The organism is Paraburkholderia phytofirmans PsJN (assembly GCF_000020125.1).
Taxonomy (GTDB): Bacteria; Pseudomonadota; Gammaproteobacteria; order Burkholderiales; family Burkholderiaceae; genus Paraburkholderia; species Paraburkholderia phytofirmans.
The window spans coordinates 57,672-515,842 of sequence record NC_010681.1; the positions used below are offsets into that span (position 1 = coordinate 57,672).

General features: G+C 62.0%; 400 protein-coding genes, 4 tRNA genes and 15 pseudogenes (3 of these 419 running past the window's edge). 219 read left to right on the forward strand and 200 right to left on the reverse strand.

All coding sequences use genetic code 11. From position 1 onward, the window contains the following. On the forward strand, nucleotides 1-56 hold the 3' portion of the coding sequence (locus BPHYT_RS00215) for an aminoglycoside phosphotransferase family protein (protein ID WP_012431153.1). 895 nt of this gene lie to the left of the window's left edge; 56 of the gene's 951 nt are visible here — the last part of the coding sequence; the start codon falls outside the window, past its left edge; it ends in the stop codon at nucleotides 54-56. Further along, a protein-coding gene (locus BPHYT_RS00220) for a choline kinase family protein (protein WP_202945177.1) crosses the window boundary here: on the forward strand, nucleotides 1-1,003 show its 3' portion. Its footprint begins 20 nt before the window's first position; 1,003 of the gene's 1,023 nt are visible here — the last part of the coding sequence; its start codon lies off the left edge, out of view; its stop codon occupies nucleotides 1,001-1,003. The genes BPHYT_RS00215 and BPHYT_RS00220 overlap by 76 nt, the downstream gene beginning before the upstream one ends. Nucleotides 1,004-1,160: 157 nt before the next feature. Continuing rightward, on the forward strand, nucleotides 1,161-1,418 hold the full coding sequence (locus tag BPHYT_RS00225) for a hypothetical protein (protein ID WP_012431155.1): 258 nt from the start codon (nucleotides 1,161-1,163) through the stop codon (nucleotides 1,416-1,418). Beyond that, nucleotides 1,415-2,941 (forward strand): sodium:solute symporter family protein, encoded by a 1,527-nt coding sequence (locus BPHYT_RS00230; protein ID WP_012431156.1) that lies wholly within the window; start codon nucleotides 1,415-1,417, stop codon nucleotides 2,939-2,941. Before BPHYT_RS00225 ends, BPHYT_RS00230 begins: the two co-directional genes overlap by 4 nt. A gap of 184 nt (nucleotides 2,942-3,125) precedes the next feature. Continuing rightward, nucleotides 3,126-4,502 (forward strand): aspartate aminotransferase family protein, encoded by a 1,377-nt coding sequence (locus BPHYT_RS00235; RefSeq protein ID WP_012431157.1) that lies wholly within the window; start codon nucleotides 3,126-3,128, stop codon nucleotides 4,500-4,502. 595 nt (nucleotides 4,503-5,097) lie between these two features. Continuing rightward, on the forward strand, nucleotides 5,098-6,240 hold the full coding sequence (locus BPHYT_RS00240; protein WP_012431158.1) for a transporter substrate-binding domain-containing protein: 1,143 nt from the start codon (nucleotides 5,098-5,100) through the stop codon (nucleotides 6,238-6,240). Then, a complete protein-coding gene (locus BPHYT_RS00245) occupies nucleotides 6,237-6,839 on the forward strand; it encodes an ANTAR domain-containing response regulator (RefSeq protein WP_012431159.1) in 603 nt (200 codons plus the stop codon). Before BPHYT_RS00240 ends, BPHYT_RS00245 begins: the two co-directional genes overlap by 4 nt. Before the next feature lie 191 nt (nucleotides 6,840-7,030). Then, nucleotides 7,031-7,861, forward strand: coding sequence for a nitrilase family protein (locus tag BPHYT_RS00250; RefSeq protein ID WP_012431160.1), 831 nt, complete (start codon nucleotides 7,031-7,033; stop codon nucleotides 7,859-7,861). Nucleotides 7,862-7,929: 68 nt separating this feature from the next. Further along, nucleotides 7,930-9,093, forward strand: a complete 1,164-nt coding sequence (locus BPHYT_RS00255) for a substrate-binding protein (RefSeq protein ID WP_012431161.1) — start codon at nucleotides 7,930-7,932, stop codon at nucleotides 9,091-9,093. A gap of 83 nt (nucleotides 9,094-9,176) precedes the next feature. After that, nucleotides 9,177-10,010 carry a branched-chain amino acid ABC transporter permease gene (locus BPHYT_RS00260; protein ID WP_175932827.1) on the forward strand — a complete coding sequence of 278 codons (834 nt, stop codon included), beginning with the start codon at nucleotides 9,177-9,179 and terminating at the stop codon, nucleotides 10,008-10,010. Beyond that, nucleotides 10,003-11,817: an ABC transporter permease subunit gene (locus tag BPHYT_RS00265; protein ID WP_012431163.1), complete on the forward strand. Its 1,815-nt coding sequence runs from the start codon at nucleotides 10,003-10,005 to the stop codon at nucleotides 11,815-11,817. Before BPHYT_RS00260 ends, BPHYT_RS00265 begins: the two co-directional genes overlap by 8 nt. Next, a complete protein-coding gene (locus BPHYT_RS00270; protein ID WP_012431164.1) occupies nucleotides 11,814-12,515 on the forward strand; it encodes an ABC transporter ATP-binding protein in 702 nt (233 codons plus the stop codon). The genes BPHYT_RS00265 and BPHYT_RS00270 overlap by 4 nt, the downstream gene beginning before the upstream one ends. Before the next feature lie 37 nt (nucleotides 12,516-12,552). After that, nucleotides 12,553-13,239: an urease subunit beta gene (locus BPHYT_RS00275; protein WP_012431165.1), complete on the forward strand. Its 687-nt coding sequence runs from the start codon at nucleotides 12,553-12,555 to the stop codon at nucleotides 13,237-13,239. A 2-nt stretch (nucleotides 13,240-13,241) separates the two neighbouring features. Next, nucleotides 13,242-14,957 carry an urease subunit alpha gene (ureC, locus tag BPHYT_RS00280; protein WP_012431166.1) on the forward strand — a complete coding sequence of 572 codons (1,716 nt, stop codon included), beginning with the start codon at nucleotides 13,242-13,244 and terminating at the stop codon, nucleotides 14,955-14,957. Nucleotides 14,958-14,966: 9 nt separating this feature from the next. After that, nucleotides 14,967-15,581, forward strand: coding sequence for an urease accessory protein UreG (ureG, locus tag BPHYT_RS00285; RefSeq protein ID WP_012431167.1), 615 nt, complete (start codon nucleotides 14,967-14,969; stop codon nucleotides 15,579-15,581). Nucleotides 15,582-15,598: 17 nt separating this feature from the next. Further along, nucleotides 15,599-16,393 (forward strand): urease accessory protein UreD, encoded by a 795-nt coding sequence (locus tag BPHYT_RS00290; RefSeq protein WP_223274410.1) that lies wholly within the window; start codon nucleotides 15,599-15,601, stop codon nucleotides 16,391-16,393. A gap of 8 nt (nucleotides 16,394-16,401) precedes the next feature. After that, on the forward strand, nucleotides 16,402-16,923 hold the full coding sequence (locus BPHYT_RS00295) for an urease accessory protein UreE (protein ID WP_012431169.1): 522 nt from the start codon (nucleotides 16,402-16,404) through the stop codon (nucleotides 16,921-16,923). After that, nucleotides 16,916-17,635 carry an urease accessory protein UreF gene (locus BPHYT_RS00300; protein ID WP_012431170.1) on the forward strand — a complete coding sequence of 240 codons (720 nt, stop codon included), beginning with the start codon at nucleotides 16,916-16,918 and terminating at the stop codon, nucleotides 17,633-17,635. The genes BPHYT_RS00295 and BPHYT_RS00300 overlap by 8 nt, the downstream gene beginning before the upstream one ends. Nucleotides 17,636-17,655: 20 nt before the next feature. Further along, a complete protein-coding gene (locus BPHYT_RS00305) occupies nucleotides 17,656-19,221 on the forward strand; it encodes an ABC transporter substrate-binding protein (protein ID WP_012431171.1) in 1,566 nt (521 codons plus the stop codon). Nucleotides 19,222-19,737: 516 nt separating this feature from the next. Here the strand turns inward: BPHYT_RS00305 and BPHYT_RS00310 are convergent. Beyond that, nucleotides 19,738-20,769: a LacI family DNA-binding transcriptional regulator gene (locus BPHYT_RS00310; RefSeq protein WP_012431172.1), complete on the reverse strand. Its 1,032-nt coding sequence runs from the start codon at nucleotides 20,767-20,769 to the stop codon at nucleotides 19,738-19,740. A gap of 723 nt (nucleotides 20,770-21,492) precedes the next feature. On the opposite strand from BPHYT_RS00310, the gene BPHYT_RS00315 reads away from it, so the two are divergent. Together BPHYT_RS00315 and BPHYT_RS00320 are read left to right on the forward strand one after the other, a co-directional pair. Further along, on the forward strand, nucleotides 21,493-22,170 hold the full coding sequence (locus tag BPHYT_RS00315) for a DUF1028 domain-containing protein (RefSeq protein WP_012431173.1): 678 nt from the start codon (nucleotides 21,493-21,495) through the stop codon (nucleotides 22,168-22,170). Between the two features lie 145 nt (nucleotides 22,171-22,315). Further along, nucleotides 22,316-23,458, forward strand: a complete 1,143-nt coding sequence (locus BPHYT_RS00320; RefSeq protein WP_039350192.1) for a branched-chain amino acid ABC transporter substrate-binding protein — start codon at nucleotides 22,316-22,318, stop codon at nucleotides 23,456-23,458. Between the two features lie 437 nt (nucleotides 23,459-23,895). Here BPHYT_RS00320 and BPHYT_RS36610 read toward each other — a convergent pair whose 3' ends face one another. Then, nucleotides 23,896-24,861 carry a carboxymuconolactone decarboxylase family protein gene (locus BPHYT_RS36610; protein ID WP_012431175.1) on the reverse strand — a complete coding sequence of 322 codons (966 nt, stop codon included), beginning with the start codon at nucleotides 24,859-24,861 and terminating at the stop codon, nucleotides 23,896-23,898. A 971-nt stretch (nucleotides 24,862-25,832) separates the two neighbouring features. Between BPHYT_RS36610 and BPHYT_RS00330 the strand changes: the two genes are divergently transcribed. After that, complete coding sequence (locus BPHYT_RS00330; protein WP_012431176.1) at nucleotides 25,833-26,381, forward strand: DUF5943 domain-containing protein; 549 nt, start codon at nucleotides 25,833-25,835, stop codon at nucleotides 26,379-26,381. A 48-nt stretch (nucleotides 26,382-26,429) separates the two neighbouring features. Then, nucleotides 26,430-27,428: a dipeptidase gene (locus tag BPHYT_RS00335; RefSeq protein WP_012431177.1), complete on the forward strand. Its 999-nt coding sequence runs from the start codon at nucleotides 26,430-26,432 to the stop codon at nucleotides 27,426-27,428. 16 nt (nucleotides 27,429-27,444) lie between these two features. On the opposite strand, the gene BPHYT_RS00340 is transcribed toward BPHYT_RS00335, so the two are convergent. Further along, nucleotides 27,445-28,104 (reverse strand): TetR/AcrR family transcriptional regulator, encoded by a 660-nt coding sequence (locus BPHYT_RS00340; RefSeq protein WP_012431178.1) that lies wholly within the window; start codon nucleotides 28,102-28,104, stop codon nucleotides 27,445-27,447. Between the two features lie 133 nt (nucleotides 28,105-28,237). Between BPHYT_RS00340 and BPHYT_RS00345 the strand changes: the two genes are divergently transcribed. Continuing rightward, nucleotides 28,238-29,524, forward strand: coding sequence for an MFS transporter (locus BPHYT_RS00345; protein ID WP_012431179.1), 1,287 nt, complete (start codon nucleotides 28,238-28,240; stop codon nucleotides 29,522-29,524). A gap of 273 nt (nucleotides 29,525-29,797) precedes the next feature. Further along, on the forward strand, nucleotides 29,798-30,484 hold the full coding sequence (locus BPHYT_RS00350) for a hypothetical protein (protein WP_012431180.1): 687 nt from the start codon (nucleotides 29,798-29,800) through the stop codon (nucleotides 30,482-30,484). Nucleotides 30,485-31,501: 1,017 nt separating this feature from the next. Here the strand turns inward: BPHYT_RS00350 and BPHYT_RS39405 are convergent. Beyond that, complete coding sequence (locus BPHYT_RS39405; RefSeq protein WP_257008823.1) at nucleotides 31,502-31,627, reverse strand: hypothetical protein; 126 nt, start codon at nucleotides 31,625-31,627, stop codon at nucleotides 31,502-31,504. Between the two features lie 475 nt (nucleotides 31,628-32,102). On the opposite strand from BPHYT_RS39405, the gene BPHYT_RS00355 reads away from it, so the two are divergent. The 5 genes from BPHYT_RS00355 (at nucleotide 32,103) to BPHYT_RS00375 (ending at nucleotide 37,828) form a co-directional block, all read left to right on the forward strand. Further along, entirely contained in the window at nucleotides 32,103-33,260 is a 1,158-nt protein-coding gene (locus tag BPHYT_RS00355) for a porin (RefSeq protein ID WP_012431181.1), read from the forward strand. A gap of 248 nt (nucleotides 33,261-33,508) precedes the next feature. Next, nucleotides 33,509-34,933 carry a protoporphyrinogen/coproporphyrinogen oxidase gene (locus BPHYT_RS00360; RefSeq protein WP_012431182.1) on the forward strand — a complete coding sequence of 475 codons (1,425 nt, stop codon included), beginning with the start codon at nucleotides 33,509-33,511 and terminating at the stop codon, nucleotides 34,931-34,933. A gap of 110 nt (nucleotides 34,934-35,043) precedes the next feature. Further along, nucleotides 35,044-36,078 (forward strand): ABC transporter substrate-binding protein, encoded by a 1,035-nt coding sequence (locus tag BPHYT_RS00365; protein ID WP_021158350.1) that lies wholly within the window; start codon nucleotides 35,044-35,046, stop codon nucleotides 36,076-36,078. 29 nt (nucleotides 36,079-36,107) lie between these two features. Continuing rightward, on the forward strand, nucleotides 36,108-36,911 hold the full coding sequence (locus BPHYT_RS00370) for an ABC transporter ATP-binding protein (RefSeq protein ID WP_106355324.1): 804 nt from the start codon (nucleotides 36,108-36,110) through the stop codon (nucleotides 36,909-36,911). Further along, the gene (locus tag BPHYT_RS00375) at nucleotides 36,908-37,828 is read left to right on the forward strand and encodes an ABC transporter permease (RefSeq protein WP_012431185.1); all 921 of its coding nucleotides are present in this window, start codon (nucleotides 36,908-36,910) and stop codon (nucleotides 37,826-37,828) included. Before BPHYT_RS00370 ends, BPHYT_RS00375 begins: the two co-directional genes overlap by 4 nt. A 134-nt stretch (nucleotides 37,829-37,962) precedes the next feature. Here the strand turns inward: BPHYT_RS00375 and BPHYT_RS00380 are convergent, their stop codons facing one another. Further along, nucleotides 37,963-38,556, reverse strand: a complete 594-nt coding sequence (locus tag BPHYT_RS00380) for a UbiX family flavin prenyltransferase (protein ID WP_012431186.1) — start codon at nucleotides 38,554-38,556, stop codon at nucleotides 37,963-37,965. After that, complete coding sequence (locus BPHYT_RS00385) at nucleotides 38,553-39,896, reverse strand: UbiD family decarboxylase (protein ID WP_012431187.1); 1,344 nt, start codon at nucleotides 39,894-39,896, stop codon at nucleotides 38,553-38,555. Before BPHYT_RS00385 ends, BPHYT_RS00380 begins: the two co-directional genes overlap by 4 nt. A 196-nt stretch (nucleotides 39,897-40,092) precedes the next feature. Between BPHYT_RS00385 and BPHYT_RS00390 the strand changes: the two genes are divergently transcribed. Both BPHYT_RS00390 and BPHYT_RS00395 read left to right on the forward strand, forming a co-directional pair. Further along, entirely contained in the window at nucleotides 40,093-41,247 is a 1,155-nt protein-coding gene (locus tag BPHYT_RS00390) for an AraC family transcriptional regulator (protein ID WP_012431188.1), read from the forward strand. Between the two features lie 172 nt (nucleotides 41,248-41,419). Further along, nucleotides 41,420-42,847 carry an aldehyde dehydrogenase family protein gene (locus BPHYT_RS00395; protein WP_012431189.1) on the forward strand — a complete coding sequence of 476 codons (1,428 nt, stop codon included), beginning with the start codon at nucleotides 41,420-41,422 and terminating at the stop codon, nucleotides 42,845-42,847. Nucleotides 42,848-43,357: 510 nt separating this feature from the next. Here BPHYT_RS00395 and BPHYT_RS00400 read toward each other — a convergent pair. Genes BPHYT_RS00400 through gntR form a run of 3 tightly spaced genes read right to left on the reverse strand, consistent with a single transcriptional unit; the run spans nucleotide 43,358 to nucleotide 45,138 of the window. Beyond that, nucleotides 43,358-43,645, reverse strand: coding sequence for a hypothetical protein (locus BPHYT_RS00400; protein WP_012431190.1), 288 nt, complete (start codon nucleotides 43,643-43,645; stop codon nucleotides 43,358-43,360). Nucleotides 43,646-43,662: 17 nt separating this feature from the next. After that, the gene (locus BPHYT_RS38950) at nucleotides 43,663-44,016 is read right to left on the reverse strand and encodes a hypothetical protein (RefSeq protein WP_041758163.1); all 354 of its coding nucleotides are present in this window, start codon (nucleotides 44,014-44,016) and stop codon (nucleotides 43,663-43,665) included. A 27-nt stretch (nucleotides 44,017-44,043) separates the two neighbouring features. Then, a complete protein-coding gene (gene gntR / locus BPHYT_RS00410) occupies nucleotides 44,044-45,138 on the reverse strand; it encodes an HTH-type transcriptional regulator GntR (RefSeq protein WP_012431191.1) in 1,095 nt (364 codons plus the stop codon). Between the two features lie 152 nt (nucleotides 45,139-45,290). Here gntR and BPHYT_RS00415 point away from each other — a divergent pair, with 152 nt between their 5' ends. Beyond that, entirely contained in the window at nucleotides 45,291-46,580 is a 1,290-nt protein-coding gene (locus BPHYT_RS00415; protein ID WP_012431192.1) for an ABC transporter substrate-binding protein, read from the forward strand. 101 nt (nucleotides 46,581-46,681) lie between these two features. Here the strand turns inward: BPHYT_RS00415 and BPHYT_RS38955 are convergent. Next, a pseudogene (locus BPHYT_RS38955) lies at nucleotides 46,682-46,825 on the reverse strand (alpha/beta fold hydrolase); the annotation flags it as partial. 596 nt (nucleotides 46,826-47,421) lie between these two features. Next, nucleotides 47,422-48,486 carry a LysR family transcriptional regulator gene (locus tag BPHYT_RS00420; protein ID WP_202945178.1) on the reverse strand — a complete coding sequence of 355 codons (1,065 nt, stop codon included), beginning with the start codon at nucleotides 48,484-48,486 and terminating at the stop codon, nucleotides 47,422-47,424. Nucleotides 48,487-48,635: 149 nt separating this feature from the next. On the opposite strand from BPHYT_RS00420, the gene BPHYT_RS00425 reads away from it, so the two are divergent. The 4 genes from BPHYT_RS00425 (at nucleotide 48,636) to BPHYT_RS00440 (ending at nucleotide 51,842) form a co-directional block, all read left to right on the forward strand. Beyond that, nucleotides 48,636-49,013 (forward strand): GlcG/HbpS family heme-binding protein, encoded by a 378-nt coding sequence (locus tag BPHYT_RS00425; RefSeq protein ID WP_012431194.1) that lies wholly within the window; start codon nucleotides 48,636-48,638, stop codon nucleotides 49,011-49,013. Continuing rightward, complete coding sequence (locus tag BPHYT_RS00430) at nucleotides 49,010-50,170, forward strand: L-dopachrome tautomerase-related protein (RefSeq protein WP_012431195.1); 1,161 nt, start codon at nucleotides 49,010-49,012, stop codon at nucleotides 50,168-50,170. Before BPHYT_RS00425 ends, BPHYT_RS00430 begins: the two co-directional genes overlap by 4 nt. Before the next feature lie 18 nt (nucleotides 50,171-50,188). Beyond that, nucleotides 50,189-51,460, forward strand: a complete 1,272-nt coding sequence (locus BPHYT_RS00435) for an MFS transporter (protein ID WP_223274404.1) — start codon at nucleotides 50,189-50,191, stop codon at nucleotides 51,458-51,460. A gap of 181 nt (nucleotides 51,461-51,641) precedes the next feature. Next, entirely contained in the window at nucleotides 51,642-51,842 is a 201-nt protein-coding gene (locus BPHYT_RS00440; RefSeq protein WP_041758165.1) for a zinc-binding dehydrogenase, read from the forward strand. Between the two features lie 139 nt (nucleotides 51,843-51,981). On the opposite strand, the pseudogene BPHYT_RS36975 reads toward BPHYT_RS00440, so the two are convergent. Further along, nucleotides 51,982-52,130: pseudogene (locus BPHYT_RS36975) on the reverse strand (TraI domain-containing protein); the annotation flags it as partial. Between the two features lie 37 nt (nucleotides 52,131-52,167). On the opposite strand from BPHYT_RS36975, the gene BPHYT_RS00445 reads away from it, so the two are divergent. Both BPHYT_RS00445 and BPHYT_RS00450 read left to right on the forward strand, forming a co-directional pair. Then, the gene (locus BPHYT_RS00445) at nucleotides 52,168-52,494 is read left to right on the forward strand and encodes a type II toxin-antitoxin system Phd/YefM family antitoxin (RefSeq protein WP_238535609.1); all 327 of its coding nucleotides are present in this window, start codon (nucleotides 52,168-52,170) and stop codon (nucleotides 52,492-52,494) included. After that, nucleotides 52,494-52,907: a putative toxin-antitoxin system toxin component, PIN family gene (locus tag BPHYT_RS00450; protein WP_012431198.1), complete on the forward strand. Its 414-nt coding sequence runs from the start codon at nucleotides 52,494-52,496 to the stop codon at nucleotides 52,905-52,907. Before BPHYT_RS00445 ends, BPHYT_RS00450 begins: the two co-directional genes overlap by 1 nt. 39 nt (nucleotides 52,908-52,946) lie before the next feature. On the opposite strand, the pseudogene BPHYT_RS38960 reads toward BPHYT_RS00450, so the two are convergent. From BPHYT_RS38960 to BPHYT_RS00525, 17 genes and pseudogenes are all read right to left on the reverse strand, one after another. Beyond that, nucleotides 52,947-53,306, reverse strand: a pseudogene (locus BPHYT_RS38960) (conjugal transfer protein TraG N-terminal domain-containing protein); the annotation flags it as partial. Between the two features lie 2 nt (nucleotides 53,307-53,308). Then, nucleotides 53,309-53,875, reverse strand: a pseudogene (locus tag BPHYT_RS38965) (DNA topoisomerase); the annotation flags it as partial. Nucleotides 53,876-53,962: 87 nt separating this feature from the next. Then, entirely contained in the window at nucleotides 53,963-54,178 is a 216-nt protein-coding gene (locus tag BPHYT_RS00460) for a hypothetical protein (protein ID WP_012250658.1), read from the reverse strand. A 1-nt stretch (nucleotide 54,179) separates the two neighbouring features. Continuing rightward, nucleotides 54,180-55,037, reverse strand: coding sequence for an ExeA family protein (locus BPHYT_RS00465; RefSeq protein WP_012427050.1), 858 nt, complete (start codon nucleotides 55,035-55,037; stop codon nucleotides 54,180-54,182). After that, nucleotides 55,034-56,470, reverse strand: coding sequence for a helix-turn-helix domain-containing protein (locus BPHYT_RS00470; protein WP_012250652.1), 1,437 nt, complete (start codon nucleotides 56,468-56,470; stop codon nucleotides 55,034-55,036). The genes BPHYT_RS00465 and BPHYT_RS00470 overlap by 4 nt, the downstream gene beginning before the upstream one ends. Before the next feature lie 98 nt (nucleotides 56,471-56,568). Further along, the gene (locus BPHYT_RS00475; protein ID WP_007176046.1) at nucleotides 56,569-57,138 is read right to left on the reverse strand and encodes a hypothetical protein; all 570 of its coding nucleotides are present in this window, start codon (nucleotides 57,136-57,138) and stop codon (nucleotides 56,569-56,571) included. 152 nt (nucleotides 57,139-57,290) lie between these two features. Continuing rightward, a pseudogene (locus BPHYT_RS36985) lies at nucleotides 57,291-57,599 on the reverse strand (DNA topoisomerase); the annotation flags it as partial. A 35-nt stretch (nucleotides 57,600-57,634) separates the two neighbouring features. Continuing rightward, the gene (locus BPHYT_RS00480) at nucleotides 57,635-60,319 is read right to left on the reverse strand and encodes an excinuclease ABC subunit UvrA (RefSeq protein WP_012431199.1); all 2,685 of its coding nucleotides are present in this window, start codon (nucleotides 60,317-60,319) and stop codon (nucleotides 57,635-57,637) included. A 57-nt stretch (nucleotides 60,320-60,376) separates the two neighbouring features. After that, the gene (locus BPHYT_RS00485; protein ID WP_021163354.1) at nucleotides 60,377-61,690 is read right to left on the reverse strand and encodes a replication-associated recombination protein A; all 1,314 of its coding nucleotides are present in this window, start codon (nucleotides 61,688-61,690) and stop codon (nucleotides 60,377-60,379) included. A 48-nt stretch (nucleotides 61,691-61,738) separates the two neighbouring features. Then, nucleotides 61,739-63,058 (reverse strand): NAD(P)/FAD-dependent oxidoreductase, encoded by a 1,320-nt coding sequence (locus tag BPHYT_RS00490; RefSeq protein ID WP_012431201.1) that lies wholly within the window; start codon nucleotides 63,056-63,058, stop codon nucleotides 61,739-61,741. An 18-nt stretch (nucleotides 63,059-63,076) separates the two neighbouring features. After that, on the reverse strand, nucleotides 63,077-63,907 hold the full coding sequence (gene fghA, locus BPHYT_RS00495; protein WP_012431202.1) for an S-formylglutathione hydrolase: 831 nt from the start codon (nucleotides 63,905-63,907) through the stop codon (nucleotides 63,077-63,079). Between the two features lie 68 nt (nucleotides 63,908-63,975). Then, the gene (locus BPHYT_RS00500) at nucleotides 63,976-65,316 is read right to left on the reverse strand and encodes a DUF3422 family protein (RefSeq protein WP_012431203.1); all 1,341 of its coding nucleotides are present in this window, start codon (nucleotides 65,314-65,316) and stop codon (nucleotides 63,976-63,978) included. 184 nt (nucleotides 65,317-65,500) lie between these two features. Beyond that, complete coding sequence (locus BPHYT_RS00505) at nucleotides 65,501-65,899, reverse strand: VOC family protein (protein ID WP_012431204.1); 399 nt, start codon at nucleotides 65,897-65,899, stop codon at nucleotides 65,501-65,503. Between the two features lie 51 nt (nucleotides 65,900-65,950). Next, nucleotides 65,951-67,060 carry an S-(hydroxymethyl)glutathione dehydrogenase/class III alcohol dehydrogenase gene (locus BPHYT_RS00510; RefSeq protein ID WP_012431205.1) on the reverse strand — a complete coding sequence of 370 codons (1,110 nt, stop codon included), beginning with the start codon at nucleotides 67,058-67,060 and terminating at the stop codon, nucleotides 65,951-65,953. A gap of 54 nt (nucleotides 67,061-67,114) precedes the next feature. Next, on the reverse strand, nucleotides 67,115-67,390 hold the full coding sequence (frmR, locus tag BPHYT_RS00515; protein WP_012431206.1) for a formaldehyde-responsive transcriptional repressor FrmR: 276 nt from the start codon (nucleotides 67,388-67,390) through the stop codon (nucleotides 67,115-67,117). Nucleotides 67,391-67,583: 193 nt separating this feature from the next. Beyond that, a complete protein-coding gene (gshA, locus tag BPHYT_RS00520) occupies nucleotides 67,584-69,194 on the reverse strand; it encodes a glutamate--cysteine ligase (protein WP_223274403.1) in 1,611 nt (536 codons plus the stop codon). A 357-nt stretch (nucleotides 69,195-69,551) separates the two neighbouring features. Further along, nucleotides 69,552-70,766, reverse strand: a complete 1,215-nt coding sequence (locus BPHYT_RS00525; protein ID WP_012431208.1) for a glutathione-independent formaldehyde dehydrogenase — start codon at nucleotides 70,764-70,766, stop codon at nucleotides 69,552-69,554. Nucleotides 70,767-71,364: 598 nt separating this feature from the next. On the opposite strand from BPHYT_RS00525, the gene BPHYT_RS00530 reads away from it, so the two are divergent. Beyond that, nucleotides 71,365-71,559 (forward strand): hypothetical protein, encoded by a 195-nt coding sequence (locus BPHYT_RS00530; RefSeq protein WP_012431209.1) that lies wholly within the window; start codon nucleotides 71,365-71,367, stop codon nucleotides 71,557-71,559. 50 nt (nucleotides 71,560-71,609) lie between these two features. Here BPHYT_RS00530 and BPHYT_RS00535 read toward each other — a convergent pair whose 3' ends face one another. Beyond that, on the reverse strand, nucleotides 71,610-72,674 hold the full coding sequence (locus BPHYT_RS00535; protein ID WP_012431210.1) for a GlxA family transcriptional regulator: 1,065 nt from the start codon (nucleotides 72,672-72,674) through the stop codon (nucleotides 71,610-71,612). A 96-nt stretch (nucleotides 72,675-72,770) separates the two neighbouring features. Between BPHYT_RS00535 and BPHYT_RS38970 the strand changes: the two genes are divergently transcribed. The 8 genes from BPHYT_RS38970 (at nucleotide 72,771) to BPHYT_RS36995 (ending at nucleotide 82,590) form a co-directional block, all read left to right on the forward strand. After that, entirely contained in the window at nucleotides 72,771-73,076 is a 306-nt protein-coding gene (locus tag BPHYT_RS38970; protein WP_223274402.1) for a VOC family protein, read from the forward strand. Between the two features lie 766 nt (nucleotides 73,077-73,842). Next, nucleotides 73,843-74,784 carry a LysR family transcriptional regulator gene (locus tag BPHYT_RS00545; protein WP_012431211.1) on the forward strand — a complete coding sequence of 314 codons (942 nt, stop codon included), beginning with the start codon at nucleotides 73,843-73,845 and terminating at the stop codon, nucleotides 74,782-74,784. 244 nt (nucleotides 74,785-75,028) lie between these two features. Beyond that, nucleotides 75,029-77,065 carry an excinuclease ABC subunit UvrB gene (gene uvrB / locus BPHYT_RS00550; protein ID WP_223274401.1) on the forward strand — a complete coding sequence of 679 codons (2,037 nt, stop codon included), beginning with the start codon at nucleotides 75,029-75,031 and terminating at the stop codon, nucleotides 77,063-77,065. Nucleotides 77,066-77,894: 829 nt separating this feature from the next. Further along, nucleotides 77,895-78,239 carry a DUF3422 family protein gene (locus tag BPHYT_RS00555; protein WP_223274408.1) on the forward strand — a complete coding sequence of 115 codons (345 nt, stop codon included), beginning with the start codon at nucleotides 77,895-77,897 and terminating at the stop codon, nucleotides 78,237-78,239. 152 nt (nucleotides 78,240-78,391) lie between these two features. Then, nucleotides 78,392-79,780: a cytochrome ubiquinol oxidase subunit I gene (locus BPHYT_RS00560; RefSeq protein ID WP_012431214.1), complete on the forward strand. Its 1,389-nt coding sequence runs from the start codon at nucleotides 78,392-78,394 to the stop codon at nucleotides 79,778-79,780. A gap of 4 nt (nucleotides 79,781-79,784) precedes the next feature. Next, nucleotides 79,785-80,792, forward strand: a complete 1,008-nt coding sequence (gene cydB, locus BPHYT_RS00565) for a cytochrome d ubiquinol oxidase subunit II (protein ID WP_012431215.1) — start codon at nucleotides 79,785-79,787, stop codon at nucleotides 80,790-80,792. A 236-nt stretch (nucleotides 80,793-81,028) separates the two neighbouring features. Beyond that, a complete protein-coding gene (locus BPHYT_RS00570) occupies nucleotides 81,029-81,940 on the forward strand; it encodes a bestrophin family protein (protein ID WP_012431216.1) in 912 nt (303 codons plus the stop codon). Nucleotides 81,941-81,987: 47 nt separating this feature from the next. Further along, nucleotides 81,988-82,590, forward strand: a complete 603-nt coding sequence (locus BPHYT_RS36995) for a BON domain-containing protein (protein WP_012431217.1) — start codon at nucleotides 81,988-81,990, stop codon at nucleotides 82,588-82,590. 916 nt (nucleotides 82,591-83,506) lie between these two features. Here the strand turns inward: BPHYT_RS36995 and BPHYT_RS00580 are convergent. After that, nucleotides 83,507-83,947: a DUF488 domain-containing protein gene (locus BPHYT_RS00580; protein ID WP_012431218.1), complete on the reverse strand. Its 441-nt coding sequence runs from the start codon at nucleotides 83,945-83,947 to the stop codon at nucleotides 83,507-83,509. A gap of 1,360 nt (nucleotides 83,948-85,307) precedes the next feature. Here BPHYT_RS00580 and BPHYT_RS00590 point away from each other — a divergent pair. Next, nucleotides 85,308-85,874, forward strand: a complete 567-nt coding sequence (locus tag BPHYT_RS00590; protein WP_012431219.1) for a hypothetical protein — start codon at nucleotides 85,308-85,310, stop codon at nucleotides 85,872-85,874. A gap of 24 nt (nucleotides 85,875-85,898) precedes the next feature. Here the strand turns inward: BPHYT_RS00590 and BPHYT_RS00595 are convergent, their stop codons facing one another. The 17 genes from BPHYT_RS00595 to BPHYT_RS00670 form a co-directional block, all read right to left on the reverse strand. Then, nucleotides 85,899-86,612 carry an acyl-homoserine-lactone synthase gene (locus BPHYT_RS00595; protein WP_012431220.1) on the reverse strand — a complete coding sequence of 238 codons (714 nt, stop codon included), beginning with the start codon at nucleotides 86,610-86,612 and terminating at the stop codon, nucleotides 85,899-85,901. A 164-nt stretch (nucleotides 86,613-86,776) separates the two neighbouring features. Beyond that, complete coding sequence (locus BPHYT_RS00600; RefSeq protein WP_012431221.1) at nucleotides 86,777-87,397, reverse strand: LuxR family transcriptional regulator; 621 nt, start codon at nucleotides 87,395-87,397, stop codon at nucleotides 86,777-86,779. A 55-nt stretch (nucleotides 87,398-87,452) separates the two neighbouring features. Further along, on the reverse strand, nucleotides 87,453-87,668 hold the full coding sequence (locus BPHYT_RS00605; RefSeq protein WP_012250658.1) for a hypothetical protein: 216 nt from the start codon (nucleotides 87,666-87,668) through the stop codon (nucleotides 87,453-87,455). A gap of 1 nt (nucleotide 87,669) precedes the next feature. Continuing rightward, nucleotides 87,670-88,527 (reverse strand): ExeA family protein, encoded by an 858-nt coding sequence (locus BPHYT_RS00610; RefSeq protein WP_012427050.1) that lies wholly within the window; start codon nucleotides 88,525-88,527, stop codon nucleotides 87,670-87,672. Then, nucleotides 88,524-89,960 carry a helix-turn-helix domain-containing protein gene (locus BPHYT_RS00615; protein ID WP_012250652.1) on the reverse strand — a complete coding sequence of 479 codons (1,437 nt, stop codon included), beginning with the start codon at nucleotides 89,958-89,960 and terminating at the stop codon, nucleotides 88,524-88,526. The genes BPHYT_RS00610 and BPHYT_RS00615 overlap by 4 nt, the downstream gene beginning before the upstream one ends. 98 nt (nucleotides 89,961-90,058) lie before the next feature. After that, on the reverse strand, nucleotides 90,059-90,628 hold the full coding sequence (locus BPHYT_RS00620) for a hypothetical protein (RefSeq protein WP_007176046.1): 570 nt from the start codon (nucleotides 90,626-90,628) through the stop codon (nucleotides 90,059-90,061). A gap of 135 nt (nucleotides 90,629-90,763) precedes the next feature. Further along, complete coding sequence (locus BPHYT_RS38530; protein ID WP_167315740.1) at nucleotides 90,764-91,000, reverse strand: hypothetical protein; 237 nt, start codon at nucleotides 90,998-91,000, stop codon at nucleotides 90,764-90,766. Between the two features lie 309 nt (nucleotides 91,001-91,309). Continuing rightward, nucleotides 91,310-92,236 (reverse strand): 3-oxoacyl-[acyl-carrier-protein] synthase III C-terminal domain-containing protein, encoded by a 927-nt coding sequence (locus tag BPHYT_RS00625; RefSeq protein WP_012431222.1) that lies wholly within the window; start codon nucleotides 92,234-92,236, stop codon nucleotides 91,310-91,312. Continuing rightward, nucleotides 92,233-93,294, reverse strand: a complete 1,062-nt coding sequence (locus tag BPHYT_RS00630; protein WP_012431223.1) for a beta-ketoacyl-[acyl-carrier-protein] synthase family protein — start codon at nucleotides 93,292-93,294, stop codon at nucleotides 92,233-92,235. Before BPHYT_RS00630 ends, BPHYT_RS00625 begins: the two co-directional genes overlap by 4 nt. Continuing rightward, the gene (locus BPHYT_RS00635; protein WP_012431224.1) at nucleotides 93,291-93,899 is read right to left on the reverse strand and encodes a GNAT family N-acetyltransferase; all 609 of its coding nucleotides are present in this window, start codon (nucleotides 93,897-93,899) and stop codon (nucleotides 93,291-93,293) included. Before BPHYT_RS00635 ends, BPHYT_RS00630 begins: the two co-directional genes overlap by 4 nt. A gap of 25 nt (nucleotides 93,900-93,924) precedes the next feature. Further along, nucleotides 93,925-95,013: an acyl-CoA dehydrogenase family protein gene (locus tag BPHYT_RS00640; protein WP_012431225.1), complete on the reverse strand. Its 1,089-nt coding sequence runs from the start codon at nucleotides 95,011-95,013 to the stop codon at nucleotides 93,925-93,927. Nucleotides 95,014-95,038: 25 nt separating this feature from the next. After that, nucleotides 95,039-96,247 (reverse strand): pyridoxal-dependent decarboxylase, exosortase A system-associated, encoded by a 1,209-nt coding sequence (locus BPHYT_RS00645; RefSeq protein WP_012431226.1) that lies wholly within the window; start codon nucleotides 96,245-96,247, stop codon nucleotides 95,039-95,041. After that, nucleotides 96,244-97,863, reverse strand: a complete 1,620-nt coding sequence (locus BPHYT_RS00650) for an acyl-CoA ligase (AMP-forming), exosortase A system-associated (RefSeq protein WP_012431227.1) — start codon at nucleotides 97,861-97,863, stop codon at nucleotides 96,244-96,246. Before BPHYT_RS00650 ends, BPHYT_RS00645 begins: the two co-directional genes overlap by 4 nt. 25 nt (nucleotides 97,864-97,888) lie before the next feature. Beyond that, entirely contained in the window at nucleotides 97,889-98,836 is a 948-nt protein-coding gene (locus tag BPHYT_RS00655; protein WP_012431228.1) for a ketoacyl-ACP synthase III family protein, read from the reverse strand. A 2-nt stretch (nucleotides 98,837-98,838) separates the two neighbouring features. Next, nucleotides 98,839-99,726 carry a 3-oxoacyl-[acyl-carrier-protein] synthase III C-terminal domain-containing protein gene (locus BPHYT_RS00660; protein ID WP_223274463.1) on the reverse strand — a complete coding sequence of 296 codons (888 nt, stop codon included), beginning with the start codon at nucleotides 99,724-99,726 and terminating at the stop codon, nucleotides 98,839-98,841. A gap of 118 nt (nucleotides 99,727-99,844) precedes the next feature. Then, nucleotides 99,845-100,123 carry an acyl carrier protein gene (locus tag BPHYT_RS00665; RefSeq protein ID WP_012431230.1) on the reverse strand — a complete coding sequence of 93 codons (279 nt, stop codon included), beginning with the start codon at nucleotides 100,121-100,123 and terminating at the stop codon, nucleotides 99,845-99,847. Then, complete coding sequence (locus BPHYT_RS00670) at nucleotides 100,113-101,423, reverse strand: acyl-CoA dehydrogenase family protein (RefSeq protein ID WP_012431231.1); 1,311 nt, start codon at nucleotides 101,421-101,423, stop codon at nucleotides 100,113-100,115. The genes BPHYT_RS00665 and BPHYT_RS00670 overlap by 11 nt, the downstream gene beginning before the upstream one ends. Nucleotides 101,424-101,662: 239 nt before the next feature. Here BPHYT_RS00670 and BPHYT_RS00675 point away from each other — a divergent pair, with 239 nt between their 5' ends. Next, entirely contained in the window at nucleotides 101,663-102,499 is an 837-nt protein-coding gene (locus BPHYT_RS00675) for a FadR/GntR family transcriptional regulator (RefSeq protein ID WP_012431232.1), read from the forward strand. 54 nt (nucleotides 102,500-102,553) lie between these two features. On the opposite strand, the gene BPHYT_RS00680 is transcribed toward BPHYT_RS00675, so the two are convergent. The 3 genes from BPHYT_RS00680 to BPHYT_RS00690 form a co-directional block, all read right to left on the reverse strand. Next, entirely contained in the window at nucleotides 102,554-103,978 is a 1,425-nt protein-coding gene (locus BPHYT_RS00680) for an amidase family protein (RefSeq protein ID WP_012431233.1), read from the reverse strand. 330 nt (nucleotides 103,979-104,308) lie between these two features. Continuing rightward, a complete protein-coding gene (locus BPHYT_RS00685; protein ID WP_012431234.1) occupies nucleotides 104,309-104,638 on the reverse strand; it encodes a helix-turn-helix domain-containing protein in 330 nt (109 codons plus the stop codon). Between the two features lie 57 nt (nucleotides 104,639-104,695). After that, nucleotides 104,696-105,055, reverse strand: a complete 360-nt coding sequence (locus BPHYT_RS00690; RefSeq protein WP_012431235.1) for a helix-turn-helix transcriptional regulator — start codon at nucleotides 105,053-105,055, stop codon at nucleotides 104,696-104,698. 164 nt (nucleotides 105,056-105,219) lie between these two features. Here BPHYT_RS00690 and urtB point away from each other — a divergent pair, with 164 nt between their 5' ends. The 10 genes from urtB (at nucleotide 105,220) to BPHYT_RS00740 (ending at nucleotide 113,801) form a co-directional block, all read left to right on the forward strand. Beyond that, nucleotides 105,220-106,095, forward strand: a complete 876-nt coding sequence (gene urtB / locus BPHYT_RS00695; protein ID WP_012431236.1) for an urea ABC transporter permease subunit UrtB — start codon at nucleotides 105,220-105,222, stop codon at nucleotides 106,093-106,095. A 5-nt stretch (nucleotides 106,096-106,100) separates the two neighbouring features. Continuing rightward, nucleotides 106,101-107,183, forward strand: coding sequence for a branched-chain amino acid ABC transporter permease (locus BPHYT_RS00700; protein ID WP_012431237.1), 1,083 nt, complete (start codon nucleotides 106,101-106,103; stop codon nucleotides 107,181-107,183). Further along, complete coding sequence (locus BPHYT_RS00705) at nucleotides 107,183-107,917, forward strand: ABC transporter ATP-binding protein (RefSeq protein WP_012431238.1); 735 nt, start codon at nucleotides 107,183-107,185, stop codon at nucleotides 107,915-107,917. Before BPHYT_RS00700 ends, BPHYT_RS00705 begins: the two co-directional genes overlap by 1 nt. Next, complete coding sequence (locus BPHYT_RS00710) at nucleotides 107,904-108,647, forward strand: ABC transporter ATP-binding protein (protein ID WP_012431239.1); 744 nt, start codon at nucleotides 107,904-107,906, stop codon at nucleotides 108,645-108,647. The genes BPHYT_RS00705 and BPHYT_RS00710 overlap by 14 nt, the downstream gene beginning before the upstream one ends. 18 nt (nucleotides 108,648-108,665) lie before the next feature. Beyond that, nucleotides 108,666-109,844, forward strand: a complete 1,179-nt coding sequence (locus BPHYT_RS00715; RefSeq protein WP_012431240.1) for an ABC transporter substrate-binding protein — start codon at nucleotides 108,666-108,668, stop codon at nucleotides 109,842-109,844. A gap of 54 nt (nucleotides 109,845-109,898) precedes the next feature. Next, entirely contained in the window at nucleotides 109,899-111,326 is a 1,428-nt protein-coding gene (locus tag BPHYT_RS00720; RefSeq protein WP_012431241.1) for an amidase family protein, read from the forward strand. Then, entirely contained in the window at nucleotides 111,323-111,868 is a 546-nt protein-coding gene (locus tag BPHYT_RS00725; RefSeq protein ID WP_012431242.1) for an amino acid synthesis family protein, read from the forward strand. The genes BPHYT_RS00720 and BPHYT_RS00725 overlap by 4 nt, the downstream gene beginning before the upstream one ends. A gap of 81 nt (nucleotides 111,869-111,949) precedes the next feature. Continuing rightward, nucleotides 111,950-112,984, forward strand: coding sequence for a porin (locus BPHYT_RS00730; RefSeq protein WP_012431243.1), 1,035 nt, complete (start codon nucleotides 111,950-111,952; stop codon nucleotides 112,982-112,984). Nucleotides 112,985-113,235: 251 nt separating this feature from the next. Further along, nucleotides 113,236-113,478 carry a helix-turn-helix transcriptional regulator gene (locus tag BPHYT_RS00735; protein WP_012431244.1) on the forward strand — a complete coding sequence of 81 codons (243 nt, stop codon included), beginning with the start codon at nucleotides 113,236-113,238 and terminating at the stop codon, nucleotides 113,476-113,478. Next, entirely contained in the window at nucleotides 113,475-113,801 is a 327-nt protein-coding gene (locus BPHYT_RS00740) for a hypothetical protein (RefSeq protein WP_012431245.1), read from the forward strand. The genes BPHYT_RS00735 and BPHYT_RS00740 overlap by 4 nt, the downstream gene beginning before the upstream one ends. Before the next feature lie 290 nt (nucleotides 113,802-114,091). Here BPHYT_RS00740 and BPHYT_RS00745 read toward each other — a convergent pair whose 3' ends face one another. Together BPHYT_RS00745 and BPHYT_RS00750 are read right to left on the reverse strand one after the other, a co-directional pair. Then, entirely contained in the window at nucleotides 114,092-114,496 is a 405-nt protein-coding gene (locus tag BPHYT_RS00745; protein WP_012431246.1) for a type II toxin-antitoxin system VapC family toxin, read from the reverse strand. Continuing rightward, on the reverse strand, nucleotides 114,493-114,765 hold the full coding sequence (locus BPHYT_RS00750; RefSeq protein ID WP_012431247.1) for an AbrB/MazE/SpoVT family DNA-binding domain-containing protein: 273 nt from the start codon (nucleotides 114,763-114,765) through the stop codon (nucleotides 114,493-114,495). The genes BPHYT_RS00745 and BPHYT_RS00750 overlap by 4 nt, the downstream gene beginning before the upstream one ends. Before the next feature lie 526 nt (nucleotides 114,766-115,291). Here BPHYT_RS00750 and BPHYT_RS00755 point away from each other — a divergent pair. The 19 genes from BPHYT_RS00755 to BPHYT_RS00845 all read left to right on the forward strand — a co-directional run bounded on the left by BPHYT_RS00755 (nucleotide 115,292) and on the right by BPHYT_RS00845 (nucleotide 134,720). Beyond that, complete coding sequence (locus tag BPHYT_RS00755) at nucleotides 115,292-116,164, forward strand: ParA family protein (protein ID WP_012431248.1); 873 nt, start codon at nucleotides 115,292-115,294, stop codon at nucleotides 116,162-116,164. Further along, on the forward strand, nucleotides 116,157-116,741 hold the full coding sequence (locus tag BPHYT_RS00760; protein ID WP_012431249.1) for a hypothetical protein: 585 nt from the start codon (nucleotides 116,157-116,159) through the stop codon (nucleotides 116,739-116,741). Before BPHYT_RS00755 ends, BPHYT_RS00760 begins: the two co-directional genes overlap by 8 nt. Beyond that, entirely contained in the window at nucleotides 116,738-117,415 is a 678-nt protein-coding gene (locus tag BPHYT_RS00765; RefSeq protein ID WP_012431250.1) for a lytic transglycosylase domain-containing protein, read from the forward strand. The genes BPHYT_RS00760 and BPHYT_RS00765 overlap by 4 nt, the downstream gene beginning before the upstream one ends. A 37-nt stretch (nucleotides 117,416-117,452) precedes the next feature. Further along, nucleotides 117,453-117,794 carry a TrbC/VirB2 family protein gene (locus BPHYT_RS00770; RefSeq protein WP_039339345.1) on the forward strand — a complete coding sequence of 114 codons (342 nt, stop codon included), beginning with the start codon at nucleotides 117,453-117,455 and terminating at the stop codon, nucleotides 117,792-117,794. A 13-nt stretch (nucleotides 117,795-117,807) separates the two neighbouring features. Continuing rightward, a complete protein-coding gene (locus tag BPHYT_RS00775; protein WP_012431252.1) occupies nucleotides 117,808-118,140 on the forward strand; it encodes a type IV secretion system protein VirB3 in 333 nt (110 codons plus the stop codon). Between the two features lies 1 nt (nucleotide 118,141). Beyond that, entirely contained in the window at nucleotides 118,142-120,610 is a 2,469-nt protein-coding gene (locus BPHYT_RS00780) for a VirB4 family type IV secretion/conjugal transfer ATPase (RefSeq protein ID WP_012431253.1), read from the forward strand. Further along, nucleotides 120,607-121,764, forward strand: coding sequence for a type IV secretion system protein (locus BPHYT_RS00785; RefSeq protein ID WP_012431254.1), 1,158 nt, complete (start codon nucleotides 120,607-120,609; stop codon nucleotides 121,762-121,764). Before BPHYT_RS00780 ends, BPHYT_RS00785 begins: the two co-directional genes overlap by 4 nt. Next, the gene (gene virB5 / locus BPHYT_RS00790; RefSeq protein ID WP_012431255.1) at nucleotides 121,761-122,471 is read left to right on the forward strand and encodes a P-type DNA transfer protein VirB5; all 711 of its coding nucleotides are present in this window, start codon (nucleotides 121,761-121,763) and stop codon (nucleotides 122,469-122,471) included. The genes BPHYT_RS00785 and virB5 overlap by 4 nt, the downstream gene beginning before the upstream one ends. A 189-nt stretch (nucleotides 122,472-122,660) precedes the next feature. Next, a complete protein-coding gene (locus BPHYT_RS00795; protein ID WP_012431257.1) occupies nucleotides 122,661-123,419 on the forward strand; it encodes a virB8 family protein in 759 nt (252 codons plus the stop codon). Next, a complete protein-coding gene (locus tag BPHYT_RS00800) occupies nucleotides 123,416-124,261 on the forward strand; it encodes a TrbG/VirB9 family P-type conjugative transfer protein (protein ID WP_012431258.1) in 846 nt (281 codons plus the stop codon). The genes BPHYT_RS00795 and BPHYT_RS00800 overlap by 4 nt, the downstream gene beginning before the upstream one ends. Further along, nucleotides 124,254-125,456 (forward strand): type IV secretion system protein VirB10, encoded by a 1,203-nt coding sequence (gene virB10, locus BPHYT_RS00805; RefSeq protein WP_012431259.1) that lies wholly within the window; start codon nucleotides 124,254-124,256, stop codon nucleotides 125,454-125,456. Before BPHYT_RS00800 ends, virB10 begins: the two co-directional genes overlap by 8 nt. Then, nucleotides 125,453-126,580, forward strand: coding sequence for a P-type DNA transfer ATPase VirB11 (gene virB11 / locus BPHYT_RS00810; RefSeq protein WP_012431260.1), 1,128 nt, complete (start codon nucleotides 125,453-125,455; stop codon nucleotides 126,578-126,580). The genes virB10 and virB11 overlap by 4 nt, the downstream gene beginning before the upstream one ends. 14 nt (nucleotides 126,581-126,594) lie before the next feature. Continuing rightward, the gene (locus BPHYT_RS00815) at nucleotides 126,595-127,005 is read left to right on the forward strand and encodes a hypothetical protein (protein WP_012431261.1); all 411 of its coding nucleotides are present in this window, start codon (nucleotides 126,595-126,597) and stop codon (nucleotides 127,003-127,005) included. Beyond that, the gene (locus BPHYT_RS00820) at nucleotides 127,002-128,786 is read left to right on the forward strand and encodes a type IV secretory system conjugative DNA transfer family protein (protein WP_012431262.1); all 1,785 of its coding nucleotides are present in this window, start codon (nucleotides 127,002-127,004) and stop codon (nucleotides 128,784-128,786) included. Before BPHYT_RS00815 ends, BPHYT_RS00820 begins: the two co-directional genes overlap by 4 nt. After that, on the forward strand, nucleotides 128,783-130,696 hold the full coding sequence (locus BPHYT_RS00825) for a PriCT-2 domain-containing protein (RefSeq protein ID WP_012431263.1): 1,914 nt from the start codon (nucleotides 128,783-128,785) through the stop codon (nucleotides 130,694-130,696). Before BPHYT_RS00820 ends, BPHYT_RS00825 begins: the two co-directional genes overlap by 4 nt. Nucleotides 130,697-130,741: 45 nt before the next feature. Beyond that, complete coding sequence (locus BPHYT_RS00830; RefSeq protein ID WP_012431264.1) at nucleotides 130,742-132,331, forward strand: LPD7 domain-containing protein; 1,590 nt, start codon at nucleotides 130,742-130,744, stop codon at nucleotides 132,329-132,331. A gap of 10 nt (nucleotides 132,332-132,341) precedes the next feature. Next, nucleotides 132,342-132,863 (forward strand): hypothetical protein, encoded by a 522-nt coding sequence (locus tag BPHYT_RS00835; RefSeq protein ID WP_012431265.1) that lies wholly within the window; start codon nucleotides 132,342-132,344, stop codon nucleotides 132,861-132,863. Between the two features lies 1 nt (nucleotide 132,864). Beyond that, on the forward strand, nucleotides 132,865-133,914 hold the full coding sequence (locus BPHYT_RS00840) for a relaxase/mobilization nuclease domain-containing protein (protein ID WP_012431266.1): 1,050 nt from the start codon (nucleotides 132,865-132,867) through the stop codon (nucleotides 133,912-133,914). A 14-nt stretch (nucleotides 133,915-133,928) separates the two neighbouring features. Beyond that, a complete protein-coding gene (locus BPHYT_RS00845; protein WP_012431267.1) occupies nucleotides 133,929-134,720 on the forward strand; it encodes a DNA adenine methylase in 792 nt (263 codons plus the stop codon). A gap of 75 nt (nucleotides 134,721-134,795) precedes the next feature. On the opposite strand, the gene BPHYT_RS00850 is transcribed toward BPHYT_RS00845, so the two are convergent. From BPHYT_RS00850 to BPHYT_RS00870, 6 genes and pseudogenes are all read right to left on the reverse strand, one after another. Then, entirely contained in the window at nucleotides 134,796-135,227 is a 432-nt protein-coding gene (locus BPHYT_RS00850; protein WP_012431268.1) for a hypothetical protein, read from the reverse strand. A 625-nt stretch (nucleotides 135,228-135,852) separates the two neighbouring features. Next, entirely contained in the window at nucleotides 135,853-136,215 is a 363-nt protein-coding gene (locus BPHYT_RS38980) for a DUF3331 domain-containing protein (RefSeq protein ID WP_049868851.1), read from the reverse strand. A 95-nt stretch (nucleotides 136,216-136,310) separates the two neighbouring features. Further along, complete coding sequence (locus tag BPHYT_RS37000; protein WP_306415732.1) at nucleotides 136,311-136,661, reverse strand: SET domain-containing protein; 351 nt, start codon at nucleotides 136,659-136,661, stop codon at nucleotides 136,311-136,313. A 321-nt stretch (nucleotides 136,662-136,982) separates the two neighbouring features. Continuing rightward, on the reverse strand, nucleotides 136,983-137,723 hold the full coding sequence (locus BPHYT_RS00860) for a 3-ketoacyl-ACP reductase (RefSeq protein WP_012431270.1): 741 nt from the start codon (nucleotides 137,721-137,723) through the stop codon (nucleotides 136,983-136,985). A 421-nt stretch (nucleotides 137,724-138,144) separates the two neighbouring features. Continuing rightward, the gene (locus tag BPHYT_RS00865) at nucleotides 138,145-139,041 is read right to left on the reverse strand and encodes an NRAMP family divalent metal transporter (RefSeq protein ID WP_021161997.1); all 897 of its coding nucleotides are present in this window, start codon (nucleotides 139,039-139,041) and stop codon (nucleotides 138,145-138,147) included. Between the two features lie 197 nt (nucleotides 139,042-139,238). Beyond that, nucleotides 139,239-139,415, reverse strand: a pseudogene (locus tag BPHYT_RS00870) (transposase domain-containing protein); the annotation flags it as partial. Here BPHYT_RS00870 and BPHYT_RS37005 point away from each other — a divergent pair. The 4 genes and pseudogenes from BPHYT_RS37005 to BPHYT_RS00885 form a co-directional block, all read left to right on the forward strand. Beyond that, a pseudogene (locus BPHYT_RS37005) lies at nucleotides 139,407-139,607 on the forward strand (transposase domain-containing protein); the annotation flags it as partial. The pseudogenes BPHYT_RS00870 and BPHYT_RS37005 sit on opposite strands and share 9 nt — an antisense overlap. 859 nt (nucleotides 139,608-140,466) lie before the next feature. Next, a complete protein-coding gene (locus BPHYT_RS00875) occupies nucleotides 140,467-142,554 on the forward strand; it encodes a putative bifunctional diguanylate cyclase/phosphodiesterase (protein WP_238535610.1) in 2,088 nt (695 codons plus the stop codon). A 139-nt stretch (nucleotides 142,555-142,693) separates the two neighbouring features. Continuing rightward, nucleotides 142,694-144,667: an ATP-binding protein gene (locus BPHYT_RS36620; protein ID WP_012431272.1), complete on the forward strand. Its 1,974-nt coding sequence runs from the start codon at nucleotides 142,694-142,696 to the stop codon at nucleotides 144,665-144,667. Beyond that, the gene (locus BPHYT_RS00885; RefSeq protein WP_012431273.1) at nucleotides 144,651-145,715 is read left to right on the forward strand and encodes an HD domain-containing phosphohydrolase; all 1,065 of its coding nucleotides are present in this window, start codon (nucleotides 144,651-144,653) and stop codon (nucleotides 145,713-145,715) included. The genes BPHYT_RS36620 and BPHYT_RS00885 overlap by 17 nt, the downstream gene beginning before the upstream one ends. A 511-nt stretch (nucleotides 145,716-146,226) precedes the next feature. Here the strand turns inward: BPHYT_RS00885 and BPHYT_RS38535 are convergent. From BPHYT_RS38535 to BPHYT_RS00905, 5 genes are all read right to left on the reverse strand, one after another. After that, a complete protein-coding gene (locus tag BPHYT_RS38535) occupies nucleotides 146,227-146,364 on the reverse strand; it encodes an integrase core domain-containing protein (RefSeq protein ID WP_370689605.1) in 138 nt (45 codons plus the stop codon). A 75-nt stretch (nucleotides 146,365-146,439) separates the two neighbouring features. Then, nucleotides 146,440-147,528 carry a porin gene (locus BPHYT_RS00890; protein ID WP_012431274.1) on the reverse strand — a complete coding sequence of 363 codons (1,089 nt, stop codon included), beginning with the start codon at nucleotides 147,526-147,528 and terminating at the stop codon, nucleotides 146,440-146,442. Between the two features lie 236 nt (nucleotides 147,529-147,764). After that, nucleotides 147,765-149,147 (reverse strand): MFS transporter, encoded by a 1,383-nt coding sequence (locus BPHYT_RS00895; RefSeq protein WP_012431275.1) that lies wholly within the window; start codon nucleotides 149,145-149,147, stop codon nucleotides 147,765-147,767. Nucleotides 149,148-149,185: 38 nt separating this feature from the next. Further along, entirely contained in the window at nucleotides 149,186-149,512 is a 327-nt protein-coding gene (locus tag BPHYT_RS00900) for an AtuA-related protein (RefSeq protein ID WP_012431276.1), read from the reverse strand. After that, a complete protein-coding gene (locus BPHYT_RS00905; RefSeq protein WP_012431277.1) occupies nucleotides 149,509-150,846 on the reverse strand; it encodes an acyclic terpene utilization AtuA family protein in 1,338 nt (445 codons plus the stop codon). Before BPHYT_RS00905 ends, BPHYT_RS00900 begins: the two co-directional genes overlap by 4 nt. A gap of 349 nt (nucleotides 150,847-151,195) precedes the next feature. Here BPHYT_RS00905 and BPHYT_RS00910 point away from each other — a divergent pair, with 349 nt between their 5' ends. Together BPHYT_RS00910 and BPHYT_RS00915 are read left to right on the forward strand one after the other, a co-directional pair. Further along, nucleotides 151,196-151,954, forward strand: coding sequence for an amidohydrolase family protein (locus BPHYT_RS00910; RefSeq protein WP_021163732.1), 759 nt, complete (start codon nucleotides 151,196-151,198; stop codon nucleotides 151,952-151,954). Nucleotides 151,955-152,094: 140 nt separating this feature from the next. Beyond that, nucleotides 152,095-152,973, forward strand: coding sequence for an IclR family transcriptional regulator (locus BPHYT_RS00915; RefSeq protein WP_012431279.1), 879 nt, complete (start codon nucleotides 152,095-152,097; stop codon nucleotides 152,971-152,973). Nucleotides 152,974-153,532: 559 nt separating this feature from the next. Here the strand turns inward: BPHYT_RS00915 and istB (BPHYT_RS00920) are convergent. The 5 genes and pseudogenes from istB (BPHYT_RS00920) to BPHYT_RS00940 all read right to left on the reverse strand — a co-directional run. Continuing rightward, the gene (gene istB / locus BPHYT_RS00920; protein ID WP_012431280.1) at nucleotides 153,533-154,369 is read right to left on the reverse strand and encodes an IS21-like element helper ATPase IstB; all 837 of its coding nucleotides are present in this window, start codon (nucleotides 154,367-154,369) and stop codon (nucleotides 153,533-153,535) included. Further along, nucleotides 154,366-154,989: pseudogene (istA, locus tag BPHYT_RS00925) on the reverse strand (IS21 family transposase); the annotation flags it as partial. The gene istB (BPHYT_RS00920) and the pseudogene istA (BPHYT_RS00925), both read right to left, overlap by 4 nt. Nucleotides 154,990-155,073: 84 nt before the next feature. Beyond that, nucleotides 155,074-155,862, reverse strand: a complete 789-nt coding sequence (gene istB, locus BPHYT_RS00930; protein ID WP_012428335.1) for an IS21-like element helper ATPase IstB — start codon at nucleotides 155,860-155,862, stop codon at nucleotides 155,074-155,076. A gap of 6 nt (nucleotides 155,863-155,868) precedes the next feature. Beyond that, nucleotides 155,869-157,386, reverse strand: coding sequence for an IS21 family transposase (gene istA, locus BPHYT_RS00935; RefSeq protein ID WP_041758672.1), 1,518 nt, complete (start codon nucleotides 157,384-157,386; stop codon nucleotides 155,869-155,871). 211 nt (nucleotides 157,387-157,597) lie between these two features. Then, nucleotides 157,598-158,059: pseudogene (locus BPHYT_RS00940) on the reverse strand (IS21 family transposase); the annotation flags it as partial. 197 nt (nucleotides 158,060-158,256) lie between these two features. Between BPHYT_RS00940 and BPHYT_RS00945 the strand changes: the two are divergent. Together BPHYT_RS00945 and BPHYT_RS38985 are read left to right on the forward strand one after the other, a co-directional pair. Further along, nucleotides 158,257-158,778, forward strand: coding sequence for a hypothetical protein (locus tag BPHYT_RS00945; protein WP_012431281.1), 522 nt, complete (start codon nucleotides 158,257-158,259; stop codon nucleotides 158,776-158,778). After that, nucleotides 158,775-159,005, forward strand: a complete 231-nt coding sequence (locus BPHYT_RS38985; RefSeq protein WP_223274461.1) for an NUDIX domain-containing protein — start codon at nucleotides 158,775-158,777, stop codon at nucleotides 159,003-159,005. Before BPHYT_RS00945 ends, BPHYT_RS38985 begins: the two co-directional genes overlap by 4 nt. 190 nt (nucleotides 159,006-159,195) lie before the next feature. On the opposite strand, the gene BPHYT_RS00950 is transcribed toward BPHYT_RS38985, so the two are convergent. The 3 genes from BPHYT_RS00950 to imuA are packed head-to-tail and all read right to left on the reverse strand — an operon-like array spanning nucleotide 159,196 to nucleotide 164,527. Beyond that, nucleotides 159,196-162,327 carry an error-prone DNA polymerase gene (locus tag BPHYT_RS00950; protein ID WP_012431282.1) on the reverse strand — a complete coding sequence of 1,044 codons (3,132 nt, stop codon included), beginning with the start codon at nucleotides 162,325-162,327 and terminating at the stop codon, nucleotides 159,196-159,198. Between the two features lie 30 nt (nucleotides 162,328-162,357). Continuing rightward, complete coding sequence (locus BPHYT_RS00955) at nucleotides 162,358-163,821, reverse strand: Y-family DNA polymerase (protein WP_012431283.1); 1,464 nt, start codon at nucleotides 163,819-163,821, stop codon at nucleotides 162,358-162,360. Continuing rightward, nucleotides 163,745-164,527, reverse strand: coding sequence for a translesion DNA synthesis-associated protein ImuA (gene imuA / locus BPHYT_RS00960; protein WP_012431284.1), 783 nt, complete (start codon nucleotides 164,525-164,527; stop codon nucleotides 163,745-163,747). The genes BPHYT_RS00955 and imuA overlap by 77 nt, the downstream gene beginning before the upstream one ends. Before the next feature lie 192 nt (nucleotides 164,528-164,719). Here imuA and BPHYT_RS00965 point away from each other — a divergent pair, with 192 nt between their 5' ends. From BPHYT_RS00965 to BPHYT_RS01025, 14 genes and pseudogenes are all read left to right on the forward strand, one after another. Continuing rightward, nucleotides 164,720-165,052 carry an ArsR/SmtB family transcription factor gene (locus BPHYT_RS00965; RefSeq protein ID WP_012431285.1) on the forward strand — a complete coding sequence of 111 codons (333 nt, stop codon included), beginning with the start codon at nucleotides 164,720-164,722 and terminating at the stop codon, nucleotides 165,050-165,052. After that, nucleotides 165,049-165,506: pseudogene (locus BPHYT_RS38990) on the forward strand (ArsI/CadI family heavy metal resistance metalloenzyme). The gene BPHYT_RS00965 and the pseudogene BPHYT_RS38990 overlap by 4 nt, the downstream one beginning before the upstream one ends. Beyond that, nucleotides 165,503-166,024, forward strand: a complete 522-nt coding sequence (locus tag BPHYT_RS00970; RefSeq protein ID WP_012431286.1) for an arsenate reductase ArsC — start codon at nucleotides 165,503-165,505, stop codon at nucleotides 166,022-166,024. The pseudogene BPHYT_RS38990 and the gene BPHYT_RS00970 overlap by 4 nt, the downstream one beginning before the upstream one ends. Further along, nucleotides 166,011-167,072 (forward strand): ACR3 family arsenite efflux transporter, encoded by a 1,062-nt coding sequence (gene arsB, locus BPHYT_RS00975; protein ID WP_012431287.1) that lies wholly within the window; start codon nucleotides 166,011-166,013, stop codon nucleotides 167,070-167,072. The genes BPHYT_RS00970 and arsB overlap by 14 nt, the downstream gene beginning before the upstream one ends. Nucleotides 167,073-167,081: 9 nt before the next feature. After that, the gene (gene arsN2, locus BPHYT_RS00980; protein ID WP_012431288.1) at nucleotides 167,082-167,528 is read left to right on the forward strand and encodes an arsenic resistance N-acetyltransferase ArsN2; all 447 of its coding nucleotides are present in this window, start codon (nucleotides 167,082-167,084) and stop codon (nucleotides 167,526-167,528) included. A gap of 21 nt (nucleotides 167,529-167,549) precedes the next feature. Continuing rightward, nucleotides 167,550-168,314 carry an arsenical resistance protein ArsH gene (gene arsH, locus BPHYT_RS00985; protein WP_012431289.1) on the forward strand — a complete coding sequence of 255 codons (765 nt, stop codon included), beginning with the start codon at nucleotides 167,550-167,552 and terminating at the stop codon, nucleotides 168,312-168,314. Continuing rightward, entirely contained in the window at nucleotides 168,265-169,527 is a 1,263-nt protein-coding gene (locus tag BPHYT_RS00990) for an MFS transporter (RefSeq protein ID WP_039346158.1), read from the forward strand. The genes arsH and BPHYT_RS00990 overlap by 50 nt, the downstream gene beginning before the upstream one ends. Before the next feature lie 84 nt (nucleotides 169,528-169,611). Beyond that, nucleotides 169,612-170,994, forward strand: coding sequence for a gamma-mobile-trio recombinase GmtY (gmtY, locus tag BPHYT_RS00995; protein WP_012431291.1), 1,383 nt, complete (start codon nucleotides 169,612-169,614; stop codon nucleotides 170,992-170,994). Between the two features lie 28 nt (nucleotides 170,995-171,022). After that, complete coding sequence (gmtZ, locus tag BPHYT_RS01000) at nucleotides 171,023-173,629, forward strand: gamma-mobile-trio integrase GmtZ (protein ID WP_012431292.1); 2,607 nt, start codon at nucleotides 171,023-171,025, stop codon at nucleotides 173,627-173,629. Further along, on the forward strand, nucleotides 173,626-174,288 hold the full coding sequence (gene gmtX, locus BPHYT_RS01005; protein WP_012431293.1) for a gamma-mobile-trio protein GmtX: 663 nt from the start codon (nucleotides 173,626-173,628) through the stop codon (nucleotides 174,286-174,288). The genes gmtZ and gmtX overlap by 4 nt, the downstream gene beginning before the upstream one ends. A 263-nt stretch (nucleotides 174,289-174,551) precedes the next feature. Next, a complete protein-coding gene (locus BPHYT_RS38995; protein ID WP_039364595.1) occupies nucleotides 174,552-174,833 on the forward strand; it encodes a hypothetical protein in 282 nt (93 codons plus the stop codon). A gap of 37 nt (nucleotides 174,834-174,870) precedes the next feature. Beyond that, nucleotides 174,871-175,830, forward strand: a complete 960-nt coding sequence (locus tag BPHYT_RS01015; protein WP_012431295.1) for an SOS response-associated peptidase family protein — start codon at nucleotides 174,871-174,873, stop codon at nucleotides 175,828-175,830. A 339-nt stretch (nucleotides 175,831-176,169) separates the two neighbouring features. Next, complete coding sequence (locus BPHYT_RS01020; protein WP_113976526.1) at nucleotides 176,170-178,164, forward strand: nSTAND3 domain-containing NTPase; 1,995 nt, start codon at nucleotides 176,170-176,172, stop codon at nucleotides 178,162-178,164. Nucleotides 178,165-178,610: 446 nt separating this feature from the next. After that, nucleotides 178,611-179,102, forward strand: coding sequence for a methyl-accepting chemotaxis protein (locus BPHYT_RS01025; protein ID WP_407669177.1), 492 nt, complete (start codon nucleotides 178,611-178,613; stop codon nucleotides 179,100-179,102). 345 nt (nucleotides 179,103-179,447) lie between these two features. Here BPHYT_RS01025 and bfr read toward each other — a convergent pair whose 3' ends face one another. Continuing rightward, complete coding sequence (bfr, locus tag BPHYT_RS01030) at nucleotides 179,448-179,927, reverse strand: bacterioferritin (RefSeq protein ID WP_012431298.1); 480 nt, start codon at nucleotides 179,925-179,927, stop codon at nucleotides 179,448-179,450. 341 nt (nucleotides 179,928-180,268) lie between these two features. Between bfr and cynS the strand changes: the two genes are divergently transcribed. Then, a complete protein-coding gene (gene cynS / locus BPHYT_RS01035; RefSeq protein WP_012431299.1) occupies nucleotides 180,269-180,718 on the forward strand; it encodes a cyanase in 450 nt (149 codons plus the stop codon). On the opposite strand, the gene BPHYT_RS01040 is transcribed toward cynS, so the two are convergent. The 6 genes from BPHYT_RS01040 to BPHYT_RS01070 all read right to left on the reverse strand — a co-directional run bounded on the left by BPHYT_RS01040 (nucleotide 180,715) and on the right by BPHYT_RS01070 (nucleotide 188,035). Next, nucleotides 180,715-181,170 carry a hypothetical protein gene (locus tag BPHYT_RS01040; RefSeq protein ID WP_012431300.1) on the reverse strand — a complete coding sequence of 152 codons (456 nt, stop codon included), beginning with the start codon at nucleotides 181,168-181,170 and terminating at the stop codon, nucleotides 180,715-180,717. The two genes, cynS and BPHYT_RS01040, sit on opposite strands and share 4 nt — an antisense overlap. Before the next feature lie 932 nt (nucleotides 181,171-182,102). Continuing rightward, nucleotides 182,103-182,978 (reverse strand): SDR family NAD(P)-dependent oxidoreductase, encoded by an 876-nt coding sequence (locus tag BPHYT_RS01050; protein WP_012431303.1) that lies wholly within the window; start codon nucleotides 182,976-182,978, stop codon nucleotides 182,103-182,105. A gap of 86 nt (nucleotides 182,979-183,064) precedes the next feature. Beyond that, nucleotides 183,065-183,994, reverse strand: a complete 930-nt coding sequence (locus BPHYT_RS01055) for a LysR family transcriptional regulator (RefSeq protein ID WP_012431304.1) — start codon at nucleotides 183,992-183,994, stop codon at nucleotides 183,065-183,067. Between the two features lie 79 nt (nucleotides 183,995-184,073). Then, nucleotides 184,074-185,477: a cytochrome c gene (locus BPHYT_RS01060; RefSeq protein ID WP_012431305.1), complete on the reverse strand. Its 1,404-nt coding sequence runs from the start codon at nucleotides 185,475-185,477 to the stop codon at nucleotides 184,074-184,076. Nucleotides 185,478-185,488: 11 nt separating this feature from the next. After that, on the reverse strand, nucleotides 185,489-187,267 hold the full coding sequence (locus BPHYT_RS01065; RefSeq protein ID WP_012431306.1) for a GMC family oxidoreductase: 1,779 nt from the start codon (nucleotides 187,265-187,267) through the stop codon (nucleotides 185,489-185,491). A gap of 48 nt (nucleotides 187,268-187,315) precedes the next feature. Beyond that, complete coding sequence (locus BPHYT_RS01070) at nucleotides 187,316-188,035, reverse strand: gluconate 2-dehydrogenase subunit 3 family protein (RefSeq protein WP_012431307.1); 720 nt, start codon at nucleotides 188,033-188,035, stop codon at nucleotides 187,316-187,318. A gap of 408 nt (nucleotides 188,036-188,443) precedes the next feature. On the opposite strand from BPHYT_RS01070, the gene BPHYT_RS37025 reads away from it, so the two are divergent. Together BPHYT_RS37025 and BPHYT_RS39610 are read left to right on the forward strand one after the other, a co-directional pair. After that, nucleotides 188,444-188,764, forward strand: coding sequence for a LysR family transcriptional regulator (locus BPHYT_RS37025; protein WP_012431308.1), 321 nt, complete (start codon nucleotides 188,444-188,446; stop codon nucleotides 188,762-188,764). 433 nt (nucleotides 188,765-189,197) lie between these two features. Then, nucleotides 189,198-190,928 (forward strand): annotated as a pseudogene (locus BPHYT_RS39610) (methyl-accepting chemotaxis protein). A 468-nt stretch (nucleotides 190,929-191,396) separates the two neighbouring features. On the opposite strand, the gene BPHYT_RS38545 reads toward BPHYT_RS39610, so the two are convergent. Next, nucleotides 191,397-191,609 carry a hypothetical protein gene (locus tag BPHYT_RS38545; protein WP_049868861.1) on the reverse strand — a complete coding sequence of 71 codons (213 nt, stop codon included), beginning with the start codon at nucleotides 191,607-191,609 and terminating at the stop codon, nucleotides 191,397-191,399. Between BPHYT_RS38545 and BPHYT_RS01080 the strand changes: the two genes are divergently transcribed. Further along, the gene (locus BPHYT_RS01080; protein ID WP_049868863.1) at nucleotides 191,608-192,741 is read left to right on the forward strand and encodes a GGDEF domain-containing protein; all 1,134 of its coding nucleotides are present in this window, start codon (nucleotides 191,608-191,610) and stop codon (nucleotides 192,739-192,741) included. The genes BPHYT_RS38545 and BPHYT_RS01080 overlap by 2 nt on opposite strands. 647 nt (nucleotides 192,742-193,388) lie before the next feature. On the opposite strand, the gene BPHYT_RS01085 is transcribed toward BPHYT_RS01080, so the two are convergent. Together BPHYT_RS01085 and BPHYT_RS01090 are read right to left on the reverse strand one after the other, a co-directional pair. After that, nucleotides 193,389-194,489 (reverse strand): IS110 family RNA-guided transposase, encoded by a 1,101-nt coding sequence (locus BPHYT_RS01085; RefSeq protein ID WP_012431312.1) that lies wholly within the window; start codon nucleotides 194,487-194,489, stop codon nucleotides 193,389-193,391. Between the two features lie 293 nt (nucleotides 194,490-194,782). Next, a complete protein-coding gene (locus BPHYT_RS01090; RefSeq protein ID WP_021162791.1) occupies nucleotides 194,783-195,151 on the reverse strand; it encodes a hypothetical protein in 369 nt (122 codons plus the stop codon). Between the two features lie 139 nt (nucleotides 195,152-195,290). Here BPHYT_RS01090 and BPHYT_RS39000 point away from each other — a divergent pair. The 4 genes and pseudogenes from BPHYT_RS39000 to BPHYT_RS01105 all read left to right on the forward strand — a co-directional run. Further along, a pseudogene (locus tag BPHYT_RS39000) lies at nucleotides 195,291-195,377 on the forward strand (HU family DNA-binding protein); the annotation flags it as partial. 992 nt (nucleotides 195,378-196,369) lie between these two features. Next, nucleotides 196,370-196,819: a hypothetical protein gene (locus BPHYT_RS01095; RefSeq protein WP_012431314.1), complete on the forward strand. Its 450-nt coding sequence runs from the start codon at nucleotides 196,370-196,372 to the stop codon at nucleotides 196,817-196,819. A 9-nt stretch (nucleotides 196,820-196,828) separates the two neighbouring features. Then, the gene (locus BPHYT_RS01100) at nucleotides 196,829-197,533 is read left to right on the forward strand and encodes a nucleotide-binding protein (RefSeq protein ID WP_012431315.1); all 705 of its coding nucleotides are present in this window, start codon (nucleotides 196,829-196,831) and stop codon (nucleotides 197,531-197,533) included. Then, a complete protein-coding gene (locus BPHYT_RS01105) occupies nucleotides 197,526-198,245 on the forward strand; it encodes a hypothetical protein (RefSeq protein WP_012431316.1) in 720 nt (239 codons plus the stop codon). The genes BPHYT_RS01100 and BPHYT_RS01105 overlap by 8 nt, the downstream gene beginning before the upstream one ends. Before the next feature lie 114 nt (nucleotides 198,246-198,359). Here the strand turns inward: BPHYT_RS01105 and BPHYT_RS01110 are convergent, their stop codons facing one another. From BPHYT_RS01110 to BPHYT_RS01120, 3 genes are all read right to left on the reverse strand, one after another. After that, nucleotides 198,360-198,617 (reverse strand): DUF6900 domain-containing protein, encoded by a 258-nt coding sequence (locus tag BPHYT_RS01110; protein WP_012431317.1) that lies wholly within the window; start codon nucleotides 198,615-198,617, stop codon nucleotides 198,360-198,362. Between the two features lie 144 nt (nucleotides 198,618-198,761). Further along, complete coding sequence (locus BPHYT_RS01115) at nucleotides 198,762-199,007, reverse strand: hypothetical protein (protein ID WP_012431318.1); 246 nt, start codon at nucleotides 199,005-199,007, stop codon at nucleotides 198,762-198,764. Between the two features lie 139 nt (nucleotides 199,008-199,146). Continuing rightward, nucleotides 199,147-201,186 carry a ParB/RepB/Spo0J family partition protein gene (locus BPHYT_RS01120; RefSeq protein ID WP_238535611.1) on the reverse strand — a complete coding sequence of 680 codons (2,040 nt, stop codon included), beginning with the start codon at nucleotides 201,184-201,186 and terminating at the stop codon, nucleotides 199,147-199,149. Between the two features lie 207 nt (nucleotides 201,187-201,393). On the opposite strand from BPHYT_RS01120, the gene BPHYT_RS01125 reads away from it, so the two are divergent. Genes BPHYT_RS01125 through BPHYT_RS01135 form a run of 3 tightly spaced genes read left to right on the forward strand, consistent with a single transcriptional unit; the run spans nucleotide 201,394 to nucleotide 204,964 of the window. Further along, nucleotides 201,394-202,620 (forward strand): tyrosine-type recombinase/integrase, encoded by a 1,227-nt coding sequence (locus tag BPHYT_RS01125; RefSeq protein WP_012431319.1) that lies wholly within the window; start codon nucleotides 201,394-201,396, stop codon nucleotides 202,618-202,620. After that, a complete protein-coding gene (locus BPHYT_RS01130) occupies nucleotides 202,617-203,966 on the forward strand; it encodes a tyrosine-type recombinase/integrase (RefSeq protein WP_012431320.1) in 1,350 nt (449 codons plus the stop codon). Before BPHYT_RS01125 ends, BPHYT_RS01130 begins: the two co-directional genes overlap by 4 nt. Then, nucleotides 203,963-204,964: a tyrosine-type recombinase/integrase gene (locus BPHYT_RS01135; protein ID WP_012431321.1), complete on the forward strand. Its 1,002-nt coding sequence runs from the start codon at nucleotides 203,963-203,965 to the stop codon at nucleotides 204,962-204,964. Before BPHYT_RS01130 ends, BPHYT_RS01135 begins: the two co-directional genes overlap by 4 nt. Before the next feature lie 385 nt (nucleotides 204,965-205,349). On the opposite strand, the pseudogene BPHYT_RS01140 reads toward BPHYT_RS01135, so the two are convergent. The 6 genes and pseudogenes from BPHYT_RS01140 to BPHYT_RS01165 form a co-directional block, all read right to left on the reverse strand. After that, a pseudogene (locus tag BPHYT_RS01140) lies at nucleotides 205,350-205,874 on the reverse strand (DUF932 domain-containing protein); the annotation flags it as partial. 118 nt (nucleotides 205,875-205,992) lie between these two features. Continuing rightward, a complete protein-coding gene (locus tag BPHYT_RS01145; protein WP_012428291.1) occupies nucleotides 205,993-206,355 on the reverse strand; it encodes a hypothetical protein in 363 nt (120 codons plus the stop codon). After that, a complete protein-coding gene (locus BPHYT_RS01150; protein WP_012428290.1) occupies nucleotides 206,352-208,235 on the reverse strand; it encodes an integrase in 1,884 nt (627 codons plus the stop codon). Before BPHYT_RS01150 ends, BPHYT_RS01145 begins: the two co-directional genes overlap by 4 nt. Continuing rightward, nucleotides 208,232-210,067, reverse strand: a complete 1,836-nt coding sequence (locus BPHYT_RS39005; protein ID WP_238535612.1) for an integrase — start codon at nucleotides 210,065-210,067, stop codon at nucleotides 208,232-208,234. Before BPHYT_RS39005 ends, BPHYT_RS01150 begins: the two co-directional genes overlap by 4 nt. A 44-nt stretch (nucleotides 210,068-210,111) precedes the next feature. Then, a complete protein-coding gene (locus BPHYT_RS01160) occupies nucleotides 210,112-211,560 on the reverse strand; it encodes a site-specific integrase (protein WP_012428288.1) in 1,449 nt (482 codons plus the stop codon). 42 nt (nucleotides 211,561-211,602) lie between these two features. After that, nucleotides 211,603-211,971 (reverse strand): annotated as a pseudogene (locus BPHYT_RS01165) (DUF932 domain-containing protein); the annotation flags it as partial. Between the two features lie 730 nt (nucleotides 211,972-212,701). Here BPHYT_RS01165 and BPHYT_RS01170 point away from each other — a divergent pair. After that, the gene (locus tag BPHYT_RS01170) at nucleotides 212,702-212,986 is read left to right on the forward strand and encodes a hypothetical protein (protein WP_012431324.1); all 285 of its coding nucleotides are present in this window, start codon (nucleotides 212,702-212,704) and stop codon (nucleotides 212,984-212,986) included. A 64-nt stretch (nucleotides 212,987-213,050) separates the two neighbouring features. Here the strand turns inward: BPHYT_RS01170 and BPHYT_RS39010 are convergent. Continuing rightward, a pseudogene (locus BPHYT_RS39010) lies at nucleotides 213,051-213,392 on the reverse strand (cupin). Nucleotides 213,393-213,412: 20 nt separating this feature from the next. Beyond that, nucleotides 213,413-214,144 (reverse strand): AraC family transcriptional regulator, encoded by a 732-nt coding sequence (locus BPHYT_RS01180; protein WP_223274389.1) that lies wholly within the window; start codon nucleotides 214,142-214,144, stop codon nucleotides 213,413-213,415. Between the two features lie 168 nt (nucleotides 214,145-214,312). On the opposite strand from BPHYT_RS01180, the gene BPHYT_RS01185 reads away from it, so the two are divergent. The 8 genes from BPHYT_RS01185 (at nucleotide 214,313) to BPHYT_RS01220 (ending at nucleotide 225,135) form a co-directional block, all read left to right on the forward strand. After that, nucleotides 214,313-215,773, forward strand: a complete 1,461-nt coding sequence (locus tag BPHYT_RS01185) for an SLC13 family permease (protein WP_012431327.1) — start codon at nucleotides 214,313-214,315, stop codon at nucleotides 215,771-215,773. A 153-nt stretch (nucleotides 215,774-215,926) separates the two neighbouring features. Further along, nucleotides 215,927-216,895: a LysR substrate-binding domain-containing protein gene (locus BPHYT_RS01190; protein WP_012431328.1), complete on the forward strand. Its 969-nt coding sequence runs from the start codon at nucleotides 215,927-215,929 to the stop codon at nucleotides 216,893-216,895. A 275-nt stretch (nucleotides 216,896-217,170) separates the two neighbouring features. After that, nucleotides 217,171-219,438, forward strand: a complete 2,268-nt coding sequence (locus BPHYT_RS01195; protein ID WP_012431329.1) for an iron-containing redox enzyme family protein — start codon at nucleotides 217,171-217,173, stop codon at nucleotides 219,436-219,438. A 52-nt stretch (nucleotides 219,439-219,490) separates the two neighbouring features. Further along, nucleotides 219,491-221,341, forward strand: a complete 1,851-nt coding sequence (locus tag BPHYT_RS01200) for a carbamoyltransferase family protein (RefSeq protein ID WP_039364586.1) — start codon at nucleotides 219,491-219,493, stop codon at nucleotides 221,339-221,341. A 21-nt stretch (nucleotides 221,342-221,362) separates the two neighbouring features. Further along, on the forward strand, nucleotides 221,363-221,551 hold the full coding sequence (locus tag BPHYT_RS01205; RefSeq protein ID WP_012431331.1) for a hypothetical protein: 189 nt from the start codon (nucleotides 221,363-221,365) through the stop codon (nucleotides 221,549-221,551). A gap of 32 nt (nucleotides 221,552-221,583) precedes the next feature. Then, nucleotides 221,584-222,666, forward strand: coding sequence for an SGNH/GDSL hydrolase family protein (locus BPHYT_RS01210; protein WP_012431332.1), 1,083 nt, complete (start codon nucleotides 221,584-221,586; stop codon nucleotides 222,664-222,666). A gap of 205 nt (nucleotides 222,667-222,871) precedes the next feature. Next, on the forward strand, nucleotides 222,872-223,912 hold the full coding sequence (locus tag BPHYT_RS01215; protein ID WP_012431334.1) for a fumarylacetoacetate hydrolase family protein: 1,041 nt from the start codon (nucleotides 222,872-222,874) through the stop codon (nucleotides 223,910-223,912). A 23-nt stretch (nucleotides 223,913-223,935) separates the two neighbouring features. Further along, entirely contained in the window at nucleotides 223,936-225,135 is a 1,200-nt protein-coding gene (locus tag BPHYT_RS01220) for a hypothetical protein (RefSeq protein WP_012431335.1), read from the forward strand. 53 nt (nucleotides 225,136-225,188) lie between these two features. On the opposite strand, the gene BPHYT_RS01225 is transcribed toward BPHYT_RS01220, so the two are convergent. Continuing rightward, the gene (locus tag BPHYT_RS01225; protein ID WP_012431336.1) at nucleotides 225,189-226,067 is read right to left on the reverse strand and encodes a hypothetical protein; all 879 of its coding nucleotides are present in this window, start codon (nucleotides 226,065-226,067) and stop codon (nucleotides 225,189-225,191) included. Between the two features lie 272 nt (nucleotides 226,068-226,339). Beyond that, nucleotides 226,340-226,636 (reverse strand): H-NS histone family protein, encoded by a 297-nt coding sequence (locus tag BPHYT_RS01230; protein WP_012431337.1) that lies wholly within the window; start codon nucleotides 226,634-226,636, stop codon nucleotides 226,340-226,342. Nucleotides 226,637-227,001: 365 nt separating this feature from the next. Here BPHYT_RS01230 and BPHYT_RS36635 point away from each other — a divergent pair, with 365 nt between their 5' ends. Beyond that, nucleotides 227,002-227,430 (forward strand): hypothetical protein, encoded by a 429-nt coding sequence (locus BPHYT_RS36635; RefSeq protein ID WP_012431338.1) that lies wholly within the window; start codon nucleotides 227,002-227,004, stop codon nucleotides 227,428-227,430. A 103-nt stretch (nucleotides 227,431-227,533) separates the two neighbouring features. Here the strand turns inward: BPHYT_RS36635 and BPHYT_RS01240 are convergent, their stop codons facing one another. Then, on the reverse strand, nucleotides 227,534-227,752 hold the full coding sequence (locus BPHYT_RS01240) for a hypothetical protein (protein WP_012431339.1): 219 nt from the start codon (nucleotides 227,750-227,752) through the stop codon (nucleotides 227,534-227,536). 119 nt (nucleotides 227,753-227,871) lie between these two features. On the opposite strand from BPHYT_RS01240, the gene BPHYT_RS01245 reads away from it, so the two are divergent. Continuing rightward, a complete protein-coding gene (locus BPHYT_RS01245; RefSeq protein WP_175895004.1) occupies nucleotides 227,872-228,591 on the forward strand; it encodes a hypothetical protein in 720 nt (239 codons plus the stop codon). Nucleotides 228,592-228,645: 54 nt separating this feature from the next. Next, a complete protein-coding gene (locus BPHYT_RS01250; RefSeq protein ID WP_012431341.1) occupies nucleotides 228,646-229,863 on the forward strand; it encodes a phage integrase in 1,218 nt (405 codons plus the stop codon). Nucleotides 229,864-229,929: 66 nt separating this feature from the next. Here BPHYT_RS01250 and BPHYT_RS01255 read toward each other — a convergent pair whose 3' ends face one another. Continuing rightward, entirely contained in the window at nucleotides 229,930-230,391 is a 462-nt protein-coding gene (locus tag BPHYT_RS01255) for an Lrp/AsnC family transcriptional regulator (RefSeq protein WP_012431342.1), read from the reverse strand. Between the two features lie 239 nt (nucleotides 230,392-230,630). On the opposite strand from BPHYT_RS01255, the gene BPHYT_RS01260 reads away from it, so the two are divergent. The 3 genes from BPHYT_RS01260 to BPHYT_RS01270 all read left to right on the forward strand — a co-directional run bounded on the left by BPHYT_RS01260 (nucleotide 230,631) and on the right by BPHYT_RS01270 (nucleotide 234,220). Beyond that, nucleotides 230,631-231,737, forward strand: a complete 1,107-nt coding sequence (locus BPHYT_RS01260) for a serine hydroxymethyltransferase (RefSeq protein WP_223274391.1) — start codon at nucleotides 230,631-230,633, stop codon at nucleotides 231,735-231,737. 38 nt (nucleotides 231,738-231,775) lie between these two features. Continuing rightward, nucleotides 231,776-232,390: a LysE family translocator gene (locus BPHYT_RS01265; protein WP_012431344.1), complete on the forward strand. Its 615-nt coding sequence runs from the start codon at nucleotides 231,776-231,778 to the stop codon at nucleotides 232,388-232,390. A 1,170-nt stretch (nucleotides 232,391-233,560) separates the two neighbouring features. Beyond that, nucleotides 233,561-234,220 (forward strand): hypothetical protein, encoded by a 660-nt coding sequence (locus BPHYT_RS01270; protein ID WP_012431345.1) that lies wholly within the window; start codon nucleotides 233,561-233,563, stop codon nucleotides 234,218-234,220. Between the two features lie 202 nt (nucleotides 234,221-234,422). Here the strand turns inward: BPHYT_RS01270 and dinB are convergent, their stop codons facing one another. After that, entirely contained in the window at nucleotides 234,423-235,580 is a 1,158-nt protein-coding gene (dinB, locus tag BPHYT_RS01275; protein WP_012431346.1) for a DNA polymerase IV, read from the reverse strand. Between the two features lie 1,151 nt (nucleotides 235,581-236,731). Here dinB and BPHYT_RS01285 point away from each other — a divergent pair. From BPHYT_RS01285 to BPHYT_RS01295, 3 genes are all read left to right on the forward strand, one after another. Further along, the gene (locus BPHYT_RS01285) at nucleotides 236,732-237,193 is read left to right on the forward strand and encodes a nuclear transport factor 2 family protein (protein ID WP_012431347.1); all 462 of its coding nucleotides are present in this window, start codon (nucleotides 236,732-236,734) and stop codon (nucleotides 237,191-237,193) included. 68 nt (nucleotides 237,194-237,261) lie between these two features. Further along, nucleotides 237,262-238,689, forward strand: a complete 1,428-nt coding sequence (locus BPHYT_RS01290; RefSeq protein WP_167315741.1) for an FAD/NAD(P)-binding protein — start codon at nucleotides 237,262-237,264, stop codon at nucleotides 238,687-238,689. Between the two features lie 67 nt (nucleotides 238,690-238,756). After that, nucleotides 238,757-239,425 carry a glutathione S-transferase family protein gene (locus tag BPHYT_RS01295; protein ID WP_012431349.1) on the forward strand — a complete coding sequence of 223 codons (669 nt, stop codon included), beginning with the start codon at nucleotides 238,757-238,759 and terminating at the stop codon, nucleotides 239,423-239,425. A 27-nt stretch (nucleotides 239,426-239,452) separates the two neighbouring features. On the opposite strand, the gene BPHYT_RS01300 is transcribed toward BPHYT_RS01295, so the two are convergent. After that, a complete protein-coding gene (locus BPHYT_RS01300) occupies nucleotides 239,453-240,208 on the reverse strand; it encodes an ArsR/SmtB family transcription factor (protein WP_012431350.1) in 756 nt (251 codons plus the stop codon). Nucleotides 240,209-240,324: 116 nt separating this feature from the next. Here BPHYT_RS01300 and BPHYT_RS01305 point away from each other — a divergent pair, with 116 nt between their 5' ends. The 12 genes from BPHYT_RS01305 to BPHYT_RS01360 all read left to right on the forward strand — a co-directional run bounded on the left by BPHYT_RS01305 (nucleotide 240,325) and on the right by BPHYT_RS01360 (nucleotide 253,767). After that, nucleotides 240,325-241,716, forward strand: coding sequence for an MFS transporter (locus BPHYT_RS01305; protein ID WP_012431351.1), 1,392 nt, complete (start codon nucleotides 240,325-240,327; stop codon nucleotides 241,714-241,716). Between the two features lie 115 nt (nucleotides 241,717-241,831). Further along, entirely contained in the window at nucleotides 241,832-243,157 is a 1,326-nt protein-coding gene (locus BPHYT_RS01310; RefSeq protein ID WP_012431352.1) for a lysine N(6)-hydroxylase/L-ornithine N(5)-oxygenase family protein, read from the forward strand. 37 nt (nucleotides 243,158-243,194) lie between these two features. After that, nucleotides 243,195-243,563, forward strand: coding sequence for a cupin domain-containing protein (locus BPHYT_RS01315; RefSeq protein ID WP_012431353.1), 369 nt, complete (start codon nucleotides 243,195-243,197; stop codon nucleotides 243,561-243,563). Continuing rightward, the gene (locus BPHYT_RS01320; protein WP_106352135.1) at nucleotides 243,563-244,627 is read left to right on the forward strand and encodes an NAD(P)/FAD-dependent oxidoreductase; all 1,065 of its coding nucleotides are present in this window, start codon (nucleotides 243,563-243,565) and stop codon (nucleotides 244,625-244,627) included. Before BPHYT_RS01315 ends, BPHYT_RS01320 begins: the two co-directional genes overlap by 1 nt. A gap of 59 nt (nucleotides 244,628-244,686) precedes the next feature. Continuing rightward, nucleotides 244,687-246,312 (forward strand): methionine--tRNA ligase, encoded by a 1,626-nt coding sequence (locus BPHYT_RS01325; protein ID WP_238535613.1) that lies wholly within the window; start codon nucleotides 244,687-244,689, stop codon nucleotides 246,310-246,312. After that, the gene (locus tag BPHYT_RS01330) at nucleotides 246,305-247,435 is read left to right on the forward strand and encodes an NAD(P)/FAD-dependent oxidoreductase (RefSeq protein ID WP_012431356.1); all 1,131 of its coding nucleotides are present in this window, start codon (nucleotides 246,305-246,307) and stop codon (nucleotides 247,433-247,435) included. The genes BPHYT_RS01325 and BPHYT_RS01330 overlap by 8 nt, the downstream gene beginning before the upstream one ends. Before the next feature lie 1,496 nt (nucleotides 247,436-248,931). After that, entirely contained in the window at nucleotides 248,932-249,198 is a 267-nt protein-coding gene (locus BPHYT_RS38030; RefSeq protein WP_134163151.1) for a hypothetical protein, read from the forward strand. Beyond that, nucleotides 249,195-249,758 carry a Chromate resistance protein ChrB gene (locus BPHYT_RS01340; RefSeq protein WP_012431357.1) on the forward strand — a complete coding sequence of 188 codons (564 nt, stop codon included), beginning with the start codon at nucleotides 249,195-249,197 and terminating at the stop codon, nucleotides 249,756-249,758. Before BPHYT_RS38030 ends, BPHYT_RS01340 begins: the two co-directional genes overlap by 4 nt. 17 nt (nucleotides 249,759-249,775) lie before the next feature. Beyond that, entirely contained in the window at nucleotides 249,776-250,582 is an 807-nt protein-coding gene (locus BPHYT_RS01345; RefSeq protein WP_012431358.1) for an endonuclease/exonuclease/phosphatase family protein, read from the forward strand. Nucleotides 250,583-250,689: 107 nt separating this feature from the next. Continuing rightward, nucleotides 250,690-251,952 carry an MFS transporter gene (locus BPHYT_RS01350; protein WP_039364540.1) on the forward strand — a complete coding sequence of 421 codons (1,263 nt, stop codon included), beginning with the start codon at nucleotides 250,690-250,692 and terminating at the stop codon, nucleotides 251,950-251,952. Nucleotides 251,953-251,959: 7 nt separating this feature from the next. After that, nucleotides 251,960-252,322, forward strand: coding sequence for an acyltransferase family protein (locus BPHYT_RS01355; protein ID WP_039364538.1), 363 nt, complete (start codon nucleotides 251,960-251,962; stop codon nucleotides 252,320-252,322). 863 nt (nucleotides 252,323-253,185) lie between these two features. Further along, a complete protein-coding gene (locus tag BPHYT_RS01360; RefSeq protein ID WP_012431360.1) occupies nucleotides 253,186-253,767 on the forward strand; it encodes a hypothetical protein in 582 nt (193 codons plus the stop codon). 1,127 nt (nucleotides 253,768-254,894) lie between these two features. Here the strand turns inward: BPHYT_RS01360 and BPHYT_RS01365 are convergent. Next, nucleotides 254,895-255,881, reverse strand: coding sequence for a CobW family GTP-binding protein (locus BPHYT_RS01365; RefSeq protein ID WP_012431361.1), 987 nt, complete (start codon nucleotides 255,879-255,881; stop codon nucleotides 254,895-254,897). Between the two features lie 101 nt (nucleotides 255,882-255,982). On the opposite strand from BPHYT_RS01365, the gene BPHYT_RS01370 reads away from it, so the two are divergent. The 4 genes from BPHYT_RS01370 to BPHYT_RS01385 are packed head-to-tail and all read left to right on the forward strand — an operon-like array spanning nucleotide 255,983 to nucleotide 259,530. Then, complete coding sequence (locus BPHYT_RS01370; protein WP_012431362.1) at nucleotides 255,983-256,972, forward strand: metal ABC transporter solute-binding protein, Zn/Mn family; 990 nt, start codon at nucleotides 255,983-255,985, stop codon at nucleotides 256,970-256,972. Nucleotides 256,973-256,994: 22 nt separating this feature from the next. Further along, nucleotides 256,995-257,798, forward strand: a complete 804-nt coding sequence (locus tag BPHYT_RS01375; protein ID WP_223274387.1) for a metal ABC transporter ATP-binding protein — start codon at nucleotides 256,995-256,997, stop codon at nucleotides 257,796-257,798. Beyond that, on the forward strand, nucleotides 257,795-258,715 hold the full coding sequence (locus BPHYT_RS01380; RefSeq protein WP_012431364.1) for a metal ABC transporter permease: 921 nt from the start codon (nucleotides 257,795-257,797) through the stop codon (nucleotides 258,713-258,715). The genes BPHYT_RS01375 and BPHYT_RS01380 overlap by 4 nt, the downstream gene beginning before the upstream one ends. A 2-nt stretch (nucleotides 258,716-258,717) precedes the next feature. Continuing rightward, nucleotides 258,718-259,530, forward strand: a complete 813-nt coding sequence (locus tag BPHYT_RS01385; RefSeq protein WP_012431365.1) for a metal ABC transporter permease — start codon at nucleotides 258,718-258,720, stop codon at nucleotides 259,528-259,530. Between the two features lie 383 nt (nucleotides 259,531-259,913). On the opposite strand, the gene BPHYT_RS01390 is transcribed toward BPHYT_RS01385, so the two are convergent. Together BPHYT_RS01390 and BPHYT_RS01395 are read right to left on the reverse strand one after the other, a co-directional pair. Further along, nucleotides 259,914-260,105 (reverse strand): hypothetical protein, encoded by a 192-nt coding sequence (locus BPHYT_RS01390; protein ID WP_012431366.1) that lies wholly within the window; start codon nucleotides 260,103-260,105, stop codon nucleotides 259,914-259,916. 284 nt (nucleotides 260,106-260,389) lie between these two features. Further along, a tRNA-Arg gene (locus tag BPHYT_RS01395) sits at nucleotides 260,390-260,474 on the reverse strand. A 338-nt stretch (nucleotides 260,475-260,812) separates the two neighbouring features. Here BPHYT_RS01395 and BPHYT_RS38550 point away from each other — a divergent pair. Together BPHYT_RS38550 and BPHYT_RS36640 are read left to right on the forward strand one after the other, a co-directional pair. Beyond that, complete coding sequence (locus BPHYT_RS38550; RefSeq protein WP_012431367.1) at nucleotides 260,813-260,959, forward strand: hypothetical protein; 147 nt, start codon at nucleotides 260,813-260,815, stop codon at nucleotides 260,957-260,959. Next, entirely contained in the window at nucleotides 260,956-261,693 is a 738-nt protein-coding gene (locus tag BPHYT_RS36640; protein ID WP_012431368.1) for a hypothetical protein, read from the forward strand. The genes BPHYT_RS38550 and BPHYT_RS36640 overlap by 4 nt, the downstream gene beginning before the upstream one ends. A gap of 894 nt (nucleotides 261,694-262,587) precedes the next feature. On the opposite strand, the gene BPHYT_RS01405 is transcribed toward BPHYT_RS36640, so the two are convergent. Then, on the reverse strand, nucleotides 262,588-263,784 hold the full coding sequence (locus BPHYT_RS01405) for a Fic family protein (RefSeq protein ID WP_012431370.1): 1,197 nt from the start codon (nucleotides 263,782-263,784) through the stop codon (nucleotides 262,588-262,590). A gap of 306 nt (nucleotides 263,785-264,090) precedes the next feature. Further along, nucleotides 264,091-264,166 (reverse strand) — tRNA-Lys (locus tag BPHYT_RS01410). Between the two features lie 204 nt (nucleotides 264,167-264,370). Between BPHYT_RS01410 and BPHYT_RS01415 the strand changes: the two genes are divergently transcribed. Further along, on the forward strand, nucleotides 264,371-264,775 hold the full coding sequence (locus BPHYT_RS01415; protein WP_012431371.1) for a PaaI family thioesterase: 405 nt from the start codon (nucleotides 264,371-264,373) through the stop codon (nucleotides 264,773-264,775). Between the two features lie 35 nt (nucleotides 264,776-264,810). Beyond that, a complete protein-coding gene (locus BPHYT_RS01420; RefSeq protein WP_012431372.1) occupies nucleotides 264,811-265,689 on the forward strand; it encodes a patatin-like phospholipase family protein in 879 nt (292 codons plus the stop codon). Between the two features lie 107 nt (nucleotides 265,690-265,796). Here BPHYT_RS01420 and BPHYT_RS01425 read toward each other — a convergent pair whose 3' ends face one another. Further along, nucleotides 265,797-266,810 carry a D-2-hydroxyacid dehydrogenase family protein gene (locus BPHYT_RS01425; RefSeq protein ID WP_012431373.1) on the reverse strand — a complete coding sequence of 338 codons (1,014 nt, stop codon included), beginning with the start codon at nucleotides 266,808-266,810 and terminating at the stop codon, nucleotides 265,797-265,799. Between the two features lie 376 nt (nucleotides 266,811-267,186). Here BPHYT_RS01425 and BPHYT_RS01430 point away from each other — a divergent pair, with 376 nt between their 5' ends. Together BPHYT_RS01430 and BPHYT_RS01435 are read left to right on the forward strand one after the other, a co-directional pair. Next, nucleotides 267,187-269,043: a phosphoenolpyruvate carboxykinase (GTP) gene (locus BPHYT_RS01430; protein WP_012431374.1), complete on the forward strand. Its 1,857-nt coding sequence runs from the start codon at nucleotides 267,187-267,189 to the stop codon at nucleotides 269,041-269,043. A 340-nt stretch (nucleotides 269,044-269,383) separates the two neighbouring features. Then, a complete protein-coding gene (locus BPHYT_RS01435; RefSeq protein WP_012431375.1) occupies nucleotides 269,384-270,487 on the forward strand; it encodes a LysR family transcriptional regulator in 1,104 nt (367 codons plus the stop codon). 160 nt (nucleotides 270,488-270,647) lie between these two features. On the opposite strand, the gene BPHYT_RS01440 is transcribed toward BPHYT_RS01435, so the two are convergent. The 3 genes from BPHYT_RS01440 to dprA form a co-directional block, all read right to left on the reverse strand. Further along, nucleotides 270,648-273,317: a DNA topoisomerase III gene (locus tag BPHYT_RS01440; RefSeq protein WP_012431376.1), complete on the reverse strand. Its 2,670-nt coding sequence runs from the start codon at nucleotides 273,315-273,317 to the stop codon at nucleotides 270,648-270,650. Nucleotides 273,318-273,554: 237 nt separating this feature from the next. After that, nucleotides 273,555-273,932 carry a thioredoxin family protein gene (locus BPHYT_RS01445; protein WP_012431377.1) on the reverse strand — a complete coding sequence of 126 codons (378 nt, stop codon included), beginning with the start codon at nucleotides 273,930-273,932 and terminating at the stop codon, nucleotides 273,555-273,557. An 89-nt stretch (nucleotides 273,933-274,021) separates the two neighbouring features. Beyond that, on the reverse strand, nucleotides 274,022-275,290 hold the full coding sequence (gene dprA, locus BPHYT_RS01450; RefSeq protein WP_012431378.1) for a DNA-processing protein DprA: 1,269 nt from the start codon (nucleotides 275,288-275,290) through the stop codon (nucleotides 274,022-274,024). A gap of 244 nt (nucleotides 275,291-275,534) precedes the next feature. On the opposite strand from dprA, the gene def reads away from it, so the two are divergent. The 14 genes from def to BPHYT_RS01520 all read left to right on the forward strand — a co-directional run bounded on the left by def (nucleotide 275,535) and on the right by BPHYT_RS01520 (nucleotide 288,358). Continuing rightward, nucleotides 275,535-276,038, forward strand: a complete 504-nt coding sequence (gene def / locus BPHYT_RS01455; RefSeq protein WP_012431379.1) for a peptide deformylase — start codon at nucleotides 275,535-275,537, stop codon at nucleotides 276,036-276,038. A 31-nt stretch (nucleotides 276,039-276,069) separates the two neighbouring features. Next, on the forward strand, nucleotides 276,070-277,056 hold the full coding sequence (fmt, locus tag BPHYT_RS01460; protein ID WP_012431380.1) for a methionyl-tRNA formyltransferase: 987 nt from the start codon (nucleotides 276,070-276,072) through the stop codon (nucleotides 277,054-277,056). A gap of 114 nt (nucleotides 277,057-277,170) precedes the next feature. After that, entirely contained in the window at nucleotides 277,171-277,815 is a 645-nt protein-coding gene (locus tag BPHYT_RS01465) for a LysE family translocator (RefSeq protein WP_012431381.1), read from the forward strand. Between the two features lie 103 nt (nucleotides 277,816-277,918). After that, nucleotides 277,919-278,776, forward strand: coding sequence for a zinc metalloprotease HtpX (htpX, locus tag BPHYT_RS01470; RefSeq protein ID WP_012431382.1), 858 nt, complete (start codon nucleotides 277,919-277,921; stop codon nucleotides 278,774-278,776). Nucleotides 278,777-279,076: 300 nt separating this feature from the next. Then, complete coding sequence (gene rsmB, locus BPHYT_RS01475) at nucleotides 279,077-280,516, forward strand: 16S rRNA (cytosine(967)-C(5))-methyltransferase RsmB (RefSeq protein ID WP_041758188.1); 1,440 nt, start codon at nucleotides 279,077-279,079, stop codon at nucleotides 280,514-280,516. Further along, complete coding sequence (locus BPHYT_RS01480; RefSeq protein ID WP_012431384.1) at nucleotides 280,513-281,112, forward strand: DUF4390 domain-containing protein; 600 nt, start codon at nucleotides 280,513-280,515, stop codon at nucleotides 281,110-281,112. The genes rsmB and BPHYT_RS01480 overlap by 4 nt, the downstream gene beginning before the upstream one ends. Continuing rightward, complete coding sequence (locus BPHYT_RS01485) at nucleotides 281,102-283,516, forward strand: sensor histidine kinase (protein ID WP_041758191.1); 2,415 nt, start codon at nucleotides 281,102-281,104, stop codon at nucleotides 283,514-283,516. The genes BPHYT_RS01480 and BPHYT_RS01485 overlap by 11 nt, the downstream gene beginning before the upstream one ends. Continuing rightward, nucleotides 283,517-284,206: a response regulator transcription factor EsaR gene (esaR, locus tag BPHYT_RS01490; RefSeq protein WP_012431386.1), complete on the forward strand. Its 690-nt coding sequence runs from the start codon at nucleotides 283,517-283,519 to the stop codon at nucleotides 284,204-284,206. A gap of 107 nt (nucleotides 284,207-284,313) precedes the next feature. Next, a tRNA-Phe gene (locus BPHYT_RS01495) sits at nucleotides 284,314-284,389 on the forward strand. Nucleotides 284,390-284,778: 389 nt separating this feature from the next. Then, on the forward strand, nucleotides 284,779-285,513 hold the full coding sequence (gene queC, locus BPHYT_RS01500) for a 7-cyano-7-deazaguanine synthase QueC (RefSeq protein WP_012431387.1): 735 nt from the start codon (nucleotides 284,779-284,781) through the stop codon (nucleotides 285,511-285,513). Nucleotides 285,514-285,575: 62 nt separating this feature from the next. Beyond that, nucleotides 285,576-286,208 (forward strand): 7-carboxy-7-deazaguanine synthase, encoded by a 633-nt coding sequence (gene queE / locus BPHYT_RS01505; RefSeq protein WP_012431388.1) that lies wholly within the window; start codon nucleotides 285,576-285,578, stop codon nucleotides 286,206-286,208. Nucleotides 286,209-286,217: 9 nt separating this feature from the next. Then, nucleotides 286,218-286,661, forward strand: a complete 444-nt coding sequence (gene queD / locus BPHYT_RS01510) for a 6-carboxytetrahydropterin synthase QueD (RefSeq protein ID WP_085966712.1) — start codon at nucleotides 286,218-286,220, stop codon at nucleotides 286,659-286,661. 213 nt (nucleotides 286,662-286,874) lie between these two features. Next, the gene (locus BPHYT_RS01515; RefSeq protein WP_012431390.1) at nucleotides 286,875-287,657 is read left to right on the forward strand and encodes an HpcH/HpaI aldolase family protein; all 783 of its coding nucleotides are present in this window, start codon (nucleotides 286,875-286,877) and stop codon (nucleotides 287,655-287,657) included. Then, nucleotides 287,654-288,358, forward strand: coding sequence for a tetratricopeptide repeat protein (locus BPHYT_RS01520; protein WP_012431391.1), 705 nt, complete (start codon nucleotides 287,654-287,656; stop codon nucleotides 288,356-288,358). The genes BPHYT_RS01515 and BPHYT_RS01520 overlap by 4 nt, the downstream gene beginning before the upstream one ends. A gap of 107 nt (nucleotides 288,359-288,465) precedes the next feature. On the opposite strand, the gene rodA is transcribed toward BPHYT_RS01520, so the two are convergent. The 6 genes from rodA to BPHYT_RS38555 all read right to left on the reverse strand — a co-directional run bounded on the left by rodA (nucleotide 288,466) and on the right by BPHYT_RS38555 (nucleotide 295,280). After that, the gene (gene rodA, locus BPHYT_RS01525; protein ID WP_012431392.1) at nucleotides 288,466-289,614 is read right to left on the reverse strand and encodes a rod shape-determining protein RodA; all 1,149 of its coding nucleotides are present in this window, start codon (nucleotides 289,612-289,614) and stop codon (nucleotides 288,466-288,468) included. A 10-nt stretch (nucleotides 289,615-289,624) separates the two neighbouring features. Further along, nucleotides 289,625-291,940, reverse strand: coding sequence for a penicillin-binding protein 2 (mrdA, locus tag BPHYT_RS01530; protein WP_012431393.1), 2,316 nt, complete (start codon nucleotides 291,938-291,940; stop codon nucleotides 289,625-289,627). A gap of 142 nt (nucleotides 291,941-292,082) precedes the next feature. Beyond that, nucleotides 292,083-292,595: a rod shape-determining protein MreD gene (gene mreD / locus BPHYT_RS01535; RefSeq protein ID WP_012431394.1), complete on the reverse strand. Its 513-nt coding sequence runs from the start codon at nucleotides 292,593-292,595 to the stop codon at nucleotides 292,083-292,085. After that, nucleotides 292,592-293,701: a rod shape-determining protein MreC gene (gene mreC, locus BPHYT_RS01540; protein WP_012431395.1), complete on the reverse strand. Its 1,110-nt coding sequence runs from the start codon at nucleotides 293,699-293,701 to the stop codon at nucleotides 292,592-292,594. Before mreC ends, mreD begins: the two co-directional genes overlap by 4 nt. A gap of 153 nt (nucleotides 293,702-293,854) precedes the next feature. Further along, complete coding sequence (locus BPHYT_RS01545) at nucleotides 293,855-294,898, reverse strand: rod shape-determining protein (RefSeq protein WP_004189550.1); 1,044 nt, start codon at nucleotides 294,896-294,898, stop codon at nucleotides 293,855-293,857. Nucleotides 294,899-295,130: 232 nt separating this feature from the next. Beyond that, complete coding sequence (locus BPHYT_RS38555) at nucleotides 295,131-295,280, reverse strand: hypothetical protein (RefSeq protein ID WP_166799265.1); 150 nt, start codon at nucleotides 295,278-295,280, stop codon at nucleotides 295,131-295,133. Here BPHYT_RS38555 and gatC point away from each other — a divergent pair. The 5 genes from gatC (at nucleotide 295,279) to BPHYT_RS01570 (ending at nucleotide 300,544) form a co-directional block, all read left to right on the forward strand. Beyond that, nucleotides 295,279-295,578, forward strand: a complete 300-nt coding sequence (gene gatC, locus BPHYT_RS01550; RefSeq protein ID WP_012431396.1) for an Asp-tRNA(Asn)/Glu-tRNA(Gln) amidotransferase subunit GatC — start codon at nucleotides 295,279-295,281, stop codon at nucleotides 295,576-295,578. The two genes, BPHYT_RS38555 and gatC, sit on opposite strands and share 2 nt — an antisense overlap. Nucleotides 295,579-295,771: 193 nt before the next feature. Further along, nucleotides 295,772-297,259 (forward strand): Asp-tRNA(Asn)/Glu-tRNA(Gln) amidotransferase subunit GatA, encoded by a 1,488-nt coding sequence (gatA, locus tag BPHYT_RS01555; RefSeq protein ID WP_012431397.1) that lies wholly within the window; start codon nucleotides 295,772-295,774, stop codon nucleotides 297,257-297,259. 5 nt (nucleotides 297,260-297,264) lie between these two features. Then, nucleotides 297,265-298,740 (forward strand): Asp-tRNA(Asn)/Glu-tRNA(Gln) amidotransferase subunit GatB, encoded by a 1,476-nt coding sequence (gatB, locus tag BPHYT_RS01560; RefSeq protein WP_012431398.1) that lies wholly within the window; start codon nucleotides 297,265-297,267, stop codon nucleotides 298,738-298,740. A 140-nt stretch (nucleotides 298,741-298,880) separates the two neighbouring features. Next, nucleotides 298,881-299,720, forward strand: coding sequence for a PPK2 family polyphosphate kinase (locus tag BPHYT_RS01565; protein WP_012431399.1), 840 nt, complete (start codon nucleotides 298,881-298,883; stop codon nucleotides 299,718-299,720). Nucleotides 299,721-299,764: 44 nt separating this feature from the next. Continuing rightward, entirely contained in the window at nucleotides 299,765-300,544 is a 780-nt protein-coding gene (locus BPHYT_RS01570) for an exodeoxyribonuclease III (protein WP_012431400.1), read from the forward strand. Between the two features lie 126 nt (nucleotides 300,545-300,670). Here BPHYT_RS01570 and BPHYT_RS38560 read toward each other — a convergent pair whose 3' ends face one another. From BPHYT_RS38560 to argB, 7 genes are all read right to left on the reverse strand, one after another. Beyond that, entirely contained in the window at nucleotides 300,671-301,939 is a 1,269-nt protein-coding gene (locus BPHYT_RS38560; protein ID WP_012431401.1) for a M48 family metallopeptidase, read from the reverse strand. Between the two features lie 14 nt (nucleotides 301,940-301,953). Beyond that, nucleotides 301,954-303,348, reverse strand: coding sequence for an AmpG family muropeptide MFS transporter (locus BPHYT_RS01585; protein WP_012431402.1), 1,395 nt, complete (start codon nucleotides 303,346-303,348; stop codon nucleotides 301,954-301,956). 14 nt (nucleotides 303,349-303,362) lie between these two features. Continuing rightward, nucleotides 303,363-303,971 (reverse strand): methionine biosynthesis protein MetW, encoded by a 609-nt coding sequence (metW, locus tag BPHYT_RS01590; RefSeq protein WP_012431403.1) that lies wholly within the window; start codon nucleotides 303,969-303,971, stop codon nucleotides 303,363-303,365. Beyond that, a complete protein-coding gene (metX, locus tag BPHYT_RS01595; protein ID WP_012431404.1) occupies nucleotides 303,968-305,113 on the reverse strand; it encodes a homoserine O-succinyltransferase MetX in 1,146 nt (381 codons plus the stop codon). Before metX ends, metW begins: the two co-directional genes overlap by 4 nt. A gap of 323 nt (nucleotides 305,114-305,436) precedes the next feature. Then, nucleotides 305,437-306,120, reverse strand: a complete 684-nt coding sequence (gene slmA, locus BPHYT_RS01600; protein ID WP_012431405.1) for a nucleoid occlusion factor SlmA — start codon at nucleotides 306,118-306,120, stop codon at nucleotides 305,437-305,439. Beyond that, nucleotides 306,087-306,890, reverse strand: coding sequence for a pyrimidine 5'-nucleotidase (locus BPHYT_RS01605; RefSeq protein ID WP_012431406.1), 804 nt, complete (start codon nucleotides 306,888-306,890; stop codon nucleotides 306,087-306,089). The genes slmA and BPHYT_RS01605 overlap by 34 nt, the downstream gene beginning before the upstream one ends. A 227-nt stretch (nucleotides 306,891-307,117) precedes the next feature. Further along, nucleotides 307,118-308,017 (reverse strand): acetylglutamate kinase, encoded by a 900-nt coding sequence (gene argB, locus BPHYT_RS01610; RefSeq protein WP_007179687.1) that lies wholly within the window; start codon nucleotides 308,015-308,017, stop codon nucleotides 307,118-307,120. A 265-nt stretch (nucleotides 308,018-308,282) separates the two neighbouring features. Here argB and BPHYT_RS37050 point away from each other — a divergent pair, with 265 nt between their 5' ends. After that, nucleotides 308,283-308,501, forward strand: coding sequence for a cysteine-rich CWC family protein (locus BPHYT_RS37050; protein WP_083772029.1), 219 nt, complete (start codon nucleotides 308,283-308,285; stop codon nucleotides 308,499-308,501). Between the two features lie 185 nt (nucleotides 308,502-308,686). Here BPHYT_RS37050 and BPHYT_RS01615 read toward each other — a convergent pair whose 3' ends face one another. Continuing rightward, nucleotides 308,687-310,324: a tetratricopeptide repeat protein gene (locus tag BPHYT_RS01615; RefSeq protein ID WP_012431407.1), complete on the reverse strand. Its 1,638-nt coding sequence runs from the start codon at nucleotides 310,322-310,324 to the stop codon at nucleotides 308,687-308,689. A gap of 134 nt (nucleotides 310,325-310,458) precedes the next feature. Between BPHYT_RS01615 and BPHYT_RS01620 the strand changes: the two genes are divergently transcribed. Further along, nucleotides 310,459-311,769: an ATP-binding protein gene (locus tag BPHYT_RS01620; protein WP_012431408.1), complete on the forward strand. Its 1,311-nt coding sequence runs from the start codon at nucleotides 310,459-310,461 to the stop codon at nucleotides 311,767-311,769. Continuing rightward, entirely contained in the window at nucleotides 311,766-312,308 is a 543-nt protein-coding gene (locus tag BPHYT_RS01625; RefSeq protein WP_012431409.1) for a response regulator transcription factor, read from the forward strand. The genes BPHYT_RS01620 and BPHYT_RS01625 overlap by 4 nt, the downstream gene beginning before the upstream one ends. Before the next feature lie 143 nt (nucleotides 312,309-312,451). Here BPHYT_RS01625 and hslU read toward each other — a convergent pair whose 3' ends face one another. The 9 genes from hslU to BPHYT_RS01670 all read right to left on the reverse strand — a co-directional run bounded on the left by hslU (nucleotide 312,452) and on the right by BPHYT_RS01670 (nucleotide 322,122). Then, a complete protein-coding gene (hslU, locus tag BPHYT_RS01630) occupies nucleotides 312,452-313,798 on the reverse strand; it encodes an ATP-dependent protease ATPase subunit HslU (protein WP_012431410.1) in 1,347 nt (448 codons plus the stop codon). Nucleotides 313,799-313,807: 9 nt separating this feature from the next. Next, entirely contained in the window at nucleotides 313,808-314,344 is a 537-nt protein-coding gene (gene hslV, locus BPHYT_RS01635) for an ATP-dependent protease subunit HslV (protein ID WP_012431411.1), read from the reverse strand. A 478-nt stretch (nucleotides 314,345-314,822) separates the two neighbouring features. Beyond that, entirely contained in the window at nucleotides 314,823-315,242 is a 420-nt protein-coding gene (dksA, locus tag BPHYT_RS01640) for an RNA polymerase-binding protein DksA (protein ID WP_012431412.1), read from the reverse strand. A gap of 677 nt (nucleotides 315,243-315,919) precedes the next feature. Continuing rightward, a complete protein-coding gene (locus tag BPHYT_RS01645; protein WP_012431413.1) occupies nucleotides 315,920-317,008 on the reverse strand; it encodes a CobW family GTP-binding protein in 1,089 nt (362 codons plus the stop codon). Nucleotides 317,009-317,198: 190 nt separating this feature from the next. Beyond that, nucleotides 317,199-318,401 (reverse strand): class I SAM-dependent rRNA methyltransferase, encoded by a 1,203-nt coding sequence (locus BPHYT_RS01650; protein WP_012431414.1) that lies wholly within the window; start codon nucleotides 318,399-318,401, stop codon nucleotides 317,199-317,201. A gap of 94 nt (nucleotides 318,402-318,495) precedes the next feature. After that, nucleotides 318,496-319,419 carry a tyrosine recombinase XerC gene (gene xerC, locus BPHYT_RS01655; RefSeq protein WP_012431415.1) on the reverse strand — a complete coding sequence of 308 codons (924 nt, stop codon included), beginning with the start codon at nucleotides 319,417-319,419 and terminating at the stop codon, nucleotides 318,496-318,498. A 44-nt stretch (nucleotides 319,420-319,463) separates the two neighbouring features. Next, nucleotides 319,464-320,186, reverse strand: coding sequence for a DUF484 family protein (locus tag BPHYT_RS01660; RefSeq protein WP_012431416.1), 723 nt, complete (start codon nucleotides 320,184-320,186; stop codon nucleotides 319,464-319,466). Nucleotides 320,187-320,243: 57 nt separating this feature from the next. After that, the gene (dapF, locus tag BPHYT_RS01665; RefSeq protein ID WP_012431417.1) at nucleotides 320,244-321,143 is read right to left on the reverse strand and encodes a diaminopimelate epimerase; all 900 of its coding nucleotides are present in this window, start codon (nucleotides 321,141-321,143) and stop codon (nucleotides 320,244-320,246) included. Nucleotides 321,144-321,237: 94 nt separating this feature from the next. Continuing rightward, a complete protein-coding gene (locus BPHYT_RS01670) occupies nucleotides 321,238-322,122 on the reverse strand; it encodes a lipid A biosynthesis lauroyl acyltransferase (RefSeq protein WP_012431418.1) in 885 nt (294 codons plus the stop codon). 277 nt (nucleotides 322,123-322,399) lie between these two features. Here BPHYT_RS01670 and metK point away from each other — a divergent pair, with 277 nt between their 5' ends. Then, the gene (gene metK, locus BPHYT_RS01675) at nucleotides 322,400-323,590 is read left to right on the forward strand and encodes a methionine adenosyltransferase (RefSeq protein ID WP_012431419.1); all 1,191 of its coding nucleotides are present in this window, start codon (nucleotides 322,400-322,402) and stop codon (nucleotides 323,588-323,590) included. 180 nt (nucleotides 323,591-323,770) lie between these two features. Here the strand turns inward: metK and BPHYT_RS01680 are convergent, their stop codons facing one another. Further along, complete coding sequence (locus BPHYT_RS01680) at nucleotides 323,771-324,136, reverse strand: hypothetical protein (RefSeq protein WP_012431420.1); 366 nt, start codon at nucleotides 324,134-324,136, stop codon at nucleotides 323,771-323,773. A gap of 461 nt (nucleotides 324,137-324,597) precedes the next feature. On the opposite strand from BPHYT_RS01680, the gene BPHYT_RS01685 reads away from it, so the two are divergent. After that, nucleotides 324,598-325,359 carry a phytanoyl-CoA dioxygenase family protein gene (locus BPHYT_RS01685; protein ID WP_012431421.1) on the forward strand — a complete coding sequence of 254 codons (762 nt, stop codon included), beginning with the start codon at nucleotides 324,598-324,600 and terminating at the stop codon, nucleotides 325,357-325,359. Between the two features lie 89 nt (nucleotides 325,360-325,448). Here the strand turns inward: BPHYT_RS01685 and BPHYT_RS01690 are convergent, their stop codons facing one another. Further along, entirely contained in the window at nucleotides 325,449-325,655 is a 207-nt protein-coding gene (locus BPHYT_RS01690) for a DUF3185 family protein (protein ID WP_012431422.1), read from the reverse strand. Nucleotides 325,656-325,870: 215 nt separating this feature from the next. Between BPHYT_RS01690 and mgrA the strand changes: the two genes are divergently transcribed. Further along, nucleotides 325,871-326,914 carry an L-glyceraldehyde 3-phosphate reductase gene (gene mgrA, locus BPHYT_RS01695; protein ID WP_012431423.1) on the forward strand — a complete coding sequence of 348 codons (1,044 nt, stop codon included), beginning with the start codon at nucleotides 325,871-325,873 and terminating at the stop codon, nucleotides 326,912-326,914. A gap of 65 nt (nucleotides 326,915-326,979) precedes the next feature. Here mgrA and BPHYT_RS01700 read toward each other — a convergent pair whose 3' ends face one another. The 5 genes from BPHYT_RS01700 to BPHYT_RS01720 all read right to left on the reverse strand — a co-directional run bounded on the left by BPHYT_RS01700 (nucleotide 326,980) and on the right by BPHYT_RS01720 (nucleotide 334,884). Next, a complete protein-coding gene (locus BPHYT_RS01700) occupies nucleotides 326,980-327,165 on the reverse strand; it encodes a hypothetical protein (protein WP_012431424.1) in 186 nt (61 codons plus the stop codon). A gap of 272 nt (nucleotides 327,166-327,437) precedes the next feature. Then, nucleotides 327,438-328,640: an MFS transporter gene (locus BPHYT_RS01705; protein ID WP_041758197.1), complete on the reverse strand. Its 1,203-nt coding sequence runs from the start codon at nucleotides 328,638-328,640 to the stop codon at nucleotides 327,438-327,440. 241 nt (nucleotides 328,641-328,881) lie between these two features. Further along, nucleotides 328,882-330,411 (reverse strand): efflux transporter outer membrane subunit, encoded by a 1,530-nt coding sequence (locus BPHYT_RS01710; RefSeq protein ID WP_012431426.1) that lies wholly within the window; start codon nucleotides 330,409-330,411, stop codon nucleotides 328,882-328,884. Further along, nucleotides 330,408-331,613: an efflux RND transporter periplasmic adaptor subunit gene (locus tag BPHYT_RS01715; RefSeq protein ID WP_012431427.1), complete on the reverse strand. Its 1,206-nt coding sequence runs from the start codon at nucleotides 331,611-331,613 to the stop codon at nucleotides 330,408-330,410. Before BPHYT_RS01715 ends, BPHYT_RS01710 begins: the two co-directional genes overlap by 4 nt. An 88-nt stretch (nucleotides 331,614-331,701) precedes the next feature. Beyond that, nucleotides 331,702-334,884, reverse strand: a complete 3,183-nt coding sequence (locus BPHYT_RS01720; protein WP_012431428.1) for an efflux RND transporter permease subunit — start codon at nucleotides 334,882-334,884, stop codon at nucleotides 331,702-331,704. Between the two features lie 427 nt (nucleotides 334,885-335,311). Between BPHYT_RS01720 and BPHYT_RS01725 the strand changes: the two genes are divergently transcribed. Both BPHYT_RS01725 and BPHYT_RS01730 read left to right on the forward strand, forming a co-directional pair. Beyond that, complete coding sequence (locus tag BPHYT_RS01725; protein ID WP_012431429.1) at nucleotides 335,312-335,524, forward strand: hypothetical protein; 213 nt, start codon at nucleotides 335,312-335,314, stop codon at nucleotides 335,522-335,524. A 115-nt stretch (nucleotides 335,525-335,639) separates the two neighbouring features. Continuing rightward, nucleotides 335,640-336,668 (forward strand): serine/threonine protein kinase, encoded by a 1,029-nt coding sequence (locus tag BPHYT_RS01730; RefSeq protein WP_012431430.1) that lies wholly within the window; start codon nucleotides 335,640-335,642, stop codon nucleotides 336,666-336,668. A gap of 27 nt (nucleotides 336,669-336,695) precedes the next feature. Here the strand turns inward: BPHYT_RS01730 and BPHYT_RS01735 are convergent, their stop codons facing one another. From BPHYT_RS01735 to BPHYT_RS01830, 19 genes are all read right to left on the reverse strand, one after another. Then, complete coding sequence (locus tag BPHYT_RS01735; protein WP_012431431.1) at nucleotides 336,696-338,597, reverse strand: DUF3857 domain-containing transglutaminase family protein; 1,902 nt, start codon at nucleotides 338,595-338,597, stop codon at nucleotides 336,696-336,698. A gap of 104 nt (nucleotides 338,598-338,701) precedes the next feature. Continuing rightward, nucleotides 338,702-339,724, reverse strand: a complete 1,023-nt coding sequence (locus BPHYT_RS01740; RefSeq protein ID WP_012431432.1) for an XdhC family protein — start codon at nucleotides 339,722-339,724, stop codon at nucleotides 338,702-338,704. After that, nucleotides 339,697-340,293, reverse strand: coding sequence for a CoxG family protein (locus BPHYT_RS01745; RefSeq protein ID WP_012431433.1), 597 nt, complete (start codon nucleotides 340,291-340,293; stop codon nucleotides 339,697-339,699). Before BPHYT_RS01745 ends, BPHYT_RS01740 begins: the two co-directional genes overlap by 28 nt. Beyond that, nucleotides 340,284-341,666 carry a vWA domain-containing protein gene (locus BPHYT_RS01750; RefSeq protein WP_012431434.1) on the reverse strand — a complete coding sequence of 461 codons (1,383 nt, stop codon included), beginning with the start codon at nucleotides 341,664-341,666 and terminating at the stop codon, nucleotides 340,284-340,286. Before BPHYT_RS01750 ends, BPHYT_RS01745 begins: the two co-directional genes overlap by 10 nt. Before the next feature lie 5 nt (nucleotides 341,667-341,671). Then, the gene (locus BPHYT_RS01755) at nucleotides 341,672-342,559 is read right to left on the reverse strand and encodes an AAA family ATPase (RefSeq protein ID WP_012431435.1); all 888 of its coding nucleotides are present in this window, start codon (nucleotides 342,557-342,559) and stop codon (nucleotides 341,672-341,674) included. 129 nt (nucleotides 342,560-342,688) lie between these two features. Beyond that, a complete protein-coding gene (locus BPHYT_RS01760; RefSeq protein WP_012431436.1) occupies nucleotides 342,689-343,486 on the reverse strand; it encodes an FAD binding domain-containing protein in 798 nt (265 codons plus the stop codon). A gap of 22 nt (nucleotides 343,487-343,508) precedes the next feature. Further along, a complete protein-coding gene (locus tag BPHYT_RS01765; RefSeq protein WP_012431437.1) occupies nucleotides 343,509-345,890 on the reverse strand; it encodes a xanthine dehydrogenase family protein molybdopterin-binding subunit in 2,382 nt (793 codons plus the stop codon). A gap of 10 nt (nucleotides 345,891-345,900) precedes the next feature. Further along, entirely contained in the window at nucleotides 345,901-346,419 is a 519-nt protein-coding gene (locus tag BPHYT_RS01770; RefSeq protein WP_012431438.1) for a (2Fe-2S)-binding protein, read from the reverse strand. Between the two features lie 378 nt (nucleotides 346,420-346,797). Beyond that, nucleotides 346,798-347,142, reverse strand: coding sequence for a hypothetical protein (locus BPHYT_RS01775; protein ID WP_012431439.1), 345 nt, complete (start codon nucleotides 347,140-347,142; stop codon nucleotides 346,798-346,800). Continuing rightward, the gene (locus tag BPHYT_RS01780) at nucleotides 347,139-347,507 is read right to left on the reverse strand and encodes a tlde1 domain-containing protein (protein ID WP_012431440.1); all 369 of its coding nucleotides are present in this window, start codon (nucleotides 347,505-347,507) and stop codon (nucleotides 347,139-347,141) included. Before BPHYT_RS01780 ends, BPHYT_RS01775 begins: the two co-directional genes overlap by 4 nt. A 375-nt stretch (nucleotides 347,508-347,882) precedes the next feature. After that, complete coding sequence (locus BPHYT_RS01785) at nucleotides 347,883-349,274, reverse strand: amino acid permease (protein ID WP_012431441.1); 1,392 nt, start codon at nucleotides 349,272-349,274, stop codon at nucleotides 347,883-347,885. A 294-nt stretch (nucleotides 349,275-349,568) separates the two neighbouring features. Next, nucleotides 349,569-350,225, reverse strand: a complete 657-nt coding sequence (rqpR, locus tag BPHYT_RS01790; RefSeq protein WP_012431442.1) for a response regulator transcription factor RqpR — start codon at nucleotides 350,223-350,225, stop codon at nucleotides 349,569-349,571. A 10-nt stretch (nucleotides 350,226-350,235) separates the two neighbouring features. Next, nucleotides 350,236-351,114, reverse strand: a complete 879-nt coding sequence (locus BPHYT_RS01795) for a sensor histidine kinase (RefSeq protein ID WP_012431443.1) — start codon at nucleotides 351,112-351,114, stop codon at nucleotides 350,236-350,238. A 434-nt stretch (nucleotides 351,115-351,548) separates the two neighbouring features. After that, nucleotides 351,549-352,319, reverse strand: a complete 771-nt coding sequence (locus BPHYT_RS01800; RefSeq protein ID WP_012431444.1) for a ferredoxin--NADP reductase — start codon at nucleotides 352,317-352,319, stop codon at nucleotides 351,549-351,551. A 699-nt stretch (nucleotides 352,320-353,018) separates the two neighbouring features. Next, entirely contained in the window at nucleotides 353,019-353,978 is a 960-nt protein-coding gene (locus BPHYT_RS01810) for an ABC transporter permease (RefSeq protein WP_012431446.1), read from the reverse strand. 46 nt (nucleotides 353,979-354,024) lie between these two features. Further along, nucleotides 354,025-355,062: an ABC transporter permease gene (locus tag BPHYT_RS01815; RefSeq protein WP_012431447.1), complete on the reverse strand. Its 1,038-nt coding sequence runs from the start codon at nucleotides 355,060-355,062 to the stop codon at nucleotides 354,025-354,027. Continuing rightward, nucleotides 355,052-356,626, reverse strand: coding sequence for a sugar ABC transporter ATP-binding protein (locus BPHYT_RS01820; protein ID WP_238535669.1), 1,575 nt, complete (start codon nucleotides 356,624-356,626; stop codon nucleotides 355,052-355,054). The genes BPHYT_RS01815 and BPHYT_RS01820 overlap by 11 nt, the downstream gene beginning before the upstream one ends. 431 nt (nucleotides 356,627-357,057) lie before the next feature. After that, nucleotides 357,058-358,077 (reverse strand): ABC transporter substrate-binding protein, encoded by a 1,020-nt coding sequence (locus tag BPHYT_RS01825; protein ID WP_012431449.1) that lies wholly within the window; start codon nucleotides 358,075-358,077, stop codon nucleotides 357,058-357,060. Between the two features lie 113 nt (nucleotides 358,078-358,190). Next, nucleotides 358,191-359,243 carry a LacI family DNA-binding transcriptional regulator gene (locus BPHYT_RS01830; protein ID WP_041758200.1) on the reverse strand — a complete coding sequence of 351 codons (1,053 nt, stop codon included), beginning with the start codon at nucleotides 359,241-359,243 and terminating at the stop codon, nucleotides 358,191-358,193. 338 nt (nucleotides 359,244-359,581) lie between these two features. Between BPHYT_RS01830 and BPHYT_RS01835 the strand changes: the two genes are divergently transcribed. Further along, on the forward strand, nucleotides 359,582-360,562 hold the full coding sequence (locus tag BPHYT_RS01835) for an aldose 1-epimerase (protein WP_049868890.1): 981 nt from the start codon (nucleotides 359,582-359,584) through the stop codon (nucleotides 360,560-360,562). A gap of 41 nt (nucleotides 360,563-360,603) precedes the next feature. Here the strand turns inward: BPHYT_RS01835 and BPHYT_RS01840 are convergent, their stop codons facing one another. Both BPHYT_RS01840 and BPHYT_RS01845 read right to left on the reverse strand, forming a co-directional pair. Further along, nucleotides 360,604-361,401 carry an endonuclease/exonuclease/phosphatase family protein gene (locus BPHYT_RS01840; protein WP_012431452.1) on the reverse strand — a complete coding sequence of 266 codons (798 nt, stop codon included), beginning with the start codon at nucleotides 361,399-361,401 and terminating at the stop codon, nucleotides 360,604-360,606. Nucleotides 361,402-361,489: 88 nt separating this feature from the next. Continuing rightward, a complete protein-coding gene (locus BPHYT_RS01845; RefSeq protein WP_012431453.1) occupies nucleotides 361,490-362,029 on the reverse strand; it encodes a hypothetical protein in 540 nt (179 codons plus the stop codon). Between the two features lie 268 nt (nucleotides 362,030-362,297). Between BPHYT_RS01845 and BPHYT_RS01850 the strand changes: the two genes are divergently transcribed. The 4 genes from BPHYT_RS01850 (at nucleotide 362,298) to BPHYT_RS01865 (ending at nucleotide 366,918) form a co-directional block, all read left to right on the forward strand. Continuing rightward, on the forward strand, nucleotides 362,298-363,275 hold the full coding sequence (locus BPHYT_RS01850) for an AAA family ATPase (protein WP_041758202.1): 978 nt from the start codon (nucleotides 362,298-362,300) through the stop codon (nucleotides 363,273-363,275). 418 nt (nucleotides 363,276-363,693) lie between these two features. Next, nucleotides 363,694-364,800: an NAD(P)/FAD-dependent oxidoreductase gene (locus BPHYT_RS01855; protein ID WP_012431455.1), complete on the forward strand. Its 1,107-nt coding sequence runs from the start codon at nucleotides 363,694-363,696 to the stop codon at nucleotides 364,798-364,800. A gap of 278 nt (nucleotides 364,801-365,078) precedes the next feature. Beyond that, the gene (locus BPHYT_RS01860) at nucleotides 365,079-365,390 is read left to right on the forward strand and encodes a high-potential iron-sulfur protein (protein ID WP_012431456.1); all 312 of its coding nucleotides are present in this window, start codon (nucleotides 365,079-365,081) and stop codon (nucleotides 365,388-365,390) included. Nucleotides 365,391-365,625: 235 nt separating this feature from the next. Further along, nucleotides 365,626-366,918, forward strand: coding sequence for an MFS transporter (locus tag BPHYT_RS01865; RefSeq protein ID WP_012431457.1), 1,293 nt, complete (start codon nucleotides 365,626-365,628; stop codon nucleotides 366,916-366,918). A 108-nt stretch (nucleotides 366,919-367,026) separates the two neighbouring features. Here the strand turns inward: BPHYT_RS01865 and BPHYT_RS01870 are convergent, their stop codons facing one another. Together BPHYT_RS01870 and BPHYT_RS01875 are read right to left on the reverse strand one after the other, a co-directional pair. Then, a complete protein-coding gene (locus tag BPHYT_RS01870) occupies nucleotides 367,027-368,547 on the reverse strand; it encodes an amidase (protein WP_012431458.1) in 1,521 nt (506 codons plus the stop codon). Nucleotides 368,548-368,831: 284 nt separating this feature from the next. After that, nucleotides 368,832-369,530: a dienelactone hydrolase family protein gene (locus BPHYT_RS01875; protein ID WP_012431459.1), complete on the reverse strand. Its 699-nt coding sequence runs from the start codon at nucleotides 369,528-369,530 to the stop codon at nucleotides 368,832-368,834. 252 nt (nucleotides 369,531-369,782) lie between these two features. Here BPHYT_RS01875 and BPHYT_RS01880 point away from each other — a divergent pair, with 252 nt between their 5' ends. The 3 genes from BPHYT_RS01880 to BPHYT_RS01890 all read left to right on the forward strand — a co-directional run bounded on the left by BPHYT_RS01880 (nucleotide 369,783) and on the right by BPHYT_RS01890 (nucleotide 373,601). Continuing rightward, on the forward strand, nucleotides 369,783-370,883 hold the full coding sequence (locus BPHYT_RS01880; protein WP_012431460.1) for an NAD(P)H-dependent flavin oxidoreductase: 1,101 nt from the start codon (nucleotides 369,783-369,785) through the stop codon (nucleotides 370,881-370,883). A 423-nt stretch (nucleotides 370,884-371,306) separates the two neighbouring features. Next, nucleotides 371,307-372,452 carry a branched-chain amino acid ABC transporter substrate-binding protein gene (locus BPHYT_RS01885; RefSeq protein WP_012431461.1) on the forward strand — a complete coding sequence of 382 codons (1,146 nt, stop codon included), beginning with the start codon at nucleotides 371,307-371,309 and terminating at the stop codon, nucleotides 372,450-372,452. A gap of 132 nt (nucleotides 372,453-372,584) precedes the next feature. Next, entirely contained in the window at nucleotides 372,585-373,601 is a 1,017-nt protein-coding gene (locus BPHYT_RS01890) for a cupin-like domain-containing protein (RefSeq protein WP_012431462.1), read from the forward strand. A gap of 164 nt (nucleotides 373,602-373,765) precedes the next feature. Here the strand turns inward: BPHYT_RS01890 and BPHYT_RS01895 are convergent, their stop codons facing one another. Continuing rightward, entirely contained in the window at nucleotides 373,766-375,202 is a 1,437-nt protein-coding gene (locus BPHYT_RS01895) for a collagen-like triple helix repeat-containing protein (protein ID WP_012431463.1), read from the reverse strand. A 259-nt stretch (nucleotides 375,203-375,461) separates the two neighbouring features. Then, the gene (locus BPHYT_RS01900) at nucleotides 375,462-376,673 is read right to left on the reverse strand and encodes an MFS transporter (protein WP_041758205.1); all 1,212 of its coding nucleotides are present in this window, start codon (nucleotides 376,671-376,673) and stop codon (nucleotides 375,462-375,464) included. Nucleotides 376,674-376,865: 192 nt separating this feature from the next. Here BPHYT_RS01900 and BPHYT_RS01905 point away from each other — a divergent pair, with 192 nt between their 5' ends. The 3 genes from BPHYT_RS01905 (at nucleotide 376,866) to BPHYT_RS01915 (ending at nucleotide 379,816) form a co-directional block, all read left to right on the forward strand. After that, complete coding sequence (locus tag BPHYT_RS01905) at nucleotides 376,866-377,528, forward strand: HugZ family pyridoxamine 5'-phosphate oxidase (RefSeq protein WP_012431465.1); 663 nt, start codon at nucleotides 376,866-376,868, stop codon at nucleotides 377,526-377,528. A 398-nt stretch (nucleotides 377,529-377,926) separates the two neighbouring features. Then, nucleotides 377,927-378,229: an H-NS histone family protein gene (locus BPHYT_RS01910; protein ID WP_012431466.1), complete on the forward strand. Its 303-nt coding sequence runs from the start codon at nucleotides 377,927-377,929 to the stop codon at nucleotides 378,227-378,229. A 330-nt stretch (nucleotides 378,230-378,559) separates the two neighbouring features. Continuing rightward, entirely contained in the window at nucleotides 378,560-379,816 is a 1,257-nt protein-coding gene (locus tag BPHYT_RS01915) for a cation diffusion facilitator family transporter (RefSeq protein ID WP_012431467.1), read from the forward strand. Between the two features lie 61 nt (nucleotides 379,817-379,877). Here BPHYT_RS01915 and BPHYT_RS01920 read toward each other — a convergent pair whose 3' ends face one another. The 3 genes from BPHYT_RS01920 to BPHYT_RS01930 all read right to left on the reverse strand — a co-directional run bounded on the left by BPHYT_RS01920 (nucleotide 379,878) and on the right by BPHYT_RS01930 (nucleotide 381,697). After that, the gene (locus BPHYT_RS01920; RefSeq protein WP_012431468.1) at nucleotides 379,878-380,336 is read right to left on the reverse strand and encodes an Lrp/AsnC family transcriptional regulator; all 459 of its coding nucleotides are present in this window, start codon (nucleotides 380,334-380,336) and stop codon (nucleotides 379,878-379,880) included. A gap of 90 nt (nucleotides 380,337-380,426) precedes the next feature. Next, nucleotides 380,427-381,056, reverse strand: coding sequence for a 3'-5' exonuclease family protein (locus BPHYT_RS01925; RefSeq protein ID WP_012431469.1), 630 nt, complete (start codon nucleotides 381,054-381,056; stop codon nucleotides 380,427-380,429). Further along, nucleotides 381,053-381,697, reverse strand: coding sequence for an MBL fold metallo-hydrolase (locus BPHYT_RS01930; protein WP_012431470.1), 645 nt, complete (start codon nucleotides 381,695-381,697; stop codon nucleotides 381,053-381,055). Before BPHYT_RS01930 ends, BPHYT_RS01925 begins: the two co-directional genes overlap by 4 nt. A 638-nt stretch (nucleotides 381,698-382,335) precedes the next feature. On the opposite strand from BPHYT_RS01930, the gene BPHYT_RS01935 reads away from it, so the two are divergent. Next, entirely contained in the window at nucleotides 382,336-382,938 is a 603-nt protein-coding gene (locus BPHYT_RS01935; protein ID WP_012431471.1) for a septal ring lytic transglycosylase RlpA family protein, read from the forward strand. Nucleotides 382,939-383,067: 129 nt separating this feature from the next. Here BPHYT_RS01935 and rsmI read toward each other — a convergent pair whose 3' ends face one another. Continuing rightward, entirely contained in the window at nucleotides 383,068-383,949 is an 882-nt protein-coding gene (rsmI, locus tag BPHYT_RS01940) for a 16S rRNA (cytidine(1402)-2'-O)-methyltransferase (RefSeq protein WP_012431472.1), read from the reverse strand. Between rsmI and BPHYT_RS01945 the strand changes: the two genes are divergently transcribed. From BPHYT_RS01945 to BPHYT_RS01965, 5 genes are all read left to right on the forward strand, one after another. Continuing rightward, on the forward strand, nucleotides 383,948-384,451 hold the full coding sequence (locus BPHYT_RS01945) for a YraN family protein (protein WP_083772031.1): 504 nt from the start codon (nucleotides 383,948-383,950) through the stop codon (nucleotides 384,449-384,451). The genes rsmI and BPHYT_RS01945 overlap by 2 nt on opposite strands. A gap of 216 nt (nucleotides 384,452-384,667) precedes the next feature. After that, nucleotides 384,668-385,255: a phosphoheptose isomerase gene (locus BPHYT_RS01950; RefSeq protein ID WP_012431474.1), complete on the forward strand. Its 588-nt coding sequence runs from the start codon at nucleotides 384,668-384,670 to the stop codon at nucleotides 385,253-385,255. A gap of 26 nt (nucleotides 385,256-385,281) precedes the next feature. Further along, a complete protein-coding gene (locus BPHYT_RS01955; protein ID WP_012431475.1) occupies nucleotides 385,282-386,079 on the forward strand; it encodes a BON domain-containing protein in 798 nt (265 codons plus the stop codon). Next, nucleotides 386,076-386,426 (forward strand): c-type cytochrome, encoded by a 351-nt coding sequence (locus BPHYT_RS01960; protein ID WP_012431476.1) that lies wholly within the window; start codon nucleotides 386,076-386,078, stop codon nucleotides 386,424-386,426. Before BPHYT_RS01955 ends, BPHYT_RS01960 begins: the two co-directional genes overlap by 4 nt. A gap of 77 nt (nucleotides 386,427-386,503) precedes the next feature. After that, nucleotides 386,504-386,579: transfer RNA gene (locus tag BPHYT_RS01965), tRNA-Ala, on the forward strand. A gap of 149 nt (nucleotides 386,580-386,728) precedes the next feature. On the opposite strand, the gene BPHYT_RS01970 is transcribed toward BPHYT_RS01965, so the two are convergent. Continuing rightward, on the reverse strand, nucleotides 386,729-388,486 hold the full coding sequence (locus tag BPHYT_RS01970; RefSeq protein ID WP_012431477.1) for a methyl-accepting chemotaxis protein: 1,758 nt from the start codon (nucleotides 388,484-388,486) through the stop codon (nucleotides 386,729-386,731). Nucleotides 388,487-388,602: 116 nt separating this feature from the next. Here BPHYT_RS01970 and BPHYT_RS39015 point away from each other — a divergent pair, with 116 nt between their 5' ends. The 5 genes from BPHYT_RS39015 to BPHYT_RS01995 all read left to right on the forward strand — a co-directional run bounded on the left by BPHYT_RS39015 (nucleotide 388,603) and on the right by BPHYT_RS01995 (nucleotide 395,006). After that, on the forward strand, nucleotides 388,603-388,968 hold the full coding sequence (locus BPHYT_RS39015) for a hypothetical protein (RefSeq protein WP_238535614.1): 366 nt from the start codon (nucleotides 388,603-388,605) through the stop codon (nucleotides 388,966-388,968). 147 nt (nucleotides 388,969-389,115) lie between these two features. Further along, the gene (locus BPHYT_RS01980; RefSeq protein WP_012431478.1) at nucleotides 389,116-390,666 is read left to right on the forward strand and encodes a sensor domain-containing diguanylate cyclase; all 1,551 of its coding nucleotides are present in this window, start codon (nucleotides 389,116-389,118) and stop codon (nucleotides 390,664-390,666) included. 88 nt (nucleotides 390,667-390,754) lie between these two features. After that, a complete protein-coding gene (locus tag BPHYT_RS01985; protein WP_012431479.1) occupies nucleotides 390,755-391,378 on the forward strand; it encodes a DUF2239 family protein in 624 nt (207 codons plus the stop codon). Between the two features lie 422 nt (nucleotides 391,379-391,800). Further along, complete coding sequence (locus BPHYT_RS01990) at nucleotides 391,801-393,366, forward strand: methyl-accepting chemotaxis protein (protein ID WP_012431480.1); 1,566 nt, start codon at nucleotides 391,801-391,803, stop codon at nucleotides 393,364-393,366. A 332-nt stretch (nucleotides 393,367-393,698) separates the two neighbouring features. Next, nucleotides 393,699-395,006: a solute carrier family 23 protein gene (locus BPHYT_RS01995; protein ID WP_012431481.1), complete on the forward strand. Its 1,308-nt coding sequence runs from the start codon at nucleotides 393,699-393,701 to the stop codon at nucleotides 395,004-395,006. A gap of 133 nt (nucleotides 395,007-395,139) precedes the next feature. On the opposite strand, the gene BPHYT_RS02000 is transcribed toward BPHYT_RS01995, so the two are convergent. Further along, a complete protein-coding gene (locus tag BPHYT_RS02000) occupies nucleotides 395,140-396,795 on the reverse strand; it encodes a Na+/H+ antiporter (RefSeq protein ID WP_012431482.1) in 1,656 nt (551 codons plus the stop codon). Nucleotides 396,796-397,168: 373 nt separating this feature from the next. Between BPHYT_RS02000 and BPHYT_RS02005 the strand changes: the two genes are divergently transcribed. Next, nucleotides 397,169-398,437, forward strand: a complete 1,269-nt coding sequence (locus tag BPHYT_RS02005; protein ID WP_012431483.1) for a sensor domain-containing phosphodiesterase — start codon at nucleotides 397,169-397,171, stop codon at nucleotides 398,435-398,437. 44 nt (nucleotides 398,438-398,481) lie between these two features. Next, entirely contained in the window at nucleotides 398,482-399,177 is a 696-nt protein-coding gene (locus tag BPHYT_RS02010) for a copper homeostasis protein CutC (RefSeq protein ID WP_012431484.1), read from the forward strand. A gap of 95 nt (nucleotides 399,178-399,272) precedes the next feature. Here the strand turns inward: BPHYT_RS02010 and BPHYT_RS02015 are convergent, their stop codons facing one another. The 11 genes from BPHYT_RS02015 to BPHYT_RS02065 all read right to left on the reverse strand — a co-directional run bounded on the left by BPHYT_RS02015 (nucleotide 399,273) and on the right by BPHYT_RS02065 (nucleotide 416,005). Further along, nucleotides 399,273-402,860, reverse strand: coding sequence for an indolepyruvate ferredoxin oxidoreductase family protein (locus BPHYT_RS02015; RefSeq protein WP_012431485.1), 3,588 nt, complete (start codon nucleotides 402,858-402,860; stop codon nucleotides 399,273-399,275). Between the two features lie 303 nt (nucleotides 402,861-403,163). Next, on the reverse strand, nucleotides 403,164-405,602 hold the full coding sequence (locus tag BPHYT_RS02020) for a two-partner secretion domain-containing protein (RefSeq protein WP_012431486.1): 2,439 nt from the start codon (nucleotides 405,600-405,602) through the stop codon (nucleotides 403,164-403,166). 52 nt (nucleotides 405,603-405,654) lie between these two features. Beyond that, nucleotides 405,655-407,367 carry a ShlB/FhaC/HecB family hemolysin secretion/activation protein gene (locus tag BPHYT_RS02025; protein ID WP_012431487.1) on the reverse strand — a complete coding sequence of 571 codons (1,713 nt, stop codon included), beginning with the start codon at nucleotides 407,365-407,367 and terminating at the stop codon, nucleotides 405,655-405,657. Between the two features lie 122 nt (nucleotides 407,368-407,489). Continuing rightward, entirely contained in the window at nucleotides 407,490-408,449 is a 960-nt protein-coding gene (locus BPHYT_RS02030; RefSeq protein ID WP_012431488.1) for an ion channel, read from the reverse strand. A gap of 331 nt (nucleotides 408,450-408,780) precedes the next feature. Continuing rightward, nucleotides 408,781-409,026, reverse strand: coding sequence for a hypothetical protein (locus BPHYT_RS02035; protein WP_012431489.1), 246 nt, complete (start codon nucleotides 409,024-409,026; stop codon nucleotides 408,781-408,783). Nucleotides 409,027-409,106: 80 nt separating this feature from the next. After that, nucleotides 409,107-409,337, reverse strand: a complete 231-nt coding sequence (locus BPHYT_RS02040; protein WP_012431490.1) for a hypothetical protein — start codon at nucleotides 409,335-409,337, stop codon at nucleotides 409,107-409,109. 121 nt (nucleotides 409,338-409,458) lie between these two features. Then, entirely contained in the window at nucleotides 409,459-410,376 is a 918-nt protein-coding gene (locus BPHYT_RS02045; protein WP_012431491.1) for a carbohydrate kinase family protein, read from the reverse strand. Then, on the reverse strand, nucleotides 410,373-411,656 hold the full coding sequence (locus tag BPHYT_RS02050) for an AGE family epimerase/isomerase (protein WP_012431492.1): 1,284 nt from the start codon (nucleotides 411,654-411,656) through the stop codon (nucleotides 410,373-410,375). The genes BPHYT_RS02045 and BPHYT_RS02050 overlap by 4 nt, the downstream gene beginning before the upstream one ends. Beyond that, a complete protein-coding gene (locus tag BPHYT_RS02055; RefSeq protein ID WP_012431493.1) occupies nucleotides 411,653-412,639 on the reverse strand; it encodes a LacI family DNA-binding transcriptional regulator in 987 nt (328 codons plus the stop codon). The genes BPHYT_RS02050 and BPHYT_RS02055 overlap by 4 nt, the downstream gene beginning before the upstream one ends. A 195-nt stretch (nucleotides 412,640-412,834) precedes the next feature. Beyond that, nucleotides 412,835-414,685, reverse strand: coding sequence for an EAL domain-containing protein (locus tag BPHYT_RS02060; RefSeq protein WP_012431494.1), 1,851 nt, complete (start codon nucleotides 414,683-414,685; stop codon nucleotides 412,835-412,837). 291 nt (nucleotides 414,686-414,976) lie between these two features. Then, a complete protein-coding gene (locus tag BPHYT_RS02065) occupies nucleotides 414,977-416,005 on the reverse strand; it encodes a bile acid:sodium symporter family protein (protein ID WP_012431495.1) in 1,029 nt (342 codons plus the stop codon). A gap of 562 nt (nucleotides 416,006-416,567) precedes the next feature. On the opposite strand from BPHYT_RS02065, the gene BPHYT_RS02070 reads away from it, so the two are divergent. After that, entirely contained in the window at nucleotides 416,568-417,113 is a 546-nt protein-coding gene (locus BPHYT_RS02070; protein ID WP_041758210.1) for a hypothetical protein, read from the forward strand. Between the two features lie 363 nt (nucleotides 417,114-417,476). Here the strand turns inward: BPHYT_RS02070 and BPHYT_RS38045 are convergent, their stop codons facing one another. Continuing rightward, nucleotides 417,477-417,689 (reverse strand): hypothetical protein, encoded by a 213-nt coding sequence (locus tag BPHYT_RS38045; protein WP_148225058.1) that lies wholly within the window; start codon nucleotides 417,687-417,689, stop codon nucleotides 417,477-417,479. Nucleotides 417,690-417,813: 124 nt separating this feature from the next. On the opposite strand from BPHYT_RS38045, the gene BPHYT_RS02075 reads away from it, so the two are divergent. The 3 genes from BPHYT_RS02075 to BPHYT_RS02085 all read left to right on the forward strand — a co-directional run bounded on the left by BPHYT_RS02075 (nucleotide 417,814) and on the right by BPHYT_RS02085 (nucleotide 424,022). Continuing rightward, nucleotides 417,814-418,899, forward strand: coding sequence for a porin (locus BPHYT_RS02075; protein WP_012431497.1), 1,086 nt, complete (start codon nucleotides 417,814-417,816; stop codon nucleotides 418,897-418,899). A 205-nt stretch (nucleotides 418,900-419,104) separates the two neighbouring features. Continuing rightward, nucleotides 419,105-420,043, forward strand: coding sequence for a LysR family transcriptional regulator (locus BPHYT_RS02080; RefSeq protein ID WP_012431498.1), 939 nt, complete (start codon nucleotides 419,105-419,107; stop codon nucleotides 420,041-420,043). A gap of 82 nt (nucleotides 420,044-420,125) precedes the next feature. Continuing rightward, complete coding sequence (locus BPHYT_RS02085) at nucleotides 420,126-424,022, forward strand: methylmalonyl-CoA mutase family protein (protein ID WP_012431499.1); 3,897 nt, start codon at nucleotides 420,126-420,128, stop codon at nucleotides 424,020-424,022. Nucleotides 424,023-424,246: 224 nt separating this feature from the next. Here the strand turns inward: BPHYT_RS02085 and BPHYT_RS02090 are convergent, their stop codons facing one another. Continuing rightward, on the reverse strand, nucleotides 424,247-425,206 hold the full coding sequence (locus BPHYT_RS02090; RefSeq protein ID WP_012431500.1) for an NAD(P)H-dependent flavin oxidoreductase: 960 nt from the start codon (nucleotides 425,204-425,206) through the stop codon (nucleotides 424,247-424,249). Between the two features lie 283 nt (nucleotides 425,207-425,489). Here BPHYT_RS02090 and BPHYT_RS02095 point away from each other — a divergent pair, with 283 nt between their 5' ends. Continuing rightward, nucleotides 425,490-426,380, forward strand: a complete 891-nt coding sequence (locus tag BPHYT_RS02095; protein ID WP_012431501.1) for an alpha/beta fold hydrolase — start codon at nucleotides 425,490-425,492, stop codon at nucleotides 426,378-426,380. Between the two features lie 65 nt (nucleotides 426,381-426,445). Here the strand turns inward: BPHYT_RS02095 and BPHYT_RS02100 are convergent, their stop codons facing one another. Continuing rightward, complete coding sequence (locus BPHYT_RS02100; protein ID WP_012431502.1) at nucleotides 426,446-426,916, reverse strand: Lrp/AsnC family transcriptional regulator; 471 nt, start codon at nucleotides 426,914-426,916, stop codon at nucleotides 426,446-426,448. A 114-nt stretch (nucleotides 426,917-427,030) separates the two neighbouring features. Between BPHYT_RS02100 and BPHYT_RS02105 the strand changes: the two genes are divergently transcribed. Continuing rightward, complete coding sequence (locus BPHYT_RS02105; RefSeq protein ID WP_012431503.1) at nucleotides 427,031-427,930, forward strand: DMT family transporter; 900 nt, start codon at nucleotides 427,031-427,033, stop codon at nucleotides 427,928-427,930. 314 nt (nucleotides 427,931-428,244) lie between these two features. On the opposite strand, the gene BPHYT_RS02110 is transcribed toward BPHYT_RS02105, so the two are convergent. From BPHYT_RS02110 to BPHYT_RS02135, 6 genes are read right to left on the reverse strand one after another with little or no spacing between them, the layout of a single operon-like run. Continuing rightward, entirely contained in the window at nucleotides 428,245-429,165 is a 921-nt protein-coding gene (locus BPHYT_RS02110; RefSeq protein ID WP_012431504.1) for an MBL fold metallo-hydrolase, read from the reverse strand. Further along, nucleotides 429,162-429,653 (reverse strand): MaoC family dehydratase, encoded by a 492-nt coding sequence (locus tag BPHYT_RS02115; protein ID WP_012431505.1) that lies wholly within the window; start codon nucleotides 429,651-429,653, stop codon nucleotides 429,162-429,164. Before BPHYT_RS02115 ends, BPHYT_RS02110 begins: the two co-directional genes overlap by 4 nt. Continuing rightward, complete coding sequence (locus BPHYT_RS02120) at nucleotides 429,650-429,889, reverse strand: DUF1289 domain-containing protein (protein ID WP_012431506.1); 240 nt, start codon at nucleotides 429,887-429,889, stop codon at nucleotides 429,650-429,652. Before BPHYT_RS02120 ends, BPHYT_RS02115 begins: the two co-directional genes overlap by 4 nt. Nucleotides 429,890-429,893: 4 nt before the next feature. Beyond that, nucleotides 429,894-430,415 (reverse strand): YbaK/EbsC family protein, encoded by a 522-nt coding sequence (locus BPHYT_RS02125; RefSeq protein ID WP_012431507.1) that lies wholly within the window; start codon nucleotides 430,413-430,415, stop codon nucleotides 429,894-429,896. Between the two features lie 54 nt (nucleotides 430,416-430,469). Further along, complete coding sequence (locus tag BPHYT_RS02130) at nucleotides 430,470-431,396, reverse strand: hydroxymethylglutaryl-CoA lyase (RefSeq protein ID WP_012431508.1); 927 nt, start codon at nucleotides 431,394-431,396, stop codon at nucleotides 430,470-430,472. A gap of 60 nt (nucleotides 431,397-431,456) precedes the next feature. Continuing rightward, on the reverse strand, nucleotides 431,457-432,398 hold the full coding sequence (locus tag BPHYT_RS02135; RefSeq protein ID WP_012431509.1) for a 2-hydroxyacid dehydrogenase: 942 nt from the start codon (nucleotides 432,396-432,398) through the stop codon (nucleotides 431,457-431,459). Nucleotides 432,399-432,745: 347 nt separating this feature from the next. On the opposite strand from BPHYT_RS02135, the gene BPHYT_RS02140 reads away from it, so the two are divergent. Both BPHYT_RS02140 and BPHYT_RS02145 read left to right on the forward strand, forming a co-directional pair. Beyond that, nucleotides 432,746-433,348, forward strand: a complete 603-nt coding sequence (locus BPHYT_RS02140; RefSeq protein WP_012431510.1) for an RBBP9/YdeN family alpha/beta hydrolase — start codon at nucleotides 432,746-432,748, stop codon at nucleotides 433,346-433,348. 136 nt (nucleotides 433,349-433,484) lie between these two features. Continuing rightward, nucleotides 433,485-434,510, forward strand: coding sequence for a sulfate ABC transporter substrate-binding protein (locus tag BPHYT_RS02145; RefSeq protein WP_012431511.1), 1,026 nt, complete (start codon nucleotides 433,485-433,487; stop codon nucleotides 434,508-434,510). A 93-nt stretch (nucleotides 434,511-434,603) separates the two neighbouring features. Here the strand turns inward: BPHYT_RS02145 and bioB are convergent, their stop codons facing one another. Genes bioB through bioA form a run of 4 tightly spaced genes read right to left on the reverse strand, consistent with a single transcriptional unit; the run spans nucleotide 434,604 to nucleotide 439,008 of the window. Then, nucleotides 434,604-435,689: a biotin synthase BioB gene (gene bioB, locus BPHYT_RS02150; RefSeq protein ID WP_012431512.1), complete on the reverse strand. Its 1,086-nt coding sequence runs from the start codon at nucleotides 435,687-435,689 to the stop codon at nucleotides 434,604-434,606. A 33-nt stretch (nucleotides 435,690-435,722) separates the two neighbouring features. Then, on the reverse strand, nucleotides 435,723-436,466 hold the full coding sequence (bioD, locus tag BPHYT_RS02155; RefSeq protein WP_012431513.1) for a dethiobiotin synthase: 744 nt from the start codon (nucleotides 436,464-436,466) through the stop codon (nucleotides 435,723-435,725). Next, nucleotides 436,463-437,647 carry an 8-amino-7-oxononanoate synthase gene (bioF, locus tag BPHYT_RS02160; protein ID WP_012431514.1) on the reverse strand — a complete coding sequence of 395 codons (1,185 nt, stop codon included), beginning with the start codon at nucleotides 437,645-437,647 and terminating at the stop codon, nucleotides 436,463-436,465. Before bioF ends, bioD begins: the two co-directional genes overlap by 4 nt. Continuing rightward, complete coding sequence (bioA, locus tag BPHYT_RS02165) at nucleotides 437,647-439,008, reverse strand: adenosylmethionine--8-amino-7-oxononanoate transaminase (RefSeq protein WP_041758214.1); 1,362 nt, start codon at nucleotides 439,006-439,008, stop codon at nucleotides 437,647-437,649. The genes bioF and bioA overlap by 1 nt, the downstream gene beginning before the upstream one ends. Nucleotides 439,009-439,597: 589 nt before the next feature. On the opposite strand from bioA, the gene tssF reads away from it, so the two are divergent. The 8 genes from tssF (at nucleotide 439,598) to BPHYT_RS02205 (ending at nucleotide 450,184) form a co-directional block, all read left to right on the forward strand. Further along, nucleotides 439,598-441,484, forward strand: coding sequence for a type VI secretion system baseplate subunit TssF (gene tssF, locus BPHYT_RS02170; RefSeq protein ID WP_012431516.1), 1,887 nt, complete (start codon nucleotides 439,598-439,600; stop codon nucleotides 441,482-441,484). Nucleotides 441,485-441,525: 41 nt separating this feature from the next. Continuing rightward, nucleotides 441,526-444,048 carry a type VI secretion system Vgr family protein gene (locus BPHYT_RS02175; RefSeq protein ID WP_012431517.1) on the forward strand — a complete coding sequence of 841 codons (2,523 nt, stop codon included), beginning with the start codon at nucleotides 441,526-441,528 and terminating at the stop codon, nucleotides 444,046-444,048. Nucleotides 444,049-444,188: 140 nt separating this feature from the next. After that, nucleotides 444,189-444,701 carry a DUF3304 domain-containing protein gene (locus BPHYT_RS36890; protein WP_238535615.1) on the forward strand — a complete coding sequence of 171 codons (513 nt, stop codon included), beginning with the start codon at nucleotides 444,189-444,191 and terminating at the stop codon, nucleotides 444,699-444,701. A gap of 157 nt (nucleotides 444,702-444,858) precedes the next feature. After that, entirely contained in the window at nucleotides 444,859-445,494 is a 636-nt protein-coding gene (locus BPHYT_RS02185) for a DUF3304 domain-containing protein (RefSeq protein ID WP_167315742.1), read from the forward strand. Next, nucleotides 445,491-446,324 carry a DUF3304 domain-containing protein gene (locus BPHYT_RS02190; RefSeq protein ID WP_012431520.1) on the forward strand — a complete coding sequence of 278 codons (834 nt, stop codon included), beginning with the start codon at nucleotides 445,491-445,493 and terminating at the stop codon, nucleotides 446,322-446,324. The genes BPHYT_RS02185 and BPHYT_RS02190 overlap by 4 nt, the downstream gene beginning before the upstream one ends. Before the next feature lie 64 nt (nucleotides 446,325-446,388). Then, the gene (locus BPHYT_RS02195; protein ID WP_012431521.1) at nucleotides 446,389-447,054 is read left to right on the forward strand and encodes a DUF3304 domain-containing protein; all 666 of its coding nucleotides are present in this window, start codon (nucleotides 446,389-446,391) and stop codon (nucleotides 447,052-447,054) included. Beyond that, entirely contained in the window at nucleotides 447,051-449,252 is a 2,202-nt protein-coding gene (locus tag BPHYT_RS02200) for a T6SS phospholipase effector Tle1-like catalytic domain-containing protein (RefSeq protein WP_012431522.1), read from the forward strand. The genes BPHYT_RS02195 and BPHYT_RS02200 overlap by 4 nt, the downstream gene beginning before the upstream one ends. A gap of 20 nt (nucleotides 449,253-449,272) precedes the next feature. Beyond that, nucleotides 449,273-450,184 (forward strand): DUF4123 domain-containing protein, encoded by a 912-nt coding sequence (locus BPHYT_RS02205; RefSeq protein WP_041758219.1) that lies wholly within the window; start codon nucleotides 449,273-449,275, stop codon nucleotides 450,182-450,184. A gap of 55 nt (nucleotides 450,185-450,239) precedes the next feature. On the opposite strand, the gene BPHYT_RS02210 is transcribed toward BPHYT_RS02205, so the two are convergent. The 7 genes from BPHYT_RS02210 to aceK form a co-directional block, all read right to left on the reverse strand. Further along, nucleotides 450,240-451,517: a dienelactone hydrolase family protein gene (locus BPHYT_RS02210; protein WP_012431524.1), complete on the reverse strand. Its 1,278-nt coding sequence runs from the start codon at nucleotides 451,515-451,517 to the stop codon at nucleotides 450,240-450,242. 572 nt (nucleotides 451,518-452,089) lie between these two features. After that, nucleotides 452,090-452,539, reverse strand: coding sequence for a YchJ family protein (locus tag BPHYT_RS02215; RefSeq protein WP_012431526.1), 450 nt, complete (start codon nucleotides 452,537-452,539; stop codon nucleotides 452,090-452,092). A gap of 7 nt (nucleotides 452,540-452,546) precedes the next feature. Further along, entirely contained in the window at nucleotides 452,547-453,677 is a 1,131-nt protein-coding gene (locus tag BPHYT_RS02220) for an acyl-CoA dehydrogenase family protein (RefSeq protein ID WP_012431527.1), read from the reverse strand. Nucleotides 453,678-453,704: 27 nt separating this feature from the next. Then, nucleotides 453,705-454,382, reverse strand: a complete 678-nt coding sequence (locus BPHYT_RS02225) for an SDR family oxidoreductase (protein WP_012431528.1) — start codon at nucleotides 454,380-454,382, stop codon at nucleotides 453,705-453,707. A gap of 47 nt (nucleotides 454,383-454,429) precedes the next feature. Then, the gene (locus tag BPHYT_RS02230) at nucleotides 454,430-455,623 is read right to left on the reverse strand and encodes an acetyl-CoA C-acetyltransferase (protein WP_012431529.1); all 1,194 of its coding nucleotides are present in this window, start codon (nucleotides 455,621-455,623) and stop codon (nucleotides 454,430-454,432) included. Continuing rightward, a complete protein-coding gene (gene can / locus BPHYT_RS02235) occupies nucleotides 455,616-456,392 on the reverse strand; it encodes a carbonate dehydratase (RefSeq protein WP_012431530.1) in 777 nt (258 codons plus the stop codon). Before can ends, BPHYT_RS02230 begins: the two co-directional genes overlap by 8 nt. Before the next feature lie 94 nt (nucleotides 456,393-456,486). Continuing rightward, nucleotides 456,487-458,171: the 3' portion of a bifunctional isocitrate dehydrogenase kinase/phosphatase gene (gene aceK / locus BPHYT_RS02240; RefSeq protein WP_012431531.1), read on the reverse strand. 154 nt of this gene lie beyond the right edge of the window; 1,685 of the gene's 1,839 nt are visible here — the last part of the coding sequence; its start codon lies beyond the right edge, outside the window — the gene reads right to left on this strand; it ends in the stop codon at nucleotides 456,487-456,489.

Here is a 458,171-nt window from a genome sequence, read left to right on the forward strand (position 1 = left end):
GGCAGACGATTCGGGACCCGCGTTTCGAGGGCTGGCTACGAGCATTCAAAGGATAGGTGAAATGAAAACTCCCGGAGATGCACAGACAACTGATGAATTCAACATCGAGTCCGTCATTCGCCGCGTGCCGGATTGGGCGGAGCGGGCGATCCGCTATTCGCCTGTCAGCGGTGGAATTTCCAACTCGAACTGGCGCGTGGAGGTTGCGAACGGACACGAGAAAACCACGTATTTCCTTAAGGTCCCTGGCATCGGGACGGAAATGTTCATCGATCGCCGCACCGCGCATGAGGCAAGTGTGCGCGCCGCTGAATGTGGTTACGGTGCTCCGGTCTTCTCATTTATGGAAGACTGCGGCGTCGAAATTTTCGAGTTCATGGAGGGATGGCACTCGTCTTCGAATCTCGACTTTCTGAATGGCACGGTACGGCACAACGCGTTACGGGCGCTGAAGGCGTTTAACGACCAGCCATTGCTAACGCAGACGAAAACCGTATTCAACATGATCGACGAGCATGAGGACCAGCGCGGCACACTACGCGCGGCGTGTCCGCTCGATCACGAATGGTTGTGCCGGCAATACGCACGCGCACGGCGGGCGCTCGAGGCATCCGGCGTCGATCTCGCGCCATGCATGAACGATACGCTCGCGGGCAACTTCATGCTCGATGCAGCACATCGAGTCATGCTCGTCGATTTCGAATACGCGTCGAATAACGACCGGTACTACGAGCTTGCGATGTGGTTCGGCGAGATGTTCTTCGATGAGCAGGTGGAGCTGGAACTGATCGAGGAATATTTTGGGCGCGTTGGACCCAGGGAAATTGCACGTGTACAGCTCTACAAAGCGCTGGCTGACCTTAAATGGTCGGCATGGGCGATGGTGCAGCGTTCAGTCTCCAGAATCGATTTTGATTTCTATAAGTACGGGATATGGAAGTACATGCGAGCTCGCACTGTCATGCAGGATATCAGATGGGAAAGCTGGCTAAGGCAGGTATGAGCTTCTCCTGCTGTTCGACGATGGTCAGATCGGCAGGCTGGTAGGTAACAGGATTTGAGGGTAGCAGGACGAAGTCATCACCGGCTAATTACAACTACTGTACTTAGTATTCCTGAATTTATGTGAAGAAAACCTTAACTTTAAGGAGCATCTGAAAGTGAATACGCCAATGCTGTCACCACCGCGGCGCCTGATCCGAGTCGTGTTTGGTATTTATTTCTTCCTGCTACTGCTGATGGCACTGTTTCCGCCGCTCTATCTCAGTGTCAGCGGTAGCACGCTTCTGGTGCTCGGTATACCGCTACCGATTTTTTACTGGATGGTCAATGTGGTTCTGGTCTTACTCGGCGTCTGGGTGCTGTACCTGGTTGAAGGGAAGGTCGGAGATTGCGTGAAAGAAGGAGAGCTGGCATGAACGCGTCGAATGGAGCCGTATTCATAACGTTTGGCACGATTGCCATTTTTCTCGTCGTGATGATCGCGATACTGTATGCGACCAACCGGAGGAGCACGAGTTTCGCGGACTACGCGGTCGGCGGACGTTCCTACGGTCCGTGGTACGTTGCAATGAGTTATACAAATTCCTGGTGGCCGGGGTCAACGTTCACTGCATTCTTTGCCTTGTCCGTCGGCGGCGTGCTCGGCTTCTATGGAATGGTGTACGCCACGCTCGGGGTTACGGTGATGTACCTCATGGCGAATCGCGCATGGTCGTGGGGGTCGCAGTACAACCTGACGACGCAACCAGATTTGCTCGGAATGCGCTACAACAGCCCGGTCGTCAAGCGGATTGCGTCGATCATCGGAATTATCTCCGTGTTTCCGTGGGTCGTGATGGGCATCCAGGCGCTCGGGACGTTGTTCCAGTTCGCCAGCTTCAGCCAGTGGTCCGTTACGACCTGTCTGATCGTGGGCGTTGCCGTTGTTCTCATCCGTCAATACTGGACGGTCAGCATGGGCATGCGCGGGCTCATCATGACCGATATGTTTCAAGGCATCGTCGCGTATGTGGTATGCGCGGTAGTCTGCATATTGCTGTTGATGGGCAACCACGCGCCCTTTTCGAACCTCTCCCAGCTTCCGGCCAGGATGCTCCTGATCCCGGGGGACGCTCGCACGGCATATGGTCCCTGGTACATGTTTAGCCTGATCTTCACAGGCGTGATCGGGTCGATGTGCTGGCCGATGAGCTTCCAGCGGATTTACACGGCGAGCGGTGTACGCGCAGTCAAGAAGGGCACGCTGTTGACGATGTTGCTGGTTGGCGGGTTCTATTGCATCCTGATGCTGTTTGCCGCGACGGCGAGCCACGATCCCAAGGTTGCAGCACATCCGCAGGACGGCTGGTTCGTCGCTCTCGCGGATATCGGCGGCCCGTGGCTGCTTGCGCTCGCAACCGTCATCGTACTCGCAGCCAGTATCGGACACGTGGACGGTTGCGTGCAGGTGTGCGGCACACAATTCGCAAATGACATTGCGACCTGGAATACTCCGCGCTCCGACCGGCAGCTCATGGTGCTGTCGAAGGCCGGAATGGTCGTATTCATTGTTGCTGCTGCCGTGATCGCGTACCTGACATTCGATTACAGTCGACTGCAATTGCTTGCGCAGATCTCGTATCAAGGGATTATCCAGCTGGCAGTGCCGCTTTTCTTCGGGATCTTTTCGAAGCGCGGAAACAAGCAGGGGGCGATTGCCGGCATGCTGGTCGGCATTGCGATCGCAATCGTACTGACGACCATTTATCCGGACGATATTCGGGCACTCGGCTCGCTGACAAGCGGGATCGTCGGGCTCGCCGCGAACTTTATCGTCTTCGTGATTTTTGCGCTCGCGATCAAACAGTCGCCAGAGGAAATTGCCCGGGTGGACCGCTTGTTCTCGAGACAGGTCACGACCGGCGCAAAGGGTCCTGCCTGCGCGCCTGCGCTGCACTGACCCACACCGGCAGTTCCGAATCCACTTCCGCTCGTCGCCGTTCGACAGATCGCCGGCGGAATGGAGCAACTTTTTCTGAATACTCAAGCGGGTCTGACAGGCGGACTCTCGTTCCCGTTCGTCTATCGAGCGCGTGAAACGTCATCCTGATCTCAGACCGCTTTTAAATGTGGAGCAATTAGTCATGGGTACCCGGTCAACCATTATGGACACGAATAGTTTCCGTCCTGAGAACGCGGCAACACTGGATGAATACACCCGCCAACTTACGCAGAAGCGGGAGCAACTGCTGGGGGGTTCCTATCGGTTGTTCTACAGAAAGCCCGTTCATCTCGTACGCGGCCAGCTGCAATATCTTTGGGACGTTCACGGCGATAAGTATCTGGACATGTATAACAACGTCGCCAGCATCGGTCATTGTCACCCGGCCGTCATAGCGTCGGTGCATGAGCAGATGAAGCAGCTGAATACGCATACCCGTTATCTGCACGAGCGAATCCTCGCCTACACGGAGGAACTGCTGACCACGATGCCCTCCGAAATCAGCAGGGCCATGTACATGTGTACGGGCTCAGAGGCAAACGACCTGGCGATGCGGGTTGCACGTGCCTATAGCGGCGGCACGGGAATCATTGTCAGCCGCGAGGCCTACCATGGCACCAGCTACCTGACCTCGGGCGCCTCGCCTGCGTTGGGCAGCGGCCAGCCGATTGACCCGACAACCCGCCTCATCCCAGCGCCGGACCGCTATCGCGTCGACACGCCCGATCTGGGCCTGTGGTTCGCGGCAGAGATGCAAAAGCAGATCGACGACATGGCTGCCCAGGGTATCAGGTTCGCCGGATTTATGGCGGATTCCATCTTTTCGTCGGATGGCGTTTTGCCAGGCCCTGCAGGTTACCTTCAGCCAGCGATTGACGTGGTACATCGCAACGGTGGTATTTTCATCGCGGACGAGGTTCAGCCCGGTTTCGCACGGACAGGCGACGCCTTCTGGGGCTTCGCACGCCATGGCGTCGTTCCCGACGTGGTGACGATGGGCAAGCCAATGGGAAACGGTATCCCCGTGTCCGCCCTGTTCGCGCGGGCGGAGGTGCTTGCCGCCTTTAGTGATGAGATTCCGTATTTCAACACTTTTGGTGGCAATCCGGTTTCCATGGCCGCGGCCCAGGCTGTGCTCAACGTCATTCGCGAGGAACGGCTTCAAGAGCACAGTCAACAGGTCGGCGCACGTCTGCTCGGCGAGTTTTCCCGTCTGGCCGAGCGCCACGAGTGCGTAGGGGACGTGAGGGGGGCGGGGTTGTTTATCGGTTTCGAACTGGTTACGGACCGGGAGAGTAAAACGCCGGACAAGGCTCGTGCGCTTGACGTCATCGAGAACCTGCGTGATCAACGCGTGCTTACCTCCGTGGCGGGCCCGCATGGAAATGTGCTCAAACTTCGGCCGCCGCTGGCCTTTCAGGCTCAGGATATCGACTGGGTTGTGAGCGCACTGGATCAGGCGCTCGTTGCTACGGAACGTAATGCATCATCCCGCGCGGTCAGGAGTCAGCTCAACTAACCCTGGCAGAGGCGGCTTCCTCGCAGTTGCCGGGTACGGCGATGCCGGAGCGGAGATTACTGCTTTGGCCCGATTGGGCAACGCCGGAAGGGTACCAAGCAAAGTTGCAGGCCGTAGGGGGCCGTCCGTGCCTCGATCACGGCTTGTATCCGGTGCGTGACTCAGGGCGCCGCATAATGGCTGCCGCGATTACGTGGCAGACCATCATCGAGCCCGTAAGCGACAGCGGATTTTTTGACGAATAGATCTGACGGTGGCATCGGCGCAGCGATAATTCTTGCCTGAGCTTCGCGGATTGCCTCCTGCCGGGGCAAGGTATCCTCGCGCAGTCGTTTCATCGAAGGCACAAGTGTCGTGAAGCCGATACTGCGAAGACAGCTCCTGCCGCCGTCCGACCTCAATGCTTCGGAGGACCACACGCACTATTGAGCAACGTCACGCTACTTCTGGCCGTCAGCAGTGCTGACGCGTGAGCCGGGGTCCAACCGACAGAGTTCCCAATTGCCGGGCCGCATGCTTTATTTTCGCCTATTTTTTTCCGCTACTCTTATCCGGAATCAGGTTATGAGAGAGTGTCGCGGCAGGCGGGCTGGTTATGAAAGACGAGTGGCGGATAGGCATCCTGTTTTCCCGTTCCGGCGTGGCCGAAGAGACCGAGTCGGAGTATTTTCGCGGCACTGTGCTTGCCATAGAGGAAATCAACGCGGCGGGTGGCGTGCTCGGTCGCCCTATCGTACCCGTGTGCTACGACCCAAGGTCCGATTCCGCCGAGTATCGGCGCTATGCCGACAAACTGCTGGTCGACGACGGCGTCAGCGTGATCTTCGGGTGTTTGTTATCGGCCAGTCGCAAAGCGATACTGGGAAGCCTGGAGCGCCGCAACGGGCTGCTCTGGTACCCGGCCAACTACGAAGGGTTCGAGTATTCGCCGAACGTCATCTACACCGGGGCTGCGCCGAATCAAAGCACGATGCAACTGGCGGGCTACATCATTTCGCATGTCGGGAAGGACATCACGCTCGTCGGGTCGGATTACGTCTTTCCGCGCGAGACCAACCGGCTATTGCGCTGTTTGATCGAAAGCGCCGGCGGCCGCATCGTCGACGAGACCTACGTGCCGATCGTTCCGGACGAGATCGTCCTGCGCCGCGTGGTCGACGGCATCAAGCGCGATCGGCCGGCGGCTGTCGTGTCGACCATCATCGGCTGCGGTACGCGCCCCTTCTATCGATTCTACCGGGACGCTGGCCTCGATCCGCGGGAGCTGCCGGTGGGAAGTCTTTCGCTGGCGGAAAACCAGGTCAGCAAAATCGGTCCGGAATATTGCTCGGGCCACATTACTTCCGCCACGTATTTTGCGAGCGTCGATACGTCCAGCAGTCGGCGATTTCAGGAAGGTTTTGCACGGCGCTTCGGCCGCGACTCGATGCCGAGCTACAACTCGGAAAGTGCCTACAACCAGATCTACCTGTTTTCGGCGGCCCTGGAGCGCGCGGGAGTGGATGATCCGCAAAAGCTCGCGGCGGCCGCCGCTGGTGTGGAATTCGATGCGCCGCAGGGACGTGTCATCGTCGATGCCGACAACAACCATACCTGGCTCAATTCTCGGATCGGCATTCTGAACGACAGGGGGCAGTTCGACCTCGTCTGGGAAGCGCTCCATCCAGTCAAACCCGATCCCTATCTGATCAGTCATTCATTCGACTACGGTGCGCAACACGCGAGGATGCCCGATTGAGCAACGAAGACATCATCCATCACCTGCGCAATATTCGCGTGCTGGTAGTTCATCCGCCCGACACGGACGGCAGGGACCTCACACATCAACTGAAGCGCATCGGATGTCAGGTCGAAGCGATCTGGCCGCCCGTGGCGGTGCTGCCGCCGGCCGAAGCGCTGTTCTTTTTGATCGGCGATCCGCCTGACATTTCCTGGCTGGCATCGGAGACCGAAGGGGCGCGCGTCGCGGTGCTCGATTCGGAAAATCCAACCCTGCTCAAGGCATTGCTCGACAGCAATACGCACGGCGTGCTGGTACGTCCGTTGCGCGCGGTCGGCATCCTGTCCGCGCTGGTGCTCGCGCTTTCCTTGCGCGCCTATGAGCAGCGCCTGATCGGCAAGGCGTCGAAGATCGAGGAAACGCTCAAGGCCCGACGCGAAATCGAGAAGGCCACTCGCATCATCATGAGCGTGCGCAACATGAGCGAGGCCGACGCTTATCAGTTCATTCGCAAGCAGGCGTCTGGCAAGCGGGTGTCTACCAGCGTGATCGCCAATTCGATCATCAGCGCGCAGGAAATGCTCGACGGACTCGATTTGCAGAAAGGTGAGTCCTGACGCATTCGTGCGCCGAAGTGTCGTTTGTCGGGTAATTTTTTTCAGGCTTGACGCTCAATTTTGTTCCGTGACTAATACGGGCAAGGCGTCTTCCACGTCCCGCGGCAGCGTTGCCGCTACCACGGCTACGAAAGCTCCCAGATTCCGTTACTCCACGGACTGGGAGCTTTTTGCTTTTTTCAAGGAAAAACGTGCAGATCGCTTGCGTGCAAATGGCGCCCCGGATCGGCGAAAAGGATCTCAACGTACGACGCGCCATCGACTTCGTGACACGAGCGGCGGACCTGGGCGCCGAGCTCGTTGTCTTGCCGGAACTGGCGAACACCGGTTACGTGTTCGACTCGCGCGCCGAAGCGGAAAGCCTGGCCGAGCCCGTGCCGGACGGCTCGACCACTGCGGCCTGGAGCGAGGTCGCGTCTGCGCTTGGCGTCTACATCGTCGCCGGCATCGCCGAAAAGGCGGATGGCGCGCTGTACAACAGCGCCGTGCTCCTCGGACCCGACGGCTATCTCGGCAGCTATCGAAAGACGCATCTGTGGGGCGACGAGAAGAAGCTGTTCGCCAGCGGCGATCGGCCCTCGCCGATCTACGACACGCCGCTGGGCCGGATCGCGATCGCGATCTGCTACGACCTCTGGTTTCCCGAACTGTTTCGCCTCTATGCGCTGGGCGGCGCGCAGATCGTATGCGTCCCGACCAACTGGGTACCGATGCCGAACCAGTCGGCCGATCGTCCGGCCATGGCGAATACGCTCGCGATGGCCGCCGCGCATACGAACGGCCTGGTAGTCGCCTGTGCGGATCGCGTCGGCGTCGAACGCGGACAGCCTTTCGAGGGGCAAAGCCTCGTCGTGGACCAGAGTGGCTGGCCCGTGGGCGACGTAGCGAGCCGCTCGCTCGAGGAAATCGTTAGCGCCTCCATCACGCTCGACGCACGCACGAGCGTCGGCACGCACAACGACGTGCTGGCGGATCGGCGCGCGGATATCTACGGCCGCATCCCGGCATTCGACGGGCACTGAGCGCAGGCGTCGACAGGGTTCTTTGAAAGGCAACCGGTGAGCAAAAAACAAACTCCAGGAGAAATACTATGCATGACGTAAAGAAAACAGTCGGTTTCGTCGCCGGCATGGCGCTGTGCCTGAGCGTGCCCGTCGCATACGCAGCCAACGACATCGTGGTCGGCGTAGCAGTGGGGCTGAGTGGTGCGAACAGCGTGGTTGCGCCTTCGGTGGTGCAGGCGGCCGATCTGGCCGTGGATCAGATCAATGCCGCCGGCGGCGTGCTCGGTCGCAAGCTGCGGCTCGAGATCGTGGATGACAGCTCGAGCGCCGCCGGCGCGCAGAAAGCCTATGACGTGCTGGTATTCCAGAAAAAGGTCGACGCGATCGTCAGCATGGAGACCAGCGCGGCCCGCAACGCGGCGCTGCCCATCGTCACGCGCGGCAGGATACCGTTTATCTACACCTCGTTCTACGAGGGACGCTCGTGCAACAAGTACATGTATATCAATGCATGGGTGCCCGAGCAGCAGGTTGCGCCGATGGTCGATTACTTCACCAGGCAAAAGGATGCCAAGACCTTCTTTCTGATCGGCAGCGACTATGCTTTCGGGCGCGGCATGCTGGCGTTCACGCGCAAGTACATCGAGAAAACCGGCGGCAAGGTCGTCGGTGAGGAATACAACCCGATCGACGCGACCGACTGGACCGCCATCGTCAGCAAGATTCGCGCGGTCCACCCCGACGCGTTGATGATCTCGACGGCTGGCGGCGTGCCGAACGTCACCCTGACCAAGCAGTTGCGCACCGGCGGCATCAAGGCTCTGTACGGCAATCTCAGCATCGACGAGGGCACGGCCAGGAGCATGGGCGCGGATGCGGTCGGAACCTATGTGGCCGGCTCGTATTACACCAGCCTGCAGACACCCGCCAATCAGAAATTCATGGCCGCAATGAAGGCCAGGTTCGGCGACAAGCTGGAAACGCCGAACGACCTCTCGGTGCCGGAATACGATGCGGTGCTCGCATACGCCGAGGCCGTCGCCAAGGCCGGTTCGACCGCGACCGACAAGGTGATTCCGGCGCTCGCGTCGGTCACGGTGGATGGGCCGCGCGGCGCCATCACCATGGACAAGGAGCGTCACGCGGCACTTTCCATGTACCTGGGGCAGGTAATGCCCGACGGCAGTGTCAAGGTCATCTCCGAGTTCAAGAACGAGGATCCGGGCGAGCAGTGCCCGAACCTCAAATGATGCCTGGATCGATCAGCGCACACGCCAAGCCCCGGCCGCAAGGCGGTCGCGGGGCGTCTTTCTCGTAAAAGGTCGCGTATATGATTGCGCTCGTTCTCGATGTCCTGACAACGGCATCGATTCTGTTCGTTGTAGCCAGCGGATTGCTGCTCGTGTTCGGCGTAATGAAGATCATCAATTTCGCGCACGGCGCGGTCATCACGCTGGGCGGCTACGCCGCGCTGGCATGTACCGGGTTGGGCATGAACCCCTGGCTGGGCTTGCCGCTGGGCGCGCTGGTCGGTGGCGTCGCGGGCGTCGTGGTCGAGTCTCTGGCCGTGCGACCGCTCTACGCACGGCCGCTGGATGCGATCCTCGCCACCTGGGGGCTCGGCATCGTCATCAGCCAGGTCGTGACCTTGTGCTTCGGCCGCGGTGTGCACTTTGCCCGTTCGCCCTTGACGGGGACGGTGAACGTGCTGGGAACGGAGTACTCGCTCTATCGGCTCAGCCTCGTACTGGTCGCTCTGGCACTCGGCGGCCTGCTGACGTTGCTGCTGCAGGGCACGCGCCTCGGTCTCGAGACACGCTCCGTGATCATGAACGAGGATCTGGCCCGCGGGCTCGGCATCAATAGCGGCCTGGTGCGGTTCGTGACCTTTTCGCTCGGCTCGGCGCTGGCCGGTATAGCGGGGATGGTGATCGCACCGCTGTCGAGCATCGATCCGAACATGGGTGTGCCCTGGCAGGTCAACGCGTTCATGCTGGTGATGGTGTCCGGCTATTCGCTGCTGACGCTGGCCGTTTCCTGTCTGGTCCTTGGAGCCGCGCAGGTGCTGATCAGCGTCTATATCGATCCCATACTCGGCGGATTGACCATCACGGTGCTGGCTGCCGTGATTCTGCGCATCCGTCCGGAAGGATTTGCCCGTGTCTGAGACTCTCGCGCAGGTTCGCCGCACCTTGCGGCCGGTGGCGATCATCGTGCTGGTGGGCGCGTTGCTCGTTGGATTCGGGCCCGTCGTGCTCGATTCCTATTCGGTCAACGTTCTGACCCGCTCCCTGCTGTATGCGGCGGTCGCCCTGACGGTCGATCTGCTGTGGGGGTATATGGGGATTCTGACCTTCGGGCAGTCCGCATTTTTCGCCATCGGCGCCTATACCTCGGGATTGATATTTACCCACATCGGTTTCAGCCCGTGGCTGGCGCTCGCGGCGCTTGTTCTGGGCGTGCTGGCGGCCATGGCGGTCGCCGCGCTGGTCGGCTGGCTGGCGTTCTGGCACGGTGCGACGAATCTCTATGCCTCGGTCATTACGCTGGTGCTTTGCATCGTCTGTACCCAGGTGATTTTTTCGGGTGGAAATTTCACCGGATCGAGCAGCGGCCTGACCGGTTTCGACAGCTTCGATCTGTCCATGCAGGCATGGTTCTGGATCGCCGGTGGCTTTCTGATCGTAGTGACGGCTGGCGCGTGGCTGCTGGTTCACAGCGACGCAGGACGGATCCTGATCGCCATTCGCGAAAACGAACAGCGTTGCGAATACCTCGGGCTGAACACTGCGCTGCTCAAGACCACCGCATTTCTTGGCTGCTCCGCCGTCGGTGCCGTTGCGGGCTATCTGTACGCCAATTATTCGATGCTGGTCTCGCCGGAACTGGCCGGTTTCGTATTCGGCACCGAGCTCGTGATCTGGACCGCGTTGGGCGGCAGGGCAACGCTGCTCGGTCCGATTTTCGGCACGATGCTGGTCGACTACGAAAGCGCGCAGCTCAGCGGTGATTTTCCTTATGTATGGAAACTTCTCATCGGCAGCATTTTCGTCATTGTCATCATCGCTTTTCCGCGCGGGCTGCTGCCCATCGTGCCAGCGGCGCTGCGCCGCTTGTTCGGGCGCGTGCGCCCCACGCAGGCGGCGCGTCGTGCGTTCGTGCCCGAGCTGGCGCTCGCCAGCGGGACGGCGCATCGGCAGGATGCCGGGGACGGCGTGCCGCCTGCGCTCCAGGTCGTCGACGTGCACAAGAATTTCGGTAGCCTCGCGGTATTGAGCGGCATAGACTTCGCCGCTCGTGCCGGAGAAATCGTCAGTCTGGTCGGGCCTAACGGCGCCGGCAAGACCACGCTCATGCGCTGCATCGCGGACGGCATGGAGCGCAGCTCAGGCGATGTCGTGGTCAACGGCCGCAGCATCGGCAAGTCGCCGCCAGCGCGCTGCGTCGCCATGGGCGTCGGGCGCAAATTCCAGATGGCCAACGTGTTCGACACCCTGACGGTGGCCGAATGCCTCGGCATCGCCCGGTTCGTCCATGATCGCCCCTCGCTGTGGCGGCGTAGAACGGCGCTGCAATTGCCCGAGGCCGCGTTTCACGTGGTCCAGGCCACCGGGTTGGCCGAGCGGCTGGGCGAGGAAGCTCGCCTGCTGTCCCACGGCCTGAAGCAGGCACTCGAGCTGGCCATGGTATTGGCGCTCGAACCACGCGTGGTCCTGCTGGACGAACCGACGGCGGGGCTCACCAAGACCGAACGCACGCAGATTGGCCGCATACTCGTGGACATCGTGCGCGAACAGGGTATCTGCGTCCTGCTGGTTGAACACGATCTGAACTTCGTTCGGGAAATCAGTTCGCGCGTCATCGTCCTGCATCAGGGAAAAATCCTGCTCGACGGATCGGTCGACGAAGTCGTCTCGTCCGAATTGGTGAGCAGCGTCTATACCGGCGGCGAGAATCTGGAGCATGCGGCATGAATCCCTTACTCCACGCAGTGAACCTGACCAGCGGCTACGGCGAATCGATGGTGGTCCGCAATCTGGCGCTTGACGTCGCCCCGGGAGAGATTGTGGCGGTGCTGGGCAAGAACGGCATGGGCAAGACCACGCTGCTGCGCACCGTGATGGGATTTCTGGGGAAAAAAACCGGTTCGGTGGCGCTTGACGGCAAGGACATCACCGTCATGCCGCCCCATCGGATCGCGCGCCTCGGCATCGGCTACGTCGCACAGGAAAAAGCCTTGTTCCAGGACCTGACGGTGCGGGAGAACCTCCGGTTGGCGACGCGCAATCGGCCACTGGCGGAGGTGATCGAAACGGCCGCGGCGGCATTTCCGTTTCTGGCGCAGCGACTCGGTCAGCGTGCCGGCACGCTCAGTGGCGGCGAGCAGAAGATGCTGCTGATGGCGCGCGCCCTGGCGACCCGCGCCAGGCTTGTGCTGGTCGACGAGATCACGGAGGGGTTGCAGCCGGCCATGGTGCAACGCATAGGCGAAGTCATCCGTCTGCAGCGCGAGCGATACGGCACCAGCTTTCTGCTGATCGAACAGCATCTCGGCTTCGCGCTGAAACTCGCTGATCGATATGTGGTCGTGCAAGGCGGCGAGATCGTGCTGTGCGGCAACAGGGGCGAGGCCGACACGAACGGCCGGATTGCCCAGTATCTCGGCGTCTAGGATTCGACGTCTCCATCGGTGTGAACGGAGTCAATGCATGCGCCTGTTTCCGCGTGAAGTCGATCGTCTGTTGCTGCATCAGGCAGCGCAACTGGCCAGATCGCGCCGCAGCAGAGGATTATTGCTGACCGAACCGGAGGCCCGCGCCCTGATCGCGGATACGGTGTGCGAGGGCGCACGCGTAGGCGGGACGGTGGCCGATATGGTGGCGCTCGCCTCCACGCTGTTGACTGACGATGACGTGATGCCCGGGGTTACCGAGCGTGTGGAGGTAGTCATGGTCGAAGCGTTTTTCCCCGACGGGCAGAAATTGGTCTGCGTGCATGATCCCATCGGCCCGGGTAGCCAGGGGGAGCCGCAGGCACCGCCGCCGCGCTGGCGCCTGGAGCGGACACCCGTCGTCGTCAATCGGCATCGCCCTACCTTGCGCCTGCGCGTCGCAAGCTCGGCAGACCGGCCGATCCAGGTCGGCTCGCACTACCATTTTTTCGAAGTTAATCCGGCGCTCGCGTTTGACCGGCACGCCGCATACGGCTACCGCCTCGACATCCCGGCGGCCACGACGCTGCGTTTCGAGCCCGGTGATACACGTGACGTCGACCTGGTGGCCATCGGAGGCGCGCGAGCGGTGTACGGCCTGGCGGGACTCGTCAACGGCGCATTGGACGATCCCGCCGTGCGGCAAGTGGCGATGTCGAGGCTCGCGGCATTTTTGGAGGAGTAGGCATGGCCTGCAGCATCGAACGCTCACGATACGTGCAGCTTTACGGTCCGACCACGGGCGATTGCGTCCGCCTGGGCGACACCGGCCTGTGGGCGCGGGTCGAACGCGACTTCTGCGCGGGCGGCGACGAACTCGTGTTCGGCGCCGGCAAGACGCTGCGCGCCGGTACCGGCTGCGACGGCGAACGGACCGCGGCCGACGGGGTGCTGGATCTCGTCGTCACCAATGCACTCGTCATCGATGCGGTCGCCGGGATCGTCAAGGGCGATATCGGCATCAAGGACGGTCGTATCGTCGGCATCGGCAAGGCAGGCGATCCGAACATCATGGACGGAGTGACGCCCGGCCTGCGCGTGGGCGTGAACACTGACATCCGCGCGGCCGAGGGCCTGATCGTGACGGCGGGTGGCATCGACTGTCACGTGCACTTCATCGATCCCGGCCAGGTGGACGAGGCGCTGTGCGGCGGCATCACCACGTTGATGGGTGGCGGCCTCGGCCCTACCACCGTGCCGATCGCCTCGACCGGCACGCGCAATCTCGGCCTGATGCTGCAGGCCGCCGAAGCGTTCCCGCTCAACTTCGGGTTCATTGCAAAAGCAGCGTCGCATGCCATCGAACCGCTCGTCGAACAGTTGTCGTGCGGTGCCGCCGGCCTCAAGATCCACGAAGACTGGGGCGCCACGCCGGCCGCGATCGACGCTGCGCTCAAAGCCGCCGAGATCGGTGGTGGCCAGATCCAGTTGCATACGGACACGCTGAACGAATCGGGCTTCGTCGAGCACACGCTGAAAGCCATCGGCGATCGTTGCATCCACGCCTATCACGTCGAGGGCGCGGGCGGTGGCCACGCGCCCGACATCATCCGCATCTGCGGCAGGGCCAACGTGCTGCCTTCGTCCACCAATCCCACCAATCCGTTCACGATCAATACGTTCGACGAGCACTTCGACATGGCGATGACGAGCCATCATCTGAACCCGCGCTTGCCGGAAGACGTGGCCTTCGCCGAGAGCCGGATCCGGCGCGAAACGATCGGTGCGGAAGACGTGTTGCATGACCTCGGCGCGATCAGTGCGATCGGCTCGGACAGTCAGGGCATGGGGCGCATCGGAGAGACCGTCGCGCGCTGCTGGCAACTGGCCGAGCATATGCGCGTGCTGCGCGGCAGCCTGGCGGAGGACCGCGGGTCCGGCGCCGACAATTTTCGCATCCTGCGCTATATCGCCAAGTACACGATCAACCCGGCGCGCATGTTCGGCATCGACGGCGAAGTGGGCTCGGTCGAGGCTGGCAAGCTGGCGGATCTGGTGTTCTGGCGTCCCGACAGTTTCGGGGCAAAGCCGGAGCTGGTGATGAAGGCTGGCTTTCCGGTGTGGGCGCCGCTCGGCGAAGCCAATGCTTCGCTGATGACCTGTGAGCCATTGCGCTACCGACCCATGTGGGGCTGCTTCGGCCGCGCGCCGCAGGCGCTTGGCGTTCGCTTCGTGGCGCCACCGTCGATCGCCGCCGATGTGGGGCGCCGCCTGGACCTGAAGGCCAAGCTGGTGCCGGTCGCGGACACACGCGGGCTGACCAAGCGGGACATGATCCGCAACGACATGGTCGCACCGATCAACGTCGATCCGGAAACCTTCCGCGTCAGCGTCGACGGACAGATCATTGATAGCGCGCCCACCGAGCGCGTGGCACTCGGCATGTCGTACATGCTCAAGTAGGAGAACACCATGACTGCAGTACGTTTGGGGATCGGTGGTCCGGTAGGTAGCGGCAAGACGCGCCTGGTCGAGCGCCTGTTGCCGGTTTTCGCCGAGGAGGGCATTTCGGTGGCCGTCATCACCAACGACCTGGTCACGCGCGAAGACGCCGAACGCGTGAAGCGCTCGGGATTGATCGATCCCGAGCGGGTGCTGGGCGTCGAAAGCGGGGCTTGCCCGCATACGGCGATTCGAGAAGATCCGTCGGTGAACCTTGAGGCGGTCGAGTGGCTGGAGCGTCGTTTCCAGCCCGCCGTAATCGTCATCGAAAGCGGCGGAGACAATCTTGCCGCGACGTTTTCGAGCGAACTGGTGGACTGGTGGGCCTTTGTGATCGACGTAGCCGGCGGCGACGATATTCCGCGCAAGCGGGGCCTGGGCGTGCTGCGCGCCGATCTGCTCGTCGTCAACAAGGTCGATCTCGCACCGTATGTCGACGCCGAACTGGACCGCATCCGCGCCGACGTAGCCAGAGCCCGTCCCGACCGGCCCTCGTTGTTTACCGATTTGCGGCGCGGCGGCGGCGTGCGTGCCGTGTTCGACGAAATCGCCCGGGCCGCGTTGTTCGGATGTATCCGCGGATGACGGATGGCTGTTTGTCGATGCGCTTCGTCCGCGACAGGACAGGGCACACCCGGCTCGCAGAGCGGCGGCAGTGCTATCCGCTGACCACGACGGCGGTGCTGCCGTTGGATCACGGACCCGGCGCGCTGATTTACGTGCAGAACGCGGCCGGTTCGGTGTTCGGCGGCGATCACCTGAACCTGGAGATGCATCTGGAAGAGGGCGCCGCGCTATGCATGTCCACGCCTTCTGCGACACGGCTGCAGGGCGATGCCTTGTCGGTGCAGCACATGCAGGTGTCGGTCGGCCGCGATGCGTTCTTCGAGTCGATTCCGGACATGCTGATTTCTCACCCGGGCGCGGTTCATCGGCAGCAGACGCAGATCGATCTGGCCGACGGCGCTGGCGCGATCGTCGCGGAATCGCTTGCCCCCGGTCGGGTCGCGCGCGGCGAACGCCACGTCTACGGATCGATTTCCCTGCGGTTGCAGGCCAGTTTCGGCGGCACGGTCGTATTGCGCGACGGGTCCACGTTTCGACCGGAGGAAGCGGATCCGGCTCTTGAGGGAAGCCTTGGCAGGGAGGGCTACATGGGCAGTCTGTTTGCCCTGGCACAAACGGGGCGAGCGGAAGACCTGGCGGAGTGCATCGATGCCGCATTGGCGAAGCTACCGGGTGTTTACGGCGGCGCGTCCGTGCTGGCGTCCCGGCATGGCGCGGTGGCGCGGTTTCTGGCCGGCGAAGCGACGCTTTTGCGCCAGGCCACGCACTTGGCCTGGGACGCCGCGAGGCGATGCATGCGCGGGCTACCCGCGCCGATACTCAGAAAATAAGGATGCTTATGTTGCTCGTGAACCAGATACTCGGCCGCGCCGATGCGCCGCGATTCTCGCACCGGCAGCACGTCGCCGTCAGCATTTCCGCCCACGATGCAGGGCGGCGCCGGATGCGTCTGCATGCCGAGGACGGCACCGAGCTCGGTATTGACCTGCCGCGGCAGAACTGGCTTTTCCACGGTGCCGTGCTGTATGACGACGGCGCGCGCATCGTCGTCGTAGCGCGCCCTGCCGAGCCGGTCATGGTGATCGCGCTGCTCGATTTGACGCCGGAAGCGGCGTTTCGTATCGGGCATGCGTTGGGCAACCGTCACAGCCCGTCGGAACTGCGCGGCAACGAAATCGTCGTGCCGGTGACCGATACCCCGGAACTCGCGTCGCGGCCGGTGCTTGCGCTCGGACTACCCGATCTGGCGATCCGATTCGAGCACAGGCGGTTCGCCGCCGATGGGCCACCGATCTGTACGGGGGCGACACACGAGCATCCGCAGCACCACGTCGGCCATGCACATCGGCACCATGGCTGATACCGAGGCGGTCGATCCGGTGCGTGCGGGCGCGCTGCTGGCGTTGATGCAACTCGCCGACGCCGCGCTACCGATCGGGCGCCACGCGCATGCAATGGGACTTGAGGCGCTGCTGCGCGCCGGGCGCGTTACGGGCGCACCGGCACTGCGCCAGATGGTCGTCGCGGCGCTCATGCATGGCGCCGCACGTGGCGACGGCGCCGCAACCGCCATGGCGCACGACGCGGTGCGCGCCGGCGATCTGCAGGCGCTCGCGGCGACCGACGCACGGCTTGATCTGCTGAAACTGACGCAGCCGGCACAAGCCGCCTCGCGCCGTTGCGGCAGCCGGCTCGCCGCACTCGCGCCGTCGCTCGGCACCGACGCGGTACTGCTGCAATATGCCGCCGAGGTCTCCGCCCGGCGCACGCCCGGCCATCTGGCAGTCGTCTCGGGAGCACTATCGGCCGCGGTGGGCATCGGCCGGGACGAGGCCGTGCTGATCGAGATGCGCGGAGTGGCGACCATGATCCTGTCGGCTGCGGTGCGGCTCGACATCGTGCCGGCAGCGGCGGCGCAAGGGTTGTTGAGCGGGCTCGCGCCGGACGTCATCGCCGCGACAGAGATTGCGCTGAACACGCGGCCCGACGACATGGAATGCAGCGCGGCTGCAGGACTTGAGATCGCGGCGATGCACCACGCCCGCGGCGACGGCCGCCTGTTTGCCACTTGACGACGATTCGAGGAGACCAAATGAAGCATGACCGGATACTGCGGGTGGCGCTGGACTGGGCCGTGGACGGCATCGACCCGCCGCGCTCGTTCGGCGGGTGGAATACCGGGCGCGTAGTACAGCAGACTCATGAAAGCCTGGTCGAGGACGACTTCGATACGGAGCCCAGCCCGCCCGATGCGCCCACGCGCGTCGTGCCGCGTCTGGCCGAGCATGTCGAAGTGTCGCGTGAGGCGCGTCGTTTCGTGTTTCGCTTGCGCGACGGCGTGCGCTTTCACGACGGCGCGCCGCTCGATGCCGACGCCGTGGTGCTCAATTACGAGCGGATGGTGCGTCCCGACTCGCCGTATTATTCGCCCGTGGTGGCCGACTTCAATCGTGCCGGGGCTGCGGCGATCGAATGCGTGCGCGCACTCGACGCGAGGACGGTTGAGTTTCTGCTGTGCGAGCCGTTCCCGGAATTCCTGCGCTATATGACGCAGGAGGACGCGCCAGGGGCTCAGTCGCTGATCAGCCCGGCGGCGCTGCGCCGGTGGGGCGCCGACGGCTGCACCGATCGAGCACCCGGTACCGGGGCGTTCCGCTTCGAGCGCCGTTTCGAGACGGCAGGCGGATCCGCGGTGGCGCTGTCGCGCAACGACGCGTATTGGGGTGGGGCGCCTGCGCTTGCGGGCGTCCACTTCCTGCCGTTTCCCGACCTCGGCGACCGTGTCCGCGCGCTCGTCGAGGGCCGCGTGGATTTCGCCTACAGCCTGGAGGGCGCGGATCTCGAGGATCTGGCCGCGCGCGGGTTCAGCGTGCCGGCGTTTGCGCCGCCCTATCTGTGGTATCTGGTATTCAATCTGCGCGATCCGCATCTGTCCGACGTGCGGGTGCGGCGCGCCATCGCCTGCGCGATCGATCGCACGGCCCTGTGCGGAACGCTTTTTCCGGGCGCCGCGCTGCCTGCCAGCAGTGCGATTCCGCCGGGGGCGCCGGCGCATGTGGCGGACTTGCCGGATCGCTATGCGTACGATCCGCAGCGTGCCCGCGCGCTGCTGGCCGAAGCAGGCGTCGTGGATACGCTGTCCTTACGGGTGGTCGCGGCGCGCGCCGGCTCGGCGCAACTCGATCCTGGATCGATCTACGCATGCGTGGCCCGGGATCTGGCCAGGATCGGCATTCGTCTGGAGGTGACGCTCCATGAAGATTGGGTGGCCTACTGCAATCAGTGGCGTGAAGGTGCGCCCGACGGCATTGCTTTCAGCGAAATGAGCTGGGGGATGTCCTGCGACCTGTGGCTGGAGCAGGTGCTACATGGTGCGAACCTGTCGCCGTGCGGCTTTAATGCAGGCTACAACCGCGATGGCGTGCTCGATGCGCTGCTTGACCGCGCACGCACGACCGTCTCGACGGACGAACGGATCGCACTGTATCGGGCCGCCGATGCGCGCGTAATGGACACATTGCCGATCTTGCCGTTGTTTACTTCGCGACGCGGCATGGTCGCCTGGGCTCCTGCGGTGGAGGGAATGAAGCTGGTCAATCAATGCTGGCAGGATTTTCGGCGCGTCGCGCTGAAGTCGGGTAGACCGGGTACGGACTAAGGCAAGGCGATCCGACGTAGGCGTTGTGCCTGATAGCCCGATGCCCGAACCATTTCATCGTGCACGGTGATTACTGACATGCGCACCACATACTGCCTTATGCGTTAGCGCCTTCGACGTGATCAATCACACGCCCTGATGCTCACAGTATTGGCAGGCCCGCATGGAAATGCGCCCCAAAGCCACCGCGGGCCATTCAGGCGCGATATCGAACGGGTCGTGAGCGCGGTGGATCGGGCGCTGGTTGCTGCAGCGCCTGATAAATTGTCCCGCTACGTCACGGTTCAACTCAAGTAACCCGGATACAGGCCGTCTTCTCGCAATTGTCGCGTACGGCGATGCCAGGCGACCTTAAAGCGGCGCTTACCCTTCTGGCCGGTTGGTAGCGCCGGACAGGGACGAAACCAGGTAGCAGGCCGCCCGGTGCGCCTGAACGACGACCTGCGCTCCGGTGAGGCGCTCGGCTCAGGCTTCGAAGGTGGCTGTCGCGAAGCGTTCCGGTTGCGCTTGCGCGAATCAGAAGGAAGCCCCGCTGATCAGTCTGTAGCCTACATCGCGAATTACGGGTGCCGGTGCGGCGCCGACCAGCCTTCCAACGAGCATTTCTGCTGCCGCCACACCCATTTCATAACCTGGAGTTGCCACGGTCGTGAGCTTGGGCGTTATTTCCGAGGCAATCTGATAGTTCCCATATCCAGCGATGCCGATTCGACCAGGTACCCTCCAGCCTCGGCGCATGCATTCAAAGATCATCCCCGCGGCAAGTATGTCGGTGCCACAAAAGACACCATCCAGCTCGGGTTCCTCTCTGAGGAGGGCATTCAGGGTGATCCGGCCGCCGGCAAATCCTTCGGACTGTTCGGTATATGCGTGCACATCGTGACGCAGGTTCGCACGCCTGAGTGCGTCCTCGAAGCCACGTTGCCGCTCGAGGAATCGCTCTGTCGAAGCGGGGGTGAACCCGGCGAAGCCAATCCTGCGGTAGCCCGCTTCGATCATGAGATTTGTCATGTCGAAGGCCGCATCGTATAGGGAAAAGCCGACACCCATGTCAATGAACGGCCCCTTGAGACTCCATGTCTCGACCGTCGGCAGGCGCGCGTTCCTGAGCAGGTCGACAGTGTCACGGGAATGTTGCACGTCAGTCAGCACTACACCGTCGATGCGCCTCTCGATAAAGGTGCGAATGGAGTCAAGCTCTCGGTCGGCCGTCGGCGTGACCGCCAACATCAGCTGATGGTCGAGTTGATGCAGTCGATCTTCCAGACCTTGAATCATTCCGATGAAGTTGGAATTCTCCAGAGAAGGTACAAGTACACCGACCACCTGACTGCGTCCTGACGCGAGATTGCCTGCAATCCGGTTACGCGTGTAGCCCAGTTTTGCTGCGGCTTCAAGGACCCTGGCGAGCGTTTGCGGATGTACCTTGTCGGGCACCCGATAGCAGTTGGACACGGTCATGGGCGCGACACCGGCCAACGTTGCGACGTCCTGCATTGTCGCCTTTTTTTTGGCACCGCTGCGTGATGAATTGATTTTGTGGTCCACGCTCCAACCTCCTGACGAGCGGCGATACGGAAGAAGCTATCGCCGCGGGATTGCTGCGATGATTGCCTGACAAGGTTGGCCGCATGTGCCGCGTGAGCCCGGCACGATTCTCATAAACTGCGGCACCGGAGTTACTGCGCGGATGCACAGAACATGCGCTACCCTCATTCGCCGCGACATATCGGTAGCAACCGAAACATTCAGGCATGAGCCCACCGTGCCTTCCAAAGTTGCAGTGATCGAACCCACGGGAAGAAGGCTAGCGAAGCGATGGACGCCGGTCCACCGTGATGCTGCCACCTAAACCAGGCCCCGCATTTTAGCGCAACAATTGCAAGGGCCACACGCGGCGAAATGGGGTTCGATTTAAACAGGGTGCAACGCTTTAAGGGCGTAACTCCGCGGACTCCCCCGCCATTCCGGCTCACGGATAAAAAAGTGTAGCGCTACAATTTTTTCTGCTATACGCTCCGTTTCAGAGTCAAGGTTGCGCATCGGCACCAGATTGTAGCGCTACAATCGCCGATGTGAATTATCAGGAGAATGCCTTCCTGACCAGGAGCCTCGCGGTCAGGGGCGTGGTAACGACACGCCGGGCGCAACACGGCGGTCGTGAAAGCGTGCGTTTGAGCTGCGGCGGATGCCCCGAGGTTCGTGGGTGAGGCGGCGGGGATATTACACAGACGTACGGCAGTTACTTTCCCATTAATTAAGGAATACGAAATGACATTCTCAATCGCTGCAAAGGACAAGAAAACCGGCATGTTCGGCATCGCGATCGCAACCTCGGCGATTGCTGTCGGGAATCGTTGCCCCTGGGTAAAGGCAGGCGTCGGCGCCGTGACGACGCAGCATCGCACCGACACCCGTCAGGGCCCTGTCGGCCTCGAGCTCCTCAGCCAGGGACTGAGTGCGCCGGAAGTTGTCCGGGTGCTGTCACAGGCAAACGACGATCCTGGCGAACGCCAGTTCGCGGCTGTGGACAAGGAAGGGCGAGTTGCATTTTTCTGCGGACCCGCGATTCCCAACATCGCCACGGGTACCGTCGGCGACGCCTGCGTAGCCACCGGAAACTTCCTGGCCAATCACAACATCACCGATAGCATGATTGCCGAGTATGAGCGCGCCCCCGAACTGGAGTTCGGCGATCGGCTCATGAAAGCGCTCGACGCTGGTGTGAAGGCCGGCGGTGAAACCAAGCCGGTCATGTCGGCGGCGCTTCTGATTGCTGATCAGCAGAGTTGGCCGCTCGTCGATCTGCGCATCGACTTCCAGGAAAACCCCGAAGTCGCTCTGCGTGCCCTTTGGGACTTTTACAAGCCGCACCAGCAACGGTTCATCGATCAGGTCCTGCGTCCCTCGAGTCTGCAGTTGCTTACCGATTCCCCGATGAACGTTTGAGACCACTTGAGCGCCAGAAAAGGTGGACGGAACCCATCGTCCGGTTCCGTCAGGCCTGTGGTCTGAAAGCACTTTCTTTACCTTATCTACCGCCAGAGGAGTAGTCGCAATGCAAACGAAGCAAAGACTGACATCGACACAAAGGATGTTTAGCGCTACCGCCGCCGCATATTTCTTTTTGGCAGCCTCGGCTGCAGCCTTTCAGAGTGCTGCCATGGCGGCAGATGAGGTGACGGTCACGGTCGGCGTAGCGGCGCCACTGAGCGGAAATAACGCGGCCTACGGCAAGGATTTGTTAAACGGCGTGCAACTGGCCGTGGACAGTGCCAACGGAAAGAAGCTGACGATCGGTGGCAAATCCGCTCACTTCGTCGTCCTGGCGCAGGACGACCAGGCTGATCCCAAGACCGCTGTCGAAGTCGCGCAGCTGCTCGCGGACAAGAAGGTCGCGGTGGTGATTGGCCACGAAAATTCAGGAACGACGCTTCCGGCTTCCCGCATCTATGCCAACGCCGGAATTCCGATGATTACCCCATCCGCGACGAATCCGACCATTACCTCGCAGGGTTTCAGCAATGTTTTTAGCACCATCGCGACAGATGCCCAGAACGCCGGCAATGCTGGTAAATATGCGGTTGAAGTGACCAAGGCAAAGCGCATCGCAGTCTTGGACGACCGCACGGCGTTCGGTCAGGGTGAGGCAGATGAATTCGTGAAGGCTGTGAAGGCTGCCAATGGGAATGTCGTCGATCGCGAATTCACGACTGACAAGGCGGTTGAATTCAGCGCTCAACTCACACATATCAAGAGCACCAATGCCGATCTCGTATTTGTGGCGACGCTGAATCCGCAGGCGGCGATGATCGTCAAACGCATGAAGCAATTGGGAATCGCTGCCCAGTTTGTCGGCGGAGGTGGGGTCATGGAACCGACATTCCTTTCTCTGGCAGGGGGTTCCGCAGAGGGGGCCATGGCATGGGAGTATGGCGAACCGATCGCATCGCTTCCCGGTGGCGCGGCGTTCCAGTCGAACTACGAGAAGACTTTCCATACGCCGATGCTGACGTATGCTCCATTTGCCTACGACGCCACATGGGCAGCAATTCACGCCATGCAGGCGGCAAACTCGCCAGACCCGACTCAATACCTGGCAAAACTGCATTCGCAAGCGGTCGACGGCATTACCGGTCCGATTGCGTTTAGCGACACCGGCGCGTTGAAGGATCCGTCGAGTACGCTCTACGAAGTAAAGAACGGAAAGTGGACGCCAATCACCACCAAACATTGATCGGTGGGTGAATGTCGACCGGGCTGCCGTTTCCGGCAGCGACGTTCTGGGCTGAGCAAACGCGGCCTGCGACGGGCGCCAGCGGAATCCCTCGTCTACTGGCGCTTGTCGCGTGACGCCTGCTCAAGCACGACGCTTTGTCCGGTCGGGATCAGCCGATCGTGGCGACGCACAAAGTCACACTGAAGTGAAACGCAGCAGAGCCGGTGAGGCATGGGTCAGAAGGGGGCGCTTGTCGCTGCCAGAATGCGGACCGTATCCCTGATACTCATTCGGCAGATGGAGCGAGTGCAATCCCGATCACGTTTCACGCGTATCTATTCAGAACTACGCCGAAAATCATGTGCATCACACGCGACGGCGTCCTTGAGTTTTGCCGGGAAGATGCCTTCCTGTTCCTTTATTTTCAATGCGTCACGTTGCGCTTTGCCGACTAGTTAGGTCAAGTTTGCGAGGGCGTCCATACCAGCCGTAACTCTCAGTGAACAGGCAGCGCCTGCCGCAATCAATACGGCGTCGATGATATCTCGATCGGTCCATCCCTGGCCACGTAACCTCGCGAAGTCGTCGGCAACACTTCGCGCCTTCGATGTGCCCACGGCAACGGCAAATTGAAGCAGGGCATCGTCGCGTTCGGTGCGACTTTGTTGAGTGCCGTTGACGTCATCCGGATATTTTCTGGAGCCGAGGACCGCCTGCCTGATATCAAGTCTTAACTGGGTCGAGATGCCAGAGTTCTGACGCAGCAATTGTGCGGTCACTGCGTTCAACCATGCCATCGTAGCGTCAAGGGGACTGGTGATGCCCGGCCAGTCACTGGGCAGGCCGTCCAGTCTCTGGGTTGGATGGCTACCTGTGGCATTGATCAATGATTCAACGTCTTTGCGAACTTGTAGATAGCCAAATTGCGCAAGACTTTTTCCTGCGATAACGTGCATCGCGTCCGGCGATATGGCGCCAAGTCCGTCAATGACCCGGTTCATAAATGCGGTGAAGGCCGTCACCCGAACGACGTCTTCGCGAGCCGAAGCGGGATGGTTCGATAGCACAGGAGCAGTCAAGGACATGGAGTCGCGCTCAAGTGCGTGAAGAGACGATGCAAAAGCAAGCCGCTCACGCGTTTCGGCGGGAAGATCTGCAGCGCCGATACGATCCCTCGGAACGCTGAATACGGACTCCGGTATGCCCAGTCCGATTGCACAGTGTCGATGAGAGAATGCGCAAAAATGGCAGCCGTCGAGTCCCGACGTGTAGGAATAAATCAGTTCGCGCTCCCCCGGGGACAGAGAGGACGGCCCTCTCATCAGGTGCTGAAAGCAGTCAATGATCGGCAGGGCGAGATCGGGAATTTTCAGGAAAATCTGACGGAGATTTAATTGATCGCCCAACTTCATGTCGTTCATTCCTTCTCCATGGATATGTTGATCGAGATGAGTGCGCAAGGCCAAAACTCATACGACAGCAGAGGGCATTGTTGAACGACAGTCGGTCGCGGCTTCAGCCGTTCATCTGCCGTGAAGCATGGACGCGATCGCAGTGCCCTGCCGGAGCCTTGTCGATGAGAGGCAACAGATGTCGCGAACTCATCACTTTATAGCCGTCCGGTTTTCAGTCGGGTTGCAGGAATAGGGACCACGATCTAGGCAAAGCGACTTTTGCGGTAGCTATTTGCACGAGACAGGCGATTTCATCTGCTGCCGCAGGAGGGTGAGTACTGACCAGCGTACTGTTGCCGGGGGGGCGGGTTGGGCGATGGAAGTGGACGGGTGTCCCTGAAATTTGCGGGATCCTTTGTGGTCGCATATTGATATCGATGCCGCGGTGCGGTTCCGATTCCTGTTTGGGGCGGAAATGGCCTTTTCATGCTCCCGTATCTTCATGGGAGCGCCGGGATTCGTTGATTACACGGCGTATCGGTCGATTTGTCAGGCCGCTTACCGGTTGCATGCCTCGAGCAACAACGCGTTGCGCCGGTCGGGCACCCATGTTCCGTCGTCGTGCGGCTTGCTCCTTTGCCGCTAGCGAAGGGAACAACCTCAAAACGCAGGGGCAGTTCCGCACGGTCAGCCAGTCCCTCCATGCGGACGACGAGGTTTGAATCAGATTTCTCCCGATCTTCTGTCCGGCGCTGCCCCGGCTGGCGTGACCCTGCGTAGTTCAGGCCGCTCTGCCGAGCCAACCCGGTGCAACGCTGCGTGCGCGAGAGCGAGCCGGTCCGTGTCGGCTGGCGCACCGCGGTGCCAGTGCCTGGCAAGCTACAGAGAATGTTGCCGGGCAATGGCCGATCACCTGGCCCGTACATAGGGATCTTCCCAGTACCGTCGCGGAATTTAGCAATTTACATTACACGCATATTGTAAATGAGGGGTCGCGAATGACTAAACTTCCCGTGCCGGTGGATATAGATAACGAATCGGGAGCCTGGATGTCGGAGGGGCAACCGATGATTCTGATCCCCAGGCGTTTCTGGGTGTTTGTTCAGAAACAGGCCGAGGAGCAGTTTGGCCTCGTCGCGACGGCCGAGCTCTTCAACCACGCAACCCGGAAGGGCACGCGCGTCTGGTGCGAGCAGGAAGAGCTTCGGTCAGGGGCATGTCGGGAAGAAGTGCTGAAACGATATTTCGACAGGGTTTCGGCCCGGGGTATGGGGCGATTCGCCATCAAGTCCATCGACGTCGATACGGGCCACCTTGCCGTTGAACTTCACAATTCGATCTACGTTGCCGAGTACGGCAACGTAGGAAGGTGTGTTTGCTATCCGTTTGCCTCCGCAGTGGCGGGTGCGGTGGAGTATCTGGCGGGCGGGTCTACCCTTTCGGGTGCGCAGATATCGGGCCAGGAAGTATGCTGCGAAGCGAATGGACATAGCCATTGTTTATTCGAAGCAGGGCCAGGAAAAAATTTGGAACATTCAATCGGCTAACTGCCGCTCGTGTCCAGCTTGTCTCCATTTTTAACTTAGGAGTACGATGTGTCTAACTTGGATAAGGGGTCTAAAATTGTTCGGGAAAGTATCGTTTGCGACATGACTTTCCCATTTTTTGCTCCAGGAGACCCCGTCAGGCGACTTGCGCTCCCGGGACTTCTCCGCAATGCAGGCCTTACCTACGTATCCTTCACGGTAGTGGATGACGAACCTGATGTTGCGAAGGCGTTCACGGCTCTCGCTGAATGCAGGCGATTCTTCCAGAATCAGGCCGACGTGTGCGTGCTGGTCGAAACTGCGGAAGATATTGTCCTCGCCAAACGCGCGGGAAAATTGGGAGTCGGCTTTCATTTCCAAGGTACGTTGCCAATAGGTCGCAACCTGGATCTTATCGAAGCCTATTACAAACTGGGCATTCGTCACATGCTGCTGGCATATAACCAGAAAAACTTCGTTGCGGACGGCTGTCACGAGATGGGTCAAGGTGGCCTGAGCCGTTTTGGTCGAATGGTTATCGACGAAATGAATCGGGTTGGCATGTTCGTCGACGTCGCGCATACGGGTTACCAGGCAAGCATGGAAGCGATCGAACATTCGAATCGTCCCGTGATATGCAGTCACGGAAATATCTGGGAATTGCACAATCATCCGCGTTGCTATCGCGACGATCAGATCAGGGCGATCGCACGGAGCGGTGGCGTCTTCGGCCTTACCGGGATGAGCATTTTCACGGGCGATGATGAGGCAAGTGCTGCCGGCTTCGCAAGGCAGATTGATTATGTTGTCCAGCTTGCGGGAATCGAGTCCGTTGGTTTCGGTCTGGACTATGTGTTCGACCTGCCTGCGATTACGGCGTTGGCAGCGAAGAACGCCACGCATTGGCCGAAGGATGGAGGTTATACACGGCAGGATATCAAACAGCTCGAGCCTACGTCATTGAATGACGTCGCTGATGAACTGCTGACGATGGGCTACTCTGATTCGGACCTACGTCTGGTGTTCGGAGGAAACTGGTTGCGACTGATGCGGACCGTATGGAAATAAATGTGTTTTGCCCGGGCTATGCGCCCTCGTCAGTATGACCGGTGGCAACTCGGCTAATTGACTCCGCAAGGGCGTTCAGCTGGTCGAGATTTTTGTCGGATGCGTCACCGAACCAGGCGAGGAAGGCTATACCACGCAGACTTGAGAAAACCAACCTCGCGAAGCCGGTTGGGTCAGGGATGCAGGCCTCCAGTTCGGGGAAGGAGAGCAGGAAGCGAGTGGTCATTTCCTTGTCCCACTCGAGCCGCACTTCATTTAGCCTCACGCGCAACGCTTCCGACGCATGCACCCCGAAGTGAAGATGCCACGAAGCGAGGTAACGCTCCGTTCCGTAGATTGACTGCCAGGCCCGCTCGACAAAAGCGTAAGCCCGTTGTCTGACAGGCAGAGTAACGCTGGGCCAAATGTCACCGTCTGGCTTCGACTCTTCGAAGATGAGGTCAATGATTCGGGTGATGAGAATATCCTTTGACCCGTAGTGATGCTGAAGTGCACCGGCTGATACTCCCGCCTCCCGTGCAATCTCCGTCATTGTGGCCTTCTGGAGACCATGTGCCTGGATGACGCGAAGTGCAGCATCCAGGATTTTCCGTTGCGTCTCCTCGCTGCGCGAGGCGTGAGAGCGACGAACGTGCGCAAGTGACGGTCGACTATTTTGCTGCTCGCGGGTAGACATTTACAGTGATACCTGAAGAGGACGGTGCCTGAGTGATTTTATCAGGCATCGCGATGCTACAACGCCTTCTTACCAACAGCCCTTGATGGACGAGGGCGAACAAGGCAGTTGAATACTCTGAATGAGGACAGTCATGGCAGTTGTCGAGGCTAATCGCATATCACCGAAGAACAGTACAACCCGCGCGGTCCTGGCAACTGTCATCGGTAACGCACTTGAATGGTACGACTTCATCATCTACGGCTTCTTCGCGCTGGCGATCTCATCGCACTTCTTCGGAGGCAGTCCTGATGAGACGTTGCTTGCGACCTACGCGACGTTTGCCCTGTCGTTTATCGTTCGCCCGATCGGTGGAATCTTGCTTGGGATGCTCGGTGACCGCGTGGGCCGGCGCTTCACCATGCTGTTGATCATGGCGTCGATGACCATGTCCATGCTCTTGATGGTAGCGACACCGACGTATAAAGCAATAGGCTTTGTAGCTACGCTAGTCGTCATCGTCGCGCGACTGCTTCAATCAGTTTCTGCGGGAGGGGAATTCTCGAGCGCCGCGACATATCTCCTGGAATCTGTCCCGGCTGAGAGACGGGGTTTTTTCAGCGGCCTGTACAGTGCTGGCACCCAGATCGCGACAATCCTTGCAGCACTGTCGGGGCTGTTTATCTCCTACGTCCTGTCGGACGCATCGCGAGACTCCTGGGGGTGGCGTATTCCTTTCGCAGTCGGATTATTGATCGCCCCGGTTGGGCTCTATATCCGACGCCATCTTCCGGAGACGGAGGCCTTCTCGAAATCACAAGCCTCCCGGGTCAAAGGCGGCTTCAAGACGCTGTTTGAGCGGCCGGGGACATTGGTGTTGGCGCTCCTTCTCGCGGGGGCGATCAACTCGGGTGCATATATCCTGCTGGCCTACGCACCGACTTATGTTGTGAAGGTACTGGATCTACCGATGTATGTCTCCTTTTCAGCCCTTCTCGTGAGTGGTGGCATAGGGGCAATTGCGACACCGCTGTTTGGTGCACTTGCTGACCGGGTCGGGGCATACCGGCAATTGCTCGTTGCACTCTTCATCATGGTTGTTACGGTCGCTCCTCTCTATTCCTGGATGAACACCGAACCGACAATGACGAAGCTCTTACTATGTTCCGGCTTCTTCTCCATCATCTATGCTGCGAGTGTTGCAGTCGTTCCGAACGTGATGGCCTACCTGTTTCCCGCCGAATTACGGGCCGCCGGAATGGCACTTACATACAATGTAAGTGCCGCAATCTTCGGCGGGGCCTCCCTGTATTTTGTGACTCTCCTTATCGGAGTTTTCCGTACACCGCTTGTTCCGGCCTTCTATGTGCTAACGGTTTTCGCTTCAACATTCCTTGCAGTGCTTATTGGCCACAGTCGCATTGGCCGGTTCCGCGCGTAAGCCGAGGCGGTACTAAGAACCCTTAAAAAAATGAAGGAAGGGGCTGTTTGGGTCTACCCACCTGGACAGGAAGAAATCTGCGCAAAATACCCGCTCCCGCCTGTTGACTCGTACCAGCCCGTAAGTTTTCATCGTCGCGCCTGATCCGCTGCCCGTTGCCCAAACACCGGATTGACAAAGCGTTCGGCAGGGACTTCAAACCAATGATTTGATGAACTTTCGATTCGCCCGTTATCATTCTTCGTTCGAACGCACTCGGAATAAAAGAAGAACATGGGCAAGAACAAATACATCCGCTTCAAATGGCAGGTGGCACGAATCTGGTCCGTGCATCGCTGCAAGGTGCAGTTCAGTATCGCGCTCAGTTTTGTGATCGGAACGGCTCTTTGGGGCTTCGTCATCGGCGCCCCTTATCAGGGCGCAGCATTTGCGTGGGTTGCGCCCGCAATGACCCTGGGCAGTGTCCTCATATTCGGGAGCTTCGGCGCGTTCGTTGTCTCCGCATGGAGTGTTTTTCATTTTGGCCAACACGCGATGAGCATACAGTGTCGGGTCCATGGAGGAGGACGGCTTTCGATCCACTGGAGCCCGGGGCCGACCTGGTCATGCTCCGGGAGATCGCGGCCGCCGCGGATTCCGTATCGAGCGCTCTTTGAAGAGACCTCGACGTGGATCGCAGTGGCGCGTGACTACGGATTTTGCGAGATCGAACTTAACTCGCCGCTTTGCCTCAAGCAGCCCAAGAACGGCCCGATCATATTGCGCCCGGAATGGACACAGATTATGAATGCAATGGCTGTGCGCGTCGACGCAGTAGGTTTGCAATTCGTCGCTGTCGCGCCGATGGGGGCGTTCAACAGCTGGTTTTATGGATTTTGGTGGCCGGGCGTGCAGCGCCCCGAGTTCCCGGGGAAGCCAGGGCACCTGGCGACGGGCGGGTACACCCTCCTCGTCAATTGACAAGGGCGACGGGCTGACCAGGAAGAGGCAAGCGGTTAGGCGGGGACCTAGTCCTCCGTCGTCCCAAGAGGGCGGCGGGCTGGCCGCCGGTGGTGCGAGTAAATCGAAGTCCAACTGCTTGAGTGGAGTGAGGTCGCGTGCGCGTCTGGCTGCGGTCGCATCGACATGGTGTCGCCGCTTTTCGTCGGCCGTGAAGCGCCAGGAGGATGGCCTCGTCGTCGTGCGTCGGTCAAAGGGGGCATGCAGAAAGCGGACGGGTCGGGAGTCGCTCGTGTCGAAGTACGGCGGCTGTGTGAGGCCATGAGTCTCCTGAAGAGTATCCTCACCATCGCTGATGGCGGCACAGTCCTCGTGCCATCATGGGGGTTACCAGATTGCATGGTCGGGACTCCGGATTCATACCAAGGCGATCGCGTGTAGCGGGCTGATCGTGTTTGGCCCCAGCACTCGGCGGTCGAGCGGTCGCGCATTTCGCAGGCCTGCATTTTGGCAGATCGATCGGCGAATCCGGCAGGTCGCCTTCCCCCGAAATGGATTCGGATGCGATCTTAACGGCTACAGCGGATCAATCAGATAACTATGGGCGTCTGTACTATCCCTTCTCGTTGCGAAACAGCCGGCGTTCATCGATGATGAGGTTCGCCCGCGCGGACCTGCCCACTCTTGAGCCTGCACCTTGTCGCGCTCCTTCCCCTTGATGCGCTCAACAAAGCCGCTTGATGCTGTGAGGACCGGCCCGGACTCGCCGGGACAGCAGTCGCGCGCGACGAGCAACATGATCGCGACGACGGGCGTTCAGTGCGGTGACCTGACAGATACAGATTGGGCGCAAGGTTGATCGGGAGAAACCTCTGTAGCGGTCACACGCCGCGCCCGTAAGGTCGGGCGTGTGCAACCGTTCGCCAGGAGGAAAATCCTGGCGACATCCCAGGCAAGCTGCGTAGAACGGGCATGTGAATGTAACTGCGGCGACCCCGTAGGCTCCATTCGTCGTTCCCGGGTATCTGGTCTCGGCATTCAGCCTGTTCCGTACATAGCCGGCTCGCCTGCCACCATCCGCCTGCAACTATCCTTCATCGACCCTTCACCTTTCCCAGGTTCGGGGATGCGGATGATCGGCTCACCGATGTGGCGCTTCTTCATCGAATTCTCCTTGCCACTACGATAAGACGCACCTGCGTCATTACAGAATTCCTTCACAGATCTGGCGAAATCGCTATGGGGCTGCCGTGGCAGATAAGGGGGAGCCGTTTCGGCTTGGATATGTATAGACCACCTGACGTCTGTCAGAAACCGGTCAGCGAAGCGAGTGGAGGGGCGCGAGGAGAGGCGAGTATCGAGGCGGCAATTCGGCAGAGCACGCGCACAGGTCGTCACGGTAGGGCGGTCATAGGGAAGCGATCCTAAATTAAAGGAAAACGGTTCTATGGTTTTTGGATCGGTTGTCACGCGTGACGGCCGTTTCTAATCTGTTCTCCGACACCCACCTTGTTGCTGGCTGCCGCCCCTCCTGGACCTTCGCGGCATATGGCAACAGACGAAATAGAACGCATCAGCCTCCAAACTCTGCTTTGCCGACAACCTGAAGTACACGAACGAGCCAATAAGGGGAAGAGTCATGCGCAGTATAAGGGTAATCCTGAGTACGTTGATCACAACGGCGGCCGCACTTGTATGCCAGTCTGGCGCTCACGCACAAAGTAGCGTCGATCTGTACGGTGTACTGATGAGTGGTTTCATCTGGACCAACAACGTCGCTGGTGGCAAGAGTGTCAGCCCTGCCGAGGGGCCTAGTCGCTGGGGACTGAAGGGTAACGAGGACCTGGGTGGCGGGACGAAAGCGGTCTTTACCCTGGAAAGCGGTTTTGCGATGAGTAGCGGCCAGTCGTTTCAGGGCGGCCGCCTGTTCGGCCGCCAGGCTTTCGTTGGTCTGTCGAATGATGCGTTGGGAACGTTCACCCTTGGCCGTCAATACGATTTTGCCAACGACTGGCTCGCGCAGAGCAGCGCGGTCTATCGGTGGAACGGGTATTTCGCTCACCCGGGAGACAACGACAATTTCAATTGGCAATTCCGCGTAAACAACGCGGTGAAGTACCAAAGTCCCGTGGTAGGTGGACTGCAGATCGGCGCAATGTATAGCTTCGGTGGCGTAGCTGGCAGCTTCGGAAACGAGAGCGCGATGAGCTTCGGCGCGAAATACGAAAACGGACCCGCAAAGATCCAGGCCGCTTATTTCCATATGAACCATCCTGCGCTCGCGGCATCCGAGGGCAACTGGAATACGATGCTGTTCCCACATATATCGGCTGCCTCACCAAATGAGGCAAACGCGCTGAACCCGCAGAGCATGGATATCTACGGCATTGGTGGAACGTACCAGATCGGGAAGACCACACTCGGGTTGCTATGGAGTCACAGCGACTACGACAAACTGGGTGATCAGGGTGATGGACTCGCTGACGCGGATGCGCGCTTCGACAACATCGAGGCGAACATCGCATACAACCTGACGCCGCAGGTCCAGTTTGTTGGCGCGTATGCGTACACAATTGGCAAGGTCCATCCGACGGACTTCGCGCCACAGTATCACCAGGTTGACGTCGGCGTAAATTACTTCGTGTCACACCGAACGATCCTTTACCTCGCCGGAATCTATCAACGTGCAGCGGGAGACGCGACATACGCGAATATCGAATGCGCGGGATCCTCGTGTGCAGCGAGCAGCTCCAGGAACCAGGTTTCGGCCCTGGCCGGTATTTTCCATATGTTCTAGAAAGAAGCTCCCTGAACCTGGTGCATTAGTGGCCTCGTGTGTCACCGGGTATATTCGCCAGCGTTTTTTAAGTAGCGACCGTACAAACGGGTTTTATTGAGCGATGAACGAGGTCGATACTTGTACTCCCGGACGCGAGTGGTACAGGTGAAAGCCCGGTGCCTGCATGTGATGCATGCGTTCGATGGACTGCCCGCATCAGATCGGAATGACTTTTGGGAATTGAGATGACCGCAAGCGGATTTTCGATGGACACATCTCTGGATGATCGACCGGCGATGGCGGCGGCAGCGCGCCAGGACGGCAATGGCCCCCGCGTGATTGTGATCGGTTCGGGAATTGCGGGGCTCACAGCTGCCTATCGGCTTGGGCAGGCGGGCATGCATGTAACGGTACTGGAGGCCGCGGAAACGGTTGGCGGTCGCATGGGAGACCGGCGCGAAGGCGATATCGTTTTCAACAGCGGCGCGCGCCTCGTCTACCCGTTCGGCGGTGCGTTCAATCGTCTGGTCGCCGACCTCGCACTTGGCGATGCGCTCGTTCCACTACGCCGTCTGAGCGCGCGCTGTGTGACAACGAAAGGGGACCATCTGATCGAGTTGATGCCGACTGTACGCTCGCTGGCGACGCCGGGGTTGCATCTAGGGGAGCGGGTCGCGATGGTGCGGCATGCGTTACGGATGCGTTCGCAGCGCGACCGCGTTGATCCGGACTGGGCGATCAGTGCGCTTGATGTCGACCCGGAGGCCGACCGGCTGAACCTCGCCGATTACATTCGCAGGGAGATCGGTCCAAATGCGATGTCATACCTGGTTGAACCGGTGTTTCGCGCGACGCGCAGCTTCAATCCTGATGCGTTATCAACCCTGTTCTACCGCACCACCGTGCCGCATCTGATCGGCGAGGATACGGTCCACACCCTTAAAGGTGGTATGGGACAGGTATGCCGGACACTTGCCGGGTTGCTGGACGTGCGGACCGGAACGCGGGTGACTTCCGTCGAGCACCAGCGCGATGGCGATGAGCTTCGTCTCAGGGTCACGCTTGCGAACGGCGACGCCTTGACTGCCGATCACGTGGTCTGCGCGGTCCAGGGCTCACTCGCGCGGGAATTGATCCGCACGCCACAGGCTATAGAGCGCCAGATGCTGGCCAATGTGCACTACAACGCCCTTGGTGTTGTCCACTATGGATTCGCAAAGTCCCTCCCAGCGCAGATGCAATTCGCTTCGCGCGATGTCGGAAGCCGTATCGCAACGTTTCAACAGACGCCGGCTGCGCCCGATCAAGGGCGCCCACTCACGCAGGTGTATTGCCAGCTGGCGCCAGAGGCAGTGGACGAAGCAATCAGGCGCGGCTGCACCGGCGAACTTGACGTGTTGCTGCGCGAAGAGTTACGTGCCCGCATTCCCGACTTCGACCGGCAGGTGGTCGCGGTCGTCAATCAGTGGATACCCCGGATGCTGCCTTTGTTCGCCCCGGGGTACGGGGGGCGCCTGCGCGCCTTCTGGCGTTGGCAGGAGGCGCCTGCGCAGGCCTCCGGGCGGCCTGTCGTGTATTGCGGGGACTGGACATCGCAGGCGCTGCTCACCGGCGCGTGTGCGAGCGGTGAGCGGGCTGCCAGAATTGTGCTGGCCCGGTCACAGGTAGTGTCCGGTCGCGCGCAAAGTTAGGCAAAGCGAACCAGGTTTTAGCGAAACGGCAAAAGCTGGCTGGCGAATAAATTCGTGTTGCCTGTCGGTGCTACAAATCGCCTATCCAATATCGTTACGGGATACACGCAATGAAGAAATCGACCGTTTCCGTTCTTCCGAAGTTTTTGTTGCGCCGCACATTGAGGAACATTCTCATGGTCGGCGTGGCGGCTGTCGCCGGATTGTTTACCGTGATGGCGCCGGTGAGTGCTCAGGGCAGCCAGCCCGTGACGATTGGTATTGCGAACCTGGGGCCGCATCCATCGCTCACAAGGACGATGGTCGGTTTCAAGGCCGAAATGGCGCGTGAAGGTTATGTCGAGGGAAAAAACGTTAACTACGTGTACAGCGACGCAAACTTTACGCAGGCGCTGATGCCCCAGATGTTTTCGCAGATTCTCTCAAAGGATCCGGCGCTGATCCTGACGCTGACAACTTCGGTTTCCGAGGTCGCACTCTCAGCGGTGGCCGATCATCATATCCCGCTCGTTTTCGCGGAGGTTACGGATCCAGTCGCGGCTGGCCTTACGCCAGGCTGGACTCACGGCAGCGATCGCTTTGCTGGTGCATCCGACCTGCAGGACTTCGACGCAGTGTTGGTCTTCGCGAAGAAGCTGCTGCCCGGCGTCAAATCATTCGGCGTACTTTATAACCCCGGAGAAGCTGATGATGTCGCCACGACGCGCGCCCTGCAGGAGGCAGCCAAGCGGGCAGGTCTTGAGTTTCGACCAGTCAGCGTTGACAGTGTCAACGACATCACGCAGCGCGCCCAGCTGCTGAACGGCATCGGCTTTATCTACATTACCGGATCGAATCTCGTGCAGTCAGCGATTCCGGCAGTGGCAGCAGCGATGCAGCGGATGAAAGTACCCGTCATCAGTTCGGAGACGGAATTGATCAAGAAGGACATGGCGGACGCGTCATACGCCGTTTCGTTCGAATCGGTCGGCGCAAACGCGGCACGCGTCGCGGTGCGTGCGCTGAAGGGGGAACCGACATCGACGCTGCCGGTGATGAAGCCTGCAAAATCGGACTATGTCACGTCGATCAGCCGTGGCCAGTTCGCCAAGCTTGGCCTGACCATTCCAAAATCGTTCGAGGGCTGCGGATGCCTGATCAATTGAAGGGGCGACGCTCCGCCCGGGTGACAATGATGCGTGAAAAGGACACCTCGCTCCTGTCTGTCGAGCGGGTCAGCAAGACGTTCCATGCCGGCACGGTCGACGAGCGGGTTGCGTTGACGGATGTGTCGCTCAAGCTACTGCCCGGAGATTTCGCGGTGGTAGTCGGGGGCAACGGCGCTGGCAAATCGACCTTCCTGAATATGCTCGCAGGCGAAGTTATCTCCGATACGGGTGTGATTTCGATCGACGGCCGTGTCATTACCACGTTGCCGACGCACCGGCGGGCGAAGTACATCTCGCGGGTGTTTCAGGACCCGTCGATTGGTACCGCAGCCGCGTTGAGCCTGGAGGAGAATCTCGCTGTCGCGAACCAGCGTGGACTGGCGCGTGGTTTCGGCCGTGGGCTCACGCATGCGCAAGCGGAGGCGTTCCGGGAGCGGATTGCGTCGTTCGGACTTGGCCTTGAGAAGCGCATGAAGGCGCAGGCGTCACTGCTGTCCGGTGGCCAGCGGCAGGCGCTCTCGCTGCTGATGGCGGTCCTGCAACGGCCAATGCTGCTTCTGCTGGACGAGCACACCGCCGCCCTCGACCCGCGTACGGCGGAGATCGTGATGCGGGTGACGGAGCAGGTCGTGCGCGAAGCGCAGCTGACAACGCTGATGGTCACGCACAACATGCATCACGCGATTGACTACGGCAATCGCCTGATCATGATGCGCGACGGTCGGATCGTCGGCGATCTGACCGGGGAGGCAAAGCGCGCGATGACGATGGAACGCCTGATGGCGACCTTCAACGATGAGCCGCCGATGGCGCAAACGGTGAACGCATGAATCTGATCAATGGATTTATCGGACTTTTCCCGGTCGGGATGATGCAGGGCTTGACCTACGCGCTGATCGCGCTCGCGATCATGATCCCGTTCCGGATTATCAACTTTGCGGACATGACGGCGGAGGGCTCGTTCCCGTTCGGCGCCTGCGTGTGCGCGAAGCTGCTGATGATGGGCTTCAATCCCGTGATTGGTCTGCTCGGCGGCACGCTCGCGGGATTCGCGGCCGGGCTGCTCACCGCCTATATTCACGAGAAGGCGAAGATCAATACGTTGCTGTGCGGCATTCTCGTACTCTCCATGCTGTACTCGGTGAACATCCGCGTGATGGGGCAGCCGAATTCGGCGCTGTTCGCGTATGCGAGCGTATTCTCATGGCTGCCGGCCGCAGGTGGCGGCTACCTGTCTCGCATCCTCATGCTTGGCGCGACGGATACCGTAATCGGTGCGGGCGTACTCTGGTTCCTCGGCACGCAGCACGGCATGGCGATGCGCGCGATCGGCTCGAGTCCGTCCATGGCCAAGGCGCAGGGCATCAACGTGAAGGTCTATACGCTGGTCGGTCTCGGTCTCGCGAATCTGTTCGCGGCGCTTGGTGGCGCGCTGCTCGCCCAGAACCAGGGCTTTGCCGACGTGAATATGGGCTTCGGCGTACTGGTCAACGGCCTCGCAGCGCTGCTGCTCGGCGAGGCGATCGTCGGCAACCGCTCGATGCTGCGTCAGGTGCTTGCGCCTGTCCTGGGATCGATCGTCTACTTCCAGATGATCTCGGTCGTACTCGTGATCGGCTTCCAGCCTTCGGACCTGAAGCTCGTTACATCGCTATTCGTTCTCGGCACGCTGCTGACGATGGCGCAGCGCAAGAAGCGCGGTGCAAACCGCCGGAAGGCTGCCACAGCGAAGATGCAGGCGGGCTGACGATACACGCAGTCTGGTTGTGCCTGACCGGGAAAGCCCGACGTTGCGCAGAAGCCGCAACGCCGGGCTTTTTGGCGTTGGCTGGCAACGCGATGGGGTGCCGGCCTGCCGTCCCGGGCGGACGGCAAGAGCGGCTAATACGCTGCGCCCAACCCCTGCCAGCGCCGCATGGCCGCCGGAGGCTCGACGTGCAACTGGTCGAGTACGCGCATGACCGTATAGTCGACCATCGCGTCAAGACTATCGGGCTTCGCGTAGAACGCGGGCAACGGCGGCATCACCGTCGCGCCCATTTCGGCCGCGAGTGTCATGTTGCGCAGATGCGCGAGCGTGAGCGGAGTTTCGCGCGCGAGCAGCACGAGCCTGCGGTTCTCTTTTAACGTGACGCTCGCGGCGCGGGAAATGAGGTTGTCGTCGAAGCCGTGCGCCACGGCCGCGAGCGTTTTCATGGAGCATGGTGCGATTACCATGCCGTCGTGCTGGAACGAGCCGCTGGCGATGCTCGCGCCCACTTCGTTCTGGTCGTAATAGACGCTCGCCGCATCGCGCAGCGCGTTGCGTTCAAGTCCGGTTTCGTCGAGTAGCGTCATCCAGCCCGCGCGCGACACGATGAGATGCGTCGTCACTGTGCAGTGGCGCAGCATCTCAAGCAGCCGCACGCCGTACACGGCGCCCGTCGCGCCCGTAATCGCGACCACGACGCGCTTTTTTTGCACGATGCCGGTCATGTCGCCGCCCGCGCGGAGAAATGCGGCAGGTAGTCGTCGAGCACGATCTGCCCGGCTCCGGGAATGGTCTTGCGTTCGAACTCCGCTTCGCGGCCCCACGGACGTGTGGCGTCGATCGCGAGACGGCCCCAATGGTCCTTGTGCGCATCGCGATAGAAGCCCGGCACGTCATGGATTACCATCGTGCGCGTATCGGCGCGTCCGCGCGTGAGAAACGCCCAGATCACGTCTTCCATGTTGTAGATGTCAACGTCCTTGTCCACGACAATGACGAGCTTGTTGTAGTCGAGGTGCGAGCCGAGCGCGGCCAGCAGCGCGTGCTGCGCGTGGCCTTCGTATTGCTTGTCGAGCTTGATGACTGTATTCATGACGGTGGGGCGGCAGCTCACGTCGAGTACACCACGCACCTGGCTCGAAATGGCCTTGTAGATACGCGCGGCGGTGGCGGCCTCGAGCGGGCGAAGATCCTCGTGCGATCCGCAGATCAGGCCTTGAAAGACTGCGCCCTCGCGCCAGCCGACGTGGGTGATTTCGAACACATGGTTGTCGCCCACTTCGACGTAGTAGCCCATGAATTCGCCGAATGGACCTTCGGGCCGGCGCATATTGGGCAAAATGCGCCCTTCGATCACAATCTCTGCTGAGACTGGCACGTCCAGATCGATCGTGCGCGCCGGGCGCATCGCGATCGGGCCGCCGCGCATGGCCGCCGCAAGCGCAAGCTCGTTGCCGTCGGGCGGCAGCGACACGCATGCGCTCATGAATATTTCCGGGTCGGCGCCGATCAGGATGGCTGCTTCGAGTGGTTCGTTACGCGCTTCGGCCTGCTGCTGGAAGCGCGCGAGATCGTGTGTACTGCCGAGCCGGATGCGCAGTTCGTCGTCTGAAATGACCATCGAGCGATGGAACGAGAGATTCGCACGCCCGCTGGCGGGGTCCTTCGCGAGAAACACGCCGGCTGTAATGTACGGCGCGCCATCCCGCGCGTGATAAGTGGGGATCGGCAGGTCGGAGAGCTTGCCCGTGACCCAGTCGGTAGGCGCCGCGACGCGCTCGGTCGGCGTCTCGAGCGTCGCAGCGAGAGAGATTTCGCGATCGAGCCGTGCGCAGAACGTTTCGTCGGCCTCACAACGGATGATCTCACGCAGTCGCTCGTGGTCTGTGTACAGATTCATCAACACGGGCAGAGAGCTGCCACGCACGTTTGTGAAGAGCACCGGCTTTGTCGTTTCGTCCTGCAGCCGCCGCGCGACCGCAGCAATCTCGTAGCGCGGATCGACCTCGCGCTTGACGGTCAGCAGTTCGCCACGCGAGCGCAGGCGGGAAAGATAGTGTCTCATCGTCTCACGATGTCCAATGAAAAAGGGCGGAATTTGGGTGCCGCGCCGTGCCAAGCCGGCGAGCGATGCTTGCGTTATACCCGTGCCGATGTGGCGAGACTTTGTCGATTGGGGCGGTGAATTAGGAAAAGCGGTTTTTTCATGTGAGTCCGCTGCCGGCTGCACGTTGCGTGCCGTCCGGGGGAGCGGATAATGCATGCTGGATGTTTGCCTCTTTCCGGAACCCAATATGCCGACTTCGCTATCCGGTCTGTTCCGCACCACGCTCGCCGGACCCGAGTCACGCCTCACGGAGGCATTTGACAATCTGCGTACCCGGCTCGACTGCGTCAGCGTGCCCGAGTTCGGACTATATGGGGCCTCGGTGCCGGTTCCGGGCGACGCGGAAGAGGGCGTGTGGCGTATGGCCAGCATTCGCGACGAGATCTTTCTGGTGATTTCCGACTGCAACTACGCGCACAGCCGCTCCGAGAGTGTTTTGCCGGAGTCGTTCGTGGAATTTCACTTTTCACTATCCGGCCCGGCAAGCGTCGATTTTTCTGATACCGGTACGCTGCAGGTGAATGCCCCCAACCTGCTCGTATGCCGGCAGGGTGCAGACGTGCGCTACACGGTCACCTGTGGGCCAGGCCCATGGCAATCGGTCGGACTCTACGTGACGCAGCGTTATTTCGACCGGTTGCTGGGTGCGGTTGGCAACGAGGCTGACCGCATTCGCGGCGAGCTCGCAGGGGTCGGATTTGACCAGATTTACAACCGGCAGATGCCGTTTAGCGTAGACGCCCTGAACATCGTCGAGCAACTGCTGGATTCCCGCTATCGCGGTGCGCGTCAGATGCTCTATCTGGAAGGCAAGTGTACGGAGATACTGTGCGCATGCATCGAGATGTGGCTCGCGCACGCGCGCGCCGACAACCCCGGCGAGACGCTATCAGCGCGCGACCTGCGGCTGATTGAGCAGGCGCGGGAGATGATCGTCGGCGACCTGCGTCTTGCGCCCACGATTCCCGAACTGGCGCGCGCGGTAGGGACCAATGCTTCGAAGCTCAAGCGTGGATTCAAGTTCCTCTATGGGATGACGATTTTCGAGTATGGTCATCGCTGCCGGATGGATCGTGCGCTTCGGCTTCTGGTAGGCGAACGGCAGCCGGTGGGACAGGTGGCATTGGCGGTCGGCTATCAGCATCAGACCAGCTTTACCGCGGCTTTCCGTGACTACTTTGGCTTCGCACCAAAGGACGCCCGCCGCCTGGCGAGTCCCGTCGTATCGGGGCCATCCCGCGTGGTTCAGCATGCCGACGAGCGATCTGCGATCGATGCTGCCAAGTCTGCGCCGTCGGATCAGACATGAAGCCATCACGCTTTTGCTATTTGCGTTACGCACTTTGATATAGGAAATCGGCTGTATTGCCGTAGCGCGCGTATTCCCTCCTTTTTCCCGTTGTTAGCATGAACCGACATCGCACAACGTCACGTGGCGGGCGCGTGGGCGGCCGACACATATGCAAAGGAAGGAAACTACGATGACCTCTATTGCAGTACGCAATCCTCGCACCGGCGAGTTCGACTACGAAATCAGGAGCATGGATGCCGCGGAGATTGGCGCGGCGGTCGCCGTCGCGCGCGCAGCGCAGCGCGCGTGGGAGGCCGGCGGGTTGCCGCACCGCATCGCGGCACTGCTGGAATGGGCCGCGCAGCTTGAGGCGCATGGCAACGACATCGTTACCGCACTGTCGATTGACACTGCGCGCCATCGCATCTCTGCCGAAGAACTGGGGGCTGTAATCCACTTTATCCATGGTTTCTGCGAGCATGCGCCGAACGTACTCGCGACGCCGTTTCGCAAGCTCGACGCGCATCCGGATATCGTGTTCAAGGTTACCTATCCCGCTTACCCCGTCGTTGGTGTGATCAGCCCGTGGAATTTTCCGCTGGTGCTGTCATTCATCGATGCGATTCCAGCGCTGGTGGCGGGCGCGTCCGTAGTGATCAAGCCGAGCGAAATCACGCCGCGCTTCATCGAGCCGCTGCGCCGCTCGATCGAAGCCGTGCCCGCGCTGCGCGGCGTGCTCACACTCGTGAGCGGCGGGGCGGAAACCGGGGCAGCACTTGTCGCACAGTCGGATGCGGTGGTGTTCACCGGCAGCGTTCCAACCGGGAAAAAGATCGCGAGCGTGGCGGCGCAGGCGTTTATCCCCGCTTTCCTCGAGCTCGGCGGCAAGGACGCTGCTGTGGTGCTCGCAGGAGCCGACGTGAAGCGCGCGGCCACCGCCATCCTGCGCAGTGCACTCTACAACTCCGGGCAGGTCTGCTACGCGATCGAGCGTGTCTATGCGGACGAATCGCTATACGACGCGCTCGTCGACGAACTCTGCACACAGGCCGGGAATTTGCGGCGTAGCCTGGTGATGGGCGACGGCGGCCACTATGGTCCGATGATCTTCGAGCGGCAGGCATCCATCATCGACGCGCAACTGCAGGATGCGCTCGACAAGGGGGCGTCGATCAAGCTCGGCGGCAAGAGCGAAACGGTGGATGGCGCCGTGTGGATCGATCCGACCATTGTCGCGAACGTCGATCACAGCATGAAGCTGATGACGGAAGAGACGTTCGGACCGATCGTACCCGTCATGCGCTTTTCCTGCGATGCGCAGGCCGAGCAGTTGATGAACGATTCGATCTACGGACTAAGCGGCGCGGTGTTCGGCCCCGACACGCATACCGCCGGAGATTTCGCGACGAAGATGGAGGCGGGCGGCGTCAGCATTAACGATACCGAGCTGCCGCGCGTGATGATGTTCGACGGCGAGAAGACCGCGTTCAAGCAATCGGGGATGGGTGGCTCACGGTATGGCGCGACGAGCATCATGCGCTACGTTCGCAAGCGTGCGCTACTTGCGAACGAAGGAGCGATTGCGGGTCTCGACAAGCTTGCGGAAACAGCTGGGTGAGGCGCTTCGTCACAGTTTTCCCAATCTTCGATGGCTACACGGTGCCCTGTTGTGAAGCGTAGCTGAGACATGGGGCAGGGGTGAGTTCGTTTGTTGCCGGAAGAATGCAGACCATATCCCGGAACCCGTCGACAGGTGAGGCGATCGCAGTCGCGATCGCGTACTACGCGCGTACAGATTCCGGGGTTCGTCCAAGCTCAGGTGTCGAGACGCACCGCATGGTGGCCACAATCGTGTCCTTGTTGACGTCCAGTCCTGCACGGTGGGGATGGAGGATGTCCGTGGAAACTCCTGCCGGACGATAGGTGGCAGGAGTCCTCGTTCTCGATTCGGGGAAGACCTCGCCCGTGGTCAAAATTCGGGGTGCACGCAGGACTGCGGGTCCAATCAGGCTACGGGCTCGGGGCACCAGGCAAGAACCGAACTCGATCACCGCCGCGTTTCCATACTACGCTTTGGCCACCTTAAACCGCTTTCATCCCCCGGGGGCCCGCCCGATGGCCAACTAGATCAGTCATGGCCCTGCGAGAACACATGAAACGGCAAAGCGTCATGCATCGTCGTATGAGTCTCAGCAGGCGCTGCGGAACCCTGTGTCACGCTCTTGGACACGTAACTCTGCTGGAGACCGTCTGCCGTTGAGACGTGTTTCAGTGTTAGAAGCGCACCGCCGAACACGAGCAAGCCAATAGCGCCTGCCGCAAGTTGGTTCTTTCCAGCCCAAGTCATGAAAGCGGGAGACCTTCGTGCGATTAAGACAAACGCAACGAGCAAACAAATCACAAAGATAATGGTCATTTCGCTCTTCCGAATTCTCACATAAGACCGTGTTCGCGAATCAGGGCAAGGGCATATACTTCGATACCCTCTGGGGTTCCGCCCTGTCTGAGCAAGCTGCGAACCGCCCCAGTTGCACCGTCCTCCTGGCGCAGCAGCGCGGCAACCGCGCAGAAATAGCCACCGCGAAAGCCCGTATCCGCTGCCGGCGTCGATATAGCAACGGCTTTGCGCGAGCACTCGACGCATCGAATCTCAACCGGCAACGCCATGAATTCAGCCAGCGGCACGAATTTCGCGTACGTGCCCGGGCGCGATGTATAACGGCAGCGCGACCGCCCCCCGCAGTCAGAGGCGAGATGCACGCGCTTCGTCTTCTTGACGGGCTTCAAAGGCAATCCATAGACACATCCGTTTTCCTAGGCACTTTCCCGCGGCGTGAGCGTGAACCGCAGATCGATGCAACTCCTCTCGGGAGGGTGTCCGTCCAGTATCTGCAACAACAGTCGCGCGGCCTCGAAGCCGATCTGGTAGCGTGGCGTCGTGACGGTCGTCAGCGACGGGGTCGACCATGCGGAAGGCGGCAGATCGTTGAATCCCGCGATCGCAATCCGGCCCGGTACAGAAATGCCGCGCCGCTGGCACTCGAAGAGTGCGCCGAGCGCGAGATCGTCGTTGCAGCAGAAAATTGCGTCGCATGCGGGAGCATGCGACAGCATCTGCGCGAGCAGCTTCGAGCCGAGCCCGACACTCGACGGTTCGTCAGTCAGTATCTCGACATCGGGGTCGAGACCCGCCTCGCGCAGCGCGCGGCGAAAGCCGGCACGACGCTGCATGGTGCGCGGGTCCAGCTGCGCCGCGACGAATCCCGGACACTGGTAGCCGCGTTCGAGCAGATACTTCGTGAGGGTGAAGCCCGCGCGCTGCTGCGAAAAACCCACCGACCATTCGCCGGGAGTGCGGCTCAGATCGTACATATGAACCACGGGCACACGTGCCGCAGCCAGGCGTTGGCGGATGGCTTCAGAGCCGTCGATGCCGGTGACGAGAAAGCCGTCGGGTGCGTGCGAGAGATAGGTCGAGACAAGTTCCGCCTGCTTCCCGGAAGAATAACCAGTATTGCCAATTAAAATCTGATAACCAGCCGGCCCCAGGCAATCCTGGATGCCGGCGAGCGTATCGACAAAAACCGTATTCGACAAGGATGGTACCAGCACGGCCACGACGTGTGAGCGCGACGTGGCGAGCGTGCGTGCCGCATGGTTGGGGACATAGCCGAGTTCAGTGACGGCCGCTTCCACACGGGCACGCGCTTCGGGCGACAACTGCGCCGGATCCTTCAGGGCACGCGATACTGTCATTGTGCTGACTTGTGCGAGATCCGCGACGTCGGCGATCGTCGCGCGTCCGCTTAGCCTGCGGCGCGTGGGTTCATGAGGTGTCGCGGTCGTGGCGTTGCCTGGGCTCGGATGGGTTCGGGGCTGTCTTGCCGCGCGAGTCGGTTTGTCTTTCATCACGCGAGTATCACCTCGCCTGTGCCGGATGGAAAGCCCAGGAAAGCGCGGGATTGGGGCAGGGTTCATCCCGATAGGGCGCCGTTGTCTGTTATCGCTAACATCCGCGTGGGGCAACATGAAAAACACGACAATGCAAGGAGACAAGCCAGATGCGAACCCAACGAGGCAACCTGCCCAAACCGGCCGGCCGGACCGCAAAGCTCACGGTCTACGCGCTCGGCGTCGCGGCGGTCCTTGCCTGCGGGGCGGCGCGCTCCGCGGAGGTCGAGGTGTTGCACTACTGGACGTCCGGTGGCGAAGCAAAATCGGCCCAGGTCCTCAAGCAGATGCTTGATGAAAAAGGCGATACCTGGAAGGATTTCGCCGTTGCCGGCGGTGGCGGAGGAAACGCGATGACCGCGCTCAAGACGCGCGTGATCGCAGGCAATCCGCCCGCTGCAGCCCAGATCAAGGGGCCCGCCATTCAGGAGTGGGGAGACGAAGGCGTGCTCGTGTCGATCAACGACGTGGCGAAGCGCGAAGGCTGGGACAAGCTGATTCCGCCGCAGATTTCGGGCATCATGAAGTACAAGGGACAATATGTAGCGGCGCCGGTCAACGTGCATCGTGTCAACAGGCTATGGATCAATGCGGACGCGCTGAAGAAGGTGAACGCGCAGCCGCCCGCCACGTGGGACGAGTTCTTCCGGACTGCCGAAGCACTGCAGAAAGCGGGCATCACGCCGGTCGCGATCGGTGGCCAGCAATGGCAGGACGCCGAAACCTTCGAGACCGTGGCGCTCGGTGTGGGCGGTGCGGCCTTTTACGAGAAGGCGTTCGTGCAACTCGATCAGTCGACCCTCAGGGGGCCGACCATGGTCAAGGCGCTCGAAACGTTCAAGAAAATCAAGGCCTATACCGACAAGGCTCAGACGGGGCGCGACTGGAATCTGGCGACCGGCATGGTGATCTCCGGTAAGGCGGCGATGCAGTTCATGGGGGACTGGGCCAAGGGCGAGTTCAGCGTAGCCGGGAAGGTGCCGGGCAAGGACTATCTGTGCGTACCAGCTCCCGGTTCGCAAAACGCCTATACGTTCAACGTCGACAGCTTCGCGTTCTTCAAGGTCAGGAGCGCGGATGTCGAGAAGGGGCAGAAGGATCTCGCGAGCCTGCTTCTTAGCCCGAAGTTCCAGGAGATATTCAACCTCAACAAGGGCTCGATTCCCGTGCGGCAAGGCATGGATCTGTCGAAGTTCGACACCTGTGCGCAGCGTTCCGCTGCCGATTTCACCAGCGCGCAGGCGAAGGGAACGCTGGTGCCGTCGTGGGCGCATGACATGGTCGATACGCCGGCGGTGGAAGGTGCCTTTTACGACGTGATCGGCAACTTCTGGAACGACGACAACGAAAGCGCGCAGCAAGCCGCGGACAAGCTCGCCGTTGCGGCAAAAACTCGCTGAAGTGGTGGCACTGAATGGCCTGGATGACGGCACATCGTTCCCGGGCTGTTCGACGGGCGGGCGTCCTCCAGGAAGCATTTCCGTGGCTGCGAGCATGCGCCGGCAAGCGTGCGCGAGCCCCTGAACAAACCGATATGCAATCCCGGGACCGTTCGGCTGATGATTTGCCTGGCAGGGGTTCCCAGATACGTGCGCGCGTCGAGCACCTGTTCGGGCGTCCTGATCTCGCCCGATTCGCCCGCGACGCCGTTGCGAAACCGACTCCTTGTCGACGCACACATGATCTGCGCGTGTTGCGCACCCCCAGCCCCTCGACGCCAACATCCAAGCCTGGTACAGGCTAAGTACATCCGAAGCAGTGCGCGCGCGGAATGCAGATGCGTGCGCCTTGAATCCGCGATGCAAGGCTACCGTTCGTGTAACCCGATGCGGCGAGCTCGCCGGAGATCGCTGCTTGGATGATGCGTCGACTGTATGCGAACTGGAAGTGCCCCTGCTGTTGAAGAAGGGGGTGTCGACCAGGTCGGGGTCGAGCGAACTTCAGATAAGCGCACGCACTATCGAAAATCACCTCCTGTCGATCTATCGAAAGGCCTGCGTAGCCATGGCGCTATTTCTTTCTCTTATCTAATCGATTAGACCGTGCAGGGCGCCTATGATGGCAGCGCAAAACAATGCCGCTTTCAGCTAGTGAAAAGCATGGCGGATGCCTGAGTCGTAAATTTGCCAGCCATGCGCCAAAGATCTGTGTCGCAGTGGCTTCAGGCAACTCGCCAAGTCAACCAGACCGGTCGTGAGGTCGGCTGGTTAGCGTGGAGTGCGCGAGCTCCAGAGCGCAGTTTCAAGTCCTTCGTGGGAGCCTCACTCCGCCATCCATGTCGGCAAACAGTGACACAAGGCCCTCAACGAACAGCGCAACCTTGCGGGACTTGTTGCGACTGACGGGATGGATGGCATAGAAGCTTGCAGGTTCGGGCTCGAAGGCGTCGAGCACCGTCACCAGTCGCCTCGCCGCGAGATGTTCCGAAACTTCCCACCAGGATTTCTGGACAAGCCCCAGACCAGCGACCGCCCAGGCAACCGGCAACGCGGAATTGGTCGATGCAAGTGAGCCCGTCACTCGTAGCTTCCTGGCTGCTGGACCCCGTCCAAAACGCCACTCCGCATGAAGATGGGATTGCGTGTTGAACACCAGGCAACGATGCGCTGCAAGTTCGTCAGGGTGGCGGGGCGTGCCGTGGTCATCCAGGTACGCCGGACTCGCAACGACCACGCGCCGGGTGTCGAACAGGTGATGCCCGATCAGGTTCGCGTCGATGGCGGGGCCGCCCCGGATCGCGATGTCGATGCCTTGCGCGACGATGTCAGCAAAGTGGTCATCCAGCGTCAGCTGGGTCGCCATATCGGGATAGCTCGCCGCAAACCGTCCGACGAACGGAGCAATCCAGCGGAGTCCTAGCGGGTTCGGTGCCGTGACGTGAAGTGTGCCTCGCACGGCAGTCGCGCTCTCGACAATTCGGCTTTCCAGCGTCCTCACGTCGTTGATGATGCGGCTGGCCTCCTGAAAGTAATCTTCGCCCGCCTCGGTCAACGATTGGCGGCGCGTGGTCCTTAGCAGCAGCGGCACCCCGAGACGCTTTTCCAGACCGGCCACACGATCGGCTACGACGGAGGATGCCAGGCTGAGGCTACGCGCTGCTGCAGAGAAACCGCCTTGCCGCACCACTTCGACGAAGATCTCCATTTCAGTGACAGCATGCATCGATTTAATGGACTTTCCGGAAGCTCTTTCCGGAATTACACCATTTATCGATATGCAAAGCGAGTGGAAGATTATTGCGATGCAGCATTGCGGCATGCCCTCTTCCTGCTTTCCATATCTTGTGAGTGCGCTGACATGAGTCATCTCAGAAAGCTCTATTCCACTGCCGCTTCGGCCGCGGTCCTGCTCGCGGCTGCGGGCCCTGCTGCACACGCGGCGGGCACCAACCTGGTCACGACGCAAAAGCTTCGCTGGCAAACAGCCGAGGTGCTCGCCAGCGAAGCAGTACGGGTGTGCGCCAGCCGTGGCTATTCGGTTACGGCGACCGTCTCGATCCTTCGGGCCACCAGCAAGCGGTCATCAAGGGCGATTCGGTGCCGCTGCAATCGCTTTCCGTGTCCTATCGCAAGGCCTATACGGCTTATGCCTATGGCCTGGCTTTCAACAAGGACTCCACCAGTGAGCTGATCGCGGCGAAGGTAGCCGGCCCGCTCGACGGCGGCGTGCTGGCAACGGAACCAGAAGTGATCTTCATCCCCGGCGGCGTGACCCTACGTACGGCTGATCGCACCGTGATTGGCGGTATCGGCGTGTCTGGTGCCCCGGGGGGCGACAAGGACGAAGCGTGCGCGCAGGCGGCAGTGGATAAATACAGGCAGGATTTCCATTGAAGCGCCGCACTTTCATCGCCGCCGCAGCTGGCACAGCGCTCGTACCGGTGTTGGACGCGACCGCTTTCGCTGGGACTGTCTCCGGCGACACAGCACCGGATGGTTCGTTCGAGATCGTCGCCGCGTTTCCTGGTCCGGGTCCATCCGGCATCGCTGTAACGCCCGAGGGGCGGGTGTTCGTGGGTTTCCCCCGGCACGCTGATAACCATCGCGAGGCGACGCTGGCGGAATTGAAGGGCAATGTGCTGGTTCCCTATCCCAACGCTGCCCTCAGCCTGCCCTCGGACAAGCCGCCCGAACAGCGCCTGATCTCGATTCACGGCATGACCACGGACAGTCGCGGCCGGCTATGGGCGATCGACGACGGCAAGCTCGCCGGACAACCGATTGCGCCGGGGGCGGCCAAAGTGATCGGCGTCGACCCACACTCGGATCGGTTGATCGCGAGCATCGTGCTGAAACCGCCGGCGATGCGCCCCGACAGCCACATGAACGACTTGCGCATCGATTTGACCCACGGCCCGCAGGGCGTCGCCTACATCGCCGATTCCTCGTTCGGCACATCGGGCGCACTGGTCGTGGTTGACATCGCGACCGAACGCCAACGCCGCGTGCTGACCAATCACCCGTCGACGCAACCGGAACAGGGATTCGTAGCCGTGCTCGAAGGGCGGCCTCTGCGTTACGACCCGGCGCATCCCGGTTTCCCGGTGGGGGGCGCGGACAGCGTCACGCTCAGTGCGGACAGTTCGCGACTCTACTACTCGCCGTTGACGAGCCGCAGGCTGTACAGCATCGCGACCGACCTGCTGGCCGATTTCGGTGCCACCGATGCGGCCCTTGCAGCCGGCGTGGTGGACCACGGTGAGAAGGTGATGACCGACGGCCTCGCGACCGATATGCAGGATCGTATCTATCTCACCGCCGGCGAACACGATGCCATCCTGCGTCGTTATCCGGACGGACGCCTCGACGTGGTCGCGCGAGATCCCCGCATCGTATGGCCGGACGGCATTTTCGCCACGGCCACCCACGTCTATTGCACGTTGGGCCAGTGGGACCGGCTCCCGGGATTCAACGGCGGCAAAGACCTTCGCGTGCCCCCGTACCTCCTGATTCGTGTGCCGATCGATCAGCCGTGTCCTCCTGTTGCCTAGTCCCAAAGAAGGCCTTTCATGCGTGACGAAACTTCTGCCGTTACTACGGCTGACTCGATGCTTGCCCCACAAGCGCAAGCCGATGCCCGGCGCGCTACCCGCGCGCTGGCCGCGCTGACAACAGCGGTATTCCTGACCTTCATGACGATTGGCCTGCCGTTGCCGGTTGTTCCTCTTTACGTCGGAAAAACACTGGGATTCGGCAATGTCCTGGTCGGTCTGTCGGTCGGCATCCAGTTTCTGGCCACCATCCTGACGCGAGGCGTAGCCGGTCGCCAGGTCGACCGCATGGGCGCGCGCCCTGTCATGCTGCGTGGCATGTTTTTCTGCGGGTGTTCGGGCCTTGCGCTGGTTCTCTCGGCACAACTTCCGGCTGCGGGCGTGGTCAGGTTGCTCGTGCTGATCGTCGGCCGACTCGTGCTGGGGTTTGGCGAAAGCCAGCTCATCGTAGGCATGTTTGGGTGGGGAATCGGCACGGTCGGACAGCCGCGTTCTGGCAAGGTACTGGCGTGGACCGGTATGGCGATGTATGGCGCGATCGCGCTGGCCGCGCCAATCGGTTACTGGCTCTATCACCGGGGCGGTATGACGTATGTGGGCACGGTGGTCGTCCACCTGCCCATGATCGCCGCCTTCTTTGCGTACCCCGTTGCAGGAGTGGCGCCCCTGAAAGGCGAGCACCAGCCATTCTGGAGTGTGATAGGCCTTATCTGGCAGCCTGGGCTGGCCGTGCTGCTACAGGGCGTTGGGTTTGCGGCGATCGGCGCTTTTGTCTCACTGGATTTTGCTGCCAGGGGATGGGCGGGAACGGGCCTCGCATTGAGCTGTTTCGGGGGTGCTTTTGTGTTGGTTCGTGTCCTGTGCGGTCACCTCCCGGATCGCTATGGTGGAATGCCCATTGCCATCGCATCCCTAGCCATTGAAATGGTAGGGCAAGCACTGCTCTTTCTCGCGCCAACCGCCCCGATGGCGCTTTTGGGCGCTGCCGTAACCGGCGCCGGCTGTTCGATGGCCTTTCCGTCCTTGGGCGTCGAAGTCGTCAAGCGCGTTGACGTCCATAGTCGTGCGACCGCATTGGGAGGATTCGCGGCATTCCAGGATCTGGCCTATGGCTTGACCGGCCCGGTGACAGGGGTGTTCGCCACAGCCTTCGGATTCCCCTCCGTGTTCGCGGTCGGTAGCGCCTGCGCGGCAGTTGGCCTGTTCGTGGTCGTGGCCATGGCGCGTGGCGCGCTCGGGTGGTCGGTTACCCGCGGAAAACCGACGGCCCTCTCGGCCCCCAACGAATAAAACGAGGAGCGCGAGATGATCGAAACGGCTATTCCGCAGCTTGCCTTGAATGACGGTATCCAGATTCCGGCGAACGGTTTCGGCACCTACAAACTGAATGGCCGCGAGAGCGTCAAGGCGATGGGAATCCCATGACCTGTCAGTCATCCTCGGCCGCAGTCTCGATCTCATCGGTATCTTCATGCTTCTGCCGATGCTTGCCGGTCAGGGTCTCGCTCGCCATGGAGAGATCCTGAGCGAAATCGGGGCGCTCGTCGATAGGGGTAAGCTCCGGCCGTTACTTGATCCGGCACGCTTCTCCCTGACGGATGTGAGTGCCGCCTATACCCACCTCGAAAAAGGCCATGCCATCGGCAAGGTCGTCATCGATATATGCCCCTGACGAGGAAAATCCAAAATCTCCGAAGAAATCGCCATCGTCGCCATAGCCCAGGCTAAGCCCGGCGCGGAGGCATAGGTCGAAGCAGCCATCACTGCCTGCGTGGCAGGAACGCACCTAGAGCCGGGATGCCGGCTCTAGGTCCGTGATCCAGCATGCGCCCGGGATAGGCGTGGTGGTGGCCTTCCGAGGCGGAAACTGCTGGACCAGCTCGGCGTAGCGCTCCAGCGGCGCGCGGTACAGCGCAGCAAACTGGCTGCGCGAGACGGAGGTGCGTTGCCAGATGTGTTCCGATGGGGCGCCTCTGACTCTTGACGGACTAGACACGATGCCGCAATTTAACCATAATGACCATATCAATCATATCGGTCATGGGTGCGCAATGATTACTGAAGTCAGTGCAGTGAACTTCCGGCAGAACTTGGGCGAGATGCTTAACCAGGTGCAGTACCGCAACGACAGCATCGTCATCAACAAAGACGGCAAGCCGGTCGCGGCTTTGGTCGACGCCGAGCTGTTTGCCCGCATCCGGCGCATGCAGGAACGCTTCGACGTCCTGAGCCGTCGGATCAACGATGCCTATGCCGGCGTACCGGCAGAGGAAGGCCTGGCCGAAATCGAGGCTGCCGTGGCCGCCGAGCGGAAGGCGCGCTGATGTCGGGATTGCGCGTCGTACTCGATACCAATGTGCTGGTATCGGGGCTGGCCTATCCGGGTAGTGTGCCGGGACGCATCGTTGCGGCTTGGCGGCAAGGTGGCCTGGAGGTGGCACTTTCGCATTACATACTGGATGAAATGGTACGTGTATTGCCGCGTTTGCCAAAAGTCCAGATGACTCCGGTGGAAATCCGCGATCTGGCGGACAGCTTCATGTTCCTGGCCGACATAGTCGAACCCGAAGCGAAGCAGGACGTGGCGCTGCGTGATCCCGCCGACCAGCCTGTGCTGATGACTCTGATTGCAGCAAAGGCGCAGTATCTGGTCACTGGAGACAAGGATCTGTTGGCCTTGTCGGACCGCTACGCGATCATTACGCCAGCAGAGTTCTGGCAGCGGCACGGAGTCTGATCGCATGGCGGTTAACGCACCGGGGCCGCAAATAGAGTTGGTGTCGTAGGAGCCGCCCGTGTTGAAGAAGTAGTTCGAGCCGATCCAGGTCAAATCATTCATCTGCGTGTCGGACAGCGTCGGCCGGTTCATGAAGAGCCTGGCGCGCGACGGCCCGTAGCAGTCGTGCGTGAAGTCCGCGAACTCCTGAGCCAGCACCACCGGATCGTTGATGCGGGCGGCATCCACGTCCATGCGGATTTGCCGGAGGTCCGTGCCACATGGAATCGCTGCGACTGCTGCGCTGGTAATGGCCTTCGAGATCGCGTGCATGAAGAACCACCAGACCGGCACCAGCGCGCTCTGATTATTGAGGGCGGTGTACGTCGTTCCCCAGCCAGTGTCTGCCGGCTTGGGAACGGTGGCTCGGGCGGAAACGTCTTGAGTGCCTTCAGATCGACCTGGCCAATTTGGCAGGCCAGTCCTTCGCGCAGCGGCGGCAACACCTGGCTACGTGGCCCGGCTTCGCCTTCCTCGTCGGCAGGTTCCGGGGCGGCCAGCACCAGGCGCCAGCCCGGCACGATAACCTGCTTGCGGCCTCCAGGCTCTGTCCGCCGAAGGGGAGCCGCGCCGTGGTGCGATCGAACTCGTGGTGGGGGAGGAACTGTGCCAGGCAATGCGCACGGATCAGCTTGTAGACGGCCAGTTCCTTCTCGCTCATGGCTGCGAGATTCGCAGGTTCGAGGGTCGGAATGATGCCGTGGTGCGCCGTGACCTTGCCGTCGTTCCCGGCACGCGAGCGCTGGGTGCAGTCGAGCTGGGCGACCAGTGGGGGCAGGGCCGGATCGGTCTTGACCAGGCTGTCGAGCACGGTCGGCACCTCGGCGAACATGCTTTCGGGCAGGTAGGCCCGAATCGGAGCGCGGGTACGTCGTCGCCTTGTGCGTCTCGTACGGGGCCTGCGCGATGTCGAGCGTTTCCTGAGCGTGAGCACGTAAATCGATGGGGCAATGAGCAACATAAATGATGTTCGAGGGACGAAGTAAAACGGGAGCGATGAAGCTCCCGTTGTCGTTTCAGAATGGCTCGTCAATGCTCTGGTGTGGCGGCTGTGTCGGACCGCGGTACCAGGGCTCGCGATAGCGGCGGATCTGGGTGGCGTAGGCGCGGCTGAACCACAGATAGAGGTCTTCGATGAAGAACTGCATCATGTAGGCTGCCTCGTCGGAGAGCTCGGGCAATGGCAAGCTCCGGGAGGCGTTGGGTTTGTGAGGTGATGCTTTACGGGACATGTCATCGGGCTCCGTTGGGTTGACGCGCTGGCGTGCGGCGCGAGGACTGTGTTGATGGTGCAAAGACCTCGAAGTACAGCTTCTCGTCGAGTTCGGACAGTTCCCGCTGCGCGGCGGTGGTGAGCAGTTCGTTGGCGAGCGTGGTGAGCACGCGGTAGTTGCCCAGCGCGTGTTCGCACAGCGTGTGGCGCAGCGGCGGTGTCATCAGCTGCGGGGCGCCGGCGCTGGCGAGCAGATGTTCGAGGCAGGCCAGCAGGTCGTCGGCCGAAGCCTTCTCGGTCCCCAGGCGGGAACGGATACGGCTGCCCAGTGGCAGCAGTTCGTCGCGCCGCAGCTTGTCGGTCAGGCGCGTGTCGCCGGCGAGCACCACGCACAGCAGGGGCTGCGAATCGAAGCGGGCGCTGGCCATGAGCCGCAGTTCGTTGAGCACGCCGGGACTCATTTCCTGCGCTTCGTCGATCAGCAGGATTGGGCGCCGGCGCGTGCTTTGCAGGTGCGACATCCACCGGTCGCGCAGCGACCTGAAGCCGCCCCAGCGGTTGTGCGGCCGGAGTTCCAGACCGAAGATGTCGCCCATCTCGCGATAGAAGTCGGCAAGGTTGCTCTGCGGATGATTGATCGAGACGACTGTCAGATCGGTCAGTCGCTCGAGCTTCTCGGCCAGCACGCGCATGACCACGCTCTTGCCGGTCCCCGGCTCGCCGTGGATCATCGCGAAGCCGCCTTCGCGCACGAGCGCGTTCTCGATGCGCCAGCAGAAGTTCTCGACGCGCGGCGGCACGTACAGCGCTTCGAGGGGAAGCTCCGGCGAGAACGGGTTCCACTTCAGGCCGTAGAGGGCTTGCAGACGCTGGCTCATGCCTCCTCCTGCCAGTTGGCGGGAATCCAGGCTGGCGGCAACCCGGTTGCGGCGTGGTCGGCCAGCATCTGGCGTAGCAGCGGCGCGATGCCGGGCGCACTGGCCGGTGGCGGCTCGACATTGACGGCATCGAGTCGCCTGCGCTGGCCATCAGCATTGGCGGCCTTGTCCAGCGGCCGCAGCGGGCACAGCACGGCGCCGCTGCCGGCGTCGACGAGATCGACGCCGCTCAGGTCCCAGCGCGCATAGCGCAGGTGCACGCGCTGCAGGTGCCGGTAGGCCGAGGGAATCTCGAAGCGCGTGCCGGCCAGACTCACGGTGCCATCCGAGCGCCGCTGGGCGCGCGTCACGTCGATACGGAATGCGGCGCGCAGCGCGTCACTCGACGGGCATTCGCGGCCCACATCGGGGCCGGCCAGATAGCGTTTGAGCGGCGTGCCACCGATCTCAGAATGATGCGCGTGGTGGTACTCGCGCTCGATCCACGCGTGGGTGGCCTGATTGAGCAGTTCGAGCGTGAGATTGGGCTCGCCTTCGAGCATGGCCATCACGCGCCCTTCGATGCGGGCCCAGAACGTTTCCTGCTTCGCGTTCTGGTACGGCGAATATGGCAAGGTCGTCTGGTGCAGCACGCCGAGCGCGAGCAAGCCGGCGGTCGTCTCCTCGGCAAGCATTGCTGCGCCGTTGTCGGTCATCAGTGCGCGAGGCCGGCCACGACGCTGGAGCGCCTGGGTGAGCCCATGGATCAGACTACGTGCGGTCTCATCGAGAAACCATTGCGCGTGACAGACGACGCGCGAACGGTCATCGAGCACGCACAGCAGCATCGGCGTGATCCACTGGCCATCATGCGTGAGCAGCTTGCGCGAGCCGTGATGGAAATCGAGATGCCAGAGCGCGTTGACGTGCTCGACCTCGAAGCTGCGGACCTCGAGCTTCTCGAGGCGATCGCGTGCGAGCATCGCGCCGGCGCTGGTATGACGCGGCTTGCGTTCACGGGACAGGCCCTGCGCACGCAGATAACGACGCACCGTCGTGTACGACGGCAGGTTCGCCGGGCCGAGCGTGACCTTGAGATTGTCGACGTGCAACTGGCAGGTCCAGCCGGGATGTTCCCGGTACTGCGCGCGAATCGCCTGTACCGCCTGAGGCGACAGGCTTGCGCCGGCGCCGCTGGGGCGCTTGCGGTCGCGCAGGCTCGCCACCGGATCGTGGGCCGCCTTGCGGGCCCGGTAGAACCACCGCTCAACGGTGGAGCGGCCGAACTGGACATCGTCGCCAGTGACGGGATGACGCCAGCGTTTGGCGGCCAGCGCGGTGATGAGTTCGCGCACCTGCCCGGGTTCAGGCGGTGCTGCCAGCAAGGGGCCCACAACCGCAAAGCGCAGGCGCGCCCAACGATCCCGCAGGGGTAAATCGTGAAGTTCAGTCATGCTCTCTCCAGGGATGCGGCGCACCGCGCCGCGATTCGGGGGAGAGGCGAGACTACCGGCGCAGTCCGAGGGGGGCGAGCGACAAGTTCTGCGGGCGGTTACCGTCCCTCACGCAGGGTGCTCACGGCGCTGCCGCTGGTGAGCGGTGAGAGCCAGCGCAGCAGGCATGGCAATGGCTCGGCAGGCTGCGTGGTAGCGAAGCGCTCGAGCAGGCTTGCCGGCACCTGTGCGGTCTCGACGGGCGGCACGAACGCCGCCCGTCCGAGCGCCCAGAACGGTGTGCCGACAAACCCGGTCATCCACCAGTGCCGCCATCGCGCGATCGTCGAGGGTGGCACGCCCAGCGCATCGAGCTGGCGCATTGCCGCGGCCGTACCGGCGCTCGCACGCGTGGCGCTGACGACAATCATGATTGCGGCGGTGTAGACGCGCCGGCCGAGAAAGCGCACCGAGAATGGCGTGGTACGACGGCGACAGTCGGCGCAGCAGAAGCTGTAGCGGAACTCGCAGTGGCAGCGGGCTTCGTATGAAATTCCGCGCGGCTTGCGCGGGTAGCGGGCGCTATGGAGTACGCCACCGCAGCGACAACGCTGCGCGCGGGTCTGTTCGGCGAAGTCCTGATCGATACGTAACAGCAGGTGATAGAAGTTGGGATCGCGGGCACTCACGTGGCACACTCTGGAAGTCTCGGTTCTTGGCAGACACGAGACTCTCCCTTGGGCGTCGTTTGTGCAAGATGCCTGAGGGAGACCCCCACCGCTACATCACGCAAGCTGCTCAAAACGCCCCGAATTCCCATCGATTTACGTGCTCACGCTCATTCCTGCACGTCCAGGCCGAACTGCCGGGAGCAGACCTCTTGCAGCGTGCCCAAGTCGAACGGTAGCGGTGGACCTTCACGCACGCGCCCGGTCTCGACGCTGATCACCTGGGCGGAGTCAGCCGCGCGGATACGCTCGACTGCCTGCTGCACGACGGGCTGCTGCAAGCAGCGGCCGGCGCCGTCGGTACAGCCCTGCGGCGGTTGCCAGTGCGCGATGAAGGAAGCACCACCTGCGGACAGGGTGACCTCGATCGCCCAAAACGGAACGGAGACAAAACGCGCGATCTCGCGGTCGCGGTCGAGAATCGCGAGACCGCTGGATCTGCAGGTATGGACGCAGGTTATCCCTGTCTCCGGCGTCCGTGTTGGACATCCGTTTCGGTGCGTGCCAGTTCCTGGGCGAGAAAAGGCGCTGTCCGGCTATCCGGCACCTGTGCCACCTGAGGCGGGGTGCCGGCGGCCACCACGCGGCCCCCGGCATCGCCCGCGCCGGGTCCCACGTCGATCACCCAGTCGGCCTGTGCCACGGCCCGCATGTCGTGCTCGATCATCACCACGGTATTGCCGGCATCGACCAGGCGCTGCAACTGCACCAGCAGCCGGTCGGCATCCGACGCATGCAGCCCGGTGGTCGGCTCGTCGAGCACGTACAGGCTGCGTCCGCGCTGGCTGCGCTGAAGCTCGGTGGCCAGCTTGATGCGCTGCGCCTCGCCACCGGAAAGCTCAGTGGCCGGTTGTCCCAGGCGCAGATAGCCCAGTCCGATATCGCGCAGCAGTTGTAGTGGCCTTGCCACAGCGTCTTCACCCGCAAAGAATTCGCTGGCTTCGTCCACGGTCATCTGCAGTACCTCGGCGATGTTGCGGTCTTTCCAGAGAACCTTCAGCGTGGCCTCGTTGTAGCGTGCACCATGGCAGGTCGGGCACGGCGCGTACACGCTGGGCATGAACAGCAGCTCTACGCTGACGAAGCCTTCGCCCTCGCAGGTTTCGCAGCGCCCCTTGGCCACGTTGAACGAGAACCGGCCAGCGTCATAGCGGCGGCGGCGCGCATCGGGGGTGGCGGCGAACAGCTTGCGCACATGGTCAAACAGGCCCGTGTAGGTGGCCAGGTTCGAGCGAGGCGTGCGCCCGATCGGCTTCTGGTCCACCTGCACCAGACGCTGCACGGCATCCACGTCACCGGCCAGATGACCGCCGGTGACCTCGATCACCGCTGGCCCTTCACCGGTTCCGCTTTCCGCCGCATCGTCTTCAGGCTCGTGGCCCAGGTGCAGCAGCACCAGTTCCGGCAGGGTCTGCGCGACGAGGCTGGACTTGCCCGAGCCGGAGATGCCGGTGACGGCCGTCAGCACGCCTAGCGGAATGCGCGCATCCACGCCATGCAGGTTGTGGCGGTGGACGCCCTGCAACTCCAGCCAGTCGCTGGCTTCGCGTGCCCGGCTGCCCGGCGCGGGGATCTCGTCGAACAGGTAGCGCGCGGTACGCGATTCGGCGATCTGTCGCAGGCCGTCCGGCTCACCGCTGTACAGCACGCGGCCGCCACGCTCCCCAGCATCCGGCCCCACGTCCACGAGCCATTGTGCGCGGCGCATCAGGTCCAGGTCGTGCTCTACAACGAACACCGAGTTGCCCGCGTCGCGCAGCCTGTCGAGTGCGTCGTACAGAGCCTGACTGTCGGCGGGGTGCAGCCCCGCCGAGGGTTCGTCGAGTACGTACACGACGCCGAACAGCAGGGAACTCAATTGCGTGGCCAGCCGCAGGCGCTGCAACTCGCCGGCCGAAAGCGTCGGCGTGGCCCGGTCCAGCGTCAGGTAACCCAGGCCCAGCCCGCGCAGTTGGCGCAGGCGTGCCATCACGCCACCAGCCAGCCGCTGCGCTGCAAGGCGCTTTTCTTCCGACAGCGCGGAGGTGCGACGCACGTCAGGCGACACCGAATGGACGGCGCGGCCGGAGGCCGCGCGTTCGGCGCGGTCACGCCGGGTCGCTTCCCTGTCCGTACCCGCGCCCGCCACATGGGCGCGGAAATCCCCCTGGGCGATGGGTTCGAGCAAGGCTGCCAACTGGTCCAGCGGCATCTGCATGAACTCGCCGATGTCCACGCCGGCGAAGGTGACCGACAGCGCTTCGGGCTTGAGCCGTTTGCCGTGGCAGGTGGGGCACGGCTTGCCTTCCATGAACCGGGAGACGCGCTTTCTCATCAGGGCGCTCTGGGTGTTGGCAAAGGTGTGCAGCACGTAGCGCCTGGCGCCGGTGAAGGTGCCCATGTAGCTCGGCTCCAGCTTGCGCTTGAGCGCGGCGCGGGTTTCAGCGGGCGTGAAGCCCGCGTACACCGGCACCGTGGGTGTTTCTTCGGTGAACAGGATCCAGTCGCGATCTCTCCTGGGCAGGTCCTTCCACGGCCGGTCGACGTCATAGCCCATGCTGACCAGGATGTCGCGCAGGTTCTGCCCTTGCCAGGCGGGGGGCCACGAGGCGATTGCACGCTCGCGGATGGTCAGGGAAGGATCGGGCACCATGATGGCCTCGGTCACCTCGTACACATGGCCCAGACCGTGGCAGGTCGGACATGCTCCCTGCGGCATGTTGGGCGAAAAATCTTCGGCGTACAGCATCGGCTGACCGGCCGGGTAGGCGCCAGCACGCGAATACATCATCCGCACCAGGCTGGACAGGGTGGTTACGCTTCCTACCGAAGAACGTGCATTGCTGGCGCCGCGTTGCTGCTGCAATGCGACCGCCGGTGGCAGGCCGTCGATCGAATCGACGTCGGGCACGCCGGCCTGGTCGATCAGGCGCCGCGCATAGGGGGCCACCGACTCGAAGTAGCGCCGCTGGGCCTCGGCATAGAGGGTGCCGAAGGCGAGCGAGGACTTGCCGGAGCCGGAGACACCCGAGAACACCACCAGCGCGTTGCGCGGGATGTTGACGTCAACGTCCTTGAGATTGTGTTCGCGCGCGCCCCGCACCTGCACGAGGCCGCTGGCTGCGGCGGTACAGGAGGATTCACCGAAAGAAGGGTTTGGCATGTTTTTATCCTGTAATTCGTGAGGTGGCAATGGGGCGGAATTCCGGATGGGGATCGGTCAGGCGTCCGTCCCCCGCGCCGCCGCGTCGTCGAGCGAGCGCATAAAGGCAAGCCGTTCCCCCATCGTGCGCTCGGCACCTCGGTCCGTTGGCTGATACCAGTTCGGCCTGGTCACACCCTCCGGGAAATAGGTCTGTCCTGCGGCGTAGCCGTTGGGCTCGTCGTGCGCGTAGCGGTAGCCTTCCCGGTATCCCATCTGCTTCATCAACTTCGCCGGCGCATTGCGCAGATGGAGGGGCACAGGCTGGGAGCCACTGCTTTTGACGAATGCCTTCGCCTGATCCCAGGCGGTGTAGGCAGCATTCGACTTGGGTGCAAGGGCGAGATAGGTCACCGCTTGAGCAAGCGGTATCTCGCCCTCGGGAGAACCCAGCCTCTCGTAGGCTTGCGCGGCGTTGAGTGCCAGTTGCAATGCCAGCGGATCGGCGTTACCGATGTCTTCGCTGGCCATCACCACCATGCGACGGGTCACCTGGCTGACGTCTCCGCTGCCGTCGAGGATGCGGGCCAGCCAATACAGGGCTGCATCCGGGTCGGAGCCACGCAACGACTTGTGAAAAGCCGAGAGCTGCCAGTAGAACTCGTCACCGCCTTTGTCGAACCTGCGCAGCGACGGACTGGTGGACACCCTGGCGAATGCTGCGTCGACCACCGCCTTGCCAGCACCCGATGCAGCATTCGTCACCTGCTCAAGCAGATTGAGGAAACGCCTGCCGTCACCATCGGCGAAGCCCTTGAGCAGGTCCAGCGCGTCGGCGTCCAGCGTAACGCCCTGGAGATGCGGTCGCGCGCGTTCATAGAGCTGCTGCAGTTCGTCGCCGGACAGCGGTTCGAGGGTATAGACCTGTGCACGCGAGAGCAGTGCGGAATTGACCGCCAACCCGGGATGCTCGGTGGTACCCCCCACCAGAGTCAGAAGTCCCGACTCGACATGGGGCAGCAAGGCATCCTGCTGCGCCTTGTTGAAGCGATGGATCTCATCGACGAAAAGCACCGTCGATCGACCATGGTTGTCCAGTTCAGCCTGGGCCTCGTCGATGGCTTGCCGGATGTCCTTCACCCCGGCAAGCACGGCCGAGATGGCAATGAACCGGCTGTCGGTTGCACTGGCGGCCAGACGCCCCAGGGTGGTCTTGCCCACGCCTGGTGGTCCCCAAAGGATGAACGAATGCAGCTTGCCCGCCTCGAATGCGAGGCGCAGCGGCTTGCCGGCGCCCAGCAGGTGCCGCTGCCCGACGAATTCGTCCAGCGTCCTGGGACGCAGGAGTTCGGCTAAGGGAGGCTTGGGTTTGGTCGTGAACAGATCGGTCAAGTTCATCTCCCTGGCATTTTTGCGAATTGTTTCGATAACGTGAGCGCCTTAATCCAGGTGGCCGGATTTACCCAACGTCATGGACGCTGATGTGCGATCTCTGTCGGTGCTCGCACGCATGATGATGCGGGAGCCCCGATAGCCGATGCTGTGGTTCCATACCCAACTCAAGGCGACGCTCAGGCGATTTTGCGTGCCGATCAGAAAGTAGATATGCGCAAGCTTCCAGATCCACCACGCAAAGGCACCACGCAGCTTCACCCGCCCCATATCAATGACCGCCAGGCTGCGGCCGATGGTGGCCAGGTTCCCCTGATGCCGGTATTTGAAGGGTCCGTCAACGGGCTTGCCCTTCAGGCGCCGTCCAATGAGGCTGGCGACGTACTTGCCTTGCTGTTTGGCCGCCGGGGCGATGCCCGGTACAGGCTTTCCGTCGGGCATGGTGCACGAAGCCGTATCGCCGATGGCGAAGATCTCCGGGTGGCCAGCCACCGTCAGGTCAGGCCCAACGACCACCCGGCCAGCACGATCAGACGTAGCGCTCAACCAGCGGGCAGCGGGAGACGCCTGGACCCCGGCGGCCCACACGATGGTCCTGGCCGAAAGAGGCGTGCCGCCGTATACCACGCCCTCGGCCGAGCACCCGGTGACTGGCGTACCCAGTACGACCTCGACGCCGAGCTTCTCGAGCGCCTGGCGCGTATAGGCGGAAAGATCCTCCGGGAAGACGGACAGCAGACGCTGGCCAGCCTCGATCAGTACGACACGCGACGTGCTCGGGTCGATTGAGCGAAAGTCGCGTGCCAGCGTGTCTCGCGCAAGTTCGGCAATGGTTCCGGCCAGTTCGACCCCGGTAGGGCCACCACCGATGATGACGAACGTCTGCAGCGCAGCACGCTGCTGAGGATCGCTCGTGCGCTCAGCTTCTTCGAAGGCAGCGAGGATGCGTCCTCGAATGGTCGTGGCATCTTCCAGCGTCTTCAACCCCGGTGCGAAAGGCTCCCACTCGTCATGCCCGAAATAGGCATGGGTCGCACCTGTCGCGAGCACGAGCGTGTCGTAGCTTTGCCGCGAACCATTGTTGAGAATAACCTCGCGCGCGTCCTGATCGACACCCTCCACTTCGGCCATCAACGTGTTCACTTCGGGTCGATTGCGAAAGAGATAGCGAATAGGCCAGGCGATCTCCGAGGTCGAGAGAGACGCCCCCGCAACCTGATAGAGCAAGGGTTGGAACAAGTGATGATTGCGCCGATCGATGATGGTCACGTCGACCTCGGTGCCGGCAAGCTGGTTGGCAACTTCGATCCCACCGAAGCCGGCTCCGATGATGACGACGTGATGCCGGTTTCCAGAGGTCTTTATCATGACCTGATCTCCTTTCGCTCAGCGGTTCAGCGCTGATGCATGGTGTGCAATATGCTCGCCAATGAAGCTGGCAATGAAGTAATAGCTGTGATCGTGGCCCGGACGCAGATTTAGCGTCAGCGGGTGACCCGTCTCTTCGCATGCTTTGCGCAGCAGTTCGGGGCGAAGCTGGCTCTCGAGGAACTCATCGCTCAGGCCTTGCTCCACCAGCAATGGCAAACGCTCCTGGGCGGTGCGAATCAACTCCACGGTGTCGTACTGCTTCCACGCTTGCTGATCGCCGCCCAGGTAAGCCGTGAAGGCTTTGTGTCCCCAGGGCACCTCGGTGGGGGCGACGATGGGCGAGAAAGCCGACACGCTCCGATAACGGCCCGGATTGCGCAGAGCGATGACCAGGGCGCCGTGTCCGCCCATGGAATGGCCGCTGATGCTGCGTTCCGCTGTCACGGGAAAGTGAGCCTCTATCAGCGCCGGCAACTCCTGCACGACGTAGTCATACATCCGGTAGTTCGCAGCCCAGGGAGCCTGGGTTGCATTGACGTAGAAACCCGCCCCTTGTCCGAGGTCGTAGGCAGGATCATTGGCAACGCTTTCGCCGCGAGGACTGGTATCCGGTACGACGACGGCGATGCCATGTTCGGCCGCGTAGCGCTGGACTGCGGACTTGGTGATGAAGTTCTGCTCGGTACAGGTGAGGCCCGAAAGCCAGTACAGCACCGGCACTTTGCCGTGCTGCGCCTGCGGGGGCAGGTAGACACCGACCTTCATCGTGCAGCCGAGTGTCGTGGATTCGTGTTGATAGACGTCCTGCCAGCCATCAGAGCTGGCGTGATGTTCGACGCGTTCCATGTTGTTCTCCTATGTTCAAACGAATGGCGCTGCAATCGCGCGCCAGGATGGCTGCCCCTCAGGGCCCCTCAGGAAGACTTTTCTTCCGCTGCCGGATCGCCGTGGGCGTGTCTGATCCTGCGCACGGTCCACCAGATCGCCAGCATGACCACGGGCACGAGGATCGCAACCGCGGAGTCGGGTTCCACGATGTCGTGAATGCCGGGAATGCCCTTCACGACATCGCCAAGAAGATTCACGACGTAGTAGGAAATTGCCGCGACCGACAGGCCTTCGACCGTTTGCTGAAGGCGCAATTGCATCTTCGCCCGGTTGTTCATCGACGCCAGCAGGTCCCGGTTCTGGCGTTCGAGTTCGACGTCGATCCAGGAGCGCAGAAGCGAGATGGCCCGATTCAGCTTGTCGGAGAGCTTGGCCTGACGCTCCTTCACGGATTGGCATGTCCGCATCGCCGGGGCGATGCGGCGCTGCAGAAAATCGCGCCAGGTGCAGTACCCGGACACAACCTCTTCCGAAAGCGCCTCCAGCCTTTCCTCAACGATCTCGTAGTAGGCGCGGCTGGCACCGAAGCGATAGAGGTTTGCCGCAACGCCGGCTTCCAGTTCAGCCGCCAGGCGGGTCAGTTCGGCAAGAAGAACGTCGCTGTCGCGTCTTCCCACCAGACTCGTACACATCTCGTCGGTGATCGCCGCGAGTCGCGACTCCATGCGCCGCAACTCCGACGTCATCGACCGTGTTAATGGCAGGGACAGCAACGCCAGGGTCCGATAGGTCTCGGTCTCCAGAAGGCGTTGGGCCAGCGCGCCTGCGCGCGTCGGGTTCAAATCGCGTGAGAGGATCAGGATATGCGTCAGACCGTCCTCACCCTGGCGGAAGTCGGTCAGGATGGCGGCAGAACCATTCTCCACCAGCGAGTAGCACAGACTGGCAGGATCAAAGCGATCGGCCTCCTTCTCCGTTTCCGGCGTCCATGGAAGCAGTCTCAAACGTATGCCGGATACGACCGGGCCGGGAGGAACGAAGCCGTGCCTGAACGGATTTTCGCCGCATGGCTCTCCGGTCTCGGGATCCAGCGCGGCACACCAGAGATACGTCGAGAACTCGGTGTGTTTTTCGCAGTGCAGGTCTCCCTCATCCCATGTCAAGCCGTGAAGCGGCGTAGCGTGGTCGGGCTCGGCAACGCCGAAGCGATGAGACAACTCGCTCATCGCTGCCTGGTCCCTGGCGGTGTCTCCTTCGGTCATGAAGGCGAACTGCAATATGCCGCGGGGGGCCTGAATCAACAGATGCGGGCGCGCATGCACTTCACCCACGGCTGCAGCACGATCAGCATAGGCCGGCATGCCGTACACAGTGGCGGTCGAGGCGGGTTGTGCGGTCGTCATATTGATGTTGGCCAGCTCTTTCATAACGACCTCATTTCCCATTGGCTGAAAAGCATTACGCTTTGCGGTAAATGCCCGCAGCCGTGCACTTCGTACACGGCTGCGGGCCGAGCCTCGTGAGCCGGCACGCCCTATCCGGTTTGGCTAATGCGCTAGCCGAATAGAGGCTTGTGCCGGCTCCTTTGGAAGACTCTCAGCGTCCTTGCTTTCAGACGAAGGTGTACGAGCAAACCTTGTTGCCTGCCGGATCACGCAGGTAGGCCGCATAGGCACCCGGCAGGTGACCACGCGGGCCAGGCTGGCCCTCGTCGGTGCCGCCTGCGGCAAGGCCGGCGGCATGGAAGGCATCCACTTCGGCGGGAGTGGCGGCGGCAAAGCCGACGGTCACGCCATTGCTGGACGGCGCTTCACCGTTGCCCGGCCGGGCAATGATGAAGGCCGGCTTGTCGCGACCGTAAAGCACCCAACCACTGCCGAAAGGACCGAGGTTCTTGATGCCGAGAGCACCCAAAGCGGCGTCGTAAAACGCGACCGACTTCTGAACGTCGGCGGCGCCGAGAAAGACGTGCGAGAAGATGCCGTCACCGGAAATAACTGGAGTGGACATGGAGAGTTTCCTTGATGTCTGGTGTTGAATGGATAGTTCGTGATCCGTGAATCAGTAGTGGATCACCGTGCGAATCGACTTGCCTTCGTGCATCAGATCGAAGGCTTCGTTGATATCGTCGAGACCCATGGTGTGGGTGACGAACGGGGCGAGATCGATTTCGCCTTTCATTGCGTCTTCCACCATGCCGGGAAGCTGGGTGCGGCCCTTGACCCCGCCGAAAGCGGAACCCTTCCAGACACGGCCCGTGACCAGCTGGAACGGACGGGTCGAGATTTCCTTGCCGGCACCGGCAACGCCGATGACGATCGACTGCCCCCAACCGCGGTGAGCCGCTTCCAGTGCGGAACGCATGACGTTGACGTTACCGATGCACTCGAAGGTGTGGTCGACACCCCAGCCGGTCATCTCGATGAGGACCTCCTGAATCGGCTTGTTGTAGTCCTTGGGGTTGAGGCATTCGGTCGCGCCGAATGTACGGGCCAGCTCGAACTTGGCCGGATTGGTGTCGATGGCAATGATGCGACCCGCCTTGGCCTGGCGTGCGCCCTGAATCGCAGCGAGACCGATACCGCCGAGGCCGAAGATGGCTACCGAGTCGCCTGGCTGCACCTTGGCCGTGTTGTGAACGGCGCCGATACCGGTGGTCACGCCGCAACCGAGCAGGCACACGTGCTCCGGGTTCGCGTCCGGGTTGATCTTGGCCAGCGATACCTCGGCGACTACCGTGTATTCGCTGAAGGTCGAGCAGCCCATGTAGTGGTAAAGCGGTTGACCGTTGTACGAAAAGCGGGTCGTACCATCGGGCATCAACCCCTTGCCCTGGGTCGCGCGAACCGCGACACAGAGGTTGGTCTTGCCGGACTTGCAGAACAGGCATTCGCCACATTCGGCGGTGTAGAGCGGAATGACGTGATCGCCCGGCTTCACGCTGGTCACGCCTTCACCCACCTCCATGACGATGCCCGCGCCTTCATGGCCCAGCACGACCGGGAAGAGACCTTCGGGGTCATCACCCGACAAGGTGAAGGCATCGGTATGACAAACGCCGGTGTTCGTGATCTTGACGAGCACTTCGCCCTTGCGCGGCGGCTCGACGTCGATCTCGACGATTTCCAGCGGCTTTCCGGGCCCGAAGGCAACTGCTGCACGTGATTTCATGATGTCGCTTCCTTTACTGAGTTGAATCTTCAGGACCCGCCGCCGTGGCGGGGGCTAACGAAGATAGGACCGTACGATAGAGATCGTTTCATCGATGGACTTCTTCTGCGAATCGGTCGTCGTTCCACTATCCGGGAACTCCTCTCGCAGATGGCTCTCCAGCACAGCTGCCATCAAGCCGTTGACTGCACCCCGGATGGCTGCCAGTTGCTGAAGAACGGCAGCGCATTCGGCATTGTCTTCAAGCGCCTGTTCGAGAGCCGCTGCCTGCCCTCGGATACGTCGAACACGCGTAAGCGCCTGCTTCTTCTCTTTGGGGCTGTATGGCATGAGATCCCTTCCCGGGTGGTAGTGTTCACATACTATACTACCCAATAGTATCTAGTGCAACTGAAACGATTTTGAAGACCGACCGGAGTCATGCGCAACCACCATCGAGTTCGAAGACGGAACACTCCTGCGCGCAGGCGCCCTCCAACCCTGCGTACCTGACGTAATTGCCCAATCCCGGACGCCGGCAAAGTTAGATCAGGGTCGCGTGGTCACCGGAGAGCGACAGGAGACTCCCCTGAAAGGCGCCCACAAATGCGTCGAAGCCGCTCGCCTGTTCTTTTTCAAGGCGCGCCTGTTCGGCCCGCGATGCGTCCGCTAACGCCCTGAAGGCCATAAGCCTGTCAGCAGGCAGCGGACGCTTGCGGAAAGACTCCGCATGAAGCCGGCTTTGATCCATCGCGAAGCGGTTGAAACTCACACCGCGCTCGCTCATTGTCGCCAGCATCATGCTCGAGGGCGTGAGCGACGGATCGTTGACCTTCGCGCTTTGAGCCGCGAGGGCTTGACGATGGCTGCCGCCACCCTTTGCACAATCGAGCATTTCAGCCAGTGGCGCGATGTCGGCGAGCAATTCGTTGGACCAATCTTTCAGATAAACAGATTGGGCTCCACGCTGCAATACCAGTCCCGGACGACGACCTTCCCTGGCTACGGTGAGCCCATTGGCAACCCCTTGCGCAAATTCTCCGTCACGCAAAAGTGGGCTCTCACGCAAGGCGCAGAACAACAGGAACGCATCAAGGAAATGCGCCTGTGACTCATCAATGCCCAACGGCAGGAAGGGGTTGATGTCAAGGCTGCGCACCTCGACATATTCCACCCCTTGGTCCTTTAGCGCTTCTACAGGCCGCTCTCCAGCGCGGGCGACGCGCTTGGGCCGGATGTTCGAGTAGAACTCGTTCTCACTCTGCAGAATATTCGTGTTGAGTTGCACCCATTCCGCCCCCCGATGCGTGCCAATCTGCCCATATAACGGATAAGGCGTGCCCATCGCCATTACCAGCGCGTCGATGTAGCCCGTCAGACTGTCGTAACAGGGCGCTAGGCTTGACTGGGCATGGCTCTGGTAGCCCAGATCACTCATCCGCAGGCTCGTGGCATGAGGGAGGTACAGGGTTTCACCGTCTAACCTCTCCAGTTCGTGGCGACGACCGCGCAGGAAGTCAGCGTTTACTGCAGGCGAGGCTCCGAACAGATACAGCAGCAGCCAGTTGTAGCGGTGAAAATTTCTGATCAGCCCCATATAAACCCAGGACTTGAGGTCGCGGTCAGTGCGTTCCCTGCGATTCCCACCACCAAGCAGCGGCCAGATCGCCTGCGGCAGTGAGAAGTTGTAGTGAATGCCGGCAATGCACTGCATGGTACGCCCGTAGCGCAGAGCGAGGCCTTTCCGATAGACGTGCTTGAGCCTGCCTGTGTTCGAGGTTCCATACATGGCGATCGGAATCTCTTCCTCGGCAGGCAGTGCACATGGCATGGACGAACTCCACAGGAATTCATCGCCAAGGTTTGCGTAGGTGGAACGATGCAGATCATCGAGGCTTTCGAGCGTTCGCACCGGATCTGCAAGCGCTGGAGTTATGAACTCCAGCAAGGATTCGGAATAATCGGTGGTGATTTGCGGATGAGTCAGCGCAGCACCGAGGCCACCGGGGTGGGGGCTGAGAGAGAGGTGTCCATCGCCGGTCACGCGCAGACATTCACGCTCTACGCCCCGGTGGCACGCATTGAACAGGTGGATGTGATCGCGCAGCACGTCGAGCCCAGGACGGAGTGGGGCGCTATACATGATCAGGTCCACGTGCGTATGCAACCGGTACGATTCGAAGATAGGCCACAGCAGAGGTTCCCTGGGTCAATAGGCTCTTCAACGGATGAAGCGAGCCGGCTAGCAAAATATGAAAACACTGCTGTGAGCCGCGTCGAAAGCTAAGGTACGGGTTACGGGAAGCAACATACCGTAAGCACATCTGCGACAGCCTCGTTTCGTATACTATACACCAGTATAGAACAAGGGAAGTCGGCAGATGTGAAATATTAAAAGCGGGTCACCCTTTGGAAAGTATTGGTCTCCTCATCCACGCAGCAATGCTTGCGCGACGGGTCATGGGGTTTTGAAATATCGACTACGGGATAAGAAACGTTTTTTGTTAGAACATTAATGCTTGACCGAACCGTGCGGGTCGATGACGTACTTGTACGCCGAACCGGCATCGAAGTCCTTGTACGCCTGCGGAGCATCTTCCAGCTTGATGAACTTGATGTTCATCATCGGGGTGAGATAGGGCATCCGGTCGTTCAGAATCGCTCTCATCAATGCCCGGTTGTAGTTCGCGGTAGGGGACTGGCCGGCCGCCATGCGCGGCGATTTGATCCATGCATTCGACCATTCCAGATCCATATGACCTGCCTTCGCTGCCGCGTCTTTGGAAATCGGATTCGCACAGTAAACACCGACGGTACTCGTCGTTCCACCGGCCCGGACATATTTCAGCATCGCGTTTGTGACCGCGTTCTCCACGATCTTGCCCGCGTCTGGACCGAAGCCGCGACAGTCGACACCGACGTAGTCTATGACGCGATCGACCTCCCGATGGCCGGTAATGCGCTCGAGATGATCTTCAATCGGTGTTCCGTCGGAGAGGTTGATCGTTTCAATACCGTGTGGCTTGAGAAGATCCAGCCGCTCCGGGATGAAATCGGCAACGACGATTGCCCCGGCTCCGAGCAGCTTCGCACACGCTGCGCCTGCCCGTCCTACCGGCCCGGCGCCGAAGATCAGTACATTCTCGCCCACGATATATGCTGGCGCTGCGGGCCAGTCTGGCGCGGCGAAACCATGAAAAGCGGTGGGCAGCACGTCGGAGAGAAGAGTCAGGTCGCGGATCTTCTCCATCGCTGCGTCCTTGTCAGGAAAGCGCAGGAGGTTGAAATCGGCATAAGGGACGAACAGGTAATCGCCCTGTCCGCCGGTCCAGCCGCCGAGGTTGAACCCATAGGCGCCGCAGTCGACGTCGGTATTCGTATTTTCGCAAACTTCGGAACGCATGTGCTTGCAGTTGTAACATCGGCCGCAGCCCACGTTGAACGGAACGGAAACGACATCGCCCTTTTTGATGAACTCGACATCCGACCCAACTTCGATCACCTCGCCGGTCATCTCATGACCCATCGTCATCCCTTTGGGCACCGGAAAGGAGCCTCGATAGATGTGAAGGTCGCTACCACAGATGTTTGTCGTGACGATCTTGAGGATCGCTCCGTGAGGTGCGCTTTTTCCTTGGGGAGTGATGAGTTCGGGGAACTTGAAAGTGTTAACTTTCATTTCCATCGGCTTTTCGAAAGTGACGATTCTGTTACCAGGTTGAGCCATTTCGCTTACCTCCTGCGTTAAGTGCATTAAGGTGCCGGTCGTAACAAATGACGGTCGTGACTTTGTGGTGCGATCCTCTGGAAAATAGACAGGTGCCAGGCTCGCGCATTCAAGGCCCGTTCCGAATTCGTTACTGGTGAAAAATCGCATCTTCGCCGCAGCAGGTCAAACTCGAAAATTCTATGAATTGATAGAACACATCGATCATCGCCCTTTGAACGGGCGATCAGGGTCACTGGGCCGGCGCGGATCGTGCCGTTTCGCGAAGCGGGCACGAGCGCATACACCGGCCAGCGCTCCATGAATTACGGGGCGGGCCGCGATTCCGGTCGCCCTGTGACGCCCGATTGTCCTGATGTGGGGGAGCTCTGTGCAGCCCCATCAGTTGCGGCGTCCCGTCCGGGCGCGTCAACCAACGTGCGCGGACCCGATTGCGTAGTCAGGGTTTGCACGCATCCAATTGATTCTTCGACGGGATTTCTGTCCAGAATCGTCCGCACTAATCCAATAAAGTGTTTCTTATCCTGCCGCTGATCGCGAACCAGCAACCACTCGCTCGAGTTTGATCCTGTGCGGCCTTCCAATGACGGAGTCGAAAATGAAAGCCCTGGTCAAAGCCCACTTGTTCCACCCCTCAGTCGTGCTGCCGCTCGCTGCCTTTACGGAACTTCTGGTCGAGCGTGATTTCAATCTGGGACAGGTGGGAATTATTGTCGCGGCGCGTAGCGCACAAGCCGTGGTATCGCGTTCCCGCTCGCTTCTCTGCTGCCACGGTTGCCACCCGGTTTGCTAAGGTAGCTCACCAGCGGGAACTTAATGTCGCTCCCCACGCAAGGGCATCGCTCATGCACTCTTCAGGCTACTGGTGCTAAAGCGTGCCCGATAGGCACGTGGCGTGAGCGAAAACTGACGTACGAATGCTTTGCGCATCTGCTCTTCGGTCGGGAAACCAACCCGCGAGGCAATCGTCTTCAGGGGCAGGTCGCTGTCGAGCAGCAACGTCGCGGTCCGCTCACAACGCGCACGAACCAGATAGCTGGCCGGCGATATTCCGACCTCCTCCTTGAACAGGCGGGTGAAGTTGCGAACACTCATTCCCGCCTTGTCGGCCATATCCTCCAACTGCAGGGGCTTGCTCAGATTGGACATCACCCAGCTCTGCACATCACGTATCTCCGGTGCAGCCGTCATCTGGCTGTTCAACAGATCGCTGAACTGTGACTGCCCGCCCGGCCGCTTCAGATAGATGACGAGATCCCGGGCTACGGTCAGCGCAAGGTTGCGACCGAAGTCCTGCTCAACGAACGCTAACGTAAGGTCAATCGCGGCAGTTACACCTGCCGAGGTCCACATGTTGCCCTCCTGGATGAAGATGGCATCTGCGTCCACCTCCACCGAGGGAAACCGCTGCTGCAGCAGGGTTGCAACACTCCAGTGGGTGGCAGCACGACGCCCACTCAATACGCCAGCGTTCGCCAGAAAAAAACTTCCCGAGCACAGTGCGGCGAAGCGCTTCGCTGAAGCTGCGCGCCGGCGACACCAGTCGACCAGCCCGGCTTCGCGCGCGACCGCTGTCTCGATGTCCAGCGCGCCAGCGACCAGCACCGTCGAGAGCGCCTCACGCTCCGGCAAACCAGCACTTGCCTCAAGCGAGATCAGCGTGTCCGAGGGAATACGTCCGGCCTGCGGCGCCACGATATGAATCTCGTATCGCCTCGAATCCCCCTGCAACGCCAGATGACGGTTCGCATAGCTGAGCACGCTGACCGGGCCAACCGCCTCCATCAACTTGAAGCCCGGGTAGATGACGAGATGCACCTGATGGCTGCCCGCCGACGCAGTGGCGCATCGAGAATCGGAACCGCCGGACTCTATGACGGGTTGACCGTCATGCAAAAGGGGAAACATTTCACGACTCCACGTGATTGACAGGAAGGAACTTGGCCAAAATCGTCCGTGACGTGCCAATAGACTTGGTCTTGCTGAATGTGCATAGACAGCCCGATGGCTTCGCTGACACGCAGTGGATTGCCAGGCTGCCCCGGACAGATCGCTTTGCAATCTCGCCGATTCGCTTACAACACCAGCACGCGGACCGACGGCACCAGTAGAACTTTGATTTCGCTACTTTCCTTGAGGAATAGGATTATCACCACTTTTACCCACGTCACGGTTGGCACCAACAACTTGCCCGAAGCACGCGCATTTTATGACAAGGTTCTCAAGACCCTGGGCTGGTCGCGTAGCGCAGATCTTTCCGGTGACATCGGTTCGATCTGGGCGACGGCACGCCGAGCTTCTTCGTCCTGAAGCCCGCCAATGGTCAACCGGCTAGCGTCGGCAATGGCGTCACCGTCAGCTTCAAGGCATCGAACCGTTCGGCAGTCAAGGCATTTCATGACGCCGCGCTGTCGCTGGGCCGCCCTGACGAAGGCGCGGTTGCTCCGCGTGGCTGCGCACCGAACGCTTTCGCTGCCTACACCCGTGACCCCGACGGTAACAAGCTCGCCGTCTACAGCTTCACGGCGGAATAAGTTGCTTAAAGCGTGAGTTTGGGAAGCGTCTCTGTTAGCCTCATTCAATCGACCTGGGATACGCGCGAGTTTCACAATCGCCTTTGTGATGATCTGGCCACACGACATCCATCTTCATGCCTTCGCGTAAAGGCAACCGTAGTCAGGGCGCCCGATCTTTCTACTTCCGGGAGCGATTCATACAACGGTTCCCGGGCGACTGCGCTGGCTAGCAGCATCCCTTCCGGAGTCATGCCGATCTGCGAATCGGCCATCGGGCTGTCGACACATCGCCAACAAAACCGAAGGCATAAGCCCGCTGGCAGCCATATAGCCTACGACGGAGCCGTCAGATTGACGTGACGGCCACGTCCAGCCATACGAAGATGTGCACTGTGGCGGGCTTCGTGGTCGCCGAATTGTATAGTCCTGAGGTGCAGGTTCCTCGCTTCCCAGCATTCCCCTCAATCGCCAAGAGGGAAATCACAGAAAATACGTGTACACAGAATGAGAGCTATCGTTGCCGAAAGGCGTTCCGCGGAAAGTCACCCCAAGAGGCATACGTGATCGTACGAAATTTCGAATACCTGATTGCCTTGAACCGCGAAGGCCATTTCGGTAAAGCAGCCAAAAGCTGCAATGTCTCGCAGCCCACCCTTTCCGCCGGTATCAGGCAGTTAGAAAAGGATCTGGATGCCGAGATCGTGCGACACGGCCAGCGCTATGACGGGCTAACCAAGGAAGGTATGCTGGTTTTGGCCTGGGCGCAACAGATGCATGACGACTGTAAAGGTCTCAAGCGGGACCTGTCGGCGCTTCAACATGATATCGAGGGCCAGTTCCGCCTTGGCGTACTACCCGGGACTTCTGCCGTTGCTCCCATTCTCAGTGTGGCGCTTGCTGAAAAGATGCCACTCCTGGAGCAATCTATCATTACCGGCAGTGCGCCCAGTTTATTTTCTGGCTTGAGTGACGGCGAGCTTGATATCGCGCTGGGATATCTCGACGACCTTCACGACAAGAGCCTGGATACCCATTTGCTCTATCGGGAACGAATCTTTCTTTTCCAGGCCAGTCGTCAAACGCGACCACGGAGTATCAAGTGGGATCACGTCGTAAAGCTGCGACTCTGCCTTCTGAACTCATCAATTCCAGAGATCGCTCAAGCCCAGTTGTCGCTGTGCGCCGGAGCGATCTATACGGACTCGGTTGATGTTCTCGCGGCGCATGTTGCCTCAGGGAGATATTCGACGGTGCTACCCCAATCTCTGGCAGCGCGGCTGAAACAGATTCCACACCTTCGGGCGCTTGCCATTACAGGACCGGGTTCTCAGGCGAGCGTCGGCTTTGTCGCTGCTAAACACCGCCTGAAATCCGACCCGCTGACTGCTCTGCTCGAGCTGGTTCACAGCCCGGAAGTCGTTGCGCCCATTCAAGCGCTTCTTGGCGTTCATCGGAGTCTACGTCCGAAGGCTGCTCAGGATAAGGGTGGTACGCCCAGCTAGGAGCGTGCGCCCGCGGAAACCCGAAGCCGTGTGACGGCCTGTCTCGGGATCCGATGGGCGTACACCCATCTACGGGATGCTAACCCCGGTGCTCGCTGGTGCGGCCTTAGGGGGCGGGGGGGCGGACAGCCTACCCGCGTGGCAGCGGTGCTATACACTGAGATCAGCCATTCGGGCGGCGCGCCGAAACGTTTCCGATGAGCCGGGTGCTTCCACGTCGGCCGGAAAGCGGTTCTGGATTAGCATGACCCCATTCGCCGGGATACTCTGGCTTCGCGATGTTCAACAGGGAGGTTTTCCAATGCCAACTGGTACTTTCATCTTGCACTCCGCCTATACTCCGGCAGGTGATCAACCCGAAGCGATAGCGCGACTGATAGAAGGTATAGAGGAAGGGGCGAAGCACCAAACCTTGAAGGGCATCACGGGTTCGGGCAAGACCTTTACGATGGCAAACGTCATTCACCGCCTCAATCGTCCGACCTTGATGCTGGCTCCCAACAAGACGTTGACGGCGCAGCTTTACGAGGAGATGAAGCAGTTCTTTCCTGAAAATGCGGTTGAATTCTTTGTTTCCTACTATGATTTCTTTCAGCCCGAAGTGTATATGCCGGGCAGTGATCGTTTTATTCAGAAGGACTCGGCGATCAATGATCATCTTGAACGCTTGCGCCTGTCCACGACGAAGTCTCTGATTGAACGTCGTGACGTGATCGTCGTCGCTTCGGTGTCTTCAATATATGGACTCGGGGATCCCAATGGGTATCGCGAACTGCAGATTGCGCTGTCTCGAGGAATTAGTTTCCGACCCAGGGAACTCATTCGTCGCCTCGTTCGACTGCAGTACGAGCGTGTCGAACGCACGCTCAAGCGCGGGACGTTCCGGGTTAGAGGCGATGCAGTTGACATCTTTCCGGCGGATTCTGAATATAGGGCCGTCCGCGTGGAGTTGCTCGATGATTCTGTGCAATCCGTTCACTGGATAGATCCTGCCACGGGAGCCCAATTGGGGGAAATTGATCATTATCTGGTTTCTCCGAAGACGCTTTTTGCAACACCCAGGAACAGGGTCAACTCGGCCACGATCAAAATACTCGCAGAAATGGAAGCGCGAGTTGCTGAGCTCAATAGCGAAAACCGGCTCGTAGAAGCGGATCGATTGTACGAGCGGATTACAGGTGATGTCGAAATGATGCGGGAGCTTGGCTATTGCCCCGGGATGGAGAACTATTCGTGTTATCTGAACGGCCGGGACCCTGCGCTGCCCCCAAACACCTTGCTCGACTATCTGCCAACGGATGGCCTGCTGTTTGTCGACGAGTCCCATGTGATGGTCCCGCAAATCTCGGCAATGTATAAGGGTGACCAGAGTCGCAAAGATACGCTGATCGACTACGGCTTCCGGCTGCCGTCATCAAAAAACAATCGTCCGTTAAGTTTTGAGGAATTTGAAAAGGTCAAACCTCAGACTATCTTTGTTTCGGCGACCCCCGGAAACTACGAATTGGCGATTTCGAAAGGCCGATTTGTTAGCCAAATTATCAGGCCGACCGGGTTGCTGGATCCAGAAGTGGAAGTGCGGACAACGGATGGATGTATAGACGATCTGCTCGTCGAGATAAAAAAATGCGTGAAAAACAAAAATCGGGTCCTGGTCACCACGCTGACAAAAAGAGCAGCCGAGGAGCTCAACGATTTTATGACAGAGCGGGGCATTCGTTCCCGGTATCTGCACGCTGACATAAAGACCGAAGATCGCATAGAAATTATAAATGGGCTTCGCGAGGGGGAATTTGATGTGTTGATCGGGATTAGCCTTTTGCGGGAGGGCTTGGATATCCCGGAGGCTGCTTTAGTGGCCATTCTCGATGCGGATCATGCAGGCTTCCTGCGCTCGGCACAGGCCCTTATCCAGATGATCGGCCGCGTTGCCCGCAACGAAGAAGGCCGGGCGATCCTGTATGCCGATGGCATCACGCCGGCGATGAAACAGGCAATGGATGAGACAGGCAGCCGAAGAAAGAAGCAGATCGAATTTAATGAAGAAAACGGAATCGTGCCAGCTTCGTCTGTGCGAAAGCTGGCTTCCGAACACGTTGAACCGGAAGAGAACGCTTCGGTTCATTCGGTGGCTTTCTGTAAAAATCTTTCAGACCTCTGTGACCAGATTACGAAAAAGGAGGAGAGGTTGCTTGAATTCACGGATGCTGGTGACGAAAAGAAAATTGAAGATACCCGCGATCAGTTGAACGGGCTTTATCGTCAATTTATCTTCATGTAGTCGCTGCTTTAACGAGGGTTGATATCGAATTTGGCGAGTGCCGGGAGGTGCTCGCCGACCAGGCGTGCCCTGCATAATCTCATAAGATCAGGCTACGCTTGCGCAGCCGGACATCTTCAGGATTTAGCTGGCCAGGGTCGGCACTCCCAAACACCCTTAGGACGTGCTCACTCGGCAGACTCGCCGTGGATCCGTGGCGGTTCAAACGGCACGATTCAGGCCACATGAATTGTCTAATGACCTGTCCGAAGGGCGATGATAGGTGCGGGCTATCAAATCATAGAATTTTCGAGTTTGACCTGTTGCAAGTTAAATGCGATTTTTCATCTTCTGACGAAGTCAGAACGGGCCGTTAATGTCGACGTGGATAGACATGTAGCGCATATGTAGCTCAAAGCGCGAAGGTCGACGTTCGGTCACTGACACTCCAAGGGTTGATGCTGGCTGCAATAAGCGAGCGCGGCGTGGGTTTCAACCGCTTCGCGGTGGATCAGAGCCAGCTTCATGCGTCCGTACTTCGTTCACATCAAGCTCTCGCCGCAACAAGGCTGGTCCGCGCCGGGCTTCGCAGCATTCGTGTCTTCGGGGATTGAAAGCGGCAACGCCACCTTCGTGCATGACGCCGGTCGACAATTGTCGGCAGGAACTCCAGCTGGAACCCTGCAACTGTCTGCCCCGGGCTGATGGATGCGCCGGCTATAAACGTAGCCAGGCAAAAAGGTACGTACCGCGAGGCCTGAGCGCTTCGCTTCGACGAAAAATCAAGGTCATCATGAACGAGCCAGTTCTAGCCAAAGCGGCCCAGCAGGCGTCCCCGACCGTATATGGCATGCCGGCTCACGAGGATCGGGCCGCGGCCGTCGGCGAGCTGCATGCGCGCCCGTATCCTCTCATTGCAGTTCCGCGAACCCTGCTGCAGTTCGCGTTTATGACCGAGGGGGATTTAAGCCGGGACTATGCAGCGATGGACTCCCTGTCGGATCGCCTGGGAATTGCTCCCCGGGCGCATGCGTCTCCACTGCATGACCTGAAGTCGGGCGAGGAAGATCGCCATTGCGAAATCCTCCGGGGAGCACCGGGCATTGGCAAGAGGAACCTGGGGCGTGGCAGCCCGGGTAATCAACAGTCCTCGCGGGAGTGGAGACGTCAACCAGATGACCCACTGCATGAGTAGTACATCCTCCTACAAGTCTGTGCCCGTTCACGTCGCGCGTGCGGCGGGAAGCCCGCCTTACCCGCTCGGGGTAGTACTGCCGGAGGACTGTTTTACCGGCCGGAATGTCTTGGACATGCAAATAAAGTCGTCACCAGGAGTTCAAAACAATCATGGATATCTTTGACGCATTCCATCTCGCCAGGCTGCAGTTCGCATTCACGGTTTCGTTTCATATCGTCTTTCCGGCAATCAGCATCGGCATGGCAAGTTTCCTCGCCGTTCTCGAGTGGCGCTTGCTGCTCACGGGCGACGCGGCTTATAAGGATATGTACCGCTTCTGGTCGAGAATCTTCGCGGTAGGTTTTGGCATGGGGGTGGTCTCAGGCGTCGTGATGGCGTACGAGTTCGGCACGAACTGGAGTGGCTTCTCGACGGTTGCTGGAAATATTACGGGACCGTTGCTGACCTATGAAGTCCTGACTGCGTTTTTTCTCGAGGCGGGATTTCTCGGTGTGATGCTGTTCGGCTGGAACCGTGTGAGCCCGAAGGCGCATTTCTTCGCCACATTGATGGTCGCGATCGGCACGCTGATTTCGACCTTCTGGATTCTCGCGTCGAACAGTTTCATGCAAACACCGCAGGGCTATGCAATACAGAACGGCCGCATTGTTCCCGTCGACTGGTGGAAAGTGATTTTCAACCCTTCGTTCCCGTTCCGTCTGGCGCATATGACGATCGCCGCCTTTATCGTGGCCGCCTTTATTGTTGCGGCTTGCGGAGCGTGGCACTTGTTGCACGGGCGGCGTGACGTACCGGTCAAACGCAGCTTTTCGATGGCGCTATGGATATTGCTTCTTCTCGCTCCGGTTCAGATCTTTGTCGGCGACGCACACGGTCTCAATACGCGTGAGTATCAACCCGCGAAAATCGCCGCGATCGAAGGGCTCTGGGAGACAGAGCACGGTGGCACCGCGCTCAATCTCGTCGGTCTGCCCGACATGAATGCCGAAGTGACGCGTTACGCCATCAAGGTGCCACATCTCGGCAGTCTGATTCTCACGCATAGCTGGAATGGCGAAATCCGCGGACTCAAGGAGTTCCCGCCGGAGGATCGCCCGTTCTCGCCAATCATATTCTGGACGTTCCGCGTCATGGCCGGTCTTGGCATGTTGATGCTGTTGACTGCCGTGCTAGGCCTCATACTCCGTCGCGGCGGGCGCCTCTACGAAGCGCGCTGGTTTCAATGGTTTGTGTTCTGCATGGGGCCGTCCGGCATCCTGGCTTTGCTCGCGGGATGGATTACCACCGAAGTCGGCAGGCAGCCGTGGACCGTGTATGGCGTCTTGCGCACCGCCGATTCGATTTCGCCCATCGGGTCACAGCAGGCCGGCGTTTCGTTACTGATCTTCGTCATCGTCTATTTTCTCGTGTTCGGAACGGGCATCTACTACATGCTCAAGATGATGAAGAAGGGCCCGGCGAGTGGTGTCGAAGGCACCGAATCGCTCAAATATCCGGGATTGCACAATCGCACGCTCGATGCCGTTGTGGGAGAGTAAGACCATGCAAATCGACCTTCCGGTTATCTGGGCTGCCATCATCGGACTCGGTGTATTCATTTATGTGATGCTCGACGGTTTCGACCTCGGTGTCGGGTTGCTATTCCCCTTTTTCGAGGGCAAGGGTGAACGCGAGGTAATGCTGAATACCGTCGCACCGGTGTGGGACGGCAATGAAACGTTTCTCGTGCTTGGGGGTGCCGCTCTTTATGGCGCGTTTCCCGTGGTGTATTCGACGCTGTTGCCTGCCAACTACATGCCGCTGATCCTCATGGTGGTGGGCCTGATTTTCCGCGGCGCCGCCTTCGAGTTGCGCGCCAAGGCCACGCGCACGCAGCACGCGTGGGATCTCGCCTTTATCGGGGGCTCGGCGCTCGCGGCAATGTGCCAGGGAATCACGCTCGGATCGCTCCTGCAGGGTATCAAGATCGTCGATGACAAGTTCGCGGGCGACCCGTTCGACTGGTTCTCGCCATTCAGCGTGTTCTGCGGCTTCGGCGTGCTGCTCACCTATGCGACGCTCGGTTGCGGCTGGCTGATCCTGAAGACGGACGGTGAATTGCAGCGCAGGATGCGCGAGGTAATGCGCCCGCTCATTGCCGTGCTGTTTCTCGCGATCACAATCGTCAGTCTCTGGACCGTGCTGGGCCTGCCTGCCGTGAGGCACCGCTGGTTTTTTAGCGGCAATCTCGGTTGGTTCCTGCCGGTGCCGGTTCTGGTCGTGCTCTGCGTGCTGGGCATCTATCGCTCGCTCACTCGGCGCCATGAAGCGACACCCTTCCTGCTCTCCCTGGCGATCTGCTTTCTCGGCTATACGGGCCTTATCATCAGCATCTGGCCTTACATCATTCCGCCGTCACTCACAATCTGGGACGCTTCGTCGAGCCACTCAAGTCAGTCCTTTGCCCTCGTGGGCACGATCATCGTGCTACCGGTCATACTCGTCTACAACGCCATGCAATATCGTGTGTTCCGTGGCAAGGTTCGCGAAGGGGATCATGGCTATCACTGAAGCGCGTGTGACTTCCTGGCGCCTGCAAGATCGGCGAGACTCCCGCTCGCGCCAGCGCGAGCGTTTGGATTGATCATGCACGCCTCGCGCCGTGACAGGAACTGTCGCAATATCCTCGTCATTCACGTCGCACAACCGATTCGAATTTGTGCCCAGTCGAGCTACGCACACGAATCGAAGCTGGCGCTGGCGCTGGCGCTGGCAGCCCACTTTATCTCACAAGAAAAAGTACGATCATGATCGTTCGACCCCGAGAAAACTGGTTCCGTTTGCTGTTCGTCTGGAACGGATCGGTCCTCTCATCGATCATTCCACAACTGTGTTTCATGGCGGTTGTGAGCACGCTTGCCGTGTTTACGCACGGCCGCGTGTTCGGGGAAAAGATTCCCCTTAATACCGCGCCTTTTACGCTGTTCGGTGTCGCACTGGCTATCTTCCTTGCATTCCGAAACAATGCCAGTTATGAGCGCTTCAACGAAGCGCGGCACCTCTGGGGCAATCTGCTGATCGCGTCGCGATCGCTCACTTCGCAGATACTCTGCTATGTTCCCGAACATGCGGATACCTTGCGTATCGCAAAGCAAGTCATTGCCTTTGTGTATACCCTCAAGCACGAACTGCGTGCCACCGATTCCACGGCGGATATTCAGCGTCTCCTTGGTCGCGAACAGGCTGAGGAGTTGAGCGGGGTGGTCTACAAGCCGATGTTCATTCTCAACAAGATACGGCGTGAACTCACGGTTCCGAATCGCCGCATCAACACGTCCGATGCGAAGCTGTGGATGTTCGATGCGCAGCTCGACGAACTTGGCAAGGCGTTGGGCGGATGCGAGCGCATCGCCTCCACGCCCATTCCTTTTGCGTATAACGTCTTGCTACATCGGACGGTCTATTCCTATTGCGTATTGCTGCCGTTCGGACTCGTGGATTCCACGGAGTTCTTTACTCCGTTGCTCTGTGTCTTCATTTCCTATACGTTGATCGCACTTGAGGCGATCGCGAGCGAAGTTGCCGATCCGTTCAGCGTTGCCCCCAACGCGCTTGCGCTCGATGCGATGTCGCGGAATATTGAACGCTCCGTACTCGAGCTATGCAGATGTCCCATGCCCAAACCGGTTGTACCTGTTCGTCCTTATCAGCTTACGTGAACGAACGCCTATGCGGAGGTTGGAGCAACCTTTTCAGGCATGATCATATGATCGAATCCGTCGCATTCAATGAAGCGCTGCACCGCTTCACAGACTCTTTCAGGCGTTGCGGCATGCCAGAACACCTTGCCGTGGAACGTGAAGCGAGCCAGGCGACCTTCACGTTTCCCGCTTGCACCTGCACTTCGTCGGCAAGTATTATCTCTCGCACGCCGGTCCGTGCATTTCAGCTACAGTCGTTCGCCGGCGAAGTCTCTCCCGGATACGGGACCACGAAATTCAACCCCACGGAGTTTGGCATGAAGCCGATCGCTGGTCGTTTGGTGGCAGCCGCCACATTGTCTGTAGTGCTTACGTTTTCCGTTCAACCTTTGATGTCCTTTGCGCAAACTCCGGCTTCGAGCACGCACGCCACCCGGGCCGCAGAAAGAAAAGCAAATCACTTGCTGGAGCGTCAGGTGCGCGATGCCCTCGTGAAAGGGAAAATCGATACCGTCGACGTTCGGGTGATTGCCAAGCACGGAGAAGTTGGTCTAGCCGGTGAAGTCGCCCGTCAGGAAGACATTGAAAACGCGGCCACGATCGCAGGCCAGGTACCGGGCGTTACCTCGGTGAAGAACTATCTTTCGGTCGTTGAAGGCGGCCGATAAGGCGAAGATCGGGCAGCCCCGATCTATTCCTCTGTCGGTGAAACAGGGCAATTGGTTACAACCTGATAGTGGTGCACTCCTGCTGGAGTGGACCACTATCGGGCTTCCTGGCCTCGAGCATGAGGTTATTGCAAACGCCCGCACCCATCGGGTGCAAGGTCCCATACACGCGAACGGTATCAGGATAGCGCAGGGGTCGGTTATATCCCGGCTGAATCGACACTGATCAAGTGGTGCTCTGACTGGCGCAATATGGCTACAGGATTTGCGGTCACGAGATATCGACGCGGCGCGGTTATCGGGGCACCGCTTGCAATCTGGGTCATGGGACGCCATGCGTACTGCAGCATCCCGGCGTCACGTTGACGCTCGCGCTGATCGCGATGGTGTCATGGACTTTGTCGCGGCGGTCGTCGGCACTGGATTTCGCATTTCACCGGGTGGCTGAAAAGCCATCGGAGGAGAGCAGCCTGAGCAGGCGCAGCGTAACTGGATGGTCAAGCACCAGGACGTGTACTTGGACGCGACAAGAAAGGCCGCAATTCTGCTGATACGGGGTTGCTATGCCTGAAGGTGACTGCAGGGATCGCCGTCATTTCGATGGCAAGTCGCAAGTTGCGAGACGCGTTCGGTGTGGGTCTTATAGGCGTGCACGTTGTCATCGAATTGACGCGGGCACAGAAGGTGGCTATCGCGGTTTCGCCGTGGGAATTGTGGGGCTCGTCAGCCTGCGCAATGTGCTCGATCGTATTTTCCGGGCATCGCTGCCCGGCGGGATAGCCCCCAAAAAATCTGTACCTTCGGTATCTCAATGTACTGGCTGTTGCCTTTTCTGCCCAGACTATCGTCCGGCTCAAGGCTGCGTGCGACGTTAACTCCAACGGCATCTGGAAGGCTCCAGCCGTCAGAGGTCCTGTTAAAACAGGTGCGTTACCTTTAACCTGTTATCCCATTGGGAATTCAGATATTCAACCGCGAGCCGGCGGTGGCAGTGATGCGGCTTGTCTTCGCTGCACAGGAGGCATCCCTTATCGAACAGGGCTATATCGAGTTTGGTCTCGACTCGACGTGTTGCCAATAACTCAAGGTATTCCGCAGCGTAGCTTTCCCAGCTGAGTTCCTTTTTCTGATATCGCTTGAGCATCTCCTTCTCGGGTGCCAGGTCACGGAGTTCGATAAACCTGGCGCCGAGCAGTTCCGACAGAAAGTATTTGAGGTCGGGCTTCTTCGCAAACCCGGCGAGTTGTGAGACGTTATTCAGGCGCACATCCAGCAGTGTCCGAACTTCAGCCTTACGCAGCAGACCAAAGAACGTCTCCGCAGACTTTCTGGTAAATCCGATTGTCGCTACGTCCATATCCGCCCTTCCTTTCGCAGACGAGCTGTGACTATGGTCGGGTCAGGTTAAGGATGAGATGACACCGACCGCCCGTTCGTCACGATATCAAATCCGGAATCTGTATGCCCGGGGCGGCGTTGCCGACGCTCGCCGCGATAGTCCACTGCCGTTCCCGTGATTCGGGTCTGGCGTCAGCGACGCTGCTGGGTTCGCGTTTGCGCTCGTCGTGTGCTGCGCCACCCATGCTTGCTAATTTCCACCACCGTGCGCCGTTGGCACCGCCTGCGGGCAAAATGGCGAACGCGTTCCGTCAGGAGACAGGCTGCCCGATCCTTGTACATCGCGATTAACTTGCCTCGTGAGGTACCAGTGTTTTGAGGGTGCGGAGGTTGCTTCGGCTCCCGACGAATGGTTTCAGCTTCGTCGAAACACCTGGCCTGATGATGTTCAGGAGAGCGATGACGAATACGAATGGCGCCGACGCCCATACTTCGACGACGCCTCCGGCTTGGCTGTCGTGGTGAGGGTGAGCATATAGGGCAGAGCCCCGAGGTTATGCGCACGCTCCCGGCATTTGGCAATGCCTTTATTCCAATGGGGAGACAGTCGACGCAGGGCGCAGGATCTGGAGGCGACGAATATTCCCTATCTGGGGCGAGCGCTCAAGGATCCGGCTTTTGATGAATTCTGGCAACAGGACAGGCGGGATGTTGCTTGGTACTTCCTGGACGAGTTGGGATGGCACCGTACCGATGTAATCGTCGGGTGCATTGCACAAACTGTACTCGTAGGTAACGTGATACTCCATGGCGGGGACGCAAATAACTTTGTGTACGGATTGTACCCTTGTCTGTGCGGCCGGGGACGAGCCGGCGGTTCGGATTGGGCAAATGCGCTGGCGATCCGATCGAAAAGTGCAGCATGGCACTGGACCACGCGTTGCGCCGCACATGAGTGCGGTCTGCTCTCATGAGGGGGCCTGTCAGGAAACGAAGTTGCGGCCATTCCGGCCTGCGAGCGTTCGAGAGGTGTTCTGCGCGATGACAGCGTGCTAACCACCACGATCTTGCGATAGCAGGTTCGCCGTGCTTGCCGCTTGACGCGGCCAGCGCTGTCGACGTAGGGCGCGCATGCATTGCCGCGCTGGCGCAAGTGCATGCTGTACCAGCTATGGCGCACCCTGCCATTTTTCGCAGTTGATATTTCGTCTGAGAAAACCGAAAAACGATACGTGGGCGAAGCCCCATAACTCCACAGCGATCAACGCACACGATTGATCGCTGGCGGAAACTGCGCGTGCCACTCCGTTTGCAGGGGACAGCGAGAAACGGGCGCTGCCGGAACAATACAAGTATCCGCATTTGAGGCAGGGAACATCATGAAAGAACTCAATGCATGGACCGCCACGGAAATGGACAGCGTCCCGCCGATACCATCTGCAAACGCAGTCCCTGATCGGCGGTTGCGGCGGGCCGAAGCCGAAGTCCGTCGGCTGACCCGATGTGTTGAGCTGAAGGACCGGCAGCTCTGCGAGTTACGCAGGGCGCTCGCGCACTCGGCGACCGTTCACTATTCGTTTGAAGATCGCCTGCAGCGAGAACTCGATTCCCTCCGGATCATGGCGCCCAACGACGGATTCGAGGAACACTGGGGCACGCCAGCGAGCGATCAACCGGGTGAGGGCGTCGTCGTGAAGCTGCCCTATATGACATCGATCCTGTCCATTCTGTTCGATGCGATGTGTACCTTCTGGGGTGACTGCGATCGCGATCGTCCTCCGAAGTCTGCGACGGTGGCACACGCGATCGATGAGTGCCTCGGCTTGAGTTCACAACAGAATGGCGAGGCGTCGCGCAGCGGTCAGGCATATGCATCGGCGATCAGGCCGGACTGGGTGAAGGAGGCCGACAACCGGCATCATTGTCGGCCAGCCCGTATGCGCTGACGCTACGCTCCAGTGTCAAGCTGTCTAAACGGTTGCCTGCTTGCGCGTCGCCCCTCCGCGACAGACTGCGCCGGACATCTCATCGCACGCATGCCCCGAATGTTCGCAAGGTTCGGGAAGGGATAGCTCTCCGAAGCGGGTGACGGAGGCCAGCAATATAAGCGGATCGCACTGGAGTCTCTGGAAAGTGGGAAGCCCCAGGTCGATTGAGCACGCAACGATGTCGGAATGGGCGGATGCATGAACGTTCATATCGTGCAGTTCCAGCCCGAAACGTCGGTACAGGCGGGCAACAGGCCGTGAGACCACGCCGATCACGCGTGTTGCGCCGAACGAGAGGGCGAGCGCCATGGCATACGGGAACAGGGACATGCCCGACGTCGAGCCCGTCCGGCGATCCGGTAGCCCTGAACCGGCGAATCGCGACATCTCCCATACCGAAGGGGATGACGGCAGGGGGCATGGACCTGCAAGTTCCGGAAAGACGTTGCGGAGCAGATAGGGCCCAGTGGTCGGCATAAGTCGGGCGCATCCACATACCTCGCCGCCTCCTGACAGCGCGACCAGATGGACAGTATTGGCTCCGTCGAACTCATCCCACTCGCTTGTGGCATCCTGGTGGACGCCGGGTATTTCCCAGTGCAGGCGCTCGACGAAGACCTTGTGGCGGAAGACTCCGAGACGGCGATGGATATCCGGTGGCAGCTCATCAAGCCTGCCGGCGACAATGAAAGACATGGGCTCCTCCGGGTGTCAGCGTTTGACACGACGCTATCAGCGCACCTGCGGCGCGGAAACTCGGAGCTTTAGGAGGGTGTCGGTCAGCACGCAAGCGTGCGCTGACGCACCTTGCCTGCACGGCGGTGTATAGCGGATGTGAGGGATCTGTCGGAAAAGCAGGTTCAGGGTTTGATGATGCCCTGGACGCTCGCGTAGACGGCGGCGGCCGTCCTGCTGCACATGTTGAGCGCCTGCATTGCCTTTCCGATGTGGTAGTCAACGGTATAGTGAGATCGCCCGAGAATTTTGGCGATTTCGGCCGAGGTCTTGCCGCGGGCGACCCAGGTCAGGCATACGATCTGACATGGCGTCAGCAGGCGCGAGGCCCTGCATCGTGATATCGGGGAGAGCCGATGCAGTTCGCAATGAAACTGTGTGCTGATGAGGCAGGCGATCCGTGACTTGATGGCATCGTTCACGGAATGAAGGGGGCCGGACAGATTGAACAGCACGACACTGCCATCGGCCTGATGGACCGGGATGCTAAGGCCGCCGGGCAGCCCTGCCTCTTTTGCTTCGTCGAGCAGACGACGTTCGGCTTTGCTCAGGCCGGCGATATCGTGCCACCGGTAAGGCGTGGACTGGATGAACGCAGCCCGATGCACGGGATCGGTGGCCGCATAATCCCGCCCCTCGTAATACTGTACCCATTCCCGCGGGTAGTGGGCACCGATCATTTCTATCGCCGTGCGGCGTGGGTTGCTGAGCGTGAGCACGTAAATCGATGGGGCAATGAGCAACATAAATGATGTTCGAGGGACGAAGTAAAACGGGAGCGATGAAGCTCCCGTTGTCGTTTCAGAATGGCTCGTCAATGCTCTGGTGTGGCGGCTGTGTCGGACCGCGGTACCAGGGCTCGCGATAGCGGCGGATCTGGGTGGCGTAGGCGCGGCTGAACCACAGATAGAGGTCTTCGATGAAGAACTGCATCATGTAGGCTGCCTCGTCGGAGAGCTCGGGCAATGGCAAGCTCCGGGAGGCGTTGGGTTTGTGAGGTGATGCTTTACGGGACATGTCATCGGGCTCCGTTGGGTTGACGCGCTGGCGTGCGGCGCGAGGACTGTGTTGATGGTGCAAAGACCTCGAAGTACAGCTTCTCGTCGAGTTCGGACAGTTCCCGCTGCGCGGCGGTGGTGAGCAGTTCGTTGGCGAGCGTGGTGAGCACGCGGTAGTTGCCCAGCGCGTGTTCGCACAGCGTGTGGCGCAGCGGCGGTGTCATCAGCTGCGGGGCGCCGGCGCTGGCGAGCAGATGTTCGAGGCAGGCCAGCAGGTCGTCGGCCGAAGCCTTCTCGGTCCCCAGGCGGGAACGGATACGGCTGCCCAGTGGCAGCAGTTCGTCGCGCCGCAGCTTGTCGGTCAGGCGCGTGTCGCCGGCGAGCACCACGCACAGCAGGGGCTGCGAATCGAAGCGGGCGCTGGCCATGAGCCGCAGTTCGTTGAGCACGCCGGGACTCATTTCCTGCGCTTCGTCGATCAGCAGGATTGGGCGCCGGCGCGTGCTTTGCAGGTGCGACATCCACCGGTCGCGCAGCGACCTGAAGCCGCCCCAGCGGTTGTGCGGCCGGAGTTCCAGACCGAAGATGTCGCCCATCTCGCGATAGAAGTCGGCAAGGTTGCTCTGCGGATGATTGATCGAGACGACTGTCAGATCGGTCAGTCGCTCGAGCTTCTCGGCCAGCACGCGCATGACCACGCTCTTGCCGGTCCCCGGCTCGCCGTGGATCATCGCGAAGCCGCCTTCGCGCACGAGCGCGTTCTCGATGCGCCAGCAGAAGTTCTCGACGCGCGGCGGCACGTACAGCGCTTCGAGGGGAAGCTCCGGCGAGAACGGGTTCCACTTCAGGCCGTAGAGGGCTTGCAGACGCTGGCTCATGCCTCCTCCTGCCAGTTGGCGGGAATCCAGGCTGGCGGCAACCCGGTTGCGGCGTGGTCGGCCAGCATCTGGCGTAGCAGCGGCGCGATGCCGGGCGCACTGGCCGGTGGCGGCTCGACATTGACGGCATCGAGTCGCCTGCGCTGGCCATCAGCATTGGCGGCCTTGTCCAGCGGCCGCAGCGGGCACAGCACGGCGCCGCTGCCGGCGTCGACGAGATCGACGCCGCTCAGGTCCCAGCGCGCATAGCGCAGGTGCACGCGCTGCAGGTGCCGGTAGGCCGAGGGAATCTCGAAGCGCGTGCCGGCCAGACTCACGGTGCCATCCGAGCGCCGCTGGGCGCGCGTCACGTCGATACGGAATGCGGCGCGCAGCGCGTCACTCGACGGGCATTCGCGGCCCACATCGGGGCCGGCCAGATAGCGTTTGAGCGGCGTGCCACCGATCTCAGAATGATGCGCGTGGTGGTACTCGCGCTCGATCCACGCGTGGGTGGCCTGATTGAGCAGTTCGAGCGTGAGATTGGGCTCGCCTTCGAGCATGGCCATCACGCGCCCTTCGATGCGGGCCCAGAACGTTTCCTGCTTCGCGTTCTGGTACGGCGAATATGGCAAGGTCGTCTGGTGCAGCACGCCGAGCGCGAGCAAGCCGGCGGTCGTCTCCTCGGCAAGCATTGCTGCGCCGTTGTCGGTCATCAGTGCGCGAGGCCGGCCACGACGCTGGAGCGCCTGGGTGAGCCCATGGATCAGACTACGTGCGGTCTCATCGAGAAACCATTGCGCGTGACAGACGACGCGCGAACGGTCATCGAGCACGCACAGCAGCATCGGCGTGATCCACTGGCCATCATGCGTGAGCAGCTTGCGCGAGCCGTGATGGAAATCGAGATGCCAGAGCGCGTTGACGTGCTCGACCTCGAAGCTGCGGACCTCGAGCTTCTCGAGGCGATCGCGTGCGAGCATCGCGCCGGCGCTGGTATGACGCGGCTTGCGTTCACGGGACAGGCCCTGCGCACGCAGATAACGACGCACCGTCGTGTACGACGGCAGGTTCGCCGGGCCGAGCGTGACCTTGAGATTGTCGACGTGCAACTGGCAGGTCCAGCCGGGATGTTCCCGGTACTGCGCGCGAATCGCCTGTACCGCCTGAGGCGACAGGCTTGCGCCGGCGCCGCTGGGGCGCTTGCGGTCGCGCAGGCTCGCCACCGGATCGTGGGCCGCCTTGCGGGCCCGGTAGAACCACCGCTCAACGGTGGAGCGGCCGAACTGGACATCGTCGCCAGTGACGGGATGACGCCAGCGTTTGGCGGCCAGCGCGGTGATGAGTTCGCGCACCTGCCCGGGTTCAGGCGGTGCTGCCAGCAAGGGGCCCACAACCGCAAAGCGCAGGCGCGCCCAACGATCCCGCAGGGGTAAATCGTGAAGTTCAGTCATGCTCTCTCCAGGGATGCGGCGCACCGCGCCGCGATTCGGGGGAGAGGCGAGACTACCGGCGCAGTCCGAGGGGGGCGAGCGACAAGTTCTGCGGGCGGTTACCGTCCCTCACGCAGGGTGCTCACGGCGCTGCCGCTGGTGAGCGGTGAGAGCCAGCGCAGCAGGCATGGCAATGGCTCGGCAGGCTGCGTGGTAGCGAAGCGCTCGAGCAGGCTTGCCGGCACCTGTGCGGTCTCGACGGGCGGCACGAACGCCGCCCGTCCGAGCGCCCAGAACGGTGTGCCGACAAACCCGGTCATCCACCAGTGCCGCCATCGCGCGATCGTCGAGGGTGGCACGCCCAGCGCATCGAGCTGGCGCATTGCCGCGGCCGTACCGGCGCTCGCACGCGTGGCGCTGACGACAATCATGATTGCGGCGGTGTAGACGCGCCGGCCGAGAAAGCGCACCGAGAATGGCGTGGTACGACGGCGACAGTCGGCGCAGCAGAAGCTGTAGCGGAACTCGCAGTGGCAGCGGGCTTCGTATGAAATTCCGCGCGGCTTGCGCGGGTAGCGGGCGCTATGGAGTACGCCACCGCAGCGACAACGCTGCGCGCGGGTCTGTTCGGCGAAGTCCTGATCGATACGTAACAGCAGGTGATAGAAGTTGGGATCGCGGGCACTCACGTGGCACACTCTGGAAGTCTCGGTTCTTGGCAGACACGAGACTCTCCCTTGGGCGTCGTTTGTGCAAGATGCCTGAGGGAGACCCCCACCGCTACATCACGCAAGCTGCTCAAAACGCCCCGAATTCCCATCGATTTACGTGCTCACGCTCAGGTTGCTTGAGCGGCTGCGCATGACGCGGCTGATGACGTAATGGGGAAAGCCAAGCGTCGTGGCCGCGCTGCCGAATGAATCGACAAGCGAAGGAATGTCCGAAGCGGATGCAAGACGCATCACGAGTGCAGGCGTATCAGCCAGTAGATGATCCGCTTCAGATGCCCTGCGCTGGAGTTCGTTTGAACGGCGTCGAGAGACATGTTTCATCTTCGTCACCCCGGCGCTGCTCCACAGAATCCGGGTCGCGTGTGCCTCGCAGATGCAAGACTCTGTGCCACAGCCGCGTGGCTCATACGACGCGCGTCACCGGGGGTGGGGAGCCAGTCAGAGGTCCACACGTGACCGCCGCCTCAGCGGCGTCCCCAATCGTCAGCTCAACGCCTTACGGCCGCCCAGCTGACTGCATTTAACAATCATTATAGTATGCAGATTGCGAGTTGGAGGTTCGCGGTACAAAGATCCCAAGGGAATTCAGTTTGCCTTGCTCACGGGTGTCTGAAGCGGGAGGCGTGCCGTGGCGGGACCCTAGCGGACCAGCAGTGCAACTGCCGAAAATCCACCGATACCCCTTGCAAACAGCAGGAATGGCTGCCCTGGCGCCAGGTCGTGACACTGGGCAAGATTGATGAATGCATCGCTGACGGTGACGTGCCCGATGCGCGAAAAGTTCTCCGAGAACAGCCGGTCCCTGGGAATCCGCAGCGAATCCAGCAACCGGTGCCACGCAGGCAGGTCAAGGTGATGCGGCAGGATACGACGGATATCGTCCAGTGCGATATGTGCCTGCCGGGCGGTGTGTGTGATCAGTCTGCGCGCCGTGAAGAAGTGTTGTGCTGCCAGGCGCGATTCGTCTTGTTCCAGCACTCCTCGCCAGCCTGCGCCGGTGGCATGCATTGTGATCGCCACCAGGCGGTTGATGGGAGCGTCGCGCTCGATGAAGGCGGCAAACGCACCATCCCCCAGAATCCCTTCGGCGATCATTAATCTTTCTGATGCCAGCGGCATGACGTCGGCGCCGACAAGCAGCACCCGTTTCATATGGGGGCGGGCGACGAACATTGCCCTGATCACGCGCAGTGCGCCAAGGCCCGACGCACAATGCTGCTGCGCGAACGAAAAGGCTTCAGCGTTGCTGAAGCCGAACCGGTCACACAGCAGGCCCGGCAACGACTGTGGCGGCGGCGCGATGCTGCCCTGTAGTGTGTGAACATAGACGAGGCAGTCGACCTCACGCGGCGCAATAGCGGACGCAACGAGAAGGCGCTGAACCGCGCTGGCCGCCAGGCCAATTGCGGTTTGTCCGTTCGCACTGCGGTACTTATACATTCCGGCCTGCTCAAGTTTCCGCACGGTGGCGATCGTCTGCCGGGTACGTTGCCCCCAGTCCCGGATATTGTCGATGCACGGGGGGAGATAAAAAGCGACGTGCGCTATGCCGAGATCGGGAATCATGAGGCGGGGCGGACCTCGTCATGCTGACAGAAGGAGGGCACGCCGTTCGCGCCCAGCAGCGCCGAGCCGACGAAACCACCTATCCCGTAACCCCAGAGCAGCGTGCGGCGCGCTCGCAGAGACGCCGTGCGGTTAAGTGTCTGTGCCAGTCGTACGATGGAATCGGCTGCGCCGAGATGAATACCGACCTCATGCTGCGCTCTCGCGTTTGGTTGGCCGAAATGCTCACTGACTGCAGCCGCGAGCGACGTCATGCCTGGCTGTCCGACAATCTCGTCAATTTCATCGCAACGAAGGGCGTGTCGCGCGAGGAGAAAGTCGATTATCGACAGCAACGAGAATGTCCAGGCCTCCGGGACGACTTCGGTACATCGTCCGACCTCCTGGGGAACGTGCCGGACTGCTGCATCGAGCAGGTACAGGCCGTCTGTTCTCCGGTCGGCTCTTTCAACGAGCAGTGCACCGGCAGCGTCCCCGTGCACGATGCCAGGTCCGCAGATTCTGGAAAACGGCGGATACCATTTCTCCGCTGCAACGATCAGTATCGTGTGCACGTCCGGTTCAGCGTCGAGCAGGTCGGAAGCAAGCCTTAACGCTGTGAAGGGTGACGCGCCATGCTGCTGCGAGACCGAAAAAGCAAAGCACGGCGGTCCCACTTCGGCACACAGCCGCCCGGCAACCGTCGTGGAAACGTGCTCGTCCGGTATGCTATGGCAGAACATCACGACATCGATGGGTCGCACGCGATGCGGCCGCACCGAGCAGATCCCGTTTGCCACTTTTGCGGCGAGTCCTGACAGATCTGTCCTGGTTTCGACCGGTATCTCGCACGCCAGGTCGAGCGGCAGAAGACCGGGAGGCACAGGCAGCGAACCACCGGTTTCCCCATGTGGCGACGCCTCGATCCAGTGCCCGTAGTCGGGATGCCACGACTTCACCCAGGCATCCCAGCCAGAATGACCGGTCGCGCGAAGTGCCGGCTCCATTGCCGTCCATCGGGACAGCGTCATGGTATCAGGCACCCAGGCCGTCACGGCGGTGATGACGGCCGGGCTCATGGGCCGCCCGCAGCTGAATGGAAGCCGTTGGGCAGATCGCCCGGCAGCAGATCGTAGAGGACTCGCCCGCATCGCGATCCCTGCATGACATGGCAATCGCGCTGCATCCCGATCATGCGGAATCCGATCCGTTCGAGCAGGCGTCGCGAACGTACATTGCAGTCCACGGCCCATGCCGTGATGCAATGCAGCCGCCCGATTTCAAACGCCTCGCGAAGGATCGCCGTGGAGGCGAGAAGCGTCATGTTCCTGCACGCGGGCCGCCGACTGTCGCGCAGTACCCAGAATGAGCCCGTGCCAAAGGCGTGTGTGAGATCGCTGACGGCAACCAGTCCACTGGCGAGGGGGTTGCCCGTGGCGCCGAAGACGCGGAGACGATGCCGGCCGCCTTGCATCATGAGCTGCACAGCGAGAACGGGAAGCGTCTGGCGACCCTGCCCGAAGTCGAACCACTGGTTGATGCCCGGATCGGCGAGCCAGGTCGCGATGTCATTGACGTCATTGCCATCGGGCTCACGCAGCCAGCATGAGGCCGTTCCTACGGACGTCTGGAGGGATCCTTCCGTCTGCCGGATGGATGCCTGTGCCTTTGCGTCGTCCCTCACATCGAACCTCCTGCCGGTGTACGTTTCACCCGATTACGGTGAACGCGCGCAGCGCGGCCTCGACCTTCATGAGCAGCATCGCAAACCAGTGCACCGTCTGGAAGCGAGCCGACGGCGGCAGTCCCTGCACGTAGCCATGGCCGCCGCAAAGCTGCACGAGTTCCCTTGCAACGTCCAGTGCCTCAGTCGCAACGTGGTGGGCCATCGACCGTACGGACCTGATCTGCACCTGCGTCTCCTGTGCTGCGACGGACCGGAGAAATAGGCGGGTGGTATGAGCCGAGATGAGCATGTCGGCGAGCCGCGCGGCGACGAGCTGATGCGCAGCGATCGGCCTGCGGAACGTCTGGCGGGAAGCGCTGTAGGCCAGGGCGAAGTTCACGCCCTGCTGGACCGCGCCAGAAAGCAGCGCAGCGAAGTAGATGGCTGCGTCGACAAGCCACCGCCGTACCGAATTGCCGTCGGTCCTCCCGTCATCGGGCACCACCAGACACTGCATATCGCCTGCGCATGGTGGTGCTGTGGTGTATCGTCCGATCGAGAGTGCGCCCGGCAGGGCAACGACGGCGGAGTATGGTTCGACCCGCCGGGCAGGTAGCTTGGCGAGCACGAGCTGCGGATATCCGCCCTCCAGCCGGACCATCATTGCGTGCGAGGATGCCTGCTGGCGCAACACCCAGAAACCTGAAGCGTCGACGTCGGGTATGCCAGGCGCAATCGATGTCGTGCCGTCAAGGTAGTGCTGGATAGGCTGGTCGGGCAGCCGATCGAGTGCATCGTACTCGCGCAGCGTCATCAGTGCGGCGCTGCTGAGTGTCAGTTCGGCGGCCCGCTCGAGCGGGCCCGCCGCGAACTGTTCAACGACCAGTGCAAGGTCGTGCCGGGTGATGCCCATGCCGCCCATCTGTTCCGGCAGGATCATGGTCGCGAGGTCGAGCGTGGCGGCGAGCTGGACCGTTTCGGTCCACCGCGTGGAGTCGGGTGCGCCTCCCAGTAGCGGCTCGAGGCGCTCGCGTGCGAAGTCCCTTGCGGCCGCAACGAGCCCCTGCTGGTCACCGTCGAGCGCCCACGACACAGGTACGGGATCTGCAACAACGGATTCACGGAATGGCATGACGTTTCTCCGGGATAGGGCAGTGTCACACGAGCATTTCGACGGGTTCCGGGTGGCTGAGGAAATGCACCGGACTTGCCGAATGGCCATAGGCACCCGACTGCTTCACCACCACGAAATCCCCGATGTGCGCTTCGGGAAGTTCAACGTCGTCCGCGAGGCGGTCGAGCGGCGTGCAGAGGCACCCGACCACGTAACACCGCTCGCGTGATATGCCGTCTGGCCGGTTGCCGATCACGACCGGAAAGTTGCGGCGCAGGACCTGGCCGAAGTTGCCGGAAGCCGCCAGATGATGATGCAGTCCGCCGTCCGTGATGACGAATGTTCTGCCGCGCGAGACTTTCCGGTCAATGACACGGCACACATAGATGCCGGCCTCTCCTACGAGATAACGCCCGAGTTCCAGAATGGGCGTGGTTCCGGGCAGACGTTCGCAAAGCCTGGGCAGCCAGTCGTGCATCGCTTCGCAGACCACCTTCGTGTCGAGTGGTGTTTCGCCCGGAAAGTAGGGGATGCCAAAGCCGCCACCCAGGTTCACGAACCGTAGTGGTCGAGGCAGATCACTGGCGAGCCGAAGGATGAGATCCACGCTCTGGCGCTGGGCCTCGATGATGGTTGAGGCATGCAGGCACTGCGAACCCCAGAAGACGTGGAAACCGGCGAGCGCGACTTCCCGCGTTTCGAGTTCGTGCAGCAATGCCGGAATCTGGTCGACATCCACGCCGAACGGAGCCGCACTGCCGCCCATGCGCATGCCGCTGTGGCCGACCTGAAAATCGGGATTGATGCGGATCACCACGTTCGGCTGCACGCCAAGCTCCCATCCGAGCGCGGTAACAAGGCGCAACTGGGTATCCGACTCGACGTGAACGTTGACGCCGCTGGCGACCGCGCGGCGCAGGTCGTCGTGAGACTTGCCTGGCCCGGCAAAGCCGATTGAGTCGGGAGTGGCACCGGCATCGAGTGCCAGCGCCATCTCCTGCGCGGAGGCAACATCGAACCCGTCGACCCGTTGGGCCAGGTAGTGGATCACGGCGGGCATCGGGTTCGCCTTGATCGAGTAGTGCAGCTGCATGGCGGAGGGCAGCAGGCTGCGCAATTCCCGCACACGGGTGTCGATCGCCGAGCGGTCGTACGCGAAAAAGGGTGTCTGGCCGGCACGGTCGGCCAGCTGGCGCACGTCGATACCATTGAACTGCAGCCCGGGTGGGCGCTGGAGGAAAGTCAGGCTCATGATGTCCGCTCCCCTGAACGACCCGTCAGCGAGGCGGCCCCGCACGACGCAACCCCGCTGCGGAGCGCTGCCCTGTCGAATTTCCCGTTGGGATTGCGCGGCATATCCCGATAACTCACGATATGCCGGGGAACCATGTAGCGTGGAAGACGCTGCATGCACCAGTCGCGCAGCCCATCGACATCCGCATCACCGGCGAGGACGACAAATAGCGCCACGGCTTCGCCGAGCTCGTCATCCGGCACACCGAGCGCTACGGCTTCCACGACGAGGCCACTTGCATGTACCGTTTCCTCGATCTCCTCAGGACTGATCCGGTAGCCGGAACTCTTGATCTGGGCGTCGTTGCGAGCGATGAAATAGAGAAAGCCTTCACTGTCGTATCGCACAAGGTCCCCGGACCACACCGCGATGTCACGCGGCGTGCCGCCAGGTTTCGCCTCAGGCGAAGGGCGGTAGCGCTGTGCGGTGCGCGCTGCGTCGTTCCAGTAGCCGAGCGTGACGCACGCGCCCACATGGACCAGTTCGCCCGGTTCGTCGGGAGCGCACGTCGTACCGTCTTCACGGACCACCAGGACGCGCGCATTGGGCACGGCCTTGCCAATCGAATCCGGCCGATGGTCAACCTCGGCCGGGTCGAGGAACGTGGAGCGGAACGCCTCCGTCAGCCCGTACATGAGGAAGGGGGTGGCGCGCGGAAACAGCGCCCTCAGCTTCTGCAGGACGGGTAGCGGAAGGCGTCCCCCGGTATTCGCGAAATAGCGCAGATTGTTGCGCGCCGCGTCGGGCCAGTTTGCTGCTGTAAGCTGCATCCACAGGGGCGGCACACCCGTGATCGCTGTGATGCGCTCCCGCACGCACGCAAGGACGGCGTCGTGCGCCGTGAGATAGTTCAGCAGCACCGCTGTCGCGCCTGCCGACCAGGCCGAGGTCAGCTGGCTAAGGCCCGCATCGAAGCTGAGTGGCAGGACGGCGAGAATGCGGTCCGACGGACCGTGCCGCAGGTACTCAGCGACGCTCCAGGCGCCTTCAAGCAGGTTCCGGTGGCTGAGCATCACGCCCTTGGGCAAACCGGTCGAGCCGGAGGTATAGAGAAGGGCCGCAAGGTCAGTATCGATACAGGCGGCACCCGCAGACGGGATGGACGCGTCGTCGGGCCGGGTGATGCACAGGTCTCGCCAGCGGTGGAGCCTCACCGAGCCCGACAGCACAGAAGGCCCCGGGTCCGGTTCATCCACGATGATCACGTCGACCACAGGCGCAACGCCCTCCGCGGTCAGGGAACGGGCGCGCAATGCGGAGGTGACGAGGCACCGGGCGCCGCTGTCCCGAAGCACGTGGGCCACCTGGCCCGGTTTCAGGAGTGGATTCACCGGAACGAAAACGCATGCTGCGGCACTCGCGCCGAGCATCGACACAACGGTCTCAATTCGCTTGTCGAGGAGGACGGCGACGCGTTCGCCCGGAGCCACGCCGAGGGATGAGAGGGCCTGCCCGAACGCATGGCTGTGCTGCATCAGCTGGCGGTAGGTGAGGCGGACATCGCCACAGACGAGCGATTGCGCGTCGGGTGTGCGGCGAGCGGCCGACTGGACGAGATCAAGGAGATTTCTCATGGCTGGATAGCGGTCAGGTTCAGGATCAGTGGCGGATCACCATGGCGCCAAAGCAGCCAGCAAGTCCGCTGGAGAACAGCAGGGAACAGGAGCCCGGTTGCCCGTGCGGCGCGGTGTGGAAGTTGATGAACGGATCCGCGCCGAACACGTGCCCATGGCGTGAGAAATTGGCCATGTAAAGGCGCTCCTGTGGTACGGACAGCATGGTCATGAGGCGCGACCAGCCAGGCAGGTTCACGTGGTGAGGCAGGACATGGACAAGTTCATTGCCCGTGACGCCAGCCTGTCGCAGCGCCGCACGCATCGTGGCGAATGCCGACCAGTAGTAACGGTCGTCTGGCACGGGCTGCAGGTCGTCGTCGGTGCCGCGGAAGTAGCGCCCGTCGGTATAAAGGTGCAGTCCCACGATGTCGTTGTGGCCGCCGCCGCGCTCCAGCAGGAGCGCGCATGCGCCGTCGCTGTGTAGTGCGAGATCCTGGATGGCGCGCAGATGGTCGCAGCCTGAACCCATCACGTCCGCGCAGACGACAATCGCCCGCTGGATCGGGCGCCCCGCGAGGGTGAGCACGCGCAGCACGCGGATGGCGGCCATCGGCGAGACGCAGTTCTGCTGCATCACCGAGAACGCGAGTGCGCGGTCCAGTCCCATATGGGACTGGACGAAGGCTGCCGTGCCGGCAGGCGGTGCCATGACGCTGCTCTGGATGGTGTGCGTGTAGATCAGGGAATCGATACTTGCCGGTGTCGTGCCCGTATCTTCAAGCAGGGCGGCAACCGCTTCGCAAGCGAATGTGACGGGAGAAGCCGCTGCGGCGTCGTGGAACTGCTGCACACCGTTCTTCAGCAGTCCCGTCGCGCGGGCCTCGGGCAATCCGCAGCGACGAGCCCAGGTGTTCGCATCGACCGACCGGGCCGGAACGCTGAATGCGATACCGGACAGCGACAGCACGGAACGGGTTGAGGGCGCAGGCATCGCTAGCTCCCGCAGTATTGAAGGATCGCGCAGGCAGCCTGCGCCTGGAGGCCGGTCGCCCACAGCAGGATGCGTTGCCCATCCGTCGGAGCAACCGACCGCAGCAATACGTGGAGCTGCGCCAGCGCGTCTGCGGCACATAGATACCCGATGTCGCGCGGTTCGGGGTACCACATCCGCCAGACAGGAAGCCCGGCATCTGCACTGACGTCGCATGCCAGGGTGGTATTGATGCGCGGGGGCACTACCCAGTTGATTTCCGCGGGGTTCAGGCCTGCCTGCGTGCACGTCCGCCCGATGACTTCGACCAGGACTGTTTCGTCGACACAGACATCGAGGAACGAAAATGGGAGGCCGGGCGTATCGACGTTGACAGTGAGCACGCGCCATCCGGGCCCCACCTGCCGCGTGACCAGCGCGGCGGCTGCACCGTCACCCAATGCGGTGAGCGCGCCGACCTGCCTGGAGAACGGTGGCAGCCAGCGTTCAGCGCCGACGATCAGTGCGCTGCGCATGCGCTCGTCGCTGGCCATCATGTCGGACACCATCTGCAGCGCAAGAAAGAAAGAGACACCCTGCAGCTGTCCAATTGCGAACGGCACACCTGTCGATCCCAGCTCGCTGTGCAGCCGCCCCGCGCACGATAGCGCGAGGTCGTCCTCAAAACTTGTCGCACAGACGATGAGCTGGTCCGGCGGGAGGTTGTCCTTCCCGGGAGACCGGCGCATGGTTTCCCTTGCGACCATTGATGCCATTTCCGAGAGCAGGAGGCGTGACTCGCAGGCGACGTACTCCGGCATCGCGGTGCCCGGCGGGCTTGCCGAATGATGGACGGAGCCCGGAACCACCTCAGGGCGCCAGCGCAGCGTATCGGCATAGACTGACCGCATGATGGCTTCGCGCGCGGATGAAGGGGGGGCCGGATGCTGTAGCGCAACGTTGGCCCGCACGCGCGCTGCCGGAACATACCGCGCCGTGGTCGCTATGCAGGGCCGCTGGCGAACGGGGTCAGTCGCGGGGGACATGGGATTCCACGAAGTCGACGAGGTTGCTGAAGCGCATGAACAGATCGGCAGACAGGTCCTCAGGCGCGAGCGTGAAGCCGAAACGTTCCTCGAGCTGAAGCAGCAGGTCTGTCATGTTCATGGAGTCGACACCGACGTCGAACAGGTTGGTGTCGTCTGCGATCAGGTCTGCAGCCACGGTGCTGCCGATGGCCGATACCAGGCACGACCGGATCGTGGCGGCGATTTCCTCGCGTCTGGGGCTGTGCGTGTCATGCGTCATGGGATGTCTCCTGCCCGGGCTGGCGTACGTTGGCGATGTCAGGGGATGAGTCGGACGCGGTGGTGTCGCGGGAGGGAGGCTCCGTGATGTCCCACGAACTTGGCGTCGATCGCAGCGCGGCCCGCGCAATCATGAGTCGCTGCAGGTCGCCGGTGCCTTCCATGATGTCGAAGGCCCTGGCGTCCCGGTAAGCCTGCTCGAGTGACGGACAGGCGGTGATGCCGTCGATACCGGCGAGGTCCATTGCGGCGCGCGTCACCCGCGCGGCCACGCGCGAGGCAAACGCCTTGGTCATAGACGAATCCATGGGCGTCACGATGCCGCGATCCGTCTTCCAGGCCGTGCAGTGACAGAGCAGCCAGGCGGCCGTGATCTGGCGGTCGATGTCGAGCAGCGTCGCTGCCACGCCTGCCACGTGCTGATGCCTGTCCACGGGTGTTCCACCCCCATCGAGCCAGGCGGCGAGGTCCGCGCGCACCCGCCGGCAGGTACCGACCATGACGGCGGAAAGCAGTGGCCGGAAGTAGTCCCAGGATCGCTGCGCACCCGAGAAGGCGTCGTCGAGCGGCTTCTCGTCGCCGCGGACAAGAAGCGCATCGTCGGGTACCTCGCAGTCGGCATAGGAGAGCACGGCAAGCTGGGTTGCGCGCAGGCCGGCCATCCGCTCGATGCGCGAAACCGTGAATCCGGGTGTATTGCAGTCCACGAGGAACGCGCGGATACCGTAGCGGCCCATCTGCCGGTTGATCGTGGCAAACGTGATCACGCAACCGGCGCGTGCGCCGTTTGTGATAAAGCACTTGGTGCCATTCAGGGCCCAGCCTCGGCTGGTTTTCCGCGCGGTTGTACGCATGGCAGTCGCGTCGGAGCCACAGTCAGGTTCGGTGATGGCGAAGGCGCCCCAGCGTGGCGTGCCGGACTGGAACCCCTGGAAGAACCGGGCCTGCTGTCTGGCGGATGCGAGCGCAACGACCGGTGGCATGGCGAGTCCCGGGCCGGGCAACGCCAGCGCAAGGCTCGCGTCGGCCTCCCCGAGGCAGGCCATCAGCGTTGCCTGCGCCACGAGGGACTGCAGGGCCGGGCAGCCGCCGTACCGGGTGGGCACGAGGTTCATGTTCAGGGCGGATACGTCGTCCGGGCGCCAGGGAGGACCGGCGATGTCACCGGTCACGTCTGATTCGAGGCTGACTGCCCGCATTCGCCGCGCGAGCAGTCCGAGATCGAGCCCGCGATCGGCGAGCGCGGTACCGATATCATCGATGGTGTGAGCCTGCTGCAGCGTCTGTTGATACTGGGCCATGACATGTCCCCCGGGCTGGGCGCATCTGCGCCCGGGACCGATATTCACGCTTACCCACGGACAAGGTTCACGTGTCGTATGGCCAGAGCGTAGGCATCAAGGCCCGGGTTCGTCACCTCCAAACATTAGGAGGGTGTTGTTTGGTTGCAGTCGCGGGGACGTCACGGCGGTCACGCTACGGCAGATGTCCGATAATGACGTTCAGACCAGAGAATGATCGGCAACTACGGGTGTGACGTATGGCAGCGCGAAAACAGACGACCGAGAAAGAACCGTTGCTTCAGCCAGACAACAAGGGACCGCGCACGACCAAGCGGGGAGATCAGGTGGCCGAGCTCATCAAGAGCTGGATTACCGACGGAAAGCTGCGCCCTGGCATGCGATTGAACAAGGAGGCGGAGCTTCAGGAAATGTTCAGCGTCAGTCGCGGGTCCATGCGCGAGGCTCTCAAGTCCCTGGAGGTGCAGGGGCTGGTGCGTCTGAGTACCGGGCCCGATGGCGGAGCGACGATTACGCGGGTGCCGCTCGCCCGCGCATTCCAGTCGCTACAGAACTACCTGTTTTTCGAGAGCATCAGTCTTGAGGACATTTATGCTGTGCGACGTGTGCTTGAACCGCTACTTGCGGCGGGAGCGGTGGAGCATCTGACTGACGCGGATCTGGAAGCGCTCGAGTGCAGCGTGGAGGTATGCGAGCCATTTGCCGCGAGTCACGAGCGCGCGCTCGATCAGCGACAGGAGGACATCCGTTTCCACGATGTGCTGGCCCGGGCGAACCCGAACGCATTCCTCCGGCTCAGCTGTCAGATTATCAATCAGATGCTGCATAGCCTGGTGATCGTTGCGGGCAATGTGACGCGAGACGATTACCAGGCGTTTGGCCGGCAGACCGTGGTCGCGCACCGCGCGATCCTGGATGCGGCAAGGCGCCGCGACACAGCGGCGGTGGAAAGTCTCATGGCGGCCCACATGGAGGAGGCGGAAGCGCAGCTTCGCAAGGTGCACGCCGCCTTGCGTCAAAAGCTGGTGCTGGATTCGGACGTCGGGCTGCGCACAGGAAGGAAAGGTGGTTCGTGACCTGGCGTTCGGTCCGCGTTCTGCAGATCCAGGCGTCTTTCCTGATAGCTAGTCTCAGTGCGTTTGGCGGGTAGCAAAGGACGAGGAAAGCGTGCGCACCAGGTCGGCGAATGGCGCGCGTCCGAAAGCGAGTTCCAAAATGTGGCTGGCCCAGAGCACGAGCGCATCCGCGTGACGCCCACCAACGATCTGCACACCGACTGGAAGACCTTCCGGAGTCGTGCCCGCGTAGATACTTGCTGCAGGCAGGCCGAGCTGGTTGCACCAGGCCGTGAAATGGGGAAACAGCTCATGGTTTGCCGCGAGTTCTGCCAGTGGCATGGCGACCCGGGTATACACCGGGCAGATGACAAGATCGTACCGCTCGAAGAACGCGTTGATAGCAGCGCCAAGTTCCCCTCGCTCGATGAGGGCGCCAAGCAACGCCTGGCGCGATATCGCCGCACCGGCATCAGAGTATGCCTGCAATGATGGATCGAGCGCCGCCCCTGCGTCAGCCATGCCTTCGGTAAGCTGCCGACAGCAGGCCGGCCAGAGCGTGGCGTGAACCGCGTTGCAGCGGACGATGCCGGGGGGATCTTCCTGTTGGACCTTGGCGCCCAGGTCACGGAAGATGTCGGCTGCGCGTTGGACTGCGTCCAGAACACTGGCTTCGGGCGTGACAGCGAGGCCCAAGGATGGACTGTACGCTATGCGCACGCCGCCCGGTGTTGGCTTGCACTTCAGACCCAGTTCATAGTCGCTGCCGTCGTGCGGTAAGGCGTACCAGTCACGACTGTCGGGGCGGCTGATGACGGTCAGGATTCGGGCAGCATCTGCGACGCACCGGGTCATCGGGCCGATATGGCTCAACAGCCCGAACGGACCGCGCGGAGCATGAGGAACGCGGCCGAAGCTCGGTTTGAAACCAAACGTACCCGTGAATGCGGCTGGAATCCGGATCGATCCGCCGCCGTCGGTGCCGATCGCGGCCGGTGCCATACCGAGCGAAACTGCGACGGCCGCTCCGCCGCTGCTGCCGCCCGGAGTCCGGCTCGTATCCCAGGGATTGCGCGTTATTCCGGTCAGTGGACTATCGGTGACGATCTTGTGAGCGAAATCTGGCAAGGTGGTCTTGGCGAAACAGAGCGCACCAGACTCGCGAAGTCTCGCTACAGATGGACTGTCGTGGGGTGATGGCGTTTCATCGGTGACGCGTGAGCCGTATCGTGTGGCGAGTCCGGCAACCGCGACGTTGTCCTTGACGCTGATTGGCACCCCGTCGAGCGGGCCAAGCGGGCGATTGCCTTTCCACCGTTTCTCCGATGCGCGGGCCATGTCGAGCGCGTCCGGAGCTATCTGGCAGAAGGCATTCACGGCTGGATCGAGCCGCTCGATACGCGTCAGCACGGCCTGGGTCACCTCGACCGGAGAGGTTGCGCCCGACTTATATAGCGCGTGAAGTTCCTGTGCCGTCAGATCGCAGATGTCGTCACTCATATCATCTCCATAGTTAATCATCATAAATACACATTAGACATCGCTTCTGTCCGTGTCAAGTGATCATCTTTCTGGAAAATTCGTGGTAAACGAGCGATGTGGCAGCGTTGACATCCAGATTTTGAGGGCGTAGATTTATGGTCAGAAATAACTGATCGATTTCCTTCGGGAAAGGATAGTGTCGGCGTAAGACGTGACGCAAGTTTGACGGGCACCGTGGTTCGGTAGCAGGAACCGGTTGGCGCGGGTTGCTGGTTTAATGCCCTGAACCGTCCAGGTGTCAGTTACGGCGTCGTCTTCGGCTGGCCACGAGACTCAGGAAGTCTTAGTTTATTCCTGGGCCAGTTTCTCTGCACTGGCGAGGAGGGCTCTCTTCTTTTCCTTGCTGAGCCTGCCGGCGATTGCGAGCAGGCTCGCGAGGAGATCGTCGTCCTCGTAGAGGAAGCCTGTAGGGACGAGCAGCGCCCGCGCCAGACGCTGACTGGTCTGTATGGCTGGGGTGTGTTTGCCCTTTTCGTACTGGTTGACGCGGGTGCTGGCAGAAAATTCGTCGATACCCGCCTGGATGCCGAGCTGCTCTTGAGTCAGGCCCGAGCGCTGTCGCGCCTGTTTCAGGCGTCGAGGGAAGACGGCATCCGATGTAGTTGTATCGCGCGACATCCGGCGAGTGTCCCGGATTCGCTCAGGGATTTTACTAAGTAATTCTTAGTCGAAAGACTAAACATTACCTGGTTTCTTGATCCTGGATGTTGCTGATTGGGATAGCGTCTCCGCATTCGCGAGGAGGACCTTCTTCCTGCTCCGGGTGAGCCGGGCTGCAGCGACGAGAAGAGCTGCAAGCAGATCGTCCTCTTCGTAGAGAAAAGAGGTGGGGACATGCAGTGCCCTCGCCAGACGTTGCCCCATCCCGAGATGGGGCAAGTGTTTGCCTCTTTCGTACTGGTTGATGCGGGCACTGGCAGAGAATTCGTCGATTCCTGCGTTAATGCCGAGTTGTTCCTGGGTAAGGCACGAGCGTACCCGCGCCTCTTTCAGGCGTTTGGCAAAAACGGAGGATGTCGCGTGCTTAGCCGGCATCCTAGGAGTCTCTGGGAATTGCTCGGCCTTTTTACTAAGAGTTCCTTAGTCTTGATCCTAAGGAACTCTTGGTGGTGAGGGCTGAGGTACGGGAAAGCGGCTCGTTTGCCGATTGCACATCCGGGGCAACGGCTGCGCAGACATGAAGACTGGGACTGACTTATATGACGACGATTTTGAACATTCTGGGTTACGTGAGCATTCTGATCCTGGTTGCGCTTGGGCTGGCGATCGTCTTCGGCATGATGGACATCGTGAACCTCGCGCATGCCGAGTGGGTCACGATTGGTGCCTACGCGTTAGCTGTCGCGCAGGCAGTTGGCGGGCAGCAGGCGTTCTGGCTTGCCCTCTTCGCGGCCCCCGCAGTCGGGGCGTTTCTCGGCTGGTGCCTCGAAAGGTTCATCATCCGGCTGCTCTATGACCGGCCGCTGGACACGCTCCTCGCGACCTACGCGATCAGCCTGATCCTGCAGAAGGTGCTAGAGCTGATCTTTGGCACCCAGCCGATGCTCGTCTATGCCCCGTTCAGCGGGGCAGTACCAGTTCCCGGCGGAAGCTATCCAGCCTACCGGATCTTCGTGATCGGCGTTGCACTGACCGTGACGGCAGGATGCTGGCTGCTGTTCGCGCGAACGCGCTTTGGTACCCAGTTGCGCGCGGTGATCCAGCACCCTGCGATGGCGGAGGCCGCGGGCATCGACACCCGGCGTCTGAACCGCATCGCTTTCTGTGGTGGAGCGGCACTCGCCTCGCTCGCGGGTGTACTTGTCGCGCCGATGGTGTCGGTCGAATCGCATCTGGGCGTTTCCTATCTCGCCAAGGCGTTCTTCGTGATCGTGCTGGGCGGCATCGGGTCGATCGCCGGCAGCATCCTGGGCAGCGCAGTCATCGGTACCGCCGAGACATTACTGAGTTATCGCATCGATCCCTCCCTCGCATCCGCAGTGGTGCTGGTTCTGTCCATTGTGGTGATCCGGTTCAGACCACAAGGGCTGATTCCGGGATTCAGCGCGGCCCATCAGCTTCTTGGTAAAGGATAAGGCGTATGTCTGGAAAACACGCAGGCTGTCTGCGGCTCTGGTTCTCGCAGCCCGCCCTCGGCCCCAGGGATGCTTCCCCCCTGTTGATGTGGATCGCAGCCGTGGCTGCAGTGGTCCTCGTGCCATTGGTTGCCAGTCCCTGGTTGCTGGCGATGGTGCGCGATGCACTGGTGATGGGGATCCTCGCGTTGAGCTATGACCTGCTCTGGGGACGTGCTGGCGTGCTCACGCTCGGGCACACGACGTTCCTGGGCCTCGGCGCCTATGGATTTGCCGTCATGACCGTCCAGTTCGGACAGGCGCCCTTGACGGGCGTGGCGGTCGGTGTGCTTTGCGCTGCGGGTGTCGCTGCCGTGATTGGCTATTTCCTGCTTTTCGCGGGGGTGAGGCTCCACTTCTTCGCCATCATCAGCCTTGCCGTGCTGATCGTCGCACAGCAGCTCGCCGTCAGCTGGCAGTCGGTCACAGGGGGCGATACGGGCATCCTGGGTATCCCCGGGCTGTCGTTCAGCGTGGACGGTTATGCATTTGACCTGAGCGGTCCCCGGACGTCCTGGTACACCGTGGCGGCCATACTGCTCGCCGCGACGGGCCTGATCTGGCTCGTGTGTCGCAGCCACTACGGCAAGGTGCTCAATGCGATCGCAACCAACGAGTGGCGCGCGAAGGCTTGCGGCTATCACACGCCGTTGCACCTGCTGCTCGTCTTCGTCGCGTCGGCGGCGCTTGCTGCAGTCGCCGGCGTGCTGATGGCGGCGTGCTCGGGGGTGGTGGCGCCAGACGTGTTCTCGCCGCTTCTTGCGACCGAAGTCATCCTCTGGGTAGCTATCGGTGGCCGGGGAAGAACTGGTGGTCCCGTCGTCGCAGCGGTCGCCCTGACGCTGCTCAGGCAGGCCGTCTCCAGTTACAGCACGGACGGCTGGCCGCTGATGCTCGGGGGTCTGTTTCTCGCCTGTGTGCTGTTCATGCCGAACGGACTACGCCTTGACGGATGTGTGGTGGGTGCGCGCCGGGCTGGTCGGGCGATAAGGGGCCGACGACGGGTTCAACCGATTCATCGCGCGGGCCACGCACAGGAGAAGCGCTAATGGACAGCCAGTTTCTTCTGGGCACCGGCCTTTCGCGCGCGTTTGGCGGGATCAGGGCGGTGGCCGGCGTCGACGTCAGCATCGCGCCACGCGACCTGCTGTGTGTGATTGGTCCGAACGGGGCCGGCAAGAGTTCGCTCGTCGGCCTGCTGTCGGGCGCGATTACCCCCGGATCCGGTGAACTGTATCTCGATGGTGAGCGGATGACAGGCCGCCCGATGCACGCGTTCTGCCGGCGCGGTGTGGTGCGCAAGTTCCAGGGGACCAACACCTTCCTCACGATGACCGTGCGCGACAACCTGATGGTGGCAGGCCTGGGCGTCGCGGCTTACCGGGCCTCGCCCATGCCGGATCCCGACGCCGTCCTGGAAGAAGTGGGTCTGTCCGGGCAGGCGTGCGAACTCGCGTCGCATCTGCCGCATGGGGAGCGGCAGTGGCTCGAAATCGGCATGGCGATCATGTGTCAGCCCGCACTGCTGCTGCTCGACGAGCCTGCGGCGGGCCTCTCTGCAAAGGACGCGCAGCGGCTGGTGCGCCTCATCCACCGGCTGCGGGAGCGGTGCGCGGTACTCGCCATCGAGCACGATCTGGACTTCGTGCAGTCTCTCGCGTGCGAGACATGGGTGATGCATCGGGGCGAAGTGGTTCGACGCGGATCGTATGCGGAGATCGCAGCCGACGAGGAGATCCGCCGCATCTATCTGGGACGGGGAGCGACACATGCTGCACATTGAAAACCTGTGTGCCGGATACGGTGACATCGACGTGGTTCACAACCTCGCGCTCGACGTGATGCCGAACGAGGTGGTCGGTGTGCTCGGCTGCAATGGCGCGGGCAAGACCACGCTCGTGAAGGCCATCATGGGGCTGTTGCCGCGCATGAGCGGCCAGGTTGCTTTCCTCGGCCAGCCGCTGAAGGGACTGCGCACACATGAGATTGCGCGCCGGGGGATCGGTCTGGTGCCGCAGGGGCGCTGGATCTTTCCGAAGCTGACCGTGCGGGAGAACCTGCTGATGGGTACGCAGGCCGCCGGGGGAGCTGACATCCTCGACGAGGTATTCGATTACTTCCCGGTGCTGAAGTCGCGCCTGTCGCAGCAGGGTGGCACGCTTTCGGGAGGCGAGCAGCAGGTCCTCGCCATTTCACGCGCCCTGTGCGGGCGCCCGAAACTGCTCCTGCTGGACGAACCCTCCGACGGTGTGCAGCCCAACCTGGTCGAGCGCATCGGCGAGGTGATCCCCGACCTGTGCCGCCGCTCGAAGCTGGCGGTGCTCCTCGTCGAACAGAACCTCGATCTCGTCCTCCAGAGCGCGCAACGCTGCATCGTGCTCAGTAACGGGCGCCTGGTGCATGCCGGCACCGTCGAACCGCAACCGGGTGACAGCGGTGAACACCCGCTCGCGCGCTATCTCTCTCCAGCCGCGGAGCTTGCCGCGGATTCCCAGCATGAAAACCTCCAGTGACCTTCAGTGAGAATACGCATGAACCGTCGTGACTTTTCCCGAACCGTGCTGCTGGGTGCGGCCGCTTCCCTTGCCGCATCAACTGTCCCCCGGCTTGCGCGCGCGGCTACGCCGTTGAAGATCGGTCTGCTCGCGCCACTTAGCGGACCGCTCACGCGTGTGGGACAGACCAACCGCAACTGTGCCGCGCTCGCAGTGGACGAAATCAATGCTGCCGGTGGTCTGCTTGGCCGGCCGCTGCAACTGAGCGTCGAGGACACGCAGATGTCCACGGCCGTGACGCTTGAGAAGGCGCGCCAGCTTTTCATGCGTGACGACGTGGCGATGATTACAGGCATGGTGCTGCCGTCCGAGCGAGAGGCGGCCCTTCAGGCCGCACGGCCGGCGCGAAAGCTCATCGTCTATCCGAATTTCGACGAAGGACGGTGCGACCCGCAACTGCTCACGACGGGGCTCGCCGCCAGCCAGCGGATCGAGCCGCTCATTGCGTGGCTCATGCGCGACGGTGGCCGATCCGTGTGCGCTGTCGTCTCGGATATCGGCAGCAACCGGAAGGTGCTGATTCCGCAACTGCAGGCTGCGGTGGCCCGCCATGGCGGCAAGTTCCTCGATGTCTACTGGCTGCCCTTCGGGACACGCGACTATGGCGCCGTCCTGCAGCAGGTCGCCGGCGCCGGGCCGCAGATCGTATGGCACAGCATCGGCGACGACCCGGTGACGTTCGTGAAGCAGTACCGGTCGTTTGCGATGAAGCCGCAACTGGTGACGGACATCGCACACGAATCCCTTTCGATTGCCACCACGGGTGCCTCGACCGGGACGATCGGTGTGTCGTCGTATTTCATGAGCATCGACAACCCGGAAAACCAGGCGTTCCTCACGCGATATACGGCCCGTTACGCCGGTGCGCGCGATCCGCGGCTGGGCCGCTATGCCGTGGTGCTGCCGCATGGCGAGAACACGTACGCAGGCATTCGTCTTTTCGCCGAGGCCGTGAAGTCGGCAGGAAGTGTCGACGCCGATCGCATCAGGGCCGCGTTACCCGCCGTCTCCGTTGCGCTACCGCGCGGAAAGGCCGGCGTGAGTCACGACGGCGGTCATGTGCTTTGCCAGACACGCATCGGCCAGGCACTTGCCGACAACAGCTTTGCGATCCTCGAGTCCACTGGTCCCGTCATCCCGGTGTGTCAGGGATAGGTACGTTGCATTCATTGTGCGCAAACGTTCGTCTCAGTAGATAAGGACTACAGAATGAGTGAAATTGTCATGCTGAGCGCGGCTCAGCTGGTTGCCGGGTTCCGGCAGTGCACGCTCTCGCCGGTGGAGGTCATGTGCGAGGTACTGGACCGGATCACGAAGCTCGACCCGGTGGTCAACGCGTTCTGCGCCCTTGACGAGGAAGAAGCGATGTCGGCTGCCAGCGAGGCTGAGCGGCGGTGGATGCGCGGCGAGCCGTGCGGTCCGCTTGATGGTGTACCAGTATCGGTCAAGGATCTTGTTGCCGTCGCCGGTCTTCCAACACGGCAGGGGTCGTGGACTGCCTCGCCGGACCGCGAAAGCGTCGATGCGCCGGCCGTGGCGCGGCTGCGTCGCGCTGGCGCCATACCGTTTGGCAAGACAACCACGTCCGAGTTCGGCAACAAGATCGTCACCGACTGTCCGATGACAGGCGCAACGCGCAATCCATGGGATACGCGTCTTTCGCCCGGGGGCAGCAGCGGCGGGTCCGCAGTCGCGGTTGCGCTGGGCTTGGGACCGCTGTCGCTTGCGACCGATGGCGGTGGGTCGATCCGGATTCCGGCCTGCTGGAGCGGCGTGGTCGGGTTCAAGCCGACGTTCGCGCTGGTGCCGGCGGGCAGTGCGGCGTCGTGGACTGCATTGTCCACACTTGGCCCGATCACGCGAACCGTGCGCGACGCAGCGTTGATGCTCGATGCAATGACCGGCACGAACACCTGCGCAAACAGCGACGGCCCCCCGGGGACCGGGAGGACGTCCGCCTATTCGGCCGGGCTGGACGACGGCGTCGCGGGCCTGCGGATCGCGTGGTGCGCCGCCCCGGCCGGCGTGTCAGTGGCGCCGGATATTGCGGAGTGCGTCGGGCGGGCAGTGGACGCATTCGGGACGCTCGGCGCGACGGTCATCCCGACCGACGTCGCACCGATCGTGGACTACTACGGCGATGGCCGTATCCATTCGGTCCAGTGGTCGGTGTTCTTCGCCCAGCGTGTGCGGCATATGGAGGCAGCCGACAGGACGCTGCTTGATCCTGACCTGACGGCACTTGCGGATGCGGGGGCACGGATCGACACCGCGACGTTCGTCGATGCCCTGCTTGCGCGTCACGCGCTCGGCGCGTCGATGGAGACCTTCTTTAAGCACTACGACCTGCTGGTTACGCCGACGTTTCATTGCGGGCCACCGCCGGTTCCCAGCTTGCCCGGCCATCTGCGCAATGCCCCGCTGCTGACCGCGTGGTGCAACCAGGCCGGCGTGCCAGCGATATCCGTGCCGTGCGGATTCGCTGGGGATATGCCGACCGGCCTGCAGATTATCGGGCGTCGGGGCAGTGATGCCCTGGTGCTGCGGGCAGCGCGCGCATATGAACTGGCACGCGGGGATTTTCCGGCGCCGGAAGGGGATCTGCCGCTTCCCGGTGACACGGAGATCGCGCCATGAACGTCCAGATTGTCAGGGTGGTGGTCCATGTCGTTGAACGGTGCGCGGAACTGGGCGAGCCGGTCACACCAGCGCATCGGCAGGTGGTCGCTGCTGCCGTGCTGAAGCCGGTCGACCCGGATGGCGCGGGTGACCTCGAGGCGCTCTATGCGACGGGCGCTGACCTGGGTCTGATCCTCACGGGTCGGGCGCTGCACGCGCTCGGTTGTCCGGGAGAGCAGATCCAGGGCTACGGGAAGGCAGCGCTCGTGGGCACTGGCGTGCCGCTCGAGTGGGGCGCGGCGCTGCTACACCCGCGACTCGGCAAGGCGGTTCGCAGCTGTCTGCCGGGCGCGTCCTCAATCATGCCGTCCGTCACGAAGCGAGGGCCGGCGGGTGCCTGCGTCGATATTCCCCTGCACAGCGTCACAGACATGTGGAGCTTCGACCATTTCGACACGGTCACGCTCTGCCTGGCGGATTCACCGGCACCGGACGAACTGCTACTTGCGATTGCACTGGCCGAGCGCGGCAGGCCGCTCGCGCGCGTCAGGCCGGGGTGACGTGTGGCGATAAACCGTGCGGTCAGTCAGGCGCGCGTCAAGCAAACGAGCGAACACTCACAGGCGATGAAGGAGATAAACATGTACAGGGATGGTCGGGGAAGGTGGAGGAAGGGTCTGGCAGCACTGTCGTTGTGCATCACGGCGGGTGCAGCGCACGCGCAGTCGTCAGTGTCGCTATACGGACTGGCCGATGCGTTTGCCGGCGTGGTGCGTACGCCAGGCGCGTCAGGCAACACCTGGCAGGTGGGTTCGGGCGGGCTTTCGACATCGTACTGGGGCATGTCGGGCGCCGAGGACCTGGGCGGTGGCATGAAGGCGATCTTCACGCTCGAGAGCTTTTACCGGATCATCAGTGGACAGTTGGGGGCGTACAACGGACAGTCCTTCTTCGGGCGCCGCGCGTTCGTGGGTTTAAGTGGCCCGTTTGGTCAGCTGACACTGGGGCGCAATGATTCGCTGCTGTTCGTCTCGACTCTGCTGTTCAACCCGTTCGGCAACTCGTTCGTCTTCTCCCCCATCGTGGTCCACAGCTTTCTGGGCTCCGCGATGGGTGCGGCTTCCGTGCAAAGCGATACGGCGATCGACGATTCGATCGTCTACCAGACGCCTGAGATTGGCGGACTCACGGGCAGTCTGCAGTACAGCAATGCGGGCGTCGCGGGCCACGCCGGGCAGGCAAACTACAGTGCGAACGTGCTCTACTTTGCGGGGCCGTTTTCTGCGACGGCCGCAGTCCAGAGCCTGCACACCGCGTCGCTTTTCCTGAACGGCGCCACGGAACAGACAGCGTGGCTGGTCGGCGCCGCGTATCGCCTGCAGGCGGTAAAGCTCTATCTCCAGTATGAGCGGGTGACCAACAACAACGAGCTCACCGACGATACCGTTCAGGTGGGCGCGAGCGCGCAGGTCGGCACGGGCAGCATACTCCTGTCCTGGGCGGGAACGCTCAGGCAGCCGGCACAGGGCGCGGATGTCCGCTGGTCGACCGTGGTGCTCGGGTATGACTATCCACTCTCGAAACGCACGGACGTCTACGCCGCATGGAGATACGACACCATGACCAGCGTCTCGTCCGGCAACAGCCTGGGCGCCGGTATCCGGATGAAGTTCTAGCCGCCCCCATCCGTCGTGGTCGGGTCGCGTTGACCGGGGCCGCTTCAGCGGTTCCGCAGCCCCCATGAAGCAGGCATGACCGGCCTAATTGCCGCCATCCCAAGCCGGTACGTTCTGCTCGCCGCATGTTGTTCACTTCGTCCGACGGGGTTCCCCGTCGATAAGACGGGTTTGTGTGTTGGCGTCAACCGCTGCTTGAATGCCCTCAGGTTCCGGCCACTGCAGGCCAGAACGATTCCTGGGGGCAAGTCATGTCAATCGAGGACAGTAGCGCGGACAGGATCCTGCGCCGTCGACAGGTCGAGGCGCGCACGGGGTTGTCGCGCTCGACCATTTACCGTCGTATGCAGGCCGGAACCTTTCCGCCGGCGGTCGCGCTTGGCGGCCGGCTGGTCGGGTGGCGGCAGGCCGATATCGAGGCGTTTCTCGCGAACCCTGCCCGCTATCGTGTGCCGGCACGCCTTCGCGATGTGGGCGCGGGAGGCGCGCCATGAGCCGGAACCTTGCTTCAGGACCGCTCGGCCCGCGTCTGGAGAATTGGGGCAACGCAGCGCGGGGCGCCTACGATCTGGTCGATGCGGCGCGGATCACGAAGGCGTGGGAGACCTTGCATCCCCGGCATCGTGACATGCTCCGCATGGTGTATCTCTGGCACGCCAACCAGGAGGTCGTCTGCCGACGTCTGCGCATACCGCGCCGGCCGGCGCAACGCTTCGCACTCGAACTGGCGGCCGCGCACACAGCGCTCGCGCGGGCGCTGGAGTCCGGAGACCCGCACCGCGGGAAGAACTCGCCGCCATTGGACGACGGTCACTAAGGGCGTGCTACTGCGAGGGGCATATCGGGGCTGGCCGCCCGGCATTCGAAGAACGGTAGATAACCGGCTTTTCGCAGCCATGAGGTGCCGCCCAGGCATCGGATGAAGCACCGAAAGCGCAGTGCGCCAACGAGGGGGAGCGCATCATTGGCCATGCCGGTTCAACGCACTCGCGCGCCTGCCGGCCCCGTATCGCCAGAAGGTGGGACCCATGGCAAAGTTGGGCGACCCGCTATCGGGCGAACCACCTGATTCGTTTCTCGCGCAACGACTCCTGGTGATTGTGGTGGCTACCGGTCAAGCCAGTTCTCGATCGCAAGACCGCGTATGCGGCTGAACACCTTCGTGTTGTCAGTCACGAGTGTGAGCCCCAACGCACAGGCATGAGCCGCGATCAGAAGCTCGTTTGCACCGATCGGCTGGCCAGCAATCTCAAGCTCTGCACGAATACCCCCGTATTCGGTGTCAGCAGGCACGTCCAGCGGCAGCACGGGAATGATCGCAAGCAGGCTTTCCACTCTGGCCAGCAATTTTTCGGAACCCTTTCTGGCACAGCCATAGCGCAGTTCCGCCGCGACGACGACGCTCGTGCAGATCGCCCTGGGATCAATTTGCCCGATATGGGTGGCCACCTTTCCGGACGGATAGCGGATCATGTCGCGGATGACGTTCGTGTCCAGCAGATAGCCGTTCAAGGTATGCCCTCCGGCTGAAGAGGCGCATCCTCAATATCCGGAAACTGGTCGTCAGGTCCGAACCGTGGCTCCTGTCTCCATGCATCCAGCAATTCGATGATGTTCGCGGGGGTTTTCACCGGCTCGATGATGAGCCTGTCGCCCTCCCGATAGATCAGGACGCGATCACCCGGCAACTCGAATTCGACCGGGATGCGTACCGCCTGACTCCGGTTGTTGCGGAACAGTCTGGCCTCCCTGGGGCGGCCGGAAGGAGGGGGCACGGGCATGATCATCTCCTTTGTATATACAAAATGTATATGCCAGAATGCCCATAGTCAAGCTCGACCCGGGTCGTAATAGCAATCCGTAGGGTTTGCGGTATCGTGGCATCCTCTGTGTCCAGACCCGGCGCCATAACCGGTGCCATGAAGCCGCTGATGCTGTTCCGCCATCGCAATTTTTTTGGGAACGCGTGGGAACACATGGGAACCCATGGGTAAACGCAGAGCCGGCGAGGTGTCTGCAGGCCCTTGCATTGCGCCACGTAGTCGCCTAGATTGAACCCAACAATCTGATCCGGTCAACGTGCCACGCACGACCGAGTACGCGTTAGCGGCCCCGCAGTTTCGATGTCTGAGCAACGACGTGGTGTGCCGTGTCGCATTCGCAAAAAGCCTGCATATGCAGGCTTTTCTGTTTTCTGGCGCTGATGCAATGATCCCCCGTTGAACCCGCGGTCAGCCTCCCCGGCGCCGCGGGTTCCTTTTTCTGCACAGGTTCATCGGCAGCGGGTGCGGCTGAGGACGATGAACCATGAAATCGCTTCTGATCATTTCGGCGACGGGCCGTTCGGGCAGCACGACGGTGTCCTGTCTGCTCGCCCGCCATCTGCAGTGCGCCTGCCGCTGCCGGGTACTGGTACTGGACCTGGCCGACCCACCCCGCTGCGCGCACGTGCTTGCCGGACTCGGCTTCGACGCGATCGCATCCAGCAACCAGGTGGTGGCCCCGAAAGAGAAGGGTCGATGCGTATCGGGGGGCTGTGTGCACGTGCTCAACGCCAACACCGTCGACGCGCTGGTCTTGCGAGACGATCCCGACCGCACGCGCTATTACGCGAACCTTCGTCACCTGCTGTCAACGGCGGCACGGTGGTTCGATGTCTGCCTGATCGACGCGCCCGCATTGCCTGACCTGCGCGCCGTCTGCGCGGAGGCGCTCGTAGACGCGGCGCTGAGCCCGGTCCCGATGTCGGCCGGATGCCTCAGTTGTGCCTCGGAGGTGATCAACGGCACATACGGCATCCGCAACGTCCGGGCCCGACTGAATCCGGCACTGCGCTTCACCGGGATCCTGCCGGTCGCAACGACGCCTGCGGCGATGGAAGAAGCGTGGATGAAGATGATGGAGACGACACTGCGGGAGTGGCTCATCGCCGATGTGGCGTCTCCCCGTGGATACGTCTGGCTGCCCCATCTGACGTCCGGCCGGCATATGGGATCGCTCACGCCAGGAGAGAGCGGGCGTGCTGCACGCGATGCCGGGGTGCATGAAGACCTGCCTGAAGAACCGCCTGAAAACATCAGGGCGAAGGCGGCCTGCCTGGATGTGCTTGCGCACCGGCTCGAAGCGATTGAGGACGCCACCGTGCCTGCGCTTCGTCATGGGGAGGCGTGTGATGCATGACGCGACCACCCTGATGAATACGGCCAGTGCCGTTGTCTTCCGCGCGCTGCGGCACGCACTGCGCCGCGGGTCGATCGTCGCCGCGGCATGCCTCGCCACGTCGGTCATGGCGCCGGGCGTTGCCCACGCCGACGACTGGGGCTGCCAGGTCATCCTCTGTCTGTCCAATCCCGGTGGTCCCGAACAGTATGGCGAGTGCGTGCCGCCCATCGAGAGACTGTGGACTGCACTGCGTCACGGCGATCCTTTCCCGACGTGCGATTTCGGGGAGGGTGGCTCGCAGGGGACGTCGGCCGCGAATGTCTGGGCGAGCGCGGGGTACTGCCGTGAGGACCTCCTGTACTGGGGTGGTTCCGAGCAGAGCGAACTGCTGTGCAACGCGCGCGGGGCGATCAACGTCGAGATCGACGGTGAACTGTACACGCGGGTGTGGTGGGACGCGCGAGGTACGGATCGAACGATCACGGAGTTCTACGGGGCCGGCAGTATCGCGCTTCCATATGACCCGACGCAGTCGGCCCGCCTCTTCCTCGAGCGGGAATCGGAGGGCTCCGGTGGACAGGGAGGTGGCGAATGATCCCGCTTGCCGCGTTCATGGTCCTCGCCCAGCAGTGCGCACCTGACGTGGCCCCCGCCACGATGGCCGCTGTCGTGCGCGTCGAGTCGGACTTCAATCCCTATGCGATCGGTGTGGTGCACGGGCGCCTGCAGCGGCAGCCGGCCAGCCTTGCCGAGGCCGTCGCCACCGCACGCGCACTCGATGCAGCGGGCTGGAACTACAGCGCCGGGCTCGCACAGGTAAACCGGTCGAACTGGCCGCGCTTTGGTCTGACAGCCGATACGGCCTTCGATCCGTGCCGGAACCTGGCTGCGGGCGCAGCCATTCTCCAGGGCTGCTTCGAACGCGCGAGGCGGATCCATGCGCAGGCCCGACAGGTCCAGCAGGCGTTGCGTTCGAGCCTCTCATGCTATGCGAGTGGCGACTTCTCGACCGGCTATCGCACGGGCTACGTGCAGCGCGTGGTTGTGCACGTCGCCGACACCACGCGCATCGTTCCCGTCGTGCCGGCCATTGACCCACAGGCCGAACCGCGGACATTAGCCATTCCCGTTGAAGCGGTGGCGTCCCCGGTCACACCTGCAGCAGGTGCACGACCGGACGTCGCATCGTCCCGGCCAGGGAATGGGCAGAGTGGTCGCCCGGACGGGCAGCCGGAAGAAGCAGCACAGGAGAGTGCGGTGGTGTTCTGAGTCGCAAAGAGATCACGGTGTGGAACAGGAGCATTCCATGAAATCAGGACTACGAATGATATGGCGTTGGCTTCCGGAGCGGCTGGAAAAACCCGGGACGGCGCGCCCCTCCCGACGCGGGCTTGCACTTCTTCCAGTGCTGGCCCTGACGGTGACGCCTGCCTGGGCCCAGCTTTCGCAGGTCAACACCCTGCTCACGACGATCCAGACGACATTGCTTAGCGTGGGCGCGGTGGTGTGCTCGATATCGATCATCTGGGCGGGTTTCAAGATGATGTTCCAGCATGCGCGCTTTGGCGACATCGCCAACGTATTCATCGGCGGCCTGTTCGTGGGCTGCGCCACGGTGATCGCGGCGATGCTGATCCCGACGAGCTGAGGCGGAGGCGCACATGAATCCGGCCGCAAACCGACTCGTGGATCCTGTCTTCAAGGGCTGCACGCGCCCCGCGATGCTCTGGGGTGTACCGCTCGTGCCCTTCCTCATGGTGGGCGGCAGCATCCTGATACCCGCGATCTGGGCGCTACTCGCGAGCCCGCCAGCAGGCGTCGGCATCGTGCTGCTCCTGATCCCCGTCTTCGTCACGATGCGCGCGGTCACGCGCCATGACGACCAGCGCCTGGCGCAACTCGCATTGCGGCTGCGCATGGTGGTTCGCCAGCGTAACCGTGGCTTCTGGTGCGCGCATGCCTACACGCCGCTGCGCCTGAAGAGGAGGGGCTGACATGGGTGCCCAGCCGCAACTGATTGACGTAGCCGAACGCGAGGTCGTACTCGCGGACTTTGTGCCGTTCTCGTCGCACGTCACCGACCAGGTCATCCGTACGCGGGAAGGAGACTACCTGCGCGTCTGGAAGATCGCGGGTATCGCCTTCGAGGCCGCCGATCCGGGCGACATCCTCGTGCGTCACGAAGGATTCAACCAGCTCGTGCGCAGCCTGCCGGGTGGTCATGTTGGCCTGTGGGCGCACCGGATACGCCGGCGCGTGACCGATCACTTCGCGACACCCTACGGCAACCCGTTCTGCCAGGAACTCGCCACGCGTTATTACGCGAGCTTTGCCGGCTACCGGATGATGGCCAACGAGCTCTACCTCACACTCGTGTACCGGCCGCACCGCACGCGCCTGGGGCGTCTTTTCAGCCAGGCAGCCCGACGCACGCCCGATGATATCCGGCGCGCCCAGCATGAGGCCCTGAAGGTGATGGCGGAGCTCGCGGCGCAGGTGGAATCCGCCCTGAAGCCCTGGGATCCAGTGCCGCTCGGTGTCTACCGCAAGCCGATCCGTTACACGCAGCGACCCGTGCGCTTTTCGGCGGCGCTGGAGTTCCTGGGGTATCTCGTCAATGCCGTATGGGAGCCGGTGCCCGTTCCGTCTGGCCGCATCGCCGATGCACTGCCGACGTCGCGACTGTTTTTCCGCACCGAGAAGGTGGAGATCCGTATGCCGGGTTCGACCCGTTACGCGGCGCTGCTCGACCTGAAGGACTACCCCGAGGAAACCGAGCCGGGCATGCTCGACGGTCTGCTTTACGGTGACTTTGAGTACATCGAGACCCAGAGCTTCACGATCCTCGACCGTCCCACGGCGAAGGAAGCGCTTGAGCGTCAGCGCAACCAGCTGATTGCGGGAGAGGACGTGGCGGTATCGCAGGTGGGCGCGATGGACCAGGCGCTCGATGACCTGATCAATGGCGACTTCGTCCTCGGCGAATATCACTACTCGCTGGCCGTCCTCGGTGACCGGCCGGACGAGGTCGCGCGACACGTGGCGAAGGCGCGCACGCAGCTCGCCGACGTCGGCTTCCAGACGGCGCTTGTCGATCTGGTGGCGGATGCTGCATGGTTTGCGCAACTGCCCGGCAACTGGCGCTACCGGCCCCGCGAGGCGAAGCTCACCTCGCGCAACGTCTGCGGCCTCGCGAGCCTGCACAACTTCGCGACCGGCAAGCGCGACGGTAATCCTTGGGGCGAGGCGATCACGATCGTCAAGACCCCGAGCGGCCAGCCGCTGTATCTGAACTTTCATGCGACACCGGAGAAGAAGAACTCGGCAGACGAGAAGGCGCTCGCCAACACGCAGATCATCGGCCAGGCGGGTGCCGGCAAGACGGTGCTGGAACTCTTCCTGCTCGCGATGGCGATGAAGTATGGCCTCACCGGTGTCGTCTACGACAAGGACCGGGGCACCGAAATCGCGATTCGGGCAATGGGAGGCCGCTACACGGTATTTCGACGGGGTGTCCCGACGGGACTCAATCCCTTCCAGCTCGAGCCGGACGGGACGGTGCTGGACTTCTGGGAGCGGCTGGTCCGCCGTCTGGTCGACATGGGCACGTTGCTCTCGGCGAAGGACGAACTCGACATTTCGCGCGCCGTACGGGAAGTGGCGCGCATGGAGCGGCCGCTGCGGCGTCTGTCGATGGTCCGGCAGCTCCTGCCGGCCGTGGGCGAGAACAGCCTGCATGCGCGGCTCACGAAGTGGTGCGCGGGCGGGCGTCTGGGCTGGGTGCTGGATAACCCGTCGGATCTGCTCGATTTCAGCCAGAACCATCTCTTCGGCTTCGACGATACGGAACTGCTCGACGATCCGGAGGTGTCGACTCCGGTCACGATGATCCTGCTGCACCTGACAGAGAGCCTGATCGACGGCAGGCGCTTCGTCTATGTAATGACGGAATTCTGGAAGCGTCTGGGAGATCCGGTCTTTACGGATTTCGCCAAAGACAAGCAGAAGACGATCCGCAAGCAGAACGGTCTGGGCATCTTCGACACGCAGTCGCCCGCCGATGTGTTGCGCAGTGACATTGCGCGCGCACTGGTCGAACAGACCGCGACATTCTTCTTCCTGCCGAATCCGCGCGCCGACCATGACGACTATGTGGACGGTTTCAAGCTGACCGAAGCCGAATTCAACATCGTCCGGTCCATGGGCGAGAACAGCCGCCTGTTCCTGGTGAAGCAGGGCCACCGATCGGCCATCGGCCGGCTGGATCTCGCCGGGCTCGGTGACGTGCTCGACGTGCTGTCGGGCACCACGGACAACGTCGAACTGCTTGACGGTATTCGTGCCGCAGTCGGCGATGATCCCGCAGCGTGGCTGCCGGTATTCCACGAGCAGCTGGCGAGGCGTCGCGCGATGGAATCGGCTGCACGCGGCCGTGCTGCGCACGCGACGGGAGGTTTGCGATGAGCGGCCTCTTTACCGCCGTGGGCGGCACGCTCGAGAACGGCATGTCCACGTATGTCACGAGCGTGTCCTCTGCGCTTTCCAGCGCGCTGGTGCCGGTCGTCACGACCGCAGTGTCGATCTGGATCATCACGTACGGGTTCGCCGTGGTGCGCGGCGAAGCCCATGAATCCGTCCCGGCATTCGCGTGGCGGGGGCTGAAGGTGGCCGTCATCCTCGCCTTTGCGCTCGGGTCGGGCATCTACCAGTCGCAGGTCGTCACCGTAGTCGAAGGGGCCACGACGGGGCTTGCGCAGACGATCCAGACCGCCGCCGCCAACGCGGGAGCGGGTAACGCCGGCTGCGGGACTGTGAGCGGCAGCAGCGTGACGGGCACGAGTGCATCCGCCATTTACCAGACGCTCGACTGCTACGACCAGCAGATCAATCTGGTGATGGATGCGTACTTCAACAAGGCAACGCATGAAGGCTTCAGCATCGCCGGCATCGTCGCAGGGGTGGGCGATTTTCTCTGCGGGCTGGTGGCGGCGCTCGGCGCGTCGGTCTTCCTGATCATTCTCGCGTTCGAGGTCGTCATGGCGAGGATGCTGCTGGATCTCGTGCTTGGCCTTGGGCCCCTGTTCATTGCGTGCGGGGCGTTCAGTCCGACCGCCCGGTTCTTCGAGGCGTGGATGGCCAAGATTGCCAACTACGCCCTGCTGCAGGTGCTCATCGCGGCCTTTCTGGGCATGGCGCTCACCGCATTTTCTGCGGATCTTGCTCCGTTTCAGGTGACGACGTCGGCACCCGATGCGAACGCGTCTGCGTTGACGGCGGCGATTCAGGGCGCACTCGATAACACGGCGTCCTGGGGGGCGGGGCTTGGCATGTTTGTGACGGGCGTGCTGCTGGCGACAGTGGGGTGGCAACTGCCTGCCGTCGCCTCTGGCCTGGCGGGTGGCGCCACGCTGTCCGGCTTCGGTGCCTTCGTGGCGGGATATGCCGCGCGGCAGGCTCTGCGCGGCCTCGGGGCGGCCGTCCAGTTCGGGCACGGGCCGCGTCGCCCCGGTGGAAAGATTTCGGATGGCGGCACACGAAACGGTTCAACACCTGCCTACCAGCGTATCGCCCGCGAGCATCTGGGTGACCTGGATAACAGAGGAGGGTCATCGTCATGATCAGGTCAATTGTGCAAACCGGCATCGTTCCCGTTGCGGCGGTGGTGATGATTGTCGGAACGATGCCATCGGCCCGTGCACAGGGCATTCCGGTCTACGACGCGCAGAACGTCCTGCAGGCCATTGCGACCGTCGGGCAACTGAAACAGGAAGTGCAGCAGGAGCTTCAGCTGTACCAGTCGCTCAGCGGCACACGCGGTTTTGGCGAGCTGATGAGTAATCCGGTCCTCTCCAATTCGCTGCCGTCGAACTGGCAGTCCGTCTATACGTCCATCCAGAGCGGCGGCTATGCGGGCCTCACGGGCAGCGCGCAGACCCTGCGCTCCGCGAGCGAAATCTACAACTGCGAGGACCAGAGCGGCATCGACCAGCAGGTCTGCCAGCGCGCACTGAACAAGCCATTCCAGGACAAGGCGTTCGGCACGCAGGCGTACCAGACCGAACTGCAGGAGCTCGACCAGATCCAGGGGCTGATGCAGCAGATCGACGTGACGCAGGACCAGAAGGGTATCGCGGAACTCCAGGCGCGCATCCAGACCGAGAGCACGGCGGTCGGCAATGAGATGACGAAGCTGCAGCTCTTCAGGATGCTGGCCGACACCGAAGACCGGCTCATTGGCGAGCAGCAGCAGGAACTCGTGCTCAAGCGCGCAGGCAACACTGCCCGGCTGCAGGACCAGATGGTGCCTGCGGGCTTTGGCAACTGAGTTCGGTAACCGGGTTCGGTAAAGAGGAGAGTGAAATGAGCCGATCCACCGTGGCAATCCTGATCGTTCAGTTAGTCATGCTGATGAATGGGTGTTCGGACAGTCTACCCAAACTAGTCCTGCCGGACGGTTCGCATCGCGTGCCGGTGAATCGCGTGCAACCGGTTCCTCCTTCCGACGGAGGCAGCCATGAGCAGTGAGCATGACGGCCGTGACGCCGGTGACTCCCTTGGTGATTACCGGCGGGCACTCGATTTCGAGGTGTCGGTCACCCACCTGCAGGAACGCTCGGAGCGTCGTGCGTGGCACGTGGCTCTGGCCTGCGTGACTGTCGCCATCCTGTGCGCCGTCGCACTGGCGGTGATGGTCCCGTTCTACCGGGTCGTGCCGTTGCCGATCGAGGTCGACCGGCTGACTGGTGAAGCCCAGGTGATCGACGTGCTGGACTCGAAGCAGGTGCCTATGCGTGACATCGAGGACAAGCACTGGGTGGAGGTGTACGTGCGCTCGCGCGAACGCTACGACTGGGGTCTGCTGCAGATGGACTACGACCGCGTGCTCGACATGAGTGACGAACGCGTGGCACGGGACTATCGCTCGGTCTATAACGGCCCTGATTCGCTGGACCGGCAACTCGGGGCGAACGCGCAGCGGCGCATCCGCATCCTCTCGACGACGCTCGTGCCCGATGAACCTGGGCGCGCGGTCGTGCATATCGAGCGCACGACATGGAAGAACGGTATCGACAATGCCGAGCCGCCACAACGCTTCGTCATCACGCTTGCCTTCACCTACCGGCCATCCGTCTTCACGCGTGAGCGCACGGCCATCGAGAACCCGTTCGGCTTCAGGGTAACCGCCTACAGCCGCGATTCCGAATACACGCCTGCTGCGCCGTTGCCGGCATCGTTGCCCACATTGGCACCCGCTTCGGGAGGTGCGCGATGAGAACGAACACATTGATGAGAGCCACCGCGCTGGCGACAGCGCTGGCAGTGTTATGTGTTGGCTCGTCCGGGGCGCACGCCTACGACGTGCCGGGCTGGTCGGGCGACTCGCGCGTGCGGCAGGTCGTGTACCGGCAGGACGAGGTGGTGCGGGTTATCGCGCAGCGCGGCTTCGCCACGCACATCGCGCTCGATCCGGCCGAACACATTCTCGTCGTGGCCCCGGGCGACCGGGATGGCTGGCAGGTGGTCGCGAACCGTGGTGACCATGATGTCTATCTCAAGCCGCAGCTTGCCGCGCACGACACGAACCTGGAAATCCGCACCGACCGGCACAGTTACAGCTTCGATCTGGTCGTGCTGCCACTCAGGGCCCGTTTCGGTAACGACGATGAGATGTACCGCATCACGTTCGTTTATCCGGACGTGGAGGCCGCGAAGACAAAGACCACTGACGCCGCTGCCCTCGTGCGCGAGCGTCTTGACCAGCCGCCGCGGGTGCGCAATAGCGCGTACTCGATGCAGGTCATGCCGCATTCGGAGGACATCGCGCCGACAGCGGCCTGGGACGACGGGCGCTTTACCTACATCCGCATTCCCAACAACCGCCGTATTCCCGCGATCTTCCGGGTGGCCGACGACGACAGCGAAAGTGTTGTCGACAGGCACATGGAAGACGACGTGATCGTCGTGCACGAAGTAGCCCGGCGTTTCGTACTGCGTCTGGGAAAAGAGGTGGTGGGTCTGTGGAACGACGCGTTCGATGTGGACGGCGTGCCACCTGCCGATGGCACGACCGTGAGCGGTGTGAAGCGTGTCCTGCGGAGCGATGGCCATGAATGAGCAGACGCCGCGCAATGCGATTGCGCCCGATACCGACCCCGCAAAGGTCACTGATACCATAAACGGTGACCTTGCGAGTCCGCCGACGGATCGCGGCATGCCGGAGCTGGGACAGGCGGGCGGCCGGCCCCGTGTCTGGTGGCTTGCACCACTGTTGATTGTGGCCTTCGTGATCGGTGGAGCGGTCTGGACGATCCACGGCTTCCTTGCCCGGCACGATGCGGCGGAGAAGGCGAAGCGCGATACCGTACAGGACCAGGTAGCCCAGGGGCGCGTGTTCGGCGACGGCGCCGCCCCGGCGTCGGCGGGTACAGCAAGCGGTCCGGTGGCCACAAGTGCGACCGCATCGGCACCGGTTGTAGCGTCAGCACGCCCGACTTCCGCACACACTGCACCGGCGCGCAGCTACTACGACGCGCCGCTGCTCTCGACCGGCTCAAGTGGTTCGGCCAACGGCGAGGCCGATACGGTGGCATCCGCACCCGCTGACGCGTCCGGTACGCAGACAAACGTGGCGATGGTGTCCGGAGGCCAGTCGTCGCAGGGCAGCGGCCCGCTTGCCCAGGCGCTGACGCCGACCGTCACGCCGAAGGTGCGTGCGGGCTTTCTCGGCAACCGCAGCCTGATTCTTGCAGAAGGCGCCAAGATCGACTGCGCCGGCGATACGGCATTCGATTCGACCCAGGCGGGTATTTCGACCTGTACGGTGACGAAGAACGTCTACTCGGACGATGGTCGTGTCGTGCTGATCGAGCGCGGCTCGCAGATCAACAGCGAGTATCGCTCGAACCTGGCACCCGGACAGAAGCGGGTGTTCATCCTGTCGGCACGGATCCGGACGCCGGAAGGGGTGACGGTCGAGATCGATTCACCAGCAGCCGATGCGCTCGGCCGCATGGGGATCGACGGATACGTGGATAACCACTGGGGGGCACGGATCGGTGCGGCGCTGCTGCTCGGGCTGACGCAGGACGCGATCGGCTACCTTGCGACGCGGGGCGGCAACGGCAACAGCTCGACCATCTACGAGAACACGCAGCAGCAGGGCAACGACATGGCCTCGCGTGTGCTCGACAGCACGATCAACATTCCGCCCACCCTGACGCAGAACCAGGGGGCCGAGTTCACGATCGTCGTCGCACGGGACCTGGATTTCAGCCCGGTGTATGCGCTTCAGCCGGAGGGCACGCGATGAACGCGCAGGCCCACATCCACGATGAAGCGGCCACGGGCGCTGATACGTTGCTGCCGAGGCTGGCCGACGATGCGTCCGTGCGGGAGCTGATGCGGCCGTTCGCCGGCCTGCTCGATGACTCCTCGGTCACGGAGCTGGTGATCAACCGGCCGCAGCGGGTGCTGACCGAAACCCATCTCGGCTGGCAGCCACACGACTGTGCGGACCTCGACTTCGAGCGCCTGATGTCGTTTGCGGTCGCGGTCGCCACGCTCACGAACCAGGAGGTGTCGGCCCGGCATCCCATCCTGTCCGCACTTCTGCCGGGTGACGCGCGTATCCAGATTGTGGTGCCACCCGTCGTACCACCGCGCACGGTCTCGATTACGATCCGGCGCCCGTCCGCGCGCGAGAAAACCCTTGATGCGTACCGCAGCGAAGGCCTCTTTGGGGAAGCCGTATGGCGTCGCCAGGATGAGCTCGACACGTCGCGCCCGGCGCTGCGGCCTGCGGTTAACAGGCTCCTTCACTACCTGGAGGCGCGGGATTGGAGCACGTTCTTCGACCTGGCGGTGAAGGCCCGTCTGAATATTGTGGTCGTCGGCAATACGGGTTCGGGCAAAACCAGTTTCATGCGAACCCTGTGCCGCTCCATCCCGTCGTCCGAACGAATCATCACGATCGAGGACGTTCGGGAGCTGTTTATCCGGCATATCGAAAACAGTGTGCACCTGTTGTACAGCAAGGGCGGACATGGCCAGGCGGATGTGACCCCGGCTGACCTGATCGCATGCACGATGCGCATGCGTCCCGACCGTGTGCTGCTTGCCGAACTGCGCGGTGCCGAAGCCTATGACTTCCTGAAGCTGCTGACCACGGGACACTCGGGTTCGATCACCAGCTATCACGCGTCGAGCGCATCGGTGGCCATCGAGCGGTTCGCGCTGATGGCGAAGGAGCATCCCGAAGCCGCTACGTGGGACGACGCAGCACTGCGGCGGCTCCTCTTCATGACGATCGACGTGGTGGCGCATATGGAGGCAGTTGCGCTCTTCGACGAGACCGGTGTCCAGACCGGCCGGCGCTGGTCCATGACGGAAGTCTGGTTCGATCCGCTGCGCCGCCATCAGGCGGACTTCCGCTGAAAGGGGCACGCACCATGGACATCGGAAAGACAACCGGAACGGTACGGTCCACCAGCGATGGGAACAGAGGAATCCGTTACCACGCAGTGGTCGCCCTGGTGACGCTTGCGATCGTGGCTGGCGCGGCAGCCGGACTGGCGCTCGCGCTGTGGCTGGCTTCGTTTTTCTTCGTCGCGAGCCAGCACGTCAACCCGCTTCATGCCGGGTTTCATGCGTGGCCGGATGCGGCGCTGGCCTGGCATGATGGACATCTGCCGAAGCAGGGAAGACGCCTTGCCGGTGCCGCGTTGTTCGGCGTGGTGCTGGCATTTGGTGCCCCCGCACTCGGCGTATACACGCTTCTGGAACAGTCCGGGCGCCGGCGTCTCTATGGCAGCGCGAGGTTCGCCAACGAGGCGGATGTCCGCCGGGCAGGCCTGCTATGAGCACGATGGCGAACCCCGGCGTCTACGACAGCGGGCCGCCGCTGGTCGTGGGCGTGTGGCACGGCCGCTATCTGCGGTTTGCCGGCCAGCAGTTCGTGCTGCTCGCAGCGCCTGCGCGCTCAGGCAAGGGCGTGGGTATCGTGGTGCCCAACCTGCTGAGCTACCCCGATTCGGTGGTGGTGCTCGACATCAAGCAGGAGAATTTCCACCTCACCGCGGGCTTCCGTCGGGCGCACGGGCACGACGTGTACCTGTTCAACCCGTTTGCGGAGGATGGCCGTACGCACCGGTACAACCCGCTGTCGGCCATATCGGGTGGCGTTTTCCGCGTCGGTGACATTCTCGCGATCGGCTACGCGCTGTACCCGGTCGGTGGTCACGACGACTTCTGGAAAGACCAGGCGCGCAACCTTTTCCTCGGCATCGTGCTGCTGCTGTGCGAATGGCGCGATGCGCGCCGCGCGGGCAATACCGATGCGCCCGACTGTCCGGTGACGATGGGCGAGGTGCTGCGCCAGTCGTCGGGCAACGGCATGCCAGTCAAGGCGTATCTCCAGCAGGCATTGCTGCAGAACCGGCGGCGGCTCAGCGGTGCGTGCATCGACGCGCTGAACCGCTTCCTCGCGAACGACGACAAGGTGCTCGCGAGCATCCTCGCGACCTTCAATGCACCGCTCACGATCTTCGCCAATCCGATTGTCGATGCGGCCACAAGCGCCAATGACTTCGACCTGCGTGACGTGCGCAGGCGCCGCATGTCGGTCTATGTCGGCATCACACCGGACCACCTGACCGAGGCGGCACTTCTCGTCAACCTCCTGTTCTCACAGCTGGTCAATCTGAACACCAAGGAACTGCCGCAGGACAACCCGGCGCTGAAGATTCAGTGCCTGCTGCTGATGGACGAGTTCACCTCGGTCGGCAAGATCCACATCATTGCCCGCGCGGTCGCCTACATGGCGGGCTATAACCTGCGGCTGCTCTCGATCGTGCAGTCGGTCTCGCAGCTCGAGTCGGTGTATGGCCGGGCGGACGCGAGAACGTTCGTCACGAATCACGCGATGCAGATCATCTATGCACCGCGCGAGCAGAAGGACGCGAACGAATACTCGGAGATGCTCGGCACCTTTACGGACCGCTCGCGTAGCGTGAGCCGGTCGAACGCGATCTTCGGCGGACGCGGTGGGTCGAGCGAGAGTTTTTCGGAACAGCGCCGGCCGCTGCTGTTGCCGCAGGAGCTGAAAGAGCTCGGGCGCGAGAAGGAAATCATCCTGCTCGAAAACACCAAACCCATCCTGGCGGAACGCATCTGCTACTGGCGTGATCCGGTTTTCACGTCACGCCTTGCGGCCGCCCCGGCAATTCCCGCGATGGACCTCGTGCGCTTCACCGCCCAGGTCGAGCGGCGGTTAAGGGATCTGCAACCCGATGACATGGATGAAGCCGGCGTCCTGCACGTATCCCCGGAATATCTGGAAGTGCTGCAGACATGGGATCCGCGCGAGCTGCCGCGGCATCTGAACGACATCAGCGATGAAGAGGCAGCCGCGTACGTCGAGCGGCATTTCATCCTGTTGGGCGTACCGGCCAAAGGGGTCGCGGTAGCGGCACGCCGACTGTCGCCATCCGATCTCGATGTCGCGGAACTGCGCCCCGCGGATGGCGTCCCCAAAGCGCATGCCGCGCGCGGTACAGGCGCCTCGCGGAAACGCCAGGGGCGCACCCCGTCGCGCACCGCTGAGGGTTCGAACGTCGTGCCGCTTCATGGAGACCGCCGATGAACACCCGCTACCTGAGCGAAGAAGAACGCGCCCGTGCGGCGCTGGCCATGATCCCGTCCGGGGACTACGCGACCTGGGTCGATATGGCCTTCGCGCTCAAACAGGGGTTCGGCGAGGCCGGCTTCGACATCTGGGACGAGTGGAGCCGGACCGCCCACAACTACAGCGAGCGTGCCGCGCGCGTGACGTGGCGTTCAGCCGGTGAGTCGGGCGGCAAGACGCTCGCCTCGCTCTTCTGGCTGGCGCAGCAGCACGGCTTCGACGTCCGGGCTTCGCGTGCGGCGATGGATCCCGCGGACAGGTCGCGGATGCAGCCGATCCGCCCGTCGGAGGAACAGGCCCGACAGGGCGCGCAGCTCGAGGCCCGCGTGCGCGCGCGACAGGAGGCTGTCGCCCGGGAAGCACTCGCGATCTGGAAGTGGGCCCGGCCCGTGGGTCCAGACCATCCGTATCTCGAACGCAAGCAGGTGAGGCCCGTGCCGGCGCTGCGCGAGCTGGAGGCCGAAGAACTGCACGCGCTGCTCGGCTACGCGCCGCGTAGTGCCGAAGAGCCGCTCACGGGGCGTGTACTGGTTGTGCCGGTCCGCATCGGTGACGCCCTTTCGACGCTGGAACTGATCGACGCCGACGGGCGCAAGTCAGCGCTCGCGGGCGGCGCGAAGTCCGGCGGCTGCTGGGTCGTCGAACCGGGCCAGTTCCGTGAGGGCGCCGTGACGCCGGTCCTGATTGCCGAGGGCGTCGCCACGGCACTGGCGGCGTGGCAGGCGACGGGCTGGTTCAGCGTGGCCGCCCTGTCGAGCGGCAACCTGCGGCCGGTGGCTGCCATGTGGCGCGGCCGCTATCCGGAAGCGGAGGTGCTCGTGCTCGCCGATCTCGGCGCCGGATATGAGCATGCGAAGCAGGCCGCGCTCGGCACGTCGTCACTGCTGGCTGAGCCCCGTTTTGCATCGGACGCCCGCATTGCCGGTGCGATACCGACCGATTTCGACGACATGGCCGTACTGTCCGGAACCGGCGCGGTCGGTGATCTTTTACGGGAATCGCTTTACGGCGTGCGGGTGCGGGATGCAACAGGTGCGGAAGTGGACGGACCAGTCGCGGTTGCACAGGGAGCAGAGGGTGTACTGAAGGAGGACCATGCAATGGGCAATGTGAAAGAGAAACTCGTGGGCGATGGAGAGGCTTCGGGGCGGCGCCGTACTTCGCGCCGTCGGGCTGGCCATCAGGACGCGCCGGAACCGGCACCGCAGGACAGCACCGCACCGGAACCGGCAACTGAACAGCCCCAGTCGCAATCGCAATCGCCGGAGCCGGTTCCGGAACAGCGGGAAACCGATGCACCGAAACCTGCTCGTATGTCAGCGCGCGATGCGGAACCGCCGGCGCGCCGCCGGGTAGGTGAGCCACTGTACGGATTCGACGAAGTCCCCGGTGAGATCAAGGCACTCGCGCAGCACCGGTTCGGCGCGCAGATCCGCATGGCGACGCCCCGCGAGAATGGCGGACCGTACCGCGGCGAGGTGTTCAACACCGAGCACTACCTGATCCAGGAGGTGTCCACGCGCAGCGTCGTGTTCCATGCGAAGTCGAACATGGAGTTCGTCTCGGACCGCCTGCGGTGGATGGATGAGAACCAGCGGCTCAACGGCGCGGAGGTGCAGGTCGGGTATGACGGCGCACGGGCGAAAGTGTATCCATGGGACCGCGCCCGCGACCTGCTCGAGCGCACGGTCGCCTCGCTGAAGAAGTCTGCCCGCGAGGTGGGTTTCGGCAGCGAGCTCGACGCGACACTGGACCAGCTGCAGACGATATCGTGGACCCGGGTGCGGGAAGCACGGGCGGCGGCGCTCGCGCAGTCGAAGGAGCGTGCAGGCCGCGAACAGGAGCAGGGACCGGGGCCGCAACGCTGAGCGATCGACGCGCTGCCTGCCAGGGCAGTGACCAGAGGGAGATCCATGATGGATGACACCGCAATTTCTTCCGGGCCGCCTGCGGACGAACCGGTCATCAACGTGATCGAGCCGGACCCGCCCCCACTGCCGGATCCGCAGGGCGGCGCCGGGGGCGCGGAGCGCTTCGATCAGATGGCAGCCGATGCACTGGCCGCACGCCGACGCCGTGAGTTCGATGCGGCGCGCTCGCGGCTGCGCGATCGGGCCATCCAGGCGGATGCTCCGTCGCAGGATGCCGCACAGCATCCGGCACCGCAGTGGGCAACGCAGCCAAGGGCACCACGTGGCAGCGGCGACGCACCTTCCGTGCAGTGGGTGCCGCTTGGCAATCCGCCGGAGACGGTGAGGAAGCGTTACCTGCGGGCGGGTAACCAGTATTTCCTGAAGGACGCGCCGCATCAGCTCGCGTTCGAGGATATCGGCCCTTATCTGGTCACCGAGCACAACCGTCCTGACGTGGTCGAGTCGATGGTGGACATGGTCCGTGCGAAGGCATGGGGGCGTATCCGCGTGGCGGGTCATGAGCAGTTCCGGCGCGAGGTCTGGGTCCAGGCCACGCTGCTCGGCATTGAAGTGAGCGGATATGAGCCGAAGGCCGTTGACTTTGCGCGTCTGGCAGAAGGGCGTCGCGAACGCATGACCAACCGGATCGACGTGACAGAAACGTCGGCCGCGACGCAGGTACCTGCGGGTTCCACGAAAACGCAGGAGGTCAAGCCAGGTGTGTCTGCCAGCCCGAACGGGCAGCCTGTGAAACAGCCGCTGAAACCTGACGCCAACCCCCAACCTGCGGCAGGGGCAAAGATCCCCCCTGCGCCGGGCGAGCTGCCGCAGACTGCGTCGTCGCGTGATGCCGCGTCGCGCGAAGCCGAACCCGAGGGTCAGGAACGGCAGCGCTACGTGGGTGAGCTCGTCGAGCACGGTGGGGCACCCTACCAGCACAACCCCGCACGCAGCGACTCGTACTACGTCGTTTATCGCGATGCGGCTGGTGCGGACCATGTCGTCTGGGGCGTGGATCTGGAACGGGCCATTTCGGAGGCGGGCGCCATCACGGGAGAACGGGTGACACTGGAAAATCTCGGCAGGCGCTGGGTTACCGTGAACGTCCCCGTGCTGGATGCGACGGGTAAGGTGATTGGCGAGGAAGAGAAGGAGGTCTACCGCAACACGTGGCAGGTGGATGTCACCGGTCGGGTGCGGACGCAGTCGCAGGTCGACGTGCCTGATATGCCCGATACGCCCGAAAGCAAGGCTGAAACCGACAAACCGATGCCTTCCCGTCATGCCGCGGCCGCAGACAGACACGACCGTTCGACAGCGTCGCCGGAGGAGCGAGCGGTGCAACTGGCGGTACTGACCACGGCGATGCGGCAGCAGGGCTTCAGTGAACGATCCATTTCACGGGTGCAGCAACGGGCGCAACGGCTGCTGGACGCATTCGAGGCCGAGGGCGTCGAGGTCCCGCGGCCGCGCGTGTTTGATCCGGAGGCGCCTTCCGCACGCAGCCGCCGGCCGCGCGCAACCCAGGAGCGCGCCACGGCTCGCGAGATGGAGCGCACACCGTCCGAGCCTGCGCCGCCAGGTCTGTAGTTGCTCTCCCATGAAGACGCGCGCACGGTTGTGTGTAGATCTCGGGCCGGTGAAATCACACTGGGAGGCGCGGTGCGCCCGCGACGGTGTTTCGCCGGCTGAAGGTATCCGGCAACTGGTGCACGGCGTGCTCGCTGAGCACGAGCTGTCCGACGACCTGCCGGGACCCGCTGTGGGCTGGCTTTCCGTCGACGGGCCTCGTGAACGCATCGAGATTCGCCTCACGCACGCAGAACTCGATGCCGCGAGGCGACACGCCCTCGCAGGCGGACTGGCCGTCAATCGCTGGATCGTCGCCGTGGTCCGTGCCCGGCTTGTGCACGAGCCCCAACTGGGCGAGCGTGAGATGCGCCTGCTCGCCGACTCGAACCAATACCTGGCCACGATCGTCACGCTGCTGGGCCGGTTGCAGGCGCGCGGGGACGTGAGCGACGCGGCGCGCGTGCTGCAAGGAACGCGCGCCGTGATCGATGCGCACCTGCGCGCGGTCACGCAGGTGCTGCGTGCCAACCTCGATCGCTGGAGCCGCTAGCATGGCGTTCCCGAAAACCTGGGTCGATCAGATGCTGCTGAACTGGGGAGACCGGCTCTTTCATGATCCCCTTCACCATGTTCGCGCGCCGCGCATGTCTCGGGGAGAACCCGGCCGGCACGCGCGGCGGGTCCGTGACCAGCTTGCGCGCACGCTCAGACGCTCCCCGGAGGTGATGGTCAAGATCACGAACAGGGCATCGGGTGCCCAGGGTATGAGTGCCGTGCGGCGCCATCTGCGCTACATCTCCCGCAACGGCAAGGTCGAGCTCGAGGATCAGGACGGCATGGCCGTACTCGGACGTGAGGCGCTTCACGATCTCACGGATGCGTGGCGACTCGGGGGCTGGGGAATTCCGGAAGAGAGCCGCAGGCGCGAGGTGTTCAATGTATTGTTGTCGATGCCACCCGGCACGGACCGCCAGGCGGTACGCAACGCGGCACGCGCCTTTGCGGCGGAAGAATTCGGCGACGGCCGGCGGTATATCTTTGCCGCACACGACGACGAAGCGCATCCGCACGTGCATCTGGCGGTTCAGATACGTGGACCGGACGGCCGGCGTCTCAATCCGCGCAAACAGGATCTGCAGCGCTGGCGCGAACGGTTTGCGTACCAGTTGCGTGAGCATGGCGTCGAGGCCAATGCGACTACGCGACTGGCACGCGGTGAGACGCAGCGCTATCCGAAACAGGCCGTCGTACATATGGCTGCGCGCGATGAAGTACCCCGTTACTGGCGGCCGGAACTCGACGGCGCCGCGCGCCGCGCCTTGCGGGAGGCGCACGCTGGCGCACTCGAAGCGTGGCGGGGCGTGGCGCATGCGATGGCGGGCTCGCAAAGTGCGGACGATCGAAGCCTGGCGACAGTGATCAGGGACTTCGTGCAGACGATGCCGGTGCAGCAAGAAAGGCCATCGATGGAGCGCAACGAGCGCGAGGAACAGCAACGGCGCCGCAAACCGGTTCATGCACAGGAGGAAAGTCACGCACGTCGCCGTCAGGGACAGCATGATCTGTTTCCGGACGATCCGCAGGCCGGGGTGGAACGCTGAGCAAAGGAGGTGTCATGGCGATGCCGATCATTCCGTGGATAGGTGGCAAACGGCGGCTCGCGGACGTGCTTATTCCGCGCTTCCCGCCGCATACCTGTTACGTTGAGGTGTTTGCTGGCGCTGCGGCGCTGTTCTTCATGCGCCCGCCCGCCGAGGTAGAGGTGTTGAATGACGTGAACGACGAGCTCGTGAATCTGTATCGCGTGGTGCAGCACCACCTCGAAGAGTTCGTGAGGCAGTTTAAATGGGCGTTGACGAGCCGCCAGGTGTTCAGATGGCTGCAGGACACGCGGCCGGAAACGCTCACGGATATCCAGCGCGCGGCACGGTTCTACTATCTGCAGCAGAATTGCTTTGGCGGCCGTGTTGACGGGCGAACGTTCGGCACGGCGACGACCTCGCCGCCTGGGCTGAATCTTCTGCGTCTTGAAGAAACACTGTCCGCAGCCCACCTTCGACTGTCGGGTGCCTATATCGAAAAGCTGGACTGGCAGACATGCATGACGCGCTACGACCGGCCGCATACGTTCTTCTATCTCGACCCGCCATACCTGGAAACGGAGGGCTATGGCGTGCCATTCGAGTTCAGCGAGTATGAACGAATCGCGGCAGTGCTAAAGGAACTGCAGGGACGGGCAATCCTCACGCTCAATGATCACGTGGCATTCCACGACCTGTTTGCAGGATTTCAACGGGAGCGCGTCGAACTGCAATATACGGTCGGAGGACCGGCCAACACCGCCTTGCGCGGCGAGCTGATCATCTATAGCTGGGACAGGGCGAAGGACCCTGTGGGACTCTTCTGATGTCGGCCGGGCGACTACCTGAACTTTTGAAATACCTCGGCCCTACTTCAATTCAGCAACGCACCCGCTTTGGCCTCAGCGGTCAATGAGCAACGCGGGGCCAGCCTTGTACGAGGCGACGAGTATGAAGACCATGCCGAGTATCAACAAAGGGAAGCTATAGAGTGCGAGGGGAAGAAACAGCACCAACTGCAGGGTCGAACCACCGATGCCGTGAATGAGATCTGTGTCTCGAATGTTTTCGTAGAGAAGCCATGTCACCACAGCGACCCCGAACAGCATCAAAACGATTCCGTCCGACATTGTCGTATGGTGGATGTATGCAGTCCCCCAGAAGTAGAAACCCCACCAGAGCAGATTGATGGCAATGGCTGCGATCCAGAACCCACGCGTCGTAAAAAAGGTGTGTCCGAAACGACGTCGGCAATGCCGGTTGAACAACTGGATGCCCTTCGCAACACCAACGACGATAGCGACGATTAACGCGAGTTTCAGCCAACCCGTCATGATTCGCTCCTTTGGGCTCGGAGTGCTGCATCAGACCACTCCCGTCAGCACACGAGGTCCGGACCGGAGCGAAGTTTCATCTGTCAAATATAGACGTTTGACTGACGAATGCAACGGACTCAGGTCAGCAGAGGGGCGGGAAGGGGTGACTATTTTCTGACAGGACCGCATATCCGTAATGCAACAGTTCTCTGCTGCTTTTCAGGAGTGTGCTCCGCTGCGTAGATAAGCGTCACTGCAAGCTGTACGATTTCGGGACGCAATGCTGGACGGGATTCGACGGCGCACATGTATCCGGGGTGCGCAGTTGACGCGATGTCTTCGCAGGCAGTGAACATCCGCACACGGCGTCAACTTTGCCCAATGCCAACTTCCTGTTCCAAGCTGACGCCGGGCAGGCAGTGAACGATTGTTGCGTATCCGGGCCAGATGATTCTCGATGACCATCCGTCCGGAGCCGTTGGGACATCTTCAGGCTGCGTGAAGGAACGGTTCGCTGACTTCAGATTGGTGCTCTGCAGGGGGTTTGCCCACGCCATTTCGACCATTCCGCCGTATGACTGGTACGGGATTGTCTACGTGTACGGCGCTCGAGTAGCGGGTCCACGATCACTTTCCCTCCGCATCAGTCAATCGGTGCCTCCGCGAACTCAGGGAGATGAGGAACGCTGCACTCGGCGATGCACGCATCATGGTTGACCGGTGCTGGATTGATGTGGAGTGGTTTAAAGACCATCTGTCCCGCCACGAACGCATTGCCCGATAGTGCACAGATACCGGCAGCCGATGCTTGCGCGCGCACCCAGCGCTGCTCGCTGTAACAGCAGCGGCCCGCCTCGCGCCACGCGACAATCAGCGAGTCGACATTGGGGCGTTCAAAGACCCGCACGGTACGCTGCGTTTGCCCGGTTGCATCGCCAGGCGTCCCTGCAGGAAGCTGCGCGACGATCCCTGTCTTCTGCCTGGCACGTCGTCGTACGGCCAGCATGGTACCGCGGCAAACTGGCGAACCGCATCGGCAGGCAAACCTTTCCCGAAGCTGCCGGGTATGTCGCGCCTCCACGACGAGAGCGTAATCGATGCTCAGTTCTTCGCCCGGCTGGATGGCACAGATGGTACGGATGAAAATCCGGACGTCGCGCAGTTCGGCTGACAGGAGTGGTTCAGCCAGCGCGCGCTGTTGCCGCCGACGCCGCCGTCGATTACCGTGCCGTCGCCAACATCGAAATAGAAGGTGTGATCGGGGTGATCCGGGTCCCTGGGATGGCGGCGCATGGCCTTGTCCCACCCAATGCGTTCGCCCTTGTATTCACAGACCAGGGCGCCGACGGGAAAGCCACGTGTTGCGAAAACGCCTTTGCCATGAACGGAAGAGCGGCGGACGGTAATTCGGCTACGGCTCGGCGTAGCGGGGGAGCGTTTCAGAGACGACACTTGAGATGCACTCGTAAGACCCGTGGCCAGCACGGAAGGGGGAGACGGTCTGAAGGAGGATTGACGTACAGATTGCCTGCGTCGAATTATCGGCGCAAGGGGGATGAAGGTGGGCATGCGAGACCGCGCGAACCGGAAACGGGAGCGCGGCATACCCGCACTGGCTTTCACGGAACGGTCTCGCCGTGTCCGTTCAGATCCCGGCATCGGGCGCTTCCAGGCGGCGGAGCAGATCGCGTCCGGCACTGCGGGTGGTACTCCTCGTAGCGCCGGACGCAGAGACCGTTGCGTCCGGTGCCGGACAGCCTGCTTCGCCGGTCGCTAGCCCATATGCAGCCCGCCATTCAATGAAAAGTCCGCGCCTGTCGCAAACCCGGCGTCATCGGAAGCGAGCCATGCCACGATCGATGCGATTTCTTCCGGATTGCCCAGCCGCCGCACCGGAATGCTCTCCACGATCTTCGTAAGTACATCGGGGCGCACTGCACGTACCATCTCGGTACCAATGTAGCCGGGCGATACGGTATTGACCGTCACGTTCTTTACAGCGACCTCCTGCGCCAGCGCCATGGTGAAGCCGTGAATGCCCGCTTTGGCCGTGGAGTAGTTGGTTTGGCCGAACTGGCCTTTCTGTCCGTTCACCGAAGAGATGTTGACGATGCGCCCCCAGCCACGCTGGACCATGCCTTCGATCACCTGTTTTGTCACGTTGAAAAGGCTGTTGAGATTGGTGTCGATGACGGCAGTCCAGTCTTCGTGGGTCATTTTCCGGAACACGCCATCGCGCGTGATGCCCGCGTTATTGATCAGCACGTCGATTTCGCCAACTTCCTTTTTGACCTTTTTGAAGGCCTTTTCCGTCGACTCCCAGTTGGCGACGTTGCCCTCGGAGGCGATGAAGGAATAGCCGAGTGTCTTCTGCTCCTCCAGCCATCGGGCACGGCGCGTCGAGTTCGGTCCGCAGCCCGCGACAACAGTGAAGTTCTCCTTGTGCAGCCGCTGGCAGATTGCTGTACCGATGCCACCCATGCCGCCCGTGACATATGCAATACGGGTTGCCATAAATCCTCCTTCGTGTTGGTCGGGTTGGACAAAAGTCTGTCTGGAGGATGGAAACAATATTGACCACCGCGAGCGGCTGATGCGATGCGCAATTACCCTTAAGCGCACGCATCGGTCTCGTTCTATGGGTAGAAGGGTGCTGTGCGAGAGGGGCCTGCAAACGGGAGAACCGTGCCCTCCCGGTTCCACTCCATGAACTGCTTCGGGGATGCCCGCCTTGCCATGGCGAAGCCGCCGGATGCTGTGCCTGACGTTGGCGGCGCGCAGCGGGCGCAGCGAAGCTCGATGCCGCAGACGCGTGCGATGAGGACGCTCGACAGGCATCTCAATGCTGATCTGGGGGCAACCGGGCACGCGTGCGGTCCGCCCCGCCAGACGAGGCGATCAGGCCGGACGGGACCGGCATAGCCGCGGCGACAGATCAGAACGATGTTGCGAGCATGGCCAGCGCGATGACCAGCATGACGAGTGTTGCAAGCCAGCCCAGCGTCCGCAGCCGGCCCTGGACGACGAAGCGGCCCATGATGTCTGCGCGGGAGGCGACCAGCATCATGACGATCATGATCGGCACGGCGACGACGCCGTTGAGCACCGCGCTCCAGTAGAGCGCCTTGATCGCGTTGATGGAAGTGAAATTGACGATCATGCCGATCAGCGTGGCGATGGCGATCGTCGCATAGAACGCTTTGGCTTCCTGAACCTTGCGGGTGAACCCGACCGGCCAGCTACGGGCTTCACCGATAGCATAGGCGGTTGAACCGGCCAGCACCGGTACGGAGAGCAGGCCCGTGCCGACGATGCCCGTGGTAAAGAAGATGGCTGCGAAGGAGCCTGCAATGGGGCGTAGCGCCAGCGCCGCCTGCGCAGAGGTCTGGATATCCGTGATGCCGTCGACGTTGAGCGTAGCAGCGGTAGTGGCGAGAATCGCCAGAGCCACCAGATTGGACAGCCCCATTCCCGCCACCGTGTCGATTTCGATCCGATGCAGGGCGCCCGATCCCTGTTGTGGAGCATCGAAGAGATCCCGGCGCTTCGGATGAACGTGCATGTCCTCCACTTCCTCCTCGGACTGCCAGAAGAACAGATAAGGGCTGATGGTGGTACCGAACACGGCGACCACCGCGGTCAGGTAGCCCGCGTTCCAGTGCAGATCGGGAATGACGAGCCGGGTCGCGAGGCGCATCCAGTCAAGATGGACCACTGCCAGTACGGCGAAATATGCGAAGAGCGATAACGTGAACCACTTCAGCACCGCGACATAGCGGGTGTATTGCAGCAGCAGTTGCATGCACACGCAGATCACGGAGAAGAGCAGCACGTACCCCTCAGACGTATTTGCCAGGAATTGTTAAAGGCACCGGCATTTCCGGCAGACTCAAGCTGTTTTGGTATATGTTCGCGACATTCAGCCCACAGACTACGTCGAGGAGTAACTGGGGGACCCGGATCCGATTCCAATTTGCACGGTAAGCGCTCATTAGACGACGTGGCTTGCGCGCGGCGCCGGGGTGTGCGTCAGTCTGTTGAGGCGGCGACCCGCCACGGCAACAAGGCCTCATAGTCGTCGGCGCTGTGTGCAAGCGGGAGTGCCTTGAACAGCGCGACGAGATAGCCGTACGGTTCGACGCTGTTTGCCTTACACGTTTCGATCAGCGAATACAGGTTGGCGGCGGCATTCGCGCCAGCGACACAGTTGGCGGCGCAAAAGCCAGTGCCACGATCTACAGCCTCGTGCTGACGTGCCGTGCCTGCGACGTCGAGCCGTATGACTATCTCCTGCACGTGCTCACCGAGTTGCCGTAGCGCGTGCCCGACGCCGACGTCACGGATCTGCTGCCATTCAATTACGCCCGCTTGCAGCAGGCCAAAGCAAAAACTCCCTGACTGACTTCCACCCTATCCACGCGGACGCCGCCGCTCGATTCCGAGCGCCGCGACGCGACTACGCTCGACCTTCAAAGGCGCGCAAGCTGCCACGCCGTGTGCTGGAATCGTCGCTTACGGATAACCCGTATCGCTGAAGTCCTGAAAGCGTAGCACCGGCCGCCGCGCATGCGCGAGGAACAGCGCCAGCCGCGGGAGTCGCCGCCTGGTGGCCGCAATGGCGTCCGGAACGCGGATGTAGGCGGTTTCTCCCGAGATCCGCCGACTGCTCAATATCTCCGCGTGCACAAGAAGGCCAGCTCCAGTTTAGGTATCGTCAGGTGACAGGGGATAGTCAGATCTTGTTTGGCGATATCCGATCATTATCGGCAGGGTTCAGTTTTTCAGCCTACTTCCGTTAATATGCAATGCATGGATTTAAATGGTTTGGCCGGAAAGCACGCAGGAAGTGGAGCTGGAAAAGGATCACGAGGCGATGGTGCGTCCCGGGTATCGACGGACGTTAAATGCCCGATTATTTTTGAAGTGCTGACTATCGGTTGGTGCCCGAATACAGGATTTTCTGAAGGGAAGTCAAAAAGCATAGATTCCTGGCAAGACTTGTGAAGAAGCATGGTCAATCCGCGCGCAATAACGTTTGACACATGGAACGTGGGCTGGCGATCACGATACGGACAACGATCTGTTCGTGACCCGTCGGCATGGATGATGGCGCGAACCAGTCATACCTCTGTCCGTCGTGTGCGGGTTGATTACGCGGCGTGCAGGAGCCAACTGGCGGTGCGGGGTACGGGGATATATCGTCGTGGTAACAGTGCTGGGATGCATTACTGAGAAGCACAACGTCTGGCTGGTACTCGTGGCCGGGTTACTGTGCGCCGTGGGTTCCTGGGTGACCGCCCGGCTGTTCCAGCGCACGGTGGGCACCGCCGGCATGCAGAAGCTGGGCTGGCATGTCCTGACGGCGATTTCGGCCGGCGTCGCCATCTGGTGCACCCACTTCGTCGCGATGCTGGGTTTCGACGCGGGCGTGCCAGTCAGTTTCGATCCTTTTTTGACGGTCCTGTCCCTGCTGATCGCGGTAGGCGGCAGTACCTTTGGCTTCGCGCTCGCCGGCAGCCGGGTGACCCGGTTCGCGCCCGCACTGGGCGGCGCGATCGTTGGCGTGGCGATCGCCCTGATGCACTACACCGGCATGATGGCCTGGCGGATCGAAGGCATCATTTCGTGGGACGTGCCGTATCTGGTCGCATCAGTCGCATGTTCCGTGGTGTTCGCGGCGGCGGCGCTGGTTTGCGCCATGCGGGCCGGGCCGCATGCGGTCAACCTCATGGCCGTGACGCTCTCGCTCGCCATCCTCACGTTGCATTTCACCGGCATGACAGCGCTGCGCATCACGCCGCTGGTTGTCCCAGGGGCATTCTCCGACCTGGCGGCACTACACACACTTGCGCTGGCGATTGCCGGCCTGTCGCTGGTCATCGTCTGCACCGGGCTCGTGAGCTATCTGATCGACAGCGATGTGCGGGCCGAATCACTCGAGCATCTGCGCAGGATGGCACTGAGTGACCTGCTGACGGGGCTGCCGAACCGGGGCAGTTTCAACGAGCGCCTGGATCTTGAAATTGTGCTGGCGCGCGAGGCAGGCACGAGACTGGCACTCATCGGCATTGACCTGAACCGGTTCAAGGAAGTCAACGACCTGCGCGGCCATCACGCCGGCGACGAAGTGCTGCGCATCCTCGCGCGGCGCATGACGGGCCTGCTGCGCGAAAACGAATTTGTCGCGCGTATCGGCGGAGATGAATTCGCCGCGATCTGCCGGATGACGGGGGAGGTGACGGCCGAGGCCGGGCTGGAGGATTTTCTGGGCCGCCTCGAAGCAGCCCTGTACAAGCCCGTCAGGCTCGATGAATACGAAGTCGTCACGGGAGGGAGTTTCGGCGTGGCGATCTATCCCGACGATGCGACCAGCAAGCCGGTTCTCATCAACAACGCAGACCTGGCGATGTATCGCGCAAAGACCAGTATGACGCGGTCCGTCTGCTTTTACGAGCCGGCGATGGACGAAATGGTGCGGGCGCGGCGCAACCTCGCCTCGGATTTGCGCGGCGCGCTGGCAGCCACCCAGCTCAGCATCCACTACCAGGTGCAAACGTCGCTGGTGACGGGCGAAACGCGGGGTTACGAGGCGTTGCTGCGCTGGCGGCATCCGGTACAGGGACCGATTCCACCCGCGACGTTCATTCCGCTTGCCGAGGAGAACGGTCTTATCCTCGAGATCGGGGAATGGGTGCTGCGTCAGGCCTGTGCGATGGCCATCTCCTGGGACCCGCCATATCCGGTTGCGGTCAACGTATCGGCCGTCCAGTTCGCGCATGCGAACCTGACGCAGCTCGTCGCCGGCGTGCTGGGCGAAACCGGTCTGCCAGCGCAACGCCTGCAGCTGGAACTGACCGAATCGACCATCTTCGCGGACCGCGGCCGCTCGCTGCGCACGCTGCGGCAACTCAAGGAACTGGGTGTGAGCATCGCGCTGGACGATTTCGGTACCGGCTATTCGTCGCTCGACACGCTGCGCTCATTTCCCTTCGACCGGATCAAGCTCGACCAGTCGTTCTTCAGCGAGGCGGAAGCCAGTCCCCAGGACCGGGCCATCATCCGGGCCGTGCTGGCGCTGGGCAAAAGCCTGGGCATCCCCGTACTGGCAGAAGGGATCGAGACGCAAAGCCAGCTCGCGCTGTTGACCGAGGAAGGTTGCGACGAAGCGCAGGGCTTCCTGTTCGGCCGCCCGGCTGCGCTGGCGGAGATCGTCGGCACTGGCCGCATCAGGCTTGTCGATACGCGTGTCGCCCATTCGGTGCCTGGGAAAGGGGACGCAGAGGGTATCGACAACGGGAAGAGTCCGGGAGCCGAACACGGGCAGACACTGGACAGCACGACGTAAAGAAATGACCCTGATGCAATTACGGATCGCGACACCAGAAGAACCGCCGGGACGAAGTCCTGGATAGCAGCATTACACCAGGGAGGACAATGGCGCCGCGTTTTTCCCCGTTATCCAACCCCTTTCGCGCGAAAAATCGATGATCAATCATCCGGCCGTTCGTACGGAGAGCAGGACCCTGTTAGCTCAGGCTCGCGACGTCACTCTGCCAGAGACGGTCGAACGGCATCTGGCCGCGCGCGGCCTTTTGCCTGTCCGTTCGCTGGAGCAACTACCGCAGCCGCCGTGCGAAGCCGACGTGCTGCTCACGCCCTCGTCCTGGATGAGAGAACTGGCGGCGCCACAACGTGAGCGGCTTTCGGCGTATGGCCGCGCGGTCGGCGCCTGGATCGCGCTCACCGATACACCGGTTGCCTTCGATGAAAGCCTCAACCTGCTCGACCTGGGTGTCGACCACTTCCTCCCTGTACCGACGTTGGAGGATCAGTGGGGGGCACTCATTGACGGCTTGCGTTCGAGGATGCCGCTCCGCCGCGCGGGTCCGCGCGCTGCTCCGATGCCCTGCGAGACCCTGGGCGAAGGCGAGGCGCGTTTTCGCTTCTTTCTCGATAACGTCGAGGAAGGCGTCGTGGTGTGTGCCGACGGGATCATCGTCGACGTAAGCGACCGCTGGCTCGAACTGTTTCGCTGCCGGCGCGAAGAAGCCATCGGCCACCCGGTGCTCGATTACACCAGCCCGAGGGTCGTTCCCATGGCCCGGCAACTGATCGAGGAACGTTGGGCCGAAACCTATGAATCGGAAATGCTGCGCAGGGACGGCACCACCTTCCCGGCCATCGTTCGCGGGCGCGACCAGAGGTTCGGCGGGCGCGAACTGCGGCTGACCACCATCCTCGACATCACGCGACAGAAGGAATCCGAACAGGCCCTGAAGCTGGCCAAGGCCGAGGCCGAACGGGCCTGTCATGCGAAGTCCGAGTTCCTCTCCAGCATGAGCCATGAACTGCGCACCCCGCTTAATGCCATCCTGGGGTTCGCGCAGATACTGGAGATGGATGACGGGTTGAGCACGGACCAGCTCGACAGCATCGCAGAAATCCTCAAGGCGGGGCACCATCTGCTGGGCCTCATCAATGAAGTGCTCGATCTGGCCAGCATCGAGTCCGGCAAAACGACCCTCTCGCTGGAGACGGTGGATGTGTCGACGCTCATCCGGGACTGCGCACAGCTCGTGCAGCCGCTGGCGACGAGCCGGGAGATCGACCTGCACCTGGAGATACCCGAACGTGCTGCCGCATGTGCCGACAACCAGCGCCTGAAGCAGATCGTGCTGAACCTGTTGTCCAATGGCATCAAGTACAACCATCCCTCGGGCGAGGTCCGCGTCATAGTCGAGCCCGATGGCTCGCGGCTGCGCATCGCCGTTGCCGACACCGGGGCGGGCATTTGCGCCGAACGCCTGGGCGAACTGTTCCAGCCTTTCAGCCGGCTGGGCGCAGACCACGCTTCGGTCGAAGGGACCGGCATCGGCCTCGTTATCACCCGCAAACTGACCGAAGCGATGGGCGGACGGATCGGTGTTGAAAGCGAGCCCGGCAAAGGCAGCCGCTTCTGGGTGGAACTACCTCTGGCACAGCTGTCGTCGCAACCGGCGCCGCTGTCCCTGCTGGCCAATGATTCCGGTGTTGCGCCAGTGACGGCAAGGCAGGGTGAGCATTACATCCTGTACATCGATGACAACCCGGTCAATCTCAAACTGGTCACCCAGATTCTGGACAAGCTACGCCACATCCGTCTGGTCACCATGTACGCGCCCGAGATGGGCATCGAGTTCGCGCTTTCGCATCAACCTGACCTGATCCTGCTGGACATCAACCTGCCCGACATGGACGGCTACCAGGTGCTGGAGGTATTCAAGTCACACCTCCAGCTGCGGCATGTGCCCGTGATCGCGGTGTCGGCCAACGCCATGCCCCGCGACATCGAACGGGGCATCGCCGCAGGCTTCGCCGATTACCTGACCAAGCCTCTCGACATCGGGCGTTTCCTCGCCAGCATTGATGCCCATCTGCCGGGCGTGATGGAGAAACGCAGCAATGACGCTCAAACATGATGACGCGCACATTCTTGTCGTTGACGACGAGCCAGCCAATCTCAAGCTGCTGGAAAAGCTGCTCGGCAGCGAGGGCTATTTTCGTCTGACCTGTGTGCAGGACCCACGCCAGGTTTTGCGTGCCTATCAGGAAATTCGCCCCGACCTGATCCTGCTGGATATCAACATGCCGCATCTCGACGGCTATCAGGTCATGGCCCAGCTCAAGGCATTGGACGACCCGCTGCTGCCGCCCATCGTCGTGCTGACGGCGGAGCACGGCCGCGAAAGGCTGCTCAAGGCGCTGGCGGCGGGGGCGCGGGATTTCGTCGGCAAACCGTTCGACCGCAGCGAGCTCCTGATGCGCGTGCGCAATCTGCTCGACGCCCACCTTGCCCACCGCCTGATGCACGAGCATAACGACGTGCTCGAAAAGCGGGTTCAGGCCCGCACCCGCGAACTGCTCGAAACCCGGCTGCAGATGGTGCGCCGTCTCGGCCGCGCCGCCGAGTACCGGGATAACGAGACCGGCCGCCATATCCTGCGCATGAGCCATACTGCCGCGCTGCTGGCCCGCCATCTCGGCTGGAGCGAAGCCGACGTCGAATTGATGCTGCACGCCAGCCCGATGCATGATATCGGCAAGATCGGCATTCCTGACGCGGTCCTGCTCAAGCCCGGAAAACTGGACGCCGGGGAGTGGAAGATCATGCAGCAGCATCCGGCCATCGGAGCCGAACTGCTGGGCGGCGACGACTCGGCGTTGATGACCATGGCGCGTCAGATCGCTCTGGCGCACCATGAGAAATGGGATGGCAGCGGCTATCCCCAGGGTCTCGCGGGCGAGGCCATTCCGCAGGCCGCACGCATCGTGGGCGTGGCCGACGTGTTCGATGCGCTCGTTTCGGCTCGCCCGTACAAGCCGGCGTGGCCGCGCGACGAAGCCGTTGCCTACATTCGCGACCATTCGGGCAGTCATTTCGACCCGACCGTGGTCGAGGTGTTCATGAAGGCGCTGGACGATATTCTGGCCATCCAGGAAAGCTATTCCGATTCCGTTGCCCCGTGACAGGGCTGCAATCAGGCGCGGGCACTGGCAACCCGCGGCCAATGCCCCCGACAGGCGTGCGCGTCCGGTGAAACGTTAAAGATTGTCAAGACAGGACCCCGGGCATCAACCGGAGACCGTTCGCTGCCGATAGACCGGTACGCGTTGCTTCGTCTGCCGGACGGGCAAATCCTGACACGTAACAATTCTCATGGTTTGATCATGGACTTCGGTCTGCCGCGCACTGCAAACCCTTTAACCCGGCCCGCCCCCGGCTGGCTGACGCCGACGATCCGCTCCGTGGAAATTCGGATTAGAAGTCGCTACACAATCCATCCTTACCTGCGAAGGCGAGAAATTCCTAGAGGAATCATGCGTCTGCCGAGAGCGGATTGAGCTGCCTCCCGTTTTCGTCCCAGCCGCAGTTAGAGTTGTGGGTTAAAGACTCCTGGGCTGGGTCATGCGTCCGAGCGAACTGCTCTCGCAACAGATAGCCGAGCGAGCTATAGGGCCGCTCGGTGTTGTACTCGATTCACCACAATTCAATCAAGCTTCTGGCATGACGCATGGATACAAACCAGTGCTCGTTCAAGCATTCATCCGGGAAGCGCCCGCTGAGACACTCAATATAGCCGTTTTCCAATGGCTTGCACGTCCAGATGGGCGACACAGCGAGGACCGGCCCATATAGCCTACCGTCACAATGCTGAAAGCTGGGTGCGCTTAGTTCAGCGATTTGCTCGAATTAGAACCGGTGAATCATGCCGACGACGCCCTCGAACAGAGAGTTGTATCCATTAAAGGATTGGGTAAAGCCAGAAGTCGAAGCAAGTTTGGTCCACTGACCGGTGAGATGATTGTAATTGACGCCGGAGTACAAATCTGTCCGCTTGGACAGATGGTAAAGAAGAATCGGGCCTGCCGTGACGCGCGTACCTTCGCCATCTGCATGATGCAGGATGTCGACATAGGCGGCACCACGCAACTCTATGGACGGCGTGAACAGATAGGATGCGCCTACCGAGAACGAGTCATTGCGATAATCAGCCGGATAGACGTGACTGAAGATGTATTGCGCGTAGATTTTGGCTTGGGCAAGCGCATAGGTCGCACCCACCATCGCAATCTTTTGAGAGCTGTCCGGAATGGCGATGCCGAAATAGGTATTGCCGTACTGCGTGCTAGCTGGCGTTGCTCCGCCAATGTTGTTGACCTGCTGATACACCGCGCCAATGTTCAAAGGACCAACGTCGTAGCTCAAACTGACGGCCGGCGAGGAATAGCGATGTATATCGCCCGCTACACCGCCAAACGTGTAGGCGCCACTTACCGTGAACCCAAAAAGCTTGTCGGATGTGTATTGAACAGTGTTATCGAGACGCGCACCGCCCACTAGGCCGGCAGATTGAAATCCCCACGTTGCTGCGTAATTGGCGAACCCAAATACGTCATGCGCGGACCCCATCAGATAGGCGAGGGCGTATTGCCGACCGAAAGTTACCGTGCCCAATCCTTGGTGTGAAAACCCGACGAATGCTTGTCGTCCGAACAGACGCTGCTGCCCTCCCGGCGTCGAGAACGCAAGTGCGCCCGTGTTCGCAACGAAACCAGATTCCAGCACAAATATCGCTTTGCTGCCGCCGCCCAAATCTTCGGTACCACGCAGCCCCCACCTGCTTCCAAGGAGCGCGCCGCCCGTACCCATGGTGATGTTATGGCCGCCGTCGCGTGTCTGATGGTTGTCGTAGCGGATTGCCTCGTCGATGACCCCGTACAGAGTTACGGCTGACTGACTCCACGCGGCATGCGCATGCAAGCCGACAATGCCGACCATCGACAATCCTGCTAGTTTTCCGATACCTCTACGCCGGTACCCCGATGTAAGTGAACGCTCGGACTGAGCATGCGCTTTATTTGAATATATTTTCACGAAAAGTCTCCAATTTAATATCGTTGTACTAATTGATGTGAAGCGTTGAATATCTTATTGAGAGATAAGATTCCGGTGTTTTCAGGGACGCTGCGTCTCGCAAGACGCAGCGTCAGGGTGGTGCGACGTTGCGGGAGACTTCAGTGACCAATGTCGGCAATCCTCGGCTGACCGGCGGTATGTTCCAAATCGTCGGGCATATGGTCGAGACCCACGCCGCTTGTCTCGATGCGAAGCGCCCAAACTGCAACGGCAAGCAGTACTTGAATGGCAACGACCGACGCGACTACCATGTTGACGCCGCCCATGGTGAAGAGCCACAGGACGAAGAACTGGCAAAGTGCGCTGGCCGCCCGCCCAGCCGTGCCGCATACGCCACTACCTCTGAGGCGATAAGACGTTGCGAAGAGTTCCGGAACATAAGCGCCTTGCCCTACCGCGACGAGGACGTAGATGCCGCAAATAAGACAGAGCCCGGCTACCAGGAGCATCGTGTTCGAAGCAGCGTGCTGATAGAACAAGCCCATCGCCGCTGTCACCAGTGCGGCACCGATAATTGCGGGCCGACGGCCCACGCGGTCGGCGAGGAAAATGCCGATGATTGTTCCCGCCGGCGCGCCCAACGACATCACGGTGCTGTACGACAACGACTTGACGATGTCGAAACCCTGACGCACGAAGAAGGATGGGAGCCAGTTAATCAGACCATAAACGCTGTAGCCGATAGTGACCATAATCAGCGAGCCGACCAGCGTCCGCCACACGACAGGTGACCTGAAGAGGACACCGATGGGAACGTGCTGTGGCTTTACCGGCTGCTCCCGCACGAAGTCGTCGAGCTCATGATTGCGTGAGATGTCTGCCTCAATCGACTGCAGCACCGCTTCGGCTTCGGCATATCTGCCCTGACTGACAAGCCATCTCGGCGACTCTGGCATCTTCTTTCGCAGCAGCCAGATGACGATTGCCGCGACCCCGACGATGGCGAACATGTAACGCCACCCGAAGTTCGGAATAATCCACAGACTGGTCAACGAAGCAATAAGAACTGCGGAGTTCGCGAACAGGGACAAGGCAGCCAGGAGTCGGCCTCTATAACGGGGCGGTACGAACTCCGACAACATGCCGTACGAGATAACAATCTCTGCCCCCATCCCGATGCCCATGATGAATCGCAGCGCGATGAGCCAGTACATGTTCGGCGCGAGCGTCGCAGCAAGCGACGCGCCACCGAAGATGATTAGATTCACCTGATAGGAAAACCTGCGCCCAAACCGGTCGCCAAGCTCACCCGCACTCCAGGCGCCCACCGTAAGCCCCGCGAACGTCATCGTGGTGAACCATGCGTTCATCTCAAGCGTGGACCAGCCAGTCTTGAGAAGCGAGCCGGTGACTACGCCGCCCAGATAAACGTCGAAGGCATCGAGGAAAAGACCGCCGCCGATGAGGAGGAACAGACGCCAGTGAAAACCACTCAATGGCAGCCTGTCGAGCCTCGGAGCGGCATAAACCGAATCCGACATGTTTGTCTCCTGAATTTGTTTTAGGAAGCTCGACTGAGCTAGTCTGCTGTGACTTCTACGGTCAAGGCAAGTAGCAGGAAGCTGAACGATTTACCGTGAAAATCAAGATTCAACGAGGCGTTTACACCGCCCTCCAGCGCGTCGCGAATCACAAAGTTGAATCCGTGAAGCGCAGGTATCTCGTATCGTTTGACCTCCCCTCGGAACAGGTCCGGGTAGGCGGCCGATACCCGTTCTGCGGTTAGCGAGGCCTTGATGTCGTCGTAATGCTTCGGGTCATAAGGCCAGACCGAGATGCACGACACATTTCCCTTGTCACCGGTACGAGCCGACGCGACTTCTCTGAGCGGAACAGTTTTCTTCATGACTGCAAGACCTCAACTTTGGTCTCAATCGCGTCGCGATTGACAAAAACAGCGTGGGTTTTCACCGAGGAGTCGATGTTGCCGCGATAGCCTCCGCCACCAGCCGGACCTGACACCCACAGACTTTCGACTTCCGATAACAAGGTTTCAGCCATCTCGCGGTCCGTCGTGCGCATCGCAGCGCGCACCCGAACATCCTGAGTGATGGCCTCACGCTGAATGGCGGTCGCATGCAGCGAGTTGATACCAATCAGGTCCAGACGAATCTTGTCCGCGCACCCATGGAGATTGCGCATGCGCTCTTCGATAATGGAGGCCGCCAGTCGGGCACGGTTCTCTGCGCCGGGACCGGCGTAGCTGATGCCAGCCTCAGCCAGAAAGCCACCGTCGAAGCCGACAATTGTCTTCAGTTGAGCAGGACGTTCGCGCCCGATGCCACCGCGAACAGCCACCCGGTCTTTGCCCGCCACTTCGATTTGCACGTTCGTGAAATCAGCTGTGACGTCCGGGGTGAGGTAAGCACGAGGGTCGTGTACTTCGTAGAGCAACTGCTCCTTCACTGTGAGTTCGTTGACAAACCCTCCCGTGCCGTCGAGCTTCGTGATGATGCAACTCCCGTCAGGCTGTACTTCCGCCAACGGAAAGCCGACATAGGCAAGGTTGGGCACTTCCTTGTATGGCGGGTCAGCGAAATATCCACCCGTTACCTGCGATGTGCATTCGAGCAGATGCCCGACCACCGTGCCTGCACCGAGTGTCATCCAGTCGTCGAGTTTCCAGCCATTGCGGTGCGCGATTGGCGCAAGGAAAAGCGAAGGGTCGGCCACCCGTCCGGTGATGACGATGTGTGGTTCTGTATCGAGCGCCGGGATGATGGCTTCCGCGCCGAGATACGCATTCGCCCCAACCATTCGCAGTCCCGCTTCTCCGACCGTTTTACCGATTTCGGGAAGGAAGGTTTGGTCCGAAATCTGACTGGTGACGTCATCGCCTTCGACGATTGCCACGCGGATTTTCAATCCCATGCGGCGCGCGAGGTCCACTGCGAGAGCGCCCGCGGCACGCGGGTTCGCGACACCCATATTCGTGACGATAGTCGTGCCACCCCGAACACACGCCTGCAGAACAGCAGCGAGGCGCTTTTCGAGGCGCGGGTTGTAGCCCTTATTTGGGTCTTGGGACCTTGCGAGATGTCCATAAGCAAGCGTCCGTTCTGCCAGACACTCGAAGACGAGAAAGTCGAGATTGCCTCGCTCTGCCAGGTCGCGCGCCGGGTCAATACGGTCGCCAGCGAAGCCCGCTCCGGCGCCGATGCGCACGGTGCTTCCAGCCATGGTTGCCTCCTAGATTTGTTCCGAAAATATTTTATCGTTCTGCTTTCGGAACATTAAAGGCCGGAGTCGCGACGAAGTCAAGCAGTTTTGTTCTCATATCGGATTTGACGTGTAAATTCGGAACGACTAGCATTGAGTCGGGCCAGCAGACTGCTGTACCTGCTGAAAAAGGAGACGACCGTTCAGCATCCGCACACCATCAATGCAGGCTCGACTGTGGTCGGCCTGACCGCGAAGGGACTGAAAAATGACAGCCAACCGAACGCCTCCCCGGGCGAATCCACTGGGTGCACGCAGAGACACGTCGCGTCCCGGTTTCCCCATTCCGGCAGGTGCGTGCGACTCACACATGCATATCGTCGGGCCGTTCGACAGATATCCATTGCGCGAGACGCGCTCACTCGAACCGCCGGAGTCGACATTCGCCGACTATCTGGAAATGAAGCGGGCGACGGGCATCGAGCGCAACGTGATTGTTCAACCGAGCTTCTTTGCGAAGGACAACGCGTGCACCTTGGACTCGACCGAGCGCATGGGCGAGCATGCACGTGCGGTTGTCGTGGTAGAACCGGATGTCGATGAGGCAACCCTCGCCGATATGCATGCCCGAGGTGCACGGGGCGTCAGGCTGCAGCGCGTGGTTGCCGGTGGGACGAGCACCGAGCAGATTGCGGAGATGGCATCGCGTATCCGCGATTTCGGCTGGCACCTGCAGCTCTTCGTCGATTCTGATGACGTGGAAGAACTGGCAGAGCAGTTGCATCGCTTGCCGGTGCCTGTCGTCTTCGACCATATGGCACACGTCTATAAGGAAAGTCCCATCAGTTCGCGGGGGTTCCGGACGTTGCTGGACCTGCTCGCTAGCGGCAAAGCCTGGGTAAAGCTATCCGCATGGCGCTTTTCTCCGGACAACGCACGGGCGCGGCAACTGGTCGATGCGAATCCTGAACGCGTCCTTTGGGGGAGCGATTGGCCGCACGTCTCGTATGAAGAAGATGTGCCCGACGACGGGAAGCTGCTAGACCGATTGGCGACGTGGGCACAGGATTCAGCCACGATTCAGCGAATATTGGTAGACAACCCTGCCGAGCTTTACTTTCGATGCTAGTGACCGCAGGAGGCCGGAGTAAGGCCCACGGCGCGTCGCCACCTCAGGGCCTAGTCTTCACGCCACTCGTCAACGACTACCATTTGATAGTTACTCGCCGCGTTACTATCACGTTTTCCCAAGCACGCCAGGACATGACAATGGACGAACCGGTCGACGTTGAGACCACCTCCTCGCGGAAGCAATATGAGACGACGCGCTCGCCGGCTCGGGTGCTGCAAATCATCTATGAGCTTGCGACCAGTGCGAACGGCCTGTCGCTCTCCAGGCTTGCCGCTCTGACGCATCTACCGAAAACAAGCTTGCTCACCCTGTTGCGTTCCCTGGAAGCGGCAAACTATGTTGTCAATGTGTCGGGCGCGTACAGGCTGGGAAGCGAAACGTATGCGATTGCTACGGCAATCCTGGCGAAAGAACGCTTTCTTCCGTCGGCTCGACCGTCGCTACAGGCCCTGTTCGCCGAAACGGGAGAAACCGTTCAATTGGGCATCCTCGCTCAGGACGAAGAGTTGGCCGAGACCATCGAAATTATCGAAACACGTAAGGCGGTCAGATTCTCGCTTTCTGTCGGCCTGCGTCGCCCGCTGCATTCCAGTTCTATCGGCAAGCTTCTGTTGGCTTACCAGCCAGCGCAGTGGACAGAAAGGTATCTGCAGCGAAAACCACTCGAGGTCTTTACGCCACAGACCATTTCAACCGTTCCTGAGCTGATGGATGAACTGAGCCGGATTCGGGACGCTGGTGTCTCAATTTCGCACGAGAGCATGTTCGAAGGCATGAGCGGAATATCGGCTCCAATCTGGAATCAGGCGGGTCACATGCTCGCCGGCGTGAGTGTCACAGGTCCTACATACCGTCTGCGCCCCCTTGAGTCTGGCCTGTGCGATTTGGTCAAACATGCGGGAGAAGAAATTTCCCGAAAACTTGGCTACAAAGGGAGTTACCCTAGCAAGCTCCAAAATGCGGACGATGTCGACGGAGATGCTGCCCATGCAGAGAAGACTCAGGCAATTGGGTAAAGGTGTCGTTCACTGCAACCGCCGACGAGCCGCCTTCAGAGGTGACTGCGGCGGCCCATCACAAAAGCATCAACCCCATCCAGCCGCAACACGTCTGAACTTGGCCGCATCCTAACTCGACGGAGTTTGCCTCACTCTCCGCAATCTTGAGCATCGAGAGCAGGAGCTTCTCCGAAGTCGCTGGTCCGTGCCCTGGCGCAGGCTTTATCGACTTCCGCGAGGTGCGGCGTTCCCGCGCCCACCGCCGGATGGGTTTCCGGTCGTACTCGGCCAATTACCACCGGACGAAGCACCGCCCGACCGGCCGCCGCTTCCGGCCGATTTTGCCCCACCGGACGAGCCTTTCGATGGGCCGCTCGAGTTACCGCGCGCGCCACCTTGGTTGCCGCCTGTTCCTTTGCTCATCGCCGCCTCCTTTGACCATGTGGGGTGCTACAAGTCACTTCCGATTTGCAGTCGCATCAGAGCCGCGGCCGCGAGATTGTCAAACGCAATCTCAAGTTGATACAGCTTCGGACGCAAACGCAATTTGAATTTGATACACCTGCGCATACGGTTATTAGCTGAGTGCTGCCTCCTTCGAGTTGCGTTTGCGTTTGACATCGTCCGCGTCGTTCAGGTGCGGTGGTGGGATGCGGTTGATCATGCCGGCCTGACGTTTTTCCTTCAGCCTGTACGAGTCGCCGGAGATCGGCACGACGTGTGCGTGATGAAGCAGCCGGTCGAGGAGCGCCGCCGTGAGCGTTGCATCGTCAGCGAAGGTCTGGTCCCACTGGCCGAACGGAAGATTGCTGGTCAGGATGAGACTTCCGGTTTCGTACCGTTTGGCGACCACCTGGAAGAGCAGGTTCGCCTGCTCCCGGTCCATGGGCAGATACCCCATCTCGTCAATGATCAGAAGCCTGTATGGCTTCGTGATCCGCTTGATAGTTTCCTCCAGCTGGTTACGCCGCAACGCTGTCGTCAATTGCATCAGCAGATCGGCGGCAGTAATGAAGCGGGTGCGAAATCCGGCCTGCGTTGCACGATATCCAAGCGCGACGGCAAGATGGGTTTTGCCAACGCCACTGGGTCCGAGCAGCACGACATTCTCGGCACGCTCCACAAAGGCAAGACTGCCGAGTTCGAGAACCAATGCTTTCGGTACGCCGAGCACGAATTCGAAGTCGAATTCATCAAGCGTCTTGATTGCCGGGAATCCAGCCAGACGCGTCAGCATCCGGCGCATTCGCTCCGCGCGTGCCATCGCTTCATCCTTCAAGGCCTGTTCGAGGAAGTCGAGATAGCCGAGCTCGCGTTTGGCGGCCATCTGGCCGAGGTGCGCAATCTGTGTCGGCAAGTGCAGCAGGTTGAGCTGCTTGCACAACACAGTCAGTCGTTCGAGCTGCGGCGTCATGCGCTTACCTCCTGTGCGCGGCTGAACGCGTCGTAGACCGACAACGGGTGCTGCAACGGTTTGTTCCACTCCGAGGTCGCGTACCGTGATGCTGGTTTCGGCTGCTGATGTGGCGTCGCTCCCGTTCGAACCGATCGTCCCACGTATGGTGCCGGCAGTGGCAGAAGATGCGGCCGCTCCTCGAGCAACACCTCGGCCGGAACCCGTTTGGTAGTGCCATGCACCCGGACGTTGGCGACGTCGCGCAACCACAGCCTGACGCGCTCATTGCACAGGCCGCAGTCGGCTGTGAGCCCTGCCTGTTTGAGCATTGAAACCAACGGGACCCAGAAGCTATAGCGCAGATATCCGTTCATACGCTCGACCTTGCCCTTCGTCTTCGCGCGGTATGGCTTGCACACGCGCGGCACGAACCCATGGTGTTTGGCGAAGTCAGCGAACCCCGGATGATATCGGTGCTGCTTCTTGCCATAGGCATCGCGTTTCAGAATCACCGTCTTCATGTTGTCGTACACGATCTCTCTGGTGACGCCGCCAAATGCCTCGAATGCCCGCACATGGCAAGCCAGCAGCGTTTCGATACGCATGTCGGTGACAAACTCCGCGTAGCTGACACGGCTGTCACGGATCGGCGTATTGACGCCGGGGATGATCGCCGTAATGGCGCCAGTTTGAAGTGAAGTAAAACGCGGATTCGAACGGACTCAAGGATGCGTTTTTTTGGTTGATTTCGCAAGTCGTGTCTGGTCGGGTTCAGGCAATGGCCTGGGCGTGCGGAAGCTGTCACCATCGAGCACGATACGATAGGCGCCGTGTCGCAGGCGATCGAGTGTGGCGGCGCCGAGGATGCGGTTGCCGGCAAACGCATCGCCCCATTCGCTGAAGTCGAGGTTACTGGTCAGGATCGTCGCAGCGGTCTCGTACCTTTCCGCGATCAGGTCGTGGAAGTCTTCATCCTGCGGCGAGCGCAGCGGCTTGAGCGCGAAGTCGTCGACGATGAGAACCGGTACGCTGGCAAGCTGTTTCAGTTTGCGCTCATAGGTACCGGTCGCGCGCGCTGCCTGCAGACTGTTCAACAGCCGGGTCTGCGTGGCGAACACGACATCACGTCCTTGCCGGGCGGCGCAATTGCCGAGTGCCTGGGCCAGGTGCGACTTGCCGGTACCGGTTGGTCCGGCAATCAGAATCGCGACCTTCTCATCGATATAGCGACCGGTAGCGAGGTCGTGGATATGGGTTCGATTCAGGTTCGGCAGCCGGTCGAAGTCGAACGTTTCGAGGGTCTTGCCCATTGCGAAGCCAGCGCGGGCCAGGCGGGTGCGCAGCTTCTTCTGATCACGTCGGGCGACTTCGTCGTGCAGCAGCATGGCGAGGAACTCCGTGTACGCGAGCTGGCCGTCGATGGCCTGCCGGTTGCGCTGCTCAAGGGAATCGAGCACGCCGGACAGGCGCAACTGCTTGAGGGTTGTGTTCAGTTCAGGACTGGGGTTCATGGGCGTTTAGTGGATCAGCAGGGATTGGAGATTGCGACCGAAGCGGCCGCCGTTGACGTAGGTATCGGTGAGCGTTTGCGGGGACTCTGCGATGGGCTCGCTCTCCAGACCTTTGTCCAGAATCGTCTTGACCGTTCGCCACCTGGGACTGGCATGGGCCAGCGCCCGTTCGCATGCGGCATCCAGCCGCGCGTCACCCACCTTGCCGCGAAGCCGGACGATGCCCTGCGCACCGCGCAGGTTGACGAGTACCTCATCGTTGAAGAGCGCCAGAATCAGCGCGTGGCAGGCAGGACCGATTTCTTTGGCCTGCGCCAGACACCATTGCGGATCGTGTTCGAGCCACGCCTGCGCTGCCGGCGGCTGATGATCGCGGACGGTTGAGCGTGCGCCTGGCTTGCGCAGCCGGGGATGGGTGGCAACGAGTTCGTGCTGATGGAACAGCTGCACGACCGTGTCTGTCGACTTCACCCACAGCGTCTTGCCGACCAGGGCGAACGGCACCGAGTAGAGCGCCTTGTGATGCTGGATGTGAGCGTCACGATGAACGGTGACCGTGGACCATGCGGCGAGCACGGGCGGTACATCGGGCAGCGCCGTCAATAGCGGCTTCTCGATGGCGAAGCGCGCCAGCGGCTGTTCGCGTGTCGTGCCGTGTTCACGAACGCTGGCTTCCCGCATGATCCATTCGCGCAGTTGCCGATTGGCATCCGGCAGATCACGAAACGCGCGCAGCGGCATGAAGGACTTCTTGACGTATTTGACGCCCGATTCAACGACGCCCTTCTTCTGCGGGTCGTGCGGAGGACAGGCATCGATCCTGAAGCCATATCCTTCAGCGAGGCCCGCGTAGGAGCGCTGGACCTCGGGGTCGTACGTGCATGCCCTGATGATCGCGCACTTCGCGTTGTCGATGATGATTCGCCCGGGGCAGCCGCCGAACCACTCGAAGGCGCGCCGGTGGCAGGCCAGCCACGTCTCGATGGTCTGATCGAACACGAGTTCGACATACTGATGACGCGACCAGCATAGCGTCATGACGAAGAACCACGTCTTGAGCGTGTGACCTGATTCGTGGATGAGCGCTGGACCGGCGCCGAAGTCGACCTGCGCGGCATCGGCCGGCGGGAAGTCCAGAATCGTTGTCGCCGTGACATTACGTTCGGCGCCCAGATGCTTCAGGAAGCGGCGCACCGCCGAATAGCTGCCGGTGTAGCCATGGTTGCGCTTGAGCGCGCTGTGAATCGTTGTGCCCTGTACGTCAGCGTCAAACCAGCTACTGATCTGCTCGCGAAAGGGTTCGAGTGTCGACACGCAGGTACTGGGCAGGTGCGGCGTGCGGCCGAACTGACCTGCGATCACGGTGTCTTGCGGCAGCGGCCGCGCCGGATCGAGCCAGCCGAGCTCTTGCGCGGTGCGCCTTACCGCGGTGAGCTTCTTGCGGCCCATGAGCCCGGCGCGCGCTATGTCGCGGTCGGAATCGCCTTGCCGCATACGGACAAGGACTTGGCGGTACTCAAACAATTCGAACCTCCGGTTGGCCATGGGCGCTCCGCTCAGAAAAGAGCGAAGCGTACCCAGTTGGGAAAGTTCGAACCGCGTTCTGCTACACGGCGCAGGTGGCGCCTATACGCCGATCATCGGATGGCGCCATTACGGCGATCATGGACTGGCTCCATTGCGCCGATCCTGCGCTGGCGCCTATGCGCCGATCATCAATTGGCTCCTATACGGCGATCCGTGACACACGGCTGTAGCCCAACGTCGCAACGAACGCCGCGAGCATGCCGAGTTTGTGCCCCGGCTTACGAAACTCAATCCAGTCCATCTGCATCTGATGTCCCGGCTCTGTCTCGAATCTGACCACCGGGTCGGGGCGTGCAGCGGGGCGAAGCTTCTGCAGATACTCCTGCACCCGACGCAAACCGCCCGTGTAGCCGCGCTCCTCAATCTCCCGCTTGAGCACCGTCGCCGGAATCCAGTCCGGCTTCGCTGCTTCGACACGGCCCTGCAAATAGGCCTTGAAGGGCGCAAGCTTGCCGACGACTGGCTGACGGGCCTTACGCTGCGGCGGACCCGATTCCAGATACTTCCTGACTGTGTTGACTGCCATGCCGGTCTCGACCGCGATGTCCCGAAGGCTGTTTCCCTGGCGACGCAGAATCTCGATTTCCATGTACTCCTCGTAGCTGATCACGGGCCGCCCAAAAGGAGCAACCCTACAACGAGGTGTATCAATTCCTAACTGCGTTGCTGTATCAATTTACAACTGCGCGCGACAAGATAACGATACGCCTATTTTAAGCGGGCTTCTTCCGGCGAAGGAGACTATCCACGCGGAGTTGGTAATATCAAAGAACATCGACAAACAACCAAACAATCAAGCGCAGTTGCATGGACATCTTTTACTACTGGCAGAAGCTGGAATCGAACCTGAAGAACCGTGAGGTCGGATACTTCGGCTCCAACAACTCAAAGCTCACAGACCTCGCTGGACGCTTGCCCAAGCGAATCTGGGTGTTCAAGACGCCGAAGGGCATGAAAGGCTCAATTCAGCTCGTGGGCTCGCTTTTGGTCTCCGATGAGCCACGCGTTGCCGTCAATACCGACTATCCGAACGTGATTTACTACGACCCGTTCTCGCCCGAATCGGTCATCTACACGGAGTCAGGTACGGCTGAGCGAATCACGGAAATTTCGGGTCATTTCCAGTACCGATTCCATGCAGCGTTCAGCGCTAATTTTCAAGGTGACTCGGGAATCCAGGCGTTGGAAACCAACGTCGTGCGTGGCTTGGAGTCGATGGTCGCAGCGTGGCCCAAGGTCCAGCTGCTCGAGCGGGTCAAGGAACCGGAGAAGGTGTACCCCATCAATCCATTTGCCAACAAGCCCATTAAGGCGCCGAAAGGACAATGAAGCGACGAGCAACAGTAATTTGTGAGCGCAACGGCAACGTTCTACTGGTCGCCCGGGAGCGTGGTCGCTGGGCTTTCCCAGGTGGCCGGCAGAAAGCCGGTGAAGACATCGCGTCCACGGCAATCCGGGAACTCGACGAAGAGACTGGGCTGCAAGTTTCAAATAACCACTACCTCTTCCGTTTCGGGGTCTGCGAACCCGGCACTTCGTCTTCATTGTTAGGCTGACGGACGGCTCGGAACCAATACCGTCGAACGAAATAGCGCGCTGCCAGTGGGTCAAACTGAAAGACCTTGCGAAGTTGGACACGAGCATTCCGACTAAGGGGATTGCGGAAATCTTCCTTCGTCAATCGCGCGGCAGCAAAAAGTCGCTGAGCAAGGCAATACAGACATTGATGACATAATCAGCACGAGCTCAGCAGAAGTTGCGACTGACTGCCGTTAGCCCGCCGAGCAGGTGAGACAAATCGACGAGCCTCTGCGCAACCAGGTGGCGAACCTCGCCTTCGCATTGCCACGTTCCGTACACGGCGAGGAGCGACGCGCCCAACACCTCCTGCCGGAACTTCTCCTGAACCGATGTCCAGATGATGATGTTCACGTTGCCGGTCTCATCCTCAATGGTGAGAAACATCACGCCTTTCGCCGTTCCCGGCCGTTGCCGCACTGTGACCAACCCGCAGCCACGAGCGAGTCTGCCATTACGATAGGTCATGAGTGTTGCCGCTGGCATCAGGCGCTGTTCTAGCAGGGCTGGCCGCAGAAGGGAAAGTGGATGCCGGCCGAGCGTGAGGCTCATCGAGTTGTAGTCTGCGACGATGTCTTCGCCTTCCGACGGCGCCCCGAACGCAGGCGTTTCGTCATCGACGCAAGCATCGGCAAGGATGTCGCTGTCGGGCACAGCGGCGACGGACGCCCAGAGCGCTTCGCGTCGATTGCCAGCGAGCAGTGACAGCGAGTTTGCTGCTGCCAGAACCTTGAGGTCATTTCGGTCGAGTTGCGCGCGGCGCGCAAGGTCGCTGACGCTGGAGAACTGCCTCACGGCTCTCGCGGCTTCGATTCGCTCCGCTGCACCGTCCTTCATGCCCTTCAACAGCGACAGGCCAAGGCGTACTGATGGCCTGGATGCCGATGTTTCACGCTCGAGCACCGAATCCCAGTTGCTGATGGTGACGTCGGCTGGGAGCACCTTCACGCCATGTCGCTGCGCATCCTGAATCAACTGCGACGCGGAGTAGAAGCCGAGTGGCATGCTGTTCAGCATCGCCGCGAGGAACGCCTCCGGCTCATGACACTTCAGCCAGCTGCTCGCGTACACAAGCAGCGCGAAGCTCGCCGCGTGGCTTTCCGGGAAGCCGTATTCGCCAAAACCGTGAATTTGCTGGAAGATGGATTCGGCGAAGTCCTTCGTGTAACCGCGCTCGGTCATACCGTTGACGATGCGGTCGTAGTATTTGTCGAGACCACCCTTACGTTTCCAGGCGGCCATCGCGCGGCGCAACTGGTCCGCTTCGCCCGGCGTAAAACCGGCAGCCAGGATGGCCACCTGCATCACCTGCTCCTGGAAGATGGGCACGCCAAGCGTTCGCCCGAGAGCGACCTCCAATGCGTCGCTCGGATACGTCACCGGCTCCAGTCCTTGGCGCCGGCGCAGGTAAGGATGCACTGCGCCGCCCTGAATCGGGCCCGGCCTCACGATGGCCACCTCGATAACGAGGTCGTAGAACTCTCGGGGCTTCATCCGCGGCAGCATGCTCATCTGCGCACGCGACTCAATCTGGAACACGCCCACGGTGTCCGCCCGCGAAATCATCTCGTAGGTCGCCGCGTCCTCGGGAGGTATGTCCTGCATCTCGAAACGCTCACCGCACTGCTCTGACACGATGTCGAGCGTGCGACGGATGGCCGACAGCATGCCAAGTGCGAGCACATCGATTTTCAACAGGCCGAGCGCTTCCAGGTCGTCCTTGTCCCACTGAATGGCGGAGCGGTCTGCCATCGTCGCGTTCTCGACGGGGACCAGCCGCGTGAGCTTGCCGCGGCTGATGACGAAGCCACCGGAGTGCTGCGACAGGTGGCGTGGAAAGTTGAGAATCTGAGCAGCAAGCTTCGCCCAGAGACCGATGAGCGGATTCTCCGGGTCCAGTCCGGATTCAGCGAAGCGTTGAAGCAGGTCGGCCGAATGGTCGAACCACTGATGCGATTTCGCCACCTTGTCCACAATTTGCGGGTCGACGCCGAGCGCCTTGCCGCTTTCGCGCAGCGCGCCGCGTGGCCGGTATGTGGATACCGCTGCAGCAATCGCCGCACGGTCGCGCCCGTACTTCCGGTAGATGTATTGGATGACCTCTTCGCGACGTTGATGCTCGAAGTCCACGTCGATGTCGGGTGGCTCGCCACGTTCCTTGCTGATAAAGCGCTCGAACAGCATGTTCCCGCGTGATGGGTCGACCTCCGTCACGCCGAGGCAGTAACAGACCGCACTATTCGCCGCCGACCCGCGCCCCTGACACAGGATGTGCTGACTGCGGGCAAAGCGCACGATGTCGTAGACCGTGAGGAAATAGGCCTCATATTCCAGTTCGCGGATGAGCTGTAGCTCGTGCTCAATCTGCTCCTGGACGTTGTGCGGAATGCCGTTGGGATAGCGCCGGTGCGCACCGATGTATGTCTCCTGCCGTAAATACGCTTCGTGCGTAAAACCCTCTGGCACGAGCTCGTCGGGATATTCGTAGCGAAGCTCGTCGAGTGAGAAGTTACACCGTTCAAGAATGTTGAGCGTCTCGTACAGTGCACGCGTCGGATACAGGTTCCCCAGCCGAAACCGAGAACGCAGATGGCCCTCGGCGTTTGGCGCGAGGTCGTATCCGCATTCGGCGACGGTCTTACGCAACCGGATTGCCGTCATCGTGTCCTGCAGCGGCTTACGCGAGCGGACATGCATGACGACGTTGCCCGTCGCCACGACCGGTACGCGATACTGGTCCGCCACATGCTCGACGATGCCCCGATGGATGTCGTCCATCGCGTGCTGGTGCAGCGTCAGTCCGACCCATGCACGTCCCGCGAACACGTCGTTCATCCATTCGAGCTGGACGGCCAGCGCATCTTCGGTCGCCGGGAAATCGGGCACCAGAATGGCGAGGCAGTCCGGCATTCCCCGCAGATGCGTGTAGCCTTTCTCTGGCTTCGAGATGTCGTGCGGCGTGAGCAGGTATTCGCCTTTCGCTGCACGCATGCGTCCGAGCGTGATGAATTCGGAAAGGTTGCCGTAGCCCTCGCGATTTTGCGCCAGCAAGATGAGACCGAAGGCCGGCGACCGGTCTGCATTCACGAGCTGAAAGTACGAGCCGATGACCAGGGGGAGCTTTTCTTTCTTCGCTTCGACATGGGCGCGTACGACGCCGGCGAGCGAACACTCGTCGGTTATTGCGAGGCCTGAATAACCGAGCTGGGATGCACGCAGCACCAGCTCTTCTCCGTGCGAGGCGCCGCGGAGGAACGAGAAGTTGGTGAAGGCGAAAAGCTCCGCGTACTCTGGAAGCATCGACGATGGGAAGTCCACGATTGCACCGTCTTATCCGAAGAGGCCGTGCAGATACCAGCGCACTTCTTCCGTCTTCACGACGGGCCGTTCGCGATAAATCCAGTAGCAGCTTTTATCGGCGGCCTCTGCAACGTAGTAGTCGCGCGTCACCGCTTCGCTGTCGTGCCATCCTGCCTCGATGCGCTCCCCAGTCGACACGAGCCTGAGCGGCGAGCCGTAGAACGGTCGATGGTTCTTCATCATGAGCTTGATGGGTTTCTCGAGCAGCCAGGTCGGTCGTGGCAGACCTGGAGGCGGTGCCTGCACCTTCGCATCGTTCTGGATGGGCACCCAGCGGTTCGCCATCTCCGGCCTGTGGTCGGATGTCGGCGCCGCGCGCTCGACGTTCTCCGTGCCAAGCCGCGCAACCAGCAGCTCGATAAGGCGATTGTGGTCTTCAGCTGAACCGCCCGGGTCGAGAAAGAGCGAATCGCTCGGTGGCTCGGCGGGCTGCACGCTGGACGCGGTCAGCCGGACCGCCAGGACGGCGGCTGGCAGTTCGGTGCGACCGAGGCGTTCCTTCAGCAAACGAACGAGGTGCTCCTCGTGCCATGTCGGTTCCGCAAGCGCTATCTCGAGAGTGGTTGGCTCGATGGCTTCGCGGCCGCGCTCATGCTCGAGCGACACCGTGGCATGGGTCAGCGCGAACTGCTGCGCGCTCAACCAGCCGCACAACTGGACTATGAGGCGTTTCGCCGAAAACAGGATGGCGTCGGCATGCTCGACCCGGTCAGGAAGCTCGGTGCGCGCGCTGAAAGTCGGCGGCATCTCGAGCCATTGGTACAGTTCGGGCGAGAGGCCGTAGGCGCGGTCGAGCGCATCGAGCAGCCCGACGCCACAGCGTTTCTTCAGGCCGGCCCGCGGCAGGCGACGGATGTCGGCCAGCACCCGGCAGCCTAGGCCTTGAAACCAGTCGGCAAACCCGCGCAGCTCCTGCACGACCGTGAACGGCAGTGCGTTGAGGTTCCGCTCGAGCGATGGCATCTTGAGCACGCGGCACCAGCCGCGTTTTGCAAGCAGCCATGCTCCCTGGCCAGTCGGCGCCACGCTCATGCGAATCGTCACGCCGATAGACATCACGACCTCGCGCATCAACGCGCAGACTTGGCGGATACCACCGAAGAGACGCAGGCTGGCCGTCACGTCCATCACGATGGTTTCCTCATCGCAGAGCGCGACTTGCGGCGAGAAGCGCAGCAGACCGAAGGCGACCTCGCGCTGCATATCTCGCTCGCGCTCGATGCTCCGGTCGTACATCAGCGCGTCCGGCGATAGCGTAGTCACGCCGCCGCGTTTCATCCCCGGAAGCACACCAGCCTCGCGCGCCATCGAATCTGCCACCACCACCTTGTCGCGCTCGAGCACGACGCACCCGTGCTCAGTGCGAGGTGACCACCTCGGACGGAACACCTCCAGCGAAAGCCGGGGCAGGAAGATGGCGACGAACACGGCCATAGGGGCTGAGAAGAATCGGAGACGGTTGCAGAGTGATGGACAGCGTTTCGCTTCGTATTGGGCCCCGTCGCTTGACGACATCGACGACGAGGCCACCGTCAGCGGGTCGCACTCCCAGCCGCAACGTGGCTGGCGAAGAATCCTGCGCGCTGGCGAGCGGCCGAATGAGCACAAGCAGCGTTTCCGACGTTTGCGCTGCCAGGTGTAATCGCCGCAGCGCCTCGGTTCGGATGTGCTGTTGCCACAAAATGAGCGCGCCGCAGCTCCCCGCCTGAAGCACGCGTTCTGCACACCAGAGCGCATCCGCCGTTTTTGGTGCTCGCAGCCTCATCAGTCGTTCGACCGGCACCCCGAGATACGCGAACGCCAGCGAATTAGGGACATGCGGCGGCTGCAAGAGCGCAATTGGACGTGCGCTGAGTTCGGCGAGCGCCGGCTTCAGGAGTCGCATCTCGCCAATCCCTGGTTGCTGGACCAGCAGCTCCACCAATGCACCCAGTGGCCAGCCGCCGCCGGGTAGCTCGGCCGACAAGGCCGCGTAGCCGGTGTCGACCGTCCTGCCGTGAACGCGCGCGAGCTGAGCCCCGCGCCAAAGCGTTATTCCCCCCGACTCCGAATACATATTTCTGTCGAGCGCAGCATCGAGGGAGCGCGCCCGTTCCTCGGGCGTGCGTAACTGCTGTGCGGCTAAGACAGGCCGACCCACGATCTGGCTCCAGGAGTACTGTATAAATATACAGGTATTCTAGCCCAAGATTTCGAGTTTGAGGGTTGGAGGGCGGGTTCAACTTTCTTCCCTCCACTCGCTATCTACCGTCCCTAATTGACCATCAAACACCGTGGCCGCATCGTTTCAAGATTACTTGAATCTTTGAATCGACAGGTCTATGATGCCGCCATGGACTCGAACCTCGTTGTACGCGCGCTCGGCGCGCTCGCTCATGAATCGCGCCTGGCGATCTTCCGCGCACTGGTTGTCGCGGGCCCCGAAGGCATGCCGGCTGGTGAGATTGCTCAGCAGCTTGGCCTCTCGCCGTCTGGCTTGTCGTTCCACCTTAAAGACCTGTCGCATGCGGGCCTCGTCAACAGCGAGCAGAAGGGACGGTTCATCTTCTATTCAGCCAACTTCGATGCGATGAACGCACTGCTCGGGTTTCTGACCGAGAACTGCTGTGCGGGCGCTGACTGTTCCGTTCAAGCTGTGTCGCAGTGCCAAGGAGCTAAATCATGAAACGCATGCACATCCACGTTGCTGTCGAAGATATTGATGCGAGCACCCGGTTCTACGTTGCCATGTTTGGAGGCGCGAAACCGACGGTATCGAAGTCGCACTACCGCAAATGGGAGTTGAGCGATCCGAAGGTCAACTTCGCTATTTCGCAGCGTGGCGTAAAGCCCGGCATTGATCACCTTGCATTCAGGTCGAATCGGACGAGGAACTTGCCGAGATGCGAGCGCGTTTCGCGAGCGCTGAATTGCCTGTCACGAATCAGACGGCGACGACCTGCTGTTATGCAAAGTCGGATAAGACCTGGACCGTGGACCCACAGGGCGTCGCATGGGAGACGTTTCAAACGCTTGAGCACGCCCCTGTTTATGGAGAGTCGCGCGATCGTTCGCGCGAAGCCCGCGTTTCTTCAAATGCCTGCTGCGCCGGCGCAGATCTCAATCGGAGCAAGACGTGAACGACAAGACCTACAACATTCTGGTCCTTTGCACGGGCAACAGTGCCCGAAGCATCATGGCCGAGGCGCTTTTTAACACGCTAGGCAAGGGTCGATTCCACGCGTTCAGCGCAGGCAGTCACCCGTCAGGCGCGGTCAATCCGTTTGCGATCGAGCGCTGCGAGTCGCTGGACTACGACACGGCCGGGCTGCGCAGTAAGAGCTGGGATGAGTTCGGTGCACCCGACGCGCCGCAAATGGACTTCGTGATCACCGTGTGCGACCAGGCGGCTGGCGAGGTGTGCCCGATATGGCCCGGTAAGCCGATCACCGCGCACTGGGGTTTTGAAGACCCTGCCGCATTCGTGGGCAGCGACGAAGAGAAGCGCGCGGTCTTCACCAAGGTCTATCGGCAGATTCTGACGCGGGTGAGCCAGTTTGTGAACCTGCCGTTGCACGTACTCGATCGCAATGCCGCCCAGAATGAAGTGCGCGCGATTGGCGAACGTCCCGCCGAGGAATCCAATGGGCAGCACTGATTCGGTCGCTCGCGCGAGCCGTCCGGTCATTGGCTTCTTCGAGCGATACCTGACGGTGTGGGTTGCGCTGTGCATCGTCGCGGGCATCGCGCTGGGCCAGTGGTTGCCGTCCCTTTTTCAGGCGATCGGTCGCATGGAATTGGCGCAGGTCAATCTGCCGGTGGGCGTGCTGATCTGGGTGATGATCATTCCGATGCTCATCAAGATCGACTTCGGCGCGATGGCGCAGGTCAAGGGCCACTGGCGCGGGATCGGCGTTACGCTGTTCGTGAACTGGCTCGTCAAACCTTTCTCCATGGCGCTACTGGGCTGGATATTCGTGCGCCACGTCTTCGCCGCCTGGTTGCCCGCAGCGCAACTCGACAGCTACATTGCCGGCCTCATTCTGCTGGCTGCCGCCCCCTGCACGGCGATGGTGTTCGTCTGGTCGCAGCTTTGCAAGGGCGATCCCTATTTCACCTTGTCGCAGGTGGCGCTGAACGACGCGATCATGATTGTCGCATTCGCGCCGATCGTGGCACTGTTGCTTGGCCTGTCCGCCATCACCGTTCCCTGGAATACGCTGATCGCGTCGGTGGGTCTCTACATCATCATTCCAGTCGTCATCGCGCAGTTATTGCGTCGCGTGCTGCTCGCGAAGGGTGAGACCCACTTCAATCGCACGGTGTCCCGCCTCGGGCCTTATTCGATTTGCGCGCTGCTCGCCACGCTGTTGCTGCTGTTCGCGTTTCAGGGGCAAGCAATCGTCCGGGAGCCGCTGGTCATTGCGATGCTCGCAGTCCCTATTCTCATTCAGGTGTTTCTGAACTCCGGGTTGGCCTATCTGCTGAACCGCAAGCTCGGGGTCGCGCACTGCGTGGCGGGTCCGTCCAGTCTGATCGGCGCGAGCAACTTCTTCGAACTGGCCGTTGCTACCGCCATCAGCTTTTTCGGGTTCCAGTCTGGCGCGGCGCTGGCGACAGTCGTTGGCGTACTGATCGAAGTGCCAGTCATGCTGCTGGTGGTTGGCGTCGTGAATCGCTCGCAGCGCTGGTACGAGACGGCCTGAGGAGCGAGTGTGAGCGCCATAATCATTGCACACGAGACCGTCGGAAGTGACGTCGGTCTGGTCAAGGCCCTGGTCCGTGACGGCCTCCCGGTCGATGACCTCAACGAACCGCAGCGCCGCTTTTTCGGGTTCACGACGCTTGCCGGTTCGCACGTCGGATACGGCGGCTTCGAACAATACGGGCGCGATGTGCTGATCCGCTCGGTGACAGTCGAGCCAAGCTGTCGAAGCAAGGGCATCGGCCGGAATCTCGTTGCGGTGCTGCTGCGTCAGGCCTTCGACGCGGACGCCAGAACTGCGTGGCTCCTTACGACTGACGCACAAGCCTTCTTCGAGAAGACCGGATTCAACCTTGTGAGCCGCGAGACCGCGCCTGCCGCGATCCTCGCCACGCGCCAGGCCGTTGAACTGTGCCCGGCCACAGCGATTTTGCTCTCACGCCCCATCACCCCGTAGCTCTTTAGCCGCTTCCATACGATGTCCACCGATCTTCCGAACGTCAGTCTTTCTCATCTCGACACGCCCGATCTCACAAAGCTCGAACCCCGGACGATCTCGGATCATCCGCCGCGCATCTTGCTGCTCTACGGTTCGCTCCGTCCGACCTCCTATAGTCGCTTGCTGACACTCGAGGCTGAGCGCATCCTTCGCAAGTTAGGCGCCGAGACCAGAGTGTTTGATCCACATGGTCTGCCACTCGCCGACAGCGTGCCCGCCGACCATCCGAAGGTCCTCGAATTGCGCGAAGCGTCCATCTGGTCCGAAGGCCAAGTTTGGTGCAGCCCGGAACGACATGGCGCGCTGACCGGCGTGTTCAAGAACCAGATCGACTGGCTGCCGCTCGACTCCGGAAGCATCCGGCCGACGCAAGGGCGAACACTCGCGGTCATGCAGGTGTCGGGCGGCTCGCAATCCTTCAACGCGGTGAACGCTTTGCGCGTGCTCGGCCGCTGGATGCGCATGGTGACCGTTCCCAATCAGAGTTCGGTAGCCAAGGCGTTCCAGGAGTTCGATGAGAGCGGTCGCATGAAGCCCTCGTCGTACTACGATCGTGTGGTCGATGTGATGGAGGAACTGTATAAGTTCACGCTACTCGTGCGCGACCGCTCAGATTACCTGACCGACCGGTACAGTGAGCGTAAAGAGAAGGCTCCGGCATCAGTTTCCGTCCTCGCCAATGCAGCCATGAGCCATGAGCACAGCGCACAGAACGCCGACACCGACGACAGTGAAGTCGAGTAACTCGACGGATCGCGCCGAATCGCTGGCCACCTGGGCGCTCGCGCTCGCCCAACTGGTGTCGTGGGGCTCGGTCTACTATTCGTTTTCGCTGCTGGTCGTACCCATGGAGCAGACCATGGGCTGGAGCCGCACGTCCACGAATGCTGCCCTCTCGCTCGGACTGCTGGTCTCGGGTTTCGTGGCGTATCCGGTGGGCAAATGGATCGACCACGGGCTCGGACGTCGAATCATGGCCATTGGATCGCTGATCGCGGCCGCCATGCTTCTGATGTGGTCGGCCACATCGTCGCTCACGATTCTCTTCGTAGCGTGGATCGGCTTGGGCCTGTCGATGGCTGCGACCTTCTATGACCCGCTCTTCGCCGTGCTCACGCATCGCTATCCGCTGCGATACAAGACCAAGATCACACTGGTGACGCTCGTTGCGGGATTCGCGAGCACGGTTTTCATTCCGGTCACGCAGTTCCTCGTGGATCTGGCCGGTTGGCGTCTCGCGCTCGTCGCACTTGCCGCGTGCAATCTAATCATTTGCCTGCCGATTCATGTCTTCGCAATCCGCTCCTCACGAATCGACCCGAACGCTGCCCAGCCGAGCGCGGAGCGCACGGCGGTCGATGCTGCGGCAACGCGACGTGCACTGCGCACGCCTACCTTCTGGGCGCTCGCACTGTGCTTCACAACCTACTACGCGACCTTCGCCGCGCTCACATTTCATCTGGTCCCGTTGATGGTCGAGCGCGGCGTCACCAACACGGTCCTGGACATCACCATGGCGCTGATAGGACCCGCGCAAGTCATCGCCCGCGCGGTCTGGTTCGCATTCGATCGCAAGGTCACCATCACGACAGTTGGTTTCATCGTGGTGACACTCTTTCCCGTCTCGACGGTCGTCCTGATTGTGGCTGGCAAATCCGCTGCGCTTTTGTGGATCTTCGCGCTCTGCTATGGCGCCGCCAACGGAATGATGACGATCCTGCGCGGCACGATCGTCCAGCAGTTTCTGTGGACGGAGGGCTACGGCGCGATCAGCGGCATGCTGTCGTTTCCGTCGAACATTGCGAAGGGCATCGCGCCCATCGCAGCGGCCAGCATCTGGGGATTGACGGATGGATATGTCGCCGTCGAATGGACGGTGTTGCTTGTCTCCGCGCTATCCGCCGTCAGCTTTTTTATCGCAGCGAAGTGCGCGTCGGCACGTCCCTCTTATCGGTGAGTCGATTCGGGAGCAGCGATGACTTACAACGGTCAACGTGGTGACTTAAAGCGTGCGTAGAGTGTTTGCTTTTTCTGTCGAGCGATGTTCGTCAGCATCAAAGCAAAGGTCCTCACGGACGAAACCGGCGTCTACACTGAGATCCCCGCCCTGCTCGCCGCGACGGGGATACTCGAGCCGCTGATTGATTATTTCCTGCATAGAAGCCACGATCGCAGTCTGGAATGGATGCGCAAGGTGACGCGATCGGTGCGGCTCTTTCTTGAGTACATCCAACTCAACCCCGCCGAACGCGACCCTCATCGACTGTTTCAGAATTTCGCGAAGCGCCTGTATACAGGAACGTTCAATCGCGAAACAGGAATCGACGCCACGGGCCTTTGCTGGCCGCCTCGCTCGCCGCACGACGCGGCACGCATCATCATCCATTTGAGCGACTTCTTCAATTGGTTGGGCGAAGTTCGTCCTGAAGCAGCCAGCGTCAATCCTCGGTACGTCGGCAGCACGTTCGATCGACAGATCGATGAAGCCGCTTACCAGTATCGTAGAAGCAAGGCCTTCCTTGGGCATACGTGGGCGTCGAATGCCACCGCGCGCGCCACAGGATATTGGCTTCGCTACCGGAGAATCCCGAAGGTCGCGCGAGGTGAGCCGCCAGCTTTTCCAGAACGTCACTTTGAAGCGTTGCTCTTCAAAGGCTTTCGCAACGGCGATCGTTACGACTATCGTGGCATCTTGATCACGCTACTGCTCCATGGCGCGGGATTTCGAGAGTCGGAGCCTTTTCACCTTTACGTTCAGGACGTATTTCCAGATCCACAGGACCCGCGTCAAGCCAAGGTCCTCATCCACCATCCGCACTACGGGGCCGCGCCTGCTGACTGGTGCGACGAGCGAGGACGACCACGTAAATCGAACCGAGCAGAATACCTCGGCCAGCGCTTCGGCCTTGTGCCGCGTACAGACTTGATGGACCGTCGGCATGCTGGCTGGAAAGGCGGCATGCACGACGGTCCGTACTACAAGCAGGCGTACTGGTTCGTGCCGGAGTACGGCGAGTGGTTTCTGGAACTTTGGCATCGCTATCTGAAGCAGCTTGCGCATTTCGATCGGGATCATCCGTTCGCTTTCGTGAACCTGCGGCGCGCACCCTATGGTGCGATATACACCCTCACGCAGTACAACAAGGCTCACGCGGCCGCGTGCAAACGCATTGGCCTCGAAGTTGGCAAGGCGCTTGGCACAACTCCGCACGGGCACCGACACGCCTACGGCCAGCGTTTGAAGCACGCGGGAATCGACAAGCCGATGATTCGCCGCTTCATGCATCACGCATCGATCGAGAGCCAGGAGATCTACACACAAGCAAGCTTTAGCGAAGCCCGAGAAGCACTTCAGCAAGCGGCGCACCGGCTGGATGGACTTCTTACGACGCCTCTGTCCGATTTGGTCCGTTCATCTGACTAGCCACATCTCCACGTGACCGAGCAAACACATGTACAAGACCTCTCCAACTAAACCCAAGGGGCGTCGCAAGGCGGCAAGGACCGAGCGCAGCATGCGACGCGATTCGGATGCAACCCTGACCTGGGTGGTGGAGTTCTATCCAGAACTTGCAGCCTGGAGAGGCTTCGCCTTGGAGTGGCTCGGTGGGGAAACGCATGGTCTACACCAAAGGCTGCAGGCCCTATCGACTTTCTTCGAGCGCTACCTCATTCTGCAGAGCCTGCCGCTGGACCCGAGTGTATTCCTGGCGCAAACGACACAGGTTCCAGAATTTCACCGAACGGCGTGTCCTGACTCTCCTTGGGGCATCAGCGCGAACAATCTTATCCACGCTTTTCTGCAGTTTGTGTTGCTTCGGCATTTCAGTCAGATTGGTAAAAACGATAACGCCGTATTAATGCAGGGCTATCACAACCCGGTACGTCGTATGTCGAAAGCGGGGTTGCCGAAGCGCGGCGAGAGCGTTTATTCACCACTGCCTTATGGCTACATCGACCAACTTCGGCAGATGCTGGCGGCGGGACCCCATTTTCGCGATTGGCAATGGGCACATGGTGCGCTCGGGAGCAAGATCGGCCATATGGGTGCGAGCGCGCCTGATTGGCTCGACGTGACTGAAGACGAGATTGATCGCGACGATCCGGATTGCGTCTGGCGCATACGTAAGCTGAGTCGAAACTATCGCGGTGGTCAAGTGTTGCAGATGTGGAGTCCAGTCCGATGGGTTGCACTGCTTGTGAAGCTTATCTTGCCCTTACGAACTAGCCAGGTCCGCGTACTTGACTCCGGAGAGGCAGACACCTGGCGCTATGCGGCAGGACGTTGGGAGCGAAACAGCAGCGAGATAGCAGAAGGAAGCGAATCTCGGCCGCTACAGCAGGGTGTGTTCCGGCGCGACTATGATCGCAACAACAACGAGAACGCACTGGCGATCCTCTATATCAACACGAACAAGACCGCCGACGTCTCTAAGTCAGGGCCAGAGAAGGGCTATTTACTGCCATGGACGCACGGCGGGGCGCTTCACCAGAATGTTTTCTACTGGATCGAGAAGCTGCGCAACTGGCAAGAGAAGTACAACCCCATCTCGCGTCGGACCTCATGGGCAGAACTTGATCGTCGACATATCATTGCCAAGACTGATTTTCAGTTGGCGCGCTATCCTGACGCGTGCTTTCTCTTCCGATTGCCAGAATATCCAACGGCACGAATGCGTAACTTTCCGCTTCAGGATCAGGCGCTCAATTCGTGCTGGTTCTATTTGCTGAAGGCATTCGAATCACGGCTCGCCGGGCGTTCCGAAACTCACCACAACGGAACACCGATTCGGCTGCTGCCGCCCCAGTCCAAGAAGAGAACGTTGTTCCCACTTCACAGTTTGCGAGTCTCCCTTGTCACTGCACTGGCCTTGGAAGGACAGGTGCCGTTCCCTGTGCTGCAGAAGCTTGTCGGTCATAGCCGGTTGGTCATGACCTTGTACTACACCAAGCCTGGAGCCACCCATATTCGCGACGTCCTCCTCGATGCGAAGGCTCGCCTGGATGCAAATAAGAATGCGAGCATTCAGAACTTTCTGCTCGATACCGCACACGACGAACTTGTCCGAAGTGCGATCTGCAATAGTGTGAGCAGTGTTTCAGATGCAATCCCTGAGCATCCAGCGGCAAGAAACGCGTTGGGCTGGATGCCAATGCACCACGGCCTTTGCCTCGCTGGAGGAAACGCCAGCGATTCGATGGAGAATCGTTCGATTGGCGGATGCCACAACGGAGGTCCGATGGTTTTGCCGGGGACTGCCGTTGGCAACGCAAAGCACGCTCCCGTTCCGGGAGGGAATCGCAACTGCGTTCGATGCCGCTGGTTCGTGACGGAGCCTCACTACCTTCCATCGCTCGCCGCGCACTTCAACACGATCGCCTACCATTTCGACGAGGCCCGCAATGCTTGCCTCGCGAATGAACGCGTGCTTCTTGACCTAAAGAAGCAGAAGGCTGACGCTGAAGACGCTGGCGAGGTCTTCCTTCATCTCGATGCCTTTCGGCAAGCTGAGCGCGTGTGGGAAGGATCGATGAAGCGATTTAACGACTTCGCGGAGGATCTCACCGCTTGTTGGCGGCTCATTGAGCGCTGCAAGGCTGCGCTCGACCGGGCCGTCGAAGACTCTACTCAACTAGTGGCGGTGGGCACCGCGAGCGATGTGCACATCGCGTTCGAAGAGACCGAATCGGAATTGCTTCAGCTCGCTGGAGTTTGCGACGATGTCGAGCTCTATCCGGATCTCGATGCAGGCAAGGCAGTATTCCGTCGTAGTCAGTTGCTCGATGCCGTGCTTTATCGCGATCACCTTGCGCCCGTCTTCATGACGCTGGGCGAAGAAGAACAACTCCGCGTTGGCAACGCATTCATGCGCCGTCTCGCGCGGCAGATGAACCCCGCTAATCCAGTGCTGGGAACGCGGCAGGTCATCAACCTGATGGACGCCGGCCGGAGTCTCAGCGAGCGATTTGGCATTGATTTCGCCACGTTTCTGCCGGAATGCAATGCCACCGGCATGCTCAAGCGCAAGCCTCAACGAATCGACGAGTCGCAAGCATGAACAGCGCGACATTCGACCACCCGAACGTGCTTCTCGGCACGCTGCTCGCCAAGGGTGGTCGTGCCCATCGGCTTGCTAGGCTAAAAGCGCTGCACGAGATTTGTCGCAGGCATCAGGAATCAGGCTCGCGCGATTTTTCTCTCTCAACCATTGGTCGCCTGGCCGAGGCGGAAGGCGTCCTAAAGGGACGCGTCCTCTACAACATGCAATCGGCAGACTACCGCGAGCTGATTTCGGCCTGGGCGACGTATGCCGGGCCACCGACACTTCGACCATCGAAACCGCTGGCAAGCCACGAATACCTCATGCGTATTCACGACCCCGCGATCCGCTCCATCATGCAAGCAATCATCGGGGAACGAGACAAGCTCCGGGCCGAGGTCAACCTTCTGAAATCCAACGCGCAAGTCGTCGTGGATCGACGCCCAATCGGTGTGCGCGCGTCAGGAGACGCCATCGCGTTGCCAACAACGACAAACGGCCACAACGCGCAGCTCACTCCTTCAGAACGTGAAGCGCTGGGGAAGGCGGTCTCTGCCGACTACCTCGAAAGACATGGCTTACACGAAGGCAGCCATGGCGAGATCGTGAACGAACACGGTCGGACAGTGTTCGATGTCGGCTTCGCGCGTGCAATACGAAAGATCCTCGGAGCCTGAACAGCCGATAACCGAAACGATGTATTTCGATGTATGCATACATCGAAACGGAGAGTCCTTGGCGACCCCACCGCAGAACGCTTTCACGCTTTTCGCCCTCAAACTATGTACTCCACGGGTATAGGTCCAAATCGCTGGGTGAATCGACTCGACGTGTTGGGGCAAGGCGGCCATATTGCAAAAATACTGTATGGATGTACAGTATCGTATATCAAAAACCTGCTTCGTGAAACGTCCCTTTTTGATTACGACGGAAGACGATGATGGATATGCCTGTGCGCAAGCATCCGATGCCGGAGATAGCGGCGTTCGTGGCCGAATTGCGTCGCGCGTTTGGGGATGCGACTATTGATGAAGCGGTCGCGCGCGGCAAGGCGGGCGAGCCGACGTTTTTCGCGAGCGAGAACGGTCTGACGGTAGGCACCAGGTCGGATGCGACAGTCAGGAGCTGGCGAGTCGACGGCAGCGTGCTCAACCGGCACTTCTGCCGTGGGTGCGCCGGGTCATGCATCGGGACCGACATACGATGCAGTCAACGCAGGTGATTGAGCGGGCAACCGCATCAACCAGTGGAGATGACGCATGTGCTACTCGGCTCAAATCTGGGCGGACTACCGCCGGTACGTACGGACCTTCGGTGCGCACATGGACATCGCCGAGTTCGCACGTCTCTATTTCCTGCAGGCCGAAGGGAGCGGCGCCAAGACACCGAAAGCGCTCGACGATGCTTTCCTCGACCCGCAGACGGATGGCGAACGCGAGATACGTCAACTCATCGAAAAGACGCGCGCGGAACAGAGGACGAAACTGGAGCAAGACCTCTTCAAGCAGCGAACGAGATTTACGGAAGCCGAGCGCAAGCTGGAGTCGAAGGTGACGAAGGCCGCGACCGAAAGTAGACGCATCGCTACCGACAAAATTGAGGCTGCGCTACGCCGCATCGAAGACATCAATCGCAGCGAATCAAAGCCGCGCGACTCGCGCATCTTCCCCGGCTACTACGCGCCGGTGCTGGTGATGGAAAACGGCGAGTACGTGCTCCGGCCGATGCGATACCAGTGCCGCATTGCGGGCACGCCGGCAAGCTTCGATGTGAAATATCCCGGCACATACAATGCCCGCAAAAATTCATTGGGAGGTTTCTGGAAATCGTGCTTCGGACAGACGCACGGTGTGTTGCTCGTCGAGGTCTTTTACGAGAACGTGAAGAAGGCGAAGATGGAAGGCACGGTGCTGGAATCACATGACAAGGACGAGAACGTCGTCCTCGAGTTTCGCCCAAGCAATAGACAGTTGATGCACGTGGCCTGCCTATGGTCGCGATGGACGAAACCGGGCGAGCCAGACCTTCTGTCGTTTGCTGCCATAACGGATGACCCGCCGCCGGAAGTTGAAGCGGCCGGCCATGACCGGTGCATCATCCCTATCAAGCCCGAGAACATCGAGGCGTGGTTGAATCCGGAAGCAACAAGCTTGGACGCGATGTACGCCATCCTCGATGACAAGGACCGGCCTTATTACGAGCACAAGTTCGCGGCATGAGGCGCTGGAGCTTGCGCGTTGATGTGGAGGGTCTTTCCGATTTGGGGGGAGGTTGGCCAAAATTTCGATTCATGAGCTAACATCGAATTCGGTTTATGTACTACGGTGAGGTTCTCTTTGGGCAGTGACTATCGTTTACACACATTGGGGTGGAAGGCATTCCAGGACCTGTGCCTCGCTGTTGCACAAGAATGCCTTCAACGGCCGGTTCAGCGATTTCTGCCATCTCATGACGGCGGACGGGACGGAGCCTTTGTGGGTACCATGCATAGCGGGAACAGTGCTGGGTCGTCCACAATTCAATGCAAATTCACGTCGCTCCCAAACAGTAATCTGACCTTGTCACAGCTCTCAGACGAGTTAGGGAAAATTCCTGCTTTGGCAGCGCAGAACTTGGTTGAAGACTACGTGTTGATGACCAACCATCCGGTCTCCGGGGTGGCGAGTGCGCAAATCGAAAAGGCGTTCATCGAAGCGGGAGCGAAGCGATGCCGTATCTTGGGCGCTGATTGGGTGGTCAGCCAGATTGATGAGTCTGCTCGCTTGCGAATGCTTGTCCCTCGATTGTATGGAGTCGGCGACTTGAGCAATATTCTTGATGAGCGCGCGTACGAGCAAGCAAAGATGATTCTGAGTTCGATGGGAGACGACATTCGCAAGCTTGTCGTCACAGATGCTCATCGGAAGAGTGTTCTCGCCATAAACCAACATGGGCTTGTTTTATTGCTGGGGCAGCCAGCCGCAGGCAAGTCGACAATTGGCGCAAGTCTGGCAGTCGGTGCGGCCGATATTTGGGGATGCCTTACGGTCAAGCCGACATCGCCGATGGAATTGCGCGAGAGAATCAACCCTCACGAAAAACAGTTCTTCTGGGTGGATGATGCTTGGGGTTCCACTCAATATCAGAAGGCCGTAACTGATACATGGAACCAAGTGCTTCCGCACATCGCAGCTGCCATCAAGAACGGAAGCAAGTTTCTGTTCACGTCACGGACCTATATCTGGCAGGCTGCGCTCCGCGACCTCAAGACAGGTGCGCTTCCACTCCTAACAAAAAGCAACGTCACCATCCAGGTCGAGAAGCTGACATCAAACGAAAAAGCTCAGATACTGTACAACCATCTTAAGTTTGGGGACCAGCCACAATCCTTCAGAACTCAGGTTAAACCATATTTGCCGGACGTGGTTGCTAGCGACTTTTTTTTGCCGGAATCCGCAAGACGTCTCGGTAGCCAGCTTTTGACTTCGCATCTGGCAAAAACTAGAGCTGGGTTGGTGAACTTCTTTGTCAATCCCTCGGACTTCCTCCAAGAGACAATACGAACTCTTACGGCGGACAGCCAAGCCGCGCTCGCGCTTTTGTTCATCAGCGGCGGTCGGGTCGCATCACCTATCCTCGATTGTCCTGAAGTAGCATTGGCGACGAAAGCGTTTGGTGTCACCTCCGCATCACTTAGAACAGCTGTTATAGACCTCGGTGAGACGCTCTCACTTCATGTACAGGACCAAACTGGACCCTACTGGAAGTTCAAGCACCCGACCATATCGGAGGCATTTGCCCGATATGTCGCGGACAATCCAGAACTTGTAGAACTCTACTTACGTGGAGCTGCGCCAAGTTTGCTAGTGAACGAAGTGGTGTGTCCGGGAATTCAACTGCAAGGTTCGTTTGTCGTTGTCCCGTCCACGTTTTACGGACTTCTAGCCGAACGGATGACTGCATGTACTGCGTCGTCGCTGACAGCGTTTCTTTCAACGCGCGCGAACGCTGACTTTGCTGCCATTCTACTCAAGCTCCGTCCCGAACTTCTTGAGTGCGATATTTACTTTCACTGGCGCGTATCTGAGTACCCGTCAGCGGACTTCATGGCTCGAATGCAGAAATTCGGACTGCTTCCTGAGCAAAAGCGTAAGGAGGTCGCGCAAGCGTTCGCGGAAGCAATCCTTGAACGAGCCGATGCAAGCGTACTGGAGGACGATGAACTGATGACCGTGTTCACGGAAGATGAGCGGGTTCAAATCTTCGATGCAATCGAGGACAAAATCCTGAACAACTTGGCTGCACACGTTGATAGAACACGTGAGCAATGGGAGCGCAGCACCGACCCTGATTCTCATTTCGAAGAGCTGTCGATGGACGTGCGCGACTTTGCGCGGCGTTTCGCGCCTAATCGCGAACTGGAAATAACATCACAGCTTAAAGGCCTCGTCCAGTCCGCAGTTTTTGATATGCAAGAAGACTATTCTGGTTCCGCGAGTTCAAATGCGCCTGTCGGAAGTGGGATGGCTTCTGACGGACCGTCGGCCGCGATATTCAGGGATGTCGATGATTAGGCCGTGAAGCGAGGCTCCAGCCAGTGCCCGTGCGGTAATCCAGCGATGACGTGTCGGCCGGAGCATTGCAAAGCGCCGCTTCCCCTTCCTACGTTAGTACAAGCTCGGCAGCAACACCGTAGTAGTGCCGCCCGCGGGGGCCCCGCCGGCGTGGCTGTGGACTGGCAGCGTAATCGTGCGCCATCTGGGTCCCTGCAAGCAGCGCGTCGGCGACTCCCGAGATGTGTAGCGTTTCAGCGCCCAACGCCGGACGGATTTCCGGTCGTGCTCGGCCAGTCACCGCCGGGGGAGCCACTCCCAGACCTGCTGCCGCTCCTCGTAGATATGGCCCCACTGGACGAACCTTTTGAGGCGCCGTTCAAATTGCCGCGCGCATTACGTTGGTTGCCGCCTGTTCTGACCGGGTTGTCCGGACGATGGACTCGATCGACGAATCGGCCACGAAAATGTCCGAGATCATCGGCGTCATCGAAGGGATCGCCTTTCTGACCAACATTCTTGCGCTGAACGCGGCAGTCGAGGCCGCGCGTGCTGGCGAACAGGGACGTGGTTTCGCCGTGGTGACCGGAGAGGTACGCACGCTCGCGCAACGTTCGGCGACCTCGGCGAGAGAAATCCGGACGCTGATCGAGGATTCGGCGGGCAAGGTCGACGCCGGCACGAAGCTCGTGGGCGAGGCCGGCGAAACGATGCACCGGGTCGTCGACAGCATCCGGCGCGTCGCTGGCATCATGGCGGAGATGACGGCAGCAACGCAGGATCAGGCGCAGGGCATCGAGCAGGTCCATCATGCAATCGCGCAGATGGATCAGGTGACGCAGCAGAACGCGGAGCTCGTTGGACAGGCAGCAGGCGCGGCGGCTTCGCTGCACGAGTCGGCAGGAAGCCTGCGGCAGGCGGTGCAGGTGTTTGTGCTCGCTGGCGATTCCGGATCCTGATCTGGCGCATCGACGGTTGAGGAACTCGCGGCGGCGCCAGGAAGTCGCACTCGCTGGCATTACGGTATTCCGGCCGCCGAGTGCCGGGGCAGGGAGATCTGCCCCCAGCCACCCCAACTGCCCAACTGCGTCCGCTGCGTTTTTCTTTATGGGCGGCGCAATCGGCTCCATGGCTGGAGCATGGTGCTTCGTTCGTGGGAATGGGAGCTGGCGTCCCGGACAGGTGCTGCACTGCCCGCCGCGTCGCTGGTTATGTATGTGGCGCAGCGGTGAGCGCTGGAATTCAAGGCCCGGTCAGGATGGAGCAGGTGCGACCCCGGGGCGTCGTCCGGAAAAGGCTGCGGCCTACGATGCGACCTCACCCGCTGCACTTTGCTGGTAGTTGTGGATCCCGACCTTGCGGATCAGGTCGATCTGGGTTTCAAGCCAGTCGATGTGCTCTTCCGTGCCATCAAGGATCTTCACGAAGATCTCACGCGAAACGAAGTCCCTTACCGACTCGCAGTACGCAATCGCTTCCTTGCACGTCGCCTGTGATATCTGCTCGAGCTTCAGGTCGGCCTGCAGGATTTCTTCCGTGGTCTCACCGATGAGCAGCTTGTGCAGATCCTGCAGGTTCGGCAGACCGTCGAGCATGAACACCCGCTGGATGAGCCAGTCCGCGTGGCGCATTTCCCCGATCGACTCGTCGTACTCGTGCTTGCCGAGGCTATTGAGGCCCCAGTGCCTGTACATGCGCGCGTGCAGGAAATACTGGTTGATGGCCGTCAGCTCATTCTTGAGCTGGGCATTCAGATATTCGATGACTTTCGGATCGCCTTTCATCTTGATTCTCCGGGTTGGAGCGAACGATACGCAATGGAGAATAAAAAATCCAGTTTTCAGAAAATTTTGATAATGAAAATCCCTATCATTCTCATGACATGAGTAAATCATCGCGTGCCGTCGCCAGCATGCCGCTCGCGTACAGCGTCGAGCGAGAAGGGTTAGCCGGCCAGGGACGGGAATGACTGCGGGGATAGTGGACGCAGCAGTGTATGGCGCAGATCCTTGTGTGCGCGTCGGACTATGGTCCGATTAACTGATCGCACTGACAAGCGATGATAGTGGAGGTTTATTGCCTGCCTCCGGGCAGGGCAGATCGTCTTTCTGAAGAGGAGTGCAGCATGATTTCGAGCCGGAACGAAGTGACCGAAATGATCGTTGCCGCGAAAGTGGCCAAAGGCATCAAGTGGGCTGATGTGGCAGCCAGGGTGGGCCTCAGCAAGGAGTGGACGACCGCGGCCTGTCTCGGACAGATGACGCTGGACGAGAAACAGGCCAGCGTCATCGGGGAAATCTTTGAACTGCCGGACGACGCGCTCCGGTGGCTGCAGGCGGTGCCGTACAAGGGGTCGCTTCCGACAGCCGTCCCGACTGATCCGCTGATCTATCGCTGGTACGAAATCGTCAACGTTTATGGTTCGACCATCAAGGAGCTCATCCACGAGGAATTCGGCGACGGCATCATGAGTGCGATCGACTTCTCGATGGACATCGAGCGGGAACAGGATCCGAAGGGCGATCGCGTGCGGGTTGTCCTCTCAGGAAAGTTCCTTCCCTACAAGACCTACTAGGACTCTGTGCCGGGCGTGTCCGGTCTCTCCCGCTTGTTGCTTCCGATCAGTCGGTCCAGTCGTTCGCTTGCGCGCACGATCGCCTGCAGGCGTGTCTCACGCAGTTGCCGGTCGTGTTCGTTAACAATGCGGGACAACAGATCGATAAGCGCAGGCGGAAAGTTCCAGTCGCCGCGGTCCTCGCCGTTATCGAGTGCGGTGGAGAGCATCTGTTCCGCTTCGTCCAGCAGGCCGAGGTCGAGGAGGCCGTGGCCCTCCTCGGTCAGATAGCGGGTCAGCAGAATGGTCGTGAAAAGCCGACGTGCCAGACCGGCGTCTGCATAGCCAGCTCGCACGGCTTCGAGCGCCGTCCGATGCTGCAGGATCACCCTGTCGGCGTCGGCGCGTGGCATGGGCAGGAAAAGCGCCTTGGCACGGCGCGCCTGGGTGGCCCCAAATGGTTTGCGTGACATGATATTTATTGCTGCGTGAATCAGTAGCGTCTCTTTCGAGTTTGCCCGGGTCGTAGTTATGATAAGCAGTAACGTCTGCCGGCGGGTGACGGATGAACGTCGGTATGACGTTTCGCATGCGATGTGGTTCATGGCACATACCGTTGACCTCGATACAAGGCTCAAAACGCTGTTTCTCCCCGGTAACGGATCATGCGATCTTCCGATCAGACAGGTGTTCCACTTTTCGTGAGCGCGACCCACTTTTATCCGGGTGCGATAGTGCGGGGCGAATTGCGGATTGACGTCGGGGAACAACCCGTGGTGATCGAGATGTCGGACGGTGCAGGAACCACGGGAGTAGCGAGTCAGAACATTCCGGGTGAGGCAATACTTGTTGTTGAAGCCTGGCGGACAATGAAGGGAACATCGATTCCCAGGAAAACCTGGCATATCCGGAAGCAGGCCGGTCCTGTAGAGGTATGGAAGGTCATGTCCCGCGCATAAGCCGGCTTGCCTACGTTGCGTGGCAGGGTGCTCGACCGATCTGCCTGGATTGATAGCCGTCCACTTCGGGCAACCAGATGCCGCCTTCCAGCTTGTACCGTTGACGTACGTTCATTTCGCACTGCGGCGAAAGTACCCGTCCGGTCACCAGCGCGTTCGCCCATCCTGCTTCTGCTGGGCGGTAGTCTCAGTCAAGCCGGCGAGCGGCGGCGGCGTGCTCGCCGGCCAGGGCGCGATTTTGCGAATTGTCTGACGATGCTGGCCGCGTCATGCGCCAGTCGTGCGTCGAGACGGGCAGCCAGTGCGTCGAGAAAGAAGGGCAGATCGTTGGCGTCATGCTCCCGGATGAAATCGTTGGCGGTTTCCAGGACATCAGGCTGGGCATGCCACGCGGACATCTTCCGGAGTTTGCTGGCAGTGTCGGCTTTCCGGAGTAATCGTAGCTTTCAGGCCGTAATATTTGCGCTGTCGCCGCCCGTCACCGCGACGCTTGTTCCTGACACGAGGGCGGCGGCGTCCGACGCGAGGAACACGACGGCGGGTGCGATACTCTCCGGCGGCAGCCAGGGCAGGCCAAGCGGCAGTTTGGCGGCAAATCCCTCTGCAGCCGCCGTTTCATCCTTGGCCGGGTCGTACGACGGCGCGTTGCCGCCCACCTGAATCATCTGCGCGTAACGATCTTCGTGCCGGGTGAGCGCCGTGTCGATCAGGCCGGGCACGAGCGCGTTAACCGTGATCCCGTGTTTGCCAAGCTCCAGTGCCGCGGACTTCATCAGACCGAGAATGCCCCACTTCGAGGCCGAGTAGGCGGCGCCGTTCAACGTGCCGTGCTGTCCCTGCGTCGAGGACGTGACGATGATGCGGCCGCCACCACGCTTGACCAGCAGCGGCGTAAAGGCACGGATCGCGTTGGCCGTGCCGTTGAGGTTGCAGTCGATCTGGTCGTACCAGTCGGCGTCGTCCATCTCCAGCAGTGGCTTGAACGCCTGGATGCCGGCATTTGCAAAGAGGATGTCGAGACCGCCCCAGGCGGCACGCACTTCCTCGGCCGCGCGCCGCAATGCGCCGATATCGCGCTGGTCGGCCACGATCGGGCGCCAGCGGCGGCCCACAGAAGTTACCATACGCCCCGTCTCGGCAAGGTCGGCGCGGGTCGCAGGCGCAAAGGTGTCGATGGATGAAACCGCGGAGCAAATGTCGAGGCCGGCCACATCGGCCCCCGCCTCCGCCAGAGCGACTGCGGCGGCGCGACCTATGCCGCGTGCGGCACCCGTCACCACGGCGATCTTGCCCTTGAGGGCATCCGAAGAGAAAGTTGGCATCACTCAGTCCTTGTCATGGTCTGGTTTGATGGGCCTGGCGCACTCAACATCACCGTAGCCCGTCGCGGCGCGCCTGCCCGTGCACATCACGGTTCCCAGTAACGCTCCCGGCTAAACATATCGGAATAAAAGTCGAGAAACGCCCGCACCTTGGAAGATACCGTTTTCTTGCGCGGATACACCCCCCATATCGCAGGCGGGCTACTCGTTGCCTGGCCCTGCCAGTCCGGCAGCAGCCGCACCAGCAGTCCGGTGCGCAGCGGTTCCCCGATCGCCCATAGCGGAAGCAACGCGGCGCCGCTGCCGGCGATCGCGAGGTCGAGGATCGCCTCGATGTTGTTCGCGCGCAGGCGACCGCGCAGTTTGACTTCGACGGCTTCTTCCTGCCCGTCGGCCCCGGATTGACGTGCGAGAAACCAGGAGTCGTCACCAGCGATCGCGAAGCGTATGGCCGGATGTGTGGAAAGCTCGGCCGGCGACGACGGCACGCCGTGAAGGCGCACGTGGTCAGGGCTCGCGCAGACCACGCTTGTATGGTTCGCCAGTCGGCGCGCCATGAGTTGCGAGTCGGGAAGCACGCCGACGCGGATCGCTACGTCGACCCCGGTCGCAACGAAATTCACGATCTCGTCGGTGATGACGACGTCCACGTCGATATGCGGATACCGCCTCATGAATTCCGGAATGTGGGCGACCACATGGCGTCGCCCAAACGCAGTGGGCATCGTCACGCGCAGCAGGCCCTGCGGGGACGCATTGAGCGACGAGGTTGCCACGCACGCCTCGTCGAGCATCCGGATGGCGGCCGCGCCCTGTTCGCGGAACACGTGTCCGCCCTCAGTCAATGCGAGTCCGCGCGTGGAGCGGTTGAAGAGCGCGATACCGAGATCGCGCTCCAGTTCGGCAATATGTCGCGAGACCGTTGAGGTCTTGACCTGGAGCTGGTCTGCGGCCTTGTTGAAGCTTCCAAGATCCGCGGCATAGAGGAATGCGCGCAGGGCGGCGAAGTAATCCATAAGCGGGAGTTCGGCGTCAGCTATTCTGTGTCCTGCATCTGCCACCCCACCCGATCCGCCCATGCAAAGCGATTGAATGTCATTGGCGGCGCGCAACGGTTGGTGCGTGCGTCTGCGCACGCACTTTCGCAACTTCGTCTGCATTGACGTCCGGCGCGTGGTTGCCCCAGCTCGTCCGGATAAACGTGACGACGTTGGCGACCTCGGCGTCGGTCAGGCGGTCGCCAAAGGGCGGCATCGTGAACTGCGTCGGCACGCGCGAAGTCCCGACCTCGGTGTTGCCGTTGAGCACGATGTTGATCAGCGACGTCGGATCTTTCGCGTTGACGACCGGATTGCCGGCGAGCGCGGGGAACGTGTCGCGGTAGCCCTTGCCTGACGATAGATGGCATGCCGCGCAGCTGTTCAGGTAATCGATTGCGCCACGCGCGCTCACGTCGCCCTTCGCGAGCGCGGCGCCGGCCGCGGCCGCATACGCGTAGTGCCCGGCCGGATGATTCCCCGGCAGCGACTTCAGGTACGTGGCGACCGCAAGCAGGTCGGTGTCGTTCAGAAACTGCGAGCTGTGCTGGACAACATCACGCATGCCACCGAACGCGGCCGTCTCTGGGTTGCGTCCGGTGCGCAGAAATTCGACGATATCGGCCTGGCTCCACCGGCCCAGCCCGGTCAGGTCGTCCCCGCGTAGACTGTTCGCAACGTAATGGTCGATAACGCCGCCGGACAGATAGTCGGAGCCATCCGCGTCCCCGAGTGCCTTCTCCTGCAGACCGACACCCCGCGGCGTGTGACAGCTGCCGCAGTGCATGAGCCCTTCGACGAGATAGCGCCCGCGCTCCAGCAGTGCCGCATCGTGCGCGGCCCCTGCAGCCGTCGCGCTGTCGATGTCCGTATGTGCGGCAGGCTGCACCTTCGGCGCGAAGGCCCAGCGCCAGTACGTAAGCGGCCAGCGCATGGACAGCGGCCACGGAATGCCGGACGCGCGGTTCGGCGAGTCGACGGGAGCGACGCCGTGCATGAAGTACGCGTAAAGCGCGCGCACGTCGTCGTCGCTGACGTGGGCGTACGATGGATAGGGCATGGCCGGATACATCGGGCTGCCGTCCCTGCGGATCCCGCGACGCACCGCGCGCTCGAAATCGCTTGGCGTGTAGTTGCCGATGCCGGTCGCCGGGTCCGGAGTGATGTTGGTGGTGTAGAGCGTGCCGATGGGCGTGGTAATCGGCAGGCCGCCAACAAAGGCCTTGCCGTCTTTGGCGACATGGCAGGCGGCGCAGTCGCCGAGAACGGCCAGGTAGGCGCCGCGGCGGATGAGCGCAGTGTCGTTCGCGTCGATCGGCGCTTCCGCTTCGAGTGCCGCGTCGTGAGCCCTACCGCCGCGGCCGCCGAATAGCGCCGCGACGATCCATGCGCACGCAACGATCACCACGGCGAGCGCGACGAGACCGGCGATGATGGTCCCCGGCCGGAGCGTAGTCTTCATGGCTGCGCTCCTCACGCCTGCACGAGCGCGCCGGGACGCTTGAGATACTGTGTCCGTATCGCGTCCGCGGCGAAGTAGGCGAGCGCGCCAACCAGGCCCGTGGGGTTGTATCCGATGCCTTGCGGAAACGCCGAGGCGCCCATCACGAACAGGTTCGGCACGTCCCAGCTCTGCAGATAGCGGTTCAGCGCGCTCGACTGCGGGTCGGCACCCGTGATGACGCCGCCGGCTGTGTGCGTGGTCTGATATTCGCGCACGTTGAAGTGGTCGCCGGGCTTGCGCATCAGCGTCGAATGCGACTTCGGATTCATCTTCGCGACGATCTCGAGCGCGCGGTCCGTGACGAAGCGGGTCATGCGGTACTCGTTGTCATGCCAGTCGAACGTCATGCGCAGCATCGGCAGACCGAGCGAATCGCGGTAGGTGGGGTCGAGGTCGAGATACGCATCGCGATACGCCATGACTGAGCCGTGCGCGACGACGTTTGTCGTATGGAGGTAATGGTCCTTGGCCGCGCGCTTCCATTGCGCGCCCCAGGCCGGTGTGCCGTGCGGCACGGCGAGCTGCTGGATCGGCCTGCCGCCCGTCTGTCCGCCGATGATGTACCCGCCGCCGAGGAAGCCATGCGGGCCGTGGTCGAAGTGGTCCGAGTTGAATTCGTCGACGATTTGCGAGCCGCCGGAGCCGGCTGCGATGAACGGATTGATCGGCACATCCTTGTCGTAGAAGACGGACGTCGAGCTCATCATCTGGTAGGCGAAGTTCTTGCCGATCACGCCCTTTCCGGTCACCGGATCATAGGGTCTGCCGATGCCTGAGAGCAGCATCAGCCGCACGTTGTTGATCTGGAACGATGACAGGATCACGAGGTCGGCTGGCTGGAATACCTCGTTGCCGGCGCCATCGATATAGGTGACGCCAGTGGCACGCTTGCCCGTCGAATCGACGTTGATCTTCACGACATGGCTCTGGGTACGCAGCTCGAAATTTGGCTTGCGCATCAGTGCAGGGAGGATCGTGGTTTGCGGCGCCCCCTTCGAGTAGAGAAAGCAGCCAAAGCGTTCGCAAAAGCCGCACAGGTTGCACGGTCCGAGGCGAACGCCGTAGAAGTTCGTGTAGGGCTCGGAACAGTTCGCGCTGGGCTGCGGGAACGGATGATAGCCAAGCTCGCGCGCGGCACTGGCGAACAGCTTCGCTGCGTACTGATCGGCAACGGGGGGCGTCGGGTAGGCACGCGAGCGCGGCCCCTCGAACGGATTGCCGCCCGACAGGACCTTGCCCCGCAGGTTACCGGCCTGACCCGATGTGCCGTTCAGATATTCGAAACGGTCGAAATACGGCTCCAGCTCATTCCAGGTGACGTCGTAGTCCTGGATCGTCATGTCGGCTGGCAGGAACCCGGCACCATAGCGCTCGACGTTGTGCGAGCGGAACTTCATGTCCTCAGGCGACGGCCGGTAGAGTTGCCCGTTCCAGTGGACACCAGCGCCCCCGACGTTGTCGGGCAGCAGGAACGCATTGTATTGCCGGTAGGGGACGGCCGTGTCGCCGACCTGGTGGCGCACCGTCACGGTTTCAAGCGACAGCCGGCGGAACAGCTCGCCGCGGATCCCGTATTTCAGTTCATCGACGGCCTTGGGATAGGTGTAGTCAGGTGACGTATCGCGATTGTGTCCGCGCTCGAGCGCGACCACCTCAAGGCCCTCGCTGGCCAGCTCCATGGAGAGGATCGAGCCGGTCCAGCCGAGCCCGATCACGACGACGTCAACGGGTTTCATGGATTTTGTCATGCAGTGTTTCCCAGCTTTTTTTCAGCCTGCGCCTTTCAGCCCGGTTTTTTAGCCTTTCTCGCCCAGGATCGACACCGGCGGCAACGGATAGACCGTGTCGTATTGGGTGGCCCAGTCCATGAAGTCGGCGCGCGCGCCCGGAAATCCGATCATCTTCCAGGCACCCATGCCGCGATTGCCGCCGTACATCGGATCGGCGAAATAGCCTTCCTTCGTGTTCGCGAGCAGCTGGATGAAGAACTCGTTCGTTTTCATGTCAGGCAGCACGATCTCGCCTTTTTCGAGCTGCCCCAGCACGCGCTCCTGAGTGGCCGCGTCCAGCTTCGCGAAGCTCTGGCCATGCTCGCGCCTGCACCACCCGTCGATGCCGGCAATCGCCACGCGATACATGTCACGCGGCGAATATTTCATCTGGTAGCCGAGCGTAAAGTCCGAGTCCGGGTGAAAAGGTCCCTGCAGATACCAGCGCGCGCCGTGCCCGTAGTCGGTATCCATCTGCCGGTCGATGAACTCGGGCACGTGCAGATCCAGTGCGCCGGGGCCATCGTCATTCGAGGGGATCAGGCGGTCCACCGCTGCCTGAATGAAAGCCCATTCCGCAGCGGTGAAATAGCGAGGTTCGTAGGCGGGAGCAGCCGGATTTTCGGCCGCCGAGGCGTCGGCGACAGGAACGGTGGGGGAAGCCTTGAGAAGCACGACCGACGAGGCGGCCGTGAGCGAACTCTTGATGAAACCGCGGCGCGAAAATACCGTGCCTTCTTTTTTCATGTGGCATCTCCGTCTACAGACGGCTCGGGTGTTCAATACGGCTTGCTGAGGCTGGGAGCGCTGATTGCGATCCGCCCCGCCTTGTATTGTGTGGGAACCCATACACCCGTATCGAGTGGCCGCCTATAGCGATTAAAGGTTCGAGGATAGGGGCTCGGCTATTGGAGTGGAACACCCACATAAGGAATTCAGTTTTGCAGAAATGGGACCCCCCACTTCGTTGTGCACGATCGCAAATCAGAATTGCGACAAGGGGTTTGCCAGGCATAGACGAAGCTGCCATGATCTCCGCCGCCATCTATGGCTGTGGAATTGTTTCGAAAATTCGGCTTACGTAGCGGTGTTCACGCTGCAGCGTCGACATATGGGCGAGGAACGCAACGCGAGTCTGCAACGAGGGAAAGATCGATGAACTACTATGCAGCGGTCCGGGCTTTTCTCACGACATCAGAAGCAGGAAGTTTCAGCGTGGCGGCGAAGAGGCTTTCGGTCAAGGCGTCCACCGTGTCACATTACGTTTCAGACCTTGAGGAAAAACTTGGTGGGCCGCTCTTCAGCCGCTCGACACGCGGAGTGATTCTGACGGAGCGGGGTGCAAAATTCAGAGGATTCGCGCAACGAGCAGTTAATGCGCTCGATGAAGCGCTGGCCACTGCGTCCTCCTTCAGAAGTGAACACGTCGACGTAAAGCGTCCCATTCCGCGTAGACGGAAACGCAAAGTGTGCTGAATTGTGTCCGGGCGTTCGAGTTCGTCCAGCGGATCGCAAAAGCGCCATGCATACTCAGATATTGCCCGAGCAAAGCCTTGAATGTCTGGGGCACCTTGATCGCTGAATTGGTACGACAGTGGCGACAGGCGGAAAAGAGCCGCGGTGTCGTCGTACTGACTTTAAAGACATGCAGCGCGGTAACTGTATATGTCCGCTCCGGACGACGCAAGGATAACGGCAGTTGCTCTGGCAACCATTGGTTATCACTTGCGGAAGCTTAAAAACACTCCGCAGAATCTAACCAAGCTCGTCGATCACTCAGTGGCGACGCGAGGATAAATTTCATCTCAAGGGCATGAGCCTATCTGTCGATATCAGGAGCAAATAATGTTCTTTATATCTGGACTCCGAAGCGCGGGAAGCGCTTATTCAACCCAACGAAGGCATTAGCGTGCAGGCTCTCAAAAACTTGAAGGTGGTCACCCAGCTGATCCTGGGATTTTCTTTTGTTATCGTTTTGCTGGTTGGATTGGGCGCGTTTTCTCTATTAGAGTTGCGTGGTGAAAACGCCCGCGTCGTGGAATTGCGTGACAACTGGTTGCCAAGCGTGCGCAGCAGTCTGCAGATGCAGGCCGGGCTTCGCGAGATCCGCATCAATGAATACCGAGTGGCCGCTGCGGCGACGGCCGCCGATGCCGCGGCGCTGGAACCACTCATCGAGTCAGCGCTGGCGGACTATCGTCACGCCGAAACCGAATACCAGAATCTCATGACCGAGCCGGAGGAGAGAGCCGCATACGCTGACATCCAGACGCTTATGCCGCAGTATCTGGAGGTCGACCAGCAGGTCAGGGCACTGGCGAAAGCAGGCAAGCCAGTGGAAGCGTTGGCTCTCGTGAGCGGTCAGTCAGCCACTATTCGCAAATCCATCGAGAAAGACATCAAGACAATCGTCGAGGTCAACGTGACGGGTGCGGCCCGCGAGGGGGAACTGGCCAGTAAGGCATATTCGCACGCGATCGCGCTGGTGATCGGAGTGAACGTCGGGGCGGCGGTCATTGCGCTGGGTGTGGCGCTGATGATTGCGCGAGTCCTGGCAAAACAGCTTGGTGGCGAACCCCGCGAGGCGGTGGCGCTCGCTGGAGATATCGCGGCCGGCAATCTACGTGTCATGGTGCGCCTGTAGACAGGGGATCATTCCAGCCTGATGCACTCGCTCGGCGCAATGAAAGACCAGTTGACGAGCATCGTGGAGGGCATCAAGGCTTCCAGTGAGTCGATCTCCGTCGCTGCCGGCCAGATTGCGCAAGGCAATACTGACTTGTCCCAGCGCACCGAAGAGCAGGCGGCGTCACTCGAGGAAACAGCGTCGAGCATGGAAGAGCTGACCAGCACAGTCCGTCAGAATGCGGACAATGCCAGGCAGGCCACTACACTGGCCGTCACCGCGTCGACCATCGCGCAGCGCGGCGGGGAGGTGGTCGGCCGCGTGGTGGAGACGATGAACGGGATCTCCGACAGTTCCGCCAAAGTCGCCGATATCATTGGCGTGATCGAAGGCATCGCATTCCAGACGAATATCCTCGCGCTTAACGCAGCAGTCGAGGCAGCTCGCGCTGGCGAACAGGGGCGAGGGTTTGCCGTCGTGGCCGGCGAGGTACGCACGCTTGCCCAGCGCAGTGCAGCAGCAGCCAGGGAAATCAAGGATCTGATCGGCGAGTCGGTGACTCGCGTCGATACCGGCTCGAAACTCGTTGAGGAAGCCGGGAGCACCATCAACGAAATCGTCCAGGCGGTGAAGCGCGTGACCGACATCATGAGCGAAATCGCGGCGGCTTCGGAAGAACAGAGCGCCGGTATCGGGCAGGTTAATACGGCGGTTACCCAGATGGACGAGGTGACCCAGCAGAATGCCGCCCTGGTCGAAGAAGCGTCGGCAGCAGCGCAGTCGATGGCCCAGCAGGCCCAGGCGCTACGTCAGGCGGTGGCCGTCTTCAGGATCGCCGATACGCGGCCAGCCGGGTCACGCATAGTCGCCCCAGCGAGTGATCCGCGTCTGTCGTCGCAGACCGTTCGCATGCCTTCCCCTGCAACGTCAACCAGGACGACGCCATTCGCGACCGCCGGCGGAGACACCATGATCGCGACGACCTCCCGTGCCGTGGATTGGCAGGAATTCTGATCAAGTCTGGGAACTGGACGCTGCCGCAGCGAGGCGCTGGGCAAGATGGTTGCACCGCGAGCGCCGACACGGCGTTCCTGTCTGCGTCGAGGCTGGGGTGCCGCTTCAGATTTTGGACGCGCCGGGCCGGTGCCGCAAAACCTATCAACCGGTTTTCCTGTTTGCACCAGAACAAGTCGAAGTGGGCTTTCGGACCTCTTTACGCGGGCGTCAGCGTGACGCAGCCTGAGCAAACGCACGACGCGCGACAGACCTTGCACCTGCTTGTTTAGCGTCGCGAAGGCTGCGGTCGACTGCTCCCCATGGGCGCGAGCCCTCTCAGCGGTGGATCCCGGTCGAGATTCGTCGGAAAGGAAAAGCCTTTGGCACAGGCGGCAATGACTGCATCGACCTCAGCTGCATTCAGCCTTCCGCTTCACAGGTAGTCCAAGAGTACCGGATAGACGGCCTTGCACAGCAGACGAACTTTCACACACTGTTGCCGTTCGTTGCGTCGTTCTCCATCGCGATCACTTGTGCTTCACATTCGCAGCCTCTTTTCGCTTTTAGTGTAAAGGGTTTCAAGAGATCGGTACCCCACAGGCGGCTTTTGATCGCGTGGTATCGTCGCATTTCCAGTTGAACGACGAAGCCAATGATCACAATTGACCCCCGCACTGTCATATTGCTGACGTCTGTCATGTCAGCAATCATGTCATCCGTGTTGTTTTCGGTGTATCGGGATTTACATTCGAATATCAACGGTATTGGCCGGTGGGCATTGGGGTCTCTGATACTTGCCGTAACGGCGGTCCTGTTCGGATTACGTGAGGTGATACCTGACTGGCTGTCAGTGATCGTGGCAAATGCCGGTCTGCTGTGTGGTGTCGGTTTGTGGCTAGTCGGCACCCAGTTGTTTTACGGACGCAAGCCCTCCTGGGCCAGCGTGAGTGCGGCAACGATCCTGACAATGGCGTGCGTCAGCTGGTGGCTGCTTGTGGAACCCGCCTATACGCTCAGGCTCACGTCGATCACAGGCTGTTTGCTGGGTCTCTATGGTGTTCAGCTCCTGCTCGTAGTTCGCTACGGCGTGAGGCATTCCAGTACATATTTTCTGGCATTCGTGCTGCTGCTTCAGATTGTCGTGCTGCTGATTCGCGGCGTGACCAGCCTGTTACCCACTCTCGTCCAGAGCAACTTCCTTTCGCCGGATCTGATTCAGGCCATTTATTTCGCAACCTACAGTTTCGTGACTTTGCTGCTCGCGCTGGGGTTTGTCATGGTGGCAACTCACAGATTGAATATGGAATTGAAGTGGTATGCAACCCGGGATCCACTCACCGGCGTTTTTAACCGACGTGCATTCGCCGAGATTTACCAACGCGAATATCAGGTGGCACAGCGAACGGGCGGCACATTAGCATTGTTGATTGTGGATCTGGATCACTTCAAGGCAATCAACGATAAATATGGTCATGACGTTGGCGACAAGGTGCTGGTTGATTTTTGCCGGCGCGCAAATGCCGTCCTGGTCAACGGTACTTCCATGGCCCGTCTGGGTGGGGAGGAGTTCGCGGTCCTGCTTCGCGGGGTGAGTCTGGAAGATGCGTCTGCCCAGGCTGAAAGAATTCGCTTGTCCCTGTTGCAGGATGGAGATAACGAACTACCTGGCTATACATGCAGTGTGGGTGTTGCTACTACAGCGAAAGACGGGAGTGCGCTGGAGCAATTGCTTCGGGTGGCCGACGACGCGTTATATCATGCCAAGCGCGAAGGGCGAAACCGCGTGGAATCCATGAAGACTTCGTTTGAGATCAGATCAGCACCGGAATGAACGGGATCTGCCCGGCTGCCGTCGATTGACAGTTGCCAGTCCGACGACAACGGGGTGCTGCGCGCGTCGCCGTTTGTCGTATCGCCCGGATGCACATTGCGTTTGCCGGGAAACACGAGCGTTCCCTTCGATTCCCGATTGTGCGACCCATGAAAAAACCCGACCCGGAAAGGTCGTCTTGGGCCATCCGTTCCAGCTATCCGTTCAGGTTGTTCCGGAAAATGCACCGTACTTCCGGCCCGGTGCAGGCGAGTGCATCAAGACAGCAATGTATGAAATGCCTTCGTCAGGCCAGAGAACGTTGCGCTGTATTTCTCATATGGCCTGTTTTTGCAAGTAGGGCGAGCACCGCCCTCGCCACCGCGATCTCGAATGTCAACGTATCCGACCTGATTGGTAACGCGGCAGACGGGCTGTTTATCGACGATGGATCAAGCTCATATCCGCGGGCTGGTTACCGCATTTCATCTTTCCGTCACGGGGCTACCTCGCTCTTAACCACGGAGATCACGCAGTCGCGTGCTCACAAAAAAATCTCGAGGATTCCCCTCATCGCGCCCGATGCCGCGTTACCGATCAGGTGGAAGTTAAAGGTTTTGCGATAGCGGCTCCTGTCTAAAATCTCCGGGCAAGATTTAACGGCGTGCTCAGGCTGGCTGCAGTCGTGTCCCGATGTCCCAGATGAAGCCACATAGTTCGCGCGCGATTGCCGCACACGTCTTGTTCTGGTGAAGACCTCGTGAGCGAAGCCGGCGAAATCTGTGGCAGAGCCGAACCTGCGCTTTCCAGGCGATGTCGATGATATGTCGAGGTTGTCCTTCCAGTCGGGGCTGTAGTGACTCACCGATTCTCGCCGGCAACCGATAGTTCCACGCCGCCTCGACAAGTATCCTGCGCACGTGCCTGTTGCCCGTCCTGGTCAGACGGCCTCGTTGCTTTGAATTCCCGCTGGAGTGTTCCGACGGCACAAGTCCCAGGTAGCCCATGAATTCGCGTGGATGCGGGAAACGCCGTAAGTCGCCAAGTTCCGCGACAATGGTCAACGCGGAGATGATGTCAATGCTGCGCAGGGTCATCAGGCCTTTGACCACTGGCAACCATCGCCAGGTTTCGGCATGGGCGCGCAGCGACTGCGTGAGGCGCTCGACGAGTTCGGTGGCGAACCGCACCGCCATCCGGTACTCGGTGAAGACGATATGCTGGGCGGGCTCTTCGAATTTTATCTTCGAGAGGAAGAGTTCATGCTTCGGTCCCCACCGCGTGCCGGTGTAGGCATGACCATGACGAAGCAGAAAGGATTTGAGCCTCTGTCGCATTCTGCGCTGGTCATTCACAGCATCCTCCCGAGCGCGCACCAGGTCGCGGATGGCCTCGTCCGCCGGCTCGGGAATTGCAACTGGCACCAGCTCGCCGGCCCGATGGAGTCTTGCCAGCAGTAATGCGTCGCGACGGTCCGTCTTGATTCTGTCGGCAGGCCGCCGGGCGACGCGCGATGGCGCAACCACTTCACAGCGATAGCCCTGTTCGCGCAGCGCCCGCACGAGCCCATACCCGCAGGGGCCCGCTTCGTGACAGACACTGAGCTCGGCTGGCTTGCCCAGCTTCGAGAGTGCCTTCGTCAGGGAAATCACGCTGTAGCGGGTCGTCCCGACAAATTGAGGATCGTCCCGCAAGTGCGCCCGGGCGAATGCGATTGCGATGGAGTCTTTATGCACATCGAGCCCAACGTAAAACTTGACCTCATCCATGACTGTCTCCGCCGTTCAGTGAAGGTCGTCCGATTATCGAACGAACGCCAACACAGCGTTTATCTGAAGGCCATCATGTCTTAAAGCAGACTTAAATTGCCGCTCCTGCCAGGCCGCCCGGTTCAGCGGCACCAAACGGCTGTCCTATACGTGCCAGCCCGCATTACGCCGATGTGCAGGAAACACGGGATTCGTGGATGGGTCCGGGGATGTCCGGCGTAACACGATAACTGCCGCACGACGTTGCCGAGGTCAGCGTGTCAAGTCGCGCTTATGCTTTCGCGATCTGTGATTCAACCGGGTGGGGGCGGCAGCGGTGAGGGTGTAGTGCTACCAATGAAGCGCATCAGTTCATCCTCTGCTGTGATGATGACGTGTGCGGGGGCATCGGCCAGTTGCCGGTCGTGCAAGGTCAGGAGTTCCGCGAAGCGAGGATAGGCGGCGTCATCGAGGCGCCACGTACCGGTTTCCAGGCCTCGCCTGTTTACACACTCCATCGCGTCTTCGGCTTCGTGGAAGCGTTCGACGGGCTGCGTACCATACCCTTTGTGTTGCAGGAGGTACGCGATATACATGACGCTTGCCAGTTCGACCAGGTGTTCGGCGTTGCCAAACCCGACACGCACGATGGTGAGACACGCGTGAAACTTCAGCGAGCACATGCTGGTTGCGCTGGCAGGCAACGGGAGCAGCGTGGCACGCGAATGGCGCGGCTTCCGCGATTGACGGGAGGACGGATGGCGAGAGCGGGACATGCGGAGCTACGTACGGGATGTGCGACAGATAGTGCAAAAAGGGGCGGCACGGATCCAGATTGCTGCTGCGAAGACGGTAAAATTCACGGCGGGCAAGGCGTTCAGGGATGCGGTCAACGCCAGCAAGTGGTAGATCACCTGTCCCACAACTCGACCTCAAGCTGAATCTACCGCGACACGCTCTACGCACCGCCTCGAAACCCGCCGCGGCCGAACGCGGCGTCCTCACTCGCCGGAAAAATGCGCACACCGCATACCCCTGTCATGGCGGGCTGCGATGCAAGCGCCGAAGAGGTAACGGCGCTTCGCGTCGCATTCGTCGGTTGCCTGTTTCCGGGCCGGGCCCGGCATAGCATTGTGCGTTATTGCGCGCATGGCGCCCAAAACCGGCGGTAGCCTATCCTGCAATACCGTGTTTTCCGTGCGTTTTTTGTCGCGCGGCGTAAACGTTTTGCGCAGAGGTTTCCGTCACGGCGTAAACCTCTGTTCAGGCCCCGAAGTATCGCGTGCGAACCGTGTGCGAAGGCCATGCGAAACCGCTGCGCAGAGGTCTCCCTTCAGGCGCAAACGAAATGCGTATGCCGGTGCGCAAACGGATGCGCTTCCCGTGCGCAGTACTTTCGCGTTTATCGGTCCATTCCGTGCGCATGGCATGCCCACGATTGTGCGTATGTCGTCTTGCTAAACGCACGTGTGACGTGTGCAGAAGTGGCGCGATACCGGGTGCAGGTCTGGCGTTGCTGCGTCGCACGCCGTGCACAGCTCGGGTGTTATCGATGTCCAATGCGTGGCGTTGCCACATTCGCTGCTCTTGCGCTGTCGATGATCATCCGCTGCGTAGCGATGATCAAGGTCCGTGCGTAACGTGAGGCGGCAACGTGCGAACCCGGTGCGTGGCGCGAGTGAATATCAATGCGTAACCGCGCGTCAACGGCGGATATGTCGCGTGTGTACGACAGGCGTTAAAAAGTGCGTTGTGCTCATCGCTTCCCATCGCATCCCATGCGTTCCCGTACGCGTTTGCCGTGCGAAAACAGGTGGTTGACGGTTGCGTTTGCTGTGCGCAGGATGGTGACAGGTCCGTGCGTTAACGGCGCGCAGGAAGGTGTGCACGGGAGGGTGACAATGCCTGTCGCGAGGGTCTATGCGAAGTCGCAATGGGAAGCGTTTGCCCGTGCGCTTGATGCGCTGCCCGAGAGGCCGGATGCGGAACGCGGCGTCACGGTGCGCGATGCGATGAAAGACATGCGCGCGCGTGTACGCGCGGCGCAGGCAAAAGGCTATACGCTGGAGCAGATCGCGGAACAGGCGAAGTCGCACGGGATCGACATCACGGCGGGTGCGATCCGCTACGGGTTGCGCGCAGCCGGGAAGGGCGGCGGCGCGAGCGGTGCGCGCGCGGCGTCAGGCGCGAGAGTAGCGGCACAGCCGGACAGAGCGGAAACGCGTGCGCCAGACAGTTCGCCGCGCCAGAAACAGGTCCGCAAGGATGGGGGAAAGACCGTAACCGGACAACTCATGCCGGTGCAGGGCACGCTCGGATTTGCAATCCGGCCCGACACCGAGGACCTGTAGGGAGTCGCAATGGACAGGACAGTCGACACGGCAGTCAATCCCATCTATCTCGTCGGCGGTGGCAAGGGCGGCGTCGGCAAGAGCGTGGTCGCACTCGCGCTGGTGGATCACCTGCAACGCCGGGGCGTGAATACCGTCCTCGTGGAAAACGACACGTCGAACCCGGACGTGATGCGCGCAGTACACGACGAGATTGCGTGCGCATCGTTCGATCTGGACACGGCGGGCGGCTGGATCGACATGGTGAACTACTGCGACGGGCATCGCGATGCGGTCGTGGTGGTCAGCACGGCGGCGCGCAACCAGGATGGCGTCACGCGCTACGGCGCGACACTGGGCAGCACGCTTGATGAACTGGGACGGCGGCTCGTCGTGTTCTGGGTCATCAACCGGCAGCGCGACAGTCTCGAACTGCTGCGACAGTTCAGCGACACGTTCCCGGACGCGACGGTGCATGTCGTGCGCAATGGTTACTACGGTACGCCTGAACGGTTCGTGCTGTATCAGGATTCGAAGCTGCGCAAAAGCATCGAGGCGAAAGGCCGGTCGCTGGATTTTCCCGAACTCGCGGACCGCGTGGCCGATGATCTGCGCAGCCAGCGGCTGTCGGTACGCAAGGCGGTCGAAACCCTGCCCATCGGACAGCGCGCTGAATTGCTGCGCTGGCGGGCATGCTACGACGCGATGTTCGCGCAGGTGACAGGCGATGCGTGAGCGGCGTTCGCGTCGTGCGCGCCCGGCGGATCCGCTCGCCCGGCTTTTCCTCGAAGTGAGCGGCACACCGCCGGATGACGCAAGCCTGCTGCGCATGCGCCGCGTGTCGGCGGCGCTGAACCTGCGGGACAACGATGCCCTGTGGTCGGTGCTGGCGGTGCTCGAATACTACGTGCGTCTCTACGAGGCGATGCCGGAGCGCATCCGTCAGGCGGGTGCAGGCGGCGTCGATGCCGCGCGAGCCGAAGCGTACGCGGCAACGCAGGCATTGATGGTGCAGCACCGCGAGGCGCTGGCACGCTGCAAGGAAACAATCACGCTGGCGGAGAGGATGACCGCCGAGCACGAGGCGCGCTATCAGGCGGCGCTGGCAGTCATGAACGACGAGGCGCTCGCCGTGCTCACGCAGCGCGCGGCGAACCGGATCGCGCGCGTTGCCGGAAACCGGATCGTGGGCGCAGCGACAGTTTCGGCTCGTGAGCAGCGGCAACGGCTCGACGCGGCACTCGCGTCATTCGAGCGGGTCGCCATGCGACGCTTCGTCAGGGCGTGCTACGGTCTGGTGGCGGGCGGTCTGGTCGTCGTACTGCTGGCGACGGGCGCGGGCGGCGTGGGTGGCTGGTGGGCTGGCATTCATTGGGCTCAGGCAGACGGGTCGCCGCCTGCGCGGGCGGGCGACACCTCGCCGGTGCCGCGCGCCACCAGGCGGTAATGATTCACGAAGCCCGGACAGTGCAGGCCGTACGGGACACCCGTTGGCGCGAGTCCATCGCCTGCCTGTCGCGCGACAGATGCCCCGACCCGAACCGGCAGGCTGCGGTTGGGTTCATGCTGCACCGTCTTGCCGTGCCGCCTCTTTCCCGGCGGCGGCCCCGGCCAGCCAGACCGCTTCGAGTGCGGCCTTGATGGACCAGACGGCGGTGTCATGGAAGTCGAGCCGGTCTGCGTAGCGGGTTTCGAGGGTTTCGATGCCGAGCGTGGTCCTGGCGATTTCAGCGATCTGCCGTCTTGCGGCGGCTGGCAGGTCGGGCATGCTCACGATGATCTCCCGGTTGCGTTTGAAAGACGGTTGCGACGACATCATTCACGCGCGGTTGCGCGGGAACATCAAGCGTTTTTGTCCGTGCGGCGAGCCGTCAGGCCGTTGGGAAGCCGAAGGCCGCGCCTGTGGGCGGCAGGCGCGCGGCGGGCTGCGAAAGGCAGACGGCTCGCCGTCAGCCCGCGCGGCTCAGACTTCGTCGGTTTCACCCTGCATGAAAGCGAGGGCATGGCGAAGCGCCCCTGCGGCCGCGTCATTGTGGTCAAACGCAATCATCGGAGCGCGATAGCCTTCGTCCTCTGCGCGTGCGATTGCCATGTCGTAATGCCGACCGTGTCCGTATTGCAGGTCAGTGGCGTGAACGAAGGTCAGATAAAGATCGGGCGAGCCTTGAGCATTGGTCGCGACCACGGTCATGCGGATGCGGTTGAACATGATATTGCTCCTGTTGAGGTCAGGTGCGCAGGTAGCAGGCCGTGACTCGGGGACATGATCCGGGGAGATGACCCAGGGCCGTACCGCCTGTCCTGCCCCATTGCCGGGGCAACGGGGCAGGGTTCGCAGGTAATTGACGTCAGGCGACGCGCGAGCCGGACTGCCCGATGCTCACGCCGTCAGCGGTCGGGAAGGGCCACGGCGAGTGCGGGCTGGTTGGGGCATTCACGGCGGCCATATCGGGGAGCGTGTCGTTGATGTGCTCCACTCCAGTGCCGGTATCGGGTTCCGTATCGGCATCGTCGCCGTCCTGTGCGGCGGTGCCTTCTGCGCCGTCGTCGTCCGCGTCACCCTCGTTGTCCCCGTCATCCTCGTCCCCCTCGTCATCCCGGACACCCCACGCGGGGGCGGCGGGAATTTCCCGGTCGGTGAAGACTTCCGGCACCCAGGCGACTTTCGCGAGGCGCAGTTCGGCGGCGGCTGCCGCGTCGGCCTTCTTCATCTTTTCGAGGTCCGCTGCGGCCTTCGGTGACACGGCTGTGGCGACGACCTCGGCGATGCGCGCCTTGCTGACGTGGTCGAAATACGTGGCGCGGGTCGGCGTCCAGTACCGCGTCATGTCGAGGTTCAACGCTCCCGCGAGCGCGTTGATCGCATGGGGTCGTTCTTCGCCCGTGATCCCGTCGAGCAGGGTGCCGGTGCAGAAGGCGAGCAGATCGAGCAGGGTCGTGCCAGGGTCCTGCTGGACAAGCCAGGGCAGCAGGTCGATGCGCTTCGCGGGCAATTCTGCAATCCATCGCGTGCGTTGCGCCTCGACGGCGCTCCACGCGGGGCTGGTGCCCAGGTCGTCTGCGGCCCGCAACAGGCTGTCCTGGTTATTGGTGCCGGTGAGCGCGAGGAAGTCGGGCGTGGACGCGCGCCCGAAGTGCTCGGGCAGTGCCTTCGGCACCAGGTAGTGCAGCAGGGCAGCGAGCGCCACGGTGGGCTGCGCGACCAGTTCTGCATGGATGGCAGCAGTGCGGTGCGCGGTGAGGCGCTGGCAGAGCTTCGCGCTGTGAATGGGTCGGACCTTCGGTGCCTGTGCGGATACCGGATCGTGCGCCTGTGCCTCCGGCGTGCCGGTCACGTCTGCGCCCGCCGCTTCGAGGACGCTGGCGTCCTCGCGCCGCACGAGGCCGCGCTCGATGACCAGTTCACCCTGCGGTCCGACGATGACGAATGCGCCCGCCCCGGCCATCTGCGTTTCGTCCCATACCAGTGCGACGCTTTCGAGGGCGACAAGCGCCGCATTGACGCGTTCGATTTCCTCGTTGAGGCGGTCGGCTTCCTCGTAGGCGCTCTCGTCGTCCTCCGAAAGGGCTTCGAGTTTTTCAGCCAGTTCGTCCTGCTGTGCGGTGAGGGCATCCATCTGCTGCTGCTCGTTGCCGGTGTATGGGCGCTGCACCGGGCGCAGCCTGCCGTAGCGGTTCAGTTCGAGGAAGTCGCGCTCGACACGTGTCTCGATCCAGCCCCAGCCTTCGGCGCGGACTTCTTCCGCAGCGGCATCGAGCTTCTGCGCGGCGAGCTTCTGCAGCAGTTCGGCGTCTGCGATGTAACCGGCGTTCTCATCATCGCTGAAGAGGTCACGCCTCACGTACCCGCCCGCTGCTTCATAGGCGGCGAGGCCCACGAAGCGCACGAGGCGGCTGCGGCTCGCATCGATTTCGGCGCGCGTGATCGCCTGACGCAGATAGTTCGGCTGGCGCTGCCATTCGTTCGCATCGAACCAGATGTGTTCCTGCGTTTCATGGTCATCCGCGAGGGCGAGGGCGGCAAGCTGGTCGAGCGTGATCGCATCCTCGCGCAGCAGGCCGAGCAGCCTTGGTGACACGTTGGCGAGCTTCATGCGGCGCTTCACGGTAAGCGGCGACGCGGAGAAAAGCGCAGCGATGTAATCGACGCTGCGCCCTTCCTCGGCCAGCATCCGGTAGGCGCGCAGCACGTCGAACGGATCGAGTCCTTCGCGTTCGCTGTTCTCGATCAGCGAAATGGCGAGGGCTTCGCCATCGCTGACGATGCGCACCGGCACCGGGTAGTCGGCGGCGATGTGTTTCTGCGCATACAGGAGGTCGAGCGCGGCTTCGCGGCGCTGGCCCGCGCAGACGCCGTATTTTCGCTGCTTGCCGCGCCCGCCCTTCATTTCGTGAACGACGAGATTCTGTAACAGGCCCTTCGCGCGGATGTTGTCCTAATGGCAAGCTCGCCATTACGCCGATTATGAGAAGGAAACCGTAATGCAAAGGAGCGACGTCAAGTGCCTGATTCAGCACGCTGGCGTGTACCGACACTTAACATTATCTGCTCAGCGCTGCCATGATTCTCTGGTCTCTAACCCAAGGAGATCATCGTGTCGCAATCAGATTACAGTTTCTGGCTTGATCGGCTGAAGCAGTATCTCCAGGATGAGCGGTACGGAAAATCGGTCGTGAGAAAGTACCCGCATGCTGTGCGCCGCTTTCTTCGCGACGTGGCTCAGCATGGACAGGCTCTCGAAGCCATATCTCCAACTGACGTTGGACAGTATCTTGACCGCCTTCGTACACGCGACCAGCATGCGCTCTCAACGTTTTCGCGAAACGAAAACCGGATGGCGATCCACATGTTGTTACGCCTGGTTCACAATGGAGATTGGCCGACGCAGACGATGCGCGATAGCGCTGAGGATGTCGCCATACACCAAGTGGTGGCCGAATACGACGCGTGGATGACGGAGGTTCGCGGGCTGTCCGCAGGCACGCGCCAGCACAATAGATTCGAAGCACGTTCGCTCTTACGATGGCTGGACGATCATGGCAAGAACCTCACCACTGTAAACGTTGCTGATCTCGATGCATACATCGCATCGAGAGTCGCCTCCATGCGGCGCCGGACCAAGGGGACGATGGTAGGCACGCTGCGCGGCGTATTGCGATATCTGCATAGTAGTGGCCGGATGTCCATCGATCTCTCGGTGGCGATCGAAGCGACGTCTGCATATGCGATGGAGGACATTCCATCAACGATCCGCCCGGAAGATATCGACTGGGTCCTCGACATTGTTCGACGTGATTGCTCACCGCTGGGTCGTCGCGACTATGCCCTGCTGACGCTGCTAACGACCTACGGCCTGCGCGCAGGGGAAGTCCTGGGTATGTGTCTGTCGGACGTCGATTGGCATCGTGAGAGGCTTCGTATCCAGCACACGAAAACTGGGAGCTGTTCAGAATTGCCCCTGATGCGCCTTCCGGCTGATGCGCTATTGGACTACCTTTGCCATGGGCGCCCCGTAACAACGCAGCGCCTCATCTTTTTGAGGGGACGCGCACCATACCAGCCGCTATCGGGGAGTGCTGCCCTTCATAGCATGATAAGTCGTCGGTTCAGGGCCGCCGGAGTTTCGCTACCGGGCAAACGCGGACCACATGTGCTGAGACACAGCCGTGCCGCGTCACTTCTCAGCGGTGGTGTATCAATTAAGGTGATCGGCGATGTCCTCGGACATCGCAGCGAACGGTCGACGGCCGTCTACCTCAAACTGGCGACCGATGATTTGATGGCGATCTCGTTGGATCTTCCACAGGGAGCGGCGTCATGAATACCAGAGAGAACGTCAGCCGGTTCCTTGACACGCAGTCGATCGGACCCGAATCATGCAGACATTACCGTAGCATCTTGCTGGAGTTCGAAGAATCACTGTATGGAAGGATGTCCGTCACCGATCAGGCTGGGACAGTACCGTTACGCGAGTGGTTGAAGCAGGAAACCCAGCGGCTGTCATTGAGAAATGTGATCTGCCGAATTCGCGTGATTGCCCGTTACCTCAAGTGGCGCACGGCGGAAGGGGGATGTTCCCATCCCTTGCTGGAACTGCGCGCACAGTATGGTGGGCACTTGGGGCCGATCGTCTGTGCCTTACTGGAAAGCGACTACGAAAGTGCTTTGCAGCGACTGAAACCATTGTCCGAATGGGGCAGCGTGCTTGGTCCGATGATGTGCGAGCACGTTGCACGGATGCAGTCACTGGGCTACCGATACGAGGCCCGTATGGGCGATCTACGATACTTCGACCGGTTTCTGCAACAGCATCCTGATCTGGCAACTGCCAAACTTCCCCAGCTACTTGATGCCTGGAGTAAAGAAAGCAACCGCATACGCCATCAGTTCCGAGTACAGCAGTGCGGGCTCATACTATCAAGGGCACTACGTCGGAAGGACCCGGCAGTCTCGATCATGCCAGTCGCGGCGGGACTATATAGCCGAACAGTCGAGCAAGAACGGCGTCCCTATGTGTTCACCGAAGCTGAGATCCGAGCGTTGCTCGATGCCGCCCGAGCGTTCCCGTCCCCGAGATCTCCTCTGCGACCAATTGCTTTGCATGCGATGATCACTTTGGCGTATTGCGCGGGCTTGCGTGTGGGTGAGATCGCCGCCCTGAGGTTGCGGGACCTGGATCTGAAGTCCGGACTACTCGAAGTTCGAGAGACGAAATTCTTCAAATCGCGCCGTTTGCCACTGGCACCCAGTGCGCTTAACGTATTGCGCGCCTATGTAGCTGACCGCGCCGCTTCGGGCGCACCGGTCGAGGAGGACGCCCCGATGTGGTGGGCGTCGCTATTACGATGCGGATACAGTCGAAAGACCATAAAGGAGCTTCTGCGCTGCGTGATGCGTCGTGCCGGGTTAAAGACTGAACATGGACGCCAGGGGCCGAGGCTTCACGATATCAGACATACATTCGTCGCGCATCGGATGACGCAATGGTATCGGGATGGCGTGAATCCACAAGCCCATCTGCCGTATCTCGCTACCTACCTTGGCCACAAGGACATCGGCTCGACACTCGCTTACTTACATAGCACCCCGGAGTTGCTTCGGCAGGCGAGCGAACGGTATCGGCAACACAGCGTCGACGTGCTGCGTGCGCAGGGGGATGCATCATGAACAGGGAGTCTCTCGCGTACTGGCTGCATGCCTTCTTCCATGAGTGGCTTGCGGAGCAACGCAACTGTTCGCGGCACACGGTCTTGTCTTATCGCGATGCCTGGAAACTCTATTTGCAATTCGTGGCCAGACGACACCACCGTCCAGTGAGCGCGCTCAAGCTGGATGAACTGACGGCCGACGAAGTTCTAGCGTTCTTGAAACACAGCGAGTCGGAGCGGCGTACCTCGATCGGCACGCGCAATTGCCGGCTAGCGGCGATTCGGTCATTCTTCCGATTCGTTGCGGATCGTGAGCCGTTGTCGGCCATGCAATGCGCCGCGGTATTGTCCATCCCAACCAAGAAGGGTCCCAAACCTGAACCCGATTACCTCGACGGCGATGAAGTAGCTGCGATTCTGCGCCGGCCGGACCGCTCGACGCCCGAAGGGCAACGCGATCATGCTCTCCTGGCCTTGTTATACAACACTGGAGCACGTATCCAGGAGGCGCTGGATGTCTGTCCCAGCAACATCCGGTTGACGGCGCCGGCTCAGGTCAAGCTATACGGCAAAGGGCGCAAGGCGCGAATATGTCCGCTCTGGCCGGAAACAGCGGCATTGCTCAAAGCCCTTCTCGAACGGCAGCCTAGACCCTATAACGAACCGCTGTTTGTCAATCGATATGGCGGACCACTCAGCGCGGCTGGTGCGCGATTTAAGCTCGCACAGTACGTGCGAGCCGCCGCGTACGATTCGCCGTCGCTGCGAAAGAAACGCGTACATCCGCATACGTTCCGCCATACCGCTGGTGTCCAAATGATAGCCGCCGGAGTCGACGTTACGGTGATCAGGAACTGGTTTGGGCACGTCAGTCTCGACACGACGAACCACTATGCTCGAGCCAACATCGAGACCAAGCGGCTCGCCCTTGAGCAGGTAGATCGCTCGACTCGACCTGGTAGCCCACCGCGATGGCGGCGTAACCCAAACTTGCTTGCCTGGCTCGACGCCCTGTGATCTTGCCGTAATGCGAAGCAATGTGCCCTTTGATACCCACCAAACATACTTCCTGAGGCCAGGTTCGCATTACGGCATGCTTCTCATAATTCGCGGCGAGTCCCTCAATGCCTGAGAGCGGTCGGGTGCGGGCGTTCAGCGGCGAAGGGTGCAGGCTCGAATACGGCACGGCGATGACGGGTTGTTCATTGCCGAAACTGGTTTCAAGCGGCGTGGCCGGTTCGGCGGGGTCAACGACAGGGGTTTCGACTTGGGCTTGCATGACTGACTCCAGAAAGTTGGAAAGATGATTCCGGGTCGGTGTTGCAGAAGTGATCAGGACTTGACCCGGAAAGGAGTCCTGATCAATGAATGGTGGGTGGCGCGGTACGCCGCCCGGTGGTCGCTACGACTTCATCTGCCGCATGGCGTCAGCGAGCATCCACAGCGCGCGATTGAGCTTCACGTTCTGGTCGATGCCGGTGATGGGGCGCGTGGACATGGAGCGTCCGCTGCGCGAGCGTCCATGCAGGCCGCCCTTGGTGAGGTTTTCCTGCGTTCTCTGGAATACGGTCCAGAGGTCGTCCCGGCGGTCCTCGAAGCGACGCGGGGCGAGCAACTGGCTTTCGGTGACGGGGGCGGGTGCTTCGGTGTCGGACGGGTCGTAGCGCAGCGCGAGGGCGGAGCGCGCGAACGCGTACTGTTCGTCGCGGTCGAGCGTGACGGCTTTCATGCCGTCCTTCTGTTCGCGGATCAGGTCGAAGCCGTCGAGCACATCGAACGCGCCGTTGATGACGTTCTGCACGATGTTGCCCCTGTGCGGGACGCGGACCTCGCCGATGGTTTCGCCCGCAACCATCCCGTTCTGGCAGACGAAGCGATAGACGCCACCGAGTAACTGGAATCCGCTGGACCCATCGTTACGCGCAAGAGAAAAACAATGGACATCCGCTGTGGCCTTGAAAATACCGGAGTCAACTGTCGGCCAGGTGTCCATCTGATTGGATGGTAAAAGTGGACAGAATGGCCGTCGGAGTGTCCATCTCAATCTAGCTCGAATGCAAGGGCAGGACGCTACCGCCACGCAGCGCGGCCAGTTCTTTGCGCAGGCTGAATACCTGTCGCAGTAGTGCGAGCTCCCGGGCCAGCGACTCGTCAAGCTGTGCCTGCAAATCCTTTGCGTCGCCTTTCGCGCGGTTCAGACGATCGTTCAGTTCAAGCTTAGGTCGCTCGGCTACGGCGTTGGCCGCGTCGATCGCTTCGATCAGTTCAGCGAACTGCGGGCGTGACTTCTTGATGCAGCCCTTCTTGCGGCCAGCCTCGATCGCCACAGTGTCGTTGTTGATACGCGCACCCTTGCGCTTCTTCAGCCGCTCAAGGGCGGCGTAGTAGTCGGCCATCGTTTCGCTCATGTTACCTCCGGTTTGATCAGTCTCTCCTGCGCATCAAGCAGTCGTTGCAGCGTCCGGACCTCGATACGATATTCGACGCTCGCATCGTCGACAGCGCGCAGCTTCCCGACCGTAACCTGCTGCGCCTTGATCACGCGCTGAAGCTTCGACGGCACGACCACGAGGTTACGGCAGTTCGACTCAAGACAATCCAGACGCATCCAGTCGAGCGGTGTCGACTTGCACGGTTCGATGCTGGCACAGCCGCCCAGCACCGTCTCGCGGTACGCCAGCTCGCCCTTCCTGAACATCCTCACCGTCTGGTCGCGCGAATAAACCGACACGGGCGAGGCCTGCACGGCACGGCTCTGCGTCCACGCTGCGTGCCCGCCGAACAGCCGCTCGTCGGAGAACAGCACCTGCTGGGCGTATGCAAGGTATTCGGACAGGCTCTGTGTCTCAACCCATTCCTTCGCGAAGTGGGTCCTGTCGATGTCGATGAAGCCCTTCGCGAACGCCGAGCCGCGGGCGTAGTACATGCTCATTTCCTGCGTGATGTGCTGCAACTGACGCTTGAGCGTCGGCAGTGTCACGAGTCCGCTCCGATGCGCGTAGAGGGCCAGGGTCCGGCGAAGCTGGTGGCGCGTGAACGGCCACTGCTGCCCGGGCGCGTACTTCGGTTCGTCTTCCCACGCGCGGTGCATGTCGACACGCTTCAGTTCGGCAATGTCCTCGACCGTGATCGTCGGGAAGACGCGCTCACGAAACGCTTCGACATCGAGATGCAGGGTACTCGCCCCACGGTTTGCCACGTACCCATAACGCAGACCCATCCGGCAGAACAGCAGGTGTGACCCGTCCGTTGATTCGGCGTAGCTCGGTGCGCCGTGCGCACGGTGAGCCTCGCCCGACAGCCGCTGCGCAAGCCGGACGGCACGAGCGGCGAGCGGGCTGGTCACCCAGCGCGCGCGCCTGGGACGACCACCCGACAGCTTGGTTGTGACGCCCTCGATGGTGTAGTGCGTCACGCCATCCAGACGGGTCTCGCTCAGGCAGTCGTACGGCAGGTTCTCCGCTTCCCTCGCGCGCATGCCGGTGAATGCCAGGATGACAAGCTGGCATAGCGCGCGGATCGACGCCACAAGCGACGACACGACGTAAGGGGAGTCTTTGCACCCGAAGTGCACAGCATTCGTTGCGACCGCTGCAGAGACGTCTGGATTCTCGCCGGCGTACACGCGTGCGAGGTAATCCGACAGGATGTCAGCGACGTCCTCAGCGACGCCGAGGTCATGCTCACAGGTCGACAGGAAGTGCTGATAGATCCGCGTCGGGATGACAGGGTATTGTGCGTATTCAGCGCGTTGCGCGAAGCGATCGAGCAGAGGCTTATGTAGTTGGGCCAGCGGCACACACAGTCCGGTGGTCCCGACGCCCAGACGGTGAAGCTGCACCAGAATTGAATGAAGGCGTTGGGCCTTCCTTTCCATCCCCGCTTGTGCCACATAGTCCAGAACAATGGGGACATTGGACAGCCCCTCGTAGAGCGTAAGCTGCCGTTCGGCGGCAAAGAATGCGAATTCCCTCAGATAAACCGAACGAGCCTGAAGCGTACTGGACGCCGGTACCATATCGGTTGCTTCATGCATCAGAAAGTACATGATCTGCTTCCACTGACGCGTGGTCGCCTCTGAAAGAGCACGGGTCACGCCGTCAGGCAGGTGGCCCCTAAAATGGAGGCCGGTGCTGCGCGGCCCAATCGCGTATGCGCCGATGTCCCAGGCGTCGTCACCAAACAGCGAAACGGCATTCCCAGCCTTGTCGCGCGTGACGACCGTATCATCCTCGATCCGATACCAGTCGGGGCGCTCTGCGATCGGCGTGATCAGCGTGTTGTTCATGCCACTCCCAGTTCGTAAAGCTGGTCGAGCTTGGCCGACCAGAACGCGTCCAGATTCCCTTCGATATCAACGTCGTGCTCGATCTGATCGACCAGCGCGGCGTCGCGCTTGCGCAGCTCATCCAGCAGGAAGTCAACGCGCCGCAGCACGGCGCCGAACGATGTGTCGTACTGCTCGATCGAGTCAGCACGCCCGCTCACGAGCCTGACGCAGTGACGGCAGCCCAGCAGCTTGCGGATGTCGGCGGCGTCGGCGTGCACGCGGTACTGGTCGCAGAAGAGACATCCTTCGGTCGAGCGGCAGTCAGGCTGTACGGTGACTGAAGCTGCGATCGGCGCAGGTTTGTGGAACTCGATGCAGACGCCCACCGCGCTCCTGATGCTGCCCGCCGGGTCGTTGCCGGGCTTCAGCACGGTCTTCTCGACCGAAGCGAGGAACGCGCCCATCTCGGCCTTGTGCGCGGCGTCTGTGCCGTTCGAGTATGAGCGCAGCGCCGTGGCCAAGGAGTGGCCCATCAGTCTGGCTGCGACGACAGGGTCGTGGTTGCTCACCGCCCAATCCTGCTTCGCCGCACGCCACTGACGTGCGGTAATGCGCGGTAGCACGATCCCGAGCGTATCGAGTCGACTGTAAAGCTGAGCCAGAAATTGAGTTGGGAGACCCATTGGCCGTCGTCGCTTTGCGTAATGCCCGGCTAGAATGAACAACGCGTCGCAGTCCGCGTTCTGCACCAGATACTCTCGCAACGCCAGATACGTCTTGAGCTTCGGCATGAAGCCCAGCGAGACGGTGAACGTCACCCCCTTCCCGCCTGCACGGTACTTGATCTCGCGAAACGTCTGACGTACAACTGACGTATCCTGCAGGCTCGCGACAAGCTCCGGGCTCCACTTCATGGCCAGCAGTTGCGCGAGGTTGACGCCCGTTTCGGCCAGGAACAGCGCGGCGAAGCAAAGGGTCGCCATTGAAGCGTGCGAGCGACGGATCGCTGATTGCGCATCCTCGTTCGCAGCCCTAAGATGTTTAGCCGCAAACGAGGCGATCATCCACGCACGCGCACGAGGATCTTTAGCGCCTGCCGCAGCCATGTGCGTCGCGATTTCTTCCCGCGTGCGCAGCTCCCCGGTCTCCAGGTTCCAGCCAAGCAGGTGGCCGTGCAAGTTGTCGTCTTCACGACGGTGGTGTCTGTGCGGAACTAGGCAAAGACTCTCGCCACGCGCCGTGCTTACGCGCACCGGGTACGACTTGAAGTCGAGCACCAGGGTGCTGATGCCGGTGAAGAGCGCGTCAGCCCACGCGAGCAGGGCGGCTTGTGCCTCGGTGTCAGGCACAGCAGTCGGCACAGAGGCATCCAGTTGGCGGCGCAGCACCCTCGCGTCGGTGCAGAAGTCGTCGTTTCCGAAAAACTCACGGAGCATCGACAACAGATTACGCTGATCGTGGCCGACGGAATTGCGGTTCAGATTGCCCAGCGAAACCTGTTCGCGTTTCTCGCGGAAGTAGCGATGAACTGCCTCCGCCGTAGCCTTCTCGTCACAAAGCACCTGATGCAAGCCCTGTCTGTCGGCCCAATTGACGAAATCAAGCACGACGCGCAGCGCTATCGAGATCGTTGCCGGACGCATCGCGCCAAGGGCCATACGCCCGGAAAGCTGCGTCACCAGCAGGCGTACGACCCTGACGCGTTCGATGCTGAAGCTCAGGATATCGAAAGTTCGTCGCGCGCGGTGCGAGCTTGACGTGTCACGCCTCAGGTAGCAGATCTGCCCGATATCGGAACGGCTGCTCATGCCTTCCCACTTGAGCAGCGCTCGCTCGGGGTGCAGCAGCATTGTGCCCTCCGCGAGCGGCATGTGCACTTCGTCGTAAAGGCGGTTCATACTGTCACCGCAGTGTCGAGGGTGCGTGTGACCAGCGTCGACAGGTGCGCACCCCAGCCATCCTGAACAGCATCGAACAGCTTACGATTCTCGCGGTAAGCGAGGTAGCGCTCGGTCGTAGATGGTTGTACGTGCCACATCAACTGTCGCAACTGATCGAGCGCCCGCGTGTAGCTCGTCTTGCTCGCTGTCATCGCGTCGACCGTATTGAGCCCAAAGGTCGCTCGCAGGTCGTGGTAGCTGAACTCATACCTGGGGTTGCCGAGCTGCACGCGCATCATGGGCAACAGTTCGTCCCTGATGAACTGGCGAACGGCCTGCCCGGTCTTGACATGGCGGCGCACCTGCGGGCCGGTGCTGAGCGGGCCACGCGACCCGCGGTCCTCGTAGAGCGGCGCACCGCGATGGCTTAGAAAGAGCGGCTGGTCGAAGTGATCGCCGCCGTCTGCCAGTTGGCGACGCTTGCGAGCTCGATCGCTGTGCACATAGATGTAGAGCCGCTCGTAGAAACCGCGCGGCAGGTGCAACACGCCCTTGACATCGCCCTTCGTGTCGATACCTGTACCTGGCCCGCAGGCGAGACGTATGTCGCCGCCGTGAAACTCGCCCGGCTTGCGCATTACGTGTTTCGCACGCACGGTCAGTACCGTCTGGATGCGAGCGCCAGTCAACAGCGCGAACAGATGAACGAGCGTCATCTCGGAATTGCCGAGAGTGGCTAACGATTCGAGCAGCACCGACTGCTCGGATGAGGGGAGCGGGCGCAGGCGACCGCCGTCCTGGATGTGATCGTCCCACGGGTCATCTGCGCGCCGGCCACTGATCGACAGGTCGGTGGTCTTGACCTCGATCGTGCTGCTGAAGCCCTTCTGGTCCCTGAACTCGATGAAACGGCCAGATTCGACCCACGGCGCGTTCGCAGGCTTGAAGCCCGCTTCTGCCATGAGCCAGCGATAGAAGCGCACCACGGCGCCCATACGGCGCCTGGCAACACCCGGAGAAAGTTCGCCAGCCTGCACGGCCAGCCTGATCGAGGCGCTGTAGCGGTAGGTTGGGCGTTGCCGCTTGTTCGCGGGGAACGTCAGCCAGTCGACGCCTTCGTCATCCAGGTAACGACGGAATGCCACCAGGTCGTCAGCGATGCTGGCGAACGTCAGCATGTTGGGCGAGGACTTCGACTCCATCATATCGATGAGCCAGAGGTTCGCCTCAGCCCACGGCGCACCGTCCGCGAGCCGGACAACGGGAAAGAGAGGGAAGCTACCTGCGATCCACCGCGGACGGGCGTCGCGCCGCTTGCCGGTGTCGGGGTCTGCGAGCGGGACCGTGTGATAGATGGTGCCGCCCTTGGGCATGGTGATGCTGATCGCCGCCGCACCTGGAGTGTCGCGGTTAGCGACCTCGGTCAGTGCCAGTTGCCGGATGGTGGTTCGTCTTGCCGTCATCGCCGAGATCCTCGTGCCGTGTTCGTGTTGATGGCCGTTTTAAAGCAACCTGAGAGTATCGGGAAATCGCTCTTGGCTTGCGCATACATCGTGCGAATTGAGGAGGATGACTTCGTTGACATCCTCGCCGGTAATTTCGCTCGCAGGACGCATGCGGATCAGATGCTTGGTGAATTCGCGCTTGTCCTGGGCGCGCACGCGGGTCTGGCACACCATGAACGGCTGGAAGCCTTCGTTGCGCAGACCGCGCAGCACGTCGATGGTGGGAATGTAGGTGTAGCGGTCGGAGCGGCTTTCGTGCTTGCCATCCGCGAAAATCGAGGGAGCAACACGGCGGATCTGGTCGTCCGACAGCGGCGAGTCGGAACGGAGCATCGGGGAACCGTAACGGAAGGAAGAAGCGAGTTGCATGACACTCTCCACAGCAAAAAGGTTGAGGGGTGTTGCGCTGACCGGGCCCCAAGATTCCGCCCGCCTCGTAGGGGTTGGGCTCGTCCCGGTGGAACCCGGGGTTTGGCAGTGGTGCCGCCAGTCCCCTGAGTTCGCGCCCGTGCGACTCAAGGAGCCGATGGCCGCCCGGTGTCAAGGAAAAAGGCGAGGGAGGGGTGCGGGCAACACGGTCCCTCGCCCCTTGACGCCGGGCGGCCATCGGCTACGGTCGCGGGTGTCGGGCGGGAACTCAGGGGGCAGGCGGCTGCGAAGCTCCGGGTTTGACCGGGATGAGCCGCCTCGCGGCGAGCGGGATCGTGGTGGCCGCCTGTGCGGCCACCACCTGATCAGGCTTTTCAGGGGTTGAGGTGTTGCGTCAGGGATTGAAGCCCGGCAGGGCCGGGACGCCGCAGGCGGCCCGGTGCGAATGCACGAAAGCCCGGCCCGAAACGTGAGTGAAGGGAGACGTCCGGCTGGCCGTCATGTGCAATACGATCGCCCGTCAGTCGGGTCGTTGTGGGCGATACGGTCCGCCACGCGCAACCAGAAGCCGGTGCCGCGTATGTCGCCAGACGCAAGGCCCGAAATGCCGGGCACGTCACATCGTTCAGGAGAACGAGTCTGGTCGGCCCCCGTGTGCAGCACGACATCCGCACGGCTGCGATCCAGGCGCTTGCTACAATGGCGGCCCCGGTCAAGCAACGACATAGTCATGCCTGTGCAGCCTGAGACTGAATCAACGGACGATGTCGATGTGGCGGACAAACCCCGTCGCCTGACACTTGCGGGCGCGCTCGCGCAACGGGAGCGAACGAGTGCGTTCACCGGCTCACGCATCCAGGTGGACGGCCTGGCGCTTGAGGTCGTGGAGATCGGGCCTTATACGGAAGAGGATGGCCGCATGGTGACGTTCCGCGCCCGTGCGGTTGGAAACGTCCGGCTGCAGGCGGGGGAGATCCTCACGACACCCTGGGGTGTCTGCCGGATCGTGAACTGATCTTGTACAGCGACGGGTGCCAGGCCGGTCGCAGGATTGCGGTACGGCATACGGGATATGAAGGTCAGATGCTGCCTTCGTGTTCGATGTCGAGAACTGCGCTTCGCCCGGGGGACGCACGACATGTTCGCATCCCACCCCGGCACGGAAAACGTCACTGGCGTGCAGTCTGCACCCTATGCGCCTGTTCCGCCTCGCGTTGATGCATGTCGACCGTCCCGTCGAGAACGGCGAATCCCTCCTCCCTATCGTTCACGTGCCACTTATATGGATGATCAGTCCCGTGCAGACGCACGCTGATGTCCAGCATCGTCGCGATGTCCAGTGCGCCCCATGCACGGCTAGCCCGGACGCCAGCGACTGTGCTTGAAGCGGCCGCGCGACACGACGGGTGGTGAGATAGCACAAAGGAGCTTCGGGGACGGTTCAGCGCCGCCGCGTGGCTGCCGTGCCTGTGAGCTGCGAGGGTGGAAAGCCAAGGGCATGCCGGAACATGGTGGAGAAGGCCGGCGCATTCGCATAGCCGAGTTCGGCGGCGACCACATGCAGCGGAACGCCCCGGCCGATGAGGTCGATGGCACGTGAGAGTCTCAACTGACGACGCCAGATTGCGAAGCTCGTATTCAGTTCGCTCTGGAAAAGCCGGGCCAACGTCCTGTCGCTTGCGCCGACCACGCGGGCCCACTCCTGGAGCGTGCGCTGCGAGCCCGGCTCTTCCATCATCGCCGCGCACAGCGTGCGCAGCCGCCGTTCCGTGGGCAACGGCAGGCCCAGGGGCAGCGTCGGTGCACCGCGAATTTCCTCGAGCAGCAACTGCATGGCGAGTTGCCGGTGGCGGGGCGAAGCCTGCGTGCTGGCGGCAAGTGACCCGGTCAGCACGCGCATCAGGTCTGAGACCTCGATGACCGAGCACGCATCAGAGGGTAGCGGGGACGCCCCCGGTTCGATGTAGAGGGCATGAAACTCGACGTGTCCGAGCATCACCACCTGATGATCAATGCCGGGCGGAATCCACACCGCACGCCAGAGCGGCACGATCCACATCATGCCGGGTGCGCTCACCCGGATGCTCCCCACGCGAGGGCAGGCGATCTGTCCCCATGTATGCCGGTGCCATTCGATGATGCCGTCCGACGGTGGCAGGCGCAGGTGCGCCATGACCGGCTCCCTGCGTGTCGGCACCAGTTTGGGCTGCGGGTCCCAGGCATCACGGCTTGGCATATTTTCGTAAGAAGATGTCTGTCAGTCGAATCATCGCCATTGTACGACTGCCTATGATGAAAGCAGTTCAGGAGCGAGACTTCAGACGGCGAGGGAGGAACGGGAATGGGTGATCTGAAGGCTGTCAGGGTCGACGCGGAAGGACCTTCGCACAGTCCGGCGCGCCGGTCACTGCATGCGCGTTACGGTGAGCTGATCGGCTCCGGCCTGCTGATCCTGTGGGTGGTCGCGGCACTTGTCCTGACGCGGTATGTGCCGCTCATCCGCGGTTATCCGGTGGCCATGTCCCAGGCGGCGATCCTTGTGTTCTTCACGGTCTGTTCATGGGCGCTGGGCCTGCTGAAGGAGCCTGTGACGACACTGCTGTTTTTTCTCCTGGCGATGCTGTTCAGTGTTGCGCCCGCACAGACCGTCTTCGCGGGGTTTTCGTCCCCCGCCTGGTGGCTGGTGTTCGGCGGCGCGATCACGGGCGTGGCGGTACGCGTGACGGGGCTCGCGGGCCGTTTCAGCAATTTCCTGCTGGCCGCGCGTATCGAGACGTACGGTCACTATGTTGCGGCGCTCGCGCTCGGCGCCGTCGCACTGGCATTCGTAATGCCATCGACGACGGGGCGGGTCCTGCTGCTCACCCCGCTCGCGCTGACCCTGGCCGACCGTCTGGGTTTTGAGGCCGGACGTCGCGGGCGCACGGGCCTGGTGATGGCGGTCGCGGCCGGAAGCTATATGCCACCGACGACGATCCTGCCAGCGAACATCCCGAACTCGGTGCTGCTCGGCGCGGCGCAGTCACTCTATGGCGTCCACCTGCATTATGGTCCGTACTTCCTGCTGCATTTTCCCGTGCTCGGCGCGCTGAAGACCGTCATCCTCGTCTGGCTGATCTGCCGGCTGTTTCCCGACCGTATCGAGCGCAGCTGCCGGCCGCAGCAGAACGGCGAGCGTCTGTCCCGACGCGAGTGGGCGCTCGCGGTCATCCTTGGCCTGTCGCTGCTGTGCTATGCGACGGACTTCTGGCACGGCATTTCGCCGGCGTGGGTGAGTCTCGCGGCCGGCGTGGCCTGCCTGCTCCCACAGACGGGCATCGTCCCAGTGAAGGACTTCACTGACCAGGTCCACCTTACCCCGCTCGTGTACGTCGCCGGGTTTCTGGGACTGGGCGCGCTGATCTCGGAATCGGGCCTCGGGGGCTGGGCCGCCGGTCTGTTACTGCAGTGGCTGCATATGACGCCGGGCCATGCACTCGCGAACACGATCTGGCTTGAGCTGATCGGAGGATTCATCGGACTACTGACGACGCTGCCGGGGCTGCCTGCGGTCCTGACACCGGTGGCGGGACAGTTCGCGCATGCGAGCGGTCTGCCGCTGTACACCGTGCTGATGCTCCAGGTACCGGTGTTCTCCACGGTCTTTCTGCCGTACCAGTCTCCGCCCATGATGATTGCGATGCATATGGGCGGGGTTTCCCTGCGGGACGGGACCAGGTTGTGCGTCTCGCTTGGCGCAATCACGGTGGTTGCCCTGCTGCCACTGGACTGGACATGGTGGAGGCTGCTGGGGGTGCTGTAGATGCACGGTGTGAGATGTTCCCCGCGGTGAGCGCGTCTGTTGCGTCAGATGTCCGGGCCGGAAAGGCCCGGGACCGGCGAGGGGCGAGCGTGCCTGCTCATGCACGCCGCGGCGCACCGCATGAGCAGGTGATGATCGCGTGGGCAGAACGCTATGCTGGATCTGAGACGATTGCGCTATTTCGTAGCTCTGGCAGACGAGTTGCATTTCGGGCGTGCGGCGCAGAGACTGCATGTCGCACAGCCGCCTCTGACTCGCCAGATCGGGCTGCTGGAGGCCGAACTGGAATTCCCGTTGTTCCAGAGAACGAGCAGGACCGTCCAGTTGACGACGGCCGGCAAGAGATTTCTGCCGTTCGCGCGAGCAATCGTAGAGGACTGTGTGAGGGCTGAAGACTACGCGAGGAAGCTCTCGCGGGGCGCCGCAGGACCGGTCACGATTGGGTATTCTGCCTCCGTATCCCTGAATGCCGGATTCGGCGCTGCACTGAGATCTGCCGCGTTACAGTTTCCCGATATCGAATGGACTCTGGTGGAGATGCCATCAGGCATCCTGAATGAGCGGGTTAGGGGCGGGCAGGTCGATATCGGCATATCGCGTCTCGCCCCACCGGCTGACCTGGGAGGCGTGCGCATCGAGCGGCACCTGCGGGAGCAGGTCGTCGCCGCCATCGCGCTGGATGATCCGCTGTCGATGCACGACACGCTGCGGCTTGAGTCGCTGGCGGACCGTCACATCGTGCTGTCGTCGGCGGGCCAGGCTTCCGGTTTGAATGCCCAGGTTCACCGTCTGTTCGAACGTCACGGATTGATGTTGAAGCCTGGCCCGGCTGCACCGCAACTGTCGTCGATGATGACACTGGTATCGGCGGGCCTTGGCATCGCCCTGCTGCCGGCATCGGCTGCCATGCCGTTGCGCGCGGGCGTGCGGTACATGGCTGTCTCGGGGGACGAGGCTCACATCGACGGATTTGTGATTTGCCGCGAGGAGCAGTTGCCACCCCCGCAAGCTACCCTCCTGCGATTCTTCTTCAATCACACAGCGCTGGACAATCTGCCTTCGGCGGAAGTGGTAGCGGCGGAACAACAGGGTTCCCGCCCGGCCTGCTGCGATCAATCGTGACTGCATTAACAGATGCCCGCATGCCAACGGGCTGTTAAAGCAGTCACAGAAAAAGTATCGATCCCGACGAAATCTGTATTGGTCGTGACTCTACCCGTCCTGCTATAAAGATCTTGCCTGCTTTCAGTGCGTTTTATGCGGCATCACTGAGCATGAAAACCGCGACATTCGTTTTGAATGAGAGTTGGGATGAGACAGGCATGCGGGTCAATGACCACGCCATGGACCGTTCCGAGGCAATCATTGCTGGTCCCGAATGAGAAAGGGGTATTGTCATGAATGCGCGTGTGAGAGAGCGCGACCTTCGCGCGCCAGCGCTTACAGAGAGCGATTGGACGCAGGTGTTCCATGCTCTGCTGGCAGACGCGGAATCGCCTATGGTGCGTGCAAAGGCGAGGGAAGCGGTCAGCCGGGAAATCGCAACGGTCGGGTTGTCGTGGACAGGAGGTGATGCAAAGCGCAGCCTGAAGCCGGGTTCCCTTGAGGACATGCTTGAGGTGAGCAGCGCTGTGTGCAATCAACGCGCGGCCGGCGTCAGTGGATGGGTGGACAAACTTGATGATCGAGGCTGGCGGTTGCTGCTTCGCCAGTATGCCCCCATTGCCGTGACCGAAGGGAGCTGGATCCAGTATGCCTTTGGGCCGTTGCGATCCCATACTGCGTCGAGTGCAGCCTTGCTGCGTGCTCATTCGCTTTATGCCGGCTATGGTAGCTGCTCGGCCAATAACGGGCATCGATATCTGGAGTCGCTGTACGGACTGGGCATCGCACTTCCGCCCGTAACGACATGGGCATTTGCGAACGACGACCAGATAGCGACTGCGGTCTGGCGCGAACCCGCCATTACACTTGCATTGTCGGAATTTCCCGAAACGTTTTTGCCAGAAATACTCGGCTATAACCTGTTTCGCGCAGTGTATGGGCTATGCCCGCTTATCCGTGCCGCCGAAGGTTTTGTCCGGGGACAGGGCGCTGCCATTGCCTACTGGCAGTTTCACAGTTCGGAAGCGATGAGGATGCAACTGGTTGAGGCCGCAACGGTGGCGATCCAGGCATACCTCGAAACGGGTACCGCAGTGAGCGGACTGGACGAAATGAACCGGTCTGCCATCGAACGCATCGGGACCGGTCTCGCGCTCGCAGAGTTGTTGACGGGACACTGGCTGGACACGGTGGCGGGCTTGGTTGATCGGGGTGGGCTCTCGCCGCGTGCACAGATGTTGGCACTTGTCAGACGCAAGGCGTCGCACGCGTTTGGCTACCATCGTCATCCCCGTCTTCGAGGACACACCATTGACGACTATCTGGACCCGCAGCATACCGATGCTGCAGCGTTGCTCGATGAACTGGCCAGGTCTCCCTATGTGAGGCCAGGTGAGTCGGGAAGAAGCCCGCTACTGACGAAGCTGGTGCAGTTCGGCGGTCCGATGTTCAGGATATTTACCCCGGCGGAGCTCGACACGATAGCGGTCTGGATCGACAGCCTGTCGAACGCAGATGCGTCTGCGGCCCAGGTGCGACGCGAAGCGGCTGGTGACATGCCGCGCAGCGTGCCTACACCCGCTGCCGGGATCACGCCGGCGCACAGCAGCAGTGCGCGCTACACAACCGCTTCCCCGGTCGACCGGGCCGATGGGCGTCGATACAACGTGCGGGAACTCTATCACCGCCTGCTCAATGTCGAGGCCTACCCGCAGGCACTCGAGGCGGGGGGGCAGTTTGCGTCCGAATGGCTCATCCGGACGGGCCTCGGGTTGGGCAGTGATGACCGCGGGCTGCCTTTCGAATCGTACAGTGCGAAGGCGCTAAAGACTTGGCTGGATGCGAAGCATCGGGAGCAGGTCGATTCGTATCAGGCTGACGCGGGCGCCATTACGCAGTCACGCGAGGAGGTCATCCACCAGTCGGTTCAGCTCTGTCCGATGGTGTTCATCGACGGAGGCTGGCTGCAACGGTTTTCGTCTGTGGTGTCCTGCGGGAGTGCGATCGGTTCATTGCTGTATCACATCTATGCAGACGAACTCGGCAATGGATCGGTCACGGAAAATCACCCGAATGTGTACCGTGAGCTCATGCGTCAGATGGGCGTCGAACTGCCCGGATTCGGCACACGTGAATTCGCGTTCTGGCGCGGCTTCGACGACGAGGCGTTCGATGTGCCCGTGTTCTGGCTGTCGATATCGAGATTCCCGCGGCGCTTCTTTCCTGAGTTGCTGGGCCTGAATCTGGCGATGGAATTGTCGGGCGTCGGAGGAAGCTACCGGCAGGGGCGCGATCTGCTCAGAAAGTACGGGTACAGCTCGGCGTTTGTCGACCTTCACAACACGATCGACAATGTGTCGACTGGCCACACGGCAATGGCTCTGCAGGCGATCACCCTGCACCTCGACGGTGTCGCGTCGCACAGTGAGGGGCGAGTGATTGACCGCGAGTGGCATCGCATATGGACAGGTTATCGCGCGTTGAAGCCCCCGGAAGGGGTTCGCGGCTGGGTACGTCTTGCTAGACACCGGGCAGCCGCATTACTCACGCGACAGCCGTAGCCAGAGCGAGTGCAGGCCACGAAGATATTTCACCGACCATATGGTGACTGCCATGACGGGAAAAGCGATCCTGGGTATCTCTGCCTACTATCACGATAGTGCCGCGGCCCTTGTCGTCGACGGGCGTATCGTCGCGGCAGCCCAGGAGGAGAGATTTACGAGGAAGAAGCAGGACAGCCGCTTCCCGACACACGCGGTCGAATATTGTCTTCGTGAGGGTGGAATCGGTCTTGGCGAGGTGCAGTCGGTGGTCTTCTACGACAAACCGCTGGCGAAATTCAGCAGGCTCATGCAGACGTACCTCGCGTTTGCACCACGCGGCTTCCCGTCGTTCTCTCAGGCACTACCGGTCTGGATGAAGGACAAGCTGCATGTGCGCTCGTCGCTGGCAAGGGGGCTCGCCGCGGTGTCCGGGTTGCCCGAAGCGGAACTGCCGCAGGTGCTGTTTTCGGAGCACCATCTTTCGCATGCGGCATCGGCGTTCTATCCGGGACCGTTCAGCCGTGCGCTCGTCCTCTGTCTGGATGGGGTGGGAGAGTGGGCGACGACATCCGCGTGGCTGGGTGACGGGACATCGCTCACGCCACTCTGGCAGGTCAATTTTCCGCATTCCCTCGGCCTGTTGTACTCGGCATTCACCTATTACTGCGGCTTCAAGGTGGATTCCGGCGAGTACAAGCTCATGGGGCTTGCGCCTTATGGTGTGCCGCGTTACCGCGATGTGATCCTTTCGAAGCTCATCGATCTCAAGGACGACGGCACATTCCGGCTCGACATGGCGTATTTCAACTTCGCCACGGGCCTGACGATGACGAATGACCGCTTTGCCCGACTGTTCGGTGGACCGCGCCGTGAGCCGGAGAGTCCGCTGACCCAGCGTGAAATGGACCTCGCGGCGTCGATCCAGCTTGTGACCGAGGAGGTCGTACTTCGCCTTGGCCGGACCCTGCACCGGGAGACCGGGGAGCGCTATCTGTGTCTGGCCGGCGGAGTCGCACTCAACTGTGTGGCAAACGGCCGGCTGCTGCGCGAAGGACCGTTTGAGGACATCTGGGTCCAGCCGGCGGCAGGCGACGCTGGCGGCGCGCTCGGCGCCGCGCTCGTAGCGCATTACGAGACGCCGGGTGTGACGAGAGCTGTGTCCGGGACGGCGGACGCCATGCAGGGCAGCTATCTGGGACCGGCCTATACCGATGAAGAGATCATGCGCTACCTGCAGTCAGTCGATGCGCCGTATTACCGGCTTGATGAAAGCGATCTGCTGGAATACGTGGCCGAGCTGCTGGCTGAAGGCAAGGTCATCGGCTGGTTTCAGGGGCGCATGGAATTCGGGCCGCGGGCGCTGGGGAGTCGCTCGATCATCGGAGACCCGAGAAGCCGGAGCATGCAGACGACGATGAACCTGAAAATCAAGTTCAGGGAGTCGTTCCGGCCATTCGCGCCGTCGGTGCTTGCCGAACATGTATCCGACTGGTTCGGGCTGGACCGGCCGAGCCCCTACATGCTCATCGTGGCGCCCGTTGCAGATCAGCGGCGCCTGCCGGTCGACCATGGTTACGAGAATCTTTTCGGGATCGCGAAGCTCAACGTTGCGCGCTCCACCATTCCGGCAATCACGCACGTCGATTATTCCGCCAGGATCCAGACGGTGCACCGCGAAACGAATCCCAGGTTTCACGGCCTGCTCACGAAGTTTTTTGAACGCACCGGTTGCCCGATGGTGGTCAACAGCTCCTTCAACGTGCGGGGAGAGCCGATCGTCGAGTCTCCGTCGGACGCCTATCGCTGCTTCATGAGGACGGAGATGGACTGCCTCGTGATGGGGAACTGTGTGCTACTGAAAGACCAGCAGCCGGTCCGCGAGACGGATACGGCATGGAAAGAAGAATTTGCATTGGACTGACCAGATCGCGGAGGCCGTGATATGCATGCATCCATTTCGATATCCGGGCGCCTGCTCGCGGGCGTCGTGTTTTTTCTGCTGCTGTCTCCGCTGGCGATCGTGTGTCGGCTCTGGTCCGATCCGCTGGCGAGGAAGTGGGAGCCGGCGATGGACAGTTATCGTGTGCTTCCCGACCGGCTGCGCCGGCTGGACATGTCGAGTATGTCGTAGCGGGAAATATCGCTCGAGGACAGAGGAGCATCATGACAGACGCTGCGGACGACATGGAGCGCATACGGTACGGGCTGACACCGCAGATGCGGGAGTATGACCGGCTGCTCGCGCGCGCGGCATTGCGCTGGTCTCCGCATATCATGTTCTTTCATCCGGCGCGTTATGTCTCCCACGTCGTGAATACGGATGAATTCGGATTTCGCCTTGGCATGGGCCCGGCAGGCGAGGCGAATTTCTCCCCTTCAAATCTCGCGGGTGCGCCCGAGGTAAACCTGCTGATCGGCGGCTCCGTCGTGATGGGGCTGGGCTGCTCGGGTGACCTCTCGACGATCCCCTCGATCCTGACACGCTCGGGTGTGGGCGAGGCACCGTGGATCAACATGGGAGGACGGGGCTTCACGTCGGCGCAGGAACTCATCCTCTTTCTGCTGATGCGCGATCGGCTTCCGGCGATCCGCCATATCGTCGTTCTCAGCGGCCTGAACAATCTCGTACTCGCGGATCCACGGAGTGAATTCGCAACGTCTCTGGGTGACTTCTTTTTCTCGCACGACTTCGCCACGGCGATGGCCGATATGAATGCCCGCTATCTGCCCCGCCGCCCGTTCTGGAAGCGGACGCGCAGACATGAGGTTGCGCTTCAGCGTGACGATGCGTGCCCCGGCGAAGAGTCCGATCCAGGCGAGCGCCTTGCGCTGGCCGTCCGGCAAATCGGGCGAGACCTGGGTCACTGGAGCTCGCTTGCCGCCGGGCTTGACTGCACGCTCACCTACGTGATGCAGCCCTTTGCCACGTGGATGGCGCGTGAGCCTCATGAACATGAGCGGGTGATCTTTGATTCGCTGGACCGCCATACGGGCGAGTCGGGCACCCTGGCTGGGATCCGCGGTGCGGCGACAGGAAAGCAGTTCAGGCGTGCAGTTGAGGTGCTGTGCAACAGCCACCGCGTGTCGTTCATCGACATGAATACCCGTTTGACGGCCGATCCGTACCGCGATCGCTGGCTGTTCGTCGATCGGGCGCACCTCACCGATACGGGATGTGAAGCGGTGGCGGAAACGGTTCACGAAGCGCTTCTGCAACTTCATCACCGTGCGTATTCATCGACGTAAAGCTCACTCCACAGGAGGGTATATGAACAGCTCAGGCCAGAAGTCCCAGGTAGCGCAACTCAGGTCAGCAAAGGACAATACGCCCCCCAGGCGGTCCGTGCTGCAGACGCTTCTTGACCGTATCCTGCGTCGCCGGCGGAAGAACGACAAGACGATCTATCCGCTGTTCTGATCTGCTACCCACGTCCGCTGCATGGAGTCGCCAATGAACGCTCTCAAACTCGAACGGGGGTTTGCACTCGCATACGCGAAAATGCGCGAGGAGGCTGCCCAGTGGTGGGTCGTGGTCGGGGAGCATGCCGTTGCGCTGCGGGATCTGGCCGGTGACGGCCTTCTCGAACTTCCGTCGCAAGGTACGGCCACTGTCGACAGCATTTACCCGCGCCTGGAAGCACTGATCGGGGAGTTGTCCGCTCTGCACAGCCAGGCGTTCAGCCACGTTCCGCGCGGTGCATGGCTCGCCGTCGGGCAGTTGCACTTCCTTGCTCCGGTCTCGCCTGCGGCGAGTATCTACTGCTCGGCGGCCAATTACAGGAAACAGCTCGTCGAGCTGATCGTCACGCGGGGCGGTGATCCGGAGATCGATCGGCTGCCGGTTGGCGAGCGACGCCCGGTTGCGCAGCGGATGGTTGAGAAGCGGTCCAGACAGGGTGAGCCTTATTTCTTCCAGCGGCCGAATTCGTGCATCGCACCGCCGGACGGAGAGATCCATGCAGAAAGCGGCACTGAGGAGCTGGACTGGGAACTGGAGCTCGGCATTGTCATTGGTCGTCGTGGACGACATGTCGCACGCGAGGACGCGCCAAATTTTGTGGCCGCCTGTCTCATCCTGAACGACGTTACCGATCGCGCTCTCATATACCGTCAGGATTTTCCGGGTGCCGACTGGCTGAGGGGCAAGGGGATGCCGGCCTCAATGCCCGCCGGGCCATATCTCGTACCGGCGAGCGTGATTGGCGAGATCGACGCGCTGCGACTGCGCCTGTCGGTCAATGGGGAAGTAATGCAGGACGAGCTCGCGGGCGACATGATCCTTGATGTGCCACGCCTGATCGAATATCTATCGTCCCGGGTCGAGCTGCGTCCCGGAGACGTGATTGCAACCGGAACCCCGGCTGGCACCGGAGCCGAGCGCGGGCGTTTCCTGCAGGACGGCGACGTGATACGGGCAGAGATCGACGGACTCGGGTGTCAGATGAACAAGGTTGTGTTCGGACCGGGAGCTGGACCGGGCGACCGGTCCTGAAGACGATCTTCGGGGGCACGCATATGCAGATCAACACGCAGGGAGCGCCACATGCAGTGGCGTGGGTGATACGGGATGCAGAGTACTTCGACTCGAAGTCGCATCAGTTCACGAGGGCCGACATCGAGATCGAGGGCGCATACATCGGGGATATCAAACCGGCACGGACCTCAAGGCTGCAGGATGGTGTCAGCGCCGCCGGGTACGTCTGCACGCCGGGCGTGATTCATCCGTGGGTTGATCCCAGAATGGCCTGTCTCCCTGGCGCCTCGCTTGCCGGGTATGGTGTTACCGGCCTCGGGACGATCTGCGAAAACGTCAGCGATTGCCTGCTGGTGATGTCCGCATTGCGGGGCATGCCGATGACCGTGCACGTGCGGCTCAATGACCGCGGGCGGCGCGATACCGCGATGGGCGGCGCACCGGACAATGAGGTGTTGCTGAGAATAGCGCACCGCGGCAGCCTTTCCGGCGTCATGCTTCGTCCGCTGATTGACGCCTCGAAGGTTGTATCGGCCCAGGAGCTTGTCGATGCCGCCACCATTGCTGCGAGACTCGGCGCGGATCTCGGCGTCGCACTGGGCGACACGTATGAGAAGGCAAGGGACTTCCGGGAGCGGTTCTACTGCAGCGAGATCGAGCTCCTGTCGTTTCTCGGCCTGCTTGATGCGACTGCATGTCTGTTTGTCTCTGCTGCCCTGGGTAGACGGGATCTGGATCTCGTGGAAAAGTCCGGCGCATTGCTCGTCTGTCCGTATGGGTTGCCGGGTCACCCTCGCGGAGCGCGCGCGAGGCGCGCACACGTGGCGCTTGAATGCGGACTCGGACCTTCGTACGTGGGGCAATGCGCGCCGCGGTGGCTGGCAATGCTCGATCAGGACGACGGCGGTGCCGATGCCAACCAGCAGGTCGACGGGATGACGGTCGATGCGGCGCGCGCGCTTGGCATGACAGGTCGGGGAATGATCGCCCCCGGGATGCACGCGGACATATGCCTGTTCTCCCGGCGGCAGGCCCACCTTTCGCAATTGGGTAGCCGCGGGTTCCTGGGGCTGCTTGCGCGTCAACGCCCTGATGCTGTGCTGCTCCAGGGAATATGGAGGACAGGCCTGGGCCGGCTGCGGGATGGACAAAGCGAACGGCATCGCCGGTCCGACACTGCAGCGCCGGGCGGATCGCATCGCCTCGCCCGTGATCCTTGCGCACAGCCGGTATCGCTGTAGGGGTTGCCAGTGTCCGGTAGGCCGGGTGGCTGGAATGGACATATCCGGCTGCGTCAGCGCGTGCGCATGTACGCCCTGTAGACGGCGGGTGACAATTCCTGCAGTTCCCGTCGGCGTGCGAGCAATTCCCGTTGCCGGCCGTCCCTTTCGAGGATCAGAAGATCAAGGACCAGCCGCATCGCACGTTCGGGTGCGAGCTGGCGCGACGGCTGGGCGTGGGCGAGCCATCGCGCAAGGCCGGTTTTCTCGATCAATGCCCATACGGGAAACCATGCAAGGTCAGAGCCGTCGCCATTAGCTTCGAAGTTCGCGTTGAAAGCAAGAAGCAGCGCGTCGAGGGAGGAATCCGCGAGGCGGCCGGCGAGTGTGTCAAAGCGGGAGGGCGAGAGCCACGCGAGTTCGGCCAGCATGGGCCATGCGGCCTCCATCCCTTCGATGTGCCAGGTCGCCTCGGTCATCCATGCAAGGGGAGCCGGGAGGCGTCGCCACGATGCGGTCGCGCTGACTTTCCGCCTTGCGGCGTCCCAGTCGCCAGCCTCCAGCAAGAATGCTGCGGAGTGGCAATCGGCATACCGGGGGCTGTACGCCAGCATTGCACACCGGTGCGCAAGCCGTCTCCATAACACCGGCAGCCACGCCTTGGCATCGCGATGGCCAAGTAGTTGAATTGCAGCAGCCCGGACGTGTACCGTCAGCAGCGTGGCAGTCTCCATGGCGGCGACGTAGCTGCAAATGGGTGCAGTACCGGCATCGTCACCGATTGCGTTCACAAGAAGCTCGAGGACCGGCAGGTGGTGGTCACAGGGAAATTCGGCGGCCAGTACCTGCATCACCCGACGTGTACCGGCATCGTCATATCGCTGCAGGGCGATGAGTGCATCGTTGAGCAGTGCGACGTCCCGGCTGTTGGCAAAGATGTCCAGTTGATCCACGCAGGGTCTCCGTTATGTCGTCCGGCGACAATGCTTTCCCGACCGACGACCACACACGACGTTAAGGCTGCCTGAAGATGGAGGCGATGGCCGCGCGTTGACCGCATGGCGTCGCTGCGGGGTGCGGCAGCACACGGGGTGAACTTGCCGGAAGCGGGACCGATTGATGTCGCGGTGCGTAGCGGTCCGGAATGCGGCCACGAACCGGTTTGACGCGCATGTGCCAGGTGCGGGGGTATCGACCGGCGCCAGCGGCAATGCGACAGTTGCGCCTACGCCTGAATCAGAAACCGCTCGCGATTCTTGCCCTTGACCCACAAGGGCGCGCGACCGCGGCCGCTCCACGTCTGGCCTGTCTTCGGGTTCTGGTATTTCGGGGTCGGTATCTGCGCGGCGCTGCCGTTCAGCGGGGTGCGCTTTCGCCCAAAGATCTGTTCGGGCGTCAGTCCATATTCCTGGACAAGGGCCTGCACCTGCTCGAGGACCGTATGCAGTTCGGCAAGCCGGGCTTCTTCGGCTTGGGCCAGCAGTTTTTCAGCCTTTGCCTTGAGTTCTCGATAAGTCGCCATTCGTTGCTCCTTTGTGGATTTTTCCCACCGGGCTGAATCATGCGTATCGGTTCACCGGAGTAAGTCGCGCCAGAATGCGCCTCTGACGTGCGGTTTCAGCGTTTCCCGGTCGCACAATTTTACCAATATGTTGACAACGCAACGCGGTCCTGCGGCGCCTTTTGCCCTCCTAACTTTAGGAGGTGGATCGCGTCTGGAGCGGACACCATAAACGGAAAGCAGGTCAATGACGAGAAGAGTGGCCTGCCGGGCTGTGCGATAAAAGCAGGTCAACGTTAAGTAATCGAACCGCCATTCGAAGCCGATTGTATAATTAGGAATCCATATTAATAACTGGATCCCGGGGGATGTAGACGGAGGACACCGTGAACCCTCAGAAAGTATCTTCCCGATATTTCGTGCACCTGAAGCGGGCCTGGTATGCCGAAGTCACGCTTCGGGAGACGCCGTTTGTGGACGAGGTGTGCTTTGGGACCGTACCGGCCTCGGGCGCCGGTACGTATGGCGAAATGGCGGTGCGCTGGTACCGGCTCGACCATGTGCTGGCTCCAAGGCTGGAAGTGTTCGACGACGGGTGGCGGCTACTGGCCGACTTTGGCGAGATTCTGCAGGCAATGGCGCAGGTGCGCACGGGCCGCAACGTGGCCATCGCGCCCGCAGCCTTCTGCTTGCTGCTGCAAGAATGTGGGTTTGTCGATCGCACGCCGGTCGAGTGCCCGCCGCTACTGCGATCCCGGCGGCCGACGGATGCCCTCCGGCCGGATCGCGATCGCACCGATGGACCCACCAGGTAGCCGTGGTCGAAGGCGTCCGCGCTGTGCTGCGGGCGCATGTGGTTGCTGGCGCACCCGTCTCCGGGTGGAGTACGACCTGGCACATTCCCGGCTCTGAGAGGAATCAATCGGGGAACTCGCGCTCAAGACATCGCTTGCGCAGGAGTTCGAGATTGACGAGGCTGTATTTCCCGATCGACACGGTCGGAATGTAACCGCGGTTAGCAAAACCGATGACCACGCCGATGGGCAGGCCCACCAGCTCGGCGAAACGTTCGCGGGTGACCAGCGGCGAGGCGTAGACCGGCAATGCCGCCACGGCGGGTAGGGAAGACTGGTCCATAATACTCTCCGGAGTACATCAGTCCCCCAAAGGACTTTTATCCCCAAAAAGGATAAATGGTCGTTTTGGGATGTTATACTGGAGAGAATGGAATCGTGTCAACTACCTTGGAAGACCGTGTGATCCTGCTGCTTCGGGAGCAGTCTGGTGACGATGCGCGTGTCAGTTACGACGAGGAGGAGCCGGGGCGGCCCCTGTTGGGCGGTCATGGATTCTGGGAGCGGCTTGCCGAGCGCACGGGCGTCCTGTCGCGACGATGGCGCAAGGTCTATGCACGCGAGCAGAAGGTGACATCGGACATGCTGCAGGCGCTGGCGAGGCTGTTCCCGTCATACGCGTTCTGGCTCGCGACGGGCATCACGGACGCCACCAATGGGCATACTGCACCCGCCACCGCGCAGACCTTCCCCGAACGCCTGCACGTGGATTCGCCTGAGTCGTCAGCGTATTTTCACGCGTCGATCGAGCTGGCGGACCGGCTGTTCCGCGAAGGGCGGGTCAATGCGGAGGACGACGCGGAGCGCCTGTATGCGGCAGAGAGAACCCGGCCGCTCGCGCACTGGCACGACAGCCCGCTCGCGGAAGTCGCGTACCGGCTGGCGGGCACGCCGGAATATGCCGGACTGCAGCAGCTATGGGAGCGTCGGGAAGGGGAGCGCGCGGTGCGAGGCCGGCGGATCGCCGGAAAGGACCGCCCGGGCGGCAGACGACGCACCGAAGCGGTTGCGCCAGGAGCACAAAGCGCAGTACTGGGGGTGGATGCCCGAACCGCTCACCAGGACGTGTGGGATCTCTTTTATGTGCCTGCAGGCCGGATGCCAGGCAATCGAAAGCGATAGTCCCTGAGCCTAGGGGCATCGTCATCCGGCCGGTGAGGGAATGGGAGTGTCGAGATGACGATCAAACAGGTCAAATCCGGCTGGCAGGTCAATGTGCAGCCTGGGGGACGGGGCGCAAAGCGGCTGAAAAAGACGTTTGCGAAGAAGGCTGACGCAGAGGCCTGGAAGCGGCACGTGCAGGCCAAGGTCCAGGAGACACCCGAGTGGGTGCCGGCACGCAAGGACGCACGCCTGCTGTCGGAACTCGTCGAGCTATGGTACCGGCTGCACGGATCAGGTCTGAACTCCGGCGAAGACACGAAGCGGCGGCTGCTCGCGATGTGCGAGGCAATGGGCAATCCGCGCGCCGACCGGTTCACCGCAGACATGTTTGCGGAGTATCGGGCTCAGCGACTCGCCGCCGGGATTACAGCGAACAACATGAACCGCGAACAGGCGTACATGCGCGCCGTGTTCAATGAGCTGAAGCGGCTCAAGCAATGGAAGCGTGCGAACCCGCTGGAGGATCTGCGGGCGTTCAAGATTCAGGAAAACGAGCTCACTTTCCTCACACTGCCGCAGGTGCGGACCCTGCTCGACGAGTTGCCCAGGGGCCGGAACGTGCATGTCACGCTGGTCTCCATGGTGTGCCTCGCCACCGGGGCGAGGTGGGGCGAGGCCGAGGGACTGCGTATCTCCCAGGTACGCAACGGCGTGATCCAGTTCGTCAAGACCAAGTCAAGCAAGGCGCGTGCAGTCCCGATCAGCAAGTCACTCGCGAAAGGCCTTCACGCGCACTTCAGGACCCACGGTGAAGGCGAGCGCATATTCGGCACGGCATGGTCAGCGTTCCGCGAGGGGCTGCAGCGCGCGAAGATTGTGCTGCCGAAGGGGCAGCTCACGCACGTGCTGCGGCATACCTTCGCGAGCCATTTCATGATGAACGGCGGCAATATCCTCTCCCTGCAGCGCGCGCTGGGACATCATAGCCTCACGATGACGATGCGGTATGCACATCTGTCTCCTGATCACCTTGCGGAAACCCGGCATCTCAATCCGCTTGCCCACGTGGAGCTCTCCGATCGGCGTGCGACCGGGCAGCGCGGCCGCCGCAGGGATGTGATGGCTACGCGGGAGCGGCTTCCTGGGAGGCTCACGGGTCACCCCGAACAGCGGCGTGGCGCCGGAACAGCAGGGGGACGTCGCCCGCTGTCCGCCTTTCTCGCGCGCATCAGTGCAACGCCGACGCAACCGATACGGGCCGTGGCGGGTCGCACGAGCGCCCCGGCATAGGCCGTCGTGCCTCGTGCAGAAGCCGGGCACAAGGGGGAACGGTTGCTTTCCTGGTGGCGCGCCGCGCTATAGCGGAGGCAGTCGTCTGTCCAGCGGGGCAGTCTTCACGATGGAAGTATGCGTGTCGGCTTTTCCATGCAGACGTTTGAGAACCTCGTCGAGATGGGCAACCGAGCGCAGATAGAGGTGGCAGACAAAATCGTCGTCGCCGGTGACCTTGTAGCAGGTCACACATTCGGGGATTTCCTTGATCAGTCTTTCAACCAGGGTGAACTGGCCTGTGAGGGACTTCACCCGCACGATCGCCTGGATCGTATAGCCCAACGGCGCGGCGTCAAAGTCGATGGTGAACCGCCGGATGACGCCGCAGTCTTCGAGTCGCTTCAGGCGTTCGCTGCAGCTCGGAGCCGAGAGTCCGACCTCCGCTGCCAGCGTTCGTATGGAAGTGCGTGAGTCGTTGTGAAGCCTGCTGATCAGATGACGATCGATATCGTCGAAGAGCAGCCTGGCGGATCGAAGGATTTTCACACGACGGGCCTTACATGATGAGCGATTTTTCAATATATCACTTTACAAACGCTATGGAGCGGTCCCGGTCTCGCCAGATACCATCTCTTTGCCCACACGATAAAGGCGGGCATACGAGTCCCCAGAATTAGACGCTTCCCGAACGCGAAAGGATCTGCAATGGCCACCTCATTTGGCGAATCGAAACTCAAGAATCACCTTGACCAAGTCGTGCAGGAACCCGTGCGTCCGGTGGACATATCGGCAGGGACAACCGGTTTTTCGCCGGTATGCGGTTCATCGACGAACTGGAGTCGCTATGCGTCGAACTTCTCAAGAAGGCGTTTCGCGTGCGCTATGCTGACCACCGGTTGATGGGTGGCATGGCGGCCACGCTTGTCGCCTACACCGCATTGACTCAACCTGGAGATAGGGTGATGACCGCACCACTGCAGATGGGCGGCGACACCAGCAATCGGACCAACGGTCCGCCGGGCGTGCGCGGGACGAGAGTGATCGACATTCCTTATTCGGTGAAGGATGGGAGCATCAACCTCGACGAGTTTGCGACGATAGCGCGTAAGGAGCGACCCGCGGTAACCGGGCTCGGGATGACGCTCACGCTGTTTCCACTGCCGATCCGGGAGATCAAGGCCATCGTATCTGAATGGGGCGGGCTCGTATATTTCGACGGCGCGCACCAGCTCGGCCTGATCTCGGCTGGGCTGTTCCAGGATCCACTCGGCGAAGGTGCCGATGTCATGACGGGTTCATCGGGCAAGACGTTTAGTGGTCCCCAGGGTGGCATCATCTGCTGGAATACCGACCGCCTCGCTGACACGATTGCCGAAACGATTTTTCCTGTTCTTACGGGTAGCCACCAGATCAATCGCGTCGCTGCCCTCGCTGTGGCGGCGTCGGAAATGCTCGAGTACGGACCAGTTTACATGCGTCAGGTTGTCGCGAACGCCCAGGCGCTGGCGGAGTTCCTTCACGACCGGGGTATTAACGTTCTCTATGCGGAGCGCGGTTATACGCAGACACACCAGATCGTTGTCGATTCCAGACCTGCTGGGAGCGGCCGCACGGCCGTACGCCGACTTGAGGCTGCAAACATTATCTGTAACGAAATGCCTTTGCCCTGGGACTCCGTCGAGACGGGCGGGGTTGAGACCGGGATCAGGCTGGGCACCGTGGAAGTCACCCGTCGGGGGATGGGGGTAGCCGAGATGGAATGGATAGCCGAACGGATCGCGAAGGTGCTGCATGGTAGCGAGGCAACAGCAATCGCACCGGAGGTCGCCGATTTCCTGGGTCGGTTTGACACGATCTACTACTGCCACGAACATGGACTGCCGCCCCGTTGATGTGTCGTGTACTGGTTATTTGAATATATCGAGGTGATATGTTGTTGACGGCCGCCACGGACCTGAAGCCGGTCCTTTCCTTTTCGCTCGCTTCCATCGCTCTGCTTGCAAGCCCTGGCCCCGCTACGGTCGCGCTCGCTGCCAGTGGAGCGTCATTTGGGTTACGGCGTTCGTTGAAGTTCTATTTCGGAATCGTGGTGGGCCTGATTCCAGCCATCGCGCTGGTCGCAGGTGGGGTCTTTGTGGCGCTGCGCGCTGTTCCGGTCGTTTCGTCGGTTCTGTTTGCCGTGTCGGTAGCTTACATCCTGTACCTCGCGGTAAAGATCGCGTCAGCACCACCGCACTCAGACCCCGAGGAAGTTGCTTCGCCGGGTTTTCTGTCTGGGTTCATTCTTGGGATTACCAATGTCAAGGCTTACGCGGTATTTGCCGCGCTCTTCGGCGGGTTTGCGCTAGGGATTTCGGACCAGTGGGACGTGTTGATCAAAGCCGCAATCTGCATGGCCGTGATCGTGGTCTTTGATTTTCTCTGGCTTGCAACCGGGAGTAACCTGCGTCATTTTTTTACGAATCCTGTATTGAGCCGGATCGTAAACACTGGCCTGGCTGCATTGATGCTCGTGATGGTGGTGTGGTCAGTGTGGAGGTCGTGAACTTGCTACCCGCATGACGTACGGGTCCTGTCTGTTTGAACCATTTGTGGTGACTGTGACGATGAACACTGGAAATACCGTCAGGCTCTACTATGGAGGGCCACTTTGGGAAGTGCTTAGAAGCTCTCCGGGAGGTACGGGTTCCGCGTGTGTTCTATGCGTGCGCAAGCGGGGCCGCCGAGAGATGGCAATCTACCGTGTGTGTGACCTCGTGTCCATCAATGGGGGGGAACCTTCCGCGCTCGCACGATGCGCTGAACACGCCACAAACAGACTGCGCCCTGGTATGCGGAGAGATATTCCTGATAAAAATTCGGCGTTACTTTAAGGGTGCCCCTCAGGCATGATCGAGTGCGGCCCTTTCGAATTGTCCAGACCGGGTATCTATGGAGTTCACCGAATGCACAGTCGCAGGTACTGCCTGCATTGCGTTGTTGCTCGTAGCGACGCTGCATGCGCCAACACATAGGCCTTCGCCCGGGACGACTCACAGGAATCACCATGCTCATGGTACACGTTTCTGGATTTTTTCCGTCGTCGTAGGCGACCGTGACGTGATGCCAGATCCATGCGAGTATGCAGTATCAGGTGTTGAGCAGGACGTTGTGTACGAGTTCCAGTGCATACCGCTGCCGTGCGTCCGGTGGCGTCTCCCCCGGTGCGTCGTTCGCGTGGCAACCATCCTCGGGTGGTGCTGCGGTCTGGAGCCAAGCCTGATAGCTCACGGCCTCGAGCGACCAACGACGTGTCGCGGTGCATAAGGGAGCCGGGTGTACAGGGCGGTGCCCGTCTCCTGACGGCGCCGGGGCCCCTTTCTTTTCTGCGCGCGATCCTGACCCTGGGTTGTCGGGCCCGATCACCGAGCTCCTTGTCAGATTGCTTCGTCACAATGGCGGATACCGTTGGCCTGCGGATCGGTTCAGCCGAACCGTATTCCTGCCCGACGTCCCGCCGTGAGTGAGCGGAGTTTCCTGGGCGACAATCCCGAAACCGTCGAGATCGCACAGGGCGGAGGTGCCCGACTGCTACTCGTCCCCCTTGGGCTTTAACGCCGATCGCTCTCCCGAAGCTATATTCGCCGCAGGATCATTCGCGCGATCCGGTTCGAGAGCATGGGATGCGCGGGCGCGGCCTGTGAAGTAAGATCGTCGTTCGCCGGGAGAAACGCACATGAAGAGTTCGGAGCACAGACGTGAAGAACGCGAGACGCGGACAGCCGGGAGCACGGTCCTACAGTCAGCGATATTTGTGCCGGAGGAAGCAGAGCTGCTGGTCGCCGAGGCGCTTGGTGCGAAGCAATGCATCGTGTCAACTTCTGCCGATGAGCGGATCGCTGAGGTCTGCGCTGGGCACGTCGCGTCTTTCGGCGAAATCCATGCTTCGGCGAAGACGGCGATCGTCGAATATTGCGAGTCCCGACACAGGATGTTTTCCGTTCTTACGCTACGCGGCAAGTTTGCCGGCTTTGTGCAAGTTTCCGGCCCCCAAGGCCGGCCGCAGTTCACTAACCACGACCTGAACGTACTGCGCATACTCAGCATATTCATCGGAAAGGTGGTCGAGGCGGACCGTCTGCAGAAACTCAGTGTCTCTCCGTTCGCTCAGATAGCTTTGAGACAGTCGACCGACCAGACGATCGGGGATATTGTCACACAATCGATAGAAAACCCCGGTCAGGTATCAAAGATTCTTGCGAAATCGTTCTATCGGGAGATGACGCGGGCGGGATTCGATTTCAGCCAGATCATTGGCGCGGCCACCGAGATCATCTCCGAATTGGCCGACAATGTCCGCAAGCATAGTGATCGACAAAGGAGACGCGGTGGGTGAGCCCGTCCCTCCCGTGCAGTGCGCCCGTCTCGTCCCAGTTTATGTGCTGGCCATGCGCCTCTGACTAGCCTCCAGCGATCAGAGCGTGATTCGCCAGATTTCAGCGCTATCACATACTTCACGCCCACCTGTCCAACCGGGCGGATATGCGCCCCGTCCTGAGATAAGCCGGCAAACAGGGTGTCGTTTAAAGGGGCCAACGTTAGCGATCAAAAGGCAATTCGTGCTGCGCTGGCGACACTGCGGATGTGCTGTCCGATGTTCGCTCGAGCGAACCGATGCGCACGCCGATAAGTCGAATCCGCCGATCCAGTGGCACGCGCTTCAGACATTCGCCCGCTGCGCGCCGGATGGCCGCAGCATCGGTTACTGCTTCGGGCAGCGACAGGTCACGCGTGACAATCCTGAAGTCGGCAAACTTGATTTTCAGACCCACGGTGCGGCCACCGTACCCTTTGCGCTGAAGATCGTCGGCGACCCGCTCGCAAAGACGCGTGAGTGCCGGTGTCAGGGTCACGCGGTCCCGATTCACATGCATGTCCCGCTCAAACGTCGTTTCGCGGCTCATGGACTTTGGTTCGGACGCAACCACGATAGGGCGATCGTCGATACCTCGCGCGACCCGCGCGAACCACTCCGCATACGTGCGCCCGAAGTGTTCCTGGAGCAGACCAGGATCCGCTGCGGCGAGCTCTCCCACGGTTGCGATTCCGATCCCTGCCAGACGCTCGGTTGCGCGCGGGCCGATCCCGTTGATCTTTTTCGCGGCCAGCGGCCAGATCCGCGACTCGAGATCCGCCATCGTGAGAACGGTAAGACCGTCCGGCTTGTCCAGTTCGGATCCGATCTTGGCGAGCAGCTTGTTCGGGGCGATCGCGATAGAGCAGGTGAGGCTGGTCGCCTGACGTACGGCCGCCTTGATCCGGTCCCCAAGCTCGCGGGACTCACCCGTCACGGCGGTGAGGTCAATGTAAATCTCGTCGATGCCCCGGTCCTCCATCTGATCCGTGAACGCGCCAACTGCGTCCTTGAATAGCCGGGAATAGCGTCGGTACGATTCGAAATCCGTAGGCAGGAGAATGGCGTCAGGCGCGAGTTGCGCAGCCTTCATCATGCCCATCGCAGAAAATACGCCGAACGCCCTTGCTTCGTAGGTCGAGGTGGTCACGACGCCGCGGCCGACATAGTCGCGCAGCCGTGCGAAGCGGCGTGTACCGTCGGCCAGGATTTTCGGCGTCGCATTGCGTCCGCCGCCGATCACGACGGGTTTGCCACGCAGCTCGGGATAGCGAAGCAACTCGACGGACGCGTAAAATGCGTCCATGTCCAGGTGCGCAATCCGGCGCGTTCTATCATTCATGATGTTGTGGGCAGAGCAGAATCACCCAGGAGACCCATGAGCGTTCGTGCGTTGCGCTGTCCCTCGTCTTCGAAGCAGTTGGTTTATATACCGTAACCTGTTACTGCACCTCTTGTCTATTTTCCGTGCTGGCGTGCATAGTGGTCGAGCAGTAGCCTTTTTATAAAAGGCGGGTAGCCGGGAGGGATGATGACCAGAACGAGTGACGTAGAACTGGAGCGCTGCAGAAGTTGGACGTAGGGGATGTCGTCCGGATAATCGCTCCATATGCGGTGATCGACACTACGTTCGTTCCCGTAAAGGCGCGGACTTCCAGGCGTTGGCATGTCTGTGTCGGCACCCGACACTTCGAACCGGTGGCAGCCGGTTCGCGATTCTTCGACACGCGCTCGCGCATCGGTGGTGCCGGCGCCGTAGATCTCGCGATGCACCTCTACAGTTCGGGGTTCAAGGCCGCGGTGGCCATATTGCGGGAGCGAGGCCTGTGAGGCTTCTGCTGACAACCGAAGACGTCCGGATTCATGGAATAAGTTACGCGGGCTTTCCGCTACTGCTCGACGATCGCACGAACAACGTCGCCAATATCGGCCCTTCAGCCGATTGGCCTAGATCGTCAACGATCGCCCCGCAGCCCCTAACTTGAACGAGGCAGAATGCCTATCGACCGCTCGCCGTGCCGGAACATGTGACCCAGGCGTCCAGGCCGTCAAGTCGAGAAAGAGGAGTGAATTTCGTCCACGGTGCGAGCACGATGATCCGCTTCAAGTCTTGGCACCACTGCCGGAGTGTAATCGCCATCATCAGTGCCCGTTCTTACTACCAATGTTGCTTTACTCAATGAAGTTGTGGTCGAGGTCAAAGACAACACTTCGTCAATCGCCTTCCGCTTTTTTGGGCCGTGCCGCCCAGCCACCTATCGCCATATCATCGTACAGCGCCGTTGATGGAGCGTTGTGATACGTGGGCCATGAACATCGCCTGTGAACGGCGTTCCCATCATGCTTGCCAGAAGCCGAAATTCGCGCTCACTCGGCTCCGGCACACTTCGATACGTATCGAAGCATTAGCCGACTGCGTGCCGTTATAGTTGGACTCGGTGTGCAGCGAATGACATGGTGCGGCGCGCTAACATATCTGAATGCGGAGGTGCAATGAACCAGACTATCGATCCCACCATCTCCCATATTTATGAGGCTTGGCACGACACAGTGCGCAAGAGGGATCTGGCCGGCACTGCCGCGCTATATGCAACAGATGCTCTCCTCGAAACACCGCTTGCGCTGGCCGTCTATCCTGAACGTCAGTCGGGCTTGATCCGTGGGCGCATCGCGATCAAGACATTCTTCGAAGACAGTCTTCGCAAGTTCCCGGGCGACCTGGGGCAGTGGTATCGGACCGGCACATTTTTCGCAAATGGTCAGCAGTTGACGTGGGAATACCCTCGCGAAGCGCCGAAGGGTGAACAGGTGGATCTCATGGAGATGATGGAGATTGAGCACGGCCTGATTCAATGCCATCGTGTCTATTGGGGGTGGTACGGCGTGCGGCTGTTGACGCCTGCACTCACACGCATCGACGCGAGTTCAGCCTACGGCGATCCAGCGCAGGCGTGAAAGAATCATCCGCCTATGCACTGAGGTAATCATCCGTTCCGGGCAAAAGGAAGGCTATGTTCGATGCGATGGGCAAGCGCGAGGTTGTCATTATTGGAGCGGGCGTAGCGGGAATCGCGGCCTTTGTCAGCGCAGTCAGGAACCGGAGCGTTTCGCGCATCGATATCGTCGATCCGCGTGGCGTCGGCAATGGAATCGCCTTTGCCACGACAGAGCCCGCGCTCCTGTGTAATACATCCGTCGAAACGATGTCTCTGCTCGACGACGATTCATACGATTTCTTGCACTACCTTCACGCGCAGGCAATCGACGTTTCGCCTGACGCGTTTGTTCCGCGTTTTCACGTTTCACATTACCTTGCCGACCGCTATGCGCACTATCGGATGCTGGCGCGCGACGCTGGCGTCCAGCATCGTCATCTAAGGAGGGCCGCGCGGAGGATCGAGAAGCAGCCCACAGGCCGGTATCGCGTATTGCTCGACGACGGTAGTTCGCTTGAAGCGAGCGATGTCCTGATCTGCACGGGTAGCGGTGCACCGTTCCTGCCGGAGGCGCTGCGACCGCATATCGGCGCGCCGGCGTTGTTCGAATGTCTGTACCCCGAGCGGCGCGTGATGGAATATCTGGCAATGCCGTCCCGCATTCTGGTCGTCGGCAGCCGACTGTCGGCGGTCGACGCGGCACTGCTCGCATGCGGCGCCGGGCACTCCGTGGTGATGGCGTCCCCATCGGGCCGGTTGCCTGCCGTACGCACCGCGACACCGCGAGAATGTCCCATCGCAATCGACGAAGCAGCATTTGCGCGGCTCGATTTATCGAGCCCACTGCTTTATCGGCGTCTGCTGCGGCAAGTTGCACGATCGACCGAGGCTGTCGCCGGTCGGCCGTTGCGCAGTCAGATCGACCGATCCGCAAATGCGGCGGAACGGCTCGCACAAGAAGCCGGGTTGGCCCGGCATGGCGCGACGGACTGGCAGAACATCCTGGTGCGTTATATGGACCTTGCGGAGCAGCTGTTGCGCGACGGCACGCCCGAGGCGCGGAGCCAGGCGCTCGGCAACTGCGCCACCGCAGTCGGCCGGTATCTGTTTGCAATGCCACTCGGCACCGCAGAGAAGCTGCTGGGTTACATCAACGATGGCCGGTTGCAGGTGATGCCGGCCGTGCCCGAGCGCTTGCGTCGGGACGAGTTTTGGCGTGTCCAGTGGAGCAGCGGCGCACTTGACAGCTTCGACGCCGTCATCTGCGCGACGGGGTTTCACAGGCCACGTTTCCATGCAACATACGATTCGCTCGCGTTGACGGCAGATACTCTGTTGCCTGTCACAGCGCCACGCGTATCGCCGGATCTTCGCGTCTGGCTGCCCGAAGCAAGCGAGCCCGAACGTATCTGGACTGCGGGCATCGCCTCCTATCTCGCGGCGCCTATGGTCAATGCGGTCTACCAGTCGGTTCGCCAGGCTAACCAGATAACGGCGGCATGGCGCTCGATCTGAAGAGTTCAACCGCAAGGGTCATTAACCGCCGGCTGCAGCCAGCTCGCGCGTTTTCAAGGGGATCAACATGCAGCTCTATGGCGATCGGGGATCGAGCAATACGCGACGCGTCCTGACCGTAGCACGGCACCTGCAGCTCGACGTGGAATTCATCTTCGTCAATCTGTTCGCGGGAGAAAATCGCACTGCGGCATACCTGGCGCTGAATCCTAACGGGACGATCCCCACTTTCGTCGACGGCGATGTGGTGCTGTTCGAGGCTTCGGCCATCATGATTTACCTGGCCGAGAAGGCGGGCTCCGCTCTGTGGCCCGATGGCGCCGCCCGTTTCGAAACCCTCAAGTGGATGTTCTGGGCCGCCGAGCATTTCCGTCGTGGCCCCTCCATACTGATCGAAGAACGCTTCATCAAACAGATTCAGGGACATCCGGAAGACGCGGCGCTGGTCGGCGATGCGCTAAAGTCTATCCATCGCTATGCCGCCGTGCTTGACGCTCATCTGCGCGATCGCCCCTTCGTGGTGGGTCACACGTTGACGCTGGCCGATATCGATCTGGCCGCGCCGTTTAGCCACATTCCGCGCACGCGCGCGCCATTCGACGCCTATCCTGATCTGATGGCATGGCACAAGCGTCTGATCGATGGCGTTCCCGCGTGGCGTTCCACCGGCGAAGATCTGGAGCGCCGAATCACCGAGATACAAAGCGCCACCGCGGCGCGCGCACGAGCTGCATAGCCACACTTCGGCCGCGCTGCGGTGGTCTCATGCGAACGCAGGTTGCTCCTCGACTGGACGGTCGGTTTGCGGCAGCAGCGCAGCTGCTTCACCCATATTACGCCGGATGTCGAAGTGCTTTTCCAGCGCATCCCACCCCTTGGACGTGATCGTGACCGAGCGCGCCACGGGCGACTTGCGCATCCAGTCCCATGCAACAAAAGCGTCCATCAGACGGGCGCCCAGCGGTCCCGCGATGTGGTATTGCCGCTCGGTCCAGTCGAGGCACTGCCGGGCGTGCCCCGTATGGTCCGAGGTCTGCGGGGCAGCATCGACGCCGAGTTCCTGCAGCCATGTGTTGCCGCAAGCGGTGAGTGCGTACTGGCGATCGCCGGCCTCGACGACGAAGCCTCGTCTGAGCATGCTTTGAGTGACGGCGACGCCGACCTGGCCCGCGAGGTGGTCGTAGCAGCAGCGCGCGAAGCGCAGTTCGCGGGCCGAGCGGTTCGGGGTGTTTCTCCAGGCTGGAGTGACGGGGCCGATCGACGCGAGGCTTTCGAGCGCATGCGAAATGTGCGCGCCGGCGAGCTGGAAATAACGATGCCGCCCTTTGCTTTCGACGGTCAGCAGGCCGCCGTCGAGCAGCTTGGCCAGGTGTGAACTCGCAGTCTGCGCAGTCACGCCCGCCGCTTCGGCAAGTGCACTCGCCGACAAGGCGTTGCCGTTTGCTAGCGTAATCAGAATCACAGCCCGAACCGGCTCCGCGATCAAATGTGCAACGGTTGAGATATTGTGCTGACTCATCTTTCAGCCTCCCGGATTAATGCGTTTTAGCTAACGAAAATCCTAGACTACACACTTCGATACGCTCCGAAGCATTCTCAGTTCACACCGGCTTATAGTCAACAGAGAATTGATAAATGGGGTTTGGGCTCGTGAATAATGAAAATGAACATCAAAAGCGGGTATTAACGGCGACCAGTCTCAGCTACGTCGTCGTCATATTAGATACATCCATTGTCAACGTCGCATTGGAGCCCGTTGCTGCGAGTCTGGGCTCGGATATCACGGGTCTTCAATGGGTGGTCAATGCCTATACGCTCACATTTGCGAGCCTGTTGCTGAGTAGCGGAGTATTGGGCGACCGGATCGGTGCAAAATCGGTCTATCTGGCCGGACTGCTGATTTTCGCTTGCGCATCGGCATTATGCGGATTCGCACCGGACTTGCAGATTCTTGTCGCTGCACGGATTTTACAGGGAATAGGTGCGGCATTACTGGTGCCGTGTTCGCTGACACTCATCAATAGTGCGTTTCCGGTTGCGCAGCAGCGAGCCGGTGCGATCGGCGTGTGGGCCGGATGCGGCGGCGTCGCGATGGCGGCAGGGCCGCTCGTTGGCGGCTTGCTGATTCATCTGTTGGGCTGGCGGAGCATCTTCCTGGTGAACGTGCCGATTGCGCTAATCGGCGTCTGGCTCACCACGCGAATCGAGTCCGCACGTCCTGCCGTGTCCGACCGGCCGTTGGACCTGGCCGGGCAGGTGCTCGCCATCGTCGCGCTGGGTGCGTCGGTGGCAGTGCTGATCGAAGGCGCGAAGCTGGGGTGGCATGTGCCGGTCATCCGCGCCGGCGTCGCGACCGCGATCGTTGCATGGATTGCATTCGCGCTGGTTGAATCCAGGCGCCGACAACCCATGCTGCCCCTGTACTTCTTTCGGCATCCGACATTTTCCGCATCGGCGTTTGCGTCGATGATCTCGGGTCTGGTGTTCTACGGATTGTTCTTTCTGCTGAGCCTATATTTTCAGTCCGCGCGCGGTTGGCCGCCGTTGCGGACCGGTCTCGCGTTTTTGCCCTTGACGGTGATGGTGACAGTCGGCAGTTTCGCTTCAGGCGCTTTGAATAGGGCTTATGGTGCACACAAGCTCGTGTGCGGCGGCTTTCTGCTCTATGCACTGGGCTTCGTCGGGCTGCTTGCATTGGCCGAAGATGCCCCCTATTGGCGGATTGCACTCTGTTTCCCGGCCGTCGGCTTCGGTGCCGGCGTGATTACACCAGCGGCGACCGCCGCATTGATGGCTGCGGTGGATAAGGCGCGCGCGGGCGTTGCAGCAGGCGTTCTCAATGCAAGCAGGCAAACGGGGTCCGCATTCGGGGTTGCGATCTTCGGCGCGCTGATGAGCGCCATCCAGCCACTGGATAGCGGGGTTCGTGTCGCGGTCTATCTGGCTATCGGCCTGTCACTGCTCGCAGCGCTTCTATGGAGTCTCGCCTCGGTACTGGCCACCCGTTACGCGCGTGAGACTGCGTAGCCGACATCGCGTTTCTTGTACCCACAGCAAGCTGGCATGCGCAGCGTTCGCGCCGCACATGGCGTCTCTGCGCCTTTTCGAAGCTCTGTTTCCGCCAATCAAAAGGATTTAAACCATGCACCTTACGTCAGATGCGGTAATGGATCTGGTAGGAATCGGCATAGGGCCGGCGAATTTGAGCCTCGCGGCTTTGTTACGCCCGCATCAGCAGATCAAAGGCCGATTCTTCGACAAGCGTAGCGAGTTCCAGTGGCATTCAGGCCTGATGCTCCCGCAGGCAGCGCTACAGGTGCCTTATCTGAAGGATCTGGTGAGCCTCGTCGATCCGACTAACGAGCTCTCGTTCCTGTCGTTTCTGGTCAAGCATAAGCGCCTGCTGTGCTTCATGAACGCGAATTTCCCGCAGGTACTGCGGCGCGAATTCAACCAGTATTATCGTTGGGCTTGTGAACAGATTCCGGACCTGCAATTCGACAGTGACATCGAGTCGGTCGACATCGAAGGCGGCCTCCTGGTCGTGAAGGGCTCGGGTGGAACCCAAGCCACCCGCAACGTCGTGCTCGGTACGGGCCAGCAGCCGAGTGTGCCGGCATGCGCCAAGCCGTGGCTCGGCACGACGTTGCTACATGCGTCGCAATATCTGCTCAATAACAATCCGGTTCAGAGCAAGCGCGTGGTCGTGGTGGGCGGGGGCCAGACGGGCGCGGAGGTTTTCCAGCATCTCATTTCCAATACGGATGCCATGCCGGCAAGCGTGGCCTGGGTATCGCGCCGCTGGAATTTCTTTCCGCTCGACGAGTCGAGCTTTACCAACGAACTCTATACACCTGAATACAGCGACTATTTCTACGGTCTGTCCGAAACACAGCGGCGCCAATTGCTCGCCGAGCAGAAGCTGGCGAGCGACGGCATTTCACCTTCGCTGCTCGAATCGATTTATCGGCGCGTGTATGAATTGCGCAATGTGCTTGGGCATCCTTGCGACCTCCATCTTCAACCCGGCCGCGAACTGGTTGACGTCACCCGCAACAAGGGCGGTTGGGCGCTCGAATTAAAGCATGCACATTCGGGCATTCGCGAAGCGCTCGATGCCGACGTCGTCGTACTGTGCACCGGTTACGACTACCGTATGCCGGCTTTCCTCGATCCTATCGCCGGGCGGATCGATACGAATGAGGGCGAGTTCGTCGTGGACGAGGATTACTCGATCAGATGGGACGGCCCGCAAGATTGCCGGATTTACGTTCAAAACGCCGCGCGCAGCCAGCGCGGTATCGCCGATCCCAATCTCGGCCTGATTCCGTGGCGCTGCGCGCGGATCATCAATAGTGTCGCCCATCGCGCCGTGTACGACGTGGAAGTGCCGGCGCCCTTCGTGAGCTGGGATGCGCGAAGCCATTCCAGCCAAGGAGCCAGCCCCAGCCTGCGAATGGCTTCGTAACTTGCCCGGTCAGCTGCGAATTTGTTTAAGGATGGCTATGGAAAATCATTTGGAAGTCGCATCGGCGGACGCGGTGGTGGCACCTTTTCCCGTCATACCGGAATGGCAGGAAGCCGTGAATATTGAAGGCGTGAAGCTGTTCATGCACAGCTTCGTCGACGCGATGGCCGGGGCGCCGTTGCGCACTTCGCGGTTCACGATACGGCCCGGTTGCGGGACGCTGGAAGACAAGCATGCTGTCCGTGAGATCTGGTTCATCTCCGCGGGCACCGTCGACGTCTTTTACGGCGACGCCTGGCATCACGTGGGTGCCGGGCAGGCGGTATTTTTCGAATCGTGGAACCCCCACTTCGCGAGAAATAGCGGCGATGTCGAAGCGCAGATTTTCTCCGTGTGGTGGGAGTGATGATGAATGACCGATACGACCTGGCGATCGTCGGCGGCGGCATAGTCGGCGCGTGGACCTTGTATCTGGCGACTCTACGGCATCCAGGATGGCGCATCGTACTCGTCGATCGCTACAGGGTAGGCGATGGAGCTACCGCGCATTCGGCTGGCGTGCTGCTCGCCACGGGGCGTTCAGCGCGTGAGCGCAAGCTGGCGGCAATCAGCGCTGACCTTTACGGCAGTGTGCAGGCGCCGTTGGGTTTGAACACAACTCGGGCGGACGTGTTCTGGGTTACCGACGCGCAATCCAGTGACGAGGTGCGCACGGTTGCGGTCGACTTCTCGATAGGTGGCGGTTCGATCCCACAGGCCGAACTGGAAAGCCGGCTCGGTCTTTCGGTGCGTCTCGACGCCGTGCAGACTGTGCTGCGCGGTGGCACGGCGATCAGTCACGATCCAGGGCTCATCGCCAGGTCGCTGATCAGCGCGAGTCTGCGTTCGGCGAACGTAAGCTGTGTAGAAGGCGCTGCCGTGACAAAGATGCAGCCGTCCGCAGGAGGTACGGAGCTATGTCTGGCGGACGGTCGTGCGCTCCACGCCGCGCGTTCCGTGGTTGCCGTCGGGCCCTGGATCATCGAGCAGCCTTTCGAAGCATTCGCCGACGCGCACGACGTGCGGATCAAGAAAGTCGTCGCCTTGCACGTCGATCGCGCGCCGCAGCCTGACGCTGCAGCTGTGTTCTTTCCACAAGACGACGCCTATCTGATGCCGTTGCCCGCGCGCAATCAATGGTTGTTTAGTTTTCGCAGCGACGAATGGGATTGCCGGCCTCGTAAGCACGCTCTCGAAATTAGCGACCGCGACCGTAACGTAGCCGAGGCCGTCTTGCGTCGATATCTGCCGGATTTGGCCGATGTCTGCTGCGGTGGCCGGGTGTTTTGCGATGCCTACACGTCGACAGGGGAACCGCTGGTCTCGCTCGACCCCTGCCTCCCGGCGGTCTTTGCTGGCGCTGGCAGCGGTGCCGGCTTCCGGTTAGCGCCGGGGATCGCGGAGGAAGCGTTGCGCCTGATCGAAGCCTGAGGCAATTCCCTCGCGCTCTTCCTGCTTTCTGTCAAATCTATGTACACATGGACGCTACTGTGATCTCTTCAGCGCGGAAGTTCTTTCTGATGCCCATACCGCCGACACCGAACGGCCGGCTGCACCTCGGCCATATCGCCGGGCCTTATCTGCGGATGGACATGTTGTGCCGCTATCTTCGCAGTCAAGGTCATCATGTGCGCGTCGTGTCCGCCGTTGATGGCTTCGACTCGTACGTGCTCTGGAAGGGACTACAGGAGACCCGCCCGCCGGAGGAAGTCTGTCGTGACTATCACGCGCAGATTGCCCGCGATCTGGCGGCGCTCGACATCGAAGTCGACGATTTTCTCGATCTGGTGCAAGGGTCGCATGCACCTAGCCACGCCAATACCGCACGGCGCGCTGTCGAGATGCTTGTGGCGAGCGGTCATACCGATACCATCGTCGAGAAGGTGCTGTACAGCCGCGCGACCGGCCGGTACCTCGTGGGCGCATGGCTGACAGGCCAATGCCCGCAGTGCGAAGCCCCGGCGGCCGGTTATTTTTGCGAGGCCTGCGGTGCCCACTTTCGCCCTGAGTCGATGCTCAATCCCGGACCGCGGATGGGCGATGCTGATCTGGAATGGCGTGAGACGGAAAACATCTTCCTGCGCGTGCCGGATGAAGCGGAACTCCTACGACGGCTGCAATGCGCCGGTGCGCCCGAGAAGTTCATCGCAGTGGTGCTGCGGTTTTTAGCGCGCGAGCGTGGCCTGGTCAGGCTGACCGCGCCTGGTGATTGGGGCGTCGCCTGGCCAGCGGACCGGTGGGGCAATCCCCGAGTCCTGTTCGAGGCGGGGTGGGAGTACGGCTTGACGTGCGGCGAGCGCTACGCTCAGATGGAGGGCGGTGACGCTCATCCGATGGCCCGCGGCAGCGATGTGACGACGTTGGTCAGCTTTGGCATCGACAATGCCGTCCTGCTGCTGGCGGGCTCGGTGGCGGTAATGAATGCATTGCCGGAGCGTCAGCCGTTCGATCACGTGTTGACGAACTACTTCTATAACCTTCAGGGTTCCAAGTTTTCGACTAGCAGGCTGCATGTGGTTTGGGCTGCCGATATCGTCGACATGACGCCTGCGTCGAGCGATGCAGTACGTTGCTTTCTGGCTCGCGAAAGTCCGGAGGAGCAGACGAGCAACTTCGACGTGGGCGACTTTATCCGCTTCGTCAACGACGACCTGGCAGGCACGATGCAAGCGCGGATCGACGCTGCGTGGGAGACGCTGGCGCGAAGTCCCCAGCGCGAGTGGTCCATGTCGGCTTCAATGGCTGGGCGATTCGAGGCGTCGTCAAGTGCGTTGGATCACGCGTTCCGGCTCGATGCCGTCTCCGCGCGCGCTGCATGTGCCGTGCTGCTTGCATGGGATGGCCTGCCACAGGTCGATCTTGGGAATCCAGAGGAGGCGTACGGTTGGCTCAAAGGCCTCGCGTACTTTGCCGCACCGATCATGCCCCGTCTGTCTTCCGAACTGTGGCGCGCGCTTGGACATGAAGGAATGCCGTTGCGGCGCGAGGTGCGTTGCGTGTCGACACCGCATATGCAAGGCAACTGCCGCGCATGGTTCTCACCGCTGTCGCTGGAATCGCTCAGTCCATGCTTGCCGGCCGGCCTTTCGCTCGCCGGAGTGGCAAGCCATGCGTGAGACAGCCGACGTCGTGGTGATAGGTGGCGGCTCGACCGGAAGCAGCGTCGCGTGGCATCTCGCGCGGGCCGGTTTGACGGTAAGGTTGCTGGAGCGCGGGACAATCGCATCCGGCTCGTCCGGCGATTCTCCAGGCATTGTCCGTCAGTACTATCCGAACCCCGCGCTGGCTCGACTCGCGGCGCGTGGCTTGCGGATTTACCGGCAATGGGCCGAGATGTTCGACGGCGAGTGCGGCTACCAGCGTACTGGTTTTCTGACAGGCGTGACACAAGCCGAGTGGGGACGTACCTGTGTGCAGGTGCATCAGCAGCAATCGGACGGTATCGGCGTGGCGCTCTACTCACCGACGCAGATGCGAGCTTTAATCGCCGACCTCCAGGTCGACGGTCTCGCTGGCGCCGTATACGAGCAGGATGCGGGCTACTGCGACGCACGCGCAACAGCGCAATCTTTCGCGCAGGGCGCGCAGCGGTTCGGCGCGGTCATCGACGAGCACCGCACCGCGTGCCGGATTCACACGCTCAATGGGCGGGTAACCGGCGTGGAAACCGATCGCGGCCGGATCGACGCCGCCGTCCTGGTCAATGCTGCAGGCCCCTGGGCGGCGTCTCTCGCTGCGACTTGCGGCGCCGATCTGCCCATTACCGCATCGAGACAAGGCGTGGCCATCTGCAGGATCGAGGCGCAGGCGGAAGAAGCGCAACTGCCTGGGTATAGCGAAAGGAAACACGGTTTCTACCTGCGGCCGGATAGCCCTGGCATTTATATGATCGGCTCCCTCGCTCCGGACGACAGTGGACCGGTCGATCCTGACGCGCATCGCCCCCAGATGGGTGGCGATGTGAGCCGGCGATATTGCGAACGCGCCGCGCAGCGATTTTCCCGGCTTTCGGATGCGTCGCCGGTTGGCAGCAGGGTGTCATTTTTTGACGATACCCCGGATGGGAACCCGATCGTGGGAGTTGATCCGCGCGTCGATGGGCTGATTGTTGCCGCGGGTTTGTCGGGACACGGATTCAAATTCGCGCCGGTATTTGGACAGGAAATCGCTGCATTGATCGCCGGAGGAAAAATGCATGCTGATCTCGATCAGTTTGAAGTTAGCCGATTTCTCGACTAACGCTGGCCGGTGCCGTTGAGGTTGTGACTATCGAATCAGCTAACTTCGCGCGACAGATTGCGTTTCCTCGGAACGCAGCGACCGCGGGAGAGATCGCTGTGGATCATCGTGCGGAATGTCCGCTAGGCGGTATCTGGAGGTCCGTTGCGGGTTGATCCGAGCCATTTGCATCTACCAATGAAGGTGTTCGCAACTTGGAGCGTTGGCGGAGCAGCGTGTGGTCATGAGTTTTCCGAGGACTACGATAGTGGGGTATTTTCCGTCGAAGTCCCCGCTCACTTCTGGTCATTCGTCTGATGGCTAGGACGGTATTCTCAGCACAAAACGTTACTAAAGAATCCGTCATTGAAATCAAGTGTTTGGCGCTCGGTAATATCACCGCATATAGATAATTTCCTCGCCCGTTGCAGTGGCTTCCGCTACCTCAGACCGCAAATGGTTGTCCGTCCGGACCGGCCTTCGGCGGGATAGCTGGCGTCCGGATGGCCGGCTGCCGCCCAGACGTGCCTGCGGTACTTCCCGCAGGCATCGACGCCATTTCAGCCAGGCGCTGGTGCGTGCGAACGGCCGCCCAAGCGGACGACGGACGGTGAGCATGCCGCTTGACCATGCCAGCCGGACGAGGCTTCAGTCGGACTTCAGGAGGATTCCACTTCGACATAGCGACTCGTATGTACAGCCGCCGAGCTGAACAGGGCAGGAAACGCAGCTGACAGTAGAAGCAGCAGGGCAACGCAGCGGTACAAGGCATTCTCCTTCAGACGCCGGCCATCTTACCGCGTCGGGCAACGCTGCCCGGTGCCGACACAGGATCCATTACATCCGTGGCGGAAGTGGCGATCAAGAATGGCGCGATCAATCATCCACGAATTCGTTGGCGCGGGAATCGGCGTGCCGACCTGACGGCGGTTTTCCCGGGCGAAGAAGGCGGGTTCTCCAGCCTTGCCCCGTTGGATAGCCTTGTCGATGATCGCGTCACCGAATGCTTGGCGCAGACTCGACACCCATGCGGCGATTTCCGGCGTTGGATGCGTCCAGGCTGGCCGTTGCCATGACGCCCGAAGGCGCATCGAAAAAAGTCAACCTGACGAATAGCGATCAGCCAGTCAGCCAGCGAGCGTACTTCCGCACGCTTCCAGGCGTCTCCGGTGCGCCGAGGTTCTTGCGGGTTGTTGTTTCCATTGCTCGATGTCTTTCTGCAACCGCGTTGCGAGGTGCAGAAACTCCCGATATTCCGTTTCCTGCCCATGCTGGAACTGGTCCACAAGGGTCTCCCCGTGGACATCCGCTGCTGTGGCGCCCTCTGCGAAGCGGCTCAGCCGCCACTTCACGTCCGATGCTGGACGCTCGGGCAGAGGCTATAGCCAGGGCCATACGGCCGGCCGCGCCTATGGGAGAACAGGAAGGCCCCGTGGGGAAGATGCCGACCTCCCGCCGATTTCAGGAGGCGCCGCCCTCCCGCCCGGATGGACGTGGAGGGGCTTCGGAGCATGGCAATGATCCACTCCATTGTGGATATGCTTGTAACCGTAGTAACAAAAAAAGTGAAATATTTTTTTCTGCTGAGCAGTTCCACCAGCTGGCCATGGAGGCTGCAAATTCCGGTAATTCGTGCTGCCACGGCGGCTCTCCGCCATGGTCCATCCTTTGATGGTCCTGAACAACCGGGGAAATTGTCATGTCACAAAAATTTTCGAGATAAGTTACCGTTCTGCCCGTTCTATTGTAATGTAACGATGGTTACTTTAGAATCGTCGGCATGAACACTCAGAACTGGTTACTCCTGACCTACAAGGTGCCCGCCGAACCCGCCAGGAAACGCGTTGCGCTCTGGCGCAAGCTCAAGGGCATGGGTGCGGTCTATCTGCAAAGCGGCGTCTGCCTGCTGCCCAGGACGGACGACCATATCCGCCGCCTCAAGATCATCGAAAACGAGATCGACGGGATGTCGGGCGAGTCTGTCCTGCTCGAGACCGTCGCCCTCGATCGGGGGCAGGAGGAAAAGGTCGTCGGCCGCTTCAAGGCGGATCGCAACGAGGAGTACGTCGAATTCCTCGACAAGTGCAGGGATTTCGAGGCGGAGATTGCGAAAGAGACTGCAGACAGCCACTTCACCTATGCGGAGCTTGAGGAAAACGACGTCGATTTCAGGAAGCTCGAGTCGTGGCTGGAGAAGATCGTGAAGCTCGACTTCTACGGCGCGCCCCTGGCTGCCGAAGCCGCCACACGGCTGAAGGAATGCGAAGCGTTGCTCGACACCTATGCCCAGCGTGTTTTCGAGGCACACGACGAAAACCACCTCACGCCACCCCGACCGCAATAACAAACAGCAGGCTCGCCATGACCACATTGACCGTTCTTACCTACAACACCCTGTTCGCCGGCCGCGACGGCGGCGATGATCGCCGCGCGCAGGCTCAGGTCGGGCTGATCAACGATCTTCGGCCCGACGTCTTCCTGATGCAGGAAGCAAAGGGCTTCGATGCGAACGGCGGTGCGTGGCTCCACGCGCTCGAACAGCAGATTGCCATGCGCGGCTTTCTGGCTGTTGCACCGCGCACTGGCCAGAACATCGCCATCTTCATTCGCGAGCCGCTGCGCCCGTTGGGCTTCGAGGCCGACGGTGCAAACTTCCATCACACGCTCGCGACACTGCGGGTCGCGGTCCCCGGCAGCGAACTGCCCGTCACCTTCATCAGCGCCCATCTGTGCCCGAACGGGCCGGAGATTCGCCGCCGGGAAGCCGCCTATCTGGCTGTCCATGCTGCCCCCGAGCGACTGACGCTCGTCACGGGTGACTTCAATTCCGCTTCGCCGCATGACTCCGAGCCGGAGGACTGGGCCGCACTTGCGCCGCACCACCGTGCCCGCTATGTGGCCGACGACCTGCAGGGCATCGACCGCAGCGTGCTCGCGCATCTGGAAGCGGCCGGCTGGGTCGACCTCGGCCAGGAACTGGACGCGGCCGGTGTCCCGACGGTTCCCACAGCGGCCTACCGCGATGCCGAGTTCGCCACCATGCGCTGCGACTACCTGCTGGCGTCCAGCGGGCTCGCCGCGAAGGCCCGCAGTTATCAGGTCATCCGCAACAGCATCACCGACACGGCCTCCGACCATTACCCCGTGCTCGCGACATTCGAGTTGTAGTCATGGGCAGGCACGAGGGCCACGACCGCCAGGATCGCCACCTACCGTATCTGATGCCGCTGACTCCACGTGTCGGTAGCGAACAGGCGAAGAGAAGGGATCACGACATGAGTGAAAACAACGAAGTCGCTGCGACTGCAGTACCCGCCGAGTCGCCAAAAAATTGGCTTAACCGCACCGTGGCGGGCGCGGGGATTACGAGTGCGCTTGGCGATTTCTGCTATGAGACAACGACTGTTATCCTGCCCGGCTTTCTGGCCGTACTCGGCGTTCCAGCCGCCATGCTGGGCATCATCGAAGGCATTGCCGATGCCGTGGCCGCATTCACGAAGATGGTCTCGGGCTACATCGCCGACCGGCTGGGGCATCGCAAGCTGCTGGTTTTGCTCGGCTATGGCCTGACACCGGTCGGACAGGTGCTGATCGCGCTGGCGGCGGGCTGGCCCTTGCTGCTGCTTGGACGCATCGTGTCGTGGTTTGGCAAGGGACTGCGCGGCCCGCTGCGCGATGCGATCGTGATTCAGGCCGTGTCGCCGGCAACGCGCGGCCGGGCGTTCGGCTTTCACCGGGCGGCCGATACGATCGGTGCCGTGCTCGGCCCGTTGCTCGGCGTCGCGTTGCTGGGCTGGGCAAAGGCATTGCCCTGGCTCGGCGCCACAGGCCCGTTCCGTCTGGCCCTGTGGGCCTCGGTGATTCCAGGCGTGCTGGCCGTGCTGGCGTTTCTGACACTGGTCAGGGACCCAGAGCGTTCGTCGAATCCGGCGCTCAGATTTTTCAGCTCGCTGCGCACCTTGCCACGGCGGTTCAGGCGCTATCTCGGGGCCGTTGGCATTTTCGGCATCGGCGATTTCTCCCACAGCCTGCTGATTCTGGCCGCGACGACCCTGCTCACACCGAGACTCGGCACGATCGAGGCCGCACAGGTGGCGGGCCTGCTTTACGTGTGGCGCAATGTCGTTCAGGTTGCGGTCTCGTATCCGGTGGGCGTGGCAGCCGACCGGACCGGCCATCTCCCCGTGCTGGTTGCGGGGTACGTGCTGGGCGCGCTCACGGCAGCGCTGATGGCGCTCGCGTTCTGGTGGCACATCGACAGCGTGCCTTTGCTGGCAGGTATTTTTCTGGTCGCCGGGCTGTATGTCGCCGTGCAGGAAGCGCTGGAATCGACGGTCACTGCGGAAATGGTCCAGCCCGATACGCTCGCCATCAGCTATGGTGCGCTCGGCACCGTGAACGGTACGACAAAATTCGTTTCAAGCGCGATCGTCGGCACGGTATGGACAGCCGCCACCCCAATGCTTGGCTTCGCGCTGGCGGCTGTGCTGATGATCGCCGGAACCATCGCGCTCGCCCGCCTGGAAAGACGGGCATGACGGCATTGTGTCTTCGACGGTAGGGTGCATCGGGAATTTCGATTTTTGCGGCAAAGACCCGAGCCTGATCGATACATATCGCCGAGCACAGGTAATTTGGAAGTCGAACGCGAAGCCGTCGGCCTTTCGAATCCGCTGGTTCGGACAGCGCAGCTATGAGCTTCAACTGCTCCACATTGTCGTGCTCGGCATCTTGCATGAATACGTAACGCGCCAGTACGTCGGGCTGTATGCGAAGCCGCTCTGGCTGGTGTTTTATCTGGCCGCCGCCGCACTTGTCGCCCAAATCGTCTTCCGATATTTCTCCGAGCCCCTCAACAGGTTGTTCAGGCGCGGCGTTCTACATTCGTCCGCCGGATATGTGCGCTAGTGAGAGGTTGTTAGTTTCAGTCACGGGCCCCACATGCGTCTGTCCGCCATGTAGCGACCCGGCGAGGTCCCAGGTGCCTTGCCGAATATGGTCACAAAGCTGCGGCACGCTCATAATCCAGGTCGTCCACGCGCTGCTTCGCCGAAGTGCCGGTGCCCAGTTATTTCAGCGCAAGCAGGAAGTGGAGTTGCTGGCGAGAGCGAACAAAACACACGCCTCTCTCCTGATTGAGAAGACGTGCCAACATGCTTTCGCACCGGTCAGCATGCCGCGGTCGCGTCTGGCTCGTGCCGCAGCAGGAAGGATCGCCCATAAACAAACATCGTGACGATATTGCGAAGCCGGGTTTCGGGCGGCATTAGCATATGAAAATTGTCGATAGGTGTTACTGCGATGGGACGGCAGTAGCGTCCCACATGCCAGTCCCTGTTGGCGTCTGCTATGAGTGCGGGCGCACTTGCGGGGCGGATTATCAACTCACGCAGCGATGGTGCCGCGGAAAGCACACGCAGCAGTCCGACGGAACATTGATAGCTACGCTCGGTCGACAAAGACGGCATAGCATTTAATCATGGCAAGGACAGTGATTTTGCGCCGATGCCATCCACTCGAATTTCCGAGCCGTCATTTTCTGTCCTTTTGGAAGTTCCCAAAGTAAATGAATCTTGGTGTCTGGTCGGCAAAGCAGGTTCACCTTTGGGAAATCTTTGCGCATTTCCTTTTCCCTACACACAAAAATTCTCGACGGTATTCTCGCTGGTTATCATCATTTCGATATGCGTTACGTATATATTTTTAATAACCCACGCGCCATTTTTTACCGAATATGCCTAAATCTGGAAGTAATACTGTCGTAAACCGGTATGCAGTTCATCGAAAACCCAGATAGTGAGGTGCTTGTGAAATTTCTGTTTTCGGCAGTAGCTCTTGCCGCGCTTCCTCCCGTCGCAGCCTTTGCGCAGCAGTCGTCGAATCCTGCTGAATCGACCGACCAGCAGGTTCACGTGACCGTCAAGGTTACGTCTTCGTTCTACGGGTCGTTCACGCAGGAAAAGGATGTAGATATTCGGCAAACGGCGACATTCAGTAATCTATCCGGTGTCCATAAATCGATGAAGTATGATGGCCCCTGCACGCTGAACCCCGCACCTCGCGACATCCACGACGGAGTTGTGGTGAAGATCACACCGTTGCTGTACTCGAAGAACGGTCAGGTCGGGTTCGAGCAGGACGTTGCCGCAAGCAAGCTCCTCGGGTATCACGACTTCAACTCGGGCAAGTGCGGGAATATCTCCGAGGCGTCATGGGCGAGTGATTCTGACGGCTCTAGCGTGCTGGACCGCGTTGGTCAGCCGCTACAGATTCTGCACCAGGTAAATGATGCGAACGGCGCGCACCGGGATCTGGACGTGTCAGTCATTTTCACTCCGGTCACGGCTCGCTGAAAATCTCACGATGTGCGAAACGGGGCAGCGCAAGCGCTGCCCCATAGAATCCGCACGATCGCGTGTCTTTCGAAGCGCGGACTTTTGATTAATTTGTTTCAGCTCGGTAAGTCCACTCCCCACCTCGTAGCTCGCCGTCGTGCTTTTCCATACGTGCATCCTACAGGCAATCCGTCCTTGCCGTGGCTGCACGAAGTCAGGACGGCGGTCTGCGCTCATGACGTGCTCATGTCGCAGGATCGGCACAGTCCTCATCACCTGCCGGGTGAAACGCCTTCCGTCCCGAGCCTGCGTCGTCGCCGCCAGGAAGGTCCGGCATCCGTGCGTCTCGTCGCGTGAGCCACCCCGTTGACAGCAAGGGTGGCTTGGGTCTGACTGATGACGGCAGGCGCGACCAGGACGTCAACGTGTAGCGATGACCACACACCATCTTTCTCAGCGGAAACCATGCCGGCAATCAGTCGACAGGACGTGGAGGTTATCCACAGATGGTTGTGGCTAACTCCTGTACATCACCTTGGCTAACTGTGGGCGGAATCTGCATAACCTGTCGTTTGTTCTGCGCCCCGTAAACTTATCCTTGGCTCATGTTCGATGTTCCCAAAGAATCCTCAGAGTTCTAAAGTTCCTAAAACCTTGATTCACAGCGATTATTCGCGGTTTTCCACATAATAAAGGCGGCCTTGTTAACTGCTACTACGTTTACATCTATATGATGAAAGCTGTAAACGATAGTGGGCCTATTCAGCGTTGGACGACACGGCCGAGCTCAGCGATCCGTTCAGACTGCATCCCGAAATAAGACCTGGTGGACAACTTTTTCGGAGCCCTGACCCGCGCAGCGACTTCGGGTCATCGTTCGGACGGCCAACGGGACGTGGAGCGAAACCGACGAAGGCATCCCGGCCTTGGGAAGCTGCCCGACGGACGGTGCGCGGCCGGTCTGGCGAGATATCAGGATGCGCATGCTGGCCGCCCTTGACGGTTTGCGGATCAGTATCATCACCTCGCTCCCCTGTGGCGCATGCCTCGTCTCGCTGATACGGAGTGCGCGGGCTTAAGGTCTGTTGGCTGGCACGCTACCCGCATGACCGATGGACCACCGGTCTCCCGGCGAGCCGTCCGATCTACACGCAACCGTCGAGCCCCGCCTTGAAGACTTCTACCGGGAGCTGTTTGCCGATGAAAACGATCTTCGTTTCGCGGCGCTCGTCCGCCCGCCACGGTGTGCCCAGGTCGGCGCCGAAGATCATGTGGACGCCCTGGAAGACAAGGCGCCGGTCGGCCCCCGCGACGTTCAGCACGCCCTTGTAGCGCAGCATCGACGTACCGTAGATCGTCACGATGGTGCTGAAGAAGGCTTCGAGTTTTTCCTGGTCGAGCGGCGCGGTGTTGCGGTAGACGAACGACGTCACGTCGTCATCGTGCGTGTGCGAAACGTCCTGCAGGAAGTCCGGCTCGATCTCGACGATCGCATCGAGGTCGAAACTGCGGGTGTCCAGCAGCTGGGTGAGATCGGTCTTGCCAAAGTGTGACTCGCGGATGGGCGCGCGCGGGTTCATCTGTCGCAGCCGCTGCATCAGCGCCTGGGTTTGGGCTTCGCCGGCGAGGTCCGCTTTCGAGACCAGGATACGGTCGGCGAACCCGACCTGTTCCTGGGCTTCATGATGCTCGTCGAGCTGGTCGGCACCGTGGCGGGCGTCAACGACGGTGACGATGGCGTCGAGCAGGTACCGCTCCTGCACGGCCTCGTCGGCGAAGAAAGTCTGGGCAACGGGTGCGGGATCGGCAAGACCCGTGGTCTCCACAATCACACGGTCGAAGCCGAGTTCACCCGCGTCCCGCCGGGCCGCAAGCGTCGAGAGGATCCGCACGAGGTCGCCGCGCACGGTGCAGCAGATGCAGCCGTTGTTCATCTCGATGATCTGCTCGTTGCCGTCCTGGACCAGCAGTTCGTTGTCGATGCCGGCTTCGCCGAATTCGTTCTCGATGACGGCAACCCGGCCACCATGGTGCTCGGTAAGAATCCGGTTGAGCAGGGTGGTTTTGCCGGCACCCAGGAAACCGGTGAGGATGGTGACGGGGATACGCGACAGTTCGGCGGGGGCTTGCATGGTAGCTCCTGGACTCGTGAGAGTTAAAAAGTGTTCTCTGTATATGTAATGTTATATCATTTCATTTAGGTGGCCATAACCCCTGACGAAAGGAAAACCAGATGAAAGAAAACCACGAGATCGATGCGAATATGACCCGGCGTCACCTGTTGCACGCGACTGCGGCGAAGGCCCGGATACCGGCCCTTTCCCACGCGGTGATCGCTGCAGCCGTACTTCTTGGCTGTGTCAACACGGCGTCGGCGGCCCCGGCCGTGATCAAGGCGATCGGCGTCGAGAACGAATATGCGGATGTCATTTCGCAGATTGGTGGCCAGTACGTCCAGGTGACGGCGATCGAGACGGATCCGAACACCGATCCGCATACGTTCGAGGTCAACCCGAAGGTAGCAGGCGAAATCGCGTCCGCTGACCTTGTGGTCAAGAACGGCGTCGGATACGACGCCTGGGCCGACAAGATCATCGCAGCGGCACCGAATGCCAGACGCAAGGTGATCGACGTCCAGCACCTGCTCGGTCTGTCCGACAGCACGCCGAACCCGCATCTGTGGTACGACCCGAAGACGATGCCGGCCGTCGCAAAGGAGATTGCGGCGGACCTTGCCGCGCTGGATCCAGCGCAGGCGGGCTACTTCCAGGCCAACGCGAAGAAGTTCGATGCGTCGCTCAAGCCCTGGCTTGCGGCGATTGCTGCGTTCAAGGCCCATCACGCGGGTACTCCCGTTGCCGTGACGGAGCCCGTTGCGGACTACATGCTGGAGGCGGCAGGCATCGACATCCAGACGCCCTACAGCATGCAGGCGGCCATCATGAACGGCACCGACCCGTCGCCGCAGGACGTGACGAAGCAGAACGCCCTGTTCACGGACCACAAGGTGAAGGTGTTCGTCTATAACCAGCAGGTCACGGATGCACTCACGCAGTCGTTCCTTGCGCTGGCGAAGAAGAATGGCATCCCGGTCGTGGGTGTCTACGAGACCATGCCGACACCGGGCTTCACGTACCAGTCGTGGATGGTGGCTGAGGTCAACGCCCTCGACAGGGCTGTGACAGGCAAGGGGTCGACCGAAGTGCTGCACGCAGGGAAATAACGGCATGTGTCACGGGAGTGAGGTGCTGGTTGTCGAGGGTGTGAGTGTCTCGTTCCCCGGGCATACCGTTCTGCATGGCGTGGGTTTTACCATGGAGGCGGGCCAGTTCTGCGGGCTGATCGGGTCGAATGGATCGGGCAAGACGACCCTCCTGCGCACGATCCTCGGATTCCAGAAGCCCGATGCGGGCCGTATCCGCATCAACGGAGCGGGCGGTCGGGCATCCATCGGCTATGTGCCGCAGCAGATCGTGCTGGACCCGTACCTGCCGCTGCGGGCCCGCGACCTGGTTGCCCTGGGCCTTGACGGGCGACGTATCGGGCTGCCGCTGCCTTCGCGCAGGCGCCGCGAGGCAGTCGAGTCAACACTGCAGGCGGTGGAGGCCCAGTCCTTCGCCGACCAGCGTATGGGCGACCTCTCCGGTGGCCAGCAGCAGCGGGTACTGATCGGACATGCGCTGATTCGCAAACCGCGCCTGCTGCTGCTTGACGAGCCGCTTGCCAGCCTCGACGTGCGCAGCGTCGCGGGCATTGTCGGGCTGCTGCACCGGTTGTGCGTGGAACAGGGGATTGCCGTGCTGCTGTCGGCTCACGACATGAACCCGCTGCTGCCGGTGATGGACCGCATCGTGTATCTCGCCAACGGACATGCGGCGAGCGGGTCCACGCAGGAGGTGGTGCGCAGCGAGGTGCTGGGCAGGCTGTACGGCTACCACATCGATGTCGTCCGGGTGCATGGCCGTGTGCTCGTCATCGCAGCGGGCAGTCCGGATAAAAGCCGTGCGCAGCACCCGCACGATCCCGTTCATGTGGCGCGGATTCCATGACGGTCGCGGACATTTTCTTCACATCGATTGTCGGGCCAGGTTTCCTGACGAGCGGTCCCGTGCATACGGCGATCGTAGTGGGCGGCGGTGCGGCGCTCGTGTCGGCCGTGATCGGTGTCTTTACGGTGATGCGGGGGCAGTCCTTTGCCGGGCATGCGCTCGCGGATGTGAGTAGCGCAGGCGGCGCGGCATCGTTCCTGCTGGGCGTCAATCCGCTGCTGGGTTTTCTCGTCATGGCGGTGCTGGCGGCCACGGGTATGGAGCTGGTACGGATCCGGCGGGCGCGTGAGCGCGATCTCGTGACCGGCGTCGTGCTCGGTGCGGGGCTGGGGCTGACTGCGCTCTTCCTGTATCTCGATGTCACCTCGCACAGCACGACGGGTGCCGCCATCACGGTGATGTTCGGTTCGATGTTTGCCATTCCCGCGTCAATCATCGCGCCGGCGCTTGCCGTCGGGGCCGGTTCGCTGATCCTGATTGCAGCGCTCTACCGCCCGTTGCTGCTAAGTTCAGTCGATCCCGAACTCGCTGCTGTCCAGGGCGTCCATGTACGGCTCGTGAGCCTGCTGCATCTGCTCGCCCTGGCACTGGCGGTTTCGCTCTCCGCCATTACGGTGGGTGCCATCCTGTCGACCGCGCTGCTGATCGGACCGGCAGCGATTGCGCTGCGCATGGTGAAGCGCCCGGGATGGGCGGTCCTCCTGTCCGCGCTGATCGGGCTGCTCGTGACCTGGCTTGGCATCCTGCTCGCTTGGGACAGCTACTACTGGACGCCGGGCCACGGCTGGCCGGTGAGCTTCTTTGTGGTCACACTCATTTTTGTGTTCTATGTCGCCGCTGGCTGGTGGACGCGGAACACCGGGCGCGGCCGGGACGTGAACACCGGGTTCGGCGCGCCCTCACAGGCGGAGGTCTGACGATGTTCGCGAGCTTCATGATCAATACCTGGCTCGTGGCGACGATCGTGGCTGTGGTCGCGGGCTGCGTTGGCTTCTTCGTGGTGGTCAGGGGCGCGTCGTTCGCAGCGCATGCGTTGCCGCTCGGTACGTTTCCGGGCGCGGCGGCGGCGAGCCTGCTGGGCGTCAATCCACTCGTGGGCCTGGTCATGGCCGCTGCTGCTGGTGTCGTGGGCATCGCCTGGCTGGGGCGCCGCGGCCGGCATGAGGTGGCGACAGCCCTGTGTCTTATGATGCTGCTGGGTCTCGGCGCGCTATTTTTAAGCACGACAACCGAGTACTCGCAGGCGGTCTATGCGCTGCTCTTCGGTGAAGTACTGGGCGTGAGCGACAGCGATCTGCTGGCAGTCGCACTGATCAGCGCGGCGTGTCTGGTGCTCGTCGCGTTGCTGTTCCGTCCGCTGCTGCTCGGCTCGGTGTCGGCCGAACTGATCGAGGCGCAGGGGGTATCGAGCCAGTGGGTCGAATTCGCGTTTCTCGCTATCCTGGCGCTCGCCACAGCCATGGCATTGCCCGTAGTGGGTGCCCTGCTGGTGTTCAGTCTGATGGTGGGGCCGGCGTGTGCCGCCCGGTCGTGCTGTAGCCGTCCAGGACCTGCGGTATTCCTTTCTGTCGTGTTTTCGCTCGTGACCGTCTGGGTTGCCATCGCACTGTCGTATGTGTCGGACTGGCCGGTCGGCTTCTTCGTCGGCGCGATGGGCGCGATGTTATATGGACTGGGCTGGGCATGGACACGGGCGCAACGACCGGCCGCTCGCGTCGTTGTTCGCTTTTAGGCGTGTTTCCGACTGTTCGGATATGCCGTTCACGTTGCCGCATCCAGTATCCGGGGACGCGAAGGTACGCAACATGTGCCAATGGTGACAATCTTTCGAATTGCCGATGCGAACGGCTCGAAGTGGTCGGCTTACTACCTGATGCGGCAGCCCGAGGTCGACCCGTTACGGTCGTTCGATCCCGTCTGACCAAAGCGGCGCTTATGGGGTATAAGGGCCAGTCGGCGTCGACCAGCGTAAACGGATTGCGCGACATGCGGCATTTTTAAGCCATTGACCGCCACGCCGCTAACCGAACGATAGGACGGGGCGCACAACGTCAAGGAAAGTAGGGTAGCGTAAAAAAACCGGCTCGCGTGAGCCGGGTTCTATGCACTGTCGTGTTACGACGCGCTCGCGCCTCCCAGCCAATTCTCGGGGACGGGGATGTTCCAGTCCCGCAGGTGGTCCGCGCCGCAATCTAGCAGCAGATCAAGCGCTTCATCGTCCGCACTCGCTGTGTCGATGCCCAGCTCTTCGCCGGCCACGCGCAGCGCTTCGGCTCTCGCCTCGGCCTTGCGTTTAGCATTGCTCATTTTCAGTATCCTCAGCAAGGACGGCAGTCTGCTCACGCTGCTGAATGCGACCGTCACGGGAAAGCGGGAGGTCCGGGTTCATGTTACCGGTTCGCCGCTCACGGAGCGCGGGTTTTTCGGCTGAATACGCCTCACGCACATCGAAAAACTGGAACGCGACTGCGCGGCCGGCACTTTCGAGGTATTCGGGCTGGCCAAGACACGTACATGGAAGGTTCGGGAGGAGTAAACCGCAAAGGGCCCTGTCAGGAGAACACAAAATGCTCACTTGACAGGGCCCTTTGCGGAAGGGATGGGATTCGAACCCACGACAGGCTTTCACCTGTACCAGCTTCGCAGGCTGGCACCATAAACCACTCGGACACCCTTGGAGACTCACAGCGAAGTGACAGTCTCGAAAGGATTGGGGGAACACTATCACAATCGCATAACCATGTCAATAGTCTGAATGCATGGCATTCGGGCGCGCGAGGCAGGGTCCATGCCCTGAAGGGGGCTGACGCCCCCGGAACGGGCCCGGACGGAGGAAAACTGGGCGTTCGTGAACTAACTCGGTGGGCCTATAAACTAGATAAAATATGAATTATTTTTTTAATTTCAACTACTTATAAAGGAATCGAATGTATATTGCGTGCACCTCCATCTAGAAAGAAGTTTGTGGGATAGTTAAAAATTCGCTGTGTGTCCCAGTTCCGGTTGAGGCTCCCATGAGCGAACTAATCAAAACGATTGCTGAATCCATTGAACTCCTGGCGGACAAGTCCGCCGCCCTTATGCCGCTGTTGCAGATCATCGCCATCATCATTGCGCTGGTGGTGATTGGACTCATGGTGACGCATGGGAGCAAGGGATGAAGGTGAAACCGTGGTCAAAGATGCCCGTCGATTGGTGCGGGGACGAACGGCTCAAGAGCTTTACGTGGCGCACGGAGAGGGCGGCGGGCACGGCGGCGCTGATGCTGTATTTCGTCATCTGTCACCTCGCCTCCGAGGCAAAACATCAGCTCAAAGACCTGGTGACTAGGGTGCCAGCCGATCCTTCGCTGTCTCCCGCCGAGGATACGGTTGCACATCTCACCTACGACGATTTTGAGGTGATGGCGGGGCTGTCAAGAAAACTGGTCTCAAACGGGCTGTCGGTCCTCGTCGAGAAACGGATGATCGAACGTCTGGGAAACGCCAGGGCGAGTGACTATGCGCTGCTTGGATCGTCACACAGGCAATTTGCCAAGCTGCCCGGGAAAGCGCTGGTTTCCGGCGGTGGCGACAGTTTCCGACCGCTGGTACAGATGCACCTTCGCAGCCGGTGCGAGCTGGACGCGCTCAAGCTCTACTACTACTACGCGTTCATCCGCGACCGGAGTCACCTGTACTCGGAGGCCGCGTTCGAGACGATTTTTGAAAAAACCGGCGTTTCTGAACGCAACATTCCCGCAGCGAATGCACTCCTGGTGGCTACACAATTTCTGGCCCGGATCGATCCCGGTTCGGGGGCAGGCTTTCGGAAGCGAAAAGCGGGGGCGAACTGTTACTACCTGACCGGCTACACGAGTTTCCCGGATACCCGAGCGGTGGCGGAAGATCAATAAAGGGAAGGGCATGAGGCGCCGTCAGGAGGTGTGGGTAGCCAACTAAGAACGGCCCGTTTCGGCAGCGGCCAGCCGTTTGAACGTCTCCGCTGTCCGGATGATGAACGTCTGGAACTGGCCGGGCTGGGACACGTGCGACATCTGGCCCGACGTCAGTCGCACAAACGTTGCCACGTAGTAGCACGACTGTGGCGCCAGCCGCACTTTGAAAATCGATCACTACAGGGTGGCACAAACCCGCCGCTGAAAGGCGTACCGGGGTGTACTGCTCCGGTGCCGCCCGTGCGTGGACGCACGGGCGCGGGCAATCACCCCAGATAGCTTGCCCGCAGATGCGTGCCGCAAACGCCTAGATGCGTAGTGCGAAGCCGCACGAAAAGCAATCCAGAGGGCACCATCATGGGCGCGCTTCACCAAGGGCCATGCGTCCCAACTCGCCTTTGTCGCCTGTTCTGCGCTATGTCCCGATTGTCACTGCCGGAGTCAGCCGCGCGGCCTTCCTGCCCGCGGTTCCGCAGCGCACTCCTGCTGCTGGCGTGCCCGGCGCTGGTCGCGCTGGCTGGCTGCCCGTCGGCCGCGATCAGTGTCAAGATCAAGCCCGCACAACTGTTATTCCGTCCGTGACAATTGATCCCGTCGCCCGCGGCGGCGACAGCCTACTTAGCTAGCTGCCATTTGAGGTGTCCCCCGGAAAAAAGGGGCTGATGGCAATCGAGGCCTTCGAGCTTCTTTTCCAGTATGCGAAGGTCACGGCGACGCGTCATTCCACGAGCATCGTCGCCGTGGAGGCAGAAGGCGAGGAACTGATCAAGATCGCCGACCTATTACGAAAGGGGCCGCAGACGCCAGCGACCGAAGCCCAAGCTTGTGTAGCCAGTTTGGCCGCAGGGCGACCTAGTCGGCGGTCGCGTTGGGCGCGGGGAGGGGATCAGTACCCTCGCCGAGAATGGCGAGATACCGGCGATAACCGAACACGCGCCCGCGTCGCCGACCGGTCACTTCCTCCACAACGCCAAGCCGCTCGAGATCGGCAAGTGCAGCGTTGATGGTCGGGGCCGATAGCCCCGTACGATCAACGAGAATGTTTGCGGTAAGGAACGGATTTTCCTGCAGGAGATCATGAACGCGTAGCGCCGATCCCGCACGGTCGCTTTCGGTCGTGATGCGTTCCCGATCTTCCTTGAACAGGCTGACGATCCGTGTAGCGGCTTCGAATGCCTGATTAGCCGTTTCCGCAACGCCGGTGAGGAAAAACTCGAGCCAAGGTTCCCAGGCCCCGCGTTCGCGAACTTCCTGAAGGAGCCGGTAGTAATCCGCGCGATGTGTCTTGAGATACAGGCTGAGATATAGCAGCGGGGACCGCAACACCCCGTGGACGTTGAGGTAAAGAGTAACAAGCAGGCGACCGATCCGGCCATTGCCATCAAGGAACGGATGAATGGTCTCGAACTGTACATGGAGGAGTCCGGCCCTGATAAGTGCGGGTAGACGTGTGCCTTCATCGTGCATAAATTTTTCGAGCGCATCCAGGCAGTGGCTCAATTCGTTGACTGGTGGGGGCACGTACAGCGCATTTCCCGGGCGGGTACCGCCAATCCAGTTCTGTGATCTCCTGAATTCCCCTGGGCTCTTGGTCCCGCCACGACCACCTTGCAACAGGCGGGCGTGCATCTCGCGAATCAGGCGAAGTGACAGGGGTAGATCACGCAGCCTGTCCAGACCGTACATCATCGCGTCCACGTAGTTCGAGACTTCGCGGATATCGTCGACCGGTTGACCAGCCTGCGCCTCAGTCTCGAAGCGCAGAAGATCCGTTAGGGTGGACTGCGTACCTTCGATCTGCGACGACAAAACGGCTTCCTTACGTACGTACATGTAGAGGAAGAGCTCTTGGCGGGGGAGAAGCATTGTGATGCCGTCCAGTCGCCCCAGCGCGCGCTCGGCAAGACTTAGCTTGTCCAGCAGGCTCATGACATCGATGGGCGGTTCGGGAGGCGGGCGTGGCGGGACGAAGGCACGTATGGTCTCCCCGCCGACGGTAGTCTGCACAAAGCGACCGAGTCGGGAATGTGTCGTCGTTTCATCAGTCATGGGCGGATTATCGCCGTCGGATGCTAATTAAACAATGGACGCCTGACTTAATTAACGGGGGGGCTAATGTAAGTGGCCTTAAATAGGCGGCACTGGACGCGGATGGACAGCTATTGACTCGCGCGCCAGATAGGAGCAAGCGGGCAGGACATGTGCGTGTCCGAAAGGCGGGAGTCAGGATGCGGGTTTGGTTGAACCCGTTGACCCTTTGAAGGGGTATTTTTGGGCCGTTGAACCTTTGTTGAACCTTTGCCGGATTTCGGGCAAAGAAAAAGGGCTTAGCATTCGCTAAGCCCTTGAATTCTTTGGTGGGGCGTGAGTGACTCGAACACTCGACCTACGGATTAAGAGTCCGCTGCTCTACCAACTGAGCTAACGCCCCCAACAGAAGCGAAATTATGCAGAAATTATTCGGGCTTGCCAAGTCCCTTTAGCAGATTTCTTAAAAATATTTGCATCTGCGGCCCCGAGGCATTCCTCGATGGGCACGCTGTCGTGAAAAAAGCGCTGGCTGCATCGTCCCGGTATCATGTCGCGGAACACCTTGCCGCACGAAGCCTCGCGCGGCTTTCGAGCGGGGATTGCCATGGATGACAAAGAGATTATCGAGTTGCTCGACCGCATCCTCGCGCCGTGGGTGCGTGCGCTCACGCTGACGCCGGTCAAGGTAGACGAGGAAGCCGCCACGCTGCGCCTGCCGTTTTCCGGCGGCCTGCGTCATGCGGGCGGCGTGATCTGCGGGCAGGTGTTCATGGCCGCGGCGGATACGGCCATGATCGTCGCCATTTCAGCCGCGCTCGGCGGTTTCAAGCCGATGACCACGGTCTCGCTCAACATCAATTTCATGCGCGCGGTACGCAAGGGCGACGTGCTGATCACCGCGCGCGTGCTGCGCATGGGCCGCAATCTGGTGTTCGGCGAAGTCGAGTTATTCGACGAATCCGGCAACATGGCCGTTCACGCCACCACCACCTACGCACTGCTCGACTAAACGGGCCAAAGAGCCGCATTAGAGGAAAAATCAGGATGTTCGATCAGGTCGTATTCGCCGGTGGCGGCAATCGCTGCTGGTGGCAGGCGGGCTTCTGGGATGTGATCCAGCCGGAGTTGCGGATCCGGCCGCGCGTCATCACCGGTATTTCGGCCGGCGCCGCCACTGCGTGCATGCTCTACACGCGCGATTCCGACTGGGTCATGCGCTATTACGAAGACGCGCTGCGCCACAACACCCGTAACGCCTACTGGGGCAATCTGCTGCGCGGCGAGTCGGTGTTTCCGCATTACCGGATCTACCGTCAGGCGCTGCTCGACATTTACCGTGAGAAGTTTTCCACGCTCGCCGATGCGCCGGAAATCCGCGTCGGCGTATCCCATCTGCCGCGCTGGCTCGGCGCGCGCAGCGCGGTCGCGGCGGGCCTGATCGCGTACAACATCGAAAAATACGTGCGCAAGACGCTGCATCCGACGCTCGGTCAGACGCTCGGCTTTCATCCGGAATTCGTGCGCGCGCAGGACTGCGCGAGCGTCGAGGATCTGGCGGATCTGATTTTGCAGTCGTCGAGCACGCCGCCGTTCACGCCGGTTTTGCGACGCAACGGCCGGCCGGTACTGGACGGCGGGATGGTCGACAACGTGCCGGTCGGCGCGCTCGACGCCGAGGCGCCGGGCAACGTGCTGGTGATGGTCACGCGTCTCTACCCGCGGCCGCAGATGTTCGTCGTGCCCCACGGCGTGCAGCAACGGCTCTACGTGCAGCCGTCGCGCAAGGTGCCGATTTCCAGCTGGGACTACACGAGTCCTTCGCAGATGGTGCACGCGTACAACCTTGGCCGCGCCGATGGCGAGACCTTCCTCGAACGCATGCCCGATCTGCTGGAAGCCGGCGCGCACGAAGTGGTGCAGTGAATTGACCGGCGTCGTCGTCGTCGTCGTCAGCGCGAAAATCAAAAAGCGACAACAGCGCCGCACGAATTCGCACGACGCTCTTATCGCCTTAAAAAAACCGTTAGCGCTTAACGCCGCCGACCGCCCTGCAAGGCTTCCGGATTCGCCACGCTGCTCGTATCGCCAGCGTCGAAAGCCAGAATGTTCTTGAATGCGGCGGTGAAATACTGCTCGTAACTTTCGCGTTCCACATAGCCAATGTGCGGCGTGCAGATCACGTTTTCCATGCGCAGCAAGCTGTAGCCCTGCAGAATCGGCTCGCTTTCGTAGACGTCGATCGCGACCATGCCGGGACGGTTGTGCGACAGCGCATTCACCAGCGCGTTTTCGTCGAGCAACTCGGCCCGGCTCGTGTTCACGAGCAGCGCGGTTGGCTTCATCCGCATCAGGTCTTCCTGCTTGACGATGCCGCGCGTGTCGTCGTGCATGCGCAAGTGCAGCGACAGTACGTCGCTCTGCTCGAACAGTGCCTCGCGGCTCTCCGCCACACCATAACCGTCAGCACGAGCGGCTTCGCGCGAATGCTCGCGGCCCCAGATCAGCACGTTCATGCCGAACGCCTTGCCATAACCGGCCACTAGCCTGCCGATTTTGCCGTAGCCCCAGATTCCCAGCGTCTGGCCGCGCAATACCTGGCCCAAACCGAAGTTCGGCGGCAGCGCAGAAGTCTTCAAGCCCGACTGCTGCCAGGCTCCTTGCTTAAGGTTTGCTACGTATTGCGGAATGCGCCGTTGGGCCGCCATGATGAGAGCCCACGTCAACTCAGCGGGCGCGTACGGTGAGCCGGTGCCTTCCAGCACTGCAATACCGCGCTCGGTACAGGCATGCAGATCGATATGGCTGGAAACCTTGCCCGTCTGGCTGATCATGCGCAAACGCGGCAATTTATCAAGAAGTTGCGAGCTGATGCGGGTACGTTCGCGAATCAGGACGAGGGCGTCGACTTCGGAAAGACGGCTTGCCAGCTGGCCGAGACCGCGGACGGTGTTGTTGAAGACCTTGACCTCATGGTCGGCCAGCAATTGAAAGCAGTCGAGCTTGCGAACGGCGTCCTGGTAATCGTCGAGGATGGCAATCTTCATGGTATGTGGCTTGCGACGCACCTTGGTGGTGCGGAACGGAGTGTTATGCTGACTGTCCCATCATGTGGCCTAAGTCACATGCCGGTCTGGCTGAATGCCTTACCGTAGTAGCTACCGCACAGAATGGCAGCGCCGCGGCAAGGCCGATTGACATCGTTTTTAACAGTTTGTTGCGTGTTGAGGCAAGCCGCTTTACAGACGGTTGCAGAAGCCCGTCGGCTGGCGCCTCCGCTCGACAGGCTTTGTAGCCCGGAACGACCTGCACAATTGTGCGTCGGGTGGCAGCAACCCGGCGCGAAGAATTGAATGCCTCTCGCATGCAGCGTCTCTGGGCTTGTACCGTTTTTCTATTGCTTTTCAAAACGGAGACAAGTCGATGAACCACCCCTCATTCGAAGGACAGCCCACCATCGAGGCGCCCGCGTGGGTCAAACACCGAAAACTGATCGACTGGGTCCAGCGCGTTGCCGCTAAGACCAAGCCCGACAGGATCGTCTGGTGCGACGGTTCGCAGGAGGAATACGACCGGCTTTGTGCACAGATGGTCGAAGCAGGCACCCTCAAGAAACTCAATCCCGCCAAACGTCCCAATTCTTACCTCGCATGGTCCGACCCGTCCGACGTGGCGCGCGTCGAAGATCGCACCTTCATCTGCTCGCAGCGCCGCGAAGACGCGGGCCCCACCAATAACTGGATCGCACCGGCCGAAATGCGCTCGACCCTCGACGGGTTGTTCGAAGGCGCCATGCGCGGCCGCACCATGTACGTGGTGCCGTTTTCAATGGGCCCGCTCGGTTCGCCGATCGCGCACATCGGCGTCGAACTGAGCGACAGCCCGTATGTGGTCACCAACATGCGCATCATGACGCGCATGGGCCGCAAGGTTTACGACGTACTCGGCGAAGACGGCGAGTTCGTGCCGTGCGTCCACTCAGTTGGCGCGCCGCTCGCCGCCGGCGCGAAAGACGTCTCGTGGCCGTGCAACGAAACCAAATACATCGTCCATTTCCCCGAATCGCGTGAAATCTGGAGCTACGGCTCGGGCTATGGCGGCAACGCGCTGCTGGGCAAAAAATGTTTCGCGTTGCGCATCGCTTCGACCATGGGCCGCGACGAAGGCTGGCTCGCCGAACACATGCTGATTCTCGGCGTGACCTCGCCGGAAGGCCGCAAGCATCATGTCGCGGCGGCGTTTCCCTCGGCGTGCGGCAAGACCAACTTTGCGATGCTGATTCCGCCGGAAGGCCTGAACGGCTGGAAAATCTCCACGATCGGCGACGATATCGCCTGGATCAAACCGGGCAAGGACGGCCGCCTGTACGCGATCAATCCGGAAGCCGGCTACTTCGGCGTGGCGCCGGGCACGAGCGAGAAGACCAACTTCAACGCCATGGCCACGTTGAAGGAAAACGTGATCTTCACCAACGTCGCGCTCACCGACGACGGCGACGTCTGGTGGGAAGGCATGACGGACGATGCGCCCGCGCACCTGATCGACTGGCAAGGCAAGGACTGGACGCCGGCCAGCGCGAAGGAAAGCGGCCGCAAGGCCGCGCACCCGAACGCGCGCTTTACGGCGCCCGCCTCGCAATGCCCGTCCATCGATCCCGACTGGGAAAATCCGGCGGGCGTCGCGATCGACGCGTTCATCTTCGGCGGGCGCCGCTCCACCACCGTGCCGCTCGTCACCGAGGCGCGCAACTGGGTGGAAGGCGTCTACATGGCCGCGACCATGGGCTCCGAAACGACCGCCGCCGCGGCCGGGCAGCAGGGCGTGGTGCGCCGCGACCCGTTCGCGATGCTGCCGTTCTGCGGCTACAACATGAGCGACTACTTCGGTCACTGGCTGAAAACCGGCGAGCGTCTGGAGCAATTGAACGCGAAGCTGCCGAGAATCTTCTGCGTCAACTGGTTCCGCAAGGGCGCGGACGGCAAGTTCGTATGGCCGGGCTTTGGCGAGAACATGCGGGTGTTGAGCTGGATGGTCGGCCGGATCGAAGGCTCGGCTCAAGGTGAGGAACATGCTTTCGGCGTGTCGCCGCACTACGAGGACATCGACTGGAGCGGACTGAATTTCAGCCGCGAGCAATTCGAGCAGGTCATTTCCGTCGACGACGCAGCCTGGCGCGCGGAACTGGCACTGCACGCCGAGCTGTTTGACACATTGCAACAAGGCCTGCCACCGGCGCTGACCGAAGCCAAACGCGCACTCGAACAGAAGCTCGCCGCATGATCAGGTGAGTGGTCACTTCCCATGGAAACCGCCTTCGGGCGGTTTTTTATTGCACTCTGTCCCGCGTGACGAGTTTTCTGATTTTTACAACGTCCGCGCCACCATTGCGTCTGTTCGAACAAAAAAGACAGTTCAAGCTGCACCGCAGCAGATTGTTTCCTTTCGGGGAACAATCGACGATCACGCCCCACATTAGGGAGCACAGTCGCACGAATATTGACAATATTTCCGCTTTGGCGGGCAACTTCTGCATGATTTCGCGAGTCGTAGGAGAATTCCAGGTTCGCTTCACTGGTTTTCACCGATTGTCAGGAAGCTGTAACACGGCAGGAGTTGTCCCATGGATCATTTGCAGTCGATGCGAGTTTTCGTCAAAGTGGCGGATCTCGGCAGTTTTGCCCGCGCTGCGAGCGCGATGGATATTTCCAACGCAGTTGCCACCCGTCACGTTGCGGACCTCGAAGGCCGTCTAGGTACGCGGCTGCTCAATCGCACTACCCGCAGCTTGTCTCTGACCGAATCAGGTCAGGTTTATCTCGAGCGCGCGCGCCAGATTCTCGACGAACTGGAAGACGTCGAGCAGATGGTGGTCGCGCGCAATCACGAACCCGTCGGCACGTTGCGAATCGTCGCGCCGGTCGTGTTCGGGTTGCACAATCTCGCGCCCGTGCTCCAGACGTACGCGGAGCGCTATCCGAAAGTCATTCCCGATGTCACGCTGGTCGACCGTCAGGTGGATCTGGTCGAAGAAGGCTTCGACGTGGGCGTGGTGATTGCGCGGCAAATGCGCAGCGCAAGTATCGTCACGCGGCGTCTCACCACGGGCTGCATGACGGTGTGCGCCACGCCGGCTTATCTGGAGAAGCACGGCATGCCCACGCGTCCGGAGCATTTGCTCGAGCATCCGTGTTTGAGCCTGCCCTCCGAATATTGGGGCGATGAGCGTGTGTTCACCGGCCCGGAAGGCGAAGTGCGCGTGCGTCCGTCCAACGTGATCGTCGCGAACAATACGGAGATGCTGCGTCAGTTTGCGTTGCTCGGCATGGGTATCGCGATCCTGCCGAGTTATCTGATCGGCCGCGATATGACGCGCGGCAGGCTCGTGCGTTTGCTCGGCGACTACCGGCTGCCGCAAGTCGAGATCAACATCGCGTATCCGAGCCGCCGTCACTTGCCGGCGAAGGTGCGCACGTTCATCGACCATCTGGTTGAGCATTTCAGCCAGACGCCGAATAGCATGCTCGGTGAACAGTGGATCAAGGAGGACGGCTTGGGCCGGGCCGCCACGACGACGGCGCTCGATTCCGCGGATCCCATGCCGCCGGAAGCGTTCGACGGCGCTGAGCCGCTCTCGCGGCTGCTGGACAGTGAGTTATCACCGCTGCCTAAGACGTTGGCCAAGACGACGCCTCGCACCCGGCCTACGGCTTTATCTCCGTTGTAAATGGCGAATCGATCAAGCCGGCAAAGCCGCCGATAGGCGCTTTCCGGCAGGCAAACAAAAAGGCGCGGTCACTTTAAGTGACCGCGCCTTTTTCCATGGCTAGCTCAAATGAAGCAAGCCGGAAGCGAATCCTCTTCCGGCCTCCCCGCCCCAGTTCGACTTACGAGCCCGTTTTGCGCCCCGCCGCTTTCTTGGCGGGTGCTTTCTTGGCCGCAGCAGTCTTGGTGGCCGGCGCTTTCTTCGCCGCCGCCTTTTTGGCTGCCGGCGCAGCCTTCACGGCCACCGACACTTCGCCGTCGTCCGACTCCGCTTCCGGGGCGGCCTTGGCAGCCGACTTCGCTGCTGCGGTCTTCGCGGCAGTCTTCGCCGACGGCTCCTTCTTTTCGAACTCAAAACCGATCTTGCCGTCGTTCTGCTTGACGAGGAACGCCTTGAAGTTACGGCCGGTACGCGACGACTTGAAGTTCGTCAGCAGATCCGTGCGGCCTTCTTCGAGCAGCTTGGCCATTTGCTCGCGAGCAATTTCCTGCTGCAGGATCACCTTGCCGGAGCGGAAGTCGCAAGTCTTCGGATTGGCAACCGAGTTTTCGCAGACGTAGCTCATGCCGTGCTCGAACACGCGGCCCTTGCACTTCGGGCACGCGCCGACCGGCTGCTGATCGGAGAAGTCAGGCGGTTCGCCGTCTTCGCCGCCCGCATCCTGGCCGAAGTCGAACTCGAGCTTGTAGTTCTTGATCTCGTCGTCGAGCGAGAGCTTCAGGATCGCCGAGAACGGCCGGCCCATCTTGCTGCGGAATCCCGACAGCGGACCGATCGTCTTGTTCTGCAGCAGCTCTTCGACTTCCGGAATTTCAAACTGACGTCCACCCGGAATTTTCGAAATCGAGAACTCGCATTTCGAGCAGGCAAAGCGCCGGTAATTTTCCTTCACCTGCCCGCCGCAATTCGGGCACGGCGTCTGCAACGTCGCGTAATCGCCCGGGATCGTGTCGGAATCGTACTCTTTCGCGCGTTTGACGATGGTCTGCGTCATGCGGGCGATTTCCTGCATGAAAGCGTCGCGCGGCAGGTTGCCGCGTTCCATCTGCGAGAGCTTGTACTCCCACTCGCCGGTCAATTCGGGCGCCGTCAATTCCTTCACGCCCAGGCCGCGCAACAGCGTCATGAGCTGAAAAGCCTTGGCGGTCGGAATCAGATCGCGGCCTTCGCGGATCAGATACTTTTCACCCAGCAGACCTTCGATGATCGCGGCACGCGTGGCCGGCGTGCCGAGACCCTTGGCCGCCATGGCTTCGCGCAGTTCGTCGTCTTCGACGAGCTTGCCCGCGCCTTCCATGGCCGACAGCAAAGTGGCTTCGTTGTAGCGTGCCGGCGGTTTCGTCACCAGTTGCTGGGCGGCGATCTTGTCGGTCTTGACCTTCTCGTCTTTCTGCACCGGCACGAGGTTCGCGTCTTCGCCGCTGATCTCGCGGCCGTAGACCTGCAACCAGCCCGGTTCGACCAGCACCTTGCCTTCGGTCTTGAAGTGATGGCCGACCACTTCCGTGATCCGCGTCGTCACCTTGTATTCGGCGGCGGGGAAGAACACTGCGAGGAAGCGCTTCACGACGAGGTCGTAGAGCTTCTGTTCCGGCTCCGACAGATTCTTCGGCGCCTGCAGCGTCGGGATGATTGCGAAGTGGTCGCTGATCTTCGAGTTGTCGAAGATGCGCTTGTTCGGCTTCACCCAGCCCTTGTCGAGCACCTGTTTGGCGAACGGCAGATAGTTGTTGCTCTCCTTGAGCATGCCAAGCGTCTCTTTGACCGTATCCATGTAGTCTTCCGGCAGCGCGCGCGCGTCGGTACGGGGATAGGTCAGCACCTTGTGCTTTTCGTACAGCGCCTGGGCGAGGCCCAAGGTGTTCTTCGCCGAGAAGCCGAAGCGGCCGTTGGCTTCGCGCTGCAAGCTGGTCAGGTCGAACAGCGCCGGCGACAGTTGCGTGGACGGCTTCGATTCTTCGGTCACCGTGCCGATCTGGCCACGGCAGGCGGCGACGATCGTTTCGGCCGCGGGCAGCGCCCACAGACGCGAGTCTCGTTTTTCCGGATCGAACTCGTCGCGCTTGAATTTCGGATCGAACCAGCGGCCTTCATAGAAGCCGGCCGAGCAGACGAACTCCGCTTTCACTTCCCAATAATCGCGCGGCACGAAGCGGCGAATCTTTTCTTCGCGCTCGACGACGATCGACAGCGTCGGCGTCTGCACCCGCCCGACCGTGGTCAGGAAGAAGCCGCCGCCCTTGCTGTTGAACGCGGTCATGGCCCGCGTGCCGTTGATGCCGACCAGCCAGTCCGCCTCCGAGCGGCAGCGCGCCGCATCGGCGAGCGGTTGCATCTCTTCGTCGCTGCGCAAGCGGGCGAAGCCGTCGCGGATCGAGCCCGCCGTCATGGATTGCAGCCACAGGCGCTGCACCGGCTGCTTGGCTTTCGCGTGCTGCGCGATCAGGCGGAAAATCAGCTCGCCCTCGCGCCCCGCGTCACATGCGTTGATCAGGCGGTCGACGTCCTTGCGCTTGAGCAGCTTGGTCAGCACCTTCAGGCGCGACTCGCTCTTGGCGATCGGGTTGAGATCGAAGTGCGGCGGAATGACGGGCAGATTGGCGAAACTCCACTTGCCGCGTTTGACTTCGTAGTCTTCGGGCGCGGCAATTTCCAGCAGATGGCCGACTGCCGAGGAGAGGACGTACTCGTCGCTCTCGTAGTATTCGTCATGCTTGGTAAAGCCGCCCAAAGCGCGCGCGATGTCGTTCGCGACGGAAGGCTTTTCGGCAATGATCAGTGCTTTGGACATGACTCGATGTGAGGTTGGTAGATCAGGGTTGATGGCCGTGAGTGCGCTTCTGTTAGCGCGACCCTCGTTTGCGACCTTTGCGACCCATTAACGACCGCTTTATAGCACACGGCGCGAAACCGGCGTGTCAAGTGCCATAAAAGCGCGAAATCATAATTGCGTGCTCAGGCGTTGGGCAAACTGCGGCAAACGCCTTGCACACCGCTCGCAACGCCCGGGCCGCCCGCCGGGTCTGAATCAGGCGACCGCCAGCGCGGGCCGCAGTTTCGGCGCACCGCTGACGCCGGGCACGGCGGTCAGATCAGACAACATCCGTTCCACAATCGCCGCCTGCGGCAAAACCGTGCCGAAGAACCGCGTCGTAACCGAATCTTCGATCAGGATGGTCGGAAAGTTCTCCACGTCCAGATCCTCGAACCGGTCCGCATGGGTCTCGATATCGATCCATGCGAAACAGATTTCCGGGTGCCGGTCGGCCAGCTTGTCGAAAGCGTCCCGATACTCGCGGCAGGTTCCACACCATTCCGCGCACAGGCAGGCAACGAACAGCGTGTCGGGTTCGTTGACGCGCTCGGCGATCCGGTCTTGGTCGGTGTCGAGGTTTAGCGCGGGCATCGTGGTTCCTTGCGTACTTTTGTCAGGTGCTTTGGCGCGAATGTAGCATGGCCGATCGCGAATGGTGGTCAACCCTGATCAATGCGGGGTCAGCCGTGGCTAGCTCGCATGAAGCGGCCGCCGGGCAGCATGGTCACATGGCCGGCGAGTTCGAGTTGCAGCAAGGCGGTTTGTAAATCGGCATCCTCCATCTCGGTACGGGTCGCGAGAATTTCAAGCGTGGTGGGCGAATGGCCGAGCGCGGCGAGGAGGCGCTGTGCTTCGGGATTGGCCGGCGGGCAGGGCGTTGCGGCGGCCAATGGTGCTTCTGCTGATACGGCCGGCGATGCTTCTGTCGGCTGAAGCGCAGCTAGTTGCGCCCGATCTGCCGCAGCGCCGCTGCCCGTCGGCGTATTTCGCGAAAAAGCACGGTTCGAGAAGGTGGCATGCGCCGAACCCGAAGCCGCTCGCGGTGCCGCCTGCCGCGCGAAACCCAGCTCCTCCAGCACTTCATCCGGTGTTTCCACCAGCTTCGCGCCCTGCTTGATGATTCGATGACACCCGCGCGACAGCGGCGCGTGAATCGAACCCGGCAACGCGAAGATATCGCGTCCCATCTCGTTGGCGAGCCGCGCCGTGATCAGCGAACCGGAGCGCATCGCCGCTTCGACGATCACCACGCCGCTGACAAGGCCGGCGATTAAACGGTTACGCTGCGGAAAATGGGCGGCGCGCGCAGGTGTGCCGAGCGGCCATTCGGAGAGAATCGCGCCCTGCACCGCGATCTGCCGCGCGAGCGCGTGATGCGCCGCTGGATACACGAGGTCCGCGCCGGTACCGATCACGGCGACAGTTCCACCGATGCCTTGCAGTCCGCCCCGATGCGCGGCGCCGTCGATACCGAGCGCAAGCCCGGAGACGACGGTGACACCGGCCACCGACAGCTCGCGGGCGAATCGCTCCGCGTCTTCGACGCCTTGTGGCGTTGCACTGCGGCTCCCCACGAGGGCGACCGCTCGCGTGTGCAGCAGGTTCAACCGGCCCTTTATATATAGCAGCGGTGGCGGATCGGGCATGGTCAGCAGCGCCGGCGGATAGGCGGGGTCGTCGAGCGTCACGACCTGATTGCCGGGTTGCTCGCGCCACGCGATGACCGCGTCCAACTGGGCGTCGAAATCGGGGCCTGTCGGCGCCAGCGCTGCGCTTGCCGCGGCCGCGCCGGCTATCTCGGCGAGCGCCTCGGGCGCTTGCTCGAATATCGCTTCAGGCAAGCCGAAAGCGCCCAGCAACAAGCGCAGTGCTCCGGGTTTCAGCCCCGGCGCGAGCGCAAGCCGCAGCCAGGCGGCAAGTTCAATATCGGTTGCAGGCAAGGTGTGCATTGCGGGTCGATCCTCCTACAGGGCCAGCGGGCAGGCGGGCGCCATGCTAAAATTTTCATCATCCGAAATAACCGCAGCGCCGCGCCCACCCGCGCGGGCTCGTCGTCTAGCGCACGGAGCGCGTTGAATCGAACCGGTTCGACACCATCTATCCTCTGCGCAACGCGACGCGCTCACAACCTGGCCGAAAGGCCAACGCGAGCCTTCAACCGGTCAGCGGCGCCCGAAAATCACACTCAAGATCATGGCTTTACTCAACATCCTCAATTACCCGGACAAACGGCTGCACAAGATCGCCAAGCCGGTCGAAGCGGTCAACGACCGCATCCGCCGCCTCGTCAAGGACATGGCCGAAACCATGTACGCCGCGCCGGGCGTCGGCCTTGCCGCGACCCAGGTGGACGTGCACGAGCGCGTGATTACGATCGACGTGTCGGACGACCACAACGAACTGCTCGCCTTCATCAACCCCGAAATCATCTGGTCGAGCGACGAAAGGAAGCTCTCGGAAGAGGGCTGTCTTTCGGTGCCTGGCATTTACGACAACGTCGAGCGTGCCGAGAAGGTGCGCGTGCGGGCGCTCAACGAGAAGGGCGAGACCTTCGAGATGGACTGCGAAGGCCTGCTCGCGGTGTGCATCCAGCACGAAATGGATCATCTGATGGGCCGCGTGTTCGTCGAGTACCTGTCGTCGCTGAAGCAGACGCGCATCAAGAGCAAGATGAAGAAGCTCGCCCACGCGATGTAATGCGCGTTCAACTCGCCTACGGCCCCCGTTCATGAGTCATTCGTTGCGCGTCATCTTTGCCGGTACGCCGGAGTTCGCCGCGGCCGCTCTGGCCGCGATCCACAGCGCGGGTTTCCAGGTGCCGCTCGTGTTGACCCAGCCGGACCGGCCCGCCGGGCGCGGAATGAAATTGCAGGCGAGCCCGGTCAAGCGCTACGCGCAGGAGCACGGACTGGCCGTCGCCCAACCGCCTTCGCTGCGCCGCGTCGGCAAATATCCGGCCGAAGCCGCTGCCGCGATCGATCAGCTGCGCGCCACGCCGCATGACGTCATGGTCGTGGCCGCTTACGGGCTGATCCTTCCGCAGGAAGTGCTCGATATCCCACTGCTCGGCTGTATCAACATTCACGCGTCGTTGCTGCCGCGCTGGCGCGGCGCCGCGCCGATTCATCGCGCGATCGAAGCCGGGGACGCCGAAACCGGCATTACGCTGATGCAGATGGACGTCGGCCTGGACACAGGCGCGATGATCTCCGAAGCACGCACCGCGATTACCGCCGACGACACCACGGCTACCTTGCACGACCGTCTGGCGCAAGACGGCGCGAAGCTGATCGTCGAGGCGCTGATCGAACTCGAGCGCACCGGAAAACTGGCGGCAACGCCGCAACCCGCAGAAGGCGTGACCTACGCGGAAAAGATCGGCAAACACGAAGCCGCGCTCGACTGGCGCCGCCCGGCGGCAGTGCTGGCGCGGCAGGTGCGAGCGTTCGATCCGTTCCCCGGTGGTGTGGCCACGCTTGAAGACGGCACGTCGATCAAGCTCTGGGCCGCGGTTGCCCGTGATACGCAAGCCAACGGCGCACCGGGCACGATCACCGACGTCTCTCCCGAAGGCGTAGTCGTAGCCTGCGGCGAAGGCGCGCTGCGTCTCACGCAATTGCAGAAACCCGGTGGCAAACGCCTGCCGGTGCGCGAATTCCTGGCCGGCTCGACGCTGGCTGTGGGGCAGCGCTTTCAACTTCCCGAAACAAAGTAACACCGTTGCTTGTGGCTTGAACATCGTCCATTCGGCCGATGTTTGAGATCGCGCTGGACAAGCCAGCCGCGCGTTAGAATCCTCTAGGCAACAGCCTGAATTTCGAGGATTCACATGTTCGGCATCACCCATTTCGAGTTTTTCGTCGTCGCGGTCTTTCTTTTGAACGTGACGCCCGGTCCCGATACGGCTTATATCGTTGGGCGCAGTGTCGCTCAAGGCCGCGGGGCGGGACTCATGTCGGCGCTTGGCATTTCCGCCGGCTGCTGCGTTCACTCGCTGGCCTGCGCGTTCGGCTTGACCGCGTTGCTGGCCGCGTCGGCCACTGCATTTACGGTGATCAAGTTCGTCGGCGCTATTTATCTGATGTATCTCGGCGTGCGCCTGCTCTTCGCCAAGCCGGCTGCCGCCGATGGCGCTGCGGGCGAAGCGCACGCGGCCGGCGCACCCAAGTCGCTACGCCAGCTTTTCCTGCAAGGCTTCTGGACTAACGTTCTGAACCCCAAGGTAGTGCTGTTTTTCGTGTCGTTCTTCCCGCAATTCGTGACGACCGGCAGCGACCACAAAGCGCTCGCCTTCCTCACGCTGGGCGCGGTGTTCGTCATGATGAGCATGGTCTGGAACAGTTTTGTCGCGTGGATCGCGGGCAGTGTGACGCGGCGTTTCTCTGGCCAGCCGTCCGTGAAGAAGTGGCTGGATCGCGGCGTCGGCAGCGCTTTTGTCGGCTTGGGTATCAAGCTCGCCACCGCATCAAGATGATTGAATTTTCCCGACGCGCCCATATCTAACATTTAGCTTACAATCGGGCGCCGCGATCACGCGGCGCAGATATGAACCCGCGTTAGGGCAAGGAGTTGCAGATATGTTCAATTGGGTCAAAACCGCGATGTTGATGGCCGCGATCACGGCCCTTTTCATCGTGATCGGCGGGATGATCGGCGGGTCGCGCGGCATGACGATCGCGCTCGTGATCGCCCTTGGGATGAATTTCTTTTCGTACTGGTTCTCGGACAAGATGGTCCTGCGCATGTACAACGCGCAGGAAGTCGACGAAACCAGTGCGCCGCAGTTCTATCGCATGGTGCGCGAACTCTCCACGCGCGCCGGCCTGCCTATGCCGCGCGTCTACCTGATCAATGAAGACGCGCCGAACGCGTTTGCCACCGGCCGCAATCCGGAGCATGCGGCGGTCGCCGCCACCACCGGCATTCTTCGCGTGCTGTCCGAGCGCGAAATGCGCGGGGTCATGGCGCACGAACTCTCGCACGTAAAGCATCGCGACATTCTGATCTCGACCATTTCGGCCACCATGGCCGGTGCCATTTCCGCGCTGGCGAACTTCGCGATGTTCTTCGGCAGCCGCGACGAAAACGGCCGTTCCACGAACCCGATCGCGGGCATCGCCGTCGCGCTGCTGGCGCCGATCGCCGGTGCGCTGATCCAGATGGCGATTTCGCGCGCACGTGAATTCGAGGCCGATCGCGGCGGCGCGCAGATTTCCGGCGACCCGCAGGCACTTGCTTCGGCGCTCGACAAGATTCATCGATACGCGAGTGGGATTCCGTTTCCCACGGCCGAGCAGCATCCGGCCACCGCGCAGATGATGATCATGAATCCGCTGTCGGGCGGCGGCATCGCGAATCTGTTCTCCACGCACCCGGCCACCGAGGAACGCATCGCGCGTCTGATGGAAATGGCGCGCACGGGGCGCTTCGAATAATCCGCGCGCAGCTTGCGCGATGTGAGGAAAGGCGAGTCCGCGGGTTCGCCTTTTTTATTCCAGCGCAATGGAGCGTGAGCGAGCGGAGGCGCTGCGGATCACTTGAACATCAGTTTCTTCACTGGCGTGTGAAGGTCTGCACCAGATCGTTGAACCTACGTTCCGGACCGCGGCTATCGTGGTCGCCGTGGCTGGGCAATCGGTACGCTCACAAACCGCCCGCCGGCCCGCCCCGCGCGCCACGCTACAATGCGTGTTGATTGCGTCGCGCGCTCCCGCGCGGCCCGCTTTAGCCTTCTCATGACCACAAAGCCTTCTTCGCGTACCGCTTCCTCATCGGCGCGTCCGCGCGAATCACGTTTGTCGATGCTGCATCTCGCGCCCGAATCGCTCGGTTTCGCGCTTGACTGCGCGGGTCAGGCGGTCGGTGCCGTGCGTCTCGGCGCAGCCTTGCCGGCCGCCCTGCAGTCCGTCTTCGCGTCGGCGCCCGAGGGCAACGCCGCCGCTGCGCGCGGCGCTGTGCAGGACATCGCGTATCGCACCATGCGGCGTCTCGCGACCGCCGAGTGGCTGATCGCGAAGCTGGTGAAAAAGGCGCCGCCGCCGCACGTCGGCCATGTGCTCGCGTGCTCGCTGGCGCTGCTCGTCGACGACGAAGCGGACGCCGCATACGCACCGTTCACGGTCGTCGATCAGGCTGTGAGCGCGATCGGTGCGCGTCGTGAATTCGCCTTCGCCAAGGGTCTCGTGAACGCCGTGCTGCGCAGCTTCCTGCGCGAGCGCGAAGCGCTGTTGAAGGACGCGCAAGACGACGAAGTCGCACGCTGGAACTACCCGGCATGGTGGATCGATGCCGTGAAGCGCGCGTGGCCCGACGCATGGCAGTCAGTGCTGGCCGCCGGCAACACCCAAGGCCCGCTGACGCTGCGCGTGAACGCGCGTCACTCGACAGTCGACGCCTATCTGCAAACGCTGCAAAACCATCACATTGCCGCGAGCAAGGTGGGCGACTACGCTGTCAAGCTCGCCACGCCGATGCCGGTCGACCGCATTCCGGGTTTTAACGACGGCGTCGTCTCGGTGCAGGACGCCGGCGCGCAACTCGCCGCGCCACTACTCGACGCGCGCGACGGCATGCGCGTGCTCGACGCCTGCGCGGCGCCCGGCGGCAAGACCGGCCATCTGCTCGAACTCGCCAACCTTCAGCTCGTCGCGCTCGAAAGCGATGCGTCGCGCGCGCGCCGTATCGGCGAAAATCTGCAGCGGCTCAAGCTCGAAGCGGAAGTGCGGATCGGCGACGCGGGCGCGCCGGCAAAATGGCACGACGACATCGACCAGCCGTTCGACCGCATTCTGGCCGACGTGCCGTGTTCGGCGTCGGGCATCGTGCGGCGTCATCCGGATATCCGCTGGCTGCGCCGCGCGTCCGACATTCCTGCGCTCGTCACCGAGCAACGCCGCATTCTCGACGCGCTCTGGCCGCTCGTGAAACCAGGCGGCGAGTTGCTCTACGTTACGTGTTCGATCTTTCCCGAAGAAGGCGAGTTGCAGGCGCAGTGGTTTGGAAACAAGTATCAGGATGCGGTACGATTGGACGCGCCGGGGCAACTGCTGCCTTCAGCCGCTCGCGCGCCCGCCGACACATCGGCCGGTTCTCATGCCGGACAACCCGCTGAAGACAGCGCCGGCGCGAACTCAGACCACGACGGATTCTTCTACGCGCGCTTTCAGAAACGGTGACCATCAAACGCTTCTTCCCGCTTCGGCTCGCTGCCGTGCTCTGGATTGCGCTGGCCGTATGGCTGGCGGCGCCGGGCGTGGCGCACGCCGATTCGATCGCGGTGCAGCGTGCGTCGCTGCAAGCCGACAACACGGGTTGGAATCTCGACGCGCGTTTCGACTTCGATCTGAACAGCAACCTCGAAGACGCGGTCAATAAAGGCATCCCGCTTTATTTCACGACCGACTTCGAGTTGAGCCGGCCGCGCTGGTACTGGTTCGACGAGCAGCCGGTGAGCGTGTCGCAAAGCATTCGCCTGTCGTTCCAGCCGCTCACGCGTGAGTATCGCGTGTCGAGTGTGTCGTCCGGCGGTTTGCAGCTCGGCTTCACCACGCTTAAGGATGCGCTTGCGGTGATCAAGCACATCACGTCGTGGCACGTGATCGATCGCAATGAGGTGCGTGTCGGCGAGACGTATAACGCCTCGGTGCGCATGCAACTCGACATTGCGCTGATGCCCAAGCCGTTTCAGATCGACGCGGTGAACAATCGCGACTGGAACCTCGCTTCCGAATGGAAGCGCTTTACCTTCACGGTGACCGAACGTGCTAAATAAAGTGCGCTCCGCTACCAGTGTCGGCAGCATCGTCGTGCGCGTGCTGGTGTCGACGGTCGCCGTGACGGCCGTGCTGCTGCTCGTGCTGCTCGCCGCGGCCAGCGCGAACACCGAATTCTTCGACCGCTATTACCAGTGGCTCTACGCCGCCAACCTCGTGGTCGCGATGATCTTTTTGCTGGTGGTGGCGACGCTCGTCATCATCATCATTGCGCGGCTGAGAAAGGGTAAGTTCGGCACGCGGCTGCTGGCGAAACTTGCGTTCTTCATGGCGCTCGTCGGCGTGGTGCCGGGCGGCATCATCTACGTCGTGTCGTATCAGTTCGTGTCGCGCAGCATCGAGTCCTGGTTCGATGTGAATGTCGAAACCGCGCTCACGTCCGGTTTGAATCTCGGGCGTGGCATGCTCGACGCGTCGCTGTCCGATCTGCAGACGAAGGGCCGCTTGATGTCGGAGCAGTTGGCGAGCGCTGACGCCGCCGGTACCACGCTCACACTGCTGCGTTTGCGCGACCAGTTCGGCGTGCAGGACGCGACAATCGTCGAACCCACGCGCAGCATGTCGGGCGCGATGCCGGATATGCACGTGGTCGCGCAGGCCTCCGGCAACTACGCGACGCTCGTGCCGAACGATTTACCCACGCCGCTCATGATCGAACAGGCGCGCGGCCGCGGCTATGCGGCGATCGAAGGTGAAGTGGACGGCGATCCTCACGCGCATGGCAGCAAGGGCGTGTTGCGGCTGCGCGTGGTGCAACGCATCCCCGATTCGAACGCCTCGCTGCTGCAGCCCACCGAACGCTTCCTGCAACTCACGCAGCCGGTTTCGCCCACGCTCGCGCGCAACGCCGACGCGGTGCAGCGCGCCTATCGCGAGTATCAGGAGAAGGCGCTCGGCCGCACGGGTCTGCGCAAGATGTATATCGGCACGCTGACGCTCGCATTGTTCCTCGCCACCTTCATCGCGATGATGCTGGCGCTTGCGCTCGGCAATCAGTTGGCGCGGCCATTGTTCCTGCTGGCCCAAGGTACGAAAGAAATCACGGAAGGCGATTACACGCCGAAGCGCGAAATCAAATCACGTGACGAACTAGGCTTTCTCACGCAGTCGTTCAACGCAATGACGCGGCAGTTGTCCGAAGCGCGCGCGGCGGTTGAAAACAATCGCATCGCGCTCGAACACTCGAAGGCGTATCTGGAAAGCATTCTGGCAAACCTGACCGCCGGCGTGTTCGTGTTCGACCGGCAGTTCAGACTGACCACCGCGAATCGCGGCGCCGAGCGGATTTTCCGTCAGCCGTTCCAGGCAGTGTTGGGTTCGGCTTTGGATCAGATCGGCGTGCTGAGCGAATTCGGCGGCATGGTCCGCAAGGCGTTTGCCGATCGCGAAGCGGCGAGCGGCGACGGTCACGACGATCGCGGTCACTGGCAGCAACAGTTTTCCGTACAGGTGCCGGGCGAAACCGAGCCGCTCACGTTGCTTGTACGCGGCGCACGGCTCGTCTCGGCGACGGACCGCGACGCGGAAGACATGCAGACTTCCGGCTACGTCGTGGTGTTCGACGATATCTCCGACGTGATCTCCGCGCAGCGTTCCATCGCGTGGGGTGAAGTCGCGCGACGCCTCGCGCATGAAATCAAGAATCCGCTCACGCCGATCCAGCTCTCGGCCGAGCGTCTGCAGATGAAGCTCGCCGACAAGCTGTCGCCATCCGATGCCGAAGTGTTGAAGCGCGGCGCGACCACGATCGTGAATCAGGTCGCCGCGATGAAGCAGATGGTCGACAACTTCCGCGATTACGCGCGCACACCGCCCGCGGTGCTCGCGCATCTGCAGCTGAACGATCTGGTCAGCGAAGTGCTCACGCTGTACGGTATCGAAGAAGGCAAGGGCGCCATTCAGGTGGAACTCGCCGAATTGCCGGCGATTCGTGGCGACGCGACGCAATTGCGTCAGGTGATTCACAACCTGCTGCAGAACGCGCAGGATGCGGTGGCCGACCTCGAGCATCCGCGTGTGTTGCTCGAGACGAGGACAGTAGAATACGGAGACCCCGACGCGGAAGGCAAAGTCCATGTCGCGGTGCGTCTGACGGTGTCAGATAACGGAGCGGGCTTTCCCGCGCGTATCCTCACACGTGCATTCGAACCTTACGTAACGACCAAGGCCAAAGGTACGGGCCTGGGTCTTGCGATGGTCAAGAAGATCGTCGATGAACACGGCGCGCGCATCGACATCCGCAATCGCATGAAAGCGGGCGATGTGATTGAGGGCGCGCAGATTTCGATCCTCTTCCTTCAACTGGCAGACGATGGCGCGGCATCCGGAACAGGGTCGCGTCCGGCGCACGGCGGTGCGTCGCAGGGAAAGACAAAAGCAACAGTGCAGACAAGGGCAGCGTAAATGGCAACCATCCTGGTGGTAGATGATGAAATGGGCATCCGGGAATTGCTCTCGGAGATCCTGAGCGACGAAGGGCATGTCGTAGAGGCCGCGGAAAACGCGCAGGAAGCGCGCGAGTTCCGTTTGCGCCAGGCGCCTGACCTGGTGCTGCTCGACATCTGGATGCCCGACACCGACGGCGTGACCTTGCTGAAGGAATGGGCCGCCCAAGGGCAGCTGACCATGCCGGTGATCATGATGTCCGGCCACGCAACCATCGACACGGCGGTTGAAGCAACCAAGATCGGCGCACTCAATTTCCTCGAGAAGCCGATTGCGTTGCAGAAACTGCTGAAGGCCGTCGAACAGGGTCTCGCGCGTGGCACTGCAGCGGGAACGCCAGGCGGCGCGGCGGCCAAGCCCGTGTTGCCGGTGAGTGCTTCGACGGTGGCTTCGGCGGCAGCATTGCCGATGCTCTCCACCGACGGCATGGGCAGCGGCGCGCTGGCTGCGCAAACGGCCTCGATCTCGTTCGACATTCCGCTGCGTGACGCACGCGACGCGTTCGAGCGCGCGTACTTCGAATATCACCTCGCGCGTGAGAACGGCAGCATGACGCGCGTGGCCGAGAAGACCGGGCTGGAGCGCACGCACTTGTACCGCAAGCTCAAGCAACTCGGCGTGGATCTCGGCAAAAACAAAGGCGAGTGAAACCTGGAAGTGATGCCGGCGTTGAGCATGCGGAATCACTTCCACAGAATTTTTCGAGAAGGGGCTTGTCGGAGCGCTGACCCTTTGATATCATTTCGTTCTTCGTTGGCCCGGTAGCTCAGTTGGTAGAGCAGCGGATTGAAAATCCGCGTGTCGATGGTTCGATTCCGTCCCAGGCCACCAGGATTCAGCCCCAGGAAATCGCAAGATTCCTGGGGCTTTTCCTTTTTGTGCGCCTAATGTGATGGGGCGTGATGGGCAGCGTTGTTTCGGCTTGCGGCACCACGCGTGCAGGGCGTGCTCGGCGGTGTTTGGCATCGCGTGATAAAATCGCGCCAGTTCAAGGACTTGCACGTAAGTGCGTCGCCTGAGTGCCGCGCGGCAACGCCGCCATTAGCACCAAACCCTTCGCCCGACGATTAACGGTATAAGCGCCCAGCGACTTTGCATGCGGAAGGCGCGGCCTATACTGCTTTGGGCCGGCAGCAGTGCCGGCACGCGTCGCGCCGCGTTGCTTGCATGGCGCACCTCGCGCAGCGCGACGTGGCACTCTTCATTCACGGAGTTTCACGGTGATCCGCAAAGACGCTAAACGTAGCGCTCTGGTGCTGTTTTCCGGCGGCCAGGATTCCGCCACATGTCTCGCGTGGGCGCTCGAACGTTATGAAACGGTCGAGACATTAGGCTTCGATTACGGTCAGCGGCACCGCGTCGAACTGGAATGCCGCGAGGGGTTTCGCAATGCCGTCGCGCGCGCATTTCCGGCATGGGCCGAGCGCCTCGGCGACGACCATATGATCGATCTGTCGGTGCTCGGCGCGATCAGCGATACCGCCATGACGCGCGAGATCGAGATCGAAGCCACGGCCAACGGGTTGCCGAACACGTTCGTGCCGGGCCGCAATCTGATGTTCATGACCATCGCCGCGGCGATTGCCTATCGACGTGGTTTGCAAGTGCTGGTCGGCGGAATGTGCGAGACGGATTTTTCGGGCTATCCCGATTGCCGCGACGACACCATGAAGGCGTTGCAGGTCGCGCTGAACCTCGGCATGGATACACGTGTCCTGCTCGAAACGCCGTTGATGTGGCTCGACAAAGGCGACACGTGGCGCCTCGCACACCAGCTCGGCGGCGATGAACTGGTCGAGCTGGTGCGCGTCGAGACGCATACGTGCTATGTGGGCGAGCGCGCCGAATTGCATGCATGGGGTTTCGGTTGCGGCGAATGCCCGGCGTGTCGCTTGCGCAAGCGCGGCTACGAAGCGTATCTGTCGGGTGAGAAGGTCACCGAGGCGCCGGTCTGATGACGCTCGGCGCAGCAGCGCAACGCAGGCATTAAATTTCAGGACACAAGGCAGAAAGCAGCATGACTTACGCGGTCAAAGAAATCTTCTACACGTTGCAGGGCGAGGGCGCGAATGCCGGGCGTCCGGCCGTCTTTTGCCGGTTCGCCGGCTGCAATCTGTGGTCGGGCCGCGAAGAAGATCGTGCCGAGGCGGTGTGCCGCTTCTGCGATACCGATTTCGTCGGCACCGACGGCGAGAACGGTGACAAGTACCGCACGGCTGACGATCTCGTGAAGATGATCGCGGCGCAATGGCCTGAAGGCGAGGGCGAGCGTTTCGTGGTGTGCACGGGCGGCGAACCGATGCTGCAGATCGATCAACCGTTGGTCGACGCGCTGCATGCCGCCGGCTTCGAAATCGCCATCGAAACCAACGGCTCGCTGCCGGTGCTCGAAACGATCGACTGGATCTGCGTGAGCCCGAAGGCCGACGCGCCGCTCGTCGTGACCAAAGGCAACGAATTGAAGGTCGTGATTCCGCAGGACAACCAGCGTTTGTCCGAGTATGCGAAGCTCGACTTCGAGTATTTCCTCGTCCAACCCATGGACGGTCCGTCGCGCGACCTCAACACCAGGCTCGCGATCGACTGGTGCAAACGCCATCCGCAATGGCGCCTGTCGATGCAGACCCACAAGTATCTGAACATTCCCTGATTTGCCGTGCTGACGATTACACGAAAACTCGAATTCGACGCGGGTCACCGCATTCCCGATCACCGCAGCCAATGCCGTAATCTGCACGGCCATCGCTATGTGCTCGAAATCACGCTGCAAGGCGATCTGGTCGACACCGAAGGCGCGCCCGATCGCGGCATGGTGATGGACTTCGCCGACGTGAAATCGCTCGCCGTCGAGCATCTGGTCGACAAGTGGGACCACGCGTTTCTTGTCTATGAAGGCGATACACAGGTGCGCGGTTTCCTCGAAACGATGGTCGGCCACAAGACCGTCGTGCTCGATCGCATTCCCACTGTCGAAAATCTTGCCGCCGTCGCGTTCGACATTCTCGCGAACGTCTACGACGCGCACTACGGCGTGAATCTGCGTCTGCACAAGCTGCGTCTGTACGAGACGCCGAATTGCTGGGCCGACGTGGTCCGCGACTAAAGGCCGTACCTGCCGCTCGCGCGGCCCAACCCTCGCGTTATTGTCACGGTATGATCGCTCCGATAACCACACGGAGCGAGACATGCCGGTCACCGCATTGCGTCGCAGCAGGCAGCCGGGCCGCCACGGCCCGCGCGTTCATCTGGCTCATGAGGCCAGCGTGCTTTCCCGCAGTTCCCGCGAAGCGTCGCTTCGTCGACACGGAGCGCGGCGATGAGCACCTTCACCAATCCCCTCAAGTCACGCCTCAAAGAAACCGATCCGCTGTTCGGACTGTGGCTCTCGCTCGGCAGCGACGCCGCCGCCGAAGCGCTCGCGCACGCCGGTTACGACTGGCTGCTGATCGACATGGAGCACTCGCCGAACGATAGCGGCGACGTCACCTCGCAATTGCGCGCGATCGCCGCCGCGCATCTGCCGAGCGAGCCGGTGGTACGTGTGCCGTCGAGCGAAGCATGGCTCGTCAAGCGCGTGCTAGATGCCGGCGCGCGCACGCTGATGTTCCCGAATATCGAGTCCGCTGACGAGGCTGCGCGTGCGGTGCGTCTCACGCAGTATCCGAGCGCCGGCGCGCTCGACGGTGAGCGCGGCGTCGCCGGTGCGGTGCGCGCCGCGGGCTACGGCATGCGGCGCGACTACGTGCAAACGGCCAACGCGCAGATCGCGACCATCGTGCAGATCGAGTCGGCGCGCGGCTTGCAGGAGGTGGAAAAGATCGCGGCGACGCCGGGCGTCGATTGCCTGTTCGTCGGGCCAGCCGATCTTGCCGCGAGCCTCGGTCATCTCGGCGATTCGAAGCACGCCGACGTGCAGGCCGCGATGGCGCGCATCGTCAGCGCTGCGGACAAGGCGGGCATTGCCGCCGGTATTTTTGCCATGGACGTCGCGAGTGCCAAGCAGCATCGCGATGCCGGTTTTCGATTCATCGCTCTGGCCGCCGACGTCATGTGGATGTTGCGCGCAACTCGCCAGGCGTTGCAGGAGGTAAGGTCATGAAGGGGATGGTGCAGTGCGTCGTGGTGCGTCTGGCAGTTACAGCGGCATTGATGGCAAATGCGGCGGCCTATGCGCAAGACAGCCGGGTCGCGAAGTCGAATGATCCGGAGACGCAAACCGCGGTCGCCGACTACAACGCCGGCAATCTGGGCGCGGCGCTCGCCGAGTTTCGCAAGGCCGCCGAGCGCGGCAGCCGGCTCGCCGAGTTCAACTACGCGATGATGCTGCTCAATGGCGAAGGCGCGCCCGCGAATGTCGATGAAGGCAAGAAATGGCTGCGCAAAGCCGCTGACGCCAATATGTCGCACGCGCAATACGTGTACGGCAAGATGTACGACGATGGCGAGTTCGTCGGGCGCGATCCGGTCGAGGCGCACCGCTGGTTCCTGAAGGCGGCGCAGCAAGGTCACGTGCAGGCGGAGTTGGCGCTGGCCAATCAATTCCTCGATGGACGCGGCACCGAGCGCGACAACAAGCAGGCGTTTATCTGGTACAAGAAGGCGGCGCAGGGCGGCGACATGACCGCGCAATACGTGGCCGGCTCGTTCTACGAACGCGGTGGCGACGGCGTGGAGAAGAATCTCAACGTGGCGCGCGCTTATTACGCGGCGGCGGCGGCGCAGGGCGATCCGGCGGCGCGGCTCAAGTATCAGCAGCTCAGCGCGCAGTTGCGGGATCAGAAGGAAGTGAAGCCGCAGTAAAACCGTGGTGTTTTGATAGGGACGCTGGATACGAAAAGGGGCGCTCTGTGTGAAGAGCGTCCCTTTGCTTATGGTGTGACCGACAGTGCTCGCGCGGCACGGCCGCACTAACTCTGCATCAACCGCTTCTGCCGCGCGACGCTCATGATCAGGCCGATGGCGACGCCCAGCGTCGTCAGCGCGGTGCCACCGTAACTCATGAACGGCAACGGCACGCCGACCACCGGCAAGATGCCGCTCACCATGCCGATATTCACGAAAGCGTAGGTGAAGAACGCCATGGTCAATGAGCCGGCTAACAGGCGTCCAAATAGCGTCGCGCCATTGGCCGCGATATACAGCCCACGCGCAATCAATAGCATGTACAGCGTGAGCAGCACGATGCCGCCCGCCAGCCCGAACTCCTCGGAGAACACCGCGAAAATGAAGTCGGTGTGCTTCTCGGGGATGAACTCCAGATGCGCCTGTGTGCCCTTCAGCCAGCCTTTGCCAAGCGGACCACCCGAGCCGATCGCAATCACCGCCTGGATCGTATGGAAGCCCTTGCCGAGCGGATCGGAAGTCGGATCGAGCAGCGTGCAGATGCGGTGCTTCTGGTAGTCGTGCATCAGCGGCCATTGCACTTCCGGCTGGCAGATTTTGTCCTGGAAGGCCGCGATGGAGGCGACTGCGATCACGCCTGCAATCAGTACCGGCACGATCAACTTGAAACTCAGGCCCGCAAAGTAAATCACGAAGAGTCCGGCCGCGAACACCAGCACGGCTGTGCCGAGGTCGGGCTGCTTGGCGATCAGGCCGACCGGCACCGCGAGAATCACCAGACCGACCAGAAAGTCGTACCAGCGCATCACGCCTTCGCGTCGCTGGTAGTACCACGCGAGCATTAGCGGCGTGGCGATCTTCAGGATTTCCGACGGCTGGATCACCACGCCGACATTGATCCATCGCTTCGCGCCCTTGCGCGTGAGGCCGAATAGCGCCACCGCGACCAGTAACGCGATTCCGAATGTATAGAGCGGAACCGCGAAGCGCATCAGGGTTGTGGGTGGCACATTGGCGAGCGCCCACATCAGCACGAAGGTCAGCATGATGTTGCGCAACTGGTCTTCCACGCGGCCGGGGACATCCAGACTCGCGCTGTACAGCGTGACGATGCCGACGCACAACAGCAGAAACACGATCAGTGCGAGCGGGCGGTCGAAGCCTGCGAACATCCGCTTGATGCGGTCGAGCCAGGCGCGCTTGTCGAATTGCATGCCTTTCTCCTTACTCGTCGATGCCGCCGGAAACCGGCTGGCGTGGCGACGTGGCCTGAATGCCGTCGTCGCGCGAAGGAGCGGCGGCAGTCGGCGCCGGCTGGCTGGCCGGTCGGGGTTTGTGCGGGACGCCGGATTTACGCGACGCTGGATTCTTCGCGGCAGTGGCTGCGGACGCCGACGCGGGCACGGGTGCCGATGCGGCATCAGGCGCGGAAGCTGCGGCCGCCGCGGACGCAGCCTTCGCAGCCGCCGCAGCGGAAGCCGCCGCTGCCGCCGAAGCCGCACCGGGAATCGGCAGCGCGGTGAAGCCCGCCGCGACCTTGACCGGCTGCACGCCGTCCTGCTGCGGCGGCGGTGCGCCGCCGACTTCCGGCGCGGACGCGTCCTCGGTTGCCGACGCCGCTGCCTCGATGGCCGCCTGCTCCGCGCCCGGCTTGTTCTTGCCTACGAGGTAATAGTCGAGCACCTTGCGCGCAATCGGGCCCGCCGATTCCGCGCCCCAACCGCCGTTTTCAACGATCAGCGCGAGGGCGATTTTCGGCTGCTCGGCCGGCGCGAACGCGATGAAGAGCGCGTGGTCGCGCAGATGCTCGGCGATCGCGTGGCCCTTGTAGTTCGCGCCCTGCAGCGAGTAGACCTGCGCCGTCCCCGTCTTGCCGGCCGCCTGATACTGCGCGCCGATGAACAGCTTCGATGCCGTGCCGTTGGTCACGACACCTTCCATCGCGCGCTTGATGATGTCGATGTCCGACTGCTTCACCGCAATCTTGTAGCTCGGATCTCGCACCACCGGCCGCGTGTCTTTCGTGATCGGATTTTCGATGTCGCGCACGAGGTGCGGCTTCATCACCACGCCGTTGTTCGCGAGCGTGGCCGTGGCGTGAGCGAGTTGCAGAATGGTGAACGAGTTGTAGCCCTGGCCGATGCCGAGACTGATCGTTTCGCCTTCATACCAGCGTTGCTGTTCGGGCTTGCGGTACGCCTTGCGCTTCCATTCCGTGGAAGGAAGAATGCCCTTCGCCTCGCCCGAAATGTCGATGCCGGTGATCTGGCCGAAACCCCACGGCTTCATGAAGTTGGCGATGTTGTTGACACCCAGATCGTGCGCGAGCATGTAGAAATACGTGTCGTTCGACACCACGATCGCGCGGTTCATGTCGACCCAGCCTTGGCCCGAGCGCACGTCGTTGCGGAACGTGTGGCCGCCGAACGTGTACGAGCCCGGATCCTGGAAGCCCCAGCCCGGCGTGCGCTTGTGCAGCGTGAGCGCGGCGAGCGCCATGAACGGCTTGTAAGTCGAACCCGGCGGATAGGTGCCGTGCAGCGGCCGGTTGAGCAGCGGATGGTCGGGCGAGTTGTTGAGATCGTCCCAGGTCTGCTGGTCGATGCCGTCGACGAACGAGTTCGGATCGAAGCTCGGCGCGGACACGAAGGCGAGCACGTCGCCGGTCGAAGGCTCGATCGCGACCAGTGCGCCGCGGCGGCCCGCGAAGGCCTGCTCGGCGACCTGCTGCAAGCCGATATCTAGCGACAACACGAGGTTGTTGCCAGGCGTCGCCTGCGTGCGCGACAACGTGCGCACCGGACGGCCGCCGGCGGTGACTTCCACTTCTTCGAAACCGGTCTGGCCGTGCAACTCGGTCTCGTAACTCTGCTCGACGCCGATCTTGCCGATGTAGTCCGTGCCCTTGTAGTTGTTCGCGTCCAGACGCGGATCGTAGTGGTCCGGATCGCTGTCGTTCTGGTCGCTGGCGTCGTCGATACGATCCTGGTCGCGCTGCGAAATCCGGCCGATGTAGCCGATGACGTGCGCCGCGGTCGGCCCGAGCGGATACTGGCGGAACAGGCGCGCGCGCACTTCCACGCCGGGAAAACGGAAGCGTTGCGCGGTGAAACGCGCGACTTCGTCGTCGGTCAGGCGGGTGCGGATCGGCAGGCTCTCGAAGTTCTTCGAGTCTTCCTGCAGCTTCTTGAAGCGGCGGCGGTCGCGTGCGTCGATAGAGACGACCGTGGCCAGGTTGTCGATCACGTTTTCCAGCGAGTCGTTCAGCTTCGAGGGCGTGATTTCCAGCGTGTAGGCCGAGTAGTTCTTGGCCAGTACGACACCGTTGCGATCGGTGATGATGCCGCGGTTCGGCACGATCGGCGCGACGGAAATGCGGTTTTCATCGGCTTGCAGCGAGTATTTGCTGTAGTGCCAGACCTGCAGGAACAGGAAGCGGAAGCCGATCAGCCCGAAGCAGACGAACACGAACAGGCCCGCCGCCGCGACGCGCAGGCGGAACTTCGAGAGCTGTTGCTGAGTGTCCTTGAATTCGGTCATGCGATTCTGCAAAAGGCCGGGTGACGGCCATCATGAGTGTGCGCCTTTTCCGGCCGGAACCGGAAGGCATGAACAGCGATGCGCGTCGAGCGAGCCGGCAATGTGGGTTCTGACGACAACCGCCGGCGGGCCCGAAGCATGTTCAAATTGGCCGGGTGTCGTCCGGATCGGCCGGGCGGCGCTGCGGCATCAGCAACAGCACACTGGTGACCGGCCACAGCGCGGCTTCGACGAAGCCGTCAATCAGATAACCCCAACCCGGAAACGCCGCACCCGTCAGCAGACGGATCACGAACGGCACCAGTTGCGCGACGACCAGCAGCGGCATGACCGCGAAAGTCTGCACGCCGAGCGACATCCACAACACGCGGCGATGGATCGTAATCGCGCCGTACGACAACAACGTATACGCCAGCGCGTGCTCGCCGAGCAGGCTGGCGTTATGTACATCCATCAGCAGACCGAGCAAAAACGCGATACCCATGCCGACTTTGCGCGGCTGATGCACGTTCCAGAACAGCAGCACGAGCGCCACGAAGTCCGGCACGCCGGCGAGCCGCCCCCACGGCATCAGGTTCAACAGAAACGCCGCGGCGAGGCTGAACGAGATGAAGTAGGGGTTGACCGGCTGCAGAATGTATTGCGGACGGTTCATGGCTGGGCCCCTGGCTTGGCTGGCGGCTTTGCGTTCTTCTCAGCGGCCGGTTTCTTTTCGGAAGCGGACTTTTTCTCCGCGGCGGCCGGTTTGGCCGGCGTTTTGTCGGCGGGCTTGGCGGTCGCGGGTTTCTCGGCTGCAAGTTTTTCGCCGGATTTCGGCGCGGATTTATCCGCTGCGGCCTTGCCGTCAGCCGGTTTGGCGCCCTTTTTCGCCTTTGCGTCCTTCGCGGCCGTGGCTGCGTCGGGTTCCTCAGCGGGACGCGGCGGCACATTGTTCACGTAATGCAGCACCAGCAACTGACGTGCGCCGCGCACCGGCGCGATGGGCAGGCAGATTACGCGCGCGAACGCGGTATCGGCCTGCTTGTCGACCCGCACCACCTTGGCAACCGGCAGACCCGGCGGGTACACACCGTCCAGGCCGCTGGTGACGAGTTCGTCGCCGGTCTGAATATCGGCGCTGATCGGCACGAAGCGCAGATCCAGCGTGTCGCCCTTCGGCGTGCCGTAAATCACGCTGCGCAGGCCGGTGCGCACGATCTGCACCGGCACGGCCTGGTCCTTGTCCGTGAGCAGCGTGACTTCGGCTTGCAGCGGGAACACACGCGTGACCTGGCCGATCACGCCGTCTTCATTGACGACCGGCGAACCGTTCTGGATGCCTTGCTGCGCACCGCGGCCGATCACGACCTTCTGCGTGAAGGGATCGCGCGTGTCGTACTGGATCTCGGCGGGCAGCGATTCCGTGGTGGAGCGCTGCGACAGTTGCAGCAGCGCGCGCAAGTGCGCGTTCTCGGCCGCCAATTCAGCGGCCGTATTGGCTTGCTGCGAAAGCTGCAGATCTTTGGTGCGCAGTTTGTCGTTTTCGCTGCGTAGCGTGGCGCTGGTCACGGCCAGGTCGGCGGCGCCCACGAACATGTCGCGCGGCACGAGGGCGGCGCGTTGCAACGGATAAAGACCCGCGCCGAGCACGCCACGCACGATTTCGAGCGTTTTGAAGCGTGCGTCGGAGATCAGAAGGGCGATCGCCAGCAAGACAAAAAATACCAGTCGTGCGAGGGCGGACGGTCCTTGCTTGAACAGGGGCGGCGGACTGTATTCCATGGTCGGCGCCGGGGGCGTGAGCGGTTGGGTGAGACGGCGGCGCGCGAGGAACGCGCGTTCAGCGCGCGGAGGCTGGTAGGCCCAGCCAACGGCAAACCGGCCCGCAAGGGGCCGTTTGCCTGATCCGCGCTACTGACATGGAGACGGGCTCGCTTACTCGTACGAGAAGATGCTGCCCAGCTTGTCCATGCGTTCGAGCGCCATGCCCGAGCCGCGCACAACGCAGGTCAGCGGGTCTTCGGCGACGAGCACCGGCAGGCCGGTTTCTTCGGCAAGCAGGCGGTCCAGATCGCGCAGCAGTGCGCCGCCGCCCGTGAGCATCATGCCGCGTTCGGCGATGTCGGCGCCCAGTTCCGGCGGCGTTTGTTCGAGCGCGATCTTCACCGACGACACGATCTGGTTCAGCGGATCGGTGAGGGCTTCGAGAATTTCGTTGCTGGAGATGGTGAAGCTGCGCGGAATGCCTTCCGACAGATTGCGGCCCTTCACTTCCATTTCCTTGACTTCGGAACCCGGGAAGGCGGAGCCGATTTCCTTCTTGATGGCTTCGGCGGTTTGCTCGCCGATCAGCATGCCGTAGTTACGGCGGATGTAGTTGACGATGGCTTCGTCGAACTTGTCGCCGCCCACGCGCACCGAGCCTTTGTACACGATGCCGCCAAGCGAGATCACGCCGACTTCGGTCGTGCCGCCGCCAATGTCGACGACCATCGAGCCAGTGGCTTCCGACACCGGCAGTCCGGCGCCGATAGCCGCAGCCATGGGTTCTTCAATGAGGTAGACCTGCGAAGCGCCCGCACCGTGCGCGGCTTCTTTGATGGCGCGGCGCTCGACCTGCGTCGAACCGCACGGCACGCAAATGATGATGCGCGGCGACGGCGAGAACATGCGCGATTCGTGAGCAGTTTTGATGAACTGCTTGATCATCTGCTCGGTGACGGTGAAGTCGGCGATCACGCCGTCTTTCATGGGGCGGATCGCCTCTATGTTGCCCGGCACCTTGCCGAGCATCTGCTTGGCTTCCTTGCCGACTGCCTGGATGGTTTTCTTACCGTTGGGACCGCCTTCCTGGCGGATCGAGACCACCGACGGTTCATCGAGAACGATGCCCTTGCCACGCATGTAGATGAGCGTGTTGGCCGTGCCGAGGTCAATGGCCAGATCGTTGGAAAAGTAGCTGCGCAAAAAACCGAACATTCAAAATCCTGTCTCGCTGGGGGCCGGGCCTCGCAATGGTTGCGCAGGGCGGCAGCGGAAAAAATAACAGCTTCAACCGGGCGGAAGCGGCGCCACAGGAACTTGAAGCTGCGAGGGAGTCTACCGGAGGCCGATGCAAAGCCAGGTCAGAAAAATCCGAACTATCTTTGGGAATTGTTCAGAAAGGCCTTGGTAAGACGGTCCGGGTTTGGGTCGAACGCGTAATGATACCTTATAATTTTGGATGTTTTGAAGGAAACGGACGGCACTTTTTGCCTCCGCTGGCCCCTTTTTCGAGGTCTTCCTCCAGCGTCGTAACCCGCTGTCGCAGCATCGGTTTTTCCTTGCTGCGGCGGTCCACCACATTTTCCGGTGACTGCATGGCTCTGACCCTGACCGATGTAAAACGCATCGCGCATCTTGCGCGGCTCGAACTGGCCGACGCCGACGCTGAGCACACGCTTGTCCAGCTCAACGATTTTTTCGGCCTCGTCGAGCAGATGCAGGCGGTCGATACCTCCGGCATCGCGCCGCTCGCCCATCCGATCGAGCAGATCGAAGACGTCGCGCTGCGTCTGCGTAACGACGTGGTGACCGAAACGGTCGAACGCGAAGCTTTCCAACGCCCGGCGCCCGCCGTGCAGGACGGCCTGTACCTCGTGCCGAAGGTGATCGAGTAACACCCGCGCATCGAGCCCGGCGCGGCATGCGAGCCGGTCACGAGGCGAAGTGCCGACTTGCGGCATATCGACTTGTGGCGTCAACGTTCGTATAGCCGTCGTCTCCGGCTTCTTCGGCTCGGTTTGCCGGCGGGCAGCCGAACGCCTCCACGGCAGCGTGACTACGCTGCCGCGCTCTTCAGGATAAAACGCAATGCATGAAAAAAGTTTGACCGAACTGCGCGCCGCACTGACGGCCAAGGAATGCTCCGCAGTCGAACTGGCGCAGCTCTATCTGAAGCGGATCGATGCGGCCAACAGCCTGAACGCGTTCATCCAGGTCGACCCGGATCTGACGCTCGCGCAGGCGAAAGCCGCGGACGCGCTGCTTCATACCGGCCACGCGGGCCCGCTGGTCGGCCTGCCGATCGCACACAAAGACGTGTTCGTGACCAAGGGCTGGCGCTCCACCGCCGGCTCGAAAATGCTGTCGAACTACGAGAGCCCGTTCGACGCGACCGTGGTCGCGCGTCTGCAAAACGCCGGCATGGTGTGCGTCGGCAAGACCAATATGGATGAGTTCGCAATGGGCTCATCCAACGAGAATTCGTACTTTGGTCCCGTGCAGAATCCGTGGGATGTTAAGGCCGTGCCGGGCGGTTCATCGGGCGGGTCGGCTGCGGCCGTCGCCGCGCGCCTCGCGCCCGCTGCAACGGGTACGGATACCGGCGGCTCGATTCGTCAGCCGGCGTCGTTCTCCGGCATCACGGGTATCAAGCCGACGTATGGTCGCGTGTCGCGTTACGGCATGATCGCGTTTGCCTCGTCGCTGGATCAGGGCGGCCCGATGGCGCAAAGCGCCGCGGATTGCGCCACGCTGCTCAACGCCATGGCCGGTTTCGACGAGCGCGATTCGACTAGCCTCGTGCGCGACGACGAAGACTACACGCGTTATCTCGGCAAGCCATGGAAAGAAGAGAGCGCCGCCAAACCGCTCGCCGGCTTGCGCATCGGCCTGCCGAAAGAGTATTTCGGCGCCGGTCTCGCCGACGACGTGCGCGCCTCGGTCGACGCCGCGTTAAAGCAATACGAAGCGCTCGGCGCCACGCTCGTCGATGTCTCGCTGCCGAAAACCGAGCTGTCGATTCCCGTGTATTACGTGATCGCGCCGGCGGAAGCTTCGTCGAACCTGTCGCGTTTCGACGGCGTGCGCTTCGGTCATCGCGCGGCGGAGTATCGCGATCTGCTGGACATGTACAAGAAGTCGCGCGCCGAAGGTTTCGGTCCGGAAGTGAAGCGCCGTATTCTGGTCGGCGCCTACGTGCTGTCTCATGGCTATTACGACGCGTACTACCTGCAGGCGCAGAAGATCCGCCGCATCATCGCGCAGGACTTCCAGGAAGCGTTCAAGCAGTGCGACGTGATCATGGGCCCGGTTGCGCCGTCGGTGGCGTGGGACCTCGGCGCGAAGGGCGACGATCCGGTGCAGATGTATCTGGCCGACATCTACACGCTGTCGGTGAGCCTCGCCGGTTTGCCGGGCATGAGCGTGCCGTGCGGCTTCGGTGCGGGCGCGAATGCGCAGCGTCCGGTTGGATTGCAGATCATCGGCAACTATTTCAACGAAGCCCGGATGCTCCAGGTGGCCGACGCGTTCCAGCGCGCGACCGACTGGCACCGCAAAGCACCGGCAGGAGTGTGAGCACCATGGCCAAGCAATGGGAAGTCGTGATCGGTCTGGAGACCCACGCGCAACTGTCGACTCAATCGAAGATTTTTTCCGGCACCGCGACGCAATTCGGCGCCGCGCCGAACACGCAAGCCAGCCCCGTCGATCTGGCCTTGCCGGGCACGTTGCCGGTGATGAACCGCGGCGCTGTGGAGCGCGCGATCCAGTTCGGTCTTGCGATCGGCGCAACGGTGGCGCCGCGCAGCATCTTCGCGCGCAAGAATTATTTTTACCCCGATCTGCCGAAGGGCTATCAGATCAGCCAGTACGAAATCCCCGTCGTGCAGGGCGGTCAGGTGACGATTCAGGTGCCGGCCAATGAAAAGGCGGGTAAAGAAGCCTACGAGAAGGTCGTCAACCTCACGCGCGCTCACCTTGAAGAAGACGCGGGCAAGTCGCTTCACGAAGACTTCGCGGGCATGACCGGCATCGACCTGAATCGTGCCGGCACGCCGCTGCTCGAAATCGTCACCGAGCCGGAAATGCGCAGCGCGGCGGAGGCGGTCGCTTACGCCAAGACGCTGCATACGCTCGTCACGTGGCTCGGCATCTGCGACGGCAACATGCAGGAAGGCTCGTTCCGTTGCGACGCGAACGTGTCGGTGCGTCCGGTCGGACAGGCGGAATTCGGCACGCGTGCCGAGATCAAGAACCTGAACTCGTTCCGCTTCCTCGAAGAAGCGATCCAGTACGAGGTGCGCCGTCAGATCGAGCTGATCGAAGACGGCGGCACGGTGGTGCAGGAAACGCGTCTGTACGATCCGGACAAGCGCGAAACACGCTCCATGCGCAGCAAGGAAGACGCGCACGATTACCGCTATTTCCCCGATCCCGATCTGATGCCGCTCGTGATCGACGCGGCGTGGATCGAGCGCGTCAAGGCAGAGATGACAGAGCTGCCGGTGGCGATTCAACAGCGCTTCGTGTCGCAATACGGTTTGACGCCGTACGACGCTAACGTGCTGACGTCGAGCAAAGCGATGGCCGCGTACTATGAAGCGGTGGTGAGCAAAGTCGGTCCGGCCAACGCCAAGGTCGCCGCTAACTGGCTGATGGGCGAAGTGTCGTCGCAATTGAATCGCGAGGGTCTCGACATTGCTGAGAATCCGGTGTCGTCCGCGCAACTCGCGTTGCTGCTGCAGCGTATCGCCGACGGCACGATCTCCAACAAGATCGCCAAGGAAATTTTCCTCGCGATCTGGGAAGAGAAAGCCACGGACGAATCCGCCGCCGATCGCATCATCGAGGCGAAGGGGCTGAAGCAGATTTCGGATACCGGCGCGCTGGAAGCGATCATCGACGAAGTGCTCGCCGCGAACCCGAAGTCGGTCGAGGAATTCCGCGCCGGCAAGGAAAAGGCATTCAACGCGCTGATCGGTCAGGCCATGAAAGCAACCAAGGGCAAGGCCAATCCGGCGCAGGTGAACGAACTGCTGAAGAAGAAGCTGTCCTGAGTCGAAGTTAAGTTGAGCGTGAACGACTGAAGCGTCAATGCTCAGGTCAGCACGGGCTGTTGCCGGCAACGAAAGTGGGGCAACGGCCCGTTTCATTTTGCGGGTCCATTTAAGCAAACGCAGATCAGGGGAGTGTGTGGATGGCCAAGCAACCCGAACTCGACGATTTCCGCGTGCCGTATTTCGACGACAGCAAGAAAAAAATCAAATTCTCGCTGAGCGATTTCGACCCGGCCGCCAAGCCGTTTTCGACCGGCTCGAAAGATACCGACAAGGCGCGTCTGTCGGAGATCGGCGCGAAGCTCGACACGCTGCAAGAATGTTTGCACGCGCAGCGAACGCGCCGCGTGTTGCTGGTGCTGCAGGGCATGGACACGAGCGGCAAGGACGGTACGATCCGTGCCGTGTTTCACGAGGTCGATCCGCTCGGTTTGCGCATCTTGCCGTTCAAGGCGCCGACGCCCGTCGAACTCGCGCATGACTTTCTCTGGCGCGTGCATGCGCAAGCGCCGGCCGCCGGTGAGCTGACGATCTTCAATCGCAGTCACTACGAAGATCTGCTGGTCCCCGCCGTGCTCGGCACTTTGGATGAGCAAGCCTTCGTGCAACGCTGCTGCCACATCCGCCAGTTCGAAGCGTTGCTGGCGGATAGCGGCACGGCGATCGTCAAATGCATGCTGCACATTTCGAAAGACGAGCAGCGCGAGCGTCTGCAGGCACGCATCGACGATCCGAGCAAGCACTGGAAATTCGACGTCGCCGATCTCGAAGCGCGCAAGCAGTGGGACCAATATCAGGCCGCGTATCAGGACGCGTTGGCGGCGACATCGACGGAATACGCGCCGTGGTACGTGATCCCGGCCGACTCGAAGACGCACCGCAATGTGATGGTCGCGGAGTTGTTGTTGCGCACGTTCGAAGCGCTCAAGCTCGAATATCCGCCCGCCAAAGAATCGCTGAAGGGCATCAAGGTCGAGTGACCGCGCCTTTCGCTTCATCAACGAATCGAACATAAAGGAACGACATGTTGCGTGTGATTACCGCCAACCTGAACGGCATCCGCTCAGCGGCGAAGAAAGGCTTTTTCGACTGGTTCGGCGAACAGAAAGCCGACGTGCTGTGCGTGCAGGAAATCAAATGCTCACAAGACGACATGACGCCGGAATTCATGGCGCCGCACAACTTCACCGGCTATTTTCAGCACGCCGTGAAGAAGGGTTATAGCGGCGCTGGCGTGTACACGCGTCACGAACCGGACGAAGTGGTGATCGGTTTTGGCAGCGAGGAGTTCGACCCGGAAGGGCGTTATGTCGAACTGCGTTTCGGCAAGCTATCGGTGATTTCGGTGTATGTGCCCTCGGGGTCGAGCGGCGACGAACGCCAGCAGGCCAAATACCGTTTCATGGACGAGTTCATGCCGCATCTCGCGGAACTGTCCCAGGAGCGTGAAGTGATCGTGTGCGGCGACGTCAACATCGTCCACAAGGAAATCGATATCAAGAACTGGAAGAGCAACCAGAAGAATTCGGGTTGCCTGCCGGAAGAGCGCGCATGGCTCACCAAACTATTCGATGAAGTGGGTTACGTCGACGTGTTCCGCACGCTCGACCAGCGGCCGGAACAGTACACGTGGTGGAGCAATCGCGGCCAGGCTTACGCGAAGAACGTTGGGTGGCGGATCGATTATCAGATCGCGACGCCGGGTATCGCGAGCAAGGCGAAACGCACCGATGTGTTCCGCGATATCAAGTTCAGCGACCATGCGCCGCTGACGGTGGATTACGACCACAAGGTGAAGAAGTAAGCACGGCAAGCGAGGCTAAAGTCTCGCCTTGTCAGGCAAGAACGCGAGCGCGCGGCAAGTGAACCCGAAGTTGGCCTTGTGTAAAGCGATGTAGCGGAAGTAGCGGACGCTTGAGGCCCGCGCACCTCAATCGCCCGCCAGTTTGCGGCGCGGACGGCCCATGCCGGCGTAGTCCGGCAGCGCGTCCACGGTCTTGCCGATCGCCTTCGCGTAGAGCGGCAGCATGTCCGGCAAGCGCTTGATGATGTCCTGACGGCGCGCCGGCGTGTAGGGATGCACGTAGATGAAGCCCTGATCGCGATTGCCGCGCGTGGCTTGTGCCAATTTGTCCCACAACGTGACCGCCGCGCGCGGATCGAAGCCGGCGCGCGATGCGATATCGCTGCCGATCACGTCGGCTTCGGTCTCGTCGGTATTTTCGTACTTCATTTCCAGCAGGCGCGAGCCGATGCCGAGCGGTGCCGCGCCCAGATCGGCGAGCCCGAATAGCTGCGGGATCGTGCCGGACGAGTCGAGCTGGCTCGCCTGCAATTGGCCGAGCCGCTCGCGCGCATGTTCGCGCAACGCGTGAGCGATCTCGTGGCCGATCAGCATGCCCAGTTCGTTGTCGTTCAGACGCGCGCGGTCGAGCAGTCCGCCGTACACGACGATCTTGCCGCCCGGCAGACAGTACATGCGGATATCGGGCGAGCGCACCACGGCCACATCCCACTTCCAGTTTTTGGCCCGCTCATTCCATTTGAGCGAATACGGAATCATCTTGTCGACGATGGAGCGCACGCGTGTGACGTGCGCGTCGGTGTCGGCGTACAGACGGTTCGAGTGCTCGGCGCCGTAGGTGATCTGGCTGAATTCGTCGGCGGCTTGCGCCTCGAGCATCGGCGATGGGATCAGGTTGCGGAACACCAGATAGCCGCCGTAACGCAACTGCGTATTCGGGGTGTACGACGCGGACGCCGGGGCGGACATCGACGGGACGGCAGGCGCTTTGGCGGCCGCGGGCGGTGAAAATGTCGCAGCGGGTGTTCTGGCGGTGACCGGAGCCGGCGGCGTCGATTGGGGAGACGAGGGCGATGAAGGCGGCATTGTAGCGGCGGCCGCGCTGCCCGTACTCGCCGCGCTGGCTGCATTGTTCGCACCTTGTGCCGCGGATGTCGCGCTTTCAGGGCTCGCGGCAGCCGTCGCTGTGGGCTTCGCCGTCGGCGCTGAGGTCGTGGCCGGCGCCGGCGCCGCCGCGGGTGCGCTGGGAGCCGCGGTCGGCATGGCTGCCGCATAGGCGTTCAACGGTGCGGCCAGCGTCAGGCTCACACAGCCCAGCGCACAGATTGCGTGCAGCGCCACGCGGCTGCTCTTGACCGCACGGCGCCGGGACGTAATCGAGCGCGCCGCGCCCATCGGAAGAAGCGCCTTCACGACGGCTTCCTCCACGGCGCGATGCGCAGTAGAAGCAACATGCCGGGCAACCCCAGCGCGGTACAAACGATGAAGTAGTCGAACCAGCCGATCTGCGCGACCACGTAGCCGCTCGCCGCGGAAGCCAGCGTGCGCGGCACCGAAGCGAGGCTCGTGAAGAGCGCGAACTGGGTGGCGGTGTAGCGCGGATCGGTGGTGCTGGCGATATAGGCGGTGAATGCCGCCATCGTCAGCCCTGTGGCAAAGGTTTCCAGCCCGTAGACAAGCGCCAGCGCAACGGAGCGCGGCTCGAGCTGCACGGCCCAATCGACGCCCACCAGCGCCAGCAGCTTCGTCGTGCCTTCGCTCAGCCAGACGGCGATGTCGTAAATCGCCACGAGACCGGGCGAGGCCGGCCCGAGATGGGCGAGCCACGCGAACCCGAGCGTCGACACCATCTGCAGGACGCCGAAGATCCACAGCCCGCGGCCAATGCCGATTTTCATCAGCCAGATCCCGCCGACGATCCCGCCCGCGAGGCTCGCACCGAACGCGGTGGTCTTCGCGATCACCCCGATCTGCGTGCGCGAAAAGCCGATATCGAGAAAGAACGAGGTGGACAGCGTGGTCGCCATCGTGTCGCCGAGCTTGTACAGAAAGATGAAACCGAGCACGAACAGCGCGCCGCGCCAGCCGTCGCGCTGAATGAATTCCTTGAACGGCTGCACGATCGCTTCGCGCAGATTTTTCGGCGGCGTGCCGTGTACTTCGGGTTCGCGCACGACCAGCGTCATCACCATGCCGGGCAGCATGAACGCGGCCGTCACGATAAAAACGGTGGTCCAAGGCAAATGGTCGGACAGGATCAACGCGAGCGAACCGGGCACCAGTGCCGCGATCTTGTAGGCGTTCACGTGCACCGCGTTGCCGAGACCCTGCTCCGTATCGCTCAACAGCTCGCGCCGGTAGGCGTCGATCACGATGTCCTGACTCGCGCCGAAGAACGCGACCAGCGCGGTCAAAGCCGCGACCGTCCAGATCGAATCTTTGGGCGACACGAACCCCAGGGTGGCGATGGCGCCAGCCACCAGAATCTGCGTGACTAGCATCCAGCCGCGCCGCCTGCCCGGACGCCAGCCCGGAAAACGCGGGACGTAGCGGTCCATCAGCGGCGCCCAGATGAATTTCCAGGTGTACGGGAACTGGATCAGCGCAAAGAGGCCGATCTCTTTCAGATTGACGCCTTCTGAGCGTAACCACGCCTGCACCAGATAGACGAGCGTGAACAGCGGCAATCCCGACGTAAAGCCGAGAAAGACGCAGATCAGCATGCGCGTATTCAGGAACGCGCGCCAGCCGGGATGTTCTTCGTGAGCGGTAAGTGCAGGCGCCTCGTGCGGCGGGTTCGACATGTGTATGACTTGCGTTAGCTTTTCTTGACGCGATAGACCGCAAGACTACCACGCCAGTTCACGCCCCAGCGCACCACCTGACCGTCGTGCAGCACCACGCGGTCGAGAATTTCGATGCCGACTTCCGGCGCGAGCGCCTCGAAATCCTCGATCGTCAGCACCCGTACGTTCGGCGTGTTGTGCCACTGATAAGGCAGCGACTTCGACACCGGCATGCGGCCTTGCAGCACCGAGAGCCGATGCGCCCAGTAGCCGAAGTTCGGGAACGACACGATGCATTCCTTGCCGACCCGCACGGTCTCGCGCAGGATCGCCGCCGTCTGATGAATGGTTTGCAGCGTCTGCGACAGAATCGCGAAATCGAAGCTGCCGTCTTCGAACAGGCGCAGGCCGTCTTCCAGATTCTGCTGGATCACGTTGACGCCGTTTTGCGTCGACGCCAGCACGCCCGCGTCGTTGATCTCGATGCCGTAGCCCTGCACGTCCAGTTCTTCGGTCAGCAACGACAGCAGCGACCCGTCGCCGCAGCCCAGGTCCAGCACCGTGGCGCGCGGTTCGACCCAGCGCGCGATCGCGCGGAAGTCCGGGCGCAGCGCCAGGTAATCGAGTGCTCGCTGGTTCATGCGTTCACCTCGTTTGCAATACGTTCGTAGTAGGCGCGCATCAGGTTGTGATAGCGCGCGTCGTCGAGCAGGAAGGCGTCGTGGCCGTGCGGCGCGTCGATTTCCGCATACGTTACGGTGCGCTTGTGGTCGAGCAGCGCCTTCACCAATTCGCGTGAGCGAGCCGGCGCGAAACGCCAGTCGGTCGAGAAGCTGGCGATCAGATATTTCGCCGTGGTGTGCGCGACGGCGGCTGTCAGATCGCCGTCGAAAGCCTTGGCCGGATCGAAGTAATCCAACGCGCGCGTGATCAGCAGGTAGGTGTTCGCGTCGAAGTAGTCGGCGAATTTGTCGCCCTGATAACGCAGATACGACTCCACTTCGAACTCCACGTCGAAGTTGAAGTTGTACGCGTCCACCGCGCCTTCCGCGCGGCGCAGCGAGCGGCCGAATTTCTCGGCCATGTCGTCGTCCGACAGATACGTGATGTGGCCGATCATGCGCGCGACGCGCAAGCCGCGCTTCGGTTTCACGTTGTGCGCGTAGTAGTTGCCGCCGTGAAAATCCGGGTCCGACAGGATCGCCGAGCGCGCGACCTCGTTGAACGCGATGTTCTGCGCCGACAATTTCGGCGTGGACGCGACCACGATGCAATGCCCGACGCGCTCCGGATACATCATGCTCCACGCGAGCGCCTGCATGCCGCCGAGGCTGCCGCCCATCACCGCCGCGAAGCGCGTGATGCCGAACTGATCGGCGACGCGCGCCTGGGCGTTGACCCAGTCTTCCACCGTCACGACGGGAAAGGCCGCGCCGTAGGGATTGCCGGTGGCCGGGTCGATGCTCATCGGCCCGGTCGAGCCGAAGCACGATCCCAGGTTGTTCACGCCGATCACGAAGAATTTGTCGGTGTCGAGCGGCTTGCCCGGGCCGACCATGTTGTCCCACCAGCCGATGTCCTTGGGATTGTCGGCGTACACACCTGCCACGTGGTGCGACGCGTTGAGCGCGTGGCACACCAGCACCGCGTTGCTACGCGCGGCGTTGAGCGTGCCGTAGGTCTCGACCATCAGGTCGTAACCGGCCAGCGAGCTGCCGTTCTGCAATTGCAGTGGCTCGGTGAAATGCATTTTGTGGGGAGCGACGATACCGATCGATTCCATTCATTCCGCCATTTATCAAAACAGGGCGGCTAAACGGCGTCGGCGAGAGCACGGAGGAAGGACTGTGTGCGCGGCTGACGACCTCTTTAGCCGCATTTATAGTGAACCGCAGGGAGACGTTCCCGGCAGTTCGCGCGCCCGCAATCGAGTCAGCAAATCGGCGCGTATCAGGTGTTCAAACAGGTTTTCAAGCAGGTGTTCGGGGTGTTGCGGACAGCGGTCCTTGAGGGTTCGAGGTGCCGCAGTCAGGCGCAAAGTATAGCGGAAATTTTCGTGCGGCAGCGTCGCGGGCGTGGAGCATGGCGTGGCGCATGCCGCGCGGACTACTGAAGAATCAGGAGCAGTTGCGCGTCGGCGTGTTCGGCGGGCGAGCGCGCGAAGCCGCTGCGCACATAGCGGTGCCAGCGGCCGATGATATAGCTCAGCAGCAGACTCGCCCGAATCGCGGGATCGTAGCCGGCGGGCAGCGGGACGTCGTTCTCACCAGAATTCGCAGTGCTGTTCGCCTCCATTTGCGCAAGCCGCAGACATTGCTTCAACGACGCCTCGACGCGCTCCAGCATCTGATTGACGCGCTCGGTCAGCCGTTCATGCTCGCCGACCAGCGCCTCGCACGTCAGCACGCGCGTCATGCCGGGGTTCTTCGCGGGGAAGTTGAGCAGCATCAACGCAATCGAGCGCGCCTGCAGCACGCCGTTGCTTTCCTTGCCGGCGATCTGGTTGATCAGCCCGAAGATGCTTTGCTCGATGAACTCGATCAGCCCTTCGAACATTTGTGCCTTGCTGGCGAAATGACGGTACAGCGCGGCTTCCGATACGCCGAGCCGGGCGGCCAGCGCCGCGGTGGTGATCTTTTCGCTCTTGGGCGCCTCCAGCATCGCGGCGAGCGTCTGGAGAATGTGCACGCGGCGCTCGCCCGGCTTCAGGCGCTGCGCGCGCGGGGCGGCGAGCGTGGGGTTCGGTTCGTGTTCGGTTAAGACTTCGTCAGGCTTGTCGATCGGCTGCATGGCTGTCGTCCCGTCTGCTGTCTCTTCAATCGAACCGAGCGGGTGCTCAGTCGTAGCGATTTTAACGAACGAATGCTTCTATCGACATAGTGTGGCCGGCCGGTGCCCGGCAGGCGTGTCGGCACGCCGTCCGCGTGCGGCTTGCGCGGCAGATGGCCGGTGATCCACACCGTGCGGATGCCGAGCCGCCGGTAGTTCTTCAGATGCGAGCGCGTGTCCTCGACGAGGATCACGTCCTTCAGCGAAACGTGCGCGTCGCGCATGGCCTTGCGCAGCATCGCGTGATCGGGTTTGGCGCGCCAACGGCGGCGATCGCGCATATGCTCGATGGCAATCACCTGTTCGAACAGCCGCTCGATACGCAGTTCGGCGAGCACGGCGCGCGCATAGGCCTCGGGCGCGTTGGTCAGCACGATCTTGCGGCCCGGCAGGGCAGCCACAAGGCGCGCGACGCCGCGCTCATGGCGGATCATCGAGCCGAGATCGGGGAAAGTGTGCACGACCTTGAGGAAGTCGTTCGGATCGAGCGGATGGTGGCGCATCAGGCCCAGCAGCGTTGCGCCATAACGTTGCGTGTAGCCGGTGCGCAGACGGTTGGCTTCGTCGAGGTCGACTTGCAGCGCGTCGATGATGTACTGCGTCATCCCTTCATTGATTGCCGGAAAGATCGCGTGCGACGCCTGATGCAACGTGTTGTCGAGATCGAACAGCCAGACCGGACGGCCACCTGCGATATGCGGACGACGGTTTCGGGAGGTGGGAGTGCGCATGGTGGAGGACGCCGTTCAGGCGCGAACAGTTGCCTCACGCGGCGAACGCGAACGGTTCACGGTGCGGGTAGCGGGAAAGGAAGAGGGAACGGGTTGGTGCTTCGTGGCGGTGCTTTGCTGCGAGCCGCCGAAGGTGCAGCGCGCGCTGTACGAGTGTGCAGCGCAACTGCACGGCACGCGAAGCACGCCATGTTGACGTGCTGCGCGCGCCGGGTTTGAGGCAGGAATCAATGCGAGCGGATCATCGTGCCGAACGGCTGTTCGGTGAGAATTTCCAGCAGCACCGAGTGCTCGATACGGCCGTCGATGATGTGCACCGAGCGCACGCCGCTCTTGGCCGCGTCCAGCGCGGACGAGATTTTCGGCAGCATGCCGCCGGAGATCGTACCGTCGGCGAACAGACCGTCGATTTCGCGCGCCGACAGATCGGTCAGCAGATTGCCTTCCTTGTCCATCACGCCGGGGATGTTGGTCATCATGACGAGCTTTTCGGCGTTCAGCACCACCGCCAGCTTGCCCGCGACCAGATCCGCGTTGATGTTGTACGACAGGCCGTCTTCGCCGAAACCGATCGGCGAGATCACTGGAATGAACGCGTCGTCTTGCAGCGCCTTCACGACCGCCGGATTGATCGCCTCGACTTCGCCCACTTGCCCGATATCCACGTACTGACCGGGATTGTCGCGATCCGGCATCAGCATCTTGCGCGCGTGGATCAGGCCGCCGTCCTTGCCCGTCAGGCCGACCGCGTGGCCGCCGAAGTGGTTGATCAGCGTGACGATGTCCTGCTGCACTTCGCCGCCGAGCACCCATTCGACGACTTCCATCGTCTCTTCGTCGGTGACGCGCATGCCCTGGATGAATGTGCCCTGTTTGCCGATCTTCTTCAGCGCCTGGTCGATTTGCGGACCGCCGCCGTGCACGATGACCGGATTGATGCCGACCAGCTTGAGCAGGATCACGTCGCGCGCGAAGCCTTGCTTGAGCCGCTCTTCGGTCATGGCGTTGCCGCCGTATTTGATGACCACGGTCTTACCGTGATACTGACGAATGTAGGGGAGCGCCTCGGCCAGGATTTCAGCCTTGAGGGTGGGCGCGATCTGCGAAAGGTCGGGAAGCTCGGACATGGCGGCAGGCTCAGGCACGGAACAGTTAAAACAGGGCGAATTGTACAGGACTGGCGCGCTGCAACAGGGTTTTCGATAGTTGCGCGAGCGGCGGGCGCCATGGGCTTTGCGCACCGCGCAATCACTGCCAGCACTCGCCAGCAAACGACGAAGCGTACCGCGCTTTTGAGGCGCTTGTGAACTAGCCGAACGGACGACTCACGGCGGTTCGCCAGTCGTGGCATCATTTCCTGATCACGGCTGAAGCGAGGGTATCCGGCCCGTCATGAAACCGTCCGTTTCCCGTTCTCAAGGCAGCGCGCGCTGCCCGCGCTGCGGCAACGCGTTCGATTGCGCCATGCATGGGCAGCCATTCGACTGCTGGTGCCGCGAGATGCCGCCGTTGCCGGTGGACCGGCTCGATCCGGCTAGGCGCTGTCTGTGTCCTGAATGTCTTGCGGCGGAGATTGCGCAGGCGGCTCAGGCGAGGACCGGCGGCGCGTGATTGGAGGGGGAGGCTGGGAGAAGCGGCGTAGTTCGGGGAAATGCCGTCGGCGGCCGGGAGTGTTGCCGATTGACGAGGGCGCACTGGCTACGGTCTCCCCGCCGCCGACTTGCTAGAGCGCCCCCGGCTTGTAATAGCGCCATCGGCTTACGGTAGCGCGATCTGCCCACGCAAGCTCCGCTCGCTTACGCCGTCCGGCAGTGCTGCGCCGCAAGCGCGCTCAGGTCACGCGCGACGGCTTCCAGCGCCGGCTCCCACTCACCGAATTGTGGCTGCCGGTAAAGCGTGGCGCTTGGATACCACGGGCTGTCGTGACGGTCGAGCAACCAGACCCAATGCGGGTTGACGTCGAGCAGCACCCAGGTGCGCTGGCCGATTGCGCCGCTCAGATGCGCCGCCGAGGTGCAAACCGTAATGACGAGATCGAGCGCGCCGACAAACGCGGCCGTATCGTCGAAGGTCGCGAATTTGGCGGTGTGGTCGGTCATCGGCAAGCCGGCCGCGCGTGCCGCCGTCACGTCCGCGCCGGCGCCCGGCTGCAGTGAATAGAACGCCACGTCCCGCATGCCGCCGAAGTGAGCCGCATAGCGCTCCCAGCCGACGCGCCGGAACGGATTGCGTTGATGACCGTGGCTGCCGGTCCACGTTAGCCCGACCTTGAGCCGCGATTCCCCTGCCAGCCGCTCTTGCCACGATTTGGTCCCCGCCGGGTCCGCCCGCAAATAGGGCGCCGCCGGAATCGTCGCCTCGTGCGTGTCGAAAATCAGCGGCAGGCTCAGCAACGGAATCTCGTAATCGAACGACGGCAGCGTTTCGACGCCGCCACCGGCTGAAAACTCGTCCGCATGACCGCCGAGGCTGCGCTTAAGGAGTGCGCCCATCTGCGGGAACGAATTCCAGATGAGACGGCCGCCTTCGCGATGCACGCGCTCGGCCAGCATCGGAATGTAGCGGCAGAACTGCAACAGGTCGCCCATGCCTTGCTCGCCCCACACGAGCAATGTCTTCCGGGCGAGCGGTTCGCCACGCCAAAGCGGCGCCGGCATCATCGGACGGTTGCCGCCCAATTCGGCAGAGCCGTCCCAGCGCGCTTCATGCGATGCCCAGCCGTGCTCGTAATCGGCACGCACGAGTTGCAGCATGGAGAGATTAGAGCGCATGGAGGCGTCGTTGGGGGCCAGCGCGCAAGCGGTTTGGGCAGCTTGCATCGCGTCGTCCCAGCGTTGCGCCTCTCGCAGCGTCAGCGCATAGTTGTTGTGCGCGAGCGGGCTATGCGGCGCGCATTGCATTGCCTTTGCGCCGGCTTCGAGCGCGCGCGGCAGATCCATTTTCGTACGGTAAGCGTGCGTGAGATTGGTCCAGCCGTCGCCTTCATCGGGGTCATCGCGGACGGCATTTTCCAGCAGCGCGATCCGTTCGTTCAGGTCGCCGCCGGTGAACGTCAACGCGGCGGCGAGATTGTTGCGCAGGCGCGGCAAACGCGGTTCGATGGCGAGTGCCTGGCGATAAGGTGCGATGGCTTCGGCATGCCGCTTCGCCATCTGCAACGAGTAGCCGAGGCGAAAGTGCGCAAGAGCGTTGCGCGGATCGAGTTGGGCAATAATGGCGGCGAGTTCGATTGCGTCGCCGGAACGGTGTTCTTCGAGCAGCTTGGCCACGAGCGAATCGAGCGATGCGTGGTCGAGTGGACGAATTCGCGCCGCAGCGTCGAGACAGTCGGCGTCGGCTTGCGCCGTACCGGTTTGCCTGGCTGCGACGGCTTGTCGCAGAACAGTCAGGAAAGCTGAAGAGGCGTCGGCCTCGCTGTGGGAAGTCGGTAGCATGGAAGGGTTGCGCGAAGGAGGAGCCGAAGAAAAGTTCGTTCCCGTTAGGCGCTATCACAAAAAATTCCATGTTACCGACGCAAGGCCGCGAGGTAAGTCGGACTAGTCTGAACAGGTAAATCAAAATTAAAGCCATGCAACGAATCACCAACACTGGCCGCGTCAATCTCGGGCATCTGTTCTGGCTGCGCAGTCTCGCGATCATTGGCCAGTTGATGACGATTGCCTTCGTGCAGATCTTCATCGGCGTGCACTTGCCGTTGCCCGCCATGCTGTTGGTGATCGCGCTCGAAGTGATCTTCAACGCAATCACGTGGTGGCGCGTCTCGCAGCAGCGTCCCGAATCCAACATGGAGTTGTTCGGCCAGATATGGGTCGATCTGGGCGCGTTGTCCGCGCTGCTGTTTCTTTCCGGCGGCACCACCAATCCATTCGTTTCGCTCTATCTGCCCTCGCTTGCCATCGCCGCGGCCGTGCTGCCGTGGCATCTGATGGCGTGGCTCGCAGCGTTCGCCGTGGCCTGCTACGCGGTGCTCGGTTTCGATTCTGTACCGCTGAATCTCGACAATCCGGCGAACCTGTTCGACTACTACCGCGCGGGCATGTGGGTGAACTTCATGGTCAGCGTCGGCCTCATTGCATGGTTCGTTGCGCGCATGTCGAGGGCATTGCGGCTACGTGACGCAGCGCTCGGAGACGCGCAGCAGCGCTTGCTTCACGACGAACGCGCGGTTGCTTTGGGTGTGCAGGCGGCTACCGTGGCACACGAAATCGGTACGCCGTTGTCTACAATTGCCATGTTGTCCGAAGAATTGCGAGATGCAGCGCGTTCCGATAAGGGACTTGCGCCTTATAGCGCCGATCTCGAATTGCTCGAACAGCAAATGACACTGTGTACGTCGGCGCTTGCGCGCTTGCGCAGCCGCGCGTCGATAACCACTAACCGGCAGCAGGTCGGCGAGTGGCTCGAATCGTTTGCCGAGCAGTGGCGCTTGCGTCATCCGCATGTGAAATTCGAGCGGGTTGGCGTGCCGCCGGCGGATGTCAGTCTTGACGATACGGTGGCCGTGAGTCAGATTCTCACGATTTTGCTCGACAACGCCGCGCGTGCAAGCCGCGATCACGTGACGCTGTCCTGCGCGCTAGCGGCGCGCGGCGACCAGATCGTCTTCGAAGTATGTGATGCAGGCCCGGGCATTCCGGCCACGTTGCGCGGCTCGCTCGGAGCGATGCCGGTCGAGAGTACGCAAGGTGGGCACGGTGTCGGCCTCTATCTGGCTTTTTCGGCGGCGGCGCGCCTGAATGGATCAATCGAACTGACCGATGTCAGCACGATCAAGCCGCGCGGCACGCGCGCGGTCCTTAAGCTGCCGCTCGCCGGACGCAAATTTTCTGGCAAAGGCCGTCAAGGCGCTGCGCCATCCAACACGGAGAAACAGGCATGAGCGATATGAATTTTCTGGTGATCGACGACGATGAGGTGTTCTCCGGCATCCTCGCTCGTGGGCTCACCCGGCGCGGGTACACGGTGAGCGAGGCGCACAACGCGGATGAGGCCATCAAGCTGGCGAATCAGCAGAAGTTCAGCCAGATCACGGTGGATCTGCATCTCGGCAACGACTCAGGCCTCACGCTGGTCGCGCCGTTGCGCGATTTGCAGCCCGACGCGCGCATGCTGGTCCTGACCGGCTATGCGAGCATCGCCACCGCGGTGCAGGCGGTGAAAGACGGTGCCGATAACTATCTGGCCAAGCCTGCCAACGTCGAGACGATTCTGTCGGCGCTGCAAAGCGAAGCAAGCGCGTTGCAAGCAGAAGAGGCGATCGAGCATCCCACGCCATTGTCGGTGGCGCGTCTGGAGTGGGAGCATATTCAACGCGTGCTCGCCGAGCACGGCGGCAATATTTCGGCTACCGCGCGCGCGTTGAACATGCATCGGCGCACGCTGCAGCGCAAGCTGGCGAAGCGGCCGGTCAAGCAGTAAGAGACGGTGTCCTGGCACCGCTTGCCGTAAGCAAATAAAAACGGGCTGCCTTATCAAAGGCAGCCCGTTTTTTGTATGCGTCGCGCGCGATCCGCCTCAAACTGTCAGCACGGTAACAGCCTGGGCCGATCCCGGCTTCGGCATCACAGCACGTAGCGCGACAGATCCTCGTCTTCCGCCACTTCGTTCAGCGCGCGATCGACATAAGCCGCGTCGATCTGCACCGTCCGGCCCGAGTGATTGCCGGCCGCGAACGAAACTTCTTCGAGCAGCTTTTCGATTACCGTGTAGAGACGCCGTGCGCCGATGTTCTCGGTCTTTTCGTTCACCGAGTACGCGATCTCCGCGAGGCGGCGAATGCCGTCGTCGGCGAATTCGAGGTGCACGTCTTCGGTGGCGAGCAGTGCCTGGTATTGCTTGACGAGGCTCGCATCCGTGGACACGAGGATCGATTCGAAGTCGTTCACCGAGAGCGAGTCCAGTTCGACACGGATCGGAAAGCGGCCTTGCAGTTCCGGAATCAGATCGCTCGGTTTGGCCAGGTGGAATGCGCCGCTCGCAATGAACAGAATGTGATCGGTCTTCACCATGCCGTACTTGGTGTTGATCGTGGTGCCTTCGACCAGCGGCAACAAATCACGCTGCACGCCCTGACGCGAAACTTCACCGCCGCCGGCTTCGTTGCGCGAGGCGATCTTGTCGATCTCGTCGAGAAACACAATGCCGTTCTGCTCGACGTTCTGCACGGCCTTGGTTTTCACCTCTTCGTCGTTCAGCATCTTGCCGGCTTCTTCGTCGGTGAGAACCTTCAGCGCTTCTTTCACCTTCAGCTTGCGGCGCGTTTTCTTGCCGCCGCCGATGTTCGCGAACATCGAACGGATCTGCTCGGTCATGTCTTCCATGCCCGGCGGCCCCATGATGTCCATGCCGACTTGCGGCTGTTCCACATCGAGCTCGATTTCCTTGTCGTCGAGCAGGCCTTCGCGCAGGCGCTTGCGGAATGTCTGGCGCGTAGTGCTGCTTTCGTCGACGGTATCGGCGGCGCTGGAACTCGCGCCGAAGCCGACGGGCCGCGCGCTCGGCAGCAGAATGTCGAGGATGCGGTCTTCGGCTTGATCTTCGGCCTTGGTCCGCACTTTGCGCATTTCCGTTTCGCGCGTCTGCTTGACCGAAATTTCGATCAGGTCGCGCACGATGCTGTCCACGTCACGGCCCACATAGCCGACTTCGGTGAACTTGGTTGCTTCGATCTTGATGAACGGCGCGTCGGCTAGTTTTGCCAAACGCCGCGCGATTTCGGTCTTGCCGACGCCAGTCGGCCCGATCATCAGAATGTTCTTTGGCGTGATTTCCTGACGCAGCGGATCTTCAACCTGCTGACGGCGCCAGCGATTGCGCAGCGCCACAGCCACCGCTTTTTTCGCGCGGCCTTGGCCGATGATGTGTTTGTCGAGTTCCGAGACGATCTCGGCAGGGGTCATGGTGCTCATCGTGGGTCCTTACTCGATCGTCTCGATAACGCGGTTATGGTTCGTGTAGATGCACATGTCGCCGGCAATCTCCAGCGACTTTTCCACGATTTCACGGGGCGACAGTTCCGTGTTGTGAGCGAGCGCGGTCGCGGCGGCTTGCGCATAAGCGCCGCCGGAACCGATCGCGCAGATGCCGCCTTCCGGATCGAGCACGTCGCCGTTGCCGGTGATGACGAGCGTGGTAGTGGCGTCCGCGGTGATCAGCATGGCTTCGAGACGGCGCAGCATGCGGTCGGTGCGCCAGTCTTTGGCGAGTTCGACGGCGGCGCGCGTGAGGTTGCCCTGATGTTTTTCCAGCTTCGCTTCGAAGCGGTCGAGCAGCGAGAAGGCGTCGGCCGTGCCACCGGCGAAGCCGACCAGCACCTTGCCGTTATAGATGCGCCGGACTTTCTTCGCACCGCCTTTCATGACGATGTTGCCTAGCGTCACCTGGCCGTCGCCGCCGAGCGCGACTTTGTCGCCGCGGCGCACGGAGACGATCGTCGTGCCGTGAAATTGCTCCATATGCGTTCCTCTTTGCAAAACGGGTAGGACGCGGCAGCGCACTGCGCTACCGCATGAATCCTGAAAGCGGACGGCGCGCGACGCTAACAAACGAACCGGCCGGCGCGCGCTCGTGCAGCGCATGTCCGATTTATTTTAGGGCGTGCGCGGTCATATCAAGAGCCGGCAAATGGCATAAGACAAAAAACCCGTGAATTGGTGCGAGGTGCGCGTCCGCGCGGCATTGGACGGCGCGGAGCCGGGATAGCACGAATCGCGGTCCCGAGCCGGCAAATGGCATAGGACAAATACAGATGGACTCAGGAGCGAACGCGTCGGTTACGCCGACAAGAAGGTGTCGAGGCAAGGTGGGTGATAGCCTGCACGACGGCAATGCCCCGAATATGCGGCACACAAAACAAAAAGGCGCACGGCTCACCGTGCGCCTCTCGACGAAGCAGCGTTTCAGGGCGCGGAGCCGAAGCCGCGCCGCAAGCATTCAGTCGCCGAACAGCTTCTGGCGCAGTTCGCGGCGTTCCTGCGCTTCGAGCGACAGGGTGGCCGTGGGCCGTGCGAGCAGACGCGGGATGCCGATCGGCTCACCGGTTTCTTCGCACCAGCCGTAGTCGCCCGAGTCGATGCGCGCGATGGACTGCTGCACCTTCTTCAGCAGCTTGCGCTCGCGGTCGCGCGTGCGCAGTTCGAGCGCATGCTCTTCCTCGATCGTTGCGCGGTCGGCCGGGTCCGGCACGATTACGGTTTCGCGCAGGTTCTCGGTCGTCTGGCCGGCATTGCGGAGAATATCCGCCTGCAGTTGTTCGAGCTTGTTCTTGAAGAAGGCGAGCTGATCCTCATTCATGTAATCCTTGTCGCTCATCTTCAGGATTTCGGCTTCGGTCAAGAGTCGTTTCGTCGTCATCTGGCTTACTTCTTCAATGTGAGGCAAAACTCTTACATAGTGCCCGCACTTTCGTATTGCCCGCAAATGCGCCTCGAAGACGCTGAGCGCCAAGGCGGGCACGGACAGTGGACTGTCGTGACGCCGAAGCGCCTGGCGCCCACACGCCGGGCGTCGCAACGCTAATGCGGGGCCGAACTCCTCTGGAAACCGATTCTCAAATGCTCCTGAGGCATTGCTTGCCGACAGCGCGCCTTTTCAGGCGCTGCCAGCCGGCATTGTCGGCGTATCGTCCGGATAAGATTTTCCGGCGCCTTTCAGGCCCGTCGCGGGATACGCGCTGACCGGGCAATTCGTTGTCATTCTCCAGTGGGCACGTATTGTAACTGAACCACAATCTAGCGCCGCAAGTGGTGAAAATCCCCGTACGGCACCCCGATATCCCGAAAATATAACGCGCGCACGACCAAAAAGCGATGGTCGTGCACGCTTTAATACAGCAGGGTTTTCACGCGCTTTTCATACGCGCGACTTTTCAGTGAGCTTTCGGCCGCTGTTAAAGCGGATTCAGCAGACGATTTGGGCGGCGCGCGCCTTCCGCATATTCCGTTTCAGCCAGTAGCACGGCGTATGCCGCATCGCATGGTTTTCGGTCTGAGTAAACGACAAGCCCCGGGCAAGCCGGGGCTGAAGACTTCTTAGGCGAGGCAGGCGTCCAGACCGTCGGTGATCAGGTCTTGCGGCAGTTCAATGCCGATAAACACCATCTTGTTGGTCTTTTTCTCGATCGGCTGCCATTTTGCGGCCAGATCGCTGCCCATCATCTGATGCACGCCCTGGAACACCACCTTGCGGTCGACGCCCTTCATGTAGAGCACGCCCTTATAGCGCAGCAGGCGCTCGCCATAAATCTGCAGAATGCCGCCGAGAAAGTCTTCCAGCTTGTTCGGATCGAACGGCCGGTCGTTGCGGTAGACGAACGACTTGATCTTGTCGTCATGGTGCGCATGGTGGTGATGCGCGTGATCATGGCCTTCGTGATCGCACTTGCCGTGGTCGTGATCGCAATCGGCGTGATCGTCGTGGGTATGGCCGTGCTCGTCATGGGCGTGAGCGTGGCTGTGCGCATGCTCGTCTTCGACGAGGAAGTCGGGATCGATCTCGAGCTTCGAATTCAGGTTGAAGCCGCGCAGGTCGAAGATTTCCTTGATGTCCGCCTCGCCGAAATTGACCACCTTGATCGCCGCGCGCGGGTTCATGTGCAGCAGACGGTGGCGCAGATCGGCCAGTTGCTTTTCATCGACCAGATCCGACTTGGTGATGAACAGGCGATCGGCGAAACCGACCTGACGCTGCACGACTTCGTGCTCGTCCAGCTGGTGGTTCGCATGCTTCGCGTCGACCAGGGTGATGATCGCGTCCAGCAGGAATTCATTGGCGATCTGGTCGTCCATGAAGAACGTCTGCGCAACCGGGCCCGGATTGGCGAGGCCGGTGGTTTCGATCACCACGCGGTCGAAATCCAGTGTGCCGGCTTGCTTTTGCGCCGCCAGATCGCCCAGCACGCGCGACAGGTCGCCGCGAATCGTGCAGCAGATGCAGCCGTTGCTCATCTGGATGATCTGCTCGCCGGTGTCCTGCACGAGAATTTCGTTGTCGATGTTCTCTTCGCCGAACTCGTTCTCGATCACGGCGATCTTCATGCCGTGCTTTTCATTCAGGATGCGCTTGAGCAGGGTGGTTTTGCCGCTGCCGAGAAAGCCGGTCAGGATGGTGACTGGGATCATGTGGGTCGCCTGTATGGTCGTGTAACGGTGCGTTGTCGAATGCGTGGGCCGGGCGCGCAGCCGGGTGGCGCGCTGCCCTGTCCAGGCGGTTATTGAAACATATCTGTCAAGGCGACGCTGGCGGCCCCGGGTTCGAGTCCACTCCCGCCCAGGCGTCCGGCGCCGGAAATATCCCTGAAACTATGGGCGATCAGGCGATTTGCAACAGCAGGCCCTTCAGGTATTCGCCTTCCGGGAATGCGGTGAGCAGCGGGTGATCCACGCCGGCGCCCAGCCGCTTGAGGATGCGGGCGTCCACGCGCGCATCGGCGGCCGCGCCGGAGACGATCTTCTGGAACAGTTCGGCGTCGATCGCGCCGGAGCACGAATAGGTGAAAAGCAGGCCGCCCGGGCGCAGCAGCTTCAGGCCGGTCAGGTTGATGTCCTTGTAGGCGCGCGACGCGCGGTCCACATGTTCACGCGACGGCGCGAATTTCGGCGGATCGAGCACGATCAGGTCGAAGCGCTCGCCTTCGTCGTGAAGGCGGCGCAGCGTTTTGAACGCGTCGGCGTCGAGCCAGGTGGCACGCTCCGCGTCGAAGCCGTTGGCCGCCACATTTTGCTGAGCAATCGCCAGCGCGTCGCCCGACGAATCGATCGACACCACGCGTTTGGCGCCGCCTTTCAACGCCGCCAGCGAGAAGCCGCCGGTGTAGCAGAAGCAGTTCAGCACCTCGCGGTCCTGCGCGAGCTGCTGAACGAGCAGGCGGTTGTCGCGCTGATCGACATAAAAGCCGGTCTTGTGGCCGTTGCGCACGTCGACGTGATAGCGCACGCCGTTTTCGCTCGCGATCAACGCTTCCGACGGCGCTTCGCCTGCCAGCACGCCGGTGATCTGTTCGAGTCCTTCCTTCTGGCGAATCGACACATCCGAGCGTTCGTAAACGTTCGGGCAGCCGGTCGCGCCGGTCAGCGCCGCGACGATCGCGTCCTTCCACGCCTCCACGCCCGCTGCCATGAACTGACAGACCAACTGGCTGCGCTGGCCTTCGTCCTCGGCCACGTAGTGATCGACGATCAAGCCTGGCAGGCCGTCCGCTTCGCCAAAGATCAGCCGCACCGCGCCAGTGTCGTGAACCATCCTCCGACGATGCGCGAGCGCGCGCTGTACACGGCGCTTGAAAAACGCGTGATCGATCGGCTCGCTCTCGTCGAAGCTCCACACGCGGGCGCGGATCTGCGAATGCGGGCTGTAGGCCGCGCGCGCGAGGAAACGGCCGTCGTGCGCGCGCACGAGCACGGTGGCGCCGGGCGCGGGATTGCCGTCGATCCGGTCGATCGCGTTGGCATAGACCCACGGATGGCGGCGCAGCAGCGATTTTTCTTTCGACGGTTTGAGCGTAACGGTATTCATCAGGGTGTCAGAGAGAGCAATGGGCCGCGCGGCACAGCGCGCGCGGCAGGTAAAGCGAAGGCGAAGACCGTACGCCGCGAATCGAACCGCGGAGTCAGTCGCGTTTTTTGGCGCGCGGATGCGCCTGATCGTAGACGTGCGCGAGATGCTGGAAATCGAGCGCGGTATAGACCTGCGTCGCGGTAATGCTGGCGTGGCCGAGCAGTTCCTGCACGGCGCGCAGATCGCCGCTCGACTGCAGCACGTGCGTGGCGAACGAATGCCGCAGCACGTGCGGATGCACATTGGCGGGAATGCCGGCGACCAGCGCCGCGCGCTTCACGCGCTCACGCACGACGTTCGGCGACAGGCGGTTGCCGCGCGCCGAGAGAAACAGCGGATGCGGGTCGTGCTTCACCATCTGATCGCGGACGGCGAGCCAGGCGCCCAAGGCTTCCAGCGCCTTGCTGCCGACCGGCACGACGCGGCGCCGGTTGCCCTTGCCGAGCACTTCGACTTCAGCCGAATCGAGCTTGAGCCAGCCGGCCGAGCGGTAGCCGTCGGCGTCGGCGAAACGGGCGTCGAGGCCGACCAGTTCCGCGAGCCGCAAGCCCGACGAGTAGAACAGTTCGAGCATGGCGTGATCGCGCAAACCTTCTGGCGAGGCGGCCGGCGGACTTTCCATCAGACGCGTGGCGTCGTCGACGGATAGCGCTTTGGGCAGCGGTTTAGCCTGCTTCGGCGCGCGTACGGTCGCGACCGGATTGGCCGCCAGATCGACGCGCCCGGCAAGCCAGCGGTAAAACGCGCGCCACGCCGACAGCCGATGGCTGATCGAGCGGGCCGTAAGGCCGCCCGCGTGCGCCCGCGAAACGGCGCCGCGAATGTCCACGGGTGTGAGGCTTTCGAGCGGCCGGCCTTTGGCCAGTTGCTTGAGTTCTTCCAGTTCGTGGGCGTAGCCGCGCAGCGTATGCGCCGAGAGCCGTCGCTCGTGTTCGAGGTTCGACAGATAGGCGGCGATCGGGTCGGCGGCGGTCACGGTGGGTTTGTCGAGCGGCTGGGGCGGGCGGAGCGGAACGCCGTTCAGCGCGGCAGCAGACGGCTCAGCGCCGCGCTGGCCAGCGCGCCGATCTGCGTCAGGAAATCAGTGGCCATGCCGTCGTGGAAGCGGCGCGAATCGGCCGAACCCATCACCAGCAGGCCGAAGGTGGGCGCTTCTTCCTTTGCTTCCGGATCGCGCAGCGCGAGCAGCGCGATCGATTCGGTAGCGTGCGCCGACTCGGACGCCGCGTGGCCAGTCGAGCCCTCGTCGCTCACCGCGCTCACGGAGGGCACCAGCCACTGCGCGGCCTCGAAGCCGGTATTCGCACCGCAATACGGCGTGGTCAGGCTGTTGGCGAAAATGCGCACTTCTTCGCCGACATGGCGCGCGAAGTCGGCCTGAGCGTACGGCTCGGCCACATCCCACACGCGCAGCGCGGCTTGCGGCACGTCGAAGATGTCGCGCAAACCGGTGGCGATCGTGCGCGGCAGCGCATACGGATCGCGCTCGGCCATCACGCGAATCGTCCAGCGGTTGAATTTCGACGCGATGCTGTCGTTCTCGTGGCCGTAGCGCAAGAGTTCGGCGAGGCGGCGTTCGAGGTGCTTGTTCTTGTCGCGCAGCATTTCCATCTGCCGTTCCTGCAGCGACACCGCGGCTTTGCCGTGCGGGTTCGCGAGGCGGACCGTCGCGAGCATTTCCGCGTGTTCGGCGAAGAATTCAGGATTGGCAAGCAGATATTCGGCGACTTCGCGATCGTTCATGGTTTCGGCTAAAGGACTACGGGGCAACGCCTTAGGGCGGCGCAACGGTCAATGAGTTTATGCGGCCTGTGAATTGGCCAACGAGTCGGCCAATGAGTCGGGCAGTTCGATTTCGCCTTCGAAAACCGTCGCGGCAGGGCCGGCCATGAGCAGCGGCTGGTCTGCTTGCGCGGCGTCCCACGTGATGGTCAGTTTGCCGCCATGCGTGTGGACGAGCACCGGTGCGTCCAGCAGCCCGCGCCGGATGCCGGCCGCAACCGCCGCACACGCGCCCGTGCCGCACGCCAGCGTTTCCCCCGCGCCGCGTTCGTACACGCGCAGCTTGATCTCGCTACGGCCGACGATCTGCATGAAGCCCGCGTTCACCCGCTGCGGAAAACGCGCATGACGTTCGATCACCGGGCCTTCAACCAGCACCGGGAACGCCTCGACGTCGTCGACCACTTGCACGGCGTGCGGATTGCCCATCGACACCACCGAAATCCAGCGCGTCGTGCCGTTCACGTCGAGCGGCCAGAGCGTGTCCGCGCCCTCGCCGCGGCCTTGCAGACCTTTGGTGGCGAACGGCACGCGTTCCGGGTCGAACACGGGCGTGCCCATGTCGACCAGCACTTCGCCGTTTTCCTGCATGGTCAGCGTGATGGTGCCCTTTTGCACCTGCACGCGCACGCTGCGCTGATCGGTGAGGCCACTGTCACGCACGAACTTGACGAAGCAGCGCGCGCCGTTGCCGCAATGCTCGACTTCGCCGCCGTCGCAATTGAAGATGCGATATCTGAAATCGACGCCGGCCACCGTGGGCTTCTCGACCAGCAGCAACTGATCGGCACCGACGCCGAAATGCCGGTCCGCGAGCGCGCGCACCTGCGCCGGCGTCAGGTTGACCGGTTGGGTGTAGCCGTCGAGCACGACGAAGTCGTTGCCCGCACCGTGCATTTTGGTGAATTTCAGTTTCATCACGCTATTGTAAGTGACGCGCCCACGGGTGCACCCGAACGCCGCGTTATTTCCGTGTCAGGGCGCGTTCTTCGCGCGCCGCGAAGGCGGCCGTTCAATACACGCTCGGCTGACCCGGCGGCCGGGTCTTGAAGCGCTTGTGGACCCAGTAGTATTGCTCGGGGATCAACGGAATCTGCTCTTCCAGGAAGGCATTCATGCGACGGGCGTCCGCGTCGTCGTCGCCGGTCGGGTAGTTTTCCCACGGCTTGAATACTTTCAGCCGGTAGCCTTTGTAATTCGGCAGCACCTCGCCGATGAACGGCACGACCTGCGCGTGACCGACTTTGGCCAGACGTCCCACCGCGGTCAGCGTACAGGTCGGCACGCCGAAAAACGGCACGAAGGTGGAATTTCGCGCGCCGTAATCCATGTCGGCGCCGAGCATCACTGGCTTGCGCTCGCGCAGCCAGCGCAGCACGATGCGCGCGCTGTCGGCGCGGCTCGCCATGTCCGCGCCGAAACGCGCGCGCGCCGCTTTGGCGACTGCTTCGAGCTCCGGGTTCGACATCGGCTGATAGAGCGAGCCGCATTGGCGCTTGAGCGAATAGTTCAGGAAGATCGAACCGGCCTCGATACCCACGAAGTGAAAGCCGAGAAACAGCGTGGGCGGCAGATTCGGGTCCGTCAGATCGATCGCGCTGTCGAGCTGGATCAGCTTTTCGAGTTTCTTCGCCGAGCCGAACCACTGCACGCTGCGTTCGAGGTAGCTGCGGATCGCGTGACGGAAATGCTTCTGCGCGACGTCTTCGCGACGCTCGTCGCTCCAACCGGGGAAGCACAGCTTCAGATTGATATGGACGATGCGTTTGCGCCGGCTCGGGATCTGATAGAGCAGCCAGCCGAGTCCGTCGCCGAGACGGGCCACGAAACCATAAGGCAACAGTGCAAACAGTTTCAGCAGCCCGATCGCGAGTTTGGCGCCATAGCGGCTCAGCATGCCGCCTCCTGAAAAGAGGCGCGGCACAAGACGGGCTTCAGGAAAGCGGAAAAGTTGACGTAATACCGCACTCTTGGACACTCTGTGACAATCATAAGAAGTCGCTATAATAAGGGCTTCGCCGAGTTAATAGACAACTTGCGGGGCGAAGCCGGCGGCTGCAATCCATGTGATCTGCGCCGCCTGGTAAGGTAATCCGCTAAAGCGTCGCCGCTTCAAGGCTCCCGAAGCTGGCTACGTGAAACTCAACCGTAACCACACAACAGGAGTCTGCAACGTGGCAAACGACTATCTCTTCACTTCCGAATCCGTTTCCGAAGGCCATCCCGACAAAGTCGCGGATCAGATTTCGGACGCCATTCTCGACGCCATTCTGGCTCAGGACAAATACTCGCGTGTCGCCGCGGAAACGCTGTGCAACACGGGTCTCGTCGTGCTGGCGGGTGAAATCACCACCACCGCCAACGTCGATTACATCCAGGTCGCGCGCAACACGATCAAGCGCATCGGCTACGACAATACCGACTACGGCATCGACTACCGCGGCTGCGCGGTGCTCGTCGCGTACGACAAGCAATCGCCGGACATCGCCCAGGGCGTGGACCGCGCGCACGACAACAACCTCGATCAAGGCGCCGGCGACCAGGGCTTGATGTTCGGCTACGCGTGCGAAGAAACGCCGGAACTGATGCCGCTGCCGATTCACCTGTCGCACCGTCTGGTGGAGCGTCAGGCGAATCTGCGCCGTGACGGCCGCCTGCCCTGGCTGCGTCCGGACGCGAAGTCGCAAGTCACCGTGCGTTATGTCGACGGCAAGCCGCATGCGATCGACACCGTGGTGCTGTCCACGCAACATTCGCCGGATATCGATCTGGGCACGCTGCGCGAAGCCGTGATCGAAGAAGTCATCAAGCCGACGCTGCCGGCCGAGCTCATCAAGGGCGACATCAAGTTCCTCGTGAACCCGACGGGTCGTTTCGTGATCGGCGGTCCGCAAGGCGATTGCGGTTTGACCGGCCGCAAGATCATCGTCGATACGTACGGCGGTGCCGCACCGCACGGCGGCGGCGCGTTCTCGGGCAAGGATCCGTCCAAGGTCGACCGTTCGGCGGCTTACGCCGGCCGTTATGTCGCGAAGAACATCGTGGCCGCGGGCCTGGCTTCGCGCTGCCTGATTCAGGTCTCGTACGCTATCGGCGTCGCCCAGCCGACGTCGGTCATGGTGAACACGTTCGGCACGGGCCGCGTGTCGGATGCAACCATCACGCGTCTCGTGCAGGAGCATTTCGACCTGCGCCCGAAGGGCATCATCCAGATGCTCGACCTGCTGCGCCCGATCTACGAGAAGAGCGCGGCCTACGGTCACTTCGGCCGCGAAGAGCCGGAATTCACGTGGGAATCCACGGACAAGGCATTGGCGCTCGCCGAAGCCGCCGGCACGGAACCGGTTGCCGCGCTGGCCGAATAAGCGCAAGCCGTCCGTTTCAGCAAAAAACCCCGCTGGCGCCAGCCGGGCGGGGTTTTTTCATTTGTGCCGGTTGCTTTACTGCGCCGCTGATCGGCGGCTGCAAGGCCGCGATGTGTTCTCGCATTGACGCGGCCGTTGAAGCCGCGCCGGTCAAGAAGCGTGCTGCGTTCCGTAATTGTCTTAACGGCTCGCGAATGCGAACGCGAACCAGCCGGTGCTGGCGTTCGTCGACATGCGACGCGGGCGGCGGCTCGTGTTCTGCGGCGCGGCCACCGGCGCGCGCTGCGCGGTGAGGCGTAGCGGCGTCGGTTTGCGCAGCAGCGTGCGCAGCGAAAAACGGCGTGAACTGCCTTGCAGACGCAAGGTGGAGAAGAACGTGTTGAACCAGGTGCGAATGCCGTCGACGGCTCGGGTGTCGCGCCATTGTTCACCCAGCGCGCGGGTGCGGGTAGCGTGATGGCGCAGCGCGCGCACGACATGGCGGCGCGCGGGACGCGCGGCTTTCAGTGCCGCGCGGGTAAGACGGGTGCTCAGGAGAGTATGCATGGCTTCACAAGTAGGCAACGTGTCGCGCGACGGAATGTGCGCCATGAAGAGCACCAAATGTGCCAATGGCGGCGTCGCAATGGACGGCACGAAAGCTTGGAATTCGACGGAAAGGTGCACGGTGTACGGCGGAGTCGGCCTCGGCGGCCTGTACGCGGCGCGAGAGTGCGGGAGTAGCGATCAACATGCAGCGCAGGTTACACGCGATTCGTGACGTCATAAAGTCGGTTTTTACCCTGCGAATACGGGTTTTTACGGGGTAGTTCGCGATTTGCGGCCGCCCGGTCGCGCCCTTTGCGGTCGATTTTTGTGCGTGCTTGCCCATTCGAAGTGCCGCGACATCGGGCTTGCCGCATGAAAGTAGTGCGTAAGGTGCGGCTTGTCACGGGTGAAACAGCAGCACCCTGCGATCGCGCCCGTTTTACAATCGTGCATCAGCTTGTCGACAGTAACGGAATACCATGTCACTTCATTCCAAGAAAGAGCAGATTCAGACGTTGCGGGAGCAGGGTTTTGTCGTCGTGCCCGGATTGGTGTCGCCCGAGCGTTGCGATGAGTTCAAGCAGATCGCGCAGCGTCAGTTGCAGGAAGCGGCCGCGCCGATCGAGTTCGAAGCGGATCTGCAGTATCCCGGCGCGCCGACCTCCAAACAGGCGCCCGGCGGTCATACAGTGCGGCGGCTGCTGGATGCGTATGGGCGTCATCCGAGATTCGCGCAATGGGCGACCGCGCCGGAAATTCGCGGCTGGATGGAACTGTATTTCGGCGAGGAGCCGCGTCTGTCACGCGCGCACCATAACTGCATGATGACCAAGCATCCGGCGTATGGCAGCTTGACCGGCTGGCATCGCGACGTGCGGTATTGGTCGTTCGAGCGGGACGATCTGGTGTCGGTGTGGCTCGCGGTCGGCGCGGAGACGGTGGATAACGGCGCGCTGTGGCTCGTGCCGAAGTCGCACAACGCCCCGTTCACTTCCGACCGGTTCGATCAGGCCAAATTTTTCCGTTCGGATCTGGAAGAGAATCAGGAGTGGATTCGCACCGCGGTGTCGCCTGATCTCAAGCCCGGCGACGTGGTGTTTTTCCACTGCAACACGCTCCATTCGGCCGGCAAGAACATTACCGATCAGGTGAAGTTTTCGCTGGTGTACACGTATCACGGCGCGAGCAATGTGCCGTTGCCGGGAACCCGTTCGGCTGCGAAGCCCGAAGTGGCGTTTTAGGCTTTTCCGATTTCTCGCAGCAGCGCTTCGGGTCCACATTCGCTCGCGGACCGCGAAGCACCACACCGCACCGCGCGTCGCGCACGCCGTTAGCGCCTGCGTCCCGACAAAGCCATTCCCGTCAGGCCGGCGATCGTGGCCACGACGCCGCCCACGATCAGCATGATCGCCTTGTTGGTCGGCGAACCCGTAAAGACGCGCGAGACGTCGCTGCTCACCGAATTGAACGCCTGCCCGCCGAAGTACAGCAGCACGATGCCGCCGACAATCAACGCGATGGAAATCGCCTTCGTCATCTATCTCTCCCCTGAGCTTGAGTCGCGCAAAGTGTAGGCGAGCCGCAAGCGATCGTCCATCCCGCATACTGGGTGTCTGCATGCATCACGTCGATTCGCTACCATAGCGGTCTGGCTGCATCCCCACTTACAAAAATAAAGCAGCACGCCTCCCGCAGCATGCGATTGCCCATGCCCGCACATGTCGGGCACCCTCACCATCAAGGACACTAGCAATGGCTTACGAAGCAGCTTCAGAACGCTATTCGGATATGCAGTACCGCGTCTGCGGTAAGTCGGGTCTCAAACTGCCTGCGCTGTCGCTCGGTCTGTGGCACAACTTCGGCGACACCACGCCGATTTCCACACAGCGCGACATCCTGCGCACGGCCTTCGACCTGGGTATCACGCACTTCGACCTCGCCAACAACTACGGGCCGCCGTACGGCAGTGCCGAAACCAACTTCGGCCGCCTCTTCAAGGACGACTTCAAGCCGTATCGCGATGAACTGCTGATTTCGTCGAAGGCCGGTTGGGACATGTGGCCGGGTCCGTACGGTCAAGGCGGCGGCTCGCGCAAATATGTGCTCGCGAGTCTCGATCAGAGCCTGCAGCGCATGGGCCTCGACTATGTCGATATTTTCTATTCGCATCGTTTCGATGCCGACACGCCGCTCGAAGAAACCGCGGGTGCGTTGGCGAGCGCCGTGCAGCAGGGCAAGGCGCTGTACATCGGGATTTCGTCGTACTCGGCAACCAAGACGCTCGAAATGGCGAAGCTGCTCGCCGAGTACAAGGTGCCGCTGCTGATTCATCAGCCCGCGTACAACATGCTCAATCGCTGGATCGAGCAGGAGCTGCTGGATACGCTGGAGAAGGTCGGTGCGGGCACCATTGCATTCACGCCGCTAGCTCAGGGTCTGCTCACCGATAAATACCTGAACGGCGTGCCGGAAGATGCGCGCGTCAACAAGCCGGGCGGCGGTTCGTTGAAACAGGAACATTTGAGCGCGCAGAACATCGAGCACGTGCGCAAGCTCAACGACATCGCGCAACGTCGCGGCCAGAGCCTGGCGCAGATGGCGCTCGCATGGGCGCTGCGCGATCCGCGCGTGACGTCCGTGCTGATCGGCGCAAGCCGCGCGGAGCAGGTGCGTGAGAACGTTGGCGCGCTGAAGAATCTCGCGTTCTCGAAGGACGAGCTGGCCGAGATCGATCGCTACGCAACCGAAGGTGGCATCAACCTGTGGGAAAAGCCGTCGACGGATCAGGCGATCTGATCCCCGGGCCTTCGCCGTTCACACAGCAGCAATAGAAAAGCCGCCCACGGGGCGGCTTTTTTCTTCTAGACGAGCGCCGGCAAACCTTCGACCAGCACGACGGCGAACATCACGCCGATCAGCGCGCCGAGCACGCGCAATGCGTTGTGCCGGAATTCCGTCTTGCAGGGAAGCGCACCGACAAACAAGGCCCCGGCCAACGCCATCGGAATGACCAGGATGAAATCGCCGATCGTGAAGTAGGTCGTCATTCTCGTCTCCTTATGTATCCCTGCGAAGGCGGCGGCTCGATTTATGGAGTCATGCACCGCCAACGCTCGATTTGAGTATAGGAGACAAGTCAGGTCGATATAGCGACGCTTTGCGGCGCTGCAGCGGCTATTCGCAAGCCGCTGAACCCGGCGCCGCAAGGGCCGCAGCGATTGCCGCGACGCAGCAATCACGATAAAAAACTTTAAGCGTTCGCTTACGTTGTCCTTACTTTTTAGCGTTATTCAATGCGCACTGGGTCGAAGCGCGAGCATCAGAAGTGAGATTGCTCGCGCGCTCGCAGACGCATCGCTGCAACCAGGCCGATGACGAGCAACACACTCACCAGCCCCGCGACGCCGTTCCATCCGAAGCCGGCCCACACGTGACCGCCGTACGAGCCGACCACGCTCGAGCCGATGTAATACGCGAGCAGATAAAGGGCGGCGGCCTGACCTTTGGCATCCTTGGCGAGACGTCCGACCCAGCCGCTCGCCACCGAATGTCCGGCGAAGAAGCCGAACGTCACGCACGCGATGCCGGCCGCGATCGCCGCCAGCGGATGCAGCAAGGTGAGCGCAAGACCGAGCACCATCAACAGCAAGCTGGCGATGAGCACGCGCGCACGGCCGAACGTGTCGGCCATGCGTCCCGACCACGGTGAGGCGACGACACCCGTCAGATACACGACGAAGATCGCGCCGATTTCCGTCTGATTCAACTGGTAAGGCGGCGCGAGCAGGCGGTAGCCGATGTAGTTGTACAGCGTGACGAAGCTGCCCATCAGCACGAAGCCGAGCAGAAACAGCAGAGACAGTCCGGGTCGTGCGAATTGCTTGAGCAGGGCGGTGCGGTGATGCGTGAAGCCGAGTCCGCTCCGCGGCACGAAATGACGCGACGGCGGCAGCAGCGCGCGAAACGCGAGCATCGACAGAATGCCGAGCACGCCGATCGTCCCGATCGCGACGCGCCACGAAAACAGATCCGCGACCACGCCGGTGATCACGCGTCCGGCCATCCCGCCGATCGCCGTGCCGCCGACGTAAAGTCCCATCGCGAGACCGAGGCCGTCGGGATGCACTTCTTCCGCGAGATAGGCCATGGCGACGGCGGGTACACCGCCGAGTGCGAGACCTTCGAGCGTGCGCAGCACGAGCAGTTGATGCCACTGCGGCGCGATCGACACACCGATGGTCAGCAGCGAGGAAACGGTAAGCGACAGCGTCATCAGTTTGTGACGGCTCCAGCCTTCCGAAACGAAGCCGGCGACGAACACGGCAAGCGCGAGCGCGACCGTGGTCAGCGAGAGCGACAGGCTGCTTTGCGCCGGCGTCACGTTGAATGCCGTCGAAAACGATGGCAGCAAGGGCTGCACGCAATAGAGAAGCGAGAACGTCGCGTAGCCGGCGAACAGCAGTGCGATGCTGGCGCGCCAGTACGCGCGTGTGCCGCGTTCGAGATAAGAGATGTCGGGCACGGCGGAAGCGTTGGAAGAAGCAGGCGAGGAAGCGGGCGAAGAAGTAGGAGCAGCCGAAGCAGCGGTCCGGTTGGCGTCCGGCGGCGGGGTCACGAAAAAATCTCCTCTGCGATGCAGACGACAAAGAAGTTAAGGATACGCTGAAAAAGCCGCGCGAGTCGGCGCGGCGTTCAGCGGGCCACCACTGCGACGCGATCAGACGGCGCGTCCGCCGGCCTCTTTCGGCGTCGAAAAGCTGCGGCTACCCGTGCGCGGCGGCATCGCTCGCGGGCGCGGACGGATGCACGATCTGCTCGTCCGTCGGCAGCGCGGATGCGTCCCAGCCGCCGCCCAGTGCCTTGATCAACGCCACGCTCGCGGCCATCCGCCGCCGCGCGATCGACACGGCGTTGCGCTCGTTGGTGAGCGCGGTGGTTTGCGCGACCACCACGTCGAGATAGGTGATGGCGCCGTTCTTATAGCGATTCGATACCACTGCGAGCGCTCGTTGCGCGGCGGCCACCGCGTCGTCCTGCGCGGTCGCTTCCTGTTCGAGCACGCGCAGCGCAGCGAGATTGTCTTCAACCTGGCCGAAAGCGCTCAACACCGTCTGCCGGTATTGCGCGACGCTCTCGTCGTAATGCGCACGGGCCTGTTCCTTCACCGAAGCGCGTCCGCCGAAGTCGAGCAGCGTGCCCGCCAACGTCGGCCCAAGCGACCACAGCCGGCTCGGCGCCAGCAACCATTGACTGTAGTTGGTGGCTTCGAGGCCACCCGTCACCGACAGAATGAGGTTCGGAAAAAACGCCGCCGTCGCCACGCCGATCTGCGCGTTCATATCGGCAACGTGCCGTTCCGCCGCCGCGATGTCCGGGCGGCGTTCGAGCAGCGCGGACGGCACGCCTGCCGCCGCCACGATGGGCACTGCGGTGAGCGGCGCAACCGGCAGCGAAAACGTTGAAGGCGACTGGCCGATCAGGATCGCGATCGCGTGTTCGAGCTGCGCGCGCTGCACGCCGAGGTCGAGTGCTTGCGCCTGGGTGGTCTTTAGCTGCGTCTGCGCCTGCGCGACATCCGCATCGGTGGCGATGCCGCCGGTGTAGCGATGTTGCGTGAGATCGAGTGCTTGCTTGTAGGCCTCGATCGTGTCGTCGAGCAGTTGGCGCTCCTGATCGAGTCCGCGCAGCTCGAAGTAGTCGGTGGCGAGTTCAGCCTGCATCGACAGGAGCGCGGCCTGGGCATCGGCGGCGCTCGCCTGCGCTTCGGCTTTCGCGCCTTCGACGCTGCGCGACACGCGCCCCCACAGGTCGGGTTCCCACGACGCGTCGGCTTGCACGAGGTAGTCGTTCAGCGTGAGGCCAGCGGTCGATTTGTGCAGCACGTTCTCCGACGACCGCGCGCGCGAATAGGCGCCATTCGCGCTGACGACCGGGAAGAAGCTCGACCGATATTGCGCCACGGTTGCACGGGCGGCGCGAAAGCGCGCTTCGGCGGCCTGCACGTTCTGGTTCGCGCTCGCGACCTGTTGTTCGAGTGCGTCAAGCGACGGGTCTGCGTAGACGCTCCACCACGCGCCGCGTGTGAGCGTGTCGGCGGGTTGGGCGGGTTTCCAGCCGGTGCCGTCGAGTTCCTTGTAGGTTGCCGCGGTAGTGGCGGTCGGCTTCACGTAGTCCGGCCCGAGCGTGCATGCGGTGAGTGCACATGCGCTCGCTAATGCCAGAGCGGACGCGAGCAGCGAGACACATCGCAGCGGCGCCGCGACAACACGGCGACAGGACCGTGGCGTGTTCATGACGACGCACCCGTCGCCGCACCCGCTTTTGCGGGCACGATCCGCACCGGCGCGCCATCGACGATCGAGTCCTGCGGATTCAGGATCACCTGCTCATCGCCTTGCAAGCCCGACACGATCACTACGCGCGTGCCGAAGTCCGTTCCCAACGACACGGGCAACAGCTTCACCTTGCGTTGCGCGTCGACGGTCGCCACTTTCACGCCATCCGGGCGGAACAGCAGCGCGTTACCGGGCAGCGTAAACGGCGCTGCGCCCGTGCCCAACGCGAAGTGCGCTTGTGCATAGGCGCCCGGCAGCAGGTCGCCATTTCGATTATCGACATCGACCTCTACGAGCATCGTGCGTTGTTGCGGATCGACGGCGCCCGCGGTGCGCGCGACAGTGCCCGGATAATGTTTCGAAGGCGTCTCGGTCAGCGTCAGAAACGCGGTCTGCTGCGCACGAACCTGCTGCGCGTACGCCTGCGGCACATTCACATAAACACGCAACCGATCCGCCTGCGCGACGTGAAACAGCTCCTTCGCCGGGCCACCGGCGCTACCCGCGTCGATCAGCGCCCCAACATCCACATTGCGCGCCGTCACGATGCCGTCGAACGGCGCATAGACCTTCTGGAACGACTGCGTCTTCTCGAGCCGCGCCACGTTGAAGCGCGCGGCGTCGAGCGTGGCTTTCTTCGCGAGCATGTCGCCGACTTTCTCGTCGGTTTCCTGCTTCGAGACCGACTTGCTTTTCAGCATGTCGGTCCAGCGGTCGGCGGTGCTTTTCGCGAGCGCATAGTTGGCGTTGGCGTTCGCGAGATCGGCGCGGGCCGCGCGCAATTGATCGTCCACTTCAGGTGTATCGATTTCCGCCAGCAACTGGCCGTTTTTCACGTGCGCGCCGATATCGGCGTACCACTTCTTCAGATAGCCGTTGGTGCGCGCGTAGATCGGCGTGTCGAGAAAGGCCTGCACGTTGCCGGGCAGCACGAGATCGAGACCGGCCGCAGACTTCTGCGGCTTCACCACTTCGACGCTCGTCTGGCTCGTATGCTCGGCATCGCGTTCGAGCGCCGCGTGTGCGTCGTGGCGCGACCAGATACCTTGCGCCGCCAGCGCGATGACCGCCACGGCGACCGCGACGCCGATCCAGCGTGCGCGTTTCGTTTTGGCCGGATCGTGCGGGGTGCCGGAACGCTCTGGACGTTGTCCTTCCATCAAACTTCCCCTGTAGAGATGCGCGGGCAGTCCAGGCTGCCTCTTATGCTGCCCGCCAATGCGGTCGCGATGACGAAGATGCGCTGCATCACGGTTTCCCCACCACGTGCTCAGCGGCGCGCAAACGACGTGCCGCGAGTCGCCGGTAGATCATCGAAAACACCACCGGCACGAAAATCAGCGTCGCCAGCGTGCCGATCGTCAGGCCCCCGATCACCGCGCGCCCGAGCGGCGCATTCTGCTCGCCGCCCTCGCCGAGACCGATCGCCATCGGCACCATGCCGATCACCATCGCGAGCGCCGTCATCAGCACCGGGCGAAAACGCGTGAAGCCCGCTTCGATCGCAGCGCGCGTCGCGTCGCCGTGTTCGAGCAACTGCTCGCGCGCGAAGCTGATCACGAGAATCGAGTTGGCGGTGGCGATGCCGATACACATGATGGCGCCCGTGAGCGCGGGAATCGACAGCGTGGTGTGCGTGAGAAACAGCATCCACACGATGCCCGCAAGCGCGCCCGGCAGCGCGGTGATGATGATGAACGGATCGAGCCACGACTGGAAATTCACCACGATCAGCAGATACACCAGCAGGATCGCGAACACGAGACCCGCGAACAGTCCCGAGAACGAATCGTTCATGGTCTGCACCTGGCCGCGCACTTCGATGGTCGAGGTTTTGGGCAGATCGGCGCGGGCGTCGTCGATGATCTTGCGGACGTCGTCGGACACGCCGCCCAGGTCGCGGCCGTCGGCGGTGCCGAAAATATCGATGGTGGTCTGCGCGTTGTAGTGCGTGAGGGTCGCGTTGCCCGCTTCGCGCCTCATGGTGGCGAGCGAGCCGAGAATGTTGCTGCGGCCGTTCGCGTTCAGCGGAATGTTGGCGAGGGATTGCAGCGAATCGATCGTGTATTGCGGCGCTTCCGTGATTACGTTGTAGCTCACGCCGTTGCGCGGATTGAGCCAGAACGTCGGCGTGGTCTGCTGGCTGCCCGACAGCGTGATCAGCAGATTGCTCGCGATATCGCGCTGTGAGAAACCGGCTTGCTGCGCGCGCGTACGGTCCACGTCGATAAAGATGCGCGGCAAATCGGCGGGTTGCTGGATGCGCGCATCGACGAGACCGGGAACCGTGCGCAGCCGATTCAGCAACTTCGCGGCGAACACGCGATTGCCGGCCACGTCACGGCCGACGATCTGAATATCGATCGGCGACGGCATGCCGAAGTTGAGCGTTTGACTGACGATATCCGCGGGCAGAAAAGCGAACTGCACGCCGGGGAATTCGTCGGTGAGCGTGCGCCGCAACGTGCGCACGTAAGCCGCGCTCGGATGATGATCGGTATTGAGCGTGATCAGCACGTCCGCGTCCGAGGTGCCGATCGTGCCGGTGTTGCTGTACGAAAGGTTGATGCCCGAAACCGGCAAGCCGATGTTGTCGATGATCGAATGCAACTCGCCCGGCGGTATCAACTGACGGATGCGAGTATCCACACGATCCGTCACGACCGCCGTTTCCTCCACCCGCATGCCGGTTTTCGCGCGCAGATGCAGCGCGATCGTGCCGGCATCAACCGCCGGGAAAAAGTCGCGGCCTAGAAACGGCATCAGCAACATCGACGCGCCGCAGCAGACCAGAAACAGCGTCATGAACAGGCCCGGCCGCGCGACGCGCGCTTCGAGGAACACGCGATAGCGCTCGCGCAGACGCGCGAAGCCGCCTTCAAAGGCGTAGTGCACGCGCATGAACGGATTGCGCGTTTGCGCCGGCGTGTGATGCAGATCCGCCGGCCTATGGTGATAACGCAGCAGGTATTTCGCGAGCGTCGGCACGAGCGTTCGTGAGAAGAAGTAGGACGCCAGCATCGCGAACACCACTGCCTCCGCGAGCGGAATGAACAGATAGTGCGCGACGCCCGTCAGCAGAAACATCGGCACGAAGACGATGCAGATGGACAAGGTCGACACCAGCGTCGGGATGGCAATCTGATGCGCGCCGTCGAGAATCGCCTGCTCCAGCGTCTTGCCCTGTTCGAGTTGATGGCTGATGTTTTCGATCGCCACGGTCGCGTCGTCCACCAGAATGCCGACCGCGAGCGCGAGTCCGCCGAGCGTCATGATGTTGATGGTTTCGTCGAGCAGGGACAGCGCGATGATCGACGTGATCATCGACAGCGGAATCGACACGGCGATGATCAACGTAGCGCGCCAGTTGCCGAGAAACAGCAGAATCATCAGACCGGTGAGGCAGGCAGCAATCAGCGCTTCACGCAGCACGCCTTGCACCGAGGCACGCACGAACAGCGACTGATCGGCAACGGGATCGATATTCAGCGAAGCGGGCACGAGATTGCGCAGCGTCGGCATCATGGACTTGATGCGATCGACGATTTCGAGCGTGGACGTGTTGCCGCTTTTGTTGATGGTCAGCAGCGCCGCGCGCTGGCCGTTCACGCGCACGATATTGGTTTGCGGCTGAAAGCCGTCGCGCACGTGCGCGACGTCGCGAATATAAACGGTGCCGTTGGCCGTGGATTTGATCGGGATATTGTTCAGGCCCGCCAGCGAATCCGGACTGCCGTTCATTTCCACCGAGTACTCGGTCGAGCCGATTTTCGCGGTGCCCGAGGGCAGGATCAGATTTTGTGCGGTGACCGCGTTGACCACGTCCATCGGGGAAAGATTGCGCTCCTGCAGTTTGCGCGAATCGATATCGACCATGATCTGGCGCTGCTTGCCACCGTAAGGCAGCGGAGCAGACGCGCCCGGCACGGTGGCGAGCTGCGTCTTCAGGAAGTTGTTGCCGAAATCGTATAGCTCCTGCTCGGTGAGCGAGGCGGACGACAGCGCGAGCCGCAAGATCGGCACGGTCGAGGCGTTGTAGCGCAAGATGTTCGGCGGCGTGATGCCGGGCGGTAGCGAGCGCAATTGCGTTTGCGACAGCGCTGTGACTTCGGCCAACGCTTCGTCGATATTCGCGTGCGGCTGGAAAAAGATCTTGATGACCGCGATGCCGTTCAGCGAGGTCGACTCGGTGTGTTCGATATCGTTGACCGCCACCGACAGCCCGCGCTCGTAGTTCAGCACGATGCGCTTTTCCATCTCGTCGGCGGGCAGGCCGTTATACGACCAGATCACCGAGAGCACTGGAATGTCGATATTGGGGAAGATGTCGGTGGGCGTGCGCAGGATCGTCAACGGCCCGACGATCAGCAATAGCAGGGCCAGGACGACAAACGTATACGGGCGCCGCAGCGCGAGACGAACGATCCACATGACTAGTCGAGCCGCTCGAGGCCGCGCAAGGCGGCGCCATCCAGGTGACCGATGAGGTGAACGTGACACGCACCGCAGCGGTTCGGGCAGGCCGGCGCGGCGGTCCGATCGAGCAAATGGTCTGGTTGGTGCACGTTTTTGATATCTCACCCCAGCAGGGTTTATGATGGTCTCGTTGCGACGCGTTACGCTCCGAATCATCGGTCCAGCGCGCCGTAATGGGAATAGGGCGAAACAGGGGGTAAAGAGCCTTGAGTTCGCGCTTTCCCCGGCCCCGCAAGACGGGAACAATGACTCGAACCTTTCACGCGTATCACGCGCAGCAGATTGGGTGCGTATGCAACGTTATCGGCGTAGCGACGCTTTTATCATCACATTGACCGGCGCGAAATCACAAAGCCGGCTATGGGAGAAACGGGGAAACATCATGCAAATCGGTTCGATTGTCCGATCGGTGCATATCGCGGTGCCACAAGGCGCACGCGGGATCGTCATGCGCATTCTCGGCGACATGGCCATGGTGGCGTGGTATGCCGGCGAGCCCGGCGTTTCGCAGCACCTGAACACTGAACCCTTTTTCCTTGAAGACCTGATCGATACGGGCGAACAAGTCCGACCGTCGAGCGCGCAGATCCATTGAAGGCAGTTTGAGTGCAGGCCGTGTGTAAGTTGTAAGCCACGGTCGTTGCCGCAGTTCGTTCCGCTTGTGAGCCGTCGCCCTCGTCTTTGACGGCGGCGCGGCGCACAATGCGGGCATGAACGACGACATCCTCGATCCACAGGACAGCGCGAACAGCGCTGTGCCCTTCGCCCGGCTCAAGCCGGAAATCGTGCTCGACGCGCTCGACAGCGCCCTCAGCACAGTCGGTGTGCGCACCGACGGCCGCATGCTCCCGCTCAACAGCTACGAGAATCGCGTGTACCAGGTGGGCGTGGAAGACGGTCCGCCCGTGGTCGCGAAGTTCTACCGTCCCGAGCGCTGGAGCGACGCCGCCATTCTCGAAGAACATGCATTCGTTGCCGAACTCGCCGCGCGCGAGATTCCGGTGGTGGCCGCGCGTGCTCTCGATGGCCGCACGCTGCATACCTTCGACGGCTTCCGTTTTTCCATCTTCGAGCGGCGCGGCGGCCGCGCGCCGGATCTCGACCGGCGCGACACGCTCGAATGGCTCGGGCGATTCATCGGCCGAATCCATGCGGTCGGCCAGACGGAGAATTACGCCGAACGTCCCACGCTCGACATCCACACCTTCGGCTACGAGCCGCGCGACTTTTTGCTCGCGCACCGTTTCGTGCCGGACGACGTGCGCACCGCGTGGGAAACCGTGGTGAACCTCGCGCTTGAAGGCGTGGAGCGCGCGTTCGAACGGGCCGGCGACATTCGCATGTTGCGCATGCATGGCGACTGCCATCCGAGCAATGTGTTGTGGACCGACGCGGGGCCGCATTTCGTCGATTTCGACGACAGCCGCATGGGACCGGCGGTGCAGGATTTGTGGCTGTTGCTGCCGGGCGAGCGCGTCGAAGCGTCGCGCGCACTGGCGGATCTGCTCGCCGGTTACGAAGACTTCTGCGACTTCGAGCCGCGCGAACTTTATCTAGTCGAAGCGCTGCGCACGCTACGGCTGATTCACTATCAGGCGTGGCTCGCGCGTCGCTGGGACGATCCGGCTTTCCCCGCCGCGTTTCCGTGGTTCAACACGCAGCGTTACTGGGAAGAGCGCATCCTCGAGTTGCGCGAGCAGCTCGGCGCGATGCAGGAAGGGCCGCTCTGGCCCGTTTGAGCGCGTGCGCTCTGAAGAAGCAGGCGCTCACGGCGCCTGCGCAGCAACACTCGACGACTCCACCAGCGTCGATCTGACGATCACCTCCGCTCGCACGTCGCGCCCGATCGCTTCGATCGCGGGGCGCATCTGCTCGAAGTCTTGGGGCGTGCAGACGTCGCTATCGAAATGCGTGGCGCCCTCGCGGCTCATCGTGACGACGTTGCTGAGCGGATCGAACGTGTATTGCGACTGGAAATCGACGAAACGATCCTGGGTTCGTTTCGCCTCCGGCATGTCGAGTACGTGAAAATTGGCGGGCAATTCGATGCGCGCACGTTCGTGCAACGCCAGGTTGTGACAGACGAACGGCTGCGTGCGCTGACGCTCGCCGAGCCAGTAACGCGTATCCGCGGCGAAGCCGCCGGCCAGACTCGTCAACGCTGGAATCGACGCCGCCGCGCCCGGCACCACGAGACTTTCCAGCGTGCCTTTCATCGTAATGACGAGCGGGCCGTCGGCGACGCTGAGGTCATTGGTGGCGAGCGTCGCGGTGCCACGCAGGTTGGCGCTGCGCAGTTCCGCCTGAATCGACTCCTCGCGTTGCGCGGGCGTCTGCGTGCGCAACATCGCGCGCGCCTGTTCAGCCGAAGCGCCCGCCGCTTCCAGCCGATACGTGAAGCTCGCCGAGCCATCCGGTTCGACCTTGATCGACAGATCGGTGCTGCGTGTCATGAACGCGGTTGCCGGCGTGCGCGAGAGCACGCGCTCGCCGACGAGCACGGTGGGCCGGTTCATATCGGACGACGGCAGAAAACCGAACTCGATATTCGAGGCGGTCGAGTCGACGTACTGCTGCAAATCCGGCAGCCACGTAATGATGTGATTGATGACGCCGTAGCCCGGCACGCTCGGCAGCGTGTAGATCGTGCCGCTGCTGATCAGGGCCGGCTCGTTGCGCACGCCGGCCGCGTCGAGCAGCGCGCCATACAAGGCCACGTGATCCTTGCAATCGCCGTAGCGATTCGCGAGCACCGCGCTCGCGCCGTGCGGCACGACCGCGCCGCGTCCGACATTGATCGCCACATAGCGCACGTTGCGGCGCACCCAGTCGTACAGCGTCTTGGCCTTGTCGCGCGACGTGCGGTCGTGCGCGGTGAGCTGTTGCGCGAGACGCGTGACGGCGGCGTCGTGCGCGCTCGGGTCCACTGCCGATTCGCGGTAGTTCGCGGCGAACGCGGCGTAGTCGGGGAAGGTCGAGACCATCAGCCGGTCGCCATACGAAACGTATGCAACCGAGCCGCGTTCCAGCCGGCTGAAGTGCGCCTTGTCGTAGCGATATTCGTAGCGCGTGCGGCCGTCGCGCGTCACGGGTTGCACGACGGTGAAACCGCGCGCGTCGGCATACAGCGGCTTGTCGGCGGGCAGATCGTAGATCAGGCGGAAGTTATGCGTCGGCGCGAGATCGGGTGGTGTGAAGTCGCTGAATTCGCCGGGCACGATCGGCTGTTTCTGCGTCTTGCGATAGGTGAGATGTACGCGTGCGCCCGGTTCGACGGCGGGGAACACGATCACCTTTTCCTGGATGTCCTGGAACATCGGCGCGTCGAACGAACGCGCTTCCTGGACGTTGCGGATCTGCTCGGGCTGCACGTCGTGACGCACGCCGTCGGCAGTGATCGTGTAGGCCTCGAGAATCTGCACGTCCGCCATGTTGCGGTTGAACCAGACGTATTGCTGCGCAACCCGCGCGACGCCGGCTTCGTTATTCACGTGCAGCGTCAACGAATCGAGCTTGGTGAAGGAGCCGTCGGCGTTGACGGTGAAGGTTTGCGTCTCGCCTTCGTTGGTGTACGGATCGTCCAGTTTGGCGGGAACGCTCGCGCCCGCGCCGTGGATGTCGGCAAGCCAGCCGAGAGATGCAAGACAGACCAGAAAGGAGAGGCGCATGGCAGGCTGGTATCCGAACGTAACGTTGACGGGATCGCCAGTTAGAGTCGGTTTGCGCCGCGTGGATGTCAAGCGGATGCCGCGCGTTGCGATTGAACAAGTCGTCAAACGCTGCAAGCCGCCCCGCCGGAAGCCGCGATTTCGCGCGCCGCCTTCGCGCCTTCGACCTGAAGCAAGGTCGGCAGCGAAACGCCGTTCTTGGCCGCCGTCACTTCGGCGAGAATCGACACCGCGATTTCGGGCGGCGTGCGGCTGCCGATATAAATCCCGACCGGTCCGTGCAAGCGGGCCAGCTCCGTATCGTTCAGATCGAACTCTTTGAGACGTTCGCGCCGCGCCTGATTATTCCGTCGCGAACCCAGCGCACCGACATAAAACGCCGGCGTTTTCAACGCTTCCATCAGCGCGAGATCGTCGAGCTTCGGGTCGTGCGTCAGCGCGATCACGGCGCAGCGTTCGTCGAGCTTCATCTCGATCACGGTGTCGTCGGGCATGGTACGCACGATCTTCGTGCCGGGGATGTTCCACTCCTCGGTGTACTCCTCACGCGGATCGCAGACGGTGACCTGGTAATCGAGCCCCACTGCGATATTGCACAGATAGCGCGACAGTTGACCCGCGCCGATCACGAGCATGCGGTAGCGCGGGCCGTGAATCGTCAACAGACGCTCGCCGTCGAAATGCACGCCGTCGGTTGCCTGCGCGTTTTCGAGCCTCGTGGCACCCGTCGTCATATTCACTTCGCGGGCCACGAGGCGCCCGTTCTCTACCGCATTGCACAGTTCGGCAATGCCGCTTTGCGGCGTCAATGGTTCGAGCACCAGCTGGATCGTGCCGCCGCACGGCAGGCCGAAGCGATGCGCTTCTTCCGCCGTGATGCCGTACTTGACCGCTTCCGGCCGCGTCTGCTCGATACCGCGCTGCCGCACGCGGTCGATCAGATCGTCTTCGATGCAACCGCCCGATACCGAGCCCACCACGAGTCCATCGTCGCGCACCGCGAGCATCGCGCCCTCGGGACGCGGCGACGAACCCCACGTCTTCACCACCGTCACTAGTAGCGCGCGATGTCCTTCTTCCAGCCAGCGAGCGCTGGACTTCAGGACTTCGAGATCCACGCTGTCCATGATTTCTTCCTTTTCGTTGCGTCGCCGCCGGACTTGCCGTCCGCGGCCTCATTCGATGCTGTATTGTGCGGCACCGCTTCATCTGCTGCATTGTCCCCGGCGTCCGGGGTCGCAGCGCCCTCACTGCCGCCGCTGACGTGGGCGCCGAAGCGTTTGAAGAACTCGCCTGCAATTTTACGCGCCGCGCCGTCGACGAGCCGCGAGCCGATCTGCGCGAGCTTGCCGCCGACCTGCGCGCTCGCCGTGTAACTGAGCTTGGTGGCGGCCTCGCCGTCGGCTTCGAGCGAGACGTGCGCGTTGCCCTTGGCAAAGCCCGCGGCGCCGCCCTGGCCTTCGAACACGATGCTGTACGAATTCGGCGCCTCGATGTCGGTGAGTTGCATGCGCCCCTTGAAGCGCGCCTTGACCGGTCCGACTGCGGCGCTCAGCGCCACCACATAGGCGTTTTCGCCGTCCGGGTCGATACTTTCGCAACCCGGAATGCAGGCGCGCAGGACTTCGGTGTCGTTCAGCGCGTCCCATGTGCGCTGTTGCGAAACGGGCAGCGTGTGGGTTTCGGTCAGTTCCATGATGTCGCTCCTGCGGTGCCCGTGACGCCGGCACTGCGACGCGGCGCGCGCGTGAGTTGCGCGAGGTCGCGGCCGAACGCCGTCAGGCTGTCTAGATTATGAACCGGACGATGCGCGTCGACATAGGGCAGGATCGCCTGCACGCCGCGCGCTTTCGGAGAAAAGCCGCTGAAACGCAGCAGCGGATTGAGCCATATGATGCGGTGTGCGAAGCGGCGCAGGCGGGCCATCTCGGCGTCGAGCACGTCGATCGCTTCGTGATCGAGGCCGTCGGTGACGAGCAGCACCGTGGCCCGTCCGGTCAGCACGCGCCGCGCCCAGCGGCGGTTGAATTCGGCGAGCGCCGCGCCGATCCGCGTGCCGCCCGACCAGTCCACCACCTGCTCGGTGAGCGTCGCGATCGCCACGTCGGGATCGCGCTCGCGCAGCGCGCGCGTCGCGTTGGTGAGCCGCGTGCCGAACAGAAACACCTGCAAGCGTTCGCGCGACTGCAGCAGCGCGTGGCAGAAATAGAGCACCGCGCGCGAATAGCTGCTCATCGAACCGGAGATGTCGAGCAGCAGCACGAGCGGCGGTTTGCGCTCGACCACCGCGCGATACTTCCACACGGTCCAGTCGCCGCCCGCGCGCACCGCGTGCCGGGCGCTCGCGCGCAGGTCCGCATGCGTGCCATGCGAAGCGGCTTTCAGACGACGCGTCGGCTCGGTGGCGAGCGACAGACGCTGGCCGCGAATCAGATGACGCAAGCTGCGCCATTCATCGGCGGAAAGGGTGTCGAAATCGCGATGACGTAAGCGCTCTTCTGCGCTGAAGGTGACATGCGCGTGCAATTCGTGTTGCTCGGTTTCCTGCGGCGCTTTGCTATGTGGTGAGTTCGGCGCGCGCACGGCGAGCGCGTCGGCGAGACGGTTGTTGCGTTTGGGCGGCGGCAGGCCGTCGCGGACTTTCGGCAGAAGCAGCGCGCGCAGCTTGCCTTCCCAATCGGGATCGCGCCAGAAGAGGTCGAATGCGGCGTTGAACAGATCGCGCTCGTCGGGCGCGGAGACCAGGGACGCGGCGAGGGCGGCGCGCACGTCGTCGCGGCGGCCGAGGTCGATCCAGTGCAGCGCGGCGAGCGCATCGACGGCTTGCGCGGGCGACATCGGTAATCCGGCGCCGCGCAGCACGCGCACGAAGTGGACGACGTTGCGGGCGAGCGTGGGCGTGTCGCCGAGCGGTGAGGCGGCGGTCCCGCCAGACGAGGACGCCGCCACAATCCGTTTGCCGGGCTGGCCGATGCGCGAGCGGTCGCCCGAAGCGTCGCTATGGATGGCGTCGAGCCGTGGACTATGGCCCGAGGCGTCGTTGTTGCCCGCGTCGACGGAGTTCGTCATGCTGGCTATCCAGGCGCGGCGAGACACTGCGCGATTTGCCCGGCATCGACCCGTGCCAGATCGTCCTGATACTTCAGCAGCACGCCGAGCGTGTTGTGCACCGATTGCGGATCGAGTTCCGTCACCGACAACGCCTCCAACGCGCGGCACCAGTCGATCGTTTCGGCGATACCAGGCGCCTTGAACAGATCCATGCCGCGCAGCCGATGCACGAAATCGACCGCCCGCCGCTGCAATTCCGCCGACGTTTGCGGCGCGCGAGCGGCGACGATCTCCAGTTCACGATCGCGCTCGGGGTAGCCGATCCATTGATACAGGCAACGGCGCTTCAGCGCGTCGTGTACTTCGCGCGTCCGGTTCGAGGTCATCACGACGAGCGGCGGCTGCTCCGCGCGAACCGTGCCATATTCGGGAATCGATACCTGGAAGTCCGAAAGCAATTCCAGAAGGAAGGCTTCAAACGGTTCATCGGCACGGTCGATCTCGTCGATCAGCAACACGCGCCGCGCGCCCGGATGATTTTCATCCGGCATCAACGCTTGCAGCAACGGGCGCTTGAGCAGGAATTCGCCGCGATACAAGGTGTCGTTATCGGGACGTTCGCCGGCGGCTTCTGCGAGACGCAGCGCCATGATCTGCCGCGGATAGTCCCACTCGTAGAGCGCGCTTGCCGTATCGAGACCTTCGTAACATTGCAGGCGCAACATCGAGGTGCCGAGCATGCCGGCCGCGGCCTTGGCGAGCTCCGTCTTGCCGACGCCCGGCTCGCCTTCGACGAACAACGGCCGTTCCATGCGCAACGCGAGATACAGCGCGGTCGCCAGTTCGCGGCTGGCGAAATAGCTTTGGGCGGCGAGTTGAGCGAGGGTATCGTCGATTGAAGCGGGCTGCATGGTGTTCCTGAATCTGCGCAATGAAGCGATGCCAATCAAGCGAAGCGGCCTCAAAGCACATGAGCGAATGCGGTTGGTGTGTCCTGCGCCGCAGCACAGGTCGCACCAACCGCGAACAGCGAGGAAACGCTAACCGTTCGCCTTCGTCACCGCGCGCGCGGCCAGCACCGGGATCAGATGCGCGCGATAGTCTGCGCTCGCGTGCATGTCGGTGTTCAGATCGGCGGCCGACACGGTCACACCGCGGGCGGCTTCCGGCGTGAAGTTTGCCGACAACGCGCTTTCGAGTTCCGGCACACGAAACACCGACGACGCCGCGCCCGTCACCGCTACGCGCACACCGCTCGCAAACTTCGCGACGAACACGCCGACCAGCGCAAAGTGCGAAGCAGGGTTGCGGAATTTCTCGTACGCCGCGCGCTCGGGCACTGGAGACTCCACCGCGACGATCAGCTCGTCGGGCGCCAACGCCGTTTCATACATGCCGACGAAGAAGTCGCTCGACGCAATGCGCCGCCGGTCTGTGACGATCGTCGCGTCCAACCCCATGGCGGCGGCCGGATAACAGGCGGCCGGGTCGTTGTTGGCGAGCGAGCCGCCTATCGTGCCGAGCGCCCGCACCTGGCGATCGCCGATATGCGCGGCGAGATCCGCAAGGCCCGGCAAGACACGCCGAAGTTCCGCGTGATCCGCCACATCGGCGTGACAGACGGCGGCGCCGATCGTCACCGTTTTCGCGTCGACGGTGATCGACTTCAGCGCGGGAATGCGCGTCACGTCGATCAGTTGCGACGGCTGCGCAAGACGCAGCCGCATGGTGGGCAGCAGGCTTTGACCGCCGGCCAGGAACTTCGCGTCACTGTCGGCGGTGAGGCTGGCGGCGGCCGCTTTGGGATCCGTCGCGCGTTGATACTCGAATGAATACATGTCGAATGCTCCGCTCAGGATCTCAATGGGGTTGCTTGGCCGCGTGAATCGCGGACCACACACGATGCGGCGTCGCCGGCATTTGCAGGTCGGTCACGCCGAGCGGCGCGAGCGCGTCGAGGATCGCGTTGATCACCGCCGGCGGCGAGCCGATCGCGCCCGCTTCGCCGCAGCCTTTCACGCCGAGCGGATTGTGCGTGCACGGCGTGCCCTTGACGGTTTCGACGGTGAAGTTCGGCAGATCGGACGCATGCGGCATCGCGTAGTCCATGTACGAGCCCGACAGCAATTGGCCGCTCTCGTTGTCGTACACGCAGCGCTCCAGCATCGCCTGGCCGATGCCCTGAGCGAGCCCGCCATGCACCTGCCCTTCGACGATCATCGGATTGATCACGTTGCCGAAATCGTCGACCGCGGTGAACTGCTGGATCCGGCACACACCGGTTTCCGGATCGACTTCGATCTCGCAGATGTACGCGCCAGACGGATAAGTGAAGTTGGTCGGATCGTAAAACGCGCTTTCTTCGAGGCCCGGTTCGAGCACGTCGAGTGGATAGTTGTGCGGCACGTAGGCGGCGAGCGAGATGTCGGCGAACGCCTTGGTGCGATCCGTGCCCGCGACGCGGAACACGCCGTCCTTGAACTCGATGTCTTCCGCCGCGGCTTCGAGCAGATGGGCGGCGATCTTCTTCGCCTTGGTTTCGATCTTGTCGAGCGCCTTCATGATCGCCGAGCCGCCGACCGCGATCGAGCGCGAGCCGTACGTGCCCATGCCGAACGGAATGCGGCCGGTGTCGCCGTGGACGATCTCCACGCTTTCCAGCGCAATGCCCAGACGGTCCGCCACCACTTGCGCGAAGGTCGTCTCATGTCCCTGGCCGTGACTATGCGAGCCCGTGAACACGGTGACCGACCCGGTGGGATGCACGCGAATCTGACCGACTTCGAACAGGCCGGCCCGCGCGCCCAACGCGCCCGCTATATTCGACGGCGCGAGACCGCATGCCTCGATGTAGCAGGAATAGCCGAGGCCGCGCAGTTTGCCGTTCTTTTCGGATTCCTGTTTGCGCGCCGCGAAGCCTTTGACATCCGCGAGTTCGAGCGAACGGGCGAGGATGGTTTCGTAGTCGCCGGTATCGTAAGTGAGGCCGACCGGCGTCGCGTACGGAAACTCGCGGATGAAGTTACGGCGGCGAATTTCCGCCGGATCGAGCTTCATGTCGCGTGCGGCTGTTTCCACCAAACGCTCCACGACGTATGTCGCTTCGGGGCGACCCGCGCCGCGATAGGCATCGACGGGAACGGTGTTGGTGAAGACTGCTTTCACTTCCGCGTAGATCGCGGGCGTGGCGTACTGACCGGCGAGCAGCGTGGCGTACAGAATGGTCGGCACGCTCGACGCGAACGTGGACAGATACGCGCCCATGTTGGCGGTCGTGTGGATGCGCATGCCGAGGAACTTGCCGTCCGCGTCCATGGCCAGTTCGGCCTTGGTCACGTGATCGCGGCCGTGCGCGTCGGAGACGAACGCTTCCGAGCGCTCGGCCGTCCATTTCACCGGACGGCGGATTTTCTTCGACGCCCAGGTCAGCGCGACGTCTTCCGCGTACAGGAAAATCTTCGAACCGAAGCCGCCGCCGACGTCCGGCGCGATCACGCGCAGTTTCGATTCCGGCAGCGACAGCACGAACGCGGCCATCAGCAGGCGCTCCACGTGCGGATTCTGATTCGCGACATAGAGCGTGTAGCTGTCGTCCTGCACCGAGTAGCTCGCGTTGACCGCGCGCGGTTCGATCGCGTTCGGGACCAGGCGGTTATTGACGATGTCGAGCGTGGTGACGTGCGCGGCTTTGGCGAAGGCGGCGTCGGTGGCGGCTTTGTCGCCGTGGCCCCAGTTGTAGCAGATGTTGTCCGGCACTTCGTCGTGCACGGCGGGCTGACCGGCGTCGGCCGCATGCGCGGTGTCCACCACGGCCGGCAGCACGTCGTAGTCGACTTCAATCAATTCGGCGGCGTCTTTGGCGGCCTTGATCGAATCGGCGATCACGAGCGCGACCTGATCGCCGACGTGACGCACTTTCGTGTGCGCGATGATCGGATGCGGCGGCTCGTTCATCGGCTTGCCGTCGGTGCTATGAATCAGCCAGCCGCACGGCAGGCCGCCGACGTTGTCCGCCGCCATATCCGCGCCGGTGAAGATCGCGACTACGCCGGGCGACTGTTTGGCGGCGGCGGTGTCGATGCTGTTGATCTTCGCGTGCGCGTGGGGCGAGCGCAGGAATATCGCGTAGGTCTGCTGGGGCAGGACGATGTCGTCCGTGTACTGGCCATTGCCGGTGAGGAAACGATAGTCTTCCTTACGTTCGACGGAAGCGCCAATCAGGTGAGTGTCGGGTGCGTTCATCGTCGGCTCCTCAGGCGGTGGCCGGTGCGGTGGCTTGCGCGTTGGCATTTGCCGTGTCGGCGGACTTCATGCCCTCAGCGCCTTCGAGCACGGCTTTGACGATGTTGTGATAACCCGTGCAGCGGCACAGATTGCCGTCGAGCTGGGCGCGCACGTCGTCGCCGGTGAGATCCGGCTGGCGCTGGACCAGTGAGACCGCGCTCATCACCATGCCGGGCGTGCAGAAGCCGCACTGCAGGCCGTGGCAGTGTTTGAAGGCCGCCTGCATGGGGTGGAGTGCGCCGTCTTTGGCGAGCCCTTCGATGGTGGTGATGTCCGCGCCTTCCGCTTGCACCGCGAGGATGTTGCAGGATTTGATCGCGCGCCCGTTCAGGTGGACCGTGCATGCGCCGCATTGGGCCGTGTCGCAGCCGATGTGCGTGCCTGTCAGGCGGAGTTGGTCGCGAAGGAACTGGACTAGCAGGGTGCCAGGGTCGATTGACGCGCTGATGGGCGCGCCGTTCACCGTCAGACTGATGCTGATCGCCATGAAGTTGTCTCCTTGATGGGGTGAGACCGGACCTTTTTGCTTTTTCTTTTGTTGCCTGTTACGCGGGGTCCGATTGGGGTGCTTCGGTTTTTTATGAGGCTGCCGAAAAGTAAAGCACAAATTGGGCTGGGGCGCTATGAGGGGTTTTTTTGCGCGGGGCGATTTTTGGTTGTGATTCTGGGGTGTTGGCCTTTTCTTGAGTTCTTTGTGGCGTATTAGCATTGCCCCTGTACGGGGCAATGCTAAAAGATCCCACTCGTGCCCGCCGACGTCCACCCAAAAAAACGCCAACCCAATGTCGCCTTGCCTGCAAACTAGCTCGACGAACGGAGCCTAAGTTGGTAGAGCACCACCGTGCAAACCGGAAACAGGACTTGGCTATTCCGGCAGTTTTTCCGAGACAACCCACACAACCGGATCAGACATCGAGCACTCCACCGAGCCGGCCTGGCTCGACGTGATGACTTCGATCGACCGTCCGCCGTGCTCGTGGAACGTAATGTCATAGACATCACGCCAAAGACCTTTGCCGATCTTTTCCGAGGCAACGCGAACCGCACGGGTTTTCGATTCGTCCAGCCTGGTCGGATCGGTTATCCCCGCGTTTTTCAGATACACGATTGCGATATTAATGGGCCAGCTCTTGCATCCGAGGGGCGAGCCCGCGAAGCAGAGGGCGGGAGCCGCCAGCGCGAGCGCGGCAACGAACGGAAGTATTTTCACTGCGTTACGATCAGCGTGTGATCGCCGCTCGCCCATATGTGTTGACGGTTGTTTATGCCGGTAATGATGCAGCCATTTGAAGCCTGTCCCGGATGAACGCTGCTATCGCCGTGAATCAGAAAACCCGAGCGGCCGAACGTGACCGTACCCATCTCTGGGGACAGCCGCATTGTGTAAGGTCCGGCATGCGGGTGCGTGAACGGTTGGCCTATTGTCCATGCGCCGCGAGGAATCGGGCCGATACTTTCCTGCATTTGCGCAGAGGGATTATTTTTGCCCGGCCCGATCCCCGAGTATGCGGCGGGCGTTAAAGAGTTTCCATCATGAGATATAACGCCAGTCGCCTGGCTGTACTTCCACGCCATTTGCCAACCTCATTTTCAAGTGAAAGTCGCGATACTAATGGCTTTGGTGTCTCAAAAACGGAATCAATCTGGAATTTTGGAGACTAGCAATGCGCGGGCGTATTTAAGATATGCCAGTTGATTCAATTATGAGCCACGCATCGATTAAACGGCTAGCCGCATCAATCGATGCCGCCGATTCACACCTGCACCCATATTGCCTCGACTCGGCCGATCAGTCGGGCGTGCCTTGAGGACGGGCGAGAGTCGCTCCAGCGTTCACGCCCGGTTACGACGGCTGTCCTCCTCATTCTCGCGTAACGCATTTAGACGAGCAATGAAAAGGCCGATACTCGAGAACAAGAAAAATACATCCCGCGCGGAGTGAGGAAAAAATCACTTACTCAACTTCGAATGCCGCCGCGAATAGCCAAAATAAATAACCATCCCAACCAGCAACCAAACCACAAACGCGACCCACGTAACAGCCTGAAGGTTAACCATCAAAAACAGACAGGCGGCCACCGCCAAAACCGGCACAACCGGCACTCCAGGACACCGAAACGCCCTCGGCAAATCCGGATGCGTTTTCCTCAAAACGAGCACCGCGATCGACACCATCGAAAACGCGGCCAACGTACCGATATTGATCAGCTCAGCCAACACATTCAACGGCACGAGCGCCCCGATCAACCCAAAGAAAATCCCAACGAGCCAAGTAGTAAAAAACGGCGTAGCAAACCGCGGATGCACCCGCGACAGCCGCTCAGGCAACAACCCATCCCGCGACATGGCAAAAATCACCCGTGTCTGCCCGTAAGCCATCACTAGAATCACCGTCAGCATGCCCAGCACGGCGCCAAGGTCGATAAACCCCGCGACCCACTTCTCACCAGCAACCTGCAACGCATACGACACCGGGTGCGAAATATTCGCGAACTGCGCCGACGGCACGATGCCGGTCACCACGGCGGCCACCGCCACATACAACACCGCACAAACGCCCAACGACGCAATGATCCCGATCGGCAGATCGCGCTTCGGATCTTTCACCTCTTCCGCGGCGGACGACACCGAATCGAATCCAATGAACGCAAAGAACATCACCGCCGCCGCGCCGAACACGCCGTTCCAGCCGTTCGGCATGAACGGATGCCAGTTGGCCGGTGTGACGTGAAACACGCCCACGCCGATCACCAGCAAGACCACCACGACCTTGATCGCGACCATGACGTTGTTGATCCGCGCCGACTCGCGCACGCCGACCGACAACAGCGCAGTGATCGCCATCATCACGAGGAAGGCGGGCAGGTTGAAGAGCGTGTCATGACCGGGCAACGCGCCCGGCGCCGCCGTCAGCGCGACCGGCAAGGACACGCCGAAGCCGGACAGCAACGATTGCAGATAGCCCGACCAACCCACCGACACCGCGGAGGTGGCCAGCCCATACTCGAGCATCAAGTCCCAGCCGATGATCCACGCGGCCAGTTCGCCGAGCGTCGCATACGAATAGGTGTAGATCGAACCAGCTACCGGGATCGTCGAGGCGAATTCGGCGTAGGCGAGCGCGGCAAAACCGCAGGCGATCGCCGCGATCAGGAACGAGATCATCAGCGCTGGACCGGCCTGCACGGCACCCGTGCCGGTCAGCACGAAAATACCGGTGCCGATAATAGCGCCGACTCCAAGGAAGGTCAGATCGAGCGCGCCGAGCGCTTTTTTCAGGCCGGCGTTCTGAGCGCTCGCGGCGATCATGTGCTCGACGTTCTTTTTGCGGAACAGGGACATTGGCGGGGTCTCCAGTAGTGCACGCGTGTTGCGCGCCGAATGTCGGGAAAACCCGCGATTTTAACGGATGCATGCCCTTGCACCGTGCTGGGACGTGCATGTCAGGGTCGATGCGCCGGGCTGAAAATCTCCGGCCAAGATGATCCGCGCGGCGCGTTCGTCCGCGGGACGGGCAATGGCCGCAAAGCTTTCGCTCGATGCGCGGTCAGGCGGGCGGGAATCGCTTCTTGGGGATGTGTCGCGGCAAGGGCAAGCTGTTCAGCGACACGACGTCGCGTCGACAACGAACGACCGTCAGCCGGCCATCGCCGGATTCAGATCGATAAGCCGGTTGCTCATCACATAAAACGTCAGCTCGGCGTTATTGCGCAGCTTCATTTTCTCGAGCAGCCGGGTGCGGTACACGCTCACCGTTTTCACCGACAGCGAGAGCGCCACCGCAATATCCGTCAGACGCTTGCCCGACGCGAGCATGCACAGCGTCTGATATTCGCGGTCGGAGAGCTTTTCGTGCGGTAACTGTTCGCCGTCGAAGGAAACGTAATCGGCGAGCGCCTCGGCCATTGCCGGACTCACGTATTTGCGGCCCGCCGCAACCTGCTTGATCGCGCTGATCATCTGCGCGGCATCGACGGTTTTTGACAGGTAGCCGGCGGCGCCTGCCTTCAGGGCGCGCACGGCATATTGATCCTCGCGGTACATGGAGAACATCAGCACGGCCGCGCGCGGCGCCTTGCGCTTCATGCGTTTGAGCACTTCGACGCCGTTCATGTCGGGCAGCGAAATGTCCAGCAGCACCACGTCGTAGGCGTGCCGGGCAGCGGCGTCGAGCGCTTCGGCGCCGCTTTGCGCTTCGGTGACTTCGCGCGCCACGCCGCGGTCGAGCAGCAGCTGGCGGACGCCCTGGCGAACTACGGCGTGGTCGTCGGCGAGCAGAATGCGCAGACTCATGATGGTGTACTCACGATTGCAGCGCGTGCCGGGCCGCGCGTGGCGCGTGCGCCAGCATCGCGTCCCAGGCAAAACGCGCGCGAACGAGGGTGCCGCGCGACGCCTTGCCGTTCTCGTTATTCTCGCCGCGTTCCGACCCTGCGCGCCGGGCGCTCACACGCAGCGTGCCGTCGAAAGCCGCGCAACGCGCCTGCATGCCGCTCAGGCCGAAATGGCCAAGGCGGCTGCGGGCGTTACGCGTGACGCCGACACCGTCGTCGCTGATGATTAGCGTGAGGTGACGGCGGCTGGTTTCGATCCGCACGTCGGCGGATTCGGCGCGCGCGTGCTTGGCGATATTGTTCAGCGCTTCTTGCGCGACGCGGAACACGGCCAGCGTGGCGTCGGCCGGCAGGCGCGTGAGACGCACGTCGGCGGCGCACACAAAGCTCGTGCGCAATTGCGTGCGTGCGGCGAAGTCGCCGGTCCAATGAGCCAGCGCACCGACAATGCCGGCCTCGAGCGACGGCGCATGCAGTTCCGCGACAGCCTGGCGGCTGGCCTCGCACACGGCGTCAAGCGATCGGTTCGCGACGGCGAGCGCGGCGGCGCACTGCGGCGGCGCGTCGGCGGGCAGCCAGGTTTCGACGCCGGCGAGCGCGAAACGCGTCGCCGTCAGCTCGGCGCCCACACCATCGTGCAACTCACGCGCCACGTGTCGACAAGCGGCTTCCTGCGCCTGAACCAGCTCGGCCGAGAGTTCGCGCACCCGAGCGCGCAGCCGCGCAAGTTCCCGATCGGCAGGCGAAGTCAGCGCAACCGGCTCGGCCGCGGCGCACGCGTCGAAACCGTCACGTGCCGGTGACGAAGCAAGAGAAGCGGTGAACGGGACGACAGTCGACGTATCCATGACTTTCCCTGTCAGGAAGCGCTGTGGACAGCGAAGCGGGTGCGCATTAGCGGCGCGAAGACGAAAGAACGCATGTGGGTCTCTGGCCTCCAGGTGCAGGCCGTCGCACTCAGGGCGCAACGGACGAATCGCTACGGTGTGACGTAACGAAATTTACATTCAGTAACATGGCGGGTAGGCCACGGCAGGCGGGGTCGATTCGACTGATGATGCGCCGCGATTATATCTCATTAAAAGAAAAAATGCAGGCGCACCAAGGGTTAGCGCCTACATTTCACGCAATGGTTGATGAATTGCAACGCCCGATTTGTAGGAAGAATACCGACACCGAATGTCAGTCTAGCGACGCCAAATTGTAACTGGGCAAAAAAAAGGAGCCCGAAGGCTCCTTTTGCCAATTTCGCGGCTGCGGGCCGCGAAGATCGGAACCTGACTCAGCCGACGAAGGCCTTTTCGACCACGTAGTGACCCGGCGAGTTGTTGCTGCCTTCCTGGAAGCCAGCATCGTCGAGCAGCTTGCGCGTGTCGCGCAGCATGTGCGGGCTGCCGCAGAGCATGACGCGGTCGTTTTCGAGCGAGAAACCCGGCACGCCGAGGTCGGCGAACAGCTTTTCGGTTTCGATCAGTTCGGTGATACGGCCGCGGTTCTGGAACGGTTCGCGCGTGACGGTCGGGTAGTACAGCAGCTTTTCCTGCACCAGCTCGCCCAGATGCTCGTGCGCCGGCAAGTGATCCGTGATGTATTCCTTGTACGCCAGCTCGTCGACGAAACGGCAGGTGTGCGTGAGCACGACGCGCTCGTAGCGCTCGTAAATGTCCGGATCTTTGATGATCGACATGAACGGCGCGAGGCCGGTGCCGGTGGACAACAGCCACAGCGTCTTGCCCGGCAGCAGGTTGTCGGCCATCAGCGTGCCGACCGGCTTCTTGCCGATCAGGACTTCGTCGCCGACCTTCAAATGCTGCAAACGCGACGTGAGCGGGCCGTCCTGCACCTTGATGCTCAGGAATTCGAGGTGCTCTTCGTAGTTCGCGCTCGCGAGGCTGTAGGCGCGGATCAGCGGCTTGCCGTCGACTTCGAGGCCCACCATCGTGAACTGGCCGTTTTCGAAACGGAACCCCGGGTCGCGCGTGCAAGTGAAGCTGAAAAGCGTATCGGTCCAGTGATGGACGCTCAGGACGGTTTGTGAATTCAGGTTGCTCATGGCTTCTTGGATAGTGCGAAAACAAGGGCGGCCAGTCGTTTTAAGCCGGCCGGCACGGCAAGGGCGATGCTGCGCTAACCCATACGGGAATCACGCGCAATCCGCTATTTTACCGCGCCCGCTGCCTGTGGGCTGCGGCGCGGCGGTTGAGCGTGGTCATGCGGGTTGCCGGACCTGGAAGCGTCGGCGCCGGATGTCTTGGCGATCGGCGCCGCGGAATACGTTGGCGTGGTGCGGCTACGCGCTTCAGCAGGGGTGCGGCGATGGGCGAATGCCGCGCAGGGCGGCTGCCACCGGTTGTCCGGGATGCACCGGGTAGGCGCGCCACGCGGGCAACATTTTCAGGATCATACCCAAACCCGCCGTGCGCTGCAGCATTGACCCTGCTGATAAAACTGGCAAAAGCGTGACGAACGGTGAGGAAAAGGATCGCGGCGGGACGCGCGAAGGGTGCGCGAGGAGGTTTTTGCCGGATTAACCTTGATCGTAGCGAGTTGGTACACAAAGGCGCATTGGCGGCCGTCCGGCGCCCCGGAATCCAAGTTGGAGTGAGGAATCCGGGTTCGCCGTTTAAATTACTCCGGGATACGGGAAAGTGAACCACCAAAGCAGCGCCGCACTGCAGGCCGTCACCCCGCCAATTTCAAACGAATCAGCCACGCCGCGCGCAGTTCACGCCGTTCGCGCAATTTGCGCCAATCACGCCGGAGCCGCGACCCGTTTTCTCCCGCGCTGCTTCAACACACGAGCCTGCAACACAATCACCAGCAGCAGGAACACGCCGCGAATCACCGACTGCCAGTACGCCGACAAGCTGATAAACCCCAGCCCGTTCTCGAAGTTCAGCAGGTTGAACACCAGTCCGAGCAGCAGCACGCCGGCGATCGTCATCGCGATCGAGCCTTCGCCGCCGGTGAGCAATGTGCCGCCGAGCACGACCGCCGAGATCGCGAACAGCTCCCAGCCGACGCCTTCGTTGGGTTGTCCCGCGCCGAACTGCGCGGCGAGGATGACACCCGCCATACCGGCAAGCAGGCCGCTCACCGCATACGCCATCACCAGCGTGCGGTCGACGTTCAGGCCCATCAGCCGCGCGGCTTCCTCGCTGCCGCCGATCGCCAGCGAGTGCCGCCCGAAGCGCGTGCTGCGCAGCGCAAGCCAGCCGGCCACCGCCGCCACCACGGCGACGATGCCCGGAATCGGCAGTCCGAACAAATCGCCCTGGCCGAAGTTGCCGAAGTTCGACTCGGCGGCAATCGACACCGCATCGTTCTTGCCGAGCAGCAGCGCGACGCCGTGCGCGCCGAGGCTGGTCGCGAGGGTAACGATAAACGGCAGGATTTTCAGGCGCGTGATGATCAGTCCATTGAGCACGCCGACCGCGAGTCCCGCGCCGCATCCGGCCAGCACGGCGACCCAGCCGCCGTACACGCTGGTCAGCGCGGCGACGACGCTTGCCAGCGCGGCCACCGTGCCCACCGACAGGTCGATGCCGCCCGTGATGATCACGAATGCCATGCCGACCGAGATGAGCGCGAACATCGAGTTGTAGCGCCAGAAAGACGTGATGTTGTACGCCGAGCCGAAATGCTCGTAGCGCACGAGGCCGAATACGACGAGTGCGGCCAGCGCGAGCAGGATAGGGAGATTCTTTTTCATCGCATCGAGTCCGGAATTTTCTCTGAGGCGCGTGATTTAGCGAGACTTAGCGCGAGCGCCGCTGCACATAAACCGCCGCGACGATAATGCCGGCCTTCACCACCAGCGCCGCCGCATCGGGAATGCCGTGCGCGAGCAGCGTGTAGCGCAGCAACTGGATGATCAGCGCGCCGATCAGCGTGCCGCCGATATACGCCTTGCCGCCCGTCAGCGCCGTGCCGCCGACGGCAACCGCGGCGATCGCATCGAGCTCGACGCCGAGTCCGACCACGTTCGCATCCGAGGACGAATTCACGGAGATCGAGATCAGCCCTGCAAGTCCCGCGAGCGCCGCACAGAGCGTGTAGGCGATCAGCTTCACGGTGGCCGTCGGCACGCCGCACAAATAGGCGGCTTTTTCGTTGCCGCCGGTGATCAGCAGATACTGGCCGAACAGCGTCTTGCGCACGACCCACGCGAACAGACCCACCAGCGCCAGCATCAGCAGTACTTGAAAGGGCACGCCCGCGACCTTGCCCAGCGCTATCCATTGGAAGGCCGGCGTGTTGAACGCTTGCAGGCTGCCGTCGGTGACCACTTGCGCAATGCCGCGTCCGGCGATGAACAGCACCAGCGTCGCGACAATCGGCTGAACGGATAACCTCGTCACCAGCAAGCCGTTGAAGACGCCGCACAGCGCGGCGGCCAGCACCGGCAGCACGAACGCGAGCGCAATGCCGCCTGGTCCGGCAATGTTGAGAAACAGCATGGGCGCGAGCGCACCGGAGATCGCCATCGACGCGCCCACCGACAAATCGATGCCGCCGGTCGCCACCACCAGCGTCATGCCGATGCCGACGATCACGATCGTCACCACCTGCGTCATGTTGACGTTGAAGGTTTGCAGCGACCAGAAGTGCGGCGTGAAGATCAGGTTGAAGAGCACCATCGCGAGGAGCACGATCACTTCCCGCTGCATGGCGAGATGGCGCCATTTGCGCACCGTCGTTGCCGCGCTGGCGGGCGGCGCGGCTGTTATCTGCTGGGCGGTTTCGCCGAGGCGCGGCTCGGTATGCAGCGATTCGGTGTGCAACTTAAGCGCCATGACGGTCGCCCTCCAACGCGTCTTCGATATGTGCGGCGTTTGCCGTTTGCGCGGCTTCGGCCAGTTGCGAATGGCCGTCGCTGCCGTAGGCGATGGCGTCCATGATCGCGGTCTCGCTCATGTCGGCGCCGTTCAGTTCGGCCACCGTGCGGCCGTCGCGAATCACCACCGCGCGATCGGCTACGGCCGTCAGTTCTTCCAGTTCGGAAGCGGACAGCAACACGGCGAGGCCCGCGTCGCGCAACTCGCGCACGATCTTCGCCACTTCCGCTTTGGCGCCGACGTCGATGCCGCGCGTCGGTTCGTCGAGCAGCAGCAGCGAAGGCTCGGCCGCCAGCCAGCGCGCCAGCAGAACCTTTTGTTGATTGCCGCCCGACAGTTCGCGGATCGGCTGATCGGCGGAGCGCAGCTTGATGCCGAGCGACGCAATGAAGCGATCGACGATCGCCTGCTGCTTCTTCACGTCGACAACGCCGTTCTTCGCCAGCGTGCGCAGACAGACGAGCGTGAGGTTGTCGCGCACCGAGAGTTCGGGGACGATGCCTTCGGCCTTTCGGTCTTCGGTGAGATAAGCGAGACCGCGCGAGATAGCGTCTTGCGGCGACTTCAGCGCCACTGTCTCGCCACCGATCGACAGCGAACCGCGCTCAAGCGGATCAGCGCCGAACATCAGACGCATGGTTTCCGTGCGGCCCGAGCCGAGCAGGCCCGCGAGACCCACGGCTTCTCCGGCGTGAACTTCGAGCGAGACGTCGCTCACCTTCGGGTGCGCGCTGAGCTGCGTGGCCGCGATCATCTGCTTGCCGCGCCGCGCGAGGTTCGCTTCGCGCGCCTCGGCGTCGTCCTGCACGACGGCGGCGAGCGTGCGGCCGAGCATCGTCGTGACGAGCTGCAGTTTGTCCATGTCCGCCATCGTGCTTTGCGCGACCGTCTGGCCGTCGCGCATCACCGTAACGCGGTCGCACAGCGCGTAAAGCTCGTCGAGCCGATGCGACACGAAGATCACCGCGCGGCCGTCGTCGCGCAGCTTGCGCACCACGGTGAACAGCAGCTCCACTTCGCGTTCGTCGAGCGAAGAAGTGGACTCGTCCATGATGACCATCTTCGCGTCCGACGACACCGCGCGCGCGAGCGCCACCATCTGCTGGATTGCGGTCGAATAGCGGCCGACGGGCTTCTTCACATCGATCTGCAAACCGAACGATTCGAGCAGCGCGGCGGCGCGTTGCTGCACCGCGTGCCAGTCGATCAAGCCGAAGCGGCGCGGCTCACGGCCAAGGAAAATGTTCTCCGCCACCGAGCGGAACGGCACCAGATTGATCTCCTGATAGATCGTGCTGATGCCGGCTTCGCGCGCCTGCTTGGGCGTGCGGAAATCGACTTCGCGGCCTTCGAAGCGCACGCTGCCCGAGCCGCGCCGATACGCGCCGGTCAGGATCTTGATCATGGTCGACTTGCCGGCACCGTTCTGGCCGATCAGTGCATGCACTTCGCCGGCGGCGACGCTTAGATTGGCACTGCGCAATGCGGGGACGCCGCCGAAGCTGATGCCGATGTCCTGCATCTCGAGTAGCGGCGAACGGGTAAGGGGAGAATGTGGCGTCTCTTTGCCGGATTCCGTCACGGATGTCCTCCTGATGCTGCTGCCTGATTTGCCGCGTGCGCGCCATGCGCTGCACGTGCGAGCCGGTGTGGCCCTTCGTTCGGGCTCTGATGCAGGCGGTGTCGTCGAACCATGTTACGCCGCATAAAAGCGGAGCGACGGTTCGTGCTGCCACGAACGCGTCGCTCCGAACCCTTCCCGTCGCCCGCCCCCCGAGGAGACAGATTCGGGGCGGGGACGTCCTGCAAGGCAATCCCCGATCCCGATGTCTTAAGCAGGACTTGCTTCGAGGCGGGGGACTTCCTTCTTCGGGGCGCCGCCGGAGCGGGTAAGCGCTGCGCTACGGCACAGCGCTCAAACTTTAAAACCCCGCACGCGGCGCCGCTTCGCGATCAATAGCCGTACTGCATGTTCTGCTGCACGTTGCTCTTGTCATAGAACTTGTCGGACACCTTGACCCACGTCGGGATCTTTTCGCCCTTCGCGTAACGCTGTGCAACGTCGCACGCGAGCGGGCCGAAGAACGGGCTCGACTGCACGCTCGCGCCGAGTTCGCCGGCCGCGATCGCGTCCATGCCGCCCTTGGTGCCATCGATGGTGACAATCTGGATGTCCTTGCCCGGCTGCTTGCCGGCGGCCTTGATCGCGGCAATCGCGCCGAGCGCCATTTCGTCGTTGTGCGCGTAGACGGCGGTCACGTCCGGATGCGCCTGCAGCAGCGTTTCCATGACCTGGCGGCCCTTGTCGCGCGCGAAGTCGCCGCTTTGCGACGCGATGATCGTCATGCCCGGGTTCTTCGCGATGATCTCGTCGAAGCCCTTCTTGCGATCGTTCGCGGCTGACGCGCCAGTGGTGCCTTCGAGTTCGATGATCTTCGCCTTGCCGCCCGTCGCCTTGACGAGCCAGTCAGCGGCGCGATGCCCCTGATCGATGAAGTCCGAGCCGATGAAGGTGATGTAGTCGCGGCCCGCCTTGGCGACCGATTGATCGACATCGCGGTCGACCAGGATCACCGGAATGCCGGCCTTTTTGGCTTGCAGCACGACCGGCGCAAGCGGTTTTTCTTCGCGCGGCGGGAATACCAGCAGATCGACGTGCTGCGCGATCATGTTCTGGATGTCCGACACCTGCTTGGAGTTCGAACTGTTGGCGTCGGTCATGACCAACTGCCAGCCGCACTTCGCGGCGATGTCCTTGAAGCTCTTGGTTTCCGCCAGACGCCACGGATTGTTGCTTTCGGTCTGCGCGAAGCCGACCTTCAGCGGAGTCTTGCTGGCCAACTTCGGCAGCGCGTCGTCGGCGTGCGCGGTGGCGACGCCAAAACCGATTGCCAGAGCCAGCAGCGAACCCGCCAGCGGACGAATCTGCTGCTTGCGCACATGCCTGCGCGACTGCGTGTTGAGCGACGCCATGTCTTCCTCCAGTACCTGGTGAGGTAGGTGTATTTGCTTTTAATTTATTCTGCCGGCTGACGATGACCTGCCCTACCGGACGTGCCGATTATTCCATCCGGAATTATTATCGGTCAATCACTAATAATATTAATTATTGGCTTTTTTGCCTCGGTAATTACCCTGACCGAACCGCGTTCGACGAGCGGACCGTCGAGCTTCACCATGCGATGCCGCACCGGCGCACCGGCGGCGCGGTTGTGTTCTTCCTGCAGCAAAGTTTCGACGGCCCAGCGCCCTAATTCGTAGTTCGGCAGTACGACCGTCGAGAGCGGCGGATGCGTGTGGCGAGCGATTTCCTGGTCGTCGTAGCCGAGAACGGAAACGTCTTCGGGCACGCGCAGACCGAGTTGCTTCAACGCTTCGATCGCGCCGATGGCGGTGAGGTCGTTGGCGCAGAAAATCGCGGTCGGCGGGTTGGATTCGCGCATCAGCGAGAGCGTCAGTTCGAAGCCGAGGCCCGAACTCCAGTCGCCGTCGCGCACCATCTCCTGGGCGAAGGGCAGGTCGGCGGTGGCGAGCGCGGTGCGGTAGCCTTTGAGGCGATCCTTCGACGCGTCCTGCCAGGGTTCGCCGTTGATATAGCCAATGCGCCGATGACCGGACTGCAGCAGATAGTCGGTCGCCAGATGGCCGCCGGCCACCTCGGCCGGCACCACCGACGAAAAACCGCCTTCGCCCGTATAGCAGTTCAGCAGCACGGTAGGCACCTGCGACAGCGCCGCCGGAGGCGTCACCTTGCGCGTGTAGACGGTCGCGTAGATCACGCCGAACACGTGCGGATTCGACAGTGTGGTGTCCAGCACCTGCTTCTCGATGTCGGCGTTGCCGTGCGTCGAATAGACCGCCAGCATCTTGCCGCTGGCATAAGCGGCGTCGCGCGCTCCGTCGATGTTCACGACCGGATGCGGACTCGTGGAAATTTCGTCGGCGAGATAGACGATCAGATTGCGTTCATCCGCCGAGGCCGACACCGGCTCGCGCAACGAGAGCCGGTAGCCGAGATCGTGCGCGGCCTTCAGTACTTTGTTGCGGGTGGTCTCCGAGAACTTCGCGCCGGTCGCGTTGTTCAGCACCAGCGAGACAGTCGATTGCGACACGCCGGTGAGCTTGGCGATGTCGGTCATGGTCGGACGGCGTTGAGTCGATTTTTTCATTGTGCGGGCCGCTGCAGCGGCGCTAAAGCGGGGGCATGCCGTGGGCATTCTGGTGCCTGACGGTACCACTAATAATATGCGTGCGGCAACGCGCGGTAACCCGTCATTTGGGAGACTTCTTCGCTGCCTGAATGAACTCGAATCGCCACATTTATTACTAATAATATTGACGATCGTGCTTTGACGTGCGATTCTCGGTCGCGCGGATTCTGACAGGCCGCCCGGCCGCGCGCTGTGCGCGGCATGTCATAGGAGACCCCGATGCGCGTCCATGCCGCCCTCCGCCCGAGGCACCGCCTTTTCTGACCATGCGCGACGTTTCCTTGAATTCGATCCGGCCGTCTGCGACCGGACTCTTGTGGCTCGACGATCCCGCAGTCGTGGCCACGGTCGTCACGCTTTCGGCCGGCGCGCTGCGTGTCGTGATCGCGCCCGAAGTCGGCGGCGCGCTGGCGGCCTTCTACGAAACGACGCCCGTCGGCCCGTTGCACTGGTTGCGGCCGGCCTCGGCTGTGGCGTTCGCTGAACGCGATCCGCTGCGCATGGCGAGCTTTCCGCTTTTGCCCTACTGCAACAGGATTCGCGACGCGCGTTTCGAATTCGACGGCCGCACGATCGATCTCGCCGGCAACGACACGCGTTTCGCCCACGCGTTGCACGGGAATGCGTGGCGGCATCCTTGGCAAGTGTGCGCGCGTACTGAAAGCTCGGTTGAACTGCAGTTCGAACACGAACCGGATGCGCGCATACCCGGCGACTGGCCGTTTCGCTATCGCGCGCGGCAGCGTATCGAGTTGAGCGACGGCGCCTTGCGCATCACGCTGTTCGCGCGAAACCTTCACGATCGGCCGATGCCGTTCGGCATGGGGCATCACCCGTACTATCCGCGCACGGCGCAGATTCGCGTGTACGCCGAGGTGGAAGCCATGTGGCACGCGGACGCCGACGTCTTGCCGACGCATCTCGGCCCGCATCCCGCGGTAAATGCGTTGCGCGCAGGCATGTCGCCGGACGCATTCGACCTCGACAACAACTTCGCGAACTGGTCGCGCGAGGCGACCATCGCGTGGCCCGACGAACACCGTCGACTGACGATGACCGCCGACGCTCCGTTCGATCACATGGTGATATTCGCGCCCGCCAACGACCTGCAACTGTGCGTGGAACCCGTGACGAACACCACGGATTGCTTCAACGCGGTCGGCACGCGTGAGCATGTGGGCGGCTGCGTGTTGCAGCCGGGCGAGGAGATCGCCGCGACGGTGAAATGGACGCCGCACAAGGACTAACGTGCGACTTGCGCGCTCGGGTTTGCGGCTCGGGTTTGCGTCTATTCGACCCGCAAGCGCGCCATATACGGCAAGTGATCCGAGAGCCAGGCAGTCTCCTGCGTAGGCTGGATCCATTCGATCGGCTTCATGCCGCGCACGAACATTTTGTCGAGGGCGAGCGCAGGCGAGAAAGCCGGAAAGGTGCGGCCCGACTCGCCGAGCAGCGTGGCCACTTCCTGCAAACCATGTTCGCCGAACAGCGGCACCGAATCGTTGCGCCAATCGTTGAAGTCGCCGGCGAGCACTAGCGGACCCTCAGGCGCTTCCTTTGCGATCCAGTGCGCGATCCAGTTCATCTGACGCAAGCGGGCCGAACGCGTCAGCGCAAGATGCGCGCACAGCAGCGTGACCGAGTGACCACCGAAAGTCGCGCGCGCCACCAGCAAACCACGCTTTTCGAAGCGATGCGCGGAGATGTCCCAGCGTCCGCCAAGATCGAGTGGATGCGGCGACAGGATCGCATTGCCATGCCGCCACGACGGTTTGAAGACGTTCGGGCCGAGCGCAATTTCGAGTTCGAGCGCGCGCGCGATTTCAGTGGCCTGGCAATGCCAGACATCGCTCAACGGATCGGCGAGCGGCGAGCCGAAACTGCTCGCCAATACCGGCGACGGCATGCGCCGCGCCATCGCTTCCTGTAAAAAATAGGCGTCCGCGTGGGTCGATTGCACCCAGCGCTGCATGGCCTGCCAGGCCTGAAAGCCGAGCGGTGTGCGGCCTTTATGCAGGTTCCAGCTCACTGCAACGAAATCTTTGGGCGCTACGCTCTCGCGGATCAATTCTTCGGGGTTTCGCATGCCGCGTTGTCCACGTGTTCTGGTTGGGGGCGTTTGTTAGTCGCGTGCTGTTTGCGTGTTCGCTTGCGTGTGCTTTGCATCGGTTCGATCAGTTTGCCGTGGTTGCGCTGTCCGCGAGGCTTGCATGCACGCGGTAGACCAAGTTCGGGTCTTTGTCGACGATGGTCCAGGTGGCCCATTGCCCCGTCGGCACCTTCAAACCCGGATGGCTCGCGCTCACCTGACGCGGTTGCGGCGGCAGCTTGCAGCCGGTGTCGGTTTGCCGCGCGGCGTCTTCCTCGAACGTTTCCTGCGCGTCGATCGACATGGTGACGCCGCTCGCATCCGCCTGCAGCGGCGAGACGGTCAGCGTACGCGCCAGATCGATACTGCCGGCGGGCCGATCCTTGCAGCCGACGTTATGCTGCACCATCTTGTGATGCGTGTCCGTGCGCGCCTGGCCGACGGTGGTGGTGCCGTCGAACGCGTCGATTTGCTGGCCGTCGCGCATGACCTGCAACTGCCATTGCACGACCTGCGGCGCCGGCCGTTGTGGTGCGCTTTGCGGTGCGGTCTGTGATGCGCTCTGTTGTGCATTCGCAAGCAGCGAAGTGCCGAGCAACACGGCCGCGATACTGGTTTTCCACATAGAAGAATTCTCCGGTCACGAGATCCGGCCGCTTAGTCAGAAGGCCATCTTACCCCTGATAGGCACAACGCCTTTCTGACACTTCAAACGGGGCCGGGTTCAGCAACAATCCATTTCACATAAGGCTGCGAATGCCAAAAACAACCCGCTGTTAGCAGCAGAGTCGCGAGACTGCTGGCTTGCACGCGAATATGTCCTCGTTACACTGGACTTGAAACGGCGCCATACAAGGCGCCGCAGCAGCAAGACCAGCCAGACGGGGTGAGCGATGACAACAGCAATGGTCAAACAAGAAATCGCCGTGGCGTCTTTCAGCAGGGTGTACGACCTCGATCAGGTCGAGACCGCGCTGAACGATCTCGGTGAAGGCGCGAACGAGGCACTGCGCGCAACCTACGAAAAGATGCTGAAGACCGGCAATATGCGCTTTTGCGTGAAGCCGAACCGCATGCCGTCGATCGACGATCTGATCGATGCGCTGCCCAACTTTTCCGCGCCGCTCGGCGACATTCGCAAGCAGGTCGCGTTGTGCCTCGAAACCGAAGACCGGCTCGAACTGATGCCGATCCTCCTGCTCGGCGACCCCGGCATCGGCAAGACCCACTTTGCGAAGCAGTTGGCGCGCCTGCTCGGCACCGCGTATCAATACGTGGCGATGAGTTCGCTGACGGCAGGCTGGATTCTCTCGGGCGCCTCCTCGCAATGGAAGAACGCGAAGCCGGGCAAGGTGTTCGATGCGCTCGTGAACGGCAGCTACGCGAACCCGGTGATCGCCGTCGACGAAATCGACAAGGCCACCGGAGATTCGCAATACGATCCGCTCGGCGCGTTGTATGCGCTGCTGGAGCACGACACGGCGCAGAGCTTCATCGACGAGTTCGCCGAGATCCCGATCAACGCCGGGCATGTGATCTGGATCGCGACGGCGAACGACGAACGCTCGATTCCCGAGCCGATCCTGAACCGGATGAACGTGTATGAGATCCCGCCGCCGGATCGCGACGGCGCCCGCCGTATCGCTCAGGCGATTTACGACGAGATCCGCAGCGCGCATAACTGGGGCCTGCGCTTTCCCGAGGTGCTGGGCGACGACGCGCTGGACGCGCTGATGCGAGCGTCGCCGCGCGAGATGCGCCGCGCGATTCTCAACGGCTTCGGCGCAGCCCGGATCGACGGACGGAATCATGTGGAAGCGGGCGACATTCGTCTCGACCACGGGAACCGGCGAAAACCGATCGGTTTTTGAGCATTTTTGCCACTTTTTCGTAGCAAAGCCGCCTTCGGGCGGCTTTTTAATGGCCAAAGCAGGAATCTGTGCTCGGAACACAATGAATGTCGCGGCAATTATTGCTATTAATAAAGTGCAACCCGACAGTGCCTCGCTTTCGTCCCACATACGAAGAAGCGAGCGCCGCGACTCCCGACGGCGTACACTGATTGAGTCCGGCCGCTACGTATGAGACCCGCTCAAGACCGCATGCCCGCAGTCATTACCGACTGCGGGCATTTGTGTCTGTAAGGCGTCGTACAATTTTGCGTAGCGGTTGCGAATGGACAGGTGTGTTCGGCAGCGAGCGGCGTAAGGCACGCGAAAGCCGCACCCTGTCTTCATCTTGATCGGGTGAACGAGGCAGCGCGCGGCGAGGTTGGCCGCGTCAAGGGACATGGACCAAATCGAATGTGTAGTGATCGGCGCCGGCGTGATCGGTCTCGCGGTGGCGCGCGCACTGGCGGCGCGGGGCCGCGACGTCATCGTGCTGGAAGCGGCTGAAGCTATCGGCGTGGGCACCAGCTCGCGCAACAGCGAAGTGATTCACGCGGGCATCTACTATCCGCGCGGTTCGCTCAAAGCCGCGCTTTGCGTGCGCGGCCGCGAGATGCTCTACGACTACTGCGTCGAGCGCAACGTGCCGCATTCACGCTGCGGCAAATTGCTGGTCGCCACTTCGCGCAACCAGATTCCTCAGCTCGAAAGCATCATGGCCAAAGGCCGCGACAACGGTGTGCTCGACCTCATGCGAATCAGCGGCGACCAGGCGCAAGCGCTCGAACCCGCGCTCGAATGTGTCGAAGCAGTGTTCTCGCCGCAGACGGGTATCGTCGATAGTCACCAACTCATGCTGGCGCTGCAGGGTGACGCCGAACGCGACGGCGCGGTGTGTGCGTTTCACGCCCCCGTCAAAGCGATCGAAGCGAGCAATGGTCGCTTCATCATCAACGTGGGCGGCGGCGCACCGACCACGATCAGCGCAGCGTGCGTGATCAACAGCGCCGGTTTGCAGGCGAATGCGTTGGCGCGCAGAATCCGCGGACTCGACGCGCGGCATGTGCCGCCGCTCTATCTCGCGCGCGGCAACTACTTCAGCATCTCGGGGCGCGCACCATTCAGCCGTCTGATTTATCCGATGCCGAACGAGGCCGGCCTCGGCGTGCATCTGACCATCGACCTCGGCGGCCAGGCGCGCTTCGGTCCCGATGTCGAATGGGTCGATGCAATCAATTACGACGTCGATCCGCGTCGCGCGGAATCGTTTTACGCGGCGATTCGCACCTATTGGCCCGCGCTTCCGGACGATGCATTGCAGCCCGCCTATGCGGGGATTCGTCCGAAGCTATCCGGTCCCGGCGAACCCGCTGCCGACTTCGTGATTCAAGGTCCGGCCGCGCATGGCGTGCGTGGACTCGTCAATCTGTTCGGTATCGAGTCGCCGGGACTGACGGCGTCGCTCGCGATCGCGCAGCGAGTGTGCGAGTTGAGCGGACGCGCTTGATTCGCGCTTGAGTCGCGTGTGATCCGCAGCCATTGATTCGCAGCGAGCGCTCGACTCGTGCGCGATTCGCGGTTCGCCGCTCGCGCTTCACCGCGAGCGCTCGTCTCCGTCTCCGTCTGCGATCGATTCGCATTCCGCGCGCGACATTCCGCCGCGCAGCAGTACCAGTTCGGTTATCTCTATCATTTGGACCGTCACACGCGACGGCTTCATTGCTATCCTTGGGGACCGCTGTCATCAGAACGGCGATCAGTTCAATATAAATGGAGTGAGTCCCCATGAAATCTTCCCGTCGTACGTTTTTGATCACCAGCATTGGTGTGGCATCCACCTTCGCGCTGTCGCGCCAGGCATTTGCGGACGCACCGAAAGTCTCCGAAAGCGATCCGACCGCGCAAGCACTCGGCTACAAAGAAGACGCCGCAAAAGTCGACAAGGCGAAATTCGCCAAATACGCAGCAGGCCAGGACTGCGGCAACTGTAGCTTCTACCAAGGCAAGCCGACCGACGCCTTCGCCGGCTGCCCGATGTTCGCCGGCAAGCAGGTCGCGAGCAAGGGTTGGTGCAGCGCATATAACAAGAAAGCCTGATTACCCACTAGCCGCACCCGCTCTCGATGTTGCGCGAAAAGCGCCGCAACATGGCAGGGCGCATTCGGAGTTCCATCATTCAGACGTCTGCCACCCCGCGTGGCAGACGTCTTTTTGTTGTTGAAAACCGCTTGTGCGCTCTTTACACTCCAATGCGACTTCCAAGGCTCGCGCTAATACGGCATTGCACTAAAACGACGCAATACAGGATACGTTTGGCAGGCTGGAGATCCGAATGACACCAGCGTCAAGGAGCCTTCATACGCGAGCCGTCGTCGCGGCTGTGATCGGCAATGCACTCGAGTGGTACGACTTCACCGTGTTTGGTTTTCTGACGGTGGTGATCGCCCAGTTGTTCTTCCCGGCCGGCAACGACTATTCGTCGTTGCTCCTCGCCACCGCGACCTTCGGCGTCGCATTCGTCATGCGGCCGATCGGCGGCATCGTACTCGGACTCTACGCGGATCGCGCGGGACGCAAAGCGGCGTTGTCGCTCGTCATCGCGCTGATGACGCTCGGCATTCTGTTGCTGGCGATCGCACCGCCGTATTCCGCCATCGGCATCGGCGCGCCATTGATGATCGTAGTCGGACGCTCGCTGCAAGGCTTTTCCGCCGGCGGGGAGTTCGGCAGTTCGACGGCGTTGTTGATTGAAGCAGCGCCGTTTTCGAAACGCGGCTTCTACGGCAGTTGGCAGATGGCAAGCCAGGCGGCGGCGCTGCTGCTTGGCGCACTGGTGGGCGCCGCGATCACGCGCGGACTGTCGCCCGAGGCGTTGAAATCGTGGGGCTGGCGCGTGCCGTTCATTCTGGGTTTGATCATCGGGCCGATCGGCTTTTACATCCGCTTGCATCTCGCGGATTCGGAAGCGTTTCTGCTCGCGCAAAAAACCGCGCGGCGCGCGACGCTCGGCGAAGTGTTCAGAACTCACGCCCGCGACGTGCTCTGCGGACTCGGCTCGGTGATCGCACTCACGGTGACGATTTACGTGCTGATCAGCTATCTGCCGACCTTCGCGGTCAATCAACTCAAGTTGCCCTACGCGCAATCCTTTTACGCGGTGATCGTCGGCAATCTGCTGTTGACGGTGCTGTCGCCAGTGGCCGGCGCATGGTCGGACCGGATCGGGCGCAAGGGGCTGTCGCTGTGGTCGCTGCTGATTACGCTCGTGATCATCTATCCGCTGTTCGCGTGGCTCGCGGCGGAGCCGAGCGTGTCGAAACTGATTCTCGTGCAGGCGCTGCTGTCGATTACGCTGTCCGGCTATTACGGACCGTTCGGCGCGCTGATCGCGGAACTGTTTCCGGCAAACGTGCGTTCGACCGGTTTATCGCTCGCCTACAACATTGCGGTGATGGTGTTCGGCGGCTTCGGGCCGTTTGTCGTGACGTGGCTGATCAACATCACCGGCTCGCCGCTCGCACCGACTTACTACGTGATGGGCGGACTCGCGCTGTCGATCGTCGCGGTGGCATGCATTCCGGGGCAGCGTCACGCGGATCTCGACGCGCATCGCAAACCGGCCTGAACGGCGGCGCGGTTTGCGGGGAGCTTCGCGATGCAAGACCGCGGGCTCGCGCGGTCGGCTCACTTCTCTGCGACACTTTCTGTCGCCAGCGTCAGTGTGTTCGTTCGCCTAATTGCGTGCCTGCATCAACGGCGGCCGTTTGTCGAACCACGGCCGTGCCGTTTCGAGTTGCGCGGCCAGACGCAGAAGCGTCGTTTCTCCGCCGACGCGCGCCGCGAATTGCACGCCGATAGGCAGCCCGCGCGCATTCCAGTAAAGCGGCACCGACATGGCAGGCTGGCCACTCAGATTGAACAATTCCGTGCAACCTGCCCACGTGAACGCCTTGTTCGACGCTTCCGCCAGCACCTTCTTCAGCAGTGCTTCGAGCGGCATGGTGGTCACGGCGCGCATCTGCATCCGTTCCGCCGAAGTGGGCTGCATCTCGCCGATCTTGATCGGCGGCGCGGCGAGCGTGGCGCACAAAATCACGTCGTAGCGATTCAGCAGATCGGTGAGCCGTTCGGTGATGCGACGCTGTTCTTCGAGCGCGGCGGGCAGGCCGCGTTCGCCGAGTTTGCGGCCCACATGCGCCATCGTCCACGTCGAAATTTCGAACTCGGCGCGCAGCGGTTTGCGGCCGGTGATGCGCTCGGCGTTCAACACCAGGTCTTCTGCCGTGACGGACCAGAGCGTGAGGAACGCATGACGAACCGCCGCGAAGTCGATGCCGAGCGACACCGGTTCGATGTTATGGCCGAGCGAGATGGCGAGTTGCGCGGCGTCGTCGAGCGCGGCGCGCGCGTCGGCGGAGAGCGACGGCGCCAGCATCGGCTCGGTGACGTACGCGATATTCAGCGACTTGCACGGCTCACGGCTCGCGCTCAGAAACGTGCCCGGCGCGCCGAGCGGCCGGTCGACATTGCCGCCAAGCAGATCGAGCAGCAACGCACTATCGCGTACGCTGCGCGACACCGCATGATCGACGCCGAGTTCACCGGCTGCCACCGCCGCTGTCGCGCGCGGCACGCGTCCGCGTGACGGTTTGAGGCCGAAGAGTCCGCAGCATGACGCGGGAATGCGAATCGAGCCGCCGCCATCCGACGCATGCGCGAGCGGCACAATACCGGCAGCGACCGCCGCCGCCGCGCCGCCGCTCGAACCGCCAGGCGTATGGTCGAGATTCCACGGATTGCGGCACGCACCGAACAGTTCGGGCTCCGTATAAGGCATCTGACCGAGTTCGGACGTGCTGGTCTTGGCGAAGATGTTGAGGCCGGCCGCTTTCGCGAGCGCAACCACGGGCGCGTCTTCGGTGGGAATGAAATGGCGGTAGTGGCGGCTGCCCATGGCCATGCGCAGCCCGGCGACCGGCGCGCCGAGATCCTTGATCAGATACGGCACGCCGGCCAGCGCTGTTTGCACGCTGACGCCGTCGGCATGGCTTGCTCCGTTTGCACGGCTCGCGTCGTCGCGTGAAGCGCGTTGACGGGCTGCATCGTAGTCCTTCAGGACAATCGCATTGATCGCAGGATTGACCGCTTCCGTGCGTGAAATCGCGATGTCGAGCAACTCGCGCGCGCTCGCTTCGCGCTTGCGTACCAGTTCGGCGAGGCCGGTGGCGTCATGGGCGAGATAGTCTGAATGCACGACGAATGAGCCCTCGTTATCGAGTATTGAACCGGCAGGCAGTCCGTGCGCGCGATGAACCGCGCCGCGAGGTTTCGTCGCCCGGATTGAGTGCCGCACATGGAAAAGACGGCGTGCCGCTGACACGCCGTCTTTGAGAGAGTAACTGAGTTACGCGTGCGAGTTACTGGCGCCAATGAAAAGCGCCGCTAAAAAAGCGCAACAGACGCGCGCAATCAGTCGACGCGAACAGCGGCACACAGCAACGCGCCCCGCTAAAACCGCGCCAGCCGAAAAACCGCGCTTTACAGCCGTTCGCCGAGGAACGTCAGCGTGCGGCCATGCGCCAATGCGGCGGCGCGCTGGTTATACGACGCGCGATCCGAACAGTTGAAGCCGTGATCGGCGTTCGGATAGATGTGAAATTCGGCGTCGGCGCGGCCGGCGAAGCGTTCCTGAATCTCACCGACAGCCGACACCGGGATATGCGCGTCGAGTTCGCCGTAGTGGAATTGCATCGGCACCTTGATCTTCGCGGCTTCGTCGAGCTGGTTCTGGATGCCGCCGCCGTAGTAGGCAACCGCGCCGTCGAGCGTGCCTTGCGCCGCGGCCAGATACGCGAGCCGCCCGCCGAAGCAGAAGCCGATCGCCGCGACCTTGCCGGTCACTTCCGGCATCGCGCGTAGCGCCGCAGCCGCTGCGCCGATATCGGACACGGCTTCGTCGACCTTCAGTTTCTGCATTAGTTCGATGCCTTTCTCACGATCGGCGCCGTCGTATGTCAATTCCACGCGCGGCTGCACGCGCCAGAACACGTCCGGTGCGAGCGCCACGTAGCCGTCTTGCGCGTACTGATCCGCGACCGAACGGATATGACTGTTCACGCCGAAGATCTCCTGAATGATGATGACGGCCGGTCCCTTGCCGCCTTTGGGCAACGCCAGATAGCCGCCGAAACTGTCGTTGCCGGCGGGAATGTCGATCCAGCGGGAAGTGGTGCTCATGGTGCTCTCCATTGACTCGCGCGCGGCTGCGCGAGGTCGGTCCGAGTGAAGGCCAGAGGCCTGAAGGCCTGCAGCGGGGCGGTCAGTTTGCCATCAAAAGAAACGCCGTGCAGCGCGGCCCCGTGAGGCGAAAATCTCGTAAGGCGATTGAAACATTCTCGATAATTCATTTTTCCCGCGCGGGCCGCCTCGGTACATTGAAGTGTGCTGGCTCGCTCATATGGCGAGCGCATTGACCGGGAAGGAATCATCATGAGTGAAGGCAGTTTTGTGACGCCGTTTGCGGAGCGTTTCGGGGTGCGTGTGCCAGTCGTGCAGGCACCGATGGCGGGCGCGACGACGCCGGCAATGGTGGCCGCGGTATCGAATGCCGGCGGTCTCGGTTTTCTGGCGGGCGCGGCGCTCTCGCCCGAGAAGATCGCGAGCGAAGTCGCGGCGATTCGCGCGCTGACGGATCGTCCGTTCGGCGTGAATCTGTTCGTGCTCGAACCGGCCACGCCCGACGACGCGACCGTGCGTACCGCGCTCGAAGCCATCGATCCCTTGCGCCATGATCTCGGTTTGCCGCCGGGCGCTCCGCTTGCACGCTACGCGCCGGATTTCCGCGCGCAACTGGACATGCTGATCGAATTGCGCGTGCCGCTGGCGAGCTTCACATTCGGCTTGCTTGCGGCCGACGACGTCGCCCGTTTGCACGCGAACGGCCTATATGTAATAGGCACCGCGACGCACGCCGCCGAAGGCGTGGCCTGGCGCGACGCGGGCGCCGATGCGATTGTCGCGCAAGGCGCGGAGGCCGGTGCGCATCGAGGCACATTCATCGGCGCATTCGAAGATGCGCTGGTCGGCACGCTCGCGCTCGTGCCGCAAGTCGTCGACGCGACCGGGCTGCCGGTGCTCGCCGCCGGCGGCATCATGGATGGACGCGGCATCGTCGCCGCGCTTGCGCTCGGCGCGCAAGCCGCGGTAATGGGCACCGCGTTTCTCACCTGTCACGAAAGCGCGATTCCACAGGCATGGAAAACCCGCGTGCGGTCCACCTCCGACACGTCGACTTCGGTCACGCGCGCGATCACCGGCCGCCATGCCCGCGGCATACGCAATCCGTTGATGCAGCGGTTGAGCGAAGCGCCGCAGAAGATCGCGCCGTACCCGGTGCAAAACGCGTTGACGCAGGAGTTGCGGCAAACCGCGAGCCGCGCGGAAAACAGCGACTATCTCTCGCTATGGTCGGGCCAGGGCGCGCCTTTGGGCCGCGCCCGCCGCGAAGATATCGGAGCCGCCGAACTGATTGGCCAACTCGAACACGAATGGCGCGAGGCGACCGCGCGCATCGCCGCGTTCAAATGCTGATTCAACACGATCCGGACGGCATCCGGACGTGCCTATTTTTCAAGCATGAAGCCTATTCGGATGATTAACGGTTTAACACGCTAAAAGCTTTAGGCCGTGCTGTTAGACGAAAGCCTCACATAGCGGAAACCCGCATGGGCTGGTGCTTTCCAGTCACACTCTCCAGTCTGGATCGGCGCCTGTTGGATAAACGCTATTAGTGTTCATCCCACTTCCTCAAAAAAGCCCCACAAATTAATTTGATGGCCTACACTTGCGCGCAAGTACGGTTTGCCGCCTGCCACAAACAGTCCGGTAAGCGTGCTGGCCAAGTGCATGAACGATGCAACCGGCGTGGTCGTCCACGGGACTGAGCGACACGTGTTGGGGAAGCGGGGGCACAGGGCGATTACGTTGTTTTTGGGACCGAAACTGGAGACTTACATGAACATCAAGATTCAAAAGCTGTTGCCGATCAGCGCTGCGGCGATGCTGTTCGCGACGTTGGCAACTTCGGCTGCAGCCGACACGGTCGTCAAGATCGGTCACGTTGCACCGCTGACTGGCGGTATCGCTCACCTGGGTAAAGACAACGAAAACGGCGCGCGCCTGGCAGTTGAAGAAATCAACGCCAAGGGCCTGACGATCGGTGGCCAGAAAATCACGCTGCAACTCGATGCGCAAGACGATGCAGCTGACCCGCGCACGGCAACTCAAGTCGCCCAGAAACTGGTCGACGACAAGGTCGTTGCAGTGGTTGGCCACTTGAATTCGGGCACGTCGATTCCGGCTTCGAAGATCTATAGCGATGCAGGCATCGTGCAGATCTCGCCGTCGGCAACGAACCCGGCCTACACGCAACAAGGTTTCAAGACGACGTACCGCGTCGTGGCGACCGATGCGCAACAAGGTCCGGCGCTGGCGAACTACGCAGCGAAGGGTCTGAAAGTGAAGAGCGTCGCGATCGTCGACGACTCGACCGCTTACGGCCAGGGCCTCGCAAACGAATTCGAAAAGACGGCGAAGTCGCTGGGCCTGAACGTGATGTCGCATGACGCGACGAACGACAAGGCTGTCGATTTCCGCGCGATTCTGACGAAGATCAAGGGCGAAAACCCGGACGCGATCATGTACGGCGGCATGGACGCCACTGGCGGCCCGTTCGCCAAGCAAGCCAAGCAGCTCGGCCTGCGTGCGAAGGTGCTGGCAGGCGACGGCGTGTGTACCGACAAGCTGGCTGACCTGGCTGGCGACGCAACCGACAACATCGTCTGCTCGGAAGCCGGTATGGCGCTCGAGAAGATGGCTGGCGGTTCGGCATTCCTCGCCAAGTATCAAAAGCGTTTCGGTCAGCCGATCCAGATCTACGCTCCGTTCACGTATGACGCTGTGTACATCATCGTCGACGCTATGAAGCGTGCCAACTCGACCGATCCGGCGAAGATCCTGGCAGCAATGCCGAGCACGGATTACAAGGGTGTGATCGGCGAAACCACGTTCGACTCGAAGGGCGACCTTCAGCACGGCGTGATCTCGCTGTACAACTACAAGTCGGGCAAGAAGACGCTGCTCGACGTAGTGAAGATGTAAAAATCGTGTGACCGAAGGCGGCGTGTTGTCTGTCTTCGGTTGCATGGTTTAAAAGCACGCGCGCCGCAAGGTCCGCGTGCTTTTTTGTTTGCGGATCTTTTTTGCGGATTGCCATTGTTCGGAGAGACTGCCGTGACCTCTGTGCCCCGTTCGTTCGACGACGCATGGCGCCGCTGGATCGCTGAAAATCTGCTGCTCGATGCACCGTCATCCGCGTTGCAGGGTGCGCTGGTTGGTCACGGTTTCGACGCGGCCGACGCCACGCGAGAAATCGACGCGGCGCTCGCGAGTCCTTATTTTCACGGTGCAACGCGTCTGCGCAATCGTTTGCGTAAGCGCGAATGGATTTTGTCGGTGTATGGCGAGCTTAATCGTATGCGCGCGGCGAGCGATGTGATTGAACGGCGCGAACGCTTATCGCGCTACGCGTTCTTTGAGCAGTACTACTTTCAGAACCGGCCGGTGATCATCACCGGCGCATTCGATTTCTGGCCTGCGCGTTCGCTGTGGAGTTGGGACTACCTTCGCGAGCGGTGCGGCGAGCGTGAAGTGGAAGTGCAGTTCGGCCGCGAATCGGACGCGAATTACGAAATCAATCAGCCCAAGCTCCGGCGCACCATGCGCTTTGCCGACTATGTCGATCTCGTCGAGCAGAGCGGGCCGACTAACGATTTCTACATGACGGCCAATAACACCTCGCACAATCGCGCGGCGCTCGCGGCGTTATGGTCCGACGTGCCGCCGATCGACGAATATCTCGACGCCTCATCGCCCGACACCGGTTTCTTCTGGATGGGACCGGCTGGAACAAAGACGCCTTTTCACCACGACCTGACCAACAACTTCATGGCGCAGGTGATTGGCCGCAAACAGATCAAACTCGTGCCGCTGTCGGACACGCCGTTTATGGCGAACCATCTGCATTGCTATTCGCAAGTGGACGGCGCGGCGATCGACTACGACAGCTTCCCGTCGATGCGGCAAGCGCAGTTGATCGAATGCACGCTCGCGCCCGGCGAATTGCTGTTTCTGCCGATAGGCTGGTGGCATTACGTGGAAGGACTCGACGCGTCGGTGACGATGACGTTCACCAACTTTCTGCGTAGTAACGAGTTCTCGCGTCACTACGATACGTATCACGAACTGTGACGCGCGGATGAGGCGAGCGCGGTTCGTCGGCGCTGCGTGGTTGGAGGATGACTCGCGCAGCCAGACGCGCCGATAAAAAAACAGCGAGCCGGTTGCCCGGTTCGCCGCCCCCCTTGGACGCCTGTTTTTATCGCGTCGTTATGTGCAGTCGTTGTTCTTGTTCGTCACTTCTTTGAAGCGATGCTGCCGAGACCGCCGAGCAAGCCGCCGCCGGTCGTGCCGCCGGCGGACGTTGCCGCGCCGCTCAAGGTGCCGGTGACGGTGCTCAACAGGCCGGTGATCGGCGCGAGCGGGTTGCTGGTTCCGCCGCCGTTACCCGATCCCGTGGCCGAGCCCAGCGCGCCGGTCAGCGTCGACACGACCGAGGTCACCGGCGCGAGCGGATTGCCGCCGCTGCCCGTCGCGCCGCTCAATGCGCCCGTGACCGAGCTCACGACGCCGGTGAGCGGCGCAAGCGGACTGCCCGAACCCGCTCCGCCGAGACCGCCGGTCAAGGTGGTGACCACATTGGTCAACGGCGCGAGTGGGCCACCGGCGCCGGTGCCGCCCGTCAGGCCGCCGCTCAAGGTGCCGGGCAGCGCGGTGAGAATGCTGGTCAACGGCGCGAGCGGCGAGCCCGTGCCGCCGCTGCCCGGATTCAGAATGCCTGTGATGCCGCCGAGCGGATTGCCGCTACCGGCGCCGCCCGCCGTCAGCAGGCCGCCTGCGGACGTGACCGTATCGCCGAGCTTGGTGACGACGTTGCCGAGATTCTCACCGATCGGATTGCCGGTCGCGCCGCTGAGTTTGCCGCCGGCGCTATCGAGGCCATGGCCGACCGTCGAGAGCAGGCCGTTCAGGGGCGCGCCGAGACCGGTCGTGTCGCCGACGGTTTGCGTCGTCTGCGCGAGCGTGCTCGTGATCGGCGTGATCGCGGTGCTGACGGTCTGCGTGACTTGCTGGATCGGGCCGTTGGTCAACTGCGAGCCGAGTTGCGTACCCAGGCCGCTGACGGCGTTGCCCACCGTCGAGACCGCGCTGCCCAGCGGTGTCGTCAACGGACTGAGCGGCGCGGTAGGTCCGCTGCCGAGACTCGTCACGAGTTGGCCGGCGCTGTTGACGGACTGGCCGGCGTTGTAGACCAGGTTGCCGCTGCTGGCGAGCGTCGTGCCGAGTGGATCGGTGGAATTGCCCAACTGGCCCAGGCCGTTCGCCACGCCTGTGCCGACCGCGGTCACGCCGCTGCCGAGATTCGACACGACATTGCCGAGCGCCGTGGTGGTCGCCGGATTCGCGCCGGGAATCGGCGTGAGGCCGATCTGGCTGCCCACGGCGGAGACGGTTTGGCCGACGGCGCTGACGACGTTGCCGCTGTTTTGCACGACGACGCCGACGGGGTTGGCGCTGGTGGGCGTCGGAGTGGGCGTGGGTGTCGGTGTCGGCGTTGGTGTGGGAGTCGGCGTCGGCGTAGGTGTGGGCGTAGGCGTCGGTGTGGGAGTCGGCGTGCCGCCGCCCGCTCCGCTCCCCACGCCTGGCCTGTTCAGGGTGCTTCCGCATCCCGTCAGGACGATCATCGACGTGACGCACATGGCGATCGCCGTCAGTTTGAATTTGCGATTCATGGTCTGCTCCCCCGTAGTTTGGTCATTGCTTGGGGGAACTAACTGCAAGGCCTATGCCATTTCTTTCTGACTGGCCATTGCGGGCGATAAACGTATATGAATCAATGTGTTGGCGGCATGGGAGCCGCAGGCGGCCATGCTTCGTTCAACCGATGTTTCGCGGAACATCTCAGCGCGCAGCCCACGCGTAACGTAACGCGAGTCGAGCGCGTTTCGTATGCCCGCCACACGCGGTACGCTTTAGCGGCGCGCTTTCGCCTCAGATCTTCAAACGCCGCAGAATCTTCGGACCGACCAGCGCGATCAACGCGGAACAGAGCGCCACCACCGACAACCCGATCGGCAAACTGGTCACCTGGGTCACCGCGCCGATGATCACCGGCCCGAGCAGCAGCCCGAAGTACGCCAACCCGGCAACGTGCGCGAGTCCTTCCGCCGGATGAATGCCTTTGACGCTCGCCGCCGCCGCGAATAGCACGGGCATCATGTTCGCGAGCCCAAGACCCATCAGCGTGAAGCCGATTAGCGCCGCAACCGCATTCGGCAGCAGCAGCGCGCCGACCATCCCGACGCAGGCGAGCGCCGCGCTTGCCATCACCAGTTGCGGTGCGCCGAAGCGGGCGCGCACGGCGTCGCCGCCGAAGCGCGCGGCCGCCATGCCGCCCGAGAACGCCGCGTAGGCCGCGCTCGCGAGCGCGGGCGTGGCGAGCACGACGTCGCGCATATAGACAGTGGCCCAGTCGTACATCGCGCCTTCGGCGATTAGCGCCACCAGCGCCATTGCACCGAGCGCCCACAACGCCGGCGAGCGCCAGCGATTCGCGCGCGGCGTGGCGGAGTCGGGATGATCGGCATGCGGCACGTGCGGCAGCACGGAAGGACAGGCGGCGATCAGCACGAGTGCGCTGACCGCGGCAGCCAGCGCGAGATGCACCGCCGGCGCCATGCCGCGCGACAGCAGCGCCCCGCCGACCGCCGCACCGAACATCCCGCCGACGCTGAACATGCCGTGCAACGACGACATGATCGGCTTGCCGAGCGCTTTCTCAACGGCGCTCGCCTCGGCGTTCATCGCGACATCCAGAGTGGCCATGCCGGCGCCGAAGGTGGCCAGCACCACCAGCAGCATCCAGTATGCGGGCACGACCAGAATCAGCGCCGCGCATACCGCCATCACGAGGCCGCCGGCGAGGCAGGCGCGACGCGTGCCGACCCGCGCGATCCATGAAGCATTGGCCGCCATCGCGCCGATCGAGCCGCCGGCGACAGCCAGCAACGCGAATGAGAGCAGCGCCGCGTTCAGATGAAAACGGTCACGCACCGTCGGCACGTGCACGCCCCAGGACGCGTACATCATGCCGGCAATGAAGAACACCGCCATCGTGGCGATACGGGCTCGCTGCCGGGCGGCATCGGAGAGGTCGCGGTGAGCGGCGGGAAGAGCGGCGAATTCGGAGGAGCGGTCTGACACGGAAATCTCGAGGAGGGGTGAACGCGTGAGAAAGCGCGTTGAAAGCGAATTTCCGATTCTAACGAAGCATGCTGTCTTATGCTTGGAAGGCGGAATCCGCATATTGGCGATTATTCAGTTCGGAGGCGCCGGCGTTATGCGGTCTGCTTACCGGCATGGTGGTTGGCCGCTTATCTATCGAGGAACGCTCTCTTGAATATTCCCGCTCACGCTCCGCTGCACCTGCTGCATACCGCGGCTGTCGGCACGCTCGCCACTCATGCGCGCCAGCCGGAAGGTTTCCCTTATCCGTCCGTGCTGCCGTTCGCGCCGGACTTGCAGCATCGTCCGACGATCCTCGTGAGCCGGCTCGCCGAGCATACCCATAACCTGCACGCCGACCCGCGCGCGGGTTTTCTGGCCGTCGACGCCCCCGACGGCGACGTGCTGAGCGGCCAGCGCGTCACCTTGCTCGGCACCTTCGAGCCGGTCGACTCGACGCCCGAGGTGGTGCAACGTTATCTGCGCTATCACCCCGACGCGGAGCGCTATCTCGTACTTGGCGACTTCACTTTCTGGACGATGAGGCTCGAGCGGCTGCGTTATATCGGCGGTTTCGGCGCGATGGGGTGGCTTGCCGGCGATGAACTCGATCCACTGCCGCCACTCGGTTTCGATGAAGAGAACGGGTTGATCGCGCAATTCCCCACTCAGTCCGGCGGTAAGGACGGGTTTCAACTGCTCGGCGTCGATCGATATGGCGTGGATCTGAAACTGAACGGCGCGCGCAGCCGTTTTCCCTTCGACGATGCCAAGCCCAATACTGAAACCTTGCGCGCGGCGCTTGAAGATTGCATGCAGCGCTACATGAATTAGATTTTTTACCGATGTTCAGGGAAACCACTCATGCGTAATAACAGCGCAGGCGGTCTATCGCAATATGTTACGACCTTTCATACTCAAGCTCTCATGGCATGAAATGTTGGCGTCGAATCCAGATCTTAAATTTCATTTTTTGATAGTTAATCCCGTAATTACTGATGCCAGCTGCGTTTTTTCAGCAGAACGCGAAATCAGCTATTTGAAAGGGAGTGATGCAGCGCCATGGCGGCTGGAAATTTTTTGAAACGAATTCGGATTAATTTTGCGCGCCCGCTTCTGTAATCTTTCTATTTTGTGTTAATCTCGCCATCAAATTCCGAGGCACGATCCATCTTCAAAGGGCAAGCCGGCTTAAGACTGGCAGTCATTTATCCAAACCACAAAGGGAACCTATGTCTTCCTACAAGGAACTACTCGCCCAGCGCGAGAAGCTCGAAAAGCAGATCGAAGAAGCGAAGTCGCGCGAATACGCTGAAGTGTTGAATGAAATCAAGCAGAAAATGACTGACTACGGCATTTCTCTGTCAGAACTCGGTGGCGGTCGCGCCGCCAAGGGTGCTAAAGCCGCGCGTCCGCGCGCAGGTGTCGCACCGAAGTATCGCGACCCGGATAGCGGCAGCACGTGGTCTGGCCGTGGCAAGCCGCCGCGCTGGATCGCAGGTCTGGATCGCGAGAAGTTTCTGATCGAGAAGTAATGCTTTGGCCAGCAGCTTTTTGCTCGCGGCTTTTGCGGCCGTTTTTGTCAGCAACTAATGCTTCTGGTCATCAAGTCATACGAATAGCTTCAATCAGATGCGGTTATAGCGTCTGCCGTTGCGAAAGAGAACCGCGTACCGTCGAGGACGCGGTTTTTTATTGCCGAAATCGGTGTCGTGGTTTGTGTCGCGTGAACATAGCCGACTGGAACGCGAATGCTTTTCGTTTAGATAAGCAGCTGATTTAAAAGGAATTTTTTAGACGCCGCCAGCCACGTTTCGAGATGCGCCGGGTAGAATGCAAGAAGTGAACTTTCATTCCATTCTGAGATGCCTGCCGCTACCGCCGCCGATTCCGCCGAAAAACATCGCATTGCGCGCAAAAGTACCTTTGTCAGTATTGCGCTCAATACGGTGTTGATGACGCTGCAAATCGTGATCGGTGTGTTTGCGCACTCGCAGGCATTGGTTGCAGACGGTGTCCATTCCCTTGCCGATCTGATTTCCGATTTTGTCGTGCTGATTGCCAATCGGCACAGCGGCGCAAAGCCCGACGCGGATCACAATTACGGGCATAGCCGCTATGAAACCGTGGCGTCGTTATTTTTGGGCGCGCTTCTGATCGCGGTGGGTTGCGGCATGTTATGGCGAGCCGGAACGCGTCTCGCCGATTTGCAGAATATTCCTGCCGTGCATATGAGCGCGCTCGCGGTCGCTGTACTCGTTCTGATTTCCAAGGAGAGTCTGTTTCGCTACATGCTGCGGGAGGCGCAACGTGTGCGTTCCGCCATGTTGATCGCCAATGCCTGGCACGCGCGTTCTGACGCGGCCTCGTCGCTGGTGGTCGCAATCGGTATTGTCGGCAGCCTCGCCGGCGTGCGGCTGCTCGATCCGATTGCCGCGGCGATCGTCGGCTTCATGGTCGCGCGTATGGGCTGGATGTTCGGCTGGGACGCGCTGCAGGATCTCTCCGACCGCGCGCTCGACGACGCCGCCACCGCCGACATGCGCGCGTTGCTGCTGTCTACGCCCGGCGTGCGCGACGTGCACGAAATGCGCACGCGCAAGATGGGCGACTTCGCGCTCGTCGACGCGCACATTCTCGTCGATCCGCTGATCTCGGTATCGGAAGGGCACTACATCGCCGAGTCGGCGCGTTTGCGCGTGCTGACGGACAACCGCGTGCTCGACGCGCTGATCCATGTTGATCCCGAGAACGATGCGCTTGCTCATCCGCCCTTCGATCTGCCTACTCGTGAGCGGGTGATTGCAGAGGTGAACGCCGCGTTGGCGTCTCACGGCCTGAAGGCGGCGGCAGTGAATATCCATTACCTCAGCACAGGGCTGGATGTCGAAGTAGTGCTGCCGGATGGGTTGTCGTCGCGCGGGCTGGAGAGCGAAACGCAACGGCTTGGGCGGGTGGATCTGGCGGCGCTCAAGGCTCGCCTGGGCGCGCGCAAAGTTGAACTGCTACAGGCATTGGATGCGACGTCCGCTGTAGAGGCCGAGCCGGACACGCTCGGTGAGAAAAGCGGCATGGCCACTGAAGAACGCACAAAGGCGACGGAACCGCACAGCGCGACTTGATTCGATACCCGCGGCGGCGCGCGAGCGTGTTGCCAGGGGGCCTCGTTAAGCCATCAACGGCTCACAGCGGCAGTTGCGTATCGAATTTGATCTCGCGCAGCACCACACTCGTGCGAACCTGCGCGACGGCGGGAATCTTGAAGATGCGCTCGTGCAAAAAGCTGTCGTACGCCTTGATGTCCGGCGCGACGATCTTGAGGATGTAGTCCGATTCGCCGGTCGTGCTGTAGCACTCCGTGACTTCCGGACAGGTGGCGATTTCCCGCTCGAACTGTTCCACGCCGCCTTCGGTGTGCCGCGTGAGATGAATATGCGCGAGCGCGCACACGTGCAGCCCGAGTTTTTCTCGATCCAGCAGCGCCGTGTAGCGCTGAATGACCCCCGACTGTTCCATGTCCTTGATGCGCCGCCAGCATGGCGTGCTCGACAGGCCGACCTGGTCGGAAATTTCTTGCACCGAGCGGCGTGCGTCGAGCTGCAATAGGCGCAGGATTTTTTGAGAGAACGTATCGAGTGTCAACTGCGCCTCCGTTTGCGTCGCCGTATCAACGCATGGTAGAGGGCGCGAAAACGAAACGCAATGTAAAACGGGTTCGACGAGGGAGATTACCTAATTTGCTGGTTCCTCGGTGGTGTTTTGTCCTGTGCCGTCCCCATCTTTACCCGCTGCGAGGGTGATCGCCTGACTTGCGCGCAGATCCTTCAACATGTTGCAGAAAAGCGCGCCTTGCTCGATCGCGTCGTCCAGCGCGACATGCGTGTGCGGATGTTCGTCGAACCAGTGTTTGGGAAAGCGCGGCTTGATGTTCTTGCGGTACGGCAGGCCGGTCATGGCGAAAGCCAGCGTCTTGATGTCGAGCGCCGACCAGGAAAACGGACAGCGGCCGACGAAGCGCATCATGTACCAGAACATATATGTGAAGTCGAAGCCGGCCGGCATCGCCACGAACACGGGTTTGCCCGGCAAGGCTTCCACCCAGTCGACATACGCCGTCAATGCAGCCGCTGGCGTCTGCAAGTCCTTGCGGCACGCTTCCCATGCCTCGGGCTGCGTTTTCCACCAGGCTTCCTGCACGGGATGCGCCTTGGCGCCGTCGAGCAATTCGAGGTTTGCCGAGAAGGTGGCGATCAACCGCTTGTCTTCGGTGTAGGCGGCAGAGGCAAAACTGAGCATGGAATGCGGGCCGGGAATCGGGCCGTCCGCTTCGACATCGGTGCTTACGTAGATTTCGCTGCTCATGCATCGACTCCGTCGGCGACGTACGGGTTGGTGCGGCGTTCGGCGCCGAATGTAGAAGTGGGACCGTGGCCCGGAACGAAGGTGATGTCGTCGCCGAGCGGCCAAAGTTTTTCACGGATCGAGCGCACCAGATCCGCATGATTGCCACGCGGAAAATCCGTGCGCCCGATCGAGCCGGCGAACAGCGTGTCCCCCACCAGCGCCAGCCGATGCGCGCGGCTGAAGAACACCACATGGCCCGGCGTATGCCCCGGGCAGTGATAGACCTCGAGCGTTTCGTCGCCGAACCGCACGCTCTCGCCGTTCTGCAACCAGCGGTCCGGTTCGAACGCTTCGGCGGCCGGAAAGCCGAAGCGCGTGCTTTGATCCGGGAGCTTGTCCAGCCAGAAGCGTTCGTCGGAATGCGGGCCTTCGATCGGCACGCCGTAGTGCGTCGCCAGCGTCTTCGCGCCCGCGCAGTGATCGATATGGCCGTGCGTCAGAAAAACTTTTTCGACCGTCACATTCTGGCGCGCGATTTCGCCCTGAATGATGTCGAGGTCGCCGCCCGGATGGACGACGGCCGCGCGTCCGGTTGCCTCGCAAACGAGCAGCGAACTGTTCTGCTGGAACGGCGTGACGGGGATCAAAGTGACTTTCATGGATGACGGCACCGCTGGAAAAACGTTGATTGTACCGGCCTCTAGTCCACGCTCGTCGAGGGCGCTAAAGCCCCGGCGCAGCGGCCTTCGGGCTGCCCATTTTTGCAGCAGGTGTGAAAATTCATCAAGGTTTTCAGTCGCTTGCCAACCCGGAATTCTGTTTTGGGTATAATGCACCCCATGCACAGGGAACTGTGCATGCCACAAGGCGATGCGTCCCCATCAAAAATGGGCACGCGGATCGCCACTCAAGTATGGGCTGTCGCACTTCTGGACGGCCATCAAGTATCGATGCTTTCGATGCACACGTCTTGCCCAGCCAGGCGCCGCGCGCCTGCTACGGACTTAACTGCCGTGACGCTGGGTGGGGCCTACGCCGCCGTTCCTGCGCGCTGAGTCTCGCGCGCAAGAACGTGTTTGCCACGTTCGATGGCGGCATGTGGGGTCTGGTCAGGCTGCCGGGGACAGGTTGCGCCAGACGTGAAAATTAACCGTGCGGTAGCGGCTGAGTGAGCCGCATCCGGGCTTTGACGTTCTGCGCTTGTCTGCGCGGCGCGTTGTCGTCCATTGCCGCCGGAGTCGCAGGCAACACGCTCAACTTTCGCGTGATGCGGCTCGACAATGTGATTGCACGTCTTATGAAAACTCGGTTATCCCGTGGTCTGGGGACTCTTTTTGCCTTTTTTGTGCTGGCGGGTTGCGCCACGCCTCCGGGCGCAGGTAACACGTCGGAAAGCGGCGTGCCGCAAAGCACGAAATTGACGCAGGCGGGCTCCTTCGGACCGCAAGCTTTCGGTAGCGCGCCGGCCTCCGACGCGACCGCCCAAGGCTCGTCGCTGGCCGATGCGAAGCCTCTCACCGATGAAGGTTCCGGCATTTCGGACTTTCATCAGACCGGTCGCGCTTCGTGGTACGGCCGCGGCTTCCATGGCCGCCGTACGGCCAACGGCGAACGCTACGACATGCACGCGCTGACCGCGGCACATCGTACGTTGCCGCTCGGCTCTTATGTGCGCGTGACCAATCCGGCCACGTCGCGCTCGGTGGTCGTGCGTATCAACGACCGTGGTCCGTATGCGCGTGGCCGCGTGATCGATCTTTCCATGGCTGCCGCGTCCGCGTTGAACATGCGCCATGCCGGTACGGCACGGGTGCAGATCGAAGGTCTGACGCAGCAGGAAGCACGCGACGCGCGTAATGAAATGCTGGCGTCGAATTCGGATTCGACCGCACAGAAGTGATATGACGGCGGCGAGCGCGGCTATGTCGCGCTCCTCGTAGCGCCGCGTCGGCGGCCTCACGGGTTGTGTCCGCAGAAGAACGAAGGGCCGCATGTGTCAACTGCGGCCCTTTTCGTTTATCCGCCAGCTTTACTCTTCGTCTTCTTTCTTCAGCGTCAGCGCACGCGTGTACAGCGCGTTGCGCGATGCTCCGGTGATGGCCGCCGCCACTTTGGCCGCGCTGCTCACCGTCAACTCCTCCAGCAGGATGCCTAGCAACGCGTCGTGATCGTGTTCGCCGGCGGTTTCCGGCTGCGCGCCTTCCACCACTAGCACGAATTCGCCGCGTTGCCGGTTCGGATCGGCGGCGAGCCACGTTGGCCCTTCGGCCAGGGTGCCACGGTGAAGCGCTTCATGTAACTTCGTCAATTCCCGTGCGATGAGCAGCTTGCGCTCGCCGCCGAATGCATCGGCCAACGCCTGCACCGTTTCGACGATCCGGTGCGGCGCTTCGTAGAACACCATCGCGTGAGGATGGGTCGCGAGCGGCTGCAGCGTCGCGGCGCGCGCTTTTGCCTTCGGCGGCAGGAAGCCGAGGAACGAGAAGGTCGCGACCCAGTCGCCGGCCACGCTCAGCGCGGTCGCGAGCGCGCTCGCGCCGGGCAGCGGGATGACGGGAAAGCCGGCTTCACGGACCGCGTCGACAAGTTTAGCGCCGGGGTCCGAGATGCCTGGCGTGCCCGCATCGGACACGTAGGCCACGCGTTCGCCCGCTTGCAGATGCTCGATCAGGCGCAATGCCGCGGCCCGCTCGTTGTGCTGATGCACGGCGACGAGCGGCTTCGAGATGCCATAACGCGCGAGCAACTGACCTGTGTTGCGGGTGTCTTCGGCGGCGATGCGATCCACCAGCCCGAGCACATGCAACGCGCGCAGCGTGACGTCGGCGATGTTGCCGATCGGCGTGGCCACCACATATAGCGCGGCAGTAGGGTACTGCTGCCCTTGCGCGAGTTCGGAGAGAGGAGTCATGAGGCAGAAGACACAGACAGACGGAACGAGGCCGCCATTGTGCCACGCAGTGTCAGGCGATCCGCGCGGCACGCCGGCCGTGAGCGCGGCGGCGCCGAACGGCGCCTTCACCACGCCGCACAACTTTTCCGGACTCGTCGGGTCCAAACTCGTCGGCGCGGCTTTCGAGTTGCGTGCGCAGGAATTTTTGCAGCGCCAGCGATTGCGGTTCGTCGCGCGCAATGTGTCGTGCCGCGGCGGCGAGATCGATCTGGTGATGCGCGAACGTGACGGCGCGCTGGTGTTCGTCGAAGTGCGCGCGCGTGCGCAGCGGCGCTACGGCGGCGCGGCCGCGAGCGTTGGCTGGCAGAAGAAGCAGCGTATCGTTCGCGCCGCGCAGCATTTTCTGGTGACGCACGCCTCCCGCTGGCGCGATCAGCCCGCGTGCCGCTTCGACGTGATCGCGTTCGAAGCCGGCCGTCTCGTGTGGTTGCGCGATGCGTTCCGTGCCGACGAAGTCTGATGCGAGGCGCGGAGAACGCGCGTGAGTGCGATAAACTTGCGCTCGCGTGCAGGCCACGGGGCAGCGTCGACAACGCAAAGAGCAGCGCAATAGGTGATGGTTTGCGCGCTAACACTGCGTTGCCGGCCAGGTTCATCCAGGCGGCACGACTTCGCACTTCGACTTCACAACACGGCTGCGCAGTGCGGCCCATTCGCGGTAGAAGATAGAGACTCGATGTCAGTCGAACGCATTCAACAACACTTCCGCGACAGCGCGGCAGTCAAACTCGAAGCCCTCGAAACACTGTCGATGCCGATCGCCGCTGCGATCGACGCGATGTTCGCCGCGCTGGCCAACGGCAATCGCATTCTCGCGTGCGGCAACGGCGGCTCGGCGGCCGACGCGCAGCACTTCGCCGCCGAACTGATGGGCCGCTTCGAGCGCGAGCGGCCCGGCTTGCCGGCAATCGCGCTGACCACGGACACCTCGGTGTTGACCGCCATCGCCAACGACTATTCGTTCGAGCAGGTTTTCTCGAAGCAGGTCTGGGCGCTCGGCCAGCCGGGCGACGTGCTGCTGGCAATCACCACGTCCGGCAATTCCGCCAACGTGCTCGCCGCGATCGAGGCCGCGCACGAGCGCGAAATGATCGTGGTCGCGCTGACCGGCAAGGGCGGCGGACGCATGCAGGAAGTATTGAGCGATACCGATATTCATGTGTGCGTGCCGTCGGATCGCACCGCGCGTATTCAGGAAGTGCATTTGCTGACCATCCATTGTCTGTGCGACGGCATCGATGCCATGTTGCTGGGCGAAGACTGAGACTGATTCCGAAGGAGAGCTAGTTGATGAGCGTATTCCGCGTCAAGAAGACACTGGTGAGAACCGTGCTGGTGGTTGGGTTCGCGGCGGGGCTGTCCGCAACGTTGCAGGGTTGCTTTCTCGCCGTTGCCGGCGCGGCGGGCGGCAGCGCGCTGGTGGCGACCGACCGGCGCACGCTCGGCGCACAGACCGAGGATCGCGAGCTGCAGGTGAAGGCGCTCTCGCAGATCAGCCAGAACTTGCCCGACAACGCGCACGTCAACGTGACCGTGTTCAATCGTCGCGTGCTGCTGACCGGTGAAGTGGCGGGCGACGTGTCGAAGCAACGCGCGGAGACCATCGTGCGTGGCCTGAACAACGTCAGCACGATCGTCAACGAACTGACGATCATGCCGGCCAGCTCGTTCTCGTCGCGCACCAATGACACTTACCTCGAGACGCGTGTGAAGACCGCGCTGATCGCCGAGAAGAACATTTCGGCGAACAACTTCAAGGTGGTGGCCGAGCGCGGCTCGGTGTATCTGATGGGCCTCGTCACCATGGACGAAGGCAATCGTGGCGCCGACGTCGCGAGCCGTGTGCCGGGCGTGGTGCAGGTCGTGAAGGTGTTCCAGTACATTCAGCCGGCGGAAGCCGCGGCGGCTGCCGCCGCAGCGGGGACGGCGCCCGTAGCGGCGGCTTCGCAACCGGACGCGAGCGCGCCGACCGTCGGCGCTATTCCTGATTCGTCGGTGAGTTCGCGGCCGCTCGAACAGCAGGCCCCCGCGCCGGTCACCAATTCGAACGCGGTGCATCCAGGGAATCCGAAGGCGACGACGCCATGATGCGCGGTGTTGCCTCGGTGATCAGCGCGCTGATGTTCGGCGCGCTGGCGGGTGCCGTTGTACCGGTTGCGCGCGCCGCCGATGCGCCGCGCGGTCAGCTGGTCGCCAACGCGAATGCTTGCATGGGATGTCATGCGGTGGATCGCAAACTGGTCGGCCCGTCGTTCCAGCAGATCGCCGGGAAGTACAAGGGCGACGCGCAAGCGCCGGCGAAATTGTCGCGCAAGGTGAAAGACGGCGGCTCCGGCGTGTGGGGCATGATTCCAATGCCCGCACATCAGTCGATGAGCGATGCGGATATTCGCGCAGTGGTGGATTGGGTGCTTGCGGGTGCGCCTTCCAGGTGATGGGTTATTGCCGTTTTGCCGGCTCTGGCGGGCTTGGCAAAACGGAAAATGCTTGTGCTAGAATTGTTCGCACGTTGGGGGGGGTAGCTCAGCTGGGAGAGCGTCGCGTTCGCAATGCGAAGGTCGGGAGTTCGATCCTCCTCCTCTCCACCAATAAGATTTGTCGTCACGCGAAAACCGGCTACACGCCGGTTTTCGCGTTTCTGTCCCAAGCTTTCCCCACTAAGCCGCTCGGCTTCCCCAAGCGATGTCCCGCTTAACCGCCACCCATCCAGGCACGGCGCTCGCGCAGAACAACACGTTCAAAACTTGTCCCACCCATCATCCGCACCGGCCGCGCCCGCTGCCGTCGCCAACGCGGAACCCGGCGCAACACCCAACGCAGCACCCGGCCCAACCGTCGCCCGCACAACCCGCCGCACGGGCGCAACCCCCCGCTCCCGCCGCGCCGCCTCCTTCCGCACAGACGCCCCCGAAACAAACGCCCCCGCATCACCACCATCCAAAATCCGAAAAAACGCCACAGCCTCATTCAACTGCTGCCCCTGATCTTCCATCGACCGCGACGCCGCCGCCGCTTCCTCCACCAAAGCGGCATTCTGTTGCGTGACATTGTCCATCTGCGTAATCGCGAGATTGACCTGCTCGATGCCGCGGCTTTGTTCACTCGATGCCGCCGCGATTTCCGACATGATGTCCGTCACCCGTGCCACCGCCTGGGTGACTTCGGCCATCGTCTTGCCCGCTTCGCCGGCAAGCGCGGAACCGTCGCGGATCTTCTCCACCGAGGTGGCGATCAGATCCTTGATTTCCTTGGCCGCGCTCGATGAGCGCTGCGCCAGGCTTCTGACCTCGCTCGCCACCACTGCGAAGCCGCGGCCCTGCTCACCGGCGCGCGCAGCCTCGACGGCCGCGTTGAGAGCCAAAATGTTGGTCTGAAATGCAATGCCTTCGATGATGCCCGTGATATCCGCGATCTTGGTCGAGCTATCGCTGATGTCGTGCATCGTGTTCACCACCTGGCCGACCACCTCGCTGCCTTTCTGCGCGACCGACGATGCGTTCGTGGCCAGCATGCTGCCTTGCTGCGCGTTGTCGGCGTTCTGCTTCACCGTCGAGGTGAGTTCCTCCATGCTCGACGCCGTTTCCTGCAGCGAGGCCGCTTGCTGCTCGGTGCGCTGGCTCAGATCCATGTTGCCCGCGGCGATCTCGCGCGCCGCGCCGGCGATGCTGGTGCTGCTGTCGCGCACGCGTCCGACGATCGTCGTCAGCCGTTCGTTCATTTCGCGCAACGCGGCGAGCAGCTTGCCGGTTTCGTCGTTGCCGTCGACCACGATGCGCGTGCGCAGATCGCCTTCCGACACAGTGCGCGCGACGTCGATCGCCTGGCGTAGCGGTCCGGTCACCGCGCGCGTGATCAGCACGCATGCGCCGATCGCGAGCGCCACCGCGATCAGGCTGATCGCGATCAGCAGATTGCGCTGGTTCTCGTAGTGCGCCGCGTAGTCGTTGATGATCTGTTCCTGACGCGTATGCGTGTAGTCGGCATACGCGTTGGTCGCGCCAATCAGCGCGGCGAGCAACGGCCGGCATTGATCGTCCATCTTGACGATCGCCTCGTCGCGCTTGTTGTTCAGCGCGAGATTGACGATATCGGTGGCGACGGGGCCATACGAAGCCTCCACCCGATTGATCTCGGCGACGAGACTGCGCGCTTTCTCCGACGTGTCGGTAGCGGTCGCGATCATGTCGTTGAGCTTCTTCAGATCGGTTTGCACGTCTTCGTGCGCGCGCAGCACATCGGCTTTCTCTATGTCGAAGTCCTGCGGCTTGGTCACGAGCACGAGATTACGCGCGGCGATCGCCCGGCGGTCGACGGCGGTTCGCACCTGCACCGCCATGTCCGCGCGTGCATTGATGCCGTGCACGAAGCTGGAAAAACCATCGGTTGAGTCGCTAAGAGCTTTCAGGGAAAGCCCGGAAACCCCGACGACGATAAGAGACAGCATGCCGAAACCGGCAATGAGTTTTGCCTTGATGGTGAGGTGCTTCAGTGTCACGATTTTTTCTCCAATAACGAAACGTTGTGCGTTCGCAATGGACTCTCAGGTCCGGGCATGGGAGCGTCTGTGTGACCGCCGTACATCGAGGCGGCCCCGCGCGGTCTATTTCTTCGATGTCTTTCGTCGATGCAGGAGCGAAGCGCATCGGCGTAAGGCCCAAATGGGTATCCCATTTACCGGATATCGGTTCGCGCACTCGAGTACTGAAGGCAAAATCGGGTATATCTCTACAAGGCTTGCACGCGATGACCGAGGAAAGTGGAAATTTTCGGCAATTAAATAAATTTGAGCGCGTGATGAAAACATTGCATCGAGCGAGAGGATGGAACAACCGCTTGAAACAGCCCGCCGTTCCCCATCGGTCTCGCCAGCTGGCGGTCGCCCGCCACGGCGCCGACAAAGCGGTGCTCGAGACCGCCGACATCCGCGCTTCGAGCCGGTCGGCATCCCGGTCCGCGCTCGATGTGGATGCCGTCTGAACACAAGCGAGCGGTGCCGAGCTCGCCCGGCCCGGCAAAAACCCGTCTTTTCGATGGTTCGGCGCGGCGCATCGTCTGGTACGCTACCGCTTCACGGTACGCGCCGGTCCGGACGCGACCCTCTTCTTCACGCGCATAGGCCAGCGCATGTTCGAACGAAAAGCCATGGTGACGCGCCGACCGAACATCGTGATTGCGATCAGTATCGTGCTGGCCAGTGCGATTCTTGCGATCGCCGTGTGGGTGCTGGCGCAGATGCGCGACGACGCATTGCGGCGCGCCCAGGATTCGGTCTTCAACGTGTCGCTGCTGGTCGAGCGCGACGTGTCGCGCAATCTGGAGATTTACGATCTCTCGCTGCGCGCGGTGATCGACGGTCTGAAACAGCCCGGCGTGCTGGAACTGGATCCGGCCATCCGCCAGATGGTGTTGTTCGACGGCTCGGCGAGCGCCAAAGACATGGGCTCGATCCTCGTGACCGACGAGGCCGGCAACATCAAGTTCGATTCGCAAGCCACGCCGCCACGCCGCGTCAATCTCTCCGACCGTGATTACTTCAAGGTGCAGCGGGACTCGACCAACGTCGGCCTGTACATCAGCCACCCGTTTGTGCCCAAGGTCAGCGGCAAGGAAATCAGCATCGCGATGAGCCGGCGCATCACGCGGCCGGACGGCAGTTTCGGCGGCGTGGTGGTCGGCACCATGCGCCTCACCTATTTCCGCAGGCTGTTCGCCGGCATGAATCTCGGCGCCGGCGGTTCGATGGCGCTGATGCTGAGCGACGGCACGATGCTGATGCGGCGCCCGTTCGATCCGAAAATCATCGGTATCAATCTGACCGGCACCGCCAACTACTCGCGCTTCACCCAGCAGCCGAGCGGGGATTTCTTCGGCACGGCGGCGATCGACGGCGTCGAGCGCTGGTACGCGTTCCGTCATATCGACATGTATCCGCTGATCCTCGACGTCGCGCTGTCCACGCGCGATATCTACGTGGAATGGCGGCACCGCGCGTGGATCATCGGTTCGCTGATCGCCGCGCTCGACGTCACGATCATCGCGCTGGCGGTTCTGTTCTCGTATCAATTGCGATACCGCCGCGCAGCCGAAGAAGAGTTGCGCGTCTTGGCGCGCACCGACGGGCTGACCGGCCTGAACAATCGCCGCACCTTCGAGGAACACGCGGAAGACGAGTGGCGTCGCGCGCAGCGCAACGCATGGCCGCTGTCGATGCTGCTGATCGACGTCGACAGTTTCAAAGGTTTCAACGACCTGTACGGCCATTCCGCCGGCGACGATGCGCTCACGGCCGTGGCCCGCTGCATCTCGCAGAGCGTGCGGCGTCCGGGTGACACGGCGGCGCGCTATGGCGGCGAAGAGTTCGCCGTGTTGCTGCCGGACACCGACGAGACCGGCGCAGCTTTCATCGCCGAGAAGATTCGCGCGGCGGTTCAGGCGCTTCAGCTTCGCCACGTGGCAAGCTCGCAACATGTGTTGACCGTGAGCATCGGTATCGCCACCACCCGAGGCGAGGCATTCGCAACGAGCCGCGCCCTCCTGAACGCCGCCGACGACGCGCTATACGAAGCCAAAGATGCGGGCCGTAATCGCGTGCTGAGCTATCGCACCGTGACGCACACTTCGCCCCGAGGCGGCGCCACGGTGACACCCAGCACCGAAACGCGCAACTCCGTCTGAGGGGCAGCGCATTAATTTACCCGGGTAATATGTTGTGTTTTAATTTAACCCGGATATAATTCGACAAATTCTTCATTTGGAGTTTGTCATGACTGTCCATCCGGTTTCCTGCACCGCATTCGAAGGCCATCGCCGCATCGCCTCCGGCGCTTTGCCCGACGTGGCGCTCGCGGTGAGAGACGTGCTGGCGCGCGGCGAACAGGGGCCGGTTCTGGTCTTCGACGACGTCACCAGCCGGCCGGTCGAATTCGATCTGCGCGGCACGCCCGACGAGATCGTCGCGCGGTTAGCGAGCCAGCATGACGGTGCCGAAAGCGACCACGTCGCCCACGCCGCCGGCTGCGCCACAGAGGACACGCCGCGCGGCCGTGGCCGGCCCAAGCTCGGTGTGGTGGCGAGAGAAATCACGCTGTTGCCGCGTCATTGGGACTGGCTTAACGGACAGTCGGGCGGCGCGTCGGTCGCGCTGCGCAAACTGGTCGACGCGGCGCGCGTGGCCGGCGAGCACAAGGACCGTCAGCGCGCGGCGCAGGAAGCCGTGTATCGCTTCATGACCACGCTGGCCGGCAATCTGCCGCGCTATGAAGATGCGACCCGCGCGCTTTACGCCGACGACCGTCCGCGTTTCGACGAGGTCGTCGCGGCATGGCCGCAGGACGTGCGCGATTACACCTTGCGACTCGCGAACACCGCTTTCGCGACGAACGCTTAGAAGCAAGCAACTCGCAGCGCCGTTGCAAGCGGCGCGAGCACCGAATCGCACAGACAAAAAAAACCGCTCACGCCGGGGAAGCGTGAGCGGAAAGTCGGAGAGTTACAACAACATCGCATGCGCCCACTCATGGGGTCGACGCAGCAGAGCAAGTCTAAGAGCTGGCCCCGTTCCTATACATCAGACGAATCCCAAACTTGTCCCCGCTAGTCTGCCCGTATGGCGTCTCGCGTCCAGGTCGTGTGCGCTAAGCATTGCTTACAACATCCTGTCCCGGTTATTCCTGACATTTCGCTCATTAAGTCTCTGCCGTGGCCGCCGTAAATGAGGTGGGAGCGTCGCCACGTATCCGACAGATCGCGAAATGTTCGCGACGGCGTGGCGGCTCGATCGTCCCGCCGTGACTCGTGAAGGATAGTGAAATGAAGTGGTTCGACCGCATGCCTGTGTTCAGGAAACTGCTGCTGGCGTTTGCCGTGGTGATTGGTTTTTGCGTCGTGATCGGCGCGACGTCGCTGAGTACGCTGTCGTCGATGCACAGCATTACCGACGCCATCTGCGATAAACACATGAACGGCCTGTACTGGATGGAAGAGGCGAACCGTCACAAGATCGATTCCGACCTGGCCGCCGCGAATCTCGGCTACGCCGCCGACGACGCCGGCCGTCAAAAGTTGAAGGAGAGCATTGTCGGCTCGCTCAAGGAGATGCACGCGGCCTACGACCAGTATCGCGCGACGATCGAAACGGGCAAGGGCCAGGAGATGTTCGACGACGTGCTGCGCAAGTCGGCGGTGTGGGAAGGCATCGTGCATCAGCAGATCGGCCTTGAGCCGATTCCGGCGGGCGTCGACAACAACGAACTCGTGCGTCGCGCGATTGCGTCGAGCGAGGCGCTGCGCGATCGCATCACCGCGCTGATCGACTATCGCCGCCAGCAGGCCAACGACGCGCAAGCGGAAGCGTCCACCGACTATCAGCACATGCGCATCGTCATGAGCGCGCTGGTGCTGGGCGCGATCGTCGCGGGCATGCTGCTCGCCATGGTGATCGCGCGTCGTCTGGCCGGGCAACTCGGCGGCGAACCGGATTACGCGATGCAGATCGCCAACCGCATCGCGGACGGCGACTTGAGCGTGCGTGTCGAAACGCGCGCCGGCGACTCGCAAAGCTTGCTGTTCGCGTTGCGCAACATGCGCGAACGGCTGGCCGGCATCGTGTCGGGCATCAGCGAGTCGAGCGAATCGATTTTGATGGCGTCGGGCGAAATCGCGCAGGGCAATACCGATCTGTCGCAGCGCACCGAAGAGCAGGCCGCGGCGCTGCAGGAAACCGCGTCGAGCATGCAGGAGCTGACGTCGACGGTGAAGATGAACGCCGAGAATGCGCAGCAGGCGGGTGGCGTGGCGCACGGCGCTTCGGAAGTCGCGGCGCGCGGCAGCCACCTCGTCGGCGACGTGGTCGACACGATGCGCGAATTGGCGGCCGGCTCGAAGCGCATGACGGACATCATCGCGGTGATCGAAGGGATCGCGTTCCAGACCAACATCCTCGCCCTGAACGCGGCGGTGGAAGCCGCGCGTGCCGGCGAACAGGGACGCGGCTTCGCGGTCGTGGCGGGCGAAGTGCGCTCGCTCGCGCAGCGCAGCGCGGTGTCGGCGAAAGAGATCAAGGAGTTGATCGAAAGCTCGACCGCGCGCGTAGGCAGTGGCGCCGAACTCGCCGAGCGGGCCGGGCAGACCATGGCCGAAGTCACGCACGCGGTAAAACGGGTGACCGACATCATGGGCGAGATTTCGTCGGCGTCGCAGGAGCAAAGCACCGGCATCGAAGAGGTCAATCGCGCTGTCGCGCAGATGGACGACGTGACCCAGCAGAACGCGGCGCTGGTCGAGCAGGCGGCGGCCGCGGCGGCGTCGATGGCGGATCAGGCGAGGCAACTGCAGGCGGCCGTGACGGTATTCTCGCTGGAAGCGCGGCACGGCTGAGGGCGCCGACGATGGTAAGGGCGTGCTGCATCGCACGCGCCGCTGCATGCAACATGGCTTGCCCAGCGTCGTTACAGAGCCCCGACTCTGGTGTTGCGAGCCATGCGGCTACGCGGCCCGGCGGCACCGACAACAAACGTCGGTTTCCACAGCCGCAAACAACGCGGCCAGAGCCACCCCATACCGCGGCATTCATCCACGGCTTTGACGCGCATTTCCCCGAGCTTGCCAGGCCCAATGGCACTCCGTACACTCGCGCCTAATTCCTGGGCGGCGCCTTGTTCCGGCGCCGCGCCACCACACCTAGCGCCGAACAGAGGAGAACCCCCGCCATGGCCGATTCCTACTTCCCCCGCTGGCGTCCCCAGTCGGCAGCCGCCGAGGGCCGCATCGTCGGCACCGACGAGCGGCTAGCGTGGCCGCAGATGTTCGCGATGGGCGTGCAACACGTCGTCGCGATGTTCGGCTCGACGGTGCTCGCGCCGTTGCTGATGGGCTTCGATCCGAACCTGTGCATCTTTATGTCGGGCATCGGCACGCTGTTGTTCTTCGTGCTGGTGGGCGGCCGCGTGCCGAGCTATCTCGGTTCGAGCTTCGCGTTCATCGGTCTCGTGATCGCGGTCACGGGCTACGGCGGCCACGGCCCGAATCTGAACATTCCGGTCGCGCTGGGCGGGATCATTGCGTGCGGCGTGGTGTACGCGATTATCGGCCTGATCGTGTCAGCGGTCGGCACCAGATGGATCGAGACGCTGATACCGCCGGTGGTGACGGGCGCGATCGTCTGCGTGATCGGTTTGAATCTGGCGCCGATCGCGGTGCATGGTGTGAGCGGCAGCAACTTCGATTCGTGGATGGCGCTCGTCACTGTGCTGTGCGTGGGCGCGGTCGCGGTGTTCGCGCGCGGCATGCTGCAGCGTCTGCTGATTCTGGTCGGCCTGCTGATGGCGTATGTGATCTACGCGATCGTCACGAACGGTCTCGGCATGGGTAAGCCGATCGATTTCGCCATTGTCGCGAACGCCGCGTGGTTCGGCATGCCGCACTTCACAGCGCCGGTGTTCAACATGCAGGCAATGACCCTGCTCGCGCCGATCGCGGTCATTCTGGTGGCGGAGAACCTCGGGCATATCAAGGCAGTGAGCGCGATGACGGGTCAGAATCTGGACCGCTACGTCGGCCGGGCATTTCTCGGCGACGGACTCGCGACGATCGTCTCCGGCTTTGCCGGCGGCACGGGTGTCACGACGTACGCCGAGAATATCGGCGTGATGGCCGTCACCAAGATCTATTCGACGCTGGTCTTCGTGATCGCCGCGTTGATCGCACTGGTGCTGGGTTTTTCGCCAAAGTTCGGCGCGGTGATCCAGACCATTCCGGGACCGGTGCTGGGCGGCGTGTCGATCGTCGTGTTCGGGTTGATCGCCGTGACCGGCGCGCGCATCTGGGTCGTCAACAAGGTGGACTTCTCCGACAACCGCAATCTGATCGTGGCTGCGGTCACGCTCGTACTCGGCGCGGGCGACTTCTCGTTGAAGCTCGGCGGCTTCGGTCTCGGCGGTATTGGCACCGCGACGTTCGGCGCGATCATTCTCTACGCGCTCCTGAGAAGGAAGCCGGCGCAAGGCCTGGTGGCGTGAATTTTCTCGCGCGCTGAATCACTCGTCTTTGTGAGTTCGTCGGCGGCGCAGGCTTCTTCTTTCGCACATTGTCGTGATCGAAGAAAAAGCCAGTGCCGCCGCCGGTATCGCAACTACGCGGCGCGAGCGCCTCTTATTTTCTCCGCGCCGTCAGCGCAGTCTCCGACAAATCCACTTCCCGCATCAGCTTGTTCAACGTCTCGTCGTTGATTGCCTGACTGCTGCGCAGTTCCAGCAGCGCCTTGCGCTCGGCTCTCATGGCGGCGAGCTTCATCCTGAACTCCAACGCATCGGCGCGGCGCGCCAGCTCGCGCGGTTCGCGTTCCTCATCGAGCGTGGCGAGGCGGCGCCGATAGACGTCCATCACCCGCGCGGTGACGTCCGCCGCATACGCCGAGGACGACTCATCGAGGTTCGAGCACTCCCTGTCGTGCACCTCGTCGACGGCGCGAATCGCGGCTTGCGCGGCCATGGTCCGGGCGAGCGCTTCTTCGGCGGCATGCGGATCCTTGCCGCGGCGCCAGCCGCTCAGCAACAGCGGCAACCCCACCACCGCCACGATCAGCGAGACCAGAATTACGCCGGATGCGATGAAGATCGCGAGATCGCGGCCCGGCAACGCGGCGCCACCCGGCAACACCTCGGGCAATGACAACACGCCCGCGAGCGTCACGGCGCCGCGCACGCCAGCCACGGTCGTTACCGCAGCGGTGCGCAAACCCGGAACGGCATTCGCCACGCCTTGTTTCGCGGCGCTGCGGCTCGCGAAATAGCGCAGCAGCCACACCCACACGAAGCGCATCGCGTACAGGGCGCCCGCCACTGCGGCGATGTAGCCGATCAGCCGCCAGACCTGCGCGTTACTGGTCTCGTGCGCGTCGAGTAGAGCCCGGCCGAGAATGTGCGGAAACTGCAGCCCCAGCAGAATGAACACCATGCCGTTGAAGACGAACTCGATCATGGTCCACGTGCTGCTGGCGCGCACTCGCGACGACGCCGGCCCGGCGGTCACCATGGTCGTGTAGTTCATCATCATGCCGGCGGCGACCGCGGCCAGAATGCCCGACAACTCGAAGCGCTCGGCGACCAGATAGGCGGCGAACGGAATCAGCAGAGTCATCACGACGCCGGGTGCCGGATCGCCTTCTTCGGTGAGATTCAGAAAGTGGGCCGACACGTAGCCGAACAGCCAGCTCACCGCTGCACCCACTGCGAGGCCGCCCACGGCGATGATCACGAAACTGATCGACGCGTCGCGCAACGAGAACACGCCGGTCAGCGCCGCGGCGATCGCGAACTTCAACGCGACCAGTCCCGAAGCGTCGTTCATCAACGCCTCGCCTTCGAGGATATGCATCAGCCGCCCGGGAATCTTGCCCTTGCCGACGATGCCGGACAACGCCACCGCATCGGTCGGCGACAACACCGCGGCCAGCGCGAACGCGACCGGCAGCGAGATCGACGGCACCAGCGCGTGCACGAAGTAGCCGACCACCAGCACCGTCATGAAGACAAGGCCGAGCGCGAGCATCAGGATCGAGCGGCGCGCCATGAAGAACTCGCGCTTCGGAATGCGCCAACCGTCCGCGAACAGCAACGGCGGAATGAACAGCATCATGAAAATGTCCGGATTGAAGGTGACGTGCAAGCCGAGCCTCGGCCACGCGAGCAATGCGCCGATCGCGATCTGCACGAGCGGCAGCGGCAACGCGATCGGCAGGATGCGGGTGAGGACGCCCGACGCGGCGACGGCGAGCAAAAGAATCAATACGGTAAAGACAATGTCCATCGGTCTATTTCTGGGGATATAACGGTATGACTTCGGTGATCTTCGACGAAACGTCCACGCGATGCTGACGAAGCGTAAGGCCAAAGTTTAGCCGGATGAAGCGCGACGTATCGCTCAAGGTGGCATGCGGCCCTCTTAGCGAGATCAAATCGTGGTCACTACGGCGCGGCGCACCTTAACGGTGCGCGCCACGCCCACGCGCGGCGCATGCTCCCTTGCACGGGTCAATCTTTCGAATAAATTTCATTGGAATGTGCGTCAGCGTGCGCATGGAGCTTGCTTAAGGTATATCGATGACGCACATTGAGAGACGGCGCCGAGGTTGTTCGCTTCCGCGTTCGGACCGGCCCGGCTCTCGCGTGAGAGGACTTGCATGACGATTGCGCAACAGGAAAGGACGGCCAGCGCGCCACATGGCTTCGGTGTCGAGATGACGTCGGGGCTCGAACGTTTTACGGTGCAGCATGGCGAACTCACGCTGAGCAGCGTGTTTCAACCGATTTTCAGCCTGTCGCATATGCGGGCGGTCGGTTACGAAGGGCTGCTGCGTGCGCACGACGCGCTCGACCGGCCCGTGTCGCCGCTCGACGTATTCGGCGAGGCCGCGCGCCTGGGCGATGTGCTGCAGGTCGACAAGCTGGCCCAGACGCTGCATCTGGAGAATTTCAAGGTACTCGGCGCGGAGCGCGAGTGGTTGTTCCTCAACGTGCATCCGGGCGCGCTCACCGATCCTTATCTCGCCGCTGCGTTGCTGGCTACGTTGAAGCGGCTCGATCTGCCGCCGCGGCGCATCGTGCTCGAAGTGCTCGAGCATCGCGCCGAAGACCTGGAACGTCTCGCCGACGCCGTGCGCCAGTTCCGCGAGCGCGGCTTCCTGATCGCACTCGACGATTTCGGCGCGGGCCACTCGAACGTCGAACGGATCTGGCAATTGAATCCCGACATCGTCAAGCTCGACCGCATCATGCTGTCGCACGCCGCGCATCGCGCCGACATGGCGACGATCCTGCCGGGCCTCGTGGCGTTGCTGCACGAAGCGGGCAAGCTGGTGCTCGTCGAAGGCGTGGAAACAGAGCATGAAGCGCAGATGGCGCTCGCCTGCAACGCGGACTTCGTGCAGGGCTTTTTCTTCGGCCGTCCGAACCCGGGCGCAGCCGATGCGTTGCACGCGACCACGTGCATCAGCGAACTCACCGAGCGTTATCGCGATCAGGCCGACGCGCGCGAGCGCCGCAATGCCAGCCGGCTCGCGCCGTACTTGCGGGCTTTCGAGCGGGCGGCGGAGCGGCTCGCGGCCGGCGAACCGCTCGAGGAAGTGTGCTGGAATTTTCTCGCGCTCGATCATGCCGCGCGCTGTTTCCTGCTCGACGCGAAGGGCAAGCAGGCGGGCCGCAACGTCGTGCTGCGCGCCGATCGCGCGGCGCATGAAACGCGCTTTCTGCCGCTTGCCGACGCGCAAGGCGCGAACTGGCTGCGTCGTCCGTATTTCCGCGATGCGATCAATGCGCCGGAGCGCGTGCATGTGACGCGGCCGTATCTGTCGATCAACGAGGCGTTGCCGTGCGTGACGCTATCGGTAGCGACGCGCGTCGGCGAGCAGACCTGCGTGTTGTGCGGCGATATCGACTGGGTGGATGAGTAGCGGTTCTGACATCATGTCGTTTTTAACGACACTCAGCCGCGCTTATGTCCGTCCTCCTTGAAGTCATTGCCACGACCGTTGCCGACGCGCGCGTAGCCGCGCAAGCCGGCGCCGATCGTCTCGAACTTGTCACCGCGATGGGCGAGGGCGGCCTGACGCCGAGCCTCGGACTGATCGAAGCGGTGGTGGCGGCGGTCGAGATTCCAGTGAATGTGATCGTGCGGCCGCATAGCCGCTCGTTCGTGTACGACGCCGACGACTATGCAGTGATGCTGCGTGACGTGCGCGCGGTGACAGCGGCGGGCGCGAATGGCATAGTGATCGGCATGCTGAATGCCGCGGGGGAGATCGACCGCGAAGGCCTCGCACGTGCGATCGATGCAGCGGATGGACTGGCTGTCACCTTCCATCGCGCGTTCGACGAAGCGCGGGATTTGCACCGTTCATTGGATGTGCTGCTTGGTTTCGACGCGGTGACGAACGTGTTGACCTCGGGTGGACAAGCTTCCGTGCTGCACGCGGAAGACACGATCCGCGAGCTGGTCCAGCAGGCGGCCGATTCGCATTGCACCGTGCTGGCCGGAGCCGGTTTGACGGTCGATGCAATTGCCGGCTTCGTGAGCAGAACACACGTTGAAGCCGTGCATTTCGGCTCGGGCGTGCGCGTGAACAGCAACGGTCTCGCGCCGGTCGATTCAGACAAAGTTGCAGAGGTCCGCGCACTGTTGACGAGCGCATGACTCAATAGCTAAAACAACGAAGCAAAGAAAAATGCCGCTTCGAGATCGCTCTCGAAGCGGCATTCTTTTATCTGCGTCTGCGGCGCCAAGAAAACCTACTTCGCCACGACCACCGGAATCCCGCGCAACTGCCCCGCGCCTTTCATCTCTTCCAGCGATTTGCGCACCGACTCACCCGTCGCCGCTTCGATCTGCAAACGTGCGGCCAGATCGCGCTCGCCACGCTTCACACCCGCCAGATTCGCAAGCTTCACATGACCATAACCGCGCACGCGAGCATGCAGGTCGGCCAGTTTCGCCACGTCTTCCAGATTGCCGGCATCGAGCCTGGCAAGCGCACGCTGCAACGTGGTTTCATAATCGCCCGCGAGTTCGCGTTCCATCTTGCGTTCCAGCGTGCGGCCAAACGGATCGAGCATCGTGCCGCGCAGGCTGCTGAATTTCGCGAGCGTGCCGAGTACCGGCCACATCCATTGACCGAAGGTTTTCTTCACCGGATTCTTGCCGGGCTCAGGACGCGTGAGCGTCGGCGGCGCGAGATTGAACTTGATGCCGAAGTCCTTGCCGGCCACGCCTTCGAATTGCGCTTCCAGTGCTTCACGGAATACCGCATCCGTATGCAGGCGCGCCACTTCGTATTCGTCCTTCACCGCGAGCAAGCGGTAAAACGTGGTCGCGACCGCGCGCGTCACGCGCTCGCTCTTCGCATCCACCGAGGTTTCCGCACGACGTGCCGCATCGACTAGCGCGCGATAGCGCTTCACATAGCTTGCGCCGCCGTATGTCTGCAGACGTCCTTCGCGATGCGCGATCAGTTCGTCGAGCGTATCGACGCGTACGCTCTGCTTCGCGAGATGCCGCGCTTGCCACAGCGCTTCGAGCGCGGCCGGATCTTCGGCGGCGAGGCGGCCAATCGAAAACGCCAACTGGTTCATCTGCACCGCGACGTTGTTCAATTCGATCGCACGCATCATCGCGCCGAACGACACGGGCACCAGACCGAGTTGCCAGGCATAACCGAGCATCAGAATGTTCGCGCCGATGGTGTCGCCGAGGAAGCGCGTGGCGAGCGCTTGTGCGTCGCACGTCGACATGCGCTCCGCGCCGGCAGCGTGACGCATCTTGTCGAGCAGCGCGTCGGCGTGCAGCGTTGCGTCCGGATTCGTCACGAACGTGGCGTTCGGAATTGCGTGCGTGTTCACGACGATGCGCGTGCGGCCATGACGCACCGTTTGCAGCGCATCGGCGCTTGCACCGACCACCATATCGCAGGCGAGCAGCACATCGGCCTGTTGCGTGTCGATACGCACCTGGTTGAGCCATTCGTCGCGCGCGGCGAAGCGCACGAACGACAGCACCGAGCCGCCCTTTTGCGCGAAGCCCATGAAATCGAGCACCGACGCGCTCTTGCCTTCCAGATGCGCCGCCATGCTGATCAATGCGCCCACCGTCACGACGCCCGTGCCACCGACGCCCGTCACCAGAATGTCGTACGGCGCGGCGTCGAGATGCGTCGCCGGAATCGGCAGTGCTTCGACGCGAGCGGCCAGCGCTTGCGGATCGAAGGCGGCGCCCGCGGCTTTCTTCAGCTTGCCGCCTTCTACCGTGACGAAGCTGGGGCAGAAGCCGTTCACGCACGAATAGTCTTTGTTGCACGACGATTGATCGATGCGGCGCTTGCGGCCCAACGCCGTTTCAACCGGTTCCACCGACAGGCAATTCGATTGCACGCCGCAATCGCCGCAGCCTTCGCAGACTTCCTCATTGATGAAGAGGCGCTTGTCCGGATCGGGGAATTCGCCTTTTTTCCGGCGCCGGCGTTTTTCCGCCGCACAGGTCTGGTCGTAGATCAGCACGGTCACGCCGTCGGTGTCGCGCAATTGGCGCTGCACGGTGTCCATCTCGCTGCGATGGTGAAACGTGGTGCCCTTCGGGAATTGGTCGTGATGGCCGTCGTATTTCTCCGGCTCGTCGCTGACCACGACGAAGCGCGACACGCCTTCGGCTTCCACCTGACGCGCGATCTGCGGCACCGAAATGCTGCCGTCCACCGGTTGTCCGCCCGTCATCGCGACGGCGTCGTTATAGAGAATCTTGTACGTGATGGTGGCTTTCGCGGCCACGGCCTGGCGGATCGCCAGAATGCCCGAATGGAAGTAGGTGCCGTCGCCGAGATTCTGGAACACGTGGCGCGTTTTCGTGAACATCGAATGCGACGCCCAGTCCACGCCTTCACCGCCCATCTGGATGAGACCGGTCGTGTCGCGCTCCATCCACGAGGCCATGAAGTGACAGCCGATCCCCGCATGCGCGATCGATCCTTCCGGCACTTTGGTCGACGTATTGTGCGGACAGCCCGAGCAGAAGTACGGCGTGCGCTTCACGCTGTCCGCGGCGTTCGAGAGAATTTGCGGCGCGACCAGATCGACCACGCGTTCGCGGCGATCGAGTGCGGGCTTGTGCTTCGCGAGCCAGTTGGCGAACACAGGCAGAATGCGCGACGGCCGCAATTCGCCGAGCGAGGACAGCAGCAGCGTGCCGTCTTCGGCGTTCTTGCCAACCACGATGGGCCGCGTGCCTTGCGTGCGGTTGTACAGATAGTCCTTGATCTGCTGTTCGATGACCGGGCCTTTCTCCTCGATCACCAGCACTTCGGACAGGCCGGAAACGAACGCGTCGATCCGCGTCATCTCCAGCGGAAACGACAGGCCGACCTTGTAGATGCGCACGCCGGCCGCTTCCAGGTCGGCGACCGTCAGATCGAGGCGGCGCAGCGTTTCCATCAGGTCCAGATGCGCCTTGCCGCAGGTCACGATCCCGACGTTCGCATGCGGACTCGGCGCAATCCATTTGTCGATGCTGTTCACGCGCGCGAAGTGGCGCACCGCGTCGAGCTTCGCGTGCATCCGCGATTCGATCGTCAAGCTCGGCAGATCGGGCCAGCGGTTGTGCAGGCCGCCGGCGGGCACTTCGAAATCCTGCGGCATGGTCCAGTCGGTGCGCAGCGCGTCGAGATCGACCGTCGAGCCGGACTCGACCGTTTCGGAAATTGCCTTGTAGCCAACCCACGCGCCCGAGAAGCGCGACAACTCCCAGCCGTACAAGCCGAACTCCAGCATGTCGGCGATATTCGACGGATTCACCACTGGCATGTGCCAGGCCATCATCGCGAAGTCGCTCTGATGCGGCATCGATGACGACACGCAGCCGTGGTCGTCGCCCGCCACCACCAGCACGCCGCCGTGCGGCGACGAGCCGTAGGCGTTGCCGTGCTTGAGCGCATCGCCGGCGCGATCCACGCCTGGGCCTTTGCCGTACCACATCGCGAACACGCCTTCGACGGTGCGCTCCGGGTCCGATTCCACCCGCTGAGTACCAAGCACGGCGGTGCCGCCAAGCTCTTCGTTGATGGCCGGCAAAAAGCGGATATCACTCGCTGCGAGCAGTTTTTTCGCCTTCCACAACTGCTGGTCGACCATGCCGAGCGGCGAGCCGCGATAGCCGCTGATGAAGCCGGCGGTATTCATGCCGCGTGCCTTATCGGCGGCGCGCTGCATGAGCACGAGGCGCACCAGCGCCTGCGTGCCGGTCAGGAAGATCCGGCCGCGCGTCGCGGTGAGGTTGTCGGAAAGCTTGTAATCGGCCAGTGCGGGCGTGCCGTCGATGGGCAGGCGAGCGGTCATGGGTCAGTCTCCGTTTTATTGCATCCGCGCGCGGTGGTGGGGACCACGAAGGTGGCGCAGCGAAAGAGACTCTATTTTTTAGCGCCAATGAGAGAGAATTTTTTCTACTTTGGCCGGGCAGTTGCGAGTGGGCGCGAAGACCTGCGCGTTTTAATGAAGTTTTGAGATGGATCTGCTGCGCAACGGGCGGATTCGGGTAAGCCCTGGTGCGGTTGGCGCGTTTCTGGGCGGCCCCAAAGCGTTCCGGGCGCCGGGACGCATTGCTGCGTGCCGGCGCCCGGGATGCCTGGCTAAAGAAGCTGCTTAGCTCGGCATGAAGATTCGCGCGTAGAAGTAGCCGTCCTGATCGTAGAAACCGCTGTACTTGTTAAGATCAGGCGAATGGGGATCCATGCGAACAAAGCCGGGAGGCGGAACGAACGTTGTCGGAGTCGGCTCCGGCTTCGGCGCCGGCGTCCGCTCCGGCTCCGGCGTCGGATTGACCGGCGGGATGAAGCCGCCGTTGTTGCGGTCGTTATCGCCGACGACACGAATTTCCGCGGAGATCGGCGCCGAGATCGTGCCGCCGACATTCGACATCGACCCCGCCGTGCCGCGTACCGCCGCTTGCGACGTGATCGAGCCGTTGTCGTTCGTCAACTTGCCGCCGACGTCTATCTGCCCATCACGCCCCGCGGTGATCGTGCCGCCCGTATTGTCGAGGTCGCCGCGCGTATTGATCGACATCGCGTTGCCCGACGACAGCTTGCCGTTCAGGTTGGCGATCGTGCTGGCCTGTACGGATAGCGTGCCCTTCACCGCCTCGATGCTGCCGTTGCTGTTGTTCAGCGTCGTCCCGCCGATCTGCACGTTGTTCTGTGCGGTCAGCGTGCCGTTCGCGCCGTTCATGAACGTGTTCATCGCGTTGACGCGTGCATCGCCGTTCGAACTCAGCGTGCCGGTGTTCTCCACGTTGTCCGCGCGAATGTCGAGAAGCTGGCCGGCGTTCACCGTTGCGTTCTGGTTCGTGACGGTGCCTCCGTTCAGCGTTACCGTGCCACCTTTCACGCTGCCGCCCGACAGCATCAGATTGTTGGATGCCAGCGTTGCCTGCGTCGTCGCGTCGATCGTGCCGCTATTCGTCAACGACTGGTCGGCGGTCATGCTGAGACTCGCCGCCGACATCTTGCCGCTGTTCAGCAGCGAGCCGCGGGTCGACAGGTTCATGGCATCACCGGCCGTGAGGGTGCCGCGATTGGTCAAGCTCAAGGCACCGTTGGCGTCCAACGAGCGCGCGCTGGCGATCAGGTCGTCGTTTGTTACATTGCCACCGCCGATCTGAACGTTGTCCTGCGCAGTCAGCGTGCCGTTGGCGCCGTTGGCGAACGTGCTCATCGCGTTGACATAGGCACCGCCACCCGAACTCAGCGTGCCTGCGTTGTCGATGTGGTCCGCGTTGATATTGAGGAATCGGCTCGCGTTCACCGCGTTGCTCTGGTTCGTGATGGTGCCGCCCCTCAAGGTCACATTTGCACTGTTCACGCTGCTATCGGCCGCAAGCGTCATGCTGTCGCCCGCCAGTTCCGCCTGTTGCGCAGCTTCGATTGTGCCGGTGTTAATCAGCGACCGGTCGCCACCCATGCGGATGCCGTTCGCGGCGACTTTGCCCGCGTTCGATAGCGTGTTGGCGATCAGGCTCATGCTGTCGGCCGTGATCGTGCCGCGATTGGCGAGCGCCTGAGTAGCGTGAACGTCCATGCTGCCACTGGCGGCGATGGAGCCGTCGTTCGTCACGTTCGCGCCGTTGATCGCAGCGTTGCCTGCCGCCTTGATGCTCGCGGGCACAGCGATCGTGACGTCGCCGTTGGCACCGACGCTCAGGTTGCCGGTCAGTGAAGTCAGCGTGCCGTTGTCGCGCACGCCGACACCCGCTTCGGTGCCGAGCAGACGCACGGCGCCGTCGCCGTACATGCTTCCGAGCGACTGCACATCGATCGCCACCTGCGGAGCGCTGCCCGTGCCGGCCTGAGCGAGCGCGGACTTCGACGCGTAATTGACGCGGTTGGCGCCAGCAATCGCATCGATCGATTTGCCTTGCACCTTGCCGTTGATCGTGATCGCACGCGCGATCAGATCGACCGCGCTCGTCGAGCCGTTCAGGCCGCCGCCGTCCACCGCAAGCGTGCCTTGCTTCACGTCGATCGTATCCAGCGAGCCGTCGCTTTTCAGCGTCGGCGTGCCGGTTGCCAACGTGACGCGCGGCGCGTTCAGGAAGCCGCAGCCCGAGCACGTGATGCCTGCCGGGTTGGCGAGCACGAGATTGGCACTGTTGCCGGCGATCTCAGTGGTGCCGAGCAACTGCGACTGCGCGCCCGACGTAACCTGCATCAGGACCAGTTTCGCGCCCTGCTTGCCGAGCACGGAGTTTGCCTGGACCGTGCCGCCGATCTGCGTTTGCGCGGCCTGCGTGGCGTTGTTGATGATCACGCCGCCCGTGCCGACGTTGTAGTCCGAGAAGCGATTGCTCGACACACCTGCGGCATTAGGCGCAACGATATTGACGACCTGGGTGCCGTTGCTCGATGTGCCGATCGTCGGGCGCGTGGCCGCGCCCGCGTCGGGGGTAATGGTCAGCTTTGCTTGCGCGCTTGCGACAAGCGGCTGCATGCCGAATGCGCACAACGCGGCAAATGCGCTGGCGCGTGCGGCGAACCAGACCGTCCGGCTCTTGCTGTCAATGATACGAGGAGGAGTTTTCTGCATGTTTTTTTTCTCTGAGATAACTAAGGTACTGCTAACAAAAGGGGAAGCCCTTTCAGATCAGAGTGCTGATCTGCACAAGCACGGTGGGCGAACGACTTGGGAAACCGTTCGGCTTATGGAGCGGCCAGCCGACAGAGACGTCATAGTTGACGCCGGCCGACAGACGGTTCTTCGGCGCGAGGCTGCCTTTGACGCCCGCCACCATTCCCACCAGGGTGTTACCCGCCAGGTATCGCGTCGTCGGCCCGTTTACGCGGCCGGCGTCGAGCCCCGCGTATAAGGCTTGCACGCCGTAGGACGTCGGCGCGTACCAGTCGAGTTCGTTCGATACGGTCCAGCCACCTTCGGCGGCAAGCGTCGCTTGTTGGTCGAAGCCGCGTACTGCGTAGCGTGTACCGATCGTAAAGTAGTCGGGCGCTGTCACCCGTGTGCGCGCGTTCTGCCTGTTCCAGATGAATTGGTAGGAGAACGGCTGATTGGCGAGGTGAAAGGGCGCCTGTACGGTAAGCGACGCTGTTTCGAGTTGCTCACGCCCGTTGAACGTGTCGTCGCCGACCACGTAGCCGGGCTGGCGAGAAATGCCCGGCAGCGTGTCGCGCCAGCCGAGCGACGCGTCCACCTGCACACGCCCGAAATAATGTCGATGCGATGCGCCGACTTCGTAGCCGTACACGTCGCGATCCTGCACGCCGATCCATGTGTCGTTCACGTAGTTGTGATTCAACGCGCGATAGAAGCGCGCGCGCAGTTCGGTGCGCGATGTCGCGCCACGCTGCACGACGCCAGATAGCCTGATGCCCGCACCTTTCTGCTCGCCAGTGAACTGCGCGACGGCCGTCGGCAGCGCCTGCGTCTGCAGATAGCTTGCGCGGTATGCGTCGAGGGTGAGCATCGCGTAGCCGAACGGCACGCTGTACGAAGCGCTCGCCTGATTCGCGCCCTTGCCCGGTGCGCCGTGGTTCGCGTTCGTGAGGCCGGAAACTTGCAATTGATCGTACTGATAGAACGGCGAATCGATGGAGAGCGCGCCGAACAGTTCGTTCTTGCCAGTGGCATCCTGGCCCGCGTTGTCGTAGCCGGCCATGACGTGCCAGCGGCGTCCGGTGCCGGCATGCAGTACGACGTCGGATTCGCCTTCTGCTTGCCCCGGCGCGATGTCGAACCGCGCATCCGCCTGCGACGGCAATCGCCGGATGTTTTCCAGCGCCTGATCGATTGCGCGCTGGTTCAACAAAGCGCCTTGGCCCGACGGCAAAGCACGAGCGACATCGCCGATCGTATCGCCTTCACTGCGAATGGCGCCGATGCGGCCAGGCACGACATCGAGCTGCAGAGTGCCCGACGTCAGCGACTGCTCGGGCACTGTGACGCGCGTGGTGACGTAGCCGTAGTCGATGAGCTTGTTGGCGACGCTGTCCTGGACGAACTTCAGGCCGTCGGCGCCGACGCACTGGCCCTCGACCGCTTCGACCAGACGATCGATGGCGCGAAACGGATTGTTCGTAATCCGGACTTTGCTGATCTCGAAGCATGGCGACTGCACGGGCAAATGCGCGAGATCGGCGGTTTCCTCACGCGACGCGTCCTCGCGCAGCACGTTGCCGAGCGTGCCGTTGGTCGCAGTCGCTTCGAGGCGCTGCTGTTGCGCGCGCAGCGTGTCACTGCCCGGTAAAACATTGATCAGCGACGCGTCGCCCTGGGCAAGCGACGGCAGGCTGTACAGCGCGAAAGAGGCGGCGGCGAGTGCGGTTTTGCTGTGCTGCATTGCGTCGTGGTGGTCGTGCGAAGCGGCGCAGCATAAGTCGTATGCTTTTAGAAATCCAGTAAAAGCATTTTGAAATCCTTATCTCTTTTTTGTTTTTTCTCTTCTTAACACTTGCGCCGTTTTTATGGACGACTGTGCGTTGCGACGGGCGCCTCGTCGAGAGGCGCGATCTCGTTGAAATGCGCGTAGTCGATATGGCTCACGCCGTCTTTCTCGGTCATGATGTCGACGAAACGGTGCTGCCAGTAAATCTGATCGCACGACCACGTGTGGCGCGCCTGCATGGTTTGCGAGGTCGACTCGTCGACGCCTTCAAGGGTGAGCAGCAGCAACACGTCGCGGTTCCTGAGCGTTTCGGCGGTTTCGCCAAACAGCGGGCTGGTTTCGTCGACGATATGCATGACCGTCCAGCCCAGCTTGAACACCGGATGTTGATCGCGAACCAGCGTCAGGTCATAGAGTTTGCGCAACGTGAAGCCTTCGAGCGTGGTCTCCGTACGCAGTATGCGCAGTCGTGCGCGGGCCTCGGCGATCACGTTGCGGCGTGCGTTGGCCGAGCGCACCATGAGTGTCATGCGGCCGTCGAGCGGCCTGATCACCGCGTAACGGGCAAAGATGATCTTGGCGTGCGGACGAGAGAAGCGCGCGAAAATGAGTCCGGTCGCCAACGCGATGCTGGACATGCCGACGAAAATTTCCAGCGTGGCGATCCAGTGCGCGTAGACGGTTTGCGGATGCATGTCGCCATATCCGACCGTGGCGAGCGTCTCGACGCTGAAGAAAAACGCGCCGCCAAAACCGGCTGGAAACTGATTGGCGATCGGCGCGTCGCCCAACATGTAGAGCGCGGCAAACGTGGTGTTGAGCAGCAGGAACAAGACCGCGAGCGATACGAAAAAAACCGGCCAGCGAACCATGAGGGCGCGGTGATAGAGGTCCTGCCAGAGCGGCGTCGGCGTGCCATGCTCGATGACCACGCGCTCGTCCAGACGGAATTCGCGGCTGCCTACCGGTCGGCGCGCCGATGCGCGTGCTTCGGCGTCGCCGAAGCCGGAAGGACGGTCTGATGATTCAGTCGCCATCGCGGGCTCGTGGAAGTTAAATCGGCCAAAGCGTAGCACGCCGCCTTCGCCGTGGAAGCCGATTTTGAGCTTGCCGTGCGGTTGCGCAAATGTGCGTTATCGCCGCGTGGGCGGTGTGTGTTCGCCGTGCTCCGTCGCGCGTTCCGTCCTGCGCTTGTCGCGTACCGCGGCGGATCGCCGCCGATATGCGCGGGCGAACGGTCGACACGCCGCAGTTCGGCGTGAACGGCAGCGCATGCATGCATGCAAGCCGGCTGGCGTCGCCAACTGACGCTGCACACAAACCCCACCGTCGCCAAAGAAACGCAGGCGCCGTTCGTGCACTTCAAACTTACGGAAACGCTCGCGGCTTAGGAATGCCCGCGCCGTGTTCGATATCGTCGACAGCTTGCTGATGAGCCGCCGCGACCGCTTCGGTTTCGTCGCCGTAGCCGTTGTCGCCGCCTACCGTCGTCCAGGATTTGACGGCTTTCTCGCGATGGCGGATCTCGTATTCCGCGTCCCAGCGGGCACCGTTGAGTTCGAGCGGGCGGACGTGAATCGAATACACGCCGTAGAGAAAGAGCTGTTCAGCCATGACCGCCTCCGGCCGGTTGGTTCGGGATGGCGCGGCGCGAATGCAAACGAAAACGCGAATGACGCGGCGCCGGTTGCTGCCTAAAGTTCGATTTCTCCGAGGATGCGATGAGCAAGCGCTTTGGCTTCCTCGAGCGCTTCTTCAGGCGTCGACGAAGTGGCCTCGACTTCGTAGAGCGTGGTTTCCTGATCGGCGGTGGCGTCGCCTTCGTCGCGCGAGAGGGTGACCACGCCCTGCCAGGTGTCTTTTTCTACTTCTCTTGTCGAGGCAGTGGCCGTGTAAATGCCTTTGGTGTAGGTGATGTCGTCCATGGCGTCTCTCCGTCTTCCAAAGGTTTCGGTTTTTTCATCCTAGCACGATGATGGAGCTTCCGTTCTCCGTCCCGACGGCGCTCCACGACAGTGACAATGCGCGCCGCAAAAGGCAACAGAATTACAGCAGCGCGACCACCTCATCGAGCGACGGCGCGTGCGCGCCGGCATGCCGGCAAGCGGCCGCGCCGGCGGCCAGCGCGAACGCAAGGTGCTCTGGCCATGCCCGCTGCGGCGCGGTCATCAGGCTGAACAGCAAGCCGCCGATCGATGCATCGCCCGCGCCGACCGTATCGACCACCTCGACGCGCGGCGGCCGCGCCTCGGTCACCATGGCGCCGTCGATCAGCACGGCGGTCTCCGGTCCGCGCGTCACCAGCACGGTTGCCGCCGGATTCATGGCCCGCAACTGTGCGAGTGCGCCGGCTTCGTCGTCGGTCTTGAAGATCAGGCGCAAGTCTTCGTCGGACACCTTGATCAGATCGGCGAGCGCGGCCATTTTTCGCAACGTGGGTTCGTAGCCGTGCTCCATCAGATTCCGGTAGTTCGGATCGAAACTGATCTTCACGCCTTGCGAACGCAGCTCGGCCGCGAGCGTGGCGAGCGTGTTGCCGATGGGCTGCCGCACGAGGCTGATACAACCGAAATGCGCCCATTTCACCTGACCCATCCAGCCCGCCGGCAGTTGTGCCGGATCGAAGGCCAGATCGGCGCTGTTCTCGCCCATGAAGAAGTACGCGGGCGGATGCGTCTGGTGGACGATCGCCAGCAAGGGCGGCCGCTCCACGCGCTGCATGAAGCGCATGTCGAGCCCGGCCGCGACGCTGGCGTTCCACAACTCATCGGAGAAATTATCGACGCCTAGCGACCCTGCGCACGCGGTCGGCAGACCAAGCCGCGCGACGCAGCGCGCCACGTTCCAGCCGGCGCCCCCAGGACGCGAGAGCCATTGTGACGCGCCGGTGCGCACGAGATCGGTGAGGATGTCGCCGGCCGAGACGAAGAAGGGGAATTCGTGGTTCGCGCTCTGATTGCTCATTTTGTTTGCTCCGCGGATTCGGGCGCAGCGGCGGCCCCGTCGGGCAGCGCGTGGGCCAGTACTTCGTAGCACGCGCCCATGGTGTGATAGTCGGTCTTGCCGGCCGGGCTCTTTTCGTCGCTGTATTTGCGGTTGTCGCACGTGAGGATGCGATACCACGCGCCATACTCGTGATCGACGAAATGCGCCCAGCTGTAGCGCCAGATCTCGTCGTACCAGTCCCAGAAGCGTTCGTTGCCGGTGCGCTTGCCGAGCAGCGCGGCCGTCGCGAAGGTTTCCGCCTGGACCCAGAAATACTTGTCGTGGTCGCACACGGTGCCGTCGGGGCCGAAGCCGTAGTAGAGGCCGCCGTGGTCTTCGTCCCACGCGTGGGCCATGGCGGCGTCGAACAGTTCGATGGCGCGCGGCAGCAGCCACGGCAACGGACGGAAGCGCTCGAGAATCAGCAGCAGCTTCGCCCATTCGGTTTGATGCCCAGGCTGGAAGCCCCACGGCCGGAAGATGTTCGAGCTGTCTTCCTCGTTGTAGTGCCAGTCGACCGACCAGTCCGCGTGAAAGTGCTCCCACACCAGACCCTGCGACAGCTTCGCCTGGCGCAGCGTGATATTCGACGCCACCCGCTCGGCGCGATCCAGATAGACGAGATGCCGGGTCGCTTCGTGCGCGGCCAGCAGCGCCTCGGTGGTGTGCATGTTCGCGTTCTGGCCGCGGTACGAACTAACCCGCCAGTCGGGCGACGCTTCGTCGGCGTAGAGGCCAGCGGCGGCGTCCCAGAAGCGGTGTTCCATCAGCTCGAAGGTCGCGCCGATCATCGGCTTGGCTTCTTCGATGCCGGCCATCGCCGCATGCGAATAGGCGAGCAGGACGAACGCGAGGCCGTAGCAGTGGCGCGTCGCGTCGAGCGTGCGCTTCTTGCCGTCGCGCCATTCGATCTCCCAGTCGTAGCCTTCGTGCTGGGCGTCCCAATGCGCTTCGCGCAGGAATCGCAAGCCGTGGCGCGCGTATTCCAGATGCTGCGGGTCGCCGAACTGGCGATACGCCATCGCGTAGTTGAAGACGTAGCGGCAACTGCTCACCAGATGCCGCGTGGTTTTGTCGTAGACCGAACCGTCGTCGCGGAAGAAATGGAAAAAGCCGCCGCTCGGGTCGAACACGTTCGGCGCGTAGAAACGCAGCGTGTCCTGCACATGCGAGAGCAGAAAGTCGCGCGAGCGGAAGCTCTCGACGGGCGGCGCCGCAGCGGCGCCGTTGGCGGGGTGAAGCGGATCGGATTGCGTCATGGCATTTTCACCAAAGTACTGGCACGGGCAATGAGATGGACGGGCAAACGGACTTCCAGTTCGGCAGGTGCGTCTTCAAGCAGCAGCTCGACGCCGCGCCGGCCGAGCGCTTCCTTGTCGACCGAGATGGTCGACAGCGGCGGCGTGGCATGGGCGGCGGCCGGAATGTCGTCGAAACCGATGATGGCAATGTCCTCGGGCACGCGTAGTCCGCGTGCGAGGCACGCGCGCAGCGCGGCGAGCGCGGCGGCGTCGTTGTAGGCGAACACGGCGTCCGGGCGCGGACCCGGCGCGTCGAGCAATTGATGCATGGCGCGCGCGGCGCCGCTGTCGGGGTCGAGGCCGGCGTCGATCGTCACTTCGAGCGACGGGTCGAACAGCAAGCCCGCCTCGAAGAACGCGCGCCGGTAGCCGAGCGCGCGCTGCGCGATGCTGAAGTGCGCGAGCGAGCCGCCGATGAACGCGACGCGCTTGCGCTGCTGCTCGAACAGATGCCGCATGGCGAGCGTGGCGCCCGCGGCGTTGTCGAGATTCACCGAGCGCATGCCGGGTGCCCACAGGTCGATCAGCACGAGCGGGCGCTGCATGGCCACCAGCGTGGTCAGCGTTTCCGGCTCGACGAAACCGGCGATCGCCACCGCGTCCGGCGCATGCAGGCGCATCTGCTGGATCACGTCTTCGGTGGGGCCGGCGGTCAGCACGGACGGCACGATGCCGCGCTCGCGGCAGGCGTCTTCCACGCCGTGCAGCACATGGGAGAAGAACGGACTGACGGCAAAATTATTGTGCTGACGGTGCAGCAGAAACGTGAGGCGGCGGATGCGCGGGCGCAACTGGGCAGCGTCATAGCCCAGCTTGCGCGCCGCTTCGACGACGCGCTCGCGGGTGGCCTCGGAAAGGCCGGGCTGGTTTTTCAGTGCGCGTGAGACGGTGCCGATCGACACGCTGGCCGCGCGGGCGACGTCGCGGATGGTTGTGGCCATCGAATCAGGCGGCCGCGTAAGGGCAGCCGACGGTGTTTGAGTTCGGGCGATTGTATAGTAAAACCGCGCTAAGACCGCCCGAAAAACACTCGCTCGACACCCGGAAATACCCGTACGCGCTGGAGTTGGCCCGAAATATGCTGTTTAGTAAAAATAGCTAAACAATGTCCGATGCGCGATCTTGAGGCCGCTCCTTCACTCCAGCGAAACGTGAGTGGCTTCGGCCTGTCCACGCAACAAGGCGACGCTTTCGTCGGCGTCGATCAGCACGAAACCGCTCGTTTCGTGCTTCGCGCGGCGCTTGGCCAGCGCCGCTACGGAAGCAATTTCCTCGCTGCTGTAGAGCGACGGGCCGTCGGCGGGTTCGACGCGCACGCAGCCGATCGCCATCGTCACGAAACCGAAGAAGGTCGGATTGCCGCGCCGGTCCTCACCGTGAATGCCGCCGGCGAGGCGATCGGCCGGCGCGTAAAAGCGTTGCGCGCCTTCATTGAACACGTGGATCGCGCGCAGCACGCGCTCGCGCCAGTCGTCACTCTGGAACAGGATCAGGAAGTCGTCGCCGCCTACGTGGCCGAGAAAGTCGCGGGTGGGATCGCACACGTCGGCGAGGACGACGGCGGCGAATTTCAGGACTTCGTCGCCTTGCCAGTAGCCGTACTGGTCGTTGAACGGCTTGAAGTGGTTCAGGTCGACGTAGCACGCGTAGAAGCCGGCGTCGTTGCCGAGCAGGCGGGCAATGTGCGAACTGATCGGGATGTTGCCCGGCAGGAAGGTCAGCGGATTTGCGTAGCGCGCGGCTTCGATGCGCACCTCGGTCACCGCGCGCACGAGCTTCTCGCCTGTGCCGAGGCCGACGTATTTGCCGTTGTCGGTGATGACGAAGCCATCGGCGAGATAGCGCTGATCGTCGCTTGCGAGGAGCTTGGCCATCTGCTCGACGGTCATCGATTTCTCGATCACCACCGGCGATGCATTGGCGAAAAGCAGGCAAGGACGCTTGCCGAATAGCTCGCGGTGATACGGCAGCGCGTAGCGGTCCATGAAACTGCGGCGGTTGATCAGCGCGACCGGCTCGTCGTGTTCGACGACCGCGACCGCATGCAGGTCGGGCAGGCGGTTGAACAGTTCAAGCACGTCGTTGTTGGTCGCCTGGCGCGGCAGCGCGGGCGCATGCACCAGCATTTTTTCCGATGCCATGCCGCCCGAAGGCGACGCGCTGCTCACCGTGCGCGTGGTCTCGGGGAACACGGCGATGTGGCCGGCGCGCAGCGCGTCGCGGGCGTCGTCGGTCACCTGGCGGGCCGGCTGCGCGTGCGGACGGCCGAAGAAAAAGCCCTGCCCGCAGCCGATGCCCATGTCGCGCACCACGATCAGATCCGCTTCGTTTTCGATGCCCTCGGCGACGAGCCGCGCGCCGCTCGCGCTGGCGAAGTGCTGCATCGCGCGCACGGCCTCGAACTTGAGCGGGTCGCAGGCAATGTCGTGAATGAAGAAGCGGTCGATCTTCACGACGTCCGGTTGCAGCCGCACCCACAAGCTCATGCTGGCGTTCGCGGTGCCGTAGTCGTCGAGCGCGAATTGCGCGCCGGTTGTGCGCAATGTCGTGATCACCGGCAGGAAACTGCTCACGTCCAGAATCGTGCTTTGCTCGGTCAGCTCGACCACGATCCGTTGCGGATCGACGCCGCGATGACGCAGCAGCGCGAGCGTGTCGTCGCGCGCCTCGGCCAGCTGGCGCATCGCGCCCGCGCTGAAATTCAGAAACAGCTTGCCGTCGAAGTCGAGCCGCGCGAACGCTTCGATGCAGGTGCGCGCGGCGGCGCGTTCGAGCTCGATCGTGCAGCCCTCGGCGAGCGCTTGCGCAAACAAGGCGAACGGCGCTTCGAGCGGCGTGCCGGCCGGGCCGCGGATCAGACCTTCATAGCCGAGGATCGCGCCGTTTTCGAAATCGATGATCGGCTGGAACACGGCGGACAGCTCACGCCGGGCGATCAACTCCTCGACGCGCGGCGCGGCGGATCGGGAGGGCGAGCGAGGTTGCATGGCGGGTAGGCGTAGCGTTCGACCTTCGGCTTATCGGCCGGGCTTGCCTGGAATTAAGTGAAGTTTTAATGAACCGTTGCACCGGTTTGGTGCGGTGATTGATTCGGTCGAGTCACTCTGAATATCGGCTCCGTCCGGCTTCGCATTGCCAGGAATCGGCCTATGCCATCCGGCCGAGGCGACAGCGGCGGCGTTTCCGCGTGAAATAACAAAAAAGCCGCGCGAGGCGGCTTCTTTAAATGACGCTCAGGGAGGGCGCTTATGAATGTCCTGTTTGCATTGCGCGCATATTCACCGGCGGGCAACGGCGGCGGCGGTCCGCTCGCGCGCAGCGGCGTGGGTCTCGCCGCTCATGTCGCGGGCGCCCCAGCGCTGCGCGAGCGCGGCGCACACCATCAACTGGATCTGGTGGAACAGCATCAGTGGCAAGACGACGGCGCCGACCGCATGCGAGGCGAAGATCACCTTGGCCATCGGCACGCCGGCCGCGAGACTCTTCTTCGACCCGCAGAAAATGATGGTGATCTGGTCAGCACGGCTAAAGCCGAGCCGCTTGCTGACGAATATCGTCACGCCGAGAGCCAGCGCGAGCAGCACAACGCACAGCAGCAGCAGACCGCCGAGCGCGGAGAGCGGAATCTGATGCCACAGGCCTTCGTTGACGGCCTCGCTGAACGCGCCGTACACCACCAGCAGAATCGATCCCTGGTCGACGAACTTGAGCACGCCGCGATTGCGCTCGATCCACTTGCCGATCAGCGGGCGCAGCAACTGCCCGGCCACGAACGGCACCAGCAATTGCAGCACGATGTTGCCTACCGTATGCCACGGCGAAGCGCCGCCGCCGGCCGCCTGATTGGTGACGACGAGGCTGACGAGCGCCGGGGTGATGAAGATGCCGAGCAGGCTCGAGGCCGACGCGCTGCATACGGCAGCCGGCACGTTGCCTTTGGCAATGGACGTGAACGCGATCGACGACTGAACCGTAGACGGCAGCGTGCAGAGGAAGAGGACCCCCGCATAGAGCGCCGGCGTGACAAGTGGCGAAAGGAGCGGTTTAAGCGCGAGGCCGAGCAGCGGAAAGAGCGCGAACGTGCTGAGCAGCACCACAAGATGCAGGCGCCAATGCGTCGCGCCCGCAATGATCGCTTCGCGTGAGAGCTTGGCGCCGTGCAGGAAAAACAGCAGGCCGACTGCCACGTTCGTCACCCAGTTGAACCCGACGGCGGCCTGCCCGTGAACCGGCAGCAAGCTGGCAAAAATCACGGTGCCGACGAGGCACAGGGTGAAGTTGTCGGGAAGCAGTTTCGGGCGAGCCATGTCGGAATCTCGATTCGGTGACGCGGAGGAGCGCGCGGGACGTGCGCGTGAAACCGCCGTCCCAGCCTATGGGAAACCGCTATTGTTGTTGATTTTCGATTAAATATGCAAATTCATTTGCCGAATTGATTAATGAGGGTTGTGCATCAACAAGCGTGTTTACGTGTACTTGGACAGCGCCGTGATTCACGTTTCAGTATTGGCGACGTGATCCGTTTGGTCCATGCCGTTTTGACAATCATGGCGAAAATCCACACGCGATTCGTCATACACAAGAGCGCTCGAGCGATCTCTCCAAGTCATTGAAAGCAAGCGGTTTCAGGGTTTTCACGCAAGGGCTCTGTCGCAGAAAAACGTCGCAGTAACAAGGTGTTACATCCGCGTCCGAGGCCTAACACTTTTTGGCTCGACACCCTTTGCCCGCACCCATAAATTACGGTCAAAGGCCGTCGGGATACCCGGCGCCGCGATGTTCTCGCAGCGCTCGTGCCAGTCCCAAAACAAGTCCGTCGCAGCTCGAACGGTGGGCTTCAGGCAAGTCTTCGGGCGTGAGAGTCACTGGGTGGACGGGTTGTCGAGAACGAGGCACTGGGCGTTGGGCGCGGTCATCGCTGCGCTGTGCTCGTTCGCCTATGCGAAAGCGCCGGGCGTGCCGCACGGCGGCGGCGGCGGTTATTCGCATGCCGAAGCAAATCATGCCGTGCGCGGCGAAATGCAAAACGGTGGTCGCTACTACGGCGGGGTCGCGCCAGCACCTGCGCGCAGTACGGTGGCCGATCGTAACGCGCGTCTGCCTCGTGGCGGAGCGAACTTCGCGGGCGGAACTTACGCCGACGGTTTCGACGTCTACAAGCCTGGCGTGCGCCGTGTCGCGGGCCCGGCCGGCTACGCAGGCGACGGTCGCGGCAGCATGCAGTACGCAGGCGCGATCACCCCGGTCAGTGCGGAGTCGCGCACGGTGCCGCGGCCGCCGGCCAATGCGCCGGTTCGTACCGGCTCGATTCGCGCCGACATCGCCCGTTACAACGAGGAACGCGGTTCGCAGCGCGCCATGCAGCGCCAGTCCGACGACCCGCGCCAATCGGAAGGTTCGCCTTACCGGAACTAGTCGATCGCGCTGCGTGCGCTGTGCGTTGCGGTTGTTGCGTGAGCAACCAGTGTTTGCCGTTTAGGCAGCGCACGCACACATCTGTTTCTATCTCCCCGCCACTTCGATATTGTTCCGGTGCCTGCACCTGGGTATCCGACCGCGCCCTCATGCATGCGTTTTCGCGAACCGGATGCCAGGCGTCTTTGCCCATTTCGTCCTCCCAAATTCTCATCGCTTAGTCGCGCCGTACCAGTTCGCCCGCCTTTCAAACCGCTTGATAGCGGCCTTCCACCTCGCCTTCACCCTTAACGCCCGCGCTCAATGTGACGTTTCGACGCCACACTTTTTTGAAAACGCTCGGCAGCACACCCTCTCCCATCGTCAAATTTGGTCGTTTCTGCGGCGGTGCGTCATCCGCATGTCATCTGAGGCGTTATCAACCGGTTCGCTGCAATGTGAGCAACGCTTTGCGCGCCGCGGCAAAACTTGCGGCGGCACGGCGAGCGCGCCATCGGCCATGGCTTTATCAGGCCGATAAGCGACAAAACTAATCAGACCGATATACCGGCAATAACCAACGATATTTTTGTTCATAAAAATGGTCCGCAAAGATGATCCCGCCCAGATTGGCTCGATGATCGAACGGACAACAACAATGATTCGCGCGAGCTCCCCCTTTCGCACAGCCACACCCCTTTTGACAAAGACAGGAGAACCCATGAAAACAAGCATCAGCAGTGCACTGAAGACCACCCTCAAGGCAACCGCGTGTGCCGCTCTGCTGGCCAGTGCATCGTCTGCTTTTGCGCAATCGAGCGTGCAACTCTACGGTCAGGTCGACGAATGGGTCGGCGCGCAGAAATTCCCGGGCGGCAAGACCGCGGTGCAGGTCTCGGGCGGCGGCATGTCGACTTCGTACTGGGGCTTGAAAGGGGCGGAGGATCTGGGCAACGGCTACAAGGCGATCTTCGCGTTGGAGGGGTTCTTCCTGGCGCAAAACGGCCAGTACGGCCGCTTCACCGGCGACACGATGTTCTCGCGTAACGCGTACGTCGGTATCGAGTCGCCCTACGGTACGGTCACGGCCGGTCGTCTGACGACGCCGCTGTTCGTGTCGACGATTCTGTTCAACCCGTTCGTCGACTCGTACCAGTTCTCGCCGATGGTCTGGCACACGTACCTGGGTCTCGGCACGTTCCCGACCTACTCGACGGATCAGGGCGTGACCGGCGATTCGGGCTGGAGCAACGCGGTGTCGTACTCGTCGCCGAACTTCAACGGCTTGAGCGCGACGGCCATGTACGCGCTCGGCAACACGACCGAGAACGGCGCGAAGAAGTGGAGCGGCCAGGTGCTGTACTTCCACGGCCCGTTCGCGGCCACGGCGGTGTATCAGTACGTGAACTTCAACAACGTGCCGAGCGACCTCGGCAGCTTCGGCACGTCGGGCGTGCCCGGCCTGAAGAGCCAGAGCGTCGCGCAAGTCGGCGCGTCGTACGACCTGAAGTTCGTGAAATTCTTCGGCCAGTACATGTACACGTACAACAACCAGCAGGTCACAAGCTGGCACGTGAACACGGCGCAAGGCGGCGCGACGGTGCCGTTCGGCCCGGGCTCGGTGATGGCGTCGTACGCCTACTCGCGCGATGGCGGCGGCTTCGACCAGACCCGTCAGACGGCAGCGCTCGGCTACGACTATCCGCTGTCCAAGCGCACGGACATCTACGCCGCCTACATGTATGACCACATCTCCAATCTGTCGAGCGGCAACACCTACGGCGTCGGCCTGCGCGCGAAGTTCTGAAATTCACGGCCGCGCCGCGCGACACCGCGCTTGCGGGCTTCGTGTAGCGGCCGTATCAGTTTGATCTCCAAGCCCGTCTTCCTCGGAAGGCGGGTTTTTTTGCTTCTGCGCCTCGGGGTTCGTGTGTTGGGAAGCTGTTTTGCCGACCAGGCTTTGATAAACACGGCAAAATGACGCGGATTGATTCCCAAAGCGAGCGATTGAGATGGATACCCTCGTCAGCATGAAAGTGTTCCGCCACGTGGTCGAAGTCGGCAGCTTTGTCGGCGCGGCTGAACGGATGGAGATGTCGGCGGCCATGGCGAGCAAGCATGTGATGCACCTCGAACAGCAACTCGGCGCGCGTCTGTTGAACCGCACCACTCGGCGGGTCGCGCCGACCGAAGCGGGCCGCGAGTACTACGAGCGTCTGAGCCAGGTGCTCACGGAACTTGAGGAGGCCGAGCAGGTGGTCGGCGCGGCGAGCGTCGTGCCGCAGGGGCGCTTGCGGGTGTCGTCGCTGTCGGCGTTTGGCTTGAGCCACGTGATGGCCGCGGTGGCCGACTACGCTGCGCAGTATCCACAGGTCACTGTCGACATAACCTTGTCGGACCGCGTGGTCGAATTGATCGACGAGGGTTTCGATGTCGCGATCCGCGCGTCGCCGAGCGGGTTGAAGTCTTCTTCACTGATCGCGCGGCAGATCGCGACCGCGCACCTCGTGCTGTGCGCGTCGCCCGCGTATTTAAAGCGGCACGGCACGCCGAAGACCGTCGCCGATCTGGCCCGCCACAACTATCTGCAGTACGCAGGCGTGTCGGCGCTCGAAATCGCGCCCGCCACCGGCGACGCTTCGCCGCGCGTGCGTCTGACGGGCAATCTCATCGTCAATCATCTGGAAGCGCAGCGCGTGATCGTGCTGCAAGGCGCGGGCATCGCGATGCTCGGCACCGAAGTGATCGGCGACGATCTGGCCGCTGGGCGTCTCGTGCCACTGCTGGTGGACGAGGTACCGCCGCGCGAGCTGCCCATTCACGTGGTCTACGCGAGCCGTCGGCATCTGTCGGCCAAGGTGCGCTCGTTTGTCGACTTTCTCGCCGAGCGTTTCGCGAACGAATCGCTGTGGCCGTCGCTCGAACAGATCAAGGCATTGGCGGTGCGCTAGGCCGCGCAAGCCACCGAGGCACCCCGACCCGTTTCGCTATACTGGTTGCCAGCACCCATACGCGTAACGATCTGGGGGAGACATGACCGATCTGTCCACGCCGCAGCGCGCCGGCAGCCACAAGCTGCCCGCGGGCCGGCGACTGCGCTTTGTCACGGCGGCTGCGTTGTTCGACGGCCACGATGCGTCGATCAACATCATGCGGCGAATTCTGCAGGCGAGCGGCGTCGAGGTGATTCACCTCGGCCACAACCGCTCGGTCGATGAAGTCGCCACCGCCGCGTTGCAAGAGGACGCCGACGGCGTCGCCGTGTCCAGCTATCAGGGCGGCCACAACGAATATTTCCGCTATCTGGTCGATCTGCTGCGAGCGCGCGGCGGCGAGCGCATCAAGGTGTTCGGCGGCGGGGGTGGGGTCATTGTCCCTGAGGAAATTTCGGAGCTCGAGAGTTACGGCGTCGAGAAGATCTATTCGCCGCAGGACGGACAGCGGCTCGGGCTGCAAGGCATGATCGACGATATGATCGCGCGCTGCGCCGAAGGTGCGCGTGCGGCTGAGGCGGTCGGGCAGAGTCGGGTTGGCGAGTGGGTGGACGAGTTTTCGAAGCGTGGTTTGCCGCGGTTTGATTCGCGCGGCGATGCTGGTGGCGACGAGGATGCCGTGCGAAATCCGTTTAGTCAGGCGAGTCACGTGGGCTGCGCAACGAGCGTGGGTCATGTGGCTAACGCGGCTGACACGGCTGACGCGGCTGACACGGCTGACACGGCTGACGCGGCTGACACGGCTGACGCGGCTGACACGGCTGACACGGCTGACACGGCTGACACGGCCATCGCGGCCAACACAGCCAACACAGCCAACACAGCCAACACAGCCAACACAGCCAACACAGCCAACACAGCCAACACCTCCGACCCAGCGTCCTCCACCTTCCGCCGTCTCGCGCAACTCATCAGCGCGTTCGAAGCGGGCGCCGTCGACGCATCCGCCCGCGAAAAACTGTCCGCGCAAGCCCAGGCAAAAGCAACCGCAACCCCCGTCCTCGGCATCACCGGAACCGGCGGCGCCGGCAAATCCTCGCTCACCGACGAGCTGATCCGACGCTTCCGCCTCGACTACGGCGACGCCCTCACCATCGCCGTCCTCGCCATCGATCCATCGCGCCGCAAGTCCGGCGGCGCGTTGCTGGGCGACCGCATCCGCATGAACGCGATCGGTGACTGGGGCGGCGGCGCGCGCGTCTACATGCGTTCGATGGCAACGCGCGAAGCGTCCAGCGAAGTCTCCGACTCGCTGCCCGATGCGCTCATGCTGTGCAAAGCGGCGGGCTTCGATCTGATCGTGGTCGAAACATCCGGCATCGGTCAGGGCAATGCGGCGATCGTGCCGTTCGTCGACGAATCGCTGTATGTCATGACGCCGGAGTTCGGCGCGGCCAGCCAATTGGAGAAGATCGACATGCTTGACTTCGCCGGCTTCGTCGCGATCAACAAGTTCGATCGGAAGGGCGCGCCGGACGCATTGCGCGACGTCGCCAAACAGGTGCAGCGCAATCGCGCCGACTTCGCGAAGCCGCCGGAAGCGATGCCGGTGTTCGGCACGATCGCCTCGCGCTTTAACGACGACGGCGTGACCGCGCTCTACCGGCACGTCGCCGAAGCGCTTCGCAAGCACGGCTTGCGTTCAGGCGGCGGCCGTCTGGCCGCGCCCGAAGGTCTGCGCTTTTCGAGCGGCCGCAACGCCATCGTGCCGCCGGCGCGGGTGCGCTATCTGGCGGATATCGCGCAGACGATCCACGCTTATCGCGAGCGAGCCGACGCACAAGCGCGTCTGGCGCGCGAGCGTTGGCAACTTGTCGAGGCGCGCCGGATGCTCGGCGAGGCGGGTACACAGGCCGGGGCTGTGACGCAATCGCGGGCAAGCGCGAGTGGCAATTCGAGCGGCAACCCGAACGCTAACTCGGACGCCGACTCGGACGCCGACTCGGACGCCAACGCCAACGCCAACGCCAACGCCAACGCCAACGCCAACGCCAACGCCAACGCCAACGCCAACGCCAACGCCAACGCCAACGCCAACGCTAGCGCCAACGCCAACAGCAACCCAGACCCAAACTCAAACAAACATGCACCAGCAAACGTCACCTCCGCCGACACCCCTTCGCCGCTTCAGCAACTCGACACCCTGATCGCCCAACGCACCGCCTCCCTCGGCGAACGCGAACGCGCGCTCCTCGACACCTGGCCGCAGACCGTCGCAGCCTATTCAGGCGCCGAACACATCGTTCGCATCCGCGACCGCGAAATCCGCACGGCACTCACCGTCACGACACTCTCCGGCTCAGAAGTCCGCAAAGTTTCCCTGCCGAAATTCGCCGATCACGGCGAGATTCTGCGCTGGCTGATGCTCGACAATCTGCCCGGCTACTTCCCGTTCACCGCGGGCGTGTTCCCATTCCGCCGCGAAAACGAAGACCCGACGCGGATGTTCGCTGGCGAAGGCGATCCGCAACGCACCAATCGCCGCTTCAAGCTGCTCTCGGAAGGTATGCCGGCCAAGCGCCTGTCGACCGCCTTCGATTCGGTCACGCTCTACGGCGAAGAACCCGACGAGCGCCCCGACATCTACGGCAAGGTGGGCAATTCGGGCGTTTCGGTGGCGACGCTCGACGACATGAAAACGTTGTACGACGGCTTCGATCTCTGTGCGCCGGAAACCTCGGTCTCGATGACGATCAACGGCCCCGCGCCGACCATCCTCGCGATGTTCTTCAACGTCGCGATCGACCAGCAGATCGCGCGCATGACGCAGCAGCAAGGCCGACCGCTCACGCACGACGAACTCTCCGCCACGCGCCGCGCAGCGCTGGAAAACGTGCGCGGCACCGTGCAAGCCGACATCCTGAAGGAAGACCAAGGCCAGAACACCTGCATCTTCTCGACCGAATTCAGCCTGAAGGTGATGGGCGATATACAGGCGTACTTCGTCGAGCATGGTGTGCGCAATTTCTATTCGGTGTCAATCTCCGGCTATCACATTGCCGAGGCCGGCGCGAACCCGATCTCGCAATTGGCCTACACGCTCGCGAACGGCTTCACCTATGTCGAGGCCTACCTCGCCCGCGGCATGTCGATCGACGACTTCGCGCCGAATCTGTCATTCTTCTTTTCGAACGGCATGGACCCGGAGTACACGGTGCTGGGCCGCGTCGCGCGACGCATCTGGGCCGTCGCCATGCGCGAGCGCTACGGCGCGAACGAACGCAGCCAGAAGCTCAAATATCACGTGCAGACGTCGGGCCGCAGCCTGCACGCGCAAGAGATCGACTTCAACGATATCCGCACCACGCTGCAGGCGCTGATCGCGATCTACGACAACTGCAATTCCCTACACACGAATGCCTTCGACGAAGCGATCACCACGCCCACCGAAGATTCGGTGCGCCGCGCGGTGGCGATCCAGTTGATCATCAACCGCGAATGGGGACTCGCGAAGAATCAGAATCCGAATCAGGGCAGTTTCGTGATCGAGGAACTGACGGACCTCGTGGAAGAGGCTGTGCTCGCCGAATTCGACCGGCTGACCGAGCGCGGCGGCGTGCTCGGCGCGATGGAAACCGGCTATCAGCGCGGACGCATTCAGGACGAGTCGATGTTGTACGAGCATCGCAAGCATGACGGCTCGTATCCGATCGTCGGCGTGAATACGTTTCTGAGCGCGCATCCGCATGAAGCGCCGCAGCCGATCGCGCTAGCCCGTTCCACCGACGACGAAAAACAGAGTCAGTTGCAACGTCTGCGCGCTTTCCAGTCGCAGCATCGCGACGCGGCACCGGCTGCGCTCGAACGCCTGAAGCGCGCGGTGATCGACGATGAAAACGTGTTTGCGGTGCTGATGGACGTCGTGCGTGTCTGCTCGCTCGGGCAGATCACGCACGCGTTGTTTGAAGTGGGCGGGCAGTATCGCCGCAATATGTAAGTCAGGCTGTGCGGTGACTGCTGCCGCTTGGCCTGAAGTTGGGCCAGTGCGCAAAACCGTTTCAGCTTTGGCGCACCGGATGAGGCGCGCGGGTCAAAGGCGTCCGATTGAAGTGTCCTACCAGGCGGCCTGAATCGGCCACCACGAATCAAGCGCCTCCGCCGAGGCCCACAGGCTAACGCGCAACGTGCAACCCCGGCCGAGTGACGCCGGGCTGCATCACCTCAGCGCGCAATCCCGAGCCGCGCCTTCGCATCGTTATATTCCTTCGTCAAACGCTGCACCAGGTCGCCCACGCTCGGCACGTCGTCCATCAGACCGACGCCCTGACCCGCGCCCCAGATGTCTTTCCACGCCTTCGCCTTGTCGCTGCCGAAGTTCATCGCGCTCTTGTCCGATTCTGGCAGCGCGTCCGGGTCCAGTCCGGCGTTCAGGATACTTTCGCGGATGTAGTTGCCGTGCACGCCGGTGAACAGATTCGTATAGATGATGTCCGACGCCGTGGAATTGACGATCGCCTGTTTGTAGCTGTCGACCGCGTGCGCTTCCTTGGTCGCGATGAAGCGCGTGCCCATGTAGGCGAGGTCCGCGCCCATGGCCTGCGCGGCCAGAATCGAACCGCCGTTGGCAATCGAGCCCGACAGTACGATCGGGCCGTCGAATATGCGCCGCACTTCGCCGACCAGCGCGAACGGCGAGGTCGTGCCCGCATGGCCGCCCGCGCCGGACGCGACCAGGATCAGACCGTCGACGCCCGCTTCCAGCGCCTTCTGCGCATGGCGCAGATTGATCACGTCATGCAGCACGATGCCGCCGTAGCTATGCACGGCATCGACAATTTCGCGCGCCGGCGCCCGCAGGCTCGTGATGAAAATCGGCACCTTGTGTTCGACGCATACGCGCACGTCGCGTTCGAGCCGCGTATTCGATTGATGGACGATTTGATTCACGGCGATCGGCCCGATGACCGCATCGGGATTGGCCGCTTTGTGCTCGGCGAGTTGCGCCTGAATCTGCGTGAGCCATTCGTCTAGCAGTTCAGCCGGGCGGGCGTTCAGCGCGGGAAACGAGCCGACGATCCCGGCCTTGCATTGAGCCAGCACGAGTTCGGGATAGCTGACGATGAACATCGGCGAAGCGACGACGGGCAGCGCAAGTTTTTGCAGGACGGCGGGCAATGCCATAGTGCGTGTCTCCTGATTTGAGCGGGCCGGTGCGTCGTTGCGCGTCCGGCGATGACTGAGTTTAGCGGCACATGGCTTGCGGCGCATTCATCCGCCGCAGACATGCGAAAAATTTAAGAACGGTCGTTCGATTATAGGCGAAGCGTGGCGAGCGCGTCCGGTTGAGGCGTTTGGAACAGTTGGAAGGAGTGTTCAGGTTCTATGCTTGCGTGGGCTATCCCACCTCGCGTGGACACATCGGGCTTTTACAATGCAGGGACTCCAAAATCACGAGAGAGACGCCATGGCCTTCGAGAGTTTCACGCCCTTTCGCGTCGCCGTGGGCGATGTCGATATTTTTGGAGTGAAGGGCGGAGCGGGGCCGCCTCTTCTGCTGCTGCACGGCCATCCGCAGTCGCATCTGATCTGGCAGAAGTGCGCCGCGCAACTGGCCGAGCATTTCACGGTGATCGCCACGGACCTGCGCGGTTATGGCGCGTCGAGCAAGCCGCCGAGCGACGCCGCGCACACGCCGTATTCCAAGCGCGTGATGGCGGCCGATCAGGTCGCCGTGATGCGCTATTTCGGCTTCGAACGTTTTCTCGTGTGCGCGCACGATCGCGGCGCGCGCGTCGCGCATCGCATGGCGCTCGATCATGCGGACGCCGTCGAGCGTCTGATGCTGCTCGACATTGCGCCGACGCTCGCGATGTACGAAGCCACCGACCGCACCTTTGCGACGCATTACTTCCACTGGTTCTTCCTGATTCAGCCGGAGCCGCTGCCGGAAACGCTGATCGGCGCGAATCCGGCGGCGTATGTCGACGCGGTGATGGGCAGCCGTCACGCGGGTCTGGCTCCGTTCGAGCCGGCCGCGCTCGACGCCTATCGCGCGGCCCTCGCGCAACCGGACGCGATTCACGCGATGTGCGAGGACTACCGCGCGTCGGCGAGCATCGACCTTGAGCTTGATCGCGCCGACATCGAACGCGGTCATAAGATTGGCTGCCCGTTGCGCGTGCTGTGGGGCGACAAGGGCGTGATCGAGAAGTGCTTCGACGCGCTGGCGGAATGGCGCCATGTGGCGCGCGACGTGAGCGGCCGCGCGCTGTCTTGCGGACACTACATTCCCGAAGAAGCGCCGGACGAACTGGTTGCCGAAATGCTGTCCTTCTTCGAAGCGGTCGAACAGTAAGCCTTTTCCGTTCGTTCCGTTTCATTCATACGCGACGCCGCGCCCGCGCCTCGCTCGCACCTCGCTCAGCCGAGCGGAGGCAGGCGGCGCGCGACCGGCGTCGACTTGACGATCGCGGTGCTGGTCTCCGCGCGCTCGGTGACCTTCGACAAGATCTCGTCGAGTTGCTCGATCGAATGGAGATACAGCCGGCAGATGAAGCAATCGTCGCCCGTCACCTTGTCGCATTCGACGAACTCCGGAATCCGCCGGATCACCTCTTCCACCAGATGCAACTGACCGGGCAGCGGCTTCACGCGCACGATGGCCTGCAGTGTGTAGCCGAGCGCGCGCGGATCGATCTGCACCGTGAAGCGCTCGATCACGCCTTGCGCTTCGAGCCTGCGCACGCGCTCCGCGGTGCTCGGCGCCGACAGGCCGACCTGACGCGCCAGTTCGCTGACCGGCTGGCGGGCGTCATCCGCGAGCGCGGCGAGAAGCGCGCGGTCGGTGTCGTCGAGCGGGGCGGGTGTTGGAGGAACAAGGCGTTTGGTCATGACGGCCTTCGATTATTAGGTTGCGTCGCGAGAATGCTTAAGTTTAGTCATGTATTCGGACGATTGGATTAATTACACTGCTCGTCATGCAGGAATCAATTCGAGGATCGAATCATGGCGTCAAACGAAATCCGCCGCGGAGCCGCGGAAATGACCATGGCCATGCTGATGTCCGGCACCATCGGCTGGCTGGTGGTGTCGTCGCAGCAAAGCCCGTTCAATGTCGTGTTCTTCCGCTGTATTTTCGGCGGCGCGACGCTCGCGCTCGTGTGTGCCTTACTCGGCCTGTTTCAGCGCAAGCTGTTCTCGTGGAAGATGCTCGGCCTCGCCTTGCTCGGCGGCGCGGCAATCGTCATCAACTGGGTGTTGCTGTTCGCCGCGTATTCGCGCGCGTCGATCTCGATGGCGACGGCGGTCTACAACACGCAGCCGTTCATGCTGGTGGCGCTCGGCGCGCTAGTGTTTCGCGAGCGCATCAGCGCGTCGACGGTTGCGTGGCTGGTAATCGCGTTCGTCGGCCTCGTGTTCGTCGTGAAGGTCGAACCGGCGGTGCTGGCGGTGCCGGGGCAATATCTGGTCGGCGTCGCGTACGCGGTGGGCGCGGCGGCAATGTACGCGGTGTCGTCGATCATTACGAAGCGGCTCAAGGGCACGCCGCCGCATCTGATCGCGCTGATCCAGGTGTCGCTCGGCGTGCTGATGCTCGCGCCATTCGTGCGTTTCGATGCGTTGCCCGCAACCGGCGTGCAGTGGCTCGAACTGGTCGTGCTCGGCATCGTCAATACCGGGCTCATGTACGTGCTCCTGTACGGTGCGATCCAGAAGCTGCCGACTTCGATGACGGGCGCGCTCTCGTTCATCTACCCGGTGGTGGCGATCATTGTCGATCGGGTTGCGTTCGGGCAAACGCTTGCGTGGATTCAGGTGCTGGGGGCGGTGCTGATTCTGGTGGCGGCGGCCGGCGTCAATCTCGGCTGGCGGATCGTGCCGCAAAAGCGCCTGTCGTCGACCTGACGGGCGCTGCGCTCTTGCGGCGAATCACGATGCTACGGATTCCCGAGTAACCGGATGCGCAAATTATTCATATCGGTAATGAATCGAAAGACGCGCGACTGCGGGGCCTCGTAACGCGACGTCTTGCAGACGGCTTTGAAAGCGGGCGTCAAACTTCTGTAGGGAAATCACCGATGCGGTCAAAAAACCGGCGCGCGTATCATGCGTCTTGACGCTGATCACGTCCGACAGAATTTCCGCCGCTCGCCTGCAAGGGTCGAGCGGCTTTCTTTTTGTAGCGACGATATCCCGCTTTGCCTCTCAGCAGCGGCGCGTCAGGCCGCGCGCGCGACGATGCGCGCGCCATCCGCTTCCAGCGGCCCATTCCTGGTCGCGAGTTCCTCGACGATCTGCTTCAGCAACGCGGGCCATTCGCCACGCGGCTTGAGCATCGACGCGGCGGCGCGCATCACGCCGGCGTCGTCGAGCATCTGCAGCAAGGTGTCGAAGTGCATCGCGCGGACTTCGAGCAGTTTGAACACGATCAGCACCTTCAGCGCGTTCTTTGCATTGCGTGCGGGATCGGCGCGTAGCCACGCAACACGCGAAAACGCCCGTTCAAGCGCCTGTTCGACATTTGTGAAGGGTGCGCCATGGCCGGGGATCACGAGACGCACGTCGAGCTTCGCAATGGCTTCCAGCACGGCTTGCTCTTCGGCGAAACCGCTTTCGCCCTCCAGTTCGGGAAAGATCACGCCGAAGCCGTTTTCCCACAGCGCGTCCGCGCTGATCAGGATGCGTTCGTCCGCGCAGTAAAGCATGAGCGAATGCGGATCGTGGCCGGGCGCGCCGAGCACATCCCAGTCGAGCGCGCCGAGCCGCAAGCGCGCGCCGGGCGCGATCGTTCCGGTGAAACCGAAGCGCTCGCAGGTCTGGCCGGTGGCGCGAAACGTCAGGCGCGTTTCGTCCCAGTCGCGCACGACGCTGGCTTCCGAGGCCGGAATGACGGTGCGGCATGGCCACGTCGCCTGCAAGAGCGCATTGCCGCCGCAATGGTCCGAATGCAGATGCGTGTTGACGATCAGATCGAGCGGCTGCGCGCCGAGTGCTTGCCGCACGAGGGCGAGCGTTTGCGGCGCGTGCGTGGCGTAGCCGGTATCGACCAGCGCGGCGCAGGCGTCGTCCACCAGCAGCACGTTGTTCGACGAGAGCCAGCCGCGTTCGAAAACCCGAATCGATTCCGGCAGCGCGATCATGGCGAGTTTGGCGCTACTTTTGCGCTTGCGTCTGCGTCTGCATTCGCGGACGCCTCGGGTTTCGGCATCACGAGAATCGTCGACGAACCGATCAACATGGTCTCGCCACGCTGGTTCACGACCGAGCCTTCGAGATGCGTCAGATCGCCGTTCAGACTCGGCTTCCAGTAAGCATGCTTCACGCGCCACGTGATCGTGAGCGTGTCGTTCGCGTGGACGGCTTTCTTCAGCTTGATATCGAAGTCGAGACCGAGCGGTTGCGCGAAGGTCGAATAGTGCGTTGCCAGGAGCGCCATGAAATGCGCGGTGGGCTGCGTGCCGGACGCGATCAGGCCGCCGAAGCGGCTTTGCGCCGCATACGCTTCGTCGTGATGCAGCGGGTTGTGGTCATTGACGAGCGCGGCGAACGACTTCACCGACTCCGCCGACAACTCCAGCGTCGAGCTGAACGTTTCGCCAACCGTGACGATGCGCGGCGCGGCGTTCATCGCCGCACCTTCGGCTGCCTGGCGACGAACTCCGCGTGGCGCAGCTCGATCGCGTCCCAGACCGCGCGCTTCGCGTCGTCGTCGAATAACGACCAGCCTGCGATTTCGTCGATGGTACGCAGGCATCCTTCACACCAGCCAGTCGACGCGTCCATCCTGCACACGTTGATGCAAGGCGACGGCACGGCGTGGTGATCTTCGTTATCGAGGCCCGCTGTCATTGTTGTCGTCGTCATCGCGTCACGCCGTCTCGCGCAGCGCCACGTCGATCACCGGCGCGTTCGTGAGCGCGATCAGCTCTTGCGCGGTCAGATTGAACACCGCGTGCGGATGACCCGCGGCGGCCCACAGACTGTCGAGTTCGAGCAGATCGGCGTCGATCAGCGTGACCGGCTCGGTCGCGTGACCGATCGGGCAGACGCCGCCGATCGCATAGCCGGTTTTTTCGCGGACGAATTTCGCGTCCGCACGGCCGATGTCGCCGACCTGCGCGGCGACTTTCTTTTCATCCACACGATTCGCGCCGCTCGCGATCACCAACACCGGCGCGTCGTCTTCACGGCGGCGAAACAGAATCGACTTGGCGATCTGCGCGACCGAGCAGCCGAGTCCCGCGGCGGCTTCGGCGGAGGTCTTGCCGGTTTCCGGCAGCATCACGATCCGGCCCGCGTGACCGCGTTCGCGCAACAGCAGCGCGACGCGGCGCGCCGAGTCGGGCAGCGCGGTGAGATCGTCGGATTCGAGAGAAGCGTGGTCCGTCATCGTTTCAGGTCCTGATTGATTGCATGAGTGTTGAGCGGTCCCATTGCACCCGCGTCAAACGCAGTTGGCCGCTTCGCTGCGCGCTTTGGCGAGCAGCGCTTTGCCGGCGCGCGAAACATTGGGCCGGCCGATCGACGTCGAGATGAAATCGCCGATCGCCACGACTTGCGCGAGGTCGATGCCGGTTTCGATGCCGAGGCCATTCATCAGATACAGCACGTCTTCGGTCGCGACGTTGCCCGTCGCGCCCTTCGCATACGGACAGCCGCCGAGGCCCGCCACCGACGCGTGATAAATCTCGATGCCTTCCTGCAGCGCCGCGTAGATGTTGGCGAGCGCCTGGCCATAGGTGTCATGGAAGTGGCCGGATAGACGCTCGCGCGGAAACACCTGCGTGACCGCCTCGAACACTTCACGCGCGCGCTTTGGTGTGCCCACGCCGATCGTATCGGCGATATCGATCTCGTCGCAGCCGAGCGCCGCGAAGCGCTGGACCACATCCACGACCGACGCCACCGGCACTTCGCCCTGATACGGACAGCCCAATGCGCACGACACGCTGCCGCGAATCCGCAGGCCATGCTCCTTCGCCGCCTGCGCAACCGGCACGAACCGATCGATGCTTTCCGCGATGCTGCAGTTGATGTTTTTCTGCGAGAACGCTTCGCTGGCGGCGCCGAAAATCACGATCTCGTCGGCACGCGCGGCGAGCGCGCCCTCGAAGCCGCGCAGATTCGGCGTCAGCACCGAGTAGATCGTGCCGGGACGGCGTTCGATGCCGGCCATCACGTCGGCGCCGTCGGCCATCTGCGGCACCCATTTCGGCGACACGAACGAAGCGGCCTCGACGTTACGAAAGCCCGCCGCAGACAGACGGTTGATCAGCTCGATCTTGATCGCGGTGGGCACGAAGTCTTTTTCGTTCTGAAGTCCGTCACGCGGACCGACTTCGACGATTTTCACTTGCTGAGGTAGGGCCATGATGTGTCTCCTATGTCGGCGCCGCGCATGGCGGCGCTCCTTCAACTGGATTCGATAAGTTCAGTATCCGCGTTCGATATTCACCACGCCGCTGATCGTGTCGCCGCGCACGAGCGCGGTGATCTTCTGCGCGACCTGGGCGACGCTTTCTTCGCGCAGCGTCAGCGCGGACACGTGCGGCGTGATCGTGATGCGCGGCTCCCGCCAGAACGGATGATCCGGCGGCAACGGTTCTTCGCGGAACACGTCGAGCGTGGCGGCAGTGATCTGCCCGCTCGCGATGGCGTCCAGCAAATCCTGTTCGACCAGATGCCCGCCGCGCGCCAGGTTGATCAGATAGGCCCCGTGCGCGAGCTTCGCGAAGGTGCGCGCGTTCAGCACATTTGCCGTATCCGGAGTATGCGGCAGCAGATTGACCAGCACTTTCGCGCCGTCGAGAAATGCGTCGAACTGCGCTTCGCCGGCGAATGTCGTGATGCCGTCGATCTGCCGCGGGCTGCGGCTGTAGCCGCGCACCGGCACGCCGAATGCCGCGAGCGTTTGTGCGACATGCGCGCCGAGCACGCCGAGTCCCAGCACGCCGACCGTGAAGGTGTCACGCGGATGCGGCTCGAGCACTTCCCAGCGGCGCTCGTTTTGCAGCGTCTGATATTCGTCGAAACGGCGCAGGTAGCGCAGCACCGCGTGCGTCGCATACTCGGCCATTTGCGGCGCCATGCCGGTGTCCTCCAGCCGGATCAACTGCGCATTACGCGGCAACGTGCCGGGCTGTTCGTGTTCGAGCGCGAGGATCGCGTCGACGCCCGCGCCGAGATTGAAGATCGCGCGCAGATCGTCTCGGCCGGCCAGCATCTCGCGCGGCGGACGCCACACGACCGCGAAATCGGCCGGCGCGGTGTCGCCCGGTTGCCATTCACGCAGATCGGCTTGAGGCAGTGCGCGGGCAAGATCGTGCAGCCACGCGGCAGCGTCGGATTGCGGCGTGTAGAAGAGGATTTTCATACGGTCCGGAAGGCGCCTGCGAGAACGGGTTTGGAGACGAAGAGGCCACAGCATGACCGGCGCGACGGCTGCGGCGTTGCGGACGATGCTTGCGGCATGAGGCCTCCTCCTTTTATGGATAGGCTTCATTCTACTTTTTCGACGCGATTCGCGCGCGTTTGCGTACGGGCGTGCGGTTCGGTGTTGAGCATTCCGCCGCGCGGCGCGTATCCGGCGGCGCATTTGCCTGCGTGCTTGCCCGCATTTGTCCGCGCATTTGCCCCATAAACAAAGCACAAAAACTTGGTTCGCCCGCGCGGCGCCGGGCGGGACAATCACTACCCGGATTCCCGCAGCGAGGCACACACATGCTTTCATGCACCAAATCGACATGGCCGCCGCGGCTCGTCACCGTTCCCGGTCTGCACGGCAGCGAGGGCGCGCACTGGCAGACCTGGCTGGAGCGTCAGTTCGCGCGCTCGCTGCGCGTCGAGCAAGCCGACTGGGACGCGCCGGACCTCGCGGTATGGTCGAAATCGTTGCGCGATCTGCTGGCGCGCGAGCGCGGGCCGTTCGTGCTGGCAGCGCATAGCTTCGGTTGCCTCGCGACGGCGTATGCATTGCAGCAGGCCTCGTATGCGAACGAGGTGGTCGGCGTGCTGTTCGTGGCGCCCGCGAGTCCGCAGAAATTCGCCTTCGCGGGACCGTTCGACGCGCGGCGTCTCGGCGTGCCCTCGATCCTGATCGGCAGCGAAACCGATCCGTGGATGCCGCTCGCCGGTTCGCGCGATCTCGCGCAGCGTTTCGGCAGCGCATTCGTCAATCTCGGCGACGCGGGGCATATCAACACCGCGGCCGGTTTCGGTCCGTGGCCGCGCGCGAAATATTTCGTCGATACGCTGGTGCATTGCGCGGCGCCGCTGCGCTTTCGCGAGGAGTCGTTCGAGGCTGTACAGCATGCGTTCGTGTAAGTGAGCGGGCCGCGGCGTGCGCGCTTCGAGTGACGCGCGTACGGGCCGCTGGCCAAGTAAGCGATCCGTTAGAATCCCGCTTCACGCTGCACGTTCGTGCGGCCACTGGTTTTCATCATCGATAGGCGGGGACAAGATGGCAGGCAAGACGGGGACATCGCGCTGGCTGGCAGCCGGTATGACGGCAATCACGCTCGCGCTGGCGGGCATGTCGACTGCGCACGCGGATACATCGCTGCTCAACGTCTCATACGACGTGACGCGCGAGTTGTACAAGGACATCAACGCCGGCTTCATCGCGGCGTACAAGCAGAAGAGCGGCGAGAACGTATCGATCCGCCAGTCGCACGGCGCGTCGAGCGCGCAGGCGCTGTCGGTGTTGCAAGGCCTGCAGGCTGACGTAGTCACGATGAACCAGCCGAACGACATCGACTTGCTCGCCGAGAAAGGTCAACTGGTGCCGGCCAACTGGCGCGCGCGTCTGCCGAACGACAGCGCGCCCTACACCACGACGATGGTATTCCTGGTACGCAAGGGCAATCCGAAGCACATCAAGGACTGGGACGATCTCGCCAGGCCGGGCGTGCAGGTGGTGATCGCGAATCCGAAGACTTCGGGTAACGGACGCTACACCTATCTGGCCGCGTGGGGTTATCGCAAGCAGCACGGCGGCACCGATGCGCAGGCGCTCGACTTCGAAAAAGAGATCTTCAAGAACGTGCCGGTGCTCGACACGGGCGGCCGCGGCGCGACGACCACCTTCACGCAACGCGGCATCGGCGACGTGCTGGTGACGTTCGAAAACGAAGTCGCACTGATGGACACGGGCCTGGGCGGGGGCAATTTCGAAGCCGTGTATCCGTCGGTGAGTCTACTGGCGGCGCCGCCGGTGTCGATCGTCGACAAGGTGGTCGACAAGCGCGGCACGCGCAAGGAAGCGCAGGCGTATCTCGACTATCTGTGGTCGTCGGCCGCGCAGGAGATCATTGCGCAGCATCATCTGCGTCCGCGTGACAAGACCGTGCTCGCGAAGCACGCGGCGGAGTTCAAGCCGATCAAGACCTTCACCGTCGAAGAGATGTTCGGTAGCTGGCAGAAAGCGCAGCAAACGCATTTCTCTGATGGCGGGACGTTCGATCAGATCATCGTGGATAAGAAGTAAGTTTATTAGCGCCGTCAGTCAGTAAAAAGGCTGCCTCGAAAAACGAGGCAGCCTTTTTTATTGCGCGTGCTCTATCTCGCGCTATGCATACGCTCAGTTCGGCGCAGCGTGCTTATCGCAACTATGTTCGCAGCCGCTTTGATCGAGCGGCATCTGTTGCGCGGCTTCGGCGCGAATGCCGAGACGTTCGAGCAGTTTGCGGTCCGCTTCCGCTTGCGGGTTGCTGGTAGTCAGCAACTGATCGCCGTAGAAAATCGAGTTCGCGCCAGCGAGGAAGCACAACGCCTGCAACGCTTCGTCCATCTGCTCGCGGCCGGCCGACAGACGCACCATCGCGCGCGGCATGGTGATGCGCGCGATCGCGATCGTACGCACGAATTCGAATGGGTCGATTGCCTCAGTGCCGGTCAGCGGCGTGCCTTCCACCTGCACCAGATTGTTGATCGGTACCGATTCCGGATACGGCTCCATGTTCGCCAGTTGCGCAATCAGACCGGCGCGCTCACGGCGCGATTCGCCCAAGCCGACAATCCCGCCGCAGCACACGTTGATGCCCGCATCGCGCACGCGTTCCAGCGTGTCGAGGCGGTCCTGATACGTGCGCGTCGAAATGATCTGCCCGTAGAACTCGGGCGATGTGTCGAGGTTGTGGTTGTAATAGTCGAGGCCCGCTTCGCGCAGCCCTTGCGCCTGATGCGTTTCGAGCATGCCGAGCGTCACGCAGGTTTCCAGACCCATCGCCTTTACGCCACGGATCATGTCCTTGATCGGTTCGAGGTGGCGGTCTTTCGGATTGCGCCACGCGGCACCCATGCAGAAGCGCGTCGCGCCGTTTTCCTTGGCGACCTTGGCGGCGGCGAGCACTTCGTCGACCGGCATCAGCTTGTCGGCTTGGAGGCCCGTGTCGTGATGCACCGACTGCGGACAGTACGCGCAATCCTCCTCGCAGCCGCCGGTCTTGATGGACAGCAGCGTGGACAGTTGCACGGTGTTCGCATCGAAATGCTCGCGATGCGTTTGCTGTGCCTTGAACATCAGGTCGTTGAACGGCAGTTCGTACAACGCGACGATGTCGGCGACGCGCCAGCGCGCGACCTGTTTCGCGCCGGCTGCGGCGTTGGCATTGTTGTTTGCCGCGGCTGTGTCGGCGGGCGTGGGAGCGATGTTCAGTTGCGTCATGTCGTCAATCCTTATGGATGGATATGTGAGTTTTTAGCGCTGCGAATGCGTTTGCATGTGCCGCAGCGTCTGCAAAAGCCGGTTGATGTCGAGTTGGTCCGCCGCAAGTTCGGGCAACGCCGGGTTCAGATTCGGCACGATGCCGAGCAACGGGGCGTCGTATTCACGTGCCAGATGCTCGCGGATCGATGCGATGTTTTCGTCGGGAAACGTCATGTCCGGATCGATGCGGTTCGCGACCCACCCGGCGAGCGTGAGCCCGCGCGCGGCGATTGCTTCGGCGGTCAGCAGCGCGTGGCTGATGCAGCCGAGCCGCATGCCGACCACCAGCACGACCGGCAGCTTCAACGCGACGGCGAGATCGGCGGTGTCCTGAGTGGCCGTCAACGGCACACGAAAGCCGCCGACGCCTTCCACGACCACGATCTCCGCGCGCTTCAAAGCCTGCGCGTGACAATCGACGATATGGTCGAGATCGAACGTAACGTTTTCCAGCGCGGCCGCGATATGCGGCGCGGCCGGTTCCTTCAGCAGATACGGCGTGCGCATCGCGGGCGGCAGCAACACGTTCGAGGCGGCGTCGAGTTGATCTGCGTCTTCGTTATGCAGTACGCTGTTCAGTTCGAATGCGCCGGCGGCGATCGGCTTCATCGCGGCGGCTTGCAGGCCTTCGCGGACAAAGCCGCGCAACAGCGCCGACGAGACGAACGTCTTGCCGATTTCCGTATCGGTGCCGGTGACGAATAAAGACAGTGCGGGTTGATTCAAGCCACTCATGCCGCTTTCGCTCCAAGTTGCTGCAAGCCTGCTTCGAGCCGGTCGAGGTCCGCCTGCGAGTGCGCGGCCGACAGCGAAATACGCAAACGCGACGTTCCGGTCGGTACGGTCGGTGGACGGATCGCCGGCACCCACAGACCCGCGCGATCGAGCGTGGCGGCGATATCGAGCGTGGCATCGTTCGCGCCGATGATGAGCGGCTGCACGGCCGTGTGCGAGTCGACCGGCAACCACGGCGTGGCCTTCAGCATGGCGCGCGTACGTTCGATCAGCTGCTGAAGATGCGCGCGCCGCGCGTCGCCTTCCTCGCCGCCGATGATGCGCAAGCTCGCCGACACCGCGTGCGCCGCGGCCGGCACCGACGCCGTGGTGAAGATGTACGGACGCGCACGCTGCACGAGCCATTCGATCACCGTCTCATGCGCCGTGACGAACGCGCCGGAGACGCCGGCTGCTTTGCCGAGCGTACCGATCGAAATGAGATTCGGCGAACGCAGCGCGGCCTGCGCGATCGCGCCGCGGCCTTGCGGACCGAGCACGCCGAAGCCGTGCGCGTCGTCCACGATCAGCCATGCGCCGTGTTGTTCGGCGAGTTCGAGCAGGCGCGGTAGCGGCGCGATATCGCCGTCCATGCTGAACACGGTATCGGAGACGATCACCTTGACGTCGGCGTCCGAGGCTTCGAGCATCGCGCTCAGCGCTTCCGTATCGCAGTGCGGGTAGATCTGCACGTCGGCGCGGGACAGGCGCGCGCCGTCGATCAGCGACGCGTGATTCAGCGCGTCGGAGAAGAGTGTGGTGCCGCGGCCCGCGAGTGCAGTGAGCGTGGCGAGATTCGCCATGTAGCCGGTGCTGAAGTAGAGCGCGCGCGCGTTGTCGACGAAACCGCCCGCGAATTCCGCGAGATCGTCTTCGAGTTGCGCATGCGCGCGCGAGTGCCCGCCGAGCAGATGCGAGCCGCCGCTGCCTGCGCCATAACGCTGCGCGCCCTCAGCGATCGCCGCAATGAGCTGCGGATGCGCGGCGAGACCGAGATAGTCGTTGCTGGCGAAGCCGATGATTGCGCGGCCGTCCACGGTCATGTGCGCCGCGCACGGCGTGTCGGCGGTGCGGCGGCGACGGCGCAGGCCACGCGCGTCGATTTCCTTCAGGCCTTCAGTGAGCGTGTCGAGCAGATGCATTAGCGGGTCTCCGCGAGCGTGGCTTCGAAGGTTTCGCGGGTGCGTGCGGCGAGCAGCGCGAGTTCTTCGTCGTCGAGGATATAAGGGGGCATCAGATACACCGTGGTCGAAATCGGGCGCAGCAGCAGTTCGCGCTGCAGCGCGTTTTCGAAGAAGCGGCGCGAGAATGTTTTGGCTTGCTGAGCATCGTCGAGCACGGCGTCGAATGCGAAAAGCGTGCCGCACTGACGCAGATTGCGGACTTGCTTGTGCTCGGCTAGCGGTGCGAGCGCGGCTCTCAGCTTGGCGGATTTTTGCGCGTTGACGGCGAGCACGTTGTCGCTCGCGAAGAGATCGAGCGTGGCTAGCGCCGCGCGGCAAGCGAGCGGATTGCCCGTGTACGAATGCGAGTGCAGGAAGCCGCGCGCCGTGTCGTCGTGGTAGAAGGCTTCGAAAATTTCGTCGCGGGACAGCACGATCGAGAGTGGCAGATAGCCGCCGCTGATGCCTTTCGACAGACACAGAAAGTCCGGCCAGATGGCGGCCTGTTCGCAGGCGAAGAAGGTGCCGGTGCGTCCACAGCCGACGGCGATTTCATCGGCGATCAGATGCACGCCGTATTGGTCGCACAAGGCGCGCAATCCCGCGATATACGACGCGTCGTGCATGGCCATGCCGGCGGCGCACTGCACGAGCGGCTCGACGATCAGCGCGGCGATTTTCGCGGCGCGTGCTTCGAAGAGCGAGCGAACGTTATCGAGCGCGCGGCGCGCGACGTCGGCGGCGGTTTCGCCTGGCTGCGCGAGGCGTGCGTCGGGCGATGCCACGACGTGCGCGTGGCGGATGAGCGGATCGTAGGCGTCTTTGAAGAGCGCGACGTCAGTGACGCCGAGCGCGCCGATGGTTTCGCCGTGATAGCTGTTGGCGATGCAGACGAATTCCTGCTTGTCGGCGAAACCGCGATTGCGCCACGAGTGGAAGCTCATCTTCAGGGCGATTTCGACGGCGGACGCGCCGTCTGACGCGAAGAACGCGTGGCCCAGCGTGTTGTTCGTGAGCGCGCCGAGCCGTTCGGCGAGTTCGATGGCCGGTTCGTGCGTGCAGCCGGCGAGCATGGCGTGTTCGAGCGTGTCGAGTTGATCTTTCAGCGCCGCGTTGATGCGCGGATTGGCGTGGCCGAACAGGTTGACCCACCAGGAGCTGATGGCATCCAGATAACGATGGCCGGCGCGGTCGTAGAGCCACGCGCCCTGGCCGCGCGCGACGGGCACGAGCGGCAGGCGCTCGTGGTGCTTCATCTGCGTGCAGGGGTGCCAGACGGCGCGCAGGCTGCGGGCGATCCAGTCTTCAGGGACGGCTGACGGTGGTGCAGGGTTTTCCAAAGGGTACTCCACGGGGTGCTTTTTTTGCCGCTGCGCGGCGTGGCTTTTTAGGGCCATTTTTCAGACGCGTGGCGCGGACTTGTTTGCGCTCTCGCGCGGCCCTGGGCGGGCTTGCGGGGTCGAGATTAGCGGTTTATTTCGTCGTGTGCACTAGGGCTGTGAGCGCGGTTTTTGCCTGCGGCGACGGGGTTCGCCGATGTTCGGGGCAGGTCGTTTCTGTTTTAGCCCGAAGGTCGCAAATGGGCGGAGTTGACGACGGCAAAGTAATTGGCGGTTACTGGCGCGGAACTGAGGTTTTGCACGTTCGACGGTTTTTTGTTCGGTGGTTTGTGCCCGGCAGTCCTTAAGCCACCACCGTTTTTTCGGCTGCATCAAAGGCCGGGGGCGTGGCGGACATGCCTGCATGTTTTTGCAGAGTTTTCCCGTCCCGCGATGCCCTGCTGTGCGCTTCAATCTCTCTTCCGGGCGATGCCGCGCCCATTCCCCAAAAAAACCTATGCAAGAGAGAGAAGACACGCCCGGCCGTTCGCGCGGCGAGAGGCGTCGCCCATTTACCCCGCCAATGCGTGACCGGCATTGACGCGAAGCGATGGACCCGCGACTGCTCGACTACTACAGCCGTGAACTGCTCTACATCCGCGAGTTGGCGATGGAGTTTGCCGCCGCGCATCCAAAGATCGCACGGCGGCTCGGCATGCACGCCGGCGAGATCGGCGACCCTTACGTGGAGCGCCTGCTGCAGTCGTCGGCATTCGTGACCGCCCGGGCGCAAATCCGGCTGGACGACGCGTTCCCGGAATTCACGCTGCCGCTGTTGCAGACCGTCTATCCGAACTACACGTGTCCGACACCGTCGATAGCCGTTGCGCGATTCTTCCCGCTTGCACAAGGTAAGCATGCCGTGAACGGCACGGTCGTGCCGCGCGGCACCGCATTCCCCTCGCGCATTCCCGATGGCGAACTCACCGCCTGTGAATTCCGCAGCAGCCAGGACGTCACGCTGTTTCCCCTGGAGATCGTGCAGGCGCGGCTGACCGGAATTCCACCCGACATTCCCATGCTCGACCGGTATGTGCCGGCGGGCCGGACTGCGCATGGTGCGCTGCGTCTGCGGTTGCGCACGACGAACGGCGCGTCGATTGCGAATCTGGCCGGACTGGACCGGTTGCCGGTCTATCTCTCGGGTGATGAAACCACCGCCTCGCATCTGTTCGAACTGATTCATGCGGCGGGCGTCGTCACCGTGATTGGCGTCCCCGGCGAGTTCGCGACCGGCACGTTGCACGCGGTCACGCGCGACGCGGTTGTGCATGAAGCGCTCGAACCGGAACAAAGCCTGCTGCCCGCCGTGCCTCGCAAGTTCCACGGTCACAACCTGTTGCAGGAGTATTTCGCCTGTCCCGCACGCTTCTGGTTCTTCACGCTCACAGGGCTGGCCAAGGGACTCGCCTCGATTGCGGGTAACGAGGCCGAAATCGTGCTTCTGCTGGAGCGCCCCGTGGACAGGCTGGCCGAGACCGTTGACGCGTCGCACTTCGCGCTGTTCTGTACACCGGTCATCAATCTCTTCCCTAGGCGCACGGACCGGCTCGATCTCGATCCGGACCGGCAGTCACACCGGCTTGTGCCCGTACCGGCCGCGTCTTCTGATTACGCTGTGCATTCCGTGCAGGCGGCCTGGGGCCAGGTTTCCGAAGATTCTGAAGCGCTGCGTTTTTATCCGCTGCATGCGTCCGTTGGCGAAAGCACGAGCCGCGGCGCGCGCTATTTCACGATTCGCCGCGAACCGAACCGGGCTGAAGAGGACGGTCGCCACTACGGCACGCGCCGTCCGTTTACCGAGACGCGCACCTTCATTTCGCTGGTTGACCGGGATGAGCAGCCCAATACCGAGCGGATTCACTACCTGTCGCTCGAGGCGTTGCTGACCAACCGCGATCTACCGTGCTTGATTCCGTGCGACGGCAGGCGTGACCTGTTCCCGCACAAATCGATACCGGCTGAAAGCGTCGGCCTGGTGCGCGCGCCGACCATGCCCCGGCCACCGCTGGCCTCCGGCGAGCGGGCATGGCAGTTGTACGGCCAGCTCAACCTCGGCTACATGACCTTCGACGAGCCGCCCGACCGGCCGGCGACCGGCGACGCATTGCGCAGACTGCTGCGTCTGTATCTGAGCGAGGATGCCGCCGTGCTGCGCCGTCAGGTCGAAGCGCTAAGGAGCGCGACGGCGACGCCCGTGAACCGCCGCTTGCCGCCGCACTTCCCGCAGCCGTTCGGCCGCGGTATCGAATGCACGCTTACTTTCGACGAAAGCGGGTTTGACGGCATGAGTCCGTACACGCTCGGGCTCGTGCTGGAGCGCTACGTCGCCCGTCATGTGTCGGAGCGCTCATTCACGACAACCGTGCTGTGCTCGACGCAGCGCGGACGCCTCACGCACTGGCCACCGCGCGCGGGTACGCGCGGCGCGGCCTGAGCGGCCCTATCTGTGGATTGACCCAACGAACGGAGTTGCCGATGTCATGGTTCACACAGCCGCGCACGCTGGAAATCACCGGCAAGGCGCTGCCGCAATGGGCGGGCGAACCGCTGTTCGTAGTCTCGCGTCTGCGGGGCAGGGAAAAGCTCGGCCACCTGTATGAGTACGACATCGAGGTCAGCACGATCGACGCTGCGGCGTTGAGCGCGAACGAAGCGCAGGCGCTGGTCGATGTGGATGCGCTGATCGGCAAGGAAATCACGCTCAACATTGCCGTCGAAGGCAACGGCACGTGGGTGCAGGGCGCCAGAGGCGATGCGGGCATGTCCAATATCGGCGCCGACATTCGCAAGCTGACGGGCCTGATCGTCTCGGCGCAGTGCGTCGGAGCGGACGACCGGCGCGCGTTCTACCGGCTCAAGCTGCGTCCGTGGCTATGGCTCGCGACGTTGAACCGCGATAGCCGGTTCTGGCAGGAACGCGACGTGATCGAAATAACGCGAGACGTCCTGCAGAAATATCCGTTCCCGTTCGAGCTGCGCCTCGCGGGTCCTGGCATGCAGCGCCGTCCGTATCCCAAGCGCAACTACCAGCGGCAATGGTGGGAGTCGGATTTTTGCTATCTGAATCGAATCTGGCAGGAATGGGGCATCAGCTTCTTCTTCGAGCGCAGCACGCTGGTGCTGTGCGATTCGCCTGGCGCCTATAAAAAGCACGGCCCCGCGTACCAGACGCTGCGCTATCTGGAGCGCGACGGTCAACGCATCGACGAGGAACACGTCCACGAATTCAGGGTTGCGCGGCAGCTCACCACGGGCAAAGTGTCGCTCACCGATTACGACTACACGCAGTCGCTGGGCAATCTTGCCGTTGCTCAGGAAGACTACGGCGGGCGGGCCTTCGACAACGCGGAGGAGTACGCGTGGGGCGACTACTCGCAGCCGATGGAAGGCCCCATGGGCACGCGCGGCCTGCACGGCGACGCGCAGTTCGAAGGCGAGCATCTGGCGCGCGTGAAGGTCGAAGCGCATCGCGCGAAAAGTCTGCGGGCGAAGGGCAAAGGCAACCTGCGCGGCTTGATGACGGGCTACACATTCACGCTCGAAGGCTATCCGCTCACACCAGGCGATGGCGAATATCTGGTCGTCTCGACCATCACTGAGATCGTCAACAACGACACGGTTACGCAGCGCGGCGCGATCGACCGCCAGTACAGCTGCACGACGAAGTTTGCGGCAGTGCCGGCCAACACCTTCTACCGCACGCCGCAGAAAGCGAAGAAGCCGCGCGCCTATGCGGAAGCGGCCGTTGTGACCGGCTATGGCGACGAACCGGTTTATTGCGACGAGTACGGACGGGTCAAGGCGCACTTCATCTGGGACCGGCTCGGCGAGAAAGATGAGAACGCGAGTTGCTGGCTGCGCGTGGCGTCACCCTGGCATGGCGTGGAACACGGCGCGATGTGGCTGCCGCGCGTCGGACACCATGTGCTGGTCGGCTACTACGACAGCGATCCTGACCGTCCCTACATCATTTCGGAGCATACGACTGAGTTCCACCAGGCGCCGTGGCAGTTGCCGAAGAACGACGCGCTGTCGGGGTGGCGCAGCCGGGACCTGAAGGGACTGGCTGCCAACAGCGTGGTGACGGACGACACGCCGGGCCAGTTGCAGGTGCAGGTGGCCAGCGACCATGCGCAGTCGCGGCTGGTGCTGGGCTACAACACGCGCATCGACGGGCATAGCGGACGCGACAAGGCGCGCGGCGAGGGCTTCGAACTCGCGACCAACGCGTGGGGCGTGATGCGGGCCAACAAGGGCATGCTCATTACCACGCAGACGCGCGCGGGCGCTTGCGCCGCCGCCAAGGACAACGATGAGATTGTCGGCCGGCTCGAAAAGGCGCAGGTGTTGCACGACGCGTTGGCGCAAGTCGCGGTGCAGGGCGAAGCGCAGGAGGCGGAGGGCCACCAGGCGGACATTGCCAGAACGATCCAGGCGCAAAACGAACAGCTTCGCGGAACGGCTGCGACGGACGCCGCGTTTCCACAGCTGAGCGAACCGCACCTGCTCATCGACGGCAAGGCTGGCGTCGAAATCGCGTCGCCTGCGACCGTGCACATCGCGGCCCAGCAGGCTGCGGTGACCGCTGAAGGACATGTGGCCATTGCGAGCGGACGCAGCCTGTTCGGCACTGTGCGAGACACCATCCGGCTTTTCGCGCAGCGTGCCGGCATCAGGCTGTCGGCGGCGGCGGGCGACATCGTTTTGCACGCGTTGACGAGTTCCATCAGCCTCGATTCCGCGAAGTCCATCACGCTTTTGAGCAAGGTCGTTCGGATTACCGGTGTTGAAAAGCTGGAGCTGCAAGGCGGCAAGAGCAGGTTGGTGCTGGATGACTCCGGCGCGCAGATATTCACGCCGGGCAAGTTCGCCGCGTTTGCCGCGACGCATTCACTGCCCGGACCGAAGAGCACGCCTGCGGACCTTTCGCCTAAAGGCGTTTGTATAGATTGTCTGCTCAAGGCCGCGAGAGGTGGATCGGCTTTTGTGATCCGCTAGTTCACATTCATCGGGAGCAATGGGCTATGGGTAGTCGATCGGGCTTTTTGGGGACGAGCGTTTGGTTGAGTGGATTGGTGGTTTGCGCGGGTGTAGCGGTGTCTGGATGTTCAGGTATCCGGAGTGATGTGGCGAGTACTGTGGACCTGCCGCCGTATGTTGAACTTCTCGGTGGTGGCGTCAGGGCGCTGAACTATACGCCTTGGTACATCCATGCCTTCGCGATCACGGGCCCGAAGGGTAGCGGTATCGGTGGCGGTGGCGGTGGTCCAAACGTCTGGCCGATGAAAACGGGTAGTAACAAGCCTTCGGGTGGTGCAGGAGAAACTTGCTGCATGTCGTTTCCACGCGAATGGCAACCGGACCTGAAACTGACCGTGCGCTGGCTGGTGGACAAAAAGAGCGACGGCAAGACGCCAGGCTATTGGTACAAGGCCGAGAACGCGCGGATCGCACAGTACGACGGGAGAAATGCCGGCGCAGTGTGGGGCATCTTTCTGCCCGGTGACAGGGTGCGCCTCATGATCACCGACGGTAACCGTAATGGCGGAAACAACGTCAATGACCGTCCAGCCGATGACGATCCCTACGTGGTGCAGGGCGCCATTGATGAGGAATGGAATCGCCTTTATCGCGACGGCGGAATGGAGTGAGGATTCGATGGCTGAGGCAACGGCTGGATGGGAGATTAGTGCAGCTATCGGAACGCGCATGACTAGCAGATTCGAAACGCGGCAGCCGTTAGGCAGCACTGAAACAATGCGTATTGGAGGGCGATTGCAGAGGCACAACATCATAGAAGCAGACACGATGTTTCAGACGATCAACAACGGTTTGTCGAAATCGCGAGTGGCGAAGTCTCGTCTGTTCAGGAGTCTGTTGCTCTCACTGTGCGTATCACTGACTGGATGCTCAGGTGTCAAGAACCATGCGGTGAACATGGTGGACGTGCCTCCTCATATTGAGCTGGCGAGCGACGGTGTATGGGCGCTCAACTACACACCGTGGTACATCCACGCCTTTGCAATCACGGGCCCGAAGGGTAGCGGTATCAGTGGTGGTGGTCCGAATGTCTGGCCGATGAAGCAGAGTGGCAGGCCCGCTGGCGGAGGAGCGGAGGTCTGTTGTATGTCCTACCCACGCGACTGGCAACCGGACCTGAAGTTGACCGTGCGTTGGCTAATGGACAAAAAAGGCGATGGTAAGACGCCGGGATACTGGTACAAGGCGGAGAACGTGCGGATCGCACAGTACGACGGGAAAAACGCCGGAGGAGTGTGGGGCATCTTTCTACCTGGAGACCGGGTTCGCATCATGATCGTTGATGGCAATCATGATGGCGGAAACAACGCCAACAACCGTCCGACCGACGACGATCCATACATTGCTCAAGGCGTTCTCGATGACGAATGGAACCGGCTGTATCGCAAGGGCGGAATGCAATGAAGTTTCAATGGATAGCAATGCTACTGGGCGGAGGACAAGTGCAGGTATCGAAACGCGATGATGTTTTGCGCGACAAGGTGCGGCGAATGCGCGATGAGACAAGACGGGAATTAGTCTGCCCCGCATGCGAGTTCAGGACGACTCCACACAAGCTGAGCGAAGCACAAGAACGGGTCGGGAAAGTGGGCGCGACATTTCGCGCGACCAGCGACTGGGTGTCGAAGTTGCTGCCGAAGAAGTCCGGTCTGTCCAGGGGCGTGATGTTCTCAGTATGCGTATTGCTGGCTGGATGTTCCGGTGTTCGGAGTGATGCGACGAGTACTGTGGACGTGCCGCCGTATATTGAACTTCTCGGTGGCGGCGTCAGGGCACTGAACTATACATCCTGGTATATCCACACCTTCGCGATTACCGGCCCGAAGGGTAGCGGTATCGGTGGCGGTGGTCCAAACGTCTGGCCGATGGACAAGGGCAGCGATGAGCCTTCCGGTGGAGCAAAGGAAACCTGCTGCATGTCATTTCCACTCGAATGGCAACCGGACCTGAAACTGACCGTGCGCTGGCTCGTCGAGAAAAAAAGGCCGGATGGCAAGGTATTCGGCTACTGGTACAAGGCCGAAGGCGTGCGAATCGCGCAGTACGAAGGAAGAAAGGCGGGAGCTGTGTGGGGCATTTTTCTGCCCGATGACAGGGTTCGCATTATGGTCACTGACGGCAACCGCAATGGTGGAAACAACGTCAACGACCGTCCGGCAGATGACGATCCCTACATCGTGCAGGGTGTCATCGATGACGAATGGAACCGGCTGTATCCCCCCGCCCATGACTAGCAGATTCGAAGTGTGGCGAACGTTTGAGAGGCCAGAAACAATGCCTATTGGAGGGCGATTGCAGATGCAAAAAATCGTAGAAGCAGACACGGTGTTTCAGAAGATCAACAACGGGTTGTCGAAATCACGAGCGGTAAAGTCTCGTCTGTTCAGGAGTCTGTTGCTCTCACTGTGTGCGTCACTGGCTGGATGCTCAGGTATCCGGAGCGATGCGGCGAGTACTGTGTACGTACCTCCACATGTCGAGCTTCTGGACGGTGGCGTCAGGGCGCTGAACTATACGCCTTGGTACATCCATGACTTCGCGATCACGGGCCCGAAGGGTAGCGATATCGGTGGCGGTGGTCCAAACGTCTGGCCGATGGACAAGGGTAGCGACGAGCCTTCCGGTGGAGCAAAGGAAACCTGCTGCATGTCATTCCCGCTCGAATGGCAACCGGACCTGAAGCTGACCGTGCGCTGGCTGGTGGACAAAAAGCGCGACGGCAAGACGCCGGGATATTGGTACAAGGCGGAGAACGTGCGGATCGCACAATACGACGGAAGAATGGCGGGAGCAGTGTGGGGCATTTTTCTACCCGGTGACAGGGTGCGCCTCATGATAACTGACGGCAACCACAATGGTGGAAACAACGCCAACAACCGCCCCGCGGACGACGATCCTTACGTTGTGCAGGGTGCAATTGATGAAGAATGGAACAGGCTGTATCGCGACGGAGGAATGCAATGAGTATCCAATGGCCGGAAGAAATGGCGGATGGAGGGCGACTGCAGCCGTCCGAAAGCGATGATGCATTTCGCGATGGCGCGCTGCGAATGCACGACGAAACACGCTCATGCGAGCAGACACTCCATATCAGCTTGTTTTTCGACGGCACGAATAACAACGACGACAAGAAAAATCCGCGGCGCGATTCTCTCAAATATTGCCATACCAACGTCGCCAGATTATTTAAAGCGGCAATCGAAAAGAATAGCGATGGTCTGTTCCCATTCTACATTCCCGGCGTAGGTACTCCGCTACCAGACATCGGCGAAAAGACTTATTTGCAGATGGGCAAGGCCATGGCCAAGGGCTTCAACGCGCGTTGTCTTTGGGGCTTTACCCGCGTTCTGAACGCAGTCTATGAGACTGTCGCACCGGACCGAACCCATCTTCTAGTCCCGGTAGACAAGGCCAAGCCCCTGTGCACCGCAGGCGCGGACGGCGACATGAGCGGCTTCAACGACCTCATCCAGATACTCGGCGTAACACACAAGGATGCAGTAGATAACGGCGACAAACCACGCACCATCAAAAAAGTCTGGATCAACGTGATCGGCTTTTCGCGTGGTGCAGCGGGTGCGCGTGCGTTCGTTCACAAACTGGTCAACGAATGGGCGCCCGGTGGCAATCTGGTGAAGTTCAGCGGCAAGTATGCAATACCTTATCAGGTCAACTTCATGGGGCTTTTCGACACGGTCGCCTCCGTGGGGCCGCCTGAGTTGACCCGTGCATCGGTGGATATCGGATCATTCGACGGCCACTTCGCTTTCGCCAATAACGGCGCGATGCGCATTCCCAATTCCGTCCGCTATTGCGTCCACGCGTTTTCGATTCACGAACAGCGCATGAGCTTTCCCGTCGATTCGATACGCGATGTGGGCGGTTATCCCGGCGGAGTGCGTCTTGAAATTGCCTATCCAGGCGTGCATTCGGATGTCGGCGGCGGATACGCGCCGAACGAGCAGGGCAAGGGGCGTGGGTCCGGTCGCGGTAATCATGACAGCGGCAAACTAAGCCAGATCCCGCTGCACGACATGTATATTCACGCGCTCAAATATGGTGTCCCGCTGCAGAGCGGTTGCGATATCCTGGCTCAATCCGACACTGCATCCGACTTCTCCCTCTCCCCCCAAACCATCACCGCCTTCAACGACTGGCGCAAAACAGCCGGTCCGATCGGTAGCATCGAAGATGCGATAAAGCACGGCATGACGGAAATGCTGGCGTGGCGAACGCTACGCGCCAAGGTCGGCACGGCCGACTACGTGACCGAGCAGGAATTCTTCCGTCTCGCGCAAGAGGACAGCATGACACCGCATAAGGTGGCCCTCGACGTAGACAGAGCCAGAAAAACAGACCCGGAATACCAGGCGCTCGCCAACCGGCTGTCGAAATTGCTGGCAGAGAAATCCCGCCTGGCGGACAACCGCACCTATCCGACCAACACGCCGCGCATCGCCCAGCTCGACGGCCAGATCAGCGCGACGCGCGAGTCGATGGACCGGCGCACGGAAGCGATCTGCGGCTCGGTCGGACATCCGGAAAAGAAAGATCCGTCTCCCGCGCGTCCCGGCGAAGGGCCGTGCGATGTCACCACCAATGACCAGAACGATCTGCGTCAGGGCGCCGAAGAGATGCGCTTGCTACTCGGCTTTCTGCATCCTGAGCAACGCAAGATTCCCTGGCAAGTAACGGAAACAGTTTCAGCTCACTCGGTGTACGAGAACTCTCCCTATGCGGGTCAGACGCGAACCACGCTTTCGGTGTCGCATGACCACCCAGGCAGCGATTCGCCGCACGTAGCGCTTGCCGAAAGCGGAATTCTGCTCGCAACGACGTGGAGCACGATCTTAAGCAATTTCAGTACGGGCGACGACCTCCTGGCCGCGCCGGCGCGCGGCGTCACGAGTTTTCTGAAAAAGCATGCTTCGTTGGAGGCCGCTGCGCGGCTTCGTCCCGAAGCCATCTATCTTCTCGACAACTATGTTCACGACAGCCGTATCTGGTTCCGCGTGCCGTGGTTTCACGAATACGCGCCGGGCGGCTACGGGTGGCCGCGCGTCATTTTTATCGGCGGCACGCAGCGGATCGCTTACCTGGGCCTCGCGTCCGAATCGGAACCGCTGAAGGTGGGCAGTATCCAGCAGGCCGCATGGGCGTAACGTAGTCGCGAGAAAAAGTGATGCAGAGAGTTTCTGGGAAAATGGCCCCGCAGATGTTCGGACTCGTCGACGGAGCCGCGTCGCCCGGCAAGATTCAAGCTTTGCTCGAAGAGTCGGGGAGCGCATTCGTCTCGGTATATGAAGGCCTTCCCGAAGAGCAGGCAGGAGCGGCTTCGCTCTTTCTAGTGCGAATCGACAACCCCATGGCGCCGTGGGCACATGAACTGGATCAGATCGATTTGCACTCGCCGTGCCTCGTGCTCATCTGGAGCGATGTCGAACTGTCCGATCTCGCCGCGCACCTGCGCGCTTTTCTGTTCGCGGATATCGGTGACGGAATGACCGCAATGGTCCGCTATTTCGATCCCCGCAACACGGGTGCCGTATTCGGCGTCTGGGGCGAGCAACTACGCGATATGTTCATGGCGCCGATCGAGCAGCTCAAATATCGCGGACGCAGCGAACAGTGGTTCACCGTCTCGAACCGGTCGGAAGAAGCGGGGCGGGTGAGCAGGTCTGTCGTCGTCCGGCTCGACCAGCAGGATATCGACGCGCTCACGGCGCACACGGAACCGGACCACTTGATGGCGTCGCTTACCGACCTTGGCCATATCGACGAAGCACGCCCTTACCGTGAACGCTTCCTCGATTTCGAACCTCGCTACCAGCGAGCGCTCGACTGGGGACTCGTCGAAACCCGGGACAGGTTGGCGTATTGCGACTTCGCCTATCGATACGGCGACGGCTTCGACCGGGAAGCGAGTATCCGCGACGCGCTCGACGCGCGCCGCCGCAATGCCGAATCGTTTGAAAATGCGATGCACCGCGTGCCGGCACGCGTCTGGCGCGCACTCAAGCGCGCACGCCAGGCTGAGGGCCGCGCGGTTGCATCACAAGACGCTACGCATGAAAAGGACGCGGTATGGCGCTGAAAATAATTCTCGTGAGTGATTCGACCTCGCACGGCGGCCGGGTTATCACCGGCTCTCACTCACGGCTGGCAATAGCGTGACGCACATCGGCACCGGCGCCCGCCGCGCCATTATCAACCGTCTGGGAAGACTGATCGCCCCAAACAACTGCATTATTCACCGCATATAACCGGCAAGGCGCCGAACTCTGCTTCTGGCAATTCGCGACCGCGACCGACATCGGATCATCGCCACCTTCAGCCCAGGACCAAGCCCCCGAGTCAGAAACAGCAAACGCCCGGCTAGGAAACTGATGCAAGAAATTCCGATACCCATTCCGCCCGGCTTCATCGACAAACGGCACGGCGTCGACCGCATCGACAGCGGCAAACCCGCTCGCCTTCGGCATGGACGGATCCGATACGCGGTACTGCACGCCAGTCGGCATGCCGACCTGCGCAAGGAATGCTTCGACCGCCGGCCACCACACGTGCACGCCATCACGATCCCCGACCAGACGATGCGCGTCGTTCTTGTAGTTGCCGAAATCCACCATCTTCGCGCTCGCGCCGTGCGCGCCATAAGCGGCGTACATGCCGGCCACCAACGGCGCGTTCCAGACCGAATCGTTATCGCCGTACATCCACAGCGACGGCACCTTGGTCTTCTCGCCGTAAGCACCGAACGCACGCATTAGATTGCCTTGCCAGTCGCTGCACGCGTCCTGCCGCAAGCCACCCGAGAAGTTGATTAATGCCCGCACGCCCGGCGCGGCTTCGGTGCCGTACGCCATCGTTGCAAGACCGCCGTGCGAGGTGCCGGCCACGACAATGTGTTTGGCATCGACATAAGGCTGCTTCGACATGAAATCAATCGTCGCGGCGACGTCGCCGGCTTGGCCGATGCCGTTCTTTTCGACATCGCAGCCATCCTGCTGATACACGCCATCCGAATGGCCGAAACCCTGGCGGTTCGGCGCGACCACCACGTAGCCGCGCCGCACGAATTCGCGCGCGAGCGGCAGCGGGTCGCTGCGTTCCTGCGTGTGCGGATCGCCGGGGATCTTGCCGTGGTTGAAAACGATCATCGGAAACGGGCCAGCGCCGTCCGGTTTGTAAATCGTCGTTTCGAGAGTGACCGTGCCGGCTGCGTCGACCGGTACGCGGATGATCTGTTCGTTAAGACCTGCGGTGGGCAGATAGACGTCGTCGTCGAGCGCGATGCGCGGCACGTGTGCGCGGGTCAACGGTCCCGCCTGGGTGTCCGCGAGCGGGTCGGCGTGCGCGAGTGCGACAGCGCACGTAGCCGCTGCACAGATCACCGCACACTTCGTCAGAACCTTGCTGAACACCATTCACGCACCTGCCTCAAAAACCTGCCCTGAACACCGTGGTGTCTATCTGTCGAAAGTCATTGCTGACATTTGCCTTTCGGGCAGGTTTTCGACAAACAAAAACACACTCGCGTACGGAGTGCACCAGAGGCGCACGCACGCTAATCGAGATCGCACGGGATGAACCCAAACGGCCGACGCGACCCCACGCGCCGATGATGAGCGCCACGGCTGCTGCCGAAACCGCCGCCGGAACCACACTGTCTGGTGCCCGGCAGGGCTTCCTGCGCATTTTGCGGAGTTGGTATGGACCGGCTCTCGCAACGTGACGTCATGAAGCTACGGCCTCATCCTGGCACGACAATTTTGTTTTGTGCAATCAAGGAGAACCCGCGCCGCAAAAATTGCCGCGTGCTGTTGGGTCGCGTGAGGCCGGTCGAGGAAGGCTTCACGAGTGTTTTGCGCACCGAAGCAATCAGGCGTGGCGCGGGTCGTGTGGCATCGCGCCAACAAAAAATTGGCCCCGCTATCAGGGCCATATGTGAGCGCGGTGTAAGGACGCTGTGTCGGTTTGTAAGGGGCAGAAAGGGACTTTATTCGCTGACGTCGCCGTCGACGTAGCGCCAGCGGCCGTCATCGCCGCGAACGAAGCGGCTCAACTCGTGCAACCGATGTGCGCGGCCACCCACCTTGTAGCGTGCGACAAATTCGACCGTCGCGTGGTCGGGGTCGGTTTCAGCGAACGCCTTGATCTGCAGTCCGAGCCAACGCGGCGCGTCGGGCGCGGCCGGGTCTGCGTCGAGATCGGCGGGGCAGGTGTGCGGCGCCCACGTGGCGCGCAGATAGTCGGTTGCGCCCAACACATACGCGCTATAGCGCGAACGCATCAGTTCCAGCGCCCGTGGCGCCGCTTCGCCGTCGTCGATGTAGCGGCCGCAGCACTGCGCGAAGCGCGGCGCTCTGGCACCGCTACGCTGGTCAGGCGCGGCGCCGCCGCACGGACAGTCGGATGGTCGTTGCATCGACAACAGTTGCTTGTTCATCGGACTTTCAGCCAAGACCGCGTGCGATCAAAATTTTCTGGATGTCGCTGGTGCCTTCATAGATCTGGCAGACACGCACGTCGCGGTAAATCCGCTCGACGGGGAAGTCGCTCAGATAGCCGTAGCCGCCATGAATCTGCAAGGCGGCCGAACAGATGCGCTCGGCGGCTTCGGACGCGAACAGCTTGGCCATCGCGGCTTCGGTCAGGCACGGTTGGCCGGCGTCTTTCAACGACGCGGCGTGCCAGATCAATTGGCGCGCGGCTTCGAGTTGCGTCGCCATATCGGCGAGGCGGAATTGCACGGCCTGGTGCGAAAAGAGCGGCGCGCCAAAACTCTCGCGCTCCTTCGCATAACTCAGCGCCGCTTCGAACGCGGCGCGCGCCATGCCGACGCTTTGCGCCGCGATACCGATACGGCCGCCTTCCAGCCCCGACAACGCAATCCGATAGCCTTCGCCTTCCGCGCCGATCAGATTCGCGGCCGGCACGCGGCAGTCCTCGAAAATGATCTGCGCCGTATCCGACGAATGCTGGCCGAGCTTGTCCTCGACTCGCGCGACGACGTAGCCCTTCGTGTCGGTGGGCACGATGAACGCGCTGATGCCGCGCTTGCCCGCCGCTTTGTCGGTCACGGCCATTACGATCGCGACGTTGCCATTCTTGCCGCTCGTGATGAACTGTTTGACGCCGTTCAGCACGTACGCATCGCCGTCGCGGGTGGCGGTGGTGCGCAATGCGGACGCGTCGGAACCGGCTTGCGGTTCGGTCAGGCAAAACGCGCCGAGCATCTCGCCGCGCGCGAGCGGCGTCAGCCAGTCGCGTTTCTGCGCGTCGTTGCCATAGGTCAGCAGAATGCTGCACACCGGGCAATTGTTGACGGAGATGGCCGTCGAGGTGCCGCCGTCGCCGGCAGCGATTTCTTCGAGAATTAGCGCGAGCGCCAGCGCGTCCATGCCGGCGCCGCCATACGCTTCGGGTACCAGCACGCCGTACGCGCCGAGCTCCGCGAGTTGCCGATGCACATCCTTCGGAAAGGTGCGCTCGCGGTCCCACACGGCCGCGTGCGGCGTGATCGCTTCGCGCACGAAGGTGCGCAGCGCATCGCGGACCATCAAGTGATCCTGATCAAGCACCATGAGTGTGTCTCCTTGCCGGCTCGTTGCTCACCAGTCGAGCAGCGTGCCGTCGTATTGATAGAAGCGGCCATTGAACTCGTCGCGCGCCGCGGCGGCCTGCGCCAGCACTTCACGCATGCCGGTGACGCTGCGTGCCGGATCGATCGCCGCCTGCGCGCCGCCCATGTCGGTGCGCACCCAGCCCGGATGCAACGAAACGCACGCGGCGCGCTTCGCTTCCAGCGACGCGAGTTTCAGCGCGTCGTTCAACGCCGCCTTGCTCGCGCGATACAGCCATCCGGTCGTGCCGCTCGCGTCGCCGATGCTACCCATCTTGCTCGAAATCACCGCGAACACGCCGCCGGCTTCTTCGACGAGCGGTAGCAGGATCGGCATCAACTGCATCGGGCCGCGCACGTTGGTGTGCATGACGTGGTCGAAGTCTTCGGCGGTGATCGTCTCGATGCCCTCCGTGCGCGGGCCATACACGCCCGACACCAGGATCGCCGCATCGAGCCGTTCACCGTCGAGCTTCCAGCCGAGCGCGGCGATTTCTTCCGGCGCGCTCACATCGAGCGAAAAAGTTTCGGCGCCGAGTGCCTTCAATGCATCGAGCGCGGCGCCGTCGCGCGCGGTGGCGAGCACGCGCCAGCCGCTCTTCTTGTACTGCCGTGCAAACTCCTGGCCGATGCCGCGCGACGCACCGACGATCAACACTGTCTTCATGTAATACCTCAGCAAGCCGTCAAAACAGCGCGCTTTGAAAACGCGCGTTACACCAGTTCGATACCCATCGCCGTCGCTTCGCCGCCGCCGATGCACAGCGTCGCGACGCCGCGCTTCAGTCCACGTTTCTTCAGCGCGCCGATCAGCGTGACCAGAATCCGCGCGCCCGACGCGCCGATCGGATGGCCGAGCGCACAGGCGCCGCCATTCACATTGACCTTCTCGTGCGGCAGATGGTGTTCCTTCATGGCCGCCATCGTCACCACGGCGAATGCTTCGTTGACCTCATACAGATCGACTTCATCCGCGCGCCAGCCGTTCTTCTCGAACAGCTTGCGAATCGCGCCGACCGGCGCGGTGGTGAACTTCGCCGGTTCCTGCGCGAAGGTCGAGTGGCCCACTACGCGCGCGATCGGCTCGACGCCGAGACGCCTGGCCGTCGATTCGCGCATCATGACGAGCGCGGCCGCGCCGTCGGAAATCGACGACGAGTTCGCCGCCGTCACCGTGCCGGTTTTGCTGAACGCGGGTTTGAGCGTCGGAATTTTTTCGGGATTCGCCTTGAACGGCTGCTCATCGCGATCGATGGTGACATCGCCCTTGCGGCTCTCCACCTTCACCGGTGCGATCTCCCAGCCGAACGAACCATCTTCGTTGGCGCGTTTCGCTCGATTGAGCGACTCGACGGCGAACGCGTCCTGCGCCTCGCGCGTGAAATCGAACGACGCCGCGCATTCCTCGGCGAAGGTGCCCATCAGACGGCCTTTTTCGTAGGCGTCTTCAAGGCCGTCGTAGAACATGTGGTCGATCACCTGACCGTGGCCCATGCGCATGCCGTTGCGTGCTTTGGGCAGCAGATAGGGCGCGTTCGTCATGCTTTCCATGCCGCCCGCGACGATCACATCGACGGAGCCCGCCGCGAGCATGTCGTGCGCGAACATGGCCGCGCGCATGCCGGAGCCGCACATCTTGTTTACCGTGGTGCTGCCGGTGGCGAGCGGCAAGCCCGCGCCGAGCGCGGCCTGACGCGCGGGCGCCTGACCGAGGCCAGCGGGCAGCACGCAGCCCATTACCACTTCGTCGACCTGTTCGGGCTTCAAGCCCGCGCGTTTCACGGCCGCTTCGATTGCCACCGAGCCCAACTGCGGCGCTGTCAGCGCGGCGAAGTCGCCTTGAAATGCCGCCATCGGCGTGCGAGCCACGCCCACGATGACGATCGGATCACCTTTTGTCTCACTCATGTTTAAGCTCCTTGATTACGCCTTCGACGATAGCCGGCACGTCGCCGAGCTGAGCCGCATCGGCGGCCACCACGTCGTTCTCTGCCTTGTGCGGGCCACTAGCTGACACTGCCGCCACGCACTTCTGATAGGTGGCCTCGAGCGCACCCGGCTCGCTGACCATCATGCCCAAATTGCGCACCTTGCCGTCATGCACGCCGTACGCCCAGGCGTGCACCGTCAATTCCTGGCCGCGCGCCCATGCATCGTTGACGATGGTAGTGCGGCATACGTTCATCACCTGTTCGATCGCGTTCAGTTCGACCAGCCGCCGGTGACGCACCTCGCCGATCGGCCATTCCTCGATCAGCGCCGCGTGCTTGGTGCGCACGTCCTGCACGTGATGCAGCCAGTTGTCCGCGAGACCCACGCGCCGGCCGTGCAGCGCCGCGCCGACGCCCGAGCAGCCGTAGTGGCCGACCACCATGATGTGCTTGACCTTCAGCAGATCGACGGCGAACTGGATCACCGAGAGACAGTTCAGATCGGTATGCACGACCACGTTGGCGATGTTTCGGTGCACGAACACTTCGCCCGGCGGCAGGCCGATGATCTGATTGGCCGGCACGCGCGAATCCGAGCAGCCGATCCACAGATACTCGGGCGTCTGCTGGTGAGCGAGGCGCGAGAAATACTCAGGGTCTTCGGACAGCTTGCGGGCGACCCACGCTTCGTTGTTGTCGAACAGATGCGAGAGCGGATTGTCAGGAGTGGAAGCGTTCGTGTTCATGGTGCGTCTTGGCGGTTGCTCGACCGATTCACCGGTCGATGTCGTTACATAAGATTCGGACGAGGCATCTGAAGATGCGAGCGGCGCGTGAGCTTCACGCCACCCGCACGCTGCGCGCGTCGGCTGGCGCATCCGGTTCGGGCGATGCGCGGCCGGCGGCATCGGCAAAGCGTTCCGGATAGCAGTTGCAGAAGCGCGCGCTGTCGTCGTACGGGAAAAAGTCGGGCAGTTCGCCTTTCAATAGATGATCCTTGTGCCGTTGCCATAGCGCAGGATCGAAGAAGTCCGCGTGATGCTGCATGAAGGAACGGCGCACGCGTGGGTCGCCGAGCAGAAATGTGCCGTACGTTTCCGGGAAGATGTCGTGCGGGCCGACCGAGTACCACGGCTCGCCCGACATTTCGTCCTCCTCGTTACGCGGCGCCGGCACTGCGCGCACGTTGCAGTCGGTCAGATATTCGATTTCGTCATAGTCGTAGAACACGACGCGGCCGTGACGCGTCACGCCGAAGTTCTTGTACAGCATGTCGCCAGGAAAGATGTTCGCCTGCATCAGTTCCTTCACCGCGTTGCCGTATTCCTTGATGCCGTGCTCGACGTCCTCGTCGTTGCCGTTCTGCAGGAACAGGTTGAGCGGCACCATGCGGCGTTCGATATACATGTGGCGAATCACGAGGTTCTCGCCCTCGTATTCGAGCAGCGACGGCACTTCCTTTTCGAGCTCGCGCACCAGCGCGTCGTCGAGACGCGAGCGGGGCAACGCCACGCTCGAATATTCGAGCGTGTCGGCCATGCGGCCCAGCCGGTCGTGCCGTTTGACGAGCTGATACTTGCTCTGGATCTGCGCGCGCGTGGTTTCCTTCGGCGGCGGGAAGTTGTCCTTGATCAGCTTGAACACGTAGGGAAACGACGGCAGCGTGAACACCAGCATCACGAGCCCCTTGATGCCGGGCGCGATGATGAACTGATCGCTCGAATGCGAGAGATGATGCAGCAGGTCGCGATAGAACAGATTCTTGCCCTGCTTCTGCAAACCCACCGACGTATAGATTTCCGCCTTCGGCTTGCCCGGCATGATGGTGCCGAGAAATTCGACGTAAGCGGACGGCACTTCCATATCCACCAGAAAGTACGAATGCGAAAAGCTGAAAATGATCAGCAGCTGTTCACGCTTGAGCAGCACGGTGTCGAGCGCGAGCACGCCTGGCTTGACATGACGCAAGGGCACAGCGAACGGCAGCAGCAGGTCACCGTTGATGATGCGTCCGACGATATACGCCGACTTGTTCCGGTAGAACAGCGACGAGAGCACGTGAATCTGGAAATTGGGCGCTTCGTCGAACGCACCGAATGCGTCGTGGATCGCTTGCATCACGCAGCCGACGTCGCGCGTCAGGTCTTCGAACTGCGGCTCCAACTGGAAGTTCGTGACGATGCGTTCGAGCGTGGCCGCGAGTCCGTCTTTGCCGGGATAGTACGCACGGTAAGTCGGTTTCGCGGCCGGTTCATCGTTCTCGATGTATTCGGTCGAGATGGCCGGTCGTACGAAAATGAAGTCGTTGTTGAAGTACGAGCGGTGCAGGATCTTGCAGCACACCGAATTGAAAAACGTTTCCGCGCACTCCGGCTGACGGTGCGTGGTCAACAGGCCGATGTAATGGAGCTTGATCTGCTGCCACACTTCGCTGTCGATTTTTTCCGCGTCGTATTCGTCTTCGAGCAGTTCGACGCATTCGTCGACGCGCTCGTCGTATGAAGTAATGCGATCGCGCGCGAGCT

Excerpts from the sequence above, each read along its gene's own strand:
- BPHYT_RS00230 (WP_012431156.1), top strand. The coding sequence starts at position 1,415 with ATGAACGCGTCGAATGGAGCCGTATTCATAACGTTTGGCACGATTGCC.
- BPHYT_RS00235 (WP_012431157.1), top strand. The coding sequence starts at position 3,126 with ATGGGTACCCGGTCAACCATTATGGACACGAATAGTTTCCGTCCTGAG.
- BPHYT_RS00240 (WP_012431158.1), top strand. The coding sequence starts at position 5,098 with ATGAAAGACGAGTGGCGGATAGGCATCCTGTTTTCCCGTTCCGGCGTG.
- BPHYT_RS00255 (WP_012431161.1), top strand. The coding sequence starts at position 7,930 with ATGCATGACGTAAAGAAAACAGTCGGTTTCGTCGCCGGCATGGCGCTG.
- BPHYT_RS00270 (WP_012431164.1), top strand. The coding sequence starts at position 11,814 with ATGAATCCCTTACTCCACGCAGTGAACCTGACCAGCGGCTACGGCGAA.
- BPHYT_RS00275 (WP_012431165.1), top strand. The coding sequence starts at position 12,553 with ATGCGCCTGTTTCCGCGTGAAGTCGATCGTCTGTTGCTGCATCAGGCA.
- ureC (WP_012431166.1), top strand. The coding sequence starts at position 13,242 with ATGGCCTGCAGCATCGAACGCTCACGATACGTGCAGCTTTACGGTCCG.
- ureG (WP_012431167.1), top strand. The coding sequence starts at position 14,967 with ATGACTGCAGTACGTTTGGGGATCGGTGGTCCGGTAGGTAGCGGCAAG.
- BPHYT_RS00290 (WP_223274410.1), top strand. The coding sequence starts at position 15,599 with ATGCGCTTCGTCCGCGACAGGACAGGGCACACCCGGCTCGCAGAGCGG.
- BPHYT_RS00295 (WP_012431169.1), top strand. The coding sequence starts at position 16,402 with ATGTTGCTCGTGAACCAGATACTCGGCCGCGCCGATGCGCCGCGATTC.
- BPHYT_RS00300 (WP_012431170.1), top strand. The coding sequence starts at position 16,916 with ATGGCTGATACCGAGGCGGTCGATCCGGTGCGTGCGGGCGCGCTGCTG.
- BPHYT_RS00305 (WP_012431171.1), top strand. The coding sequence starts at position 17,656 with ATGAAGCATGACCGGATACTGCGGGTGGCGCTGGACTGGGCCGTGGAC.
- BPHYT_RS00315 (WP_012431173.1), top strand. The coding sequence starts at position 21,493 with ATGACATTCTCAATCGCTGCAAAGGACAAGAAAACCGGCATGTTCGGC.
- BPHYT_RS00320 (WP_039350192.1), top strand. The coding sequence starts at position 22,316 with ATGTTTAGCGCTACCGCCGCCGCATATTTCTTTTTGGCAGCCTCGGCT.
- BPHYT_RS36610 (WP_012431175.1), bottom strand. The coding sequence starts at position 24,861 with ATGAACGACATGAAGTTGGGCGATCAATTAAATCTCCGTCAGATTTTC.
- BPHYT_RS00330 (WP_012431176.1), top strand. The coding sequence starts at position 25,833 with ATGACTAAACTTCCCGTGCCGGTGGATATAGATAACGAATCGGGAGCC.
- BPHYT_RS00340 (WP_012431178.1), bottom strand. The coding sequence starts at position 28,104 with ATGTCTACCCGCGAGCAGCAAAATAGTCGACCGTCACTTGCGCACGTT.
- BPHYT_RS00345 (WP_012431179.1), top strand. The coding sequence starts at position 28,238 with ATGGCAGTTGTCGAGGCTAATCGCATATCACCGAAGAACAGTACAACC.
- BPHYT_RS00350 (WP_012431180.1), top strand. The coding sequence starts at position 29,798 with ATGGGCAAGAACAAATACATCCGCTTCAAATGGCAGGTGGCACGAATC.
- BPHYT_RS39405 (WP_257008823.1), bottom strand. The coding sequence starts at position 31,627 with ATGAAGAAGCGCCACATCGGTGAGCCGATCATCCGCATCCCCGAACCT.
- BPHYT_RS00355 (WP_012431181.1), top strand. The coding sequence starts at position 32,103 with ATGCGCAGTATAAGGGTAATCCTGAGTACGTTGATCACAACGGCGGCC.
- BPHYT_RS00360 (WP_012431182.1), top strand. The coding sequence starts at position 33,509 with ATGGACACATCTCTGGATGATCGACCGGCGATGGCGGCGGCAGCGCGC.
- BPHYT_RS00365 (WP_021158350.1), top strand. The coding sequence starts at position 35,044 with ATGAAGAAATCGACCGTTTCCGTTCTTCCGAAGTTTTTGTTGCGCCGC.
- BPHYT_RS00370 (WP_106355324.1), top strand. The coding sequence starts at position 36,108 with ATGCGTGAAAAGGACACCTCGCTCCTGTCTGTCGAGCGGGTCAGCAAG.
- BPHYT_RS00375 (WP_012431185.1), top strand. The coding sequence starts at position 36,908 with ATGAATCTGATCAATGGATTTATCGGACTTTTCCCGGTCGGGATGATG.
- BPHYT_RS00380 (WP_012431186.1), bottom strand. The coding sequence starts at position 38,556 with ATGACCGGCATCGTGCAAAAAAAGCGCGTCGTGGTCGCGATTACGGGC.
- BPHYT_RS00385 (WP_012431187.1), bottom strand. The coding sequence starts at position 39,896 with ATGAGACACTATCTTTCCCGCCTGCGCTCGCGTGGCGAACTGCTGACC.
- BPHYT_RS00390 (WP_012431188.1), top strand. The coding sequence starts at position 40,093 with ATGCTGGATGTTTGCCTCTTTCCGGAACCCAATATGCCGACTTCGCTA.
- BPHYT_RS00395 (WP_012431189.1), top strand. The coding sequence starts at position 41,420 with ATGACCTCTATTGCAGTACGCAATCCTCGCACCGGCGAGTTCGACTAC.
- BPHYT_RS00400 (WP_012431190.1), bottom strand. The coding sequence starts at position 43,645 with ATGACCATTATCTTTGTGATTTGTTTGCTCGTTGCGTTTGTCTTAATC.
- gntR (WP_012431191.1), bottom strand. The coding sequence starts at position 45,138 with ATGAAAGACAAACCGACTCGCGCGGCAAGACAGCCCCGAACCCATCCG.
- BPHYT_RS00415 (WP_012431192.1), top strand. The coding sequence starts at position 45,291 with ATGCGAACCCAACGAGGCAACCTGCCCAAACCGGCCGGCCGGACCGCA.
- BPHYT_RS00420 (WP_202945178.1), bottom strand. The coding sequence starts at position 48,486 with ATGACTCATGTCAGCGCACTCACAAGATATGGAAAGCAGGAAGAGGGC.
- BPHYT_RS00435 (WP_223274404.1), top strand. The coding sequence starts at position 50,189 with ATGCGTGACGAAACTTCTGCCGTTACTACGGCTGACTCGATGCTTGCC.
- BPHYT_RS00440 (WP_041758165.1), top strand. The coding sequence starts at position 51,642 with ATGCTTCTGCCGATGCTTGCCGGTCAGGGTCTCGCTCGCCATGGAGAG.
- BPHYT_RS00445 (WP_238535609.1), top strand. The coding sequence starts at position 52,168 with ATGCCGCAATTTAACCATAATGACCATATCAATCATATCGGTCATGGG.
- BPHYT_RS00450 (WP_012431198.1), top strand. The coding sequence starts at position 52,494 with ATGTCGGGATTGCGCGTCGTACTCGATACCAATGTGCTGGTATCGGGG.
- BPHYT_RS00460 (WP_012250658.1), bottom strand. The coding sequence starts at position 54,178 with ATGTCCCGTAAAGCATCACCTCACAAACCCAACGCCTCCCGGAGCTTG.
- BPHYT_RS00465 (WP_012427050.1), bottom strand. The coding sequence starts at position 55,037 with ATGAGCCAGCGTCTGCAAGCCCTCTACGGCCTGAAGTGGAACCCGTTC.
- BPHYT_RS00470 (WP_012250652.1), bottom strand. The coding sequence starts at position 56,470 with ATGACTGAACTTCACGATTTACCCCTGCGGGATCGTTGGGCGCGCCTG.
- BPHYT_RS00480 (WP_012431199.1), bottom strand. The coding sequence starts at position 60,319 with ATGCCAAACCCTTCTTTCGGTGAATCCTCCTGTACCGCCGCAGCCAGC.
- BPHYT_RS00490 (WP_012431201.1), bottom strand. The coding sequence starts at position 63,058 with ATGATAAAGACCTCTGGAAACCGGCATCACGTCGTCATCATCGGAGCC.
- fghA (WP_012431202.1), bottom strand. The coding sequence starts at position 63,907 with ATGGAACGCGTCGAACATCACGCCAGCTCTGATGGCTGGCAGGACGTC.
- BPHYT_RS00500 (WP_012431203.1), bottom strand. The coding sequence starts at position 65,316 with ATGAAAGAGCTGGCCAACATCAATATGACGACCGCACAACCCGCCTCG.
- BPHYT_RS00505 (WP_012431204.1), bottom strand. The coding sequence starts at position 65,899 with ATGTCCACTCCAGTTATTTCCGGTGACGGCATCTTCTCGCACGTCTTT.
- BPHYT_RS00510 (WP_012431205.1), bottom strand. The coding sequence starts at position 67,060 with ATGAAATCACGTGCAGCAGTTGCCTTCGGGCCCGGAAAGCCGCTGGAA.
- frmR (WP_012431206.1), bottom strand. The coding sequence starts at position 67,390 with ATGCCATACAGCCCCAAAGAGAAGAAGCAGGCGCTTACGCGTGTTCGA.
- BPHYT_RS00525 (WP_012431208.1), bottom strand. The coding sequence starts at position 70,766 with ATGGCTCAACCTGGTAACAGAATCGTCACTTTCGAAAAGCCGATGGAA.
- BPHYT_RS00530 (WP_012431209.1), top strand. The coding sequence starts at position 71,365 with ATGAAAGCCCTGGTCAAAGCCCACTTGTTCCACCCCTCAGTCGTGCTG.
- BPHYT_RS00535 (WP_012431210.1), bottom strand. The coding sequence starts at position 72,674 with ATGTTTCCCCTTTTGCATGACGGTCAACCCGTCATAGAGTCCGGCGGT.
- BPHYT_RS38970 (WP_223274402.1), top strand. The coding sequence starts at position 72,771 with ATGGCTTCGCTGACACGCAGTGGATTGCCAGGCTGCCCCGGACAGATC.
- uvrB (WP_223274401.1), top strand. The coding sequence starts at position 75,029 with ATGACCCCATTCGCCGGGATACTCTGGCTTCGCGATGTTCAACAGGGA.
- BPHYT_RS00555 (WP_223274408.1), top strand. The coding sequence starts at position 77,895 with ATGCCGGCTCACGAGGATCGGGCCGCGGCCGTCGGCGAGCTGCATGCG.
- BPHYT_RS00560 (WP_012431214.1), top strand. The coding sequence starts at position 78,392 with ATGGATATCTTTGACGCATTCCATCTCGCCAGGCTGCAGTTCGCATTC.
- cydB (WP_012431215.1), top strand. The coding sequence starts at position 79,785 with ATGCAAATCGACCTTCCGGTTATCTGGGCTGCCATCATCGGACTCGGT.
- BPHYT_RS00570 (WP_012431216.1), top strand. The coding sequence starts at position 81,029 with ATGATCGTTCGACCCCGAGAAAACTGGTTCCGTTTGCTGTTCGTCTGG.
- BPHYT_RS36995 (WP_012431217.1), top strand. The coding sequence starts at position 81,988 with ATGATCGAATCCGTCGCATTCAATGAAGCGCTGCACCGCTTCACAGAC.
- BPHYT_RS00580 (WP_012431218.1), bottom strand. The coding sequence starts at position 83,947 with ATGGACGTAGCGACAATCGGATTTACCAGAAAGTCTGCGGAGACGTTC.
- BPHYT_RS00590 (WP_012431219.1), top strand. The coding sequence starts at position 85,308 with ATGAAAGAACTCAATGCATGGACCGCCACGGAAATGGACAGCGTCCCG.
- BPHYT_RS00595 (WP_012431220.1), bottom strand. The coding sequence starts at position 86,612 with ATGTCTTTCATTGTCGCCGGCAGGCTTGATGAGCTGCCACCGGATATC.
- BPHYT_RS00600 (WP_012431221.1), bottom strand. The coding sequence starts at position 87,397 with ATGTTGCTCATTGCCCCATCGATTTACGTGCTCACGCTCAGCAACCCA.
- BPHYT_RS00605 (WP_012250658.1), bottom strand. The coding sequence starts at position 87,668 with ATGTCCCGTAAAGCATCACCTCACAAACCCAACGCCTCCCGGAGCTTG.
- BPHYT_RS00610 (WP_012427050.1), bottom strand. The coding sequence starts at position 88,527 with ATGAGCCAGCGTCTGCAAGCCCTCTACGGCCTGAAGTGGAACCCGTTC.
- BPHYT_RS00615 (WP_012250652.1), bottom strand. The coding sequence starts at position 89,960 with ATGACTGAACTTCACGATTTACCCCTGCGGGATCGTTGGGCGCGCCTG.
- BPHYT_RS00625 (WP_012431222.1), bottom strand. The coding sequence starts at position 92,236 with ATGATTCCCGATCTCGGCATAGCGCACGTCGCTTTTTATCTCCCCCCG.
- BPHYT_RS00630 (WP_012431223.1), bottom strand. The coding sequence starts at position 93,294 with ATGAGCCCGGCCGTCATCACCGCCGTGACGGCCTGGGTGCCTGATACC.
- BPHYT_RS00640 (WP_012431225.1), bottom strand. The coding sequence starts at position 95,013 with ATGCCATTCCGTGAATCCGTTGTTGCAGATCCCGTACCTGTGTCGTGG.
- BPHYT_RS00645 (WP_012431226.1), bottom strand. The coding sequence starts at position 96,247 with ATGAGCCTGACTTTCCTCCAGCGCCCACCCGGGCTGCAGTTCAATGGT.
- BPHYT_RS00650 (WP_012431227.1), bottom strand. The coding sequence starts at position 97,863 with ATGAGAAATCTCCTTGATCTCGTCCAGTCGGCCGCTCGCCGCACACCC.
- BPHYT_RS00655 (WP_012431228.1), bottom strand. The coding sequence starts at position 98,836 with ATGCCTGCGCCCTCAACCCGTTCCGTGCTGTCGCTGTCCGGTATCGCA.
- BPHYT_RS00660 (WP_223274463.1), bottom strand. The coding sequence starts at position 99,726 with ATGCGGTCAGTCTATGCCGATACGCTGCGCTGGCGCCCTGAGGTGGTT.
- BPHYT_RS00665 (WP_012431230.1), bottom strand. The coding sequence starts at position 100,123 with ATGACGCATGACACGCACAGCCCCAGACGCGAGGAAATCGCCGCCACG.
- BPHYT_RS00670 (WP_012431231.1), bottom strand. The coding sequence starts at position 101,423 with ATGGCCCAGTATCAACAGACGCTGCAGCAGGCTCACACCATCGATGAT.
- BPHYT_RS00675 (WP_012431232.1), top strand. The coding sequence starts at position 101,663 with ATGGCAGCGCGAAAACAGACGACCGAGAAAGAACCGTTGCTTCAGCCA.
- BPHYT_RS00680 (WP_012431233.1), bottom strand. The coding sequence starts at position 103,978 with ATGAGTGACGACATCTGCGATCTGACGGCACAGGAACTTCACGCGCTA.
- BPHYT_RS00685 (WP_012431234.1), bottom strand. The coding sequence starts at position 104,638 with ATGTCGCGCGATACAACTACATCGGATGCCGTCTTCCCTCGACGCCTG.
- BPHYT_RS00690 (WP_012431235.1), bottom strand. The coding sequence starts at position 105,055 with ATGCCGGCTAAGCACGCGACATCCTCCGTTTTTGCCAAACGCCTGAAA.
- urtB (WP_012431236.1), top strand. The coding sequence starts at position 105,220 with ATGACGACGATTTTGAACATTCTGGGTTACGTGAGCATTCTGATCCTG.
- BPHYT_RS00700 (WP_012431237.1), top strand. The coding sequence starts at position 106,101 with ATGTCTGGAAAACACGCAGGCTGTCTGCGGCTCTGGTTCTCGCAGCCC.
- BPHYT_RS00705 (WP_012431238.1), top strand. The coding sequence starts at position 107,183 with ATGGACAGCCAGTTTCTTCTGGGCACCGGCCTTTCGCGCGCGTTTGGC.
- BPHYT_RS00710 (WP_012431239.1), top strand. The coding sequence starts at position 107,904 with ATGCTGCACATTGAAAACCTGTGTGCCGGATACGGTGACATCGACGTG.
- BPHYT_RS00715 (WP_012431240.1), top strand. The coding sequence starts at position 108,666 with ATGAACCGTCGTGACTTTTCCCGAACCGTGCTGCTGGGTGCGGCCGCT.
- BPHYT_RS00720 (WP_012431241.1), top strand. The coding sequence starts at position 109,899 with ATGAGTGAAATTGTCATGCTGAGCGCGGCTCAGCTGGTTGCCGGGTTC.
- BPHYT_RS00725 (WP_012431242.1), top strand. The coding sequence starts at position 111,323 with ATGAACGTCCAGATTGTCAGGGTGGTGGTCCATGTCGTTGAACGGTGC.
- BPHYT_RS00730 (WP_012431243.1), top strand. The coding sequence starts at position 111,950 with ATGTACAGGGATGGTCGGGGAAGGTGGAGGAAGGGTCTGGCAGCACTG.
- BPHYT_RS00735 (WP_012431244.1), top strand. The coding sequence starts at position 113,236 with ATGTCAATCGAGGACAGTAGCGCGGACAGGATCCTGCGCCGTCGACAG.
- BPHYT_RS00740 (WP_012431245.1), top strand. The coding sequence starts at position 113,475 with ATGAGCCGGAACCTTGCTTCAGGACCGCTCGGCCCGCGTCTGGAGAAT.
- BPHYT_RS00750 (WP_012431247.1), bottom strand. The coding sequence starts at position 114,765 with ATGCCCGTGCCCCCTCCTTCCGGCCGCCCCAGGGAGGCCAGACTGTTC.
- BPHYT_RS00755 (WP_012431248.1), top strand. The coding sequence starts at position 115,292 with ATGAAATCGCTTCTGATCATTTCGGCGACGGGCCGTTCGGGCAGCACG.
- BPHYT_RS00760 (WP_012431249.1), top strand. The coding sequence starts at position 116,157 with ATGCATGACGCGACCACCCTGATGAATACGGCCAGTGCCGTTGTCTTC.
- BPHYT_RS00765 (WP_012431250.1), top strand. The coding sequence starts at position 116,738 with ATGATCCCGCTTGCCGCGTTCATGGTCCTCGCCCAGCAGTGCGCACCT.
- BPHYT_RS00770 (WP_039339345.1), top strand. The coding sequence starts at position 117,453 with ATGAAATCAGGACTACGAATGATATGGCGTTGGCTTCCGGAGCGGCTG.
- BPHYT_RS00775 (WP_012431252.1), top strand. The coding sequence starts at position 117,808 with ATGAATCCGGCCGCAAACCGACTCGTGGATCCTGTCTTCAAGGGCTGC.
- BPHYT_RS00780 (WP_012431253.1), top strand. The coding sequence starts at position 118,142 with ATGGGTGCCCAGCCGCAACTGATTGACGTAGCCGAACGCGAGGTCGTA.
- BPHYT_RS00785 (WP_012431254.1), top strand. The coding sequence starts at position 120,607 with ATGAGCGGCCTCTTTACCGCCGTGGGCGGCACGCTCGAGAACGGCATG.
- virB5 (WP_012431255.1), top strand. The coding sequence starts at position 121,761 with ATGATCAGGTCAATTGTGCAAACCGGCATCGTTCCCGTTGCGGCGGTG.
- BPHYT_RS00795 (WP_012431257.1), top strand. The coding sequence starts at position 122,661 with ATGAGCAGTGAGCATGACGGCCGTGACGCCGGTGACTCCCTTGGTGAT.
- BPHYT_RS00800 (WP_012431258.1), top strand. The coding sequence starts at position 123,416 with ATGAGAACGAACACATTGATGAGAGCCACCGCGCTGGCGACAGCGCTG.
- virB10 (WP_012431259.1), top strand. The coding sequence starts at position 124,254 with ATGAATGAGCAGACGCCGCGCAATGCGATTGCGCCCGATACCGACCCC.
- virB11 (WP_012431260.1), top strand. The coding sequence starts at position 125,453 with ATGAACGCGCAGGCCCACATCCACGATGAAGCGGCCACGGGCGCTGAT.
- BPHYT_RS00815 (WP_012431261.1), top strand. The coding sequence starts at position 126,595 with ATGGACATCGGAAAGACAACCGGAACGGTACGGTCCACCAGCGATGGG.
- BPHYT_RS00820 (WP_012431262.1), top strand. The coding sequence starts at position 127,002 with ATGAGCACGATGGCGAACCCCGGCGTCTACGACAGCGGGCCGCCGCTG.
- BPHYT_RS00825 (WP_012431263.1), top strand. The coding sequence starts at position 128,783 with ATGAACACCCGCTACCTGAGCGAAGAAGAACGCGCCCGTGCGGCGCTG.
- BPHYT_RS00830 (WP_012431264.1), top strand. The coding sequence starts at position 130,742 with ATGATGGATGACACCGCAATTTCTTCCGGGCCGCCTGCGGACGAACCG.
- BPHYT_RS00835 (WP_012431265.1), top strand. The coding sequence starts at position 132,342 with ATGAAGACGCGCGCACGGTTGTGTGTAGATCTCGGGCCGGTGAAATCA.
- BPHYT_RS00840 (WP_012431266.1), top strand. The coding sequence starts at position 132,865 with ATGGCGTTCCCGAAAACCTGGGTCGATCAGATGCTGCTGAACTGGGGA.
- BPHYT_RS00845 (WP_012431267.1), top strand. The coding sequence starts at position 133,929 with ATGGCGATGCCGATCATTCCGTGGATAGGTGGCAAACGGCGGCTCGCG.
- BPHYT_RS00850 (WP_012431268.1), bottom strand. The coding sequence starts at position 135,227 with ATGACGGGTTGGCTGAAACTCGCGTTAATCGTCGCTATCGTCGTTGGT.
- BPHYT_RS38980 (WP_049868851.1), bottom strand. The coding sequence starts at position 136,215 with ATGCTGGCCGTACGACGACGTGCCAGGCAGAAGACAGGGATCGTCGCG.
- BPHYT_RS00860 (WP_012431270.1), bottom strand. The coding sequence starts at position 137,723 with ATGGCAACCCGTATTGCATATGTCACGGGCGGCATGGGTGGCATCGGT.
- BPHYT_RS36620 (WP_012431272.1), top strand. The coding sequence starts at position 142,694 with ATGATCAATCATCCGGCCGTTCGTACGGAGAGCAGGACCCTGTTAGCT.
- BPHYT_RS00885 (WP_012431273.1), top strand. The coding sequence starts at position 144,651 with ATGACGCTCAAACATGATGACGCGCACATTCTTGTCGTTGACGACGAG.
- BPHYT_RS00890 (WP_012431274.1), bottom strand. The coding sequence starts at position 147,528 with ATGGTCGGCATTGTCGGCTTGCATGCGCATGCCGCGTGGAGTCAGTCA.
- BPHYT_RS00895 (WP_012431275.1), bottom strand. The coding sequence starts at position 149,147 with ATGTCGGATTCGGTTTATGCCGCTCCGAGGCTCGACAGGCTGCCATTG.
- BPHYT_RS00900 (WP_012431276.1), bottom strand. The coding sequence starts at position 149,512 with ATGAAGAAAACTGTTCCGCTCAGAGAAGTCGCGTCGGCTCGTACCGGT.
- BPHYT_RS00905 (WP_012431277.1), bottom strand. The coding sequence starts at position 150,846 with ATGGCTGGAAGCACCGTGCGCATCGGCGCCGGAGCGGGCTTCGCTGGC.
- BPHYT_RS00910 (WP_021163732.1), top strand. The coding sequence starts at position 151,196 with ATGCATATCGTCGGGCCGTTCGACAGATATCCATTGCGCGAGACGCGC.
- BPHYT_RS00915 (WP_012431279.1), top strand. The coding sequence starts at position 152,095 with ATGGACGAACCGGTCGACGTTGAGACCACCTCCTCGCGGAAGCAATAT.
- istB (WP_012431280.1), bottom strand. The coding sequence starts at position 154,369 with ATGACGCCGCAGCTCGAACGACTGACTGTGTTGTGCAAGCAGCTCAAC.
- istB (WP_012428335.1), bottom strand. The coding sequence starts at position 155,862 with ATGAACCCCAGTCCTGAACTGAACACAACCCTCAAGCAGTTGCGCCTG.
- BPHYT_RS00945 (WP_012431281.1), top strand. The coding sequence starts at position 158,257 with ATGGACATCTTTTACTACTGGCAGAAGCTGGAATCGAACCTGAAGAAC.
- BPHYT_RS38985 (WP_223274461.1), top strand. The coding sequence starts at position 158,775 with ATGAAGCGACGAGCAACAGTAATTTGTGAGCGCAACGGCAACGTTCTA.
- BPHYT_RS00950 (WP_012431282.1), bottom strand. The coding sequence starts at position 162,327 with ATGCTTCCAGAGTACGCGGAGCTTTTCGCCTTCACCAACTTCTCGTTC.
- BPHYT_RS00955 (WP_012431283.1), bottom strand. The coding sequence starts at position 163,821 with ATGGCCGTGTTCGTCGCCATCTTCCTGCCCCGGCTTTCGCTGGAGGTG.
- BPHYT_RS00965 (WP_012431285.1), top strand. The coding sequence starts at position 164,720 with ATGGACTCGAACCTCGTTGTACGCGCGCTCGGCGCGCTCGCTCATGAA.
- arsB (WP_012431287.1), top strand. The coding sequence starts at position 166,011 with ATGGGCAGCACTGATTCGGTCGCTCGCGCGAGCCGTCCGGTCATTGGC.
- arsH (WP_012431289.1), top strand. The coding sequence starts at position 167,550 with ATGTCCACCGATCTTCCGAACGTCAGTCTTTCTCATCTCGACACGCCC.
- BPHYT_RS00990 (WP_039346158.1), top strand. The coding sequence starts at position 168,265 with ATGAGCACAGCGCACAGAACGCCGACACCGACGACAGTGAAGTCGAGT.
- gmtY (WP_012431291.1), top strand. The coding sequence starts at position 169,612 with ATGTTCGTCAGCATCAAAGCAAAGGTCCTCACGGACGAAACCGGCGTC.
- gmtZ (WP_012431292.1), top strand. The coding sequence starts at position 171,023 with ATGTACAAGACCTCTCCAACTAAACCCAAGGGGCGTCGCAAGGCGGCA.
- gmtX (WP_012431293.1), top strand. The coding sequence starts at position 173,626 with ATGAACAGCGCGACATTCGACCACCCGAACGTGCTTCTCGGCACGCTG.
- BPHYT_RS38995 (WP_039364595.1), top strand. The coding sequence starts at position 174,552 with ATGGATATGCCTGTGCGCAAGCATCCGATGCCGGAGATAGCGGCGTTC.
- BPHYT_RS01015 (WP_012431295.1), top strand. The coding sequence starts at position 174,871 with ATGTGCTACTCGGCTCAAATCTGGGCGGACTACCGCCGGTACGTACGG.
- BPHYT_RS01025 (WP_407669177.1), top strand. The coding sequence starts at position 178,611 with ATGTCCGAGATCATCGGCGTCATCGAAGGGATCGCCTTTCTGACCAAC.
- bfr (WP_012431298.1), bottom strand. The coding sequence starts at position 179,927 with ATGAAAGGCGATCCGAAAGTCATCGAATATCTGAATGCCCAGCTCAAG.
- cynS (WP_012431299.1), top strand. The coding sequence starts at position 180,269 with ATGATTTCGAGCCGGAACGAAGTGACCGAAATGATCGTTGCCGCGAAA.
- BPHYT_RS01040 (WP_012431300.1), bottom strand. The coding sequence starts at position 181,170 with ATGTCACGCAAACCATTTGGGGCCACCCAGGCGCGCCGTGCCAAGGCG.
- BPHYT_RS01050 (WP_012431303.1), bottom strand. The coding sequence starts at position 182,978 with ATGCCAACTTTCTCTTCGGATGCCCTCAAGGGCAAGATCGCCGTGGTG.
- BPHYT_RS01055 (WP_012431304.1), bottom strand. The coding sequence starts at position 183,994 with ATGGATTACTTCGCCGCCCTGCGCGCATTCCTCTATGCCGCGGATCTT.
- BPHYT_RS01060 (WP_012431305.1), bottom strand. The coding sequence starts at position 185,477 with ATGAAGACTACGCTCCGGCCGGGGACCATCATCGCCGGTCTCGTCGCG.
- BPHYT_RS01065 (WP_012431306.1), bottom strand. The coding sequence starts at position 187,267 with ATGACAAAATCCATGAAACCCGTTGACGTCGTCGTGATCGGGCTCGGC.
- BPHYT_RS01070 (WP_012431307.1), bottom strand. The coding sequence starts at position 188,035 with ATGAAAAAAGAAGGCACGGTATTTTCGCGCCGCGGTTTCATCAAGAGT.
- BPHYT_RS37025 (WP_012431308.1), top strand. The coding sequence starts at position 188,444 with ATGAACTACTATGCAGCGGTCCGGGCTTTTCTCACGACATCAGAAGCA.
- BPHYT_RS01080 (WP_049868863.1), top strand. The coding sequence starts at position 191,608 with ATGTCAGCAATCATGTCATCCGTGTTGTTTTCGGTGTATCGGGATTTA.
- BPHYT_RS38545 (WP_049868861.1), bottom strand. The coding sequence starts at position 191,609 with ATGACAGACGTCAGCAATATGACAGTGCGGGGGTCAATTGTGATCATT.
- BPHYT_RS01085 (WP_012431312.1), bottom strand. The coding sequence starts at position 194,489 with ATGGATGAGGTCAAGTTTTACGTTGGGCTCGATGTGCATAAAGACTCC.
- BPHYT_RS01090 (WP_021162791.1), bottom strand. The coding sequence starts at position 195,151 with ATGTGCTCGCTGAAGTTTCACGCGTGTCTCACCATCGTGCGTGTCGGG.
- BPHYT_RS01095 (WP_012431314.1), top strand. The coding sequence starts at position 196,370 with ATGCCTGTCGCGAGGGTCTATGCGAAGTCGCAATGGGAAGCGTTTGCC.
- BPHYT_RS01100 (WP_012431315.1), top strand. The coding sequence starts at position 196,829 with ATGGACAGGACAGTCGACACGGCAGTCAATCCCATCTATCTCGTCGGC.
- BPHYT_RS01105 (WP_012431316.1), top strand. The coding sequence starts at position 197,526 with ATGCGTGAGCGGCGTTCGCGTCGTGCGCGCCCGGCGGATCCGCTCGCC.
- BPHYT_RS01110 (WP_012431317.1), bottom strand. The coding sequence starts at position 198,617 with ATGATGTCGTCGCAACCGTCTTTCAAACGCAACCGGGAGATCATCGTG.
- BPHYT_RS01115 (WP_012431318.1), bottom strand. The coding sequence starts at position 199,007 with ATGTTCAACCGCATCCGCATGACCGTGGTCGCGACCAATGCTCAAGGC.
- BPHYT_RS01120 (WP_238535611.1), bottom strand. The coding sequence starts at position 201,186 with ATGAAGGGCGGGCGCGGCAAGCAGCGAAAATACGGCGTCTGCGCGGGC.
- BPHYT_RS01130 (WP_012431320.1), top strand. The coding sequence starts at position 202,617 with ATGAATACCAGAGAGAACGTCAGCCGGTTCCTTGACACGCAGTCGATC.
- BPHYT_RS01135 (WP_012431321.1), top strand. The coding sequence starts at position 203,963 with ATGAACAGGGAGTCTCTCGCGTACTGGCTGCATGCCTTCTTCCATGAG.
- BPHYT_RS01145 (WP_012428291.1), bottom strand. The coding sequence starts at position 206,355 with ATGAGCGAAACGATGGCCGACTACTACGCCGCCCTTGAGCGGCTGAAG.
- BPHYT_RS01150 (WP_012428290.1), bottom strand. The coding sequence starts at position 208,235 with ATGAACAACACGCTGATCACGCCGATCGCAGAGCGCCCCGACTGGTAT.
- BPHYT_RS39005 (WP_238535612.1), bottom strand. The coding sequence starts at position 210,067 with ATGCTGCTGCACCCCGAGCGAGCGCTGCTCAAGTGGGAAGGCATGAGC.
- BPHYT_RS01160 (WP_012428288.1), bottom strand. The coding sequence starts at position 211,560 with ATGACGGCAAGACGAACCACCATCCGGCAACTGGCACTGACCGAGGTC.
- BPHYT_RS01170 (WP_012431324.1), top strand. The coding sequence starts at position 212,702 with ATGCCTGTGCAGCCTGAGACTGAATCAACGGACGATGTCGATGTGGCG.
- BPHYT_RS01180 (WP_223274389.1), bottom strand. The coding sequence starts at position 214,144 with ATGGCGCACCTGCGCCTGCCACCGTCGGACGGCATCATCGAATGGCAC.
- BPHYT_RS01185 (WP_012431327.1), top strand. The coding sequence starts at position 214,313 with ATGGGTGATCTGAAGGCTGTCAGGGTCGACGCGGAAGGACCTTCGCAC.
- BPHYT_RS01190 (WP_012431328.1), top strand. The coding sequence starts at position 215,927 with ATGCTGGATCTGAGACGATTGCGCTATTTCGTAGCTCTGGCAGACGAG.
- BPHYT_RS01195 (WP_012431329.1), top strand. The coding sequence starts at position 217,171 with ATGAATGCGCGTGTGAGAGAGCGCGACCTTCGCGCGCCAGCGCTTACA.
- BPHYT_RS01200 (WP_039364586.1), top strand. The coding sequence starts at position 219,491 with ATGACGGGAAAAGCGATCCTGGGTATCTCTGCCTACTATCACGATAGT.
- BPHYT_RS01205 (WP_012431331.1), top strand. The coding sequence starts at position 221,363 with ATGCATGCATCCATTTCGATATCCGGGCGCCTGCTCGCGGGCGTCGTG.
- BPHYT_RS01210 (WP_012431332.1), top strand. The coding sequence starts at position 221,584 with ATGACAGACGCTGCGGACGACATGGAGCGCATACGGTACGGGCTGACA.
- BPHYT_RS01215 (WP_012431334.1), top strand. The coding sequence starts at position 222,872 with ATGAACGCTCTCAAACTCGAACGGGGGTTTGCACTCGCATACGCGAAA.
- BPHYT_RS01220 (WP_012431335.1), top strand. The coding sequence starts at position 223,936 with ATGCAGATCAACACGCAGGGAGCGCCACATGCAGTGGCGTGGGTGATA.
- BPHYT_RS01230 (WP_012431337.1), bottom strand. The coding sequence starts at position 226,636 with ATGGCGACTTATCGAGAACTCAAGGCAAAGGCTGAAAAACTGCTGGCC.
- BPHYT_RS01240 (WP_012431339.1), bottom strand. The coding sequence starts at position 227,752 with ATGGACCAGTCTTCCCTACCCGCCGTGGCGGCATTGCCGGTCTACGCC.
- BPHYT_RS01250 (WP_012431341.1), top strand. The coding sequence starts at position 228,646 with ATGACGATCAAACAGGTCAAATCCGGCTGGCAGGTCAATGTGCAGCCT.
- BPHYT_RS01265 (WP_012431344.1), top strand. The coding sequence starts at position 231,776 with ATGTTGTTGACGGCCGCCACGGACCTGAAGCCGGTCCTTTCCTTTTCG.
- BPHYT_RS01270 (WP_012431345.1), top strand. The coding sequence starts at position 233,561 with ATGAAGAGTTCGGAGCACAGACGTGAAGAACGCGAGACGCGGACAGCC.
- dinB (WP_012431346.1), bottom strand. The coding sequence starts at position 235,580 with ATGAATGATAGAACGCGCCGGATTGCGCACCTGGACATGGACGCATTT.
- BPHYT_RS01285 (WP_012431347.1), top strand. The coding sequence starts at position 236,732 with ATGAACCAGACTATCGATCCCACCATCTCCCATATTTATGAGGCTTGG.
- BPHYT_RS01290 (WP_167315741.1), top strand. The coding sequence starts at position 237,262 with ATGGGCAAGCGCGAGGTTGTCATTATTGGAGCGGGCGTAGCGGGAATC.
- BPHYT_RS01295 (WP_012431349.1), top strand. The coding sequence starts at position 238,757 with ATGCAGCTCTATGGCGATCGGGGATCGAGCAATACGCGACGCGTCCTG.
- BPHYT_RS01300 (WP_012431350.1), bottom strand. The coding sequence starts at position 240,208 with ATGAGTCAGCACAATATCTCAACCGTTGCACATTTGATCGCGGAGCCG.
- BPHYT_RS01305 (WP_012431351.1), top strand. The coding sequence starts at position 240,325 with ATGGGGTTTGGGCTCGTGAATAATGAAAATGAACATCAAAAGCGGGTA.
- BPHYT_RS01310 (WP_012431352.1), top strand. The coding sequence starts at position 241,832 with ATGCACCTTACGTCAGATGCGGTAATGGATCTGGTAGGAATCGGCATA.
- BPHYT_RS01315 (WP_012431353.1), top strand. The coding sequence starts at position 243,195 with ATGGAAAATCATTTGGAAGTCGCATCGGCGGACGCGGTGGTGGCACCT.
- BPHYT_RS01320 (WP_106352135.1), top strand. The coding sequence starts at position 243,563 with ATGATGAATGACCGATACGACCTGGCGATCGTCGGCGGCGGCATAGTC.
- BPHYT_RS01330 (WP_012431356.1), top strand. The coding sequence starts at position 246,305 with ATGCGTGAGACAGCCGACGTCGTGGTGATAGGTGGCGGCTCGACCGGA.
- BPHYT_RS38030 (WP_134163151.1), top strand. The coding sequence starts at position 248,932 with ATGATCCACTCCATTGTGGATATGCTTGTAACCGTAGTAACAAAAAAA.
- BPHYT_RS01340 (WP_012431357.1), top strand. The coding sequence starts at position 249,195 with ATGAACACTCAGAACTGGTTACTCCTGACCTACAAGGTGCCCGCCGAA.
- BPHYT_RS01345 (WP_012431358.1), top strand. The coding sequence starts at position 249,776 with ATGACCACATTGACCGTTCTTACCTACAACACCCTGTTCGCCGGCCGC.
- BPHYT_RS01350 (WP_039364540.1), top strand. The coding sequence starts at position 250,690 with ATGAGTGAAAACAACGAAGTCGCTGCGACTGCAGTACCCGCCGAGTCG.
- BPHYT_RS01360 (WP_012431360.1), top strand. The coding sequence starts at position 253,186 with ATGCAGTTCATCGAAAACCCAGATAGTGAGGTGCTTGTGAAATTTCTG.
- BPHYT_RS01365 (WP_012431361.1), bottom strand. The coding sequence starts at position 255,881 with ATGCAAGCCCCCGCCGAACTGTCGCGTATCCCCGTCACCATCCTCACC.
- BPHYT_RS01370 (WP_012431362.1), top strand. The coding sequence starts at position 255,983 with ATGAAAGAAAACCACGAGATCGATGCGAATATGACCCGGCGTCACCTG.
- BPHYT_RS01380 (WP_012431364.1), top strand. The coding sequence starts at position 257,795 with ATGACGGTCGCGGACATTTTCTTCACATCGATTGTCGGGCCAGGTTTC.
- BPHYT_RS01385 (WP_012431365.1), top strand. The coding sequence starts at position 258,718 with ATGTTCGCGAGCTTCATGATCAATACCTGGCTCGTGGCGACGATCGTG.
- BPHYT_RS01390 (WP_012431366.1), bottom strand. The coding sequence starts at position 260,105 with ATGAGCAATGCTAAACGCAAGGCCGAGGCGAGAGCCGAAGCGCTGCGC.
- BPHYT_RS38550 (WP_012431367.1), top strand. The coding sequence starts at position 260,813 with ATGAGCGAACTAATCAAAACGATTGCTGAATCCATTGAACTCCTGGCG.
- BPHYT_RS36640 (WP_012431368.1), top strand. The coding sequence starts at position 260,956 with ATGAAGGTGAAACCGTGGTCAAAGATGCCCGTCGATTGGTGCGGGGAC.
- BPHYT_RS01405 (WP_012431370.1), bottom strand. The coding sequence starts at position 263,784 with ATGACTGATGAAACGACGACACATTCCCGACTCGGTCGCTTTGTGCAG.
- BPHYT_RS01415 (WP_012431371.1), top strand. The coding sequence starts at position 264,371 with ATGGATGACAAAGAGATTATCGAGTTGCTCGACCGCATCCTCGCGCCG.
- BPHYT_RS01420 (WP_012431372.1), top strand. The coding sequence starts at position 264,811 with ATGTTCGATCAGGTCGTATTCGCCGGTGGCGGCAATCGCTGCTGGTGG.
- BPHYT_RS01425 (WP_012431373.1), bottom strand. The coding sequence starts at position 266,810 with ATGAAGATTGCCATCCTCGACGATTACCAGGACGCCGTTCGCAAGCTC.
- BPHYT_RS01430 (WP_012431374.1), top strand. The coding sequence starts at position 267,187 with ATGAACCACCCCTCATTCGAAGGACAGCCCACCATCGAGGCGCCCGCG.
- BPHYT_RS01435 (WP_012431375.1), top strand. The coding sequence starts at position 269,384 with ATGGATCATTTGCAGTCGATGCGAGTTTTCGTCAAAGTGGCGGATCTC.
- BPHYT_RS01440 (WP_012431376.1), bottom strand. The coding sequence starts at position 273,317 with ATGTCCAAAGCACTGATCATTGCCGAAAAGCCTTCCGTCGCGAACGAC.
- BPHYT_RS01445 (WP_012431377.1), bottom strand. The coding sequence starts at position 273,932 with ATGCCCGCGCTAAACCTCGACACCGACCAAGACCGGATCGCCGAGCGC.
- dprA (WP_012431378.1), bottom strand. The coding sequence starts at position 275,290 with ATGCACACCTTGCCTGCAACCGATATTGAACTTGCCGCCTGGCTGCGG.
- def (WP_012431379.1), top strand. The coding sequence starts at position 275,535 with ATGGCTTTACTCAACATCCTCAATTACCCGGACAAACGGCTGCACAAG.
- fmt (WP_012431380.1), top strand. The coding sequence starts at position 276,070 with ATGAGTCATTCGTTGCGCGTCATCTTTGCCGGTACGCCGGAGTTCGCC.
- BPHYT_RS01465 (WP_012431381.1), top strand. The coding sequence starts at position 277,171 with ATGTTCGGCATCACCCATTTCGAGTTTTTCGTCGTCGCGGTCTTTCTT.
- htpX (WP_012431382.1), top strand. The coding sequence starts at position 277,919 with ATGTTCAATTGGGTCAAAACCGCGATGTTGATGGCCGCGATCACGGCC.
- rsmB (WP_041758188.1), top strand. The coding sequence starts at position 279,077 with ATGACCACAAAGCCTTCTTCGCGTACCGCTTCCTCATCGGCGCGTCCG.
- esaR (WP_012431386.1), top strand. The coding sequence starts at position 283,517 with ATGGCAACCATCCTGGTGGTAGATGATGAAATGGGCATCCGGGAATTG.
- queE (WP_012431388.1), top strand. The coding sequence starts at position 285,576 with ATGACTTACGCGGTCAAAGAAATCTTCTACACGTTGCAGGGCGAGGGC.
- BPHYT_RS01515 (WP_012431390.1), top strand. The coding sequence starts at position 286,875 with ATGAGCACCTTCACCAATCCCCTCAAGTCACGCCTCAAAGAAACCGAT.
- BPHYT_RS01520 (WP_012431391.1), top strand. The coding sequence starts at position 287,654 with ATGAAGGGGATGGTGCAGTGCGTCGTGGTGCGTCTGGCAGTTACAGCG.
- rodA (WP_012431392.1), bottom strand. The coding sequence starts at position 289,614 with ATGCAATTCGACAAGCGCGCCTGGCTCGACCGCATCAAGCGGATGTTC.
- mrdA (WP_012431393.1), bottom strand. The coding sequence starts at position 291,940 with ATGACCGAATTCAAGGACACTCAGCAACAGCTCTCGAAGTTCCGCCTG.
- mreD (WP_012431394.1), bottom strand. The coding sequence starts at position 292,595 with ATGAACCGTCCGCAATACATTCTGCAGCCGGTCAACCCCTACTTCATC.
- mreC (WP_012431395.1), bottom strand. The coding sequence starts at position 293,701 with ATGGAATACAGTCCGCCGCCCCTGTTCAAGCAAGGACCGTCCGCCCTC.
- BPHYT_RS01545 (WP_004189550.1), bottom strand. The coding sequence starts at position 294,898 with ATGTTCGGTTTTTTGCGCAGCTACTTTTCCAACGATCTGGCCATTGAC.
- gatC (WP_012431396.1), top strand. The coding sequence starts at position 295,279 with ATGGCTCTGACCCTGACCGATGTAAAACGCATCGCGCATCTTGCGCGG.
- BPHYT_RS38555 (WP_166799265.1), bottom strand. The coding sequence starts at position 295,280 with ATGCAGTCACCGGAAAATGTGGTGGACCGCCGCAGCAAGGAAAAACCG.
- gatA (WP_012431397.1), top strand. The coding sequence starts at position 295,772 with ATGCATGAAAAAAGTTTGACCGAACTGCGCGCCGCACTGACGGCCAAG.
- gatB (WP_012431398.1), top strand. The coding sequence starts at position 297,265 with ATGGCCAAGCAATGGGAAGTCGTGATCGGTCTGGAGACCCACGCGCAA.
- BPHYT_RS01565 (WP_012431399.1), top strand. The coding sequence starts at position 298,881 with ATGGCCAAGCAACCCGAACTCGACGATTTCCGCGTGCCGTATTTCGAC.
- BPHYT_RS01570 (WP_012431400.1), top strand. The coding sequence starts at position 299,765 with ATGTTGCGTGTGATTACCGCCAACCTGAACGGCATCCGCTCAGCGGCG.
- BPHYT_RS38560 (WP_012431401.1), bottom strand. The coding sequence starts at position 301,939 with ATGGGCGCGGCGCGCTCGATTACGTCCCGGCGCCGTGCGGTCAAGAGC.
- BPHYT_RS01585 (WP_012431402.1), bottom strand. The coding sequence starts at position 303,348 with ATGTCGAACCCGCCGCACGAGGCGCCTGCACTTACCGCTCACGAAGAA.
- metW (WP_012431403.1), bottom strand. The coding sequence starts at position 303,971 with ATGAACCAGCGAGCACTCGATTACCTGGCGCTGCGCCCGGACTTCCGC.
- metX (WP_012431404.1), bottom strand. The coding sequence starts at position 305,113 with ATGGAATCGATCGGTATCGTCGCTCCCCACAAAATGCATTTCACCGAG.
- slmA (WP_012431405.1), bottom strand. The coding sequence starts at position 306,120 with ATGCAGCCGATCGACAAGCCTGACGAAGTCTTAACCGAACACGAACCG.
- BPHYT_RS01605 (WP_012431406.1), bottom strand. The coding sequence starts at position 306,890 with ATGCGCACTCCCACCTCCCGAAACCGTCGTCCGCATATCGCAGGTGGC.
- argB (WP_007179687.1), bottom strand. The coding sequence starts at position 308,017 with ATGTCCGAGCTTCCCGACCTTTCGCAGATCGCGCCCACCCTCAAGGCT.
- BPHYT_RS37050 (WP_083772029.1), top strand. The coding sequence starts at position 308,283 with ATGAAACCGTCCGTTTCCCGTTCTCAAGGCAGCGCGCGCTGCCCGCGC.
- BPHYT_RS01615 (WP_012431407.1), bottom strand. The coding sequence starts at position 310,324 with ATGCTACCGACTTCCCACAGCGAGGCCGACGCCTCTTCAGCTTTCCTG.
- BPHYT_RS01620 (WP_012431408.1), top strand. The coding sequence starts at position 310,459 with ATGCAACGAATCACCAACACTGGCCGCGTCAATCTCGGGCATCTGTTC.
- BPHYT_RS01625 (WP_012431409.1), top strand. The coding sequence starts at position 311,766 with ATGAGCGATATGAATTTTCTGGTGATCGACGACGATGAGGTGTTCTCC.
- hslU (WP_012431410.1), bottom strand. The coding sequence starts at position 313,798 with ATGAGCACCATGACCCCTGCCGAGATCGTCTCGGAACTCGACAAACAC.
- hslV (WP_012431411.1), bottom strand. The coding sequence starts at position 314,344 with ATGGAGCAATTTCACGGCACGACGATCGTCTCCGTGCGCCGCGGCGAC.
- dksA (WP_012431412.1), bottom strand. The coding sequence starts at position 315,242 with ATGACGACGAAACGACTCTTGACCGAAGCCGAAATCCTGAAGATGAGC.
- BPHYT_RS01645 (WP_012431413.1), bottom strand. The coding sequence starts at position 317,008 with ATGATCCCAGTCACCATCCTGACCGGCTTTCTCGGCAGCGGCAAAACC.
- BPHYT_RS01650 (WP_012431414.1), bottom strand. The coding sequence starts at position 318,401 with ATGAATACCGTTACGCTCAAACCGTCGAAAGAAAAATCGCTGCTGCGC.
- BPHYT_RS01660 (WP_012431416.1), bottom strand. The coding sequence starts at position 320,186 with ATGAACGATCGCGAAGTCGCCGAATATCTGCTTGCCAATCCTGAATTC.
- dapF (WP_012431417.1), bottom strand. The coding sequence starts at position 321,143 with ATGAAACTGAAATTCACCAAAATGCACGGTGCGGGCAACGACTTCGTC.
- BPHYT_RS01670 (WP_012431418.1), bottom strand. The coding sequence starts at position 322,122 with ATGCTGAGCCGCTATGGCGCCAAACTCGCGATCGGGCTGCTGAAACTG.
- BPHYT_RS01680 (WP_012431420.1), bottom strand. The coding sequence starts at position 324,136 with ATGCATACTCTCCTGAGCACCCGTCTTACCCGCGCGGCACTGAAAGCC.
- BPHYT_RS01685 (WP_012431421.1), top strand. The coding sequence starts at position 324,598 with ATGTCACTTCATTCCAAGAAAGAGCAGATTCAGACGTTGCGGGAGCAG.
- BPHYT_RS01690 (WP_012431422.1), bottom strand. The coding sequence starts at position 325,655 with ATGACGAAGGCGATTTCCATCGCGTTGATTGTCGGCGGCATCGTGCTG.
- mgrA (WP_012431423.1), top strand. The coding sequence starts at position 325,871 with ATGGCTTACGAAGCAGCTTCAGAACGCTATTCGGATATGCAGTACCGC.
- BPHYT_RS01700 (WP_012431424.1), bottom strand. The coding sequence starts at position 327,165 with ATGACGACCTACTTCACGATCGGCGATTTCATCCTGGTCATTCCGATG.
- BPHYT_RS01710 (WP_012431426.1), bottom strand. The coding sequence starts at position 330,411 with ATGAACACGCCACGGTCCTGTCGCCGTGTTGTCGCGGCGCCGCTGCGA.
- BPHYT_RS01715 (WP_012431427.1), bottom strand. The coding sequence starts at position 331,613 with ATGGAAGGACAACGTCCAGAGCGTTCCGGCACCCCGCACGATCCGGCC.
- BPHYT_RS01720 (WP_012431428.1), bottom strand. The coding sequence starts at position 334,884 with ATGTGGATCGTTCGTCTCGCGCTGCGGCGCCCGTATACGTTTGTCGTC.
- BPHYT_RS01725 (WP_012431429.1), top strand. The coding sequence starts at position 335,312 with ATGCAAATCGGTTCGATTGTCCGATCGGTGCATATCGCGGTGCCACAA.
- BPHYT_RS01730 (WP_012431430.1), top strand. The coding sequence starts at position 335,640 with ATGAACGACGACATCCTCGATCCACAGGACAGCGCGAACAGCGCTGTG.
- BPHYT_RS01735 (WP_012431431.1), bottom strand. The coding sequence starts at position 338,597 with ATGCGCCTCTCCTTTCTGGTCTGTCTTGCATCTCTCGGCTGGCTTGCC.
- BPHYT_RS01740 (WP_012431432.1), bottom strand. The coding sequence starts at position 339,724 with ATGGACAGCGTGGATCTCGAAGTCCTGAAGTCCAGCGCTCGCTGGCTG.
- BPHYT_RS01745 (WP_012431433.1), bottom strand. The coding sequence starts at position 340,293 with ATGGAACTGACCGAAACCCACACGCTGCCCGTTTCGCAACAGCGCACA.
- BPHYT_RS01750 (WP_012431434.1), bottom strand. The coding sequence starts at position 341,666 with ATGACGAACTCCGTCGACGCGGGCAACAACGACGCCTCGGGCCATAGT.
- BPHYT_RS01755 (WP_012431435.1), bottom strand. The coding sequence starts at position 342,559 with ATGCAGCCCGCTTCAATCGACGATACCCTCGCTCAACTCGCCGCCCAA.
- BPHYT_RS01760 (WP_012431436.1), bottom strand. The coding sequence starts at position 343,486 with ATGTATTCATTCGAGTATCAACGCGCGACGGATCCCAAAGCGGCCGCC.
- BPHYT_RS01765 (WP_012431437.1), bottom strand. The coding sequence starts at position 345,890 with ATGAACGCACCCGACACTCACCTGATTGGCGCTTCCGTCGAACGTAAG.
- BPHYT_RS01770 (WP_012431438.1), bottom strand. The coding sequence starts at position 346,419 with ATGGCGATCAGCATCAGTCTGACGGTGAACGGCGCGCCCATCAGCGCG.
- BPHYT_RS01780 (WP_012431440.1), bottom strand. The coding sequence starts at position 347,507 with ATGGCGTGGAAGTACAGCCAGGCGACTGGCGTTATATCTCATGATGGA.
- BPHYT_RS01785 (WP_012431441.1), bottom strand. The coding sequence starts at position 349,274 with ATGTCCCTGTTCCGCAAAAAGAACGTCGAGCACATGATCGCCGCGAGC.
- rqpR (WP_012431442.1), bottom strand. The coding sequence starts at position 350,225 with ATGAGTCTGCGCATTCTGCTCGCCGACGACCACGCCGTAGTTCGCCAG.
- BPHYT_RS01795 (WP_012431443.1), bottom strand. The coding sequence starts at position 351,114 with ATGGATACGTCGACTGTCGTCCCGTTCACCGCTTCTCTTGCTTCGTCA.
- BPHYT_RS01800 (WP_012431444.1), bottom strand. The coding sequence starts at position 352,319 with ATGAGCAACCTGAATTCACAAACCGTCCTGAGCGTCCATCACTGGACC.
- BPHYT_RS01810 (WP_012431446.1), bottom strand. The coding sequence starts at position 353,978 with ATGAAAAAGAATCTCCCTATCCTGCTCGCGCTGGCCGCACTCGTCGTA.
- BPHYT_RS01815 (WP_012431447.1), bottom strand. The coding sequence starts at position 355,062 with ATGGCGCTTAAGTTGCACACCGAATCGCTGCATACCGAGCCGCGCCTC.
- BPHYT_RS01820 (WP_238535669.1), bottom strand. The coding sequence starts at position 356,626 with ATGCAGGACATCGGCATCAGCTTCGGCGGCGTCCCCGCATTGCGCAGT.
- BPHYT_RS01825 (WP_012431449.1), bottom strand. The coding sequence starts at position 358,077 with ATGGCGTCGCTCAACACGCAGTCGCGCAGGCATGTGCGCAAGCAGCAG.
- BPHYT_RS01830 (WP_041758200.1), bottom strand. The coding sequence starts at position 359,243 with ATGACCGACATCGCCAAGCTCACCGGCGTGTCGCAATCGACTGTCTCG.
- BPHYT_RS01835 (WP_049868890.1), top strand. The coding sequence starts at position 359,582 with ATGCGCGACGTTTCCTTGAATTCGATCCGGCCGTCTGCGACCGGACTC.
- BPHYT_RS01840 (WP_012431452.1), bottom strand. The coding sequence starts at position 361,401 with ATGCGAAACCCCGAAGAATTGATCCGCGAGAGCGTAGCGCCCAAAGAT.
- BPHYT_RS01845 (WP_012431453.1), bottom strand. The coding sequence starts at position 362,029 with ATGTGGAAAACCAGTATCGCGGCCGTGTTGCTCGGCACTTCGCTGCTT.
- BPHYT_RS01850 (WP_041758202.1), top strand. The coding sequence starts at position 362,298 with ATGACAACAGCAATGGTCAAACAAGAAATCGCCGTGGCGTCTTTCAGC.
- BPHYT_RS01855 (WP_012431455.1), top strand. The coding sequence starts at position 363,694 with ATGGACCAAATCGAATGTGTAGTGATCGGCGCCGGCGTGATCGGTCTC.
- BPHYT_RS01860 (WP_012431456.1), top strand. The coding sequence starts at position 365,079 with ATGAAATCTTCCCGTCGTACGTTTTTGATCACCAGCATTGGTGTGGCA.
- BPHYT_RS01865 (WP_012431457.1), top strand. The coding sequence starts at position 365,626 with ATGACACCAGCGTCAAGGAGCCTTCATACGCGAGCCGTCGTCGCGGCT.
- BPHYT_RS01875 (WP_012431459.1), bottom strand. The coding sequence starts at position 369,530 with ATGAGCACCACTTCCCGCTGGATCGACATTCCCGCCGGCAACGACAGT.
- BPHYT_RS01880 (WP_012431460.1), top strand. The coding sequence starts at position 369,783 with ATGAGTGAAGGCAGTTTTGTGACGCCGTTTGCGGAGCGTTTCGGGGTG.
- BPHYT_RS01885 (WP_012431461.1), top strand. The coding sequence starts at position 371,307 with ATGAACATCAAGATTCAAAAGCTGTTGCCGATCAGCGCTGCGGCGATG.
- BPHYT_RS01895 (WP_012431463.1), bottom strand. The coding sequence starts at position 375,202 with ATGAATCGCAAATTCAAACTGACGGCGATCGCCATGTGCGTCACGTCG.
- BPHYT_RS01910 (WP_012431466.1), top strand. The coding sequence starts at position 377,927 with ATGTCTTCCTACAAGGAACTACTCGCCCAGCGCGAGAAGCTCGAAAAG.
- BPHYT_RS01915 (WP_012431467.1), top strand. The coding sequence starts at position 378,560 with ATGCCTGCCGCTACCGCCGCCGATTCCGCCGAAAAACATCGCATTGCG.
- BPHYT_RS01925 (WP_012431469.1), bottom strand. The coding sequence starts at position 381,056 with ATGAGCAGCGAAATCTACGTAAGCACCGATGTCGAAGCGGACGGCCCG.
- BPHYT_RS01930 (WP_012431470.1), bottom strand. The coding sequence starts at position 381,697 with ATGAAAGTCACTTTGATCCCCGTCACGCCGTTCCAGCAGAACAGTTCG.
- BPHYT_RS01935 (WP_012431471.1), top strand. The coding sequence starts at position 382,336 with ATGAAAACTCGGTTATCCCGTGGTCTGGGGACTCTTTTTGCCTTTTTT.
- BPHYT_RS01945 (WP_083772031.1), top strand. The coding sequence starts at position 383,948 with ATGAGGCAGAAGACACAGACAGACGGAACGAGGCCGCCATTGTGCCAC.
- rsmI (WP_012431472.1), bottom strand. The coding sequence starts at position 383,949 with ATGACTCCTCTCTCCGAACTCGCGCAAGGGCAGCAGTACCCTACTGCC.
- BPHYT_RS01950 (WP_012431474.1), top strand. The coding sequence starts at position 384,668 with ATGTCAGTCGAACGCATTCAACAACACTTCCGCGACAGCGCGGCAGTC.
- BPHYT_RS01955 (WP_012431475.1), top strand. The coding sequence starts at position 385,282 with ATGAGCGTATTCCGCGTCAAGAAGACACTGGTGAGAACCGTGCTGGTG.
- BPHYT_RS01960 (WP_012431476.1), top strand. The coding sequence starts at position 386,076 with ATGATGCGCGGTGTTGCCTCGGTGATCAGCGCGCTGATGTTCGGCGCG.
- BPHYT_RS39015 (WP_238535614.1), top strand. The coding sequence starts at position 388,603 with ATGTCTTTCGTCGATGCAGGAGCGAAGCGCATCGGCGTAAGGCCCAAA.
- BPHYT_RS01980 (WP_012431478.1), top strand. The coding sequence starts at position 389,116 with ATGTTCGAACGAAAAGCCATGGTGACGCGCCGACCGAACATCGTGATT.
- BPHYT_RS01985 (WP_012431479.1), top strand. The coding sequence starts at position 390,755 with ATGACTGTCCATCCGGTTTCCTGCACCGCATTCGAAGGCCATCGCCGC.
- BPHYT_RS01990 (WP_012431480.1), top strand. The coding sequence starts at position 391,801 with ATGAAGTGGTTCGACCGCATGCCTGTGTTCAGGAAACTGCTGCTGGCG.
- BPHYT_RS01995 (WP_012431481.1), top strand. The coding sequence starts at position 393,699 with ATGGCCGATTCCTACTTCCCCCGCTGGCGTCCCCAGTCGGCAGCCGCC.
- BPHYT_RS02000 (WP_012431482.1), bottom strand. The coding sequence starts at position 396,795 with ATGGACATTGTCTTTACCGTATTGATTCTTTTGCTCGCCGTCGCCGCG.
- BPHYT_RS02005 (WP_012431483.1), top strand. The coding sequence starts at position 397,169 with ATGACGATTGCGCAACAGGAAAGGACGGCCAGCGCGCCACATGGCTTC.
- BPHYT_RS02010 (WP_012431484.1), top strand. The coding sequence starts at position 398,482 with ATGTCCGTCCTCCTTGAAGTCATTGCCACGACCGTTGCCGACGCGCGC.
- BPHYT_RS02015 (WP_012431485.1), bottom strand. The coding sequence starts at position 402,860 with ATGACCGCTCGCCTGCCCATCGACGGCACGCCCGCACTGGCCGATTAC.
- BPHYT_RS02020 (WP_012431486.1), bottom strand. The coding sequence starts at position 405,602 with ATGCAGAAAACTCCTCCTCGTATCATTGACAGCAAGAGCCGGACGGTC.
- BPHYT_RS02025 (WP_012431487.1), bottom strand. The coding sequence starts at position 407,367 with ATGCAGCACAGCAAAACCGCACTCGCCGCCGCCTCTTTCGCGCTGTAC.
- BPHYT_RS02030 (WP_012431488.1), bottom strand. The coding sequence starts at position 408,449 with ATGGCGACTGAATCATCAGACCGTCCTTCCGGCTTCGGCGACGCCGAA.
- BPHYT_RS02035 (WP_012431489.1), bottom strand. The coding sequence starts at position 409,026 with ATGGCTGAACAGCTCTTTCTCTACGGCGTGTATTCGATTCACGTCCGC.
- BPHYT_RS02040 (WP_012431490.1), bottom strand. The coding sequence starts at position 409,337 with ATGGACGACATCACCTACACCAAAGGCATTTACACGGCCACTGCCTCG.
- BPHYT_RS02045 (WP_012431491.1), bottom strand. The coding sequence starts at position 410,376 with ATGAGCAATCAGAGCGCGAACCACGAATTCCCCTTCTTCGTCTCGGCC.
- BPHYT_RS02050 (WP_012431492.1), bottom strand. The coding sequence starts at position 411,656 with ATGACGCAATCCGATCCGCTTCACCCCGCCAACGGCGCCGCTGCGGCG.
- BPHYT_RS02055 (WP_012431493.1), bottom strand. The coding sequence starts at position 412,639 with ATGGCCACAACCATCCGCGACGTCGCCCGCGCGGCCAGCGTGTCGATC.
- BPHYT_RS02060 (WP_012431494.1), bottom strand. The coding sequence starts at position 414,685 with ATGCAACCTCGCTCGCCCTCCCGATCCGCCGCGCCGCGCGTCGAGGAG.
- BPHYT_RS02065 (WP_012431495.1), bottom strand. The coding sequence starts at position 416,005 with ATGGCTCGCCCGAAACTGCTTCCCGACAACTTCACCCTGTGCCTCGTC.
- BPHYT_RS38045 (WP_148225058.1), bottom strand. The coding sequence starts at position 417,689 with ATGAACAAAAATATCGTTGGTTATTGCCGGTATATCGGTCTGATTAGT.
- BPHYT_RS02075 (WP_012431497.1), top strand. The coding sequence starts at position 417,814 with ATGAAAACAAGCATCAGCAGTGCACTGAAGACCACCCTCAAGGCAACC.
- BPHYT_RS02080 (WP_012431498.1), top strand. The coding sequence starts at position 419,105 with ATGGATACCCTCGTCAGCATGAAAGTGTTCCGCCACGTGGTCGAAGTC.
- BPHYT_RS02085 (WP_012431499.1), top strand. The coding sequence starts at position 420,126 with ATGACCGATCTGTCCACGCCGCAGCGCGCCGGCAGCCACAAGCTGCCC.
- BPHYT_RS02090 (WP_012431500.1), bottom strand. The coding sequence starts at position 425,206 with ATGGCATTGCCCGCCGTCCTGCAAAAACTTGCGCTGCCCGTCGTCGCT.
- BPHYT_RS02095 (WP_012431501.1), top strand. The coding sequence starts at position 425,490 with ATGGCCTTCGAGAGTTTCACGCCCTTTCGCGTCGCCGTGGGCGATGTC.
- BPHYT_RS02100 (WP_012431502.1), bottom strand. The coding sequence starts at position 426,916 with ATGACCAAACGCCTTGTTCCTCCAACACCCGCCCCGCTCGACGACACC.
- BPHYT_RS02105 (WP_012431503.1), top strand. The coding sequence starts at position 427,031 with ATGGCGTCAAACGAAATCCGCCGCGGAGCCGCGGAAATGACCATGGCC.
- BPHYT_RS02110 (WP_012431504.1), bottom strand. The coding sequence starts at position 429,165 with ATGATCGCGCTGCCGGAATCGATTCGGGTTTTCGAACGCGGCTGGCTC.
- BPHYT_RS02115 (WP_012431505.1), bottom strand. The coding sequence starts at position 429,653 with ATGAACGCCGCGCCGCGCATCGTCACGGTTGGCGAAACGTTCAGCTCG.
- BPHYT_RS02120 (WP_012431506.1), bottom strand. The coding sequence starts at position 429,889 with ATGACGACGACAACAATGACAGCGGGCCTCGATAACGAAGATCACCAC.
- BPHYT_RS02125 (WP_012431507.1), bottom strand. The coding sequence starts at position 430,415 with ATGACGGACCACGCTTCTCTCGAATCCGACGATCTCACCGCGCTGCCC.
- BPHYT_RS02130 (WP_012431508.1), bottom strand. The coding sequence starts at position 431,396 with ATGGCCCTACCTCAGCAAGTGAAAATCGTCGAAGTCGGTCCGCGTGAC.
- BPHYT_RS02135 (WP_012431509.1), bottom strand. The coding sequence starts at position 432,398 with ATGAAAATCCTCTTCTACACGCCGCAATCCGACGCTGCCGCGTGGCTG.
- BPHYT_RS02140 (WP_012431510.1), top strand. The coding sequence starts at position 432,746 with ATGCTTTCATGCACCAAATCGACATGGCCGCCGCGGCTCGTCACCGTT.
- BPHYT_RS02145 (WP_012431511.1), top strand. The coding sequence starts at position 433,485 with ATGGCAGGCAAGACGGGGACATCGCGCTGGCTGGCAGCCGGTATGACG.
- bioB (WP_012431512.1), bottom strand. The coding sequence starts at position 435,689 with ATGACGCAACTGAACATCGCTCCCACGCCCGCCGACACAGCCGCGGCA.
- bioD (WP_012431513.1), bottom strand. The coding sequence starts at position 436,466 with ATGAGTGGCTTGAATCAACCCGCACTGTCTTTATTCGTCACCGGCACC.
- bioF (WP_012431514.1), bottom strand. The coding sequence starts at position 437,647 with ATGCATCTGCTCGACACGCTCACTGAAGGCCTGAAGGAAATCGACGCG.
- tssF (WP_012431516.1), top strand. The coding sequence starts at position 439,598 with ATGGACCCGCGACTGCTCGACTACTACAGCCGTGAACTGCTCTACATC.
- BPHYT_RS02175 (WP_012431517.1), top strand. The coding sequence starts at position 441,526 with ATGTCATGGTTCACACAGCCGCGCACGCTGGAAATCACCGGCAAGGCG.
- BPHYT_RS02185 (WP_167315742.1), top strand. The coding sequence starts at position 444,859 with ATGTTTCAGACGATCAACAACGGTTTGTCGAAATCGCGAGTGGCGAAG.
- BPHYT_RS02190 (WP_012431520.1), top strand. The coding sequence starts at position 445,491 with ATGAAGTTTCAATGGATAGCAATGCTACTGGGCGGAGGACAAGTGCAG.
- BPHYT_RS02195 (WP_012431521.1), top strand. The coding sequence starts at position 446,389 with ATGCAAAAAATCGTAGAAGCAGACACGGTGTTTCAGAAGATCAACAAC.
- BPHYT_RS02200 (WP_012431522.1), top strand. The coding sequence starts at position 447,051 with ATGAGTATCCAATGGCCGGAAGAAATGGCGGATGGAGGGCGACTGCAG.
- BPHYT_RS02205 (WP_041758219.1), top strand. The coding sequence starts at position 449,273 with ATGCAGAGAGTTTCTGGGAAAATGGCCCCGCAGATGTTCGGACTCGTC.
- BPHYT_RS02210 (WP_012431524.1), bottom strand. The coding sequence starts at position 451,517 with ATGGTGTTCAGCAAGGTTCTGACGAAGTGTGCGGTGATCTGTGCAGCG.
- BPHYT_RS02215 (WP_012431526.1), bottom strand. The coding sequence starts at position 452,539 with ATGAACAAGCAACTGTTGTCGATGCAACGACCATCCGACTGTCCGTGC.
- BPHYT_RS02220 (WP_012431527.1), bottom strand. The coding sequence starts at position 453,677 with ATGGTGCTTGATCAGGATCACTTGATGGTCCGCGATGCGCTGCGCACC.
- BPHYT_RS02225 (WP_012431528.1), bottom strand. The coding sequence starts at position 454,382 with ATGAAGACAGTGTTGATCGTCGGTGCGTCGCGCGGCATCGGCCAGGAG.
- BPHYT_RS02230 (WP_012431529.1), bottom strand. The coding sequence starts at position 455,623 with ATGAGTGAGACAAAAGGTGATCCGATCGTCATCGTGGGCGTGGCTCGC.
- can (WP_012431530.1), bottom strand. The coding sequence starts at position 456,392 with ATGAACACGAACGCTTCCACTCCTGACAATCCGCTCTCGCATCTGTTC.